We start from the raw sequence: 452,987 nt of genomic DNA on the forward strand, positions 1-452,987 counted from the left end.
CAGTCCGCAGACCTCTACGTCTCGGCAGGGTACGTGTGCGGTCTGCTTGCCTGGATGTCCTCGGACCTCGGCCAGCTGCAAGACGCGGACACGCAGGGCCGCACGGCATGGCTCTGCGCAGAACTGTCCCAGCACAACGATGTGCGTGCATGGGTGTTGTCGACGCGTTCGAAGGTGGCATTTTGGGACGGCAAGCTGCGTGACGCCATCGGCTTCGCCCTCCGTGGTGCCGCTTACCGGACCACCGGTTCGGTCGCTGTGTTCCTCGCCTGCCAAGAGGCGGACGCCTGGTCCGAACTCGGTTCGAAAAGCGAAGCACTTGCTGCCCTGGCCCGAGCCGAGGAGGCTCGGAATGCCGCAGTCGGAGCGGACGAAGTAGGCGGCATCTTCGCCTGCGAACCTGCTCGCCAGGAAAACTACGCCGCCGGTGTGCACCTGCGTGTGGGCCACGCATCCGTCGCCGCCCGTGCGGCGGACAACGCTCTCACCCTGCTGTCGGCGCAACGCGTACGCGCGTACGGCACCGAGGCGCAGATTCGCATCAGCAAGGCGGCTGCGCACCTGATCTCAGGCGAGGCTGAGGGCGCCATCGAGGCCCTGAGCCCTGTCCTTGCCCTCCCTCCTGACCAGCGTGTCTCGCCGGTCACCCACCGCCTGCGCGAACTCGCGTCCAGCGTCAGCCGTCTCCATGCCACCGGCACCGCGGCGAGCGGTCTATGCGCCGCAATTGAAGACTTCTGCATGGATTCGGCCGCACGTCACGTCGCCCTCTCGCCAGGCGCGGCCTCCGCCTGATTTGATCCATGACCATGAGTACTCAGCTTGGGACCATGCGCAACCACTGGTGGTGGCGGCCGGGTTGGGCCGTCGGACGCCGCTTCTATACGTGGCACCTCACGTTCGAGGGGCAGCAGGATGTGTACCGGCTCGCGGCCGAGTACCGGGCAGCGCTCGCACCACTCGGGGCCGTCCTCACGCCGGTCCCCGATCAGTGGCTGCACCTCACCATGCAGGGCATCGGCTTCGTAGGCGAAACCGAGGAAGACGACGTCAACGCCATCGTGGAGGCGGCCCGGCCGCGGTTTGCATCAGTGTCGCCCTTCGAGATGGAGCTCGGCCGGGCTGTCGTAGATCCGGAAGCAATCTTGCTGGCCGCCGAGCCGGACGCCCCCGTACGGCAGGTGCGCGACGGGATCCGAGCCGCGATCCGAGACGTCCTCGGCAACGTGCCGGAGAAGGCTGAGGGATTCACTCCGCACGTCTCGGTCGCCTACAGCGCCGGCGACGGGCCGGTCACGCCGGTCGTCGAAGCCCTCAAGGCAGTCGAGTTCCCGCCCACGAAGGCCAGGTGCACCAGTGCCGAGCTGATCGTGTTGCACCGCGACAACCAGATGTACGAGTGGGAGACGTTCGCCACCGTGCCGCTGGGCTGACACAGAGTGAGAGGCTCAATCCCGCAGGGCCCCGGTCCGCTCGCGCGGTGTCGCGGCCTCGTCCCCGGCCAGGCGGGCCAGTTGCGCCGAGGTCACCGCCCGTACCGCCAGGGCGCCCGTCACCGCCGCGCCGATGATGAGGGCGTCCGAGGTGAGGAGGGGCCAGATCGAGGTGTAGGCGCGGGCGATCGTGTCGTCGGTGGAGGCGGGGTGGAGGAGGCCGATGCCGGTGAGGAGGCTGAGCAGCCACAGGGTCCACCAGATGGTGACGGAGGCGGGGAGGCGGCGGCCGGGGGCGGTGGTGCGGTACGCGTCGGCGATGATGCCGCGCGGGAACCAGAGGTTGACGACCGGGACGATCCAGCCGAGGTAGACCCAGACGCCGGCGTACTTCGGGGGGCGGCCCGAGAGGTCGGCGGCGTTCTCGCGGACGCGGCGGAGCCAGGCCAGGAAGCAGATCGCGCAGATCGCGGTCAGGACCCCGGCCACGGTGGTGACGAAGTGGTAGGAGTTCTCCAGCGCGGTGAGGGGGCGGTGCACGCCGTCGCCCTGGTCCGGGGGGCCGGAGGGCGGTTCGCCGGCGGCGGCGAGCCTGATCTCCCACACCGCCCGCAGCAGGTAGCCGAGTGCGGCGAGCAGCAGGGTGCCGACGGCCATCCGCCCGGCCGAACGGGTGGGCCGCAGCAGGGACCGCGCTATCTGATCATTCACGCGGATCATCCTGGCGTATGGCGGTGTGCCGGGGCCAGGTGACCCGGCCGTGAGGCATGGCTGAGGCATGACTACGGCATGGCTACGACAGCCCCGCCGGCCGCAGGCCCCGCAGTTTGTCCGGGTTGACCTGGAGGCGGATGGTGGTGATGCCCGCCTCCGTGAGGTCGTAGGTGAGGGCTCCCGCCGGGGTGCCGGAGGCGGTGAGGAGGAGGGACGGCTCGCCGTTGATTTGGGCGGGCTCGAAGGCGACGCCCGTCATCTGCGGCTTGGTCAGGATGCCGAGGATCCACCGCGCCACGCGGTCGGGGCCGTGGACGGGCCGGCGGGCGGCGCTGACCTTGCCGCCGCCGTCGGCCCAGACGGTGACGTCGGGGGCGAGGAGTTCCAGTACCGCGTTGAGGTCGCCGCCCGCGCACGCCTCGATGAAGCGGTCGGTGACGCGGGCGCGCCGCCCGGGGTCGGTGTCGTAGCGGGGGCGGCGGGAGCGGACGTGGGAGCGGGCCCGGTGGGCGATCTGGCGGACGGCGGGCTCGGGGCGGTCCAGGAAGCCGGCGATCTCCGCGTGGGAGAAGCCGAAGACCTCGCGGAGCACGAACACCGCCCGTTCGACCGGGGCGAGCGTCTCCAGGACGACGAGCATCGCCGTCGACACGCTGTCCGCCAGCTCCGTGTCCTCGGCCGCGTCGGGGGAGGTCAGGAGGGGTTCGGGGAGCCAGGGGCCGACGTAGTGCTCGCGGGTGGCGCGCGCGGAGGTGAGGCGGTTGAGGCAGAGGTTGGTGACCGTGCGGACCAGGTAGGCGCGGGGGCTGCGGATGGTGGTGCGGTCGGCGGCGTGCCAGGTGAGCCAGGTGTCCTGGAGGACGTCCTCGGTGTCCGTCACGCTCCCGAGCATCCGGTAGGCGGTCGCGAACAGCAGCCGCCGGTGGGAGAAGTACGGGTCCGCCTGGTCGTGGTCCATGGGAGCAACCTGCCAGAGCGCCGCGGCTCCGGCCAGGTCACCGCACCGTCAGGCCATCCAGAAGAAGACCGCCGTCATCCGCTTCTCCTCCAGCGTCGTACCGGAGTAGCCCGTCGCGCTGTGCACGAGGTTGGCGTTGTAGAGGAGGAGGCGGTTGTACTTGTGGGGGACACGGACGTCCTCCTCGAAGGCGTCCGGCGCCACGAAGCGGGTGCCGAGGGCCTCGACGAGGTTGTTGTGCGGGGCCTGGACGACGTTGCCGCCGAGCCGGCCACCCGGCAGGGACTGGCGGAAGAAGCTGGTGCCGCAGTCCTTCGGGACGGCCGGGTTGAGGTACAGCACGGCCGCGTACCGGCACAGCGCGCGCGAGTCGGTGTGCGGGCGCGGCTGGCTCTCGCCCTCGCCCTCGCCGACGACCTGGACGCAGTTGTGGTTGAGGGTGCCGCCGCCGGGCGCCTGCTGCACCCACAGCTCCTTCGCCCCGGTCGCCTTCCTCACCAGCCGCTCGATACGGGCCAGTTCCGCGGGTTCCAGGCCGGGCATGGCGCGCAGGCCCGGCCAGGTCTCCGAGGTGTACGGGTACCCCTTCACCCAGTCGTCCTTGGCCAGGCACCGCTCCCGTACGGCGTCCACGTCGGGCAGGACGTCGTCCAGCACCCAGTAGTCGCGGCCCTTGGTGGGCTTGCGGTAGGGCAGGACGGGCAGCGCGGCGGGCATCCTGGGCTGGGGCTGGGGGGGCATACGGCCGAATCTAGGCCTGGGTTCTTCCTGGGTTCGGCCGGGAAATGGTCAACTCTCCCTGGGGAAGGTCAACGTTTGCCCAACGGGGGCCGGGCAAGGCGGGCGTTACCGGCGATCCGCCCAGGTCGCCGGAGGGGCACGGGAAGCTCCCGGAATTTTCGGTGCGCGACAGATACGAACGGCTCCCGCGTCCGTACTGCTGGGTGTCCTCACCGCCCGCTGGGCGGATCCATGGCCGGGCAGGAGGCACGGTGCGCTTTTCGCGGAACGCGACGGGAACCTTTTTCGTGGGGGGTGCGATGGCCCTCACCCTCGCCGCGCTCGTCTATCCCGGCATGCTCGGCCTGAACCAGGTGACCAGCCAGTCCACCCGGATCATCGCCAACACCCAGTGGGGGCCGCTGACCGAGGGCGACCGGGACTTCGTGGTGAAGGTGCGGGCGGCTGGGCTGTGGGAGTACCCGGTGGGGCAGCTGGGACTCCAGAAGGGCACCACCAAGGGAGTCGTCACCGCGAGCAAGCACCTCATCGACGGCCATGCCGCGCTGGACGCCTCCTGCCGCAAGATCGCGCCGATGCTGAACATCACGCTGCCCAACGTGGCGAGCCCCCAGCAGGAAGGGTTTTTGCAGACGCTCAAGTCCGACCAGGGCAGACAGTTCGACGTGGACTTCGCCAACATCCTGCGCATGACGCACGGCTCGATCTTCAACACCATCGCGAAGATCCGCTCCACCACCAAGAACTCGCTGGTGCGGGCGCTCGCCGACCAGACCAACGACACCGTGCTGGACCACATCACGGTGATGGAGCGGACGGGTCTGATCGACTTCGACCAGACCCTCTTCCAGCAGACCACCCCGCCGAAGCTGCCCCAGGCCGACCTGACCCCGCCGCCCCCGCCCGCCGGCCAGCCCGAGGTGATCCTCACCCCGCCGCCGAACGCGACGTCCACGCCGCTGGACCTGAACGGCATCACCGACAGCGGGGACAGCAAGGACCGGGGCAACGCGCCGGGGCCGGCCCCGGACCCGACGGCGGGTTAGCCGGCCCCTGATCCGACCGCCGATCAGTCCAGCCAGACGGTGGTGTCCGGCGGGAGCAGTCCGGTCTCCGGGAGCGGGGTGCTGGCCAGCAGGACCTCGCCCGGCGGCAGGGGTACGGGCGCGGCGGTGAGGTTGGTGACGCAGCGCCAGGCGTCGGTGCGGGCGAAGTCCAGGACCCCGGCCGGCGCCCCGGGCGTCCAGGTCAGCGTCTCGCCCTGGAGCAGCTTGCGGCGCAGGCGCAGGGCGGTGCGGTACAGCTCCAGCGTGGAGCCCTCGGTACCGGCCTGTGCCTCGACGGCGTACGACGCGAACGACGCCGGCTGCGGCAGCCAGGCGGCCCGGGCGCCGAAGCCGTACGACGGTCCGGTCGTCGTCCACGGCAGCGGCACCCGGCAGCCGTCGCGGCCCTTGCGGACGTGCCCGGTCTGCTCCCAGATGGGGTCCTGGAGGACCTCGGTGGGCAGGTCGGCGACCTCGGGCAGGCCGAGTTCCTCGCCCTGGTAGACGTACGACGATCCCGGCAGCGCCAGCATCAGCAGCGTGGCCGCGCGGGCCCGGCGCAGGCCGGCCTCCTGGTCGACGGCCGGTGCGTGGCCGCCGGACAGCAGCCAGGCGTCGGTGTCGGTGCCGGGCGGGAGCAGCAGGCGAGTGGCGTGCCGGACGACGTCGTGGTTGGACAGCACCCAGGTCGCCGAGGCGCCGGCGGCGCGGGCGGTGGCGAGGGAGCGGCCGATGACCTCGCGCAGTTCGTCCGCGTCCCAGCCGGCTTGCAGGTACTCGAAGTTGAAGGCCTGGCCGAGTTCGTCGGGGCGGGCGTACAGGGCGCGGCGGGCGTCCGGCACCCAGGCCTCGGCGACGGCGGTGCGTGGCGGGGTGTAGGCGTCGAAGACGCGGCGCCAGTCGCGGTAGATCTCGTGGACCTCGTCCCGGTCCCAGTGGGGGTGGGTGCCGGGCGGGACCCGGGGCAGGGCGTCCTCGCCGGTGACGCCGATGTCGCCGGTGTCGCGGAGTGGCTCCGTGAGGTCCTTGGCGAGGCCGTGGGCGACGTCGACGCGGAAGCCGTCCACGCCTCGGTCGGACCAGAAGCGGAGAGTGGTGCGGAAGTCGGCGCGGACCTCCTCGTTGTCCCAGTTGAGGTCGGGCTGCTCGGGGGCGAAGAGGTGGAGGTACCACTCGCCGTCGGGGACGCGGTGCCAGGCGGTGCCACCGAACACGGACTGCCAGTCAGTGGGCGGGAGTTCGCCGTGCGGGCCGCGGCCGGGGCGGAAGACGTAGCGGTCGCGGGCGGGGGAGCCGGGGGCGGAGCGCAGGGCCTCCTGGAACCAGGCGTGCTGGTGCGAGGTGTGGTTGGGGACGAGGTCGACGACGACCTTCAGGCCCAGGCGGTGGGCCTCGGCGGCGAGGGCGTCGAAGTCGTCCAGGGTTCCGAGGCGGGGGTCGACGTCGCGGTGGTCGGCGACGTCGTAGCCGCCGTCGGCGAGTTCGGAGGGGTAGAAGGGGCTGAGCCAGAGGGCGTCGACGCCGAGGGTGGCGAGGTGGTCGAGGTGGGCGGTGATGCCTTGGAGGTCGCCGAGTCCGTCGCCGTCGGCGTCGGCGAAGCTGCGGGGGTACACCTGGTAGATGACTGCCTGGCGCCACCAGTCGGGGTCGCGGGAGGAGAGGTCTGCCATACCTGGACTCTGTCCACATTGCCCGGAAAGGGAACACGGGGGTGGGGGGCGCGGGGACCAGTGGGCCGGGGTTGTGGTTGTGCGGCGGCGCTGCGGTGGTCCACTCAGGGGGCTCCGCCCCCCGAACCCCCCGACCTCGCCCACCCACCACCCGACTCGCTGGGTCGAGAAGTAGCCATCGAGGCCCGGCTCGGTGGGCGGATGGGGGCCCGGCGGTCGGCTCGGTGGGGCGGAAGGGGAGCTTGGCGGTCGACTCGGTGGGGCGGATGGGGGCCCGGCGGTCGACTCGGAGGGGCGGAAGGGGAACCCGGCGGTCGGCTCGGTGGGGCGGAAGGGGAGCTTGGCGGTCGGCTCGGTGGGGCGGAAGGGGAGCTTGGCGGTCGGCGGCCGGGCGGGGTCAGCAGTGTTGGAGTACCGCTGCCAGTTCCTCGTCGACCAGGCGGTAGCGGACCACGCGGCCCTCCTTTTCGCCTGTTACCGCGCCGGCGGCGCGGAGGAGGCGGAGGGCCTGGGAGACGGCGGGGTCGTTCATGCCCGTGGCGATGGCGAGGTCGGAGACGGCGAGCGGGCCCGTGCGGTGCAGGGCGAGCAGGAGGGCCAGCCGGTTGGGGTCGGCGAGCAGGGAGAAGCGGTCGGCCCAGGTGCGAACGTGACCCGCGTCGCCGATGGCGGCGATCGCCTCGCACACCCGGTGACCGTCGATGGTGCGACGGTCCGCTCGGTCGGCAGGCACGAGATGCATGCCGACATCTTCGCAGGCCGCGATGTGATCTTGAATACCTGCCCAGGTATGCAGCTATGCAGGCACCGGTCCGCACCTCTACCGTAGGCACGCCGTGGTGTTCGGGAAGTCGGTGACGGCCCCTCAGGGGTCCATGCCGACGCGGCCCTCGCCACTGTGATCGGGGAGTTCTCGTCCCGTCCGGCACCCGCCGGGCCACTGGTCGTACGACCGGGAAGGCAGGGACGGCGAACGCGCGACCCGTCAGCCAGGAGACCGGCCACGGCAGCTCACGAAGTGATCCACGAGGTGCTGGAGCGTGAACCGGATGACCCTGCCCGACCCTGCCCGCGGTACGGCCGTGAAGCCCAGTTCGACCGGACCGGACGCCCCCGGGCCGAACACCTTCAAGTGGCGGCGGGAGGACACCTACCGCACGGCGGGGCTGCTGGCCGTCATCGCCGCCCTGCACGTCGTCGCGTTCGGCGTGCTGTTCCTGCTGGTCGCCCCGCAGCACTACCAGGTCGGCCACGAGGTCTTCGGCATCGGCCTCGGCGTCACCGCCTACACCCTCGGCATGCGGCACGCCTTCGACGCCGATCACATCGCCGCGATCGACAACACCACCCGCAAGCTGATGGCCGACGGCAAGCGGCCGGTGTCGGTCGGCTTCTGGTTCGCGCTCGGCCACTCCAGCGTGGTCGTGCTGCTCGCCCTGCTGATCGCGGGCGGCACCTCGCTGGCCGGCAAGGTGACCGACGAGCACTCCACCACCCACCAGGTGCTCGGGTTCCTCGGTACGACGATCTCCGGCGGGTTCCTCTATCTCATCGCCGCGCTCAACCTGATCGCCCTGGTCGGCATCCTGCGCGTGTTCCGGGCGATGCGGGCGGGGACGTACGACGAGAAGGAACTCGAACAGCACCTGGACTCACGGGGGTTCATGAACCGGCTGCTGGGCCGGCTCACCAAGTCCGTGTCCCGGCCCGGCCAGATGTACCCGCTGGGCTTCCTGTTCGGCCTCGGCTTCGACACGGCCACCGAGGTCACGCTCATGGTGATGGCGGGCTCGGGCGCGGCGGCGGGACTGCCGTGGTACGCGGTGCTGTGCCTGCCGCTCCTCTTCGCGGCCGGCATGAGCCTGTTCGACACGCTGGACGGCACGTTCATGAACTTCGCCTACCAGTGGGCGTTCTCCAACCCCGTCCGCAAGGTGTTCTACAACCTCACCATCACCGGCCTGTCCATCGCGGTCGCCTTCTTCATCGGCACGATCGAACTGGTCGGCGTCCTGCACGACAAGTTCGCCCTCAGCGACACCGTCACCACCTGGATCGCGGGCCTGAACCTGGACAGCGTCGGCTACATCATCGTCGGCCTGTTCGTGGTCGTCTGGGCCCTCGCCCTCTCCTACTGGCGCCTCGCCCGCGTGGAGGACCGCTGGACCCTGGAGGCACCTGCGGCGTCCGAGTAGTGCAACCCCGGACGACCTGCGGAAACGTGACAGCACACTCGTTCGAGTGAAGTGTTCCGGATTACGCGGCGGGCTCTCCCGCTTACGCTGGGAGAGTCGCGCTGAGCGAAGGAGGTCTGTCATGGCGACGGCGGAGCCGATCATCATGCCCGGATACCAGGGCGAGGCCATCTACGGCCCGTACGACGACCCTGACGGCGACAGCGACGCGGACGGCGACGAGCCCGAGACCCCGGGCGCGAGCGTGGAGCAGGCCTTCGAGCTCTTCAGTGCGGTGGCCCCGAGGGGCTGGCGCGTGGAGCAGATCGAAGGGGAGATCTACGTGACGCCACCGGCCAACGGGGAGCACGAGGAAATCGTGTCCGAACTAAGTGGACAGGTCCGGGATCACGACAAGGGCGTCGGCCGCTACACCGGCGTCGGGCTCAACATCCCCGGCGCCTCGAAGACCGGCCATGTGATCCCCGATCTGGTCATCGCTCCCAAGGGCAGCTTCCACGACCAGGAGGAGTGGCACGAGCCGGCCGGGGTCGTTCTCGTCGCGGAGGTGACGTCCGACGGTACCGCCGAGCGGGACCGCGAGAAGAAGATCGTCGGGTACGCGCGGGCCGGCATCCCCCTCTACCTGCTGATCGACCGCGAGAAGGCGGAGGTGACCGTCCACTCCGAGCCGTCCGGGGACGCGTACACCAAGAGCCCCTCGTACAAGCTGGGCCTTGCCGTTCCGCTCCCCGCGCCCCTCGGGTTCGAGCTGGACACGGCCGAGTTCTGAACCGGGGCGGACGAGCGGTCCCCGGGGCCCTGAACCGTGGCCGGCGGCGATTCCGCCGCGTGGGCCGGGATCGCGTTGCCCGCGGTGATCAGGGCGGCGATGGTGAGGACGGCGGCGGCGACGCTTCGGGCGGTGGGGGTCGTGCTCAGGGCGCGGAGCCGCGAGTGGGGGGGCGCGCTTGTGTGTTCGGGCACGGGGACCTCGCAACAACAGCGGTGGGGGGTCGGTCGGGCAGGGTCGGAGTGCCGTTCAAACTAGGGACGGACGACTCGATCGGCAAGAGGCGCAAGGGAGTTCAGACCTGGACCCGGCCCTGCTTGCGTACGTCGGCCAGGCGCAGCGCGCCCAGTTGCACGGCCGCCTGAGTGGCGTCGTTCGGTACGTCGCCCAGACCGCCGTTGGTGAGGGCGAAGGCGTCCGTGCCGACCCGGACGGCGGCCACGTCCATCGTCAGGAGCAGCTGGTCCCCGTCGCGGGTGAGGGCGGCGAGAGTGATGTGCAGGCCCTGGCGTACGTCCCCGACGTCGGGCAGCGGGGCGTCGGTGACCTGGATGTCCTCCAGGGTGCCGGTCTCCGTGGTGGCCGTGAACCGGGCGCACTGCGACGGCATGCCGCCGAGCCAGGCCAGCGCCCCGTCGACGTCCGCCGGCCGGCGTGCACCGATCTGGAAGCGGATCTGGGCGCCGGTGTCGGTGTCGTCGAGGCCGACGGCGACGCGCGGCGGACCGCCGAGGAGTTCGTCGTCGTAGAGGGCGTCGAGCAGGCGCTGGCAGTCCCCGGCCGAGGTGCTCGCCTTCAGCAGACCGTCCCGCCAGGTGGCCGCCCCGCGCGTGGCGGTCCAGGGCGGGCCCAGGTCGGTCTCCGTGATGAGCGCCTCGCGGGCCTGCGTGTCGCTGAGCGTGGAGCCGTCGGCCCGGTTCGGCGCCTTCGCGGTGGGCGTCGGCCGGTCGATCGTGGGGGTCGGCGTCGGCGCGGTCGCCGGGTGTTCGAGGCCGAGGGTGGCGCAGCCGGAGAGAGTGACCAGACCGACGGCCAGGAAAAGGGCACGGCGGGATATCGCGGCAGGGGTCATCGGGGTGCCTCCTGGTCGGGGTTCGGGCCGGTGGGGGGGGGAGAGGCCGCCTTCCCCCACGGCACCATCGCGGGGCCGACTCCACCAGCGCTCCGGTCCGTACGAGTGAGCAATCGCGTAGGGGGGGCGCGGCGGCTTGTCACGGTCGTCGTACGCAGCGCGCGACCGGGGTCCTGAGACGACTGGGGCCGTGAGACCGCGCGGCCCTTCGGTGTGGGCTCTAGGGTCGGTCCCGACGGAAGGAGTCCGCTGTGACCGACCGGCCCGGCATCCCCGTGATCATCGACTGCGACACCGGGGTCGACGATGCCCTGGCCCTGCTGTTCGCCGTACGCCACCCGGGGCTGGACCTGCGCGCGGTGACCTGTGTCGCCGGGAACACGGACGTCGACGGGGTGGTCCGCAACACGCTGACCGTGCTGGAGCGGGCCGGCGCGCCGGACATCCCGGTGGCCCGGGGTGCCGAGCGGCCGCTGATCGAGCCCGCCCGCTCGGCCCGGCACGTGCACGGCCACGACGGCATGGGCGACCTGGGCCTGCCCGCGCCGACCCGCGCCCCGGCCGCCGTGGACGCGGTCACGCTGCTGCACCGCGAGATCCTGGCCAGCCCTCGCCCGGTCACCCTGATCCCGACCGCGCCGCTCACCAACATCGCCCTGCTGCTGCGCACCCACCCGGAGGTGACCCGCAACATCGAGCGGATCGTCTTCATGGGCGGCGCCGTCGCGACGGGCAACGCGACGCCGGTCGCCGAGTTCAACGTGTGGCACGACCCGGAGGCGGCGGCGATCCTCCTCACCGCCGGGGTGCCGATCACCATGTACGGCCTGGACGTGTTCATGCGGGTCGTCGTCCCCGGCACGGACGTGCACCGCTTGCGCGCGAGCACCGACCCCGGCACCCGGCTGGCCGGCGACCTCCTCGCCCACCGGCCGACCTCCCAGGGCGGCCCCACGGAGGCCGAGGAGGCGGGCGGCCTCGGCGACGCGGGCGCGGTCTGCGCCGTGGCCGACCCGGCGGGCCTGACCACCCGCCGCCTCCCGGTCGAGGTGTCCCTCGCCCCCGGACCCACCCGGGGCCAGACCGTCGTGGACCGCCGCCCGCGCCCCGGCGAGGCCGAGATCCACGAGGGTGCCCGCATGCAGACCCTGGTGGACGTGGGCCTGGAGGTGGACGTGGACCGCTACGTCGGCCTGTACCTGGAGACGGTCGAGCGGCCCTGAGCCCGTCCGGCGGCCCGCGACGCCGTCGGCGTCACTGGGTCTGGAGCTGCCGCAGGTGCTGCTGGACGTTCTCCAGGGCGCCCTCGCGCCGGCCCGGGACCCGCAGGCGCAACTGGGCCAGCACGGGCCCGAGTTCACGGGCGCGGGCGGGGTCCTCGATGCGGCCCCACTGGTGGTGGGCGCGGTCCACGGCCGCCTCCACGGCGGGCGCGTCCACCGGCTGCCCGGCGCCCAGCCGCGTCCCGGCGACGGTCAGCCAGGCCCGGCAGCTGCCCGCCGCGTCCCCCGCGAACATCGCGAGGTCGGCGCGCACTTCGGCCCAGTGCAGGGCGTCCTCGGAGGCGGGACCGTGCGCGCGTGCGGCGGTCTGCTCCCAGCGCCCGGCCAGCGCGTCGGCCTCGGCGTACCGGCCGGCCCGGACCGCCGCGCTGATGGCCGCGTGCGGGTCACCACTGTGCGCGGCCCGCGCGCCGAGCAGGATGTTCGTCGCCGCCTCGTCCCCGAGCCGGGCCACGGCCTGCTGGTGCAACTGCTCCGAGGGCGGCCGGTGCCCGCTGCGCAGCAGCGTCGCCACGGCCTTCATGTACGACGGCTCCGCCAGCCCGCGCCGGCCGGAGGGCGGGGCGATCCGGCCGTAGACGGCGTTGTCGCGGCCCGAGTCGAGCGGGTGGCCCGCCAGGTACTGCCAGGTCTCGGCGTCCGTGTGCAGGTCGACGAAGAGGGCCGTGGCCCCGGCCGGCCGCAGCCGCAGCTCCTCACGGACCCAGTGCCAGGGCAGCGCGGTGTAGCGGACGGTCGCCGGGGTGGTGCGGGCCAGCGCCAGATGCGGCAGGCGCTGGCGGCGGTCCAGTTGCAGCTGCCCGGTGACGTACAGCGTGAGCGGTCCGGGAGCGGCGGCCGCCGCGCGCAGCCGGGTGAGAACGGCCTGCGGGTCGAGCGGATCGGCGAGTTCGACGACGTTGGCCGTGTCGGTACCGGCCAGCACCGAAGGGGCCACGGCCGCCAGCACGGGGAGCACACCGGCCGCGTCCACCACACACGACCGCCCCAACGGCGAAGCCGCCAGCAGCAGCACGGTTCCGGGCATGTTCCCCTCCCCCTGACGGTCTCTGCAACCAGCACCGTATCCGCTGCACCTGGAACTCAGGGCCACTGGCCGCGCCCCGAAGGGGCGCGGGACTCTGTCCATGTGCGACTCCGCCGCGTGGGCGCGCTCAGCCACGACGCACCGTCGGACGAGAGACAACCTATGACGGCGCCCGAGGCGCCCGCGCCCGCGCCCGCGCCCGCCGCACCGCGAACGCCGTCGTGTCGTCGGCCAGGTGCCCGCCGGTATGGCGGAGCACCCCCTCCCGCACCCGCCGTACCAGGCGCCGGGGTTCGGCCCGTCCGGGGTCCGCGGCGATCGCCCGCGCCAGCTCGGCCCGCAGGGGGTAGAACTCGCCGGAGGCGTCGCGCGCCTCCGTGATCCCGTCGCTGACCAGCAGCAGCGTCTCGTCTGCCGCGAGCGGCACCCGCCACAGGGGCGGCAGCCCGCCCACCAGGTCGCAGAGGCCGAGCGGGACGCCGTTTCCGGCGGGCAGGGGGCGTATGCCGTGCGGGCCGACGGCGAGGGGCGGCAGGTGACCGAAGTTGACGACCTCGACGACCCCGGATTCGGCCGCCGGGAAGCCGATGAGCACGGCGGTCGCGAAGCGGTCGCCGTCGGGGCGGCCGAGCGCGGCGGTGTACGCGCGGTGCCGGACCATCCGTGACTCCAGCCGCTCGGCGACGGCCGCGAGGTCCGTCTCGTGGTAGCCGGCCTCCCGGAACGTGCCGAGCAGCGTGGCCGCCGTCTCGACCGCGCCCAGCCCTTTGCCCTGCACGTCGCCGAGGAGCACCCGGACGCCGTGCGGGCCGGGCTGCATGTCGTAGAAGTCGCCGCCGACCCGCGCCTCGGCGTCGGCGGAGAGGTAGAGGGCCGCGTGCTCCAGGCCCGCCCAGAGCGGCGGCAGCGGGCGCAGCACGGTCCGGCGCGTGGTGTCGGCGATGTCCCGCATGTGCAGCATGCCGCGCTCGCGGCGCAGCCGGATCACGCAGGCCAGCGTGGCCAGCACCCCGCCGAGGCCGACGAGGAGGAAGTCGGGCAGTCCGGCCTCGTACTGGCCGGGCCAGGCGGTGTCCAGTGCCAGGTAGGTCGCGAGGGACAGCACCGCGATGGCGGCGGTGGTCCAGATACCGCACACGGCCGCGGCCGTACCGGGCACCAGGACGATCCAGGACACGAACCGGTACCGCTCACCGGTCGCAACGTCGAGCACGGTGACCGCGGCGAGCACCAGAAGCGGTGCGACCCAGGCCACGCTGCGCCCGCCGATCCTGAGCGGCCGGCGCCGCAGGGCCTCGTCCTCGGTCGCGCCGGCCAGGCCCTCCATGTCCCTCAGCGAAACACGGGCGCCGACGGCCCGCATCCGGGCAACCGCCGCACACGGGGTACCCGGGGTCCGACGTGGCCGATTTGCCAGGGTACGTCCCCCGGTGTGCCCTGGAAGACGGGGGTGAGGAGAGAGGAGTGCTCTCATGGCTCATGCGGCACCCGCACCCGGTGACATGCCCCGGCGCGGCGGTACCCCCGAGGTGACGGCCGGGCACGGTCCGGGCGGCCATGCGCCCGTCGACGTCTTCGAGCCCCGCACCCATGCGATCGGCCGGATCGCCTGGCCGGTGGGGCTGGGCCTGATCTACGGCTACTGGGTCGCGTCCAACGACCGCGACGGCGGCCCCATCACGGGCTCGAACCTGCTGCTGGGATTCCTCAGCGCGCTGGTGTTCGCGCTGGTGTACATGGCCGTCCTGGCCATCGCCCCGCATGTGAGGCGGGAGGTGCACGCCCTGCTGTGGACGGCGTTCGTCGGCACCGCGTTCGGGTTCATGTACACGCAGGCCGGCGGCACGTATCTGCGGGGCATCGGCTATGCGCTGCTGATCTCGGTGGTGACGTACGGCGCGTTCTTCTACCGCTTCTACACGCGCGAGGACCAGGCCGGCCACCGCGTCCGCTGAGCCGCGCGTGGGCCACGGCCTCCTACCGAGGCCGTGGCCCACACACTCGAACTCTTCGTCAGCTCCCCGAACTCTTCGTCAGCTCCACGAACCGGACACCGAGACGGAGATGTCGAGGTGGAAGGAGCCGGAGTCCGAGCCGGAACCCGTGCTGCTCCAGGTCCAGCCGGAGCCGTCGCCGTCCGGGGTCCAGCCGCCGTTGGTCCAGCCCGAGCCGTCCTTCCAGACCGGGCACGGGTCGGCGCAGTCGGGCACCTGGTGACGGCCGGTACCGACGAAGGCGGCGCTCGCCCAGCCCTGCGAGCCGGGCAACCAGTACCAGGTGGCGGTGCCGTTGACGCTCTGTCCGGTCACCGCGCACTGCACCCGCGCCCGGCTGCCCGGCGCGAGCCGGTCGACCACGGTGGAGTGGGTGGTGGGCGCCGCCCGCACGTTGAGGGCGGTCGCGGAGGTCACGGTGCCCCAGACCGGGCGCTGGACACCGCTGTTGCCGGACGCGTACGACGAGGCCGGCGTGTACGACGATGTCATGGCGGGTGTCGTCGCCGGCGCGGCCGAGGCCGGGGACGCCGCCGCCACCGCGCCGACGGTGCCGCCGGTGAGCAGGGCCGCGGCCAGGGTTCGCAGGGTCACACTGGTGCGCATACGTTCGCCTCCTTCTCCCCAGCACCAGGAAACACCCGTTCGGGTGAACGCTCCACCGGAGAGCGGATTCTGCAGTTCCGCCGGCTTTCCGCCAGCGGGGACGGCCGTACGGCGTGACGTGTCGCCCGAATGGCGTCGCACCGCTCGCGCCCCCGGCCCACCGGCCGTTGCCTGGATACGTGCCCCCACGACTCAGGACCGCCCTGTCGGCCGTACTGATCGCCCTGGCCTGTCTGCTCGTGCCCTTCGGCGCGTTGGCGGCCTGGGCGTCGTACGGGCTCGCCGACACGGGCCGTTACGTCACCACGATGGCACCGCTCGCCGCCGACCCGGCCGTGCGGGAAGCCGTCGCGGAGACGGTCGGCGACGGCATCCTGCGCCAGGTGGACACCGGCGACGCGATGCCGGGCACCGTACGCCCGTTCGTCCAGGACGCCGTGCGCTCCTTCACCCAGACCCGCGCGTTCCGCGTGGCCTGGAACACCGGCAACCGGGTCACGCACGACGCCGTCCTGCGCGCCCTGCGCGGGCGGAGCGGACCCGCCGGGCCGGTCACCGTCGACCTGGCGCCCGTCACGGCCCGGGTCAAACAGCAACTCACCGAGGACCATGTGCCGCTCGCCGCCCGCATCCCCGTGGAGCACACCGCTGTCGCGGTGCTCCCGGCGGGCGAACTGGCCCGGTTCCGGAAGGGATTCCACGTGCTGGAAGTCGCCGGCTTCTGGCTTCCCGTGGCGGCCGTCGCCTTCGCCGCCACCGGGATCGCCGTCGCCGTCCACCGCCGCCGCGCCATCGCGGCGACCGCGCTCGGCACCGCCCTCGGCGGTGCCCTGCTCGGCCTGGCCCTGACCCTGGGCCGCAGCCTGACCCTCGCCGACCTGCCCGCCGACGTCCCCCACCCGGCCGTCGGCGCCGTCTACGACGCCCTCACCGCCACCCTGCGCACGGCGTCCTGGCTCCTCCTCGCGCTCGGCCTCACCGTGGCCGCGGTCGCCTGGGTCAGCCGGTACCTGCGCCGGGGCGGGACCGGGCGAGCCCTGCCAGAGTCCGCAGCGCCCGCGCCAGCTCCGGCTCAGGCGCCGACGCGAGTCCGAGCCTGACCGCGTTCGGGGTCCGGCTCGGGTCGACGCAGAACGCGCTGCCCGGGGTGACGGCGACGCCGTGCGCCCGCGCGGCGGCCGTGAACGTGTCCGCCCGCCACGGCGCGGGCAGTTCCCACCAGGCGAAGTAGGCGGCCGGGTCGGACCGCACGGCGAAGCCGGCCAGCTCCCTGGCCACCAGCCGCTGGCGCCGCCCCGCGTCCCGCCGCTTCGCGGCCACCAGCCGCGCCACGGTCCCGTCCCCGATCCACCGCACGGCCGCCTCCAGCGCGAAGGATCCCGGACTCGACCCGCCCGACCGCACGGCGGCCGCCACCGCCCCGGCCCGCTCCGGCGGTACGACGGCGAACCCGACCGTCAGACCGGGCGCGACCCGCTTGGACAGCCCGTCGACGACGTGAGTGAGCCCGGGCGCGAGCGCGGCGAGCGGGGGCTCGGGGCCGGTGTGCAGGAACGACCAGATGCGGTCCTCGACGACGGGCAGCCCCAAGTCCGTGACCGCGTCGGCGAGTTCCCGGCGCCGCCGCGCGCCCATCGTCAGCGAGGTCGGGTTGTGCAGGGTCGGCTGGAGGTAGAGGGCACCGAGGCGGGCGCCCGCGAGCGACTCCGGCAGCACGCCGTGCTCGTCCGTCGCGAGCGGCACCAGGGTGAGGGCCAGCCGCCCGGCGATCTCCTTGACCAGCGGATACGTCAGCGGCTCCACTCCGACCCGGCCGCCCGGCCGGACCAGGGAGGCGAGGGTCGCGGCGATGGCCTGGCGGGCGTTGCCGGTGAACAGGATCCCGGCCGGGTCGGGCCGCCGGCCCCCGGTGGCGAGCAGGTCGGCGACAGCCGACCGGGCGGCCCCGGTGCCGGTGACGGCGGCCGGGCGCAGGGCCTCGGCCAGCACGTCGGGCCGCAGGAGGGGGGCGAGGGCGGGGGCCAGCAGCTCGGACTGGCCGGGCGCGGAGGGGTAGTTCAGCTCCAGGTTGACGACGGGAGCGGTGGCCGGGATGTTCCGGGCATCGGGAGCGTCCGGGGCGTCCGGGATCGTGGTGCCGGCCTCGGTGAGGGCGCGCCCGGCCGCCGCTCCCGCCGGTGTGGCGCGGACGAAGGTCCCCCGCCCCACCTCGCCCACCACCAGCCCGCGGCGCACGAGTTCGCCGTACACCCGGCCTGCCGTGGACGGTGCGAGGCCGTGCCGGCGGGCGAACGCGCGCTGCGGCGGCAGCCGTTGCCCCGGACTGAGCCGCCCGCCCACGATGTCGGCGGCGATCCGGTCGGCGATCCGCCGGTAGTCGCGATGGTCCCGCACTGTGCCCGCCCCCTTGCCCCGATCCGCACATTGCACCGAGGGCAAAGATTTTATTGCACCGAGGAGTTGGCGCGACCTAGGCTCCCCACATGCCCCCCTTCCTCGCATACGACGACAAAGGCGGCGAAAGTTCCCGCCTCCTCCCCCTCGTCCTGGTCCACGGCCACCCCTTCGACCGCTCGATGTGGGAGCCGCAGGTGGCCGCCTTCTCGTCCGAGCGCCGGGTGATCGCTCCCGACCTGCGCGGCTACGGCGCCTCCCCCGTCACCCCGGGCACCACCCCGCTCCCGCTCCACGCCGAGGACATCGGGGCGCTGCTGGACGACCTGGGCGTGGACGCCTTCGTGCTCGGTGGGCTGTCGATGGGCGGCCAGATCGTCATGGAGTGCTACCGGCGGTTCCCGGACCGGATCCGGGGCCTGGTCCTCGCGGACACCTTCCCCGACCCGGAGACACCCGAGGGCAGGCGGTCCCGGGCCGCCATGGCGGAGCGGCTGCTGCGCGAGGGCATGCGCGGCTACGCCGACGAGGTGCTGGAGAAGATGGTCGCCCCGTACGCCGACGCCGAGGTCAAGTCCCATGTGCACCGCATGATGACGGCCACGGACCCCGAGGGCGCGGCGGCGGCCCTGCGCGGGCGCGCCGAGCGCCCCGACTACCGGGAGCTGCTCACCACGGTGTCCGTCCCCGCCCTGGTGGTGGTCGGCTCCGACGACACCTACACCCCGGTCTCGGACGCCGAGACGATGCACGCCGCCCTGCCCGACTCCACCCTTCAGGTCGTCGAGGGCGCGGCACACATGCCGAACCTGGAGCGGCCGGCGGAGTTCAACGCGGCGTTGGCCGGTTTCCTGGCGCGAGTCGACGGGCGCTCGTAGGCTCGGCGGGTGACAGCTCATCCCGGACGCCGGTTCGGTGCCTGGTGCGCCGGGCTGCTGCTGGCCGGGGTGAGCGTGGTGGCCGGCTGCCGCGTCGCCGACACCGACGGCATCACGCCGGTGCCGCAACTGCTCGCCTTCCTGCCGTGGCTGCTCGTGCCGGCCGGCGTCGCTCTCCTGCTCTCGCTGCTGGCCCGCTGGTGGCCGGGCCTGGTGTGGTCCGTCGCCGTCCTCGGTCTGCTCGCGTGGTTCAGCGACCCCTACGGCAAGCTGCACGAGCCGGACGGCCCCCCGCTGGCCTCCTTCCGCGTCCTGACCTCGAACGTCGAGTTCGGGCGCGGCACCCCGGCACTGGTCCCGCTGATCCGCGCCGACAAGCCGGACATCGTGTTCGTCGAGGAGTGCGAGTACGGCTGCCAGGCCACCCTGCGGCGGGAGTTCGGGTCCGGGTACCCCTACCGGCAGGCGGTGGCGGCGGCCGGCTCACACGGCTCCCTCATCCTCAGCCGCTTCCCGCTGCGCGGCACGGCCGGGGTCCGCGGCACCATGGGCATGCCGGGCGCGGTGGCCGACGTCCGCGGGCACTCCGTCCGCCTCCAGCTCGCCCACCCCATGCCCCCGCTGCCGGGCCAGGTAGCCCTCTGGCACCGCGAACTGAACCGCCTGCGATCGTTCGCCGCGTCGGACCCCGGTACCCCGACCGTCCTCGCGGGCGACTTCAACGCCTCCCAGGACCACGCGGGCTTCCGTCACATTCTCGACACCGGTCTGTCCGACGCGGCCCGCCTGGCCGGCCACGACCGCACCCCCACCTGGCCGTCCCGCACGGCCTCCGTCATCGGCGCCCAGATCGACCACGTCCTGGTCACACCCGACTTCTCGGCGACCGGCGCCCGCTTCCCCACCCTCGCGGACACGGACCACCGGGCACTGCTGGTCGACCTGACGCTGCACGAGCGGACGAACGCGTCACCGCACTGAGATATTGGGCCGCTAACCTTACGTGTCCGTCCTGGCCAGGGATCGACGGGCCACAACTCACCCGAAGGGTTGCGCACATGGGCATTCTCACTCTCCTGCGGAACGCGTTCGGCCGCTCCCGCAAGGGCAGCCCGGCCGAAGCAGAGGGTGCGGACCGACTCCCGTCGCAGCCCCCGGCCGAGTCCGCCGCCCCCGAAGTCCCCGAGCCCCGCCACTCGGACGACGACGAACACGAGCTGGTGGCAGCGGCCTTCGACAACGTCACGGTCCCCCGCCCCACAGAACCCACCATCCCCACACAGGCAGAGGCCGAGCCCGAGCCGAAGACCGCCGCCCCGGAGCCCGAGCCCGAGCCCGCCGCCCCGGAGCCCGAGCCGGCCCCCGAAGCCAAGGCCGAGCCCACCCCCGTCCCGGAGCCTGAGGCCGAGCCCGAGCCCGTGCCCGAGCCGGAGGCCGCGTCGCAGCCCGAGGCCGAGCCCGTGCCCGAGCCGGAGGCCGCGTCGCAGCCCGAGGCCGAGCCCGTGCCCGAGCCGGAGGCCGCGTCGCAGCCCGAGGCCGAGCCCGAGCCCGGGCCGGAGGCCGCGTCGGAGCCCGAGGCCAAGGCCGAGCCCACCCCCGTCCCGGAGCCTGAGGCCGAGCCCGTGCCCGGGCCGGAGGCCGCGGCGGAGCCCGGGCCGGAGGCCGCGGCGGAGCCCGTGGCCAAGGCCGAGCCCGAGCCTGAGGCCCTTCCGGAGCCCGAGGCCGGGCGGGAGGCCGGGCCGAGTGGCGAGGCGGACGGACCGCGAGCCGCCGACGGCGGGGACGTCCCACAGGGGCCACTTGCACCCGACGACGAGACCGTCACGGGTGGTGCGGGTGGGAACGCATCCGCCGAAGGCGAAGCCGAGGCGGCCGAGCCGCAGCCCGCGCCACAGGCAGAGGAGCCGCAGGCCGACCCCGGGCCGGGGGCCGAGGCAAGCCCGGCAGCGCCGACGGAGCCACCCGCCAAACCCGCCACCCCCCTCCCCCGCCTGAAGACCCGCGCCCCCGCCCTCACCGCCGCCTACAAGGCCGCCGGCACCGCCCTCAAGAAGACGAACCTCACCGGCACCCGAGCGAAGCTCTACCTCGTACTGGACCGCTCCGCGAGCATGCGCCCGTACTACAAGGACGGCTCCGCCCAGGCCCTCGGCGAGCAGACCCTCGCCCTCGCCGCCCACCTCGACCCCGAGGCCACGGTCCACGTCACCTTCTTCTCCACAGAGCTGGACGGCACCGGCGACCTGACTCTCGACGAGCACGAGAACAAGATCGACGAGCTGCACGCGGGCCTCGGCCGCATGGGCCGTACCAGCTACCACGCCGCCGTGGAGTCCGTCCTCACCCGGCACGCCAAGGAGGCACCCGGCACCCCCGCCCTGGTGGTCTTCCAGACGGACGGCGCCCCGGACGCCAAGACCCCGGCCACCCAGTCCCTCGCGGACGCCGCGGCGCAGCACCCTGACGTCTTCTTCTCCTTCGTCGCCTTCGGCGAGCACGACAACAAGGCGTTCGACTACCTCCGCAAGCTGAAGACGGAGAACACCGCCTTCTTCCACGCGGGCCCCGCCCCCCGCGAGCTCACCGACAGGGAGCTGTACGAGGGCATCCTGGCGGCCTGGCGGCCGTAGCCCCCGCGCACCAGCACGCACACCAGCACACCGCCGCACCCGGGGGTGGACCGGCACCGCACGAGGTCCACCCCCCGAAACGCGTGTGAGTCGATCTCCGGCGGCCCAGTAGGATTGCGGCTTATGGCGGCCACTGGATCCGAGAAGCAGGGGTCGAAGGCGTACTACGTCTCGACGCCCATCTACTACGTCAACGACGCTCCTCACCTGGGCCACGCCTATACGACCGTCGCAGGCGACGTGCTCACCCGCTGGCACCGTCAGCGCGGCGAGAAGGTGTGGTACCTCACCGGCACGGACGAGCACGGTCAGAAGATCATGCGCACGGCCGAGGCGAACGGGGTCACCCCGCAGGCCTGGGCCGACAAGCTCGTCACGGAGGCCTGGCGGCCGCTGTGGGAGCACCTGGAGATCGCCAACGACGATTTCATCCGCACCACGCAGAAGCGGCACACCGACCGCGTCCAGGAGTTCGTGCAGGACCTGTACGACAAGGGCGAGATCTACAAGGGCGGCTACGAGGGCCCGTACTGCGTGGGCTGCGAGGAGTACAAGCTCCCCGGTGAACTGCTCGACGGCGAGGGCGAGTACGCGGGCCAGAAGCTGTGCCCGATCCACAAGAAGCCGGTGGAGATCCTCAGCGAGGAGAACTACTTCTTCCGCCTGAGCGAGTACACCGACAAGCTCCTCGCCCTCTACGAGGCGAACCCCGGCTTCATCCAGCCGGAGTCCGCGCGCAACGAGGTCGTGAACTTCGTCCGCCAGGGCCTTCAGGACCTCTCCATCTCCCGGTCGACCTTCGACTGGGGCGTGCCGGTCCCCTGGGACGAGAAGCACGTGATCTACGTGTGGGTCGACGCCCTGCTGAACTACGCGACGGCCGTCGGCTACAACGAGAACCAGCAGAAGTTCGAGGAGACCTTCCCCGCCGACGTGCACCTCGTCGGCAAGGACATCCTCCGCTTCCACGCGGTGATCTGGCCGGCCATGCTGATGGCGCAGGGCCTGCCCCTGCCCGGGAAGATCGCCGCGAACGGCTGGCTGATGGTCGGCGGCGAGAAGATGTCGAAGTCGAACCTGACCGGCATCAAGCCGCAGGACCTGACCTCGCACTTCGGCGTGGACGCGTACCGCTGGTACTTCCTGCGGGCCATCGCCTTCGGCCAGGACGGCTCGTTCTCCTGGGAGGACTTCTCCGCCCGCTACACGTCCGAGCTGGCCAACGACTACGGCAACCTCGCCTCCCGCGTGGCCGCCATGGTCGGCAAGTACTTCGGCGGCGAGCTGCCCGCGGCCACGGCCGACGGCGAAGCCGAGACGGCGGTCCACGACGGACTGGCGAAGGCCGTCGCGACGGCCGACCGGAAGATCGGCGAGGAGCTGGACTTCCAGGGCGGCATCCTGGCGGTCTTCGACTTCGTGAAGCAGGTCAACGGCTACATCACGGAGCAGGAGCCGTGGAAGGTGGCCAAGGACGAGTCCGCGGAGGGCCAGGCCCGCCTGGCCACCATCCTGTACACCGCCGCCGAGTCGCTCCGCGCGGTCGCGGTCCTGCTCAACCCGGTCATGCCGGACACCTCGCGGAAGCTGTGGGACTCCCTCGGCGCGGAGGCGTCCCTGGGCGCCCTCGCCGAGCAGCGGGTCCAGGACGCGGGCGAGTGGGGCCGCCTTGCGGCCGGTTCCACGGTCACCAAGGGCGCGGTGCTCTTCCCGCGCCTGGAGGAGAAGCCGGCCGCGTAGGCGGGCCCGCTGCAGGACACCGGAGCCCGGTGACGTCGTACGGCGTCACCGGGCTCCGTGGCGTCCGTCTCGGTATCGTGAATTCATGAGCGGACCGCGCCCTCCCGCCTCGTACGCCTCCTACGCCTCAGGCGCCATGGGGGAGGACTACGCCCGGCACTCCCGGGTGCAGGGCTCGGCAGGTGATCACGGGATGCCGCTGCTGTACCGGGCGCTGGACGCGGTGGTGCTGCCCGAGGGCGACGCGCCGTTCCGGGTGGCCGACCTGGGGGCGGCGGCGGGCTCCAACTCGCTGACGCCGATGAGGGCCGTGGTCGAGCGGGTGCGGGGCCGTACGGGCCGGGACACCCCCGTGACCGTGGTCCACACCGACATCCCGGCCAACGACTTCAACGCCCTGTTCGCCACGGTCCTGGACGCGCCGGGGTCGTACGCGCGGGAGCCGGACGTCTACGTCCACGCCGAGCCGCGCTCCTTCTACGGCCGGCTCTTCCCGGCGGCCGAGCTGCACCTGGCGTGGAGCGCGATCGCCGTGCAGTGGCTGTCCCGGGTGCCCGAGCCGGTCCGCGACCACATCTACTGTGCGCGCGCCACCGGCGACGCCCGCCGCGCGCTGAAGGAGCGGTCCCGGGCGGACTGGACGGCGTTTCTCACCCACCGGGCCCGTGAGCTGCGGCCCGGCGGGCAGCTCGTGGTCGTCGGCGGGGCGGCGGCCGACGACGGGGCCAGCGGCGCCGAGAACCTGCTGGACGCCGCCGACGCCGTACTCGTGGAGCTGGTCGAGCAGGGGCTGCTGCGGCCGGCCGAGTACGCGCGGATGACGATCCCGACCTGGAACCGGACCCTCACCGAGTTCCTCGAACCGCTGGAGTCGGGGCCGCTCGCCCAGGCCCTGCGGCTCGACGAGCACGACCTCGTGGCCCTCCCGGACGTCATCCTCGACGCGTACGACCGCTCCGGCGACGCCGGGGCCTTCGCCGACCGGCTGACGACGTTCTTCCAGGCCGCCTTCGGCCCGTCCCTCTTCAGCGCCCTGGACCCGGACCGCGCCCCGGACAGCACCGCCGCCCTGACTGCGGCCTTCCGCACCCGGCTAACGGCCCTGCTCGCCGCCGACCCGAGAGCGGCCGAGACCCACTGGCACGTGGTCACACTCCGGATGAGCCGCCGCTGAGCGGCGCCGCCGGGCCGGGCAGGCGGTGGTGGGCGCGCGCGTCGCGGAGCCGACAGGGGCAGGGCAACACCGGCGGGTCAGCGCCGCTGAGCCGGCCGGGACGGGCCGGGAGCGGCGGCCGGCACCGGTGAACGGCCGGGACACGCGGGCGGGACACGCGGGCGGGGCATCCGGGGGAGGCTGAGGGGGTGGGGATCGTGCGGCGTCGAGACTACGACCATGCAGCACAGCCCCGGCCCGGCCGAAGCGACCGCCTTCCGGCACGACCTGCGGATCACCGTCGACATGGCGCTGCTCACCGTGGTCGCGGGTGCGATCGACGCCGTCACCTTCCTGACCCTGGGGCATGTCTTCACCGCCCTCGCCACCGGCAACCTGCTGTTCCTCGCCTTCGCGCTCGCGGGCGGCCCCGGGGTGCCCGCGCTCGGCCCGGCGATCGCCCTGGCCGCGTTCGTGGCGGGGGCGGTGGCGGGATCCGTGCTGATCGGCAGGATCGCCGCGGCCACGTCCTGGTTCTCCGCGTCCCTGCTCGTCGAGGCGCTGCTGCTGGGCGCCGGGGGCGGGCTGGCGGTGTGGCACCACGGGTTCGCCCTGGCGGGCAGGCCCGACGCCGGGGTCATCACGCTCGTCGGCGTCGCCATGGGCCTGCGCGGGGCGATGGCGCTGCGCGCGGCGGTCCCCGGGATGCCGACCCTGCTGATCCAGATGTCCCTGCTGCGGATGATCGGCCAGGTCGTCACCAACCCCCCGGGCCACCACCCCGCCCCCCTCGCCGCATCCGACCGCCTGACCCGCCTCAGACTGACGGCCTCGATCACGGCGATCTTCCTCGGCGGCGTCCTCGGCACCCTGCTCTCCCGCTGGGGCACCGGCCCGGCCCTCCTCGTCGTCGCCGCCGGCGTCCTCGTCCTGGCAGCGATCCACCCGCGGATCGGCACGACCACCACGACGTGAACGTTTCTTCGCAACTCGAAGGAGTGAACGCACTCGCATCGCCCGGTCGGCCGACCCGCGGCGCCCGCTAGCTTCCGCTCATGGTCACAGCCACCCACGAGGCTTCTCACCGGATCTTCCAGGACCGGCCGGAGCTCCTCACCCCCGTCTTCGAACTCCTCGGAGTCCCCCTCTCGGCCAAGGCGTCCATCGCGGTCCTCAGCGCCGACGTGACGGAGATCCATCCCCTGGAGAGACGTGTCGACACCGTGCTGCGGGTGGAACCGTCCGACGGCGACGACTTCCTGCTCGCCATCGAGACGCAGGGACGCCGCGACGAACGCAAGGCGACGAGCTGGCCGTACTACGTGACCTATCTGCAGGCGAAGTTCGGGCTTCCGGTCCTTCTCTTCGTCACCTGCACGGACAGGGCCACCGCGCGCTGGGCGGCCGGGCCGTTCACCTGCGAGATCCAGGGCTGGACCACCAACTGCACCCATCCGCTGGTCCTGAGCCCGGACAACGTGCCGGTGATCACCGATCAGCGGACGGCGGCCCGAAACCTGGCGATGGCCACCTTCTCCGCCATCACTCATAGCCGGAATCCGAAGGCCCCGGCCATACTGGAGGCCCTGGCCGGCGCCCTGCAGACGACAGACGCGCAGACCGCCGTGTACTTCAGCGGCCTGCTGGAGATCGGCCTGGGAGACACCCCGGCCCGTCAGACCTGGAGGAAACTGATGAGCTTCACCAACTTCTTCCCCGGCCGGGGCACCCTGCTGGAGGAGACGTACCTCGACGGGGAGGCGAACGGGGCGGCAATCGGGGAGGCCCGGGGTGAGGCGAAGGCCATCCTGCGGTTCCTGGAAGCTCGGGGCATCCACATCCCCGACGAGGCCCGCACACGCATCGCCGACTGCACCGACCTGGATGTGCTCAACCGGTGGCTGGACCGGACGCCCCACGCGGAATGCGTCCACGACCTCTTCGCCGAGGAGCAGCCGAACGGCACCGCGGACCAGGCCGGTGCCGGTGCCCGTGCCTGAGGCGTACGGCCGCTGAAACGCCGCGTCCCCCGACGCCGAACCGGAGCGCCGTGCGGGCTCCGGTACCGGTGCGGGGGACTGACCGGCGGGTGGACTACTTCGGCTGCGGCTTGCGGATGGTGAGGTGCAGCTCGCGCAGGCGGGACTCGTCCAGCTCGGTGGGGGCGCCCATCATCAGGTCCTGGGCGTTGCCGTTGAGCGGGAAGGCGATCGTCTCGCGGATGTTGGGCTCGTCGGCGAGGAGCATGACGATCCGGTCGACGCCGGGGGCGATGCCACCGTGCGGCGGGGCGCCGAAGCGGAGCGCGCGGAGCATGCCGGCGAACTCGCGCTCGGTGGTCTCGCGGTCGTAGCCCGCGATCTCGAACGCCTTGAGCATGATGTCCGGCTCGTGGTTCCGGATCGCGCCGGAGGACAGCTCGACGCCGTTGCAGACGATGTCGTACTGCCAGGCCAGGATGTCCAGCGGGTCCTGGTTCTCCAGGGCGTCCATGCCGCCCTGGGGCATGGAGAACGGGTTGTGCGAGAAGTCGATCCTGCCGGTCTCCTCGTCCTTCTCGAACATCGGGAAGTCGACGATCCAGCAGAACCGGAAGACGTCCTCCTCGAAGTGGCCGGCCCGGCGGGCGGCCTCGACGCGGACCGCGCCCATGATCTTGGAGACCTCGTCGAACTCGCCGGCGCCGAAGAACACCGCGTGCCCGGCGGCCAGCGACAGCCGCTTGGTCAGCTCGGCCACGTTCTCCTCGGTGAGGAACTTGGCGATCGGGCCGGTCAGCGAGCCGTCCTCGGTGACGCGGACCCAGGCCAGGCCCTGCGCGCCGAGCGAGACCGCGAACTCGCCGAGCTGGTCGAAGAACTTGCGGGGCTGGCCGGCGACGTCCGGCACCGGCAGGGCGCGCACGTGCTTGCCCGCGAACGCCTTGAACGCCGAGCCCTCGAAGACGTCGGTGATGTCCACCAGTTCCAGCTTGGCGCGCAGGTCCGGCTTGTCGGAGCCGTACTTGAGCATCGCCTCGCGGAACGGGATGCGCGGGAAGGGGGAGGTGACGTGGCGGCCACCGCCGAACTCCTCGAAGAGTTCCGTCATCAGCCGCTCGATCGGCTGGAAGACGTCCTCCTGCTCGACGAAGCTCATCTCGACGTCGAGCTGGTAGAACTCGCCGGGCGAGCGGTCCGCGCGGGCGTCCTCGTCGCGGAAGCAGGGCGCGATCTGGAAGTAGCGGTCGAAGCCGGAGATCATCAGCAGCTGCTTGAACTGCTGCGGCGCCTGCGGCAGGGCGTAGAACTTGCCCGCGTGCAGCCGGGAGGGCACGACGAAGTCGCGCGCGCCCTCGGGGGAGGTCGCCGTCAGGATCGGCGTGGCCAGCTCGTTGAAGCCGAGGCCGCTCATCTTCTGCCGGATCGCCGAGATGACCTGCGTGCGCAGCATGATGTTGCGGTGCATGCGCTCGCGGCGCAGGTCCAGGAAGCGGTACTCCAGGCGCCGCTCCTCGTTGACCCCGTCCTCGGCGTTGATGGTGAAGGGCAGCGGGGCGGCGGCGCCCAGCAGCTCGACCTCGGCCACCTCGACCTCGACCTCGCCGGTGGGCAGGTCGGGGTTGATGTTCTCGGTTCCACGTGAAACCACGCGGCCGTCGACACGGACCGTGGACTCCTTGGAGAGCTTGTCCAGGGCCTCGTAGGCGGGCGTACCGGGACGGGCGACCAGCTGCGTGATGCCGTAGTGGTCGCGCAGATCGATGAAGAGGATGCCGCCCAGGTCGCGCCGATTGTGCAGCCAGCCACTCAGCCGGACGTCGGTGCCGACGTCAGAGGCGCGGAGCTGGCCGCAGGTGTGGGACCTGTACCGATGCATCTGGGTTCATCGTCCTTCGTGGTGGGGTTCTCGCCTGCCGGCGCTGCGGACCGGCGGGAACGGGCACGGGGCCCGGACCCGTCAAGGGTACCGGCCGCCCCAAGATCGCCTCCCCCTCATTTCCCACCGGGGGAAACCGCTGCACGAAGGCGGGTGCAACAGGTGGCACATATCAAACAGACCTCCCTAAGGTGGGGCAATGCGCACTGGCGAGCCCCTGCCGTCCGTCGGGGACGTCCTCGCCGCCCTCGCCACCGGCCTCTGGCACTGGGACACCGCTGCCGGTCTGGTCACCGTGGACGCGGAGGCGGCGCGGCTGCTCGGGCTGCCCGCCGAGCCCGTCACCCTCACGGAGGACCAGACCCGCACCCGGCTGCACCCCGCCGACTGGAACGAGATCACCGGCGTGGTCCCGATGGCCGTGTCCGAGGGCACCCTCGCCGAGGTCCGGATCCGGATCATGGACGAGCACGGGGACGTCGTACGGATCGTCCGCAGCCGCTCGAAGCCGTCCTTCGACCCGGAACGGCAGGCGTACGAGCTGATCGGCACCCTCCAGGAGGTCACCGAGCCGGTCCCGGGCAGCGTGGCGGCCCGCAGCGCGGTCACCGGGGACTGGCGGCGCTCCCGGGAGGCGTTCCTGCTGGACGCCGGCCGGGCGCTGGCCGAGGCGCGCTCGACCGAGGAGGTGCTGCGGGTCGCGGCCGGGCTGTCGATGCCGGGCTTCTCGCCGGACGGGCTCGCGGTCTTCGGGGTGGAGGGCGACCGGCTCACCGTGATCGGCCACCACGGCTACCCGACCGGCGACGGCGGCCCCTTCTCCTACATGCCGCTGTCCACGGACTACCCGGCCGCCGAGGTGGTGCGCACCGGCCGGGCCGTGTACCTGTCCTCGCCGGAGCACTACCGGGCCCGCTACCCGGTGACCTGGCCGCTCGCCCGGCAGCTCGGCCGCCACTCGTGGGCGTTCCTGCCGCTGATCGTGGGCGGGCACACGATGGGTGCCTGGCTGGCCGCGTTCAGCTATCCGGTGGCGTTCACGCCGGACGAGCGCGCCGTGCTGACGACGGTCGCCCGGATGCTCGCCCAGGCGCTGTCCCGGGCCGGCGCGGCCGAGTCCGAGCGGGAGCTGACCGAGGGCCTGCAGCGCTCCATGCTGCCCACCCTCATCCGGGAGATCCCCGGCCTGGACGTGGCCGCCCGCTACATCCCGACCGGCGGCGGACTGCAGGTCGGCGGCGACTGGTACGACATGATCCCGCTGCCCTCCGGCCGGTTCGCGCTGGTCATCGGGGACGTGCAGGGGCACGACGTGCGGGCGGCCGGGCTGATGGGCCAGCTGCGGATCGCGCTGCGCGCCTACGCCGCCGAGGGCCACCGCCCGGACGCGGTCCTCACCCGCGCCTCCCGGTTCCTGCACGGCATCACCCACGACGAGGAGCTGACCGACCTCCGGTTCGCGACCTGCCTGTACGTGGAGGCCGACCCGGCGACCGGGATGCTGGAGATCGCCCGCGCCGGGCACCCGGACCCGGCGATCCGGATGGCCGACGGCACGGTGATGATGCGGCCGACGGCGGGCGGGCTGCCGCTCGGCATCGACCCGGACGCGGACTATCCGACGACCCGGTTCGCGCTGGAGCCCGGCGAGACGATGACGATGTGCACCGACGGCCTGATCGAGACCGGCGGGCACGACATGGAGAGCGGCTGGCGGCGCGTCCGGGCGATCCTGGAGGACTACGACGCGAATCACGAGGACGGCCTGGAGTCCCTCGCGGACGCCCTCGTGCAGGGCGTGCACGGGCCGTCCTCGCACCACACCACCGGCCCGCTCGCCGACCGCCGCGAGGACGACATAGCGCTCCTGCTGCTGTGCCGGCCCGGCGACGGCTGTGGCTGCGGCGACACGGTGGCGGTACGGCCCCGGGTGCGGCGCACGCTGCTGTCGGTGGCGCAGGACGAGCCCGAGCGGATCGCCGAGGCCCGCCGGCACCTGCGCGAGCTGCTGCACGACTGGGCGTCGGCCGAACAGGTGGACTCGGCGGCGCTGCTGGTCTCCGAGATGGTCACCAACGTGCTGGTGCACACCGACACCGACGCGCTGCTGCTCGCCGAGGTCATCGGGGAGCGCAGGGGCGGGCGCAGGCTGCGGGTGGAGGTCGCCGACGCGGGCGACGACCTGCCGCACAAGCGGCGGCCGGGCGAGCTGGCGTCCTCCGGGCGCGGTCTGATGCTGATCGAACTGCTGGCCGACGCGTGGGGCGTGGACCCGCGCGGCGAGGGCAAGAGCATCTGGTTCGAGCTCTACGAGCCGGGCGGCTCACCGGACGGGGGCGTCTCCGGGGCGCCGTCCAGGACGTGACGCTCGCGCAGTTCGTGCACGACTCCGAAGGCGGCGGCGGTCAGCGGGACCGCGAGGAGCATGCCGAGGATGCCGGCGACGGACGCCCCGGCGGTGATCGCCAGCATCACCACCGCGGGGTGCATCTGCACGGTCCGGCTCTGGATCACCGGCTGCAGGACATGCCCTTCCAGCACCTGCACGGCGAGGACGACGCCGAGCGCCCACAGCGCGATGACGAAGCCCCGGTCGGCGAGCGCGACCAGGACGGCCACCGCCCCCGAGATGAACGCGCCCAGGTAGGGGATGTACGCGCCGACGAACACCAGCGCGCCCAGCCCGATCGCGCCGGGCACCTGGAGGATCAGCAGGCCGAGGGTGATGCACAGGGCGTCGATGAGCGCGATGAGGGTGGTGCCGCGCATGAATCCCTCGACGGCCTCGAAGGCGCGGCGGGCCATGGCCTCCACGGTGTCGGCGGTGCCGCCGGGGGCGAGGGAGCGCAGGGCGGCGACGGCCCGCCCGGAGTCGCGCAGGAAGAAGAAGACGAGCAGCAGCGCGAGGACGCCCATGGCGATGCCCTCGCCGACCACGCTGACCCCGCTGATCACGTTGGCGGCGGCGGTCCCGCCGAACTTGCCGAGCAGCGCGCGGGAGTTCTCGGCCAGGTCGTCCAGCCCGGTCCCGGCGGCCCCGAAGTGCTGGGAGACGGCCTTGGCGGCGTTCTTCAGCGAGGCGATGATCTGGTCGCCGGTGTCGATGAGGGCGGCGACGACGATGTAGAGGGCGCCGCCGACCACGGCGACCACGGCGACGCAGGTGAGCCCGGCCGCCAACGACGGGTTCACCCCGACCCGGACGAGCCTGCGGTACAGCGGCCCGAGCAGCGCGGTGCCCAGCAGGGCGAGCAGCACCGGGGTCACGGCCGTACGGAACTGTGAGCACAGCCGCACCCCGACCCAGCCGACCCCGGCCACCAGCAGCAGCACCGCGCACCAGGCGGCCAGCCGGCGGACGGGGTCGGGGAGCAGACGCACACCCCCAGCGGATCACGCCCGGCTACGGCTGTCCTGCCCCGGCCTCCGCACGGGTGAGGGACAGCCGGTCTGGCCGGCTCCTACTTGTGCGTGCCGGACGACGCGGTCACGTTGACCGCGGTCCAGGCGGCGGCGACCGTGCGGTACTCGGGGCTGGTGGAGCCGTAGAGGTCGGCGGCCGCGTTCAGGGTGGCGGCGCGGGCGCCGTGGTAGTCGGTGGTGGAGGTCATGTAGACGGTGAGCGCGCGGTACCAGATGGCCGAGGCCTTCTTGTTGCCGATGCCGGTCACGGTCGAGCCGTCGTAGGTGGGGCTGTCGTAGTCGACGCCGTTGACGGTCTTGGCGCCGCTGCCCTCGCTGGCCAGGTAGAACCAGTGGTTGCCGACGCCGGAGGACTGGTGGACGTCGAGCCGGCCGACGCGCTTGGACCAGTAGTCGGCGGACGAGCCGTCCAGCGAGGGCTGGTCGAAGCGGCGCAGCCACGGCGGGGTCGACTGATCGCTGAACAGGTAGTCGGGGGTGTCGACCGGGTTGTTCGCGTACCACTCGACCATGGTGCCGAGGATGTCGCTGGTCGCCTCGTTGAGGCCGCCGGACTCGCCGCTGTAGCGCAGGTTCGCGGTGGCGCTGGTGACGCCGTGGGTCATCTCGTGGCCCATGGTGTCCAGGTCGACCTGCTCGGGGTCGGTGGAGCCGTCGCCGTCGCCGGTCATCATGCAGAAGCAGGCGTCCGACCACTGGGCGTTGTCCCAGTCGGTGCCGACGTGCACGAACACGGTGGCGCCCTTGCCGTCGTTCTTGATGCCCTTGCGGCCGAACGTGTTCAGGTAGTAGTCCCAGGTCTCGGCCGTGTTGGCGTGCGCGTCGGCGGCCGCGGTGGCCCGGTCGGAGGAGAACGTCCGGCCGTCGCCCCACACGTTGTCCGCGTCGGTGAACAGGGTGCCCGAGCTTGCCTTCAGGCTGGACGCGGAGACGTTGTGCGCGTCCTTGGTGACGGTGCCGCGGACCGGGTCGATCAGCTCGTACGTGCCGTCCGCCTGGGCGGTGGTGTCGAGGGTGACGTCCCCGGTGTACATGGTGTGCCCGGTGCCCGCCTCGTGCTGCTCGGCGTCGTGGGTCTCGATGTGCGCCCCGGTCGAGGCGTCGGTGACGACGACCTTGCCGACGGGTTCGCCGTGCGCGCCGGTGCCCTGGACGGTGGTGCTCCAGGCCAGCCGGGGTGTGCCGGAGGCGGCCCAGACGACCAGCCGGGCGTCGGGAGCGGCGGCGCGTATCCCGCTCACGCTCTTCAGACCGGTCACCTCGGCCGACTTGACCGACACCTTCGGGGTGACCGAGGCGACGGCCACCTCCCGGCCATGGGCGTGGGAGGCGCCGCGCAGGGCGCCCGACCGGCTCTGGTGCACGACGAAGTCGCCGCCCACGACCGGGAGTCCGCGATAGGTGCGCTCGAAGCGGACGTGCTCGGTGCCGTTGCTGTCGACGATGACGTCCTTCACCGTCAGCTTCTGGTGGGCGCCGAAGCCGAACGTCTTGGCGTGCTCGCGGACGTTGGCTCTGGCCCTGGCCACGGCCGCCGCGCGCTCGGCGGTGCCCGGTGCGGCGGTCCGCACCGAGACCGTGGCGGCGGCCGAGGACGAGGACAGGGACGGGCGCGCGGGGGCCGCGAACGTGGGGCCGGCGAGGAGGCCGCCGGCGGTGAGGGTGGCCGCGACGACGGTGGGGAGCACGAGACGGGTTCGACGCATGTGCGCTGCTTCCTTCTGGGTAAGGGGCGGGCGTTCAGGTATGCGTGCGGTGGGGGGAGCCCCGGCCCGCCGGCGATTCGTGGGGTCTGCCGGCGGGCCGGGGCGTACGAGGGGTTACGGCCGGGTCGGGGCTGTCCCGCCCTGGTTCAGGGCTGGTTCGGCCTGGATCACGGCTGGTTCGGCGTGGATCACGGCTGGTTGGCGGCGGTCACGTTGACCGCGGCCCACGCCTTGACGACCGTGGCGTACTCGGTGCTCGTCGCGCCGTAGAGGTCCTTCGCCGCCTGGAGGGTGGCGGTGCGGGCGTCGTGGAAGTCGGTCGTGGAGACCATGTAGCGGGTCAGGGCCTGGTAGAAGATCTTCAGGGCCTTGGCGCGGCCGATGCCGGTGACGGAGGAGCCGTCGTAGGTCGCCGAGTTGTAGGCGACGCCGTTGATCGTCTTGGCGCCGCTGCCCTCGGCGAGCAGGTAGAAGGCGTGGGAGGAGACGCCGGAGCCGGCGTGCACCTCGGTGTCGTAGAGGGCCGGGGCCCAGTAGTCGACGGTGCCTTCGAGCTTGTCCCGGGAGGGCTTGTCCATGCGGCGCAGGAAGCCCTGGTCCAGGCCGAGTTGCTCGCCCATCAGGTAGTTGCCGGTGGTGGGGTTGGTGGCGAACTCGGTCGCGCTGCCGAAGATGTCCGCGAGGGACTCGTTGAGGGCGCCGGGCTCGCCGAACTGGTTGCCGTCGGCGTCGATCCGGGTCGGCTCCAGGCCGGCCGTCGCCGCGACGACGCCGTGGGTCAGCTCGTGCCCGGTGACGTCGAGCTGGACGAGCGGCTTGGTGAAGGTCTGGCCGTCGCCGTCGCCGTAGATCATGCAGTGGCAGGTGTCGTACCAGGCGGCGTTGCCGTAGGCGGTGCCCCAGTGGACCACGCCGTGCGGGCCGACCCCGTCGTCGTCGATGCCGTTGCGGCCGAACGTCGACTCGTAGAAGTCGAAGGTGGAGGTGAGCCCGTGGGAGGCGTCCACCGCGGCGGTGGCGTTGTCCCGGGTGGTGCCGTCGCCCCAGGTGTCGTCCGCGTCGGTCATCGCGGAGGCGGCGGTGAAGATCCGCGCGTCCTCGCGGGCCGTGTGCTTGGCGTCACGGATCTCGGCGTTGCCGCGGGTGGTGTCCTTCAGCTGGTACGAACGGGAACCCGTCTGCGTGGTGTTGAGGGTGACCGTCCCGGAGAAGAGGGAGCGTCCCTTGCCGGTGGCGGGGGCCGGGTACGTGGTGCGCAGCCGGGACTTCGCGGTCAGGCTCTTCTGGCCGCTGGTGCTCGGGCGCAGGGTCTCGCCCCGCTGCTGGAGCTTCTCGACGACGCGCGGTGACAGGAATCCCTCGGCGGTGGGCGTGCTGCGCAGTACAGCGCCGGAGGCCGCGTCGACCAGGACGGAGCGGCCGGCGTCGGGCGCGTCGTCGGGGCCGGCGACGTCGACCTCGTAGGCGAGGGTGCTCTTTCCGTCGGTGTGGTCCACCACGAGCCGGGCGGCGCCGGCCGTTCCGCCGTGCACCTGGGCGGCGGCGTGCCGCTGCGCCTGCCGGCCGGTGAGTCCGGCGGTGACGGAGTGGAGGGAGACGGCCTGCCCGGCGGCTCTGGTGACGCCGAGGTACGTGCCCGCGGCGCTCAGGTGGACGACGAGGTCGCCGCCGACGACCGGCACGCCCCGGTAGGACTGGGTGAACCGCACGTGCCGCTTGCCGTCCTTGTCGACGAGGACGTCGGTGGCGGTGAGGGAGGTGTGCGCGCCGACTCCGGTGGCGGCGGCGTGGTGCAGGGCGGCTGACCGGGCGGCCTTGGCGGTCGCCGCGGCCGATGCGGCGGAGGCGGTCACCGTGGTGCGGTGGGCGCTTCCGGCCGGTGCGGCCACCGCGGTGCCGGCGGTTCCGGCCAGGGCGGTGACGGCGGCGAGGGCGAGAGCCGTTCGGGATATTCGCGCAGAACGCATGCGTGGTCCTCGTGCGTGGGGAGGTGTGGGGAGTCGGAGCGCACCGAGGGCCTGTGGGGGGATGGGGAGGCCGCGGTGCGCTCGTCCGAGAGGACCCTGACATGATTGACATGCGCACGTGAAGAACCGGGAAGGGCCATTGCCAAACCCTTTATTTGCGCGGCTCATTGTGAAACGGGGGCGGGACGGGGCTCGAACGGCCCGAGAAGTTTCTGTTGCGGGCGGGCGGCGCCGGGGTCTCAAGAGGTATGACCGCAATCGACGACGTCACCGGCCGGGGGCCCGGCATACGGCCCGGCGTGCCGCGTACGACCCCGGCACCGGAGCCGGCCGCGCGGGACATGATGCCGGGCGGACCGGTTCTGGCAAGGGTGTGGGCACAGATCGCGCCCCTGCTGCCGCCCCCGCCGCAACGCAGGCTGCGACATCCGGGCCGGCGGCCCGTGCCCGACCGGACGGTGCTGTCCGTGGTGCTGTACGTGTTCCTGGAGGACATCGCCTGGCACACCGCGCCCGCCGCCGAGCTGGGCTGCTCGGGGGTCACCGCCTGGCGCCGGATGCGCCGTTGGGCCCAGGCGGAGAGCTGGCCGCGGATCCGCGAGGCCGTCCTCGCCGAACTCGACGGCACCGCCCGCCGCCGCGCCCTGCGCGCGTTCGGCTCCGCCCAGGTGGCCGCGGACTGCACCGCCCCGGGCGCCCCCCGCATGCGGACGGACCGGCGCCCGGCACCGGGGCCAGGGCCAGGGCCAGGGCCAGGGCCAGGGCCAGGGGTGGCGGCCACGCCCTGGCCGCACCCGGCGGGGCATACTCCCGTGCCCGTCGGCGTGCCCGTCCCCGTCGCCGTGCCCGCCGGCGCCCCGGTGCCTGTCGGCGTCCCGGTGCCCGTCGGCACCCCCGTCCCCATCGCCGTCCCCGCACCCGTCAGCGTCGCTGTCCCCGTCCCCCCGCCCGTCGGCATCCCCGTCGCCACGCCTGCCGGCTTCCCCGGGTCCGTTGGCATCCCCGTCGCCATGCCCGCCGGCATCCTCAGGTCCGTTGGCATCCCCGTCGCCACGCCCGCCGGCATCACCGTCCCCGCGCCCGCCGGCATCGCCGTCCCGGTCCCCGTCCCCGCACCCGTCGGCGTCTCCGTGCCCGCTCCCGTCGCCGTCCAGGACCCCACGCCCGACGCCGCCCCCGTCCCCGTCCCCGTCCCCCTTCCACCGGCCGCCGGGTCGCAGGCGTCCTCGGAGCGGGCCGCCCGGCCCGCCGCCGGGGACGACGACGCGGCGCTGGTCGCGGCCATCACCACCGCGGTGGCCGAGGCGGATGACGCCGTACTGCGGCCGCTGCTGGAGCGGTTGGCCGGCCGGGCGGACAGCGGGATCGTGCGGCGGCTCGGCGAGTCGCTCGCCGTGGCGGCCGCGGTCGGACCGACCCGCAGCGCCTCGGCGTTCTGGGCCCGTCAGCGCGGGGCGGCCAGCACCTCGGTCCACGCGCGCTGTGAACCCGAGACGACCAGCCCGACCCCCACATCGGTGAACCGGCAGTCCAGCAGGAACTGACGCATCTGGTTGTTCGCCCACTCCTGCGCCACGGCCGCCGCGTTCTTGTCGCCGTAGGCGGCGGCCTCCCCGACGGACGACCAGGTGTACCCGGCCGCCGTCACCCGGTCGCCCGTGCTGCCGTTCTGGCCGCCCGTCAGGTCGATGCTGCGGTCGGCCGCGATGACACGCGCGTCGCTCTGGGCCACGCGGGTCAGCCGTGCGTCGGTCTTCAGCGGCGCGCACCCGTTCCGCGCGCGCAGGGCGTTGGTCCGGCCGAGCAGGTCGAGCCGGCTCGCCGCCTCCGCGGCAGCCGGGGAGACGGAGGCGGGCGTACGGGTACGGGCCGGGGAAGGCTTCGGCGTGGCCTTCGTAGCGCTCGGGCTAGGGGAGGCGTGCGGGGACGCCGGACGGTTCGAGGGAGCCTGTGCGGAGACCGTCGGACGGACCGGCGGGGCCGCGTCGTCGCCCTTGTCCGGGCCCTGGGGGATCACGACCACCAGGACGGCCACGGCGACTGCGGCGCATGCCCCCGTGACCTTCGCCGCCGTGCCGTGGCCCAGGGCGCGGCGCCCGGTGCCGAGGACCCGGTGGGCGGTCGCCGCGTGGGAGACGATGCCGTGGCCGGCTCCCAGGGCCGCCGCCGCCCCGTGTCCCGCGACCGCGCCGGAGTGCAGGGAGAAGGGGACGGCCACCAGACCGACCCCGGCGAGCAGTCCGTCCACCGGCAGCAGGTCGTCGGCGCTGCGCGCACAGGTCTCGCAGCCCCGGGCGTGCCGGGCGATGCGCTTGCGCCACAGCGGGCTCGGCACGCCGTCCCAGGTCCCGGTCAGCGCGTCGAGTTCCGCGCACCGCTCGCGCGCCCCGAGCGCCCGGACGACCTGACGGCACACATCCAGCTGCCCCTTGACCCGCTGCACGCGCACCGCGGCGTGCGCGCGGTTGAGTCCGAGGGCCGCTGCGACCTCGCCGCGGGTGAGTTCCCCTGCGGCCTCCAGCCACCACAGGGACAGCGCGGAGCGCTCGCCGTCGTCCAGCCACCGCGTCGCCTCGGCGACCTCACGGCGCTGCCCGGACAGGCCGAGGCGCAGGATCGTCAGCTCGGCGAAGTCGCCCTCCACCGCGCCGTCGGCCGCCGTCTCGAGCGGCAGGGGCGGCTGCCGCGAGCCCGACCAGCGGCGGCGGACCTGGTTCATGGCGATCGCCACCAGCCAGGGCCGGAACCGCTCCGGGTCCCGGAGCCCGTCCAGCCCGCTCAGGGCCCGCAGCATGGTGTCCTGCACGACGTCGTCGACGTCCGCGTGCCCGTTCAGCGCCCGCCCCACGACGTTGTAGACCAAGGGCAGGTACGCGACCACGAGCCGCTCCCGGGCCACGGGGTCCCCCCGCCGGGCAGCGGTGATCAGCGATATCTCGTCAGCGCCGGCCCCGCTCACCCGCACCAGCTCCCCTCCGGTCCCGGAACACACGGTCGCCCCGATACGGAGACCCGCACGGCCCCGCAGCACAACACAAAATCCGGCCGCCCGCCTGTGACGCCCGTCACGTCGGCCCGCGCTCGCATGGTCGCTGCCTCCCGCACCCCTCGGGCGCACGCCGACGATCGCGCCCGCTTACGATCACCCACACCATCGGCGCGCCCCAGGAGCGCGCCGGACGACGGAGGGGACCACGTGACCGTGAACAAGCCGCACCTGCGAGGCAGCCGGAGAGCGGGAGCGCTGGTGGCAGCGGTCGCCCTGGGTATTCCGCTGCTGTCGGCCACACCGGCGGCGGCCGTGCACGGCGCGGTGCCGGGTGACTTCAACGGTGACGGCTACCGCGACGCGGTCCTGCCCGCACCGGGTGCGAAGGTCGCGGGCAAGCAGTTCGCCGGTGCCGTCGTCGTGCTTTACGGGTCCAAGTCGGGCCTGTCGACGGCCCGGCGCCAGACCATCACGCAGAACACCGCCGGTGTGCCGGGCTCCGCGGAGGCGTTCGACCAGTTCGGTGCCGCCACCGCGACGGCGGACCTGAACCGGGACGGATACGCCGACCTCGTGGTGACCGCGCCGTACGAGGACACGGCCTCGCGCAAGGACGCGGGGCTCCTGACGGTCCTGTGGGGCGGCAAGAACGGGCTGACGGCCGGCGCCCTCCTGCCGAACCCGTCCCCGTACGGCGACTACTACGGCACGGACGTGGCGGCTGTCAGCTCCGGCGCCGGAGCGAACACCGAGATTCTCGTCTCCGGACAGGACGGAGCGGTGACACTCACCGGACCGTTCGGCCGCACCGGCACCGTCGGTCAGGCGTCGGTGGTCAACACGTCCACGCCCTCGATCGGCACGGTCGCACTCGGCGACTTCAACGGTGACACCCGTCCCGACGGGGTCTCCCTCAGCGTCCGCGTGAGCGGCCTGACCGGCGGCCAGGTCTACCTCGGCGGCGCCGGCCCCGGGGGCGAGCTGCGGAAGGGCAACGGGCTGATCGCGGCCACCGGGGACGTCAACGGCGACGGATTCCAGGACCTCGTCGTCGGGGACCCCGACGATCCCGAGAAGGCCGGGGTCGACGGCGCGGCCGGCGGGCGGGTGCTCGTCTGGTACGGCTCCGAGCGCGGCATCGCGCACGACGACGTACCGGTACAACTGACGCAGAACACGGCCGGCGTGCCCGGTTCGAGCGAGAAGGACGACAACTTCGGCGGTGCCCTGGCGGTGGCCGACCTGAACCGGGACGGACTCGCCGACATCGTGGTCGGCTCGCCGTACGAGGACACGGGCAAGGACGCGACGGACGCGGGCATGGTGACGGTGATCCCGGGCCGGCGCACCGGTGCCCTGGGCAGCGGCTCGTACGCCTTCACCCAGGACACGCCCGGCGTGCCCGGCGGCGGTGAGGCGGGCGACAACTTCGGTACGACCGTCGCCGTCGGTGACGTCAACGGGGACGGCAAGCCGGAACTGTTCATCAGCGCGGCGGCCGAGAACGGCTACACCGGCGCCGTCTGGGTCCTCCCGGGTGGCACGAGCGGCCCGGTCACCAAGGGCAGTCACATGATCGACGCGCCCTCGGTCGGCTTCACGCAAGAGGGCTGGACGGCCCTGGGCGGCAACGGGCTCCTGCACGTCATCTGACCGGGCCGGTCCCGGCCGCCCCGTACTCCGTCCTACAGCCCGCCCTCCGTCATCCCGTGGACCGCGGGGATCGTGCCCAGGCGGCCCTTCTGGAAGTCCTCGAAGGCCTGCATCAGCTCGGCCTTGGTGTTCATGACGAACGGGCCGTAGTGCGCCATGGGCTCGCGGATGGGGCGGCCGCCGAGGAGGACGACCTCCAGGTCGGGGGTGTGGGAGTCCTGCTTCTCGTCCGCGCGAACCGTCAGGGCGGAGCCGGCGCCGAAGACGGCGGTCTGGCCCAGGCGGACCGGGCGGCGCTCGGCGCCCACCGTGCCGCGGCCGGCGAGGACGTAGGCGAGGCCGTTGAAGTCCTCGCGCCAGGGCAGGGTGATCTCGGCGCCCGGGGCGAGGGTCGCGTGGACCATGGTGATCGGGGTGTGGGTGATGCCGGGGCCGGCGTGGCCGTCCAGCTCGCCGGCGATGACGCGGAGCAGCGCGCCGCCGTCGGGGCTGGTCAGCAGCTGGACGGTGCCGCCGCGGATGTCCTGGTAGCGCGGGGCCATCATCTTGTCCCTGGCCGGCAGGTTCACCCACAGCTGGAGCCCGTGGAAGAGGCCGCCCGAGGTCACCAGGTGCTCCGGCGGCGCCTCGATGTGCAGGAGGCCGGCGCCGGCGGTCATCCACTGGGTGTCACCGTTGGTGATGGTGCCGCCCCCGCCGTTGGAGTCCTGGTGGTCGAAGATGCCGTCGATGATGTAGGTGACGGTCTCGAAGCCGCGGTGGGGGTGCCAAGGGGTGCCTTTCGGCTCTCCCGGCTGGTACTCCACCTCGCCCATCTGATCCATCATGATGAACGGGTCGAGATGGCGGTAGTCGATGCCGGCGAACGCCCGGCGGACCGGGAATCCCTCGCCCTCGAAGCCGCTCGGCGCGGTCGTCACGGCCAGTACGGGGCGTGCCACCGCCTCGGCCGACGCGGTCACGCGGGGCAGCGTCAACGGGTTCTCGACGGTCACTGCAGGCATGGTCGTACCTCCTTGTGCGCCCACTTTAGTTGAGCATTGAACTTCTTGCCACCCGGAACGCAAAGAGCCCGGAGGGCATTCCCTCCGGGCCCGGCATGGGCGCCGCACGCGCCAGCCGTACACGCGCCGAGCGGCGCAGTCCTCAGCCGCCGTACACGCGCCGAGCGGCGCGCTCCCCAGCCGCCGCACACGCGCCGCGCGGCGCACCCCTCAGCCGTACATCCGGCGCATCGCGAACTCGACCATCTGCTCCACCGCCTTCGCGTCGAACACCATCCGGTGCTCGCCCTCCATGTCCAGGACGAAGCCGTAGCCCGTCGGCAGCAGGTCGATCACCTCGGCGCCGGTGATCACGAAGTACTTGGACTCCTTGCCCGCGTACCGGCGCAGTTCCTTGAGCGAGGTGAACATCGGGATCACCGGCTGCTGGGTGTTGTGCAGGGCGAGGAAGCCGGGGGTGTCGCCGCGCGGGCAGTACACCTTCGAGGTGGCGAAGATCTGCTGGAAGTCCTCGGCCGCCATCTGCCCGGTCGTGAAGGCCCGGACCGCGTCGGCGAGGGACGGCGGGGACGGCTCCGGGTACAGCGGGGCCTGCTGCTGCCCGTATCCGCCGGCCATCGGCTGCTGGGGGGCGGCGTACTGCTGCTGGGCACCCGCGTCCGTGGTCTGGCCGTATCCGTACATGCACGAAAGAGTACTCAGTCACAGATGACGGGTTCGGGGTTGCGTCTTATTACCGACGGGTAGCATCATCGTAGCTACTTGTTGGTACGCGAACCAGACGCGTCATCGAACAGAAACTCTCTCAACGGAGCCGTCACCATGGGGCACTACAAGTCCAACCTCCGCGACATCGAGTTCAACCTCTTCGAGGTGCTCGGCCGCGACCAGCTGTACGGCACGGGCCCGTTCGCGGAGATGGACACGGACACCGCGAGGAGCGTCCTGGACGAGCTGACCCGCCTGGCCGAGAACGAGCTGGCGGAGTCCTTCACCGACGCCGACCGCAACCCCCCGGTGTTCGCCCCCGAGACGAACACGGCCCCGGTCCCCGCGTCCTTCAAGAAGAGCTACCAGGCCTTCATGGACTCCGAGTACTGGCGTCTGGGCCTGCCCGAGGCCATCGGCGGCACGACGGCTCCCCCGTCCCTGATCTGGGCGTACGCGGAGCTGGTCCTCGGCGCCAACCCGGCCGTGTGGATGTACTCCTCCGGCCCGGCGTTCGCCGGCATCCTCTTCGACGAGGGCAACGAGGTCCAGAAGAAGATCGCGCAGATAGCCGTCGACAAGCAGTGGGGCTCCACCATGGTCCTCACCGAGCCGGACGCCGGCTCCGACGTCGGCGCCGGCCGCACCAAGGCGGTCCAGCAGGAGGACGGCTCCTGGCACATCGAGGGCGTGAAGCGCTTCATCACCTCCGGTGAGCACGACATGTCGGAGAACATCCTCCACTACGTCCTCGCCCGCCCCGAGGGCGCCGGCCCCGGTACCAAGGGCCTGTCCCTCTTCCTCGTCCCGAAGTACGAGTTCGACTTCGAGACCGGCGAGCTGGGCGAGCGCAACGGCGTGTACGCCACCAACGTCGAGCACAAGATGGGCCTCAAGGCCTCCAACACCTGCGAGATGACCTTCGGCGACCGCCACCCGGCCAAGGGCTGGCTGATCGGTGACAAGCACGAGGGCATCCGCCAGATGTTCCGCATCATCGAGTTCGCCCGCATGATGGTCGGCACGAAGGCGATCTCCACCCTCTCCACCGGCTACCTCAACGCCCTGGAGTACGCCAAGGAGCGCGTCCAGGGCACCGACCTGGCCGACTTCATGGACAAGGCCGCGCCCAAGGTCACCATCACCCACCACCCCGACGTGCGCCGCTCCCTGATGACGCAGAAGGCGTACGCCGAGGGCATGCGCGCCCTCGTCCTCTACACCGCCTCGGTCCAGGACGCGATCGCCGTCAAGGAGGCCGCGGGCGAGGACGCCAAGACCGAGCACGCGCTGAACGACCTGCTCCTGCCCATCGTCAAGGGCTACGGCTCCGAGAAGGGCTACGAGCAGCTCGCCCAGTCCCTGCAGACCTTCGGCGGCTCCGGCTTCCTCCAGGAGTACCCGATCGAGCAGTACATCCGGGACTCCAAGATCGACACCCTCTACGAGGGCACCACCGCGATCCAGGGCCAGGACTACTTCTTCCGGAAGATCGTCCGCAACCAGGGCGCGGCCCTGAACTCCCTCGCCGAGGACATCAAGAAGTTCCTCGCGCTCGGCAACGGCGGCGAGGAGCTGGCCGGCGCCCGCGAGCAGCTCGCCAAGGCGGCCGTCGAGCTGGAGGCCATCGTCGGCCTGATGCTGACCGACCTCGCGGCCACCGAGGACGACGTCAAGAACATCTACAAGGTCGGCCTGAACACCAGCCGCCTGCTGCTCGCCTCCGGTGACGTCATCGTCGGCTACCTGCTGCTCAAGGGTGCGGCGGTCGCCGCCGAGAAGCTGCCGACCGCGTCCGCGAAGGACAAGGCCTTCTACACCGGCAAGATCGCCGCGGCGAAGTTCTTCGCGGCCAACGTCCTGCCCGGCGTCACCCTGGCCCGCAAGGTCTCGGAGAACGTCGACCTGGACCTGATGGAGCTGGACGAGGCGGCCTTCTAGTCACCGCGCCCGTCCGGCCCTGTCGGCGCTATCGGACCTATCGGCGCTATCGGTCCTATCGGCGCTATCGGCGCTATCGGCGCTATCGGCGCTGCCGGCCGTTTCCGTCCGGCACGCCGGCCGCCCGATCCGCCGGGTCCGTCCGAGGGTCCGCTCCCGCACCGGGAGCGGGCCCTCGTCCGTCGTTAAGGTGAACCCATGAGTACAAGCCAGCGCTTCGACCGCGGCCACACCGACGACCTGATGTCCTTCCTCGCGGCCGCCCCGTCGCCGTACCACGCCGTGGCGGCCACCGCCGCGCGGCTGGAGAAGGCCGGCTTCCGCCAGGTCGAGGAGACGGACGCCTGGGACACGGCGGCATCGGCGGCCACCGCCGCGGTGAGCGGCGGCAAGTACGTGCTGCGCGGCGGCGCGATCATCGCCTGGTACGTCCCCGAGGGCGCCCAGCCGCACACGCCGTTCCACATCATCGGCGCCCACACCGACTCGCCCAGCCTGCGCGTCAAGCCGCAGCCGGACAGCCAGGCGCACGGCTTCCGGCAGGTCGCCGTCGAGATCTACGGCGGCCCGCTGATGAACTCCTGGCTCGACCGCGACCTGGGCCTGGCCGGCCGGCTCACCCTGCGCGACGGCTCCACCCGCCTGGTCAACGTGGACCGCCCGCTGCTGCGCGTGCCGCAGCTCGCCATCCACCTGGACCGCACGGTGTCCACGGACGGCCTCAAGCTGGACAAGCAGCGCCACCTGCAGCCCGTGTGGGGCCTCACGGACGACTTCGGCCACAGCGACCTGATCGCCTTCCTGGAGGAGGAGACCGGGCTGCCGTCCGGCTCGGTGGCCGGCTGGGACCTCATGCTGCACCCCGTGGAGGCACCGGCCTACCTCGGCCGGGACCGCGAACTCGTCGCCGGCCCGCGCATGGACAACCTGCTCTCCGTGCACGCGGGCGCCGCCGCCCTGGCCGCCGCGGCCACCTCCGGCGCGCCGCTCACCCGCATTCCCGTGCTCGCCGCCTTCGACCACGAGGAGAACGGCTCCCAGTCCGACACCGGCGCCGACGGCCCGCTGCTCGGCACCGTCCTGGAGCGCTCGGTGTTCGCGCGCGGCGGCAGCTACGAGGACCGCGCCCGCGCCTTCGCCGGCACCGTCTGCCTGTCCTCCGACACCGGCCACGCCGTCCACCCCAACTACGCGGAACGGCACGACCCGACCCACCACCCCCGCGTCAACGGCGGCCCCATCCTCAAGGTCAACGTCAACAACCGCTACGCCACGGACGGTTCCGGCCGCGCGGTCTTCGCCGCCGCCTGCGAGCGGGCCGGCGTGCCCTTCCAGTCCTTCGTCTCCAACAACTCCATGCCCTGCGGCACCACCATCGGCCCCATCACCGCGGCCCGGCACGGCATCAAGACCGTCGACATCGGAGTGGCGATCCTCTCGATGCACAGCGCCCGCGAACTCTGCGGCGCCGACGACCCGTTCCTGCTGGCGAACGCGCTGGTGGCGTTCCTGGAGGGCTAGTTCCCGCCCCCTGACGGGACCTCTCCGGCCTTCGGCAGGGCTACTCGGGGCGGCTGCGGGTACCCGCTCGGCACCGGAGATTCAAGGAACCGAAAGGGGAGGCGACGTCTCATGGGCCTCGGCGGATGCATCATCCTCATCGCCGTGGGAGCAATCCTCACGTTCGCGACCGACTGGCACATGAACGGGGTCAACCTCGATCTGGTCGGCGTCATCCTGATGGCCGTCGGGCTGATCGGCCTGGCGACGTTCAGCGGCATCGCGCGCCGCCGGCGGGTGGTGATGCCGCCGGCCCCGGTCGTCGAGGAGGAACCGCACCACCACCATCACCGGGCCGACGGCTACGGCGACAGCTACACCGACGGCTACGGGGTGTGAGGCGGGCCGAGGGCTGCCGTCTCCGAGCCGGGCCGACGGGTACGGCGCGAGCCCGGCCGACGGGTACGGCGCATGAGCCACGTCGGCGGGTACGGCGCGAGCCCGGCCGACGGGTACGGCGCATGAGCCACGTCGGCGGGTACGGCGCGAGCCCGGCCGACGGGTACGGCGCATGAGCCACGTCGGCGGGTACGGCGCGAGCCCGGCCGACGGGTACGGCGCATGAGCCACGTCGGCGGGTACGGCGCGAGCCCGGCCGACGGGTACGGCGCATGAGCCACGTCGGCGGCCGGCTCGTCCGAGTCCGGCCAGCGGTTTCGGCCGGGGGCAGAGCCGGGGGCTTCGGAGAGTGAGCCGGCCGACCGGCTACGGCGAGTGAGCCACGCCGGCCTACGGCGTGTGAGCCACGCCGTAGCCCCGGTCACCGGTCACCGGTCACCGGTCATCCTTCGTCGAGACCCGCCAGGACGAGCGGCAGCCGGTCCGCGCCGCCGTCGGTGAGGCGGACCGGAACTCCCCAGTCCTGCTGGTGGACATGGCAGGCGGGGTACTCTCCCCCAGTCTTCGACCGGGAGGTGCCCCCAGCGGGGTCGTCGTCGCAGGAGGCGGCCATCGCGGAGACGTGCAGGACGCCCTCCGTGACGGCCGGGTTCAGCTCCAGCTCGCGTGAGAGGTCCGCCGCGGCGCCCTCGCCCTTGAGGATCAGCTCGGGCGGGGTGGAGGAGACCAGCAGACGCGTCGAGGGGCCGTAGCGCGTGTCGAGCTTCTGGCCGGCCGGCGCCTGGAAGACGACGTCGAGGCGGAGGCGCCCCGGCGCGACCTCGGTCGGCGCGCGCTGGGTGCGGTGGGCCACCGCCTCCACCCGTACGGCCTCCTCGGGCAGCCGCAGCCGGGTCAGCCGGTGCCGGGCCGACTCCACGACCACGATGTCCTCGCCGGCCAGCACCGCGTCGCTCGGCTCGCGCAGATCGGTGGCGAGCGTGGTGACCTCGCCGGTCGCGGGCTCGTAGCGGCGCAGGGCGTGGTTGTAGGTGTCGCTGACCGCGACCGATCCGTCGGGCAGCGCGGTGACGCCCAACGGGTGCTGGAGCAGGGCCTGTCCGGCGGCGCCGTCCCGGTGACCGAAGTCGAACAGTCCGGTGCCGACGGCCGTGTGGACGTGCCCGTCGGCGTCGACCCAGCGCAGGGCGGAGGTCTCGGAGTCGGCGAGCCACAGCCGCTCGGGGGTCGCGGCGAGCCCCGAGGGCTGCGCGAACCAGGCCTCGGCGCCGGGCCCGTCGACCAGCCCCTCGTTCGTCGTCCCCGCCGCCACCGCCACGGTGCCGTCCGCCGGGTCGTACGCCCACAGCTGGTGCACGCCCGCCATGGCGATCCACACCCGCCCCCGCCACCAGGCAACATCCCACGGCGACGACAGCTTCACCTCCCGGGCGGGGCCCGAGGCCGCCTCGCCCTGCATCCACTGCTGCCCCGTCCCCGCGAGGGTCGTCACCTCGCCGGTGGCGGGGTCGAGGAGGCGCAGGGCGTGGTTGACGGTGTCGGCGACGACCACCGTGCCGTCGTCGAGCAGCGCGAGCCCCTGCGGCTCGTTGAACTCCGCGTGTTCCGGACCGCCGTCGGCGAACCCGCGCGCCCCGCTGCCGATCCGCCGTACGACCGTCTCGCCGTCCTCGGCCAGCTCCACCAGCTGGTGCCGGGTCGTGTCGCTGACCAGGAAGGTACCGCCTCGCAGGAGCAGCGCCTTGCCGGGGAAGCGCAGGCTCGTCGGCCGGGGCTCCGGCGGCACGTACGGCCCGTCGCCGCGGCGCAGGGTGCCCTTGGCGGCGTGCTCCGCCGCCAGCTCGGTGACCAGCCGCTCGATGGCGTGCACATGTCCCTCACCGGCGTGCTGCGCGACCACGTACCCCTCGGGGTCGATCACGACCAGCGTCGGCCAGGCCCGCACCGCGTACTGCTTCCAGGTCGCCAGCTCGGGGTCGTCCAGCACCGGGTGCTCCACCCCGTACCGCTCCACCGCGTCCAGCACGGCCTGATGCTCGGCCTCGTGCACGAACTTCGGCGAGTGCACCCCGACGACGACCACGGTGTCCCGGTGCCGCTCCTCCAGCTCCCGCAGCTCGTCCAGGACGTGCAGGCAGTTGATGCAGCAGAAGGTCCAGAAGTCGAGGATCAGAACGCGGCCCCGCAGGTCGGCGAGGGAGAGCTCCTTGCCGCCGGTGTTGATCCAGCCACCCTTGCCGATCAGCTCGGGGGCACGGACACGGGCACGCTTGCGGGGTGCGGGCGCGGGGGTGGGGGTGGGAGAAGCGGCGTTCATGCGTCCAGGGTGCCATCCCGGGCCCGCCGGGCCCCCGGCGCACTCCTCCGGGTGCGGGCGTGAGGATCGGGGCCCGCCGGGGAAGCGGTAACCGCATGAGATTCCTCGTACGCGACCGGATCCTCGGCATCGGTGACGACTGGTGGATCGAGGACGAGCACGGGCGGAAGGTGTACCTCGTCGACGGCAAGGCCATGCGCCTGCGCGACACCTTCGAGCTCAAGGACGCCCAGGGGCAGGTCCTGATCGACATCCACCAGAAGATGCTCGCCCTGCGGGACACGATGGTGATCGAACGGGGCGGTGAGGCCCTGGCCAAGATCAAGCGCAAGCGCCTGTCCCTGCTGCGCAACCACTACCGGGTGTCCCTGGTCGACGGCACCGAGCTGGACGTCAGCGGCAAGATCCTCGACCGTGAGTTCGCCGTCGAGTACGACGGCGAACTCCTCGCGGTGATCTCCCGCCGCTGGCTGACGATCCGGGACACCTACGGCGTCGACATCGTCCGGGACGACGCGGACCCGGCGCTGCTGATCGCGGTGGCGGTGTGCGTGATCCACCTGGCGGAGAAGGAAGGGGAGGAGGACCAGGACGACTGAGCCGTCGTCGCCCGGGTGTCACGCCCGGTGGGGTGGCGGGGCCAAGCCCAGTACGCGGTCCTTCAGGGCCGGGAACTGTTCGCGGGTGGCGGCCACCCTCGCGGTGTCGAGGTCGACCGTGAGGACCTCCTCGTCCGGGCCCGCCTCGGCGAGGACCTCACCCCAGGGGTCCACCACGATCGAGTGACCCGCCTGGGGAACTCCGGCGTGCGTCCCGGCCGTTCCACAGGCGAGCACGAACGCCTGGTTCTCCACGGCCCGCGCCCGGGCCAGCAGCGTCCAGTGCGCGCGCCGCCGTTCCGGCCAGCCCGCGGGGACGACGAGGGTCTCGGCGCCGGCGTCGACGAGGGAGCGGAAGAGTTCGGGGAAACGGAGGTCGTAACAGGTCGCCAGTCCGAGGGCGGTGTCTGGCAGACGCACCGTCACCAGGTCCTGCCCGGCGCCCATGAGCACGGCCTCGCCCTTGTCGAAGCCGAAGCGGTGGATCTTGCGGTAGGCCGCGGCCCGCTCGCCGGAAGGGGTGAAGACGAGCGAGGTGTTGTAGACCGTGCCGTCCGGGGCCCGCTCGGGCACGGACCCGGCGTGCAGCCAGACACCCGCGTCGGCCGCCGCCTTGGCCATCGCCTCGTGCGTCGGCCCCTCCAGCGGCTCGGCCTCCCGGCCGAACTCCTCGTAGGCGAAGGCGCCGGTCGTCCACAGTTCGGGCAGCACCACGAGGTCGGAGCCGGCCTGCTCCCGCACCAGCGCGGCCGCCCGCTGCCGTCGGGAGGCCACCGATTCGCCCTCGTCCACGGCGATCTGGATCAGCGAGGCGCGCACACTACCACCGTCCTGGCATTCGAGTAGTCCATACCGGCCTACGATCGTCACACGAAAGCACTGCCGGGGTGCCTCGGAGCAGCGTAACTTGGGGGTTCTCCCGCGCGGGCGGAGCCGAGCGTGGGAGAGCCGGGCGTGGGGGAGTTCCAGGACACCCTCCGCGTGCGGTCACCGCCCGCCGGCACTGCCGCCGCAACCTGCCCGTGTACCGACCGCCGAGGGGTCCCGTTCCGTGAGTCTGCATCCCACCCTCCAGCCCTACGCCGATGCCTGGACACACTCCATCGAAGCGATATCCGAGATGGTGCAGTCACTCGTCGAGGGCGAGTGGAACCGGCGGACCCCCTGCCCCGGCTGGTCCGTTCGGGACGTGGTCTCGCACGTCATCGGCCTGGACTGCGAGATGCTCGGCGACCCGCGGCCCATCCACACCCTGCCCCGTGACCTGTTCCACGTCACCAACGAGCACCAGCGGTACATGGAGATGCAGGTCGACGTCCGCCGCCACCACACGGCGCCGGAGATGACGTCCGAGCTGGAGTACACCATCATCCGGCGCAACCGCCAGCTGCGGAACGAGTCCCGCGAGCCCGGCACCAAGGTGCGCGGCGCGCTGGGCGCGGAGGTCACCCTGGAACACGCCATGCGGATGCGCGCGTTCGACGTGTGGGTGCACGAGCAGGACCTGCGCACCGCTCTCGGCCGCCCCGGCAACCTGGACTCACCGGGCGCGCACGTCGCCCGGGACCTGCTGCTGGAGGGGCTGCCGAAGGTCGTCGCCAAGGGCGCGGACGCCCCGCGCAGTTCGGCCGTCGTGTTCGACGTGCACGGGCCGATCGAGTTCCTGCGCACCATCCGCGTCGACATCCAGGGGCGCGGCACCCTGGAAACCGCCCCCGCCCTCGGCCCGGCGGCCACCCTCACCCTCGACTGGGAGACCTACGTCCGCCTCGCCTGCGGCCGCGTCACCCCGGACGCGGTCACCGACCGCGTCAAATCAGAGGGCGACCCCACGCTCACCACAGCCATCCTGAACAACTTCACGGTCACTCCGTAACCCCCCGCGACCACCAGGCCACGGTGGGGGCCCCGGCGGGAAGCCGCCGCATGCGTGCGTGCTCTGCCTCACCGGCGCCGGGAGCGATGCCGCGGGGTCGCGCTTCCTCGTCGGCGCGGGGTGCCCGATCCGGCGGAGGCCGGGAGCACTGCCCGGTCGGCGGGGTGGAGCGGACGCCCGGCTGCCACGCGGCGGTGGCGGATGCCCGGCTGCCACGCGACGGTGGCGGAGGACCGGCTGCCACGCGGCGGTGGCGGAGGACCGGCTGCCACGCGGCGGTGGCGGAGGACCGGCTGCCACGCGGCGATGGGGCGAAGGACCGACCGGCGCGACGGTGAGACGGAGGTCCGGCTGCCACGCGGCGGCGGAGGAGGACCGGCTGCCCCGCTGTGGCGGGGCGGATGCCCGGCTGCCACGCGGCGATGGGGCGGAGGCCCGGCTGCCACGCGGCGGGACGCCGAGGGCTTCGCCCCCCGGGGGAAAGCCGCCGGCGGCGAGGACCCCCGCGTGTTGCTCAGCCTGTCTGCCGACTGGAAACGGGTGGTGCGCGGGTGGGAGACCCCCTCGGTTCAAGCAGGCACGTGCACCGTCTCCACCCGGCTCGCCACCCACCGCTCCCGCTCCCGCCGAGCCGCCCGCCGCCGCAACCGCAGAATCTGGCTCACCCCCAGCGCCTGCAGCACGAACACCGCCGAGAACGCCACCCGGTAATCGTCCCCGGTCGCGTCCAACAGCACACCAATCGCGAACAACGTCGTCATCGAGGCGACGAACCCACCCATATTGGTGATCCCCGACGCCGTCCCCTGACGCTCCGCCGGATTCGCGGGCCGTGCGAAGTCGAACCCGATCATCGACGCCGGCCCACACGCCCCGAGAACCGTGCACAGCACCACCAGCAGCCACATCGGAGCATGCGCCCCGGGATACGCCAGCGTCCCGGCCCACACCCCCGCCGTCGCCGCCACCGTCCCCAGCGCCAGCGGCAGCCGCGCCGCCTGATGCCGGGCGACGACCTGCCCGTACACCAGCCCGACGACCATGTTGGACAGCACCACCAGCGTGAGCAGCTCACCGGCCGTGGCCCGGCTCAGCCCCTGCGCCTCGACCAGGAACGGCATGCCCCACAGCAGCAGGAACACCATCGCCGGGAACTGCGTCGTGAAGTGCACCCACAGACCCAGCCGGGTCCCCGGCTCCCGCCAGGACGCGGCGATCTGCCGGCGGACGTAGGCCGCGCCCTGGTGCGGGAACGGCTCGGGCTCATGGCCCTCGGGGTGGTCCTTCAGGAACAGCACGACGAGAACGAAGACGACGACCCCGGCCAGCGCGCTGCCCGCGAACGCCGCCGTCCAGCCGAGCCCGTGCAGCAGCCGGGCCAGGACGAGGGTGGAGACCAGATTGCCCGCCATGCCGATCAGCCCCGCGAGCTGCGCGACCAGCGGCCCGCGCCGGGCCGGGAACCAGCGCGTGCCGAGCCGCAGCACGCTGATGAAGGTCATCGCGTCGCCGCAGCCGAGCAGCGCCCGCGAGGCGAGAGCCGTGCCGTAGGAAGGGGAGAAGGCGAAGCCCAGCTGCCCGGCCGTGAACAGCACGGCGCCGATGCTGAGCACCCGCTTCGTGCCGAGCCGGTCGACCAGCAGGCCCACGGGTATCTGCATGCCCGCGTACACCAGCAGCTGGAGGATGGAGAACGTCGACAGCGCGGAGGCGTTGACATGGAAGCGGTCCGCCGCGTCCAGACCGGCCACCCCGAGGGACGTACGGAAGATGACGGCGACGAAGTAGACGGCGACCCCGAAGGTCCACATCACGACGGCGCGGCGGCCGCCCGGGGGATCACCCGGCAGAGTGGTGCCGTTCACCGGACCTCACCCCGCGCGAGGTGCGAGAACCAGCTCACGTGCCGGTGCACGACCCCCACGGCCGCCTCGGCGTCGCCGGAACGCAGCGCGTCCAGGATCTCCCCGTGCTCGGCGAGCGTCTTGGCGATCCGGTCGGGGTGGGAGTGCATGACGGCGACGCCCATCCTGAGCTGGCGGTCGCGCAGCTGGTCGTAGAGGCGGGAGAGGATCTCGTTGCCGCCGCTGCGGACGATCTCGGCGTGGAAACAGCGGTCGGTGACCGCCGCGGCGGCGAAGTCACCGGCGGCGGCCTGCGCCTTCTGCTTCTCCAGCAGCTCGGTGAGCCGCTCGACGAGCCCCGGCGGGGCGGGTACGGCCTTCCGCGCGGCATGCGCTTCGACCAGCAGCCGGGTCTCCACCACGTCGGCGATCTCCTGCGCGGAGACGGGCAGGACCAGCGCCCCCTTCTTCGGGTAGAGCTTGATCAGCCCCTCGACCTCGAGGCGGAGCAGCGCCTCGCGCACCGGCGTGCGGGACACGCCGACGGCCTCCGCCAGCTCGCCCTCGGTCAGGAGCGTCCCGCCCTCGTAGCGGCGGTCGAGAACGCCCTGCTTGACGTGGGTGTAGACGCGGTCTGCCGCGGGGGGCTGCTTGACGGCCGTATTCATGCCGACAGGATAGATACAACACGTACACATGCGGTGCCCCAGTCCACCATGCGGACATACGGCGACCCTCCCGGTCCGCGACCGGCTCGGCGAGGGGACCCGCACGGCACCGGTACGGCACCCGCACGGAACCCGTACGGAACCCCCCTCAGCGAGCGCACAACCTTTTGTGCTACTTACGTGTCACACAGGTGCGGCCCCACTCTCTTCAGACCTCAACTCGGCCGCACGCCAGGGGCATTCAAGATAATCGGGGTACATCACGTTGATTACCGGCATTAAGGGCACCCGCCTCCGCAGAGCCGCCGCCGTCGCCGTCACGTCCGGCGCGCTGGTCGCCACGGGAGCCCTCACCGCGGCGCCCGCACAGGCCGTCGCGGCGCCCTCGATCGTGGCCAAGGGCGGCTACATCATGAACAACGCGAACGCCAAGTCGCTGTTCAGCAAGGCGGCGGACACCAAGCGTTCGACGGGCTCCACCACCAAGATCATGACGGCCAAGGTGGTGCTCGCGCAGCCCCACCTGAACCTCGACTCCAAGGTCACGATCCAGAAGGCCTACAGCGACTACGTCGTCAAGAACAACGCCTCCCAGGCCCACCTGATCGTCGGCGACAAGGTCACCGTCCGCCAGCTCCTGTACGGTCTGATGCTGCCGTCCGGCTGCGACGCCGCCTACGCGCTCGCCGACAAGTACGGCACCGGCACCACCCGCGCCAAGCGCGTCGCCAACTTCATCGGCAAGATGAACGCCGCTGCCAAGAGCCTCGGCCTGAAGAACACCCACTTCGACTCCTTCGACGGCATCGGCAACGGCTCCAACTACTCGACGCCGAAGGACCTGACGAAGATCGCCAGCAGCGCGATGAAGAGCGCCACGTTCCGCTCGATCGTCAAGACCAAGAAGTACACGGCCAGGACGATCACCAAGACCGGCGGCACCCGCGTCATGTCGCCGTGGACCAACACCAACGGTCTGCTCAGCAGCTACAGCGGCACCATCGGCGTCAAGACCGGCTCCGGCCCCGAGGCCAAGTACTGCCTGGTCTTCGCCGCCACCCGGCACGGCAAGACCGTCATCGGCACCGTCCTCGCCTCCTCCTCCATCGCCCAGCGCGAGTCGGACGCGAAGAAGCTGATGAACTACGGCTTCGCCAAGCTCGGCTGACACCACCACGGATCCCTTCCGGGGCCCGCCGCACTCCAGCGGCGGGCCCCCGGCACGCCACCCGGCCGCCCCGGACCAAGAGCCGTGCACGGCAGGCGCCGCGTGCGCCCTAGGCTGTCCCCGACATGGACGACACTCAGGGCAGCAGCGGTACCGAGCCGCCGTGGGAGACCGCCGCCCCACTCGTCCGGGCCGCACAGGCCGGCGACGCCCTCGCCATGGACGAACTGCTCGCCCTGGTGACGCCGTACGTGACCCGGCTCTGCCGGCCCATCGCCCCGCACGAGGCCGCCGACGCCGTCCAGGAATCCCTCGTGGCGGTCTTCAAAGGCCTGCGCGGCCTGCGCGACCCCCTGGCCCTCTACGGCTGGGTCCGCACCGTCACCGTCCGGGAGGCCGTACGCGTCGCCCGGCGCACGGCCACCGAGGAGCCGGCCGACCCCGCCGACCTGGCCCGCCTCACCGGCCTGCACACGGACGCCGGCACCGAACTCCCCGCCGACGTACGCGACGTCCTCGCCCGGCTGCCCGTCCAGCACCGCGCGGTCCTGGTCCTGCGCGAGCTGGAAGACCTCGATGAGGCCGCCGTCGCCGACCTGCTCGGCGTGCCCACCGGAACCGTCAAGTCCCGGCTGCACCGGGCCCGTTCCTCCTTCCGTAAGGCGTGGTCACGATGAATGCCGATCCCCTGCTGCGCCTGCGGGTGCTGGCCGCCGGCCTGCACGCCGGGCTGTACGCCGAGGAGCACATCGCCCTGCCGTACGAGCGCGTCTGGGCCGTGGCCTCCGACCTGTCCGGCGAACTACCCCATCTCATCCCCTTCCTCCGTGAGTTCCGCGTCCCGCCCGGCGACGCCGACCGCGTGCCGGCCCTCGCCGTGGGCCGTTCCGGCGTGCGTGCCCCCTTCGAGGTACGGCTCGCCCCCGGCTGGTGCCTCATGCAGTCCCGGCTGATCGTCGGCGGCATGGCGGCGGTCCCCGAGGGCGACGGCACCCGCTTCGCCGTCCTCGGCGCGACCCGCCCCGCCCCACTGCGCCCGGCCCAGTGGCTCTACGGCCGTGTGCTCGGCGAACGGCGCGGCCGGGCGTTCGTCCACCGGGTCACCGAGCGGGCGGCGTCACGCTGATCTCGGAGGCCGCGACTCCGAGGAACCGAAGAGTTCCCTCAGCGCGTCGGCGACCTCCCCCGGCCGCTCCTGCGGCAGGAAGTGCCCGGCGCCGGGCACCACCCGCACGGTCAGGTCGTCGGTATACGCCTCACCACCATCCAGCAGGGCCGGCGGTATGACGTTGTCCCGTTCCCCGCCGAGCAGCAGGGTCGGCACGGTCAGCCGCTGCCGCCGGTGGGTGCCCCGCAGGAGCGCCGGGATGTCGCGGAGCACGTACTGCCAGAACATGGCCTGTCCGGCAGCGGCACTCTCCCGGGTCGCGGCGGCGTACTCCGCGAGTTCCGTCTCCTCCCACACCGCCGGGTCGGCGACCTGGTGCCGCAGCAGGAACCGGGTGAACGCCGGCCAGTGCCTCAGCACGGCCCGCCCCAGCACCGGATACTCGACGAACGCCGTGTACCACATGCGCCACAGGTTCGGCAGCACCACCCGGTGCCGCGGCCACGGGTGGGACATGTTCAGCGCGAGGTATCCGGTGAACCGCTCCGGCGCCCGCAGACACAGCCGGAAGCCCAGGTGTCCGCCCCAGTCGTGCCCGACGAGCCCGACCCGCTCCAGCCCGAGCGCGTCCAGCAGCGCGAGGGCGTCGTCGGCCAGCGCGTCCATGTCGTAGCCCCGCGCCGTCCCCTCCGACCAGCCGAACCCCCGGAGGTCCGGGCAGACGAGCCGGTACTCCCCCGCCACCAGTTCAGCGGCCCGGTGCCAGGCGTACCAGTGCTGGGGGAAGCCGTGCAGCATCAGCAGCGGGGTGCCGGTGCCGTACTCCGCGATGTGCAGTCGAGCGCCCCGTATCTCCTTCCAGTCGTGCCTGACGCCCGTGTCCCCGGGCATGAGCCGCTCGGACGGCGGCACAGTGCGCGATGCCATGGGTGGGCCCCTCTCGGTCCGCCGCGGTCCCCCGTCGGGTCCGCGTCGCCGGGCCAGGAGCGGGGCTCCGTGCGAAAGGTTCCCTCGTTTCCCTCCTTTTCTCTTCTCGTCCGGAGCGGCGCGCGCTCGTCCACCGATCCCTACGGGAGCCGGTCGTAGGTCCTGAAGGTGTACGAGGCGTCGTAGGACAGCAGGTTCCCGGTCGCCGCCGGCAGGCCGAGCCGTCTGGCCAGCGCACGGGTCAGGGGACCGCAGTGTTCGGGGGCGGGGGCGGTGAAGGTGTCGTCGTACGCCGAGAACTCGATGACCGGGGGATCCTGGGACACCCACTTCGAGGGTCCTGACCGCTTCGCCTGGAAGTCGACCGGCTCGCCCCCTCCTATCAGGCAACTCTGCGGCAGCAGGGGGCTGAGGAGCCGGAAGCGCAGGCTGAGCTGCCCGGTGTAGAAGTCGGACCGTCCGCCGTACTCCGGCTGTATCGCCAGCCGCAGAGCCGGGACACGGTCTCCCGCGCGTGTTCCGGTCAGCCCTCCCGGCACGGCCGCCGGCGCGCTGTGCATCCCGCCCCACACCTGGCCGTTGCTGCCGTCCGGCATGGGCCCCTCGGCATGCGTCATGGTGAGCGGGGCGAGCGTCACCCTCACCTTGCCCAGGGTCAGCTCGGGCGCGGCCGTGTGCACTTCACATCTCCAGCGGGCCGGGTCCACCCCCTCGGGCAGTGGCGGGCAGTCACCGAACTGGGACGCGGATCCGGCGGCGGGCCGGGCGGTGACGGCCGGCGCGGCGGACGCGGTACCCGACGCCCACACCCCGGTCGCGCACGCCATGAGCGCGGCACCGGCGACGGCGACGGCACGGCGGCCAAGAGAGGAACGGTCAAGAACGGCAGTGGATTTCGACATGTCACCAGCGTGCCGTCCGAGCACCAGCGGCCACATCGGTGACTCCCCCGGCTCACCCCCGAGACCACCCTGACGTGCCGTCAGGGTCCTACCCCTGACGGCGGTTGGCAGGGCTCTCACGCAGGGAAGTTGGGGCCAATGGCGGTGGAGTCGGGTGAATCAGGAAATCTTCACTCGCATGCGTGAATATCATCTTTGCAGCTGGCATATTCGATTTTCTCCGCTCTACGTTCCGCAGCGGAGGTGGTTCACATGAACGAACCCAGCAAGCAACCCAATTCAGCCGAGCGGTACGAGGCGATCGACGTCAGCGACTTCGTGTACGCGGCCACCGGGGCCCGGGTCCGGAGGCTGACCATGCCGGACGGGGCTCACTGGTTTCCGGCGGTGGATGTGTGCAAGGAACTTGGGCACACAAACTCTCGACAGGCTCTCGCGGATCATGTTCCCGGGCCGCACCGAGAGATTCTCGAGACCGTAACTGGAGCTTACGGTCTCAGCATTCCCGCAGGTAGAGAGTGGCGCCGAGACCTGAATGTCATCTCTCTGCAAGGTCTCATCCTGCTCGTCAACGCGTGCACCAAACCCGCGTGCGCGCCCTTCAAGCAGTGGGTCGCCGAAGTCATCGAGACCGTTCAGCGCGAGGGTTCCTACTCGCTGGACGAGGCCGAGGTGCAGTCCCCCGACCCGACCGCGCCCATCGCGTACGCCATGCCGGAGCAGGTCGCCGAGGCCATCGTCCGGCTGGAGGCGCACAACCTTCAGGTCGACGAGGACCTTGCGGTCGCACAGCGTGAATCGCTCGCCGTACAGAAGGAACTGCTGTCCACGCAGCAGGAATCACTCACCATTCAGCGGGAGACACTGACCGTTCAGAAGGACTCCCTCGCGCTTCAGCAGGCCTCGCTAGCGGTTCAGCAGGCCGCGTTGGTCGCTCAGGAGGCCATGGCTCGGGCCATGGCACGGATCGCCGACCGGCTCGACTCGTTCGTGGTGGCGCCGCCGGCTCCGGCGGCTCGGCCGGAGGGGCGGCCCGCCAAGCCCACCACCGAGTCCGTGCTGGCCGACTGGCGGCGGCGGTTGTCGGTGACCGAGGACGTGTGGACGGTGGCCGTGGTGATCGCCCCGGTGCTGGTCGAGCGGGGTGAGCTGCGCGAGCCGCTGGAGTCGATCGCGGCCCGGACCGGTCTCACGGTGCACCGGGTCAACGAATGTCTCCGGCTGCTGCACAAGCACGCCTGCATCCGCTCACGGGGCGGGGCGGAGGACGGGGCTCCGGTGTATGTGCTCAACCTGAGCTGAGACAAGGAAAAAGGGCGGCCGCAAGACGAATTTGCGGCCGCCCTTTCACGTGTCAGAGATTACCGGTCCACGGCCCTCACGCCCAGGTGATCAGCCTCTTCGGCTGCTCAAGGATCGCCGCCACGTCCGCCAGCACCTTGGAACCCAGTTCGCCGTCGACCAGGCGGTGGTCGAAGCTCAGGGCCAGCGTGGTGACCTGACGGGGCTTGATCTTGCCCTTGTGGACCCACGGCTGGAGCTTGATCGCACCGACCGCGAGGATCGCCGACTCGCCGGGGTTGAGGATCGGCGTACCGGTGTCGACGCCGAAGACGCCGACGTTGGTGATCGTCACCGTGCCGCCCTGCATGGCGGCGGGGGACGTCTTGCCGTCGCGGGCCGTCGCCACCAGTTCACCCAGGGCCTCCGCGAGCTGCGGGAGCGTCTTGGCGTGCGCGTCCTTGATGTTCGGCACGATCAGCCCCCGCGGGGTGGCCGCGGCGATGCCCAGGTTGACGTAGTGCTTCTGGACGATCTGCTGGTTGGCCTCGTCCCAGGACGCGTTGATCTCCGGGTTGCGCTTGATGGCGACCAGCAGAGCCTTGGCGATCAGCAGGAGCGGGTTGACCCGCAGGCCCTGCATGTCCTTGCCCTGCTTCAGCTCCTCGACGAGCTTCATGGTGCGCGTGACGTCGACCGTCACGAACTCCGTGACGTGCGGCGCGGTGAAGGCGGAGCCGACCATCGCCGCGGCCGTCGCCTTGCGGACGCCCTTGACCGGGACACGGGTCTCGCGCGCGCCGTCGTACGTCGCCACCGGCGCCGGTGCCACGGGCGCGGCGGGGGCCGCGGCCGGGGTCACGGCCGCCGGCTCGGCGGCCTTCGGGGTAGCGGCCGCGTGGACGTCCTCGCGGGTGATGACGCCGTCCGGCCCGGACGGGGTGACCGCGGCGAGGTCGACGCCGAGGTCCTTGGCCAGCTTGCGCACCGGCGGCTTGGCCAGCGGACGGTCCTGCGCGGGAGCAGCGGGAGCCGCGGGCGCGGCGGCAGCGGCTCCGTGGCCGTTCAGCTCGGCCTGGACCGCCTGGGCCGCAGGGGAGGCCGCGGGCACGGTGACGCCGGGGCCCTTGCGGGGGCGGCGCTTGGTGGAGGTGGTCGCCACGCCGTAGCCGACGAGGACCGGCTGGCGGCCTTCCGGCTTGGGCTCGTCCTCCGAGCCCTCCGGCGCCGCCGGCGCGGCGGGCTGCTGCGTCTCGGCCTGCGGCTGTGCGGCCACGGGCTGATCGGCCGCGGGGGCGGCCGCGCCGCCGCCCGCCACGTCCACCGCGATGATGGACGTGCCCACGTCGACCGTAGTGCCCTCGGGGAAGTGCAGCTCGCGGACCACGCCGTCGTAGGGGATGGGCAGTTCGACGGCCGCCTTGGCGGTCTCGACCTCGCACACCACCTGGCCGTCGGTGACCGTGTCACCCGGCTGGACGTACCACTTGAGGATCTCGGCCTCGGTGAGTCCCTCGCCCACGTCGGGCATCTTGAACTCGCGTACGGAAGCTTCCGTCATCGTCGTCACGAACCCTCTCCTCAGTACGCCAGGGCACGGTCGACGGCGTCGAGCACCCGGTCCAGCCCTGGCAGGTACTCCTCCTCCAGGCGCGCCGGCGGGTACGGCGCGTGATAGCCGCCGACCCGGAGCACCGGCGCCTCCAGGTGGTAGAAGCAGCGCTCGGTGATCCTCGCGGCGATCTCCGCGCCGGAGCCGAAGAACACCGGTGCCTCGTGGACCACGACCAGGCGGCGGGTCTTCTCGACCGAGGCCTGGACGGAGTCGAAGTCGAGCGGCGAGACCGAGCGCAGGTCGAGGACCTCCAGGGACTTGCCCTCCTCGGCCGCCGCGTTCGCGACCTCCTGGCACAGCTTCACCATCGGGCCGTACGCCGCCAGGGTGAGGTCGGTGCCCTCGCGGACCACCTGCGCCTTGTGCAGCGGGGCCGGGATCGCCTCCCGGTCCACCTCGGCCTTGTCCCAGTAGCGCCGCTTGGGCTCGAAGTAGATCACCGGGTCGTCGCTCTGGATGGCCTGCTGCATCATCCAGTACGCGTCCGACGCGTTGGAAGGGCTGACGATCTTGAGCCCGGACACGTGCGCGAACAGCGCCTCGGGGGACTCGGAGTGGTGCTCGACCGCGCCGATGCCGCCGCCGTAGGGGATGCGGACGACGACCGGCAGCTTGATCTTGCCCAGCGAGCGGGCGTGCATCTTGGCCAGCTGGGTGACGATCTGGTCGTACGCCGGGAAGACGAAGCCGTCGAACTGGATCTCCACCACCGGGCGGTAGCCGCGCAGGGCCAGGCCGATGGCGGTGCCGACGATGCCGGACTCCGCCAGCGGGGTGTCGATGACACGGCTGTCGCCGAAGTCCTTCTGGAGGCCGTCCGTCACACGGAACACGCCGCCGAGCTTGCCGACGTCCTCGCCCATGACGACGACCTTGGGGTCCGTCTCCAGGGCGCGGCGGAGCGATTCGTTGATGGCCTTGGCCATCGCCATCTTCTCGGCCATCAGTGACCCCCTTCATCCGCGAACGACGCCTGGTAGGCGGCGAACTGCGCTCGCTCCTCGTCGACGAGCGCGTGCCCGTCCGCGTACACGTTCTCGAAGATGGCGAAGTGGTCCGGGTCGGGCATGGCGCGGACCGCTTCGCGCACTCGTTTGCCCAACGCCTCGGACTCGGCCTCAAGTTCCGCGAAGAATCCCTCGTCCGCGTGGTTTGACGCCTCCAGGAACCGGCGAAGGCGCAGGATCGGGTCCTTCGCCTCCCAGGCGGCACGCTCGTCGTCGTGGCGGTAGCGGGTGGGGTCGTCGGAGGTGGTGTGCGCGCCCATGCGGTAGGTGTACGCCTCGACCAGGGTGGGGCCCTCGCCGGCGCGCGCCCGCTCCAGCGCCCACTGGGTGACCGCGAGGCAGGCCAGGACGTCGTTGCCGTCCACCCGGACGCCCGGGAAGCCGAAGCCCTGCGCGCGCTGGTACAGCGGGACGCGGCTCTGCTTCTCGGTGGGCTCGGAGATCGCCCACTGGTTGTTCTGGCAGAAGAACACGACCGGCGCGTTGTAGACCGCGGAGAAGGTGAACGCCTCGGCCACGTCGCCCTGGCTGGAGGCGCCGTCGCCGAAGTAGGCGATGACCGCCGAGTCCGCGCCGTCCTTGGTCACGCCCATGGCGTAGCCGGTGGCGTGCAGGGTCTGGGAGCCGATGACGATCGTGTACAGGTGGAAGTTGTTGCTGTTGGGGTCCCAGCCGCCGTTGTTCACACCGCGGAACATGCCGAGCAGGTTGGTCGGGTCCACCCCGCGGCACCAGGCGACGCCGTGCTCGCGGTAGGTCGGGAAGACGTAGTCGTCGTCGCGCAGCGCCCGCCCGGAGCCGATCTGGGCGGCCTCCTGGCCGAGCAGGGACGCCCACAGGCCCAGTTCGCCCTGGCGCTGCAGGGCGGTGGCCTCGGCGTCGAAGCGGCGGGTGAGCACCATGTCGCGGTACAGGCCGCGCAGGTCTTCGGGGGTGATGCCGTCGACGTAGCCGTCGTACTCGGCGTTGGCGATCCGCTTGCCCTCGGGCGTCAGAAGCTGCACGAGCTCGGGGTCGGTGCTCTTCTTCGCGGTGCTGCGGGTGGTGCGCTTGGTGCCGGTGGTGCCGGCCTTGCCTGCGGCGCTGCGTCGCGGCTTACGCGCGGCACTGCTCTCCACGGTCACGTGTGCTCCTCCGTCGGTCCGGCCCCCGGGGTTGCCGGTGGGCCAGTGCGGCTCACCTGTTTCCGACCACCGGGCACGGGGTGGGTGCCACTCGGCCGGGAACAGGCGTGACAGGTGCCCCGGCGAGCGCCCTGCGACTTTTACGTTACCCAGTGCGCCACATTTCTGTGAAACCCCTCCTGACCTGCCATTTTGCTTGGATTTCCAAGTAAATCGGCCGGCGCCGGAAGGGCCCTGGTCACAGCCTTGCAGGAGGCCGGAGCTACGGCACGTTATCCCGGCCACCCCGGGCACGGGAAGAGCCGACTTGTGACATCGACCTCGGGGGCGAAGGGTGAAATGTCCGGGTATTACCGCTCTACGGCCCCGAACCCACAGGTGCGCATTCCGGCCACCGGTCCGCACCGGAACGAAATCTCCCGGCACTCACCCACGAAGAGTCACCTCGTGACCAAAAGCGATCAGTGGTGGCTGTCTGTGACACCCCGCAGCTCAGGGGCGCCCGTCTTGCCCTAGCATCTGCCGCGTGCCGCGCCCCTGTGTACCACCCCTCGCAGCGCACGCGCCCCCTGTGAGCGCCCTCCTGCGCCTCTACTCCGCCGGTACGGCCGTCTCGTGCGAGCCCGTCGACCTGGGCCTGCTGAACCGCGCATACCGGCTGTGCACGACCCGCGGCCACTATTTCCTCAAGCACCACTCCGATCCGGACACCGCCGACCCCGAGTCCATCGAGCGCCGGCACCGGGCGACCGAGCGGCTGGCCGGCCTCGGCGTCCCGGTCGCGCTCCCGCTGGCCCAGCGGGACGGCCGTACGGTGGCCGTCGTCGGGGGCCACGCCTACGCGCTGCACCCCTGGATCGACGGCGGACACCGGCACGGCGGACAGCTCACCCGCAGCGAGAGCGCACGCCTGGGGGCGTTGCTGGGCGCCGTGCACGCCTGCCTGGAGCGCGTGATGCCGCCCAAGGGGCGCACACGGCCCGCCACGAGCCCCCATCCCGTGGAGAGCCCGGACCCCGCGGACACCTTCGCCCTGATCGACGACCTGCTCGACCGGGTCGGCCGCCACCGGCCCGGCGACGCCTTCGACACACTCGCCCGGCAGCGGCTCCTGGAACGGCGCGCCCTCCTGGAGCAGCACCTGGGCCGGCGACCCCCGCGCGGCGGCGCGGTGGGCTGGGTGCACGGCGACTTCCACCCGTTCAACCTGCTCTACAAGGAGAACGCCCCCGCCGCCATCGTCGACTGGGACCGGCTAGGCGTGCAGCCGCGCGCGGAAGAGGCCGTACGCGCGGCCGCGATCTTCTTCCTGCGGGCGGCGGGGGCACTGGACCTGCCCAAGGTGCGGGCGTACGCGCGCGCGTACCGGCGTGCCAGCCGCGCCACCCCGTCCGAGCTGGCGGCCGCCGTGCACCGGGTGTGGTGGGAACGCCTGAACGACTTCTGGATGCTGCGCTGGCACTACGAGCGCGGCGACACGCGTGCGGACTGCCAGTTCCCGGCCGCCTCCGCACTCGTCGCGTGGTGGACGCGCGCGTACGAGGCGGTGTGCGAGGCGTTCACGGAGTGAGGGGGTCGGCGGGCATTCAGTCGAGCGAGCGCGGACTCGAAGGGGTCACAGACCCGCGGTGTCGCCCGTGGTGTCCCCGTCGCCCCCGTCATCGGGCGCGCTGCCCGTAGCCGGTGACGACGGCTCCGAGGGACTGGTCTCCGGGCTCGACTCGCCGCCTCCCGTACTCGGCGTGTCCGACGGCTCGTCGCTCGGCTCCGTGCTCTCCGACTGGGACGGGGTGTACGACGGCTGGTAGGACGGCGGCTGCTGCTGTCCGGTGCTTGGGTCCGTCTGGTCGTCCGTGTTCGTGTCGGTGGGCTGGTCGGTGTTCTGGTCGGACGGCGTCGAGTCGTCCGTCTCGTGCTTGGTGGCCTTGGAGTGGGTCTGCGTCGGCTTCGTGTCCGTGCCGGTGCCGTGGCCGCCGGTGTTCTGGAAGGCGAACGCGACTCCGGCCGCGATGGCGATCACCGCGAGCACCGCGAGGATCCACAGCTTGCCCCGGCCGCTGCCCTTGTTGCCGTGCCCCTCGAAGCCGCCGTCGTCGCCGCCCCCGTAGCCGTGCGGCAGCATCGGCTGCGGGATCTGCGTGGTGCCCGAGGCGTCCATGGGGTGCGGCATGACGGTGGTCCCGGCGAAACCGGCCGCCGGGGTGTGCCGGCCGTCGTGCACGGCCACCGGTCCGGTGTTCCAGGTTCCGGTGTGGCCGCCGGCCTCGTACAGCATCTGCAGGCCGTACTGGACCAGGCCGCGCATCTCCTCGGCGGTCTGGAAGCGGTCGTCGGGCTCCTTGGCGAGGGAACGCATGACGAGGCCGTCGAGTTCCGGCGGGCAGGCGCCGTCCGAGGTCTGGGACGGCGGCACCGGCGGGTCCTGGACGTGCTGGTAGACCACCGAGAGCGGGGTCTCGCCGGTGAAGGGGGGCCGCAGCGCGAGGAGTTCGTAGAGGAGGCAGCCGGTCGCGTACAGGTCGGAACGGTGGTCGACGGCCTTGCCGAGCGCCTGTTCCGGGGACAGGTACTGGGGCGTGCCCATGACCATGCCGGTCTGCGTCATCGTCGTCGAAGCGCCGTGCAGGGCGCGGGCGATGCCGAAGTCCATCACCTTCACCGCGCCGTTGTGCGTGATGATGACGTTGGCGGGCTTGATGTCGCGGTGCACGATGCCGTGCTGGTGCGAGTAGGCGAGCGCCTCCAGCACACCGGAGACGATGATCAGAGCCTGCTCGGGGCCCGGTGCCTCGGCGTTCATCAGCAGGTCGCGGATGGTGCGGCCCTCGACCAGCTCCATCACGATGTACGGCACGGACTGGCCGCCCACCACGTCCTCACCGGAGTCGTACACGGCGACGATCGCGTGGTGGTTGAGCCCGGCGACGGACTGGGCCTCGCGCGTGAAGCGGGCCTTGGAGACCGGGTCCTCGGCCAGGTCGGCGCGGAGCAGCTTGACGGCGACCGTACGGCCCAGGCGCACGTCCTCGGCGGCGAACACCTCGGCCATGCCGCCGCGGCCCAGCCGGTGGGTCAGCCGGTACCGGCCGTCGCCGACGAGCCCGCCGTTGCCCCACATCTCGGGTGTCTCAGACATGCCGCCGCCAGTCGCCTCGGGGTCGGACGGGCCCTGGGCGCTGTGCGTCTGTGCCATCGGTCCTCGCCGTCGTTTCTGCCCGCGGTACGCGCGGTGTTGTACGGGTCTCCGTCGGCCACGCTACAGCCTCCGCGCAAGCCGCCGGTCCGGAACCGGCTGCGGGAATCGGCCCGGAACCGGACCGGCCATGAAACCTCCAGCACGCGCTGTCGTGCAAATTCTGTGTACCGGGCGTACGTCCGCTGTAACGCTTCCGCGACGCTTCTTTCGCGTACGGTCACGGAACGGGCACCGAGCTTGACGTGTCAGTGCCCTGGGGCAGACTTGGCCGGGAATGACACTTTCGATCACGCCGTTCAGCCGGTGCCGCAGGGGCGGCGCGGCCTGAACAGCCGAGCGCCGGACGGCCAATGGGGGATGCGGAGACATGAGCCAGGACGGCGCACAGGGCCGGTACGCGGGGCGGGCGCTGGCCGGCGGCCGCTACCAGCTGCGCGACTTGCTCGGCGAGGGCGGCATGGCATCGGTGCACCTGGCGTACGACGCCGTGCTCGACCGTCAGGTCGCGGTCAAGACGCTCCACACGGAACTCGGCCGGGAACAGGCCTTCCGTGAGCGCTTCCGCCGCGAGGCGCAGGCCGTGGCCAAGCTCACGCACACCAACATCGTCTCCGTCTTCGACACCGGCGAGGACGATCTGGACGGCATGACGACGCCGTACATCGTCATGGAGTACATCGAGGGCCGCCCGCTGGGCTCCGTCCTCGAGGAGGACATCCGGCAGCACGGCGCCATGCCCGCCGACCAGGCGCTCAAGGTCACCGCCGACGTGCTGGCTGCGCTGGAGATCAGCCACGAGATGGGGCTGGTCCACCGCGACATCAAGCCCGGCAACGTGATGATGACCAAGCGCGGCGTGGTCAAGGTGATGGACTTCGGCATCGCGCGTGCCATGCAGTCCGGCGTCACCTCGATGACCCAGACCGGCATGGTCGTCGGCACCCCGCAGTACCTGTCGCCCGAGCAGGCCCTCGGCCGGGGCGTGGACGCCCGCTCCGACCTGTACTCGGTCGGCATCATGCTGTTCCAGCTGGTCACCGGGCGGCTGCCGTTCGAGGCGGACTCCCCGCTGGCGATCGCGTACGCGCACGTGCAGGAGGAGCCGGTCGCGCCCTCCTCGATCAACCGCGCGCTGCCGCCGGCGGTGGACGCGCTGGTCGCCCGCGCGCTGAAGAAGAACCCGAACGAGCGTTTCCCGACCGCCGAGTCCATGCGCGACGAGTGCCTGCGCGTCGCGGCGTCCTTCCAGGCGGCCCCGCCGAGCATCGTGCCGGGCGCCCCGCAGACGCAGAGCGGTTCCGGCGTGGGTTCCGCGGTGTTCCCGCCGGTCGACCAGGCGACCCCGGCCCCGACCGGCCCGGTCCAGACGCCGTACCAGCCGACGCCCACGCCGAACCCGTACGGCACGCCCGCACCGAACCCGTACGGCACGCCGGCGCCCACCCCGGCCTACGGCTACCCGCAGCAGGGCGGCTACCAGACGCCGGCCGGGGGGTACGGGCAACAGGGGACCTCGACCCCGCCGCCGTACAACATCACGCCCCAGGCGCCCCCGCCGGCGTCCGGCTCGGGCGGTGGCGGCAAGAGCAACAAGCCGGTGATCATCGGCTCGATCGTGGTGTCCGTCGTCGCCGTCGTCGGCCTGATCGCCGCGCTGACGCTGAACGGCGGCGGCAGCGACGACAAGGCGGACAAGGGCGGCCCGAGCACCTCGGCGTCCCCGGCGCACAAGCCGGGCTACCGCGGGCCGGATGAGTCCAAGACGATCGAGAAGTCCGAGTGCACGGAGCCGGAGGAGTCGTACGACGACCCGAAGAAGATCCAGCTGCCGGACTTCCAGTTCAAGAACATCAAGTCGGTCAAGGCGTGCTTCCAGGCGGCGGGCTGGGAGATGAAGGAGATCCACGTCGACGAGAACACGTACGGCGAGGGGACGGTCATGGAGCAGTTCCCCGCCGCGGAGACGGATCTCGACCCGCAGAAGATGCCGACCATCCAGCTCAAGGTGTCGACGGGCAACCCGGCGACCGGCTGAACACGTCGACCGGGCGGGCCCGTTGGCCGGCGCGAGGCCGTCGACCGGGCGAACCCTTCGGCCGCGTGAACCCGTTGGCCGGCGTGAACGGCCGGCGCGTGAGGGACGTATGAAAGAGGGCCCGGCGGGAGAACCGCCGGGCCCTTCACGCTGGTGGTGAACGGAAACTACAGGTAGGGGCCGCCCGAACGGCCGCCCGCGCGCGGGTCGCCGTCGTCCTCGTGGACCGCGCCCGGCGGCAGCGCCCGGCGCATCTGCTCCAGCTGCGCCCGCGCCGCCATCTGCTGCGCGAACAGCGTGGTCTGGATGCCGTGGAACAGCCCTTCCAGCCAGCCCACCAACTGGGCCTGGGCGATCCGCAGTTCCGCGTCGCTCGGGGTGCCCTCGTCGGTGAACGGCAGGGAGAGCCGCTCCAGTTCCTCGACCAGCTCCGGCGCCAGGCCGTCCTCCAGCTCCTTCACCGAGCTGGCGTGGATCTCCTTCAGCCGGACCCGGCTGGCCTCGTCCAGAGGCGCCGCCCGCACCTCCTCCAGAAGCTGCTTGATCATGCTGCCGATCCGCATGACCTTCGCCGGCTGTTCCACCTGTTCCGTCACCGGGATCTCGCGGGAGTCCTCGTCCCCGCCGCCGCCGAGCGCCATGCCGTCCTGGCCCACGACGAGGATCTGCGGGTTCTCCGGCGATCTATCGTTCCTCGGCATCTCCATGCCGCCATTCTCTCGCACCCGTACACCTCACCACCGTGGTGCCCCCTGGTGGGAGTGATCCACCGTGCGAACCCGACGGCGTAATTCAAAATGCCCTGTTCGTCCGTACATGTGACGCTGGATTTCTTCGATTTCTCCGTCGGTCCTCGCCGACTGGGTTCCGGGAGGTCACCGACGTGACTCCATGGCGACGACTCGCGCTCCGCCGCGTACGGCCGCTGCTCGCACTGGGGGCGGTCCTCGCGGCACTCCTGCCGGTGTACGGCACGGCCACGGCGTACGGCGCCGAACCCGGCACCCCCGGCTCGACCGCGTCCGCCTCACGCCCCGCCGCGGACCGGGACTCCTCGGACGGTCACGCCCCGGACGAGCGCTCCTCGGACGAGCACTCCTCGGACGAGCATGCGGCGGGCCGGAGCCAGTCGGCGGGCCGGGACCAGTCGGCCCGGCACTCCGCCGAGCGGCCGGCCCGTACCGCACACCCGGAGGCCACCGACTCCGCCTCCGACCGGTCGGCCCGCGTCGCGCCCCTGTCGGCCTCCGACCCGGCCTCTCCGTCGGCCCCGGCCGAACCGTCGCGGGCCGGGAGCCTGGCAGGGGTGGGGCGCGAGCGGCCGGGACGGCCCGACGGGCCCGCCGACGAAGTCGAGGGTGACGACCCGGACGACACCGGTGACGCGGAGGCCGCCGTCCCCGAGGAGCCGGACACCGCCGACACCCCGGACGGGACAGCGGCGGCCTCCCGGCCGCCCGAGGAGGCCGGGCTGGCCCCCGCGACCCCGCTGCTGCCCGCGGCACCGCACGCCGTCCAGCAGGGTCAGGGCGGCGGGGCGGCACCGACCCTGCGGATCCTGCCCCTGGGCAGCGGCCTCGTCCTCATCGGCCTCGGCCTGGCACTGGCGTTCCTGGGCCTGAGGGCCCGCCGGGGCTGAGCCGCCGCGGCGGGACCGCGGGGCTGAGCGTCGCCGGCAGACCCCTGGTCACGGCAGGCCCGCCCGTCGGACGCTACGGCGTTACCAGCAGCACCTTGCCGATGTGCCCGCTCGCCTCCACCACCCGGTGCGCCTCGGCGGCCTCGGGCATCGGCAGCTCGCGGTCGACGACGGGACGGACGTGCCCGGCGGCCAGCAGCGGCCACACGTGTTCGCGTACGGCCGCCACGATCGACGCCTTCTCGCCCAGCGGGCGTGCCCGCAGCGAGGTGGCGCTGATGGCGGCCCGCTTGGTGAGCAGCGCGCCGATGTTCAGCTCGCCCTTGGCACCGCCCTGCATGCCGATGATCGCGAGCCGACCGCTGACGGCGAGGGCCTGGACGTTGCGGTCGAGGTACTTGGCGCCCATGTTGTCGAGGATGACGTCGGCGCCGGCTCCGTCCGTGGCCTGCTTGATCTCGGCGACGAAGTCCTGCTCGCGGTAGTTGACGAGCACGTCCGCGCCGAGCCGGGCGCAGTACTCCAGCTTCTCCTTCGTCCCGGCGGTCACCGCGACCTTGCCACCGACGGCCTTGGCGAGCTGGATCGCCATGGTGCCGATCCCGCTGGATCCGCCGTGCACGAGCAGCGTCTCCCCCGGGCGCAGGTGGGCGATCATGAAGACGTTGGACCAGACGGTGCTCACCACTTCGGGCAGCGCCGCGGCGTGCCGGAGGTCGACTCCGGCGGGCACGGGCAGCAGCTGACCGGCCGGAACGGCGACCTTCTGGGCGTATCCGCCGCCAGAGAGCAGGGCGCACACCTCGTCGCCGACGGCCCAGCCGGAGACGCCGGGTCCGAGCGCGGCGATCCGGCCGGAGCACTCCAGGCCGGGGTAGGGGGACGCGCCGGGCGGCGGGTTGTAGAAGCCCTGGCGCTGCAGGATGTCGGCGCGGTTGACTGCGCTGGCCACCACCTCGACCAGCACCTCGCCCTCGCCGGGCACCGCATCGGGGACCTCGTCCCACACCAGCGCCTCGGGACCACCAGGTTCGGGAATCGTGATCGCATACATGCCGGCGACGCTACTCCGCGCCGGTGCCGACCGGCCGGCAGGCCCGCTCAGTCCTGCGGCAGGGGGCGGGTGTCCGGGGTGACGGGGGTGCCGGGGGTCACGCGGACGATGGTGATCAGCCGGTCCGTCAGCTGGAGGGTGCCGACGGCCGGATCGTCGTAGCCGAGCACGCGGTGTCCGCGGACGACGCTCACCACCAGGTCGTCGGTCTCGCGCGGCGCCCTGCCCGCCTCGGCGCGGACGACGGGACGTTCGACGATGTCCAGGCCGCTGCCCTGCTGGATGAGGTCCTCCATGACCATGCCGGCGGCGGGGCTGAGGACGGACAGGCCGAGGAGCCGGCCGGCGGCGCTGGCGCTGGTGATGACGGCGTCGGCGCCGGACTGCCGGAGCAGCGGCGCGTTCTCCTCCTCGCGCACGGTGGCGACGATCTTGGCGCTGCGGTTGAGCTGCCGGGCCGTCAGGCTGACGAGGACGGCGGTGTCGTCGCGCTGCGTGGCGACGATGATCTGCCGGGCCCGGTGCACCTCGGCTCGTTTGAGGACCTCGCTCCGGGTGCCGTCGCCTATGACGCCCGCGTAGCCCTCGTTCGTCGCCGCGTCGATGGCCTTGGAACTGGGGTCGACCACGACGACCTGCTCCTTGCGCAGGCCGGTCGCGCAGACGGTCTGGACGGCCGACCGGCCCTTGGTGCCGAAGCCGATGACGACGGTGTGGTCACGCAAGGTGGACCTCCAGCGGGTCACGCGCCATTCCTCCCGGGTGCGTTCGGTGAGGACCTCCAGCGTGGTGCCGACCAGGATGATCAGGAACAGCACGCGCAGGGGTGTGATGACGAGGATGTTGGTCAGCCGGGCGCCGTCGCTGACCGGGGTGATGTCGCCGTATCCGGTGGTGGAGAGGGTGACGGTGGCGTAGTAGAACGCGTCGAGGAGGTCGACGGGACCGTCGGAGCTGTCGCGGTAGCCGTCGTGGTCGGCGTAGACGACGAACGCGGTGGCCAGCAGCACCAGCAGGGCCATGAGGAGCCGTCTGACGACCTGGCGGATGGGACGCTCCACCACTTTCCTCGGGAGTTTCACCCGATGGGTCACCAGATGTTCGTCCGCCTGGCGGGCGATGGCGTCATGGCCCGGAAGTTTCACGTGAAACACACCCCGATTCCGGCGGCCGCCCACGGCAGGTCCAGCAGCTCCGTCTCCTCACCCTGCCGGGCGCCGCCCGGGGGTACGACGGCCAGCGCGTCGGCGGCGGCGATTCCGCGCAGCATGGCCGGACCGTTGTAGTGCAGCGGAACGGCGTCGTCGCCGCGCAGCACCACGGGGACGAGCCGGGTGTCGTACGGGTGTCCGTGCACGGCCTCCTTGAGCGGCAGCGTGTACGGCTCCGGGGCGGGGTGGGCGGCAAGGGTCCGTAGCAGGGGCTCGGCGAGCGTGAGCAGGCCGGAGACGGCCGCGAGCGGGTTGCCGGGTAGGCCGACCAGGTGCTGGTCCTCCTTGGTGCGGGCCAGCAGCATGGGGTGGCCGGGGCGCACCTTCACGCCGTCGACGAGCAGCTCGGCGCCGATGCGTTCCAGGGTGGGGTGGACGTGGTCGACGGGTCCGGCGGCGGTTCCGCCGGTGGTGATGACGAGATCGGCCGTGGAACCGGTGACGGCTGTCAGCAGGGCTTTCGCGTCATCGCCCAGCCGGCGTACGGCGGTCACCTCGGCGCCCATCGCGCGCAGCCAGGGCGGCAGCATCGGGCCGAGCGCGTCCCGGATCAGCCCGTCGTGCGGCTGTCCCTCGGTCATCAGTTCGTCGCCCAGGACCAGGACCTCGACGCGGGGTCGGGGTACGGCGGTGAGCGTGTCGTATCCGGCGGCCGCGGCCAGGCCGAGGACGGCGGGGGTGACGAGGGTGCCGACGGGCAGCAGTTGGTCGCCGGTGCGGCACTCCTGGCCGCGCGGGCGGATGTCCTGGCCGTGGCCTGCGTCCCTGGTGGGGTGCAGACGGCCCTTGGCGTCGAGGCGGCCGTGCTCGCTGCGCAGGACGGCGGTGGTCTCGGCCGGGACGCGGGCGCCGGTGGCGATGCGCACGGCCTCGCCGTCGGTGAGCGGGTCGGGCTGCGCGTGCCCGGCGAGGACGCCCTCGTCCCGTACTCGCCAGGGGGCCGGTCCGGAGACCGCCCAGCCGTCCATCGCGGAGGTGTCGAAGGAGGGCAGGTCGGTGAGCGCGTCGAGGGGTGCGGCCAGGACCAGGCCGAGTGCGTCGCCGAGCGTGACGGAGACGGGGGGCCGGCGGGGTCCTGAGCGGGCCGCGCGGGCGGCGACGTCCCGGGCCCGGGGCCAGGGGGTGGCCTGGTGGCGGTCGCCCCGGTGGCCGCCCCTGTGATCGCCCTGGTGCTCGTCCCCTTGGTCGCCGCGCGGGGCGGGGGTGTGCCCGGCGGCGCTGTCGTCCTTGCGTTCCCGCACGAGGGCGAGGGCCTCCTCGACATCGAGGTCGTCGGTGTCCGCGGGCGCTTGGGCCCGGGTTCCGGGGGCGGTCATCCGGCGTCCGGGCCGCTGGGGCCCCCTTCGTTCTCTTCCTCCCAGCGCAGGGCCAGCGCGGCGGCCTTGCGGGCGGCCTCGGCGACCGCCTCGGGGCCCCCCTCGCCCCGGGCGGCGGCATAGCCGACGAGGAAGGTGGTCAGCGGGGCGGCGGGGCGGGCGACGCCGTGCGCCGCGTCGCGGGCCAGGTCGAGGAGGACGCCTGTGTCGACGTCCAGGTCGATGCCCAGTTCGTCCTTGACTGCGGAGATCCATTCATCCAACACGTGCCCATGCTCCCTGATGCGTGCCCTGGCGTCGGCGATGTCGTCCCAGGTGTCGCAGTCGAAGGACGCGAGCGGGTCCGGGACGCGGGTGAGGTGGAGGGCGCCGGTCAGCCGGCGCAGGGGCAGACCGGTCAGGCCGCCGGGCGCCGCGGCGAGCGCCGTCAGCTCGCGGCGCAGCGCGGCGGTGCGGTAGGCGGCGACGAGCGGCTGGTCGCGTCCGTCGGCGTCGGTGAGCAGCGCGCCGTCGGCACCGGTGTCCCGCAGGGCCGTCAACAGCCGCCGCAGGGTGGCGGCTTCGAGGAACGGCAGGTCGGCGGAGAGTACGACGGCGTGGTCGGCGGTGGTGTGCCGCAGTCCGGCGTCCAGCGCGGCGACGGGTCCGGCGCCGGGCGGCTCCTCGCGCGCCCAGCGCACCGGGCGGCCGGTGGGCCGGGGGCCGGCCACGACGACGGTCGTGGCCGCGTCGGCGCAGGCCGCGAGCACGCGGTCGAGCAGCGGGCGCCCGCCGACCCGCACGGCCGGTTTGTCGGCACCGCCGAGCCGCCGGGCGGCACCGCCGGCCAGCACGACGGCGTCGTACGGCGCGGCGGGCCCGGAGTCCCCGGGGGCGGCCGGGGCTGCCGTGGCGGCGGGGCGCTCCGTGGCAGCCGGGCCGTCCGTGGCGGCGGGGGCGGTGTCGGTCACCCCCCGAGTATGTCCTCTCGGCCGGTGTTATTTGAATGGGTCACAGAGTGCGCAGCAGCACCGCCGGCTGTTCCACACAGTCGGCCACGTACCTCAGGAAGCCGCCGGCCGTGCCGCCGTCGCACACCCGGTGGTCGAAGGTGAGGGAGAGCTGCACGACCTGCCGGACGGCCAGCTCGCCCTCGTGCACCCACGGCTTGGGGATGATGCGGCCGACGCCGAGCATCGCGGCCTCGGGGTGGTTGATGATCGGCGTGGAGCCGTCGACGCCGAACACGCCGTAGTTGTTCAACGTGAAGGTGCCGCCGGTGAGTTCCCCAGGGGTCAGGGTTCCGGTCCGGGCGGACTCGGTGAGCCGGGCGAACTCCGCGGTCAGCGACTCGGCGTCGCGCGCGTGGGCGTCCCGGACGACCGGGACCACCAGCCCGCGCTCGGTCTGCGCGGCGAACCCGAGGTGCACGTGGTCGAGTTGGACGACCTCGCGAGCCTCGGTGTCGACGTAGGAGTTCAGCTCGGGGAAGCGGGCCAGGGCGGCGGTGCAGACGCGGGCGAGCAGCGCGAGGAGGGAGATCTTCGGCGCTCCGGCGGCGTTCATGGCGGTCCGCGCGCGCATGAGTTCCGTGGCGTCGGCGTCGACCCAGCAGGTGGCGTCCGGGATCTCCCGGCGGCTGCGGGAGAGTTTGTCGGCCACGGCGCCGCGCACGCCCTTGAGGGGGACGCGCAGTCCGTCGCGGTCGGCGCCGCCGCCGCGGACGGCGGGGGCCGGGGCTAGGGCCGCGGGGGCGGGCGTGGCGTCCTTGGCGCGCAGGGCGCCCTCGACGTCGGCCCGCAGGATCAGCCCGTCGGGGCCGGATCCGGACAGCCGGCGCAGGTCCAGGCCGCCCTCGCGGGCGAGCCGGCGCACTAGCGGGGAGATCACCGGCACCGGCCCGTCGGCGAACGCCGGCGCGGGGGCCGGGGCGGGCGCGCTCACACGCGCGTGGGGCGCGGGAGCGGCGGGTTCGGGCCGCTGCGAGGGGCCCTTCCTCGGGCCCGCCGTGCCGTTCCGGGGAACCGTGGCGTCCCGGTCGGGCGCGTCGTCGCGGCGGCCCGGGCCCGCCGTCGTGGTGCGGACCCGGCGGCGCCGGGCCGCAGGGGCCTGGGTGCCGTAGCCGACGAGGACGTTGCCGGACCCCTCCGAGTCGCCGTCCGCCACGGTGGCGGACTCGCCGACCGCGACCGTCAGCAGCGGGGCGCCGACGGGCAGTTCGGTGCCCTCCTCGCCGAAGCGGGCGGTGACCACGCCGCCGTACGGGCAGGGGACCTCGACCATCGCCTTGGCCGTCTCGACCTCGACGACCGGCTGGTCGACGGCGACCACGTCACCGACCTGCACCAGCCAGCGGACGATCTCCGCCTCGGTCAGGCCCTCCCCGAGGTCGGGGAGCTTGAACTCCAGCACCTGTGCCATCAGCTCTCGGCCTCCCACTGCAGACGCGCGACGGCGTCCAGGATGCGGTCGACGCCGGGCAGGTGGTGCCGCTCCAGCATCGGCGGCGGATAGGGGATGTCGAATCCGGCCACGCGCAGCACGGGTGCCTCCAGGTGGTGGAAGCAGCGCTCGGTGACGCGGGCCGCGATCTCGCCGCCCGGCCCGCCGAACCCGGTCGACTCGTGGACGACGACCGCCCGGCCGGTGCGCCGTACGGAGGCGCAGACCGTCTCGTCGTCGAACGGCACCAGGGAGCGCAGGTCGACGACCTCCAGGTCCCAGCCCTCCGCCTGCGCGGCCTCGGCGGCCTCCAGGCAGACGGGGACCGACGGGCCGTAGGTGATCAGCGTGGCGCTGCGGCCGGTCCGCCGGACCACCGCCCGCCCGATGGGCTCGACCTCGGTGGGGTGCTCGGGGTTCCAGGAGTCCTTCGACCAGTACAGCCGCTTGGGCTCCAGGAAGACCACCGGGTCGTCGGAGGCGATGGCCTCGCGCAGCATCCCGTAGGCGTCGGCGATGGTCGCGGGCGTGACCACGTGCAGGCCCGGGGTGGCCATGTAGTAGGCCTCGGAGGAATCGCTGTGGTGCTCGACGCCGCCGATGCCGCCGCCGTAGGGGATGCGCACCGTGATTGGCAGGGGCATCTTGCCGCGGGTGCGGTTGCGCATCCGGGACACATGGCTGACCAGCTGCTCGAACGCCGGGTAGGCGAAGGCGTCGAACTGCATCTCGACGACCGGGCGCAGGCCGTACATGGCCATGCCGACGGCGGCCCCGAGGATGCCGGCCTCGGCCAGCGGGGTGTCGGTGCAGCGGTCCTCGCCGAACTCCTTGGCGAGTCCGTCGGTGACCCGGAAGACACCGCCGAGCGTGCCGACGTCCTCGCCCATGACGTGCACGGTGGGGTCGGCGGCCATCGCGTCGCGCAGCGCGCGCGTGAGGGCCTGCGCCATGGTGGCGGGCTTGACGGCGACGGTGGTCATCGCAGGTCGCCTTCCTGGTCGTCCAGGTCGCCCTGGTCGTCGTGCTCGGCCTCCAGCTCGGCACGCAACAGGGCGCGCTGCTCGCGCAGTTGCGCGGTGGTCTCGGCGTACACGTGGTCGAAGAGGTCCATCGGGTTCAGTTCGGCGTCCCGGTTCATGCGCGCGCGCAGGTCGGCCGCCATGGCCTCGGCGTCCTCGCGGGCGGCCTCGATGCCGCTCTCGTCGAGCAGCCCGCGCTCGGTCAGTTCGCGTTCCAGCAGCTGGACCGGGTCGTGGTCGCGCCAGGCGTCGACCTCGCCGTCGCCCCGGTAGCGGGTGGCGTCGTCGGCGTTGGTGTGGGCGTCGATGCGGTACGTCACGGCCTCGATGAGGGTCGGGCCGCCGCCCGCGCGCGCGTGGCGCACGGCGTCGCCGATGACCTCGTACATGGCGGCGGCGTCGTTGCCGTCGACCAGCCGGCCCGGCATGCCGTATCCGACGGCCTTGTGGGCGAGGGAGGGGGCGGCGGTCTGCTTGGCCAGCGGGACGGAGATGGCGAAGCCGTTGTTCTGCACGAGGAAGACGACCGGCGCCTGCCACACGGCGGCGAAGTTCAGCGCCTCGTGGAAATCGCCCTCGCTGGTGCCGCCGTCGCCGATCATGGCGAGCGCGACGACGTCGTCGCCCTTGAGGCGGGCGGCGTGCGCGAGGCCGACGGCGTGCGGGAGCTGCGTGGCCAGCGGGGTGCTGAGCGGCGCCACCCGGTGCTCGTGCGGGTCGTAGCCGGTGTGCCAGTCGCCGCGCAGCAGCGTGAGGGCCTCGACCGGGTCCACGCCGCGGGCGACGACCGCGAGGGTGTCGCGGTAGCTGGGGAACAGCCAGTCGCGCTCCTCCAGGGCCATCGCGGCGGCGACCTCGCAGGCCTCCTGGCCGGTGGTGGAGGGGTAGACGGCCAGCCGGCCCTGCTTGGTCAGCGCGGTGGCCTGCGCATTGTAGCGGCGACCGCGCACCAGCTGGGCGTAGAGCCTGCGCAGCAGGTCCGGGTCGGCCTTGCCGGCCGCCTCGGTGCCGAGGACGCGGTAGGGCTCGGCGTCGGGCAGCAGCGGCGCGGGGTCCATGCGGGGCTGCCAGGCGGGCGGCGGCGCGGGCCGGTATCCGCCTCGCTGCTCCAAGACCGTCATGACGGCACCTCCTCGGGGGAGTGGCTACGGGAGGCGCGTCGACTGTGAGGCGCCTCACCTACCGATTGTTCGGTCGTCGGCACATTTTGGCTACAGGCACCGGCAGGCTGTGGACAAACGGTTCTTCACAGCCTGGAATGAACGCAGGACGTCCACGGCGGTGAAGCGGGGGGACATGGCACCTGAACAAATGGCCGGAGGACCGGACGGCGACGCCCTGCTGCCGGCGCCGCGCCCGCTGGATTCCATCGACCAGGACATCCTGAAGATCCTGCAATCGGACGGCCGCGCCTCGATACGGTCCGTGGCCGAACGGGTGCACGTCTCGCGCGCGAACGCGTACGCGCGCATCAACCGGCTCGTCGAGGACGGGGTGATCCGGGGTTTCGGCGCCCGCGTCGACCACGAGCGGGCCGGGCACGGCACGTCTGCGTACATCACCCTGAAGATCGTCCAGAACACCTGGCGCACGGTCCGCGAGCAGCTGCGCCAGCTGCCCGGCGCCTCCCACATCGCCCTGGTGGGCGGCGACTTCGACGTGCTGCTCCTGGTGCACACGCCCGACAACCGGGCGCTGCGCGAGGTGGTGCTGACCCGGCTCCAGGCGCTCCCCGAGGTGCTGAGCACGCGCACGCTGCTGGTGTTCGAGGAGGAGGACCTGGAGCCGGAGGACTGAGCCGGGAGCTCCGCCCGGGGTGTGGTGCGCCTCCCCGGGGTGTGGTGCGTGGTGCGCCTCAGTCCCGCCGCAGGCCCGAGAACACCAGCCGTACGACCGCGTCGGCCACCTCGCGCTCGTCGGCGCCCCGCGTGTCCGGGCGGTACCACTCCACGATGGAGTTGACCATTCCGAAGACCAGCCGGGTGGCCAGCCGCACCTCCACGTCGGCGCGCACGTCACCCTCGGCGGCCGCCGCGCTCAGCAGCTCGGCGACCCGGTGGTCGAAGTCGCGGCGCCGCTCCAGCGCCCACCGCTCGGTGTCGGTGTTGCCCCGCACGCGCAGCAGCAGCGTCACATAGGGCAGCTCGGTTATGAGCACCTCGACCATGCGGCGGACGACGTATTCCAGCCGGTCCGCGGGGCGCCCCACGCGCGCGTGCTCCTCGCCGAGGATCCCGAAGAGGCCGTCGAGCGCCCGGCTGACGGCGCGGCGCAGCAGCTCCTCCTTGCCGCTGACGTGGTGGTAGATCGACGACTTGGAGATGCCGGCCGCCTTGGACAGGTGCTCCATGGAGGTGCCGTCGTAGCCGCGCTCGTTGAAGACCCGGACGGCGACCGTGAGCAGCGTCTCCGGGGTGTAGGTGTCCCGCCGGGCCGTGGTCATGAGGTGCCCTCCCGCTTCTCGGAGGCGTAGGCGTGCCGGTACAGCGCCAGGGAGGGCGCGTAGCGGCCGGAGGGGTCGCGCTCGTGCAGCTCGTCCAGCACCCCGCAGGCCCAGCCGCGGCCGAGCGAGCGGCTCCACTCGAAGGGGCCGAGCGGGTAGTTGACGCCGAGCCGCATCGCGGTGTCGATGTCCTCCTCGGTGGCGACGCCCTTGGCGACGGCGTCGTGCGCGAGGTCGATGATCCGGGCGACCGTGCGGGCGACGATCATGCCGGGGACGTCCCCGATCACGCTGACGTCCTTGCCGAGCGCCTGGAAGAGCCCGACGGCCTCGGCGAGGGTCTGCGGAGAGGTGTCCTGGGAGGCGGACAGGGCGACACGGGTGGCCTTGCGGTAGTCGAAGGCGAGGTCGAAGTAGACGACGTCCCGGAACTCCACGGAGGTCTGGCCGTCGGCGAGGACCAGCTGGCCGCCGCTGGGCAGCACCAGACGGGTGCCGTGGTCCTCGTCGTCCGCACGGACCTGGATGCCGGCCTCGCGGATCAGCGTGAGCAGCTCGCCGGCGGGCTCCAGGGTGCCCTCGGCGACCACGTAGGCGGGGGGCTGCTCCTTGTCGGCGGTGTGCGGTTCGGGCCGCTCGGCTCCGTCCGCGTAGTCGTACCAGCCGTGCCCGGACTTGCGGCCGAGCCGGCCGGACTCGACGAGCCGGCGCTGGGCGAGGGAGGGCGTGAAGCGGACGTCCTGGAAGAAGGACTGCCACACCGAGTGGGTGACGGACTCGTTGACGTCCTGACCGATGAGGTCGGTCAGCTCGAACGCGCCCATCCTGAAGCCGCCGCACTCGCGCAGGACGGCGTCGATGGTGGCCGGGTCGGCGCCCTGGGCCTCGTACACGGCGAACGCCTCGGCGTAGAAGGGCCGGGCGATGCGGTTGACGATGAAGCCGGGGGTGTCCGCGCAGGCCACCGGGGTCTTGCCCCAGGTGCGGGCCATCTCGTACGCGCGCGTGGCCGACGTGACGTCGGTGGCGAACCCGGAGACGACCTCGACCAGCGGCAGGAGCGGGGCCGGGTTGAAGAAGTGCAGGCCGACGAAGCGGCCGGGGTTGCGCAAGGCGCCGCCGATCGCCGTGACCGACAGCGAGGAGGTGTTGGTGGCGAGCAGGCAGTCGTCGGAGACGATCTCCTCCAGCTCGCGGAAGAGCTGCTGTTTGACGTCCAGGCGCTCCAGGACGGCCTCGACGACCAGCGTGCAGTCCGCCAGTTCGGCGAGGCTGTCCGCGGGCGTGAGACGGGCGCGGGCCGCGTCCCGGTCGGCGCCGGTGAGCCGGTCCTTGGCCACGAGCCGGTCCAGGCGGGCGCCGATGGCGTCGGCCGCCTGGCGGGCCCGCCCGGGGACGGCGTCGTAGAGCCGCACCGGATGGCCGGCGACCAGCGCGACCTGGGCGATGCCCTGGCCCATGGTGCCGGTGCCGACGACGGCCACGGGGCTGCTGAGGTCAGGAGCTGTCATGTGCGCGATCCTCCCGCACGGGGTTTTCCACAGATGCGGCGGACCCCCTTGTACCGACCGATCGTTCGGTTACTCTAGCCCTGTCCGCCTGTTCCTGCCTCTGTTTCCGCGCAGGTCGTGAACTCGACGAAGAGTTCTTCAGACGAGGAGTTGGTCCCGCATGGCCGCCGAACTGACCGCGCACGAGCTGATCGCCAAGCACCGGCCCACACTCGACCAGGCCCTGGAAGCGATCCGCACGCGCGCGTACTGGTCCCCGCACCCCGAGCACCCCAAGGCGTACGGCGAGAACGGCAGCCTGGACGCGGCGGCCGGCAAGGCAGCCTTCGACGCCCTGCTGGGCACCCGCCTCGACCTCGGCCAGCCCGGCACGGACGACTGGGTGGGCGGCGAGCGCTCCCCGTACGGCATCGACCTGGACGTCAGCTACCCGCACGCCGACCTGGACGTGCTGCTGCCCGCCATGAAGGCCGGGCAGCGCGCCTGGCGGGACGCGGGCGCCGAGACCCGCGCCGTGGTCTGCCTGGAGATCCTCAAGCGGATCAGCGACCGGACGCACGAGTTCGCGCACGCGGTCATGCACACCAGCGGCCAGGCCTTCATGATGGCGTTCCAGGCGGGCGGCCCGCACGCCCAGGACCGCGGCCTGGAAGCGGTCGCGTACGCGTACGTGGAGCAGGTGCGCACGCCCGACGCGGCGGAGTGGACCAAGCCGCAGGGCAAGCGCGACCCGCTGGCCCTGACCAAGCAGTTCACGCCCGTCCCGCGCGGCATCGGCCTGGTCATCGGCTGCAACACCTTCCCCACCTGGAACGGCTACCCGGGCCTGTTCGCCTCGCTGGCCACCGGCAACGCGGTCCTGGTCAAGCCCCACCCGCGCGCGGTGCTGCCGCTCGCGCTCACCGTGCAGGTCGCCCGGCAGGTGCTGACCGAGGCCGGCTTCGACCCGAACCTGGTCGCGCTGGTCGCCGAGCGCCCCGGCGAGGGCATCGCCAAGACGCTCGCCACCCGCCCCGAGATCAGGATCATCGACTACACGGGTTCGACGTCCTTCGGCGACTGGCTGGAGGCCAACGCCCGCCAGGCGCAGGTCTACACCGAGAAGGCCGGCGTCAACACGGTGATCGTGGAGTCCACGAACGCCTACAAGGGGATGCTCTCCAACCTGGCGTTCTCGCTGTCCCTCTACAGCGGCCAGATGTGCACCACCCCGCAGAACCTGCTCATCCCGCGCGACGGCATCCGCACCGACGAGGGCCCCAAGACCTTCGACGAGGTGACCGCGGACATCGCCCGCGCGGTCGACGGCCTGCTCGGCGACGACGCCCGCGCCAACGCCCTGCTGGGCGCCATCGTCAACCCGGACGTGACGTCCCGACTGGAGGCGGCGGCCGGGCTCGGCGAGGTCGCCCTCGCCTCCCGCGAGATCGCCAACCCGGAGTTCCCGGACGCCGTCGTGCGCACGCCCGTCCTGGTCAAGCTGGACGGGGCCAAGCCCGACGACGAGGCCGCCTACATGAGCGAGTGCTTCGGCCCGGTCTCCTTCGCCGTCGCCGTCGACTCGGTCGATGACGCGGTCGAGCTGCTGCGCCGCACGGTCCGTGAGAAGGGCGCCATGACGGTCGGGGCGTACACCAGCGACGCCGAGGTCGAGCAGACCGTCCAGGAGGTGTGCCTGGAGGAGGCCGCCCAGCTCTCGCTCAACCTGACCGGCGGGGTGTACGTGAACCAGACCGCCGCCTTCTCCGACTTCCACGGCTCGGGCGGCAACCCGGCGGCGAACGCGGCCCTGTGCGACGGCGCCTTCGTGGCGAACCGCTTCCGGGTCGTCGAGGTCCGCCGGGAGGCGTGAGGCCACCGAGGGCGTGAGTCCTCCGAGGGGCGCGCGTGTGCGCGCCCCTTACGGAGCGGTGTGCGCCCCCGTGCTCCAGTGGTACAGCGTCATCGCCACGCTGGTGGCGAGGTTGTAGCTGGAGACCTGGGGGCGCATGGGCAGCGCCAGCAGCTGGTCGGCACGCGCGCGCAGCCCGGCCGACAGGCCGCTGCGCTCGGAGCCGAACGCCAGGAGGGCGTCGTCGGGCAGCTTCACACCCCGGATGTCCTCGCCCTCCGGGTCCAGGGCGAACAGCGGGCCCGGCGGCAGCTCGTCGACGGCGAGCCGCTCCACGGCGGTGGCGAAGTGCAGCCCGGCCCCGCCGCGCACCACGGTGGAGTGCCAGGGGTCCAGCGTGCCGGTGGTGACCACACCGGTCGCCCCGAAGCCGGCGGCCAGCCGGATCACCGCCCCGGCGTTGCCCAGGTTGCGCGGCTCGTCCAGGACGACGACGGGCGCGGTGCGCGGCAGGCGCGCCAGCGTCCGCAGATGGCCCTCCCGGGACGGCCGTTCGGCGAGCGCGGCCACGCCGGTCGGGTGCGGGCGCGGGACGAGGGAGGCGTACGTCGTCAGCGACACCTCGGTGAGCAGCGCGTCCAGCGCCCGAGTGAGGTCCGGCGCCAGTTCGCCGGCGAGGGCGAGCGTGGCCCGCCGGTCGGTGGTGACCGCCACCGGGACCTCGGCGCCGAAACGCAGCGCGTGCTTGAGGGCGTGGAAGCCGTCGAGCAGCACGGCTCCGCCGGCGCGCTCGCGCCAGCGGCTCACGGGGTCGGTCATGCGGTGAAGCCTACGCGGCTGGGCTCGTCCTCCTCCGAGACGCGGGGTGCCGGCACCGCGGACGAGGGCGGCCCGGACCTGCCGAACCGCCCGCACGCGCGTACCGCCCGTTCGCCCGCCTTCTTCAGGAAGGACGTCGGCAGGAAGACGGAGTCGGCCGCGATCATCGCCAGCGAGAAGAAGGGCAGCCCGAGGACGACCGCGATCACGGCGTGCTCGGTCATCATCAGCACCAGAAGGACGTTCTTGACCCGCCGGTTGAACAGCGTGAACGGGAAGGCGACCTGCACCAGGACCGTCCCGTAGGTCACCAGCATGACCATGGTGCCGCTGCTGGACATCAGGTCCGCGAGACCCGGCCAGGGGGAGAAGTAGTCCAGGTGGAGCGGGTAGTAGACGGCGGTGCCGTCCTGCCAGCGCGAGCCCTGGATCTTGTACCAGCCGGCGGTGGCGTAGATCAGGCAGGCCTCCGTCATGATCACCAGCAGGGCGCCGTTGTGCACGACGTCGGCGATCACGTCGAGCAGCACCTTGGGCTCCCGCGCGCCCGGCCGGCGCCGCACGGCCCACCACAGGGCGAGGACCACCCAGACCGTCCACATCAGCACCGGCACCAGCCGGCCCTGGCCCAGCCGGCCGGTCAGGGTCACCACGCCGAGCGCCAGGCCGAGAACCGCCCACAGCACCGGACCCACCCGGTCGGCGGGAACCCGTTCCCCACGCGCGCGTGCCGCCCGCGCACGGGCCTCCCGGCGCGCGTCGAGGGACCACACCTGACCGCAGCGCGTGAAAACCAGATAGAGGGACATGATGTGCAGGACGTTGTCACCGCCGTCGCCGACGAAGACGCTGCGGTTCTGCAGCGAGAGCACACCGACCATGAACAGCACGGAGGCGGTGCGGGTGCGCCAGCCGAGCAGCAGCAGGACGCTCGCGAGGATCGCCAGCAGGTAGAAACACTGGAACCAGGCCTGCCCGTCGTACCAGAGCAGGGCCGTGAAGGCGTGGTTGTCCTCGGTCAGCCGCCCGGCGAGCGCGGGGCTCCACGGGCTGTCGGGTCCGTACAGCTCCTGCCGGTGGGGGAACTCGCGCAGCAGGAAGAGCAGCCAGGTCCCGGCGAACCCGATGCGGACCACGGCGGTCTGGTACGGCCCGAGGGCCGACCCGGTGACCCGGGCGATGCCGCGCGACAAGGACAGGGAGACGCTGTTCACCGCACACCTCCGGCGGCCTCGTCGGCGGGCACCGTCCACCAGGAGAGCACCCGGTAGACGGGGCTGGTGGAGATCCGCTCGCCGCTCCAGTCCGGCGGAGCCACGTTGGTGGTGCTGGAGCGGACCTGGACGCGCTCGATGACGCCCTCCTTCTTGATCGCGTCCACCCCGCACAGCCGCATGACGACGATCCGGCGCACGTACTGCTCCGAGAGCGAGCCACGCAGGCCCACCGGTTTGTTGTCGGTGCTGTGCGTGCTGACCAGGAAGTCCCAGGCCCGCCGCAGCTCGTTCTGCTGGGTGTGGCTGGGAAGCGGATTGCCGTCGATCTTCGCGCCGTCCTGCGCGGACAGGTCGTACCAGCCGGTGGTGCTCACCCCGCCGTCCTTGGTCCGCACCTGTGCGCGCACCTGGACGTCGATGTTCTGCTGCAGCGGGTTGGGCGCGAACAGCTTCCAGTTCTGCTCGAACTCGGGGAAGACCCATTCGTCGATGGCCTTCCCGTGCGCCTTCGACACGGTGTTCGCGGGCGCGACGCTCAGAAACACCATCGCCAGATGCGCGCAGGCGGCGACGGCCACGACCGCTAGGGCGAGCGCGGCGACGACCTGGTAACGGCGGGAGAGGGCGGCCACACCGGTACGGGGGGTGACGGCCTCCGGAGCACCGGGCTCCGGCGCAACGGGCTCAGGCGCAACGGGCTCAGGCACCCTGGCCTCCGGTACTCCGAGGTCCGGTACGCCGCGGTCCGGGAGCGGCGCTGCCGAGGACGCCTCGGGTCCGGGGTCCGGGGGGAGGGGACCGGAGGACATCTCGGAACCGGACCCCGGAGGCAGGGAGCACGAGGACCCCTCGGAACCGGCCCCCGGGGGAGGGGAACCGGAACCGGAGGGCGCCTCGGCCGGCTCGTCCGGCCCGTGCGGGGCCCGCGAGTCCTCGTCGTACGCGTCCATTCCGCCCTGTCCCCCGTCTCGGCTGCTGCCGCGGCCGCCCGGACCGGGCGCCGCGTGGTCGCGAGCGCCCGTCGGCGGCGCTCGCACGGAACGGTACTCAGCCGGGCCCGCCGAGCGCAGCCCCGGGACCCCGCCCGATCCCCGACCGTGTCCGACGCCACGTCGTCCACCCACACCCTTCACCGCGACCTCACAAGGCCATACGGCGCCAGCCGGCCCCGGCGCGGCGGCGAGACGCTTGTCCACAGCCCCTGCCGCGGGTTTTCCACAGCGGTTGACACCTCGTGGCGGCCCGGCCCACCATGGAATCGCACGAACCGAACGATCGGTCGGGACAGTGATCGACGAGAGCCCAGGTCAGGGGGATCGCATGGCCACAGCAGCCGCGCAGCGCACGGCCCGCACGGAACCGGACGGCGCACCGGACACCGCCGGCGGGACGGCGGAGTACCAGCGCGCCTTCGACGCGGCCGTGGCCGCCGACGAACGCATCGAACCGCGGGACTGGATGCCCGACGCCTACCGCGCCACCCTGGTCCGGCAGATCGCCCAGCACGCCCACTCCGAGATCATCGGCATGCAGCCGGAGGCCAACTGGATCACCCGCGCGCCCTCCCTCAGGCGCAAGGCGATCCTGATGGCCAAGGTGCAGGACGAGGCCGGCCACGGCCTGTACCTGTACAGCGCCGCCGAAACCCTCGGCACCGGCCGCGAGGAGCTGCTCGACAAGCTGCACAGCGGCCGCCAGAAGTACTCCTCCATCTTCAACTACCCCACCCTGACCTGGGCCGACGTCGGCGCGATCGGGTGGCTGGTGGACGGCGCGGCGATCACCAACCAGGTGCCGCTGTGCCGCTGCTCCTACGGCCCCTACGCGCGGGCCATGGTGCGGATCTGCAAGGAGGAGTCCTTCCACCAGCGCCAGGGGTACGAGCTGCTGCTGGCCCTGAGCAACGGCACCCCCGAACAGCACGCGATGGCCCAGGACGCGGTCGACCGCTGGTGGTGGCCCTCGCTGATGATGTTCGGCCCGCCGGACGACGAGTCGCAGCACTCCGCGCAGTCCATGGAGTGGAAGATCAAGCGCCACTCCAACGACGAGCTGCGCCAGCGCTTCGTCGACATCTGCGTCCCGCAGGCCGAGTCCCTGGGCCTCACCCTCCCCGACCCGGACCTGAAGTGGAACGAGGAGCGCGGGCAGCACGACTTCGGGACGATCGACTGGACGGAGTTCTGGGAGGTCCTCAAGGGCAACGGCCCGTGCAACGAGCAGCGGATCACTCAGCGCAGGCGCGCGCACGACGAGGGCGCGTGGGTACGGGAAGCGGCCGCGGCACACGCGGCCAAGCACGCCGGGACCGCCGGTGGGACGGGAGCGACACGAGCATGACCAACACCGACTGGCCCCTGTGGGAGGTCTTCGTGCGCTCCCGGCGCGGCCTCTCCCACACCCACGCCGGCAGCCTGCACGCGCCGGACGCGGAGCTGGCCCTGCGCAACGCCCGTGACCTGTACACCCGGCGTGGCGAGGGCGTCTCGATCTGGGTCGTCCCCGCCGCCGCGATCACCGCGTCCTCGCCCGACGAGAAGGACCCCTTCTTCGAGCCGGCCGCCGACAAGCCGTACCGGCACCCGACGTTCTACGAGATCCCGGAAGGGGTGAAGCACCTGTGACCGCCACCGTCCCCGCCACCACCACCGCCGCCGCGCTGGCCCTCGGTGACGACGCCCTGGTGCTCTCCCACCGTCTGGGGGAGTGGGCCGGACACGCCCCCGCGCTGGAGGAGGAGGTCGCCCTCGCCAACATCGCGCTCGACCTGCTCGGCCAGGCCCGGGTGCTGCTCTCCATGGCAGGCGACGAGGACCAGCTGGCGTACCTGCGCGAGGAGCGGGACTTCCGCAACCTCCAGCTGGCCGAACAGCCCAACGGCGACTTCGCCCACACCATCGCCCGCCAGCTGTACTTCTCCACCTACCAGCACCTGCTGTACGCCGAACTCGCCGCCGGTGACGGCCCGTTCGCACCGCTGGCCGCGAAGGCCGTCAAGGAGGTCGCCTACCACCGCGACCACGCCGAGCAGTGGACCCTGCGCCTCGGCGACGGCACCGACGAGAGCCACGAGCGGATGCAGCGGGCGTGCGACGCGCTGTGGCGGTTCACCGGAGAGATGTTCCAGCCGGTGGACGGCCTGGACGCCGACTGGCCGGGCATGGCGGACCGCTGGCTGGAGTCCGTCACCGGCGTGCTCGGCCGGTCCACCCTGACCGTGCCCGAGGGCCCGCGCACCGGGGCCTGGTCCGCGGGCGCCGGACGGCAGGGCCTGCACACCGAGTCCTTCGGGCGGATGCTCGCCGAGATGCAGCACCTGCACCGCAGCCACCCGGGTGCGACATGGTGACGGCCACCGCCCTGGAGGCGGAGCTGCTGGAGCTGGCCGGTTCGGTGCCCGACCCCGAACTGCCCGTGCTCACGCTCCGCGAACTGGGCGTCCTGCGCGCGGTGCACGTCAGCGGTGCCGACACCGTCGAGGTCGATCTCACCCCGACCTACACCGGCTGCCCCGCCATCGAGGCGATGAGCCTGGACATCGAGCGGGTGCTGCACGCACACGGGATGCGGGAGGTCACCGTCCGCACGGTGCTCGCGCCCGCCTGGTCCACGGACGACATCTCCCCCGAAGGCCGCCGGAAGCTCAAGGAGTTCGGCATAGCGCCGCCCCGCGTTCACCGGGACGCCGGGCCCGTCGCCCTCGCCCTCGGTCCCACCCGGACGTGGGAAGCGGACACCGACCCGGTCGTCCCCGAGCCGGTCCGCTGCCCGCACTGCGGGTCTGACGACACCGAACTGCTCAGCCGGTTCTCCTCCACCGCGTGCAAGGCGCTGCGCCGCTGTCTGGCCTGCCGCGAACCGTTCGACCACTTCAAGGAGTTGTGATGGCGCGCTTCCACCCGCTCCCGGTGGCCGCGGTCGACCGGCTCACCGACGACTCCGTCGCCCTCACCTTCACCGTCCCGGCGGAGCTGCGCGAGGAGTTCCGGCACGCGCCCGGCCAGCACCTCGCCCTGCGCCGCCGGACGGACGGCACGGAGATCCGCCGCACCTACTCGATCTGCTCCCCCGCCCCGGCCCCCGGCGGCGACGGGCCGAGCACCCTGCGGGTCGGAGTGCGGCTGGTCGAGGGCGGCGCCTTCTCGACGTACGCGCTCAAGGAAGTGAACCTCGGGGACGAGATCGAGGTGATGACCCCGGCCGGCCGATTCACCCTCGACCCGGCACCGGGGCTGTACGCGGCGGTCGTCGGCGGCAGCGGCATCACGCCGGTGCTGTCGATCGTCTCCACCCTCCTGGCACGCGAGCCGCGGGCTCGGTTCTGCCTGATACGCGGCGACCGTACGGCGGCCTCGACGATGTTCCTGGAGGAGGTCGCCGACCTCAAGGACCGCTACCCCGAGCGGCTGCAGCTGGTGACCGTGCTCTCCCGCGAGGAGCAGCAGGCCGGCCTGCCGTCCGGGCGGCTCGACCGGGAGCGGCTCGCGGAGCTGCTGCCCGCGCTGCTGCCGGTGGATCAGGTGGCGGGCTGGTTCCTGTGCGGGCCGTTCGGGCTCGTGGAGGGCGCGGAGAAGGCGCTGCGCGGGCTGGGCGTGGAGAAGTCCCGCATCCACCAGGAGATCTTCCACGTGGACAGCGCGGTCCCGGCCGAGGCCGCTCCGGCGCCGGCCGACAGCACCGTCACCGCCCGCCTCGACGGACGCGGCGGCACCTGGCCGGTGCGGGACGGCGAATCGCTGCTGGAGACGGTGCTGCGCAACCGCCCCGACGCGCCCTACGCCTGCAAGGGCGGCGTGTGCGGCACCTGCCGGGCCTTCCTGGTGTCGGGCGAGGTGCGCATGGACCGCAACTTCGCTCTGGAGGCGGAGGAGACCGAGGCGGGGTACGTCCTGGCCTGCCAGTCGCACGCGGTGACGGAGAAGGTGGAGCTGGACTTCGACCGCTAGAGCCGCCCCGGCTTCCTTCCCTTCCGTGCCCTGCCGTTCCCTTCTCCTAGAACCTGTTCTATCTTGACGCCCCGTCAGGTAACCCGAAGCGCCGGGAGGACAGGCCGTGGACTTCACCTTCAGCGAGGAGCAGCGGGCGGCGGCCGAGGCGGCACAGGGGGTGTTCGCCGGGGTGGCGCCGGACGCGGTGCCGAGCCCGGCGCTCACCACCGGCGCCGTGGCCGAAGGCTTCGACCAGGAGCTGTGGCGCCGGATCGGCGGCGCGGACCTGCTGGGCCTGCTGCTCGACGAGGGGTACGGCGGGGCCGGGCTGGACGCCGTAGCGCTGTGTCTGGTGCTGCGCGAGTCCGCGCGGGTACTGGCCCGGGTCCCGCTGCTGGAGCACAACGCGGCAGCAGCGCTCGTCCAGACCCACGGGACGAAGGAGCTGAGGGAGCGGCTGCTGTCCCGGGCCGGGCGCGGCGAGGTCGTGCTGACCGTGGCCGGCAGTGGCCGCAGCGGGCACGACCCGGCCGGGCTCGCCGTGACCGCGCGCCGCGACGGGACGGGCTGGCTGCTGGAGGGCGTGCAGACGGCGGTGCCGTGGGCCTACGACGCGGACCTCGTCGTCGTACCGGCGCACACCGGCGGCGACCGGACCGTGCTGGCGCTGGTGCCGCGCGAGCAGGACGGCGTGGTGCTCGCCGAGCAGATCTCCACCACCGGGGAGCGGCTGGCGGAACTGCGGCTGCGGGTGGTGCGGCTGGACGCGGCCGACGTCATCGAGACGGACGGCGCCTGGGAGTGGCTGCACGCGCTGCTGGCCACCGGCACCTGCGCGCTGGCGCTCGGGCTGGGTGAACAGGTGCTGCGCATGACCAGCGAATACACCAGCAAGCGGGAGCAGTTCGGGTATCCGCTCGCGACGTTCCAGGCGGTCGCCGTGCAGGCCGCCGACCGGTACATCGACCTGCGCGCCATGGAGGCCACCCTCTGGCAGGCGGCCTGGCGGATCGCCTCCGGGGCGCCGGGGGCGCTGCCCGTGTCCGGAGACGTGGCGGTGGCGAAGATCTGGGCGGCGGACGGTGTGCGCCGGGTCGTCCAGACGGCGCAGCACCTGCACGGCGGGTTCGGCGCGGACACCGACTACCCGCTGCACCGGTACCACGCCTGGGCCAAGCACCTGGAACTGTCTCTCGGCCCGGCGGCGGCGTACGAGGAGGCCCTCGGAGACCTGCTGGCGGCGCACCCGCTCAGCTGACGGGCCGGCGGGGCCGGGTTCCGGCGGTGCGGGGACCTACAGGACGTGGCCGGGCTTGCCGTCGGGGGTGACGACCGGTCGGCCCGCGGCCTGCCAGTTCTGCATGCCGCCGTCGACGTTCACCGCGTCGATGCCCTGCTGGGCCAGGTACATGGTGACCTGGGCCGAGCGGCCGCCGGAACGGCAGATCACATGGACGCGGCCGTCCTGCGGGGCGGCCTCGGTCAGCTCGCCGTAGCGGGCCACGAACTCGCTGATCGGGATGTGCAGTGCCCCCTGGGCGTGGCCCGCCTGCCACTCGTCGTCCTCGCGGACGTCCAGCAGGAAGTCGCCGTCCTTGAGGTCGCCGACCTCGACCGTGGGCACACCAGCTCCGAAACTCATGCCCCCGACGCTACCCGAAGAGCGCCGCGCCTCATTCCCCGTCCAGCAGCGCGGCAAGCTCGGTCTCGCGCGCGGCGATGTCGTCGCGGAGCTTGCCGGCGATCTCCTCCAGGAGGCCGTCGGGGTCGTCCGGGGCGAGGCGCAGCATGCCGGCGATGGCGCCCTCCTCCAGTTCGCGGGCGACCAGGGAGAGCAGTTCCTTGCGCTGGGCGAGCCATTCGAGGCGGGCGTACAGCTCCTCGCTGGGACTCGGGCGCCGCTCGGGCGGCACCGGGCCCGCCGCCCACTCCTCGGCCAGCTCCTTCAACAGGGCCTCGTCACCGCGGGCGTAGGCGGCGTTCACCCGCGTGATGAACTCCTCCCGGCGCTCCCGCTCCGGTTCCTCCTGGGCGAGGTCGGGGTGCGCCTTGCGGGCCAGCTCGCGGTAGAGCTTGCGGGCCTCCTCGCTGGGGCGCACCCGCTCGGGGGGCCGTACCTCCTGGTCGGTGAGCATGGCGGTGGCCTCCGGGAACAGGCCGTGGCCGTCCATCCAGCCGTGCAGCAGCTCTTCCACGCCGGGGATGGGCGTGACCTGCGCGCGGGCCTCCTCGGCGCGGCGGATGTCCTCCGGGTCCCCGGTGCGGGCGGCCTTCGCCTCGGCGATCCGGGCGTCGAGCTCCTCCAGGCGGGCGTAGAGGGGGCCGAGGCGCTGTTCGTGCAGCCGGGAGAAGTTCTCGACCTCGACGCGGAAGGTCTCCACGGCGATCTCGTACTCGATCAAGGCCTGCTCGGCGGCCCGTACGGCCCGCTCGAGCCGTTCCTCGGGGCGCGGCGGCGGGGACTGAGCGGGTTCGGGGGAGGTCACGCGGCCCAGAGTATCGCTGTGCTGGTCTCGGGCCGGGTGGGGTGCGTGATGGGGGTGTGGAATCGATGCCGGGTGCGGGTGCGTTGTGGTTTCTCGCGCAGTTCCCCGCGCCCCTGGGTGGGTTTCGGTGCCGCATGCTGTGTCGCGGCACCCGCATGTCGCGCCCGCGCGGCGGAGCCGCACATCGACACAGTCCCGCGCCCCTGGGTGGGCCGCCGTGCCGCATGCTGCGTTGCGGCACCCGCATGTCGCGCCCGCGCGGCGGAGCCGCACATCGACACAGTCCCGCGCTCCTGGGTGGGTTTCGGTGCCGCCACTCGGGTCGTGCACGTTGGATTGTTCAGACACCCTGTTCCGCTGCGATGCGGCCCGTTCTGATGGCCGTCGTCAGGGCGGTGTGGTCGCGTTCTGTGGTGTCGGCGTAGGTGAGGGCGAAGGCGGAGACGGCCTCGTCGAGTTCCTCGTTCTTGCCGCAGTAGCCGGCGATGGCGCGGGGGTCGGCGCTGTGGCTGTGGGCGCGGGCCAGGAGGGCGCCGGTCATGCGGCCGTAGTCGTCGATCTGGTCGGCGGCGAGCGCGGCCGGGTCGACGCTGCCCTTGCGGTTGCGGAACTGGCGAACCTGGAAGGGCCTGCCCTCGACCGTGGTCCAGCCCAGCAAAATATCGCTGACCACCTGCATCCGCTTCTGGCCGAGGACCACCCGGCGTCCCTCGTGCTCCACCGGCGGCGCCGCGAACCCGGCCGGGGCCAGATGCGGCACCAGCGCCGAGGGGCGGGCCTCCTTGACCTGGAGGACCAGGGGTTCGCCGCGGTGGTCCAGCAGCAGCACGACGTACGAGCGGGCGCCCACGCTGCCCGTGCCGACGACCCGGAAGGCCACGTCGTGCACCGCGTGCCGGGCGAGCAGCGGGTGCCGGTCCTCGGACAGCGTCGTCACGTACGACTCCAGGGACGCGGCCACCGCGGCGGCCTCCGCGTCCGGGACCCGGCGCAGCACCGGCGGCGCGTCGACGAAGCGGCGCCCGCCGTCCTCCGCGGCCTCGGTCGACTTGGCCGCGAACCGGCCGCTGGTGTTGGCCCGCGCCTTCTCGGAGACCCGCTCCAGGGTGCCGAGCAGATCGTGGGCGTCGGCGTGGGAGACGAGTGCCTCGTCCGCGATGGCGTTCCAGGCGTCCAGGACCGGCAGCCTGGCCAGCAGCCGCATGGTGCGCCGGTAGGCGCCGACCGCGTCGTGGGCGGCCGCGCGGCACACGTCCTCGTCGGCGCCCGCCTCACGGCCGGCCAGCACCAGGGAGGCGGCGAGCCGCTTCAGGTCCCACTCCCAAGGACCGTGCACCGTCTCGTCGAAGTCGTTGAGGTCGATGACCAGACCGCCGCGCGCGTCGCCGTACAGGCCGAAGTTGGCCGCGTGCGCGTCGCCGCAGATCTGGGCGCCGATGCCGGTGACGGGGGTACGCGCCAGGTCGTACGCCATGAGGCCGGCCGAGCCGCGCAGGAACGCGAACGGGGTGGCCGCCATCCGGCCCACCCGTATCGGTGTCAGCTCCGGGATGCGGTCGGCGTTGGACTCCTCCACGGCACGCACCGGGTCCGGGCGGGAGCCGTCCGCCTCGAACGTGCCATGCGCGCTCCGCGGCACGCTCGACCGCAGCGCCTTGCCCTCCCGCTTCGGCGAACCCGGCGCCGGCCACTGGGCGAAGCCGCGCGCCCGGGGCAGCCTGGCGGCCACCACGCCGTCCTCTGGACTCTCCGCCGGACCCGCCTGCTCCGCTGTTTCCGTCATCCGCACACCGGTCCCGGTCACCCCGACCGCCTCCCCCAGCACGAACACCGGCCCGCGCACCGGCGTGAACATCAACTCGTGCCGACCGTACAGCCGGTGACCCGGACCCGTCAGCCGCCTGTGGACAACTCAGCGATTGTGGAAAACCTCACCGGTCCCGGTCCCGGTTCCGTACGCGCGCGAAGCCCCGTTGCCGGGCCGCCTCGTAGAGGGCGACGGTGCCGGCGTTGGCCGCGTTGAGGGAGCTGGCTGCGCCGCCGATGGGGATGCGCACCGTCTCGTCGCACAGCTCGCGCCAGGCCGCGCTCATCCCGGACGTCTCGTTGCCGATCACCAGGAGCACCGGGCCCGTCAGGTCGACCTCGGTGATGTCCCGGCTGCCGTGCTCGTCCGTGCCGAGGATGCGCGGCGCGGCCCCGCCCGCGCGCAGGCCCGTCACCCAGTCCTGGACCGTGCGTGGGGCCGGCACCCGGACCGCGGGCACGGCGAACAGCGAACCGGTGCTGGCGCGCACCGACTTAGGGTCGTAGACGTCGGCGGCGTGACCGCAGACGATCAGCCCGGAGGCGCCGAAGGCGTCGGCCGAGCGCAGCAGTGAGCCGATGTTGCCGGGCGTGGTCGGGCGGTCGAACACCAGGCCCAGGAAGTCCTCCTGCGGCGCGAGGCGGTCGAGGTCGTCCGGCGGGATCTCGGCGATGACCAGGAGTTCCGGGGTGGACTCGTCCTTGCCGCCCAGCTCGTGCAGCAGGGCGGAGTCCATCTTGACCCGCTGCACCGCGCGGTCGACCCGCTTCAGGGTGTCCTCGGCCCACTGCGACAGGGCACGGTCACCGGCGTACACGACGGCGTGCAGCGGCCAGCCGTTGTCCAGCGCGAGGGTGACGGGGCGGACTCCCTGGACGACGAACTCGCCCGCCCGCTGCCGCTTCGCCCGGTTGCCGAGGAGCGCCTCCCACTGCTGGAAGCGGGCGTTGCGCGTGCTCACCCGAAGAGTCGGGGGCGGGGTAGCCACGGGCGTCCTCTCTGCCGTACACACACCGGCACCACTGCGATACGGGCCTGCCGTACACACACCGGTGTCCCACCGGCCGGGGCAACATACCACCGGGGTGATCACCACCCCGGGCCCTCACGCACCCCTCGCGGCCCGGCTCGGCCCAGCGCTTCCCGCACCCCCGCGGCCCGGCTCACCCCAGCGCTTCCCGCACGTCCGCCGCCCGGACCAGCACCGCCGATCGCGTCCCGATCTTCAGCCGTTCCAGCGTGCGTACCGGAGCCACCGGGATCTTGCGGCTGCGGTCGGTGACGGCGATCACCGCGTGCTCGGGCAGCACCGACGCCAGCGAGCCCAGCAGGCCGGTCACCGGCTGCTCGGGCACGCTGCCCGTCCAGTGCGTCCGCTCCCCGTAGGGCAGGTCCGTCAGCACCACGTCCGGCGCCGCCCCGGCGAGGGCGGCGCCCAGCGCGCGCGGGTCGAAGACGTCGGCCGTGCCGGTGGTGACCGGCAGCGCCCCGCCCTCCGCGAGCAGCCGCTCCCGCAGCCGGCCCGCCGCGCCGGCCGCCTCCAAGTACGCGGGCTTGGCGAATCGCTCGCTCTGTTCCCGGCGCTCCCGCTCGCGCGCGCTCAGCCCCTCCGGGGTGAGCAGGGCGAGGTTCTTGGCCGCGAGTTCCAGGGGCGCCGGATCGGCGTCGGAGGCGATCACCCGCCGTAGCGAACGGCGCTGCACCAGCCCCAGCACGGTCAGCAGGTAGCCGCTGCCGCAGCAGGGGTCCCACAGTGTCACCGGTCCCTCGCCGGCGATCCGGGCCCTGGCCCGCAGGAACAGCTCGGTCGCCAGCCGTACCGGGAAGGCGGGGTAACCCGGCGCGGAGTGCAGCACGACACCGCAGGCCAGATCGGAACTGTCGGCCCGCTCCACGGCGTGACGGTACGAGGTCACGTCTCACTCCCCATGTACGGCGGTACGCCCACCCTCGCACCGGTCCCGATGGATGGCGGTACGCCCACCCTCGCCCCACCCTCGCGGCACCGCAGCCCGGTACGGCCGCCTGAGAACCTCGTCACACCGGAACCCGCGCAGACCACACAAGTCTGGACATAGCGGAACGGGCGGATCGTAGTAACGATCCGCCCGTTGCCGTCGATGTGCGCGAGGGGGGAGTTGAACCCCCACGCCCTTGCGGGCACTGGAACCTGAATCCAGCGCGTCTGCCTATTCCGCCACCCGCGCATTGGGTGTGTCTTCCGGGCCTCTCCCTTGCGGGGCGCCCCTTCCGACATCCAGAACATTAGCACGCCGTACGGGGTGGATTCACATCCGTTTCCCGGGCCGCCCCGCGGGCCGGCCGGCGCCCCCGCCGCACCTCAGGGCCCCCTCCGCCGCCGCTTCGTACCAAGGAGACGAGGTTCACGTATCAACCTCGTACCGGTCCCGGGCATCTGTCCAGGAGGCGGGCCGGGTGCACAGCCGGGTGCGGGACACTGGAGTTCGCCCGCCTCTACGATCCTTCACACAAGGAGAAGGAGTTCGAGGGGGAGCCGCTGGGGGAACCGGCTGATTGCCGGGCACGTAGATACGATCAGTGAGCGAGACCCCCGCACAGCGGAAGCACGGCGGGAGCAGGACAGAAGCAAGGCAGAAGCTAGGCAGAAGCAAGGCAGCGGCACACAGCACGACACGGCAGCAACGGCAGCGACGGAGGAGGTGCCCCGTGGGAGTCATGAAGAAGTTCGAGCAGCGGCTCGAAGGCCTGGTCAACGGCACCTTCGCGAAGGTCTTCAAGTCCGAGGTCCAGCCCGTGGAGATCGCCGGTGCGCTCCAGCGCGAGTGCGACAACAACGCCACGATCTGGAACCGCGACCGGACGGTCGTACCCAACGACTTCATCGTGGAGCTGAGCGCGCCGGACTTCGAGCGCCTCAGCCCCTACTCCGGGCAGCTCGGCGACGAGCTGGCCGGCATGGTCCGTGACTACGCCAAGCAGCAGCGCTACACCTTCATGGGCCCCATCAAGGTCAACCTGGAGAAGGCCGAGGACCTCGACACCGGTCTGTACCGGGTGCGCAGCCGCACCCTCGCCTCCTCCAGCAGCCAGCAGGCTCCCGAGGCCCCCTCGGCGTCCCCGGCCGGCCGGCCCGCGCCCGGCGCCCGCGGCGGCTACGGCTACCCGCCCGCCGCGCCCGCCGGAGCGCCCCCCATGCCGTCCGCGCCGCCGCCCGGCGCCCGGCCCGGCGGCTACGGCTACCCGCAGCCCGCCACCCAGCGCCCCGCCGCCGCCCCGATGAGCGGCGGACGCACCCGCTACTGGATCGAGATCAACGGCACCCGCCACCAGATCTCCCGCCCGACCCTGGTGCTGGGCCGCAGCACCGAGGCCGACGTGCGGATCGACGACCCCGGCGTCTCCCGCCGGCACTGCGAGATCCGGACCGGAACGCCCTCGACGATCCAGGATCTCGGCTCCACCAACGGCATCGTGGTGGACGGGCAGCACACCACCCGCGCTACGCTCCGCGACGGCTCGCGGATCGTCGTGGGCAGCACCACCATCATTTACCGGCAAGCCGAAGGGTGAAGCGGGGGCAATGTCAGAGCTGACCCTGACGGTCATGCGGCTGGGTTTCCTGGCCGTACTGTGGCTGTTCGTGATCGTGGCCGTGCAGGTCATCCGCAGCGACCTGTTCGGTACGCGCGTCACCCAGCGCGGCGCCCGCAGGGAAGCGCAGCGGCCCCAGGCGGCCGCCCGGCAGGCCGCCGCGCCGCCGCAACAGCGCGGCCAGCAGGGCGGCGCCGGCCGCCAGCGCCGCAATGCCCCCAGCAAGCTGGTCGTCACCGAGGGGACCCTGACCGGCACCACCGTCGCGCTGCAGGGCCAGACCATCACCCTGGGCCGGGCGCACGACTCGACGATCGTGCTGGACGACGACTACGCCTCCAGCCGCCATGCCAGGATCTACCCGGACCAGGGCGGCCAGTGGATCGTCGAGGACCTCGGCTCCACCAACGGCACCTATCTGGACCGGTCCCGGCTGACGACCCCCACACCTATCCCGCTGGGCGCGCCGATCCGCATCGGCAAGACCGTCATCGAGCTGCGGAAGTAGTGCTACATCATGAGTGAGCGCGAGCGGAGCGAGCACGCGGCGGAGGACCGCACCACGGTCCCCGGCGCGCTCCCGACCGGAGGGTGGGCAGTGTGGCTCGACACGACCGGCTGCAGGAGCCGACGGGCGAGGTGCGCATGAGTCTGTCACTGCGCTTCGCCGCCGGATCGCACAAAGGCATGATCCGGGAGGGCAACGAGGACTCCGGTTACGCCGGCCCGCGCCTGCTCGCCATCGCCGACGGCATGGGCGGCCAGGCCGCGGGCGAGGTCGCCTCCTCCGAGGTGATCTCCACCCTGGTCACGCTCGACGACGACGTGCCCGGCTCCGACATCCTCACCTCGCTCGGCGCCGCCGTGCAGCGCGCCAACGACCAGCTGCGCTCCATGGTCGAGGAGGACCCCCAGCTGGAGGGCATGGGCACCACCCTGACCGCCCTGCTGTGGACCGGCCAGCGGCTCGGCCTCGTGCACGTCGGCGACTCCCGCGCCTACCTGCTGCGCGACGGCGTCCTCACCCAGATCACCCAGGACCACACCTGGGTGCAGCGGCTCGTCGACGAGGGCCGCATCACCGAGGAAGAGGCCACCACCCACCCGCAGCGCTCGCTGCTGATGCGCGCTCTCGGCAGCGGCGAGCACGTCGAGCCCGACCTGTCGATCCGCGAGGTCCGGGCCGGCGACCGCTACCTGATCTGCTCCGACGGCCTGTCCGGCGTCGTCTCCCACCAGACGATGGAGGAGACCCTCGCCAGCTACCAGGGCCCGCAGGAGACCGTGCAGGAGCTGATCCAGCTCGCGCTGCGCGGCGGCGGCCCCGACAACATCACCGTCATCATCGCCGACGTCCTCGACCTGGACACCGGCGACACCCTCGCCGGACAGCTGTCCGACACCCCGGTCGTGGTCGGCGCCGTCGCCGAGAACCAGCACCATCTGCACGACAACGGCATCATGCAGACCCCGGCCGGCCGCGCCTCCCACCTGGGCCGGCAGGCCCACGGCGGCGGGGAGTTCGGCCCGCCCGGCTCCGGCGACACCACCGGCTTCGTGCCCACCGGCGGCTTCGGCGACTACGGCGACGCGGACTTCACCAAGTCCCACCGCAAGAACCGCAAGTGGCTCAAGAGATCCCTCTACACCGCGCTCGCGCTGGCCGTCATCGCCGGCGGCCTGTACGGCGGCTACCGCTGGACGCAGACGCAGTACTACGTCGGCGCCAACGACCAGCACGTCGCCCTGTACCGCGGCATCAGCCAGGACCTGGCCTGGGTGTCGCTGTCCAGCGTGGAGAAGGACCACCCCGAGATCGAACTCAAGTACCTGCCGCCGTACCAGCAGAAGCAGGTCAGGAACACGATCGCGGCCGGTGACCTCGGACAGGCCCGCGCCAAGGTCGAGGCGCTCGCCGTGCAGGCTTCCGCGTGCCGGAAGCAGGCCGAACGGGACGCGGCGGACAAGAGCCAGGGGAACGCCAAGAACGGCAAGGGCAAGGACGCCACGGGAACCACCCCGTCGACACTCACGTCCAAGGCGTCGACGAAGCCCTCGTCGGGCTCCAAGACGTCCCCGTCCACGTCCCCGACCCCCAGCGCGTCCGCCACCGCCAACCCCGGCCCGAGCCTCTCCGAGGATGAGCAGAAGGTCGTCGATCAGTGCGGCAAGCAATAAGCGAGCCGTGAGAGGCCCCCTCCAACCATGAGCAGTACACACAACACGCACGCGTCGACGCACCACACGTCCACGATCGGCGCCATCGGCGCGCCGAGCCGCCGCAACACCGAGCTGGCCCTGCTCGTCTTCGCCGTGGCCATCCCCGTGTTCGCCTACGCCAACGTGGGCCTCGCCATCGACGACAAGGTCCCCGCCGGACTGCTGAGCTACGGCCTCGGCCTCGGCCTGCTGGCCGGCGTCGCCCACCTCGTCGTACGGAAGTTCGCCCCGTACGCCGACCCGCTGCTGCTGCCCCTGGCCACCCTCCTCAACGGACTCGGCCTGGTCTGCATCTGGCGCCTGGACCAGTCCAAGCTGCTGCAGTCCATCAACGTGGCCGGCGGCAAGGCGACCAACCAGCTGATCTACACGGCGATGGGCATCGCCCTGTTCGTGGCCGTCCTGGTGTTCCTCAAGGACCACCGCGTGCTGCAGCGCTACACCTACATCTCCATGGTCTGCGCGCTCGTCCTGCTGCTGCTCCCGCTGGTCCCTGGCCTCGGCTTGCCCGTGTTCGGCGCCAAGATCTGGATCCACATCGGCAGCTTCAGCATCCAGCCCGGTGAATTCGCCAAGATCGTGCTCGCGATCTTCTTTTCCGGCTACCTGATGGTCAAGCGGGACGCGCTTGCCCTGGCCAGCCGCCGCGTCATGGGGCTGTACCTGCCCCGCGGGCGCGACCTCGGCCCGATCCTCGTCGTCTGGGCGATCTCGATCCTCATCCTGGTTTTCGAGACCGACCTCGGTACGTCTCTGCTGTTTTTCGGCATGTTCGTGATCATGCTGTACGTCGCTACCGAGCGGACCAGCTGGATCGTCTTCGGTCTGCTGATGTCCGCGGTCGGCGCCGTGGGTGTGGCCAGCTTCGAGTCGCACATCCAGACCCGTGTGCAGGCCTGGCTGGACCCGATGCGCGAGTACAAGCTCAGCCAGCAGGGAGTGGCAGGCCACACCGAGCAGCTCCAGCAGTCCCTGTGGGCGTTCGGCTCCGGCGGCACCCTCGGCACCGGCTGGGGCCAGGGCCACTCCGAGCTCATCAAGTTCGCCGCCAACTCCGACTTCATCCTCGCCACCTTCGGCGAGGAACTGGGCCTGGCCGGCATCATGGCGATCCTGCTCATCTACGGCCTGATCGTCGAACGCGGCGTGCGCACCGCCCTCGCCGCCCGCGACCCCTTCGGCAAGCTGCTCGCGGTCGGCCTGTCCGGCGCCTTCGCCCTCCAGGTGTTCGTCGTCGCAGGCGGTGTCATGGGCCTCATCCCGCTGACCGGTATGACCATGCCCTTCCTGGCCTACGGCGGTTCCTCCGTCATCGCCAACTGGGCGCTCATCGGCATCCTGATCCGCATCAGCGACACCGCCCGCCGCCCGGCGCCCGCGCCCGCCGCCAACCCCGACGCCGAGATGACCCAGGTGGTCCGACCGACATGAACAAGCCCCTGCGCCGGATCGCGATCTTCTGCGGCCTCCTCGTCCTGACCCTGCTGCTGCGCGACAACTGGCTCCAGTACGTCAAGGCCGACCAGCTCAAGGACGACCCCAGCAACCGCCGCGTCACCATCGCCCGCTACTCGACCCCGCGCGGCGACATCATCGTCGACGGCAATCCCATCACCGGGTCCACGGAGACCAGCAAGACCGGCCTGAACGACCTCAAGTACAAGCGCACCTACAAGAACGGGCCCATGTGGTCGCCCGTCACCGGGTACGCCTCCCAGGCCTTCGGCGCCACCCAGCTGGAGTCCATCGACGACGGCATCCTCACCGGCGACGACGACCGGCTGTTCTTCCGCAAGACCCTCGACATGATCACCGGCAAGCCGCAGCAGGGCGGCAACGTCGTCACCACGCTCAACGCGTCCGCGCAGAAGGCGGCGTACGACGGTCTGAAGAAGCAGGGCGGCAAGGGCGCCGTCGTCGCCCTCGACCCCGCCACCGGCAAGATCCTCGCCCTGGCCTCCTACCCGTCGTACGACCCCTCGTCCTTCGCGGGCAACAGCAACAAGGACGCGAAGGCCTGGAACAGCCTGCAGAAGAAGAACAACCCGGCCGACCCGATGCTCAACCGGGCGCTGCGCGAGACCTACCCGCCGGGCTCCACCTTCAAGATCGTCACGGCGGCCGCGGCGCTGGAAAACGGCAAGTACACCTCCGCCGACGAGAAGACCGACTCGCCGCTGCCCTGGACCATGCCGGGCACCCGCACCGAGCTGAAGAACGAGGGGAACATCCCCTGCAAGAACGCGACGATGCGGGTCGCGCTCCAGTACTCCTGCAACACCGTCTTCGGAAAGATCGGTTCCGACCTCGGCAACGAGAAGATGCTCGACGAGGCCAAGAAGTTCGGCTTCGACTCCGAGCAGTTCGTCCCGGTCCGCTCCAACGCCTCGGTGTTCTCCGACGACATGAACCCGTCGCAGACCGCGCTGTCCTCCATCGGCCAGTTCAACACCGCCGCGACCCCGCTGCAGATGGCCATGGTCGCCTCGGCCGTCGCCAACGACGGCAAGCTGATGAAGCCGTACATGGTCGACGAACTGCAGTCCTCCAACCTCGACCCGGTCGCCAAGACGCAGCCCGAGGAGATGAGCCGGCCGCTGTCGGCCCAGAACGCGCAGATCCTGCAGTCGATGATGGAGACCGTCGTCGAGAAGGGCACCGGCACGAACGCCAAGATCCCCGGCGTCACCGTCGGCGGCAAGACCGGTACCGCCCAGCACGGCGTGGCGAACAGCGCGAACCCCTACGCGTGGTTCCTCTCCTACGCCAAGCTGGCCGACGGCAGCTCGCCGGTCGCCGTCGCCGTCGTCATCGAGGACGAGCACGCCAACCGCGACGACATCTCCGGCGGCGGCCTCGCCGCCCCGATTGCGAAGAACGTCATGAAGGCGGTCCTCGACACGAAGAAGTGACCCCCGTCACGTCCCCTTCACATCGGCGCACGTTGCGATACCGGTCTCGTATCGGGTTACGGGCTTGGCCAGGTCACACAGAACGAGCCGGGTACGGTAGGCCCGGACGGGAGCCTCAGGCCGCGCGCAGACGCCGTGGCCGGGACCGACGGAGAGGGCTGGTAGGTAACCATGGAAGAGCCGCGTCGCCTCGGCGGCCGGTACGAGCTGGGCCAGGTGCTCGGCCGTGGTGGCATGGCGGAGGTCTACCTCGCGCACGACACCCGGCTCGGCCGCACCGTGGCGGTGAAGACGCTGCGCGCGGACCTCGCGCGTGACCCGTCCTTCCAGGCCCGGTTCCGCCGGGAGGCCCAGTCGGCCGCCTCGCTCAACCATCCCGCGATCGTCGCGGTCTACGACACGGGCGAGGACTACATCGACGGGGTCTCGATCCCGTACATCGTGATGGAGTACGTCGACGGCTCCACGCTCCGTGAGCTTCTTCACAGCGGCCGCAAGCTGCTGCCGGAGCGGACGCTGGAGATGACCATCGGCATCCTCCAGGCCCTGGAGTACTCGCACCGGGCCGGCATCGTCCACCGCGACATCAAGCCGGCCAACGTCATGCTGACCCGCAACGGCCAGGTCAAGGTCATGGACTTCGGCATCGCCCGCGCGATGGGCGACTCCGGCATGACCATGACCCAGACCGCGGCCGTCATCGGCACGGCCCAGTACCTCTCGCCCGAGCAGGCCAAGGGCGAGCAGGTCGACGCCCGCTCGGACCTGTATTCGACGGGTTGCCTCCTCTACGAGCTGCTGACGGTACGGCCGCCCTTCGTCGGCGACTCCCCGGTGGCCGTGGCCTACCAGCACGTCCGCGAGGAGCCCCAGGCCCCCTCGGTCTTCGACCCCGAGATCACCCCCGAGATGGACGCCATCGTCCTGAAGGCGCTGGTCAAGGACCCGAACTACCGGTACCAGTCGGCCGACGAGATGCGCGCCGACATCGAGGCCTGCCTCGACGGCCAGCCCGTCGCGGCCACCGCCGCCCTCGGCGCGGTCGGCTACGGCGACGACCAGCCGACCACCGCGCTGCGCCAGGAGCCCGGGGCCGCGGGAGCGACGACGATGCTCCCGCCGATGAACCCGGACGACGGCGGCTACGGCTACGACGACCGCCCCGACCGGCGCCGTCAGCAGCCCAAGAAGTCCAACACCTCCACGATCCTGCTGGTGATCGCCGGCATCCTGGTGCTGATCGGCGCGATCCTGATCGGCAAGTGGGCGTTCGGCGCGCACAACGCGGACCAGTCCTTCAAGGCCCCCAACTTCGTCGGCAACAGCTACGCCGATGCCAAGAAGATGGCGACCAACTCCAGCCTCAAACTCGGGGACCCCACGCGTAAGCCCTGTGCGAACCAGCCGAAGGGCAACGTCTGCTCCCAGGACCCGAAGGCGGGCACTGACGTCAAGAAGGGCGACACGATCAGCATCGTGGTGTCCACGGGAGCGCCCAAGGTCGCCGTACCCAGCGTCCTCGGTCAGAACTTCGACGACGCCAAGTCAACTCTCGAAAGCGACAAGTATCAGTTCAACGTCGAGAAGAAGACCAAGATCTCGACCGAGCAGCCCGGAACCGTCCTGGAGCAGAACCCGTCGCTCGGTGCCCAGGTCGAAAAGGGCTCCACGATCACCCTCACGGTCGCCAAGGCCGAGGAGAAGGTGACCGTCCCCGACGACCTCGTCGGCAAGTCCTGCGACGACGCCAAGACCGAACTGCAGGGCCTGGGCCTGACCCCGACCTGCAACGACACACCGACGACCAACCCCGACGACGACGGCAAGGTCCTCTCGACCAACCCGCAGGCGGGCCAGCAGCTCTCCAAGAACACGCCCATCACGCTCAACGTGGGCAAGCTGCAGAACAACCAGGTCCAGGTCCCGAACATCCAGGGCCAGAAGCTCAAGGACGCCCAGCAGCAGCTGGCCCAGGCCGGCCTGCAGGTCGGCAACATCCAGGGCTCGCAGGACCCGAACTCGATCGTCGTCTCGTCCAACCCGCCCCAGGGCAGCACCGTCCAGTCGGGCTCCCGCGTCGACCTCGTCACCTTCGGCCAGGGCGGCAACGGAGGCAACCAGGGCGGCGGCAACAACGGCGGCACGAACATCTTCGGCGGCGCCGGCGGCTGACCGAGCCCCACCACACGGACGTGGGCCCCTGCCGGTTCTCCCGGCAGGGGCCCACGTGCTCCTCGGCTCTGCGGCTAACCCAGTTCCCTCGGGGGCGTTCGCGCGCTGTCCACCTTCTGCACCCGTACCAGCTCGCCCCAGACCACGTAGCGGTAGCGGGAGGTGTAGACCGGGGTGCAGGTCGTCAGGGTGATGTAATGGCCGGCCTTGGTCTTCCCGGACTCCCTGGGGATCTGGGAGAGGACCTTGACGTTGTACTTCGAGGTCTCCGGGAGGATCGCGTAGACCTTGTAGACGTACCAGTCGTCCTTGGTCTCGAAGACGATCGGGTCGCCCTTTTTCACCTTGTCGATGTTGTGGAACTTGGCGCCGTGGCCGTCGCGGTGGGCGGCGAGGCTGAAGTTGCCCTTCTTGCCGGTCATCGGGAGCCGGGCCTTGACGGGGTCCGTGTAGTAGCCGGCCACGCCGTCGTTGAGGACGTCCGTCCCCGTGCCCTTCTCGACCAGCACCTCGCCGTTGTGCATGGACGGCACGTGCAGGAAGCCGATGCCGTCCTTCGTGTCCAGCGCGCCCGGCCCGGTGTCCTTGGCGTGGGCCCAGTGGTCGCGCACCTTGTGGGCCTGGCTGTCCGCCTTGCGGTCCGCTATGACGTTCGTCCACCACAGCGAGTAGACGACGAACAGGGCGAGCAACAGGCCCACCGTGATGAGGATCTCGCCGAAGACGCTCACCGCCATCGCGATCCGGCCGGGGCGCCGGCGGCGCGCGCCCGGCGGCGCGCCGGTCGGGTCCGTGTGCTCTTCTGTGTCGTCGGCGGTCGCTGCCACTTCGTTCCCTGGTCCCTACTCGACGAGCGCGTCCGGCTTGCCCTTGCTGCGCGGGCGTTCCTCGACCATCTTGCCCCAGACGATCAGCCGGTATTTGCTGGTGAACTCCGGTGTGCACGTGGTGAGCGTGATGTAGCGGCCGGGCTTGGTGAAGCCCGACCCGCGCGGGATCGGGTCCAGCACACCGGTGTTGGCCGGCGACGTCACCGGGAGCGTCGACGTCACCTTGTACACGAAGTACTTGTCCTGCGTCTCCACGACGACCGCGTCGCCCGGCTTCAGCCTGTTGATGTACCGGAACGGCTCACCGTGCGTGTTCCGGTGCGCCGCCAGCGCGAAGTTCCCCGTCTTCGCGTCCGGCATCGCCGTCTTCAGCGGGGCCTCGCCGTAGTGCCCGACCATCCCCTTGTCGAGCACGTTCGTCTTGCTGACGCCCTCGGCGATCGGCGCCACCACGTCCAGCTTCGGGATGTGCAGGATCGCGAAACCCTGCCCCGGCTCGAACACGCCGGGGCTGCGCTTGCCGCTCTCCCAGTCGTGCTGCAGGCTGCTCGTCTCCCGCCCGGCCTGCGCGTGCGCCCGCACGTTCGTCCACCACAACTGGTAGGTGACGAACAGCAGCATCAGCAGACCGGTGGTGATGAACATCTCGCCGATCGCCCGGCTCGCCAGCACCGCCGGACTCGGCTTGCGCAGCCGCGCCTGCCGCCGGGCCTCGACCCGGGACAGTGGCCGCTCCGGCTCGGCCGACGCCCCCGGCTCACCGGCGCGCCCCGGGCCGGCCGTACCCGCCGTACCGCCATGACGCCCGCCACGCCGCCTGGCGGCCTTTCTGCGGGCCGCGCGGCCGCCCCCCGGAGGTCCAGGGGCCGATGTGACCGAGGAGGCCGCAGAGGCGAACGTGGGCCCGCCCGAAGTGGCCAGTGGATCCCCGGCCCCCGGCACCCGCAGCGCCATCGTCTCGTCGTCCAGCGGCGCCCGGTACGCCTGCTCGGCGCCGGAAGAGGGACCCGCGCCCCCGTCGAATGCCGCCCCGTGCTCCGTCGCGCCCCAGTCCCCCAGCGCACCGGAAGCCCCGTACGACGCACCGCCGTACGAGGCTTCGGTCTCGCGCTCCGGGCGCAACGCGGTCACGCCGTGGCCCTGCCCACCACCGGGGCAAGCCCCGCAGACCTCGCCACCGCACCCTCGTCGCCGCACTCCACCAGCCAGTTGGCCAGCATCCGGTGCCCGTGCTCCGTCAGCACCGACTCCGGGTGGAACTGCACGCCCTCCACCCGCAGTTCGCGGTGGCGCAGCCCCATGATGATCCCGTCCCGCGTACGGGCCGTGACCTCCAGCTCGGCCGGCACGGTGGCCGGTTCGGCGGCCAGGGAGTGGTAGCGCGTCGCCGTGAAGGGCGACGGCAGCCCCGCGAAGACACCCGCGCCCTCGTGCTCCACCAACGACGTCTTGCCGTGCAGCAGTTCCGGCGCCCGGTCCACCACACCGCCGTACGCCACCTGCATCGACTGCATGCCCAGGCACACACCGAACACCGGCACACCGGTCGCGGCACAGTGCCGGACCATGTCCACGCACACGCCCGCCTGCTCGGGCGTGCCCGGCCCCGGGGACAGCAGCACGCCGTCGAAACCGTCCTGGGCGTGCGCCGTCGACACCTCGTCGTTGCGCAGCACCTCGCACTCGGCACCCAGCTGGTACAGGTACTGCACGAGGTTGAAGACGAAGCTGTCGTAGTTGTCGACGACGAGAATCCGCGCACTCACTGGTTGTCCACCGTCACATCGTTGAAGGGCAGCAGCGGCTCGGCCCACGGGAAGACGTACTGGAAGAGGGCGTAGACCACGGCCAGGACCAGGACGATGGAGATGAGGGCCCTGACCCACGCGTTCCCCGGCAGATGCCGCCAGATCCAGCCGTACATGCCGTCCCTTCCGTCTCGCCACGGCACCGGTAACCCACGCCGTACCGCACCAGACTAACGGCGCAGGGCCTTCGGTTCGCCTGCCTCCACAGGCTGTGTGGAGTCCAGGTGCGCCCATGCGATCAGCCGGTGGCTGTGCCCCCACTCCGGATCGCAGGTGGTCAGCGTCAGATAGCGGCCCGGGCGCGTATACCCGGACTTACGTGGCACAGGGTCGATCACCTCAACGTCGGACGGCACGGTTTTGTAGGGCCCTTTGTCGATCCGATACGTGAACCAGGTCGTCCCGTCCGTCAGTACGACCGCGTCGCCCCGCCGCAGCCGGGGGAAGTCCTTGAACGGATCGCCGTACGTCCGCCGGTGCCCCGCGACCGCGAAATTGCCGACCTGGCCCAGCCGGGCCGTCCCCGCGTAGTGCGCGAGCCCCTTGCGCAGCACGTCCGCGCCCGTGCCCTGAAGCACCGGCTTGTTCCACGTGAAACCGAGCCGCGGGATGTACATGATCGCGAAAGCCCGGCCGTAGTGGTACGACGGCTGCCGCGGCGGACTCGCAGAAGCCCCGCGGCCGGCGGAAGCCTGGGCTCCCGCCGCGGGGCGCAGGGGCCCCTTCGCCCACTGCTGCTGGAGCTGGTCGATCTGGTCGCTCATCGCGCCGTCGGCCCGCACGCCCGTCCAGAACAACACATAGACGACAAAGAGCACCATCACGGCGCCTACCGTGATGCACAGTTCGCTGACGGTCCTGACGATCACGCGCACCGGCGGCCTCCTGCGAGGGCGGCTACTGCGGCTACTTCACGGGCTTCGCGTAGTGCAGATCCACTGTGCCCGAGTAGCCCGGCAGAGTCACCGTGCCGTCGTCGGTCACTTTCCAGCCGAGACCGTAGACGTTCACGTACACCATGTACGTCTGGATCGCCTTGCTCGCCGCGAGAGCCTGCTGGAGCCTGTCCGGATCACCGACCGCGGTGATCTTGTACGGCGGTGAGTACACCCGGCCCTGGAGGATCAGCGTGTTGCCGACGCAGCGCACCGCGCTGGTGGAGATCAGCCGCTGGTCCATGACCTTGATGCCCTGGGCCCCGCCCTGCCACAGGGCGTTCACCACGGCCTGCAGGTCCTGCTGGTGGATCACCAGGTAGTCGGGCTGCGGCTCCGGATAGCCGGGCAGCTTGGCGGTCGCGTTCGGCGGCGCGTCGTTCAGCGTGACGGTGACCGCTCTGCCCGTGAGGTTCTTCGTCCCCGCGCTCTTCTCCAGGCCGGTGAGCCGCTCGTCCTGCGCCTTGGTGCTGCCGTCGTCGCTCTCCGCCAGCGACTCGACCTTCCCGCGCAGCTTCGCGTTGGACTCGTCCAGCCCCTTGTTCTTGAGGCTGCGCTCCTGGATCAGGTCGGACAGCTTCAACAGGGAGGCGTCGGTGCGGATGTCGGTGCCCTTGGCCGTGTCGAAGCTGGTGAAGAAGATGAGACCGGCGAGGGCGAAGACGCCCAGGGTCAGGATCCGCACCGGCCGGACACGCGGCCCACGCGCGGGGCCGGCACCCGTTGATCCCGTCCCGGGGGAGTCGGCAGAATTGCTCAACGTACCCTTATCTCCTTCGGCGCCGCGGAAGCACTACGCTAACGGACGCCCGGGGGAGCAATCAGTGTCCCCTTGTACGCTGCCCCGAGCCCGACCAGTTGTCTGCGCGGCCACGCAGCGCATCGACAGGAGAGACCCTCGTGCCGAAGTCACGTATCCGCAAGAAGGCCGATTACACGCCGCCCCCCGCGAAGCAGGGGCAGGCCATCAAGCTGACCAACCGCGCGTGGGTCGCGCCGGTCATGCTGGCCATGTTCATCATCGGTCTGGCCTGGATCGTGGTCTTCTACGTGACCGACGGCTCGCTCCCGATCGACGCCCTCGACAACTGGAACATCGTGGTCGGCTTCGGCTTCATCGCCGCCGGCTTCGGTGTCTCCACGCAGTGGAAGTAGCCGCGGCCGACCTCTCGGCCGGCCGGGTCGGGGCAGTTCTGCCCACGACTGTCCGCTGAGTTATCCACAGGCCACCGGCGTTGTCCACAAGAGCTGGGGAAAAGAAGAAGATCTGTGGATAACTCATCAGCGGTTGACGCCGGTGTGACTGGCCTACCGCTCCCCGAACACACGATCGCCCCCTACCTCACCTGCGAAAACTCATCCGGGTGAAAGGGGGCACCGTTGTTCCCGCACGGTGTGCACAGGATCGGCCACCGTCTGTGGACAACGGTTCGACATCAGGTGAGCTGAGCGGTCCTCACCAGCGTCAGGACGACCACGACGGCCAGCACGACGGCACAGGCGCCGTACTGGACGAGGGCCCGGTTCCGGCGCGGGGCGTGCACCATCGCGTATCCCGTGACCGCACCGGCGACGAGCCCTCCGACGTGGGCCTGCCAGGCGATGTGCGGCACGCCGAAGGTGATGATCAGGTTGATCACCAGCAGGGCGATGACGGGCCGCAGGTCGTAGTTGAGCCGGCGCATCAGGACGGCGGTGGCGGCGAAGAGCCCGTAGATCGCCCCGGAGGCGCCGAGCGAGGGCTGGTTCGGGGCGGCGAGCAGATAGGTGAGCGCGCTGCCGGCCAGGCCCGAGACGAAGTACAGGGCGAGGTAGCGGGCGCGGCCGAGGGCCGCTTCCAGCGGGCCGCCGATCCACCACAGGCTGACCATGTTGAACAGGATGTGGATATAGCCGCTGTGCAGGAACATCGCGGTGAGCAGCCGGTAGTACTGGCCGTCGGCGATGCCCTGGGGGCCGGTGAGGTAGGGGGCGTAGGTGTGGCCGCCGAGCAGCAGGAACCGATTCGTGAAGCGGTCGCCGACGGAGAGCTGGACCAGGAAGACGGCGAGGTTGACGCCGATCAGGATCTTGGTGGCCAGCCGCGGGTCCGCCGTCAGTGTGCCGCCCGCGACCGTGCGCGGCCGGGTCGCGGCCGGAGTGTGCCCGGTGCCGGATCCGGCGCGCACGCACTCGGGGCACTGGAAACCGACGGAGGCGCTGACCATGCACTCCGGGCAGATGGGGCGTTCGCAGCGGGTGCAGCGGATGCCGGTCTCACGGTCCGGGTGCCGGTAGCACACGGGCAGGCTCCGGGCGTCCGGCGTGCTGCCTGCGGCCTGGTCCATGCGGTCCCCTTGCTCGTCGGTGGCGGTACCCCCGGCATTACCCTGCCCCGCTCATCCTTACGGACGAGCGGGGCGATTGGTTCCCGTCGGTTCCCGGCGGACGTCCGGCCTCAGCGCTCACGCTTCTCGATGACGACCGTCTCGATGACGACATCGGTCAGCGGCCGGTTGTTGGGGCGGCTGGTCGGCACGTTGGCGATGGCGTCCACGACCTTCTGGCTCGCCGCGTCGGTGACCTCGCCGAAGATGGTGTGCTTGCGGTTCAGCCAGGTGGTCGGGGAGACCGTGATGAAGAACTGGGAGCCGTTGGTGTGGGGGCCTGCGTTGGCCATGGCCAGGAGGTAGGGCTTGTTGAAGGACAGGTCGGGGTGGAACTCGTCCTCGAACTCGTAGCCGGGTCCGCCGATGCCGGTGCCGAGCGGGTCGCCGCCCTGGATCATGAAGCCGCTCATGACACGGTGGAAGAGCGTGCCGTCGTAGAGCCTGGCGCCGCTCACCTCGCCCGTGGCCGGGTGGGTCCACTCGCGGTCGCCCTGCGCCAGCTCGATGAAGTTCTTGACCGTCCTCGGCGCGTGGTTCGGGAAGAGCCGGACCTCGATGTCGCCGTGGTTGGTCTTCAGGGTGGCGTAGAGCTGCTCGGCCACGGTCTGCCTTCCGTTGTCTTTCCGTGATCCTCCGATCCTCGCACGGTGTGGGCCGTGTGGACCCCGGCCTCCGCGAGTTCACCCGGGAAGGGAGCGGGCGGCGGCGAATCGTGGCAGTGTCGAACGCAAGCGCCTGTTGACCGGAATTTCTCCGTTCAGCACCCGTATGCCCGTCCTCGCATGCCGCAGGGCGTGCCGACAGGCATGATCCGTAAAAGGGTGGAAAGTCGAAATACCGTACGCCACCGAGGAGGAGGAACCCGTGACCCGCATCGACAGCGTGCGCGCCGCGACCGGCTCGGCGAAGGACAGCGTGCTGCACGCCGCGGAAGTGGTGGCGCCCTACGCCGACACGGCCAAGGACCGTGCCGCGTATTACGCGCAGGAGGCACGCGTACGGCTCGCGCCCGTGGTGTCCCAAGCCGCTGAACAGGCCCGTGTGCAGTACGACGCCCATCTGGCCCCGCGCCTGGAGCTGGCCCGCACGCATGTGCCGCCGAAGATGGACCAGGCCGCACAGGAGGCGGCGGCCCGCACCCGCAAGGCCGCCAAGCAGGCCGCCGAGTACTCACGTCCCAGGATCGAGCAGGCCGTGGCCGCGGCCGGACCGGTCGCCGACGAGGCGACCGCGCGCGGCGCCGCCGCCCTGGCCGCGCTGCGCGGCCAGGTCTCGGCCCAGCAGATCCAGAAGATGGCACGCCGCAACGCGCGGCGGTCCCGGGCCGGGCGCGCCGTGAAGGTGCTCGCGCTGGTCGGCGTGATCGCCGGCGGTGCCGTGGCGGCCTGGAAGTGGTGGGACAAGCAGGCCAACCCCGACTGGCTGGTGGAGCCGCCGGCCCCGACGGAGGTGCCCGAGTCGAGCCGGCTGAGTTCGGTGGACGGCAGCGACACGTCCGTGCTGGACCCGGAGGTTCAGGCGAAGGAGGACGAGGAGGACGCAGCGCACCGCGACGACCAGGCGTGACACGGTCGTACCGGTCGCACCGCGACGGTCGAGGCGGTCAAGGCCGTCGAGGCGTGGGACGGGCGACGTGGAGTCGTCCGTCCCACGCCGTCCGTCCCACGCGGGGTTTCACGTGAAACCCCGCCATTGGGATCACGTTTCACGTGAAACACCGTGCTTTACGTGAAACACCGCTCGCTCACGTCGCCCCGGTCGTCACTGAGCGCGATCCGCGCGGTGACGCGCTTGCCGACGGGCTCCCGCTGGGCCTCGAAGTCCTGGGTGACGGCCAGGACGATCTCCAGTCCGTGCTGTCCGACCCGGTCGGGGTCGGCCGGCCGGGCGACGGGCAGCGCGGGGTCGCTGTCCCAGACCACGACCTCCACCTGGTCGCCGATGAGGTGCAGGTCGAGCATGACGGGGCCGGGAGCGTACTTGCGGGCGTTGGTCACGAGCTCGCTGACCACGAGCTGCGTGGCGTCCAGCACCTGGGGCGGCAGGGGGAGACCCTGCTCGTCATGGAGACGGCCAAGGAATCCGGCCGCCAGATGCCGGGCCTCGGCGATGCACGTACCGTCGCCCTCCAGCGCGACCGTCAGCTCCGGGAGATCGATATCGGGTGCCTCGTGGCTCTGATCCGAAAACACAGGCTCCACCGGGACCGCCGCCTCCACTGCGCCCGTCCAGCGCTCACGCGGCTTCGCGAGTGCCTGGCGCGTCGACTGCCTTGCGTCCGTTCAATCCCCTTATGCCCTATCTTGCACCGGGCCATGCGGGTCTGATGGCGTAGTCGTGGGCGCCGGGGATACCCGGTGGACATGGCGAAGCTGCATCTCCCGGGCAGAAGAGATCATCACGGCGCCGACACGGACGAGGACGACACCCGTCCGGTCCCGTCCCCCGACGAGGCCGGTCCCGGCCCCGAGGTGGAGCGGCGGGCGCCGGACTCACCCACGAAACTCCCTCGGGGAGCCTGGCGGGCCGTGCTGCGCGGTTCGCTGCGCGAGTTCAAGGACGACGAGCTGAGCGACCGCGCCGCGGCACTGACCTACTACGGAGTGCTGTCGCTGTTCCCGGCCCTGCTGGTGCTGGTCTCCGCGCTGGGCCTCACGGGCAGGTCGACCACCGACAAACTGCTGGACAACCTCAAGCAGCTCGCTCCGGGCTCGGCCCGCGACATCCTCACCCAGGCGGTCCACCAACTGCAGAACAACGCCGGCACCGGCTCGATCATGGCCGTCGTGGGCATCATCCTGGCGGTGTGGTCGGCGTCCGGGTACGTGGCGGCGTTCATGCGAGCGGCGAACCGGGTGTACGACATGCCGGAGGGCCGGCCGGCCTGGAAGATCCTTCCGGTGCGGCTCGGACTGACCGTCGCCCTGATGGTGCTGGCCGTCATCAGCGCGCTGATCGTGGTCTTCAGCGGCAGTCTGGCCCACAAGGCCGGCACCGCCCTCGGACTGGGGGACACCGCGCTGACCGCCTGGTCGATCGCCAAGTGGCCCGTCCTGGTGCTGCTGGTCACCTGCATGATCGCGCTGCTGTACTGGGTCGGCCCGAACGCGCGGGTGAAGGGCTTCCGGTGGATCACCCCGGGCAGTTTCCTCGCCCTGCTGATCTGGATGGTGGCTTCCGTCGGTTTCGCGTTCTATGTCGCGAACTTCGCCTCGTACAACAAGACCTACGGCACCATGGCCGGCGTGATCGTCTTCCTGGTCTGGCTCTGGATCAGCAACCTGGCCATCCTGCTGGGCCTCGAATTCGACGCCGAGACGGTACGGCAGCGGGCGATCAGCGGCGGTCTGCCGCCGGACAAGGAGCCGTACACCGAGCCGCGCGACACCCGGGCGTGGGACGACGAGGACGTACGGCGCCTGGAGGAACCCTGAGCCGTCACCCTCCCCGCCTGGGCCTCCGCCACCTGACAGAAAACCCCCTCTGACCGCTGACAGACAAAACCCCTCTGACCGCGTTTCCACAGGTCAGAGGGGTTTTTGCGGGGTGGAGCCTAGGGGAGTCGAACCCCTGACATCTGCCATGCAAAATCACATGCACCGAAACCCGGGTTTCGCCGAGTCTCGCCGAGGGGCTCCGAGTGCAGGTCAGCCACGGTGAGCCTCACACCGTCCCGCTTCCACGAGACTCGCCGAGACTTGCCGAGCGGGGTTTGTGGAATCCATGTGGACTCCCAACCCGTCAGGCCTCATGAGACGGCCCGCAGGTGGCGTGCCTCGCCGCCGTCCTCGAGGGCCGCGCGCACCCGGTCAGCGGCACCCTCGCTGCCGTGCGTGTACAGCCACGTCACCCGGCCGCCGCGCTCCTGGCCCAGCATGAGCTGCACGTCCTTCTCACTCACACCCCGGGCGTGCAGACGGGACGCCAGCGCATGCCGGTAGTCGTGCAGCCTCGGCCAGTACTCCTCGCGGCCCGTCTCTGGGTCCTTGATGAGCCGCGCCAATCCCACTTCCTTGATCGCGGGGATCCACACCCGGCGCCGGAAGTTGTTGCCCCGCAGCACCCCGTCGAGGACAACCTTCTTTCCCTTCAGGAGCCGTGTCTCGCCGGCCATCGGCCCGCGGAACACCAGCTCCTCCGGGCAGAGTCCGTCCTCCACGGCGGTCATCTCGCTGGAGGCCGGCAGGCGCTCCAGCATCAGCCCGGCCGCCTGCGCAGCGATCGTGGTGAGCGGCACGGTGCGGTAGCCCGCGACGGTCTTCGGCATTTTCTGCCGGACGATGGTGCCGCGGTCGTCGACGAGGATGTGCCGTACGTCGGCGGTGCCCTCCTCCAGATCGAGGTAGCAGGCGCGGAGGCCGATGATCTCGCCCCACCGCATCCCGGTCTCGTGCGCGAAGTCGACGAGCGGCTGGTACCAGATCGGGATGGCTTCCCGAAGCTGGGCGTACTGCTCCTCGGTGGGCGGCCGCAGTTCGTCCGGGTGCTTGGCCGGCGCGGACGCGGTGATGGCTACGGCGTCGATCGGGTTCTTCGCGATCCGGTCGTCGACCATCGCGTCCCGCATCAGGGCCCGGAACAGCTCCCTGGCCTTCACCTGGGTGGCGTGGCCCTTGACGTCCTTGCGCAGCCACGCCTGGACCTCGGCGGTCCGGATCGACGCCAGCTTCCTGCGGCCCCACTTGGGCTCGATGTGGCACGTCCACAGGGACAGCTTCCGGTTCCGGGTGGTGGGACGCACCGGCTCGTGGCCGGGCCACCACTCTTCCCACCAGGCCGCGAGGCTGATCTCGCCGCGCTTGGGGTCCAGGTAGGTACCGGACCGGACGGAGTCACGAACCTTGTCGAGGAACGCGTTGGCGTCCTTGGCCTTGGGGAAGTTCTTGGCCTTCTGCCTGCCGTCAGCATCGCGGTAGCGGGCCTGCCAGGAGCCGACGCAGTCCCGCCGGCGGGCGCGGTCGCCGTACTCCTCGGGCGGGTAGGCCTCGACGCACAGCTTGCAGCCGCACGACTTGGAGCGCAGCTGGCGGGGGTTGTTCGTCGCCCTACGAGGCACGGCGGCCTCCCTGCGGCTGCACGGTGGCCAGGAACAGTTTCGCGTCCGCGTAGGTGGCCAGCCGCTTCGCCCGGTGCCGGCCGTCGGCATCGCGGTAGCGGACGTGCCACCGGCCCTGGCAGGTGGTGCGCGGCGGCCGGTGGCCGTACCGCTGGGGCGGGTAGTCGATCAGGCAATCGCGGCAGCCGCACGTACGGCTGGGGATCTGCTCGGGTTCAGGCGCCAAGGTGGATCACCTCGTTGCTCCTTCGCTGAGTCGGGATCGCGGGGAGCATGCTGATGGTCTCCCCACACCAGCAGACTGCACCGAACGTCCCCTGCTCCACGCCAAGTTGCTGAAGGACAGCCCGTACGGCGCGAAGGGTGAACAGCGTCGTGGCGCCCAGCTCGTCCGGGATGAGGATGGTGTTGCGGTCCCGGACCCACGGGTCGGTGATCTCGTGGCGCGGTGCGTACTGGACGCGAATGCACATGGGCACACTCCCCCGGGTTGATCACACGTGTGGCTAGCGGTTACCAACGGGGGAGAACGTCAGCAGCGTGTTTGACCGTACCCGCTGTTGAGTGAATATGCGACCACTCTGTGCAGGATTTGTGTGCATGAGCTGACGGGGAGTGACTAAGTCCGTTTAGCTGAGACTCGCAGGTCCAAGGAAGGGTTGTACGCCCAGTTTTGACAGGCGTTCACCTACTGGTCGTTGCTCTCGGCGACCGCGCTGGCCTGGATGTACAGCAGCTGCCGCTGCTCCTCGGTGAGGCGGTCGAAGACCTCCAGGAGCGCCTCGCGCTCGCCGGCCTGGAGCGGGGGTGGCGCCTTCTTCCCGGTGGCCGCGAAGAGCCGCGCCTCGGGGAAGCGGGGGAATTTCTCGGCGAGCCGGCGGATGGCGTCGCGCCTGGGGATGGCTTTGCCGTTGGCCCAGTTGTTGACGGTGGAGACGTGCAGGCCGATGCGTCGCGAGATCTCGCTGTCGCTGATGCCCCCGTACTCGTCCCTGAGGGCGGCGAGGGCCTGCGCGAAGGTCTCGGTGGGCTCGGTGCGGTCGGGTGTCTCCACGCAGGCAAGCGTGCCCGGACCTTCTACTTTTCGCAAGCGAAAGTAGAAGGCATGGCTAGAAGTTGGCGGCGCGCGACCTCCCCATTACGCGCCGTTGTGCAAAGCATATGCCGCCAGAGTAGAACACCCATTCGATCCGCGCGACACCCTCGGCAGAACACGGCGAATCTCGGCGAGACCAGTTGACGAACTTCGATTTCGAAAGTAGAAATATCGAAGACGCCTCAGCCGAGGCGATCCAGCCACAACGGCACGAGGTCCATTCATGCCCAAACTGCACCGCAAGGACGACGGACGACCGCTCAGAGACGCCATGGCCCGCGCCGGCCTCTCCATCCCTGCACTCGCCAAGGCGACGCAGCGGGTGGACCCGGCCGGGAAGGGCGTGAGCGCCGCGACCGTCGGCCGGCTCGCGGGGCAGGGCAAGACGGCCCGCGAAAGCTGCGAGCTGAAGACGGCCTGGCTCGTCGCCGACGCGCTCCACAAGGAGACGAGCGCCCCCCTCCAGGACCTCTTTGCCATGCCCACACATTCGACTTCGATTATCGAAAGGTCAACCCCTGATGCCGAGGAAGAGTGACCGGCGCGTCGCCCTCCCGGGCGGCCTGCTCCCCCTCGTCGACCAGCAGCAGCTGGAGACCTACTACGACGTCTCCGACTGGCAGGTCCTCAAGTGGCTCCGCGAGGGGATGCCCGAGGAGCCCTACGCGGGCCGCGGCCGCCGCTTCGACCTGAACAAGGTCCGCGACTGGATGGCCAAGCAGAGCGACCGGCTCGCCGCCACCGCCTGACCCACCCCCACACACGCCGAAGGGCCGCCACAGCTGCCAGGCCCGGCGACCCCCGACTCGGCGCCTCCACACAGAAGAGAAAGCAGAGGTCACCGTGACCACATCATCGCAGACCAGCAGCAGGGTTACCCCGCTGCACCGGTCGCCCCAGGCGGCACCGACCACCGTGCCCGGCGTGTACCGGGCGGCGGCCCGCATCCTCGCCGCGAACGGCCTGTACCAGGGCGACCACGTCCCGGACGCCATGGACCGGGAGATGTGCATCCCGCACTTCCTGCGCCCCATGAGCATCGTCGCCGCCCTGAAGTGCGCGACGACCGGCGACCCGCACCGCACCTCCCTGCTGTCCGACGAGGCGATCGCCGTGCTGGCGCTGCGCCTGGAGGTCGACGGCGAGGGCCCCCTGTACGGCGGGATCTTCGACCTGGAAGCGCACGTCGACGCGTGGGGCGACATGGAGTCGCGGACCACGGAGTCGGCGGTCGCGATGCTGGAGCGCGCGGCGGAGATGGCGGTGGCGGCGTGAGTATCTCGCCCCTCGCCATGACGGCGAAGAAGGTCATCGACGCGGCTTGGCTACACGGCCCCTCGTACGACCTGGCCTCGCAGGCCGCGTTCGCGCTGGAGTCGGCGCAGCTGCTGCAGTCCCCGGAGATCGCCGCCGAGCACGCGGAGCTACGCACGTCGCTGGAGAAGCGCACGGAGCTGCTGCGCGAGGTGCAGGCGATGTGCCGGCGGCGCGGCAAGGAGATCGATGGCCGCAAGGTGTACGAGGCCCGGCTGAAGGCCGACATCGCCACGCTGACGGCCACCGTCCGGGCGCAGGACCGGCAGATCGCCGCGCTGACCACCCGGCTCGCTGAGTACGAGCGGCCGGCAGACGAGGACCCGATCACGTTCGCGCTGACCCCGGAGGCGGAGCAGGCGGTTGACCGGCTGACGCGGATGCTGGCGCCGACGCAGGTCCTCCGCGAGGACGAGTCCCTTGCCGTCTGCCGATGTGCCGAGCCCGGAGCTGACCCGTACGAGTGCCAGGCCGACGACTGCACCCACGAGTTCTCCGAGCTGAACCCCTTCGCGGGTGCGCGTCCGGTCGACAAGCCCAGCGCCGAGGTTTCCCGCAGGTGCGACCGCTGCGACTGGCGTACGTCGGTCTGGCACGTCGATGACGGTTCGGCTGACGAAGAGCTTCAGAGCCACGTGGCCAGGGTCCACAGCGTGCCGGAGACGGGCGGTGTCTCGTGATGTGGCTTCTCATGACGCTGGTGTTCGTCTCGTCTGCGGCGCTGATCGCGTGGGCGGTGCTGTTCGTCGAGGACGAGGCGCACAGTGCGCCGGAGTCGGTGTGGCTGCCCCGGCCCCGGTCCCGGTCCGGTGGTGACCAGTGAGCGGCCGCGACGACGCGGCCGCGCGTGAGCAGGCCGGGGAGAAGAGCAGCCCCCTCGGGGTCGACGCCACTCCCGCCGAGCGCCGCTGGACCCTGCGCGGCCTGGTCCTGCTGCCGCTCCTGCTCGTGACGTCCGGCGCCCTCGCCGCTCTCGCCGCCTTCACGGCCTCCGCGTTCTTCGACGGAACCACCCGGTGGGTCGTCTGGGCTGCCGTCGCCAGCGCGGGCGTCCTCGGCGGCGGCTACGTCGCTCACATCCTCACCGACACCCTGAACTCCCGGAAGGACGGCCGCCCGTGAGCGCCCGCACCGACATCCTGGACGCTCTCCAGCGCGACGGATACAAGCACCGCGAGGCCGCCAGCCTGCTGGAGGTCGCCACCAAGGAACCGCAGACCCCGACCGGTCTCGGAGACCCCGAGTTCCCGGCCACCCTCTCTGGCGGCCACGCCCTGATCATCGAGTACGGCGACGAAGAACTGATGGCCTGGTGCCAGTGCGGCAGGCCTCTCGGAACAGGTCGGCCCTCCCAACCTCTCGACCCGTTTGCCGAGGCATGGGAGCGCCACGTGATGGCGGGGGTGTCCCGCTGATGACGACCGCAGCCCCGGCCGGGCCCACCAGCCCGGCCGCCGGCCGCCGGGTCACCCCGACCGGCCGCCTCATCCTCCCCGCCGACGCCGACCGCGCCGACTGGCTCACCGCCCGCCGTAACGGACTCGGCTCCTCCGACATCGCCGCCATCCTCGGCATCAGCCGCTACGGCAACGCCCTGTCCGTCTACCACGACAAGACCGGCGGCCTTCCCCTGGAGTCCGACGACTCCGAACCCGCCCTGTGGGGCAGGGCTTTCGAGGAGACCGTCGCCCGCGAGTGGGCGCGCCGCAACCGCTCCTTCGTCCGCCGCGTCGGCCTCGTCGCCAACATCGACCGGCCATGGCAGATGTGCACCCTGGACCGCCGCGTCCTGGACTGCCCCCTCGCCGACGGCGCCGAGAAGTGCGCGGTGGAGATCAAGTGCCGCGACAAGATGAAGGCCAGCCTGTTCCGCACCGGAGTCGCCGACGACGTGCTGGTGCAGACGCTGTGGCAAGCCGACGTGTGCGGCTACGACCACATCCACGCCGCAGTCCTGATCGGCGGGAACGACTACCGGCAGTACGTGATCCGCGTCGCCGACCACGCCGATCTGATCGCCGATCTCCGCACCGCAGGCGAACGGGCCTGGCAGCAGATCACCTCCCGCCGCCCGCCCGTCCTGGCGCAGGACGCCGACCCCGACGTGCTCCTGGACCTCTACGACCGGCTGTACCCCGAGCGCGCCGGCACGGTCGACATCACCCGCGACGTCGGCGCCCAGGAAGCCCTCGGCGACTACCTCGACGCGCACCAGGAAGCCACCGCCGCAGCGAAGCGGAAGAAGGCCGCACAGGCCCGCATGGTCGAAGCCCTTGCGGGCGCTGAGGCCGCGATCGTCCTGGACCGGCCCTTCTACAGCCTCGACGAGACGCACCGCGAGTACTGCGACGTCAAGCGGCTCGCCGAGCACTGGCCCGACGCGTACGCCGACTGCGTCGAGGACCGCGTCTCCCGCCGCCTGAACATCCCCCGCTCTGTCCGTGAGGAGCACACCGCATGACCACGATCGCTGAGCGGGCCGCCGCAGCCGCCGGCCGCACCACCGGGACCGACGACCTGGCACTGCCGGACGAGTACGTCGACCAGTTCCCCGAGCAGGCCCCGGCACCAGACCCGATGGCCGACTACGAGCCCGGCAACGACGACCCCGAGATGGTCCCCGTCCACATCGCGTGGCTCCGCGTCCGCCGCGAAATCCGCTCCATCGCCAAGGGCCAGAAGTACGAGGAAGGCCGCACCAAGTACAACTTCCGCGGCGCCGACGTCGTCGTCCAGCACTTCGGGCCCGTCACCCTCAAGCACGGAGTGCACGTCCTGCCGGTCAACGTGTCGACGTCGTACGGCGGCAAGCAGACCAAGAACGGCAGCATGATGCGCGAGTGCACCGTCACGGTCACCTGGCAGATCATGGGCCCCCTCGGCGACACCCTCACTCTCCAGACGGCGGGCGAGGCGCTGGACACCTCGGACAAGTCCACTACCAAGGCGCAGACGGTGGCGCTGCGGACGCTGCTCCTCACCGCCGGACTCGTCCCCACCGGGGACCGTGACCCGGACGCCGACCGCATCGAGCGCGGCATGGACGCCCCGGCCCGTTCCGCCGACTCCTACCGCGACGAGCTGCTGGACCCGAAGACCTCTCCGGGCCGCATCCAGCAGATCGGGTACGAGGTGTCCAACGCGCGGATGCTGGGCTCGCGGGTCCAGAACGAGACGGGTGAGTGGGAGACGCTCGGCGACCTCGGCCGGCGGATTCACGGCGAGCGCACGGGCGGTGGCCAGTGAGCGCCTTCACCGACGTCCGCAAGCTGGCGTGGGACACCGAGACCACGGGCCCGAACCCGCTCGAAGACCGCATCGTCACCGCCGCGATCGTCGTCCGCGGCGGCGGCCGCGACGACCGTATTTTCTCCTGGCTGATCAACCCGGGCGTGCCGATCCCGACCGAGGCGACCGCCGTCCACGGCATCGACGACGCCAAGGTCCAGGCCGAAGGACAGGACCCGAAGACCGCCCTCGAGGAGATCGCCACCAACTTGGTGCGGGCCATCGAGTGGGGCATGCCGATCGTGGCGTTCAACCAGTCCTTCGACTGGTCGATCCTCCACCACGACCTGGTGCGCAACGGGCTCCCGACCATGGCCGACCGCGTCGGATCCGGCCCGCTTCCCCTGCTGGACCCTCACGTCATCGACAAGCAGGTCGACGAGCGTGTCAGGGGCTCTGGCCAGCGGAAGCTGAAGCCGACCGCCGACCGGTACGGCGTTGCATTGACCGACTGGCACACCGCCGAGGCCGACGCCCTGGCCGCGCTGCTCATCGCCGAGGCCCAGTTCGAGCGGTACCCGTACCTCAACAAGTGGGAGCCGCTCGACCTGTTCGCCGCGCAGCAGAAGTGGCGCGCCAAGCAGCAGGCCAGCCTCCAGAAGTGGTTCCGGACGAAGGCCACGCCGGAGCAGGGCGGCGACCCGAACAAGGTGCTCGACGGCTCGTGGCCGCTGATCCCCGCCCCGCGCGCGGGCGGTGACGCGTGAACCCGATGACCGGCGAGCAGCTCGCCGACCTCCGCCGCACGCTCGGCCCTGCCAACCCGGCCAGCCACGACGCCGTCCGCGACCTCCTCACCCACCACCGCCGGACCGACCCCGCCGCCGAGGTCCGCTACTTCCGGCTCGTCGTCCCGACCGTCGTCAAGCGGCTCCTCCTCGCCGAGACCGAGCGCACCAACCTGCGCACCACCATCGCCCGCCTCGTCATCGCCAACCAGCGCGGCGACGACTACTCCCTCGCCGACCTCGCCTTCGAACTCCAGCAGGCCGGCATCGACCTCAAAGACGACTACGCCGCGGCCGACGCACTCGCCGAAGCGGCAGAGCGGGAGGGACTCCTGTGAACCCCATCGTCAGCCGGGCCCGCTACGAGCGTGACATCGCCGTACTCCGGGCCGAGACCGCCAGGCTCCGCCGCGAACGCGACAACGCACGCGATGAATGCGGCGCCTACAAGGTTGCCGCCACGACGGCGGCCCGGCAGGTCATCGACGCCGAGGACGCTCCCCGGCTCATCGAGGGCGGCCGCGTCCACATCAGCACGCCGTCCGAGGAACTGGCCCGGGCCCGCGCGCAGGCGCGCGCCCTCGAGAAGCGGCTCGCCGAGCTCACGGCCGCCAACCAGGCCTGCACCTGCCAGCGATGGGAGAACCTGGCGTGATCCCCGAGGTCACCATCGGCGCCGCCGTCCTCATTGCCGCGCTGGTCGTCGCCACCTTCACCGCCCGCTGGTACTTCCGGCCGGCGCCCACCACCGGGCAGCACCGCGCGGGCATGGTCCGGCCCGTCGAAGCCCTCGACCAGTTCGAGTCCTGGTGCCTGGCCGAGCACCGGCGCACGCTCCACGTGCGCCTGGCCACCGGCACCGTGTGCCTGGACTGCCGTACGCAGCTCACGCACGCGGGGCAGGCGGGGGACGTGCTGTGAACCAGACCCTGTTCGACACCGAGCGTCCGGCCGCCCGCGCGGCGGCCGGGCCCCGGCCCGCCGGCCTCCCGAAAGTCATCGGCCTGGACGTCGCCATGGGCATCACCGGCGTCGCGGGCGAGGGCTGGACCGACTACGTCAAGGCCAAGGGACAGTCCCAGCACTCCCGGTTCGAGCAGCAGCTCGCCGGAATCGCTGATTACACCCGGCACGCGGCGTTCGTCGTCATGGAGGGCCCGGCGTTCTCGAAGAACAACAAGGGCGCGGACGCGCTCTCGGCGATGCGGTGGATGGTCCGCCACGACCTGTGGAAGCGGCGCATCCCGTACGCCGTCGTCAACCCCGACCACCGGATCATCTACGCCGTCGGCACCGCCGCCCCCAAGGACCCCGACACCGGCCAGCGGCTGAAGGGCGACCCGCTGAAGGCCGTCGTCCGGCAGGCCGTCGCCGACACGTACGGCATCACCACCGAGGGCGAAGCAAAGTACGACCAGGCCGACGCCTACATCATGCTGGCGATTGGCCTGCACTGGCTCGGCTGGCCACTCGCGGTCGTCCCCGACACCCACCGGCGGGCCATCGACTCCGTGCGCTGGCCGGAACGCGGGCTGGTGATCACCCGATGATCGAGCTCACCATCCGCGTCACCAGCCAGGCATCCGCCCGCCGCCTCGCCGCCGCCCTCCGCCAGGTCGCCGCCAACGAAGACCAGGCCAACCAGGCCCGCACCTACCGCGGCGCCGCCCGCCGCCTCGAGCGACTCGTCCGGCCGCACTACATGCCGCGCACCCGCCGGCCCCGCCACGCGGGCGTCGACGACGAGGCCGTACGCCGCGTCGTCCTCGGCCAGCAGCCGCTCCCGGACCTCACCCGCGACGAGGCCCGCCTCGCCTGCTGGGTCCTCACCAAGCAGCACGCCAGCGCCACCGAGATCGCCGACCGGGTCCGCGTCACACCGCGCACCGTGCACCGCTGGCGCGCCGACCACCAGAAGGCGGTGAACTGATGAGCAACATCAACGCCACCCGCGAGCAGATCGTCGAAGCCCTCCAGCAGGGCTGGAGCGTGAACCGCATCAACCGCGAACTCCGCGCCGACCGGGCCCGGATCCGCGCGATCCGCGACGAACTCAACCTGCCCGTCTACATCCGCCCGGCCACAACCCGCACCATCGACGAGAAGTGGCGCGAGTACGCCGGCCCCGCCGACACCGACGGCCACATGGAGTGGACCGGCGAGCACGGCACGAACAGCGGCACCCCGCTGCTCTCCTACAAGGAGCGGCACCACAGTGCGGCCGGCATCGCGTTTCGGATCCGCACCGGCCGCGACCCCGAGGGCCAGGTCATCGCCGACTGCGGCCGCAAACACTGCATCGCCCCCGACCACGTCGAAGACGAGCCCGGCCGCCGACGCAACCGGGAACAACTGCGCTACCTCCTCGGAGGCGGCCCAGTCCCGGAGCAGTGCAAGGCCGGCCACAAGCTGGCTGAACACGGCCGGATCGGCGCCGACGGGCACGCCTACTGCCAGACCTGCAAGTACGGCCGCACGCTGGCGGCCCGGCAGGCGGTGGCGGCATGAACGGTCACGCCCCCGACACCCTCGACAGCGCCCTTGCCTGGGCGAACAACGCCGCCTGCCGCGGGCAGAACCTCGACCTGTTCTTCACCGAGTCCAAGACCGGCGTGGAACAGGCCAAGCAGATCTGCGCCCGCTGCCCGGTCCGCGAGGACTGCCTCGACGAGGTCCTCCGCGCGGAGAACGACGCCCGGTACGGCGTCTACGGCGGACTCACCGGCAAGGAACGCACCCAGCTGATCAGGCGCCGATGACCACGGTCGCGGCAGCGCTGTTCGTCGACCTCGGCGAGGGCCGGGAGACCGGCCACGGCACGTTCCGGTGGAGCCGCCTCCCGCGCGCCCGCTACGAGTGCCTGCGCTGCCACACCGTCGAAACCCCCGACGGCAACGGCCCCGGCGACATCGCCCGGTTCATCAGCAGCATCCGCGACCAACACACCTGCCGCACCACACGCCAGGCGCAAGCCGCCTGACACACCCATCACAGGAAGGCACCACCCACACATGACCATTCAGGACACCGAGCCGCAGGCCCAGCCGGCCGAGTTCGCCGCGTTCCTCGTCGGCCACCTCAACGGCCGCGTCCACCACGCGCTCAGCGAGGAACTCCACGACCTCCTCCAGGCCGTCTCCGCCCACGGCAAGAAGGGCTCCCTGGTCATCAAGGTCCTCGTCGAGCCGTCCAAGGGCCACGTCGAGGGCGGCCCCCTCGCGATCAGCGTCGAGTCCGACCTGAAGGCCCCCAAGTCCACCCCGCCGGCCGCCATCTACTTCGTCGACGACGACGGCAACCCCACCCGGAACGACCCGCAGCAGATCGCCCTGGACTTCCGCACCGCCCCCGCCACGAACACCTTCAAGGACGCCTGACCACCATGACCTACACCGAACTCAGCAGCACCAACGGCGAAGCCCAGACCATCGTCGACACCGCCCTCGCGAGCGCCGACCCGGCCGAACTCGAGCCCGGCAAGTACTACGCGTTCGTCACCCCCGGCGGCCTCCACGAGGTCGACCTGACCGGGCCCGAGTACACCGGCGTCCCCCCGCGGAAGGCCGGCACCACCACCGTCCGCGACGCCGTCTCCTTCCACGCCTACTACAGCAAGCACGCCGACGACGACACCGAGGTGTACGCCGACGCCGAACGCCTCACCGTCACCGCCGTCCTCGACGCCCACACCGCCGACGGCGCCCGCTGGGCCGGGCACCGCCTCCACCTCGCCCTCCGCGAGACCACCGCCTGGCAGCAGTGGTTCCGCAACGACGGCCAGTTCCTCGACCAGGAGACGTTCGCCGAGTTCCTCGAGGACCACCTGCCCGAGCTCCTGGAGCCGTCCGCCGCGGACATGCTGGAGATCGCCCAGTTCTTTCAGGCCGCGCAGAAGGTCGACTTCCAGTCCGCGACCCGACTGAGCAGCGGGCAGCGACAGTTCCAGTACGTGGAGACCGCCACCACCAAGGCCGGGCAGAAGGGACAGCTGACCGTCCCCGAGACCTTCGTCATCGGCCTCGTGCCGTTCGAAGGCAGCGAGGGCTACCGGCTCACCGCCCGGCTCCGCTACCGCATCGGGCAGAACGGTCTCCGCCTCGGCTACAAGCTGGAGCGCCCCGACGAGATCTGTAAGACCGCGTTCGCCGACGTCGTCAAGGCGATCGGCGAGCAGATCGACACCCCGGTCATGAACGGGACGTCGGCCTGATGAGCCGGGCCCGCAGGCGGGGCAACACCGACTCCCGCTGCCCCGCCTGCGGCGCCCACCTCCTCACCCAGTGGGTCGGCCACACCGCAGCACTCCACGCCCGCGTCGACCTCCCACCCCCCGGCGAACCACGGCCCTACCCGGCGGCCGTCACCGACGCCACCCCGCAACGGCTCGTCTGGTGCCTCCCACGCCCCCGGCACGGCCCGCTGCGACTGCGCTGGACCAGCCCCGGCCACCCGCCGGACTGCCCGCACCAGCACCTGCTCGACCACCAGTGCCCGCCCGCCGAACCCACCACGATCTTCTGAGGAGACCGCCCCGTGGACAACGTCCGCCCCCTGAACCCGCGCGACCTGGCGGACGAAGACGGCCTCAACCGGACCCCTCCCGGCGACCCAGAAGCCGAACGGGCCCTACTCGCCCGCTGCATCCACCACCCCGAGGAATACACCGCAGCAGCCGACATCATCACCGCCGAGGACTTCACCCAGCCCGGGCACCGCCTCATCTGGGAGGTCATCGGCCACCAGCTCGCCGAGAACAAGCCCGTCGACCCCATCACGCTCCGGGCCGCCATCGACAACCTCGGTCAGCTCCGCGCCGTGGCCGGCGGCAACCTCCTCTTCGAGGTGTCCAACGCCGTCGGCCCCACCGACGCCGAGACGTACGCCGACATCGTCCACGCCAAGACCCGGCTACGCCGCATCGACAACCTCGCCGTACGCCTGCGCTCCGGCGTCCTCAATGGCGGCACCCTCGACGAACTCGAAGAGCACATCACCTCGTTCGTCAAAGACCGCTCCGACACCCACAGCACAGGCGCCAGCCGGTTCGTCCCCGGCGGATCGTTCATCCTCGACAGGCCCGACACCGTCCCCGCCATCTGGGGCGAAGGCGACAACGTGCTGTGGGCCGAAGGGGAAGCCCTCATCATCGCCGGGCCCCCCGGCGTCGGAAAAACCACCGTCGGCCAGCAGGTCCTCCTCGCCGCCATCGGGATCCGCCCCCACGCCCTCGGCCTCGCCGTACGCCCCGCCAAGCGCGTCCTCTACCTGGCCAGCGACCGGCCCCAGCAAGCCGCCCGCTCCATGGCCCGCATGGTCACCGACGAACACCGCAACATCCTCAACCAGCACCTCACCTTCTGGCCCGGCCCGCCCCCCGCCGACTTCATCAAGGACCCCGGCGTCCTCCTCCGTCTCGCCCGCCAGGCCGACGCCGACGTCGTCTGCCTCGACTCCCTCAAGGACATGGCCGGCGAACTCGCCTCCGAGGAAGGCGGACAGGCCATCAACTCCGCGATCCAGCGGACCCTCGTCGAAGGGATCGAAGTCCTCGCACTCCACCACCACCGCAAGCAGGGCGGCGGCAAGGACGGCGGCAAGGAACCCACCAGCCTCGACGAGCTGTACGGCTCCACGTGGATCACCGCGGGCGCCGGGTCCGTCGTCAGCCTCTGGGGTTCCGCAGGCGACCCGATCGTCTCTCTGAAGCACCTCAAGCAGCCGGCCGCCGAGTGCGGCCCGTGGCGGCTCAAGCACGACCACCCGCAGGGCGTCACCGAGATCTGGCACGAGGTCGACGTCCTCGACATCCTCGCGCATGCCAAGGGGACGCTCACCGCCCACCAGTTGGCCTGCCAGATCTACTCCCCGGACAAGGGCAAGCCGTCCGCGTCCGAGGTGGAGAAGGCCCGCCGCAAGCTTGACCAGCTTGTGGAGAAGGGTCTCGCCCACAAGATCGTCAACGGTGGCGGGCGGGGGAGCCAGACGGGGTACGTGGCCGCGTTCTCCCCGTCCGGTGAAGTCGCCGAGGGGGCCTGACGAAGTGTCACCGATTAACTCACGCGAATGCTCACGATGCTCACGCGAACGCTGCAAAGAAACTCACGCGGAAACTCACGCAGCTCACGGTAACCGGCATCACCGCAGGTCAGAAAGTCACGCAGAAACTCACGCAGCTCACGATCACTCAGCGTACAAACTCACGGCAAATACTCACGCAGAAACTCACGCTGCTCACGGTTTCAGCGTTTTCGCAGGTCAAAAACTCACGCGAAAGTCACGCGCGTTGCTCACGCACCCCCTCTCTCTAAAGAGAGAGGAGGGGGTGCGACCCCGCGCAAACGCCACACACACCACAAGGGCACCCCCCGATACCGCGCTTACCCGGTTCCACCCGGACCCACGCGACATAGCCCAGGAAGCCCGCCGATGACCATCGCCGCCCTCCGCAACCTCCTCGCCGAGATCGACGCCCAGGGCGGCCCCGAAGCCGCCCGACGGTGGCGCCTCGACATCCCCGACACCGAAGGGACACCCGACCCGATGACCACCACGACCGATCCCGGCGTTCTGCCGCCGCTCGTCACTGTCCGCCCGCCGGCCCCGGATGAGGATCCGGAACGCCTGCCCGTCGGCCGGCTCCTCGCGTGGGGTGACCAGCGCGACGACCCCGAGGTGCAGGCGCAGGCAGCGCGGGCCCGTGCTGCTCTCGTCGGTCTGCGCGCTCGGTACGCCGCGGACCGGGAGCTGAGCGCGCTCGCCGCTGAGCGGGAGCAGCTGGAGCAGCGCCTGGCCGAAGTGCAGGCCCGGGAGCAGCAGCTGGCCCCCGTGAAGCCGAAGCGGAAGTCACCCGAGTACGACGCCCAGACGGTGCGCGCCTGGGCCGACGACAACGGCATCGAGTGCCCATCGCGCGGCCGCGTGCCGAAGCAAGTCCTCGAGGCATGGCGCGCGGCGCAGGCCGCGGAGTCCGCGTGATGCCGGAGGCCGCCCCTGCACCAATCAGGGGCGGCCGCCGAGCCCATCCCACCACACCACCCACCACCAGGAGTCACATCGTGAGCAAGCAGCCGGCCGGGCCCGCGTGCGGGAACAACCCGAACTACCGGATGAGCGACGGCGACCGCCAGGTCGTCGAGGACTTCAAGGCGTACCTCGTCACCAGGGCCGCTCTCCGTGACCGCATCGCCGAGACGCTGTACGCGTTCGATCACCCCAGCCGGATCGTGCCGCTGCGCGAGACCGGCATGGAGCCCGCCTATCAGGAGACTGCTGCCGCGGTCCTGGCCGTGCTGCCCGCACCCGACCAGCAGGCCGCCGAGGTGACGCGCCTCCGCAGCGAGTTGGCCAAGGCGCTGGAACGCAACGCCGCCGACCGATGCGCCGACTACGCCGCCGGCCTCCGCAAGGCCGCGGACTTCGTCGGCAACGACGACGACTGCGGCTGCGGAGGCTGCGACTCCTGCGTGCCGAACAAGCTCGCCGCCGAGCTGCGCCGCATGGCCGACGAGGCGCAGCCGGCCGAGACCGCCACCACCGGCCTCGCGACCCTCGCCGCCGCCCTCGACGGCCTCCACACCCTCATCGCCACCAGCAGCCGCGACTGGGGCGCCTATCGCGTCGACGCCTGGATCTGGGCCGTCATCTGCGGCTGGGACTGCGAGAAGACCGAGCACGACGACAGCTGCACGCACGGCGCGCTGGAAGAGATGGCCGGCATGCACGGCTGGGACGAGGCGACCGTGGCTAAGGCCCGCCGCTACCGGGCCGCGGTCCGCGCCCTGGTTGAGGCGCAGCAGGACGGAGCCCGCCCGTGATCTTCTTCGAAGCCGTCGGCACCCTCATCAGCCTCGGCCGCTGGATGGTCGCCTGGCTCGTCGTCCTCGCCGTCGTCGCCACTATGTGCCTCCTCACCGCGCTCGCCACCGGCGCCTACGCCGTACGCGTCGTCTGGCGTTCCACCAACGGCCCGTCGTGGGCGCGCAGTAGGCGTGAAGCCAAGCGTCTGGCCCGCGCGAGCCGCGACTACGACGAAGCCGCATGACCGGCCCGTCATCCACGCCCCGGGGCGAGCACACACCCGCCCCAGGCGTCACCTGGCAGACCGAACTGGAGCGCGTCGAGCAGCTCGTCGACGACGACACGCCAGACCCCCGACCGAACCGAGCCACCCGCCGCGCCCTCGCGCGCGCCACACGGAGGAACAAGTGACCATCGCCCGCTACCGCAAGAAGCCCGTCGAGATCGAAGCCGTCCGCGTAGTCGACACGCTCAAGGCCGCCAAGCACGAATGGAACAGCCTGCCGTCATGGCTCGCCACCGCCTACGAAACCGGCCACGTGCTGTTTCTCGACAACGCCGTCTCCATCGTCACCCTCGAAGGCGCCATGCGCGCCGAGCGAGACGACTGGATCATCCGGGGTGTCCAGGGCGAGCTGTACCCGTGCAAGCCCGATATCTTCCGCGCAACCTACGAGGCCGTGGACGAGGACGAGCACACCGGGCCGCTCGTCCCACCAGCCCTCAGGGCCGCGTTCCGGCAGGGCGACGCCGAGGCCGAGCGGACCCTCGCCATACTGGCCGGGCCTGAAGCAGAGCAGTACCGCGCCGCCCTGTCCGAGGCCATGAGGCTGGGCAACGGCGCACCATGGTCCGCCATCCGCGACCGCGCCTCCGAGCTGGCCGCCACGGAGCAGCGCGCCGCCCACGACGACGCCGAGCTGCGCCGCATCCGCCGCGACAGCCTTACCCGGGCCGAGCAGGCCGAGGCCGGGCGGCTCGCCGCCGACAACATGCTGCGCGCGGTCTGCGAGGTGTTCGGCGGCCCCCATCAGGACCCGATCGTGAAAGCGCGCGAGACACTGGCTCGCGCCGAACGGGCCGAGGCCGCCATCGAGCGGGTGCGCTCCCTCGTGGCCGGCATCGCCCACCCAACCTCGGCCGGCATCAGCGACTACGACCTCGGCCGCCACGAGATGGCGACCGCCGTAGTCGTCGCCCTCACCGACCAGCCAGCGCCCGACCAGAGCGAGGCAGCGACTGAAGCGACCGACACCGAGATCGCGCGCGCCGCGCTCACCGAGGTGTACTGGCCCATGGCCGACCTCGACCACCCACAGCACCCGGCCAACGCCGCACCACGCCGCTTCACCGCCGCACCGCGCGACCCCGAAGCCGAGCAGGCCGCCGAGGAGCGCGCCCGGGAGATGGCCGACCAACATGAGAAGACCGCCCGCGTGTTCGCCGCGCTCCACCGGTCCGCCGAGGGCACCGTGACCCGCGTCATCGACCTCTACGAGCAGTGGGTGAAGGCCGGCCCGCCGCCCCTCGGCACGAGCGTGTACCGCTGGTGGGACGCCCGGCTCGCCGAACTCCACAACGCCATCCAGCCGCCCGCCGACCAGGCCACGGAGAAGTGACCATGCGGATCTTCTACGACACCGAGTTCCTCGAGGACGGCCACACCATCGAATTGATCAGCATCGGCATGGTCGCCGAGGACGGCCGCGAGCTGTACGCCGTGAACGAGGACATCAGCAAGGACCCGCTCCACGAGCGAATCTGCAAGCACCAGTGGCTGATGGAAAACGTCATCCCGCACCTTCCGCTCTTCACAGGTGGCTCGGCCAAGGGACACGGACGCCTGTCGATGTCCTTGACCTACCGAGGCTTCTTCAACCTCGACATGAAGAGCAACACCGTCATGCCACCGAGAATGATCCGCAACGCCGTCCGCGACTTCGTCCTCGCCGCGCCCGACCCGCAACTGTGGGCCTGGTACGGCGCGTACGACCACGTCGCCCTGGCGCAGCTCTTCGGCCGGATGATCGACCTGCCCGAGGGCGTGCCGATGTGGACCAACGACCTCAAGCAGGAGGCCGCGCGGCTCGGCAATCCGACGTTGCCCGAGCAGCCAGACGGTGTGCACAACGCGCTGGCCGACGCCCGGCACAACCTGGTCCGCGCGCAGTACCTCGACGAGATCGCGAGGGCGAAGTGACCATGCAACCCTTCGCCTCACTCGGCCGGATCGTCGACTCCCGCCCCCGGAAGTGCGGTCACTCACCCGGCGACAACCCCGGCACCGACTGCCCCGCTGACGCCACCTGGCACATCATGTGGAACACCGGCGGGGAAGTCAGCCTCGCCTGCGATCCACACATGGACATTGCCCGCCGCTTTGTGTTCCTCGACTCCCACCGCATCGGCCCCGACTGCGACATGCCCGGCGCGCTCTGGGACTTCGATGGGAAGCGGTGCGTCTACCCCGACGAGCCCGCGGTCGAGACCGCAGCAGTCGAGCAGCCCGCGACCGTCTGAACATGACGAAGGGGCGCGCCCAGACCTCCCCAGATCCACAGCACGCCCCAACCGGTGCGATCACCGTACCGCCCGCCACCGACAGGACCCCATGACCGAGCTACCGCAGCCCTACGAGGTCACCGCCACACCCGGCTGGCCGCCCGTCGCGATCCCCGGCAGGCCCGGATGGTGGCGGCACTGCGGACCGAACGGCGAACAGATCGATCTGCCCACCAACGACCCGAGGAGAAAGAATGTCCAGCAACCGCCCGCCCCTCAAGGCCGCTGAGCCAGCGAACGACTGGCCACAGGCCGCCTCGCCGTCCAACGTGCTCGACATCCCTATCAGGAATGGCGTCTACGTCGTCACCCCTGCCATGGCGAAGAGCTGGCTCGAACACCGCAACCTCGAACGCAACCGCCGCTACAGCAGCACCATCGAAGCCAAGTACGCCGCCGAGATGCGCGCCGGCCTCTGGAAGACCACACACCAGGGCATCGCCTTCGACCACGACGGCTTCCTCCTCGACGGCCAGCACCGTCTCGGCGCCATCGTCCGCCTCAATCAGCCGATCCAACTGGACATCCGCGTCGACTGCGACCCCGACACTTTCGACGTCCTCGACACCGGGCACAAGCGCACTGCCCACCAGATGCTCGGATCACAAGCTCACGCCAAGGTCGTATCCGCTGCGGCTCGATTCCTCGGCGCCCTCGACGGAACGATCCGCACCGGACACATCCGCTCTGGAGTCTTCGCCGTCTCGCCCAGCAGCGCCGAGGTCCTCGCCGTTGTCGAGGCGTGGCCCGAGTTGGGAACGCACGCAGCGTCCGCCGTGTTCTGCCGGAGCAAGGGCCAGATCCTCGCAGCCCCGCACCTGGCGGTCCTCTCTCAGGCCGCCCGCACGAGGTACGCGGACAAGATCCCGATGTGGCTGGATGGTCTGGCCTACGGAGAGAACCTCACCGGCGCCGATCCGCGCCTCCACCTCCGGAACCGCATGGCATCGGAGCGAGCTGCTCTGAATCGGCAGCAGCCGACCGCTTACACCCTGATCGTGAAGGCCTGGAACGCCCACGCCCAGGGAGCGAGCATGGGCGTACTGCGCGTCCGAGCTGAAGAAGCGATTCCGAGCGTGATTGCCTGACCGAAACGGCAGGGGCGCCCTCACAGTCTGGCCGGACTGGGCGCCCCTTCGGTGGAACACATTGTACCGCCCTATGTGCCAAGGGGACGAACGATGACCACCACCGCCACCCACCTCCGCACCATCGCCCTCCACTGGACCGACCTCCACGAAGCCGCCGGCCAGCCCGTCACCGTCGGCGCCTTCGGCCTCGGCCTCCGCGGCTACCTCGCCCGCCTCGACGCCGCAGACCGCGACGAGTTCAACTACGACCGGAACCACGCCGCCCACCTCCGCACCCAGGAACGTGACCCGCTCCAACTCGGCGAACGCCCCATCCCCGTCCGCCTCCACATCCTCGACACCATGCGGCTGGTGGAGGCCGCGCTCAACGACACCGCCGACCAGATCGCATCATCCACGCAGCGCCCGCCCATGCCCTACGCCCCCGCCTCCTGGCCGGCTGCCGACCGCGCCCGCCGCAACGCCCTCGCCCACGCAGACCTGGCCGACCCGCGCCGCTGGAGGTGGACCGGACGCCGGCGCACCGCCCCGTACGTGGCGTTGTGGCTGCTGGCTCGGGTCGAGGACAAGGGTGGTCCGTTCCGGAAGCTGACCGGGGCCGAGCTCGGGCAGATCGGTGTCGTCGCGGACGGCGCCGCCGCCCGAATCGAGCAGGCCCTGGACATCGCGGCGCAGCAGCGGACCCTGTCGACACCGTGCCCGGACTGCGACGGCGCGGTCGACGTCCACGGCGGCGAGGGTCGGGTGCCCGTCGCACACTGCACCGGATGCGGCAGGATCTGGGCCGAGAGCGGGGTGATCGCGGCCTGACCCCGGACGCGTCGAAGCCCCCGCCTCGCTGGAGGTCGGGGGCTTCGGTGCGCGCGGGCTACGGCCGCCACTCGTCGCGGTAGCCGGGCCGGTCCGCGTACACGGCGGCTTTACGCTTGGTCCACCGCCCCAGCACGTGCAGCATCGCGGGCAGGTAGTCCGCCTCCCGACGCAGGGCGGCCACCTGGAACGGGTCGGCGCCCTCACCTGCTTCGGCGAGCCTGGCTGTCTCCCGCTGGTGAGCATCGTGGGCGGCCAGCACGCGCTCGTACTCGGCGAGCAGTTCGCGGTCCGCGTCGATCTCGCGCAGCACCCGCGCCGGATCATGGCGGGCGATCCGCGCGGTCCGCTCGTCCTCGTCGAACTGCGCGCGCAGCCACACCACCAGCTCATCCATCCTGCGCCTCCGCCTTCCGCTTCAACCGCCGAGCCATCTCGGCTGCCTCATGCCACACCTGCGCCTTGTCCTCCAGGGCATCGCTCATCTTCTCCTCGGCCAGCTTGGACAGCTCTCCCGCCCGCTCCTGCAGTGCCTCCACCACCTCGATGACAACCGCCGCCCGGAAGGCGTCGATCCTCTCGCTGGCTCGCTCAGAGTTCCCCGGGGAGTGCTCCTTGCCGTCCATGGCGAAGGCATAAAGATCACTGCGGGGATCCGTCGTCGTGGGCACTGGCTCTCCTTGTGGTGGCGGGGTGAGGTCCGTGCGCTTGCCGGGGCTCGGCGGATTCGCGGCGAACCACGCGGCCACCTCATCGGCGCGGAACCGGGGTCGTGTGCTGCCCTCGCCCTCGACGGGTTTCGGGAAGGTGCCGCGCGTCCGGTACGAGTGCACCGACTGCCGGCTAACCCCGTGCTCCTGCGCAATCTCCGTGACGGTCATCAAGCGCGGCACCCCCTCGTTCTCAGGGCTCTTGGGCACGGCAACATCCTTCCCGAACCTCTTGACGTTGTAAAGAGGTTCTGCCACTCTGGCACTGCACAACAAGTCGGCCCCGTCCCGCTGAGTTGGCGCTCCGGGACGGGGCCAGGCCCACCTCAACCATCACGAAAAGGCAGGCCCTCATGGCCAACCGTACCGACCAGCCCAACCACGAGCACAGCCCCCACACGGCCCGCGACTGCAACCTGTGCGCGAGCCTCCGCCACCCCGCCCGAGCCGCCGAAGGCCGCGCCCTCGACAAGCACCTCGCCGCCAACCCGCTCCCGCGCCAGACCGGCGGTGCGCGATGAGCGAGCAGGACGAGCGGGACCTCACCCCGCAGCCGAACCCGATCGTCACCGAGCCCGCCACGGCGGCCGCGTGCCAGCGCGACTACGACCAGGCCGGCGACGTCCGTGAGCGCCTCGGTTGGAAGGACGGGCAGAGCTGATGCGCGACCCCGGTATCTACAGCCCGCAGTTCGCGGACTTCGATCAGGCCGTCTACAGCCACCCCATCCTCACCGGCATCGACGAGACCGCCCGCTACGGCATGGAGTACAGCACCGACGGCGGCCGCACCTGGCAGCCCGATCCGCAGGCGTCCACGGTCTGCGGCGGGCACGTGCAGTCCGAGATCGCGTACGCGCTCCGGGCGGCCGGGGACTCCTCCGGCGACGGCGTCATCTCGCTGGACGGTTCCACGGTCACGGTCCGGCGCGGCAACGAGTGGACCCGCTGGATCCCGCCGCGAGGGGAGCGCGCCTGATGGGCTGGTTCAGCTCCGGCCGCGACCGACAGCTCGCCGCCACCCGGTACGTCGGCCGTGAGTCCGCCAGCGACCGCGCGGCCCGGCAGCGCCGCGACAACCACAAGCGGACCGGCGCCCGAGACGCCGCCCGCGCCGGCCAGGCCTGGGAGGACCGGGACCGCGCGGCTGAACGGGGCCGCCGCTGGTACCGGCCCGCCCGATAACCCACCGACCGCCGGCCCCTTCGCGTACTCCAATCCCCCCGTCCGCGAGGGGCCGGCCCCCGCTCCCGGAGAAGCACCGTGAACACGCCCCGCGCCACCGGCCGCCGACTCTCCCAGCCCATCCGACTCGCCTGGGGCCTCGTCCTCGGCATGCTCCTCGCCGCCGCCGCCTGGTCCCTCTCCGGTCAGCTCATGCACTGGGGCATGGGCCGCCTCCTCGCCTGGCCCCTGTCGATCATGTTCGACGCCGCCGGACTCATCTGCGCCACCTACGCCCGCCGCGCCGTCGAACGCGGCACCCCCGCCGGCCTCGCCCGCCTCGCGCTCCTCGCCTTCGTCGGCGTCGCCGGCCTCCTCAACTGGAACCACGGCCACGCCATCGGAGGCATCCCCGCGGCCGCCGGATTCGCTTCCCTCTCCGCCGGCGTCGAGCTGCTCTTCGAACTCCACCGCCGCGACGTCCGCGACGAGCAGCGAGCCGCCCGCGGACTCATCGCCGAACGGCTCCCGCACATCCCGGCACTCGGCTGGATCATGTACCCGACCCGGTCCTGGGCGACGCTGCGCCGCGCGGTCGGTGTCCGCCTCGACCTCCTCGACCCCGTCCAGAACGGGGACACCCTGTCCGCCCCGGACACGGACACCCGGCCGGACAACCGGCGCGCCGCCACTGTCCGCTCCGCTGTCCGGGCAGCCGCGGACACCCTCCCGGACGCCGACGCCGAGGACATCGTCGAGCACCTGTCCGCCGCCGGAATCGACACGGACACGGACACCGTCCGCACGATCCTCCAGGACAGCGCGGACAGCCGCCCGGACAGCAAGGACAGCAGGTCACAGCGTCCGTCCGTCCGCCCTGTCCGGCCGATCGCCCCGCCCGGACAGACCGTCGCGGACACCGTCCGGACAGCCCTCGCGTCCGGGATCACGGACAAGGACGCCGTCACCTCCTACGTCCGCACCGTCCACGGACAGCACGTCCCCGCGGACACCATCGCCCGCACCCGGCGCCGCATCGAGCGGTCGGCGTCATGACCGGGCCGGACGCGGACGAGCTGCGTATCCGCCACCTCCTCCGCGTCCGGCGTGTCCGCCCTTTCGGCCACCAGGAGCCCACCGTGTCCCTTCCTGAACCCCGCCGTCCCGTCACGCCGACCCGGGTCATCCCCGCGGGCGCGCCCCTGCCCGCGCGCGCACCCGAGCCCGGTGAGCTACCGCCGTGGCGCACCCCGCCCCCGCCGCCTCCGCCGCCCGTCGTGCCGGACCCCGTGCCGCGCCTGCCGGACCCGGCGCCGCAGCCGATGGTCGTCCAGCACGTCCACGAGGTCCGCGTCACCCTCGCGGACCCCGAGCCGCAGCCGGATCCGCCGATGTGGGCGCGCGCCTGGGACTGGGCATGGGGGCAGTTGTTCACCTGGCGGATGCTCGCCGCGGTCCTCGCCGCACTCCTGCCCTGGGCGTACGGCCGCAGCCCCGTCAGCATCTGGGCCCACACCGTCCACCAGGCCCGCACCGACACCGGGATCGGCACCGCCTACTTCATCGCTGGCGTCGCCATCGCCGCAGCGTGGGCGCTGGACCGGCATACCGGCCGCGTCGTCCCCCGGTTCCTCCTCGTCACCGCCCTCCTCGGCGGCCTCGGCGTCCTCTCCTGGCTCGACCCGATCCTCGCCCTCACCGGAGTCCACCCATCATGACCGGCACCACCACGGCCACCCTCGGCGGCCTCCTCGCCGCCCTCGTCATCCTCGTCGCCAACCTCCACCCCTGGTACCGCGGCGGCCGCGAGATGAAGCAACTCGCGGCGTTCGGGAAGGGCTTCACCGGCGCGGCACTCGCCGCCGCCTGCCCCGGCGGCATCCTCGGCTGGGCCCACACCCACACCGGCGGCATCGCCAACGGAGCAGGCACAAGCCTCGGCAAGGGCGCCACCGGCACCACACCCGGCAGCACCCTGACCAGCGGACGTCTCACCGGCCTCGGAGTGTCCGGCGCGATCGTCGTCGTCCTGGGCGTGCTCCTGGTCGCCCTCGCCTACAAGGCAGCGGGCAAAGCGGACAAGCGGCGGATCGTCGGCGGCGCGTTCGTCGGCAGCGTGTTCCTGCTGACCGCCGGCGTGGCCGGTGCCCTCACCTGGCTGCCGGGCGCCCTGAACGGCGCCGGCGACGCGGTAGTCGGGATGTTCCAGGGGGCGGGAGTCCTGTGAGCCGCCTCGCCCGCCCCGCCGCGCGGCTCGCCACCGGCTCCCGGCTGGCCGGCCGCCGTCTCGCCGCGCGCACCGCAGCGTGGGTCGCGCGGGGACGCCGCCCTGATCTCACCGGGTGGCGCGCCGCCCTCGGCTGCTGGCTGCGCCTCGCCGCGCTTGCCTTCGGCCTGTACCTGCTGTGGCGTCTCGTCCGCGCGATCCCCAACCTGATGTGGCTGCTGTCCGCGGCCTGGCTCGCCATCGCCTGGCGGGCCGGGAAACCCGCCCCCAAGGCCGCCTCTGACGCCCTCGACGACGCCCCCGCCACGCCCCCGCGAGAGGCTGCCCGCAGGCTCCTGCTCGACGTGATGGGAGAGGCCGACGCAGTGCACCTCCGCACCGTCCTCGTCCACCTCCAGAAACACGGTCAGTGGCAGGCCCGGAAGGTGGCCGATCTGAGGGTCCATCTGACCGCGCTCGGGGTGCCTGTCGACCGCGGCGTGAAGGTGGCCGGCGTGCCGACGTGGGGGGTCCGCCGACGCGACCTGCAAGCCCCTTCCCCGGCGTCCACCCCGGAGGCGTCTACCGCCCCGTCTACCGCCGCCTGACCTGCACGTCTACCGGCGTATCTACCGCGATCTACCGCCCGTCTACCGGCGTATCTACCGCCGGAGCAGCCTGCCCAGCCCCGCCGAGAGGAACTACCGATGGACGAGATCACGAGCCGGATGGCCGAGGCCGAGCTGGCCGAGGCGAAGGGCGACTACCGCGAGGCGTACCGCCTCTACGGCCAGCTCGGCAAGGACATCCAGGCCCGACACGGACGGTTCGATCCCCGGGCGCTCGACGCTTTCGAGGGAGTGGCCCGCTCGATCGGCAAGCTCACCACCTAGCCCCGGGACGGCCGTCCGCCTGCCAGCAAGCCGGCCGCCCCGGTCCCATCCCAACCACGAGACAGGAACCCCATCATGGCCTTCCGCCGATCCATCCCGCAGCAGGAACTGCGGGCCAAGATGACGCCCCAGCAGCAGCTTCAGCACGAGACGACCTACCAGGCGTCACGCGGGGGCCACTTCCCCGCCAAGGACAAGCCCGTCCCCGGCAACCCCCAGAGCAACCAGCACAACCCCAAGTAAGCGTGCGTGTCACAGATCAGGCACACCGCCTACACGGCACACCCACGGGCGCGCATGATGCCGCCCTGCACACCACACCTGGGGGGACTATGAAACACCGCACCATCCTCGTCGCCAGCGCGGCGGCGCTCGCCGTCGCAGGGATCATCACCGGCCTGGTCATCTGGCTCAACCAGCCGTCATACAACGACACTCTCGACGCGTGTGCCAAGGCACTGGACACGCAGTACAAGGCCGGCGGGCACGGTAAGCCCGGCGCGTGCCACGGGGTGAAGGACGACGACTACACCACGCTGGTCGCCAACGCCGCGATGGGGCATCTGGGGTGGCTGGACGACGACGGGAACCTCGACGAGAACAAGATGCTGGACTCGGTGACCGAGACCCCGTAACCCAGCCGCACAACGGCCCCGCCCTGGACTGCCCGGGCGGGGCCGTTGTGCACTCAGTTGCAAAATCGCCGATCATGCCGCACCATGGGCCGCAGATCTGGCATGCCCGGAAACGGAAACATCCGAGACGGCATCATGACCCCCACACCACGTCCTAGGGGGGACATGAACACCAGACACACCGCAGCCGCCCTCAGCACCGCGGCGCTCCTCGCCCTCACCGCCTGCTCCACCAGCAGCAGCTCCACCCACCCGGACAAGACGCCCGCCAGCCACACCGCGACTAAGCCCACCGGGCTCACCGCGAAGCAGGCCGCCGCCAAGCTCGCCGACGCAACCGGCGTCACCACCCTCGGCCACCCGACCGACAACACGGCCTCGTGCTCGAACAAGGCGGCGGGCAAGGACCCGAGCCCGAACGACTGCACCCAGCTGATCACCACGGACACCGTGTCGATCTCCGAGTACAAGACGCCCGCCGTCGCCGCGCACTGGGTCAAGGCGATGAAGGTCAACGGGGACTGGCGGCAAGTCGGCAGGTTCGCCCTCTCCTGGACCGCCCGCGATCAGAAGCTGACCTCGGACGAACGGCGCGCGCAGCTGGTGACGGCGCTGAAGAAGGCCACCGCGAACGACGCCTGACCCGCACCCCACCGACTGGCCCGGCCGCTTCGCTCACGGCCGGGCCTTCGCACGCCCGGGAGGAGGCAGCATGCCCAACCCGCCCAACAAAGGAGGCCTCCACGGCAACCAGCGGGCCGTCGACGAAGACGACTACCGGCAGGTCGCCGCCCTCCACGCCCAAGGCCTCGGCCGCAACGAGATCGCCCGCCGCATCAACCGGGCGCAGCGCACCGTCTCCGTCATCGCCGCCGAACTCGGCCTGGCCTTCGACGTCACCATGACCGAAGAAGCCACCCGGCACCGCGTCGCCCAGCTCGCCGCCCTCCGCGCCGACACCGCGATGGACCTCCACCTCGACGCGTTGAAGCTCACCCAGTCCATGTGGGAGCCCGCCACGATCTTCAATTTCGGCGGCAAGGAGAACACGTTCAACTCCGAGCCGGTCGACGAACCACCGCCCATCGACAAGAAGAACCTGATGGCCGCCGCCGGCATCGCCCTGGAGAAGTCCCTCAAGCTCGTCCCGCCCGCCGACGACACCGGCGCCGAAGACGCCCGCTCGATGCTCGGCCAGCTGATGGTGGGGCTGAAGACGGCGTACGAGCAGGCCGTGAGCGAGGAGGGCAGCGCCGGCGAGGAGGCGGAAGGTGAGTCTCCTTGATGCACTGCCCCTGTCCCGCAAGCAGATCATCTCGGTCGTCGAGGCCACCGCGCGGATCAACGCGTGGGAGGGCAGCGTCCGTTCCGGGAAGACGATCGCGTCGCTGATCTGCTGGCTGGCGTTCGTCGCTGACGCCCCGTCCGGCGGCGAGCTGGTGATGGTGGGCCGCACCCGGGACTCGCTGTACCGGAACGTGATCCAGCCGCTGACCAACCCGGAGATCTTCGGGCCGCTCTCGAAGCAGATCAAGTACAACCCGGGCGCGCCGATCGCGTACATCATGGGCCGCACCGTCCACGTCCTGGGCGCCAACGACGCGAAGGCCGAGCCGAAGGTCCGCGGCATGACCTGCTCGGGCGCGTACGTGGACGAGGCGACGACGCTGCCGAAGACCTTCTTCGACCAGCTGCTCGCCCGTTGCTCCGTCACCGGGGCGCGGGTGTTCACCACGACCAACCCGGACAACCCGGCGCACTGGTTCCGCAAGGAGTACCTGAAGCGGCCCGTCGAGACCGGCCTGAGGTCGTGGCACTTCACCCTCGACGACAACCCGTACCTCGACCCGGCGTACGTCGCCTTCCTGAAGACGACCTACACGGGCCTGTTCTACCGGCGGAACATCCTCGGGCACTGGGTGCAGGCCGAGGGCGCGATCTACGAGGCGTTCGACCCGGAGCGGCACGTCACCGTCGACCTGCCGCGCATCGACCGCTGGCTGTGCGACGCGATCGACTACGGCACCACCAACCCGTACGCCGACCTCCTGATCGGCCTGGGCGCCGACCGGCGGCTGTACGTCGTCTCGGAGTACCGGTGGGACTCGCGGGCCGAGCGGCGGAAGATGACCGACACCGAGTACAGCCTGGCCCGCCGGCGCTGGCTCGCTGGCGTGCCGCAGCCGACGACGAACGTGATCGGCGTGGCTCCGGAGTGGACGATCGTCGACCCGTCGGCGGCTTCGTACATCGAGCAGCTGCACCGCGACGGCGTGTCCGGGGTGACCGCCGCGGACAACGCGGTGGTCGACGGGATCCGCACGGTGTCCTCACTGTTCGCGGGTGACCGGCTGCGGATCCACCCGTCGGCGGCCGGGCTGCTCGAGGAAATCCCGGGCTACTCCTGGGACGACGACGCTGCGGAGAAGGGCGACGACAAGCCGATCAAGCAGGACGACCACTCCTGTGACGCGCTCCGGTACGGGGTGCGGACGACGGAGGCTCTGTGGCGGCCGCACATTCCGATGCTGCTGGAGGTGGCTGCCTGATGGCCGATAACCCCACGCCGATCACCCCTGGCGCGGCGATCGAGAACGCGGCCCGGCTGCTCCACGCGGCCGAGCTGGAGACGAACATCATGCTGATGGAGCGGCTGGACGAGCTGGCCACGTCGTGGCTGAGCCTGGCGCATCTGCTGATGGAACGGGAGGGCGTCTGATGTCGTTCATCGACGGCTTCCCGCAGACCGTCACCCTCAAGCAGATGCAGGAGGCCTGCGCCGCACTGGGCCTGCCGGCCCGGCATCTGGTCGCCCTCTCGATGGACGTCCAAGACGGAGTCGTGGCGGTGCTCCACGTGGCCAACGACGACGGACGGATCCTTGCCCATCGGGGTGCCCCGTTGATAACCGAGCTTCATATCCCTCGGGGCGAAGAGGAGGTGCCCGGTGCCGCTGCCGACGGATGACATGGCCTGGCCCCCGCACCACCTCAAGCCCGCCCTCGACGCCATGCACACCTGGGACACCTGGTGGTCCGGCGACCCCGACCGCCTCGAAGTCCTCTACGGCGGCAGCACCGGCGGCGGCCCGGACCCGAAGCGGCTGCAGTACTCCGGCGGAGTCGTCGGCCGCCTGGCCCGCTGGTGGTGGGGCACCCCCACCGCCCCGGGTGAGCGGCGCACCAAGCTGCACGTGCCGATCGCCGGTGACCTGTGCGGCGGGTCGGCCGATCTGCTGTTCTCCGAGCCGCCGAAGCTCACCGTCGAAGACGACACCACGCAGGCCCGGCTGGACGAACTCGCCGATGACGGGATGCTCGCCACCCTGCAGACCGCCGCCGAGGTCGGCGCCGCACTGGGCGGGGTGTACCTCCGCCCGGTCTACGACGTCGACCTGGCGGACCGGCCATGGCTCGACGCCGTCCACGCCGACCGCGGCATCCCGGAGTTCCAGTGGGGGCGGCTGTCCGCAGTCACGTTCTGGCGGGTGGTCGGCGAGCAGGACGGGCAGGTGTGGCGACACCTCGAGCGGCACGAGCCGGGCGTCATCCTGCACGGCCTGTACCAGGGCACGAAGGACAAGCTCGGCCGGCCGGTTCCGCTCGAGGACCAGCCGGCCACCGCCGCCTTCGCGGCTCTGGTCAACACGGATGGGGCGATCCCGACCGGCTATGAGGGCCTGGACGTGGTGTACATCCCCAACCAGTCCTCCCGCAGGTGGCGCTGCAAGCCCAAGCTGCAGGAGCTGGGTCGGTCTGACCTTGACGGTGTCGAGCCGCTCATGGATGCCCTCGACGAGACCTACTCCAGCTGGATGCGGGACCTCCGTCTTGGCAAGGGCCGCATCGTGGTCCCGGACTCCTACCTCCAGTCGAACGGGCCCGGGCGGGGATCCTCCTGGAACCCCGACCAGGAGGCGTTCGCCGGGCTGAACCACCTGAACCGCGGCGGTGACATGACGCTGACGGTGGCCCAGTTCCAGGTCCGGGTGAGCGAGCACCAGCAGACCGCCGAAGACCTGGTCAACCAGATCCTCCGCAGCGCCGGCTACTCGGGGCAGACGTTCGGGCTCGGTGGGGACGCTGCGGCGACCGCGACCGAGGTGGTCGCTCGGGAGCGGCGGAGCATGACGACCCGCGGCCGGAAGATTCTGCGGTGGCGTCCGGCGCTCGGCCAGGTCATCGAGGCGCTCCTCACAGTCGACCAGCAGGTGTTCGGCGGTGGGCTGAAACCGCAGCGGCCGACGATCGAGTTTGAGGACTCGGTGCAGGAGGATCCGCTGTCTCTGGCGAACACGGTCAACGTGCTCGCGCAGGCGACGGCCGCGTCGGTGGACACGAAGGTCCGCTGGGTGCACCCCGAGTGGAACGACGACCAGGTGCAGGCTGAGGTGGGCCGGATCATGCGTGAGAACGGGATGTCCGTCCCCGACCCGATGCAGACTGGCGAGCTGCCGTGACCGGGCTCGGCATCCTGCTCGCGCACCTGGCCGGGGACTACCTCATCCAGTCGGACTGGATGGCGAACGAGAAGACGAAGCGCTGGTGGCCAGCTTGGGCACATGCGATCACGTACGGCCTGCCGTACGTGCTGGTCACCCATGCGCCCCTCGCGCTGGCCGTCATCGTCGTCACGCATGCCGTGATCGACCGATACCGGCTGGCCCGGCACATCGTCTGGGTGAAGAACCTGCTCGCCCCGAAGGTGTATCGGCACCCCTGGGCGGAGTGCTCGGCGACGGGCTACCACCGGAGCCGTCCGCCGTGGATGACCGTCTGGCTGATGATCATTGCGGACAATACGGTCCACCTGGCGATCAATGCCGCTGTGGTGGTGTGGCTCGGGAGGTGACGCGATGCCCGTGTCCCCGGCCCTGTCCGAAGACCTCGCGGCGGCCGTCGCCGACCTGTACGAGGCCGCCGAGGGAACCCTGATCGAGACGATCCGCAAGGCCCTCGATCAGGGCTGGGACAGCCCCCTGTGGGCGCAGCTGCGTCTCGCCCAGCTCGGGCAACTCCAGACGGCGATCAACGAGATCATCGCCGCCCTGCAGGCCGACGCCACCGGCGCGATCCACCAGGCCGTGGCCGAGGCGTACGACCGCGGCAGCCAGGCGGCCGTCGCCGAACTCGGGGCGCTGGCCCCCGGCGTGCACTCGATCCCGGCCGGAGCGCAGGCCATCGACCGGCTCGCCCGCGCCGTCGTCGACGACACCGGGCCCGTCTACCTGCGGATGCTCCGCACGAGCACGGACGTGTACCGCAACGTGATCGCCCGCGCTTCCGCTCCCTCTGTCCTGGGTGCGCAGACCCGTAGGCAGGCCGCCCAGTCGGCCCTGAACCAGTTCGCGGACCGTGGTGTGACCGGGTTCGTCGACAACGCGGGCCGCTCCTGGGAGCTGCGCTCCTACGTGGAGATGGCGATGCGGTCGGCGACCGCCCGCGCGGCCGTCGAGGCGCACTCCGACCGGCTCGGCGAGGCCGGAGTCGAGCTGGTGATCGTGTCGCAGGCCCCGGAGGAGTGCCCGCTGTGCCGGCCGTGGGAGCGGAAGATCCTCGCGCGCACGGGCGCGCCCGGGAAGCGTGAAGTGCAGGTGGAGCACGCCACCGAGGACGGCGAGATGGTCACCGTGACGGTGGCCGGGTCGCTGCCGGAGGCCCGCGCGGCCGGACTGCTCCACCCGAACTGCCGGCACACCGTGTCCGCGTACATGCCGGGGGTGTCCCGGGTACCGAAGGCGCAGCCGTCCCGGGGAACGTACGAGGACACGCAGAAGCAGCGGTACCTGGAGCGGCAGACCCGCAAGTGGAAGCGGCGCGCGGCGGCCGCCGTCGACGACCAGGAGCGGAAGAAGGCGAACGCGAACGTGCGCGCCTACCAGAAGAGGATCCGCGAGCTGGTCGCCGACACCGGTCTGCCCCGCAAGTCCCACCGCGAGCAGCTCGCCACCGCCCGCTAGGCGATGGCGTCCAGGTCGTCGAGCACCCCCGCCAGTGAAGACGGGCCTGCCATAAACCATGGGCTGTCGGGGCCGCCCGGTGCTGCGGCTTGCGCGCGTCGCGTCCGCTCATGGACGGCAACGTACGACGCCGTGAACGACCCCACCTCGTCGGATCGGTCGGCATCAGCTGCTCTGGCGATTGCATTGAGGAGCGCAACCTGCGCCCTCTCCGCCGCTGCCATTTCGTCGCTCTGCTCAGTCATGGGCCGAACGTAGCGGAATCCACGGGCCCTGACGTCGCAGATCCGCCCGCCTCATCCCTGCGGGCACCTCAGGTTTCCGGCCGCCGGGCGCGGCCGGGGTTGCAGTACGGCCCTGCCAGGCGCGGGGCCTTCCATCACGCGCACCGGGAGTGCACGACATGCAGAAGCGGACTCTTCCTCGGCTGGCTGGTGCCGGCTGGGCACACCCTTACCGCACGGGCCCTTTCGACCCGTACCTGTACGCCGACGGCGGGGACGGAGGCGACTCCGGATCCGGCAGCGACGACACAGGTGACGACGACGGGGCGGACGACTCCGGGGACGACGACGGTGCCGGCGGGACCGGCGACGACGACACTTCCGGCGACGATGACGCGGGCAAGGACACCAAGGCGAAGCCGAAGCCACCCGTCAAGAAGGACGACGAGGACCCGGCCGCGACGATCGCCCGGCTCCAGAAGGAGCTGAAGGCCGCGAACGGCGATGCCGCGAAGGCTCGCACGAACGCGAAGAAGGCCGCGGCCGACGAGGCCCGCACGGAGATCGTGCAGGAACTCGGCAAGGCCCTCGGCCTGATCAAGGACGACAAGGACACGCCGCCCGACCCGGCTGCGCTCACGGCGCAGATCGAGAAGGCCACGGCGGCGCACAGGGAGACCGCAGTCGAACTGGCGGTGTACCGGGGGGCGTCGAAGTACGGCGCCGACCCGGATGCCCTCACCGACTCCCGGGCGTTCCTGAAGTCCATCGCTGGCCTCGACCCCTCGGACGAGGAGTTCGCGAAGAAGGTCGGTACCGCGATCAAGCAGGCGGTGGCCGACAACCCCAAGCTCAAGGCGCAGGGCCAGGCGCCCGCGCGCAGCTCCAGCGATTTCTCCGGCAGCTCGGAGAAGCCCAAGAACGGCAACAGCATTGAGGCGCAGCGTGAGGCCCGCCGCAAGGCGCGCAGCTGAGTCTCCACTCACAGTTAGGAGGCCCCCGTGGCCAACTCCTTCCTCACCCCTGACCTGATCGCCACGAGGGCGCTCGCCACGCTGTACGACACAACGGTCATGGCGCAGCTCGTGCACCGCGACTACGACGCCGACTTCCGTGGCCGGCAGGGCGACACCGTCACCGTCCGCAAGCCGGCCGTGTTCACGGCGGCGGAGTTCAACCGCGGCACCGGCATCGTGTCGCAGAACGCCGTCGAGGGCAGCGTGGACGTCACGCTGAACCACTTCTCCGACGTCTCCTTCACGGTGACGACCGAGCAGCTCAACCTGGAGATCGAGGACTTCGGTACCCAGCTCCTCGACCCGGCGATGGAGGCGATTGCCCAGAAGATCGACACCGACCTCCTTGCGCTGCGGGACGACATCGTGCAGAGCACGCAGGACGTGGACAGCCCGCACGCGACGACGGCACCCGAAGTGCTGATCGACGCGGGCATCGTCCTGAACCAGGCCAAGGTTCCTGCGGCGGAGCGGCGAGCCGTTATCGGCCCGGCGACGAACGGCCGTTGGCTGGACTCCAACGTCCTCAAGCAGGTCAACGAATCTGGCAGCACCGACGGCCTGCGCGAGGCGTATGTCGGGCGGCGCCTGTTCGGGTTCGACCCGTACTGGACGCAGCATGTCGAGTCCCCGGAAGAGGGCGTCGCCTTCCACCGCACGGCTTTCGCGCTGGTGATGCGGCCGCTGGAGGTGCCGCCGGGTGCCCAGGATGCCGTGATCATGGATTACAAGGGGTTCAGCCTCCGCGTGGTCTACGACTACGACATCAAGTACAAGCAGACCGTCGTCTCGGTCGACTGCCTGTACGGCACGAAGACCCTCGACGCGAACCGGGCCGTCATCCTGGCCGACGCCGGTTCCTGAGCCTCCCTTCCGGGGAGTGGGTGGCGGTGAAAGGGGGGCGTCGATGCGCTGTGTCGTGCTCGGCGCTCCCCGGCCGCTGCACCTGAACCGGTGGAAGGACTGCCTCACCGAAGGCGGGACCGAACTCGGCTGGGACATGCTGCACCTGCCCGCCCGGGGCATCCCCACCGACCAGGTCATCAGCGCCTGCCGGGGCGCCGACATGCTGATCTGGGCCCGCACCCACGGCCACAACCCGGCCGGCGACATCCCCGGCATGCTGTGTGCCATCGAGGACGCGGGCACCGCCACGGTCGCCCTGCACCTGGACCTGTACTGGGGGATCCGCCGGCGCGAGCAGCAGATCGGGATGGACCCGTGGTGGTCGTGCCAGTGGGTGTTCACCGCCGACGGCGGCCACCAGGCCGAGTTCGCCGCCCGTGGCGTCAACCATTGGTGGCTGCCGCCGCCGCTGGGCCGCCGCTGGCTCGGCCGCTCGGCCCCGGACCGGCGTCGCTTCCCCGGCCGGACGGTGTTCGTGGGCGGCTACTCGCCGGGCATCCACGGCCAGCACCGCGCGCAGCTGCTCACCTGGGCGCGCCGCCGGTACGCGTACAGCTTCCAGCAGTACGGCCGGGGCCGCCCGGTGTGGGGGAAGGATCTCGGCACCCTGTACGCCTCCGCCGAGGTCGTCCTCGGCGACTCGGCGCCGGCCGCCCGCTATTGGTCGGACCGGATGGTGTGCACGATGGGCCGCGGCGGACTCCTCGCGCACCCGCGCACGGAGGGCATGACGGACCTCGGCTTCACCGATGAGGTGATGCTGACCTACGAGCGGGGCGACTTCGCGGGGCTCGGCGAGCGCATCGACTCACTGACCGCGGCTGACCGGCGGGCGATGACGGATGCGGCGATCACCCTGATCGGGGAGCGGCATCTGTGGGAGCACCGGCTGAAGGACATCGCGGAGGTGGTGTTCGGGTGCGGGTGATCATCGCGTGCGCCGGGTCGCAGACGAAGTGGGGCAACCACCTCGGTGTGCCCTCCCACCTGGTGCCGCTGCGCGCGCATCACGGGGTGCCGCTGCTGTACCGGACGGTCGGCCAGGCCCGCGAACTCACCGGCGACGTGCACCTGACCTGCCCGGCCGGCGACGTCCGCTACAAGCTGCCCGGCGTGACCGTGCACGAGCAGGACGGTGGCGCGCCCTCGGAGTACGCGGCCACCCGCGACCTGTGGAACCCGCGCGGCCGAACGGTGCTGCTGCTCGGCGACGTCTACTTCACCGACCGGGCGATGGACACGATCGGCGGTTTCCGCCCGCAGACCTACCGTGTGTTCGGACGCCCCTACGGCAGCCGGATCACCGGCACCCCGTATGGGGAGATTTTCGCCGCCTCGTGGTGGCCCGCCCAGCATGCCCGCATGGACAAGCGGCTCGCCCACGTCCACGAGCTACGCGCCGCGGGGATCGTGACCCGGCCGCCGGGCTGGATGCTGCTCCGGTCCTGGCAGCAGACCCGCATTGATCAGCACATCGTGACCGGTGATTGGTTCACCCCGATCAACGACCTCACGGACGACTTCGACACGCCGCGCGACTTCGCCCGGCACCCAGTAACCCGGGAGGCGCCCACGTGGCCAACGTCATGAGGGCCTTGCCCGCCCTGCTCCAGCAGCTCGGCTGGACGCCGCAGCACCTCGTCCACGTCGGCGCCCACGAGGGCCAAGAGATGCCGTTCTACCGGGAGGCCGGCATCCCTCGGATCACGCTCGTCGAGCCGATCCCGGCACTGGCCGCACGCCTGCACCGCGAGCATCCGCAGGCGATCGTCCACGAGTGCGCGTGCGCGCGCACGCCCGGGCGTGCGCGCCTGCACGTGATGGCCCGCACGAACCTGTCGACGCTCGCCGCGCCGCAGCGCGGTGACCGCCTGGCCGACACGATCGACGTGGAGGTGCGCCGCCTCGACGACCTCGCCCCCGACGCTGACGCCGCGGTCATCGACGCGCAGGGCCGGGAACTGGACGTGCTCTCAGCAGCCCCGTGGGACAGCCTGCGCATGGTGATCGTGGAGACGTGCACGGTCGACGACGCGACGATGGCCGCACCCTACGGCGAGACCTCCGCCGTGATGGCCGAGCGTGGCTTCTTCGAGGTAGACCGCTGGGTCCGGGACTACGACTGGCTGAACCGCTGGGCCCGCGGTCCCGGTCAGGCGCCGCGCGGCGGAGAGGTCCGCGACGTCGTGTTCTACCGGCAGCCGTCGTGAACGTCGCCGTCCTGGTGCCGTGGCGGCCGGACGGCGGCCCCCGGCAGACGGTGTGGGCGTGGATGCGCGGCCAGTGGGCTGCCGCGCACCCGGGCTGGGAGATCGTCACCGGGGCATGCCCTGACGGCCCGTGGTCGAAGGGCGCAGCGATCGCGGACGCGTTCCGCCAGACGGACGCCGACGTCCTGGTCGTCGCCGACGCGGACGTGTGGTGCATCGGTACTCCGTTCGCCGTCGACGCTGTGGCCTCCCGACGGGCCCGGTGGGCGATGCCCCACCAGCTCGTCCGCCGCCTCACCGCCGACGCCACCGAGGCTGTCCTCCGGGGCGCGCCCATGACCGGCCAGCCCACCGTCGAAACCCACCCGGGCGTCCCCGGCGGCGGCATCGTCGTCCTTGCCCGCCAGGTTCTCGAGGGCGTGCCCCTCGATCCGGCGTTCACCGGCTGGGGGCAGGAAGACCAGGCGTGGGCGCTGGCCCTGACGACGCTCGCCGGGCCGATGTGGCGCGGCACCTCAGACCTGTTCCACCTGTGGCATCCGCCGGCCCCGCGCCGTACCCGTGCGGTCGGCTCACGCGAGTCGCTGGCCCGTTACCGCCGATACCAGCAGGCCTCCGGCCAGGCCGCCCAGATGCGGCAACTGGTGGCCGAGTTCTGCCCGACACCCTTGAAGGGGACCCCGATGGCCTACCGCTACCGCAACGACAACACCGGCGACGAGGTGGAGTACGAGCACCCCAACGCCCGGCTGGAGATGCTGCCGAACTGGCAGCGGATCCCCGTCCCGGCGGCCGACCCGGAGCCCATGACGCCGCCGGCCCCGAAGGAGCCGGGCGAGCGGCCGGCGCAGCAGGACCCGAAGGCCGCCTGGGTGGAGTACGCCACCAGCCGCGCGCAGGACTCCGGAGAGGTCGCTGAGATCGCCACCCTGACCAAGGCCGAGCTGATCGACCGCTACGGCAAGGAGTAGCCAGCTGTGAGCAGGGTCTACGCCACCGTCGACGACTATCAGACCTTCACCGGCGAGACCCCGCCCGACGGCACGGACCGGCGGCTGTCCACAGCGTCTCGCATGCTCGACCGGACGATCCTCCGCTTCTGCCGCTACGACGTCGACGACACCGGCCTGCCCACCAACACCGTGGTGGCGGCCGCGTTCCGCGACGCGGTATGCGCGCAGGTCGCATGGTGGGGGAACGTCGGTGACCCGTCCGGCGCGGACGCGGTCGGCTGGGGCACCCTGGCGATCGGCTCCGTCAACCTCGGCCGCAACGCGACCGCCGTGTCCGGGGACGACGCACCGGCCCGCCAGCTCGCCCCCGAGGCCGCTGACGCCCTACAGTCCCCGGACCTGACGCCGGACATCTTCCGCCTCGGCGCGGTGACGTCATGCTGATCCCACGCGTCCTCATGCGGCACGAGATCACCGTCGAGGCGTACTCGGGTGAGTCCAGCACGGGACCCCTGTACGAGGCCCCGACCGTGGTGCGCTGCTTCGTCGACGAGCAGACCCGCGCCGTCCGCTCCCCAGGCGGCGAGCAGGTCACCTCCTCCTCAACCGCATACGCCGACCCCGGCACCAGCGCCCCGGCCCTGTCCCGCGTCACCCTGCCGTCCGGCCGTACCACCACGGTGATCGCCGCCCTGGACCGCAACGGCGGCGGCCTGCCGACACCGGACCACGTGGAGATCCAACTCCAGTAGGAAAGGGGGGCCATCATGGCGGCGCGTTTCGTCCTCCGCTTCAACGCGGGCCCCGTCCGCCGGGAGCTACGGACCGGCGCCGTCCGGGGACTGCAGCTCGGTGCCGAGCATGTGCTGACCAAGTCGCAGGAGGTCGTGCCGCTCGACGAGGGCCCGCTGCAGAACTCGGGTACCACCTCCGTCGACGCATCGTCGCTGACCGCGGCGATCGCCTACGACACGCCGTACGCCGTACGCCAGCACGAGAACTTGGAGTACCGGCACGCCCCGGGCCGCACCGCGAAGTACCTGGAGACCCCCCTCAACGCCTCCCGCGCCGAGGTCCTCGCGCTGGTCGCCGCGCAGATGCGGAGGTCCCTGCGGTGAGCCACGACTCCGATCTCCTCCAGGGCATCGCCGAACGCCTGGATACCGCCGGCGTCGGCGTGTACGACCCGGACAGTGCCCTGTCGGCCGACGGCACAGGCATCGTCCTCGGCAAAGTGCCGGACGGCCCGGACCGGGTTCTCGGCCTGACCCTGTACCCGGTCACCGACGACGACTCCACCGACTCCGTCACGGGCGTGCAGGCGCGCATGCGCGCGGGCGTGAACCCGCTCGACGTCATCGCCCTGGCCGACGCGGTGTTCGACGTCCTCCACAACGCCCGCTCCTACACCGTGCACGGCGTGTGGGTGGAGGTCTCCTGGCGGAACTCCCAGTCGTGGATCGGCCAGGACACCAGCGGCCGCCAAGAGATCGCCGCGAACTACTACTTCCGGACGGTTCGGTCCGGGACCCACCTGAACCCCTGAGGAGGACGGGATGTCCACACCCACCGAGACCGAGCTCGCACGCGACTGGCGCCTGGAGATCAACATGGGCACCGACGACGTGCCCGACTGGCAGCTGTGCCCTGGCGTGCGCGAGTTCCAGCCCAGCAGCGACCCGAACATCGAGGACAGCTCCGACTACGACTCCGACGGCTGGGCCGGGAACACGAAGACCGCCCAGGCCTGGGAGCTGTCGGTCACCATCCGCCGCAAGGCCGACAAGACCAGCAAGGTGTACTCGTCGGTGCATGAGGCGATCCGGCTCGCCCACTACGCGTACGGCGACGCCAACCTGGTGCACCTGCGCTACATGAACCGCGACGGGCTCCCCGAGGCCTACGAGGGCAAAGCCATCCCGCAGTGGGCGCCGTCCGGCGGCGAGTACTCCGCGCTCGGCGAGGTCGAGATCACCTTCACCGGTGACGGGCCGCTCACCGCGATCGACAACCCGCTGGCAGGGAGCTGATGGCCGCCCAGTTCGAGGCCCTCGGCGACTTCCTCGACGACTATCTGGAGCTGCCCGTCCGCTGCGAGGACGGGCAGATGCGCACCTTCCGTATCCCGTCCCCGCCGGCCAAGGTCGGCCTGCGCGTCGATCAGATCACCAAGACCGCCGCCCAGGTGTTCCTCGGCGGCACCGACGTGGACACCGCCGTCCTCGACGACGACGAGGAGAAGGACCTCTTCCGTCTCGTCCTCGGCCCCGTCCACGACGAGATCGCCGCCCATCTGGGCTGGACACGGTTCCGGCACGTCGCCCTCACCGCCATGGTGTGGATCCTCAACGACCGGGACGCGGCCGCGAAGTTCTGGGCCGGTCGCGACCCTTCTCTCCTGGCCCCGAACCGGGCGGCCCGTCGGCAGCGGAACTCTCAGCGCTCGGAGTCGGCTGCGGCGAATACGACCCGGTCACGGGGCTCTACGAGTGGTACGAAGGCGGGCGGCCAACGGCGTCGCAAGCCCGGCGGCAAGGGCCGCGGCTGACCCGCACTGACCTGCTGGAGCAGTGGCCCCTGGTTGAGGCCGACTTCCAGGACACCTACGGCCTCGACCTCAGCACCCCCGACCTGCTCGACGCCCGGTCGTGGCGCTGGTTCCTCACCCGCCTGTACGGGCTCCTCGCCGCAGAGACCCGGCTCTCCAGGCACTTCGCACCTCCCCCGCCCAAGCAGCCCCGTTCACGGAGGAGGTAGCCATGGCCCTCGTCGTCGGCGAACTCACCGCCCTCATCACCCTCGACGACTCGGCCGTGGACCCGGCACTGCGCCGCACCCAGCAGGCCATGCGGCAGGCCGGACAGCAGCTCGGCCGGGCCGCCGACGACGCCGGACAGCAGGCCGGGCAGGAACTCGGCGGGGGCTTCGTCCGCGGCGCTGACGGCCGGTGGCGGGACATGCAGGCCAACCTGGTGGACGCCGTCACTGCGGCCACCCTTGAGGCCGAGTCGAGGGCCCGCCGTGGCGGCCAGCAGGTCGGGCAGCGCTTCGACGACGGCGTGGAGCGGGGCGCCCGGCAGGCCGGCGACGACCTCGCCGACGGCGTCCGCCGCGGCGCCGGTGACGCCGCCGATGCGGCTGCGGACGCGGGTGATGACGCCAGCGGATCGTTCCTGGACCGGATGCGGGGCAGCACCTCCGACGGCATCGGGGAGATCGCGGGCAACATCCGTGAGGGCCTGGCCTCCAAGCTGGGCCTCGCCGCTGTGGGCGCGGCGGCCGGCGGCGCTCTGATGTCGGCCCTGAACGAGGCCGTCGAGCAGGAGAAGATCGCCGACCGGCTCGGGGCGAAGCTCGGTGCGACGGGCCCGCAGGCCCGGAAGTACGGGCACATCGCTGGGAAGCTGTACGCGGACGCGGTGACCGAGGACTTCGAGGGCGCAGCCGACGCGATCGGTGCCGTGATGGGGGCGGGCCTGGTCGACCCGACCGCGACGAACAAGCAGATCCAGTCGATCTCCACGAACGTCGCGGACCTGGCAACGACGTTCGACCAGGACCTGGGTGGCGTCGTCAACGCGGTCTCGCAGATGGTCCGCACGGGCCTGGCGAAGAACAGCAAGGACGCCCTGGACATCCTGACCAAGGGCTTCCAGTCGTCGGCGAACAAAGCCGATGACTTGTTGGACACGTTCAACGAGTACGGCACCCAGTTCAGGAAGGCCGGCGTGTCCGGGGCGCAGGCGGTCGGGCTGATGAACCAGGCCATCCAGCACGGTGCCCGGGACGCGGACATCGCCGCCGACGCGATCAAAGAGTTCTCGATCCGCGCGGTCGACGGGTCGACGACCACCGCGCAGGGCTTCAAGGCACTCGGCCTCAACGCCGACGACATGGCCAAGAAGTTCTCCAAGGGCGGCAAGACCGCGAACGGTGTCCTGGACTTGACCCTCGACAAGCTCCGCAACGTCAAGGATCCGGTGAAGCAAAGCCAGATCGCTGTCGAGTTGTTCGGAACCCAGGCCGAGGATCTCGGGCAGGCCTTGTACGCGATGGACCCGTCGAAGGCCGTCGACACCCTCGGCAAGGTCGGAGGCGCCGCCGACAAGATGGGTGACAGCCTCCGCGACAACTCCAGCACGAAGGTGGAGCAGTTCAAACGGGGCATGAAGCAGGGCGTCGTCGACTTCCTCGGCCTGCACGTGGTGCCGGCCCTGGACAACGTCCGCAAGGGGGTCGGGAACCTGTGGGCGGATGCCGGGAAGGGCAACCAGCAGGGCGCCGACCGCGTGGTCGCGTTCTTCGATCTGCTCTGGCAGGGCATCCAGACGAAGATGGACCAGCTCGTGCCGAAAACGATCGACGGCCTGTCACAAGCCGGTACGAAGATCGCCGAGTACATCCAGTCCAACCCGGAAGGGGCGCTGAAGATCGGCTTGATCGCGGGCGCTATCGCTGCTGCGATCATCACGCTGCCGGTGCTGGTCGCCGCTTCGGTGCTCGCCGCGGCCACGGTCCTAGTGGGGAACTTCACGACCAGCATGATCAGCGGGATCAACCAGAAGATCCCACAGCTGGGGTCGACCATCGGGGGCTGGTTCTCCGGCCTGTGGTCCAACTACGTGGCCGGCCCGGTCTCCCGCCAGTGGAACTCCTTCATGGGCACGGTGCGCGCCCTGCCGGGCCGGGCACGCTCAGCCCTGGGGTCGCTCGGCTCGACGCTCTCGGGCGTCGCGTCGTCGGCGTGGGGGAGTTTCCGGGACGGCACCGTCAACAAGGCCACCTCGGCGATCAACTGGGTCCGCGGCCTGCCCCATAGGGCGAAGTCCGCCCTCAGTGGCTTGGGCGGCACTCTGTACAACGCGGGCTGGTCGCTGATCTCTGGGTTCATCAGCGGTATCCGTGACCGGATCCCATCTGTGCGGAGCGTCCTGGGTGGCCTCACCAGCAGCCTGACCGACTGGAAAGGGCCGGCCACGGTCGACGCCCGGATCCTCACTCCAGCCGGCCGTCTGGTCATCTCTGGGTTCCAGCACGGTATCGAGCAGCAGACACCGGCGCTGCGCCGCCAGCTGCAGGGGCTGACGGCGGAGGTGCCGAGCATGGCTATGGGCGCGGGCGCCATGTCCGGTGGCAGCGGTGTGACGGCGGGATCGTCGTCGGCTGCGCCGCGGGTGGTGAAGGTGGGTTCGGACGGCTCCGCTTTCGGCAACCTGCTGGTCGCTGAGCTGCGGAAGAAGATCGGCACCCTCGGGGGCGACGTGCAATTCGTACTGGGAGGTTGAGCGGCGGTGGCGTTTCCTGAAGACCCGCTGGGGTTGAAAGGTGAGCTGGTTCTGGGGGACACCACGGTGGACATCACCGCGGACCTGTACACCCGGGACCCGATCACGCACACGCGGGGCCGGCAGTACCGGGCGAATGCCGCGGACCCGGCGTCGTGCACGGCGACGATCCGGAACCGGGACGGCAAGTACACGCCCCGCAACCCTGAGGGCGTGTACTACGGGCTGCTCGGGAGGAACACCCCTTTCCAGATCAGTCTCCCCAGCACCACCACCTACCTGGCGCTGACCGGCGCCGTCGACACGGCCAGCACCCCGGACGCTGCCGCGCTCGACATCACCGGTGACCTCGATCTGCGGTGGGAGGGCGAAGCCGATTGGAACGCGAACGGCGCGCAGATCCTCATCGGCAAGTGGGGGGAAGTCGGGCAGCGTTCCTACCATCTGCGGCTGCAAGACGGGTATCTCTACCTGCACACCACGCAGGACGGCAGTACCGGCCGCTTTTCCGGGCGCGTCCTTCCATCACTGCCGCGTCGGGCCGCCCTGCGCGGCACCATGGAGGCCGACAACGGGGCTGGAGGTACAACCGCCCGCCTCTACTGGGCGCCCACGCTGGACGGGCCCTGGGAGCAGCTTGGTGACGACGGCATCGTCTCTGGCACAGTTGCCATCTTCAGCAGCACCGCCCCGCTGACCATCGCCCCCGAACAACTCGACACCGACCCCACCCGGCTGCCGGTCACCGGCCGCGTCTACAAGGCCCAGGTGTACGACGGCATCGACGGCACCCTCGTCGCGTCCCCCGACTTCACGGCGCAGACTGCGGGCACCACCAGCTTCACCGACTCCGCCGGCCGGACGTGGACGCTCACCTCGGGGATCACCGACCGGCTGATCCGGTTCAACGGCGAGGTACCTGAGTGGCCACCGAAGTGGGCGGCGTCCGAGGCGGACGCGTGGACCCCGATCCAGGCCGCCGGCATCCTCCGCCGGATGGGTCAGGGGCAGAAGCCGCTGCAGTCCGCGCTGACCCGCCGTGTGCCGTCGTTCGACCCGGTGGCGTACTGGCCGATGGAGGAGGGCGCCAACGCGACTCGCGCCTACAGCCCGATCAAGGGCGTATCACCGTTGAACCTGTCGGGCTTCGACATGTCCGCCAACGACACATTGGCGGGTTCGAAGGCGCTGCCCGTCATCCGGGAAGGCGCCACCCTGTCAGGGATCGTGCCGATGCCGTCCGGTTCCCCGACCGAGTGGCATACCGAGTTCCTGTTCCGCATGGACACGGCCCCGTCCACCACCCAGACGCTGCTGCAATGGATCGGCACGGGCACCGTCAAGACGTGGAAGATCGAGCTCACGTCCAGCGGCGCGAACCTGCACGGGTACGACGCTGACGGCACCGCCGTCGTCACCTCGCTGGGCCTGTTCCCCGCCCTGTACGGCAAGTGGTACCGGTGGAAGATCTTCGCCACCCAGGACGGCACCAGCGTGGACTGGGTGGAGGAATGGACGGCCGTCGGCGAGTCCGCCAAAGCGTTCAGCGGCAACTACACCGGCACGCTCGGCCGCATCTCGAAAGTCATGGGCCCGCCCGGCTACTCCAGCGAACTCGCCGGCGCGTCCATCGGACACATCGGGGTGTTCACCGTGGCCGACACCTTCGCCTACAACGACGGTGACATCGGATTCGCCGGTGAGACAGCAGCAGCACGCTTGCTGCGTCTGACCGATGAGGAAGGCCTTTCCCTGGCGGTCAGCGGAGACGTCTCTGAGACGGAGCTGGTCGGGCCTCAGCGGCCGACCGCCCTGCTCGATCTGCTCCGAGAGTGCGCGGACGCTGACGGCGGCATCTTCGGCGAGGCCATCGACCGCCGCAGCTTGGTCTACCGCACCCGCGCCAGCCTCTACAACCAGGCCCCGAAGCTGACGCTCGACTACGGGGCCGGGCAGCTGGCGCCACCGTTCGAACCCATCGAGGACGACCAGGTCCGCAACGACTGGGAGGTCACCCGTAACGGGGGATCGTCCGGCCGGGCCACCCTCACCGAGGGCACCCTGTCCACACAGGACCCCCCGGACGGCATCGGCCTGTACGACGACAGCGTCACCCTCAACCTGGACACGGACGAGCAGACCGACCCGATCGCGGCGTGGCTGCTCCACCTCACCTCCTGGGACGAGGCCCGCTACCCGGCAGTCACGGTCCGCCTGCACAAGAACCCGGCGCTGATCCCCGACGTGCTGGGCCTCGAGGTCGGCGACAAGATCCGCATCGAGGGCCTGCCTGTGAGGTTCGCGGCCGGCGGCACCGTCGAGTTGCTGGTGGACGGCTGGTCGGAAACCTTCCTCCCGAGGAAGTGGGAGATCACGTTCAACTGCTCCCCGGCCGGACCGTGGAACGTCGGCGAAGTCGCCATCACCGAGGACTTCGAGGACGCCTCCCTGAGCGTGACCGCCACGGACGGCGGAGACCTGCCCTGGGCGCGCACACAGACCCACTACAACACCGGCAGTTGGTCCCTCCAGTCCGGAGCCATCACCAACAACCAGACCAGCGACTGGGTGGTGATGGTGCCCACCGGCGCCTCCGAGCTGACATTCGCGTACCGGACCTCGTCTGAGGAAGCCGGCACGGGCTTCGAGGGCGACCGGCTCACCGTCCTCGTCGACGGCACGCAGGTGCTGCGCGCGCAGGGCGAGACCGCCTGGACGTCGACCACCATCGACGTCACTGGAGCCAGCCAGGTGACGTTCCGGTACGCCAAAGACAACTCGGGTGCCGTCGGCGAGGACGCGGCGTGGGTCGATGACCTCACCTTCGCCCGGGCGCCGATGCACGTGGACACCGACGGCAGCGAGCTGGCCGCGGACGCCACCAGCACGGCGACGAGCCTGTCCGTGGCCACGACGGGCGGCCCGGTGTGGGTCGACTCGACAACGTTTCCGGCTGAGTTTCCCTTCGACATCACCGTCGGCGGTGAACGCATGCGGGTGACCGGCATCTCCGGGACCGCCTCGCCGCAGACCTTCACCGTCGTGCGCAGCGTGAACGGCGTGGTCAAGGAACAGGCCGACGGGACCGACGTCCGCCTTGCCGAACCAGCGATCGCCGCACTGTGAGGAGCACCCCCTGTGACCTATGAACCGTGGCAGCCCGGGATGCGGATCACCGCCGGGCGGCTCGCGTCGATCTCGGCGACGTGGCAGGAGTGGACGCCGACGTGGACCACGACGACCGGCGACAACACCCCGGACTACGGAAACGCGACGATCGCCTGCGACTACTGCCAGACCGGCAACCTGGTCGTCTGCTCCTTCGACATCGCGTTCGGGTCCACCACCGACTTCGGTGATGGGGGCGGCACGGACAACTTCGCGTTCGGCCTGCCGGTGTCGTGCGCGGCCTCGTCCGGCGACACGCTCGGTTTCATAACCATGCGCCAGTCGGACAGTGCCCAGCTGATCGGCCGGGTGCAGTACAACGGCTCCGACTCCATCCGGATCAGCGTGGACTCGGGCCGAGTCGACTCGACGGCCGTCTCCAACGCGGGGCTCATTGACGCCGTCTCGCCGTGGACGTGGGCGTCCGGGAACGCTCTGCACGGCCTGTTCCAGTACCGCGCGGCCTCCTGACCCGAACCCCATCCCCGTACGCCCCGCACCGTCCTGGTTCGGGGCCCTTCTCATTTCTGGAGGCACCGTGCCTGCACAGACGCCGTCCGTCGGACGGATCGTCCACTACCAGCTGACCGAGCACGACGCGACCGACATCAACCGCCGCCGTCAGGACTTCCATCAGAGCCGCAGCGCCGACGAGCGCACCGGCTTCGTCGGCCACGTCGGGAACCACGCGGCCGCCGGTGACGTGTACCCCGCGGTCATCGTCCGCGTGTGGAGCGAGAGCACCACCACCTGCAACTTGCAGGTGCTGCTGGACGGCACGGACACGTACTGGGCGACCTCCCGCGCCGAGGGCTCCGAGGCCGGCACCTGGGCCTGGCCGGAGCGTGCCTGATGAGCACAGGACCACAGAAGTACCCGGGAGCCTCCACCTCGTCCTGGTGGCAATCGAAGTGGGGCGGCGACCTCATGGAGGTCAACGTCCTGGTGCTGCACACCACCGAGGGCATCGGGCTGACGGACTACGACGGCGGCAGTATGGCCCCGAACCTCACCGCCGTCGCCGACATCCCCAACAAGCGGCTGCGCTGGTACCAGCACTTCGACATCGACCGCTCCTCCCGCGCCCTGCAGAACCTGGCCGGCGGGGTGGAGACGAACACCCTGAACGTGGTGCAGGTTGAGCTGGAGGGCACCTGCGACTACGGGCACCGCGCGAAGTGGGGCAGCAAGGTCGCAGGCCAGGACTACATCTACTGGGGCGACCCGCCGGACTGGGCCCTCCAGGACCTGGCGGACTTCGTGCGCTGGCTCCACGCCAACCACAACGTGCCGCTGTCCGGCCCGTCGGAGTGGCTGACGTACGGCCCGGACTCACGGAGGCCCGGCGTCACCCCGGCCTCGTACGGGGCGAGCCCGGCCCGCATGACCTTCAGCGAGTGGAACGGCTTCCACGGCATCTGCGGTCACGAGCACGTCCCCGAGAACGACCACGGCGACCCCGGCTCCTTGCCGTTCGCCAAGCTCATCGCCCTCGCCAAGGGGACCCAACCGTCCGAGGAGGACGACATGCCGTCAGCAGCCGACGTGTGGAAGGCCGACGTCATCCCGGCCACCGCCCCGCCCTACAACAACAGCGACTTCGACAAGAACAAGACGTGGCAGGCCAGCTACGCCCTCTACTCCGCCGTCCTCACCGGCCGGAAGAACGCGGTCAAGTTGGACGCGCTCGCGGCGCAGATCGGTGCGCAGGCCGCGACGATCGACAAGCTGGTCGACGCCATCGGCTCGGGCGGCGGACTGTCGGCGGCGGAGATCAAGTCGGCGGCGGAGGCCGGTGCTCAGGCCGCACTGGACCGGCTCGGCGACGCGCTGTCGAAGGAGGCCTGACCCGTGAAGATCAGCGCTGTGTGGAAGGCCGTCGCCAGCGGGGTCGCGGCGGGCGCTGCGGCGGTCGTCACGGCGGTCCAGGACGGCCGGATCACCCCGGCCGAGGCGGTCACCATCGTGCTCGCCGTCCTCGGCGCCTACGGCATCACCTGGCGGGTGCCGAACCGGACACCTCCGGAGGGCAGCTGATGATTGCGGCGGACGTCACCGATAGCACCGGCGTCCCGCCCGTCGACGCACTCGTCGTCTGGAGCCTGGGCGCCGTAGCCATCGCCGGCGCACTGGCCCTCGTCTGGCGCGTAGTCCAGACCGTCCACCGGATCGCGAGGCGAGTCGACGACTTCGTGGACGACTGGCAAGGCGTACCTGCCCGTCCCGGCGTGGCGGAGCGGCCGGGAGTGATGGACCGCCTGGACCGGATCGAGGGACGCATCACGGGAATGGAACACGAGCTGCGGCCCAACAGCGGTCGCTCGCTCCGTGATGCCGTGGACCGAGTCGACCGCCGCACGCAAACACTCACCGCCGACCCAGGCCCCGAATGACTCAGCCCCCTCTCGCCCCACGGGCGGGAGGGGGCCCTTCGTCGTGTCCGGGCTCACTGCGGGTGCAGGGCGCGCCGGGCCCGGTTGATCACCGCCTGTGCGTCCGCGCCGTACACCGCAGACTCCCGCAGCGTGTTCCACACCCGCAGATAGACCGCGACGGAGTCCGCGTCGTCCAGCCACAGCTCAGCGTGCCAGTCCTCCACCACGACCCGGCGATCGTCGTACACCCAGAACCCGTTCCCCGGGTAGATCTTCAGCGACGCGGAGAACGGCACGATGCCCAGCTCCACCGTGTCCAGGCCGACCACGGCCGACAGCCGGTCAAGCTGCGCGGCCAGCACCGCCGGCGGGCACACCAGCGAGCGCAGGACGCCTTCCCACATCATGATCCGGTACGTTCGGCCCCGCTCGTACAGGCCTTCCTGCCGGCGGATCCGGGCCCGTACTGCGTCCTCCGTGTCCCGGGGGGACTGCATCAGGTTGGCGTGCCGGGTGAGGACGTGCCGCGCGTAGTCGGCGGTCTGCAGCATCCCGGGGACGAGGACGTTCTCCCAGATGGTGAGCACCGTAGTCCGGTCGTGCTCGGCCGTGATGGCCTCCTGGACCGGCCGGTGCCCGGAGGCCAGCTGCCGCCGCCAGGAGCGGATGTGCGACTCGAAGCCGCGCAGCTGGGCGAGCAGCCCGGGCACGGCGCCGGGCTGCCCGGTGGCTTCGGCCCACGCCTGGAGTTCCTCGGCGGTGGCGGTCTGCCGGCCGTTCTCCAGCTTGCTGACCTTCGACTTGGTCCAGCCGCCGCCGAGGCGCTCCACGAGCTGGGCGCCGGTGAGCCGACCGCCGGGGGCCGTGAGCCGCAGCTCTCGCAGGGAGAGCCCGAGCGCTTCACGGGCCTGCTGGTAGTCAGTGCTCACCGGACCTCACGTCACGTGCCGTTGATGTCGAACTGGGCGTACGGAACTGCATGATGCCAGGCCGCGTCACGTGCCTGGCAGTACCGGTTCACGGCGGCCGGCTCGGTGATGAGTTCCGCCCCGGTGAGATGGTCGTCCTGGTCGAAGAGCAGGCGGGCCACCAGCCGGGAGTCGAACAGCCAGAAGTCCTCGCCGGGCAGGTGCAGCTGCTCGGCCTGCGCGCGGGAGAGGTTGCGGATGTCCTCGCCGACGGCGCAGTTCCGGGCGGCGTTGCTCCGCAGGTACAGCTGGCCGGGGGTGGCCGGGCTGTCAACCAGGCGTACGCGCTCGAACCGCTTCCCGGCCGCGGTCTGCGCGCGGACGTTGCGGCACCACGCGTCGTCGTAGTCCCAGTCGATGCGCTGCCCCTTGGCGTGCTGGGCCCACTCGTCGGTCTGCTCGTCGCTGGCGTAGCGGCGCCGAGTCTCCAGCCGCCACGCGGTGTGCTCGAACGTGGTGAACAGCCTGTCGAAGTCTTCGGCGGCGTCGATGAGCCGCGGGCTGTCGTCGCGGGGCCCGAAGTCGACCAGCGTATTCCGGGGGACGACGACGGCTACCTCCCCATCGTTGAGGTGCTGCAGCTGGGCGAGGTCGGCCGGGTCGGTGAGCGGCGGCCCGTGCACGATGACCTCCCCGGTGCTGAGGTCTTCGTGGATGGCGGGGCAGCCGCCGCCGCCTGAGCCGGTGCCGTTGAACCGAAGTCGTCGCATCGCGTTCCCCTCCTGATGTCCTGGGCGTGGGGACCAGCCTTGCCCGAGGAGCCGGGCGCGGGGCAGTCCCTCAGGCGGTCCGCATTAGAAAAATGACGCAACTCTCTGCGACGGTCAAGAAACTCTGCGAAACCTGTACTGCGGTGAGCAACCCAGCGCCCCTACCGTCCACGTATGGCCTCCTCACCCATCAACAATGTCGACCCCTTCGTCGCCGTCGAGCGCCTGCGTACGGCACTGGACCAGGCAGGCATCGTCCTCCCGTCCCTCGCGGTCGATGCGGCATCCCCGAGCCTCCGCCTGGTTGAGCTGGGGCGGGTCCGATCGGACATCGCGCTCCGCCTGGCCGACGCCCTCCAGCAGCGAGCCGAGACCCCGGCATGACCGCCGTAGCGCTGGACCTTCCGGCCGAGGTCGTAGACGTGCTGGCCGTCAGACTCCCGCAGCTGGACGGGCTCGCCGTCGACCGGACGCGGGGCCGGGACTGCGTCTGGTGCGGCACCCCCCTGAACGCAGAGACGGCCGTCGACCTCGGCGAGCGCACCAGCCCCCTCTCCGGCAGCAGCTCCATCTGCGGCATGCGCTGGTTCCCCCGGGCCTGCCACGCCTGCACCGCCCGCTACGCCCGCCGCGCGCTCATGGACCACAGCACCACCTGCACCCTGTGCACGACGGAGGACACGGCCGCGGCCTGCGTCGTCGGCCGCGGCCTGTACCGGCTGCAGAGGAGGTGCCGGCAGCCCCGCTCGGAGCCGGCCGGATAGCCCTCGCTCCTGGCCCGCGCCGATGGGGTCAGGAACGGGCAGGGTCTCCAGCAGTCCCCGACGGCGAACTTGGGGTGCTGCTGGGGTCGGCCGCCGCTCGGTCTCTACGGCGCCGGGCGGCGGCCTCACCGCACGAGATCGAGGCGTACGCCGATCACCCGGCAGATGCGCAGCAGCACGTCCAGGGTGGGGTTGGCCTCGCCCGCCTCGATGGCCTGGTAGTGGCTGCGGTTCAGCGGCACCGCCAGGTAGACGTGCTCCTGGGTGAGGTTGCGGTGGAGGCGCTCCTCGCGGATGCGCTGACCGACGCGGCGGCGTTCGTGGAGTTTCCAGAGGTCGGCGTCGGGCGAGTCGTGCGGCATTCGACAAACGCTGTGACCAGCGTCATCCGTTGTCAGCCTGCCACCAGCAGGCTTTTTGTGATCAAGACAGTCCGGATGAAAGGGTGCGACTGGGAAACAGTTGCACTGGGCAAAAGACGGGGGCTGGCCTTGGCCGCCCCCCATACAGGCGCCCGCGCCCGCGCGCGGGCGGGATGCGGCCCGGCGTACCTCTGTCCGCCGGATCCCGTCATCCTGGCTCTGGCCCCGGCCAGAGCAAGCCGCCCCACCCCCTGTCCGGGGTGGGGCGGTCTACGTTTGTACGCACGGCCCCCGCCGATCTCCTCGGCGGGGGCCGCCGCCCGCGGGCCGGATCTCCCCATCCGGGGTCCCGCAGGTGACGACGAGCCTCTGTCTGGCGCGCGTGGGGAGCCGCGCCGTCCCCGTCTTTCGCTAGGCACTCTAAAGCGCTCAACGTTTTGTTCAAGTGCCCAGGACCGCCGCCACCAAACCGTGATCATCTGGCGTTGTGGACTCTATGCGGACTCAGGGCGTGAGCACGCCCCCCGAGGGAGTACCTCGGAGGGCGTCTGACCTGCAGTGGAGCCTAGGGGAGTCGAACCCCTGACATCTGCCATGCAAAGACAGCGCTCTACCAACTGAGCTAAGGCCCCGTGAGGGAAGCACCAGCCGAACGAACCGCTTACCGGCGGGTGCCGCAGACCAGAATACCGGGTCACCCCCCGTGGCTGGCAAAAAGATTGGGGCTCCCCGCGAATGACCACGCTCCGTAAGATGCTCGACGTGGTTCGCTACAGCGAACCGCGGTTTTCAGGGGAAGCGATGGGGAGACGCAATGGACGCCGCACAGCAGGAAGCCACCGCGAGAGCGCGGGAGCTGCAGCGGAACTGGTACGGGGAGCCGTTGGGGGCGCTCTTCCGTAAGCTGATCGACGATCTCGGGCTCAACCAGGCCCGGCTCGCGGCAGTCCTGGGACTGTCCGCGCCGATGCTCTCGCAGTTGATGAGCGGTCAGCGCGCCAAGATCGGCAATCCCGCCGTGGTCCAGCGGGTGCAGCTGCTGCAGGAGCTGGCGGCACAGGCCGCGGACGGCAGCGTCAGCGCGGCCGAGGCGACGGAGCGCATGGACGAGATCAAGAAGTCGCAGGGGGGCTCGGTGCTCAGCAACACCACGCAGACGACGAGCAGTTCGGGGGCGCCGACGGTCAAGCGGGTGGTGCGCGAGATCCAGTCGCTCCTGCGCTCGGTGGCCGCCGCCGGTGACATCATCGAGGCCGCCGACACCCTCGCCGCGAGCCAGCCTGAACTGGCGGAGTTCCTCCGGGTCTACGGCGCCGGCCGCACGTCCGACGCGGTCGCGCACTACCAGTCCCACCAGAACTGAGCCCACGGCCCGGCGCACCGGAAGGGGGCCCGGGAGCCGGGCCGGAGCCGGGGTTCGAGAAGGGGCCGGCGGGGAGGCGGGGCCGGCATCGAGGGAGCCGGGACAACGGGGCCGGGACACGAGGGCCGGGACACGAGGGAGCGGCCGGTGTCGCAGAGCCGTCAGGTCCCGCCGGTCGTGCGGCCCAGGACGGTTGGGCGGCCTGCACCGACACGCGCCGCCCGCGCCGCATGCCGGCGGGGGCGAGGGGGTAGCGGGGGACCGAGGGGGAGGAGCGACGGACTGCCATGGGTGAGGTGTTCGCCGGCCGGTACGAGCTGGCCGACCCGATCGGGCGCGGCGGGGTGGGCGCCGTGTGGCGTGCCTGGGACCACCGCAGGCGCCGCTATGTGGCCGCCAAGGTGCTCCAGCAGCGGGACGCCCACACACTGCTCCGCTTCGTCCGGGAGCAGGCGCTGCGCATCGACCACCCGCATGTGCTCGCCCCGGCCAGCTGGGCCGCGGACGACGACCAGGTGCTGTTCACCATGGACCTGGTCGCAGGCGGCTGCCTCGTCCACCTCGTCGGCGACTACGGCCCCCTTCCGCCGGCGTTCGTGTGCACCCTGCTCGACCAACTCCTGTCCGGGCTCGCCGCGGTGCACGCGGAAGGTGTCGTCCACCGTGACATCAAGCCCGCGAACCTGCTGCTGGAGGCCACCGGCACCGGCCGGCCGCGGCTGCGGCTGTCCGACTTCGGCATCGCCATGCGGCTCGGCGAGCCCCGCCTGACCGAGACCAACCTCGTGGTGGGCACCCCGGGTTATCTCGCCCCCGAGCAACTGCTGGGCGCCGAACCGGACTTCCCCGCCGACCTGTTCGCCGTAGGGCTGGTCGCCCTGTATCTCCTGGAGGGCGCCAAGCCGGACGCCAAGGCCCTCGTGGAGTACTTCGTCGACAACGGGACGCCGGGGCCGCCCACGGGCATCCCGGAGCCCCTCTGGCAGGTCGTCGCGACCCTCCTCCAGCCCGACCCGGAGGCCCGTTTCCGCACGGCCACGGGGGCGCGCAAGGCGCTCGCCACGGCCCGGGAACTCCTGCCCGAGCCGGGCCCGGACGACGAGTTGATCGAGATCTTCGACCAACTCGGCCCGCTGCCACCCGGGTTCGGACCGGACGGCCCGCTCAAGGCGGCGTCCGGGGTGGCCCCGGAGCTGCGGCGCCCGAACCGGGCCGAGACCACGGGGAGCGACGGACCGGAGCCGACCGGCAGCCCGGGCACCGGCGCCGCCGCCCGGAACCGGGCGACCGGCACCGCCGCGACACCGCACACCGACGCCACGCCACCCACCGACCCCCGCCTCACCACCGGGCACGGTACGGCGCCCCCGCTGCCCGCCATGTCGGACACCGGCAGCTTCCCGCTCCCGCCGCCCCAGCCGGCGACGCCTCCGGAGCCGTACACCCCACGGCCGTACACCTCACAGCCGTACGCCCCGCAGCCGGGGCAGGAGGGCACGGGCCACCCGGCCGATGCGGTCGCCCATCCCTCCCCCGCCGTACCGCCCCACGAGCGGACGGACCCCGCCCACCGGAATCCCGCCGGCCGGCCCGGCGCCCTCTGGTCCGGGGCCTCCTGGCCGCCCCACCCGCCCACGCCGACGCCACCGCCGCACCCGCGCCCCCACGCCGACACCTCCACGGCGTCGTACACCGCTCACGATCCACAGAACGGGAGCCCGGCACAGCGGGTGGCGGGCGCCGATCGGCCGGGAACCGCCGAGGCCCGTCGGGCGCCCCGCACGCACCGTGCCCACAGCCGTGCACGGGCCCGGCGCACCACGGGCCGCCGCCCCGGTCCCCCGGCCAAGGCGGCGATACCGATCCTGCTCCTGGCACTCGCCTGCTACGCCGTCGGTTTCTGGGCGCTCGCCCGCGGCTGAGCCCTCCGGGCCACGACCGTCCACACGCCCAGCACCAGCAGCAGGGCGGTCCCCGCACCGATCCCGCAGGCGGCGACCACCTTCATCGCGGGGTCACCGCCGCCCCCGGTATGGCCGATACCGCCGGTGCCGCCGGTTTCAGCCGCGAGACGGTCTCCGGGGGTGACCGTGAAGACGCCGGCCGGCACCGGCTTTCCGGCGTAGCCGGGCCCGTCATGCGCCCGGCCGTCGACCCGGACCCGGAGCGTCACCGTGAAGGGTCCCGCCCCGAAGGTGTCGCTCATCCGCGTGCTCAGGTGCAGGACCAGGTAGTAGTCGCCGGCGAAGCGGACGGAGCTGACGCCGCTGACGGGGGCGTACCGGTTGGCGTACTCCACGGGCGGCGCCGGGTCGAGGGCGGTGGTCTTCGCGGTGCCGGTGTAGCCGAGGGCCGCGTTGTCGACGGACCCGCGCACGGGGTTGTAGAGCGCGAGGTTCAGCGCGCCGCCGACATAGCCGTGGCCGCCGGAGGAGCCGCCCAGTTCGGCGGTGGCGGCCAGTTGCTGTCCCCAGTCGGCCGGCACCTTGTAGAAGAGGGTCTCGCCGGGGGCGATGCGGGTCTGCCAGACTCCGGGCCCGAGCGGGCGGGCGAAGGCGAACCCGGTACCGCCCGACCGCTGCCGGGCCTGACCGGTGGCGGGCTCGGGCGAGGCCGAGTTCCAGCCCCCTGGCGCACTGGTCGCCCCGGCCTTCTTCAGGGCCGGTTCCGTGACGGGCGCGATCTCCAGACCCCAGCGCCGCGCGGAGCCCGCCGTACCACCGGACGCCGCAGGCCCCTCTGACCCCTCTGACCCCCCGGACGCCCCTGGCCCCCCGGACGCCTCCGCGCCCGTGCCGCCGGAGTCGAGCCGCTCGACGAGCACGTAGTACGTCCCGGCCCCCTGGCACACCGCCTTGCCGGCCTGGCGCCGGCCGAGGGCCGTGACGGGCCGGGGGCTGAGTCCGGCGCCGAACTGCTCGGAGGCGTAGGAGCAGGAGCCGCCGTGCGCGTCCTTGACCGAGACGTGGATGCCGTCGGTGGCGGCCACGGTGGCGCCGGCCGGGGGTACGGCGGTGACGGGGACGTACGCCGTGGTGGCGGCGTGCAGTTCGAGGCGGTAGTAGAGCTTGCCGCCGGGCGGGATGGAGCCGCGGTAGGTCCGGCCGGGCTCCAGCAGCGGGGCGCCGGCGGTGCCATTGGCGCCCTCCACGGCCATGTCGCCGGGGGTGAAGCCGTACGACGGCCCGCCGGCGGCCGTCGCCGTGGCCCCGCCGGGCAACGCGGCCAGGGCACCCAGCACAAGCGCGACGACCGCCGTACGACGCGCCGTACGACGCCCCGCCCGGGAGCCGGCCGCACACCACCGCGCAGCCGCGGGCAACCGATCACGCCACCCCCGCACGCGCCACACCCCCTGCCGCTCCAGATGCCTTCGTGTCCTCGGCGGCCGCCCGCCGGACCGTGGCCATCCTGCCCCTAACGCACCCCGGTCATCCCCGCAATCCGTGCGGCCGCCGGGCGGCACACAAAACCCCGGCCGCGCGGGCGGCCGGGGTCTGTTCAGATTCTGGTGTCGGTACCGGTACTCACGAACCCGTGGGCACGGAGTCAGTCGCCTCCGTCCACAGGTCCTGCTCGGCGCGATCCGCCTGGATCTGGCGGTACACGAGGAGCCCGCCGATGGCGGCCAGTGCGACCAGGAGCAGCTTCTTCACCGCGCGACCTCGTCTTTCCTTGACGTAGGGGACCTCTGGCGCCCGACTATACACACCGACCGATACCGATCGGTGACCTGCGTCCGCCCCTCAACTCCCGCTCAGCACCGAGCGATACGGCGGGACTGAGCCGCTCTGATCTGAGGGTGATCACATCCTCACGGACGGTCACTTTGCCCCTTCTTCGCCGGACCTCGCCGGTTTGATGAGGTTTCCGGCCTTCTTGCGCCCATCCGAGTGGTGTTCATCTGAACATCGCCGCGCCACGAGCCGAGGTCCACCACTTCCCGGCCCACATACACATCATGAGGAAAGTACGCAAATCGCCTGACCCGAAAGTGAGGGGCCATGACCCAGAACAAGGTCATGAAGCTGTGGACCGCCATCGTCACCGCCTTCCTCGCGCTGTGCACGGCGCTGGGACTCGTCACCGCCACCACCGCGGCGGCCACGCCCCAGAACTCCAGCCCCGTCGAGAACACCGCGCAGCGGACGGTCCCGCCGATCCCGGCGGCCCACCAGTGGACCTGGTCACCTCACGCCAGCGCCCTGCCCCCCACGATGAAGCAGCGCATCCGGGCCGAGGCCCACGGCAAGTCCCCCAGCTGCCGCCACGGCTCCCTCCCCGACACGGCCGACCTCGCGGACGAAGTCCTCGCCCCGCTCGACTGCTGAGCCAGTCACCTCCCCCGTACCGCGGACGTATCGACCAGACGGCGACTTGCGTACGCACCAGTCGACACGGAAGACCCCCGGCGCCAGCTCAGGCCGGGGGTCTCGCGCTGTCCGGGGGCCGTGGCGCGTGAAGGTCGAAGGCCCCCGGCCGATCGTGGCCGGGGGCCTTCTCTCCTGATGGGGCAGACAGGATTTGAACCTGAGGTCTCATCGTCATCAAATCGATCACGGTGACACCGCGAGCTTAGCCAACCGATACCGCTCGCAGGCGGCTCGTTCCCTGAAGTTCAGTGCCTACCACCCCTGTCGTGCTTGTCGGTCAGCCGGTGGCGCCGGTCGCTCCGGTGGCGCCAGTCGCACCGGTGGCCCCAGTCGCACCGGTGGCCCCAGTCGCACCGGTCGCTCCCGTGGCCCCAGTGCCGCCGGAGCCGCAACCGCCACCACCTGTCGGAGCGGTCGCCGCCGTAGCTCCAGTAGCTCCGGTAGCAGCAGTAGCCGCCGTCGCGCCTGTGGCCGCCGTGGCACCAGTTGCGCCCGTTCCCGCGGTAGCGCCGGTGGCTCCAGTGGCAGCGGTAGCAGCCGTAGCTCCGGTCGCCGCCGTAGCAGCGGTAGCTCCAGTGGCCGCTGTGGCAGCGGAACCACAGGCTCCACTGCCTGTCGGAGCGGTGGCAGCCGTGGCTCCGGTAGCGGCGGTGGCGGCGGTGGCCCCCGTGGCAGCAGTGGCAGCGGTGGCTCCGGTGTCGGCGTAGGCGACCGTCGCCGGGACGGACATGGCGACTGCTAACGCGGCAGCCGCGGTTAAGGTACGTAACGTCACGACAGGTTCTCCCTGTTCGACAGTAAGGACCCTCTCAGCACAACAGCGATCCTTCGCGGGCGCATGCGGAGCTACGCCATTCGGGTGATGAGAGGATTCCGTTCAGTCGTGGCGCTGCCGGCCGTTGCCTGAGTAGTCACGCGGCGGGTGGTGGCTCGGCCAGTGTTCCGGCCCTTCTCAGCCCATCCTGTGCCCCAGTTCTCACCCCTCACACCGTCGCCTTCACACACCGTGGAGCGAGCGTGGTTCATGCGGTTCATGCCCCCCAGGCGGAGCGCGCCACTGGACGAACGACCTGGACGCCACGACGCGGCTGACGTCCTGCGCGGCCTGGCCCGCCTCGCCGCCGGAGCCGCCGCTGCTTACGTCCAGATCGCCGCCCCGACTCCTGGATCAGGCCACCCTCGCCGGCGTACTGAGCTGAGAGATCTGCTCATCCGCTGATGTCATCCATGGATGTCAAAGAACCCCCAGCCGGTATCGGCTGGGGGTTCTTCTCGCTGGTGGGGCTAACAGGATTTGAACCTGTGGCCTCATCCTTATCAGGGATGCGCTCTAACCAACTGAGCTATAGCCCCGCCGCGCTCTGCGGGGGTGTGTCCCGCGCGCTGACTCCTGAAGATTAGCGCACGACCGGGGAAGTCCCAAAATCGGTTGTCGGGGGACCGTCAGGGCACGTGGCGGGGGTGCGGGGGCCGGATTTCGCCGGCCCCGCCACTCGCCGTCGGCGAGGGCCCGCCACTCGTCCTCGGCAAAGCCCCCGCTACTCGTCCTCGGCAAAGCCCCCGCTACTCGTCCTCCGCGAGGGTCAGCTCGACGCCGCCCACGAAGCCCGCGGAGAGGTTGTAGATGAACGCGCCGAGGGTCGCCAGCGCGGTGGCGAGGACGACGTCGATGACCGCGATGATCGCCGTGAACATCAGGACGTGCGGCAGCGACAGGAACGACTGGAGGTCGAAGCCGTTCGACTCGTTGGAGCCGGTCGCCTCCGAGATCGTGCCGCCGACCGTGGCGAACACGCCCATCGCGTCCATGACCATCCACAGCACCGCCGACGCGACGATCGTGCAGATGCCCAGCGCGATGGAGAGCAGGAAGCTGACCTTCATCACGGACCACGGGTCGGCCTTGGCGACGCGCAGCCGCGCCTTGCGGGTGCGGGGGGTGGTGCGCGCGCCGGTGCGGGGGCGCCGTACCCCGGCGGTACCGCCCGTGCTCCCGGCGACGCCCGCGGTGCCCGCGACGCCCTGGGCCGGGTAGGCCTGCGGGGGGTGGTAGGGGCCGGCCGGCTGCTGCGGGCCGCGCTCGCCGGGCAGCGGGGAGGACGACTGCGTTCCGCCCGGGGCGGCCGAGCCGGCCGCCGTCTGCGGTCCTCGGGTGTCCGTCACAGTTCCCCCCTGGGATCCATGCTTGTCGGAAGAGGCCTGCGAAGAGTCCTGCGAAGAGTCCTGCGGATGGTCCTGCGAGGAATTGCGCGGGCCGGCCGCGGAGGCCTTCACCGGCTTGAGGTTCGTCGTGTGCGGATCGGGCGCGTTTCCGGCGGCCGCCGCGGAGGCCCGCGCAGATGCCGCCGAAGCAGCCGCTCCGGAAGTCGCCGCGGAGGCCACCTGCGCGGCCCCCGCCTTGCCCTTCGCCCGCTTCGCACGCGCGCCGGAGCCACGGCCGCCGCCGTCCGCGTCCGTACCCGTGGAGGTACCGGCCGATCCGGCGCCCGTGGCTCCGCTCACGTGACTCACTCCTCGTGCTACTCGGCCGAGGGCGCCTCACCCTCGTCCGTGCCGGTGCTCGCGGCACCCTCGGCGGTCTCGTCGACGACGTCCTCGCCGTCGACCTCCTCCGCCTCGCGTCCCGCCTCGGCGTTACGTGCGATACCGACCACGGCATCGCGCTTGCCCAGGTTGATCAGCTGGACGCCCATGGTGTCACGGCCGGTCTCCCTGACCCCGCTGACTCGCGTACGAATCACACCGCCGGAGAGGGTGATGGCGAGGATCTCGTCGTGCTCCTCGACCACCAGCGCGCCGACCAGCTCACCGCGGTCCTCCACGATCTTGGCGGCCTTGATGCCGAGGCCGCCGCGACCCTGGACGCGGTACTCGTCGACGCGGGTCCGCTTCGCGTACCCGCCGTCCGTGGCAGTGAACACGAACGTACCCGGTCGCACCACATTCATCGAGAGAAGCTCGTCGCCCTCACGGAAACTCATCCCCTTGACGCCGGAGGTGGCGCGGCCCATCGGGCGCAGGGTGTCGTCCGAGGCGGTGAACCGGATCGACTGCGCCTTCTTGCTGATCAGCAGCAGGTCGTCGTCGGCCGAGACGAGTTCGGCGCCGATCAGCTCGTCGTCGGTGCCGTCCTCCCGCTCCCGCAGGTTGATCGCGATGACACCGCCGGAGCGCGGCGAGTCGTAGTCCTTCAGCGGCGTCTTCTTGACCAGGCCCGCCTTGGTGCCGAGCACCAGGTACGGGGTCGCCTCGTAGTCGCGGATCGCGAGGATCTGGGCGATCGACTCGTCCGGCTGGAAGGCCAGCAGGTTCGCCACGTGCTGCCCGCGCGCGTCCCGGCCGGCGTCGGGGAGCTCGTACGCCTTCGCCCGGTACACCCGGCCCTTGTTGGTGAAGAACAGCAGCCAGTGGTGCGTGGTGGTGACGAAGAAGTGGTCGACGATGTCGTCTTCCTTCAGCTTCGTGCCGCGCACGCCCTTGCCGCCGCGCTTCTGGGCGCGGTAGTCGTCCGTCTTGGTCCGCTTGACGTAGCCGCCGCGGGTGACGGTGACGACGATGTCCTCTTCGGCGATCAGGTCCTCGATGGACATGTCGCCCTCGTACGGGATCAGCTTGGTCTTGCGGTCGTCGCCGTACTTCTCGACGATCGCGGCCAGCTCCGCGCTGACGATGCCGCGCTGGCGGACCGGCGAGGCGAGGATCTCGTTGTACTCGGTGATCTTCGCCTGCAGCTCGTCGTGCTCCTGGACGATCTTCTGCCGCTCCAGGGCCGCCAGGCGCCGCAGCTGCATCTCCAGGATCGCGTTGGCCTGGATCTCGTCGATCTCCAGCAGGCCCATCAGGCCCTGGCGCGCCACGTCGACGGTCTCGCTGCGCCGGATCAGCGCGATGACCTCGTCGATCGCGTCCAGCGCCTTCAGCAGGCCGCGCAGGATGTGCGCCCGCTCCTCGGCCTTGCGCAGGCGGAAGCGCGTACGGCGGACGATGACCTCGATCTGGTGCGTCACCCAGTGCCGGATGAACGCGTCCAATGACAGGGTGCGCGGCACGCCGTCGACCAGGGCCAGCATGTTGGCGCCGAAGTTCGACTGCAGGTCGGTGTGCTTGTACAGGTTGTTCAGCACGACCTTGGCGACCGCGTCCCGCTTCAGGACGATCACCAGGCGCTGGCCGGTGCGGGACGACGTCTCGTCACGGACGTCGGCGATGCCGCCGATCTTGCCGTCCTTCACCAGGTCGGCGATCTTCTGCGCGAGGTTGTCCGGGTTCGTCTGGTACGGCAGCTCCGTGACCACCAGGCACTGGCGGTTCTGGATCTCCTCGACCTCGACCACCGCGCGCATCGTGATCGAGCCGCGCCCGGTGCGGTACGCCTCCTCGATGCCCTTGCGGCCCACCACCAGGGCGCCCGTCGGGAAGTCCGGGCCCTTGATCCGCTCGATCAGCGCGTCCAGCAGCTCCTCGTGCGAGGCGTCCGGGTTCTCCAGGCACCACTGGGCGCCGGCCGCGACCTCGCGCAGGTTGTGCGGCGGGATGTTGGTCGCCATGCCGACCGCGATGCCCGCCGAGCCGTTGATCAGCAGGTTCGGGAAGCGGGACGGCAGGACGGTCGGCTCCTGTGAGCGGCCGTCGTAGTTGTCCGTGAAGTCGACGGTCTCCTCGTCGATGTCGCGGACCATCTCCATCGACAGCGGCGCCATCTTGCACTCGGTGTACCGCATCGCCGCGGCCGGGTCGTTGCCCGGGGAGCCGAAGTTGCCGTTGGAGTCCACCAGCGGCATCCGCATCGACCACGGCTGGGCGAGGCGGACCAGGGCGTCGTAGATGGAGGAGTCGCCGTGCGGGTGGTAGTTGCCCATGACGTCGCCGACGACACGGGCGCACTTGTAGAAGCCGCGCTCGGGGCGGTAGCCGCCGTCGTACATGGCGTACAGCACACGGCGGTGGACGGGCTTGAGACCGTCACGGACGTCGGGCAGCGCACGGGACACGATGACGGACATCGCGTAGTCCAGGTACGAGCGCTGCATCTCCGTCTCGAGCCCGACGGGCTCGATGCGCATCGCGAGTTCGCCGCCCTCTTCGGGCGTCGCGGGAGTGTTCTCGTCGGCCATTGCTGGTGGGGATCCTTCCTGGTGCGGTCAGCTGAGACCGACTCAGATGTCGAGGAAGCGGACGTCCTTGGCGTTGCGCTGGATGAACTGGCGCCGGGCCTCGACGTCCTCGCCCATCAGGACCGAGAACAGGTCGTCGGCCTGGGCGGCGTCGTCCAGGGTGACCTGGCCGAGGACCCGGTGCTCCTGGTCCATCGTGGTCACGCGCAGCTCCTCGGCGTTCATCTCGCCGAGACCCTTGAAGCGCTGGATCGAGTCCTCGCGCACGCGCTTGCCGCGCTGGCGGCCCATCTCGATCAGCGCGTCGCGCTCCCGGTCCGAGTACGCGTACTCGACGTCGTCCCGGCCCCACTTGATCTTGAACAGCGGGGGGCGGGACAGGAACACGTGCCCGGCCTCGACCAGCGGCCGCATGAAGCGGAACAGGAACGTCAGCAGCAGGGTGTTGATGTGCTGGCCGTCGACGTCGGCGTCCGCCATCAGGATGATCTTGTGATAGCGGAGCTTCTCGATGTCGAAGTCCTCGTGCACACCCGTGCCGAACGCGGAGATCAGCGCCTGGATCTCCTGGTTCTGCAGGATCTTGTCGATCCGCGCCTTCTCGACGTTGAGGATCTTGCCGCGGATCGGGAGGATCGCCTGGTACTGCGGGTTGCGGCCGGACTTGGCCGAGCCGCCGGCGGAGTCACCCTCGACGATGAAGATCTCGCACTTGGTGGGGTCGTTCGACTGGCAGTCGGACAGCTTGCCCGGCAGGGACGCCGACTCCAGCAGACCCTTGCGGCGGGTCAGGTCGCGGGCCTTGCGGGCCGCCACGCGCGCGGTGGCCGCCTGGATGCCCTTGCGGATGATGTCCGCGGCCTCGACCGGGTTGCGGTCCAGCCAGTCGTTGAGGTGCTCGTAGACCGCCTTCTGCACGAAGGTCTTGGCCTCCGTGTTGCCCAGCTTGGTCTTCGTCTGGCCCTCGAACTGCGGCTCGCTCAGCTTCACCGAGATGATCGCGGTCAGACCCTCACGGATGTCGTCACCGGTGAGGTTGTCGTCCTTCTCGCGCAGCAGCTTCTTGTCGCGCGCGTACTTGTTGATCAGGCTGGTCAGGGCCGCGCGGAAGCCCTCCTCGTGCGTACCGCCCTCATGCGTGTGGATGATGTTCGCGAAGGAGTACACGCCCTCGCTGTAGCCGCCGTTCCACTGCATGGCGACCTCAAGGGACAGGCTCTTGTCCTTGTCCTCCGCCTCCAGGTCGATGACCGTGGGGTGCACGACGTCGCCCTTGCGGGAGTTCAGGTACTTCACGAAGTCGACGATGCCGCCCTCGTAGTAGTACGTGACCGCCTTGACCTCGGCCTTCTCGTCCGCGCCCGCCTCGTCCGCACCGCTGGTGGCCTTCGCCGACTCGCGCTCGTCGGTGAGTTTGATCGTCAAACCCTTGTTGAGGAACGCCATCTCCTGGAAGCGCCGCGACAGCGTCTCGAAGGAGTACTCGGTGGTCTCGAAGATCTCCGCGTCGGCCCAGAAGGTGACCGTCGTGCCGGTCTTCTCGATGGCCTCGTGCTTGGCCAGCGGGGCCGTGGGCACGCCCATCTTGTAGTCCTGCGTCCAGCGGTGACCGTCGGTCCTGACCTCGACGGAGACCTTGGACGACAGCGCGTTCACCACGGAGACGCCGACTCCGTGCAGACCGCCGGAGACGGCGTAACCGCCGCCGCCGAACTTGCCGCCCGCGTGCAGCACGGTGAGCACGACCTCGACGGCCGGCTTGCCCTCGGAGGGCACGATGCCCACCGGGATGCCACGGCCGTTGTCGACGACCCGGACACCGCCGTCGGCGAGGATCGTCACGTCGATCGTGTCCGCGTACCCGGCCAGCGCCTCGTCGACCGAGTTGTCGACGACCTCGTACACCAGGTGGTGCAGACCGCGCTCACCGGTGGAACCGATGTACATACCCGGTCGCTTGCGGACCGCGTCCAGGCCTTCCAGCACGGTGATGGCGCTGGCGTCGTAGGAGGCGGTGGCCTCGCCGCTCACGCCGGCGTCGGTGGACGGGATGTTCTCGTTGGGGTTGCCGGAATCGGCCACGAAGCGCCCTTTCTGGCACAGCACGAGCCGGGCTCGTCGGCAGGTTGCCGGAGCGGCTGCGGCATGTTGCGTTGGTAAGCCTTGATCAGCGTTGCTCAGCGTTTCCCGGGCGGTCCCCACAGCGGGGCGGGATTGTCTTCCAGTCTACCGGTAGCACCGACAGTGATGGGGGTTTGCCGGTACCTGAGTCCTCATGTGCCGCCCCAAAATGGTCTCGGCCGGGTACCGATATACGGAAGGGGGCTCCAAGCGGCTCACAGCGGCACTCAGCGCTTCGGGCCGTCAACCCTTGGCTACTGGGGGGTCAGCTCGTGATCCACAGCTGTGGACAGGGGTGTGCCCGGCGGTACGGGCGACACCGCCCGGGCCCCTCAGGACGTGAGGTACGTCACCCGTGCGTCAACCCGCAGATCTCATGCGTCAGCGGGGGATCCCGTGGGTCAGCCGGGGCCCGTGCGTCAGCCGCAGATCCCGTGCGCCAGCCGGGGATCCCATGGGTCACCCGTAGGTATCGCCGGGTCCCGTGCTCCCGGGAGCGCGCAGCGGGCCGTAGCGGCGGGCCGGGCCGCCGGGGCCGTTGACCTTGATCACCCGGACCGTGCCGTGCCCCAGGTCCTCGTTCAGCCGGGCCACCAGCGCCGGGGCCAGCAGCCGCAGCTGGGTCGCCCAGGCCGTGGAGTCGCAGGCCACGGACAGCACCCGCTCGTCCTCGTCGTACCGCTGCGGCACGCAGTGCTTCGCCAGGTCCTCCCCGACGATCTGCGGCCAGCGGCCCATGACGCCACCCACCGCGGCCGGCGCCTCCCAGCCGCGCTCGGTGATCAGCCGGTTGATCGCGGCACCCAGCGCCATCGGGTCGCGCCCGTCCGCGCGCGCGCCGGAGCGCAGACCGCCTCCGCGCCGCGCCTGCTTCTTCTGCCGCGCCGCGTCCCCACGCGCGCGTGCCTGTTCCTTCGCGGCGCGCAACGCCACGCGCGCGAGGTCGACGCCGGAGGGCTCGCCCGCGCCCGGCGGCTTCCGCGCGCCCGCGTTCCCGTCGTCGCCGGGGGCCGGCTCCTCGGTGCTCACGCCCGCTCCACCGTCCCGCCGGCCACCGCGTACCGGACGCCCGCCAGCACATGCGGTACGTCGTCGTCCACGGCGGCCGTGACCAGCACCTGCTCGCCGGGCGCGACCAGCTCGGCCAGCCGCTCCCGGCGGCGGGCGTCCAGCTCGGCGAAGACGTCGTCCAGCACGAGCACCGGCTCGTTGCCCTCCGCGCGCAGCAGGTCGTACGACGCGAGGCGCAGCGCCAGCGCGTACGACCAGGACTCGCCGTGCGAGGCGTACCCCTTGGCCGGCAACTGACCGAGCCTGAGCACCAGATCGTCGCGATGCGGGCCCACCAGGGTGACCCCGCGCTCGATCTCCTGCTTGCGCACCTCGGTGAGGGCGTCCATCAGCTGCGCGTAGAGGTCCTCGCGCGCGTGGGCGTCACCGGACCCGGACGGCCTGTCCTCGACCGACGGCTTGTACGCGGCGGACGGCTTGTACTCCAGCACGATCGGACCGCCGCCCGGCGCCAGTTGCTCGTACGCCTTGTCGGCCAGCGGCTGCAGCGCCGCGACGAGGTCCAGGCGCCGGGCCAGCAACTCGGCGCCCGCGCGCGCGAGATGCTGGTCCCACACGTCCAGGGTGGACAGGTCCATGGCGCGTCCGCCGTGCCGCCGGGCCAGCGCGGCGGTCTTCAGGAGCGTGTTGCGCTGCTTGAGCACCCGCTCGTAGTCGGAGCGCACGCCCGCCATGCGCGGGGAGCGCGCCGTGATCAGCTCGTCCAGGAACCGCCGCCGCTCCCCGGGATCCCCCTTCACCAGCGCGAGATCCTCGGGCGCGAACAGCACCGTCCGTACGATGCCCAGCACATCCCGCGGTCTGACCTGCGAGGACCGGTTGATCCGGGCCCGGTTGGCGCGGCCCGGGTTCAGCTCCAGCTCGACCAGCTGCTGCCGCTCGCCCTGGCGGACCTGCGCCCGGATCACCGCCCGCTCGGCGCCCATGCGCACCAGCGGCGCGTCGGAGGACACGCGGTGGCTGCCGAGGGTCGCGAGGTAGCCGACCGCCTCGACGAGGTTGGTCTTGCCCTGTCCGTTGGGGCCGACGAAGGCGGTGACGCCCGGGTCGAGCGGAACCTCGGCCCGGGCGTACGAGCGGAAGTCGGCCAGCGAAAGATGCGTGACGTGCATGGTCGTCCCGCCGACCTCCTTCCTGTCGTGTTCCGGCTACTTCTTCTCTACGGCTTCTTCTCTACGGCGTGGCCGCCGAACTGGTTGCGCAGCGCGGCGATCATCTTCATCTGCGGCGAGTCCTCCTGCCGGGAGGCGAACCGCGCGAACAGCGAGGCCGTGATCGCGGGCAGCGGCACGGCGTGGTCGATGGCCGCCTCCACGGTCCACCGGCCCTCACCCGAGTCCTGGGCGAAGCCGCGCAGCCCGGCCAGGTGCTCGTCCTCGTCGAGGGCGTTCACCGCGAGGTCCAGCAGCCAGGAACGGATGACCGTGCCTTCCTGCCAGGAGCGGAAGACCTCGCGGACGTTCTCCACGGAGTCGACCTTCTCCAGCAGCTCCCAGCCCTCGGCGTAAGCCTGCATCATCGCGTACTCGATGCCGTTGTGGACCATCTTCGCGAAGTGGCCCGCGCCGACCTTCCCCGCGTGCACCGCGCCGAAGTCGCCCTCCGGCTTGAGCGCGTCGAAGACCGGCCGCACCTTGGCGACGTTCTCGGCGTCGCCGCCGTACATCAGCGCGTACCCGTTCTCCAGGCCCCAGACGCCGCCGGAGACCCCGCAGTCGACGAAGCCTATGCCCTTGGCGGCCAGCTCCTCGGCGTGCTTCTCGTCGTCCGTCCAGCGGGAGTTGCCGCCGTCCACGACCACGTCACCGGGCTCCAGCAGCTCGGCCAGCCGGTCGACGGTCGTCTGCGTGGGCTCGCCGGCCGGGACCATCACCCAGACCACGCGCGGAGCGCTGAGCTTGCCCACAAGGTCTTCCAGGCTGTGGACATCCGCGAGGTCCGCGTTCCGGTCGTATCCGATGACGGTGTGGCCCGCGCGGCGAATCCGCTCGCGCATGTTGCCGCCCATCTTCCCGAGGCCGACGAGACCGAGCTCCATCAGTTGTGTTCCTTAGGTCGCTGTGTGTGACGTGAAGGCACTTTCGCACCCACGTACGACCCTAAACCCGGACGTAGCGCCTCTCGGCAGCGGCCTGCGCGCCCCCTAGCTGCGGGCATGCGTGCCTCCCCCAGTGCCTTAAGGGCCTGGGGGGACCCCCAGGGCGGCACAGGTGGGCGGTGGGGGTCTCCCCGCTTGAGCGAAGCCGAGAGTGGGGGAGGCACCCTGCACGCGCCGGTAAGCGACCCCACCCCCGCCCAGCCACGGCACCGGGCACCCACAAGAGCACCCCGACCCTGTGGACGAAAACCTCAGCCGCTCAACCGCACCGGCATGATCAGGTACTTGTACGCATCGTCGGCCTCCGCGTCCACCGCCGGCTTCCCACTCAACAGCGCCGGCTTCGTGGACGTAGTGAACGACAACTGCGCCACCGGCGAGTCGATCGCGCTCAACCCGTCCAGCAGGAACGTCGGGTTGAAGGCGATCGAGATGTCGTCGCCCTCCAGCTGCGCGTCCACCCTCTCCACAGCCTGTGCGTCGTCGCTCGACCCGGCCTCCAGGATCAGCACGCCCTGCTCGAAGCTGAGCCGCACCGGGGTGTTCCGCTCGGCGACCAGCGCCACACGCTTGACGGCCTCCACGAACGGCGCGGTCTCGATCACGGCGACCGAGTTGAACTCGGTCGGGAACAGCGTCCGGTACTTCGGCAGGTCGCCTTCCAGCAGCCGCGTCGTCGTACGGCGCCCCGCGCCCTCGAAGCCGATCAGCCCCTCGCCCGCGCCCGAGCCGGACAGCGCCAGCGTGACGGTGTCGCCCGCGCCGAGCGCCTTCGCGGTGTCCAGCAGCGTCTTCGCCGGGACGAGGGCGACGGCGGACGCCTCCGGGTTCTCCGGCTTCCACAGGAACTCGCGGACCGCGAAGCGGTAGCGGTCGGTGGAGGCCAGGGTGACCGTGTCGCCCTCGATCTCGATCCGCACACCGGTGAGGACCGGCAGCGTGTCGTCACGGCCGGCGGCGATGGCCACCTGGGAGACGGCGGCCGCGAAGACCTCACCGGGGACCGTGCCGGTGGCGGTCGGCATCTGCGGCAGCGCCGGGTACTCCTCCACAGGCAGTGTGTGGAGCGTGAAGCGCGAGGAGCCGCAGACCACCGTCGCCCGTACACCGTCTGTGGAAATCTCCACCGGCCTGTTGGGGAGGGCGCGGCAGATGTCGGCGAGCAGCCGGCCGGAGACGAGGACGGTGCCCTCCTCCTCGACCTCCGCCTCGACGCTCACCCGAGCGGAGACCTCGTAGTCGAAGCTCGACAGGCTCAGCTGGCCTTCCTCGGCCTTCAGCAGCAGGCCGGCGAGGACAGGCGCCGGCGGACGGGCCGGGAGGCTGCGTGCCGCCCACGCCACTGCCTCCGCGAGTACGTCGCGTTCCACCCGGATCTTCACCGTAAGCCGCCTCCTGCTGTTGCTACTGAGTCCTCCGACTCGGTGTCACCGCCCCCTGCGATGGGAAGGACACCGGGGACCAGTCTGACGCACCGCACTGACAGTAGGTGCCCGTCGGGGTCAAGTCGCTCCGAGGGACGGTCGGGCGACCGAGGGCGAGTTGTGCACAGGCCCCGCTTCAAAACTGATTCCGAGCTCTCTCTAGTTGGTCGTAGTAGTAGGGGCTGTGGATACCGTGGATAACTTCGTTTTCCCAGCTCAGGGCCCAGATTTTGTCCACTGCCCCTGTGGGCGGAGCCGGTGGACAACTCGCCTCTTCTGTGGAGAACAGAAAGTTCTGCACACTCCGCCCACAGGGAAGGGCGAGTTCTCCCCAGCTGCGTCCCCAGGTTCGGCGACGTTTCCCACAGCCCCCTTCGGCACCTTGGTGTGACGCCTTTCACTCGACGCGGTGACAGGGTGCGTCGCGTTGCCGAACAGTGGACAGACTTGTGGAGAAGGGCAAGATTCTTGGGGACAACGGGGCTCAGCCTGTGGGTTCCCCGTGGACAACTTCGTGCACAGGCTGTGGATCTCCGCGTTGTCCACAGTCTGTGGAGATCCTTTGTCCACGATTCCACAGGCATCTGACCTGGGGCTTCGGTGCTGTGGCGGCTGCCCTGTGGACGCCGCTCGGGACAACTTCGCGGTCCCCAGGATGTGGACGGAAAAAAGTCCCCGAATCTGTGGAGAGAGGCCGTAACCCGGCGGCTATTCGAACACCGGCGGCGCGGGACTGGCGAGGACTGGGGCGGGACTGTCGCGGGCCGGGGCCGGTGAAGGCGGCCGAGGGATGCGCCGAGCGGCGGGGCCGCGTGCCGGTGGACGGCGAAGGGCGCCTCCGGGAATCGCTCCCGAAGGCGCCCTCAGCGCCGGCGTACGGCCGCCGGTCAGCCGTTCTTGATGCGGTTCGTCAGCTCCGTCACCTGGTTGTAGATCGAGCGCCGCTCGGCCATCAGCGCGCGGATCTTGCGGTCGGCGTGCATGACGGTGGTGTGGTCACGGCCGCCGAACTGCGCGCCGATCTTCGGCAGCGACAGGTCCGTCAGCTCCCGGCACAGGTACATCGCGATCTGCCGGGCGGTGACCAGCGCGCGCCCGCGCGAGGTGCCGCACAGGTCCTCCACGGTCAGCCCGAAGTAGTCGGCGGTGGCCCCCATGATGGCCGTCGCCGTGATCTCGGGCGCGCTGTCCTCGCCCCCGGGGATCAGGTCCTTCAGGACGATCTCCGTCAGGCCCAGGTCCACCGGCTGCCGGTTGAGAGACGCGAACGCCGTCACCCGGATCAGCGCGCCCTCCAGCTCGCGGATGTTGCGCGAGATCCGGGAGGCGATGAACTCCAGCACCTCCGGCGGCGCGTTCAGCTGCTCCTGCACCGCCTTCTTGCGCAGGATCGCGATGCGCGTCTCCAGCTCGGGCGGCTGGACGTCGGTGATCAGGCCCCACTCGAAACGGTTCCGCAGCCGGTCCTCCAGGGTGACCAGCTGCTTGGGCGGCCGGTCGCTGGAGAGCACGATCTGCTTGTTGGCGTTGTGGAGCGTGTTGAACGTGTGGAAGAACTCCTCCTGCGTCGACTCCTTGTCCGCGAGGAACTGGATGTCGTCGACGAGCAGGATGTCCATCTCGCGGTAGCGCTTGCGGAAGCTGTCGCCCTTGCCGTCGCGGATGGAGTTGATGAACTCGTTGGTGAACTCCTCCGAGCTGACGTACCGCACGCGCGTGCCCGGGTAGAGGCTGCGCGCGTAGTGCCCGATGGCGTGCAGCAGGTGCGTCTTGCCGAGGCCCGACTCGCCGTAGATGAAGAGCGGGTTGTACGCCTTGGCCGGCGCCTCGGCGACGGCCACCGCGGCCGCGTGCGCGAAGCGGTTGGAGGCGCCGATGACGAAGGTGTCGAAGAGGTACTTGGGGTTCAGCCGCGCGGTCGGCTCGCCAGGCCCGCTCGGCGACGCCGACTGGCCGCCGCGAGAAGCGGGCCCGGATCCGGCGCCGGCGCCGTGAACACCACGACCGCCGGGACCACTGGGACCTCCGGGGCCTCCGTGACTGTTGGGACCACCGTGGCCGGAGGGGCCGCTGTGACCGGCGTGGCCGCCGTTCGTTCCGGGCGACGGCAGTTCCGGCCGGCCCGGGCCGCCCCGGTGGACCGGCCCGTTCCCGCCCTGCTGTTCGGGCAGCTCGCGTCGGCCCTGGTCGCGGCCCTCGTAGTCCGACCGCGAGGGGTCGTACTCGGAGCGGGCGGCGTCGTAGTCCGAGCGCGGTCCGTCGTACTCGGAACGCGGCGAGTCGGTGTATTCGGAGCGCGAGTCGCTGTAGTCCGAGCGCGGGCCGTCGTATTCGGAGCGCTGGCCGTCGTAGTCCGAGCCGGGGGCGTCGTAGGCCGCCCGCGGGCCACCGTCGTAGTCCGTGCGCGGCTTGTCGTAGTCCGGGCGCGGGCCGGGGTACTCGCCGCGCTTCTGGTCGTACGGCTGCTCGTAGGGGGGCCGCTCCGTCCCCTGCTGGCGGTAGTCCTGGGGCGGGGGCGTGCCGTAGCCGTCCTGCGCGGGCGAGGCGTAGGGGTCGCGCTCCGGGAAGCCGAGCCGCGGCTGCTGCCAGCCGTACTCGTCCTGTCCCGGCCGCGGCCAGGCGCCGGGCTCGGGGCGCTGGTACTCGGACGGGTAGGCGGGCCGGGCGGTGGGCAGCTGGTCGGCGCGGGGTCCGGTCTCGGCGCCCGGGAGCGCGTCGGCGCCCCGGTGCCGGCCGTAGCCCTCGTACGGCCCGGACGGCAGCTCGGGCTCCTCGTAGCGCGGCTGCTGCGCGGGGGGCGCGGGCGGCGTGGGCGCCGCGGAGGGGGCCGGCGGTTCGCCCGCGGAGTCGTCCACGGTGATCGCGATGCGGATCGGGCGGCCGCACTCACGGCTCAGGGTCTCGCTGACGACCGGTGCGAGACGGCCCTCCAGTACGCCCTTCGCGAACTCGTTCGGCACCGCGAGCAGGGCGGTGTCCGCGACCAGCGCGAGGGGCTGGCAGCGCCGGATCCAGTGCTCGTCCTTCCCTTCGACCCCCTGCCCGCGACCCTCGCCGAGGAGCTGCTCGAGTACTCGTGGCCACACTGCGGCAAGATCGGCAGGTACGTCAGCCACAGGGCACGCTCTCTCACGGGTCCCACGAACGTGTGGTTCTGGGACTGGTCGGGATGTAAATCGGGGCGGTCGGGGATAAGGGAACGAATCAGAGTCCAGTCACGGTAGTCAGCCCGACGGGTACGGTTCAAGTTGTTGTCCCCAGGCTGTGGACAAGTGTCTCCCGGCCGCCGTCGGTTTGACCGGATGGCGTAGCCGCGCGTACCGTAACCAGGTCGAGTTGTCGATGGCTGCTGCCGCCTGCCTCCGATGGGCACAGATCGCTTCAGGTGATCGGGAAGCGGTGCACTCGGGCGTGATACGAGCTACTCGTGGGCGCACGGTGACAGCCAGGACGGCACCCCGCCACTACCGATTTCTTCTGGAGCCCCCGAGTGAGCAAGCGCACCTTCCAGCCGAACAACCGTCGTCGCGCGAAGACCCACGGCTTCCGGCTGCGTATGCGCACCCGTGCCGGCCGCGCGATTCTCGCGTCTCGCCGTAGCAAGGGTCGCGCCCGTCTGTCCGCCTGATCCCGATCAGGTCATGACGTCGTGCTGCCCACCGAGAACCGGCTGAGGCGGCGCGAGGACTTCGCGACCGCGGTACGACGAGGCCGCCGGGCAGGCCGCCCGCTCCTCGTCGTCCACCTTCGTAGCGGTGCCACGGACCCGCACGCGCCTGGGGAGAGCGCTCCTCCGACGCGTGCGGGTTTCGTCGTGAGCAAGGCAGTGGGTGGAGCGGTCGTGCGCAATCAAGTCAAGCGCAGACTTCGCCATCTGATGCGTGACCGAGTCGCCCTGTTCGCCCCCGGTAGCCTGGTAGTCGTACGAGCGCTGCCCGGAGCGGGTGACGCAGACCACGCACAGCTGGCCCGAGACCTGGACGCCGCCCTGGAGCGGCTGCTGGGAGGGGGCGCGCGATGAAGTACCCACTACTGGCCCTGATCAAGCTGTACCAGTGGACGATCAGTCCGTTGCTGGGGCCGGTGTGCAAGTACTACCCGTCGTGCTCCCACTACGGCTACACGGCCATCGACCGGCATGGTGCGATCAAGGGAACGGCTCTGACCGCCTGGCGCATCCTCCGGTGCAATCCGTGGTCGCTGGGCGGGGTGGACCATGTTCCGCCGCGCAAGCGCCCGCGGTGGCACGAAATGCTGCGCAACGCTTGGCGCGCACGCAAGGGCGGGCCCTCCGCCGCCGAACCGGCCCTTGGAGGCAAGCCGCACTCCGCGGTTCCTCCGAGCCCGGCCGCAGAGACCTCGTCCCATGCCCAAGGAGCATGATTAGTGGACACGATTGCCAGCCTCTTCAGCTTCATCACGACACCCGTTTCCTGGGTCATCGTCCAGTTCCACTCGGTGTACGGCGCGATCTTCGGCCCTGACACCGGGTGGGCCTGGGGCCTGTCCATCGTGTCCCTGGTGATTCTGATCCGTATCTGCCTGGTCCCGCTCTTCGTGAAGCAGATCAAGGCGACCCGGGCCATGCAGACGCTGCAGCCCGAGATGAAGAAGATCCAGGAGCGCTACAAGAACGACAAGCAGCGCCAGTCCGAAGAGATGATGAAGCTGTACAAGGAGTCGGGTACCAACCCGCTCTCCTCGTGCCTTCCCATCCTGGCGCAGTCGCCGTTCTTCTTCGCCCTGTACCACGTGCTCAACGGCATCGCGACGGGCAAGACGATCGGCGTCATCAACGACCCGCTGCTCGCCAGTGCCCGTAAGGCACACATCTTCGGCGCCCCGCTCGCGGCGAAGTTCATGGACAGCTCGGACAAGGTCGCGGCGCTCGGTGCCACGCTGACGGACGTCCGGGTCGTGACCGCGGTCATGATCGTCCTGATGTCGTTCTCGCAGTTCTACACGCAGCGTCAGCTGATGACGAAGAACGTCGACACGACGGTGAAGACGCCGTTCATGCAGCAGCAGAAGATGCTGATGTACGTCTTCCCGGTCATGTTCGCCGTCTTCGGCATCAACTTCCCGGTCGGTGTCCTCGTCTACTGGCTGACCACCAACGTGTGGACCATGGGCCAGCAGATGTACGTCATCCACAACAACCCGACCCCGGGTTCCAAGGCCCAGGCCGCCTACCTGGAGCGTCTCGGCAAGCACGTCTCGCAGCACGGCCGGACGCGCCGGCGCAGCGAGAAGGCGATCGTCAAGGCGATCGTCGCCAAGGGCCGCGAGCGCAACGAGTTCGAGCGCAAGTTCATCAACGGTCTCAGCAAGGCGGGCCTCGCGGCCCAGGCCGACGGCACCGTGGTGAAGAGCGAGGGCCAGACACTGGTGCAGTCCGAGGACGGCGGGACCACCGCCGCCGCGGCCACCGCGCGTCGCCAGCAGCCCAAGCGGCAGAGCAAGGCCCAGCGACAGTCCGGCAGTGCGAAGCAGGCGGGCGACAGCGCGCCGGCCACCACCTCGCTGGAGAAGTCCGACGAGCCGCAGGACGCCAAGCCCGCGGGTGCCAAGCCCGCCGCTGCCAAGCAGCCCCAGAAGCCCGCTTCCGGCGGCCGCAGCAAGGCCCAGTCCGGGCAGCGCAAGGGTGGCCCGCAGCGACCCAAGTCCCCGTCCAAGAAGTAAGAAGGAGTCCATCCCGTGACGGAAGGCACCACCTCCGCCGCCGCCGAGGGCGCAGACACCCTGACCCGCCTGGAGCAGGAGGGCGAGATCGCGGCGGACTACCTGGAGGGTCTGCTGGACATCGCCGACCTCGACGGCGACATCGACATGGACGTCGAGGCGGACCGCGCCTCGGTGTCGATCATCAGCGATGCCGGCGGCCGTGATCTGAACAAGCTGGTCGGCCGGGACGGCGAGGTGCTGGAGGCGCTGCAGGAGCTGACGCGTCTCGCGGTGCACCGGGAGACCGGGGACCGCAGTCGGCTGATGCTGGACATCGCCGGCTTCCGGGCGAAGAAGCGTGCCGAGCTGTCGGAGCTGGGCGCCAAGGCCGCCGCCGAGGTCAAGAGCAACGGGGAGCCGGTGCGGCTGAAGCCCATGACCCCGTTCGAGCGCAAGGTCGTGCACGACGCGGTCAAGGCCGCGGGACTGCGCAGCGAGTCCGAGGGCGAGGAGCCGCAGCGGTTCGTCGTCGTACTGCCCGCCTGAGCCGTCTCCTCGTTCCACCGGCCCCGTCTGCCCGCAGACGGGGCCGAACTTTGTCAGCCTGGTAGTTCTGGTGGTCGGTGCGCGGAGCGCCGGCGCGGTACGGAAGGACGGTCCCCGTGACGGAGGCAGCGGAGCTTCCCCCCGCCCCCGAGCAGGCGCGGGAGGTGTTTGGTGATCGCTACGCCGATGCGGTCCGCTACGCGGAGCTGCTGGCCGAGGCGGGTGTGCAGCGTGGGCTGATCGGCCCACGCGAGGTGCCCCGCCTGTGGGAGCGGCACCTGCTGAACTGCGCGGTGCTCTCGGAGGCGGTCCCCGAGGGGGTGACGGTCTGCGATGTGGGCTCGGGTGCCGGACTGCCGGGCATTCCGCTGGCGCTGGTCCGCCGGGACCTGAACATCACGCTGCTGGAGCCGTTGCTGCGGCGCACCACGTTCCTCACCGAGGTGGTGGAGCTGCTGGGCCTGGACCACGTCACCGTGGTCCGGGGCCGCGCGGAAGAGGTGATGGGCAAGCTGCCGCCGGTGCACGTGGTGACGGCCCGTGCGGTTGCTCCGCTGGACCGCCTCGCCACCTGGGGCATTCCGCTGCTGCGGCCGTACGGCGAGATGCTCGCCCTCAAGGGCGACACCGCCGAGGAGGAGCTGAAGGCTTCCGCCACGGCGCTGAGCAAGCTGGGTGCCGTCTCGACGTCCATCCTGCATGTGGGCGAGGGGGTGGTGGATCCGCTCTCCACCGTCGTGCGGGTCGAGGTCGGGGAGAGTCCGGGCGGGGTGCGGTTCGCGGCCAAGCGAGCCAAGGCGGCCCGGACGGGCCGGGCACGCCGACGGCGTTGAGAGGTTGAGGGCGTTGACGGCGCCGGTCCGGGTGGATCGGCTGGACGGATCCGTCCGGCTGTACTGATCCGTCCTGACGACGAGACGTACTCCACACAAGCTGCCAAACCTACGCGAGTCGGAGTGTCGCGGACATCCGGTCCCCGCCGCTGTGCATCGTGTTTCACGTGAAACGTCGCTCACTGCTGCACGGCATCATCAGTCGCGGCCGCGCCGCGGCCGAACCTCGCGACCGGAAACCTCTCGGCTCACTCGGAGAGGAGCCCGTTTCCCTGCATCCCCCGTCCCCCTCAGGGGGCACGGAGTTGTCCACAGAGGTGGATTTCTCCACAGAAGACCAGGCCTCACTGGTTCATGACCCCGAAGACATGGCAGGCTCTGTTCATTGCGAGCCTGAAGTCGAGGAGAGTGAATCCGTGCGGTCCGACGCCAACATCGCGGGACCGATGACCGATCCGGTCCCCGGTCCCCGTACCGAGTCGACGGGAGCGGATGTTTCACGTGAAACACCGCCCCCGATGGACGACACTCCCATCGGCCGTGCCGCCCAGCTGGCGGTGGAGGCGCTGGGTAGAGCCGGAGAAGGCCTGCCGCGACCCGAGCAGACCCGTGTCGTCGTGGTGGCCAACCAGAAGGGCGGCGTGGGCAAGACGACAACCACCGTCAACCTTGCCGCCTCACTCGCGCTGCACGGTGGCCGGGTCCTGGTGATCGACCTCGATCCACAGGGCAACGCCTCCACAGCACTGGGGATCGACCACCACGCCGAAGTTCCGTCCATCTACGACGTCCTGGTCGAGAGCAAGCCGCTGGCCGAGGTCGTCCAGCCCGTCTCGGACGTCGAAGGCCTCTTCTGTGCCCCCGCCACGATCGATCTCGCCGGTGCGGAGATCGAGTTGGTGTCTCTGGTGGCGCGGGAGAGCAGACTTCAGCGGGCGATCCAGGCCTACGAACAGCCGCTCGACTACATCCTCATCGACTGCCCGCCCTCGCTGGGCCTGCTGACGGTCAACGCCTTGGTCGCCGGTCGGGAGGTGCTCATTCCGATCCAGTGTGAGTACTACGCACTGGAGGGCCTGGGTCAACTGCTGCGCAACGTCGACCTGGTGCGGGGGCACCTCAACCCCGACCTGCATGTGTCGACCATCCTGCTCACCATGTACGACGGCCGGACGCGACTCGCGTCACAGGTCGCGGACGAGGTGCGCAACCACTTCGGTGACGAGGTGCTACGGACGAGCATTCCCCGCTCGGTCCGTATCTCCGAAGCACCGAGCTATGGGCAGACGGTGCTGACGTACGACCCCGGGTCGAGCGGCGCCCTCTCCTATCTTGAGGCGGCCCGAGAAATCGCGCTGAAGGGCATCGGCATCAGCTATGACGCCGGACAGGCCCATATCGGCGCCCAGAACGACCCGAACATGGTGGAGGGGATCCAGTGAGCGAGCGACGGAGGGGACTGGGCCGTGGTCTCGGCGCACTGATCCCCGCTGCCCCGACCGAGAGGACGCCGACTCCGGCCACGACGGCGGGCACAGGGTCCACGTCCCCCGCGGCCGTCCCGGTGCTGACGGCCGACCGCGGGGTGGCCGCGGCCAAGGTGGCCACGCTGCCGCCTGTTCCACATGAAACCGAGGAGCCGTTGGCAGCTCCTCCAGCGGAGACGCCCGCACCTCCCGTGGGGGCGCACTTCGCCGAGCTGCCCCTCGACTCCATCACACCGAACCCGCGCCAGCCGCGTGAGGTCTTCGACGAGGACGCGCTGCACGAGCTGATCACTTCCATCAAGGAAGTCGGCCTCCTCCAGCCCGTCGTGGTACGGCAGCTGGGCCCCGCCCGCTATGAGCTGATCATGGGCGAGCGGCGGTGGCGTGCCTGCCGTGAGGCCGGCCTGGAGGCGATCCCGGCGATCGTCAGGGCGACCGAGGACGAGAAGCTCCTCCTGGACGCGCTGCTGGAGAACCTGCACCGCGCGCAGCTGAACCCCCTGGAGGAGGCGGCCGCCTACGACCAGCTGCTGAAGGACTTCAACTGCACGCACGACCAGTTGGCCGACCGGATCGGGCGGTCCCGCCCACAGGTCTCCAACACCCTGCGTCTGCTGAAGCTTTCGCCGACGGTTCAGCGCCGGGTGGCAGCCGGGGTGCTCTCCGCCGGCCATGCCCGGGCCCTGCTGTCCGTCGAGGACTCCGAGGAGCAGGACCGGCTCGCTCACCGCATCGTGGCCGAGGGACTGTCCGTCCGGGCCGTCGAGGAGATCGTGACCCTGATGGGTTCCCGGCCTCAGTCGGCTCAGCGGGCGAAGGGGCCGCGCGCCGGCACGCGGGTCTCCCCGGCACTGAGCGAGCTCGCGACGCGCCTGTCGGACCGCTTCGAGACCCGGGTGAAGGTTGACCTGGGCCAGAAGAAGGGCAAGATCACTGTCGAGTTCGCGTCCATGGAAGACCTTGAGCGCATCCTCGGCACCCTCGCCCCGGGCGAGGGGCCGGTCCTGCAGAACGGTCCCCAGGACACTGCCGCGGACGAGACCTGACCCTCACGATCTGCTGCACGGGAGCGGGCGGTGTCCGGTGTCTACCGGAACACGGCCCGCTCTTTGCTTTGCGGCGGTATCGAGGGAATCCCTCGGTGGATACGATGCGATCGGGTATGGCGCATCCACCGGACAGCATCTCTGAATGGGGAGACGGGGCCATGCGATCGATGAGCCGCACCGGACTGGTGAGCGCGGGTCTGGGACTCGGAGCGGTCGGCGGGTTCGTCGGCAGCCTGCTCAGGGAACGGAGCGCTCTGACGGCCGCCCGCGACGCGGCGGGCGAAGGAAGCGAGGAACAGCCTTCATGGGGCGCCGGCTCGTACCGCTCACGCTGGACAACCTCCAGGACCTCCCCACACGATGCCGCTCGTGTGTCTTCTGGGAGCTGGACCCTGTCAGCGGTGAAGCCGCGGTAAGAGCGGGCCGGTCCGCGACGGAGAAGGAGGCCTGGATCTCCGCCGTCCTCCTTGACTGGGGATCATGCGGCCGGGTGATCTACGTCGACGACGTGCCGGCCGGCTTCGTGCTCTACGCACCACCAGCCTATGTGCCGCGCTCCTCGGCGTTCCCCACCAGTCCCGTCTCTCCGGATGCCGTGCAGCTCATGACGGCGTTCGTCATGCCGGATTTCCAGGGGCAGGGGCTCGGACGTGTGATGGTCCAGGCCGTCGCCAAGGACCTGCTGCGCCGTGGGTTCCGGGCGATCGAGGCCTTCGGCGACGCCCGCTGGAAGGAGGCCGCCTGTCTGCTTCCAGCCGACCATCTCCTCGCGGTGGGCTTCAAGACGGTTCGGCAGCACCCCACGCATCCCCGGCTACGGCTGGAGCTGCGGTCCACGCTGTCCTGGAAGGACGACGTGAACCTGGCGCTCGACCGACTGCTGGGGGCGGTTCAGAAGGAGCCGGCGCTGCGACCGTTGTGATGCCGCGTGAGGGCTCCGGGCACATGCGAAGGGGCCAACCCGCGGGGTTGGCCCCTTCGCGTTTCACGTGAAACGTCAGTCGGCGATGAACTCGTCGAGGTCGCGCACGATCGCGGCCTTCGGCTTGGCGCCGACGATGGTCTTCGCGACCTCGCCCCGCTGGTAGACGTTCAGCGTCGGGATGGACATGACGCCGTACTTGGCGGCCGTCTCCGGGTTCTCGTCGATGTTGAGCTTGACGATCTCGATCTTGTCGCCGTACTCGGCGGCGATGGCCTCCAGCGACGGGGCGATCTGGCGGCACGGACCGCACCACGCGGCCCAGAAGTCGACCAGGACGGGCTTTTCGTTCTTGAGGACGTCCTGGTCGAAGGAGTCGTCAGTCACATTCTTGAGGGTGCCGGCCACGGCGGGCTCCTTAACTTGATCGTGCGGTGAGGCGGGAAGGGAGGGTCAGACGGTGGCGGACTTCTCGGGCTCGGCCGCGTCCTCGTCCGCCAGGGCGGCGAGGAACCGCTCGGCGTCGAGGGCGGCGGAGCAGCCGGTGCCGGCCGCGGTGATCGCCTGGCGGTAGGTGTGGTCGACCACGTCACCGGCGCCGAAGACACCCGTCAGGTTGGTACGGGTGGAGGGCGCGTCCACCTTCAGGTAGCCCTCCTCGTCCAGGTCCAGCTGGCCCTTGAACAGCTCGGTGCGCGGGTCGTGGCCGATCGCGATGAACAGGCCGGTGACGGGCAGGTCGGACAGCTCGCCGGTCTTGACGTTGCGCAGCTTCAGTCCGGAGAGCTTCTGCTCGCCCTGGATCTCGGCGATCTCGCTGTCCCAGACGAACTTGATCTTCGGGTCGCCGAAGGCGCGCTCCTGCATGGCCTTGGAGGCACGCAGGGTGTCGCGGCGGTGGACGATCGTCACGGACTTGGCGAACCGGGAAAGGAAGGTGGCCTCCTCCATCGCGGTGTCGCCGCCGCCGATCACGGCGATGTCATGGTCCTTGAAGAAGAAGCCGTCACAGGTGGCGCACCAGGAGACACCACGACCGGAGAGCGCGTCCTCGTTCGGCAGGCCGAGCTTGCGGTGCTGCGAGCCGGTGGTGACGATGACGGCCTTCGCCCGGTGGACGGTGCCCGCCGTGTCGGTGACGGTCTTGATCTCGCCGGTGAGGTCGACGGAGACGATGTCGTCGGGGATCAGCTCGGCGCCGAAGCGTTCGGCCTGCGCCCGCATGTTGTCCATCAGGTCGGGACCCATGATGCCGTCGCGGAAGCCCGGGAAGTTCTCGACCTCGGTGGTGTTCATCAGCGCACCACCGGCGGTGACGGCACCCTCGAACACCAGGGGCTTCAGCGACGCGCGCGCGGTGTAGAGCGCCGCCGTGTAGCCGGCGGGCCCGGAGCCGATGATGATCACGTTACGGACGTCGCTCACGGCTTGATTCCTCGTCTCTGGACTGCGTCAGTCGACCGGTGGAGCCCTTTTCAGGGCTCTCACCCCACCCAACGGATCCTACGGGCCCCGCATTCCCGCTGTGTCCGGGCACACGCGGTCCTCGGGAGCACGCGGTGCGGGCGGGGCGCCGGTTCAGGAACGGGTGAACGACTGCTTCAGCAGAACCTTGCCGGTGCCGTCCGGCTGCTGACCGACGCAGGCCGCGTCGACCACGTAGGCCGTGACGCGTGTGTTGTCGTGTGCGTCGGGGAGCACGACTAGATAGGCGGCCTTCCCGCCGTAGGTTCCCGTCTTGGATCCGAGGACGTCTCCACTCCGGTTGATCGCCTTCTGGACGCAGTCGGGCACGGGGGCCTCGGGCTGGAGGAGGGTCTTCGCGCTCTCGGTCGACCCCGGGCTGTTCTGCTGTGAGTCCACACCAGAGCGCGGCTGCCGACTGGGAGAGGACTGTGTCTGGGCGGAGAGGAGGGACTTCACCTGGCTCTGGACGCTCCCGCCGGAGAAGGTGCCGACGGTGGCGGTCGGCTTTCCGTGGGCTGTCGTATCGGCGCTGTCGCTGCCGAGCGACTGCAGGACGAAAGTGCCGGCGCCGAGGACAGCGGCGGTGAGAACGGCGCCCAGGGTGACGTTCCTGCGGCGGCCGCGCTCGGACTTCTTGCGACCGGGACCAGCCGCGGCGCGCGGACGTCCGGCGGGGCGGTCCGGCGCGGTCGATGTTTCACGTGAAACATGACGCTCGGCGTCCTCGTCGGAAGCCACCGCGGCCCCGGCGGTCACTGCGGGCTCTTGGGCTTCTGGGGCTTCGGCCGCCTCAGCGGCTTCGGCGGCGAGGGCGGCGTCGATCCGGGCGGCCACGTCCTCGGGCATCCGGGGCGGCCCCTGAAGGGATCCCAGTAGCCCTCGGATCTCTTCCAGGGAGGCATGGACGTCCGCGCACATTTCGCAGCGGTCCACGTGGCGCCGTACGTCCGCGCCACGAGCGGGCGGAAGCAGACCTTCGGTGAGGTCGGAGATCTCCGAGACGTCCGGGTGCCCGGCCATGTCCGTCGTGGAAGTCACGCTCGCCCACCTCCGCCCTTCACTACGGCTGAATCGCTCGGTCCGCTGTCTCCCGGGCCCCCGTCGCGGGACCCCGTTGCCGGTGGGACGGATGTCCCGTGCATCCGGTTCCGTCCGGGACCGGGGTTCTTCTCCTCGTCGCCGGCGTCCGGCCTCAGATGACCGAGGAGGGGAAGGAGTCTCGCCCGGCCACGCGCGCAACGGCTCTTCACCGTTCCGGTCGGCACATCGAGGATCCGAGCGGCCTCGGCCACGGGATACCCCTGCATGTCCACCAGGACGAGCGCGGCGCGCTGCTCGTGCGGCAGTGTGCCGAGCGCTTCGAGGAGCTGGCGGTGCAGATCGTTCCGCTCGGCTGGGGCAGAGGCTGACTCGTGCGGCTCCAGCAGCTGCTCCAGCCGCTCGGTGTCGTCGACCGGGGAGGTCTTGCGCGTCGCCGCCTTGCGGGCCCGGTCCAGGCAGGCGTTCACGGTGATCCGGTGCAGCCAGGTGGTGACGGCCGACTGCCCGCGGAAGGTGTGGGCGGCCCGGTAGGCCGACACCAGCGCGTCCTGAACCGCGTCAGCGGCCTCCTCCCGGTCCCCCAGCGTCCGCAACGCCACGGCCCAGAGCCGGTCCCGGTGCCGCCGCACGATCTCACCGAAGGCATCGGGATCGCCTTTCACATGCCGGGCGAGCAACTCCTGATCACCCAGCTCGTCGAATCCGATGCCCTCTGACATCTGCCCCTCCTGAGCGGAGACCTCAGCTGGTCACCTTGATGTCGGCCACTCTGCCCCGCCAGTGGCCCTCGTTGTCCGGGGGCAGCTGGGTCAGCCAGACGAGGAGGTACCGAGACTTGAGGGACGTGCCCGGCTTGAGGACGACGGTCGTGCCCGAGCCTCCCGCCACCTTTGAGTAGCTGTCGAACGTCGTCGGCTCCGAGCTCTCGTTCTCTCCGGCGGCACGGAGTTCGACCGAGGTCTCCCCGACGAAGCTGACCGTCACCTTTCCGACCTTCTGGACCTTGCCGAGGTCGAGGATGAGACCGACGCCCGACTTCAGGTTGCCGAACTTGGAACCCAGGTAGAAGTCCGTCTGCCAGTACGTGGCAGGGCTGTCGTCGTAGGCCTTCTTTATGTCGGACGGCTTCTCGGACTGGTCCCCGAACGGGTCGAAGTCATGGGCCTCTTGGATGGGGATGGGCTTGCCGGTCGACGGCAGGGGGACGCCCTTGTCGCCGCCGTCCTGCGTCTGCGTGCTGTCCGTGTCGCCGGACTTGCCGCTCTGGTCCATCAGGGCGTCCGCGAGCTGCCAGCTGCCCAGGCCCAGCGCGGCGATGAGGAGGGCCGACACGGCCCACTTCAGCGCCTTGCCGGTGCGGCTCTGCAGCGGGGGCGGCGGAGCGGCGACCGGCTGGGTGGTGGCGGAGTGCGGTGCCGGGCGGCCGTACGTGCCCTGCTGGTACGTCGTGCGCTGGTACTCCGGCGGGGCGGCGAACGCCGGCTCCGGCGGGCGGATGCGCGGCATCTCGCCGATGGCCTTGACCAGCTCCTCCGGCGTGGTGCACGCGGCCTCGTGGCGCGAGGCGGTCGCACCGTCGTTGACGAGGGCCCGCATGGCCAGTTCGGACAGACCGCGGTGGACACCGGCCCGTACCTGGTCGGGTGAGATGAGCCCTATGTCCTTGGGCAGCCCGGACATGCCGTAGGCGTCGTTCTCGTACGGCCAGCGCTGGGTCAGCGCCGCGTACAGCAGGGCGCCGATCGCCTCGGTGTCGGTGCGCTGCGGGGTGTCGGAGCTGACGCCGCGCAGCGCGGCGTTCACGGCCAGGCCGCGGATACGCCACTGGCCGGTGGAGGCGCGCAGGACGGCGTTCGGGTTGAGCCGCAGATGGGCGAGGCCCTCGCGGTGCGCGGCGGCCATGGCGGAGGCGACCTGACTGACCAACTGGTACGCGTCGTGCGGCTCCAGCGGGCCGGCCGCGAGCAGCGCGGTCAGCTCGGTGGCGTCGGGCAGCCACTCGTGCACCACGTACACGAGGTCGTTCTCCTCGACGGCGTCGAGGACCTGCACGAAGCGCGGATCGCCGAGCAGCGCGGAGGAACGCGCGGCCGCCAGTACCGACCGGGCCCGGACATGGTCGGCGGGCAGGATGTGGACGCCGACGGCACGCCGGAGTTTCTCGTCGACCGCACGCCAGCTGCTGAATCCGTCCAGACGGGTGACGCACTCCTCCAGACGGTAGCGTCTGGCCAGTTTGTGACCGCTGTGCAGTTCGGGAGGCGAGGCCTTCTTCTCGGGGCGCTCGGTCTCGCCGCTCCCCTGCGCCTCGTCCTTCTCCGTGCCCCGCTCTGGGTTCTGGGCCACCCCGTCGGCCGTGGACTGGTCCGCCTTGGCGGTCAGCGGCTGTTCACCGCTGTTGTCTGCCACGTCGACGGCAGCCGTGCTCCGTTCCGCCACCGTCGTCCCTGCCTCCCCATCCGTTGCACGCTGTCCGACGCCGAAACCAATTGTGCCCACAGTCCGCCGCTATGCACGACACACAGCCGCGAACGATGGTTGTGCGCCTACCCCCGCCTCAGCGCCCCAGTCGCCCGCGCACCATGCCCACGAGCGAGTTGAGTTCCTCGATGCGCATGCGGCGCGCCCCGACGTAGAAGACGCCGAGCAGCACCGCCCCGCCGGCCAGCAGCGCGGCGAACGAGCCGACGACCCCCTGACCGAGGGTGTGCCCGATGCCGTAGCAGGCCGCGCCGCTGAGCAGGGCCGCCGGCACCGAGGCGATGCACAGCCGCGCATACGTCCGCAGCACCCGGGAACCGTCCAGGTCGCCGCCCAGCCGCTTGCGCAGCCGCCGCCAGGCGACGCCGACACCGATGGCGTACGCGACGCCGTACGCGGCGGCCATGCCGGCCACCGCCCAGCGGGACGGCAGCAGCAGGTAGCACAGGCCCGAGGCGCCCGCGTTGACCGCGGCGACGATGACCGTGTTGTAGAAGGGGGTGCGGGTGTCCTCGTAGGCGTAGAAGGCGCGCAGCACGACGTACTGGACGGAGTAGGGGATCAGGCCGAGGCCGAACGCCATCAGCATGTAGCCCATGTTGGTGGCGTCGCCGATGCCCGAGGAGCCGAAGATCAGCGTGCACATCGGGATGCCGAGCGAGACGAAACCGAAGGCGATGGGGACGATGGCGACCGCGGTGGTCCGCAGCCCCTGGGAGATGTCCTCGCGGACGGCGCCTCCGTCGCCCTCGGCCGCCGAGCGCGAGATGCGCGGCAGCAGCGCGGCCATCAGCGACACCGTGATGATGGCCTGCGGCAGGCCCCAGATCAGCTGGGCGCTGGCGTACGAGGCGAGACCGGTGCCCTTGACGGGGGAGTGCCTTCCGGCGGCGGTGGACAGCTGGGTCACGATCATCGCGCCGGCCTGGTTGGCGAGGACGAACAGGACCGTCCACTTGGCGAGCATCGCGGCCTTGCCCAGCCCGTGGCCACGCCAGTCGAAGCGCAGCCGCATCCGGAAACCGGTCTCGCGCAGGTACGGGATCATCGCGAGGGCCTGGACGACCAGGCCGAGCAGCACGCCGATGCCGAGCAGCCGCTGGCCCTGCACCGGGATGTTCGTGACCTGCATGCCGGAGTGGGAAGCGGTGCCGTAAACCCAGATGAACGTCGAGAGCGTCACGATGATGACGATGTTGTTCAGGACCGGCGTCCACATCATCGCGCCGAACTTGCCGCGTGCGTTGAGGACCTGACCCATCACCACGTGGATGCCCATGAAGAAGATCGAGGGCAGGAAGTAACGGGTGAAGGTGACCGCGACGTGGTTGGCATGCGCGTCGCTGGCGACCGGGTTGGACAGCATCCGCACCAGCAGCGGCGCCGCGAACATCGCGAGCGCGGTGAGCGCGGCCAGGGCCACCATCACCAGAGTCAGCAGACGGTTGGCGAACGCCTCACCGCCGTCGTCGTCCTCCTTCATGGCGCGCACCAGCTGTGGGACGAACACGGAGTTCAGCCCGCCGCCGACGGTCAGGATGTAGATCATCGTCGGCAGCTGATAGGCGACCTGGAAGGAGTCACCGAGGAAACCGAGGCCGAGGGCCGAGACGATCAGCGCGGAGCGGACGAAACCGGTGAGCCGGGAGACCAGCGTGCCTGCCGCCATGACGGCGCTGGACTTCAGCAGTCCGCCGGCCCGCCCGCCCTTGGGTGCGGCGGGCGCTGGGGGGGTGGTCTCGGCGGGACCGGCGGGGTTCGCCGGACCGGGCACGGTGGCCGAGCCCGGGACCGGAGCCTGTGCCGGGTTCCCGACGGCGGGCGAGGGGGCCTGGTACGGCGTCTGGGCGTACGGGTGGTGCTGCGGTCCCGGGGCCGCCGGGTACTGCTGCGGGTGCCCCTCCCCGACGCCCGGCGCCGCGGCGGGGCCGGGGACGGCTTGCGGATCCATCGGCCCGGGCTCGCCGCCCTGCTGCTGGTCCCGGAAGAGGTGCGCGAACGCGTCCGGCTCGTGGTACTCCTCGCCGGAGTGCGTGACCAGGTCGTCGACCCCCACGAACCGCGTCGTACGGGGGTCGTCGCCGTAGGGCAGGTGAGGGGCCCGGCCGTCCGGCTCCGGCGCCGGTGGCTGCGCCCAGACGCGCGGGTCGGGGGCGTACGGCGACGGGGCCGGCGGCCCGTACAGCGACTGGTCGCCGTTGCCCGGGGGCGGCGGATGCGCGGCGCGGTCGTAGAGCGCCTCGGCGACCGGGTCCTGGGCGGCGAGGTCGTGCGCCCGGTAGGGGTCCTGGTCGTAGGCGTCCTGGAGGTACATGTCCGCCGCGGGCTGCGGCGGCACCTGGCCGGGCTCGGGCGGGGTCTCGGGGTAGCCCGAGCCGGCCGCGCCCTGGCCTCGGTCACCGTCGTACGGCGAGTTCATGCCTACCCCACCTCATCGTCCCGGGCCGCACCGGCCACGACATCGCTCAACGGTCCACTCTCTCACCCGTCCCGGACGGGTCGGCGCTTTCCGGTGCGGTGTCCGGCGCAGGGTCACTCGGCTGCTCCGGGTCGTCTGCCCCGGCGCCTGCATCGGACTCCTCTGGGAGACGGTCCGCCGGCCCGTCGGGGTTCCCGGGCCCGTCGGTGTCGTCCCCGCCCGCCGTATCCGGGCCGTCGCCGCCGGCCCGGCGGGCCGCCGCGCGCTTGCGCTGGGTGTACATCCGGAAGCCGGCGAGCACCAGAAGCAGCACGCCGCCGCCGATGACCAGCATCACCGTCGGCGTGACCTCGGTGACCTTGACGTCGAAGCTGACGGGGTCGCCGTACTTCTGGCCGTCCTCGGTGTAGAGCTGGGCGACGACCGCGACCCTGCCGTTGGCGTTGGCCGACGTGCTGAACTTCACGGACTGGCTGTGGCCGCCGGAGACCTCGACGGGCTGCTCGTAGTAGGCCTGGCCGCCGATCTTCAGGCGGGTCGGCATCGTCGAGGTGAGCCGCAGCACGAGGTGGCCGACGGGCTGCACGAGGTTGTTCTGGACGGTGACCGGGATGGTGGCGCTGCGGCCGGAGAGCTTCGTCTCGGACTTGTCGATCAGCTTGACCTGGTCGGCGAGATCGTCGAGCCAGTTCTCCACGCCGGTCCGGAAGCCCTGTGCCTCGGTGCTCCGGCCCCGCCACGACGTGGACATCTCACGGTTTATGGCCCGTCCGAACGGGGTGACCACGCGGGACTGGTTCTCCAGGATGGCCTGGAAGTTCGCCAGCTTGTCCTGGGTGCGCGCGATCTGCTGGAAGGCCTCCTTCGGCAGCTCCTTCCTGCGCAGCGCGGAGGGATAGGAGGACGACGAGGGGATGCGCGTGGTCGCGTTGGGGTCGGGCTTGGCTTTGGCCGCGGCGGTGAGGTCCTGCGACTGGGACCAGGTGCCGCCCTGGAGGGCCCGCAGGGCCGTCGCCATCGTCTGGGCCTGGCTCGGCGAGGGCATGCGCTGCGGAGCGATGACGATGTTGCGCTGGTCGTCCGTCTGCGCGGTGACTTCCAGGCTCTGTGCCAGGAACTGCTGGACGGCCAGCGTCGCCGACTGCGCCTTGGTGAGATCGCCCTCGAAGGCCGTGGACAGCCGCGAGTCGGCGACCACCGCCGTCGTGCCGCCGCCGATCGGGCGGGCGGCGGACGGCGTGTAGGACAGCCCGGCGGTCTCCTGGAGGCTGTCGCTGCGCGCGATCACGTTGTCCGCGCCCGCGGAGGTGGCCACCTTGATGATCGACGGGTCGACGGCGCCTGCCACGGGCCAGGCGAAGTCCGTGCTCGGCGTGACGTGCAGCACCGTCTTCACGGTGAGCGCGGCCACGTCGGTGGCGTCCTTGAGGTGGCTCAGCGAGCCGGTGACGCTGGTGCCGTTGTGGGCGAGGGAGGCGAGGTCCGGGTCGGCGAAGGGCAGCGCGACGACCTCCTTGCCCGTCACGGCCTTCTGCAGGCCGGCGAGCCACTGCTTGGCCACCGCCTGGTGCGTGCCCGTGGTGGTGGTGTCGCCCGGGCCGCGGATCTTGTAGCCCTTCGCCATGGCGTCCACGGACGCCAGCAGATCCGGATCGACCACCCAGGTGACGTCCAGGTCCTTGCCGAGCTGGAGCATCTGGGCGAGCCTGCCCCCCGGGGCGATCTCCTTGGCCAGGTCGTCGTTGAGGAAGACCGGCGTCTGCAGCTCACCGGCGCCCGTCTTGGCGGTCATGTGGACGTCGGAGATCAGGGGCCACAGGAACGTCGTCTTCGTCTTCGTGTCGGCGTCGGACGGCTGCCACGGCAGGAACGTCCGCTGAATCCCCAGCATCTGCTCCCAGGGCTGTGCGGCCGTCTGGCCCGAGAGGGAGACCCCCAGCTGGTAGACGCCGTCCGCGCTGAGGTCGAGCTTGTCCACCGGCACCGAGATGCTGAAGGGCTGCGCGACATGGGGGGCCAGCTTGGTGAACTTCTCGACGTACTTTCCGCCCACCTCGGCGCCGGCGCCCAGCTGGAGGTCGTCGGAGTGCCGGGCGGTGTTGTCGATCGAGGAGCGGGTGTTCAACTGAGGGCCCACCCTCAGATCGACATGGGCCTGGGTGACGGGCTGCTTGCCGTTGTTGGTCACCGTTCCCGACACGGTCAGCGTGTCGCCGTCGCCGGGGGCGCCGGGGCTGAGTGTGTCCAGGGACACGGTCACCGGGTCGGACGAGGCGGCCTGGGCGGGCGTCGCCGCGGGCAGCTGAAGGAGTCCGGCCAGCAGGGGCGCCCCCGCGAGCAGTGCTCCGGTGCGCCGCAGCCAGCGGCGGGCAGGTGAGGCACTGGTCCCCTGGAAGTCTGCCGCCTCGGCCACGCGCTCGCCCGTCCCTCGTCGTCGTCAGTGGTCGTCGGAATGTGCGTCCACGCATGGTAACGATGCGCGCTGAGGGGAAGTGCCGCGGTCTGCTCCACAAGATCGGCGGACAGCGGCATCCCGTCCGCTATGTCCCGTATAAGGCTGAGAGTGGATCTGCGCCCCGAGGGTGGCCCCTGTACCGGTATCGGCAGACCTGTCCGTCCCCTCTTTATGAGGGAGCCTACGGCCGCCCGGGGCACGTACCCTCTTCTGTTGTGCCGAACGCCAACGATGACACTCCTTCCGCCCTCAGCCAGGCGCAGCAGCGCGCAGTGAGCGAGCTGCTACGGGTGGCCCCCGTCGCCGACGACCTCGCCCGCCGCTTCCAGGAGGCCGGGTTCTCCCTCGCCCTGGTGGGCGGGTCGGTCCGGGACGCACTGCTCGGCCGGCTCGGCAATGATCTGGACTTCACCACCGACGCCCGCCCCGAGGACGTACTGAAGATCATGCGCCCCTGGGCGGACGCCGTCTGGGAGGTCGGGATCGCCTTCGGCACGGTCGGCGCGCAGAAGGACGCCCGCGTCGAAGACGCCGACCGGCGCTTCCAGATCGAGGTCACCACCTACCGGTCGGAGGCCTACGACCGGACCTCGCGCAAGCCCGAGGTGTCGTACGGCGACTCCATCGAGGAGGATCTGGTTCGCCGGGACTTCACGGTCAACGCGATGGCCGTGGCCCTTCCCGAGAAGGAGTTCATCGACCCGCACGGTGGCCTGGAGGATCTCGCGGCACGGGTGCTGCGCACTCCGGGTACGCCCGAGGAGTCGTTCTCGGACGACCCGCTGCGGATGATGAGGGCCGCCCGGTTCGCCGCCCAGCTGGACTTCACGGTCGCCCCGGAGGTCGTCACCGCCATGCGGGAGATGGCGGGACGGATCGAGATCGTCTCCGCCGAGCGAGTCCGGGACGAGCTGAACAAGCTGATCCTCTCCGCTCACCCGCGCGAGGGACTGACGCTGCTGGTCGACACCGGCCTCGCCGGTCATGTGCTGCCCGAGCTGCCGGCCCTGCGCCTGGAGAGCGACGAGCATCACCGGCACAAGGACGTGTACGAGCACACACTGATCGTTCTGGAGCAGGCGATCGCCCTGGAGCAGGACGGTCCCGACCTCGCCCTGCGGCTGGCCGCGCTGCTGCACGACATCGGCAAGCCCCGCACGCGCCGCTTCGAGAAGGACGGCAGGGTCTCGTTCCACCACCACGAGGTGGTCGGCGCGAAGATGACCAAGAAGCGCATGACGGCTCTGAAGTACTCCAACGAGCTGGTCAAGGACGTCTCCCGGCTGGTCGAACTCCATCTGCGCTTCCACGGCTACGGCACCGGCGAGTGGACGGATTCGGCGGTGCGCCGCTACGTCCGTGACGCCGGTCCGCTTCTCGGGCGCCTGCACAAGCTCACGCGCTCGGACTGCACAACGCGCAACAAGCGCAAGGCGGCCACGCTCTCCCGGGCCTACGACGGGCTGGAGGAGCGCATCGGCCAGCTCCAGGAGCAGGAGGAGCTGGACGCGATCCGCCCGGATCTCGACGGCAACCAGATCATGGAGATCCTCGGCGTCGGCCCCGGGCCGGCTGTCGGCAAGGCGTACAAGCACATGCTGGAGCTGCGCCTGGAGAACGGGCCCATGGAGTACGACGCCGCGGTGGCCGCGCTCAAGGAGTGGTGGGCCGAACAGAGCTGAGTCGGAGCTGAGTCATGTTTCACGTGAAACATGACCGGGGGTGAGCCGGAGTACCGCATGAGGGGCGATGTTTCACGTGAAACATCGCCCTTCTTCTCGGCCTCGCCGCTGCTCGAAGCAGGTCATTCCCGCTGCGACTGCGCCGTAGATCACGGCGACCAGGATCACCAGGACCGCCGAGCGCCCGTCCGGCGGGAGCATCAGGGCAGCCACCCCCGCCGCGCCGACGAAGGCGACGTTGAAGAGCACGTCGTACACGGAGAAGATCCGGCCGCGGAACCCGTCCTCCACGGCGGCCTGGACGACCGTGTCCGTGGCGATCTTGGCGCCCTGGGTGATCAGACCCAGAACGAAGGCGGCCACCAGCAGCGGGCCGGTGGCGAAGAAGAGCCCCAGAGCCGGCACCAGCACCGTGGCCACACCGGCGCACACCGCGATCCAGCGCCAGGGGCCCAGGCGCCCCGCCGCCCACGGGGTCACGACGGCCGCCGCGAAGAAGCCCGCACCGGACACCGCGAGCGCCAGTCCCAGCAGCCTGAGGCCCTCGTCGGGGGTGGTGGAGAGGGCGTACCGGCACAGCATCAGCAGCAGGACGAGGAGTGCGCCGTAGCAGAAGCGCATGAGGGTCATCGCGGCCAGCGCCCAGGCCGCCTCCCTGCGTCTCGGTGCGGCGAGGTGCCGGACGGCGGCGAGAAGGTCGCGTGCCGTGTCGGCGACCGCGGTCCGCAGGTGCGGCCGGGCTGGCGTGCGGTCAGGACCGAGAAGAGTTGGGGCCAGAGTCAGTGAGGTGAGGCTCGCGCACAGGTAGAGGAAGGCGCCGAGCAGGACCACCGCGGCATCGGAGTGCGACGTCACGAGTCGTACGCCGAAGGCGAGGCCCCCGCCCGCGGTCGCGGCAAGCGTTCCGGCCGTGGGGGAAAGGGAGTTGGCCAGCACCAGACGGCCGGTGTCGACCACACGCGGCAGCGCGGCGGACAGTCCGGCGAGGACGAACCGGTTGACGGCCGTGACACACAGCGCGGAGACGTAGAAGAGCCAGTCGGGTACCTGGCCGGCCATCAGAACCGCGGTGACCGCGGCCAGCAGGGCGCGCAGCAGGTTCCCGAAGACGAAGACCTGACGGCGCCGCCAGCGGTCCAGCAGCACACCGGCGAAAGGCCCGATCAGCGAGTAGGGCAGCAGCAGGACTGCCATCGCCGAGGCGATCGCGGCGGCCGAGGTCTGCTTCTCCGGGGAGAAGACGACGTAGGCGGCGAGCGCGACCTGGTAGACGCCGTCGGCACCCTGCGAGAGGAGACGGACGTACAGCAGACGCCGGAAGTCCCGCAGGCGCAGCAGGACGCGCAGGTCACGGACGACGGACATGGGGCACAGCCTCACACATGCCGTGGGTCCCCGGGTCATGGACCCGGGGACCCTCACCGCCCTGGCAGGAGCGTTCTGGACGGACGCGCGCCGCGCGCCCTGTCTTTCTAGCGCTCGACGTCGCCGCGGATGAACTTCTCGACGTTCTCGCGGGCCTCGTCGTCGAAGTACTGGACCGGCGGGGACTTCATGAAGTACGAGGACGCCGACAGGATCGGGCCGCCGATGCCGCGGTCCTTGGCGATCTTCGCGGCGCGCAGCGCGTCGATGATGACACCGGCGGAGTTCGGGGAGTCCCAGACCTCCAGCTTGTACTCCAGGTTCAGCGGGACGTCACCGAAGGCACGGCCCTCGAGGCGGACGTAGGCCCACTTGCGGTCGTCCAGCCAGGCCACGTAGTCGGACGGGCCGATGTGGACGTTCTTCTCGCCGAGGTCCCGGTCCGGGATCTGGGAGGTGACGGCCTGGGTCTTGGAGATCTTCTTGGACTCCAGGCGCTCGCGTTCGAGCATGTTCTTGAAGTCCATGTTGCCGCCGACGTTCAGCTGCATCGTGCGGTCCAGGATGACACCCCGGTCCTCGAACAGCTTCGCCATGACGCGGTGCGTGATGGTGGCGCCGACCTGGGACTTGATGTCGTCACCGACGATCGGGACGCCCGCCTCGGTGAACTTGTCCGCCCACTCCTTGGTGCCGGCGATGAAGACCGGGAGGGCGTTGACGAAGGCGACCTTGGCGTCGATGGCGCACTGGGCGTAGAACTTCGCCGCGTCCTCGGAGCCGACCGGCAGGTAGCAGACCAGGACGTCGACCTGCTTGTCCTTCAGGATCTGGACAACGTCGACCGGCTGGGCCTCGGACTCCTCGATGGTCTGGCGGTAGTACTTGCCGAGGCCGTCGAGGGTGTGGCCGCGCTGGACGGTGACGCCGGTGTTGGGCACGTCGCAGATCTTGATGGTGTTGTTCTCGGAGGCGCCGATCGCGTCCGCGAGGTCGAGGCCGACCTTCTTGGCGTCGACGTCGAACGCGGCAACGAACTCGACGTCACGCACGTGGTAGTCGCCGAACTGCACGTGCATCAGGCCGGGGACCTTCGACGCCGGGTCGGCGTCCTTGTAGTACTCGACGCCCTGCACCAGCGACGCGGCGCAGTTGCCCACGCCGACGATGGCTACGCGAACCGAACCCATTCCGGTTGCTCCCTGTGTGTACGAGTGAGGCCCTGCGGGTCTCACATGGCGGTGTCGTCGGACGTATCCGGCCGGGAGGTCGTCCCGGGCCGGGGCAGGCCGTCCGTCGATCCATTGGTGGTGTCCTGCTGAGCGGACCCCCCGGACGCGGAACCTCTCAGGTCCCGCCCGGCCCGCTCGCTCTCGATGAGCTCGTTCAGCCAGCGCACTTCGCGCTCCACGGACTCCATTCCGTGGCGCTGGAGCTCAAGCGTGTAGTCGTCGAGGCGCTCCCGCGTGCGCACCAGGGAGGCGCGCATCTTCTCCAGGCGCTCCTCCAGGCGGCTGCGCCGGCCCTCCAGCACGCGCATGCGCACATCACGCGACGTCTGCCCGAAAAAGGCGAAACGTGCGGCGAAATGTTCGTCCTCATACGCGTCCGGACCGGTCTGCGAAAGCAACTCCTCGAAGTGCTCCTTACCTTCTGCCGTCAATCGGTACACGATCTTCGCGCGGCGTCCGGCGAGGGGAGCGGCGAGGGCTTCCTCATGGGTGCTGCCCGGTTCCTCGATCAACCAGCCGTTGAGGACGAGCGTCTTGAGGCAGGGGTACAGCGTTCCGTAGCTGAACGCCCGGAACACACCCAGTGAGGTGTTGAGTCGTTTGCGCAGCTCATAGCCGTGCATCGGGGACTCGCGCAGCAGGCCGAGTACGGCGAACTCCAGGATGCCGGAACGCCGGCTCATGAACGCCTCCTCTCGGTCCGCAGCGTCTTTATCTCGCACTGATGTATCGACTCGATACATCACGACGATAGAACGACCTTCCCCGTGCGACAAGTGGGAAGACGGTGAACGGGATCACATCACCGATTCGCAGGAGGCAAGTTGCCTGTTTTGGGGTGAACTTCGGAGCTCGGAGGGTTTTGACGGTGCGTAGTCTGTGCGGCATGCACACCACCGGGAACCACGCGACGCATGGGGACGTCGTTGTCCCCGGTGCAGTACGGGTGAATGCCGAACCGACCGCATCCGTACTTCGGGGGGACCGGAAACCAGCCGCCGTTTCCAGGCGCGCACGGGTGCGCCTGCCCGAGGAGTAATCGTTCGATGAGCGAGCACCGTCGCAAACCGCCGCAGTCGCAGGAAGGCGGACGGGCCGCGGCCAGACGCGGCCAGTCCGGCCCGTCCTCCGGCCGCCGGGCGGCACCGCGAGGCGCCACCGGGTCTCCCGCCGACTCCTACGGATCCACTGGGTCCGGTTCTCCCGGGGCGGGGGGTGCGGAGCGTCCCTACGGCGGCCGTGCCGAGGCCCGCCGGGCGGCGCAGAGAGGCGGGCGGCGCAGAGGCGCGGACATCCCCGGTCCGGGCCGGCGCGGCGGCGCGGGCGGACCGGCCGGCCCCAGCCGCGGCAGGGGCCGTGCGACGACGGCACCCGGCAAGAAGCGGCTCATCGACTATCCCCGTGCGGGGAAGTACGGCTGGCGCCGCTGGGTGCCGTCCTGGAAGCTCGTCTCCGGGCTGTCCATCGGCTTCCTCGGATGCCTGGTCGCGCTGGTCGGCATCGGCTTCGCGATGGTGCGGATCCCCAGTGAGAACGTCGCCGCGGAGTCGCAGAACAACGTCTACTACTGGGCCGACGGCAGTCAGATGGTGGCCACCGGCACCGGCGTGAACCGCCAGAACATCACCATCGACAAGATCCCGCAGGCCATGCAGAACGCGGTGATCTCGGCCGAGAACAAGAGCTTCTACCAGGACTCGGGCGTCGACCCCATGGGTATCGCGCGAGCCCTGGCCAACATGGCGCGCGGTGGCCAGACGCAGGGTGGTTCGACGATCACCCAGCAGTTCGTCAAGAACACCTACCTCAGCCAGGACCAGACGGTCACCCGTAAGTTCAAGGAACTGTTCATCTCGGTCAAGGTGGGCACGAAGCTCAAGAAGCCGCAGATCCTGCAGGGCTACCTCAACACCTCGTACTACGGACGGGGCGCCTACGGCATCCAGGCCGCCGCGCGGACCTACTTCGGCAAGGACGCGGTCGACCTCAAGCCGACCGAGTGCGCGCTCCTCGCGTCCCTGCTGAAGGGACCGACGTACTACGACCCGGCCGGCAACCCGGACTTCGACAAGAACGCGACGCGGGAGGCCAACCTCAAGCGCTCGCACGACCGCTGGTCCTGGATCCTCGGCGAGATGCACAAGGACGGGCACCTCACGGACGCCCAGTACCAGACGGCCATCAGCCACTACCCCACGACCAAGGGCCGCAAGGCGACCAAGGGCATGACGGGGCAGATCAGCTACCTGGTCGACACGGCCAAGAAGTACGTGCTGGACCACTCCGACATCACGCGGACGCAGTTCGACCGGGGCGGCTACCAGATCTACACGACCTTCGACAAGAAGAAGGTCAACGCCCTGAGCGCGTCCGTGAAGAAGATCCAGAAGACGCGCCTGCACCCCCAGACGGACCCGCACGACACGTACGTGCAGTTCGGCGCCGCGTCGGTGAAGCCCAACGACGGCGCGATCGTCGCGCTCTACGGTGGCCCCGGTTACGAGAACGGCCACTTCACCAACAACGCCGATAGCCAGGGCGTGCCCGTCGGTTCGACATGGAAGCCGTTCGTCCTGGCCGCGGCCATGGAGTACGGCACCTACCGGGACCCCGGTGTCCCCGTCTCGCCGCTGAGCAAATACAACGGCAACGACCTGATCAAGATCAAGAAACAGGACGGCAGTTACTTCCTGAACAAGGACAACACGGTCTTCCGGCAGAAGAACGAGGGGACCAAGGACTGGGGCTACATCACCCTGCGCAAGGCGATGGAGCAGTCCATCAACTCGCCGTTCGTGCAGTTGGGCGTCGACGTGGGGATGACACACGTCCGCGACGTCGCGGAATCGGCCGGCATCCCCGCGAAGAGCATGGCGAAGGACCTCAACCCGTCGTTCGCCATCGGTACCTCCACGCCCAGCGCGATCAGCATGGCGGACGCGTACGGCACGTTCGCCGCCTCCGGCAAGCAGGTGGACCCCTATTCGGTGACCGCCGTCAAGCACAACGGTGAGGAACTGCAGGGCTTCAGCAAGCCGAAGGTCAAGCAGGCGATGGACGCGAACATCGCCAACAACGTGACGGACGTCCTGGAGAACGTCATCCAGAACGGTACGGCGACCAAAGCACAGGCTTTGGGGCGTACGGCGGCGGGCAAGACCGGCACCACCGACGACAACAAGTCGGCCTGGTTCGTCGGCTACACCCCGCAGCTGTCCACAGCGGTGACGATGTTCCGGGAGAACCCCAAGAAGCCCGGGCTGATGTCCATGAACGGAACGGCCGGCGTACCTTCCATCCACGGTGGTGACATTCCGACGCTGGTCTGGACCGAGTACATGAAGGACGCGCTGAAGGGCGCCTCCGACACCGGCTTCCCGGAGGCCACCAAGATCGGCGAGCCGCAGAACGAGCCGGGCGCTCTGTCTCCGAGTCCCACGCCCTCGCCGACACCCACGCCGAGCGAAACGCAGAGCAACACGCCGAGCCCGACGCCCAGCGACACGGGGCCGTCCCCGACCCCGACGCCGTCCGACACCTGCCAGTTCGGCTGGGGCAACAACTGCAACGGCAACGGCGGCACCGGGCCGGGTGGCACGGACGGTGGGACCAGTCCGTCACCCACTGCCACGGAGACCACAGGGAACGGCAACACCAGAGGCAATGGCAACGGAGGCATCTTCGCGGGCCCGACCGGCTGACGGAACGGTCCGGACCCGCTGACGCCGCCATGGACCGCCAGGGCTGTTTCACGTGAAACATGGGCCGCCGCACCCTCGAGGTGCGGCGGCCCTCGGCGTATTCCCCGAGACGTACGGCAGGATGTGCCCCATGGCCAGTGCAGAGATGACGCCGGCGAGCAGCAGCGAGCCCGGCCCCGGGCGGCCCGTCGACGCGGAGCCGGTGCGGCCGACCCGGGAGGACGAGGTCGCCGCGGCCGGGAGCGAACTGATCGGCGGTCCCATCGGGCGGTGGGCCCTGCTCGGGACGTCCTGGCGGACTCCGGTCCGGGTGATCGCGCTGGTGGCGATCGGCATGTTCGCCCTCGGTCTCGTCCAGAAGGCGCCTTGCTACCACAGCGCCTGGTTCTTCGGCGCCAGCTCGCAGTACACGCATGCCTGCTACTCGGACATCCCCCACCTCTACGACGGCCGTGGTTTCGCCGCCCACCTCGTGCCCTACTTCGACAAGCTCCCCGGCGACATGGACTACCTCGAATACCCGGTGCTGACCGGTGTGTTCATGGAGGTGGCCTCCTGGCTGACACCGCACAGCGGCACCCTCCAGCACCAGGAGCAGTGGTACTGGTTCGTCAACGCCGGAATGCTGATGGCGTGCACGGCCGTGATCGCGGTCTGTGTGACCCGCACCCAGCGGCGACGCCCCTGGGACGGCCTGATGGTCGCCCTGGCGCCGGCCTTCGCGCTGACCGCCACGATCAACTGGGACCTTTTCGCTGTGGCCCTGACCGCCGCGGCGATGCTGATGTGGTCGCGGGGACGCGCCCTGGCCTTCGGCGTCCTCCTGGGACTCGCCACGGCCGCCAAGCTCTACCCGGTGCTGCTGCTGGGCCCGCTGCTCGTGCTGTGCTGGCGCGCCGGCAAATGGCGGGAGTTCTTCCAGGCCGCGGGCGGCGCGGTGGTCGCCTGGGTCGTCGTCAACCTGCCGGTGATGTACTTCGCCTTCGACGGGTGGTCGAAGTTCTACACGTTCAGCCAGGAACGCGGAGTGGACTTCGGGTCCTTCTGGCTGATCTGGTCGCAGAACACCACCAGCCCGCCCACCACCACGTTCGTGAACACGGTGGCGACGATCCTGGTGGTCCTGTGCTTCCTCGGCATCACGGCCCTGACGCTCACCGCTCCGCGCCGGCCGCGCTTCGCCCAGCTGGCCTTCCTGATCGTGGCGGCGTTCATCCTCACCAACAAGGTGTACTCACCGCAGTACGTCCTGTGGCTCGTGCCGCTCGTGGTGCTCGCCCGGCCCAGGTGGCGGGACTTCCTGATCTGGCAGGCCTGCGAGGTCGCGTACTTCCTGGGCATCTGGATGTACCTCGCGTACACGACCAGCGGGGATGCCCACAAGGGCCTGCCGACGCACGGCTACCACTGGGCGATCCTGCTGCACCTGCTCGGGACGCTGTACCTGTGCGTCGTGGTCGTACGGGACATCCTGATGCCGGAGCGGGACACGGTGCGCCGGTCCGGTGACGACGACCCCTCGGGCGGGGTGCTCGACGGCGCGAAGGACCGCTTCGTGTTCGGGGCGGCCGCCCGTCCGCCGCGGCACGCCGCCCCCTTCGAGGGGCCCCAGGTGGACTGGGGCAGGGCGGAAGTGCTGTCCGACCGGGAGGGTTCGCTCTGAGCGAACAGGGCGTCGGCCCGCCATGCGGAAGGCCGTACACGGAGCTCCGTGTACGGCCTTCGCTGCGCCTCCGGCCGGGTCAGCGGTCCATGAGCCGGTCGAACTGCGTGGTGGTGTGCCGCAGATGGGCCACCAGCTCGTCCCCGACCTTCGGCTCGGGGGCGTCCGAGGGAACGAAGAGGATCGACACCTGCATGTGCGGCGGCTCCGCGAACCAGCGCTGCTTGCCGCCCCAGACGAACGGAGAAAGGTTCCGGTTGACCGTGGCGAGCCCAGCCCGTGCGACGCCCTTGGCGCGCGGCATGACGCCGTGCAGCGCCTTCGGCGCCTCCAGGCCCACACCGTGCGACGTACCGCCCGCCACGACCACGAGGAAGCCGTCCGAGGCCGCCTTCTGCTGGCGGTAGCCGAACCGGTCGCCCTTGGCCACGCGGGTGACGTCCAGGACGGCTCCGTGGTACTCGGTGGCCTCGTGGTCACCGAGCCACAGCCGGGTGCCGATCCGGGCCCGGAACCGGGTCTGCGGGAACTGCTGCTGGAGCCGGGCCAGTTCGTCGGCCTTGAGGTGGCTGACGAACATGGTGTGCAGCGGCAGCCGGGCGGCGCGGAGCCGGTCCATCCAGCCGATGACCTCCTCGACGGCGTCCGAGCCGTCGGTGCGGTCCAGTGGCAGGTGGATGGCGAAGCCCTCCAGCCGGACGTTCTCTATGGCGGCGTGCAGCTGCGGCAGGTCCTGCTCGCTGATGCCGTGCCGCTTCATCGAGGACATCACCTCGATGACCACACGGGCACCCACGAGGCCGTAGACGCCGTCGATGGACGACACGGAACGGATGACCCGGTCGGGCAGTGGCACGGGCTCCTCGCCGCGACGGTACGGCGTCAGCACCAGGAGGTCGCCGCCGAACCAGTCCTTGATGCGCGCGGCCTCGTAGGTCGTCCCGACGGCGAGGACGTCCGCGCCCAGGCGCGTGGCCTCCTCGGCGAGCCGTTCGTGTCCGAAGCCGTAGCCGTTGCCCTTGCAGACCGGCACGAGACCGGGGAACTGCTCCTGCACGTGCTTGTGATGCGCCCGCCAGCGCGCGGTGTCGACGTAGAGCGTGAGCGCCATGGCCGGACCGGAACCTTTCTCGTCGCTGCGGTGTGTCAGAGGTGTGGAGGCTGTGGAGCCTATGGAATCAAACGCCGGGCGCTCAGCGGCGCGACATGTAGATGTCGAGCGCCTTGTGGAGCAGCTTGTTCAGCGGGAAGTCCCACTCGCCGAGGTACTCGGCGGCCTGCCCGCCGGTGCCGACCTTGAACTGGATCAGGCCGAAGAGGTGGTCGGTCTCGTCCAGCGAGTCGGAGATGCCGCGCAGGTCGTAGGCGGTGGCGCCGAGCGCGTAGGCGTCGCGCAGCATGCGCCACTGCATGGCGTTCGACGGCCGGACCTCACGGCCGATGTTGTCGGAGGCGCCGTAGGAGTACCAGACGTGCCCGCCGACGATCAGCATGGTGGCCGCCGACAGGTTCACCCCGTTGTGCCGGGCGAAGTACAGCCGCATGCGGTTGGGGTCCTCGGTGTTGAGGGCCGTCCACATGCGCTGGAAGTAGGACAGCGGGCGCGGCCGGAAGTGGTCGCGGACGGCGGTGATCTCGTACAGCCGCTGCCACTCCGGCAGGTCCTGGTAGCCGCCCTGGACGACCTCGACGCCGGCCTTCTCCGCCTTCTTGATGTTGCGGCGCCACAGCTGGTTGAAGTTCTTGTGGACCTCTTCCAGGGAGCGGTTCGCGAGCGGCACCTGGAAGACGTAGCGGGGCTGCACGTCACCGAAGCCGGCACCGCCGTCCTCGCCCTGCTGCCAGCCCATGCGACGCAGCTTGTCGGCGACCTCGAACGCGCGCGGCTCGATGAAGTCGGCCTCCATGTCGCGCAGCCGCTTCACGTCCGGGCTCTGGATGCCCCTCTTGATCGTCTCCGCGTTCCAGCGGCGGATGATCACCGGCGGGCCCATCTTGACGGAGAACGCGCCCTGCTGCTTCAGGTGCGCCAGCATCGGCTGGATCCAGTCGTCCAGGTTCGGCGCGAACCAGTTGATGACCGGTCCCTCGGGGAGGTAGGCGAGGTAGCGCTTGATCTTGGGCAGCTGGCGGTAGAGCACCAGACCCGCGCCGACCATCTCGCCCGTGCGCTCGTCGAACCAGCCGAGGTTCTCCGAACGCCACTCAGCCTTCACGTCGGCCCAGGCCGGGACCTGCATGTGACTCGCCGACGGCAGGCTCTGGATGTAGGCCAGGTGTTGCTCGCGGCTGATGGTCCTCAGGGTCAGGCTCATGTCGGGGCGCTCCTCGGGCTGGTGTGTCCCCATGGGGTCAGGGGCTCCGGCTCTCGCGCCGAAGCCTACTGCCCCGTGTGCGCGCCCCGACTGGGCGTACGGCACCTTCGTCCCGGCCTCGGGGCGGCCGGGACGAAGCGCGCTGTTCGAAAAGGGTTCGGGCGGGGGTGCCGCGTGCGTCAGCCGATGAGGCCGCCGAACAGTCCGCCGTGTGCCATGCCGATCAGGAATCCGATTCCCGAGGCACCGAGACCCAGGATCAGTCCGAAGCGTTCCCGTGTGGTCACCGAGACCCACTGTCCGAACGCGCCGATGAGCAGGCCCAGCAGGCCGGTCCATGAGGTGAGCAGATGCAGGCCGTCGATGAAGCAGGTGATGAAGGACGTCAGCCCCAGGGCCAGCGTGGTGGCCATCAACGAGTCCTGGAGCGGATGGCGCTTGCCGTCCGTGGCGAACAGAGATCCGGCGGTGTTGGGTCGCAATGCCTGTGCCATGGGCACCTCCTGCGGAAGGCGGCGCATCGTAGCGCCGTACACACCCGATGTGTACAGACTGACGGGCCTCACCGCCGGATTTCAACCGGAAGCCGGTGTGCAGGTAGTCTGTACCGTCTGCACCGGTGTCTGCCCAGGCATGCCCAGGTCATTCCGCGGGATACCCGGCGGAGCCCTCGATTGTCAGTGGGGGCCGATACCGTTGCGCACGCATCACAACCCTCCTGCCACGGAACGACCGTGGCCGCTGAGTCCGAAGGAGGTGGGTTCCACATGCGTCACTACGAGGTGATGGTCATCCTCGACCCCGATCTCGAGGAGCGCTCTGTCTCCCCGCTGATCGAGAACTTCCTGTCCGTCGTCCGTGATGGCGGCGGCAAGGTGGAGAAGGTCGACACCTGGGGCCGTCGTCGTCTCGCGTACGAGATCAAGAAGAAGCCCGAGGGCATCTACTCGGTCATCGACCTGCAGGCCGAGCCTGCGGTCGTGAAGGAGCTCGACCGCCAGATGAACCTGAACGAGTCGGTCCTCCGGACCAAGGTCCTCCGTCCCGAGACCCACTGAGCCTCCCGCTCAGCTGATCTCGGGTTTCGAGTAGCAGCAAGCAGCCAGCAGCAAACCCGCCGAGAGGTTCCCCCATGGCAGGCGAGACCGTCATCACGGTCATCGGCAATCTTGTCGACGACCCCGAGCTGCGCTTCACCCCGTCCGGTGCGGCGGTCGCGAAGTTCCGCGTCGCGTCCACTCCCCGCACCTTCGACCGCCAGACGAACGAGTGGAAGGACGGCGAAAGCCTGTTCCTGACCTGCTCGGTCTGGCGTCAGGCGGCGGAGAACGTCGCCGAGTCGCTCCAGCGAGGCATGCGCGTCATCGTGCAGGGCCGGCTGAAGCAGCGGTCCTACGAGGACCGTGAGGGCGTCAAGCGCACGGTCTACGAACTGGACGTCGACGAGGTCGGCGCGAGCCTGCGCAGTGCCACCGCCAAGGTCACCAAGACCGCCGGCGGCGCGCGCGGGGGCCAGGGTGGTTACGGCGGCGGCGGCGGTGGCGGCGGCCAGGGTGGCGGCGGCTGGGGCGGTGGCCCCGGTGGCGGCCAGCAGGGCGGCGGCGCTCCGGCCGACGACCCGTGGGCGACCGGCGCTCCCGCCGGTGGCAACCAGGGTGGCGGCGGCTGGGGCGGCGGTTCCGGCTCCGGCGGCGGTGGCGGCTACTCGGACGAGCCCCCCTTCTAGGCCCTCGGGCCGAGGGTGGGGCGTACCCCAACTTCTTGATCACACAGGAGAAACACCATGGCGAAGCCGCCTGTGCGCAAGCCGAAGAAGAAGGTCTGCGCATTCTGCAAGGACAAGGTCACGTACGTGGACTACAAGGACACGAACATGCTGCGGAAGTTCATTTCCGACCGCGGCAAGATCCGTGCCCGCCGCGTGACCGGCAACTGCACGCAGCACCAGCGTGACGTCGCCACGGCCGTCAAGAACAGCCGTGAGATGGCGCTGCTGCCCTACACGTCCACCGCGCGCTAAGGGAAGGGTGACCGACACATGAAGATCATCCTCACCCACGAGGTGTCCGGCCTCGGTGCCGCGGGCGACGTCGTCGACGTCAAGGACGGTTACGCTCGCAACTACCTCATCCCGCGGAAGTTCGCTATCCGCTGGACCAAGGGTGGCGAGAAGGACGTCGAGCAGATCCGCCGCGCTCGCAAGATCCACGAGATCCAGACCATCGAGCAGGCCAACCAGGTCAAGGCCCAGCTGGAAGGCGTGAAGGTCCGTCTGGCCGTCCGCTCCGGCGACGCCGGCCGTCTCTTCGGTTCCGTCACCCCGGCCGACATCGCTTCCGCGATCAAGGCTTCCGGTGGTCCCGAGGTCGACAAGCGCCGCATCGAGCTGGGTTCCCCGATCAAGACCCTGGGCGCCCACGAGACGTCCGTGCGTCTGCACCCCGAGGTTGCCGCGAAGGTCAACATCGAGGTCGTCTCGGCCTGATCGCCGAGTGATCGCTGAGCTCGTCCGAGCCGGTGAAGGGGCCGCACCTTTGAGGTGCGGCCCCTTTCCCATGGCCGGGCGGAGGCAGGGGACTCGGTGGGCCGGAGGCCGGCGAGTGATCACGTTTCACGTGAAACAGGGCGGCACCTGCGGTTTCACGTGAAACATGGCGGCACGCGCGGTTTCACGTGAAACGGATCAGCGGGTCGCACCCGTGACGATCCAGCGCCCCGACCTCGTGCGCAGCCACAACGTCAGCATGCGTACCGCCATCATCAGCGTCATGGCCGCCCACAGCGCCGTGAGACCCCCGCCCAGCGTCGGGACGAGCAGCGCCACCGGCGCGAAGACCACCAGGGTGACGACCATCGCGCCCGCCAGGTACGGGCCGTCACCGGCACCCATCAGCACGCCGTCCAGGACGAAGACGATCCCGCAGACGGGCTGCGACAACGCCACCATGAGCAGGGCCGGCAGCGCCGCGTCCTTGACCACCGAGTCACTGGTGAACAGCGGAAGGAAGAGCGGCCGGGCGGCCACGACGAGGAGGCCGAGTACGACGCCGGTCGCGATGCCCCACTGGACCATGCGGCGGCACGCCTCGCGGGCACCCTGGGGGTCGTCCGCTCCCAGGTAGCGGCCGATGATGGCCTGTCCTGCGATGGCGATGGCGTCCAGCGCGAAGGCCAGCAGGCTCCAAAGCGACAGGATGATCTGGTGGGCGGCGACGTCGGCGTCGCCGAGCCGGGCCGCCACCGCCGTGGCGATCATCAGGATCGCGCGCAGCGACAGGGTGCGGACCAGCAAGGGCACGCCGGCCTGCGCCGAGGCGCGTATCCCGGCGGCGTCCGGCCGCAGGGACGCGCCGTGCCGACGGGCTCCCCGGACGACCACGGTCAGATAGACCGCCGCCATGCCGCACTGGGCGATGACGGTGCCCCAGGCGGAACCAGCGATGCCCAGCCCCGCACCGTAGACGAGCCCCGCGTTGAGCACGGCGTTGGCGATGAAGCCCGCGACGGCGACGTAGAGCGGAGTCCGCGTGTTCTGCAGCCCGCGCAGTACGCCGGTCGAGGCGAGGACGATCAGCATCGCCGGGATGCCGAGAGCGGAGATACGGAGGTAGGTCGTGGCGTAGGGGGCCGCCGTGGCCGAGGCGCCGAAGAGGTCGACGATGGCGGGCGCCAGCGGAAGTACGGCGGCGATCACGGCGACACCGAGGAGCAGCGCCAGCCAGATGCCGTCCATGCCCTGGCGGATGGCCGCCTGGAGATCACCCGCGCCGACGCGTCGGGCGACGGCGGCCGTGGTGGCGTAGGCGAGGAAGACGAACACGCTCACGGCGGTGGTGAGCAGCGCGGAGGCGATGCCGAGACCGGCGAGTTGCGCGGTTCCCAGATGGCCGACGATCGCGCTGTCCGCCATCACGAAGAGAGGCTCCGCGACGAGTGCGCCGAAGGCCGGAACGGCCAGCGCGACGATCTCGCGGTCGTGCCGCCGTCGGGTGGCCTCGGGTATCGCGGGAGCCGGTGTCATGAGCACCAATCTAATCGTCCACAGGTAACAGATGCAATTGTATAGTGACCCTTACCTCGACGCTCCGCCCGTGTCCATTCGCGCACCGTTCGACGTGATCTTGGTCCGACTGGGGAAGTTTTTCTTCTGCACAGGCCGTGGACGGCAACAGTGCAGGTCAGGCGGCATCTCCTGATCAAAGGGAGGGCTTGTTCACAGCGCTGTCCACCGGGTCGTGCACAGGTTTCGGCAAGTTCTCCACAGCATCTGGGCCGTCGTCCACATGGCCTGTGGATAACCAGATTGGCTGACGGTGCCGAGGGGCCTACCGTTGTGCGGCGCCCACTCCCCGCCCGCGGTCCGGGAACCGCCACAATTCCGACGCGCCACTACGGGAGTTGGGCCTCTCATTTGTCAGTGTCGTGCCGTACAACAGAGGGCACGGCGAGGTCCGCCCTGCGGACGGGAGGAGGTGTCTCGGTGAGCATTTCCGAGCCCTTGGACGATCCGTGGGCCGACAGCGGGCCCAGCGATCGTCTGCCGGCCTCCCGTCGGCGCGGTGACGGTGGCCGGGGTCGTGACGAACAGCACGACCGGGGCCGGGACAACGGCTCCTGGGACGGCGGCGGCAGTACAGCCTTCGAGCGGGTGCCCCCGCAGGACCTCGACGCCGAGCAGTCCGTTCTGGGCGGCATGCTGCTCTCCAAGGACGCCATCGCCGACGTCGTGGAAGTGCTCAAGGGCCACGACTTCTACAAGCCCGCCCACGAGACGATCTACCAGGCCATCCTCGACATCTACGCCAAGGGCGAGCCGGCCGACCCCATCACCATCGCCGCCGAACTCACCAAACGCGGTGAGATCAACAAGGTGGGCGGTGCCGCGTACCTGCACAGCCTGGTGCAGACCGTGCCGACGGCGGCGAACGCCGAGTACTACGCGGAGATCGTGCACGAGCGGGCCGTACTGCGCCGGCTGGTCGAGGCGGGCACCCGCATCACCCAGATGGGATACGCCGCCGACGGGGACGTCGACGAGATCGTCAACAGCGCCCAGGCGGAGATCTACGCGGTCACCGAACAGCGCACCAGCGAGGACTACCTGCCCCTCGGCGACATCATGGAGGGCGCCCTCGACGAGATCGAGGCGATCGGCTCGCGCAGTGGCGAGATGACCGGTGTGCCCACCGGGTTCACCGACTTCGACTCCCTGACGAACGGGCTGCACCCGGGCCAGATGATCGTCATCGCGGCCCGTCCCGCCATGGGCAAGTCCACGCTCGCGCTGGACTTCGCACGGGCCGCCTCCATCAAGAACAACCTGCCGAGCGTCATCTTCTCCCTGGAAATGGGCCGCAACGAGATCGCGATGCGTCTGCTGTCCGCCGAGGCCCGGGTGGCCCTGCACCACATGCGGTCCGGCACGATGACCGACGAGGACTGGACCCGGCTCGCGCGCCGCATGCCGGACGTCTCGGCCGCCCCGCTCTACATCGACGACTCCCCAAACCTGTCGATGATGGAGATCCGCGCCAAGTGCCGGCGCCTGAAGCAGCGCAACGACCTCAAGCTGGTGGTCATCGACTACCTGCAGCTGATGCAGTCCGGTGGCTCCAAGCGTGCCGAGAGCCGTCAGCAGGAGGTCTCGGACATGTCCCGTAACCTCAAACTGCTCGCCAAGGAGCTGGAGATCCCGGTCATCGCGCTGTCCCAGCTCAACCGTGGCCCCGAGCAGCGCACCGACAAGAAGCCGATGGTCTCCGACCTGCGTGAGTCCGGCTCCATCGAGCAGGACGCCGACATGGTCATCCTGCTGCACCGTGAGGACGCGTACGAGAAGGAGTCCCCGCGCGCGGGCGAGGCCGACCTGATCGTCGCCAAGCACCGAAACGGCCCCACGGCCACGATCACCGTGGCGTTCCAGGGCCACTACTCGCGTTTCGTCGACATGGCCCAGACCTGATCACACCGCCGAAATGAACTCGACGCGGGCCCAGGCACGGGATGCACTGGGAGCATGACGACATCTGAGGAAGAGCTGCTCCCTTCGACCCGGCGGGCCCTGGTGCACCGGATCGCCGTGGCGCAGGCGGAGGGCAGGGCGCCGTCGCTGGTCGCGGCGGTGGTCCGGGGCGGCCGGACGGTGTGGCACGGGGCGCGTAGCTCAGTGGACGGGCACGGCCCGGACGAGAACGTGCAGTACCGGATCGGGTCGATCACCAAGACGTTCACCGCGGTGCTGGTGCTCCGCCTGCGCGACGAGGGGCTGCTCGATCTCGGTGACGCCCTGGAGAAGCACCTGCCGGGCACGGGCGCGGGCGAGGCGACGATCGCCGAACTGCTGGCGCACACCGCGGGACTGGCGGCCGAGTCGCCCGGGCCCTGGTGGGAGCGGACGCCCGGCTCGCTGCGGCCCGAGCTGAGCGATGTGCTGGGCGAGCAGCCCTTCCTGCACCCCGTCGGACGGACGCACCACTACTCCAACCCCGGCTACACCCTGCTCGGCGCGCTGGTGGAGGAACTGCGCGGTGCTCCCTGGGAGGACGTGCTGCGCCGGGAGGTGCTTGACCCGCTGGGCCTGCGCCGTACGAGCGCCCAGCCGCTGGCGCCGCACGCGGGCGGCTGGGCGGTGCACCCGTGGGCGGACGCGCTGCTGCCGGAGCCGCTGGAGGACCTGGGCCGGATGACGCCTGCCGGCCAGCTGTGGTCCACCAGCGGCGACCTCGCCCGCTTCGCCGCGTTCCTGGCCGAAGGAGACGAGCGGGTGCTGAGCGCGGAATCGGTGCGTGAGATGCGGACGCCTTCCGCGCCCGCGGCCGCCGCGGAGGTGGCGGATGGGGTCACCTATGGGCTCGGTATGCAGATCCAGCACCGCGACGGCAGGCTTCTCGTCGGGCACTCCGGTTCGTTGCCTGGTTTTCTGGCGAACCTCGTCATTAGCGTGGAGGACGACGTGGCCGCGGTGGTGCTGACCAACTGCACCAGCGGCCCGCTGGTCGGTGCGGTGGGTGCCGACCTCGTCCGCATCGTCGCCGAGGCGGAACCACGCATCCCGGATCCCTGGCGCCCGCTGCGTGACGTGGAACCGGAGGTCCTGGAACTGGCCGGGCCCTGGTACTGGGGGACGAACGCTTTCGCGCTGCGCGTGACGGCCGACAGGCTCCTCAGCCTGGGGCCGTTGTCCGGTCCCGGCAGGCGCGCCCGCTTCCGGGCGAACCCGGACGGCACCTTGACGGGTCTGGAGGGGTACTACGCCGGGGAGCCGTTGCGGCCGGTGCGGCGCTCTGACGGGTCCCTGAGCCATCTCGACCTGGGGTCGTTCATCTTCACCCGGGAGCCGTACGACACGGAGGCTCCCGTGCCGGGTGGAGTGGATCCCGAGGGGTGGCGGGGCATCGGTTGACCCGGTTCGGCTTCTTCGTCGCCGGGGGGCCTGTTTCACGTGAAACAGGCCCCCCGGTCGCGTACGGTCGTCCGGCGTCTCAGAGTCGTAGCTTGAAGCCCTCGTGGGAGGCGGTGAAGCCGAGCCGCTCGTAGAAGCGGTGGGCGTCGGTGCGGGTCTTGTCGGACGTCAGCTGCACCATGCTGCAGCGGAGGTCGCGGGAGGTGTCGATGGCCCACTCGACGAGCCGGGTGCCCAGTCCGGTGCCGCGTTCGTCGGCGTGCACCCGGACGGCCTCGACGAGCGCGCGGGTCGCCCCCTTGCGGGAGAGCCCCGGGATGATCGTGAGCTGCAGGGTCCCGACGACGCGTCCCTCCCGGACGGCTACGACGAGATGCTGGTTCGCGTCCGCGTTCAGGCGTTCCAGCGCCGCCCTGTAGGGGCTCAGGTCCTCGGGTGACTCACGCTGGGCGCCCAGCGGATCGTCGGCGAGCAGGGCGACGATCGCCGGGAGGTCGTCCGCGGTCGCCCGCCGTATTTCAAGATCTCCCATGCCCGCACCCTACGCGGGCGTCTTCAGCGACTCCACGGCACGGACCAGGGGCGCCAGTTCGGGGTTCACGGCGGCCTCGTCCAGCGCCTCGCGCAGGGCGGCGTCATGGGTGGGCCGCGCCGTCTCCAGCAGCCGCCGTCCCGCGTCGGTGACGTCGGTGTAGATGCCGCGCCGGTCGGTGGGGCAGAGATAGCGCTCCAGCAGGTCACGGTCCTCCAGCCGGGTGACCAGCCGCGTGGTGGCGCTCTGGCTGAGGACGACCGCGTCGGCGACCTGCTTCATCTGGAGATGCCCGCCCTCGCCGGCGTGCTGCCGGCTGAGCACGTCGAGCAGCGAGTACTCACGCACGCTCAGGTCGTGCCGCGTCTGCAGGGCGCGCTCGATGTGCGTCTCGATCCTCCCGTGCAGGGCGGAGAGGGCACACCAGCCCTGAGCGAGAGCGGTGAGCGCGGGATCCGTCGCCGTCATTGGTCTTCCCCTCCGTCCTTGAGCTGCTGAGAACAGGGTAGGGCACTCCCGCAATAGCCTGCGGTTGCAAGTAGTCCGCGTGTGCAATTATTGTGTACGCGTTCAATGTGTTCCTGCAACCGTTTGGAAGGTGCCTTTCCCTATGCCGCTCGCGCTTCTGGCTCTCGCGATCGGGGCCTTCGGCATCGGTACGACCGAGTTCGTGATCATGGGTCTGCTGCCCGAGGTCGCCGGTGACTTCGGGGTCTCGATCCCCACGGCGGGCCTGCTCGTGACCGGATACGCCCTGGGGGTGCTCATCGGGGCCCCGCTGATGACCGTGCTCGGCACCAAGGTCTCGCGCAAACGCATGCTCATGCTGCTGATGGGCCTGTTCATCGCCGGCAACCTGCTCTCCGCCGTCGCTCCGACCTTCGTGGTCATGCTGGCCGGGCGGGTGATCGCCTCCCTGGCCCACGGAGCCTTCTTCGGTATCGGCTCCGTCGTCGCGGCGGACGTGGTCGCACCCCACAAGAAGGCCGGCGCCATCGCGATGATGTTCACCGGTCTGACCGTCGCCAACGTGATCGGCGTGCCGCTGGGCACACTGGTCGGCCAGCACCTCGGCTGGCGGGTCACGTTCGCCGTCGTCGCGGCGCTCGGTGTCATCGGCCTGGCCGGCATCGCCCGGTTGGTGCCCGAGATGCCCCGGCCGGCGGGAGTGTCCCTGCGTCACGAAGTGGCCGCCCTCAAGAACGTCCAGGTGCTGCTCGCCATGGCGATGACTGTGCTGGGCTTCGGCGGCGTCTTCGCGGCCGTCACCTACATCGCGCCGATGATGACCCGTATCACCGGCTTCGCCGACGGTTCCGTCACCTGGCTGCTCGTCCTGTTCGGCCTCGGCATGGTCGGCGGCAACCTCGTCGGCGGCCGGTTCGCCGACCGTGCCCTGATGCCGATGCTCTACGTCTCCCTGGGCGCCCTGGCCGTCGTCCTCGCCCTTTTCACGTTCACCGCGCACGACAAGGTCGCGGCCGCTGTGACCATCACCCTGATCGGCGCCCTGGGCTTCGCGACCGTGCCGCCGCTGCAGAAGCGTGTCCTCGACCAGGCGCACGGCGCTCCGACCCTCGCGTCGGCGGTCAACATCGGCGCCTTCAACCTGGGCAACGCCCTCTCAGCCTGGCTCGGCGGCATGGTGATCGCGGCCGGCTTCGGCTACACCGCCCCCAACTGGGTCGGCGCCGCACTCGCCGGTTCCGCCCTGCTCCTCGCCGCGCTGTCGGCCGGTCTGGAACGCCGCACCGCGCCGGTGACCGCTCAGCCCGCGGCCACCGTCAGGGGAGCGAACCGGCGCGTCCAGTCACCCGGCAACTCCGTGATGCCGTAGGTCATGACGTCGTTGAAGGCGACCGACGCCAGCCCGTGCTCCTTCGCCCACGCCAGCAGTTCCTCGTGCCGTACGTCGATGTCGGTGCGCAGCGGCCGGTCGGTGTGGGCGGCGAGCGCGGCGATCAGGGCCCGGGCGGTCTCGGTGTCGCGGGCGATCAGCGGCCCGACGACATGGGTGTCCATGTTGGGCCAGGCGGCCGTGTAGCCGATGAGCCGGCCGTCTTCCTCGGCGACGCGCAACTGGTCCGCGAAGGCGGGCAGGCGCGTGATCAGAGGCGTGCGATCGGTGCCGAACACCTCCTCGTCGAGGCGGAGGATCGCCGGAAGGTCCTCGGCGTTCGCGGCCCGCGTCGCCACCCGGGACTCCGCTCGACCCGGGACGAAGCGGCCTCTCACCATCTCCGCCCGGCCCGTGACCTTGAAGCCCAGTTCCTCGTAGAGGGGGCGGCCGTTCGCCGTGGCGTGCAGGGTCAGCGGAGTCGCCCCCATGCCCGAGACGACATGACGCAGCAATCGGCGTCCGACGCCCTGCCGGGCGTGCCGTTCGGCGACCAGGACCATGCCGACGGCGCCGAGTTCCGGATGCCCTGGTGAGCCGTACTCGGTGATGACGCACGCGGCGACGAGACCACCCTGAGGATCGTCGATGCCGTAGCCCTGGCCGGCGGTGAGCAGGAACCCCCACTTCCGTTCCTCGCGTGGCCACCCCCGGTCTTCGGACAAGTCGGCACAGGCGGACAGATCGCGTGGCGTCAGGGGACGGATGGGCAGAGCGGCGAGGGAAGGAGTCGGCACGCAGGTCAGGCTGTCCGACCAGCACCCCCGCCGTCCACCGGTTTCGATGCGGACACACGTGCTTTTGGCCACGCCGTGGACTTGCGCGCGACCTGGGCGGTGGGCGGTTTCACGTGAAACATCGGGGGCGGACGAGATCCCGGTTCAGGTGCGTGCCCGTGGACCGGTGGCCGACCGTCGGCTCGGTCCGGGCCCGGATGCCTACTTCCCTAGGTCGGGTGCGTGCATGGCGCGCACACCCTCGATGTTGCCGTCCAGGTAGTGCCGCAAGGACAGCGGGACGAGATGGACCGAGGCGATGCCGACCCGGGTGAACGGGATGCGGACGATCTCGTACTCCCCGGCCGGCTCGTCCACCTCGGGGCCGTGTCGGAGGGCAGGGTCCATGGACTCCAGCCGGCAGACGAAGAAGTGCTGGACCTTCACACCCGTCGCGCCACCGTCCTCGCCAATGTGCTCCACGGTGTCCACGAAGCAGGGCACCACGTCGGAGATCTTGGCCCCCAGCTCTTCGTAGACCTCGCGGTGCAGGGCATCGACGACGGTCGGGTCCTCGCGTTCGACCCCGCCACCGGGGGTGACCCAGTAGGGATCGACGCCGGGCTTGGTGCGTTTGATCAGGACCAGATCGTCACCGTCCAGGAGGACGGCACGGGCGGTGCGCTTGACCACGGGTCGGACGGTCATGGGAGAAATGTGGCCCAGCTTGTTCCACGTGAAACATCGCGAGTCGCTGCGCCGCGGGCCGTGAGCGACAGCCCTTGAGCGGCGGGCCGAGGGGCTCAGCCCCAGTGGGAGGCTGCCCGGAGAAGCCACTCGTGCGCCCGCGCGACGTGGGGCAGGGCGAGGGTCCCGGTGCGCACGGTCAGGAAGTACGTGCGCAGCGGCGGCACAGCCGGGCTGTGCAGCCTGGTGATCTCGCCCCGGCGGAGGGCGTGGGCGCAGAGGTAGCGGGGCAGCACGGCGAGGCCGGCGCCGGCGACGACGCAGGTGAGCACGGCGCGCAGATCCGGCACGATGACCGTGCCCGAGGCGGTCGGGTGCGCGTCGAAGACGGAGGCCCAGTACCGCGTGACGAAGGGCAATGACTCGTGGACCTCGACCACCGGCAGTCTCTCCAGCGCGGCCGCCTCCGTGCGCTGCGCCTGCGGTGTTCCGATGCGGTCGGTCCAGCGAGGGGAGGCGACCAGGACATGCTCCTCGTCGCAGAGCGGGGTCGCGGTGAGCAGGGCGCCGCGCGGCCGGGTGGTGCTGATGGCCAGGTCGTGTCGGCCGGCGGCGAGGCCGTCCAGGGCTTCCTCCGCCGTGCCGAAGGAGGCGCGCAGGGCAAGGACCCCGCCGTCGTCGCCCGGCAGTTCCGTCAGCGCGGGCAGGGCCCGTTCCGCGGTGAACTCGGGGGGACCGGCGAGGTGCAGCGTCCGTGGAGAGGAGTCTTCGTCCAGCCCGGTACCGGCTATCTCCACCAGGGCGTCGAGATGGGGCGCGGCCTTGTGGGCGAGTTCGTCACCGATGGTCGTCGGCGTCACACCGCGGGCCTGCCGGAGGAACAGGGGCCGTCCCAGCTGGCGTTCCAGGGTGCGGATCTGGGAGGTGACGGCCGGCTGGGACAGCCCGAGCAGCGCGGCCGCGCGGGTGAAGGAGCCGGCCCGGTGCACGGTGACGAAGGTGCGCAGCAATGCCAGATCCATGGCAGGACGACCCCTCTCCCTGCCCTCCTCCGGCCCCCAGGCAGGCATCAACTATAAATAAGTCGATAGGTCTCTGTCGTTACCGTGATTGGACACTGACGGAGAGTCAATTAGCCTTGTTCGCGCGGTCCTTCGCGCGCGGGACCGCACGGCGGTCCGAGCCACGAGGGGGGAGGCTCGGACCGCTCTCACTGCCCGATCAGCCCGCGGACTCGTCCAGGGCCCGCAGGACGTCCGCCACCAGGTCCTCGGGGTCCTCGGCCCCGACGGACATGCGGATGAAGCCCTCCGCGACCGCGTCGCCGCCCCAGCGCCCGCGCCGTTCGGCCGTGGAGCGGACCCCGCCGAAGCTCGTCGCGTCCTCCACCAGGCGCAGCGCCTGGAGGAACCGCTCGGCACGCGCGCGCGTGGGAAGCGTGAAGGAGACGACGCAGCCGAAGCGGCGCATCTGCTGTGAGGCGATCTTGTGGGAGGGGTCGTCGGGCAGTCCGGGATAGCGCAGTCCGGACACCTCCGGCCGGGTGCGCAACGCCTCGGCGACCGCGAGAGCGGTGGCGTTCTGCCGGTCGACGCGCAACTGCAGGGTGGCGATGGAGCGGTGCGCCAGCCAGGCCTCCATGGGCCCGGAGATCGCGCCGACGATCTTGCGCCAGCGCCGTACGGCGGTCATGGCCCCGGCGTCGCGGCCGGCGACGTAGCCGAGGAGGACGTCCCCGTGTCCGGTGAGCTGCTTGGTGCCGCTGGCCACGGAGAAGTCGGCGCCCAGCTCCAGGGGGCGCTGTCCGAGCGGACTGGCCAGGGTGTTGTCGACGGCCACGAGGGCGCCCCGCGCGTGGGCCGCCTCCACCAGCCGGCGGATGTCACACACGTCGAGCCCGGGGTTCGACGGGGACTCGATCCACAGCAGCCGCGCTCCGTCGAGGACCTCCAGCTGGGCGTCCCCGCCGGTCGGCGCGGTGCGCACCTCGATGCTGTACGCCTCCAGCTGCTCGCGGACGAGCGGCAGCACCTGGTAGCCGTCGGAGGGCAGGACGACCGTGTCGCCGGAGTGCAGCTGGGAGAACAGCACCGACGAGATCGCGGCCATGCCGGACGCGAACACCAGCGTCTCGACGTCGTCCCGCCCGGGTGCCTCCAGCTCGCCGATGGCGCGCTCCAGCAGGGTCCAGGTCGGATTGTCGTCGCGGCCGTAGGCGTAGGGGCCCGTCACCTCCCCGGGCAGGTGGAAGTGCGCGGCGAACACCGGTCCGGGCAGCGTGGGTTCGTGCTTGACGGCCTCCGGCAGCCCGGCCCGTACCGCGCGTGTGCCGTCGCCGGTGCCGCTCTCATCCTTGGTGGCGTCGCTCATGCGGCCCGTCCCTCCAGTCGTTCTCGTACGGCGGCCAGCAGACCCTCGCTCGCCCCCTCCACCATCTCAAGGCACTCCGCGAAGCCGTCCCGGGCCCCGTAGTAGGGGTCCGGGACGTCCAGGTCGGCGCCGGCGGCGGGGTCGTAGGAGCGCAGCAGACGTACCTTTCGGGCGTCCTCCTCGGTGGTGGCGAGGCGACGCAGGGCCTTGAGGTGGCCGGTGTCGAGGGCGATCACCAGGTCGAGACGGCCGAACCAGGACGGCTCGAACCGGCGTGCGACGTGATCGCTGCCGTAGCCGTGCTCGTCCAGCACCGCCACGGTCCGTGGGTCGGCGCCCTCCCCCTCGTGCCAGTCGCCGGTGCCCGCGCTGTCGACCTCGACCAAGCCTTCCAGCCCGGCCTCCGCCACGCGCGCGCGGAAGACGGACTCGGCCATCGGGGAGCGGCAGATGTTGCCGGTGCAGACGAAACAGACGCGGAAGGTCATGGCGGGTTCAGTCCTCGTCGGGCAGGACGACGTGCAGTGCCCAGGACACGATCGCGACGATCAGGCCGCCGACGACCGCCGTCCAGAACCCCTCCACGTGGAAACTCAGGTCGAGCTTGCCGCTCACCCAGGAGGTGAGCAGCAGCATGCACGCGTTCACGACCAGCGTGATCAGGCCCAGGGTCAGGATGAACAGCGGGAAAGTGAGCACCTTCACTACCGGCTTGACCAGGAAGTTCACCAGGCCGAAGATCAGCGCGACGACGATCAGCGTGCCGGCCTTCCGGGCCGTGCTGCCCCCCGTCAGGGTGATCTTGTCGAGCAGCCACACGGCGACCGCCAGGGCGCCCGCGTTCGCGATCGTCTTGACTACGAAATTCTTCATGTGTCTGATCGTGGCAGACCAGGACGACCGTGAGCAGAGGCGAGGGCGACAAGGGCGATGAAGGCATTCCGGCTGGACGACCTGGAGGCGGAGCGCGCCGCCAACGAGGGGGCCTATCTTCAGTTCCTGCGGGAGCGGAACATGTCGGTCGGCCTCTACGCCCTCGACGCGGGCGAGTCCGATCCGCAGCGGCCGCACCGGCAGGACGAGGTCTACTTCGTCGTCAGCGGCCGGGCGTCGATCACGGTCGGCCAGGAGACCACCCAGGTGGCCCGGGGCAGCGTCGTGTACGTGCCGGCCGGCGCCGTCCACAAGTTCCACCACATCAGCGAGGACCTGAGGGTTCTGGTCGTGTTCTCTCCCCCAGAGGCCTGAGCCCGCGTCTCGGGGTTCCCTAGGGGGCGGTTCAGGGGAGGACAAGGGATGCGCGGCCTCCGTGAGCCCTGCGGCCGCCCTAGCATCGAGAGCGGAACATCGACAACGCACGAGACGCAAAGGACGAGGGCGATGCGAGAGATCTTCGCGGGACTGCCGTGGTGGGTGAAGTGGGTCGCGGTGCCGGTCATCGCCCTGGTCGTGTTCAGCAGCCTGATAGCGACGGTAGTGGTCTTTGTGATCGGCCTGCTCTTCAAGGCGCTGCTCTTCGTCGCGCTGGTCGGCGGACTGATCTACGTGGTGCGGAAGTTCATGGGCAACTCCTCGTCACGCAGCGACTGGTGAGTGCACCGGGAGCCGGCGGCCGGTAACAGGAAACGCCGGTTCCCTCGGGGGAGGGAAGTTTCCGCCGGAGGCCGCCGACGAGCGGCGGCAGGCGATTAGAGTCCGGAACTCCACGCGGGACCGACCCCCGTGGGCGGCGTACACCCACCCGTGTCTCCTCCGCACGGGCTGCCCCCCTCGCGCTCCGGAGTGACCCTTGGCCATGGTTGACACCGCACCGGCGGGCCCCCTCACGCACCCTGCCGAGCCGCGTGACCGCAGGCCCCCCGTGCAGCGGCCGCCGTCCGGCGCGTCCATTCCCGGGCAGCCGCACTCCGCGACCCTCATCGGATCCGTCCAGCGCGCGATGCGGCTGCTGGAGACCGTCGCCGCACATGAGCACGGCGCCCCCGCCAAGCAACTCGCCCGCGAGACCGGTCTCGCCCTGCCCACGACCTACCACCTGCTGCGCACCCTGGTCCACGAGGGCTATCTGCGGCGCGAGAAGGGCCTGTTCTTCCTCGGCGAGGCCGCCGAGCGGCTGAGCAGCAGTGGAGCCCAGCAGAAACGTCGCAGCGCGGTGGCCGACACCCTGGCACATTGGCGCGATTCGATCGGTGTGCCCGTGTACTACGCGCGCTACCGGGCCGGCGAGATCGAGGTGCTCTGCGTCTCCGACTCACCGGGGGCACCGGCGGTGCAGGAGTGGGCGGACTTCCGGGAGACGGGCCACGCGCACGCCATCGGGCAGTGTCTGCTCTCCCAGCTGGACGAGGAGTCCCGCCGCGACCATCTGGCCCGCTACCCCGTGCAGTCGATCACGCCGTACACCGTGCGCGACAACCACACCGTCCTCCGAAAACTGGAGCGGATGCGGCGGATGGAGCCGGTCGTGGAGCGGCAGGAGTACGCGCTGGGCACGGTGTGCGCCGCCATCCCGATCTCGGTCGGCACCGAGGCGACCACGATGGCTCTCTCACTCCCCGCTCACCAGTCCGACCGGCTGCTGCCCGCGGCGCGCCGGCTGCAGGCGGAGATCGGGCGGCATCTCGGATCGCTCACGCTCTCTATCAGTATCTGAAAACTCACTCCTTGTAATCTGTTGTGTACGTTCAGCAAGATTTGACCATTGTCAAAGGGATCAATCCCGGCCAGTCGGCGTCATTAGACGGGGTGCGCATGCGTGAGTCCGTACAGGCAGAGGTCATGATGAGCTTTCTCGTGTCCGAGGAGCTCTCCTTCCGTATTCCGGTGGAGTTGCGCTACGAGTCCAGTGATCCCTATGCCGTACGGCTCACTTTTCACTTGCCCGGGGACGCCCCGGTGACCTGGGCCTTCGGGCGGGAACTGCTGATCGACGGGGTCGGCCGGCCGTGCGGGGAGGGGGATGTGCACATCGCTCCCGCCGATTCCGAACTGCTCGGCGAGGTGCTGATCCGGCTTCAGGTCGGCAGCGACCAGGCCCTGTTCCGGTCCTCGGCACCGCCGCTCGTGGCCTTCCTCGACCGTACGGACAAGCTGGTGCCTCTCGGACAGGAAGGCGCACTCGCCGACTTCGACGCCCATCTCGACGAGGCCCTGGACCGCATCCTGGCCGAGGAACAGAGCGCCGGCTGAAGCGTTACGGCACCGGGGGCGCTGTGCGACGGCCTGGGACGACGGCATGCAGGAACGCTTCTGCAGAGGCCGTGGCGGGGCCGGCGCCCGGCTCCGCCTCACGTCTTCCGGCCCCGCCTCACCGCTTCCGGCGCCGTCCCCTTCCGCCGCGCGCCGGGGTGCGTTGCCGGCCCACCGGCGCCCCGGCCTCGCCGGGCCGGTCGGCCGCCACAACCAAGGCGGCGAGCGCGGTGGTCACCGGCACCGAGGCGACCAGACCGATCGAGCCCACCAGGGTGCGCACGATCTCCTCGGCCACCAACTCGCTGTTCGCCACGGTGCCCACGCTGCTCTGCGCGATCGAGAACAGCAGCAGCAAGGGCAGCGCGGCACCGGCGTAGGCGAGGACGAGGGTGTTGACCACCGACGCGATGTGGTCGCGCCCGATGCGGATGGCCGCCCGGTACAGACCGCGCCGGCCCAGCGAGGGATTGGCCTCGTGCAACTCCCAGACGGCCGAGGTCTGGGTCACCGTCACGTCGTCCAGGACGCCGAGCGAGCCGATGATGACGCCGGCCAGCAGCAGGCCGCTCATGTCGATCGACGGGTACAGGCCGTGGATGAGGCCCGTGTTGTCGTCCGTGTTGCCGGTGAGCGCGGCCCAGCCGATGAAGAGGGAGCCGAGCACACCGATCAGCGTGAGGGAGACCAGGGTGCCGAGCACCGCGACCGACGTACGCGCCGACAAGCCGTGGCACATGTAGAGGGCGATCAGCATGATGGCGCTCGACCCGATGACCGCCACGAGCAGGGGGTTCGAGCCCTGCAGGATCGCGGGCAGGATGAACAGGGTCAGCACGAGGAAGCTCACGGCCAGCGCGACCAGCGCCATGACGCCCCGCATCCGGCCCACCACCACGACGGCCAGGGCGAAGACCCCGGCCAGCAGCGTCATGGGGAACTTGCGGTCGACGTCCGTGACCGAGTACTGCAGGTCCTTCGGTGCCGAGGGCTCGTAGGCGACGACGACCTTCTGGCCCTGGTGCAGTTGGCGTGGCTGGTCCGGCTGCACGATCTCGGTGAACGTGCGGCCTTTGTCCTTGCCGCTGTCGACGCGGACCGTCGCCTTCTTGCAGGTTCCCTTCGCGTGCTGAGACGCCGAGTCGCCACCGGTGGCGGGGTTGTCACCGGTCGGCGTGCCGCCGCCGGAGGCGTTCACCGACGCACAGCTGACCTCGGCCACTTTGGCGACCGTGGCCTGCTGCGTCTGGCGGTCGAAGCCGACGCCGGTGCGCTCGTGCGGCGGGGCGCCGCCCGGCCAGAGCACCACCAGGCCGACCACGACCGCCGCGGTGAACGGGATCAGGATCGCCGCGATGACCCTGCGCAGATGTGCCGAGACGGGAGCAGCGGGGCCGTGGCTGTGGCTGTGGCTGTGACCGTGCGCGTGGCCGTGTCCGTCGTGCTGCGCCGCGTGGCCGCCGCGAGGCGGTTCCGGGGGCGGTGGCGGGGACTGCTCCATCGTCGTCACCGACCGATCATCGCAAGAACGCTGGGGGCCCCCTGTTCACCGCGCCCGAAATGACGCTAGCGTGGGGGCACCTTTGCACACGCGGGAGCTCGGAGCACCGGGCTGAGAGGGCGCTGACCTCCGTACAGGCGATGTTTCACGTGGAACGACCGACGTTTCACGGGAAACACCGACCGACGGAAGCCGCTGCGTCGACCGCCGAACCTGTTACCGGGTAATGCCGGCGTAGGGAGTAGGTCTCATGACCAACAAGGACGCACGCACGCCTGCCTCCGCTCAGGACGAGAAGTCCCAGGAGGCCGGGAAGTCCATCGGCTGGCACAAGGCGTACGTCGAGGGTTCACGCCCCGACCTGCGCGTGCCGGTCCGCCAGGTGCACCTCACGAACGGGCAGTCGGTCACGCTGTACGACACGTCCGGCCCGTACACCGATCCTCTCCTCGACACCGATGTCCGCAGGGGCCTGCCGCCGCTGCGGGAGAACTGGATCATCGGGCGCGGCGACACCGAGGAGTACGCCGGCCGTCCCGTCCGCCCCGAGGACGACGGGATCAAGCACACCGCGCCGCGCGGCGGTCTGCGCAACCTCGACGCCGTCTTCCCCGGACGCCCGCGGCAGCCCCGGCGGGGCCGGAACGGCACGGCGGTCACCCAGCTCGCGTATGCGCGCCGCGGTGAGATCACGCCCGAGATGGAGTACGTGGCCATCCGGGAGAACGTCGCTCCCGAGGTGGTCCGGGAGGAGATCGCGGCGGGCCGGGCCGTGCTGCCGGCCAACGTCAACCACCCGGAGATCGAGCCGATGATCATCGGCAAGCGGTTCCTGGTGAAGGTCAACGCCAACATCGGCAACTCCGCCGTCACCTCGTCCATCGAGGAGGAGGTGGAGAAGATGACCTGGGCGACCCGCTGGGGCGCCGACACCGTCATGGACCTCTCCACCGGGCGTAACATCCACACCACCCGTGAATGGGTGCTGCGCAACTCCCCCGTGCCGATCGGTACCGTGCCGCTCTACCAGGCGCTGGAGAAGGTCGACGGTCGCGCCGAGGAGCTGACCTGGGAGATCTACAAGGACACGGTCATCGAGCAGGCCGAGCAGGGCGTGGACTACATGACGGTCCACGCGGGCGTGCGCCTGCCGTACGTGCCGCTGACGGCGAACCGCAAGACCGGCATCGTCTCCCGCGGCGGCTCGATCATGGCCGCGTGGTGCCTGGCCCACCACAAGGAATCGTTCCTCTACGAGAACTTCGAGGAGCTCTGCGAGATCCTCGCCGCCTACGACGTCACCTACTCGCTGGGTGACGGACTGCGCCCGGGATCGATCGCGGACGCCAACGACGAAGCGCAGTTCGCGGAGTTGCGCACGCTCGGGGAACTCAACACGATCGCCAAGCGTTTCAACGTACAGACCATGATCGAGGGCCCCGGGCACGTCCCGATGCACAAGATCAAGGAGAACATCGACCTTCAGCAGGAGATCTGCGATGAAGCTCCGTTCTATACGCTCGGCCCGCTGACGACGGACATCGCCCCGGCGTACGACCACATCACCTCGGGCATCGGCGCGGCGATGATCGCCTGGTGGGGTACGGCGATGCTGTGCTACGTCACGCCGAAGGAGCACCTGGGCCTGCCCAACCGGGACGACGTCAAGACCGGCGTCATCACCTACAAGATCGCCGCCCACGCGGCCGACCTCGCCAAGGGCCACCCGGGCGCCCAGGAGTGGGACGACGCCCTGTCCGACGCCCGCTTCGAGTTCCGCTGGGAGGACCAGTTCAACCTGGCCCTCGACCCGGACACGGCCCGGGAGTTCCACGACGAGACCCTCCCGGCGGAACCCGCCAAGACGGCCCACTTCTGCTCGATGTGCGGGCCGAAGTTCTGCTCGATGAAGATCTCGCAGGACATCCGGCGGGAGCACGGAGGCAGCCGGGGCGAGATCGAGGCGGGCATGGCTCAGAAGTCGAAGGAGTTCGCCGCCTCGGGGAACCGGGTGTATCTGCCGATCGCCGAGTAGGCGTGCGGTGGGGCCTGCGGTGTGCGCCCCCGGTGGGGGCGCACACCGGGGGCTAGTCGGGCTGGTGTTCGGGGCCGCCGAAGTCCGGGCTGGTGTAGTCGGGGCTGCTGAAGCTCGGGCGGGGGCCGGGGGCGGTGCCGTCGTCGGGGCTGCTGAAGCCCGGGCGGTCGTAGCCGAGGCGGGGCATGCGGCCGGTCGGGGACGAGGGCGTGGTGCGGTGCAGGGCGGCGGTGCCGGGTTCGGCGAGCGCGTCCCGGAGGAACGGGAGGATGCCGCGTTCCAGGACCGCCTCCCGCCAGGCCGCTCTGGCCGAGGTGACTTCCTGGCCGGCGTCGCCGTCGGGGCCGGGTTCCGCGGAGGTGTTGTTGCGCAGCGCGGTGAGCAGCAGACCGACGGCGGCGACGAGCACCGCGGCCGCGGTCACGGCGCCGAACACCCAGCCGGCGGTGAGCATGGTCTGCGCGAAGGCCTGGCCCGGGTCGAGCATCTTCACGATGTAGCCGACGAGCAGGAAGATCGCGGCGGCGGTGCCGGAGAGGACGGGTGCCAGCACGGCTATCACCGCGACGGCGCCCGCGCCGGCGGTCTCGGCGTCCCCGCCGAGAGCGGTGGCGAGTCCCATGCCGCCCTCGGCCGGTTCCGCGGAAGCGGAATCGGAACCGGAATCCCGGGTTGCGGCGGGGATGGGTGGCGCCGGATGGCGCAGTTCCTCACGGACCTTCACGTAGTGCTGGTACTCGGACGCCGCGGCCGCGGTGATCAGGGCGGTGGCGTTGAGCGCCATGGTGCGCAGTTGTTCGGGGTTGAGCCGCTGTCCGACAGCGGCCAGTTCCGGGCGGTTCGGTGCGGAGCGCAGCGCCTCATCGAGGATCCGCTCGAACTCCTGGCGGTCCTCGTTCAGCAGGTGCTGCGGAACGCTGTTCATGTGCATCCCCCGATGCTCCGTAGGGCTTGGGGCTCGCACGCCGGCGAGCCGTCGGGCAGAAACGGAGGGGAGCCTGCTACGGATAAGGCGATGGTAGAGCCGTGACGGCACACGGTGACAGGGGGTTGCCGGAATTGGGTGCCGACCTGCGACGACCCGGCCGCGGGTACGCCTTCCCCGGGAACGCTCAGATATCCAGGGGAAGTTGCTGGACCAGTAGCTTTCCGGCCATGGTCACTCCGCCGTCCATGGCGATGGCGAGTCCCTCGGCGTAGACGTGCGGACCCTCGACGACGGGCCCGGTGCTGTCCTCGCCGTCTTCGGAGCCGACCTCGCCGAGCAGGTAGGGAATGGGGCTGTGACCGTGCACGACGCGCGTGCCGCCGTAGGTGTCGAGGAGTGAGCGCACGGCGTCGGTGCCCTCGTCGCGGAAGGCGAACCGCTTGGTGAACTTGCGGAACAGGTCCCAGCACTCGTCCGCGTCGTTGCGGGTGAGGGTCTCCCGGACGGTGTCGTTGACGGCCTCGATCGAGTCGCCGTAGTCGAGGTAGGCGGTGGTGTCGGAGTGGAGCAGCAGATGGCCGTCGACCTCCTCGACCGCGTCCAGGCGGGCCATCCACTGCAGATGGTGGTCCTGCAGGCGGTCCATGTCGGTCTTCTGGCCGCCGTTGAGCAGCCAGGCCGCCTGGAAGGTGGCGGTGCCCGCGCCGGAGTTGACGGGGGTGTCGCCGAACCGCTTGGCGCCGAGGAGGAGCAGCTCGTGGTTGCCCATGAGGGCCTTGCAGTAGCCGCCGGCGGCGGCCGCTTCGGCGGACAGCCGCATCACCAGGTCGATGACGCCGATGCCGTCGGGGCCGCGGTCGGTGAAGTCGCCGAGGAACCACAGCCGGGCGGTGCCCGCGGACCACTGGCCCGCCGCGTCGATCAGCCCCTTCTCCCGCAGGGCGGCCATCAGTTCGTCGAGGTAGCCGTGGACGTCGCCGACGACGAACAGCGGGCCGGGGCCGTTCTCGGGCTCGGGGGCGGACACGGCGGCGGGGGCGGGGTCGACGGGGACCTGCATGGTGTCACCTCGGTTGATGACGGGCAGGTCGCGCCGGGTCGGCGTGTAGCCCTCGGGATAGCTATCGTCGACGGGCGGGGCGGTGTCGCCGGGGGGCGTGGAGGCGTAGGGACCGGTCTCGTGGACGTACGCGGGCACCCGGAAGTCGCGCAACGTCGCCGTCCGTTCCGCCTCGGGTCCCAGACCGGCCCCCTGAGTCATCAGACCCCTCCACCATCGCGCCGCAGCTGCACCGCTTCGGACTGCCTGGTCGCAGCGGCCCGCGGTGTCGTGGGCCCATCATAGGAATGAGCGTCGCTCCGTGTGATGACCCAGGGGTGGTGAATCGGAGCAAGACTCCAGTTCACCGCGGCTTTCGCCCCGTTTGGGCCGGGGTTCGACCGGATACCGGCGGCCGGGCTCCCGCTGACCGGATCCGGCCGGATCCGGCCGGAAGCCGCTAGCGGCCCTCCGGTGCCCTCGGCGGGCTGACCGTCGTACGGGGCGGGCGTCGCTGGGACGAGGTACGCACGATCATCTCGGTCGGTATCACCTGCTCGACCGGGTGGTCCGACTCCACGCCCTCGATGGCGTCGATGAGGAGCTGGACCACCGCCGTGCCGATGCGGCGCGGTTTCAGGGAGAGCGTGGTGATGGGCGGCTCGGTGTTGGCGTACACCGTCGACTCGCTGCAGCACACCAGCAGCAGGTCCTCGGGTACCCGCAGCCCGTAGCGGCGGGCGGCGGCGAGCAGGTCGGTGCCGTTGGGGTCGAACAGGCCGTAGACCGCGTCGGGCCGGTCGGGGCGGGCCAGCAGGCGGTCGGCGGCGACGGCGCCCGCGCAGGGGTCGTGCGCCGGGTAGGACTCGTACACCGGGTCCTGGCCGACGCGTTCGCACCAGCGCAGGTAGGCGGTGGTGGACAGGTGGGTGTAGGTGTCGGTCGTGGTGCCCGTGAGGAGGCCGATGCGGCGGGCGCCGGCGTCGGCGAGGTGGTCGAGGATGCCGAGTACGGCGGCCTCGTGGTCGTTGTCGACCCAGGCGGTGACGGGCAGGGCACCCGCCGGACGGCCGTCGGAGACGACGGGCAGGCCCTGCCGGACCAGCTCGCTGACCACCGGGTCCTGGTCGGAGGGGTCGATGACGACCGTGCCGTCGAGGGCGACGTTGGACCAGACGTCGTGACGGGAGGTCGCGGGCAGGATGACCAGCGCGTATCCGCGGGCGAGCGCGGCGGAGGTGGCGGCGCGCGCCATCTCGGCGAAGTACGCGAACTCCGTGAAGGTGAAAGGTTCATCCCCGTACGTCGTCACGGTCAGGCCGATCAGTCCCGACTTGCCGGTACGGAGGGTGCGTGCGGCGGCCGAGGGCCGGTAGCCCAGCCGGTCGGCGACCTCGCGGACATGGCGCCGGGTGGCGTCCGGGAGCCGGCCCTTGCCGTTGAGGGCGTCGGAGACGGTCGTGATGGACACTCCGGCGGCGGCGGCGACGTCTCTGATGCCCGCCCGGCCCGGCCGACTGCCTCGACGTGAGGTTTCCGCGCGGCTCACCTGGTGCTTCCCTGCTGCTGTCATGGCGAGCCGATAGTAGGGCTCATGCGGTGGGGTAGTGCGGACGCATATGCACACGTTGACAGGCACGTTTCTGCATGGTCGAGGTGGGTCAACTACATTAGAAACCAAGGCAGTTGCTGGACGTGGCGCTAGGACCTGACTTGTCGAGGCGTGGGTGCCTGTCGACCGTCTGATGTCTCGAAGAGGTCTCAACTCACCTTCACGAGGGATGCGCGCCACGGCGCAAGCTACCGGCGCATAGATATATGTAGGGCGCGCCCCCTGATACGTACGCCTTCGGGTGCCGATGCCCCTGATGTACTTGATGACAGTGGGGCTGGTGAGGTTTGCCGCGCACCTGTTCGCAGCGGGGCCGAATCCTCATAAGGTGAGCAGTATTGGAAGCCGGCGGCGTCGACGGGCCGCCGGTGGTCACGAGGAGGACTGCGGTGAGCGAGACGAGCCCCAAGCTGCGCGCCGAGCTGGAGGGGATCCCCACCTACAAGCCGGGCAAGCCGGCCGCGGCCGGTGGCCCGGTCGCGTACAAGCTGTCCTCCAACGAGAACCCGTACCCGCCGCTGCCGGGCGTGATGGAGAGCGTGACCGCGGCGGCCCACGACTTCAACCGGTACCCCGACATGGCCTGCACCGGGCTGATGAACGAGCTGTCGGAGCGCTTCGGTGTGCCGGCTTCCCACGTGGCGACCGGTACCGGTTCGGTGGGCGTCGCCCAGCAGCTGCTCCAGGCAACCAGCGGCCCCGGCGACGAGGTCATCTACGCCTGGCGGTCCTTCGAGGCGTACCCGATCATCACGCAGATCAGCGGCGCCCGGTCCGTGCGGGTCCCGCTCACGCCGGGCGATGTGCACGACCTGGACGCCATGGCGGCGGCCATCACCGACCGGACGCGGCTGATCTTCGTCTGCAACCCCAACAACCCGACCGGCACGGTGGTGCAGAGGGCGGAGCTGGAGCGGTTCCTGGACCGGGTCCCCGGCGATGTGCTGGTGGTCCTGGACGAGGCCTACCGGGAGTTCATCCGTGACCCCGAGGTGCCCGACGGTGTCGAGCTGTACCGGGAGCGGCCCAACGTCTGTGTGCTGCGCACCTTCTCCAAGGCGTACGGCCTCGCCGGGCTCCGCGTCGGTTTCGCGATCGCCCACGAACCGGTCGCCGCGGCGCTGCGCAAGACGGCTGTGCCGTTCGGCGTGAGCCAGCTCGCGCAGGACGCGGCCGTCGCCTCGCTGCGTGCCGAGGACGAACTGCTGGGCCGGGTGGGCTCACTGGTGTGCGAGCGCACGCGCGTGGTCGACGCGCTGCGCGCCCAGGGCTGGACCGTGCCGGAGACCCAGGCGAACTTCGTGTGGCTGCGACTGGGGGAGCGCACGGCGGCGTTCGCGACTGCCTGCGAGGAGCACGGTGTGGTGGTCCGGCCGTTCCCGGGCGAGGGTGTGCGGGTGACGGTCGGCGAGACCGAGGCGAACGACATCTTCCTGAAGGTGGCGGAGGCGTTCCGCAAGGAGTTCTGAGCGCGCCGTCAGGCCTTCAGCGAGGGCTTGCAAGGCTTTCTGGCAGGCGGTTTTCCGCCGACTGAGCCCCGCCCTGTGCGGGGCTCAGTCGTTGACGGCCTCTACGCGTACGGGGTCTCCGTCCCGCACGGTCGCCAGGACCCTGGGGTCGCCGTCCAGGTGTCCGAGGACGTTGCAGGGGCTCGCGAGGCGGCATTCCTCGCCCCGGGAGATGGGCGTGGGGCCGTAGGGGAGGGCGAGGGCGTCGCCGTCCGTCCAGAACGCCACCGTGCCCGGCTCGACGACCTGCCGGGCGTCTGTTTCACGTGAAACAGACACACCTGTGTCGAAGTAGACCTCCTCTCCCCAGGTGTGTGCCGAGGAGATGAGCGGCAGTGCCTTCTGCAGGGCCTGCGTGGTGGGTGTGTCGTCGAGCGTCGCGGTGAGCTGGCCGGCGGGCCAGGAGATTCGTATCTGCATGAGACGCAATTCAACAAGCTGTTGAATTTCTTGCCAAGGGGTTGACGCTGAGGTCAAGGGGGACCCCCCTGCCTCGCGTCGAAAATCGGTACGTCATAATAGCTTGTGAATGTGAACGCGTTCACAAGCGCGTTCCGCTTGCTCCCTTATGTACCTGACAAAAGGGGGCATCACGCCGCTGTACCACGGCGAAGTAAGGAGAGTGACGACGTGGACCTGGCTCTGGCGCCGGAAACACTGGCGCGCTGGCAGTTCGGCATCACCACCGTCTACCACTTCCTGTTCGTCCCCCTGACGATCTCTCTGGCCGCCCTCACGGCCGGACTGCAGACCGCCTGGGTGCGCACGGAGAAGGAGAAGTACCTCAGGGCCACCAAGTTCTGGGGCAAGCTCTTCCTGATCAACATCGCGATGGGCGTCGTCACCGGCATCGTGCAGGAGTTCCAGTTCGGCATGAACTGGTCGGACTACTCGCGCTTCGTCGGAGACATCTTCGGCGCCCCGCTCGCCTTCGAGGCCCTGATCGCCTTCTTCTTCGAGTCCACCTTCATCGGACTGTGGATCTTCGGCTGGGACAAGCTGCCCAAGAAGATCCATCTGGCCTGCATCTGGATGGTCTCCGTCGGCACGATCCTGTCGGCCTACTTCATCCTCGCGGCCAACTCCTGGATGCAGCACCCCGTCGGCTACAAGATCGACAAGGTGCGGGGACGCGCCCAGCTGACCGACTTCTGGGCCGTGCTGACCCAGAACACCGCGCTCAGCCAGGCCTTCCACACCCTCTCGGCGGCCTTCCTGACCGGCGGCGCCTTCATGGTGGGCATCTCGGCCTACCACCTGGCCCGCAAGAAGCACATCCGCACGATGAAGACCTCGCTGCGACTCGGCCTGGTCACCGTGGTCGTCGCCGGACTGCTCACCGCGGTCAGCGGTGACGTGCTCGGCAAGGTCATGTTCAAGCAGCAGCCCATGAAGATGGCGGCGGCGGAGGCGCTGTGGGACGGGCAGAAGCCCGCACCGTTCTCGATCTTCGCCTACGGCGACGTGGAGAAGGGCCACAACACCGTGGCCATCGAGATCCCGGGCCTGCTGTCCTTCCTCGCCAACGACGACTTCACCTCCGAAGTCCCCGGCATCAACGACGTCAACAAGGCCGAACAGCAGAAGTTCGGGCCCGGCGACTACCGGCCCAACATCCCGGTCGCGTTCTGGGGATTTCGCTGGATGATCGGCTTCGGCATGGCCTCCTTCGCCATCGGCCTGGCCGGGCTCTGGCTGACCCGCAAGAAGTTCCTGCTGCCACAGCACCTGCGGGTCGGGGACGACGAGGTGCCGAACCTCGTGCTGTTCCGGAACAAGGCGCTCAGCCCGAGGCTCACCCCCTGGTACTGGCGCATCGCCACCTGGACCCTGGCCTTCCCGCTGATCGCCAACTCCTGGGGCTGGATCTTCACCGAGATGGGCCGGCAGCCGTGGGTCGTCTACGGCGTCCTGCAGACCCGGGACGCGGTCTCCCCCGGTGTCTCCCAGGGCGAGGTCCTCACCTCGATGATCGTCCTCACGTCGCTCTACGCCATCCTGGCCGTCGTCGAGGTCAGGCTGCTCACCAAGTACGTCAAGGCCGGTCCGCCCGAGCTGACCGACGCCGACCTCAACCCGCCCACGAAGATCGGCGGCACCGGCCAGGACGCCGACAAGCCGATGGCCTTCTCGTACTAGGCGGAGGGAACAGTCATGCAACTTCACGACGTCTGGTTCGTCCTGATCGCCGTCCTGTGGACCGGCTACTTCTTCCTGGAGGGATTCGACTTCGGTGTCGGCATCCTCACCAAGCTGCTCGCCCGGAACCGGCCCGAGCGCCGGGTACTGATCAACACCATCGGACCCGTCTGGGACGGCAACGAGGTCTGGCTGCTGACGGCGGGCGGCGCGACCTTCGCGGCCTTCCCCGACTGGTACGCCACCCTCTTCTCCGGCTTCTACCTGCCGCTGCTGGTCATCCTGGTCTGCCTGATCGTCCGGGGCGTGGCCTTCGAGTACCGGGCGAAGCGGCCCGAGGAGAACTGGCAGCGCAACTGGGAGACGGCGATCTTCTGGACCTCGCTGATCCCGGCCTTCCTCTGGGGCGTGGCCTTCGGGAACATCGTGCGGGGCGTGAAGATCGACCAGCACTTCGAGTACGTCGGCAGCCTCGCCGACCTGCTCAACCCGTACGCCCTCCTCGGCGGCCTGGTGACGCTCACCCTGTTCACCTTCCACGGGACGGTGTTCACCGCGCTCAAGACCGTCGGCGACATCAGGCTGCGGGCCCGCGCAATGGCGCTGCGGGTCGGACTCGTCACCGCTGTCCTGGCCCTGGGCTTCCTGCTCTGGACCCAGGCGCACAGCGGGAACGGCAGGAGCCTGGTGGCCCTGATCGTGGCGGTCGCCGCGCTGGTCGCCGCGCTGGTGGCCAACCAGGCGGGACGTGAGGGCTGGTCGTTCGCGCTGTCCGGCCTCACCATCGTGGCGGCCGTGGCGATGCTCTTCCTGTCGCTGTTCCCGAACGTGATGCCGTCCACGCTCGACGCGAACTGGAGCCTCACGGTCACCAATGCCTCGTCGAGCCCGTACACCCTGAAGATCATGACCTGGTTGGCGGCGGTCGCCACACCGCTCGTGCTGCTGTACCAGGGCTGGACCTACTGGGTGTTCCGCAAGCGCATCGGGACGCAGCACATCGCGCCGGACGCCTCCGCGCACTGAGTTTGACGGGGAGGGTGTTTCACGATGACCCGTGTTTCACGTGAAACACCATCCCTGGACCGAAGGGCGTGTTTCACGTGAAACCGATCGATCCGCGACTCCTCCGCTACGCCCGGGCCACCCGGCTCTTCCTGGTGGCCCTCGTGGTCCTGGGCGCGATCGGGGCCGTGCTGATCATCGGCCAGGCAATGCTCATCGCCGAGGTCGTGGTCGGTGCCTTCCAGCACGGCCGAACGGCCGCTGAACTGGCGAGGCCCCTGCTGCTGTTGACGGCTGTGGCGGGCGGCCGGGCGCTGGTCTCCTGGCTCACCGAGCTCGCGGCCCACCGGGCGAGCGCCGCGGTGAAGTCAGAACTGCGCGGGCGGCTGCTCGACCGGACGGCTGCGCTGGGCCCCGGATGGCTGAGCGGTCAGCGGACCGGCTCGCTGGTCACCCTGGCCACGCGCGGGGTCGACGCCCTCGACGACTACTTCTCGCGCTATCTGCCGCAGTTGGGGCTCGCCGTCGTCGTACCGGTGGCGGTGCTGGCGCGGATCGTCACCGAGGACTGGGTGTCGGCGGCGATCATCGTCGGCACGCTGCCCCTCATCCCCGTGTTCATGATGCTGATCGGCTGGGCCACGCAGTCACGGATGGACCGGCAGTGGCGGTTGCTCTCCCGGCTGTCCGGTCACTTCCTGGACGTGGTCGCGGGGCTGCCCACGCTGAAGGTCTTCGGGCGGGCCAAGGCGCAGGCCGACTCCATCCGCCGGATCACCGGCGAATACCGCCAGGCCACGATGCGGACCCTGCGGATCGCCTTCCTGTCCTCGTTCGCGCTGGAGTTGCTCGCCACCCTGTCCGTCGCGCTCGTCGCCGTGACGATCGGCATGCGGCTCGTCCATGGGGACATGGACCTGTACGTCGGTCTCGTCATCCTGGTGCTGGCACCCGAGGCCTATCTGCCGCTGCGGCAGGTGGGCGCGCAGTTCCACGCGGCGGCGGAGGGGCTGGCCGCCGCCGAGGAGATCTTCGCGGTGCTGGAGACGCCGGTGCCGACGTCGGGGTGTGGGCCTGTGCTCTCGGGGGCGGTGGCGTTCGACGGCGTGACGGTGCGCTACCCCGGGCGGTCGGCCGACGCCGTCACCGATGTGTCCTTCAGCGTGGAACCCGGTGAGACGGTGGCGCTGGTCGGGCCGAGTGGTGCGGGCAAGTCGACGCTGCTCAACGTTCTTCTGGGGTTCGTACGGCCCACCGGGGGCCGGATGCGGATCGGCGGCACCGATCTCTCGGGTGTCGACCTGGAGGAGTGGCGGTCGCGGATCGCCTGGGTTCCGCAGCGGCCGCATCTGTATGCCGGGACCATCGCGGAGAACGTACGGCTCGCTCGGGCCGACGCGGACGATGCCGCCGTACGGCAGGCGCTGCGGGACGCGGGCGCGCTGGAGTTCGTGGACGCGCTGCCCGAGGGTGTCGAGACGGTGCTCGGGGAGGACGGGGGCGGGCTGTCCGCGGGACAGCGGCAGCGCTTGGCGCTGGCGCGGGCGTTTCTCGCCGACCGGCCTCTGTTGTTGCTGGACGAGCCGACGGCGGCGCTGGACGGGGGGACGGAGGGGGAGGTCGTCGCGGCGGTGCGGAGGCTGGCCGTCGGGCGGACGGTGTTGCTCGTGGTGCACCGGCCTGCGCTGTTGGGGGTGGCGGACCGGGTTGTACGGCTGGAGGGCGGGGAGTTGTCGGCCGGCCGGGGCGCCGGTGAGCCTCCCAGGGGGCTCCGCCCCCTGGACCCCCGTCCCCGCCCACCCGCCACCCGACTCGGCACGCTGGAAAGTGAAGCGAGGGGTCGGCTGGGTGAGTTGGAGGGTGACCCGGAGGGTTGGCTCGGTGAGCTGGATGGTGACCCGGAGGCCCGACTCGGACCGCTGGAAAGTGAAGCGAGGGGTCGGCTGGGTGAGCTGGATGGTGGCCCGGAGGCCCGACTCGGACCGCTGGAAAGTGAAGCGAGGGGTCGGCTGGGTGAGCTGGATGGTGACCCGGAGGCCCGACTCGGCACGCTGGAAAGTGAAGCGAGGGGTCGGCTCGGCGCGTTGGAAGGTGACGCGAGGGGTCGGCTCGGCGCGTTGGAGGGTGACCCGGGGGCGCGGCTCGGCGCGTTGGAGGGTGACTCGGAGAACCGGCTCGGCGCGCTGGAAGGTGAGCCGGGGGCCCGGCTCGGTGAGGCGGGGGGTGGCTCGGGGGCGCGGCAGCGTGGTGTGTTCCGGCGGGTTCGGGGGATGAGTGGGTCTTGGCGGGGGCGGTTGGGGCTGGCCTTGGTGCTCGGGGGGCTGGCGCTGGGGAGTGCTGTGGGATTGATGGCGACCTCGGGGTGGCTCATCTCGCGGGCCTCCCAGCAGCCGCCGGTGCTGTACCTGATGGTGGCCGTGACGGCGACGCGAGCCTTCGGTATCGGACGGGCCGTGTTCCGGTACGCCGAGCGGCTGGTGTCGCACGACGCCGTGCTGCGGATGCTGGCCGACACCAGGGTCTCCGTGTACCGGCGGCTGGAGCGGCTGGCACCCGCCGGACTGCGGTCGGCCCGCCGGGGCGACCTGCTCACCCGGCTGGTCGCGGACGTGGACGCGCTGCAGGACTACTGGCTGCGCTGGCTGCTGCCGGCCGGCGTCGCGGTCGGCGTCTCCGCCGCCTCCGTCGCCTTCACGGCCTGGCTGCTGCCCGCGGCCGGGGCCGGGCTCGCGGTGGGCCTCCTGGCGGCCGGGGCCGGTGTTCCAGTGATCACCGCCGCCGTGGCCAGGCGCGCGGAACGGCGACTGGCGCCTGCCCGCGGGGAACTCGCCGTCCGGGTCGCGGAACTGCTCACCGGTACCGCCGAACTGACCGTCGCCGGTGCGCTGGCCGACCGTACGCGGCGGGCCCGGCGGGCTGATGGCGTCCTCACGCGCATTGCCTCGCGCGCCGCCACCGCCACCGCGCTCGGTGACGGGCTCACCGCGCTGATCTCCGGCCTGACCGTGGCCGCCACGGCGCTGCTGGGTGCCCAGGCGGTGGTGGAGGGACGGCTCCACGGGGTCGCCATGGCCGTGGTGGTGCTCACCCCGCTGGCCGCTTTCGAAGCCGTGCTGGGGATGCCGCTCGCCGTGCGCTACCGGCAGCGGGTGCGCCGCAGCGCCGAGCGGGTTCACGAGGTGCTGGACGCCCCCGAGCCGGTGCACGAACCCGAGCGGCCCCGGCAGGCGCCCGCCTCTCCCTTCCCGGTCGTGGTCAGGGACCTGGCCGCCCGGCACCCGGGCGGGCACAGGGACGCCCTCGCCGGCCTGGATCTCACGCTGGGACGGGGCCGCCGGATCGCGGTGGTCGGACCGTCCGGCTCGGGCAAGACGACACTCGCCCAGGTCCTGCTCAGGTTCCTGGACCCGCAGGCGGGCTCGTACACCCTCGCCGGTGTGGACGCCCGCGCGCTGAGCGGCGACGACGTACGGCGGCTGGTCGGGCTGTGCGCCCAGGACGCCCACCTCTTCGACAGCTCCGTGCGCGAGAACCTGCTGCTCGCCCGGAAGGACGCCACGGAGGACGACCTGCGCGACGCGCTGGCCCGGGCCCGGCTGCTGGACTGGGTGGACGCGCTGACCGACGGAATCGACACCCTCGTCGGCGAGCACGGGGCCCGGCTGTCCGGCGGGCAGCGGCAGCGGCTCGCGCTGGCCCGCGCGCTCCTCGCCGACTTCCCCGTCCTCGTCCTCGACGAGCCCGCCGAACACCTCGACCTGCCGACCGCCGACGCGCTCACCGCCGACCTGCTGGCCGCCACCGAGGGCCGTACGACCCTGCTGATCACCCACCGGCTGGCCGGACTCGACGCGGTGGACGAGGTGATCGTGCTCGACGAGGGCCGGGTGGTGCAGCGGGGACGGTACTCCGAGTTGGCGGCGGTGCCGGGTCCGTTGCGCCGGATGGTGCGGCGGGAGGAGGCGGCGGAGTCGCTGGTGGGGGCGGGCTGAGCGGCATCCCGGTCGGCTGGTTCGGTGGCCGGCTCGGACGTCGAGTTCGTCTGCGGGCACGTCGTGGGGCTGGTCGCGCAGTTCCCCGCGCCCCTGGCGGGGCGCTCCTGCCGAGCGCGCTCTGTGCGGGGGCTAGACCCGTTGGGCCAGCATTCGTTCGATGATCAGGGCCACGCCGTCCTCGTTGTTGGCGACCGTGCGGCCGGAGGCGGCGGCGAGGACGTCCGGGTGGGCGTTTCCCATCGCGTACGACTGTCCGGCCCAGGTCAGCATCTCCACGTCGTTGGGCATGTCCCCGAAGGCGACGACCTCCTCGTGGGAGATGCCGCGCTCGGCGCAGCACAGGGCGAGCGTGCTGGCCTTGGAGACGCCGGGACCGCTGAGTTCCAGCAGGGCGCTGGGGCTGGAGCGGGTGACGTTGGCGCGCTCGCCGATGGCCAGGCGGGCGAGGGTGAGGAAGGCGTCCGGGTCCAGGTCGGGGTGGTACGCGAGGATCTTCAGCACGGGCTCGTCGGCGCCCGGACCGCCGGCCGCGAGGAGGTCCTCGGCGGGCAGCAGGGTGTCGGGTATCTCCATGTGCAGCTTGGGATAGTCCGGCTCCTGGTGGAAGCCGTACGTCTGCTCGACCGCGAACACCGTGCCGGGCGCCGCGTCGCGCAGCAGTCGTACGGCGTCCCGCGCGTTGTCCCGGGCCAGCTCGCGGACCTTCACGAACCGGTGGGTGCCGGCGCCGCCGCGCAGGTCGACCACGGCCGCGCCGTTGCCGCAGATGGCCAGGCCGTGCCCGTGGACGTGGTCGCTGACGACGTTCATCCAGCGGGCCGGGCGGCCGGTGACGAAGAAGACCTCGATGCCGGCCGCCTCGGCGGCGGCCAGCGCGGCGATCGTCCTCGGGGAGACCGACTTGTCGTCGCGCAGCAGGGTGCCGTCGAGATCGGTGGCGATCAGCCGCGCGGGTGTGGCCGCGGCCGGGGTCTCGGGCTGTCGCGTCGCTGAGGTCACCCGGTCATTCTCGCGCATATGCACGCACGGCCGTGCGGTACTCCGCACAGATGAGACACAGATGACGTCCGTCCCGCCTCGGCAACGCAGGTCCGCGGGTCCGTAGTGCCGCGGCCGCCCGGTTCTCGGCTGCTCAGTTCAGCTGGGCGGGTGCCTCCAGGGCGATCTGCTCGAACACCTTGTGGTCGGCGGCGAAGTCCGAGTCGGGGATCGGCCAGTGGATCACGATCTCGGTGAAGCCCAGGTCGCGGTGGCGGCCGGCGAAGTCCACGAAGGCGTCCAGGGAGGTGAGCGGGTCGCCGCGGTCCGGGGTGAAGCCGGTCAGCAGGACCTTGTCCAGCTCGGACACGTCCCGGCCGGCCGTCGCGCACGCGTCGGTCAGCTTGCGCAGCTGGCCGCGCAGCGCCTCGACCGACTGCTCCGGGGTGCCGTACTCGTACAGCTTGGGGTCGCCGGTGGTCACCCAGGCCTGGCCGTGCCGCGCGGCGAGCGCCAGCCCGCGCGGGCCGGTGGCCGCGACCGCGAACGGCAGCCGGGGGCGCTGCACGCAGCCGGGGATGTTCCGCGCCTCGTCCGCCGAGTAGAACCGGCCCTCGTACGTCACCGCGTCCTGGGTGAGCAGGCGGTCCAGCAGCGGCACGAACTCGGCGAACCGGTCCGCGCGCTCGCGGGGGGTCCAGGGCTCCTGACCGAGCGCGGTGGCGTCGAACCCGGTGCCGCCGGCGCCGATGCCGAGGGTGACACGGCCGCCGGAGACGTCGTCGAGGGAGATCAGCTCCTTGGCCAGGGTCACCGGGTGCCGGAAGTTCGGCGAGGTGACCAGTGTGCCGAGCCGCAGCCGGTCGGTGACGCCGGCGGCGGCGGTCAGGGTCGGAACGGCACCGAACCAGGGTCCGTCGCGGAAGGTGCGCCAGGACAGGTGGTCGTAGGTGTACGCGGTGTGGAAGCCGAGCTGCTCGGCCCGCACCCAGGTCGAGCGGCCGCCCTCGCTCCAGCGGCGGTGGGGCAGGATCACGGTGCTCAGACGCAGACTCATGCGTCCGAGACTAAGCGGCTCCACCGCGGGGAGACGAGGCGGTCACCGCACGCGGCCGCTCAGCCACGGGGTGAGCAGGACCCCCGGGACGTGCTCCTTGTGGGCGCGGTCGCCGGGCAGCGGGACGACGAGGCGGTAGCCGGGCGGGAAGAGGCGCGCGGTGACGTGCGCGAGACCGCCGAAGACGGAGCGGAGGAAGGCCGGCACGTCCTCGCGCGGGATGTCGGGGCACTCGACGCCCTCGACGGTGATCAGCGCGTCGTCCTCCGGATAGAGCCGGACGCTCACCCGCGGCAGACCGCCGAACTCGGCGTACGCCTCGTGCGGCAGCGAACCGTCCGGGTCCGTGGTGACGCCGATGCCGGCGGAGCTGCGGCGGGAGGTCCGGTCGGCGCCGATGTCGTGCGTCACCTCGATCTCGCGCGCGTACTCGGTCGCGAGGGCCCGGAGTGCGGCGACGGCGGCTTCGGTCGTCGGCAGGGGGCTCGCGAAGGGCGGCGGTGCCGGCGTCTGGCCGGACGCGGGGTCCGATGAGTGGTCCATACCAGTGATCATGCCGGGCGAGGTGGCCGGATGTCAGTGGGGCCCGGGAAACCGCAGGTAGGCGGGCGGGACGGAGGCGGTCAGCCAGACTCCGTTGGCGCTGACGTGGAAGACGTGGCCGTCTCGGTGCATGGCGCCCGCGTCCACCGCGAGGACGACGGGGCGGCCACGGCGGGCACCGACCCGGGTGGCGGTCTCGCGGTCCGCCGACAGGTGGACGTCGTGCCGGTTCATGGGCCGCAGCCCTTCGGCACGGATCGCGTCCAGGTTGCGGGCGACCGTCCCGTGGTAGAGGTACGGCGGCGGGGTCGCCGGGGGCAGGCCGAGGTCGACCTCGACGCTGTGGCCCTGGCTGGCGCGGATGCGGGTGCCCTCGACGGCGAAGCGCTGCTTGTCATTGGCGGCCACCACGTGGTCGAGTTCCTCGCGCGTGAAGCGGAAGCCGTGGGCGGCGGCCGCGGCGATCAGGGTGTCGATCTCGACCCAGCCGGCCGGGTCGAGGGTGAGGCCGATACGGTCGGGCTGGTGGCGCAGGTGCTTCGACAGGTACTTCGAGACCTTGACGGTGCGTCGGTCGTCCATCGCGCCGGTCCGGTCTGCTCTTCTTTCTTCTCTCTCTTCCTTCACTCCCCCAGCTTGGCGGCGGCGGGCGGCTCACGCAGGTCGTTTTCCCGGGAGGCGGCCGCTGACGCGGTCAGGTCGTCCAACGCCCGAGCCCTCGTCTCGCGTTCGGCCGCCAGGGCGATGAACGTGGGCGCGTGGTCCTTGCCGACGAGGTTCTCGACGGCGCGGACCGTCTCGCCGGGGAGGGTAACCAGGCGGGTGTCCGTGCTCGGCGCCGCGGGTGCTTCGGCGCCGAGGTGCGTTCTGAGGTGCCGGGTGGCCATGTGCCGCATCGCACGGGCCAGTTCGGCGTCCACCGTCTGCTGGGCGAGGGGGCGCAGACGCCGGATGAGGGTGGCCGCTTCGGCCGCGTGGGCGTCCGTGCGGTGGCCGGGGTCGTCGAGGTAGCGGGCGAAGACGTACTCGGTGGTGAACTCCAGGAAACGGGCGGCCATGTGCTCGACCTGGACGCGCAACTCCCGCAGGTGCCCGGAGATGGCGGAGAGGGGGACGCCGGAGGCGTGCAGTTCGGCCGCGACGGCGAGTTCTTGGGGGCTGGGTACGAGGAAGGCGTCGGGGGTGTCTTCGAGGGGCTCCAGGACGCCGAGGTCGATGGCGTCGGCGACAGCGTCTGCGACGGCTTCTGCGGTGGTGCCCGCGTCTGCGTCCGCGGTAGTGCCCGCGGTGGCCTGCGTGGCCGGGCCGTCCGCGGGGGTGCCGGCGAAGTGGGCGAGGAGTTCGGCGCGGGTGATGCGGATCGGTTCCTCGTCCGTCCAGGGGCCCTCGACCTCGGTGACCAGGCCGAGGACGCCGCCCAGGCCGCGGCCGGTGTCCCAGGCGTCGAGGAGTTCCTTGATCGAGGCGAGGGTGTAGCCGCGGTCCAGCAGGTCGGCGATCTGGTGGAGGCGGGTGATGTGGGCGGTGGAGTAGAGGTTGGCGCGGCCCTGGCGTTCGGGGCGGGGGAGGAGGCCGCGGTCCTGGTAGGCGCGGATGGTTCTGACCGTGGTGTTCGTGTGGTGCGCCAGGTCCTCGATGCGGTACGTCTGTTTCGGCGGGGGGTCGGTCATGTGGGGGTTCCTTGGGTCGTGCCGGAGCTGCCGCTGGGCGGGGCGGGTGTCGCTCACCGGCGCTTGCCGGGTGCCGCTGCGCCCACCCGTGCCGCCCCTTGCGGCACGCATGCCCGCAGTTCAGTGGGGGCCGCGGTCACAGCTTTGGTTCGATGCGGGCCAGGCGTCTCAACAGGCGGGGGGCGAAGCGGGAGAGGAGGTGGGAGCCCTTGGCCTCCGGGGTGACGGGGACGACGGCCTTGTTGGTCGTCACCGCCGTGAGGACGGCCTCGGCGACCTTCTCCGGAGGGTAGTTGCGCAGGCCGTACAGGCGGGCGGAGCGCTTTTGGCGGCGGCGTTGTTCGGCCTCGTCGACGCCGGTGAAGCGGGCCGTGGAGGTGATGTTGGTGTTGACGATGCCGGGGCAGATCGCGGTCACCCCGATGTCCCGCGCGGCGAGTTCGGCGCGCAGGCACTCGGAGAGCATCAGGACGGCCGCCTTGGAGGTGCTGTAGGCGGCCAGGGTCCGGGAGGGCTGGAACGCGGCCGCCGACGCGATGTTGACGATGTGGCCGCCCTGCCCCCGCTCGGCCATCCGGGCCCCGAACAGCCGGCAGCCGTGGATGACACCCCACAGGTTGACGTCCAGCACCTTGCGCCAGTCGTCCGGTGTCGTGGTGAAGAAGGAGCCCGCCAGGCCGATGCCGGCGTTGTTGACCAGGACGTCCACCACGCCGTACGCGCGGTGGACCCGCTCCGCCAGCTTCTCCATGGCCTGTTCGTCGGAGACGTCCGCCGTCTCCGCCCACGCCTCGGGCGCGCCGATCAGCCGGGCCAGTTCGGCGGTGCGGGCGGCGGCCTCCGTGTCGCGGTCGACGGCCACCACGCGCGCGCCCGCCTCCGCGAACGCGAACGCCGTCGCCCGGCCGATCCCGCTGCCCGCGCCGGTGACCAGCACCAGCTGTCCGCCGAAGCGGTCGGAATGGCGGGCGGCCGTCTTCGGCGCGGGACGGTTTCCCTCCACAGCGGTCACGAACTCCTCGATCCAGGCGGCCAGTTGGTCGGGGCGGGTGCGCGGGACCCAGTGCTTGGCCGGGAGCGTGCGCCGGGTCAGCTGCGGCACCCAGCGCTCCAGGTCGTCGTAGAGCCGCTCGGACAGGAACGCGTCCCCCTGGGGGGTGATGAGCTGCACGGGCGCGTGCGCGTACGCGTCGGGGCGCGGCCTGCGCAGCCGGGCGCGGACGTTGTCCCGGTACAGCCAGGCCCCGTTCGCCGCGTCGGAGGGCAGTGAGGAGGTCGGGTAGTCGCCGCCGGGCACCTTCTCGACCCGCTGCAGGATGCCCGGCCAGCGCTTGCCGAGCGGACCGCGCCAGGCCAGTTCCGGCAGCTTGGGCGTGTGCAGCAGGTACACGTACCAGGACTTGGCGCCCTGGCCGAGGAGCTGGCCCACACGGCGGGGCGTCGGCCGCTTCACGCGCGCGTCGATCCAGTGCCCGAAGTGGTCCAGGGACGGCCCGGACATCGACGTGAAGGAGGCGATACGGCCCTCCGCGCGGGCCACCGTCGCGAACTCCCACGACTGCACCGAGCCCCAGTCGTGCCCGACGAGGTGCACCGGCCGGCCGGGGCTGACCGCGTCCGCGACGGCCAGGAAGTCGTCGGTGAGCTTGGCCAGGGTGAAGCCCCCGCGCAGCGGCCTGGGTGCCGTGGAGCGGCCGTGGCCCCGGACGTCGTAGAGGACGACGTGGAAGCGCTCGGCGAGGCGGCCGGCGACCTCGGACCACACCTCCTTGCTGTCCGGGTAGCCGTGCACCAGGACCACCGTCGGCTGACCGGGGTCGCCGAGTTCCGCCACGCACAGGTCGACGCCACCGGTCGACACCGTGCGCTCGCGCGCGCCCTTGAGACTCACTTCTCCTCCGCCCAGCGCCGCACGTGCGGCAGATCGTCGTCCAGCCAGAAGGCGCTCTCCTCGGGGTCCCGGGAGTCGGTGACCACCAGGATCTCCTCGAACTTCGCGCCCGTGCCCCGGAAGCCGAGGTGGGGTTCGACCGCCCACAGGCCCGGCTGCGGCGGGTGGTCGGAGAAGCGGTACGGCGACCACAGGGGCGACCAGCCGTCCCGGTGGCCGTGCAGCGCGTCCGCGGCCAGGCCCTTGAGGGACTGCGTGCCGAAGCCGAAGAGATGCGGCGAGAAGCGGCGTTGCCTCACCCGGTCCACCTTGTGGGCGATCACCCCGAAGGGATACGCGCGGTGCCGGTTGGCGTAGCCCTGGCGGACCATGAGGCGGTCCACGTCCTCGTAGATCTCGCGCAGCGGGCGCCGCTCGCGCACCTCCCGCAGGATCAGCTCGCGGTGCGCCTCCAGGTCGGCCATCAGCCGGTCCTGCACGGGGTTGACGCCGAGCGAGCCCGAGTAGCCGATGTCCGCCGTGCACCCCTCGAACACCGGGGCCATGTCCAGGATGAACGGCATCCCGGGCTCCAGGCGGCGGTCGGTGGGGAAGAACTGCAGCGGGACGCGGAAGTTGACGAACGCCGTGCGGTCGCCGAACCACGCGAACGGCAGGTGGAACCAGTCCCGCACCCCGCGCTCGCGCAGCCACTCCCGCTGCATGCGGGCCGCCTCGCGCTCGGTCACGCCCGGCTCCAGCCGCGCCGCGACCGCCTCCGCGCACTCGTAGGCGAGGCGCTGCACCCGCCTGAATCCCCGCAGCTCCATGGAGCGTTCGCCGCGCACTGCCGTAGTCGTCATGCCGCCCCGTCCGTCGACCCGGTACGCATCCGGTACCCAACCGGCACGCACACGGCATGCTCCCGGCATGCACCTGCTGCGTGCCTGTACGTGTCCGTAACTTGACACTGGTGAATGTGACAGTTGTTAGAGGCTGCGTCAATAGGGGGGGCTCGGCCTGTGGACAACCCGGGCCCGCCCGCCTCTGGAAACCCACGTCCGCCCGCCTGTGGACAACCCAGGTCCGCCCGGCGACAGGCCCGCCCCCCGGCACTGTGGATAACTCTCAGGCACGGCCTCCCTCAGGGTCGCGTACTACTGGAGTCTGACCCCAAGACGGCTCTGAGGTCTGACGCGGGGCGTGGCCGGGGTCACTACGGTCAAAGACGTGACTGTGATCGCGACCGAAAGCCTGAGCAAGCGGTTCCCCCGGGTGACCGCGCTCGACCGGCTGTCCGTGGACATCGGGGCCGGTGTGACCGGACTCGTCGGAGCCAACGGCGCCGGCAAGTCCACCCTGATCAAGATCCTGCTGGGTCTGTCCCCCGCCACCGAGGGCAGCGCCGAGGTCCTGGGCCTCGACGTCGCCACGAAGGGCGCCGCCATCCGCGAGCGCGTCGGCTACATGCCGGAGCACGACTGCCTGCCGCCCGACGTCTCGGCCACCGAGTTCGTCGTCCACATGGCACGCATGTCGGGCCTGCCGCCGACCGCCGCGCGCGAGCGCACCGCGGACACGCTGCGCCACGTCGGCCTGTATGAGGAGCGCTACCGCCCCATCGGCGGCTACTCCACGGGCATGAAGCAGCGGGTGAAGCTGGCCCAGGCCCTCGTCCACGACCCGAAACTGGTCTTCCTGGACGAGCCGACCAACGGCCTCGACCCGGTCGGCCGCGACGAGATGCTGGGCCTGATCCGCCGCATCCACACCGACTTCGGCATCTCCGTCCTGGTCACCTCCCACCTCCTGGGCGAACTGGAACGCACCTGCGACCACGTCGTCGTGATCGACGGCGGCAAACTGCTGCGCTCCAGCTCCACCACGGACTTCACGCAGACCACGACGACCCTCGCGATCGAGGTCACCGACACCGACACCCACCCCGACGGCACCCGCGCGGTCCGCGACGCGCTCCACGCGCGCGGGATCGACACACACGCCGAGGGCGCGGGCCTGCCGGGCGCCGGACACATCCTGCTGCTCACCGCCCCCGGCGAGGAGACGTACGACCTCGTGCGCGACGTCGTCGCCGACCTCGGCCTCGGCCTGGTGCGCATGGAACAACGCCGGCACCACATCGCCGAGGTCTTCACCACCGGCACCGACAGCCGCGGGAACAGCGAGCAGGACGAGCAGCGGAAGGAGGCCGTCGGCCATGGCGGTTGAGCACTCCCCGGCGGCGCCGCCCGGCGACCAGACCCGGATCCACGACATCGGCTACCGCGGCTACGACGGCCCACGCCTCGGCCGCTCCTACGCCCGCCGCTCGCTGTACTCGCAGTCCCTGCGCGGCTCCTACGGCCTCGGCCGCTCGGTGAAGTCCAAGGTGCTGCCGATGCTGCTGTTCGCGGTGATGTGCGTACCCGCCGCGATCATGGTCGCCGTCGCGGTGATGACGAAGGCCCACGACCTCCCGCTCGCCCACGCCTACACCCGCTGGGCGATCGTCATGCAGGCCGTGATCAGCCTGTACGTCGCCTCGCAGGCGCCCCAGTCCGTCTCCCGCGACCTGCGCTTCAAGACCGTACCGCTGTACTTCTCCCGGCCCATCGAGACGGCCGACTACGTGCTCGCCAAGTTCGCGGCGCTGGCCTCGGCCCTGTTCATCCTGACCGGCGGCCCCCTGCTGGTCATGTACCTGGGCACGCTGCTCGCCAAGATGGGCTTCGCCCACGAGACCAAGCAATTCGCCCAGGGACTGGTGTCCGTGGCCCTGCTCTCCCTGCTGTTCGCCGGCATCGGCCTCGTCATCGCCGCGGTCACCCCGCGCCGCGGCTTCGGCATCGCCGCCGTGATCGCCGTGCTGATCATCTCCTACGGCGCGGTCTCCACCCTCCAGGCCATCGCCTTCCACCAGGACAACACCGGCGCCGTCCCGTGGATCGGCCTGTTCTCGCCCGTCACCCTGATCGACGGCGTGCAGTCCGCCCTCCTCGGCGGCTCCTCCTCCTTCCCCGGAGGCGTCGGCCCGTCCAGCGGCCAGGGCGTCGCGTACGTGCTGGTCGCCCTCGGCGTGATCGCCGCGTGCTACGGCCTCCTGGTGCGCCGCTACAAGAAGGTGGGACTGTGACAACCCTCAGCATCGACCACGTCTCCCGCTGGTTCGGCAACGTGGTCGCCGTCAACGACATCACGATGACCATCGGCCCCGGTGTCACCGGACTCCTCGGCCCCAACGGCGCCGGGAAGTCCACCCTCATCAACATGATGGGCGGCTTCCTCGCCCCCTCCACCGGCTCGATCACCCTCGACGGACAGCCGGTGTGGCGCAACGAGGCCATCTACCGGCACATCGGCATCGTCCCCGAGCGGGAGGCGATGTACGACTTCCTCACCGGCCGCGAGTTCGTCGTCGCCAACGCCGAACTGCACGGCCTGGGCGCCAAGGCGGCCCAGAAGGCGCTCGCCACGGTCGAGATGGAGTACGCGCAGGACCGGAAGATCTCCACCTACTCCAAGGGCATGCGGCAGCGCGTGAAGATGGCGAGCGCCCTCGTCCACGACCCGTCGCTGCTGCTGCTCGACGAACCGTTCAACGGCATGGACCCGCGCCAGCGCATGCAGCTCATGGACCTGCTGCGGCGGATGGGCGACGAGGGCCGCACGGTGCTGTTCTCCTCCCACATCCTCGAAGAGGTCGAACAGCTCGCCCGGCACATCGAGGTCGTCGTCGCCGGACGCCACGCGGCCAGCGGTGACTTCCGCAGGATCCGCCGCCTGATGACCGACCGGCCGCACCGCTACCTGGTCCGCTCCAGCGACGACCGCGCCCTCGCGGCCGCGCTGATCGCCGACCCGTCGACGTCCGGCATCGAGGTCGACCACGCCGAGGGCGCGCTGCTCGTGCAGGCCGTCGACTTCGGCCGCTTCACCGCCCTGCTGCCGAAGGTCGCCCGGGACCACGGCATCCGGCTCCTCACGGTCTCGCCGTCCGACGAGTCCCTGGAGTCCGTGTTCTCGTATCTGGTCGCGGCGTAGGAGGCCGAAGATGTACGACCCCACCGTCGCCCGGCTCACCTACCGGGCCCTGCTCGGCCGTCGCCGGGCCCTCATCCTCGGCGCGCTGCCGCTGCTGCTGATCGTGATCTCCGTGGCCGTACGCGGCCTGACCGGAGCGGACGACCAGACGGCCTCCGACGTCCTCGGCGGATTCGCGCTCGCCACGATGGTGCCGATCATCGGCGTCATCGCGGGCACGGGCGCGATCGGCCCCGAGATCGACGACGGCTCTGTCGTCTACCTGCTGTCCAAACCTCTGAAGCGGCCCACGATCATCTTCACCAAGCTGATCGTCGCCATCGCCGTGACCATGGTGTTCTCCGCCGTGCCGACGATGGTCGCCGGGCTGATCCTGAACGGCAACGGCCAGCAGATCGCCGTCGCCTACACGGTCGCCGCGCTCGTCTCCTCCATCGCCTACTCGGCGCTGTTCCTGCTGCTGGGCACGGTGTCGCGGCACGCGGTGGTCTTCGGACTCGTCTACGCGCTGGTCTGGGAGGCGCTGTTCGGGTCCCTGGTGCCGGGTGCGCGCACGCTCAGCGTCCAGCAGTGGTCGCTGGCCGTCGCCCACAAGCTGGCCGGCGGCGACCTGGTCACCTCGGACGTCGGCCTGCCGACCGCCACTGTGCTGCTGGTGGCGGTCACCGTGCTGGCCACCTGGTACGCCGGGCAGAAGCTGCGGACGCTGAAGCTGGCGGGCGAGGAGTAGGACGCCGGGCCCCGTCCTCCTTGACGGGGCCTTCACCCTCGTCCGGTCACACTGGGCGCAGCGGAGGTACGGCTGAGGAGGCCGCGGATGGCAGAGGAGACGCCGGGGAGCGGCGCGGGCGGTGCGGGCGGCGGGCGTGGGTCCGAGAGCGAACTCTGGGACGACGTCGTGCTGGACGAGGCGTTCATACGGGCAGCCGAGGCTGCGGAGCCGTCCGGCCGCGCGCGGATGCTGGCCGCGCGGTGGCGTTCCGGATCGCCCGAGCCGCAGCCGTGGCGCTCCGACGAGCCGCCGGCGGGCTGGTTCTTCAGCAAGGGCCGGCGGCGCAGGTGGCGGCGCCGGTAGGGGCCGCTAATTAGGTGGCTTTCGACTCGCCGTCCGGGCACAGTAGTGCTGTCCGATCCGCCGGGAACCTCCGGTGGGATCCGTTCTGGGATAAGTCGGCCGCTTCGAGCACGCCAGCGTTGCACTGCGCTTGCGTGGGCCGACGAGGGCCCGGCGCTGGGGCGGACGGGGAGGCCACGCGAACCCGGCGCCGCGAGGCGGGCGGGCAAGCCGCGCGACTCGGCGCTACGAGGTGCCGCCGCGCCCACCCGTGCCGCCCTGGGGGTCCCCCCCAGGCCCTTAAGGCACTGGGGGAGGCACGATTGCCCGCGGCTGGGTAGGGAAGCGCCCCAAAGGGGCGTGGCGCTGTGCCGATGTGCGGCTCCGCCGCGTGGGCGCGACGGCCGCAGCCGATGCCGCGGCTGGGTACGCGCGCGCTGGGAACCGACGGCGACTGCAACCCCCTAAGGGGCGCGGGGCTGTGTCGATATGCGGCTCCGCCGCGTGGGCGCGATCAGCCACGACGGACTCGCACTCGGCGTCGCAGCGCACCACGTGACCCGGAAGCCGCGCGCAGCGCGCCCGGTGTCAGGGTGTCAGCAACCGCTCCAGTACGGCCGCGATGCCGTCCTGCTCGTTGGAGAGGGTGACCTCGTCGGCCACCGAGCGGAGCTCCTCGTGGGCGTTGGCCATGGCCACACCCCGCGCCGCCCAGGCGAACATCGGGATGTCGTTCGGCATGTCGCCGAAGGCGATCGTGTCGGCGGCCTTCAGGCCGAGCCGGCGGGCCGCCAGCGACAGCCCCGTCGCCTTGGACAGGCCGAGCGGCAGCAGCTCCACGATGCCGGCGCCCGCCATGGCGACCGTGACGAACCCGCCGGCCGCCCGCCGCGCCGCCTCGCACAGCTCGTCGTCGGACAGCGAGGGATGCTGTATGTAGATCTTGTTCAGCGGCGCGGCCCACAGATCGGCCGCGTCGGTGAACGGCGTCGCCGGCAGCTTGCCGGTGACCGCGTACCCCGGCCCGACCAGCACCTCCCCGTCCAGCCCGTCCCGGCTCGCCGCCAGGTACAGCGGCCCCACCTCGGCCTCGATCTTGGCCAGCGCGACCCCCGCCAGCTGCCGGTCCAGGGTCACCGAGGTCAGCAGGCGGTGCGACCCAGCGTCGTACACCTGCGCGCCCTGGCCGCAGACGGCGAGACCGTCGTAGCCGAGGTCGTCGAGGATGTGCCGGGTCCAGGGCACCGCGCGGCCGGTGACGACGATGCGCGCGGCGCCCGCCGCGGTGGCCGCGGCGAGCGCTTCACGGGTGCGTGGTGAGATCGACTCGTCGGAGCGCAGCAGCGTGCCGTCGAGATCGGTGGCGACGAGCCCGTACGGGAAAGTCACCGGGACACCGGCTCCAGGACCTCACGCCCGCCCAGGTACGGCCGCAGCACCTCGGGGACCCGGACGGAGCCGTCGGCCTGCTGGTGGTTCTCCAGAATCGCCACGATGGTGCGCGGTACGGCGCACAGCGTGCCGTTGAGGGTGGCCAGCGGGCGCACCTTCTTGTCCTCGCGGACCCGGATCGACAGCCGGCGGGACTGGAACTCGGTGCAGTCCGACGTCGAGGTCAGCTCGCGGTACTTGCCCTGGGTCGGGATCCACGCCTCGCAGTCGAACTTGCGGGAGGCCGAGGAGCCGAGGTCGCCGGAGGCGACGTCGATGACGCGGAACGGCAGCTCCAGCGAGGTCAGCCACTGCTTCTCCCAGTCCAGCAGGCGCTGGTGCTCGGCCTGCGAATCCTCGGGGAGGACGTAGGAGAACATCTCGACCTTGTCGAACTGGTGCACGCGGAAGATGCCGCGGGTGTCCTTGCCGTGCGAGCCGGCCTCGCGGCGGAAGCACGGGGAGAAGCCCGCGTAGCGCAGCGGCAGCTGTCCCGCGTCGAGGATCTCGTCCATGTGGTACGCCGCGAGCGGCACCTCGGACGTGCCGACCAGGTACAGGTCGTCCTTGTCCAGGTGGTAGACGTCCTGGGCGGCCTGGCCGAGGAAGCCGGTGCCGGCCATGGACTGCGGGCGGACCAGCGCCGGCGTCAGCATGGGCGTGAAGCCGGCCGCGGTGGCCTGGGCGAGCGCCGCGTTGACCAGGGCCAGCTCCAGCAGCGCGCCGACGCCGGTGAGGAAGTAGAAGCGGGAGCCGGAGACCTTGGCGCCGCGCTCCACGTCGATCGCGCCGAGCAGCTGGCCCAGCTCCAGGTGGTCCTTCGGCTCGAAGCCCTCGGCGCCGAAGTCGCGGATGGTGCCGTGCTTCTCCAGCGTGACGAAGTCCTCCTCGCCGCCGACGGGCACGTCGGGGTGGACGAGATTGCCGAGCCGGAGCAGCAGTTCCTGGGTCTCGGCGTCGGCCGCGTCGCGCTCGGCGTCGGCGGTCTTGACGTCGGCGGCGAGCTGGCCGGCCTGCTTCAGCAGTTCGGCCTTCTCGTCGCCGGAGGCCTTGGGGATCAGCTTGCCGAGCTGCTTCTGCTCGGCGCGCAGCTCATCGAAGCGGACGCCGGAGGACCTGCGCCGCTCGTCGGCAGACAGGAGGGAGTCGACGAGCGCGACGTCCTCTCCACGGGCGCGCTGGGACGCGCGCACACGGTCGGGGTCCTCACGAAGCAGGCGAAGGTCAATCACGCAGCCAAGGCTACCGGTGCCCGGTCGCCGTCAACGACTCACTATTGCGACTCGCTCCTTGCGTACCGTTATGGGGCAATTGCGCAGAGTGTCGGGATGACTCGGAGGGGAGTCAATAAAAGCCCTCCCATTCCCCGGAAGGTGGCAGCGCGCGCTCCTGCGGTTGACTGGATTTCCTTGCCCGGAGCGGCACTTGAGTCGCCCGTTGTCCACAGGGATCCGCCTGGCGAAAGAGTTATCCACAGGCTGTGTGGAAAGTCTGTGGATTTCGGAATTGATCACTCCGGTACTTCGCGCCGGACTGAAGAATTCCCCGCTCAAACCGGTGCGACACCCACTTTCGGGTGGAAAGGGGTCGCTCCAAAAGATGAACCAAAGGAAACGAGTGGACGAAGGGTGAGGTGCCGGACGGTAGCCGCAACCGGGACGTCCAGGGTGATTTGTCGACCGACCGGCCTTCCCGTGTCGACTTGTCCCCAGGTCGAGAAGCTGACCTGTGGATAACTTCTGTGGATAACGAAGATATGCAGGTAGGACCGGCTGGCAGCAGTCTACGGCAGTGTCAGAACCGGCCGTCCTGGCAGCGGGCCACCCAGTCGGACGCCGCCGCGAACTCCTCGTCCGAGGTGCCCTGCCGCGCGGTCGGCGCGTCGTCCACGGTGATGTCCGCCCGGGGGTAGGAGCCGAGGAAGCGCACCTGAAGGCAGATCCGCTTCAGGCCCATCAGCGTCTCGGCCACCCGCCGGTCGGAGATGTGGCCCTCGGCGTCGATGCAGAAGCAGTAGTTGCCGATGCCCGCGCCGGTCGGCCGGGACTGGAGCAGCATCAGGTTGATGCCGCGGGAGGCGAACTCGCCCAGCAGGTCGCGCAGGCCACCCGGGTGGTCGTCGCGCTGCCACAGCACGACGGAGGTCTTGTCCGCGCCGGTCGGAGCGGCGGGCCGGGCGGGCCGGCCGACCAGCACGAACCGGGTCTGCGCGTTCTCCGCGTCGTGGATCCCGGTCTCCAGGGCCTCCAGGCCGTACCGGGCGGCTGCGAACTCGCCCGCGAAGGCTGCGTCGTACCGCCCGTCCTGGACCAGCCGGGCGGCGTCGGCGTTCGAGGCGGCGGACTCCCACAGGGCGTCCGGGAGGTTCTTCTTCAGCCAGTTGCGCACCTGCGGTTGGGCCGCCGGATGGGCGGAGACGGTCTTGATGTCGGAGAGCTTCGTGCCGGGCCGGACCAGCAGCGCGAAGGTGATCGACAGCAGCACCTCGCGGTAGATCATCAGCGGCTCGCCGGCGACCAGCCCGTCCAGGGTGGTGGTGATACCGCCCTCGACGGAGTTCTCGATCGGCAGGAACGCGGCCTCGGCCTCCCCGGCGCGCACCGCGTCCAGCGCGGACTGCACGGACACGTAGGGGATCAGTTCCCGGGTGGCGGCCTCCGGGAGGGTGCGCAGGGCGACTTCGGTGAAGGTGCCTTCAGGACCGAGATACGCATAGCTCGCTGGCATGTCCTCACCCTAATGGCCGCGAGGACGCGAGGCGCCCGCGTCTCACGAGAGCCACTCGACCGGGTGGTTTGAACCCGGATCAGCCGCTCAGCCGTGTCCGGGACCGTCCGGGACCGTCCCCCTGGTCATCCCTCCAGCAGTCGCTGTCCGACGTACTCACCCTTCGCGGCCCCGCCGGGCGCGGCGAACAGACCGCTCGCCTCGTGGCGGATGAACTGCGACAGCGCGTCCCCGCGATCGAGCTTGCGCTGGATGGGCACGAAGCCGCGCAGCGGGTCCGCCTGCCAGCAGATGAACAGCAGACCGGCGTCGGGTGTGCCGTCGGCGTCGTAGCCGTCGTGGTAGGAGAACGCGCGCCGCAGCAGCGCCGCGCCGCCGTTCTGGTCGGGCCGGGCGATCCGGGCGTGTGCGTTCAAGGGGACGACGTACTCGCCCTTCGCGTCGGCCTTCTCCAGGTTCATCGGGGTCGTCTCGGTGCCCCCGGTGAGCGGCGCCCCGTCGGACTTGCGGCGCCCGATGACCTGCTCCTGGGCGCCGAGGGAGAGCTTCTCCCAGTCGTCGAGGAGCATGCGGATCCGGCGTACGACGGCGTAGGAGCCGCCCGCCATCCAGGCCGGTTCGCCGGAGGAGGGCACGAAGATCCGCTGGTCGAAGGTGGCGTCGGAGGGCTTGGGGTTGCGGGTGCCGTCGACCTGGCCCATGAGGTTGCGGGCGGTCATGGGGTGGGCGGTGGCGCCCGGGCTGCGGTTGAAGCCGTTCATCTGCCAGCGCACGCGGGCCGCGCTGCCCGCCTCCGTCTGGATGGTGCGCAGGGCGTGGAAGGCGACCAGGGCGTCGTTGGCACCGATCTGCACCCACAGGTCGCCGTCGCTGCGGGACTTGTCGAGGTGGTCGGAGGAGAAGTCGGGCAGCGGGTCGAGCGCGGTGGGGCGCTGCTTCTCCAGACCCGTCCTGCCGAAGAAGCTGTGCCCGAAGCCGAAGGTGATCGTCAGAAAGGACGGGCCGGCGTCCCGGGCGACGTCGGTGTCGTGGTGCGGGGCCGGTTCGCCGGCCATCAGCCGCTCGGCGGTCATCGACCAGCGGCGCAGCAACGCCGCCGCCTCCTTGCGGCCCGCACCGGCCGTCAGGTCGAAGGCGATGATGTGGCCGCAGGACTGGAGGTCCTCGGTGATGCCGGGCTGATGTTTCACGTGAAACAGCGCACGGTCGGAGCCGATCGAGGTGAGCGGAGCCGCCTGGGCCGGGGCGGCCGTGTATCCGACGGCCCCGCCTGCCGCGCCGAGCACGAGGCCGGTGGCGCCGGCGGTGCCGAGCAGCGCGCGGCGGGAGATGCCGCTCTGCCCGGCCGTGGGCTCTTGCGGAGTGCCCTCGGCCTGACGGGACCGGGGGCCCCCGCTCTCGGCAGGGGAGGTGCCCTTGGACGCCCGGGCCTGGGGAGTGGACTGGTCAGCCATGGTGCGGTTCAGCCGATCTGCGCGTTCTTGGAGACGGTCACCTGGTCGATGTCGGAGGTCCGCACGGTCACGGCGATCTTCCAGTCGCCCGCCATGGGGATCTGCACTCCGGTGGCCGCCCAGTGGCCGGTGGTGATGTGGTCGGGGGTGATGGGCAGCGGGCCGATCTTCTTCGCCTCCAGGGTGAGTTCGACCTTCACCTCGGGGATGTCGAAGGCACGTCCGTTCGGCCGCTGGACGTAGAGGTGCATCTCGTTGCCGCCCACACGGGCGGGGTCGAGGTCGAGCCGGACCAGGCCCTTGCCGTCCGTACCGCCGGTGTCGAACGGCATGTCCAGGGTCACCGCGCCGGACGAGGACGAGGAGGCCGCGGCGGAACTGGAGGACGAGGCAGCCGCCTTGGCCTCCTGCTCGGTGCGGCCGGGCTCGGTCTGGGTCAGCGCGGTGGTGACGGCGAGCAGGACGACCGCGACCCCGGCCTCGGCGAGCACCGAGCGGCGCAGGCCGAAGCGGTGCGGGTCGCCGTCCCTCAGCCGCTTCTGCCGGGCGGTGTCCACGGCGGCCCGCTGCCGCGCGAGCTGAGCGGCCCGCTTGCTGTCGGCGGCCCCACCGGACGACTCCTGGGACTCCTCGGGCTCCTCGGACTCCTCCGCGACGCCCGTGCCGACTGCGGACTTCCCGGCGGCTCCTCCACTCGATGCCGGCCCCTCGGAGGCCCCCGCGCCCGATGCGGACACCCCGGCGGCTCCCGCACCCGATGCCGTCTTCTTGCCGGCGGTCGAGCCGACCTGCTCCTTCTCGGGTGCCTTCGTCGCCTGCTCGGCCACGTCTGCGGCGGCGCTCGTGTCCGCCAGCCGGCCCGTCCAGCGACGGGACACCGACGCGATGCCCACCATCAGCGCGACGAGTCCGATCTTGACCAGCAGCAGCTGTCCGTACCGCGTCTCGGTGAACGCCGACCAGGAGCCCAGCTGACGCCAGGACTGGTAGACGCCCGTGGCGACCAGCGCGAGGACGCAGCCGAAGGCGAGGCGGGAGAAGCGGCGGACGGCCGCGGACTCGACCGGGGTCTCGGCGGGCGCCCGGTACAGGGCGACCAGCAGGGCGGTGAGCCCGCCCAGCCAGCCGGCGACCGCCAGCAGGTGGACGACGTCGACGGGCATGGCGATGCCCGGCTGGAGTCCGGTCGAGGCGTGTTCCGCCATGGCCCAGCTCGCCGCGAGCCCGGCCGCGACGACGACTCCGCCGACCGCCAGCCCGAAGGTCAGGTCCCGCTTCTCCGCTTCCTCCTCCCGCCGGTTGTAGGCGCCGAAGAGGACGGCCACGAACAGCGCGGCGGCGGCGAGCAGCAGCAGCCGGGAGACCAGAGCGGCGCCGGACTTGGTCTGCAGGACCTGGCCGAGCAGGTCGAGGTCGAAGACGTCGGCGAGCTTCCCGGAGCTGGTGTAGGAGCCGCGCAGGAGCAGCAGCCACAGGGTGGCCGCGGTGAGCGCGAGCCAGCCGCCGACGACGAGCCGTTGCACGGCCCGCACCCCGGAGCCGCGCTGCCAGCAGGCCAGGACGAAGGCGGCGCCGCCCACCAGCACGATGAACCCGGCGTACGACACGTACCGGCCGAGCGCGTAGAGCCAGCCGACGGTGCCGCCGCCCGCGGCGGGAGCGGTCCCGGAGACGACGGTCTGGGAGGGCGCCCCGATGGAGAAGGTGTAGGCGCCGGAGACGGGGTGGCTGTCGGCGGAGACGACCTGGTAGGTCACCGTGTAGGTGCCCTTGCCGAGGCCGCTCTTGAGCTTGACGGCGTACGTCGTCCCGCTCACGTTGGCGGGTTTGCCGGTCTGGGCCGGCTTGCCCCTGGGGTCCAGGACGCGCAGGGAGTCGTCGTTCATCGCCACCTTCTCGGAGAAGGTGAGCGAGACCTGGGTGGGTGCCTTGTCGACCACCACCCCCTGTGCGGGGTCGCTGCCGGTCAGCGCCGCGTGTGCGGAGGCCGGCGCGGCGCCCGCGAGCAGTGCGCCGGTGACGGCGAGGAACAGCAGCAGCAGGGTGCGCAGGCGGGGGGTGATGGTCCGCGTCAAGGTGGTCCCTCCCTCAGTGGCCGGTCGACGGGTTGTACGTGGCGGACTTGACCGGCATCTCGACGGTGAGGGGTCCGGATTCGGCGAACTTCAGCGTGAGCGTGACCGTGTCGCCCTGCTTCGGCTTGCGCTTCAGCTTCTCGAACATCAGATGGTTGCCGCCGCTTTTGAACACGAGTTGACCGTGCGCGGGTATGGCGAAGGAGGACTTCTCCTCCATGGCGCCGCCGACGGTGCTGTGCATGGTGATCTCGCCGGCGGTGGCGCTGGTGACCGAGGTCAGTTCGTCCCCGGCGCCGCCCTTGTTGCTGATCGTCAGGAAGCCGGCCGCCATGTCGGCCGAGACCGGCTGCGGCATGTAGGCGGAGCTGACGGACAGGTCGGCCTTCGAGGAGCCGGAGCCCGCGCCGGAGTCCGAACCGCACCCCGCGAGAGCGAGCGCGAGGGCACCGGCGAGGGCGGCAGCGGGCAGGACGGCGCGCCTCACGGGGTCTCCCCCTTGACGATCTTCGGCAGGTCCTTGGTGTAGTCGTCGACGGTGGTGTCCTCGCCGTAGAGGACGTATCCGGCGTTCGTCTTCGGGGAGAACGCGACGACCTGGGTGCCGTGGACCGAGACCAGCTTGCCGTTCTTGTCCTTCTTGGTCGGCTCGATGGCGATGCCGACCGAGCGGGCGCCGGCCTTGACGGCGGCGAAGTCCCCGGTCAGCCCGATGAACTGGGGATCGATGCCCTTGAGCCACTTGCCCAGTTCGGCGGGGGTGTCGCGGGCCGGGTCGGTGGTGACGAACACGACTCTGAGGTCGTTCTGCTCGGCTTGGGGCAGGGACTTCTTGGCGACGGCGATGTTGCTCATCGTCGTCGGGCAGATGTCGGGGCAGTGGGTGTATCCGAAGTAGATCAGCGTCGGGTGGCCCTTGGTCTCGGCGCGCAGGTCGTACTTCTTGCCGTGCGTGTCGGTGAGCACCAGGTCGGGCTTCTTGAACGGCTGGTCGAGAACGGTTCCGGCCTTGGCGGGGCCGGTCTCGCCGACCACGGAGACGGGCGACTTGCCGGCGTCGTCGCTGCCGCAGGCGGAGAGGGTGAAGGAGGCGGCGGCGAGCAGGGCGGCCGCGGCGAACGTCTTCTTGCGCATAGAGAAATGTCCCAGATGTGTGAACTCCGGCGCGCACCGGGGTCGTACGACAGCGTCGCACGACCCCGGTGCGCGGACGGAACGGTGTGGGCTCAGGCGGACCGGCGGCGGCCCGCGAAGACGCCGTAGGCCACGCCCGCGGCCCCGATGAGGATGCCGACAACGCCGAGCACGCGTGCGGTGGTGTCGGTGTCGTCGTGCGTGTCGTCCGCCGCGGCGGTCTGCTGTCCGGTCTTCGCCGACGTGTCCTGGGCGCCGGATGCGCCCTGGTCGTCGGCCGCGGCGGTCAGCCGCAGCACCGGCGCCGGCGTCTCGGGCTCGTCCTGCCCCTTCTGCGGCACCTCGATCCAGCGGACGACCTCGTTGTCGGAGTACGTCTGGAGTGCCTTGAAGACGAGCTGGCCGGTGTCCTCGGGCAGGGCGCCGAGCGAGACGGGGAACTTCTGGAAGTAGCCCGGCTGGATGCCCTTGCCGTCGGCGGTCCAGGTGACCTTGGTGACGGCCTCGTCGATCTTCTTGCCGTGCACCGTCAGCGGCTTGGCCAGCTTGGACGTCGTGATGTGGGCGGTCCAGCCGGGGACCGGCTCGGGCATGACCGAGGCGACCGGGTGGTCGGCGGGCAGGTTGACCTCGAGCTTGACGGTCGAGGCGTTGTCACGCTCGTTGGGGACCTTGAAGTCGACGACCGCGTAGCCGCCCTTGGCCGCGGCGCCTTCGGGCTGCACGGTGACGTGCGCGGAGGCGGGGACGGCGAGGGCGAGAACGGCCGTGCCCGCGGCGGCGGTGACGGCGGCGATACGAGTTGCCTTCATGGCGGGGAGCACTCCACTGGGTGGGTTCCGGTGATGACGGGAGGTACGCGTACGCCTGGGCGGCCGCTCGGGCCTGCCCCTGCCGGCTGTCCGCCGGGTACGAGGGCTTTCCAGGTCGCGCACGCGCGCGGGCCGCACGACGGCGGCCCGCCTCCCGGCCCGGTCCGGAACCGGTCGGGGGAGGTCGTGTCGCGTCAGGCGGCGAGGAGGAACGCGGCGGCGGGCGGGCCGCGCCGGATCACCGTGTGCTGCAGAGCGGTGGTGTGCGGGGCGGGTACCTCGTCCCGGTCCGTGCGGTGGCCGCAGGGGGCCGGCCCGGCGGCGGGCAGCGGCCCGGCACGCAGGGCGCGCACCAGGGCGAGGGCCGCGCGCAGGGATCGTACGAGCGCGGCCTCCGCGACCCCGTGGGCCGACAGGTCGATCAGGCGCAGCAGGGCGAGGTCGCCGCGACGCAGCAGCCAGCCGGCGGCCAGGGCCGCGAGGACGTGGCCGAGGAGCATCGGCAGGGACGGCAGCAGGGCCGCCGAGGCGCCGGCGGCGTCGTACGCGTGGTGCGGGGCGGGGAGGCTGCCGACGGCCCGGCCCGAGGGGTCGATGAGGTGTGCGTCGAGCAGCAGCCGGTAGGCGTGCCCGGGCGTGAGCGACGTGGCGCCGGAGCCGCACAGGAGCCGCGCGGCCCGTTCGACGAGCGTGCCGTCGCTCAGGATCGTGTGCACCGGGCCGGCCGGCGGCGCGCCGGCCCGGCCCGTCGGCATGGATCCCATGGCCATGGAGCCCATCGCCATCCCGTGCTGGCCGAGCCCGAACAGCGTGTGCAGGACGGTCTGGCCGAGCGCGAGCAGCGCGGCGATGCCGGGCAGTGAGCGTTCCCGCCCGGCGAGCGGCGCCACGAGCACCAGGGAGCCGAGGAAGCCCGCGCCGAGCGTCCACAGGGGGACGGTCGCGCAGGACGCCAGGGTGTGCCCGGCCGCGGCAAGCACGACGCAGACCGCGGCGAACACCGCGGCCCTGAGAATCCGGAGCGGATGTCCGGAGCGCGTCCCGCGCGGGTGGGGGGCAGACATGGCGGGGCCCATCATCCCACTGGCTTCACGACACTCTTACGGCAGCCCGCGGTTTGCGGTGCCGCGCGGGGTTCGCGCAGTTGGGGCGTGCCCTCTGCGGTTCTCATACACCGAAACCTTCCGGGGCGCATCGCCCGTATGGGGGGAGTCACGTCATCGGGGTGCTTACGGGCCGGTACGGGCGGCAATAGGTATTCGTATGTCGAGCCGCGGCCGGGAGGCTGGAGCATGAGCATCTGGTGGTCACTCCATTTGCGCCGCGAGGCCGCGAGCGTGCCGCTCGCCCGTCGGCTGCTGATCGGCACGATGGAGACCGCGGGCGTCGACCCGGACGTCTCCTACGACCTGTCCGTCGCCCTCAGCGAGGCCTGTGCGAACGCCGTCGAGCACGGCGGGCGCACACCGGACGGCGCGTCGGAGGCCTACCGGGTGACCGCCTACCTCGACGGTGAGAAGTGCCGTATCGAGGTGGCCGACTCCGGCACCGGGTTCCACCGCACCCAGACGCTGCGGCCGCCCCGGCCGGACGCCGAGCACGGGCGGGGCCTGTGCCTGATCCAGGAACTCGCCGACCACGTCCACATCGGCGCCAAGCCGGGCCGGCGGGGCACGGTGGTGAGCTTCGACAAGATCCTCAAGTGGAAGACGGACCCCTCGCTGCTCACGGCGTGACGAACCGACAGGCGATGCGGGCCCTGGGCGCTCGGTAGGCCCTAGAGTGCCCCGCATGATGGTCGGGAGTGGGGACATAGCGGACGGAGTGGTGCTGCGGCTGCTCGCGGAAGGCGACGCGGGGGCCCTGGCCTCGGCGTACACGGAGAACCGGAAGCACCTCGAACCGTGGGAGCCGGTCCGGACGGAGTCGTTCTTCACCGAGCAGGGGCAGGCGGAGCGCGTCGCGGGGCTGCTGGGGCAGCTCGCCGAAGGGGCCCTGGTGCCCTGGGTCATGGAGGCCGCGGGCGGGCGGATCGTCGGCACGATCACCCTGTCCGGCATCACCCGGGGCCCGTTCTGCAGCGCCTACCTCGGGTACTGGGTCGGCGCCGACCAGCAGAACCGGGGGCTGGCGAGTTCGGCCGTGCGGCAGGTCTGCGAGGCCGCCCGGGACACGGTGGGGCTGCACCGCATCGAGGCGTCCACGCTGGTCGACAACGCCGCCTCGCAGCGGGTGCTGGGCAAGTGCGGGTTCGAGCCGATCGGTCTGGCCCCCGACTACCTGCACATCAACGGGGCGTGGCGCGACTGCCGCCTCTTCCAGCGGGTCCTGCACGACGGCGATCCGGCCGTCTTCTAGAGCCTTCGCGCCCAGAGGCACACACGCCGGTGGCCGGGCACCTGTATCGGTACCCGGCCACCGGGAACGTGGCTCAGCCCTTCAGGAAGGCCGTGGCTCAAGCCCTCCAGGGACGCCGTGGCTCAGCCCTTCAGGGACGCCGTGGCTAGCCCTTCAGGGAGGCCATCCACGCCTCGACCTCGTCGGAGCGGCGCGGCAGGCCCGCCGACAGGTTCCGGTTGCCGTCCTCCGTGACGAGGATGTCGTCCTCGATACGGACGCCGATGCCCCGGTACTCCTCGGGCACCGTCAGGTCGTCGGCCTGGAAGTACAGGCCGGGCTCGACCGTGAGCACCATGCCGGGCTCCAGCGTGCCGTCCACGTACGTCTCCACGCGCGCGGCGGCGCAGTCGTGGACGTCGAGGCCGAGCATGTGGCCCGTGCCGTGCAGCGTCCAGCGGCGGTGCAGGCCCAGCTCCAGGACCCGCTCGACCGGGCCCTCGACCAGGCCCCACTCGACGAGCCGCTCGGCGAGGACGCGCTGGGCGGCGTCGTGGAAGTCGCGGTACTTGGCGCCCGGCCGGACGGCCGCGATGCCGGCCTCCTGGGCGTCGTACACGGCGTCGTAGATCTTCTTCTGCAGTGCGTCGTACGTGCCGTTGATCGGCAGTGTGCGCGTGACGTCGGCGGTGTAGAGGGTGTGCGTCTCCACACCCGCGTCGAGCAGAAGCAGTTCGCCGGAGCGGACCGGGCCGTCGTTGCGGACCCAGTGCAGGGTGCAGGCGTGCGGGCCGGCCGCGCAGATGGAGCCGTAGCCGATGTCGTTGCCCTCCACGCGCGCGCGGAGGAAGAACGTGCCCTCGATGTAGCGCTCGCTGGTCGCCTCGGCCTTGTCGAGGACCTTGACGACGTCCTCGAAGCCACGGACCGTCGAGTCGACGGCCTTCTGCAGCTCGCCGATCTCGAACTCGTCCTTGACCAGGCGGGCCTCGGAGAGGAAGACGCGCAGTTCCTCGTCGCGCTCGGCGGTGACCTTGTCGGTCAGGGCGGCCTCGATGCCGGCGTCGTGGCCGCGCACCACGCGGACCGGGCCGGTGGCCTCGCGCAGCGTGCCGGCCAGCTCGCGGACGTCGGAGGCGGGGATGCCGTACAGCGCCTCGGACTCGGCGAGGGAGTGGCGGCGACCGACCCACAGCTCGCCCTGGCCGGAGAGCCAGAACTCGCCGTTCTCCCGGTCGGAGCGGGGCAGGAGGTAGATCGTCTCCCGGTGGCCGTCGGCGGTGGGCTCCAGGACGAGGACGCCGTCCTCCGTCTGGCTGCCGGTGAGGTAGGCGTACTCGACCGAGGCACGGAAGGCGTACTCCGTGTCGTTCGAGCGGGTCTTCAGGTTGCCGGCCGGGATCACCAGGCGCTCGCCCGGGAAGCGGGCGGAGAGTGCGGCGCGTCGGCGGGCGGTCTCGGCGGCGTGCGGGATCGGCTTCAGGTCACGCAGCTCGGTGTCGGCCCAGCCGGACTTCATGTTCTCCGCCAGCTCGTCGGAGATGCCCGGGTACAGGCCGTTCTTGCGCTGCTTGATGGGCTCCTCGGACTCAGTCTCCGGGCCCTCCGCGGTAGCGGTGTCGGGCACGACCGGGTTGAGTTCGTCGGACACGTGATCCTCCTCGATACGCCATGTGATCTCCCCCGGGGCCCGCGGCGCTCCTGCTTGTGGCCGAGCGGGGGCCTCCATCATCGTACGGTCGTACCGGAGTGGGACGGGGTCGGATGACCTGCTATGCCCGGTCATATCACCGACGCCCTGCCCGGCCGGGACGCGGCGGGACCACCTGCCGACCGCGCGCCGGCCATCGTCGGGCCGCGGCCCGGCTGCCCAGCCGTCGGGTGCCTCGCCCCCGGGTGCCCCGCCCCCTGCTGCCCCGCCGCCCGGCGGCTCACGGGCGTTGCCGGGTGGGCCGGGGTCAGTCGAAACGGGTTGCCAGGAGGACCACGTCCTCCTCGCTGTCGGTGGTGTCCAGGCCGTCCGGCAGGACGGTGCGCAGGACGTGGTCGGCGATGGCCTCGGGGTCGGTGCGCAGGGAGCGGGGCACGCTCGCGGCGGCCGCGTGCAGCCGGGCGAAAGCCCGGTCCATCGGGTCGCCGGTACGGTGCAGCAGCCCGTCGGTGTAGAGCAGGACCGTCTCGCCGGCCTCGGCCTGGATCTCCACGCTCGGCGCCTCCCAGCAGGCGAGCATGCCGAGCGGCGCGGAGACGGAGGTCTCGGCGAACTCGGTGCGCCGCTCCCCGATCAGCAGGGGCGGGCTGTGCCCGGCGCCGGCCAGGGTGACCTTGCGCAGCGCCGGTTCGCAGTAGGCGAAGAGCGCGGTGGCGCAGCGGGCGGGCTCGGTGAGGCGCAGCAGCAGCTCCAGGTCGGACAGGACGGCGACGGGGTCCTCGCCCTCCATCACGGCGTACGCCCGCAGGGAGGCGCGCAGCCGGCCCATGGCGGCCACCGCGCTGGGCCCGGAGCCGGTGACGGAGCCGACGGAGAGGCCGAGGGCGGCGTCCGGCAGCGGCAGCGCGTCGTACCAGTCGCCGCCGCCGCGCGGCCCGGTGCGGTGCCGGGCGGCGAGCTGGACGCCGGCCACGCGGGGCAGCCGGGCGGGCAGCAGTTCATCGGTGATGGTCGCCATGCACGCGCGCGTGCGTTCCAGTTCCACCAGCCGGGCCAGGTGCTCGGCGGTGTGGCGGACGTACAGGCCGGCGAGGTGGCGGCGGCGCTCGTCCGGCTCGGCGGGCTCGTCGTACAGCCAGACGGCGGCGCCGAGGCGGCCGGCGGCGGACGTGGACAGGGGGAGGGCGTAGCTGGCGGCGTAGCCGAGGCGGGCGGCGACCTCGCGGTGCCGGGGGTCGAGGCCGTCCTCGGCGAGCAGGTCGGGGTGGACGATCTCGGTGACGCCCCCGGTTCCGGTGCCGGTGCCGGCACCGGTATCGAGCAGGGGGCCGTAGGGCTGGGAGCCGCGCGGCACGGTCTCCATGTGGCCGAGATCGGCGCGGCCGAGACCGAGGCCGATCGTGCTGTGCGGGCCGAGCCCGTCGGCGGGCTCCAGGACCACGAGGCCCCGGCGGGCGCCGACCAGCGCGGAGCCGGCCCGCAGCAGTTCCTGGAGAGCGGCTTCCAGCGTGCTCGTCCGGGACAGCCGCTCGGTCAGCTCGTGCAGCGTCGTGAGGTCGGAGACCCAGCCGGCCAGCCGGTCCTGGAGCAGCGCTCCGGGGGCGGGGGCGCCCGGCGCGGGGACGGCGGGGACAGGATGAGAGGGGCCGGCACCTGTGGTGTGTGAGGTGGGCGCGACAGTGTGTGCGGGCGTGGGAACCGCTGAATCGATTCCAGCCACTTTCGAAGGGTGCGGGGCGTTCATGTCGTCCGGCTTCCAGACCGGTGCGTATTGCTCAAAAGCATCGCGAACCCCCATGTCATTCTGCGCCGCTAGCAGTGTCTCCACATGTACACGCACTCGTGAGGGGATGTCCAGCATTGTCCTGCCGGGATTCCTGGTGTCCATGGGTCTGGAGTGCGTTCCCTCCAGACCCCTTGCCTTACTGCCAAGTTGGCTGAAAACTGCCTCGGGTAACGGTTCATTGCGGTCGACTGGGCGTGCTCCACGGAGCGTCACAGCGGTCGTGATGGGTACGTACTCGGAGAAGGCCAGGGGTGGTTGGGGACCACCCGGAACCTGGCGACGGACCCGGGCGTCATAACCACCGACGGCCGAGCCCCATCCTCCCGTGGCGGAGGCGAAGAGGAACACGCGCGACGCAAAACGCCAGACTTCGCCACCCCCACGCCGCAACCGTGCTTTTGATAGACGCACTATGGACGCGGACGCGGCCCCTGCTCGACCCCTTGGGGTTCCCCCTGTCATGCGCAGGGGTGTGATGCGCCAACAGGTACGCACAGTGAAGTGATCGACACATGGTGTGATGTGGTCCTCGGTGTTGCCAGCGGTGCAACGGAAAGGAACGAGCGCTCATGCGCGAGATCCTCGGAAGGCGACGCAGGCTCCTGTCCAGGCGGAACGGCGGGAGGCCTGAGCCGATCAGCGCGGCCCTGACCTTCGCGACGGAATGGCAGTGGCCCGTACTCCCGGGTGTGGCCCCGGACCCCGAGGGCCGGGCCCGCTGCGCCTGCCCCGACCCGGAGTGCACGGTGCCCGGTGCGCACCCCTTCGAACCCGGCCTGCTCGCGGCCACCACCGACGCGCGCATGGTGCGCTGGTGGTGGACCAACCGGCCGGCCGCGCCGATCGTCCTGGCCACCGGCGGCAAGGCGCCCTGCGCGGTCAGCCTGCCGGCGCTCGCCGCCTCCCACGCCCTCACCCTGCTCGACAAGCGGGGCATGCGCCTCGGCCCGGTGATCGCCTCGCCCACCCGGTGGGCGCTGCTCGTGAAGCCGTACACCATGGAGCAGTTGGGTGAGCTGCTGTACGCGAAGGACTTCGTGCCCGGCTCGCTGCGGTTCCACGGCGAGGGCGGCTACCTCGCCCTTCCGCCGTCGGAGACCGGCCAGGGCGCCATCCGCTGGGAGCGCGCGCCGCTGCCCGGCTCGGCCGCGCCCTGGGTGCCCGACGTGGAGGCCGTGGTGGACGCCGTGGTCGACGCGCTGACGCGCCGGGGTGTGAGCGCGCCCGAGCTGTAGCGGCTCCGGCTCCGGCTCCGGTTCAGGTTCCGGCTCCGGCTCGGCTCCGGGATGGGGAGCGCCTGATGCTCGGGCGCCTGACGCACGGCACGGGCTGACCCCTGCAGCGCCTGGTGCTCCGGAGCGGACGCCTCGGGGGCGTGTTCCGTGGGCGCGTGTCCGGGCGCTCACTCGTACGGGTGTGAGCGGGTCCGAGTTGCCGGGGTGTCCGGCGCGGGCGGGGCCGGTCGCCCTCCGGCGGTCGTTATCGTCCGCACATGCTGCGAATTTCAGGGGGACACGGCGCCCGCGCCGCGCACCGGAGCGGGCCGGACCCCCGCAGGCTTCGGCTGCTCGCCCTCGCGGGAGTCGTGGTGGCCGTGGTCGCGCTGCCGCTGGCCGTGGCGTCGGCGGGGCCGGCGGGCGACACCGGGCGGGCGTCGGACGGTACGGCGGCGGCCCGGAACGCCGTACGACACTCCGAGCGGGCCGAGTCGCCCGACGACGCCAAGCTGCCCGCCGGCGGCCGGACCTCCCCGCTGGTGCTCGGCCTGGGCCTGGCCACCGCGGCCCGCTGCGGTCCCCAACTCACCTCACCCGACGGGGTCGAGGCGCAGACCTGCGTGCTGACCCAGGGCGAGGACACCTGGGGGCGCACCTACTACCGCAACACCAGCGGCAAGGCCCTGGACACGGTGCTGAGCCTGATGGAGCCGGGCGGCCACACCCTGCAGATGCGCTGTGCCGCGGCGACCGATGACGAGCCGGCCGCCTGCGAGACGCCCCGTGAGCACACCCGGGGCGCGCTGGACGGCTACACGGCCGTCTCGGAGTTCGCCGCGCACGGCGTGGACAGTCCGCTGCTGCTGCGGTCGGGCAGCAACTCCGGGGAGGCGGAAGGAAGTTGAGGCGGGTCGGTCTGAGGCCGCACGGTCTGAGGGTCGGGGGCTGCCGACGACTGTCCGGAGGCTGTCCGGCGATTTGACCGGTGACCGTCCGAGGACTGGCCGACGGCTGACCCGGGACTGTCAGTCGGCTATCCGGAGGCGGATCCGGGGACTGTGCTCCGGCTTTCCGGAGATGGAGCGGGGACTGTCCGCCCACTTTCCGGAGCCGGACCGGGGGCATGCGAAGACCCGGTTGCTGGCGACGGGGGATGCACCAGCAACCGGGCTACCTGAACGGTAACAAGAGATCGCCGGTTCGCAAATTCGATCTCGGCCATTCAGACACCGATTTCCCTGTCACGGCGGGGAGTTGTGACAGGAGTCACCCGTTCCGGTGCCGTCGGCACGACTGACCGGCCGGTCAGCTGTGCCGACGGGGGCGCGGTGCGTCAGCTGAGCGTGACCTGCCGGTTGGTCAGTCCGCCGCGGGCCCGGCGCTGCTCCGGCGTCAGCGGCTCCGGGGAGGCGAGGGCGGCGGCGAGGCGCTCGGCGAACTCGGCGGCCGGCTTCTCGATGTTCTCCGCGGTGGCCCCGCTCGGCAGGTCCCAGACCGGGACGGTGAGGCCGTGAGCACGGAAGGAGCCCACGAGCCTGGTGCCCTCGCCGAGGCTGGAGCGGCCCGCCGCGTGCAGCCGGGCGAGAGCGTCCAGAAGCTGCTCCTCCGGGTGCGGCATGACCCAGCGCAGGTGGTTCTTCTCCGGCGTCTCGCACCAGTAGGCGGCGTCCACGCCGGTGAGCTTCACCGTCGGGATCGCGGCGGCGTTGGCCCGCTCCAGGGATGCGGCCACCTCCGGGGCGGCGTTGTCCGCGTCCGGCACCCAGAACTCGAAGCCGCTGTGCACGACTGGCTCGAACGCGCCCTGCGGGTCGAGCAGGTCCTGGAGCCGCGGACCGTCGGCCGGGGCACGCCGGCCCTGCACGGGACTTCCGGGCTCCGCCTCCAGGGCGCGCCGAAGGGTGTCGGCGAGGTCGCGGCTGATGTCACCCGACGCCGTGTCGTTCTGCAGGCCGAGGAGCACCGAGCCGTCGTCGCGGCGCAGCGCGGGCCAGGCCATCGGCAGCACCGTGGCGAGCGTGACCGACGGGACGCCCCCGGGCAGGCCGTCCTTGAGCGGCAGCTCCACCGTGGCGGCCGGGACCAGCTCGCGCAGCGCCACCCAGTCGCATTCGCCGGGCAGCCCCTCGAACGGACGCTGCACCAGCTCGGTCACCGCGTGCGCCGCGGCCCGGCCGTGACACGCCTTGTACCGTCGGCCGCTGCCGCACGGGCAGGGCTCACGGGCACCGACGACCGGGATCTCTTCGTCGCTGAGCTGCGGGCGGTTGGCCTTCGTCTGGGGGCGCTTCTTGGCCATCGTGGGTGTCTCCCGGTTGCGGCTCGTCTCGTACGGCGCGAGCCTAGCCGTTCACGCCACGGCCGACGGGAACCTGTGGACAACGGCCCGCGTGGCCGGCCACTGAAGCCGCAGTCGATGGACCGACCCTGTGGACAACGCCTGCGGCCGAGAAACCTGTGGCCTGTGGACGACGCCCGCGGCCGGAGAGCTGTGGCCTGTGGACGCTGCCCGCAACCGGGCCGGTTCAGTCCAGGTTCTCGAACGCCTCTGCGAAGTCGAGCTCGGTCAGCGCCGGGATCGCGGAGGACATCGGGGCGACGGCCGGCCGGGCGCAGCCCAGTGCGGCGAAGTCGTCCCGGTGCCGTCCGGCGTCCGGACCGTGCACGTCCTCGTGGACCAGCACCCAGACCGTCACCTCGCCGTGGACGTCGTCCCGGACGCCCCAGTCGTCGGCGAGCGCGGTGATGATGTTGAGCCCGCGGCCGCCGTGCGCGGTGACCGACGGGGTCGCCGGGGTCGGCCTGGTCGGGCCGCCGCCGTCCGTCACCTCCACCACGAGCCGCCCGCGCGCGTCCACCTGCCAGGCGGCACGGACATCGCCGTCACCGGCCGGTGCGTCGCCCAGCGGGCGCCCGTGTTTGCACGCGTTGCTCAAAAGTTCGGAAAGGATCAGTACGGCATCGTCTATGACTGATTCCGAAACGCCGCCGCCGCGCAGCTGCGCGCGCATCCGGTGCCGCGCCTTCCCCACGCCCGCAGGGCCATGGGGTACGGCCATGCTCGACGACGTGGGCACCTCCTGTGCCACCACCAACGCCACCCCCGAGACCTCCTTTGCCCCACGCCACGGTGTGGATGCCCCATTGGCCTGTACCGGAAACCGGCCAATCCCTGTCCGACGACGCATTCACAACGATCACTTACGGACCGAATGCGCCGGAGCACTCCCCGTGACGGGCTCGTCTTCGTGTGGCTTGATTTCAGTGGTGTGGCCGAGAATGGAGCATCCAGCAGTGGCGCAGCGGGGTCAAGCCCCGTGCACAGCTCTTTACCGGCCTCTTTACCGCTCTCTTGCTGTGCGACCCTCTTGCTGTACGACCCTCTTGTGATCAGCGCGGCGACCTCACGCGCGGCCGAGCCGGCCCAGTACCGCGCGCGGGCGGTTGGTGATGATGGCGTCGACACCGAGCCGTACGCACAGGTCCACGTCCTCGGGCTCGTTCACGGTCCACACGTGCACCTGGTGGCCGGCCCGTTTCAGCCGCTCCACATAGGCCGGGTGACCGCGCACGATGCGCATCGAGGGGCCCGCGATCCGCACGCCCACGGGCAGCCGGCCGTCCCGCAGCCGGGGTGAGACGAACTGCATCAGGTAGACCGTCGGAAGCGTCGGCGCGGCGGCCCGCACCCGGTGCAGCGAGCGCGCCGAGAAGCTCATGATCCGCACCGGCGAAGCGTCGGCGGAGGCCGGGGCGTCGAGGCCGAACCGCTTCAGCAGCACCAGGAGCCGCTCCTCGACCTGGCCGGCCCACCGCGTGGGGTGCTTGGTCTCGATGGCCAGTTCGACCGGCCGTCCGGCGTCCGCGACCAGCTCCAGCAGCCTCTCCAGGGTGAGGACCGACGTCTCCTCGCGGTCCTCGGGCCGGTGCTCCCAGTCGGGCTCCTCGTCCCGCCCGCGCCAGGCGTCGCGGTTCTTCCAGGAGCCGAAGTCCAGGGTCGCGAGGTCGGACAGCTCCAGGGCGGAGACGGCACCGCGGCCGTTGGAGGTACGGTTCACCCGCCGGTCGTGCACACAGACCAGGTGGCCGTCGGCGGTGAGCCGTACGTCGCACTCCAGGGCGTCCGCGCCGTCCTCGATCGCCTTCCGGTACGCGGCCAGGGTGTGCTCGGGAGCGTCCTCGGAGGCTCCCCGGTGGGCGACGACCTGGATGCGGTGCTGTGGTGCGTGGGTCACCGCGTCATGGTGCCACCGTCGCCGGGTACGTGGGGCGGCACGGGTACGTCCGTGCGGCGAACGGAGGCGCGTGCGATGCGGCTTATGTAAGTTTTGTCAGAAGAGCCCTATATAAAGGGTGCCCCTGGACCCACAGCCACCGCTTATGGTGCTCTGACGGCCCGTGGGAAAAGCTGACTGCATACGACCGGGACCAGGCCCTGTACGACTGCGTCGCAGCGGGCCCGTGTCCCACGCGCGTGGGTGCCCCGAGGGGCGTCCGCGCGCGTGAGCGAGTATGAACGAACGAGCGTGACCGTGCGACCGACGAGCGGGAGCGCGCGACCGACGAACGTGTGCGTACGACCGACGAGCGTGACCGTAGGACCGAGGACAACAGCCGTGGATCGAGGAGAAGAGCTGTGAGCACCGAGAACGAGGGCAACCCGGTACCCCCGGCCCCGTCCGCGCCTCCCGCGCCGGTGGCATCTCCCGCTGCTTCCCCGCAGGGCTCCGCGCCCGACGGGAACGCGCCGACGGCTCCGCTCCCGCCGGTGCCGCAGTCCGCGCCCGGCGCGCCCGAGGCCACGGCCCACCAGGCGACGGCCCACGAGGGACCGGCCCACGAGGGACCGGCCCACCAGGGGCCGTACGACACCCAGGCGCAGCCCTCCGCGAACCAGCCGTCCGGCCCCGCGCACCCGGCTTCGGACGCATCGTGGCCGCCTCCGCCGCCCGCCACGCCCTCCTACGCCGACGGCGGCGCGGGCGCACCGGCCGGCCCGGGCGGACCTGGCGGCCCCGCTGGCTGGGGCGCCTCCTACCAGCAGCCCGCGCCGAAGCCCCGCAGCAAGCGTGGTGGACTGTTCGCCGCGGTCCTGGTGGCCGCGCTGGTCGCGGGCGGCCTGGGCGGCGGCATCGGCTACACGCTGGCCAAGGACAACGACAACCACGGCTCCACCACCGTCTCCGCCTCCGACGGCACCGCCTCCCAGGTCAAGCGCGCCCCCGGCACCATCGCCAACGTGGCGGCCAAGGCGCTGCCCAGCACGGTCACCATCGAGGCCGAGAGCAGCAGCGGCGAGGGCGGCACGGGCACCGGGTTCGTGTTCGACACTCAGGGCCACATCGTCACCAACAACCACGTGGTGGCCGACGCCGTGGACGGCGGCAAGCTGACGGCGACATTCCCCGACGGCAAGAAGTACGACGCCGAGATCGTCGGGCACGCGCAGGGGTACGACGTCGCGGTCATCAAGCTGAAGAACGCGCCCTCGGACCTCAAGCCCCTCGCCCTCGGCGACTCGGACAAGGTGGCCGTCGGCGACGAGACCATCGCCATCGGCGCCCCGTTCGGGCTGTCCAACACGGTCACCACGGGCATCATCAGCGCCAAGAACCGCCCGGTGGCCTCCAGTGACGGCAGCGCCAGCAGCAAGGCGTCGTACATGAGCGCCCTGCAGACCGACGCGTCGATCAACCCGGGCAACTCCGGTGGCCCCCTGCTGAACTCCTCGGGCGCGGTCATCGGCATCAACTCCGCGATCCAGTCCACCGGGAGCGGCGGTTTCGGCTCCGGGCAGTCCGGCTCCATCGGACTCGGCTTCGCCATCCCGATCAACCAGGCCAAGTACGTCGCCCAGCAGCTGATCAAGACCGGCAAGCCGGTGTACGCCAAGATCGGTGCCTCGGTGTCCCTGGAGGACACCACCAACGGCGCGAAGATCACCGACCAGGGCGCGGCCGGCTCCGCGGCGGTCGAGCAGGGCGGCCCGGCGGACAAGGCCGGCCTCAAGCCCGGTGACGTCATCACCAAGCTCGACGGCACGGTGATCGACAGCGGCCCGACCCTGATCGGCGAGATCTGGACCCACAAGCCGGGTGACAAGGTCCAGGTCACCTACAAGCGCTCCGGCCAGGAACACACGGTGACCCTCACCCTGGGCGCCCGCCAGGGCGACAACTGACGCCCCCTTCAGGACCACCGCCCAGGACACCTCGTCAGGCCGGTAACCTGTACCCGCGCCACACCCACCGTGCGGCGCGGGGAGGCGTGCCCGAGCGGCCGAAGGGAACGGTCTTGAAAACCGTCGTGGCAGCGATGTCACCGTGGGTTCAAATCCCACCGCCTCCGCCCAGGTCATAGACAGTGCAGGTCAGAAGGGGTGTCTCGGTCGCCGGGACACCCCTTCTGCGTGCAGCCTGTCTCACCCTGGCTCGCCCGTATCCCGCCTTTGACCAGTGCGTATGGGCCATCCGTGGGCCAGGATCAGGGCTGATCCTCCCCGTCCAGCGCCCGAGCGATCAGGTTGTTGGAGTGCTGCTGACCGCCCTTAAGGATCTTGGCGTAGAAGCGGTACAGCACGGCGATGCTGTGGCCGGCCCGGGCGGCGACTTCAGCGGGGTCCACCCCCGATTTGATCCATAGGGAGACGCCCGCGTGCCGCAGGGAGTAGGGGACTGCGGCGAGGGCGGATTCCGTCTCGCGCGGCGAGAGAGCGGCTTTGCGCGCTTTCTCCCACACGTCGCAGTACTCAGTGGACGGCACCCGCCCTCCCCGCGCTGCCCGGAACAGCCGGCCGTCGTCGGCAGTGCCATACCGGGCGATGTGCTCACGGAGTAGATGCACCAGGACGGGAGGGATGGGGACGGCGCGCGTTGCCCCCCGCTTCCGACGCTTCAGACCGCGCGTCTCGTACGACGTACCGTCGTCCGTCCAGCCTCCACCCACCTCCGGGCGACTCTCTCCGAGCAGCAGCTCTCCCCACTCCTTGACGTTGTCCGGCGAGTTCGGCGGCAAGGTGCAGTCTGATGCCTTGAGAGCGACGATCTCGCCGGGTCGCATGGCCGCGTAGTACAGGCATCCGAAGAACGCGTGAAGGTGCTCGCCGCGCGGCCCGGAGTCGCGCACTGCCCCGAGCAGGGCGCGGGCCACGTCCGGGCCCGGCACGTACCGGAAGTCGATTTCGTCGTCGCTCTCGGGCGGTGTCCAGTCCACACGCGGCAGCGGGTTCGCCGTGAGAAGGCCTTTCTCCTCCACCGTGTAGCGCAGCACGTTGCTCAGCACCATGCGCTTACGACGGACCGTGTTCTCTGCGGCCTTGCTCCCGTCCAACCTGAGGGAGAGCGCTTCGAGGGCAGGACGTAGGAGTGCGGGGTCTTCCAGTTCCTTGACCTTGCGTGAGTGGGCGGCAATCCACTCCAGCGCGGCGCAGATCTCGCTCGGCGGCTCCTCTGCCATGTGGCGAGGCACCCACACGCCTTCCGGGTTACGAGCGGCACGGAATGCCCACTGGTACAGCGCGGCACGCAGCACTTTGGCACGGGGCACCCCGCGCTTGGTGGTGACGAGTACGGGGGTGACGACGGCGAGCGATTCCGCGATGCTCGCCCGGTGCTTGGCGGCGGCACGCGGCCATTTCATGAGCACGTACTCCGTCGCGTGGTCGAACCACGAGGGAGATGAGCGAGCCATCAACTCAGCCGCGGGAAGACCGGTCTCCTCGTCGAACTGCTGATGGTCGCGGAGAGCGGCCATCAACTCCGCCCGGCGGCCATCCGCTTGAGGCTTGAGCTTGAAACTGCGGGAGTGGGGGCGTTCACCCACCCGCCATCGGAGTTCCCACGGCTTTGGGCGGCCGGCGCGCTTGCGGATGGACCAGATATCTACGTCGTACGTGAGCATGTCTCTCCAGGCAGAGCGAGGGGCCCGCGCTGAGCGCGGGCCCCTCTGGGGTGATCGGATTTACGCGGCGGTTTGCTCACACCGCTTCCACCAGGCGTCCAGGTCGCTGCGGCGGCAGCGGAGCTGTCCGTTGGGGAGTTTGATCAGGCGCGGGGCCTGGCCGCGTGCGCGCATCCGGTAGAAGGCGGCGCGGCTCATCTCGATCTCTTCGAGGACTTCGGGGAGCTTGAGCATCTTGGTGCCGGCCAAGGCGGTGACTCCTTCGGTCTTCTTCCCTCTGAGGGATCCGCCACGTCCGCCACGCCGCCACACCGCAGGTCAGAGCCTTGATCGTGTGGCGGATAGCGGTTCTGTGGCGGATAGGTGCCGCCACACTCGGACCGTTGTGGCGGCGGGGCGAGTGCCGGATTGGTCAGCCGGCGAGGGTGGGTTGCGTGGCGGATTCCTCGGACGCGTGGCGGACGACGGTGGCGGTATCCGCCACGGATTCACCCCCGCTGACCTGCGGTGTGGCGGACGTGGCGGACGTGGCGGATTCTCCGGGGGAGGGAGGGCAGTACCGCGTCCAGGCGTCGGTGAGGTCTTCCGCGTAGTAGCCCTTGGGGAACCCGGAGGGCGTGCGGATGCCGCGCGGTTTGATCGGCTTGTTGTTCGGGGTGACGTACTGACCGAGCATCCGGGCGAGGGTGCGGGAGTTGATCGGCTTGTCGTCCAGGTCGCCCCATGGCGCGTCGTCCATGGCGAGCAGGCATTCGAGGATCGCGGCGGTGGGCATGCGGTCCTCGCCGCAGAACACCTTGTCGCGCAGGTCGGTCAGCAGCCGGACCCCGAGGGATGCTTCGTCGTTGTCGTGGGCGGCACTGATCAGTTCAAGGCAGGCGGCACGGGCCCGTGCGGGCCAGTGACCGCCGGCCGCGTCGGCGACGGCGAGCAGGGGTTCCCATACGTCCGCCGGCCGGTCGGTGACACCCTCGGGCATCTCGGGCCACGCGCCCGCCACCTGGTCGCGGACGACGTCAGCCCACTTGGCGAGGCGGTCGCGCACGGCGTGCCCCTGCACCTCGTGCTTGCGCTGACGGTACGGTTCCGCCTTCTCGTTGGGGGCGCGCTTGCGCATGCGGATGATGACCGAGCGGGTCAGAACGGTGTCCGGCAGGGAGCCGAGTCCCGCCATGGCCACGGCGCAGTAGGAGTTGAAGATCTGCGCGTTCTGGTTGGAGCCCTCACCCACACACCGCAGGGCGCCGGCCGTGCGCCGGTATCCGGCGTTCAGGAAGCCGCGCAGGGCCTCATCTGCCCCTGCCTTGGGTCCGAAGATGGTGTCCACCTCATCGAACAGCACCGTCGGGAGTCCGGCGGCGGAGTCGACCAGCCGGTACAGGGCGTTCGCCGACGCGGACACCGTGGTGACCGGGCGGGGGGTGAGGAGTTCCACGATCTCCAGCGCCCGGGACTTGCCCGACCCCGGCTCCGGGGACAGGAACGCGATCCGGGGTGTGGTCTCGAAGCACTCGATCAGGTGCGCGTGCGCGTCCCACAGCGTCACGGCGACGTAGGCCGCTTCGGTGGGGAAGACGTTGAAGCGCCGGTGGAAGGCTTCCACCTCGTTGAGCAGTGCGGCTCCGTCGATGGTGGGGGTCATGCGGCGGCCCTTCCTTCCTGGGGGTTGCGCAGCGGGCAGGCGGTTCGGTGGGCAGCATGGGCCCCGATCAGAGCGGCCACGCGGTCGTGGCCGACGGCGCTGCGGTCCCAGCCGCACGCGCACTTGGAGGTGGCCGTGGGCACCGCGCCGCGCGGCGCGCTGATGTGCAGCCAGGCGACGGCGAAGCGTCCGTCGCTCTCGTGCGGGTCAGAGCGAAGTGCAGTTCGGACGCCCTGACGGGCGGCGACCTTCGGCCCGCCCACGACCGGCCCGAGTGCGGTCGGTCCGGCGTCGTGGCGGCGGGTGGGCGCTGGGGGTTGGCCTTCCAAGCGGGGGGTTGCGGGGGCGCTCATGCCACCTCCCGGGGCCGGGCTTTACGGATGGAGCTGTCCAGAGCGCTGCGCACGGTGGTGCGGCACTCGGCAGCGGTGAGTCCTGCCGCCTCGCCGATCCCTTGGAAGGCGTCCTCTGCCACGTGCCGGGGGAGGTCGCCCCACGCGACGAACCGCCCCACCTTGAACGCGCTCCGGTTCAGCGTGGTGTTCCGCTCGCCTTCCGGCGCTGCGGCCACGACCGTGCACTCGGCTTCCAGTGCGGCCAGTGCGGCGCGGCTGCCGTCGACCGCAGGGAGCCTCAGCGGGGCCGCAGGGCGGACGGGGGCGGGTTGCAGGATGGTTTGCAGCCACGACGGCAGAGGGGCGGCCACAGAGCCGCACAGAGCCTCGTACCGTCCGGCGGGGGTGGTGCTGCCGGCGGCGACCACGTATCCGCCCCATGCCCGGGTGTCGACCGACTCGGCCACGGTCCCGGCCGTGTTGCCGAGCTTCAGGCCGGTGGGGGCGGTGAAGTACAGGTGTGTTCCACCGCTCGCGGTCCGCACCCGGTAGGTGTCGGGGACGGCGTGGCCGGCGCGCTCGCAGAGCGCCTCAAAGGTTGCCGCGCCGTCAGGCGCGTCCGAACTGCCCTTGTGCTCTGGCGTGTCCAGGTCGACCACGACCAGCCCGGACGGGCCGGTGGCGATACCGACGTTGAACGGCGCACGCGACCACGCGGCGCGGATGCGGGCGGAGTCGATGGTGGCGCGCTGTTCCCACTTCACGTGTCCGTTCGCGCACTCGCCGCTGCGGGTGCAGTTCTTCTCGCCGTGCAGGGCGGGCGGCTTGCTGCCGGGGCGGAGGGGGAAGACGTGCCAGCCACGCTCGGCGGCCTCCAGGGCGGCCCGCATCAGGTCCTCGTTCATGCGGCCGCCCCCAGACCCACGGTGAGCCGGTCGGTGAGGAAGGCCCGGCCGATCCACTCGGTGTAGGCGGGCGGCAGCGCCTCGCGCAGGCGGAGGTGGTCGGTGGACCAGTCGATGCCCTTCGCGTGGCGGATCTCTTCGGTGGTGGCCTTGCCGCCGCCCTTGCCGTAGGCGGCGACGTAGGGGCCGTGGTGGTAGGCGCCGTGGCGCCAGCCGCGCACCCTGCCCCGGTGTCGGGGGTGGGCCGGTTGCACGGTCGACCAGCGGCCGAGTTCGAAGTAGCGGTGCATGAGCACCGCGAGCGAGAACATCTCCCCGCACAGGCGGATGTCCTTGCGGACCTCGGAGCCGGCCACGTTCTCGATCACGTACGGCCGCCCCGTCGCCTCCAGCGCGGCCCGGGTGGGGGTGATCAGGCGGGGGTAGGTCCGGCCGATCGCGGCGTTGCGGGCGGCGTTGGTGCCCTTGGTCGGGGCGCCCTCGCCCTGACACGGCGGCGAGGCGTGGATGAAGTCGAACTCCTGGCCATGGGCCAGGATGAATGCGACCGCGTCGCCCTGGCGGAAGTCGTCGCCCCGGTAGTCCGGTTGCGCGGTGATGTCGATGCCGGTGACGTGCCAGCCGAGTCGCTTGTAGCCCTCGGTGGCTCCGCCGATGCAGCAGAACGCGTCCAGGACCCGCACGGGCCGGAACGCGTCCGGCACTCGCCGGATCGGGGTGGGTTGGGTCATGCTGGGTGTCTCCAGTTCCTTCGATGGATGCTGGGTGTCAGGGCGGCCCCGGACTTTGCCGAGACGGGGGCCGCCCTTGTTCGTGCGCTCTAGCGGTCCGACACCACCGGCGGCAGTGCCGGTGCGGGCGCCGGGGCCGTGGCGGTGAGGTAGAGCCGGACGCGGGTTCGCTCACGCGTCGGGTAGGCCCGTGCCGGGCCGGTGGTGAACGTGCCGGCGAGCGCGGCAGTGACCCGTTCGGCCTGCTCGGGTGCGCAGATGACGCGGATCTCGAAGGTGCCGGGCCGGGTCATAGGCCGTGGATGGAGCTGACGACGGCGGCGGCCATGTTGTTGATGGGGCCGGCGGCGCCGGTGGAGGCGAGGAAGAAGCCGAACATGGCCGCGACGAACGCGGATCCGGCGCTGAGGCTGTTGGAGCGGAGCAGGAAGAACAGGACGAGTCCGAAGATGAACACGAGGGAGACGGTCACGACCATGGCGTGTAGCTCCTGTCGGTGTCGTAGCGGTCGGGGCGTCGGGTGCCGGCGCGGTGGATGTCGCGTCCGGTGTTGAGCAGTCGGCGTCCGGCCCGGAGCCGGTAGCGCTGTCCTCGGCAGCGGCGGCAGGCTTTGACGGTGCGGCGGCCGATGCGGACGCCGATCCCGGAGCACTTCCGGCAGCGGGCGAACGGCCGGATGGCACACAACGCTGCGTAACCGGTGAGGATGAGCAGGACGGCGAGGCTAGCGAGAGCCACGGGGGCTCACTTCCCTTCACAGGGCTGGTTTCGGGGGTTTTCGCAGGTGGGCCGCTAGACGCTAGTGAGCTGATCAGCGGCCCTGTGGGGCGCTAGTGGGGTTGCTAGACCTAGCGGGCGGAGCTGCTAGGTCTAGCAACGGTGCTGGGGTCAGGCGGCGGCCCGGTCGGCGTTACGGCGTGTAATCGCGGCGGTGATGTCGGCGCGTTTGATGCCGCGCCGGTTGGCGCCCTCGCCGTCGTCGGTCTGCCCCCACACCTGGCCCGGCTTGATGCCCCACGGCTTGAGCGCGGCGGTGACGTTCTCGCCCTGCCAGCCGGTGTAGGTCTCCGGGTGGGCGGCGGCGAGCCGGGTCGCGATGCGCTCGCACCACACGGCCTTCTCGTCGTCGGCGATGACGTCCAGGACGTCGGCGAGGATGTCGGAGCCACTGCCCGTGTTCTCGGGGCCTTTGCCGATGGCGTGGCCGGTGACGTTGCCGTAGGCCTCGCGGGCCTGGCGGGCGCGGGCGACGATGCGTTCGGCGGCGACCGCGTCCACGAACGCGGAGGCGACGATGCGCGGGTCGTCCCCCTCACCTGCCATCCAGCAAATCCCCCGGTCCGAGCGGGAGAACATCGTGGCGCGGTAGCCCGACTTGTACATCGACGTACCGAGGACCATGTCGTTGGCGGGCTGGCCCATGACCTTGAGGCAGAAGCGGAGGACGGCGTTGGCGCTGATGCCGGTGGGCAGGGATTTGGCGTCGGGGCGCTGGGTGCCGAACATGGCCACGATCCCGAGGGCGGGGCCGCGTTTGACCAGGTCGGTGCAGATGGCCTCGATCTCCTTGCCGTGTTCCTCGTGCTCGAAGGGCACCTGGCACTCGTCGAACCCGACCACGATCGGGTGCAGCCCGAGTTTCTTGTCGGCGGCGAGTTCCGGGGTGACCTTCGACTCCGGACACCGCGAGCGCGGCAGGGACTTGATGACCTTCGCCCGCCGGCGCAGTTCCTCTTTCAGCTCCCGCAGCGTCTCCACGACGTAGGCGATGTCGTCGTCTTCCTCGCCGGCGCGGTAGCGGTGGCAGACCGGTTCCAGGGCGCCGAAGTCGCCGGTGCCCTTGAAGTCGAACGCGTGCACCTCTGCGCGCGGGTCGAGAGCGGCGATGAGCAGGAACAACCGCATCAGGAACGTCTTGCCCATACGCGGAATCGACCCGACGACGACGGACGCGAACATGAGGGTGACGGCGACGTCCCGCATGCGCTGGTCGTTGCCGAACACGACGGGCCGGAACAGGTCGACGGTGCCGGTCTTGGCGAGCGGCCAAGCGGGTTTGGTGGTCTCGTTCATCGGCTTGTCGCCCACCCACAGCACCAACCGCCCTTCGTGTTGCTCAGGGTCGGGGGAGGGCCACACACAGCCGGTCTTGCGTCGGAGACCGGAGGCCAGGGATTCGCGCTCCTTCATGATGTCGTCGGGCGTCACGCCGTAGGGGAGGTCGAGGTCGGCGCGGTAGCCGGGCCCGTCCCGCACGATCTCCGAGACGAACCGCAGGCCGTTCATGTCGCCGCCCTTCTTGATCGCGGCGGTGACCTTGGCGTTCCCAATGCTGTCGAGTCCGCGCAGGACGATGGACCCGGTGAGCTTCTGCACCTCGGTCTTGAGGACGGCGGGGCCGACGACGGGGGCGTCGGGCTGCTGACCACCGAGACCGAGCAACATCACTCCGCCGGTGGCGAACGCGTAGAGGAAGGCGGGGGCGAGGACGTACAGGTAGAGGGCGAACCCGCCCCCGAACACGGCCGCCACGAGGGTGACCAGGCCGCGCAGGCGGATGCGGCCGGCGCGGAGGCGGGCGAGGCGCATGTACTCCTCGACGTCCTCAGTGCGTACGGCGAACTCACGGAGCGGGGCGGCTTCGCGGTCCCACACCCACCGGTTGGTTGCGGCGACGAACCGGCACGCGCCCCGGGGGGCCATGAGGGTGAGTCGCCCGGCGTAAACCGGCAGGCGGACGCCGTGGAAGAGGGCGGAGTACCCGGCGTTCGCGGCGGCGTGCTTGGCCGTGGCGGTGAAGTCGCGCTTGTTGGTCAGCCATCCGGCCAGGACGGGCTTGCGCTTCTCGATGCGCACCTTCGGGTCGGGGAGGGCGGGGTTGTCGACCGCGACGGGGGCGGCCGGCGCGTCGTCGGGGTCTGGTACGGGCCGCAGGTGCGGGCCCATGGTGCTGTCAGCCATGCTGGAGGCTCCCTGCTGCTCAAGAGGGTGGTGGGTGGCCCGGGGGCGGCCGGTTTCCTTGGCCGGGACGGCCGCCCCCGGGGCGTTGCTACTTGCGCTTGCCGGCGCGCTCTTCGCGCTTGCGCGCCTGCTCCAGAACGCGGTCGACCTTGCGCTGCAGGTCGCGCTGGTCGACCCGGCCGCCGTACTGGCGGTCGTCAGCCAGGCCGCGCTTGTACATGCGGGCGACGTACCAAGCGATCTGCGTCTTCTCACCAGCGGTCAGGCGAGGCTGCTTGCTCATCTCGGTCACTCCCGTTCCGGGCCGGACTGTCCGGCTCCCCACAACCCTCGGCGTGCCGGGGGTCACGGGCAGCCGTCAGCGACGGCCGCGGGAACGACGCAGGGTGCTCGCGGCCCGCTTGCCGTCCTCGCCGCCCACCGAGCGGACGACAGTGACGACACCCCACGCACACACCACCGCAATCAGCGCCAGCAGGGCGAGATTGGCGGCCATGGCGGTGAGGACACCGACCAGGAGCGGGCCGAAGTACACGCCGGCCGCGACGGTGCCGGCACCCATCCCGGCTCCCAGGGCGACGCGCTGAACGGTGCGGTCCGGCGGCGCCTGATGCACGTGCTGGTGGATGACCTGCGGCCCGCTGAACTGCGCGGGCGGGGTGGGGAGGTGGTTGGTGTAGGTGTAGGTGCCGTCGGGGAGCTGCACGACCCGGGGCACGTCAGGCAGCGATTCCATCTGCGATTCCTTCGGGGTAGGCGCACGGCACACACATGCCGAGCGCGGCGGGGATGACGTATCCGGCGTCCCGCCGGCACTCGGGGCAGAGACGGCGGGCACGGTTCGCCTTGGCGAGCGCCGCCCACCGGCCCGGCGTCATCGGCCGGACCGGCGCGGCAAGGTCGACGCGGTAGAGGTAGGCGACCAGCGGCGGCCGGCCGCGCCGGCGGGGGCGTTCCAACTGAGCGGCCACGTCCTGACCACCCGGCCGCAACCCCTGTGCTCGGAGCTGACGGCGGGTGGCCAGACCGTCCGGGGCGAGCCGCCACCGGAAGACCGGCAGAGTTGCGGGCGTCACCGGCCCGCACCGGCAAGGTCAACGTGGGTGCCGTTGACCGGTCCGCGCAGTTCGGCGTAGCGGGCGGAGACCCACCCGACCGACCAGCCGCACAACTCCGCTGCGGCACGCACCGCCAGGCCCTCGGCGAACGCGGCGGCGACGATGGCGTGCGCCCGGTCCTCCGCAACCTTCTCCACAGCCGGGCCGCCGGACAGCAGCGCGGCCCGTTCACGCGCCGCCCGCTCCTCATGCTCGGCGCGTTCACGGCGTTCACGCTCGGCCTGCTCCTGCTGCTGCCGGCGTGCTTCAGCCTCGCGCTCCAGCCGCTCCCGCTCGCGACGTTGAGCGGCCTCACGCTCGATGCGTTCACGCTCGCGCTGCTGCTGTTCACGCTCGCGTTCACGGCGTTCACGGGCCTCGCGCTCGGCCTGCTCCTGGCGGCGGGCGGCTTCCTCACGTTCGGTCTGCTCACGGGCGAGACGCGCCTCGTGTTCACGCTGTTCACGGGCCAGCATGGCGGCGTGCTCGCGTTCCTCACGGGCCCGCCGCTCCGCCGCCTCACGGCGCTCAGCGGCGGCCCGCTCGCGCGCTTCGCGCTCGGCACGCTGCTCGGCCTCCAACCGCGCTACGGCGGCCGTAATGGCGCGCCGGTAGGCGAGCCCCGTCTCGGCGGTCACGATCAGCAGGAGCGGGGCAACGGCGTGCACGGCCACGCCGACCAGGTCGTCCTTCAGCGCGGAGTCGGCGACGTTCAGGGCCAGCGTCATGCAGCCGGTCATCCACCGCAGCACGACCGGCCACCGCCCACCGTGCCCGCCTAGCCGGGCCAGCACCGCGTCCAGGCGGACGACGATGACCACCGCAGCGTCCACGACCAACGGCAGGATCGGCGCCGTCCACGCCCACTTCGCCGGCGTATGAGCGGCAGCGAGCGGGGTGACGGTGAGGATCGAGTACAGCATCGCACCCGACACGATCAGCCACGTACCGGCCGACAGGGCGCGCTCCGCTGAACGGATATGAACAGCGTTCACGCGACCACCCCCGAGCGTGAACGCACCCGGGCAATGCCCAGCAGCCGCAACGGCGAGGCGGCATCGCCCGGGTCGGCGCGGAACTCGGCCCACTCCCACACCGCCCCCGGCACCAGCTCGTAGCCCAGCGCGGCAAGCGCCCGTGAACGGTCAATGAACGAGGGCACCCGCTCTGCCTCCACTGGACCGATCACGCGCTCAGGCCACGGCGCAGGCAGGTCCCGGCGGACGACGTACGTGCTCCACCGGCCGAAGCTTGCCGTCATGTGGGCCGTGAACGTCTTCGGCATCACGCCGCACCCCCCGGCAGGCTCGCGCTGGCGGTGCGGTTGGCGAGCGCGCGGCGGGCAGCGAGCAGGCGCCGGCGGGCACGGCGGATGCGCTGGGTGTCCAGCTCCGTCGGCGTGCGGTCCAGGACGACGATCTGCGCGTCGACCAGGTCGACGTCCGCCAGGATCAGCGGCATCTCACGCTCGATCGCATCCAGTTCCGCGTCCGTGGGCTCCGCCCAGTCGGCGAACGCAGTAACAGCGTCCTGAACAGTGACGATGTGCTCCATTGGGTCGTCTTCCTCTCAGTCAGGAACGGCCCGAACAGCGCCCCCGGTGTTCCCGCACCGGGGGCGCACGCCGTTGAAGTCGGAATGTCCGGCTCCCCTCAGCGCTGCTCGTACGAGACGAGCAGCGGAGGCAACCGGCCGCAGCGCATGAGCTGCGGAGCGCGTTGACGTACTTGTTTGCGGCTATAGGCCGCGAAGGTGCTGCGGATGAGAGATCACGCAAAGCCGGTCCCCGCCCCTCGGGCGGAGATCCAGGCAGGTCACCCGGCCCGACATGGGCGGTCGGGATGGTGACCCGCACCCATCGACCGCACGTGTTCATGCGGCTGGGTCGGCACTCTGTTGAGTTCGTCGCAGCGCTCAATCCGGGCCGTGCAGCCGGACGCTGTTCGAGCAGGTCAAAGCCACTTCGAAGCAATTGACCTAGGTCGCTTGCCGTTGATGAGAAAGCTACCTAGGTCACTTCGCCGCGTCAAGCGGTCCCGCGCTCGGGTTGCGAGCGACCTAGGTCAAGTACGCTTTCCGAGTGGACTCACAGCCGAAGAGGAAGCCCAACGCGCGCGAAATCGCCGCCAGGATCAGAGACGAGATCGCTGCGGGGACGTTCGGCCCTGGGGATCGGCTCCCCGGTGGGCGCGCCTACGCCAAGAAACTTGGCGTCTCCCTGATGACCGTCCAGAACGCCTACGCACAGCTCCGGGACGAGGGGTTGGTTGAAGGCGTCGCAGGGAGCGGTACCTACGTCCGGGATACCGCCCCCGGCGAGCAAGGGCCCCGCGAGGCGGCACAGCGCCTGACCGACCTCCAAGCCGAAGTCGCGCGCGTCTCGACCGAGCTGGCCGGCCTCGTCGAGCGCGTCAAGCAGCTTGAGGCGGCCGTGGGCCCCACTGAGGGTGAGCCCGGCGCCTAGCGTCTCTCGCGGTGTCCTCGTCGTCATGCATTAAGCGTGTCCCGGCGAGGGCGTCGTGAGTACGTACTCCCCCTGCCCCCGCACCGAACTAATCCGAACTTTGGCTGGCAGCGAGGGTGTTGGCGGTCCGTCAGAGGCTGCAAGACTGGCTGCATGGCCGAACTCAACGGGAAGCCCGTCACCCTAGACCAGCTTGAGAATCTCGCTCTCACGAACTACGGACACTTCACGTCCATGCGGATGGAGGACGGCACGATCCGGGGGCTCTCGCTCCACTTGGACCGGTTGGTGCGTGACTGCCGCATCGTCTTCGGCGTCGAGTTGGACCGGCAGAAGACGCTGGAGTACATCCGCAAGGTAGCCGACGGTGTCACCGGCGTTGCCGGCCTCCGGGTCACCGTCTTTGACCCTGCGCTCGACATGGGACGCCCCAGTGACGCCAAGGATCCGCACATCCTGGTGAACCTGCGGCCTGCCGGCGCCATGCCGCCTCCGCCTCTGACAGCCAAGACTTTCACCTTCACCCGCGACAACGCAGAGGTGAAGCACATTGGCCTTCACCCACAGCTCAAGCTCCGCCGTGACGCTCAGCTCGCTGGATTCGACGACGCCGTGTTCGTCGAACCTGACGGCCTGGTGTCCGAGGGTGGTACGTGGAACCTCGGCTTCGTCGACCACGAGGGCACGGTCATCTGGCCTGAGGCTCCGGTGCTCCCCGGCACCACGATGCTGCTGCTCCAGGGCCTTGATTCGCCCAAGCAGATCACTGCTCCCGTACGGCTCGCTGATGTCTCCAGCATGGCGGCGGCATTCGCCACCAACGTGACGATCGGCGTCCGTACCGTGAGCGCGCTCGATGACGTGCGGTTCCCGCAAGACCATCCGGTGCTCACTGCACTGCGTGATGCCTACGCAGGCATTCCCGGAGAGCGTCTGTAGACACGCGTGCCGCCGTCCCCACGGGGCGGCGGCTCACAACAGGGGTAGCACATGCCACTCGTTACGAAATGGACCGGACGTGAAGTGAAGGCACTCCGTGAGGCCGTACGGATGAGCCTCATGGAGTTTGCCGAGAAGCTGGGGGTGTCCGATCGCATCGTCTCCCGGTGGGAAGCAGACGGCGAACAAGCCTCGCTCCGCATGGTGAATCAGGCCGCGTTAGACACCCTGCTCGCTAAGGCCGAGCAGGATGCTCAGGGTCGCTTCGTCGGCATCCTCGCTGCGGACGACGTCCCCACCCGAGCGATCATCGAACCTGACGAAAGCCAGACAAGAAGCGGCGATTACGTCAAGCATCCCGGGGACGGCAAGCTCATGGCCTACGTTCCGGAAGGCATCTTCCTGTCGGGGGAGGACGACGAACCTGTGTGGGTAGACGAGTTCCACATCGACACCTTCCCGACGACCAACGCCGACTATGCGCGGTTCTGCGCGGCAACCCGGCACCCAATGCCCGAGCACTGGGAGAACGGTCGATGTCCCCGAGACTTGTATGACCACCCCGTCGTGCACGTGACGTGGCGAGACGCGCAGGCGTACGCCACATGGGCAGGGAAGTCGCTCCCCACGGCCGAACAGTGGGAGAAGGCCGCGCGCGGCACGTCGGGGCGCACGTTCCCTTGGGGAGACCAGAAGACAGCCGCCAAGTGCAATGTCCGGGAGACCGGCGTTGAGCGCACGACGTCCGTCTCTCGGTACCACAGCGGCGTTTCGCCCTACGGGGTCTACGACATGGTGGGCAACGTGTGGGAATGGCTTGCGACGCCGACCACGCCGGGGCGGTACCAACTCCGTGGCAGCGCCTTTACGAGCCCCTTGTTTCGGGGAACGCCAGCTATCGCCAACGACGCGGACGAAACTATGCACGATGACGACACCGGGTTCCGCTGTGTGGTAATCACGACGCAGATGACGACACGTAGCTAAGGATAGGCGTCGTTATATGCACAACCTCAGGCGGTGTGGCAGTTCAGGCGATCGGGTCCCTGGAATTCACGATCGCTATGCTTGGCTGGGGGAAGGCAGTTGAGGGCGATTATAGATTCAGTGACCTCCTGACCTCTTGTTCGGCTGCATGAATTTTTTCCTCTACCTCTAGGAACAGTTCCTCTGTCCGCGTGCGCATTTCATCTAGGGACTTTAGTACCACCAGATTGGTTAGATCCGTACCGTTTGGGAGCCCCTTCACTAGAAGCATGACTGTGAGTTGATAGAGAGAATTCAGGGCCATTGAGGCTGGTTCGGTGAGCCCTGTATTTTTCTTTCCGGCTTGCCACACCGCCTCGCCTCTATAATCTGATATGTTGAGTGATATTCCTCGCGAGCCAGCGTGCACTTCGTTGCTGGCCAGTTTGAAGTAGCTCCGCATGTGTCCCATGCGAACTTTACGCTCTATGCCGCCAAGATTGTCGTCGGGGCAATAGTTTTTGGCCCAACCGTACTCTCTCTTAAAATCGGTGCCGTACTTGGCGATCGCTGCATTGTAGCGGTCCTCCAATTCGTCCATAAACTCCTGTTCGAGCGGTTCCATGCCTAGGGTGGCGTGATCCCTTTGATATTGAAGTGCGCTTCGACGTGCGTCAATTACGGCGTGGACGAGATATCTGACTGCGAGATCCCTGTGCGCGGGATCACTTGCGGAGTCGGCAAGCGCTCCAGCTACTACCGCCATCTCGTGCAGCGTTCGACATCGGGCTAGCGCTCCTTCCGGGAAGCCGTTGATCAGGAGCGCATAGACTTCCCCTGCCACTCTGCATCCCTTGGCGTGAAGTCCGATCAGTGCATAGCGGATCGCCTTTTCTTCATCACTGAGCGAGGCGTAGGGCTTAGCCGCTTGTGTCTCGCCTGCCTCTAGTGCGCACGCGGCAGTTATTGTGTAGCTTTTAAACGCTTTTCGGTACCGGCCGCGTAGACGTCTGTTGAAACCTTCGTCCATTTTGCTGTTTATTCGGAAGGATTTTCTATTTCTTGCCACTTTGGTTGCTATGCGACGCCCCATCTGTTCGGTAAAAAGCTCAACGGATTGGGTTGCGATTTGCTCGATCCTCCCCTCGTCCCCTTCATCGACTTTCGCCTCATTGAGAGCATCTATTACGTAGCTCTCGAACTTGTCATCAATGCTTGACTTCCTTCGCCATGTGGGCAGTCGCACGGGTGTCCCCCCTCAGAGTCCGGTGCGGTAAGGATAGATCAATACGTTGGGGTGTTTCCAGGCTCTGTAAGGCTCCCGGCCCCAATGAGCAGCTCAGGAGAGTTTGATGGGTCCTGGAGTCGAGAGGGTCGCTTACTAGCCGGGGCATTGAACGGCTGCTGCTGTGGCTTCTGGTAACGGTGGTTTGACCAGCGGAAGGCAACATCGCTACGCGAACGTCTCCACGAACGGGCGCTGGTCATTTACTGTGCACCGTAACCGCGGTGCCGGCAGGGGAGTCTGAGTGCCTCGGTGAGTAAGGGGGGCCAATGAAGAAGATCATGAGTGTTGTGGCAGCAAGCCTGTTGGTTGCAGGCTGCTCCAGCTCGTCGGGTAAGACGCAGCACGCTCAACCGAAGAAGGCGACAAGCACGGTGGAAGCTGTTGAGAGCCCGACTGAGCAGACCGACGGTGTCGACGCACCCGATCCTGTCGTCGTTGACGAGATCGACTGCTCCGGTGAGTACTACTCCACAGTGGAAGAGGCATGGGCGGCCGCGCAGGATGTGTGCGATGCCACCCTCAGCGGCACGCAGATGAGTGACACGGAGGTGAAGGCCGTGCAGGTCGCCTACGGAGGTGAGGAGAGCCTCGACGGCCTCGCCACTCTGTACGGCCTCTGCGCGCAGTCTGGTTCGGAGAGCTGGTCGTACTTGCAGCAGGCGGGCTCCAAGGAGCAACTTGCGGAGGTTCGAGGGGCTCTGCTCCTGTGCCCGGACCATCCGGACAAGAGCAAGATCGAGAAGCTCGTTGGAAGCGCCGCACATCGCAACAAGCTTGAGGGCGAGGGGCGGGTGTTCGGCAATGGCGTTTATCGCGTGGGCTCTGACATCAAGCCCGGTACCTACTACGTCACCAACGTTAATGGGTGCTACTGGGAAAGAACTGATGCCAACGGGGAGACAATCGATAACAACTTCATCAGCGCGGCGAAGCGGGTCCAAGTGACCATCCTCGCCAGCGACTACTCCTTCAACAGTGAGCGCTGCGGGCAATGGCAGCCCGTTGGTAGCTGATCTGCACGACCGCAGAGCGTTCCAAGCACTCTGTGCTAGCCAAGGTCGGGCGGCTCGCGAAGAGCCAGGCCACGGCGGGTGAACCTCCGAAGTCGTCTGTGCTCTGCCTCACATCAGGTCTGCGGTAACGCTCCCTCACACGGGCGCGGGATTCCAGATTCTGTGGGCCATGTGTGGGCCAGAGGACCCGAAATGAGCCGAGGGACGGGCATCGGTGCTGGTCAGCGTAGGGTCGGGTGGCGGTAGTGGCTCGGTCTTGAAAACCGTCGTGGCAGCGATGTCACCGTGGGTTCAAATCCCACCGCCTCCGCACTGAGAGCAGTGAGAACGGCCCCTGACCAGGCGAACGGTCGGGGGCCGTCGTGTTGTACCGCGTCCGCGCGTGGCATCTCCCCCACCGGCTCGCGCAGCAGGTCCTCGACGACGGATCGGGCAAGCCGAAGCGCGGCAGGCGCTGTAATGGGCGTGATGGGGGGCGCGGTCGGCGACCCTCATGAGGATGGCCGCGGTACCACGCACTAGGCTGCGGTCCCCTTCGGCGACGAGACCCCCGCCGGAACCGTCCCGCTCGTGCGTGCCGTCTCATCGGCAAGTCACGCGATGAGAGAAGAGCACCCATGTCTCCGTTCGTCATACGTTCCAGACGTACCACCGTCTCGGTGTCCGCCCTCGCCTTGGGTGCGGTCATGCTGCTCGCGGGATGTCAGGGAGGCGGGAGCGGCAGCGGAAACGCGGGCCGGGCGTCAAGCGGTGCCTCGGCGACGCCCGCCCCGGCGTCGTCCGCGCCTGCCGACGCTTCCTCGACGCCCGCTCCAGCCTCGTCCGCCCCGAGTGCCGTGCCGAGTGCCGTGCCGAGTGCTGTGCCGAGCGCCTCGACGGCGTCGCCCGCGACCCCTCATTCGTCCACACCGGCGCGCGCGGCCGCCCGCTCGTCGGCGCCGGCGGCGGAGCCGCGGTCCGTGCCCGGATGCCGGAACCTCGTGGCGGGCGCCGCGGTGAAGGCGGAGGTCGTCTCGGCGTACCGGAGGGTGATGCCGTCTCTCCAGCACGTCGCCGTGGGGCACCCGTTCTACTACGGACAGTGCGGCGGCATGCTCTACGCGGCCGCCCGCTTCGTTCCCGGTGAGGGTGTCACCGACGGGGAACTCGTCAGCTTCCAGGACGAGGGTGCCACGATGAAGTTCTTCGCCCGGCCGGCCTCGGGAAGCTGGCGCCGGGTCGGCGGAGAGGGCTTCCCCGCGAGCCCGAAGGGGTGCGCCGAGCCGGGCAGCAACATTCCGGCCGCGCTCGCGTCCCTGTGGGGCGATTGTCCCGACCACTAGGCGTTCTCGTCGCGGCCGAGAATCTGTGCAGGACGTGGCCACTCGAAGTCGCCGCTGCCCCGCAGCGCCCAGAAGCTGCGGGACGCCGGTGGATCATGAAGTGGCCGCGGGCGGATGAGAGTGCCCGAACGGCTTCGTTCGTCCAGGGGGCCGGGAGCCGAATCCGACCGCCGTTCTCAGTGTGGCGCAGATCAGTACAGGGCTCGACGCGTGCGCGTGGCGGGCGGAGGAGTGCGGAGCGAGGCTCGATGACTCGACCCCACACAGCTCCGCCCCGGTCACACGCTCCTGGTGTCAGGGGTCGCTGGGGGGTGCGGGTGGGCGAATTCGGGTTCCAGGGTGTCGGCCAGGGTGAGGAGCAGGTCTTCTCGGTGGTGAGGGGCCGCGAGTTGGACCGCGCAGGGGAGTCCGTCGGGTGAGAGGCCGGTCGGGATGGTGATCGCGGGGTGGCCGGTGTCGTTGAAGACGGCGGTGAAGGCGACGGGCAGGGTTCCGGTGTGGGCGGCGGCCCGTGCGTCGAGTCCTTCCGCGGGCCAGGCGGTGGTGGGGGTGGTGGGGGTGAGCAGCAGGTCGTAGCGGTCGAACAGGGTGGCGGCCCAGGTGTCGAGCTCGGCCCGGTACCGCCAGTAGCGGTCGAGGTCCTCCAGGGTGAGGGCGGCGCCACGGTCGAGGAGCGCGGCGAACCACGGTTCGAAGTCCGCGCGGTGCTCGCGGAACCGGTCGCCGATCCTGGCGAGGCGGTGATGGGCCAGTACCTGCTGGCGCAGCGCGAGCGTGTGCGGGAAGTCCGCGGCCTGTGGGTGCCGGGAGGTGTCCTCGACGAGGTGGTGGCCCAGGCCGGTGAGGACGTCCACGGCCCGGTCCAGTGCGGCGAGGACGGCCGGCCCGGGGTCGGTGATGCCGAAGGTCGGGTTGACGCCGATGCGCAGCCGTGGCAGCGGCCGGTCGAGTTCCCGCTGGTAGGAGTGCAGGGGCCGGGGCAAGGAGAACGGGTCGGCGGGGTGGTGCCCGGCGGTGACGTCGAGGTACAGGGCGGCGTCGCGGGCGGTCCGTGTCATGGGTGAAAGGCAGATGTTCTGGGGCCAGTTGGTGATGGTCCCGGCGGGGGCTGCGGGGATGCGGCCGCGGGTGGGCTTGAGGCCGACGATCCCGCACAGCGCGGCCGGGATGCGGGTGGACCCGCCGCCGTCGCCGGCGGTGGCGAAGGGGACGAGCCCGGCGGCCACAGCGGCGGCCGACCCTCCGCTGGAGCCACCGGGGGACCGGTCCGGGCGCCAGGGGTTGCGGCTGACCCCGAAGAGGTCGTTGGCGGTGTGGACGGCGGCGCCCATCGGCGGGGCGTTGGTCTTGCCGACGACGATCGCCCCGGCCGCCCGCAGCCGCGCCACCTGCGGACTGTCCGTCTCGGCCTCCGCGGCGCCGCGGAAGGCCGAGGTGCCGTGCCCGGTGGGGAAGCCACGGGCGTCCTCCAGGTCCTTGACGGCCAGTGGGATCCCGGCGAGCGGGCCGGGTTCCTCTCCGCGGGCGATCCGCCCGGCGGCCACAGCGGCGTCGTGCAGGGCGCGTTCGGAGTCGAGGGACACAACGGCGTTCAGCGTGCCGTTCATCTGCCCGATCCGGTCCAGGGTGTGCCGCATCAGCTCGACCGGGGAGAGCGTGCGGTCGCGGATGAGCGCGGCCAGTTCGGTGACGGTCAGGAAGTCCAGATCGGTCATGACGGCTCCGGCGGGGTGATGGTGTGGGCGCGCACGCGTTCCAGAGTGCGCTGGGGTCGGATCATGAGGGCGGCGATGACGCCGGCGGGGATCATGACGGCCGCCCCGATGGTGAAGGCGGCGGTGTAGCCGAGGTGGTCGATGACCACTCCGCTGACGCCCGGGGCGATGATCCCGGGCAGGGTGCCGAAGGTGACGCTCACGGCGAGGGCGGCCCCGCGTTGCCCGGGCGGCAGCACCTCACCGGCGTTGAGATAGCTCAAGGGGTAGGCGAGGCTGCCGACGGTGAAGGCGACGGCGATCACCGTGACCCGCAGGGGCCCGGCTGGCAGGTGCGGGAAGAGCGCCATGCAGGCGCCCGCCAGGGCCACGACGCCACCCTGCACCGCGCCCCGGGCCCACCGGCTGGACACCCCGCGGCGGATGAGTCGGCCGGTGAAGGGCACGACCGTGAGCTGCAGGACCACGCCCAGCGCCGCGATGCCGCTCAGCACGGTGGCCGCGGACTGGGGCCGGTAGTGGAGTTGCGACTGCAGATAGGCGGGCAGCCAGGCGGACGAGAGCGCGGTGGCCCAGTAGGCGCCGAAAGCGGCCGCGACGCCGCCCACCACTGTGCCGTTGCCGAACAGCACACGGTAGGGGACCCGCGTCCCGCCGGCTGCCCGGGAGGGGCCGGCCGCATAGGGGCCTTCTCCGCCCACGGGCAGCCAGACCGCCGCCCAGAGTGCCGCTACGACGGCCAGGGCGAGGAACGCGGCACGCCAGCCCTGCTCGTCGATGATCCAGGTGAGCACCGGCGCCGCGACCAGTGCGGCGGCCGCACCCCCGGCGACCTGCAGAGCGGTGGGCAGGCTGCGCCGGTGCTCGGGGAACCACGTGTAGAGGGCGTGCATCGTCATCGAGGCCGCCGGCCCTTCGGCCGCGCCGAGCAGGATGCGACTGGCGAACAGCGTGGGCGCGGCGGCGACCACCAGGACCGGCACCTGGGCCGCCGCCCAGCACACGGCGAGGGCGAACAGGATCCACCGGCTGGAGACCCGGGTCGACACGAAGCCGACCACCAGGCTCGCCACGCTGAACAGCAGGTAGAAGCTGCTGGCGAGGAGACCGAAGGCGGCGTGGTCCAGGTGCAGTTCCCGCATGATCGGCACCGCGGCGAGCCCGAGCACGGACTTGTCCGCGAAGTTGATCAGCATGAAGAACATGATCAGGACGGTGACCGACCAGACCCGCAGCCTGCCGGGCTCGGCCGGCGCGGCGGTGGGGGCCGGGGCGGGCCGTGCGAGGTACGACATGGCGACTCCTTCCCGGGCCCGGTGATCAGATGACGTCGTCGCGGCGCAGCACGCCGAGGTCGGCGTCGGTGAGTCCGGCAAGGTCCCGCAGGACTTCGTCGGTGTGGGCGCCGAGCCGCGGACCGAGTGAGCGGATCCGCCCGGGGGTGGCGCTCAGCCTCGGCATCGGAGCGGCCATGGTGACCCGGCCGTGCTCGGGGTCGTCGACCTCCACGACGGTGCCGCGCTCCCGGTAGTGCGGGTCGGCCGCGATGTCGGCGATGGTCATGACCGGTGCCGCCGGGATGTCGGCGGAGCGGCACAGCCGCACCACCTCGTCGGCCCTCTCGCCGGCGACCCAGTCGCGGATGATCGCGTACAGCGGTTCGGCGTTGCGGAACCGGGCGTGCCTGGTGGCGAAGCGCGGATCGGCGGCGAGTTCGGGCCGGCCGATCACCTGTGCGAGCCGGGCGAACAGCGGGTCGGTGCCGGCGTGCAGCGAGACGCGCCGGCCGTCCGCGGTGTCGAAGTCGCTGGCCGGGACAACGTACGGGTTGAGGTTGCCGCTGCGCTGGCGGACGCGGCCGGTCGCGCAGTGGTCGAGCAACGCGTCCTCGACCGCCCGGAACCCCGCTTCGTACAGGGCGAGGTCCACGACCTGGCCCGGGCCGCCGTGGACGTCCCGGTGGTAGAGCGCCGTCATCGCGGCGAACGCGGACAGATAGGCGCCCATGTAGTCGATCACCGCGTAACCGGAGCGGACCGGGGGCCGGTCCGGCTCGCCCGTGACGTCGGTGAGCCCGGCGAAGGCGCTGGCGATCCGGTCGAAGGCGCCCTGGTCCCGGTAGGGGCCGGTGAGGCCGTAGCCGGTGAGGTAGACCAGCACCGCGCGCGGGTTGATCCGCTGCAGGGTCTCGGGGTCCAGCCCCCACTTCTCCAGTGTCGGCGGCCGGTAGTTGGCGATCACCACGTCGAAGTGCGGAACGAGCGTGTGCAGCAGTTCCTGTCCGCGCGTGCTGCGCAGGTCCAGCGTCACCGACTTCTTGTTCCGGCCCTCCTGCAGCCACTGCAGCGAGCGGCCCCCGGGGCGTTCGGCCCGGCCCCGGGTGAAGTCGCCGCGTCCCGGCTCCTCGATCTTGACCACCTCGGCGCCGAAGTCACCGAGGAACGTCGCCGTGACCGGTGCGGCCAGCACCGTGGCCACATCCAGTACCCGCACTCCCCGCAGGGGCAGCTCGGCCATGGGATCACCTACCAACATTCCGTTAACAACGTTTCGTTAATAACGGAACGTATAGAATGGTGCTCGGGGACAGCAAGCCCCTACTTGTCGGTAATTTAGGAGGGTCACGGTGACCGAGCAGCCCACCGACCAGGCCGCCCCGCGGACCCGGCGGCGCCGGCGCACCCGGGAGGAGACCCAGGCCGACCTGCTCGACGCGGCCGTGCGTCTGTTGCGCCGGGACGGTGTCCTGGCCGGCATCAACCTCCGTGAAGTCGCTCAGGAGGCAGGCGTCAACCACGGGCAGATCTACCAGTACTTCGGCACCCGGCAGGCTCTGCTGCGGGCCGCCATCGCCCGGCTCATCGAGGCCGACCGGCCCGACCAGGCGCCCCACTGGGAGCAGCCCTTCACCGACCGCCGCCGCACCATGTGGAACTGGGCGCTCACCCAGCCCGACCTCGTCCGGCTCCGCGCCCTGCTCGCCCTCGACGACGACCCCGAACTCAGTCTGTTCCCTTCCCTGGAGAACACCAGGGCGGCCCTGGAACGCGACCGTCGGTCCGGCGCCCTGCCGCCCGACGCCGACGGCGAGGTGGCCCACGCCATGACAGCCGTCACGTATCTCGGCTACTGCATCTTCCGCCACGCGATCGCACGGGACCTCGGCATCCCGGCGGATGAACTTGACCGGCGCGCGGCCGACGTCTTCGATCGCATGCTGGGCGGCCTGGCCGCAGGGCCCGGTGCGGACACCGGCAGGGAGTCACGGTGAAGGCGTTGCGGAGGATCGAGCCGGAGTTGCCGGTCGATCTCAGTCCCGCGCGGGTCTGGTACACGGCGTACGGCTCGAACGCGCATCTGGAGCGGCTCGGGTGCTACATCCGGGGCGGGCGCCCGTCGGGGACGGCCAGGACGTATCCGGGGTGCCGGGATCCGCGGATGCCGAGCCGGTCGGTCGCGGTCGAGCTGGGCGGTGCCCTGTACTTCGCGACCGAGTCGCCCGTGTGGGGCGGGGGCAGGGCGTTCTACGACCCCCTGGCCGACGGACGCGTACTGGCGCGGGCCCATCTGGTGACCACCGGGCAGTTCTCGGACATCGCGGCCCAGGAGATGTACCGGGAGCCGGGCGCGGGCATCGACCTCGCCGAGGTGCTGACCCGGCGGACGGCGAGCCTCGGGGAGGGGCGCTACGAGACGCTGGTGTGCGCCGGGCAGGTGGAGGGGCTGCCGGTGCTGACCTTCACCGCGCCCTGGGGGATGCGGGACGTCCGGTGGAACCCTCCGTCCGCCGCGTATGTCCGGTACCTGGCGGACGGCCTGCTGTCGGCGGGGGTGTGGGACGTGGAAGCCGTCGCCTCGTACGTCGCCGCCTGCCCCGGCGCGGCCGGGCACTGGTCGGAGGAGGCGATCAGGGGTCTGCTGTCGGGCTGAGTCCCCCGTGTCCCGCCGTACGGGTCCCGTCATCCCGCACGCGGTCCTGTCATCCCGTACGCGGTCCTGTCATCCTCGCCGCCGAGGCGATGGTCGCCCGGGCCTCGCGTTCCGTGAGGCCCGTGGTGCGGGCCGCTTCGGTGAGGGGGCCGGCCAGGGCGGGGCCGAGCCCGTTCTCGTAGGCGCGGCAGGCTGCCCAGAAGAGGCGGGTGTTGCGCTGGCCCTCGTGCGCGGAGAGGACGAACTGGACCAGTCCGCGGCCGTGGTCGCCGGATGGCTGGTGCGCGGCCGGTGGTGTGGTGGGTGTGGCGCGGGGCGGGGGGACCAGCAGGCCTAGCAGGGCCGGTGGGCAGGCGGCGGGCGGCAGGTGGGCCGTGCCGGGGCGGTGGTGTAGACGCCGTGGTCGGTGCGTGAGCCGGGGCCGACGAGGTAGCCGCCGGCGCCCCTGATGTCGATGCCCGGCGCGAGGCGGCCGGCGGAGTTGGGGACGACGACCTCCGGCGGTCCCGTCAGCCACAGGTGGCGGCCGCCGCTCGGGGTGAGGACGACGACCGTCTCCGGGACGGTGAACAGGTGGCGGAGGGCCAGTTCGCGCAGGGCCGCCGTGGAGTCGGTGTCCGGTTTGGTGTCCAGGTCGACGCCGATGAGGTGGTGCGGGGGCAGGCCGCAGGCGATGCCGTAGCCGGTCGCCCAGGGTGCCGCGGCGAACAGGGCGCGGACGCGGGCCGGGTCGGTGGAGGCGTCGTACACCCCGTGGCCGAAGCGGCCGCACTCGCCGTGACAGGGGGCGGCGGGCGCGGCCGGCCTGGCTGGCGCCTCCGCCTCCGCCGATGCCTCCGCCGGTGCCCCCGCCGGTGCTCGGTGCGGGGAACGCAGGGCCGGCAGCTTCGTGCGGGACAGGGGGATGACGGCCAGGCCGCGTTCGGCGGCTGACAGGGCGTGTGCGAGGGCCAGCGTCGTGGCCTGCCGGTCGGTGGTGGCCATGGCTCCATGGTCGTACGTATGTTCGAAAAAAGGAAGGGCGGGCCGGTCGCGACGCGCCGGGGCGGCACGGGAGGGGTGGACAGGCGACAAAACGGTTCACCCCTTGCCGTGCCTGGAGGGACGGGTGTTCGTCCTGGGGCTTGAGGAGGGTGAAGGTGACGATGGGGGTTTATCGACTTGTCATCACGCTTGCGTGGGAATCATCCCTAACAGGGTGGTTCGCCGGGGATTCGGTGGGCAACTCTGGATGCGCGACGTCGTTCACGACAGCCCGGGCGGTCGGCCAACTGCCTTGGCGAAAGCCGTACTTCAGGTACTTCACGTACGTCACGTACTGCGGCCCCGGGTCGCAGAGTGCTCGGTTCTGGAGGAACACCATGGCAAGCATCCGTACCGCCCGCGTCATCGCCGCCGTCTCCGCTCTCCCGCTCGCGGCCGCCCTCTTCACCGGCGTCGCGGCGGCGGACAACGGCGCCCTCGCGGACGACGGATCGAACGCCGGCGCGAGTGTCGTCGGCAGCGGGGTCGGCCTCGACAACAACGGCAACTCGTCCACCACCCAACAGAACGCCGTCGGCTCCGGCGCCACGAACCAGTCCAACACCGCCCAGGTGAACGGGTCGGCGTTCACCGCCCTCCAGCAGGGCAACGACAACGTGGCCATCCACTTCACCCACCTGTGGTGGTGAGCCCCGCCTGAGGTTCCTCGTGGGGAGGGCCTCAGGGGCGGGTGTGCTTCAGGGTCATCACGCGTCTGCGCGGCGGTGCTTCGGCTCCGCCGCGCAGACGCGTTCGCGCCCATTCGCCACCTTGACACCTCCCTCTATCTGACGGACAGTCAGAAATCGTCGAGCGAGGGGCGGTGAGTGCGGTGGCGGCGACGGTGCCGGGGGAGCCGGACGCGCTGGGGGCGCGGCTCAAGTCGTACGAGGGGCGCGCGGCCGCCGTGACCGGAGTGGGCCTGGATCCCGTCAACGCCCCGATGATCCGGCACTGGTGCGAGGCGATGGGCGACACCAACCCGGCGTACACGGGACCGGACGCGATCGCCCCGCCCACCATGCTCCAGGCCTGGACGATGGGCGGCCTCGCGGGCCATCCGGGGCGCACCGGTGCCTACACCGAACTCCTCGCCCTCCTCGACGAGTCGGGCTGCACGTCCGTGGTGGCCACCGACTGCGAACAGGAGTACCTGCGGCCCCTGCGCCCCGGCGACCGGGTCACCTACGACGCGGTGATCGAGTCGGTGTCGGCCCGCAAGACGACGAAGCTGGGGACCGGGTATTTCGTCACCACGCGCACGGACGTCCGGGTGGCCGGCGAGGTCGTGGGCACGCACCGCTTCCGGATCCTCAAGTACGCCCCGCCGGGAGGCGGAATGCCGACGGCCACCCCTCAGGAGCCGGCAACCACCCGCAAGGAGCCGGCAGCCACCTTCCGGGAGCCGGCAGCCACCTTCCGGGAGCCGCCGGCCACCGGTTCGCAGGCTCCGCCCGCCCTCCGCCCCCGCCCCGTCGTCAACCGGGACAACGCCGGGTTCTGGGACGGCGTGGCCGCCGGCCGTCTGCTGATCCAGCGCTGCACGGCCTGCGGCACCCTCCGCCACCCGTGGCTGCCGGGCTGCAACGCGTGCGGCGGCCCGGACTGGGACACGGTCGAGGCGAGCGGTGAGGGCACGGTCTACTCGTACGTCGTCATGCACCACCCGCCCTTCCCGGCCTTCGACCCGCCGTACGCCGTCGGCCTGATCGAACTCGCGGAGGGCGTGCGGATGGTGAGCAACGTGGTCGGGGTGCCGTACGACAAGGTGCGCGTCGGGATGCCGGTGCGGCTCCAATTCCGGTCGTACGACGACGAACTGGTGCTGCCGGTGTTCCGCGCCGCCGAGGGGGCCGGGGTATGACGGCGGACCGAGGTGTGAGGGCAGGCCAAGGCATGACGAAGGGCCGAAGTGTGAGGGCAGGCCGCGGCATGAGGGCCGGCGAGGAATTGCCTCCGCTGGAGATCCCCGTCACCCGCACCCTGATCGTGGCCGGTGCCATCGCCTCCCGTGACTACCAGGACGTGCACCACGACGTCGAGCTGGCGCGGCAGAAGGGCTCCCCGGACATCTTCATGAACATCCTGACGACGAACGGCCTGGTCGGCCGCTACATCACCGATCACTTCGGCTCCACGGCGGTGCTGCGCAAGGTGGCCATCCGGCTGGGGGCGCCCAACCACCCCGGCGACACGATGGTGCTGACCGGCACGGTCGAGGAGGTCGACGGCGACACCGCGACGGTCCGGGTTACCGGTGCGAACCGCCTCGGCCACCACGTCACGGGCACGGTGACGGTCACCGTCCCGCCGGACGGCCTCCCCGCCGCGGGAGCCCCCGTCCCCTCCGGAGGCGAAGGATGAGCGTCCGGACCCGGGACCGCCTAGGCGGCCGTGCCGCCGTCGTCGGTATCGGCGCCACCGAGTTCTCCAAGGACTCCGGCCGCAGCGAGCTGCGGCTGGCGGTGGAGGCGGTGCGGGCGGCGCTCGACGACGCGGGCCTGACGCCCGCGGACGTGGACGGCCTGGTGACGTTCACGATGGACACCAGCCCGGAGATCACCGTGGCGCAGGCCTGCGGGATGGGCGAGCTGTCCTTCTTCTCGCGCGTGCACTACGGCGGGGGAGCGGCCTGCGCGACCGTCCAGCAGGCGGCGCTCGCCGTGGCGACGGGCGTGGCGGAGGTGGTCGTCTGCTACCGCGCGTTCAACGAGCGCTCCGGCCGGCGGTTCGGCGCGGGCGTGCGCCACCGGGAGCCGTCGGCGGAGGGCGCGGCGCTCGGCTGGGCGCTGCCGTTCGGGCTGCTCACCCCGGCCTCCTGGGTGGCGATGGCGGCCCAGCGCTACCTGCACGCATACGGCCTGACCCCGGAGGCGTTCGGGCACGTGGCCGTCGTGGACCGCCGGTACGCGGCGACCAACCCGGCCGCCTACTTCCACGGCCGTCCCATCACCCTCGACGAGCACGCCGCGTCCCGCTGGATCGTGGAGCCGCTGCGGCTGCTGGACTGCTGCCAGGAGACGGACGGCGGGCAGGCGGTCGTCGTCACCTCCCTGGAACGGGCCCGGGACCTGCCGCGCCCGCCCGCCGTGATCGCGGCGGCGGCGCAGGGCGCGGGCCGGGCGCAGGAGCAGATGACCAGCTTCTACCGGGACGACCTGACCGGCCTGCCCGAGATGGGCGTCGTGGCCCGCCAGCTGTGGCGCACCTCGGGGCTGGGCCCGGCCGACATCGACGTCGGCATCCTCTACGACCACTTCACGCCGTTCGTGCTCATGCAGCTGGAGGAGTTCGGGTTCTGCGGCAGGGGCGAGGCGGCGGACTTCGTGGCCGGGGGGCGGCTGCCGCTGAACACGCACGGGGGACAGCTCGGGGAGGCGTACCTGCACGGCATGAACGGCATCGCGGAGGCGGTACGGCAGCTGCGCGGCACGGCGGCGAACCAGGTGCCCGGGGCCGCCCGGACCCTGGTCACGGCCGGCACCGGAGTCCCCACCTCGGGCCTCGTCCTGACGGCGGACTCAAGCTGAGCCCCCGTGCGGTCTCAGGGTCCTCAGGGGCGAACCCTCAGACGGAGTGCACCCGTACTCCACCTACAGGAGGTGGAGCAGGCCCTACCCCTACAACCTGAGGCGGACTCGTCTTCGGGACCTGCGACCGATCCGCGCGAGGCCGCCCCGCTCCTAGCGTGGAGCCATGACCACACCCGTCTGCACCAGCGCCTCGGCCGCCGCCGCCGTACCGGCGAGGCAGACTCACACGTACCCCTCGTTCTCGTCCTACGTCAGGGCCCGGCAGCCGGTGCTGCTGCGCACCGCCCGGTCGCTGACCGCGAACCCGAGCGACGCCGAGGACCTGCTGCAGACCGCGCTCACGAAGACGTACGTGGCGTGGGAGCGCATCGAGGACCACCGGGCGCTCGACGGCTATGTGCGCCGCGCGCTGCTGAACACCCGGACCTCGCAGTGGCGCAAGCGCCGCGTCGACGAGTTCGCGTGCGACGAGCTGCCCGAGCCGGAGCCCGTGCCCGGCACCGGGGACCCGGCGGAGCGGCAGGCGCTGCACGACGCGATGTGGAGGGCGATCACCAAGCTGCCCGCACGCCAGCGGGCCATGGTCGTCCTGCGGTACTACGAGGATCTCAGCGAGGCCCAGACGGCCGAGGTGCTCGGCGTGTCGGTGGGCACGGTGAAGTCGGCGGTCTCCCGCGCCCTCGGCAAGCTGCGCGAGGACCCGGAACTGGGGCTCGTCCGCTGACGGCCCGGCCCCGGTACGCCTCGTTCGCCTCCGTACACGGGCCGAGTTTCCCTGCGGCTAGTGACATACCGCGTGGTATGTGCGCAGAATCAGCGCATCCCCCTACTACCGCGTAGGCCATGCCGCTCCGGGAGGACGCCGTGCTGAGCACCATGCAGGACGTACCGCTGACCGTCACCCGCCTCCTCGTGCACGGGGTGCAGGTGCACGGACGGTCTCAGATCATCACCTGGACCGGGGAGGACGAGCCGCAGCGGCGCAGTTTCGCCGAGGCCGGCACCCGCGCGGTACAGCTCGCCAACGCCCTCCGCGACGAACTCGGCGTCCGCGGCGACGACCGGGTCGCCACCCTCATGTGGAACAACGCCGAGCACGTCGAGGCGTACTTCGCGATCCCCGCCATGGGCGCCGTCCTGCACACGCTCAACCTGCGGCTGCCCGCCGAGCAGCTCGCGTGGATCGTCAACCACGCGGCCGACAAGGTGATCATCGTCAACGGCTCGCTCGTCCCGCTGCTCGCCCCGCTGCTGTCCAAGCTGCCGACGGTGGAGCACATCGTCGTCTCCGGCCCCGGCGACCGCACCCCGCTGGCCGGCGGCACCGCGCGCGTGCACGAGTACGAGGACCTGATCGCGGGCCGTCCCACCACCTACGACTGGCCCGAGATCGACGAACTCCGGGCCGCCGCCATGTGCTACACCTCCGGCACGACCGGCGACCCCAAGGGCGTGGTCTACAGCCACCGCTCGATCTACCTGCACTCCATGCAGCTCAACATGACCGAGTCGATGGGCCTGACCGACCAGGACGTCTCCCTCGTCGTGGTCCCGCAGTTCCACGTGAACGCCTGGGGCCTGCCGCACGCCGCCTTCATGACCGGCATCAACATGCTGATGCCGGACCGGTTCCTGCAGCCCGCCCCGCTCGCCGAGATGATCGAGCGGGTGCGCCCGACCCACGCCGCCGCCGTGCCCACCATCTGGCAGGGCCTGCTCGCCGAGCTGACCGCCCGCCCCCGCGAGGTCTCCTCCCTCGCCCAGGTGACCATCGGCGGCGCCGCCTGTCCGCCCTCCCTCATGGAGGCCTTCGACGGGCTCGGCATGCGGGTCTGCCACGCCTGGGGCATGACGGAGACCTCCCCGCTCGGCACGGTGGCGCGTCCGCCGGCCCACGCGGTCGGCACCGACGAGGAGTTCGGGTACCGCCTCACCCAGGGCCGCTTCCCGGCCGGCGTCGAGGCCCGCCTCACCGGCCCCGGCGGCGAACGGCTGCCCTGGGACGGCGAGTCGGCGGGCGAACTGGAGGTGCGCGGCCCCTGGATCGCGGGCGCCTACTACAACGGCCCCGACGCCGAACCCCTGCGCCCCGCCGACAAGTTCAGCGAGGACGGCTGGCTGAAGACCGGCGACGTCGGCATCATCTCCCCGGAGGGCTTCCTCACCCTCACCGACCGCGCCAAGGACGTCATCAAGTCCGGCGGCGAGTGGATCTCGTCGGTGGAGCTGGAGAACGCGCTGATGGCCCACCCGGACGTGGCCGAGGCCGCCGTGGTCGCCGTACCGGACGAGAAGTGGGGCGAGCGCCCGCTGGCCACGGTGGTCCTGCGCGAGGGCGCGAACTCCGACTTCCAGGCCCTGCGCGCCTTCCTCACCGAGGAGGGGCACATCGCCAGGTGGCAGCTCCCCGAGCGCTGGACGGTCATCGAGTCGGTGCCGAAGACGAGCGTCGGCAAGTTCGACAAGAAGGTGCTGCGCAGGCGGTACGCCGAGGGCACGCTGGACGTGACCCAGCTGTGAGGCGCCGGCTCCGGTGGTGAGGCCCCGGTCGCGGCGGTGAGGCCCCGGCTCCGGCCGTGAGGCCCCGCCTCCGGCGGTGAGGCACCCGCTCCGGCGGTGAGGTCCCGGTCCCGGGTGGTGAGGTCCCAGCCTCGGCTGTGAGTCCCGGGCCTCGGGGGTGAGCCCCGGCCCTCGGCGGTGAGGCCCTCGGCCCCAACAGGGAGGCCCCGGCCTCGGCGGTGAGGGTGGCCGGCCGACCGGCTCCCTTCATCGCCGTGCGGGCGCAGACGGCCATCACCGCCGTGCCTGGGCGGTGAGGCCCTCGGCCCCAACAGGGAGGCCCCGGCCTCGGCGGTGAGGGTGGCCGGCCGACCGGCTCCCTTCATCGCCGTGCGGGCGCAGACGGCCATCACCGCCGTGCCTGGGCGGTGAGGCCCTCGGCCCCAACAGGGAGGCCCCGGCCTCGGCGGTGAGGGTGGCCGGCCGACCGGCTCCCTTCATCGCCGTGCGGGCGCAGACGGCCATCACCGCCGTGCCTGGGCGGTGAGGCCCTCGGCCCCAACAGGGAGGCCCCGGCCTCGGCGGTGAGGGTGGCCGGCCGACCGGCTCCCCTCATCGCCGTACGGGCGCCGACGGCCATCACCGCCGTGCCTGGGCGGTGAGGCCCTCGGCCCCAACAGGGAGGCCCCGGCCTCGGCGGTGAGGGTGACCGGCCGACCCGCTCCCCCCCACCGCCGTACGGGCGCCGACGGCCGTGAGGCCCCGGCCCCGGCTGCGAGGCGCCGCCCCGGGCGGTGAGGTTCCGGCCCCGGCTGCGGAGCCCCGGCCCCGGCGGTGAGGGTGGCCGGCCGACCGGCTCCGCTCACCGCCGTACGGGCGCGACGGCCCTCACCGCCAGGGCTTCTTACCGCCCGGGTCGGGAAGAAGTCCCAGGCCGGGTGGCCGTGGTCAGACAGCCCGCCAGGAGCCAGGCTCCTGCCACCGTGCAGACGCCGGACCAGCCCCAGTGGGCGTAGGCCGGGCCGGTGAGGGCGGAGGCGAGGGCGCCGCCCGCGAAACTCGCCACTACGTAGGCGGTGTTGGCGGTGGCGGGCGCGGCGGTGGTGGTCAGGGCGAGCGTCTGATTGGCGACGTGGGAGGCGACCAGGGCCGCGTGGATCGCGACGGCGCCCGCGAACAGCGCGGCGAGCACGTGCCCGCCGAGCCAGAACAGCGGGACGCACACGGCGGCGAGGAGATAACCGGACCGGACGACCTTGGCGGCGCCGAACCGGTCCACCAGCCCGCCGGCCAGCGGGGCCACCGCGCTCGCCGCCAGCCCGAACAGGCCGAACAGTCCGGCCGTGGCGGTCGACAGTCCGTACTCCGGACCGGTCAGCAGCAGTGCGAGGGAGGTCCACAGGGCGCTCCAGGCGCCGTACATCCCGGCCTGCCGTACGCACGCCCGCCACAGGTCGGGCGAGCTGCGGACGACTCCGGGCAGCGAGGTGAGCCCGGCGAAGAGGCCGCCGGTGCGGCGCGGCCGGTCCTCCCGGGGCAGGGCCCGGGCGGTCGCGAGCCCCAGTACGGCCGTCAGCGCGGCCGCCCCGACGAACACCACACGCCAGCCGTACGCCTGCCCGGCGAGCCCGCCGAGCACCCGGGCGGCCACGATTCCGGTGAACAGTCCGGCGATGAGGGCGGCGACGTGGCGGGCCCGGCGGTCGGCGGGGGCGCGGGCCGCGACGAGCGGGACGAGCAACTGCGGTACGACGGTGGCGGCGGACGCCACCAGCACGGCGGCGGCGAGGACGGCGGTCCCGGTCGCGGCGGCCGCGGCGGCCAGCGCGGCCGCGGCGAGCAGCGAGAGACCGCCCACCAGGCGGCGCCGGTCGACGGTGTCGCCGAGCGGGGCGAAGAACAGCAGGCCGGCCGCGTAGCCGAACTGGGCGACGGAGGCGATCCAGGCCACGCCCGACGGCGTCCCGCCGAAGCTGTGCGCGATCAGAGGGAGCAGCGGGGCGGCGAGGTAGATGTTCGCGGCGGTGACGGCGGTGCAGACCGCGATGAGAGGGAGGAGGTAGGCGGGGGCCGCGGGCCGAGCGGTGGCGGTGGCGGCGGTGGGGGCCGTGGTGGTCGTGACGGCGGTGGTGGCCGTGGCGGCGGTGTTGGTGGCTGGGGCGCTGGTGGCTGACGGCATGAGTGGACGGACCCTTCGAGCCGGCTCGACTGACAACCAACTGGTTGGTTGGCGTGGGAACAGTCTGCGGCTGCCCGCATTCCGTGTCAACCAAACAGTTGGTTACCTGTGCCGCTACCCTGTCCCCATGGCAGCAGTGAGGGACCCCGAGGCCACCAGGGCCCGGATTTTCGAGGCAGCGGTCGCCGAGTTCGCCCAGCACGGCGTCGCCGGAGCCCGCATCGACCGCATCGCGGCCGCCGCCAAGGCCAACAAGCAGCTCATCTACGCCTACTTCGGCAACAAGGCCGAGCTGTTCAGCCAGGTCGTCGGCCGCTGCATGGTGGACCTCGCCGCCGCCGTCCCGGTCGACCCCGACGACATCGACGGCTGGGTCGACAGGCTGCTCGACTACCACGCCGCCCACCCCGAACTGCTCCGCCTGCTGTTCTGGGAGGGCATCGAGTACGGCACCGCCGAGCTGCCCGACGAACCCGTCCGGCAGGACCACTACGCCCGCAAGGTCGCCGCGATCGCCGACGGCCAGGCCACGGGCGTGGTCACCGACGCGTTCCCGCCCGGCGACCTGGTCTTCCTGCTGATCGCGCTCGTCAACTGGTCGATCGTCGTCCCGCAGATGCGGCGCATCCTGACGGGCGACGAGGACACCGACCGCGCCCGGCTGCGGGCCTCGATCAAGGAAGCGGCCCGCAGGCTGACGGCACGGTAGGGACGGCCGCGGATACTGCTTGGCGCGTCAGTTGGTGCCGACGCGGGCCAGCAGGTCGACGATGCGGTCCTGCACCTCCGGGCTGGTGGAGCGTTCGGCGAGGAACAGCACCGTCTCGCCCGAGGCCAGCCGGGGCAGATCGGCCTGGTCGACGGCGGCCGTGTAGACGACCAGCGGGGTGCGGTTGAGCTGCCCGTTCGCCCGCAGCCAGTCCAGGATCCCAGCCTGCCGGCGGTGTACGCGCATCAGGTCCATCACGACCAGGTTCGGGCGGAACTGCCCCGCCAGCGTCACCGCGTCGTTGTCGTTCGCGGCCCGCGCCACCTGCATGCCGCGCCGCTCCAGCGTGGACGTCAGCGCCAGCGCGATCTCCGCGTGCTCCTCGATGAGCAGGACGCGCGGCGGGTGCTGCTCGCTGTCGCGCGGCGCCAGCGCCTTCAGCAGGACGGCGGGATCGGCGCCGTACGCCGCCTCGCGCGTCGCCTGCCCCAGCCCGGCCGTGACCAGCACCGGCACCTCGGCCGCGACCGCGGCCTGCCGCAGGGACTGCAGCGCGGTGCGGGTGATCGGCCCGGTCAGCGGGTCGACGAACAGCGCGGCGGGGAAGGCCGCGATCTGCGCGTCCACCTCCTCGCGCGAGTGCACGATGACGGGCCGGTAGCCGCGGTCGCTCAGCGCCTGCTGCGTCGTGACGTCGGGCGCCGGCCAGACGAGCAGCCGGCGCGGGTTGTCCAGCGGCTCCGGGGGCAGCTCGTCGTCCATCGGCTGCGGACGCGGGGTGTCCGCGACCTCCACCGCGCCCCCGGGACCGTCCAGCGGTTCGGGTCCCTCGGCGGCGTCGGCGTCCGGTGCGCCTATGGCGTACGACCGTCCGGCCCCCTCGGTGACGGGCGCCAGGCGCGACTGCCCGGCGAGGGACGCCTGCGCGGCGGCCTGCGCGGGCGGTGCCGGGCGGGCCGCGGCCTGCTCGCCCTGTGCCTGTTCCTGGGGTTCGGGTCGGGCGGCCGGGTCGGGCGGCGTGCCCAGTTTGCGGCGGCGCCCGGAGCCACCGGGGGCGTGCGGGGGCGGTGTCGCGGTCGGCAACTGGACCTGGGCCGCCTGCCGGGAGAACGGCACGCCCTGCCCGAGCGTACGGACGCTGATCGCGCGGCCCTGCGTCGAGTTGGGGTCGGCGGCGGTGGTCGTGCCGGTGCCGGTGGTCGTGCCGTCGGCGGGCGAGGGCTGTCCGGCGGGCGGTCGCGCGGTGGCGTGCTCCGGCGGGAGCGGGGTGCCTCCGGGGGTGCCGGTACCGGTGCCGGCGGCTGGGGTGGAGCCGGCCGGCGGCGCCGCCTGCCCGGCCTCGGCGGGGAGGGACTGGGCGGCGGGGGTTCCGGCGGCGGGGGTGGGGTGGCCGGGGGGCGCCTGAGCGGGGATCGGCTGGGCCGGCGGGAGGGCCTGGCCGTTGGTGCCTTGTGCTTGTGCCTGTGCCTGTGCCGGCGTCAGGGGCGCCGACTGGACGGGGATGCCCTGCGCGGCCGTACCGCGCGCCGGGGTGCCCTGGCCCGGGGCGGCCGGACCGGGGGTGGGCGCACCCGTCGCGGCCGGAGCCGGCTGGGCCACGGCCCGACGGCGCCTGCCCGTCGGCGCGCTGGTGGGATGCGGTTGCGGCGGGGTGTGATCGGCGGACTGGTCCAGCGGTACGGCGTCGTGCCGGGCGGCGTCACCAGAAACTGGAGCGGAAGCAGGACCGGAAGCAGGAGCGGAAGCAGGACCGGAAGCGGACACCCCGGCCCCGAAGGGTCCCGCTGGTGCCTGCGCCTGACCGGGCAGCTGCACCTGGCCGGGCACCGGCGCGTGGCCGTGGGCCTGCACCTGGCCGGGCACCGGCGCGTGACCGTGCGCCTGCGCCTGCCCCGGCACCAGCGGCTGGGCCGCCGTAGCCTGCGTCTGCTGCCCGGGGACGGCGGCCGTACCCGCCCCGGAGACCGGAGCCGCGCCCGGAGCGAGAGCGACCGCGCCGGGCCCCTGGGCGACGGCCGGCGCCGCTGCCGAGGACACGGACTGGGGTGAACGGTCGGCCTCGGCGGGGGGCAGGGCGAAGACCGTACGGGCCCCGGATTCGGCGCCTTGGCCCGCGCCCGCGCCCGCCTCCTGTGCGGCGGCACGTTCCGCCGCGGCGGCCAGCGCGCGCCGGCGCCGGCCGGTCGGCTGGGCGCCCTCCGCCGGACCGGGCTCGGCACCCGAGCCCGGAGTCTGCTCGGCACCCGTACCCCCGGGGGCCGCGGGCAGGGCGGGCGGCAGGGCGGCCTGGGGCGCGCCCGAGCCGTGCCGGGCGCGGCGCCCGTTCGGGACGGGGACGCCCTGCGGCGGTACGGCGGCCCCGAGCCCCGTGCCCACCGCGGCGGCACCGGCCGCGTACTCGGCCGCCGTCACCACGGCACCCTCGGCCACGGCGTCGCCACCTGGGGAGCCGCCGTCGCCACTCTCGATCTCGGCAGTGTGCCCCCGCCGCCGTCCGGTGCCACTGGAAGGACCGCCCTCGGCACTCTCGTCGGCCACAGGGGCGCCCTGCTCACCGGCCGCGGCCGCGGCCTCGGCCACACGCCGCCGCCGTCGCCCGGTCGGTGCGGGCGCGTCCGCGCCGGCCCCCGGCTCACCGGAACCGCCGGCGGCACCCTCGATCTCCAGGAAGGCGTCCGTGGAGGCCCGCCGGGCCCGCCGCCGCCCCCCGGAAACGGAACCAGCACCGGAGCCGGACGTGTGGTCGTCGGGAGCCGCGCCGGTGTCCCCGGACGACGGCTGCCCGGCGACCGCGCCTGCTCCGCCGCCGATCGGCACCTCCAGGACGTACGCGCTGCCGCTCATGCCGGGCACCTCGTGCGTCTGCAGGACACCGCCGTGGGCGCGCACGATCCCGCGCACGATCGGTTCGTGCACCGGGTCTCCGCCGGCGTACGGCCCGCGCACCTCGATGCGTACGACCTCGCCGCGCTGCGCCGCCGCGACGACCACGGTGTTGTCCATGTAACCGCCCGTCGACACGGGCGCGTTGCCGGTCGCGTCGACGCCCGCGACGTCGGCGACGAGGTGCGCGAGCGCGGTCGCGAGCCGCCCGGGGTCGACCTCGGCCTCGATGGGCGGCGCGTGCACGGCGAACTGGATCCGGCCGGGCCCGATCAGCTCGACGGCCCCGTCGACACCGGCGGTGACGACGGCGTCCAGCATCACCTTCGTACGGGTGATGTCCTCGGCGCCGGTGTCGAGCCGCTGGTAGCCGAGGACGTTGTCGATGAGGGTGGTGATGCGGGAGTAGCCTGCCGAGAGGTGGTGCAGCACCTGGTTGGCCTCGGGCCACAGCTGCCCGGCGTCGTCGGCGGCGAGGGCCGCCAGTTCGCGGCGCAGCTCGTCCAGCGGGCCCCGCAGCGACTGCCCGAGCAGGGTCAGCAGCTGCTCGTGCCGCCCGGCGAGGGCCTCGTACCGGTCCTTCTCCCGCTCGCCGAGCGCGGCGTACCGCTCCTCGCCGGCGGCCAGCTCCTCCTCGTGCTTCTCGCGCAGCTCCTCGGTCTCGGTGACGTGCTCCTGGCGCAGCGCGGTGAGGTCGGCGGCGTGCTCCTCGGAGAGCCGCTCCAGTTCCTCGGCGTGCGCCCGCTCCAGGGCGGCCTTCTCCTCGGCGAGGCTGTCGTACGGCCGCCGGTCGGTGAAGGTCATCACGGCGCCGACGAGCTGGTCGCCGTCCCGCACGGGCGCGGTGGTCAGGTCGACGGAGACCTTCTCGCCGCCCTTGGACCACAGCACCTGCCCGCGCACCCGGTGCTTGCGCCCCGAGCGCAGGGTGTCGGCGAGGGGCGACTCCTCGTACGGGAACGGGGTGCCGTCGGCGCGGGAGTGCAGCACGAGGGCGTGCAGCTCCTTGCCGCCCAGCTCGCCGGCCCGGTAGCCCAGTATCTGGGCGGCGGCCGGGTTGACGAGCACGACCTGACCGTCGGTGTCCGTTCCTACGACACCCTCGGCGGCGGCCCGCAGGATCATCTCGGTCTGCCGCTGCGAACGGGCCAGCTCGGCCTCGGTGTCGACGGTGCCGGAGAGGTCGCGGACGACGAGCATCAGCAGCTCGTCGCCGGTGTAGCCGTAACCGTCGTACGCCTGCTGGCCGTTCTCCAGATTCGCGCTTGTGACCTCGACCGGGAACTCGGCACCGTCGGTGCGCCGGGCGATCATCCGGGTCGGCTTGGTCCGGCCGCGCGGGTCCATGTGGTCGGGCAGCCGCATGGAGCCGGGGATCAGCTTGGAGTCGAACTGGGGCAGCAGATCGAGCAGCCCGCGCCCGACGAGGGCCGTGCCGGGTGCCTCGAAGGCCTCCAGGGCGATGGTGTTGGCGTTGACGACGGTGCCGTTGGCGTTGACCAGGACCAACGCGTCGGGCAGCGCGTCGAGTATGGCTGCGAGGCGAGCAGCGCCTCGGGATGGCCTGCTGCTCACGAGACGCTTCCTCCCTGTTACCGCACCTTGCCGACCGCTCGGGCCATCTTGCCAACCTGCCCGCGGCGTGTCACGCGAGGGAGTCTAAGGGCTCGGGTTGCGCTCGCGACGCCGGATGAGAGGGAGGTCGCACGAGGAAGTGAAGGCGAACATGTGACCGTATGGTCGACATCGCCCCACCACCCACCCGGCCCGGCCCGGTTCCGGCCTGCCCGGCGCCCTACTTCTGGTACTCCCCGCCGTTCGCCTTCCCCGTCGTCGTCATCGCGGGCAGCAGCGGCACCATCCGGTCCCAGCGCCCGATCTCGCAGCCGTTGCTGCGGTCGTAGACGGTGTCGACGGGCCGTCCGGCCCAGGTGCCGGTGACGTGGGCGGTGGCCGGGCCGCCGTAGATCATGGTGCAGGTGCTGCCCGGGGCCACCGGGGCGAAGGTGTCCCGCCCCCACCGGGTCTTCCCGTCCAGCATCCGGCAGGCCCCGGCCGGGTCCGGGTGGCGCCCGCCGCCGGGATGACAGGACAGCTCGTACGACCCGTCCCGCCCGGGCCCGGCATGCCGGACGACGACGGTGAGCCGGTCACCGCTGCCGTGCCGCGGCGGCCGGTGAAGCCCGGCGGCCCCGGACGGGGAGGAAGCGGCGGCAGCGCTGGAGCCGACCCCGGCGAGGGGCACGGCGGCGACGGCGGCGGCGAGAACCGGACCCAGGACCCGGCCCCGCGCGATCGAGATGACGAACACCATGCCCTGCCCAACGCCCGAGGCGCCGGGACGTTGCGCCCACGCCGCTCGCGTTCGGCCGCCCGAGGCCGATCACCGCCGCCCGCGGCCGATCCAGTCACTCGCAGCGCTCGCAGCGCTCGCAGCGCTCGCAGCCGATCACGGCCGATGAACAGGCACCCTCCGCTCCCCCCGCCCCGCCGCACCGGGGAACGCCTTTGCCCTGCGGCCCGACTGCCTAGTACCGTGGGGGGCGATTGGTGGCACCCCGCTCGACTGTGTCATCATCTGCACGCACCACTCGCGCGCTCGCGTGAGCGGTTGTGCTGGAGGCGTCGCCTAGTCCGGTCTATGGCGCCGCACTGCTAATGCGGTTTGGGGCTTACCCCCCATCGAGGGTTCAAATCCCTCCGCCTCCGCCACCACTCGAAACCCCGGCCCTCACCGCCGGGGTTTCGTCGTTTCCGCAGGTCACAAGGGGTGCGCGGAACGGATTTCACATGGCGGCGGCAGTCATGTAATGTTCTTCCTGTCGCCGCGAGCGGGCCGCAAGGACCGGGGCCGGAGACAAAAACAAAAGAACAAGCACTCGTAGCTTAACGGATAGAGCATCTGACTACGGATCAGAAGGTTGCAGGTTCGAATCCTGCCGAGTGCACAGCAGACCAGAGGCCCTGTGGAGTGATCCACAGGGCCTCTGGCTTTTGCCTTGACGGCAGTGTTTGACGGCTGGAGTCGGGGCCGATCAGACGGCTACGAGATGCCGGCCGCGCCGTCATCATCGTCCGGATCGTTGCCGCTCCCCCTCAGCGCGTCGCCGACGCGATCGAGGCAGAGCGCTGGCCTCAGCTCAGGGCCTTACCCACCTCCAAGATTGTGGGTCTGTCTTCGGGCGCCGGGCTGAGCATGGCGTCGATCAGTTCGCCCAGCTCGCCATGCACCTTCACAGGCCGGCGCTTGCCACTCGCGACGGCTTGTCTCTGCTCGGGGCGCGGTGCGTCGTCCGGGTACTCGACGGCCCGCCAGCCCGTGGCGGAAATGAGCAGGGACGCGCCGAGCGCATAGATGTCCGCTTCTTGCGTAGGCTGCGCCTCTCCGGTCGCAAGCACGCTGCGCGCGATCTCCGGCGCCTCGTAGTGGACGAGGCAGCCGCGGAACGGAAAGTCGTATCCCTCGGGGACGTGTCCGCCGCGCGCCAATGCCAGGTCGATGAGGTACGTGCGATCCGGGCCGATGATGAAGTGCGCGGGCTGCACGTCGCCGTGGGCCCAGCCGTTGCCATGTAGCTCGGCCAGCGCCTCTACACAGCCGAGGACCGCGCTGGTATGAGGTTCCGTACGAGAGTCCGGCTCACGGCAGGGCTTCCACAGCTCGTACAGGTCGGACCCTTCGTGCCACGGCTGGAAGTTCCAGGTGCCCAGCTCCCATTCGCCGTACGCGAAGTCATCGAGGCCGAGTCGGTACAGCACGGCCCCTTCGCGCGCGGGGGCGAGTGCCGTCCAGGGCTGTGCGGGCCAGTCGGCCGTGGCCTCGATCGGGTAACCGACCTTCACGGCGTACCGCCCCCGAGGGCTCTCGACCTCCCAGACCATCGAGCCCCGACGATTGACGACCAGGCGCTGATTCTTGGGCATCAGTGCGTCGAGCACGACGATCGGCAGTTCAGGGAGTATCCCGGACAACGTCTGTTCTCCTTCCGGGCGGCGCGGCCGACCCCGCATCGAGGCCGGCCGCGTCGCTGGTGTCGTGTCGCTACGCCTGACCGTACGGACGGCCGCAGTCCGCGTCGCACTGCGCGAGGTTGGTGCCGTCCACGGTCCAGAGGTCGTCGAAGACCATGAACCTGGCCGCCTTCATCGCGTGTGCGGACGCGGCGACCTTCTTCGGGTCACGGGGCCCTCCGCCCGGCATGGGATTGTGGTGGAGGAAGCGGCCCGCGTACCGGTCGCAGAGCGCGGCGTACTCCTTCGTGTGCAGGATGAGTGCGTGCAGACCGAGGTCCACGTCGTCGGACGGGACCATGGGGACGGTCGCGGTCGCGGCGGTGACCACGAAGGCCACCGCCTGGTCCGCGATCCGCTCGGCCCGTTCGCGGGACTGCCCGTCGTGAACGATCACGAAGTGGGTGAGGCTGTCGAACAGCTCCTCACCAGCCACCGCGCGACCGGTCTTCTGATCGTTGGCCGTTGCCGTCATGCGAATACTCCTTGAGGGTCGTTGTGTTCTGGCACTTGCGCCCGCATCGGTCGCCGAGGCACGGCCTATGACGACCGGGGGATGGAAGGCCGACCCCGAACGGGGAAGGGGGAGCCAGGGAAGGTGGAACCCCGTTCGGGGCGGCCGGTCTACTGGCTGGTGCCGAGGGCCATGCCGATCACCAGGCCACACGATCCGCTGATCATGATGATGAACAGGAGCCCGGCATACCGACCGATGGCGCGCATCACAGGGCCGTCCCGGCTGTTGCCGTTCTTGATGGCCAGGCGGGCGCTCAGTTCTTCTCGCGTGGTGGGGGCCACCACGTTGTCCGGCAGGGCATCCCACTCGACGCCGCCGCCGACGGGCCCTATCTGCACCCGGGCGCCGACCTCGCCCATGACGACGCCGATACGTCCACTGGCAGTGTCCTTCGCCAGTTCACCGATGCCTGGTCTGGTCTGCTGGTTGCTCGCCATGCGGACGAGCATCCTGCCGCTCATCAGGACGTCGGAACCTCCAACAAACCCCACTTCGGGACGTCCCGCGTCGGGTAGAACGTCCCTAGTGCCGTCCCCAGGTGTTAGGAGAGATTGGGATGCCGAACGAGAGGTTACGTGCTGCCATGGCGGCCGGCGGCTGGACGTACGCCGCCCTTGCGGACAAGGTCGAAGTCGACCCCAAGTCCGTTGAACGATGGGTCAATCTGGGGCGTACGCCGCGCCGGGCCACGGCCATGCTGTCAGCGGAAACGCTAGGAGAAGACGTGCACGCTCTATGGCCCGCGCTCCGGCAGGCACGCCCTGCCCGCGCTGTCAGTCCGGAACTTGTGGCTCTCTACGATCAGCGGGCGGACATCCCCGTCTCCACCTTCGTGGACATGTTGACCCAGGCCCGCAGGCACATCGACGTGTTGGTGTATGCCGCCGTCTTCCTGCACGAGGCGTACCCGCGGCTCAACGACCTGCTGCGAGAGCGAGCTGCCGACGGGTGCGCCGTTCGTATCGCGATCGGCGACCCGGACAGTACGAACGTCCAACAGCGTGGCGCGGAGGAGAGGTTCGGCCACGGAATCGAGTCCCGTTGCCGACTCGCCCTCATGCACTACCGCCCGCTTGCCGGGGTACCTGGCATCGAGGTTCGAACCCATGCCACCACGCTCTACAACTCGATCTATCGTGCGGATGATCAGGCACTGGTCAATGCCCACGTCTGGGGCGTGAACGCCTACGGTGCTCCCGTGTGGCATCTCCGGCGCAGCGGCAAGGGCGGCATGTTCGACACCTACGCCAGCAGCTTCGACGCGGTGTGGGAGACCGCGACGCCGGTACGAGAAGGGTGACCATGGCGCGAACCGAATACTACGACGACCCAGCGGCACCGGAGCCGAACAGCCTGGTGGTTGCCGCGTCCGCCGTGGTCACCGACGACGAAGGGCGCGTACTCCTTCAGCGCCGCAGGGATAACGATCTGTGGGCGCTACCTGGTGGCGGCATGGAGATGACCGACTCACTCCCAGGAACGGCCGTCCGCGAGGTGAAGGAAGAAACCGGTCTGGACGTAGAGATCACCGGGCTCGTAGGCACGTACACCGACCCTCGCCACGTCATCGCCTACTCGGATGGCGAGGTGCGCAGGCAGTTCAACGTCTGCTTCACCGCCCGCATGGTCGGCGGCCGACTCGCGATCTCGGACGAGTCCACGGAGCTGAGGTTCGTCCAGCCTGAGGCGATCGATCAACTGCCGATGCACCATACGCAGCGGCTCCGGATCCGTCACTTCCTGGAGCACCGTGATCGGCCCTATCTCGGCTGACCTCGTAGACCGCGTCAAATGGCAACTCTGATGGAGACTCACAACTCACCTTCCAAGTCGTTGGGAGGGCACCTTGACGGCTGTTCACCTGGCAGGCACTCTGCTCAACCCGAACTGGTAGGTGCCTAGCTTGGGCACTCGTGCTACTTTGAGGCGTCGTCAGTTGAGGTCAGGGGTATGTGGGGCGGGTTCGACTCCCGTAGCGCTGATCTTGGTGCTCGTTTTGGTCGCATTTGGTCTGAATTACGGAATCCAGTTCCTGAATAGAAACAAACCGGAGTCCGATAGTCCATCTTCGAACGAAAGGAGTGCATCATGACACAAATCAGGATGACATTGATCGCGGGCATGCAAGTGGCCGAAGCGATCGCCACGAACAGCGTTGCCGGCGCACTCCTTACCTGAGCTGACGAACAAGAGCCCCGCATGTGAAAGTTGCGGGGCTCTTGCTGTTTTTAGTGTTGCTAATCGCCAGCTTAGGCAACCTTCGAGAATGAGTACCGGTCCTTGATTGTGTGAGCGAAGTAGCGGCCGTGACTAGAAGCCGACATCAGGCCACTATGGACACTTTCCGGGACGGAAAAATACCTGTAGATCCCAGAGTGGAATTCGATCTCTAGCACCATGTCTGCCGGTTCGTAGCCGACCGAGATAATGTTGGAAGAGGTAACTGGAAGTCTCTCCATTACTGCCCCTGTCTCGCCATGGCTTTTGCATTCTGGATGATCTGCTTAATAACGATCGGCGGTTCTCCACCCGCCTCGAATGCTGCTCGTGCGTAGGTGTAGGTGTTCTTCTCGCTGTACCCGATGCCGGATTGAATTAGTTCCTCGACCTTTTCTCCCCACTCAGGCCAGTCGGATTTAAGCGTCTCCTCCAGGCAGTCTGCGAATACTGCGTAGTCAGTATCTGCGTGCGTGGGGGGCAAATCTGGAATGTTCGATTGACCGAGATACATGAGAAGTCGGTGGTTCTCTGTACGCTCATTCAGTTCTGCATTGTGGATATCCCGCGGTTTCCTTCCATTCTTTTCCATTCTGACGCCAACCCCAGCATCGGCGTCAAATACTGCGAAACACGGAATTCCGAGCAGTGTAAGGATGGCATGGCTTAGGTAGATAGCTGTCTTGTGGCCGGCCTCGGCCACATGAATGCCTTCCACGGCCAACGGGGCTCCATCACGTGTTGCGGATCCTTCCAAGACGGCCTTGTCGGTTTCCCCCTCTACTAGTACAACGGCAGAGGCGAAGAGGGCTTCAGGTAGCCTGTTTAGAATTGCCGCCCCAATTTGTTTGCGAACTCGCTCCTCAGGCACGAACCCTGACAATTTCTCGATCACGTCATCAACTCGCACATGGGCAATGGAAATTGCCCTATGGCTGGCACTGTTCCGTACGCGACTGATTCGGCGGATTTCATGGAAGTGATGCGGGTCAACGAAGATCGGATTATGGGTTGCGTATGCCACTTGGGCCATTTGGTTCGGATCTTCAGCGATCTTGCGTAGCACCTGAGAGAAGGCGCGTGCCTGTACAGGATGCTGGTACAGCTCTGGCTCCTCGATGGCCAAACAAACAGCCTTAGATCGCGATCCTTCGCCGCCGCGATCCGAAAGGAGTTTCAGTGCGGCAATAATCATGGCACGCTGGAATCCGTGCCCTTGACGCTCGACGGTTGTTTCGACAGGGCCATCGATAATGCTCACCTTGAAGGATGCTTTGACGGGCTTGTAGGGGTTATCGACTGGCGAGACCGTCACGTTTCTGCCTGCTGAGAAAACCTCCACTGCCTTGGTTAGTTCTTTGGAGATTAGGTCCAACTGAGGAGCAAAGTTTTTGGTCGAGATACGCGCCCGTTCCAGATTCAATCGCGCATCGAGATCCGCCAGTTCGGCATCAGCGATCTTTCTATCCACGGCGCGTTCGATGATTCGTCCAAAAATTGCGGATCGGGTGTCAGTCGATTCCTCAAGTGCGCGCAGATCTGCGCTTACGAGGATGAATTCAAATAGGCTTGCGAGCTTCCCCTTTCCGGCAAAGCCGAAGAAGTTGTTTGCCTGGATATCTGACTCTGCGAGCCTATCGGGGTGATTTCTCTCCCAAACGATCATCGCCTCTTCCACCAGTGCTTCACTGCCAGCTGACGGAAGTCCAAGGTCAGGCTGTTCCTCGCTTAGCGAATTGTAAGCTTTCCGCTTGGCGGTAGCGTTTGGCTGACTGCGGACCGCTTCGAATGGCGGGAAGGTCATCCCTTTTCCGGTGATCTTGTCGTCACCGTTATCCCATGTGCGCCAAATGACGAGACTGTCCACGCCGTCGGGGGCGTAGTGACCTAGCTCTTCCCGATCTTGTGCCGTGAGTGAGTCAAACTCGACCTCTACACGGATGCGACTGCTCCCAGCCTCAACGCACAGGTCGTCGAGATCTAGAGACGTTCCTTTTTCGCCGTTGAAGAACCAATCGAGCGCGCGCAAGATGGTTGATTTGCCAACTCCGTTGGGGCCGATGATGGAAGTGACGCCATCAAACCGCACTTCGGCCAACTGAAGGCAGCGGAAATTCTCAATCCGCGCTCGGATCATCCTCATGCCAACTAATCATGGGCTGGTCTCTGGTCACAGACAACCCGTTTCTCTATATTAGTAACTTTGACCGCTTTAGTCTGACTAGTCACAAGAACTTGTGTTCTAATGTGCTGCCCGTCTGGGCGGTAGGAGCAGACCGGGTTGTGACGTGCTCCTAACTCGGAGTCAAGCGGAGTCAAGCGGTTGACTGCTCTGCATGCGATTCGGGACGGCAAGGCTGGGGCGGAGGCAGGAGCGCGGGTTGGTCTGGTGTGACGGAAGGCCGCATCCGACTCGTCCTACTCGCTGCGAGTCCGCGCCCGATGCGCGCGGCCAGGTCGAATCGCTGCTACGCCATCGCTCGGAGGTGACGGCAGCCCTGACGGCAACGACGGCACATAGGCGCACATGATCGCCAACCTGTGCGAACGGAATGAGAGGCCGCAGGCAGTCTTCATCGTGCGCTGCCCGATCCTACGGATCAGAAGGTTGCAGGTTCGAATCCTGCCGAGTGCACATGGAACGAAGGCCCCGGAGAGATCCGGGGCCTTCGGCGTTTCAGGGTCGTACCGCAGCTGAGCACGGCAACAGCCGGTGGGCGTGAAGTGCCGCTGTAGCGTGACCGCATGCGTCGACCGAGGTTCACACCCGCGCGCCGAAGGCGGGACCGGCGCCCGGCTCGCCGGGTACCGGCGAAGCCGGGGCGGTGCCGGGCGCCGCGCGTCACGGTCGCGGGGGCTGACGTGGTCCTGGTCGGCTACTTCTCTGCGAAGCGGAAGGACTTCGACACGGTGATGGCGTCGGCGGCCGGCGAGGTGGCCGCGCTCGGCGGTCGGGTCGTGGCGCGGATGGTGCAGCGACGAGGCGTCTCGGACGGCGGGGTCCAGAAGATGGGGCTGCCCTACTCCTCGCGGACACTGCTGAGCCACGGAAAGATCCGTGAGGTGATCGAGGCCTGCGATCGGACCGACGCCGACGTCGTGGTCTTCGTCGCCTCTCTGACCGGCCACCAGCGGTGCGTGCTGACCGCCACGCTGGGCCGCCCGGCCGTGAGTCTTTCCGACATCCTCTCGGAGCCGTCCTAGCAGGGCTCCCGGGAACCTGACGTTCCGCGATCCTCGAACGCGATGGGCTTTGCCGACCGTTGTCACACCCGGCCGAGGGTTTGGATCATGCCCTGCATGTCGTTCGTCTTCGTGGTTGTGCCCTTGGCCTTGGTCGCCCTCGCGGTGTGGACGGGGCCGGGCCTGCGCCGGGCGGCGGCCGTGCTGTGGGTTCGTGCCCGCTTCGACGCGGAGGCCTACGGGCTGCCTCCCCGGGAGCACCTCAACACGGACCGGGCCGGTCCACCCATGCCCGCCCCCCGCGCCCGGGCGATAGCTGACGTGACCCAGGATGTCCGGGACGGTCACTGGCGGGCAGCCGCCGCTTACGCCGAGGGGGCAGGCCAGGACTGGGACGAGCGGTGGTTTCGGCTGGAGGTCCTGCTGGGGCCGGCGGATCAGGACGATGCCTGGCTGCGTGACTGGCGCGCCGCCCGGCCGGCGGTGCGGTGCGTCGCCGTGGACGAACCACCGCCGACCGGCGGTGGCATTCGACCTGGCCCGGGCCGCTGCGGCGAAGGGGTCCCGACCGGCTCGGACGCGGCGAACCTAGTGCGCGACGGATCTGATCTCACCGTGTGGTCGAGGGGGAGTCCCTGACCCAGTTCGACAGCGGCCGCGACCGAGGTCGGCGACGCCGGTGGTGAATCGATCCCTCTGTCTTCTTTCGAGTGAATGTGCCCTTTATGGGCGTGAGTTGGTGATCAGGCCCCTAGCTTCCGGGGCGGAGGTGATGCTCGATGTACGAGCAGAACAACACGCCGTCGGGAGAAGCGACGGCACGGACGCAGGACGCGATCGACATCAACGACTTCGTGTTCGCGGCCACGGGCGCGCGAGTGCGGAGGCTGACGCTGCCGGGCGGGGAGCACTGGTTCCCGGCGGCGGACGTGGCGCGCAACCTGGGGTACGCCAACACGCGGCAGGCGTTGCAGATGCATGTGCCGACCGCCCTGCATGGGCGCCTGAGCGAGATTGCACAGGGTGTCTGTACAACAGACACCCTGCGCAAACTTGCAGCTGGGGGAGGTTTGCAGAAGTCGATGAGGATGGTGAACCTCGAAGGACTCATCCAACTCGTCAATGGTTGCTGCAAACCGGAATGCGAACCATTCAAGGTATGGGTCTCGGAGGTCATCTCCACCATCCAGCGCGATGGCTCCTACGCCCTCGAACCCGCCCCCGTACAGCCCGCCCCCACCGGCGGCACCGCCTACCTCATGCCCCAGCAGGTGGCCGACGCCATCGTCCGGCTGGAGGAGCGGAACATCCGGGCGGACGAGGCGCTGGCGGTGGCGCAGGGCGCGCGGGCCGAGGAGATGCGCCGCACCAACGACGTCCTCGGCCGCATCGCCGACACGCTCGACATCATCGCGGACCGTCTTCAGCCGCCGGTCCCCCGACCCCGGTCAGGCCCCGCAGAGCCCCCGACGATCACTCCGCAGCAGCTCCTGGCCACCTGGAAGTCACGGAACCTCGTCGTCACCGATGACGTGCACGCCGTGGCCGCCTACCTCGCGCCCGCGCTCGTGCGGGGCCCGGCCCGGTGCCGGCTGGAGGACGTCGCGAGTCGGACCGGACTCACCCTGGACCGGGTGCACGACTGCGTACGCATGCTGATCAAGCGGGGTTGTATGCGACAGGTGGGCAGCGAGGGGGACGGCGTGCCGGTGTACGTGCTGCCGTGAGCCGTCGTAGGAGCTGAACGACACTGTGAGGAAGGCCCGAAGTCGCAAATCTAAGTTGCGGCTTCGGGCCTTCTCGTACCGTACCGGGTCCGGCGGGCGAAAGGGCGTTGTCAGTGGGGAGCTTTACCCTCGCGAGTGATGGCACAGGTATGGAGCTGTACTGGGATCCGGTGGGCGGTGGAGGGGCCCGCGCTGCGGTGGAGCGGGGGGCGGTGCAGTGTGCTGGAGTGGGGGAAGCGGGTCGGGTTCGGGGTCGGTGAGGGGGGTGTGCGGCGGTGTGCGGGGGCTCGGGGGAACGCGTGTGCGGGGCGGGCCGTGGTGGGTGGGCGGAGTACGGGGGGACGGTGCGAGGAGTGTGCTCGGCTGGACCGGGCGCATTCCGTGGCCGCGGATACCTTCGCCGACGATCCGCGGCCGTACCGGGTGTACCTCGCGTGGTTCGGTCCCGGTCTCCTCAAGGTCGGCATCACCGCCGTGGAGCGCGGCTCGGCCCGGCTGCTGGAGCAGGGCGCCGTCTGTTTCACCTGGCTCGGCACCGGTCCCCTGATGGCCGCCCGGCGCACCGAGGAGCTGCTGCGCGCCGCCCTGAGGGTGCCGGACCGGATTCCGTACGCCGAGAAGCGGGCCGTACGGTTCCGGCTGCCGGGGACAGAAGAGGAGCGGGCCGCCGAGGTGCGGGACTTGCACGCACGGGCCGTCGTACTGGAGGGGTGGCCGGAGTCGTTGGAGCGGGCCGAGTGCCAACCCGTCGATCACGTGGAGGCCTTCGGTCTCGGGCGAAGAGGTGATCACCGGGATCACGTGGCTGTCGGCGACGTCGTCGAGCTGCGGCCCGGCGGGTTCGTCAGCGGTGAGCTGGCCGGGGCCGCCGGGCCCGACCTGCATCTCGCCGTGGCGGGACACCGCGGGCTCGTCGTCCTCGACACCCGGCTGATGAGTGGGTGGGAGCTGGTGCCCCTTGCCCCGGGGACGGGATCCGGGCTCACCTTCCCCGTGCGGGCGTTCGAGAACACGGGCGGGACCCAGGACGGCCTCTTCTGACGGGCCCGTTCCCAGGTGTTCCCTGAGAGGCGCCTGTGCGTTTCTCAGGGAAATCACAGACAGGTGCAAGTCTGTTCTCAGAGGGCGGCGACAGGGTGGCCGGTATGACCACGACCTCGCCCCAGGGGCGCACCGAACTGCTGAGGCCGGACGGGAGCCCCGTCCGCGTGCTTGTGGTGGACGACGAGTTGTCGATCACCGAACTGCTGAGCATGGCCCTCCGATACGAGGGCTGGCAGATCAGGAGTGCGGGAGACGGGCACGGCGCCCTCCAGACGGCCCGCGACTTCCGGCCCGACGCTGTCGTCCTCGACATGATGCTGCCCGACATGGACGGCCTCTCCGTCCTCGGCCGGCTGCGCCGCGACCTGCCCGACGTGCCGGTCCTCTTCCTCACCGCCAAGGACGCCGTCGAGGACCGGATCGCCGGGCTCACCGCCGGCGGCGACGACTACGTGACGAAGCCGTTCAGTCTGGAGGAGGTCGTCGCCCGGCTGCGCGGCCTCATCCGCCGCTCCGGGGCCGCGGACCGCAGGTCGGAGTCCGTGCTGGTCGTCGGCGACCTCACCCTGGACGAGGACAGCCACGAGGTGTCGCGGGGCGGCGCCAACATCCACCTCACCGCCACCGAGTTCGAGCTGCTGCGCTTCCTCATGCGCAATCCGCGGCGCGTGCTCTCCAAGGCGCAGATCCTGGACCGGGTCTGGTCGTACGACTTCGGCGGCCAGGCCAACGTCGTCGAGCTGTACATCTCGTACCTGCGGCGCAAGATCGACGCCGGGCGCGAGCCGATGATCCACACCCGGCGCGGCGCCGGGTACCTGATCAAGCCCGCCGCCTCGACCGCGGTGTCATGAGCGGAGGGCGCCGGCCCGGTCCGCTGAAGCGAGCGGGGAGCCCCAGCCAACAGCGAGCGGGGAGCCCCAGCCAACAGCGTCCGGGGAGCCCCAGCCAACAGCGGGCTGGGAGACCCCGCCGGCAGTGGGCTGGGAGCCCCCGTCGGCAGCAGGCGGGAAGACCCCGTCGGCAGCGGACGGGGAGACCCCGCACCCTGCGGACACGGCTCGTCGTCGCGTCCGTCGTGCTCATCGCCGTGGTGTGCGCGGTCATCGGCACGGTGACCACTCTGGCCCTGCGGAGCCATCTGTACGACCAGCTGAACGGCCAGCTGGACGAGGTCGCCGCGCGCGCCTCCGGCTCCTTCGGGCCGCCGGGGCAGCAGCCCGGCGGCGGCGCCGCGCCCGGCGGGCAGCGGATCAAACCGCACCCGACGACCCTCGACGACCTGGTCACCAAGGGTCCGCAGCAGGGCATCATCGCCGCCCGGGTGGAGGACGGGGCCATCGTCGGCGCCGAGCGCGGCGACAAGTCCGACAGCGACTTCGAGGTGAGCGCGAAGCCGCTGACCAAGGCCCAGCTCGCCGCCCTCGAAGCCGTACCGCGGGTGGACCGGGCACAGCACACGGTCGACGTGCCCGGCGCGGGCCGCTACCGGGTCGAGTACCGGACCGGTGACAACGGGTCCTACTACGTCGCCGTCCCGACCGCCTCCGTCGACAACACCATCGACACCCTGATCCTCGTCGAGGTCTGCGTCACCGCGGCCGGCCTCGTCGCCGCCTCCCTCGCCGGCGCCGCCATCGTCGGCGTCGCCACCCGGCCGCTGCGCCGGGTCGCCGCGACCGCCACCCGGGCCTCCGAACTCCCCCTGCACACCGGCGAGGTGAACCTCAGCGAGCGCGTCCCCGACGCGGAGTGCGATCCGCACAGCGAGGTCGGGCAGGTCGGCGCCGCCCTGAACCGGATGCTCGACCATGTGCACGCGGCGCTGCACGCCCGCCAGCAGAGCGAGACGCGGGTACGGCAGTTCGTCGCCGACGCCAGCCATGAACTGCGCACCCCCCTCGCCTCCATCCGCGGCTACGCCGAGCTGACCCGGCGCGGACGGGAACAGGTCGGACCGGACACCCGGCACGCGCTGGGCCGTATCGAGTCCGAGGCCGGACGAATGACCGTCCTCGTCGAGGACCTCCTGCTGCTCGCCCGGCTCGATGCCGGGCGGCCCCTGCAGTTCGAGCCGACGGACCTGGTCCCGCTGGTCGTCGACACCGTCAGCGACGCCCGCGCGGCCGGCCCCGGCCACAGCTGGCGGCTCGAACTGCCCGACGAACCGGCGCCGGTGACCGCGGACGCGGCCCGCGTGCAGCAGGTGTTCGTCAACCTGCTGGGCAACGCCCGCCACCACACCCCGCCCGGTACGACCGTCATCGCGCGCGTGCGGCACGCCGGGCCCTGGACGTGCGTCGATGTCGAGGACGACGGGCCCGGGATCCCCGCCGAGCTGCTCCCGCACGTCTTCGAGCGGTTCGCCCGCGGCGACCCCGCGCGCGCCCGCGCCGACGGAGCCACCGGGCCGACCGCATCCACAGGGTCCTCCGGCTCCTCCGGCTCCACCGCCTCTACCGGGTCCACCGGGCTCGGCCTCGCCATCGTGCAGGCCGTCGCCGCCGCGCACGGCGGGGCCGTGACCGTGGACAGCGTGCCGGGCCGCACGGTCTTCACCGTGCACCTGCCCCAGCTCCCCGCGCCCGGTGGCGCCGCCGTGCCCCGCGCCGAGCGGTCGGCCGACTCACAGGCCCAGCACAGCGCCACCACACAGGTACGACAGGGGACTTGAGAAAAGTCGGTCCCATGCGAACCGACTCTTTCCCCGGCACCGGCACCCTGCCGGCGCGGGAGCACCTCCCGGCCACGGACGCCGGTACGCCTGTCCTGGACGTCGTGATCCCCGTCTACAACGAGGAGAAGGACCTCGGCCCCTGCGTGCGCGGACTGCACGAGCACCTGACCCGTACGTTCCCGTACGCGTTCCGCATCACGATCGCGGACAACGCCTCCACGGACACCACCCCGCTGGTGGCGGCCCGGCTGGCGGCGGAGCTCGCCGAGGTCGCCACCTTCCGGCTGGAGCAGAAGGGGCGGGGCCGGGCCCTGCGGGCCGTGTGGTCCGCGTCCGAGGCGCCGGTCCTCGCCTACATGGACGTCGATCTGTCCACCGGCCTCAACGCCCTGCTGCCCCTGGTGGCGCCGCTGATCTCCGGTCACTCCGACCTCGCCATCGGCTCCCGGCTGTCCCGCAGCTCACGCGTGGTCCGGGGCCCCAAGCGGGAGTTGATCAGCCGCGCCTACAACCTGATCCTGCGCGGCTCGCTCCAGGCCCGCTTCTCGGACGCGCAGTGCGGGTTCAAGGCGATCAGGCGGGACGTGGCCCAGGTGCTGCTGCCGCTGGTCGAGGACAGCGGCTGGTTCTTCGACACCGAGATGCTGGTGCTGGCCGAGCGGGCGGGCCTGAGGATCCACGAGGTGCCGGTGGACTGGGTCGACGACCCCGACTCCACCGTGCACATCGTGCGGACGGCGACCGAGGACCTCAAGGGCGTCTGGCGCATCGGCAAGGCCCTGGCCTCCGGTTCACTGCCGCTGGACCGGCTCACCCGGCCCTTCGGCGACGACCCGCGCGACCGCGAGGTCCGCGAACTGCGGGACCTGCCCAGGGGGCTGGCCCGCCAGCTCGCCGGGTTCTGCGTGGTGGGCGGTCTGTCGACGCTGTTCTACCTGCTGCTCTACGGCGCCTTCCGGCAGGTCTGCGGCGCCCAGACCGCCAACGCGCTCGCCCTGCTGGTCTCGGCCGTCGCGAACACGGCCGCCAACCGCCGGCTCACCTTCGGGGTACGCGGCGGGGGCGGCGCCGTACGCCACCAGGCGCAGGGGCTCGTCGTCTTCGGCATCGGACTCGCCCTCACCAGCGGCTCCCTGGCCGCCCTGGACACGGCCACAGACCACCCCGCGCACTCCACCGAACTCGCGGTGCTCATCGCCGCCAACCTCGCGGCGACCGTCCTGCGGTTCCTGCTCTTCCGGGCCTGGGTCTTCCCGGACGGCGGCCGAGGGGAGCAGCAGCCGCCGTACGGGACGGGCGTGCCGCTTCCGCAACGGCCCCTCGCGCACCCGCAGCCGCAGCCGCACCCGCACTCGTACCCACATCCGCAGCACCCGCACCCGCACCCGCACTCCCACCCACACCCGCACAACGACCCGGGGGACCCCCGATGACCACCGACTACGGCCGGCACCCCGCGCGGAAGACCGGCCCCACCGGCTGGGGACCGCCGACCACGGCCGCCCCGCACGCCGCTCCCCACTCCGCCCCGCACGCCACTCCCCCGCCCGCCCCCGGACTCGCGCCGGGCCGGTGGCCCCGCGGACTGTGGCACGGCCGGCCCGACGACCCCCGCTGGGTCCGCCCGGCGTTCCTCGGTCTGCTCGCAGCCACCCTCGTCCTCTACCTCTGGAACCTGAGCGCCTCCGGTTACGCCAACTCCTTCTACTCGGCGGCCGTCCAGGCGGGCAGCACCTCCTGGAAGGCGTTCTTCTTCGGCTCGCTGGACGCGGGCAACGCCATCACCGTGGACAAGCCGTCGGCGTTTCTGTGGCCGATGGAGCTGTCGGTGCGGGTCTTCGGCCTGAACTCGTGGGCGATCCTGACGCCGCAGGTCCTGATGGGTGTGGGCACGGTGGCCGTGGTGTACGCGGCGGTACGGCGCCGGTTCAGCCCGGCGGCGGGGCTGATCGCGGGGGCGGTGCTCGCGCTCACCCCGGTCGCGGCGCTGATGTTCCGGTTCGACAACCCGGACGCCATGCTGGCCATGCTGATGGCGCTGGCCTGCTACCTCGTCGTACGGGCGGTGGAGGACGGGCGGACCAGGTGGCTGGTGTGGGCGGGGGCCGCGATCGGTTTCGCGTTCCTCGCCAAGACCCTCCAGGCGTTCCTGATCCTGCCGCCGCTGGCGCTCGTGTACGCCGTCTGCGCTCCGGTGCGGCTGCGCAGGCGGCTGGCCCAGCTGGGCCTCGCGACCCTCGCGCTGCTCGTGTCCGGCGGCTGGTGGGTGGCCGTCGTGGAACTGTGGCCGGCGTCCTCCCGCCCCTATGTCGGCGGCTCCCAGAACAACAGCTTCCTGGAGCTGACCTTCGGCTACAACGGCCTCGGCCGGATCAACGGCGACGAGACCGGCAGCGTCGGCGGCGGAGGCGGACCCGGGGGCGGCGGTACCGGCCAGTGGGGCGCCACCGGCTGGAACCGGATGTTCGACTCCGAGATCGGCGGCCAGGTCTCCTGGCTGATCCCGGCCGCGCTGATCCTGCTGCTCGCGGGCCTGTGGGCGACGAGGAAGGCCCGGCGTACCTCGGTCACGCGCGCGTCGTTCCTGGTCTGGGGCGGCTCGCTGCTGATGACGATGGCGGTCTTCAGCTACATGGCCGGCATCTTCCACCAGTACTACACGGTCGCTCTCACCCCCTACCTCGCCGCGGTGACCGGTATGGGTGCCGGTCTCCTGTGGGAGCGCCGGGGGGAGACCTGGGCGTCGCTGGTGTCGGCCGGGTCCGTGGTGGCCGCGGCGGTCTGGGGGTACGTCCTGCTCGACCGGGTGCCGGACTACCTGCCCTGGCTGAGGTGGCTGGTGCTGGTCGGCGGGCTGACGGCGGCCCTCGGCCTGGTCTTCGCCGGCCGGATCAGCAGGCGGCTCGCGCTCGGCGCGGCGACGGCGGGCCTGGTGGCCGCGCTGGCGGGCCCAACGGCGTACACCCTGAGCACGGTGAACTCGGCCCACACGGGTTCGATCCCCACGGCGGGCCCGGCGGGCGCGAGCATGATGGGCGGCCCCGGCGGCCGGCCGGGCGGCGGTCCCGGGGGCGCTCCCGGCGGGGGTGCTGACGGCGGCACGCGGGGCGGCTTCGGCGGCGGCATGCCGGGGCAGGGCGGCCAGAATCAGCAGGGCGGACAGGGCCAGCAGGGCCAGCAGGGCCAGCAGGGCGGCCAAGGCCAACCCTCCGGAAACGGATTCCCGGGTGGCGGTCCCGGCCAGAACGGCAACGGATTCCCCGGCCAGAGCGGCAACGGCCTCCCCGGCGGCGCCCGCACCGGCGAAGGCGGTGGCGGTGGCGGTGGACGTGCCGGCGGTGGCATGGGCGGGCTGCTGGACGGCGCCAACGTCTCCGCCGCCGCCAAGAGGCTGCTGAAGGCCGACGCCGGCGACTACACCTGGGTCGCCGCGTCCATCGGCTCGCAGAACTCCGCGAGCTACCAGCTGGCCACCGGCGACCCGGTCATGGCGATCGGCGGCTTCAATGGGACCGACCCGTCGCCGACCCTGGCCCAGTTCAAGAAGTACGTGGCCGAAGGCAAGATCCACTACTTCATCGCCGGCGGAGGCATGGGCGGGGGCATGGAAGCGGGCATGGGCGGCGGAAGCCGCGGTACGGCCTCGCAGATCACCTCGTGGGTCGAGAGCAACTTCACGAAGGTCACGGTCGGTTCGGCCACCTTCTACGACCTCACGAAGCGGAGCTGACCGGCCGGGAGCAGCCTCCTCGTGGCGTCGCCGCGTTTCGGCACCGCCCCGCGCCCCTTAGTTTGGGAGGGTGGCCGGAATCGAGGAGGGTGCTCCCGTGGCGAAGGCAGCAGGTCGGTCGGCGCGGGCCAGCGTGTGGCTCGGGGGGAAGGTCCGGCGGGGCGGGCGGGGGAGTGCGCAGCCCTCGGGCCTGGACCGGGAGCGGATCACCGGGGTCTCGGTACGGCTGCTGGACGCCGAGGGTCTGGACAGGTTCTCCATGCGGCGGCTCGCGGCCGAGCTGAACGTGACGGCGATGTCCCTGTACTGGTACGTCGACACCAAGGACGACCTGCTGGAACTCGCCCTCGACGCGGCCTTCGGCGAGCTGGCGCTGCCCGACCCGGCGGACGGCGCTGCCGACTGGCGGGACGAGCTGCGTGGGCTGGCCACGGAGTACCGGGCGCTGCTGGTGCGCCACCCGTGGCTGTCCGCGCTCGCCGGGCGCTACCTCAACATCGGCCCGAACTCCCTCGGCTTCTCGCGCCAGGTTCGGCGGGTGGTCCGCCGGGCGGGGCTGCCCGCGCACGGGGTCACGGGCGCGATCGCGGCCGTCTTCCAGTTCGTGTACGGCCACGGCACGATCGAGAGCCACTTCCTCGCCCGCGTCGAGGGCGCCGGGCTCACTCCGGACGAGTACTACGCGCAGGCCATGCGCTCGGTCCGGCAGGACCCGGACGCCGCCGAGGCCCTCCAGGAGTCCGAGGGGATCATGGAGGCCCGCGGCGGCGACACGGTCGCCGAGATGCTGGACCGGGACTTCACCTTCGCCCTGGACCTGCTGGTGGCCGGCATCGAGGCGATGGTCGAGCGCGGCTGAGCCCCCGAGCCCGCGCCGTCGAGTCCGCTACTCCTGCTCCTGCTCCTGCTCCACGAGCCGTGCTGGAAATCCCCCGGTGGCCACGGGACCCCACCGCTCGGGAGTCACCCGGATGATCGACTTCCCCTGCTTGACCATCGCTTCCCTGTACTCGTCCCAGTCGGGGTGCTCGCCGGCGATGTTCCGGTAGTACTCCACCAGGGGCTCGACCGAGTCGGGGCTGTCGAGGACCTCCGCGGTGCCGTCGACCTGGACCCAGGGGCCGTTCCACTCGTCGCTGAGGACGAGCAGGCTGACCCGGGTGTCCCGCTTGGCGTTGCGGGTCTTCGCGCGCTCCGGGTACGTGGAGACCACGATCCGGCCGGCGTCGTCGACGCCGCAGGTCAGCGGGGAGGCCTGGGGGCTGCCGTCGGCGCGGCGGGTGAGCAGGATCGCGCGGTGGCGGGGCCGTACGAAGTCCAGCAGTTCGTCCAGCGAGATGCGGGTGTTCGTCGCGATGTTCGGTGCCATGCGCGCAGCCTAGAACGCCATCGCCTCGGTCAGGTCGTCGTACACCGGTACGTCACGGCGGACTCCGGTCAGCTCCAGGACGCGGCTCGGCAGCTCGTGCGGGCGGGCGACGACGCGGACCTCGGTGTGCGGCTGCAGCAGCCGCCGTATGTCGTCGACCAGGCGGGCGCCCTGGGAGTCCATGAACCGGGTGCGGGTGAGGTCCAGCACGAGCAGGCGCAGGGGGGAGGGGCGGGCGCGGACGACGGAGACGATGTGGGAGTAGAGGGCGGGCGCTGTGCTCAGGTCGATGTCCGGCGGCAGGGTGAGCAGCGTGCGGCCCGGCAGGTCGAGCTGCGGGCACGGAGTGGGAAGGAAGGTCACGGCACTCACCTGGAGGGGCGGACGGGAGGAAGGTTCCGCTTCCGGTTCCGGGCGGCCCGGAATCCGGGAGGCCGCTTCCTGACCGACGGTTCCATTGGACCACGGGCCACCCGGCGGCGGAAGGCGGCCGGACACGGCCGCCGGGCGAACATCACGTCACCGCAATGGAGCAGCTAAAGTGCAGCTGTCGTGTGCTCGCAGTCGGGAATGTGCTGCGGAGCTCTCCTGAGCATGGCCGTAGGCCGTGTTGTCCGAGAGGTTCGTGGTGGCTTCGTCTGACTTTTCCGATGTGACGCGTCTTCAGCTCGGCCTGGACCTGGCCGAGGCGATCACCGTCGCGGCCCGGCAGCTGCATGAGACGACCACTCCGCACGCCACGCTGGACACCGCCGTACGGCTTGCCGTGCATCTGCTGCCCGGTGCCGAACACGCGGGGATCTCCGAGATCGAGCGTGGTGAGAGCCGCCGTACGGTCGCCTGGACCGACGACATCGTGCGCGCCGCGCAGACGCCGGACCTGGAGCACTGGGAGCGGCTGTGGACCACGCCGGTGGTCCGCACCGGGGACGGCGACCCGGACGGCCTGGAGGACGCGGAGGCGACCGGACCCTCGCAGGAGTCGCTGTCCGGGCCGGGGCTGCGCTCTGTGCTGTCGCTGCGGCTGCGCGCGGACCGGCGCCGGATCACGGTGCTGTCGGCGTACTCCCGCAAGCCGGACGCCTTCGGCGAGACCGCGACCCGTCTCGGCCGGCTGCTCACCACCCATGTCAGCCTGGCGCTGAACTCGGTGACCGTCCGCGAGCAGCTCACCGAGGCCATGCACACCCGTGACCTGATCGGCCAGGCCACGGGCATCCTGATGGAACGCCTCGACATCGACGCGGCGGCGGCGTTCGAGAGCTTGGTGCGGGCGTCGCAGCGGGAGAATGTGAAGCTGCGGGATCTTGCTCGCAGGATCGTGGGGGCGACAGAAAACTAAGGGTGCCTGCCGCGCCCCAAAGGGGCGCGGGGCTGTATCGATATGCGGCTCCGCCGCGTGGGCGCGACAAGCCACATCCGAGCCGCAGCCGCCAAACAGCCCGAGGGGGCAGAAGGTTATGCGGCCGGCAAAGACTCTCCCTGTACCGCCTGGATGTCCAGTTCGACTCTGAGGGTCGTGCCGATCGCGGCGATGCCCGCCTGGAGAACCTGGTTGTAGTTCATCGCGAAGTCCTCGCGACGGAGTTCGGCCGTCGCGCGGAACGCGGCCCGCGTGCCGCCCCAGGGGTCGGCGCCGGTGCCGAGGTAGGCGAGGTCCAGGTCGACGGGTCGTACGACGCCGTGCATGGCCAGGTCGCCGTGGACGGTCCAGCGGTCCGGGCCGGCCTGGGTGAGCCCCGTGGAGGTGTACGTGATCTCCGGGTGGCGTTCGACGTCGAGGAAGTCGGGGGACCGCAGGTGGGTGTCCCGCATGCCGTTGCCGGTGTCGACCGAGGCGGCCCGGATCACGGCCGTCACCCGGGACTTGGCGATGTCGTCCGGCGCGATCTCGACCGTCCCGCCGAACTCGGTGAATCGGCCGTGCACGCTGGAGATGCCCAGGTGCTGGGCGACGGCGGCGACCGAGGAGTGCGCCGGGTCGATGGTCCACGGCCCGGGCGGCGGCAGCTGGGAGCCGCCCTGCCGGGCCAGTGTCACCGTGCCGACCTCGGCCCGCCCGCTCGCGGTGACGATCGCGCTGGAGGCGGCGGGCGCGTAGCCGACGGCGGTCACGATCACCGTGTACGGCCCCGGCGCCAGCTCGGTGGTGTCCCGTACGGCACCCTCCGCGTCCGCCTCGGCGCGCAGCACCTGCGCTCCGGTGACGTCGGTCACCGTGACGACCGCGTGCGACACGGCCCATCCGTCCCGCGTACGGATCCTCGCGGTCAGTCCCATCCCGTTTCTCCCTGAAAAGCTGTGTATATCGGTCGGTCGTCATGAAAACCGGCCCGCGGCGGGCGCGTGTCCGAGCTCAAGGCGCGCTCCGCCACGGGCCGGTGGTGGACTACTCGCCGGGGTGGGCGAGTTCGATGCCGTGGTCGTCGACACCGGTGCCGGAGACGGTCAGCGCGGTGGCGACCGGCGGGTAGCCCGTCGCGATGACGGTGTACTCGCCGCCGTCCAGGTCGGCGAAGGCGTACGCCCCGTCGGCCCCGGTGGTGGCCGTGCCGACCACGTTGCCCGCCGCGTCGACCAGCGTCACGCGGGCGTCGGCCAGCGGACCGTGCGGCGCCCGTACGACACCGCGCAGCTGGGCGCCGGCATCCAGGTCGACCTCGATCCGCGTGACCCCGGCGGTGCTGACCTCGACGGGCAGCGCGCGCGGCCGGAACCCGTTCGCGTTGACCGCGAGGGTGACGGTGCCCGGCACCAGGTCGGTGAGCGCGAACTCGCCCTGCTCCCCGGTGGCGGCGGTGGCCAGCAGGTCCCCGCGCACATCGGTGACGATCACCATCGCGTCCTTGACGGGCAGCGCGCTCCCGGCGGCCCGGACCACACCGGTCAGCCCGCTGGTGCCGCTGAGCAGCACGTCGTACGACAGCGGCTCCTCGCCCACCACGACGGTGGAGGCCTGCGGCTGGTAGCCGTCGGCGGAGGCGATCAGGACGTACGACCCCGCGCCGGGCGCGTCCAGCCCGTAGGAGCCGTCGGCCTGGGCGACGGCGCGGCCGAGCTGGCGGCCGGAGAGGGAGATCAGCGTGACGGCGGCGCCGGCGACCGGGGCGCTCTCGGCGCCGCGGACGTGTCCGTGCACCGGGGTGCCGCCGGAGGAGCCCTGCGCGGGCCCGGCGACCGTGGCGACGGCGGTCACCGGCCGGGTGGCGGCGGCCGTGAGCTCGGCGCCCTCGGGAGTCGCGGGGCTCACGGCGACCGCGGCCGGGACCAGCTCGTCCGCCGGCTGCTCCACAGCCACCTGCTCCATTGCCACCTGCTCTATTGCCGTCGACTCCACTGCCGTCGACTCCAGTGCCTCGGCCTCCGGCGCGGCGGACCCGGCCGGAACCCCGGTCTCCGTGCCGGCCTTCTGCTGGGCGTCCTGGGCGAGTGCGCCGGTGGTGCGCAACGGGACCTCCTTGATGAACAGGCAGACGATCAGGGCGATCAGGGCGCAGGGGGCCGCGTACAGGAAGATGTCCGCGATGCCGTGGCCGTATGCGCCCTCCAGCCAGGTGCGTACCGGGGCGGGCAGCAGGTCCATGTCGGGCAGCTGTCCGGAGCCCATCGACTTGGCCGCGGCGGCCTGCGCCTGCGGGTCGAGGCTGGTGATCGTGTCCTTGGCGTAGTGCGTGATCCGGGTCGACATCACCGAGCCGAGCACGCCGACGCCGACGGCGCCGCCGAGGGAGCGGAAGAAGCTGACGACGGAGGACGCGGAGCCGAGGTCCGCGAGGGCGACCTGGTTCTGCGTGGAGAGCACCAGGTTCTGCATCATCATGCCGACGCCGATGCCCAGCGCGGCCATGTAGATGGAGAGCTGCCAGTACGGGGTGTCGTAGCGCATCGCGCCGAGCAGGCCGAGTCCGGCCGTGAGGAACACACCGCCGGCGACCAGCCAGCCCTTCCAGCGGCCGGTGCTGGTGATGAACCGCCCGGAGACCATGGACGCGACGAACAGGCCGCCGATCATCGGGATGGTCATGACGCCGGACATGGTGGGGGACTTGTCGCGGGCCAGCTGGAAGTACTGGGAGAAGAAGACCGTGCCCGAGTACATGCCGACGCCGACGAACAGCGAGGCCAGCGAGGCGAGGGTGATGGTGCGGTTGCGGAACAGGCGCAGCGGGATGATCGGCTCCGACGCGCGCGTCTCGGTGAACACGAACAGCAGCGCCAGCACGATCGTGCCGCCCACCATCGTGTACGTCTGCCACGACAGCCAGTCGTACTTGTCGTCGGCGAAGGTCACCCAGAGGAGCAGCAGCGAGGCGGCGGCGGTGATGAAGAAGGCGCCGGTCCAGTCGACCTTGACCTTCCGCTTGGCCACGGGCAGGTGCAGCGTCTTCTGAAGCACGATCATGGCGATGATCGCGAACGGGATGCCGACGAACAGGCAGTAGCGCCAGCCCAGCCAGTCGGTGTCGGTGATGACACCGCCGAGCAGCGGGCCGCCGACGGTGGCCACGGCGAACGTGGCACCGGTGTAGCCGGAGTACCGGCCGCGCTCACGCGGGGAGATCATCGCCGCCATGATCACCTGGACCAGGGCGGACAGACCCCCGGCGCCCAGGCCCTGGATCACGCGCGCGCCGATGATCATCGACGGGCTCTGCGCGAGACCGGCGACGACCGAGCCGATCACGTAGATCAGCAGCGATATCTGGACGAGCGCCTTCTTGCTGAGCAGGTCGGCCAGCTTGCCCCACAGGGGCACGGAGGCGGTCATCGACAGCAGGGCCGCGGTGACGACCCAGGTGTAGGCGGACTGGCCGCCGCCGAGGTCGTTGATGATCGTCGGCAGCGCGTTGGTGACGATCGTCGAGGAGAGGATCGCGGCGAACAGGCCGAGCAGCAGGCCCGAGAGGGCCTCCATGATCTGCCGGTGCGTCATCGGGGCCTGCCCCGCCGAGGAGCCTCCCCCGTGCTTGGCGTGAGCCCGCACACCGGCTGGTGTGGTCGTTGCCATGGGCTTCCTTTACTACGTGTTCGCGGGTGTACGGGTGGTCTCGGTGAGTACGGGTGCGGAGAGCCGCGTGGGGGCCGACCGGCAGTCGCCGAAGGATGCGCGCAGGCGCGTCATCAGCCGGATGAGCTGGCCGACCTCGTCGTCGGTCCAGTCGCTCAGCCGGTCGGCGAGCAGGTGGGTGGTCCGCCGGGACAGCTCGTCGAGCTGGTCAAGGCCCGCCGGCGTCAGGCGCAGGATGCGTGAGCGCCTGTCCGCCGGGTCCGGGGACCGCTCGATCCAGCCGCGCGCGGCGACGTGCGCGACGTGCCGGCTGGTCACCGACATGTCCACGGCGAGCAGCTCGGCGAGCCTGCTCATGCGCATGGCGCCGTGGCGGCCCAGCAGGGTCAGTACGGCGGCCGAGCCGGCCGGGCAGTCGGGCGGCAGTATCCGCCCCATGTCCCGCTTCACGGCACCGACGGCACTGAGCTGACGCGCAAGCTCTTCGTACTGCGCCCGCTCGGCCATCACACCTCCCGTATTCGTTGCTTGGGGCAACCATAATGGTGATTGGTTGCTACAGGCAAACAAATCGGCTGGGGCGGGTGTAAAAAGTTGGCAAAGGCAAGCGTTGCGCTTGTAAAGGCACAGGTGGAGGGCGGGCCGCGAGGTCTCCTCAGGTGCCCGCTGGGTCCCCGCTAGGTCACTTCTAGGTCCCTCTGTCCCCCCGGCCCCGCACTTGGGCCGCTCCCCCGGATTCGCTAGTGTCTCGGCCCATGGCTAACACCCAGGGCCCCGAGGGCAATTACGACCCCGCAGGCAGCACCCAGATGTTCCGTGCCTTCGTCGACGAGTCCCCCCAGGGCCGGCAGCAGCAGGCGGCGGCCACGTCGGCGCGCAACGTCGGCCTGATCGTCGGCATCGTCGTCGGAGTGGTGATCGTGGCGGCGGTCGCCTGGCTGGCGCTCAAGTAACCCGACGGGAGGCCGGTACCGCCGGCCCGCACCCGACAGGGCCTAGGACCACCTGACCGAGACGTCCCGTGTCTCGATGTGCATGCCCAGCGGTACGCGCCAGGCGTCCACGCACACCGTCCAGGTGGCGCTCCGGTGCGCGCCGGGGCCGATCGGCGCCGGCAGGTCCACGGTCGACTCGACCGTCGACCAGTCGATGCCGAGGGCGCCGATGACATGCGTTCCGAAGGTCACCGTGCCCGAACGTACGGCCGTGCCGCCCGAGTTGCGGAAGGGCACGGTCACCTTCTCGCACCAGCGCTTGTCCGTCGGCTGCCGTGTCTGGGTGCCCCAGGTGAGGGCGGCGGGCGCGGGGGGCCTGGTGGGGGTGGGGGTCGGTGTGGGGGAGGGCGGCTTCGGGGAGGCGGGGCTGGTGGGGGAGCCGGTGCCGGTGCTTGTGCCGGTGCCGGTGCCGTGGGTGCTCGAAGGGCTGCCGCCCTTGCCGCTGTCGTCGCTGTCGTCGGTGGTCGGATCCGGGGTGCCGGGTGGACGACCAGTGCCGGACGTGCCGGGCGCCGTGCCCGGGGCCTCCTCCGCGCCCGGGACTGAAGTGCCGGACGGCCGGGACGACTTGGCGTCGCCGTCCAGCGGAACCATCCGTACCGCTCCCGTGGGCCTCCCCGCCGTACCGCTGGGCTGGCGCGGAACCCCGCCCACCGCGACGTATCCCTCACGGCCCCCGCCACCGCCGGCGGACGCGCCGAGGACCGCGCCCGCACACACGACGGCCGCCGACGCTGCCAGGACGGCGCCTCGGCGGCCATGCGGCCATGTCGTCGAACGGAACGCGCGGGCGGGACGCATCCGGCCATGGTTGCTGATGCTCTGTCAGATGGGAACCCATCGGGCGGAACCCCTCCCGCAGAAGACCCTGGGGCCCCTCCTCGGGAGGGGACCCGGGGACCCTCAGTCGGAGATGAGTCCTTCCCGGAGCTGGGCCAGGGTGCGGGTCAGCAGGCGGGAGACGTGCATCTGGGAGATGCCGACCTCCTCGCCGATCTGCGACTGGGTCATGTTGGCGAAGAAGCGCAGCATGATGATCCGCCGCTCACGGGGCGGGAGTTTGGCCAGCAGCGGCTTGAGGGACTCGCGGTACTCCACGCCCTCCAGCGCGCTGTCCTCGTAGCCGAGGCGGTCGGCGAGGGAGCCCTCTCCGCCGTCGTCCTCGGGGGCGGGGGAGTCCAGCGAGGAGGCGGTGTACGCGTTGCCGACCGCGAGGCCGTCGACCACGTCCTCCTCGGAGACGCCGAGGGCGCTCGCCAGCTCCGGGACGGTCGGGGAGCGGTCCAGCCTCTGGGACAGCTCGTCGCTGGCCTTCGTCAGGGCCAGGCGCAGCTCCTGGAGGCGCCGGGGCACCCGCACCGACCAGGAGGTGTCGCGGAAGAAGCGCTTGATCTCGCCGACGACGGTCGGCATCGCGAACGTCGGGAACTCCACGCCCCGTTCGCAGTCGAAGCGGTCGATCGCCTTGATCAGGCCGATGGTGCCGACCTGGACGATGTCCTCCATCGGCTCGTTGCGGGAGCGGAAGCGGGCCGCCGCGTACCGCACGAGGGGGAGGTTCAGCTCGATCAGGGTGTCCCGGACGTACGCACGCTCGGGGCTGTCGTCGGCCAGTGCGGCGAGTCGCAGGAACAGGGAGCGGGACAGAGTGCGGGTGTCGATGTCTCCCGAGGCCGGCGGCGCCGGCTCGGGGGCGGCGGCCGGGGCGGCCGGGGTCGGCACGGCTTCGAGGGCCGGTCCGCTCTGGAAGCTGTCGAGCACGTCGAGAGCGTCGAGCTCCTTGGGTGCTGCCTCGCTCTTCGTGGGCGTGAGCACCTTCGAGCTGCCCTGTTCTGCGGACATGCCACCCCCTTTGGGTCGCGGGACGGTCGTGGCGGCGTCGCTACCGAGCAACGCAGCCTTCACCTGAATACCGGAGCCGGAGCCTCGGCAAACGCGCTTCCGGCAGAATGTCACATGTCGGCAACACGCTGTAGTGACATGTCGACATGCGAGATGCGAATAGCCCCTGGAGAGAAGGGGTCTGACGGCCTGTCCGCCCGTAACTGTCGGCAACGGCCCTGGTGAGCGATTCGCTCTCACCGGTGAGTGATCGCTCTTGTGACCGGTTACCCGTTCGGCGGTGTCAGCGGGGGCTGTTCCGGGTTCAGGCGTCGATGCGGTTGGCCGACCGCAGCCGCTGGAAGCTGCGCGCGAGCAGCCGGGAGACGTGCATCTGGGAGACGCCCAGTTCGGCGCTGATCTGGGACTGCGTCAGATTGCTGTAGTAGCGCAGCAGCAGGATGCGCTGTTCGCGTTCGGGGAGCTGGACCAGGAGGTGGCGGACCAGGTCGCGGTGCTCCACGCCGTCCAGGGCGGGGTCCTCGTAGCCGATGCGGTCCAGCAGGCCGGGCAGTCCGTCGCCCTCCTGCGCGGCCTCCAGGGAGGTGGCGTGGTACGACCGTCCCGCCTCGATGCAGGACAGCACCTCCTCCTCGCTGATGCGCAGCCGCTCGGCGATCTCGGCGGTGGACGGCGAGCGTCCGAAGGCCGTGGTCAGGTCCTCGGTCGCGCTGTTGACCTGCACCCACAGCTCGTGCAGCCGGCGCGGTACGTGGACCGTGCGGACGTTGTCCCGGAAGTACCGCTTGATCTCGCCGACGACGGTCGGCATCGCGAAGGTCGGGAACTGCACGCCCCGATCCGGGTCGAACCGGTCGATGGCGTTGATCAGCCCGATGGTGCCGACCTGGACGACGTCCTCCATCGGCTCGTTGCGGGAGCGGAAGCGGGCCGCCGCGTAGCGCACGAGCGGGAGGTTGGCCTCGATGAGCGCCGCCCGCACCCGGGTGTGCTCCGGCGTGCCCGCCACGAGGTCCTTGAGCTGCCCGAAGAGCACCTGGGTGAGGGCGCGGGTGTCGGCGCCGCGCCGCTTCTCGGGGGCGGGAGCGGGACCGGGAGCGGAGGCGGAGGCTGCACCGGGAGCGGACACAGGGGCGGCACCGGGAGCAGGGGCGGTCGCGGGGCCGGGTGAGGCGGCGGGATCGGGGGCGGTCGCGGGGCCGGGAGCGGACACAGGGGCGGCACCGGGAGCAGGGGCGGTCGCGGGGCCGGGTGAGGCGGCGGGATCGGGGGCGGTCGCGGGGCCGGGTGAGGCGGCGGGATCGGGGGCGGTCGCGGGGCCGGGTGAGGCGGCGGGATCGGGGGCGGTCGCGGGGCCGGGTGAGGCAGCGGGATCGGGGGAAGCGGTGGGACCGGGGGGCGTCGGGGCGAGGGCGGGAGGAGCGGGCGCGGGTGCCTCGTCCTGGGGCGGCGCAGTACTGGCCGACACGGTCAACGCCACCTCTTCTTCGGTCAATCATCCGTCAAAAGCGGTCATAGCATCACAAGACATGTGCACTGTGTGCAAGCACCCCATAACATCGTGTTGAGGTCAACCGCCGCGAAGTTGGGGCCCGGAACGCACGAAAGCCCCCCGCCGTAACGGCGGAGGGCTCCCGGCGAAAAGAGCGGGCCGGCTCAGAACTCGTAGTCGGCGATCACCCACGTGGCGAACTCCCGCCACAGCGCGACGCCCGCCTGGTGCGCCGGGTGGTCCAGGTAGCGCTTGAGGGCGTCCGCGTCCTCGACGGCCGAGTTGATCGCGAAGTCGTACGCGATCGGCCGGTCGCTGACGTTCCAGCCGCACTCCCAGAAGCGCAGCTCCTCGATCCGGCCGCCGAGCGCGCGGAACGCCTCGGCGCCCGCGACGACGCGCGGGTCGTCGCGCTCGACGCCCTCGTTGAGCCGGAACAGGACCAGGTGGCGGATCATGGGCGGTTCCTCAGTTCTTCGCGCCGTCGGCGATCCAGGTCATGAAGTCACCTATCGCCTTGGCCGCGTCCGATATGCCTTGGAAGCCTATCTGCACGTAGTCGGCGGCCTTGGCCGGGTCCGTGATGATCACGTACAGCGCGAAGACCACGAGCACGTACACGGCGATCTTCTTGGCGTTCACCGCCACCGCGGCCTCCCTGTGCCTGTGCCCCGTGGGCGCCCTGTTGCCGGCGGCGAGTGTAACCGTCATGCCTGCATCAAGACCCAACCGCCAGCGGCGGGAGAGCTTTTGCCCCGAAGGTCCCTCCACGCACGAAGGGCCCCACCTGACGGCGGGGCCCTTCCAGAGCGGTAGCGGAGGGATTTGAACCCTCGGTGACTTGCGCCACACTCGCTTTCGAGGCGAGCTCCTTCGGCCGCTCGGACACGCTACCGAGGGAGACCTTACAGCACGGCGGGGCATGGTCTGAAATCGGTATTCGGGGGCCGTAGGGGCCCTGTCAGCGGTTCCGGAAGAACTCGGTGAGGAGGGCGGCGCAGTCCGCCGCCAGGACGCCCCCGACGACCTCCGGTCGGTGGTTGAGGCGCCGGTCGCGCACCACGTCCCACAGGGAGCCGGCCGCTCCCGCCTTGTCGTCCCGGGCGCCGTAGACGACCCGGTCCACCCGGGACTGCACCAGCGCCCCCGCGCACATCGTGCAGGGCTCCAGGGTGACGACCAGTGTGCAGCCGGTCAGCCGCCACTCCCCGAGCCGCGCGGCGGCCCGGCGCAGCGCGAGGACCTCCGCGTGGGCCGTGGGGTCACCGGTGGCCTCGCGCTCGTTGTGCCCGGCCGCGAGCACCGTCGTACCGTCCGGGGACAGGACGACGGCGCCGACGGGGACGTCTCCGCCCCCGGCGGCCAGGCCGGCCTCCTCCAGGGCGAGCCGCATGGCGGGCCGCCAGAGGTCGCGTACCGGATCGGGTGTCACTTCGGGTGCCGGATCAGGTGTCGTGTCGGGTACCGGTTCGGGTGTCGTGCCGAGGGGGCGGGGCGCGGTCAGCGGACGGTCTCCAGCACCTCCGAGGCGCCCACGGCCTCGGCGATGGCACCGAGCGCGTCGTCGGCGTCCAGGGCGCGCAGCTCCTTCTCGGAGACGCCCAGGTCGTCGAGGATCCGGCTGTCGCCGACCGGGCTGTGCGGCACGGCGTCGGCCGGGTCGCCGCCCTCCTCGTCGTCGTCCTCGGACTCGCCGTCCTCGGTGCCGTCGAGGTCCAGGGCGTCCAGGTCGGGGCCGTCGGAGCCGGGCTCGCGGCCGAGGAGTTCGTCCGTGAGCAGCAGCTCCCCGTAGGCGCTGCGGGCGGCGGCGGCCGCGTCCGAGACGTAGATGCGAGGGTCGTCCTCGCCGTCCACGCGGACGACGCCGAACCAGGAGTCCTCCTGCTCGATCAGGACCAGCACCGTGTCCTCGTCGGGATTGGCTTCCCGCGCCAGGTCGGCCAGGTCCGACAGGGTCTCCACATCGTCCAGCTCTGTGTCGCTCGCTTCCCACCCGTCTTCGGTGCGCGCGAGCAGTGCGGCGAAGTACACCGTGACTCTCCCACTGGTCATAGGCGTGCCGGTTGGGGGTCCCCCCGGCGGAGGTCGTCGGGTGGGGAGAGCTTGGGGCTCCGAGCCCCACCCACTCGGAATCGTGGCAGAAACAAGGCGTTCAGGGGATGTCTTCGACTCCCTGTGTCTGGCTGTTTTGATCGTGGATCGCAAACGGGTCCCCAACGAATCCCAAAGGGACCCACCAGCGCGCTCATCGCCGCCACCTGCGGATCGTACGCGGCTTCACCGCGTGTTCACGCACGTCACCTGCCGGAACACCGCTCCGGCGTGGATCTTCCTCACCGTCTTCTTGCCTTGGCGACCTCTCTCACGTGGGCTTCGTCACCAGCGGAAGGTGCGCATGCGCATCGCGTGCCGCAGCCGGGCCGCCTTGGCGCGTCGCGGCTGGACGCGGTCGCGCAGCGCGCGGGCCTCGGCCAGGTCCCGCAGGAAGCGGGCACGCCGGCGTCGGCGCTCGGCGTCCGTCTCGGGCGGCGCCGGCTCGTGCGCCGTCCGGTCGTACGACGGCTCGTGCGCCGTCCGGTCGTACGACGGCTCGTGCGCCGTCCGGTCGTACGGCGCCGGGCCGGAGCGCCCCTTCTCGGCGCCTCCGGTGCGGCCCGTTTCGTGGTCAGGCAGGTCGGGCACGGTCTCACCACCCCAGTCCGTCCCTCCCACTTTCCCCCGGACGGGCGGTTTGACGCCAGGGCGAGGTGCCCACGGACGCGGTTACTGTTATGGGCATGCGTCTCCACGTCGTCGACCACCCCCTGGTCGCCCACAAGCTCACCACGCTGCGCGACCGGCGCACGGACTCCCCGACCTTCCGCCGGCTCGCCGACGAACTGGTCACCCTGCTCGCCTACGAGGCCACGCGGGACGTGCGCACCGAATCGGTGGACCTCGACACCCCGGTCGCCCGGACCACCGGCGTCAAGCTGGCCCGCCCCCGCCCGCTGGTCGTGCCGATCCTGCGGGCCGGACTCGGCATGCTCGACGGCATGGTGCGGCTGCTGCCGACCGCCGAGGTGGGCTTCCTGGGCATGATCCGCAACGAGGAGACGCTGCAGGCCTCCACGTACGCCACGCGCATGCCGGAGGACCTCTCGGGCCGCCAGGTGTACGTCCTCGACCCGATGCTGGCCACGGGCGGCACGCTGGTCGCGGCCATCCAGGAGCTGATCCGGCGCGGCGCCGACGACGTCACCGCCGTCGTCCTGCTCGCTGCCCCCGAGGGCGTCGCCCTCATGGAACGCGAACTCGCCGGCACCCCGGTCACGGTCGTCACAGCGGCGGTCGACGACCACCTCAACGACCACGGCTACATCGTCCCGGGCCTCGGCGACGCGGGCGACCGCCTGTACGGCGCGGCGGAGTAAGCGAACGGTCCGGAGGTCTTCCCCAGGGGCGCTCGGCGGGTTCCTTCTACAGCGACGGTGCCTCAGGTGCGCCCCAAAGGGGCGCGGGGCTGTGTCTGAACATGCGGCTCCGCCGCGTGGGCGCGACCAGCCACAGCCGGCCCGCGCCTGACGGCACTCAGCAACCCCTCTTCGGAGAAGCGCTGGACGCCGGGGCAGAAAGCTTCGCCAGCGCCTGATCGGCCACCCCCCGCGGAGCGAGCCCCTTGAAGCCGTCCCCGATGATCAGGTCGAGGCCGGCCCCCTTGCGCCCGGCCTCGGTACGCCGCTCGGCCCCCGACACCTGCGTCCCCAGCACCGGCAGCGAGGTGTTGAGCGCGGACGAGGGCCCGAGCAGCAGCCCGGCACCCTTGACCTTCTTGTCGTACTGCTTCGGCGCGTTGGCCACGTCTCCGATCACGAAGCCGCGCTTCTTCAGCTCGTCCGCGGTGCTCTTGGCGAGGCCGCCGCGTGTCGTGGCGTTGTAGACGTTCACCGTGATCTGCCCCGGCTTGGGCGGCGCGGCCTGCCGCCCGCCGGCGGCCTTCACGTTCGCGGCCGACTGCGCCTTCTTGCGGCACGCCGCCGAGGACGCGGCCGCCGACGCCTTGTCGCCGCCGGTGAAGACGTCGATGAGCTGCAGTGTGCCCCAGCCGACCAGGCCGAGCGCGGCCACGGACGCCACGAGGGCGAGCGCGAGCCTGCCGCGCCGCCGGGGAGGGCGCATCCGGGGGTATTTGTCCCCTGTGATCCGGTACTTGCCGCCCATGCCGGGGGGAGTCAGCATGCTCATGAACGCAGCGTAGTGCGCCCGAGCGGCGATGCCTATTAGATGATCAGTGCAGGCCGCTCAGCGGAACCCGAAAGGGTCAACAACCCTGGTCCGCCGGTGACGGAATTCCACCGGTGTCAGTGGTCCGCCGCTGTCAGTCCAGCTCGAGTACGCGGGCGTGCAGGACCTGGCGCTGCTGGAGGGCGGCGCGGACGGCGCGGTGCAGGCCGTCCTCCAGGTACAGGTCGCCCTGCCACTTCACGACGTGCGCGAAGAGGTCGCCGTAGAACGTGGAGTCCTCTGCCAGCAGGGTCTCCAGGTCGAGCTGACCCTTGGTCGTCACGAGCTGATCGAGGCGGACCGGGCGCGGCGCGACGTCCGCCCACTGCCGGGTGCTTTCCCGGCCGTGGTCGGGGTACGGCCGGCCGTTTCCGATGCGCTTGAAGATCACACGGAAAGCCTACCGGTCAAGACGTTCCGGGCGCAGCCATGGCGCCGCAGTGCGACGCTGAAAAAGCCGTGGCACAACAGGTCATACCGGCGACTATCGGATGAGCATGCGGATGGCCGGGCGGCAGCCGGCGCGGCAGCCGTCGGGCAGCCGGGCGGCAGCCGCGGGGTGGCTGTGGGATGGCTGTGGGTTGGCCACGGTCCGAACGCCGGCCAGCCGTTCGGTGGCCTGGTGACTCCAGAGGACAAGGGAACAGGGGCCGTAGATGAGTGACAGCGAGACGCTCCCCGCCGAGGCCCGGGAGATCGCCTCCGGGTACGCCTTCACCGGGGCCGCCCTGGACCTGGGCGCCCTCCTGTGGGACGGGAGCTGCCACGCCGGCGCCCCGGTCCGCATCCCCCTGCCCGTGCTCAACCGCCACGGCCTGGTCGCGGGCGCCACCGGCACCGGCAAGACCAAGACGCTGCAGCTGATCTCCGAGCAGCTGTCGGCGCAGGGCGTCCCGGTGTTCCTCGCGGACGTCAAGGGAGACCTGTCCGGCATCGCGCGGCCCGGGCAGGCGAACGCCAAGGTGTCGGGGCGGGCGGCCGAGGTCGCCCAGCAGTGGACCCCGGCCGGCTTCCCCGCCGAGTTCTACGCCCTCGGCGGCATCGGCCACGGCATCCCCGTACGGGCCACGATCACCAGCTTCGGCCCGGTGCTGCTGTCCAAGGTGCTCCAGCTGAACCAGACCCAGGAGCAGTCCCTCGGCCTGATCTTCCACTACGCCGACACCAAGGGCCTGGAGCTGATCGACCTCAAGGACCTCAGGGCGGTCGTCGCCTTCCTCACCTCCGACGAGGGCAAGGAGGAGCTGAAGAACATCGGCGGGCTGTCCACCGCCACGGCCGGGGTGATCCTGCGCTCCCTGACCGCCTTCGAGGCGCAGGGCATGTCCGACTTCTTCGGGGAGCCGGAGTTCGACACGGCGGAGCTGCTGCGCACCTCGGAGGACGGGCGGGGCATCGTCTCCGTGCTCGAACTCCCCGCCGTGCAGGACAAACCGCAGCTGTTCTCGACGTTCCTGATGTGGCTGCTGGCCGACCTCTTCCACGACCTGCCCGAGGTGGGCGACGCCGACAAGCCCAAGCTGGTGTTCTTCTTCGACGAGGCGCACCTGCTGTTCAACGACGCCTCCAAGGCGTTCCTGGACTCCATCACGCAGACCGTGCGGCTGATTCGCTCGAAGGGGGTCGGCGTCTTCTTCGTCACCCAGACCCCGAAGGACGTACCGTCCGACGTGCTCGGCCAGCTCGGCAACCGCGTCCAGCACGCGCTGCGCGCCTTCACGCCGGACGACCAGAAGGCGCTGAAGGCCACCGTGAAGACCTTCCCGAACTCCCCCTACGACCTCGAAGAGCTGCTCACCGGGCTGGGGACCGGTGAGGCCGTGGTGACCGTGCTCAGCGAGAAGGGGGCGCCGACGCCGGTCGCCGCGACCCGGCTGCGGGCGCCGGAGTCCCGGATGGGGCCGGTGGAGGGGGCGGAGCTGGACCGGTCGGTGCAGGGGTCGCCGCTCTACGGACGTTATGCACAGGCTGTGGATCGTGAGTCGGCGTATGAGAAGTTGACGGCGGCGGCCGAGGCCGAGGCCGCCGCCGAGGCTCCTGCGGGCGGCGGTGGTGGTGGCAAGGCCGAGGGGCGCGCGAAGGCCAAGGCGAAGGCGAAGGATGAGGAGTCCCTCGTCGAGCAGGTCGTGAGCAGTGGGATGTTCAAGTCGCTGGCGCGGTCGGTGGGGACGCAGATCGGGCGGGAGATCACTCGGTCGTTGTTCGGGACGGCTCGGCGGCGGCGGTAGTCCGGCGGTGGTGGGTTCTCGCCGGTGGGTTTTCGCCCCCCCCCGCCGCCCCTTCCCTTCCCGTCCCTGGGGCTTCGCCCCTAGACCCCCTTTTGCGCAGTTGCCCGCGCCCCTTTCGCAGCTCCCCGGCCTCGGACTCGGAATGCCGTGATGATCTCTACGATGCCTACGGCGATCAGCCACCAGCCGCCGAGGAGGGTCAGTACGGCGACGGAGCGGAACGGGGAGTCGATGAGGACGATCCCGGCGATGAAGGTGACGACGCCGAGGAAGGCGTGCCAGCCCCGTGCGGGCATGCGGGAGTCGGAGGCGGCGGCCAGGGTCTGGGTGATCCCGCGGATCAGCCAGCCGATGCCGATCCACAGGCCCAACAGCAGGATCGACTGCATGGGCCCCCGGAAGCAGAACAGGCCCAGCAGGATCGACAGGGCACCGCTGACGAAGGCCAGGACGCGCAGCGAGGTCCTCCTGTGGGTGCCGAAGGCGGCGACCAGCTGGAAGATGCCGCTGACCACCAGGTAGATGCCGAACAGCACGCCGACGGCGAGCAGGGTGGCCTCGGGCCAGATCAGCACCAGGATGCCGAGGATCAGCGAGGCGCCGCCGGTGAGGAGGATGACCTGCCAGGCGGCCTCGGACAGGGCGCTCAGGGGCCCTTCGAAGGGTGGCTCGGGTTCGGTCCGGGATTCCTGCCGGGGGCCGGTGGCGCCGCCCGGGGGTTCCTCGGTGCGGACCCTTCGGTGGTCTGTGAAGGTGTCGTCGCGGCTGCCCGTGGCATGGACCTTGCGGTCGTCGAACTCCCGTCCCCACGGGGAGCCGCTGCTCGGTGATGGCTCGCTCATACTCCATGGTGAGTACGGCCGCGTCGCTCCCGCCACTGGAGGGAACGGCCCCCGCTCTCAGCCCTGCTGCTTGCCCGCCTTCCCGGCCTTCGCCGCCGCCTTCATCTCCTGCTTGTGTGCGCGCACCCTGGCCAGTGACTCGGGGCCGGTGATGTCGGCGACGGAGCGGAAGGACTTGGCCTCCCCGTACGCCCCGGCCGCCTCCCGCCACCCCTGCGGCCGTACCCCCAGCTGCTTGCCGAGCAGGGCGAGGAAGATCTGCGCCTTCTGCTTCCCGAACCCGGGCAGTTCCTCCAGCCGGCGCAGCAGCTCCGTGCCGCTGCCGGCCCCGCGCCAGACGCCCTCCGCGTCACCGTCGTAGTGCTCGACGAGGTACTGGCACAGCTGCTGGATCCGCTTGGCCATCGATCCCGGGTACCGGTGCACGGCGGGCTTCTCGGCGAGCAGCGCGGCGAAGGCCTCCGGCTCATGGCCGGCGATCTCGTGCGCGTCCAGGTCGTCGGCGCCCAGCCGCCGGGCGATGGTCGCGGGTCCCTTGAACGCCCACTCCATCGGCACCTGCTGGTCCAGCAGCATCCCGACCAGCGCGGCCAGCGGACTGCGCCCGAGCAGGGCGTCGGCGTCGGGGTCCTGGGCGAGGTGCAGAGTCACATCCATGGCTCGATGATCGCGCGTACGGCCGGCCCCCGCCCGCCGGGAGCGGCCGACGCCCCGAACTCCATTGAGCACGACGGCCGATCGCTCCGTACGTAGTACGAGGAGCCGTGCGCCGGGAGAGGGAGGGCCGACGTGGGTGGGGCCGGTGAGGTCGGTGGGGCCGGTGAGGTGTACGGGGCCCGGCCGCTAGGTTTCGCGCGGCGGGCCTGGCGGCCGAGCAGCCGGCTCCGGCGGGACGCCTGGAAGCCGGGTCTGCGAACCCGGCGATTCCGGCTGCCCCAGTGGTCCTGGCGGCCCGGGCTGCGGCTCCGGTGGGACGCCTGGAGGGCGGGGCCGCGGACCCGCCGATCCCGGATGCCCCGGCAATCCTGGCAGCCCCAGCAGTTTCGACAGCCCCAGCAGTTCTGGCAGCTCCAGCTGTTCCGGTGGCGCCAGCCGTTCTGGCAGCTCCAGCTGTTCCGGTGGCGCCAGCAGTTCTGGCAGCTCCAGCTGTTCCGGTGGCGCCAGCAGTTCTGGCAGCTCCAGCTGTTCCGGTGGCGCCAGCAGTTCTGGCAGCTCCAGCCGTTCTGGCAGCTCCAGCGGTCCGGGCTGCCGCTCCGGCGGGCGTTCCGTGCGCTGGTGCCGGTCGCCGGGGTGCTGCTGGTCCTCCTCGGTACGGCGGGCCCCGCGTCGGCACATGCGGCCCTGCGCGGTACCGATCCCGCCGACGGCACCCTCCTCAAGGCGGCCCCCCGTCAACTGACGCTGACCTACACGGAGTCGGTCGGCCTCCTGGACGACTCGTTCCGGCTGTACGACCCCCACAACCGCCGCGTCCGCACGGGCCGGCCCGACCACGTCCCCGACCGCCCCGACACCGTCCGCGTCCCCCTCACCGCCGCGAAGCTGGGCAAGGGCACCTACACGCTGGCCTGGCGGGTGGTGTCCGCCGACAGCCACCCGGTGTCCGGCGCGCTCACCTTCTCGGTCGGCACGCGCACGGCCACGACGCCGATCGCGGACCCTGACCGGGCCGGGAACGGCGTCACCACCGGCCTCTACAACATCGCCCGCTACCTGGCCTACCTGTCCGTGGCACTGCTGCTGGGCACGGCGGCGTTCGTCGCGTACTGCCGGCCGCCGCGCACGGACCGCCTCCGCCGGCCGGTGCGCGTGGCCTGGTGGACCCTCGTGGCCACCGCCGCGGCCCTGTTCCTCCTCCGGGCGCCCTACGAGGAGGGCGCCTCCCCGCTGACGGGCCTGACCGGCTCCGCCCTCGCCCGTACGGCGACGACCCGGCCCGGCGAACTCCTCCTCGCCCGGGTCGCCCTGCTGGCGCTGGCCGCCGGCCTCTACGCCTGGGCCGGCAGCGGACGCCGGCGCCCGGCGCTCCCTAGGCCCGTCCTGCCGGCCGCCGGTCTCGCGCTCGCCGTGGCGCTCTCCCTCACCTGGTCGGCGGCCGAACACGCCTCCGCCGGACTCCAGGTGCCGGTGGCGATCACCGCCGCCACCCTCCATGTCCTGGCCATGTCGGCCTGGCTGGGCGGTCTGACGGCCCTGCTCGTCACGCTCGCCCACACCCCGCCGCCACCGGTCGTCACCCGCTTCTCCCGGCTGGCCTTCGCCTCGGTGACGGTCCTGGTGGTGACCGGCGTCTACCAGTCCTGGCGGGGCCTGGGCTCCTGGCAGGCGCTCACGGACACGACGTACGGCCGCACCCTGCTCGCGAAACTCGTGGCGGTGACCCTGCTGCTGACGGCGGCGGCCTGGTCCCGCCGCTGGACGGCCGCCCTGGCGACGGCGCGGCGGTCCCCGGCGCAGGAGATCCCGGCGTACGACCTCATCCCCCAGCCGGCCGGCGGCTCCCCGGTCCCCCTACCGAAGGCTGCCGAGGGCCCAAGCCCGGCATACCTATCGGCACCCGCCCCTGGCGAAGCCGCCCCCGGCGTCCCGGCGCCCGCCTCCGCCGTACCGGCATCCGCCCCCGGCGTCCCGGCGCCCGCCTCCGCCGTACCGGCATCCGCCCCCGGCGTCCCGGCGCCCGCCGTCCACGACCGCCTCCGCCGCTCCGTCCTCGTCGAAGTGGCCGTCGGAGTCGTCGTCCTGGTGCTCACCACGCTGCTGACGACCACCGTGCCCGGCCGGGCGGCGGCCGAGGCGGTCTCCTCGCCGGATACGGCGGCGGCCACCGGTGCCGGCATCCCGACCGCCCTGGTGACGACCGTCCCCTTCGACGCCGGCACCACCGGCGGCCGCGGCAAACTGCAGATCACCCTCGACCCCGGCCGCGTCGGCACCGGCTCCGTCCAGGTCATCGTCTACGGCGCCGACGGCGGCCTGGCCGCGGTCCCCGAACTCCGCCTCACCCTCACGCTCGCCGCGCGGAAGATCGGCCCCCTGGACACCAGGATCACCGACCGGGGCGGCTACTGGGCGGCCGACTCCTTCACGCTGCCCCTCGCGGGCGACTGGACCGTGAACGCGACGGTGCGGGTGTCGGAGCTGGACCAGGTGACGGTGCACCGGGTGGTGCGAGTGACCGGCTAGCGGATGAGGGCGGCATCGGTCAGGAATCGAGAAGCGTTCACGGCCGGGCCCCGGTTAGCGTGGCCTCAGTCGGCCTTCCCGGCGCCCACGACGGATGGAGTCACGATGAGCATGGCCACGAGGACGGACACGCAGTCGCCCGAGCCGCACACCGCCGACAGCCACGACCTGATCCGGGTGCACGGCGCGCGCGAGAACAACCTCAAGGACGTCAGCGTCGAGATCCCCAAGCGCCGGCTGACCGTGTTCACCGGCGTCTCCGGCTCGGGCAAGAGCTCGCTGGTGTTCGACACCATCGCCGCCGAGTCGCAGCGCCTGATCAACGAGACGTACAGCGCGTTCGTGCAGGGCTTCATGCCGACCCTGGCCCGCCCCGAGGTCGACGTACTCGACGGGCTGACCACGGTGATCACCGTCGACCAGCAGCGGATGGGCGCCGACCCCCGCTCCACCGTCGGCACCGCCACCGACGCCAACGCCATGCTGCGCATCCTCTTCAGCCGGCTCGGCACGCCGCACATCGGCTCGCCCAAGGCGTTCTCCTTCAACGTGGCCTCGATCAGCGGAGCCGGCGCGGTCACCGTGGAGCGCGGCGGCCAGAAGGTCAAGGAGCGCCGCAGCTTCAGCATCACCGGCGGCATGTGCCCGCGCTGCGAGGGCCGCGGCTCCGTCACCGACATCGACCTCACCCAGCTCTACGACGAGGACAAGTCGCTGAACGAGGGCGCCCTCACCATTCCCGGGTACAAGCCGGGCGGCTGGAACTACCGGCTCTACACCGAGTCCGGCCTCTACGACGCCGACAAGCCGATCCGCTCGTACACGAAGAGGCAGTTGCAGGACTTCCTGCACCGCGAGCCGACCCGCATGAAGATCGCGGGCATCAACATGACGTACGAGGGGCTCATCCCGCGCATCCAGAAGTCGATGCTGTCCAAGGACCGGGAGGCGATGCAGCCGCACATCCGGGAGTTCGTTGACCGCGCGGTCACCTTCACCACGTGCCCCGACTGCGACGGCACCCGCCTCAGCGAGGGCGCCCGGTCGTCCAAGATCGGCGGCGTCAGCATCGCCGACGCCTGCGCGATGCAGATCAGCGACCTCGCCGAATGGGTCCGCTCTCTCGCCGAGCCGTCCGTGGCGCCGCTGCTCACCGCGCTGCGGCAGACCCTCGACTCCTTCGTGGAGATCGGCCTCGGCTACCTCTCGCTGGACCGGCCCGCGGGCACGCTGTCCGGCGGTGAGGCGCAGCGGGTCAAGATGATCCGCCACCTCGGCTCCTCGCTCACCGACGTGACGTACGTCTTCGACGAGCCCACCACCGGCCTGCACCCCCACGACATCCAGCGGATGAACGCCCTGCTGCTGCGCCTGCGGGACAAGGGCAACACGGTGCTGGTCGTGGAGCACAAGCCGGAGGTCATCGCCATCGCCGACCACGTCGTCGACCTCGGCCCCGGCGCCGGTACGGCGGGCGGCACCGTCTGCTTCGAGGGCACCGTCGAGGGGCTCAGGGGCGGTGGCACCATCACCGGCCGCCACTACGACGACCGGGCCTCGCTGAAGGAGTCGGTGCGGGGGGCCACCGGCACCCTGGAGATCCGCGGCGCGAACCGGCACAACCTCCAGGACGTCGACGTCGACGTCCCGCTCGGGGTGCTGTGCGTGGTCACCGGAGTCGCCGGCTCCGGCAAGAGCTCGCTGATCCACGGGTCCGTTCCCGCCGCCGCGGGCGTGGTCTCGGTCGACCAGACGCCGATCCGCGGCTCGCGGCGCAGCAATCCGGCGACGTACACCGGACTGCTCGAACCGATCCGCAAGGCGTTCGCCAAGGCCAACGGCGTCAAGCCCGCCCTGTTCAGCGCCAACTCCGAGGGCGCCTGCCCGACCTGCAACGGCGCCGGGGTCGTCTACACCGACCTGGCGATCATGGCCGGCGTCGCCACGACCTGCGAGGACTGCGACGGCAAGCGGTTCCAGGCGTCCGTCCTGGAGTACCACCTCGGCGGCCGGGACATCAGCGAGGTGCTCGCGATGTCGGTGACCGAGGCCGAGGAGTTCTTCGGCACCGGGGACGCGCGTACCCCGGCCGCGCACAAGATCCTCGAACGGCTCACCGACGTCGGCCTCGGCTACCTCACCCTCGGCCAGCCGCTCACCACCCTGTCCGGTGGCGAACGGCAGCGGCTGAAGCTGGCCACGCACATGGGAGACAAGGGCGGCGACCGGTCCGTCTACGTACTCGACGAGCCGACCACCGGTCTCCACCTCGCCGACGTCGAGCAACTCCTCGGACTGCTCGACCGGTTGGTGGACTCCGGCAAGTCCGTCGTCGTCATCGAGCACCACCAGGCGGTCATGGCCCACGCCGACTGGATCATCGACCTCGGTCCCGGCGCCGGCCACGACGGCGGCCGCGTCGTCTTCGAGGGCACCCCGTCCGAGCTGGTCGACGCCCGGTCGACGCTGACGGGGGAGCACCTGGCGAAGTACGTGGGCCGCTGACCAATCCGCCCGTCCTGCGGCGGGCGCGCGTGAGGGGACCTGTCCGTACGAGACTGGACCTGTCCCCTCAGCCAGGGAGGCGGGCCCGTGCCCGAGCTGCCCGACGTGGAAGGATTCCGGCAGGTGCTGGAGTCCTGTGCGCGGCGCAGGGTGATCCGGCGGGTCGAGGTGCGCGACACGGGCGTACTGCACGGGGTGAGCGCGCGGCGGCTGCGCGACGCACTGGAGGGCAGGCGTTTCGCCGCCCCCGAACGGCACGGCAAGTGGCTGCTCGCCCGGACCACGGCGGGCGGCCCCACCGTCCTGCTGCACTTCGGCATGACTGGCCTCCTGTTGTGCCGCCACCCCGACGACCCGCCCGAGCCGCACGACCGCGTCCTGTTCACCGTGGGCGCCGACCGCCGGCTCCACTACCGAGACCAGCGCAAACTCCGCGGCCTGTGGCTGGCCGACGACGAGAGCGCCGTAGACCGGCTGCTCGCGGACCAGGGGCCCGACGCGCTGGCGGTGGACCGGGCGGCGTTCGAGGCCGCCCTCACCACGCACCGGGGCGGGATCAAGAGCGTGCTCACCGACCAGCACGTCCTGGCGGGCTCGGCAATCTGCTCGCCGACGAGATCCTGTGGCGTGCCGGGCTGCGCCCGACCCGTTCCGCGCGGGACCTCACCGAGGCCGAACTCCGGAGCCTGTTCACCCACATGCGCCGCACCCTGCGCTCCGCGGTCGCCGCGGGCCGGGTCCCGCCCCGCGACGCCTGGCTCACCGGCCACCGCGACGAGCCCAGCCCGGTCTGCCCGCGCTGCGGCTCCCTCCTGAACAGGTCGAGGGTGGGCGGCCGCGGCACGGTGTGGTGCCCGCGCTGCCAGCGGGACGGGGGCTGAGGCTATGGCCGACCGGACCGGGCCCGCTTTTCGCTCCCGCTCCCGCTCGCGCTTTGGCTCTCGCTCTCGCTCAGCCCACGCACAGGACGAGCAGGCAGAGCTGCTGGTGCTGGGGCTGAGTGGCCGGGTCCGACGTGGTCGAGGTGCTCGACGTGGTGGTCGTCGGCGAGGTGCCCGAGTCCGTGCCGCTGGTGGGTGCGGGGGCGGGGGCGGGCGCCTGGACGGGAGTCGTGACAGACGTCGTACCCGCGCTGTTCGTGGTGTTCGTCGTACCCGTGGGCGTGGTGGGGGGCGTGCCCGCGTGTCCGGAGGCGGTGCCGTCCGAGGACGACGCGGCGGTGTACGACTGCGGTGCCGACAGCGTCGCCGTGTGGACCTGGGTGGCGGTGGCGGTGCCGGTGCCGGGTTGGCCACCGGGTGCCGTACGCACGGATGCGGTCGCGTAGTGCGCGGAGGTGTGGCCGGAGTCGGACGCCGACTGGGTGTGCGCCGTCGGTACGGAGCGCTGGGTGTCGGGACGCGGTGAGGTCGGCAGGACGTCGTCCTGCGCCGACTGTCCCGCGCCGGGGTTCTTCGGACCGGCCGCCGCCTGCGCGCGGTCGCCGGAGTGCCGGTCCATCGAGGCCAGGGTCAGCCCGCCGCCGACGAGCGCGACGGCCGTCGCGACCACGGCCCGGCGCTGGGTCTTCTTCCATCGGGCCCGCTGCCGGCGCCGTGCGGCCCGCCCTCGCGTCGCCACCGGAACGGCCTCGAGATCGACGTCGCCATCGCCATCGCCGTGGTCATTGCCATGGTCATGGCCGCCGGCGTCCCACGTGTCGGGGGCGACGGGCGACGGCCTCTCCGCCGGCGCCATCATCTCCGTGAGGGGGAAGGCGGCGGGGCCGGGTGTGAAGTCGTAGGAGCCGTAGGAGCCGTTGGAGTCGTAGGGGGCCGCGGGGACGAAGCCGGAAGCGGCGGCCGGGGTGGTGCTGGGGGCGATGTCGGGTGCGTACGCACCGCACCCGGGGCACACCAGGGCGCCGTTGAGATGCCGACGACACGAGGAGCAGTAGTCCATCTGCGGTCTTCCTGACTTGGCACGCCGTCGACCCCCCGGGCCGCGGCCCGGTCACGTTCGCACGCGGGATCGAGCAGCCAGTAACGGTAACGATGCTTTCGAAAGACTGTGTGCAGCCGATGTGAGGCTCCTGCGGGGGTTCCCGGGCGAGGGTGCGTCGCCGGCCCGGCCGTCCTGTTTCATCGGCTTGTGGGCGTGACCTGGCTGCCGCCCGCCGAGACCCACGGGGGTATGCGTCCCCCGGGAACAGTCCCCGTAGCCGCTCCACAGAAGGACCCGCTGTGACCCCCAGCCCGACCGGAATCGACCGCCTCCCGGTGTACGAGAGCCTGATACGCGAACTCGGCGACGCCGTGGCGGAAGCCCGCGTGGTGGCCGAACAGACCCAGCACCACATGACCCTGGCCCTCACCTGGCCCGGCCCGCCCCACCCGGAGCCCCGGTTCGACCACGCGTGACGTACGAGGCGCGCCCCCCTCGTACCCTGTCCCCGTGTCGTCCTCCCGTCTGCACCGCGTCGCCGTTCTGGTGCTGGAGGGTGCGAAACCGCTCGACGTCGGTATCCCGGCGCAGGTGTTCACGACCCGCGCGAGCATGCCGTACGAGGTGCGGGTGTGCGGGGCGGCACCCGGTCTCGTGACCGGCGGCGACGGTCTGTCGTACTCCGTCGCCCATGGGCTCGACGCCCTCGACTGGGCCGACGTCGTCTTCATCCCCGGCTACCGGTTCCCGGACCGCGACGACCCGCCGCGGGCCGTCGTCGACGCGCTGCTCGCGGCCCACGCCCGGGGCACGCGGCTCGCCGCCATCTCGACGGGCGCCTTCGCGCTCGCCGCGACGGGCCTGCTCGACGGCAGACGGGCCACGACGCACTGGCACTACTCACGGGCGCTCGCGGCGAAGCACCCGCGTGTCCAGGTCGACGAGAACGTGCTGTTCGTCGACGAGGGCAGCGTGCTGACCTCGGCCGGGGCCGCCTCGGGCATCGACCTGTGCCTGCACATCCTGCGCGGCGACCTCGGAGTGGCCGCGTCCAACCACGCGGCCCGGCGCCTGGTCGCGGCCCCCTACCGCAGCGGCGGTCAGGCGCAGTACGTGCCGCGCAGCGTGCCCGAGCCGCTCGGCGAACGGTTCGCCGCCACCCGCGAGTGGGCGCTGCACCGGCTCCACGCACCTCTCACCCTGGAGATCCTCGCCGGGCACGCGGCGGTCTCGCCGCGCACCTTCTCGCGCCGCTTCGCCGAGGACACCGGGTACACGCCGATGCAGTGGGTCATGCGCGCCCGCATCGACCTGGCCCGTGAACTGCTCGAACGTTCGGAACGGAGCGTGGAGCAGATCGCCGCCGACGTCGGCCTGGGCACCGGCGCGAACCTGCGGCTGCACTTCCAGCGCATCCTCGGCACCACACCGAGCGAGTACCGCCGCACGTTCACCCGGGGCGAGTAGCCCCCGACGGACCCGGCCGCCGTTTACGCGAGGGCGAGACGACACGACGGCGAGACGACACGACGGCGAGACGACGCGAGGGCGAGACGACGGGATGGCGCGATCCTTGCGAACCATGGCGATCGCGCCGCTGTCCGGGGCGGAGGCCGCGCGCGAGGCTGGTGGGGAACCGAAGGGGATGACACCACTCATGACTCGTAAGACTCGCATCGCGATCAACGGATTCGGCCGCATCGGACGCAACGTGCTGCGCGCCCTGCTCGAACGCGACACCGACCTCGACATCGTCGCCGTCAACGACCTCACGGAGCCCGCCACCCTCGCCCGGCTGCTCGCCTACGACACGACGGCCGGCCGGCTCGGTCGCCCGGTGACCGTCGACGGGGACGTCCTCGTCGTCGACGGCCGCCGCATCAAGGTGCTCGCCGAGCGCGAGCCGGCCCGCCTGCCGTGGGCCGAACTCGGCGTCGACATCGCCCTGGAGGCCACCGGCCGCTTCACCTCGGCCAAGGCCGCCCGCGCCCACCTCGACGCGGGTGCGCGCAAGGTCCTCGTCAGCGCGCCCTCGGACGGCGCCGACGTCACGCTCGCGTACGGCGTCAACACCGACGCGTACGACCCGGACGTGCACACGATCGTCTCGAACGCCTCCTGCACGACCAACGCGCTCGCCCCGCTGGCCGCGGTCCTCGACGAACTCGCCGGCATCGAGCACGGCTTCATGACGACGGTGCACGCCTATACGCAGGAGCAGAACCTCCAGGACGGCCCGCACCGCGACGCCCGCCGCGCCCGCGCCGCCGCCGTCAACATCGTGCCGACCACGACGGGCGCCGCCAAGGCGATCGGCCTGGTCCTGCCGAACCTCGACGGCAAGCTGTCGGGCGACTCGATCCGGGTGCCGGTCCCGGTGGGCTCGATCGTCGAACTCAACACGACCGTCGCCCGCGACGTCACCCGCGACGAGGTGCTCGCGGCGTACCGCGCCGCGGCGGAGGGCCCGCTCGCCGGCGTCCTCGAATACTCCGACGACCCGCTCGTCTCCGCCGACATCACGGGCAACCCGGCCTCCTCGATCTTCGACTCGGCCCTCACCCGCGTCGACGGCCGCCACATCAAGGTGGTCGCCTGGTACGACAACGAATGGGGCTTCTCGAACCGGGTGATCGACACCTTGGAACTCCTCACCACCCGCTGAGGCCCGTATCCCCGGTTGGTCAGAACCTCAGAACCTCAGAACCTCAGGACCTCGCGGTCGAGTGGGTACTGCGCGCGGTGACGGCCGTCGTACGGGGAGGGTGTGATCGGCAGGACGCCTGTGGGCTGCAGGCCCAGGTTGTCGTCCCAGATCCGCGGTTGGACGTGTCCGAGGACGCGGAACTGCCGGAAGGTGAACGGCGGGCTGTCGGTCGGGAAGAACTCGGCCGTGGTCATCACCTGGAAGTGCAGGTGCGGCGTGGTGGAGTTGCCGCTGTTGCCGATCAGGCCGAGGACCTGGCCGGCTCGGACGCGCTCGCCCTCCCGGACGGTGAGCGAGCCGGGTGTCAGGTGGGCGTAGAGCAGGTAGCGGCCCGGTGCGACTTCCAGGGTGACGTGGTTGCCGACCGTGTCCTCGATGGGCGGGACGGGCGGCGTGGCGGGCGGCGGGTTGTCCGCGATCCCGTCCTGGACCTCCACCACTCTGCCGCCGGCCGCGGCCACGACCGGCTGACGGTAGCTCAGGTAACTGGTGAGCTGTCCGGGATCGCCTGCCCAGGTCTGCCCGTGCTCGCCGACCCGGTACCAGTCGATCGCGAAGCGCTGCGGCACGTCGAAACGACCGTTGATCGGGGCGAGTCCGCGCCGGTGGTGGGTGTTGCCGCAGCACGACTCGCTCGCGTACCAGGTTCCGGAGCGGACCGGCGGGCTCAGGTTCAGCGGCGCGACGCCGGAGGTCGGCGTGGCCTGCACCGTCTCGTCGAAGGCGGAGGACCCGGATGCGGCCAGGACGGCACCCGAGAGATGGTGTTCGAGGACCCTGGGCACCCGCTGACCGCGGTCAAGGGTCAGGTCGAGCCAGATGATCCACTCCTGGGAGCCCTGGATGACGGTCGGTGTCGGCGGCGGGGGCGCCGGGGTGTACCCGTCCGCACCCGGCAGGGGGTCGCCCACCGGATTGGCGGCCCCTGCCAGCGCCTCCCCGCTCAGCGAGCCGACGACCCGGTGCGTGCGGGCGTCTCGGACATCGACACGATCGAGCCGCAACGGCACGCTGGTGGGCAGTGCGCTCGTGGTGAGCAACTCGTACGACAGGTGCGTCTTGCCGTCCGTGGCGACGAACGGCGTCGGCTCGGTCATCACGGCCGCCGTCAACGGCGTGAACTGTGCGGCGGGCGCAGCAGCGGCCGCGCCGGTCATGCCCGTCGCGTGTCCGGGCCCTGCCGAGACCACCAGCATGCCGGCCGCCGCGAGCACGGCAGCGGCGAGCCCGCGGAGGAGCGGGCCGCGGCCGGTGCGTTTGCGAGAATCGCGCTCTGCCATTGCGCTCTTTCGATCGTCGGACCCGGTCCGTGAAGGACACCGGCACGCCCCACGCAGAGGCGCAGCCCCATGTAATCCGGCGCCACACCGCTCCGGGCGCCGGACGCCGTGGGCAGCCGCCGAACTCCACCCGTGCAGCCGCAGAGAAACGTCGAAGGGCCCCACCGCGAACGGTGGGGCCCTTCGACAACGTGCCCGGTGAGGCACTGGCTCTCGGTTCCCGCTCATGCCCTGCGCCAAGCGTTGAGCAGGTCCTCGGGGCCGTACACCGCCTGAAGGCCGGAACAGCCGGCCCCGTTGCGGGAGACCGCCACGAGCGGTACTGGCTCGTCGGTGATCGCCGCCCGGTGCTTCTGCAGTGCGGCCAGGTCGTGGCTGTCGAACGCGGAGTTCTCCAGCCACTTGACCGAGCCGAGGAAGAGCAACTGTTTGGCCACCGGGTGCCGGTCGGCGCCCACCAAGTCGATTTCGACGTCGTTGCTGCGGGTCCAGTACCCACCGATCGCCGGGGCGGCAGCCAGGAACCCGTCCGGCAGGAGACGGGCGAGGGATTCGCGCACCAGGGGCTCGACGGCGCGGCCCCGCCAGCTCGTCCACTGCTCCTGGATGCGGCTCAGCGTGAGATCCCCCCGCATCCGTTCGATCTCCGCCATGTGCGGATCCAGGAACGCGAGCCAGAACCGCAGGTAGGGGTCTGCCACCCGGTAGCGGCGTTCCTTCGACGGCCTGAGAGAGAGGGGAAGTTCGGCAGCCACGACCCGTTTCCCGGTCAGCACGTCTGTGGCTCGGGTAAGCGTGGTGTGGGCGATGCCGCCGGCCGCACGCGCGATGTTGGTGAAGGTCCGCTCTCCGGATCCGATGGCCCGCAGTACCTCCCTGCTCATCGCCTGCGGTGGAAACTCCGCGGCCAGTGAGCGTTCGGCGGAGACCAGCAGGGCTGAGATGGGGTTGTCCAGCGAGTCCCGTAGGAACTCCCAGACGTCGGCCCCGGACCGCCACTCCGCGCAGATCAGGGGAAGACCTCCCGTGACCAGGGCGGCGTCGAACGCGGCCGCCGGCGACAGGTCGAGCATCTCGCCGATGTCGGCGGGGTTCAGGGGCCCGACGATCATTTCCCGGCCCCGCTGGTGAAAGGGACGGTCGTAGCTGTTCAGCGCCTCCATCATCGACAGATCGGATCCGACCAGGAGGAGAAGTACCGGCTTTCGGCTGAGTAGCCGGTCCCATGCCCGCTGGAGCATGCCCTCGAAGGCGTCGATGCGGTCCATGAGATACGGAACCTCGTCGATGACCACCACGCTCGGGCTGTCGTCGGGAAGCAGCTCCGCGAGCAGCCTCAAGGCCGCGTTCCACTGCGCCGGGGTCTCCTCGGAGAACAGTTCCCGCTCCGGGAGGTTGGATCTGGCGACGGCGTCGAGCAACTCCGTCAGTTCGTCCTCCGCCGTGCCGCCTGCGGCGGTGAAGAAGAGGTACGGCGTCTCGGTGCGCCGGAGGAACTCCTCGACGAGGCGGGACTTGCCGACCCGCCGTCTTCCTCGCATGAGGACGCATCGCCCCGGTTTCGCCGACCCGACGGCATCGTGGACCGCCCGCAGGGCGGAGCCGAGCACGTTCAGCTCGCGATCCCGTCCGATGAAACGACGCATGGCGAGCCTCCTGAGAGGGATGGTATCGACAGAGATACTATCTCTCTCGATACCATCTTCCCCTTATTCGGGCGCGGGGCTCATGACGCCGTGGATGCGGGAGAGGGTGAAAACGCGCTCGTCCTGACGCAGGTGGCACCAGGCTTCGAGGTAGGGCGGGTCGAGTTCGAGGCGGCTGAGGGTGCGTACCGTCCGGTTCCCCGAGGTGGCGACGTAGTCGACGGTGATGGGTGCGTCGGCATCGATCGCGTACGCGAGCTGGCGGACGTCGCTGTACGGCAGGTGCTTCGCCCACCCTGCGACGATCTCCTCGGTGTCCGTGGCGAAGGGCGGTCCTCCGTCGAACGGCGCGGGTTCCGGAGTCGTCGGCGGGGCGGCCAGCAACCGGGCCGCCAAGGTGTTCGGGTCGGCTGGGGCGGGTTTCTTCGCCGTGCCTGTGGCAGCGATCCGGCCACGGTCCCCCGCGCCGGGGCGGGGAGCCGGCACCGGCGCGGCGGCCCGCTGAGGCCGGGTTCCCCCGACCCGTACCGTGCCCTCGGCCGTCTCGGCGACGGGGGCGTATCCCTCGGCCCGGAGCGTGGCGAGGGTCGTGTCGAGCGGGCTGCGGCTGATCAGAACCGTCGGTGCCAGCTGTCGTAGCCCGAGCTCGGCAAGCTTGCGGTGGGCGGCGAGTTCGGCGATGAGAGCGGGCTCGTCGCTGTGGAGGACGCAGGCGGCGGGGGCGACGCGCACGCGGCCGTGGGCGCGTGCGGTGTCGGCGATCAGGTAGGTCAGCGCCTGCGGCAGGGGCCCGGCGGCGACAGCGGCCAGGTCGGCCGTGATGGCGTCGCGGAGACGGCCGGCGTCCAGTGCCCGGCGGATGCTGCCGGCGCTGAACCGCCACACCGATGCCGTGCCGCTGGTCTCGCGGTCGGCGACGGCGTTCAGGAGCGAGGCCAGTCGAGCGGACGGGGTGCCGGTGACGACGGCGGTGAGATCGGCGCCGATCCGTGCCGTCGCGGTGGCCGAGGGCAGCAGTCGCCGGCACTCCATGCCCAGCGCCTCCGTGTCGCCGGTCCGCAGATGGATACCGAAGGCGGACAGAGCGCCGCGAGCGAGTACGCCGAGAATCTCGGCCTCACGGATCACGGTGGCGAACGGGGTTCCGTCCGGGGGTGACGAGTGGGTGAGCGGGCGGTGCCAGGTGATCAGGGACCCCAGATCCGAGGCGACTGTCGCGCCCTGCCTCGCCGGAAGCCGGCCGGCTGCGGCCAACAGCCCGTGGCGGGCCTGCACGCAGTCGTTGCAGGGCGGTGCTCCCGCGAGAGCGGGAAGCGCCTTGTTGTCCTCGTCGCGCGACTCGGTCGGGGTGAGCGGCAGGTTCCGCCATGCCTGGAGCAGTACCGCGAACTGCTCCGCGGGTTCCTGCTCCGCCCAGGCGTCGTACGCCTCGGTGGGCGCCACGCGGTCACCGTCCACGCCCAGGAGCCCGGCGTCGTACGCCGTCTCAAGAGCAAGGCGTACGACGGCGTCGTCGGCCTGCGCGGCCTTGCCGATGCGGGCCAGTTCACGCGCCCCGACCCCGCCGGACTTCAGCCGGGCCGGCGCGGTGACCGAGCAGGCCGACAGGACCGAGACGGCACGGGACGCGAACGCCGTGGCCGCGGCCGCGGCCTCGTGGTCCACCTCGGCGGGTGTGACGGACGCCGATCGCACGCAAGGCGGGACCGGTGTGAACGGGGCGGGCCGGCCGGGTCCGCGCAGCGAGAGCGCCACCTCGGCCGGCATACGGGCCGGACCGTAGGCCTGACGATCCTGGATCAGGAGTCCCCGCTCCAGTGCCCACCGGGCGCCCGGTTCAAGGCCGGGGCCGGAAGCGCCGAACACGTTGAACGGCTGCTGCCCCGGCACGCCCTCCGCGCGGTGTTCGAGCAGCCTCCGGGCCGCCGCAGGAGCTTGCGCGACCAGGGGGACGACCTGTTCCGGGTCCCTGTGATGTGCCCTCAGAGCGGCCAGACGCTGCGACTTGGTGGCCGGCGGCTTGATGCCCAGGGCTGCCAGCATGCCGCGCAGGTCCTCGGAGGCCGCGTCCGCGAGCAGCTGCTCCAGCGGCGCATCCAGTCCCAGGGGCGCGTCCCATGCCTGGCGCAGTGGTCCGGCCATGCGGAGTCTCCCCGCGCCGTCCGGCCAGACCAGAGCCTGATCGGCCAGCGCTTCCAGCACGACGTCCAGTTGGCGGGTGGTTTCGTGGTCCGTCGCCCCCAGCAGCGCCGCCAGGGCATCGCGCGACGCGGGCGTACCCAGCGCCGCCAGCGCCTCGGCCACCTGGAGGTGTGGCAGCGCGAGCCGCGGCAGGGCCAGGGCCACCGATCCGGGGCGCTGAAGACGGTCGGCCAGTTCCCCCACCGAGCGCGGCTCCGGAGGGGAGGCGGCGTCCTTCCGTGCTTCGAGCACGCGTGCCAGACGAGAGCGGCCGAGGCTGCTCAGCCATGTCGCCAGCGCTGATCGGGACTTCATGGAGGTGCACCTCGTCAGACCGGGGAGTCGCCGTGGGGCGGGAGGCTCGGCGCCGGATTCCGGAATGGCGTACCCCATGGCCGGCGGGTGCCGCATCAGGGCAGGTGCACCTTTTGGTGGGCGTTGCCGGCTCGCGTCCTGCCTCGACTGCGGCGCGCCGCGGGATGTGGAAGCGTCACACCGAAGAGCCGAGCCACAACGCGTGGCTCGGCTCTTCGATTCGCCTGTACAGGCGGCTGCGGAGGATACGAGATTCGAACTCGTGAGGGGTTGCCCCCAACACGCTTTCCAACTGTGTTGGTGGGGTGATGGGGTGTGTGCAGGGGCGTTCACCTGCGTTCATAGGCGGTTGGCCATTGAGCGAGCGAGGAGAGCTGGACTCATCTGAACGCCGGTGAACCTGGGTGAATGAGACGGGAACTGAGACGGCCGACGGGGGGACTTGGGTCGTCAGCGCAGGAACGGGAGCCGTCGGCGACGGGCGCCTCTTGCTGGCCGGCCGGGCAGCCGTGCATAGCGGATCAAGGATGCTGGGCTTGCGGTACGGATCCACACTGGGGCTCCGACGATGATCCGTTGTGCTGCCAGCATATTGCCCGAAAGGTGCCAGCGGCTCTCGGTGAGCACGACGTCGGTGTAGACCTGAGCGAACCACTCACTGTCATCTGCATGGGCGAGCGTGTATCCACGCGTCCAGGGGCGGCCTTCGTGCTCTTCTTCTGTGCCGATGGAGCCTTGGTTCAGTGCGATGTTCAGAGCTTCCACTGACAGTTGTTCGGGATCATCCCATTGAGACGTGTTCCTGGTGCCTCGGCTCTCCAACAGTTCAGCGATGGCGCGCCATGCTGATGAGAACCACCCGGCTTCGGGGGCGTCTCCGGGGCGCAGAATCCGGCCGGGGAAGTTGTCCATGCTGCCGAAGAGCACAAGATCGATCTGCTGGCCTGCATTGTTGGTCGTCCTGATGTGGAACATCGCCCCCTTGTCCCGCTCCGGCCCGCCAATGAACCTGGCGATGTGGATCTGGCCGGCGCCCTTGGCGAAGCGAGCAGGAGGGGGCTTGTCGAGGGCGGAGGCCGCCTGGGCACCGATGTGCTTTTCGATCTTGTAGGCCCTTTCGTGGCGGGTGAGCTCGCCCCGGTTTCCATTGCCGACCTCGACCCCGATGCCCTGCAAGGCGGCTTTGAGAGTCCAGTTCGGTCGGCCATCCAGCTTGATGCCGTTGTCGGATGTGATCTCGGCAACGCGGCGCTCTGACCAGTACAAGTAGCTGCCCGCGTGACCTCTTCGCACCATCAGTTCTCCGTCTCACACTGCCCTGCTCCGCAGCGTATGCCTCCGTCGACCTCGGCACGGTGAACTTGCGCTCTTGCCTGCTGCAAGCGGTGAGGCTGCACGATGAGAGCGTGCAGAAGCCCTGAGCTATGGAAGCTAACGTGATCTCGGGCTCGCTGCGGGCCGGACCTGCGGCGGAAGGGTAGCGGCGCCTGGTGGGCGGGTCCGTTGATTCCCCGGTGTTCCCCGCAGTTCCCCGTACGATCTGGCACGCATCTGGTACGACCCCCTTCGTCCCGAACCCTCGGCTGGGTGGTCATTACGGGCTGGTGGGCTGGTCAATCGGCCGTAGTCGGCTGCTGTAGGTCAGCTGCGGTCGTTGAGGTTGCTCTACTTCTCTGCTGTACAGCTTGGGCGGCTTGGCGCGAGTGGGCGAGGTTGTTACGGCTGGTCAGGGGGCGCGGTGGGTATCGCCGAGGACCTGTGCACCGAGGGTGCAGCGACGGTCTTAGCGATGACGTTCCTTCCGTGAACTGGCCGGACCAGCCAACACGGCAATCTGCAGGCGACCAGGGAAGAAACTGCAGATGAGGTGCGCATGGCCGTAGACCAGGTGGGAGCAGTAGTCCGGTGGTTTGCCACTGGTGCTGTCCGACGTCGATGACGGTCATCGACGGCATTCGAATGTATGGCCGACGCGTAGAGCCTGGCTCGTTTCCCTACTCATCAAGACTCCGTGTCGGGAGCTCAAGCGCTGCGGCCTACCCAAAGGCCCCAGCCGACACCTGGTCAGACATACCGACCCGATGGGATGATGCCGCATGAGGCCTCAGCGTCTCGTACGAGGGGAGATTGCACCCGCATGACGGAAGTCCCGATCGTCGGCACCGGCGTTATCAATTTCGAGTTCTTCAAGATAAGAACCGGAAACGTTGATGGGGGTCGGGCGCTATTTGAGCAGATGATTCAGGACCTCGTTGACGTGAAGTACCCCAACTGTTCGACTATTGAAGCGAATCCGGGCGACTGGGGAATCGATGCCTATGTCGGATCACTGATCGATGGAGAAGTGAGCATCTGGCAGTCAAAATACTTCATCGACGGATTCGCGGAATCTCAAAAGAAGCAAGTACGCGAGGCTTATGAACAAGCAGTAGAATGCGCCAAGCGTGAAGGGTATGTCTTGGCGAGCTGGACTCTGTGCATCCCTGTCAATCTAGATGGTCCAACTGAAAAATGGTGGCTGGGATGGAAGGGGCGCATGGAGAAACGAGACGGTGTCACGATTGAGCTCTGGAACGAGTTGAGGCTGCGTAGGATCCTTCAGTCGGAGGATGCTCGTCGAATTAGAGAATACTACTTTAATCCGACCATTACCGTACCTAGAGTGCAACGAAACACCGAAGCGCTTGAGGACTACGAGCAGTACGAGGGTGCACTTTTTGTTCGGCAGATGCATGAAGCCGATATGTTTGCATGCGAGGAAGCCAAAGAAGAGTTTTTCAATGCAGAAATTCTGAGTCGCGAGATTTCCGACAAGGGAATTTCAGAAGAAATGAAAGCGTTGGCGGACGCTAAAGCCGTGTTGGCATCTCTGTGGGCGCAAAGATTTAATAGTGCAGCACAGGCATCTGTCGATAGGAGATTGGTGGGTCTCTACGAGCGTGTCATGGACGCCGTTCGAGATCATCACCCGAACCTGCCTCCCGAGATCCGGGCGAATGTAATTCATGCATTCGGTATGATTCATCAGCGGGTAGACGATGGGCGAGCCGGCTGGGTGCGCGATTACCGCGACGTAGCTGCGGCCTACTTCAAAGAAGCGGAAGAGCACAAGGAAGCCTCAAGTGACGTAGAAGAGCAGGAAGATCGGGAAAACGCTGCCGCGGTCGTCTCCTCAGAAGCGGAGGCCATTAATGGCGCAGACTGATCACAATGCCAGCCGAGAGAAGAACGTTTTTGAGTCCTATTTTCGGCCGGAGGATGAGGAGGAATTTCGTCTCGCCCAGCTGGTTCTTCTACTGGAAACAATGAGGAAGCAAGAAATCCACCCCAGCATAGAGCGCCTAGGTGTGCTAGATTTTTTTGCGGCCAATCCTTTTCTGGTGGTTCAGCCTGACGAGCCAGACTATAAGCACCTGGTTCTTGCGGGATTCTCTGTAAAGCCTATGAGCTATGCGTCACCGGGGCATCGATTCGTCACTCGAAAGAATCGCATCGAGCACGACCTTGCATTGCTAGTAGCATACGGGTTGGTTCGCATTTCGGTGGAGAAAGGATACAGGGTGTGTGTCCTGACTTCTCGCGGATCGGAAATCTCTGAACAACTGACGAGCATGTACGCGGACGCATACCGGACGAGCGCCGAAGTCGTAGGAAGGAGGCTACGCAAGGTCCCTGATAGCAAACTGCAAGAAGCCAGCAGTGCTTGGCTTAACGCCGACCCCGCTATGCTCGATCTATACGACATGTAATGGAGGTGCTCGTGGTCACGGCTGTTCAAGGGCCTAAAATTCGAATCTACGGTCTTCGCCTTCTCGGGTATCGGAAAGATTATCGTGTCGATTTCACGAGTTCGGATGGCGGATTTCGGCCGCTGAGTATCATTGCCGGTGAAATCAGCACAGGCAAGACAACGATCTTGGAGTTCATCGAATACTGCCTTGGTGCGAGACACCATCCGCAACACCCAGAGGTAATTGACGCTGTCAAGGCAGTGCAACTTGGCATCGAAGCCGAAATTCCAGTTGAACGCCTCCCCGAGGAGGATAGCTCCTCAACGGTTACTTCCCCGGACGCGTCTCGACTTGGATACGCGCGGCGACAGTTTGTCATTCAGCGAGGCGTTGAAGGATCTACGCGAGACGTCCTCGTTTTCTCGGGCAATCTGGATGAAATTGAACCGGTAGCACCTACATTGGTCTCAGCGGACTCGTCGGCAGAGGAGAGTCTGTCCAAGTTCCTATTGCAGCTCTGTGGGCTTGATGGTATGCGCCTACGCGTAGCACCCACTAAGCACGACTCACCTACACATGCGCTAAGTATTCGAGACGTAGCGCCTCTGTGGTATCTGAGTAACACAAGACTTGATAACAAGAATCTTGCGCTCGAGAACACGCCACATAAGGCAATCAAGCTTCGGCAGGTAGTCGATCTAGTATTCGATGTTTTCGACGAGCATGGAGCAGCTCTCGCCACGCAAATCTCAGAGTTGCAAAAGGAGCTTGCCGCTGAGCGGCAGGGTTTGAATGCCATTTGGAGGTTCATTCGCGAGCAGGGGATTCCGGATAATCCGATTACCCTGCAACTGGCCATGGATGAGGCAGATGGCCGCCACCGACAGGCTCTCGCTAATTTGGAGTCCGTTAATACTGTGGCGCGAGAAAGGACGACTTTCGCCGACGGCGTCCGGCAAGAGTATCTGGAGAAGCTGCAAGCGGCTAGGGAGAGCGCGAGTCGTGTACGTGAGCGTGAAACGCTGCTACGACGACTGGGGCCATTGCGTGCACAGTATTCTGATGATTTGAAAAAGCTGACCATGCTCATGGAGGCTAAGAGGTTGTTTGATCCTCTTAGTGTTATTAGTTGCCCTGCCTGTTCCTCGGACGTTTCCAACGTTTCCGTTGTAGACGGACACTGTACGCTATGCCGTTCTGAAGTCCCCCACCTTGTGCACTACGCTATTTCGAATTCATCAGAAGAAGCGGAAAGTGCAGACGAAAATCTAGACGTAAGTAAAGAGCTCAACAGTATGAAGAGGAGATTGACTGAGCTTAACGGTTACGTGGAGTCTGTTGAGCGTGAAGTTATAGAAGCGCGCAAAGAGACTGAGAATCTTGATGCTGAGGCGGCCCGTCTCCGGGTCCGCTTGGACGAGCTCACACGTGAAGCAATTACGCCGCTCATCGCAGAGCGGGACGCTGCCACGGGTGCCGTCGCTGATGCAGAGCGCACGCGTGAACAGATCAAGCAGCAACGACGAATGCTTGAGTCTGTTGAGGAGAAGGACCGGTCCGTTCAGTCATTGGCCGCTAGACTTTCGGAAGCTCGTCAGAGAATGGCGGCGGCGGAGTCAAGTCAGCGTGGAAAAGATACCCTGATCGCAAACCTCTCCGGGCGCTTCTCTGCCATTCTGGCCAGCTTTGGGTATCCAAAACTGAACGATGCCGTGATAGATAGGAATCTGATCCCTTCTGTACGCGGTATTCGCTATGACAGGGTGGGTTCTTCGGGTGCTATGACGTTGATTGCTTTGGCTTGGGAACTGGCAATCTTTGAGCTGGCTTTTGAAGAGGGTAGGCGCCATCCGGGTTTCTTGCTGATCGATAGTCCACAAAAGAATCTTGCTCCTGACTCAGGCTCGGTGTCAGATGCCGAAGCTGCAGGGAAGCCCCAGAGTGAAGATGGTGGAGCCGCCGAGAGCTCAGACGAGGATGAAGATGGCGTCTCGGCAGTTACTGGGGAGGCGATTGTGCGTCGGGTCTATGCACATATTCAAGCATGGCTAAATTCAACTGGCCGCGGCGCTCAAATCATTTTGGTGGACAACGTTCCGCCTGTACCAGTCCAAGAGGATATCGTTGTGCGATTTGGCGGGCCTGAGGGGAGACCCCCGCACGGCCTGATTGACGATGCGTCATCACAGTGACGCTGTCGGCATGAGGCGAGCAAAAGTACCGCGGTCGGCGGAGCGGCTTTGGGGTGGCGCTGCTTTGGCGCGAGTGATCATGGCCCCGTAAGCTTCCGGCGCGTCGGGCAGTCTGTGGACCTGCCCGGTAAAGCACGACGTTGGGGCCATGATCTTCGAGGCTCGCGCCAAAGTGGCTCCGTAAAGCCGCGTAGCCGACCGCCCCCGCCACGACGTACCCCTTCTCTGGCATCCGGTGGCTGCATGCTTTGAGCGCGGCACGGGCGCCGGCCGGGCTGGAGCGGGGCGGAGACAGGAGCGCAGGCCCGGCCGGGGGCCGGGCCGCGCGCGGGGAGCGGAGCGAGCCGCCTTGAACCAGTAGAGAAAATTTGAATCATGCCCGGGGCAGTTGTTGATCAACGTGGCTGCGCACCCGGCGGCGTCTGCTGCCTCGTGGTGTAGAACCCTGGGCATGGGGAGTGAGCGGCGGGAGCGGATGAGGGCGCTTGGTGCGCGTCTTCGTGGTCTGCGTGCTGAGGCTGGCCTGACGGGTGCAGTGCTGGCGCAGCGTGCCGGGGTGGGGCAGCCGACCGTGTCCAAGGTGGAGACCGGGCGCATGGTTCCGAGCCTTGACGTGCTTGACCGGCTCTCGCGTGCCCTCGGTCTCGACGAGTCGACCGCTGAAGAGGTGCGTGACCTCCTGGCCGCCGTGGCGGCTGCGGCAGACTCCGATCAACCGGCAGGCAGCACAACTCCAGTCGCCGGTACAGCCGTCGACGAAGAGGTTCGCTCCGCTCGGCTGGTGCGGTCGTTCCAGTGCGTTGTTCTGCCGGCCATGCTCCAGAGTGCGGAGTACGCCCGGCACGTGTTCGGGAGTGCGCCGAACTCGACGCCTGAGGCGGTCGGTCGGGCTGTCGCTGCCCGGGTGGAGCGGCAGAGCGTGTTGTACGAGTCGGGGCGGGAGTCGGTGTTCGTGCTGACGGAAGCGGTGTTGCGGACGTGGCCGGGGACCCCGGCGCTGATGCTCGCTCAGTTCGACCGGCTGCTTGCTGTCGAGAGCCTGAGCACAGTACAGCTCGGTGTCATTCCCTGGCGCCGGCCGGTTCCGGGACTGCCTCGCCATGGGTTCACGTTGTGCGACCGGCGGGCGGTCGTGGTCGAGACGTTCGACCGTGAGCGGGTGTCGGTCGACTCCGCCGAGGTGGCCGCGTATGAGGAGACGTTCGGTCGCTTCGAACAGGCAGCGGTCTTCGGCGGTGAGGCACGGGAGCTGCTGTTGCGGGTGATGAAGGAGTTCCGCGACCTGGGAGACACCGTCACCCCTTAGAGGAATAATTCCTCAAGATGCCTAGCTGATGGGTTGTCCATGGGAATACCCTGCCGCTGTGCTGTCTAGCCCCCTAGACGAACCGAGGTGTTCTCCCATGCTCTCCAAGTGGTGCCGCGCCTTCCCCGGCCTCGCCGAGGAGGTGGCTCATGCCCGTCACTTCGTTGCCTCCCTCCTTGCCGAACGGGGCCCCGTCGACGACGCCGTCCTGGTCGTGAGCGAGCTCGCGACAAACGCCGTACGGCACTCGCTGAGCGGCGCGGCCGACGGCTGGTTCCTCGTCGTCGTCGGCCTCGGCGATGACCTCGTACGGATCGAGGTGGTCGACCAGGGTGGCGAACGCGTGCCGCACCTGTGCGACGTGACCAGTCAGGCAGAGGGCGGGCGCGGACTGGTGCTGATTGCGGGCTGCGCGAAGGACTGGGGGGTGAAGAACTGGCCCGACGGCCGTTCGGTGTGGGCCGACCTGGAGCGGGAGGGTGTGTAACCGTGCTGCGCTGGACGATGGCCCGCGGCTGCTCTGCCGGTGGTGACGGGTGAGCCCTCGGGGTGTGCCCCGGCGGCGGTCCCGGTTCTATGTGATCGGCGTTCGTACGGGTCGGCGTCTGCCGCCCATTTCGTCTAGGGCCCTAGACTCCTGGTTACTGCTAGGAGGTGAGGTCATGTCGGACGAGCTCCAACGGATCATGGCAATCGATGATCCGTACCTGCTCCTGCGTAAGGTCACGACCCGGTTGGCCGAAGCGCAGCAGGAGGTGACCGAACTGGCTCGCCTCCGCCGTCGCGTGGTGCAGGACCTGCACGCGCAAGGGCTGTCGTACGCGCAGATCGCCGCAAAGGCCGGCCTCAGCCGCGGACGTATTCACCAGATCCGGCACACCGGCCCGGCGCCGGAAGGGGCCTTCCTCGGCCGGGGCGCGGTCACCGTCGCCACGCCGCTGCGGCGCGACGACGAACGCGGGCGGACAGTCGTCGCCGTGGACGACGTCAGTTCCGGCAAGCGGCTGGAGGACCTGGCGCGGTCGTACGGACTCGACGTCACCTCGGAACACGTGCCGGTCACCGGTGAGATAGACCTCAACCGGGACGGCCTGGTCGTCGTCTGCGGTCCGCGCATGTCTCAGGAGATGTGGGACACCTACGCGCAGGATCCGGTGCTGCACTGGGAGCGCGCGGGGGACGGGCCCTGGACGGTTGCGGACCGGAGGACCGGCATCGTCTACCGGTCGGGGCAGGACAGCGATCCGGTCCGGCCGTACGACGTCGGATACCTCGGCAGGCTGTCGCGCCCAGACGGCAAGGGTTCGCTGCTGGCCATCGCCGGTATCCACACGCAAGGTTCCCTCGGCGTGGTGCAGCTCCTCGCCAACGACCTCAACGCGCTGTGGGGACAGGTGGGCGACCATCGGTTCTCCACGCTGGTGGGCGTCGAGTACGACCCGGAGACCAGCGAACCGCAGGCCGTCGAACTGCTCTGCCCCCTGTACCGGCACGATGAAGAGACGTCGGCGTGAGGTTCGCCCTCGCCACGCTGCCCGCTGACCCCGGCCGGGAGAACGAAGACTTCACCGCTGTCTCTCCCGGCGCGGCCGTTCTCCTCGACGGCGCCGGCGTCGGCGGGGCCGAGACCGGGTGCACACATGGTGTCGCCTGGTTCTCCTCGACCCTGGGTGGCCTGCTGCTGCGCAGCATCACCGCGCACCCCGAGCGGCCGCTCGCCGATTGCCTGGCCGACTCGATCGGCCTCGTCCGGTCCCTGCACGAGGACAGTTGCGACCTGGTGTACCGGGCCAGTCCGAGCAGTACGGTCGTCGCCGCGCGGGTTGGCGCGGGAGCTCTGGAATACCTCGTCCTCGGTGACTCCTCGCTCGTCCTGGCCCATAGGGACGGCGGTGCGTCCGTCGTCACCGACCGGCGCCTGGACGAGGTCGGCAAGCGGCTTCGCGGGCCGGTCGACGCGCTGCCCACCGGCTCGCCCGAACACGCTGCAGCGCTCGCCGACTACCGGGATGCCCTGACCGGGCTCCGCAACCGGCCGGGCGGATTCTGGATCGCCGGCCCCGACCCACGAGCGGCCGAACACTCCCTGACAGGAACGGTGCCACTGGAATCGCTGGCGTCCGTGACGCTGCTGAGCGACGGCGCGACGCGACTCGTCGACCGCTTCGAACTCACCGACTGGCAAGAGGCGTTGGCGGTCCTCGGCTCCTCCGGGCCGGATGAGCTGATCCGCCGTGTGCGCGAAGCGGAGGACGGCGACCCCGACAGCCGGCGCTGGCCGCGCGGTAAAGCGCGCGACGACGCGACCGTCCTTCACTGGCTGCTGCCGTAGCGCGCTCGATGGGTCGCCTATAGGCGTTCTCGTATACCCCCCTAGACAGTTGACGGGCCGTCGGTTACTTTTGTCGTCGACCCCCCTAGACAGTTGGGGCGGGTCCCTCCCTGCACTGTCTAGGGGGGTATCCAGTTCGGATGGTGCCGAGCAACGACGGTGCCGACAATCCAGTGAGGTTCAGAAAATGCGTGTGATCCCCGTGGACACCTCGGCCGCGACGCTCCTCGTCACCAAGCTGCCCGAGGTCAAGGTGAGGGACCGGCAGACCGGTGAGGTCGCCGTGGACCCGGTGACCAACCAGCGGCTCATGGTGCTGGAGCTGGTGTTCATCGCGGACGGCGGCTCGGACATGATCAGGGTGACCGTGCCCGAACAGGGCATTGGTGAGGGCCTGGTCATGGGCGCGCCGGTCATCCTGTCCGGCCTGGTGGCCCGGCCCTGGGAGAGCGAGTTCGGTGGGCGTACCCGGCACGGCATCGCCTACCGGGCCGACGCTGTCATGGTCAACGCCCCGGCTGCGGCGCAGGGTTGATCACCATGGCCGACACCGTACGGGTACTGCTGCCCGCCCTGCTGGTCCTGGTCGCGCTGCTGGTGGTACGCCGCCGCATGCCGGTGGTCTTCTGGTGGCTGGTCGGGTATCCGGTCGTCGCGCTGCGGGTGCTCGTCTCGTACCGGGCGACGATGGACGCCTGTGGCCTGACGGTCCCGGCCTCGGCCGTCCGCCGGGCCACTGCCCGGATGTTCGGGCGGCAGGCGGCTCCCGTACCGCCTCGCCGCTCGTTTCCGCGGCCGACAGGGTCCGGTCTCGTGATGCGGCTGCGCATGGCGGCCGGACAGGCTCCCGAGGACTTCGCCGCATCGGCCGACCGGCTGCGGCATGCCTGGGGCGCTCACGCCGTGTACGTCCGTTCCACGAAGCCGGGGCGGCTCGAACTGCGGCTGGTCGGCTGGGACGTGCTCGCCGAGGTACGACCGGCCCGGCGACGGCTCGCGGCCGGTCCGCTCTGCCTGCCGCTGGCGCTGCGGGAGGACGGCGAGTGGCACGTGAGGGACTTCCGCACCGTGCCGCACGAACTGATCCTCGGCGCCACGCAGTCCGGCAAGTCCGTCTACCTGCGCAACCTGCTCTGCGGTCTGGCCCGTCAGCCGGTCGTCCTCGTCGGCATCGATTGCAAATGGGGTGTCGAACTGGCACCGTTCGCGCCCCGTCTGTCCGCACTCGCCGACAATCCGGACCGGGCGAACGAACTCCTCGACGCGCTGCTGGAGGAGATGGAGGCCAGGTTCCGCCTCATCGGTCTCCGCAGTGGGGCCGGTTCGGACGCCGTTCTTACCTCGGACGTGTGGGGGCTGCCGGAAGCGGTGCGGCCGGTGCCGGTCGTGGTCGTCGTCGACGAGGTCGCGGAACTCTTCCTCGCCGCGAGCAAGGACGACGAGAAACGGCGGGACGCCATGGTCACCAAGCTCATCCGGCTCGCCCAGCTCGGCCGCGCCGCCGGCATCTACCTGGAGGTGTGCGGACAGCGCTTCGGCTCCGAACTCGGCAAGGGCGCCACCATGCTGCGTGCTCAGCTGACCGGCCGCATCTGCCACCGCGTCAACGACGAGTCGTCGGCGAACATGGCGCTCGCCGACATCTCCCCCGAAGCCGCGCTGGCGGCCACCTCGATCCCCGCCGAACGGCCCGGCGTCGCCATCGTCGGCGACTCCTCCGGCGGCTGGTCCCGCGTCCGCTCGCCTCACCTCACGCTCGACGACGCGGCGGCCGTCTGCCGCGACACCGCCGCGCTGGTGCCGGAACTGCCCCGACTCGACGTCTTCCGGTCCGCCGTCGCCGTCGAATCGGCCGGGCCGTCCTCTTCCGTCGCTGCCGTGCCCACCGCTCGCCCGGTGACCGAGTAACGGCGCGCCTTCTCTCCACGGCCGGCGTGACCGCCTCGCGCCACGTCCCTACCCCTCCCATGCCTGAAACCGGAAGGAAAGCCCATGTCACGCCCCACCATTTCCGAGGTCAACGCGTTCCTCGCCGATCTGCAGACGTTCCGCGAGACCGGCGCCGGCCCCGCTGAGTACGCCGCGCTCATGGAGCGGAAGGCGGAGCTGCTGCAGCGCATTGCCGCCCACACATCCGGCGACGCCGACGCCGCCGAGGTGGCCCGCCTCGCCCGCGAGCGTGCCGACGCGCTCAAGTCCGCCCACTGATCGCACGAAAGGGAGCCCTGGCTGATGCGTGCCCACCTGGTCCGCGTGGACGCCGTGATCGTCCAGGCCGTCATCGCGGGTGCCCTGTCCTTCTCCCACCTGCACGACCTCGCCTCGGCGGCCGGACAGGGCGGCTGGAAGGCGTGGGCCTACCCCGTCAGCGTCGACCTGCTGCTGGTCGCCGCATGGCGCCGGATGCGCCAGTTGCAGCGAGCGGAGCAGGCGTCCGGGGGTCCGCGACTGTGGTTCCTGGTGGCCCTGGCCGCGTCGCTTGGCGCCAACGTCGCCACCGCCGGGCTTCTCGACCTCGACAACGTTCCCGCCTCACTCCGCGTCGTGGTCGCGGGCTGGCCCGCCGTCGCCTTCTTCGGCGGCACGCTCCTGGCCCACACCCCGCACAGTCAGGAAGCACCGGCGCCCCCGGCCTCGGACACGGAAGCGGGCACGAAGCCGGACCCGGTCGCCGTCGACGCACCCGACGGGGACGCGCTCCCGGCACCGTCCCCCGACCCCGAAACCGCCCCCGAGATCGCCGCCGACCCGGTCACCGCCCCGGCGCCCGTCCCCGCCGTCGCCCTGCCGCCCGCCCTCGTCGACCGCGTCCGGGCCCTGGCCGACGAACACCGCTCGACCACCGGCAGCCCCGCCGACCCCGACGCCGTACGCGCCCGGCTCGGCCTGCCTCCGTCCATGACCGCATCCGTCGCCGCTCACCTCTGAGAGGTGCACCGCCATGCACCGCCGCTTCCGCAACCTCCGCCGCATCGGCCCCGTGAACGTCGCCTCCTACCTCGACCGCGGCAAGCACCGCCACCTGGCCGCCTGCACCGCACCCCGTTGCGACTTCTCCGCCGAGTACGACTCCCGTGCCGCTGCCGAACTGGCCGCCCGTACCCACCGCTGCTCCGCCTGACAGGAGACCACCGCAATGAACGTCCCGCTCTGGCTCGCCCTGCTCTGCATCGGGGTCCTGGGAGTCAAGCTCATCCGCCCGCCCTGGTGGCTCATCGCCGTACTGCTCCTCGGCGGCTACCTCCTCGCCGACAGCCTGCTCGCTCCCGTCATCAACCCCCTCATCAAGTAACCCAGGAAGGAGACCCGCCCATGTTCCGGCCGAAGATCCCGACCATGCCCCAGCCGACTGGTCTGGTCACACCGCCCGCCGTCGTCCAGCCGACCACTGTCACCCCCTTCGCTCCGACTCCGCCGGCTCCTGCGGCTCCGGCTCCGTCTCGTCCGGCCGTCCAGCTCACCCCCGGCACCGCGCTCGCCCTCGTCGGCGGCGGCACCGCCGTGGTCCTGGCCGTCGGCGCCGTCCTGGTCTCCATGCTCCTGGCCGTCGCTGTCACCGCTACCTCCGTGAGTGTGTGCGCCGTCGTCGTCCGCTCCCTTCTCACCCGCCGCTGACTCCTCGCCTCCCCGCCGCCCGGCCTGCCCGCACTGTCTAGCCCCCTTGACGGGTGGGCCGGACGGCCCGAACTTCCGCACCTGTAAGGAGGAATCCGCACATGCACGCCCCGGCTCCCCTTGGAGCCATCCGCCACCTGACGGCCCTCGCCCGGTACAGCGACCTCAGCGACTACGCCCGGCAGATCCAGCGCCTGGGCGGCTGCGCGCAACCGGTACGGATGGAAGGCCACCGCCTCGACGTCCACGCAGCAACGGGTGAGATCGTCCGGGAGGTCGTCGACTCCGATCTTCCGGCCGGACAGCTCCTCATCCGCTGCAACAACCGCCGGGCCACCCGGTGCGCCGCCTGCGCCGAGGTCTACCGCAAAGACACCTTCCACCTGGTCACGGCCGGACTGAGCGGCGGCAAGGGCATCGGCCCCGCCGTCGCCGGGCACCCGCGCGTCTTCGCCACCTTCACCGCCCCCTCCTTCGGCCCCGTCCACAACCGGCCCTCCGGCGGGCGGTGCCGCTGCGGGAACTCCCACCCGGACGACGACCCCGCCTTCGGCACGCCGCTCCACCCGGACCGCTACGACTACCGCGCGGCTGTCCTGTGGAACGCGCACGCCGGCGCCCTCTGGGCCCGGTTCACCACTTACCTGCGCCAGCAGCTCGCCTCCCGGGCGGGCATCAGCCGATCCGCGCTGCGTGGCTGCCTCAAGGTCTCGTACGCCAAGGTCGCCGAGTACCAGCGGCGCGGCGCTGTCCACTTCCACGCCGTGATCCGCCTCGACGGCCCGGACGGCGCCGAGGACGCACCACCGGCCTGGGGCACGACAGAACTCCTCATCGACGCGATCCGCTCGGCGGCACGCCTCGCCGAGACCCCCGGCCCCGTCCTCGACGGCCGCCCGTACGCCTTCCGCTTCGGCGAACAGCTCGACATCCGCCCCATCCGCTCCGCCGACTTCGCGGGCACCTCAGAACTCTCCAGCCGGGCTGTAGCCGCCTACATCGCCAAGTACGCCACCAAGGGCGCCGAAACCGCTGGCACCCTCGACCGCCCCGTCCGCAACCCAATCACCGACCTGATCGGCTCCGGCGTCACTGACCACGCCCGGCAACTGATCCTCACCTGCTGGCACCTCGGCGCGCTCCCCGAACTCGAGGAACTGCGCCTGCGGAAGTGGGCCCACATGCTCGGCTTCCGCGGCCACTTCTCCACCAAGTCCCGCGCCTACTCCGTCACCCTCGGCGCCCTCAGCCAGGAACGCGCCGACCACAACGAAGCCCTCGCCCGCGAACGCGCGGCCGAAGCAGGCCACCCCCTGCCCGACCCGGACACCGTCCTCGTCCTCTCGCACTGGCGCTTCGCCGGAACGGGCTGGACGGACGCGGAACGCTTCATCGCCCACGGTGCCCCGTCACCCGACACCGTCCGGCCTTCCGCCCCTTCCGCCGTTCCTGTCCTCGACTCGATGGGAGACCTGACCTGATGACCACGCTGACAGCGGTTCGCCCGGCGGTCCTCGACGAGAACTTCACCGATCCCGCCTTGGTGCTGCTGACCGTCGAAGAGGCCGCGCGACGGCTCCGGATCGGTCGTACGACGTGCTTCCGGCTCGTCATGTCCGGCGAGATCGAGTCCGTGACCGTGGGACGGCTGCGGCGGGTTCCGGTCGACGCCCTCTGTGCGTACGTGGCGAAGCTGCGGCGCTCGGCCGCCGTCGCGTAAGGGGAGACGACGTGGCAGAGCAGAAGCGCACGCGCCAGCCCAACGGGGCCTCCTCGATCTACCTCGGCAACGACGGCAAGTGGCACGGCCGGGTGACGGTCGGCGTTCGCGACGACGGCAAGCCCGACCGCCGTCACATCGAGCGCAAGACCAAGGCTGAGGTGACCAGAGCCGTCCGCGAGATGGAGCGGGCGCGGGATGAGAAGAAGCTCAGGAAGGTCGGGCAGAGCTGGACTGTCAAGGCTTGGCTGGAGCACTGGGTCGAGAACATCGCCAAGCCGTACGTCTCCGAGAACACGTACGACGGGTACGAGGTCGACGTGCGCGTACACCTGGTGCCCGGCCTCGGTGCCCACAAGCTCGACCGCCTGGAGCCCGAGCACCTGGAGCGCTTCTACCGGAAGATGCAGGAGTCCGGGAGCTCCGCCGGCACCGCCCACCACGTCCACCGGACGATCCGGGTCGCCCTCGGTGAGGCGGTTCGGCGCGGACACGTCCCCACCAATGCGGCGGAGATCGCCAAGGCACCCCGGCTCGAAGAGGAGGACATCGAGCCGTACACGATCGAAGAGGTTCAGAGCCTGCTGGTCGAGGCTGCCAAGCTCCGGAACAGTGCGCGGTGGGTCGTCGCCCTTGCTCTCGGTCTGCGCCAAGGGGAAGCGCTCGGGCTGCATTGGGAGGACGTCGACCTCGACGCGGGATACGTCCGCATCCGCAAGAACCGGCTGCGTCCCAAGTACGCGCACGGCTGCGGTGCCGACCCGTGCGGGCGGAAGGCGGGCTACTGTCCCAAGCGGGAGCAGACCCGGCGTGAGCACAAGTCCACCAAGTCCCGGGCCGGACGGCGCACCATCGGCCTGCCCGATCCTCTGATCAAGATCCTGCGTCAGCACTGGGAAGCCCAGGAGCGGGAGCGGATCGCGGCCGGCGCCGACTGGGAGGGCAAGGGGTACGTCTTCGCCTCGCCGACAGGCGGGCCACTGAGTCCGAACACCGACTTCCACGTCTGGAAGCGCCTGCTTCGGGACGCCGGTGTCCGGGACGGCCGTCTGCACGACGCCCGCCACACCGCTGCGACGGTCCTCCTGATCCTGGGTGTCCCGGACGTCGTGATCGACTCGATCATGGGTTGGGAGCCCGGGGGAGCGGCCCGGATGCGGGCGCGGTACATGCATGTGACGGGAGTCATGCTCCGCAAGGTCGCCCAGCAGGTCGGTGACGCGCTCTGGACGCCTCCCGGCTCCGAGGAAAATTGCAACTGAGACGGAAACTGAGACGGACAACGTCGAAGGGCCCCACTGCGAACAGTGGGGCCCTTCGACATCGTGCCCGGTGAGGCACTGGCGGAGGATACGAGATTCGAACTCGTGAGGGGTTGCCCCCAACACGCTTTCCAAGCGTGCGCCCTAGGCCTCTAGGCGAATCCTCCGCCGGAAACATTACATGACCGAGGGGAGTGCTCGCGAACTCGTTCCCGCAGGCCCGGATCGGGTACTGTGGGCGCAGCCCCTCACGCGGCGCTATCTGACTGAACTCCCCCAGGGCCGGAAGGCAGCAAGGGTAGGTTGGCTCTGGCGGGTGCGTGGGGGGCGCTTGCGTTCGAGGGCATCGCCGACGGAGGCGGCCGGGGGCGTGCCGGGGTGGTCGGTCACGGGTGGGCTTCCGCGGGCCGGGTTGTCAGTGGGCGCCTATAACCTCGTAAGCGTGTCGTCTCTCGCGCTGTACCGCCGCTATCGCCCGGAGACCTTCGCGGAGGTCATCGGGCAGGAGCATGTCACCGACCCGCTGCAGCAGGCGCTGCGGAACAACCGGGTCAATCACGCGTACCTGTTCAGTGGTCCGCGCGGCTGCGGCAAGACGACCAGTGCCCGCATCCTGGCCCGCTGCCTGAACTGCGAGCAGGGGCCGACGCCGACGCCCTGCGGCGAGTGCCAGTCGTGCCGCGACCTCGCGCGCAACGGGCCGGGTTCCATCGACGTCATCGAGATCGACGCCGCGTCGCACGGAGGCGTGGACGACGCCCGTGACCTGCGCGAGAAGGCGTTCTTCGGGCCCGCCGGCAGCCGGTACAAGATCTACATCATCGACGAGGCCCACATGGTCACGTCGGCCGGCTTCAACGCCCTGCTCAAGGTCGTCGAGGAGCCGCCCGAGCACCTCAAGTTCATCTTCGCGACCACCGAACCCGAGAAGGTCATCGGGACCATCCGGTCGCGCACCCACCACTACCCCTTCCGCCTCGTCCCGCCCGGCACGCTCCGCGACTACCTCGCCGAGGTCTGCGGCCGGGAGGAGATCCCGGTCGAGGACGGCGTGCTGCCGCTCGTCGTGCGGGCCGGCGCCGGATCCGTGCGTGACTCCATGTCCGTCATGGACCAGTTGCTCGCGGGCGCCGGAGCGGAGGGTGTGACGTATGCCATGGCCACCTCCCTCCTCGGGTACACCGACGGCTCGCTCCTCGACTCCGTCGTCGAGTCCTTCGCCACCGGTGACGGAGCGGCCGCCTTCGAAGTCGTCGACCGGATCATCGAGGGCGGCAACGACCCCCGCCGCTTCGTCGCCGACCTGCTGGAGCGGCTGCGGGACCTGGTGATCCTCGCCGCGGTGCCGGACGCGGCCGACAAGGGACTCATCGACGCCCCCGCCGACGTCGTCGAGCGCATGCAGGCCCAGGCCGGCACCTTCGGCCCCGCCGAGCTGAGCCGCGCCGCCGACGTCGTCAACGACGGCCTCACCGAGATGCGCGGCGCCACCTCGCCCCGCCTCCAGCTCGAACTCATCTGCGCCCGCGTGCTGCTCCCCGCCGCCTACGGCGACGAGCGCTCCGTCATGGCCCGCCTCGACCGGCTCGAACGCGGCGTCAGCTTCTCGGCCGGCGGCGGCGCGCCCGCCATGGGGTACGTCCCCGGTCCCGACGCCCACCCTTACGCGAGCGGCTCCGACGCGTCGGCGGTCCAGGTCCCGCCGGGCGGCGGACCTGCGGCGGCGCGCGCGGCCGTACGCGCGTCGGGCGGGCCTGCGGGAGCTGCCGGGGCAGGTGCAGGTGCAGGTGCAGGTGTCGGGGCCGGTGCGGGCCCAGCGCCCGCCCCCGCGCCGGTCGCCGCCACGCCGGAAGCCCCTGCGGGCTTCGTCGCGACTACGGCCCCTGCCGCGCCCGTTCCTTCCGCGGCGCCCCCGGCCCAGGCGCCCGCCCCTGCCCCGGCCGCTGCCCCCGAGGCCCCGGCCCCCGCGGGTCCCGGCGCCTGGCCCGCGGCCGCCCCGGCCGGTGGCGGCCGACGGCCCGGCGGCTGGCCCACGCCGGCCGCGGCCGGTTCGCAGCCGGGTCAGGACACCGCCCAGCGGCCTCAGCAACAGCGGCAACCGCAACCACAAACGCAACAGCCGCAGCCGCAGCCCCAGCAGCAGGCACCGGCGCCCTCGGCGCCCGCCCCGGCCGGCGGGCTCGACCCCCGCATGCTCTGGCCGAACATCCTGGAGGCCGTCAAGAACCGCCGTCGGTTCACCTGGATCCTGCTCAGCCAGAACGCCCAGGTGACCGGCTTCGACGGCACCACACTCCAGCTCGGCTTCGTCAACGCCGGAGCCCGGGACAACTTCGCCAGCACCGGCAGCGAGGACGTGCTGCGGCAGGCGCTGGCCGAGCAGTTCAGCGTGCAGTGGAAGATCGAGGCGGTCATCGACCCCTCGGGCGGCTCCGCACCCCCGCCGCCCGGCGGCTCACCGGGCTACGGCGGCGGGGGCGCGGGCGGAGGCTATGGGAACGCCGGTCCCAGTGGTGGCTACGGCGGCTCCCCGGCCCCTCGCCCGGCAGCGCCGGCACCCCAGCCGGCCGCCCCCTCGCCCGCCCCCGCCCCCCAGGCCGGCGGCACCGGCTCCGCGGCCCCGGCCCCCTCGCCCGCCCCACGCCCCGCCCCCGCCCCGGTCGCCCCGGAGGACGACGTCCCCGAGGACGACGACCCGGACCTGGACGAGTCGGCCCTCTCCGGCCACGAACTGATCGTCCGCGAACTGGGCGCGACGGTGGTCGAGGAATTCACCAACGAGTAACCCGCCCGTCCCGACCCCGCCCGTCCCGATCCCGCCCGTCCCGATCCCGCCCGTCCCGACCCCGGCCGTCCCGACCCCGGCCGTCCCGGTCCCGGGCCGTTCCGACCCCGGGCCGTTCCGACCCCGGGCCGTTCCGACCCCGGGCCGTTCCGACCCCGGGCCGTTCCGACCCCGGGCCGTTCCGACCCCGGGCCGTTCCGACCCCGGCCGTTCCGGTCCCGGCCGTCCCGGTCCCGGGCCGTCCCCACCCCGGGCCGTTCCGACCCCGGCCGCCCGTCCATGCGCACCGCGACGCGGGGCTCCGGTCTGCGGCCCGTCCCGGGGCTCGGCGCGCGCTCTCGCCGACCGCGGGTGTCTTCGCCGGCTGCCCGGCATCGCGTAGCCCGGCGTGCCGGCGTCGGCAAGCGGCATCCGCCCCGGCCCCCAAGTCCCGCTCCGGCCCGTAACTCCCGCTCCGGTCCGTAACTCCCGCCCCGGCCCGTAACTCCCCTCCCGGGCCGGGGCTCCTGCCGCAGGTCGCTGCACCTGCGGCAGGAGCACAACCGCACGGGGGCCGCCCCACCCGCCATGCGCCGCGCACCCGTCTCCGGTGCGGGACTCCGGTGTGCGACCCGTCCCGTCCCGTAGTCCGGTACGGGCTCTCGTCGGAGGTGGCCGGAGGGGGCCCGCACGTCTCGCGGACGCCCCGGCGGACCCACCCGCATGCGGTGGCTCTCGTAGGAACGCACAGCCTGACCGGGGCCCAGGGTTCGGTGGGGTTGCCAGTAGGGTGAGGCGTGTGAAGGTCCTCGTCATCGGTACCGGCGCCCGCGAACACGCCCTCTGCCGCTCCCTGTCCCTCGACCCCGACGTCACCGCGCTGCACTGCGCCCCCGGCAACGCCGGCATCGCCGAGGTCGCCGAGCTGCACCGGGTCGACCCGCTCGACGGCGCCGCCGTGGCCGCGCTGGCCACCGGTCTCGGTGCCGAACTCGTCGTCGTAGGCCCGGAGGCGCCGTTGGTCGCCGGGGTGGCCGACGCCGTCCGCGAGGCGGGCATCCCCGTGTTCGGCCCCTCCAAGGAGGCCGCGCAGCTGGAGGGGTCCAAGGCCTTCGCCAAGGACGTCATGGCGGCGGCCGGCGTGCCGACCGCGCGGTCCTACGTGTGCACCACGGAAGCCGAGGCCGCCGAAGCCCTCGCCGCCTTCGGCGCGCCCTACGTCGTCAAGGACGACGGGCTGGCCGCCGGCAAGGGCGTCGTCGTCACCGACGACATCGACGCCGCCCAGGCGCACGCGGTCGGCTGCGACCGCGTCGTCATCGAGGAGTTCCTCGACGGCCCCGAGGTCTCCCTGTTCGCGATCACCGACGGCGAGACGGTCGTACCGCTCCAGCCCGCACAGGACTTCAAGCGCGCCCTGGACGGCGACGAGGGCCCCAACACCGGCGGCATGGGCGCGTACTCGCCGCTGCCCTGGGCCGACCCGAAGCTGGTCGACGAGGTGCTGCAGACCGTCCTGCAGCCGACCGTGGACGAGCTGCGGCGGCGCGGCACCCCCTTCTCCGGCCTCCTCTACGCCGGCCTCGCGATCACCTCGCGCGGTGTCCGGGTCATCGAGTTCAACGCCCGCTTCGGCGACCCGGAGACCCAGGTCGTGCTGGCCCGCCTGCGGACCCCGCTGGCCGGTGTCCTGCTCGCCGCGGCGAACGGCACCCTCGCCGACCTGGAGCCGCTGCGCTGGAGCGAGGACGCGGCCGTCACCGTGGTCGTCGCCTCGCACAACTACCCCGGCACCCCCCGCACCGGCGACCCGATCACCGGTCTCGCCGAGGTGGCCGCCGAGGACGCCCCGCACGCCTACGTCCTGCACGCCGGGACCCGGCAGGACGGCGACGCGGTCGTCAGCGCGGGCGGCCGGGTGCTGTCCGTCACGGCCGTCGGGGAGGACCTCGGCGCGGCCCGCGAGCGTGCCTACCGGGCGGTGGCCCGCATCGGCCTCGACGGCTCCCAGCACCGTACGGACATCGCCGCGAAGGCGGCCGGAGCGGCCGGAGCCCGCTGAGCCCCGCACCGTCTCCTCCTCAGGCCCCGGACGAAAATCCGGGGCCTGATCTTTGCTGTCCGTCATCCACCTCTAACCAAAGCCATTCCATCGAGTGAGCAATCGGCCATCCGGCTGACGGGGGACCGGGCCCCAACTATGGTGCGGCGCAAGCGGTCCGGCACTTGGCCCACCGGCATTGCGATGTCAGTGGCGGGTGCCACAGTGGGGGAGTGAGCAACGCCAGGACAGCACGGCATCGGCAGGGAGGGGGTGAGGTCGGCGCATGACCGGAATCGGTGTGGAGGTGGCCGCGCAGGCCGCGCGTTCCCGGGCCCTCGCGGTGCTGCGCGTGCGGGGCCGGGCGCTGGGCGTGGCCCTGCTGCCCGCGGCCGCCGCGGTGATCCTGCTGACCGGTGGTTCCACCGGTCACTTCGTGGGCCGGGGCTGGGACGTGGCCCGCTGGGTTGTGTGCGTGCTCGCCGTGCTGGTGCTGCTGGCCGCGGCCGGCATCGCCCTCGTCGTGGCCCGCGCCCGCCCGGCCGTGACGCCGACGGTCCCGGTCACCGAGAAGTCCGCCCCGGATCTCTACCGGATGGTGCGCGACCTCGCCGACCGCCTCGACGTGCCCGCGCCCTCGGCGATAGCGCTCACCCCGGACTGCGACAGCTGGCTGGAGGACCGTACGCATCCGTCGCACGGCCCGCCCGCGCAGACGGGGTACGACGAGTCGGCGGGCCCCGGTTCCCTGTCCGGCCCGCGGGGACGCGCCGCCCGGCGCACCCGGCAGCACGTAGCCGCTCCCGTCCTCGTCATCGGCTCCCCCTTCCTGTGGTGGATGCGCGTCGGAGAACTGCGCGCGGTCCTCGCCCCGGTCATCGCCGGTACGGCACCCTCCGCGCACCCCGACATAGCCGCCGCCCGGCGCTTCGTCCGGGGACTGGACGCCGCGGTGGCCGTCGCCGCCACCCCCGGCCGCTGCCCGCTGACCCGCGCGGTGTGCGCCACCCTCGGCGGGGTGGCCCGGCTGCTGCTGCGCGGATGCCGGGAGCACGCGGTGCTGATGGAGCGGGGCGTCGCGACCTCGGCGGCGGAGCGCGCCCAGGCCGTGGACTACGGCCTGCGGATCGTCGCCCAGGAGCAGGTCGGGCTGGCGTACGCGGGCTGGGACCGGCTGCTGACCAAGGTGGCGCTGCCCGCCTGGCGCATGGGCCGCTGGCCGTCCCGGCTGGACGCGGGCGTGGTCTCCGCGCTGACCGAGCTGGCCCGCCGGGACCGGCTGGCCGAGGGGTTCACCTCACGGCTCGGCGAGCGCCCGGCCTGCGATCTGCTGGAGGAGCCCGGCACGGTGGACGAGGCCGCGTCCCTGCTCGCCGCCCGGCTGTTCCACGGCGGCCCGGCGGAGCGCGGCCCGGACTGGGCGCCGGTGGACTGGGCGTCGTACCCGGAGGAGGTCGTGGACCGCACCTGGCGCGCGAACGCGGCCCGGCTGCACCGCGTCCTGGACTCCCTCGGCGTCCGCCCCACCCCCGATCCGGCCGCCCCCGACCCCGGCGGCCCCACCCTCTCCCGCGTCCTGGACCATCTCACAGAGCCGGCCCCGGCAGACGGCCCCGCTGACGGCAACACAGGCCGCAGCGGCCACGGCGACCACACCGGTCACATCGGTCACATTAACCCCATGGGCCCGGATCCCACCGAGTCCGGCCCGGCCGAGCCCCGCCCCACCGACCCCGGTCCCACCGATCCCGGCCCGACGGAGCCCGGTCGCACCGATCCCGGCCCGACGGAGCCTGGTCGCACCGATCCCGGCCCGACGGAGCCCGGTCGCACCGATCCCGGCCCGACGGAGCCCGATCCCGGCCCGACCGACCCCACTCCCGCCGCGCCGGCCCACCCCGACGGCCCCGTCGCCGCCGAAGACTTCGGCACCCTCGATGACCCCCACCACCCCCACCACCTCGACGACCCCGATCACCTCGGCGCCCTGGACGACCTCGAAGACCCCGCCGACCCCGGTACCGAGCGCAGTGCCGCCCTCGCCGCCGGGCTGACCGCCGCGCTGGCCCGGGAGGAGGCGGCGGCCGGGGCCGGGGCCGGCGTGCCGAGCGGGGCGGCGGCCATGACCGGGCAGGGCCCTGACAGCGCGCTCTGGGAGGACGGCGCGCTGCCGCTCTTCCCGCTGCAACCACCCCGCACCGCCCGCGAACTCCTCGCCGAGCACGTCACGGCGATGGTGTGCTGCGCCGCCGTGGACACCGCCGGCGCGGCCCCCGGCCTGGACTGGCTCGACGGCCCCTCCCTGCTGCTGGGCGGCGAGCGGGCCACCGACCTCGCGCCCAGAGTGCTCAGTCTGATCGAGGAGGGAGATCCGGGCCCCCTGCGCGACTGGCTGGCGGCGTCCGGCATACGCCCGGAGAAGCCCGTACGGTTGGTCTGACCTCGCAACACGGAACCGACACGGAACCGACGCCGCACCATGTACCGGAGCACCAACCTCCACTTCCGGTCAATTCGCAACGAATCGTGACCGAGCCCGTGCGTTATGTGATGTGCTGGGACCGACCACGCACATGGCAAGGGCATGCGACATACGACAGCACGCCCGAGCCGCCCGGCACGCCGGCCCGACCGACCCGGCGCGACCCGGGGCACAACAGCAGAGCGCACCGCGCAGCGCACGCACCACCGGAACAGGACACGGGGGCATGAGGGAGGGGAGCGACCATGGCCGCGGACCAGATCCGGCGCTGGGAGTCCGGAGCACTCGCGCACGCCGTCACCGACCCCTTCGGCCAGGGACCCCTCCCCTGGCTGCGTGGCAGTGAGACCTACTTCGACGACACCGGCCAGGTGGTCCCCTGGTACATGGACCCGGTCCCGCCGCAGGCCGTCCTGCCGCAGCCCCCCGGCCAGGGCGCGCGCGTCCCGGCGCCCCGCGCCGCCGGCGCCACCGGCGGTCCCCGCTCGGCCGACGACGTGCGCCGGCAGATCAAGGGCTTCACCGCCACCGGCGCGGTCGCCCCCGGCGAGGCCATCGACTTCCACATCACCGTCGACCCGCCGCAGCAGTTCGGCGTCGACATCTACCGCATCGGCCACTACGGCGGTGACGGCGCCGCCAAGATCACCACCAGCCCCCGCCTGTCCGGCATCGTCCAGCCCCCGCCGCTGACCGCCGACCGCACCGTCTCCTGCCACCACTGGTGGCTGTCCTGGCGCCTCCAGGTCCCCTCCCACTGGAACAGCGGCGCCTACGTGGCCGTCCTCACCACCGCCGACGGCTACCGCTCCCACGTGCCGTTCACCGTCCGCGACGACCGTCCCGCCGACCTGCTCCTGCTGCTGCCGGACATCACGTGGCAGGCGTACAACCTGTACCCGGAGGACGGCCACACCGGCGCCAGCCTCTACCACGCGTGGGACGAACAGGGCCGCCTGCTCGGCGAGTCCGACGCGGCGACCACGGTCTCCTTCGACCGCCCCTACGCCGGCGCGGGCCTGCCCCTGCACGTCGGCCACGCCTACGACGTCATCCGCTGGGCCGAGCGCTACGGCTACGACCTCGCCTACGCCGACGCCCGCGACCTGCACGCCGGCCGCGTCGACCCCACCCGCTACCGGGGCCTGCTCTTCCCCGGCCACGACGAGTACTGGTCGACGCCGATGCGCCGCACCGTCGAACTCGCCCGCGACCACGGCACCTCACTGGTCTTCCTGTCCGCCAACACCATGTACTGGCATGTGGAGTTGGCGCCCTCGCCGTCCGGGACACCGGACCGGCTGCTGACCTGCCGCAAACGCAAGGGTCCCGGCCGGCCGGTGCTCTGGCGGGAGATCGACCGGCCCGAACAACAGCTGGTCGGCATCCAGTACGCGGGCCGTGTGCCCGAACCGCACCCGCTGATCGTCCGCAACGCCGGCCACTGGCTGTGGGACGCCACCGGAGCGCGCGAGGGCGACGAGATCGACGGCCTCGTCGCCGGCGAGGCCGACCGGTACTTCCCGCGCACCCCGCTGCCCGAGCACGAGGAGCGCATCCTCCTCGCGCACTCGCCCTACACCGACACCGCCGGCGCCCGGCGGCACCAGGAGACCTCCCTCTACCGGGCCCCCTCCGGCGCCTGGGTCTTCGCCTCCGGCACCTTCGCCTGGTCCCCCGCGCTGGACCGCCCCGGCCACGTCGACCCCCGTATCCAGCGGGCCACGGCCAACCTCCTGGACCGCATCTGCAAACGCGACTGACCCCCTGCTCATCCCGATCATCCGCATACGGGAGAATCGAGGTACTCAGACAAAACCACGGGGAGGAACCGTGTCCGGATTCGTCGAAAAGCCCGAGCCGATCGAGGTTCCGGGACTGGTGCACCTGCACACCGGCAAGGTGCGCGAGCTGTACCAGAACGAGGCGGGCGACCTCGTGATGGTCGCCAGCGACCGCATGTCGGCCTACGACTGGGTGCTGCCCACCGAGATCCCCGACAAGGGCCGCGTCCTCACCCAGCTCTCCCTGTGGTGGTTCGACCAGCTGCGCGACCTCGCCCCCAACCACGTGATCAGCACGGCGGTCCCCGAGGGTGCCCCCGCCGACTGGGCCGGCCGCACCCTGGTCTGCAAGTCGCTGAACATGGTTCCCGTGGAGTGCGTCGCCCGCGGCTACCTCACTGGCTCCGGTCTCCTCGAATACGAGGAGACCCGGACCGTCTGCGGCCTCGCCCTCCCCGAGGGCCTCGTCAACGGCTCGGAACTGCCCGGCCCGATCTTCACCCCGGCCACCAAGGCCGAGGTCGGCGAGCACGACGAGAACGTGTCGTACGAGGAGGTCGCCCGCCAGGTCGGCGCCGAGACCGCCGCCCAGCTCCGCCAGGCCACCCTCGCCGTCTACTCCCGCGCCCGCGACATCGCCCGCGACCGGGGCATCATCCTGGCCGACACCAAGTTCGAGTTCGGCTTCGACGGCGACACCCTGATCCTCGCCGACGAGGTCCTCACCCCGGACTCCTCCCGCTTCTGGCCGGCCGATACCTGGGAGCCCGGCCGCGCGCAGCCGTCGTACGACAAGCAGTTCGTCCGGGACTGGCTGACCTCCGCCGAGTCCGGCTGGGACCGCAAGAGCGAGCAGCCCCCGCCGCCGCTCCCGCAGCAGGTCGTCGAGGCGACCCGCGCCAAGTACGTGGAGGCCTACGAGCGGCTGACCGGCGTCCGCTGGTCGTAGCCCCCGGCAGACCCCCATCAGACATGGAGGAAGCCCCCGGTGAGAACCGGGGGCTTCCTCTGCTGGAGCGGACGACGAGGCTCGAACTCGCGACCTCAACCTTGGCAAGGTTGCGCTCTACCAACTGAGCTACGTCCGCAGTGCGCCGTGGCGCGAGAGCAACTATACCCAACCCCGCTCCCGCGCGAGCCGCACCGCCGTGTGCCGGTTCTCCGCCCCCAGCTTCGTCACCGCCGAGGAGAGGTAGTTGCGCACGGTCCCCGGGGACAGCGCGGCCCGCTCGGCGATCTCCGTGACCGGCGCCCCGTCGGCGGCCAGTTCCAGCACCTCGGCCTCCCGCGCGGTCAGTGGCGAGTCACCGGCGGAGATCGCGTCGGCGGCCAACTCGGGGTCGACGTACCGGTTTCCCGCGTGCACGGTCCGGATGATCTCGGCGAGCCGCTGCGCGCTGACCGTCTTCGGGACGAACCCGCGCACACCCGCCGCGAGCGCCCGCTTCAGATGCCCGGGCCGGCCGTGACCGGTGACGATCAGCACCTGGCAGCCGGGCAGTTCGGACCGCAGGGATGTGGCGACCTTCACACCGTCGGCGCCCGGCATCTGCAGGTCGAGGACGGCCACGTCGGGCGCGTGAGCGCGGGCCATGGCGAGCGCCTCGGGCCCGCTGGCCGCCTCGGCGACCACCACGAGGTCGTCCTCCAGCCCGAGCAGCGCGGCCAGCGCGCCCCGGATCAGGTGCTCGTCGTCGGCGAGCAGCAGCCGCACCGGACCGCTCATGACGTGACCCCGCTCACTTCCTGATCCTTCTCCCACTCGGTCCCCGCCGCCTGCACCGGCACCTCGGCCACCACCCGGAACCGGTCCCCGCCGGCCGGCCCCGCCTCCAGGGTCCCGTCCACCACGGCCAGCCGCTCCCGCAGCCCAGCGAGTCCGGACCCACCGGGACCGGAGCCGCCAGTGCCGGTGCCGGAGCCGCCGGGACCGGAGCCGGACACGGGACCCCCACCGTCCCCGCCCTCGCTCGTCACCCCGTCGTTCTCCACCGTCAGCACCACACACCCCTCCCGTGCCCGGAGCCCCACCGTGCAGCGGGCGGCGTCCCCGTGCCGCAGCACGTTGGTGGTCGCCTCCCGCACCACCCAGCCGAGCGCGGACTGCACCTCGGCGGGCAGCCCGCCGGCCTCGTCCCGGACCTCGCAGTGGATCCCCGCAGCCGTCAACACCCCTTGCGCTCCGGCCAGTTCGGCGGCGAGATCGGCCGCCCGGTAGCCGCGTACGACATCGCGCACCTCCCGCTGCGACTCCTGCGCGATGCGCTGCACCTCGATCATCTGCTCCACGGCCTCCGGCCGTTCGCGCCGGGCCAGCTGGACCGCCAGCTCGCTCTTGAGCGCGATCACGGCCAGGTTGCGGCCCAGCACGTCGTGCAGGTCCCGCCCGAACCGCAGCCGTTCCTCGGCCACCGCGAGCCGCGCCTCCACCTCACGGGCCCGTTCCGCCTCCCACAGCACGGACAGCGTCCAGGCGCCGCAGCGGCTGGCCAGCAGCGAGAAGGCCACGGCGAAGGCGGTCATGGCAGCGGTCGTGAGAACGCCGGAGACGTCCGCGTCGATGAGCCCCACGGCGGCCATGAGCAGCACCGCGAGGACGCCGGCCCGGCGCAGGCACACGCGGACGGGCACGACCAGCGCGTAGATCAGCCCGAACGGCACCAGCGTGCCGCCGATCGTGAACCGCGTCGTCAGCGCGTCGATGCCGTCCAGCGCGGTCAGCGTCAGGACCAGCGCGAGGGCCAGGGCGAGCAGCAGGACCGAGCCGGTCAGCGCCTTCGGCGGCACCGCGCGGCGGCCGAGGTAGTGGTCGAGCGCGGGCCGGGTGAGCCGGCTCGCGGCGACGCACTGCAGAGCGCAGACGAGGAGCAGCAGCCCGCCCAGCGCCAGCGGGAGGGGGCGCCGCTCCAGGTTCCCGGCCAGCGGCAGCGGCAGCCAGCACATCGCGAAGAACCAGATCGTCCCGTGCCAGGTGATGACGGTGTGCAGCTCGACCCGCTCGGCCTTGCTCCGCTCCCGCCAGTGGCGCTGCTGCAACCCTCGGATCCGCCTGAGCATGTGCACCTTCCCTGGATACGCCTACCGGCTACGCCTTCCCGGACCGGACCCGTCGCCATACGTCACGTCCGAGTACGTCACGCCGGCGTACCTCACCGGCGTGCCTCCCACCGGAACCACCGCCGTACAGCCAACACCGACAGGACCGTCCAGGCCAGCGCGGTCACCAGGGCGACCAGGATCTCGTGCCCGCTCAGCTGTCCGCTCCAGCCGCCGCGGACCAGCCGGATCGCCGGGGACAGCGGCAGCAGCTCGCAGATCCGGGCGAGCTTGTCCGGCATGAGCTCGGTCGGGACCGCCATGCCGGAGCCCAGCATCGACACGAACACCAGCGGCAGCGCCGTGACCTGGGCGCTCTCGGCGGTCCGGGTGAAGGACGCGGTGAGCGCGGCCAGCGCGGCGCTCACCACCAGTCCGGCGAGCACCCCGGGCACGATCAGGTACGCGGCTCGCGGCGCGCCGGTGTGCAGCAGTACCGCGCAGCCGGCCGACAGCAGCAGGGCCTGGGCGAGGCCGACGCCGACCGCGGGCAGGGCCGTACCGGTGAGGATCTCGGCGTCGGAGAGTTCGCCGGTGCGCAGCCGCTTCAGAACGAGTTCCTCGCGCCGGGCGACGTAGGCGCCGACGAGGGTGGTGTAGACGGCGAAGAGGAAGGAGAAGCCGATGGACGCGGTCAGCAGGACCGTGCCGGTGGAGAGCCCCTGCTTCGCGACGTCCATCCGGTCGATGGCCGGCCGCACGCTGAACGGCAGTACGAGCGGCACGAGCAGCGCGGTGGTGACCGCGCCGCGATTGCGCCCCAGCAGGGCCAGTTCGGCCCGCCCGAGCGCCCGCAACCGCCGTGCGACGGGCCGCCAGGCGACCCCGCTCCCGAGGCGTCCACCCGCCCCCGCTCCCGCTCCCGTCCTGTTCACGCGCCGTGCCCCCACGTCTGTCCCGGTCCCGCTCATGCGGCCCTACCTTCTTGAGTGCGTCCCGTGAGTTCGCCGGTGCCCCCGCCGGTGATCCCGCCCGCGATCCCGAGGAACGCCTCCTCCAGGGACGCCGACCGGACGTCCAGCCCGCGCAGCTCGACCCCGGCCCGTTCGGCCCAGGTCAGCACGGCGGTGGCGGACCGCTGGAGTTCCCGGGTACGCAGCCGTACGACGTTCCCCTCGACCTCGTGCCCGCAGACGCCGAGGCCGGCAAGCGGGGGCAGGTCTCCGAGGAGGTATCCGTCCGGCAGCTCGAAGGAGATCCGGGACGGCCGGCCCGCGGTGACCTCGGCCGGGGTGCCGGCGGCGGCGATACGGCCGGCGTGCAGGATCGCGAGCCGGTCGGCGAGACCCTCCGCCTCCTCCAGGTAGTGCGTGGTGAGCAGCACGGTCGTGCCGGTGTCGCGCAGCGCCCGCACCAACTCCCAGGTGTCCCGGCGTCCTTCGGCGTCGAGCCCGGTCGTCGGCTCGTCCAGGAACAGCACCTCGGGGTCGTTCAGCAGGGCCAGCGCCAGGTCGAGGCGGCGCCGTTCGCCGCCGGACAGCTGCTTGACGCGCACCCCCCACTTGTCCGCGAGCCCGACCAGTTCCAGGACCTCCCGTTCGGGCCGGGGTGCGGTGGTGCAGCCGGCCCACAGCCGGGCGGTCTCGGCGACGGTCAGCTCGGTGGGGAAGCCGCCCTCCTGGAGCATGACTCCGGTGCGGGGGCGTACGGCGTGGCGTTCGCGGTAGGGGTCGTGGCCGAGGATCCTGATCCGGCCCGCGGCCGGTGCGGCGAGTCCTTCCAGCAGTTCGACGGTCGACGTCTTGCCGGCGCCGTTGGTGCCCAGCAGCGCGAAGACCTCTCCCCGGGCGACGGAGAAGCTGATTCCGCGCACGGCCTCGAACCCGCCCCCGTACACACGCCGGAGGTCGGTGACCTCGATCACGTGCTCGTGTTCGTCGGTGTCCATGTCTCCAGCGTTCCGCCGGGAGGGGCGGAACGGCAGTGCGGGGTGTCATCGACGGGCATGACAAATGTCAGACGCGCGACACACCGGGACACGAAAAAACCCCGATCCAGTGGACCGGGGTTTCATCTGGAGCGGACGACGAGGCTCGAACTCGCGACCTCAACCTTGGCAAGGTTGCGCTCTACCAACTGAGCTACGTCCGCACTGCTCCCGACCGGCTCCCACCGATCGGTGCGAGCACCAGCCTACCTGATCCACACGAGTGGTTCGGACCGGCGGTGCCAGAGCGGGTGACAGGAATTGCACACTGCGCCTTCCCCCTGGAAGGGGGATGTTCTACTACTGAACTACACCCGCACGCCGTCCTCGGGATTCGGCCTTTCGGCCTCGCCCCTCGGCGTGTCCCAGACATTAGCTGATCAGCGGGGGGGTTGCGCAAGTCGGTTCCGCCGACGGCGCGCGCCGGCCCGCCGCGCGGGGCCCCTCGCCGGTGCGTCCCTGCCGAACGCCTCGGCGCACCCGGCCCAACACCTCGGCGCCCCCGGCCAAGTCAGCGGCTCCCAGGGCCCGCTGACGGGCCCTGGGAACTGCCCCTCGCGGGCTTCACTGGGCGGCGCTGAACGCCTCGTACACCTTCTTCGGGATGCGGCCGCGCGCCGGCACGTCCATCTTGTTCGCCTGGGCCCAGGCGCGGACGGCCGCCGGGTCGGGGGCGACCTCGGTCTGCTTGTACGCCTTGCCGGAGCGCGAGCGCTTGCGGCCGGCGTCCACGTAGGGCGCGAGCGCCTTGCGCAGTTTCTTTGCGTTGCCCTCGTTCAGGTCGATCTCGTACGACTTGCCGTCGAGTCCGAAGGCGATCGTTTCCGCCGCTTCCGAGCCGTCGATGTCGTCAAAGAGAGTGACCACGACCTTTTGCGCCACGAATATCGGTCCCTTCGTGCGGCACGTCGATACAGCTCATCGGCGATGACGTGCCGAGTATCGGCTATTGCCAATTCATTTGTACAGTGCCCGGCAATGCAAAGTGAAGCCCGACTAAATCCGTCGGTGTGTCCCAGTGCAATAGCTGCCGTGGGTGGATCGTGGGAACTTTCCCAGAATTTTTCGTGCGACCACCCGGCTGTCACCCGATCGTGACAGCCGTCACGTAGTTTCCTCCAACTCTACTCGCGTAGAAATTTTGTGCGGGTAGTCTGAAGGAACCTGCTCAGCACCACACACCGGGAGTGCCAGTGGCACGCGTCGTAGTCGACGTCATGCTCAAGCCGGAGATCCTCGACCCCCAGGGCCAGGCGGTCCAGCGTGCGCTGCCGCGCCTGGGTTTCGACGGGATCTCGGACGTCCGTCAGGGAAAGCGATTCGAACTGGAAGTTGACGGGCCGGTCGACGAGGCCGCGCTCGCCCGCATCCATGATCTCGCGGAATCCTTCCTCGCCAACACCGTGATCGAGGACTTCACCGTCAAGGTGGAGGAGTCCGCCGAAGTCGCGGAGGCCGCGAAGTGACCGCTCGTATTGGCGTCGTCACTTTTCCGGGGAGCCTGGACGACCGGGACACCCAGCGCGCGATCCGCCTCGCGGGGGCCGAACCGGTCGCCCTGTGGCACAAGGACAAGGACCTCAAGCAGGTCGACGCCGTGGTGCTGCCCGGCGGTTTCTCCTACGGCGACTATCTGCGGGCCGGCGCCATCTCCCGCTTCTCACCGGTGATGGGCACGGTTATCGAGCAGGCGAAGGCCGGCTTGCCGGTCCTCGGTATCTGCAACGGCTTCCAGGTCCTCACCGAGGCCCACCTCCTCCCGGGCGCGATGCTCGGCAACGACCACCTCCACTTCATCTGCCGCGACCAGAAGCTGCGGGTGGAGAACGCGGAGACCGCCTGGACCAGCGACTACCGCGCCGGCCAGGAGATCCACATCCCGCTGAAGAACATGGACGGCCGGTACGTCGCCGACGACTACACGCTCGACAAGCTGGAGGCGGAGGGCCGCGTCGCCTTCCGCTACCTGGACGTGAACCCCAACGGCTCGCTCCGTGACATCGCCGGCATCACCAACGAGGCCGGGAACGTCGTCGGCCTCATGCCGCACCCGGAGCACGCCACCGAGCCGCTGATCGGTACGGGCCGTACCGACGGGCTGCCGTTCTTCACCTCGATCCTCAAGAAGCTGGTCAACGCATGAGCCGGACGCCTCTGGACACGGTCGAGCACGCGGCCGCGACCCCCGACGTCGAGCTGCCCTGGGCCGAACTCGGCCTGAAGAAGGACGAGTACGAGCGGGTCGTGGAGATCCTCGGCCGCCGCCCCACGGGCGCGGAGCTGGCCATGTACTCGGTCATGTGGTCCGAGCACTGCTCGTACAAGTCCTCCAAGGTCCACCTCCGCCAGTTCGGCGAGAAGGCCCCGGAGAACGACGCGATGCTCGTCGGCATCGGCGAGAACGCCGGTGTGGTCGACGTCGGCCACGGCTACGCCGTGACCTTCAAGGTCGAGTCGCACAACCACCCGTCGTACGTCGAGCCCTACCAGGGCGCGGCCACGGGTGTCGGCGGCATCGTCCGCGACATCATCGCGATGGGCGCCCGCCCGGTCGCCGTCGTCGACCCTCTGCGCTTCGGCGCGGCGGACCACCCCGACACCAAGCGGGTACTCCCCGGCGTCGTCGCCGGCATCGGCGGCTACGGCAACTGCCTGGGCCTGCCCAACATCGGCGGCGAGGTCGTTTTCGACGCCTGCTACCAGGGCAACCCGCTGGTCAACGCCGGTGCCATCGGTGTGATGCGGCACGAGGACATCCACCTCGCGAAGGCGTCCGGCGCCGGCAACAAGGTCATCCTCTACGGCGCCCGGACCGGCGGCGACGGCATCGGCGGCGCGTCGATCCTGGCGAGTGAGACGTTTGACGACGCGAAGCCGTCCAAGCGTCCCGCCGTCCAGGTCGGCGACCCCTTCCAGGAGAAGCTGCTCATCGAGTGCACCCTGGAGGCGTTCGCCGAGAAGCTGGTCGTCGGCATCCAGGACCTCGGTGCGGCGGGCCTGTCCTGCGCGACGAGCGAGCTGGCGTCGAACGGTTCGGGCGGCATGCGCGTGACGCTCGACGACGTACCGCTGCGCGACTCGACGCTCTCGCCCGAGGAAATCCTCATGAGCGAGTCGCAGGAGCGCATGTGCGCGGTGGTCGAGCCGGCGAAGGTCGACCGCTTCCTGGAGATCTGCGCCAAGTGGGACGTCATCGCCACCGTCATCGGTGAGGTGACCGACGGCGACCGCCTGGAGATCTACTGGCACGGCGGCAAGATCGTCGACGTCGACCCGCGCACGGTGGCGCACGAGGGCCCGGTCTACGAGCGCCCGTACGCCCGCCCCGACTGGCAGGACGCCCTCCAGGCGGACGACGCGAACAAGCTGCCCCGGCCGTCGACGCCGGAGGAGCTGAAGGCGCAGGTCCTGAAGCTGGTCGCCTCCCCGAACCAGGCGTCCAAGAAGTGGATTACGTCCCAGTACGACCACTTCGTGCAGGGCAACACCGTCCTCGCGATGCCCGAGGACTCGGGCATGATCCGCGTCGACGAGGAGACCGGCCTCGGCGTCGCCCTCGCGACGGACGGCAACGGCCGCTACACCAAGCTGGACCCGTACACCGGCGCGCAGCTGGCCCTGGCCGAGGCGTACCGGAACGTGGCGACCACCGGCGCCAAGCCGCTCGCCGTCTCCGACTGCCTGAACTTCGGTTCGCCCGAGGACCCGGCGGTGATGTGGCAGTTCGCGGAGGCCATCCGCGGTCTCGCCGACGGCTGCCAGCAGCTCGGCACGCCGGTCACCGGCGGTAACGTCTCGCTCTACAACCAGACGGGGGAGGCGGCGATCCACCCCACTCCGGTGGTGGCCGTCCTCGGCGTGATCGACGACGTGGCCCGCCGCACCCCGGTCGCCTTCCAGGAGGAGGGCCAGCTGATCTACCTCCTCGGCGACACCCGCGAGGAGTTCGGCGGCTCGGCCTGGTCCCAGGTCGTCCACGACCACCTCGGCGGCCTGCCCCCGAAGGTGGACCTGGAGCGTGAGCGCCTGCTGGCCGAGATCCTGATCTCCGCCTCCCGCGACGGCATGATCGACTCCGCGCACGACCTCTCCGACGGCGGCCTGGTCCAGGCGGTCGTGGAGTCCGCCCTGCTGGGCGGCAAGGGCGCGCGTCTGGTCGTACCCGACGGCCTGGACGCGTTCACCTTCCTCCTCTCCGAGTCCGCCGGCCGCGCGATCGTCGCGGTCCCGCGCTCGGAGGAGGTCCGCTTCAACGACATGTGCGGCGCCCGCGGCCTCCCGGCCACCCGTATCGGTGTCGTGGACGGAGACGCGATCGAGATCCAGGGCGAGTTCACCCTCTCCCTGACGGACCTCCGTGAGGCCCACGAGTCGACGATCCCGGCCCTGCTGAAGTAAACACCCGGCACACCCGGCCCCGCCGGCCGAAGGCCCGCCCCCGGAACGGACGAACACCGTCCGGGGGCGGGCCTTCGCGGCATGCCGGGGCCGACCGGGCGGTGTTCCGGGACCGATCAGCCCGCCTTCCGTTCCGCGCGCGCGAGTTCGCGGGTCACCGCGGCCTCGTTCTGGCCCAGCAGGGCCCTCTCCAGGCTGTGGTCGTCCTTCCGGGAGAAGCGCTCGCCGCGGGAGACGTCCTCCTTGCTGAGCACTCGGCCGCACCATTCGCCCTGGTCGCCCGTGTGATCGTCGAAGGGGACGGAGGCGCCCTCGCCGAGGACGGTCCAGCGGCCGTCGGTCCAGCGGAGGGCGAGGAGATAGGTGTGGCCGAGTTCCAGGCGGGGGGCGTCGGTCGCGGTCCGCTTGACGCGGGTGCCGCTGCGGTAGACCCGCCAGCCGGGGGCCACCATGGCGAAGCTGTCGCCCATCCGGTGGGCGGGGTGCCGGCTGGACCACAGGAGGTGGTCGGTGCGGAACGTGACCGTGCGGTCGTCGTCGTACCGGACGGAGCCCTTGGTGTAGTCGCTGCGGCCGGTCTCCGCCTCCCGTACCGGGGAGGCCACGACGACGTGGTCGGCGTACGTCACCCAGTCCTCGGCCGTCTGGGACGGGTAGTAGTCGCTCGCGGTCCCGCAGCCGGACACCGTCTCCAGGCCGGAGGTGCCGACGAGGACCCCCGCGACGATTCCGGTGACGGCCAGGACGGCGACCACCGGCCGGCTGGAGACCCGTCGTACGACGGCATGACGCAGTACTTCCCCCATGGCGAAACCTTCCCCCGTGTGTCCGCTGACGCGAGACCGAGCGGACTGGTCAGGGTCCGCTGTCCCCGGTGATCACTTCAGGCGTCCTGGCCGCTCAGCCGGAACCCGGCGGGGACCGGGGCGGGGGCGGGCTTCGGGAGGCGCAGGGCCAGGGTCAGGCAGAGGAGCATCAGGCCCGCGCCGCACAGGAACACCGTGTCCATGGCGGACACGTAGGCGTGGACGCCGGCCGTCCGGGCCGCGCCGTGCAGGGAGGCGAGGGCGCCGATGGTGCCGGGGCCGTCGTACAGCCGGTTGAGGAGGGTGCCGAAGAGGGCGACGCCGAGGGCTGTGCCGAGGGTCTGGAAGAAGCGGATGGCGGTGGTGGCGACGCCGAGCTGGGCCGGGGGCGCCGACTGCTGCACCAACTGGATCAGCTGGCCGAGGAGTTGGCCGAAGCCGATGCCGAAGAGGAGCAGCGTGCCGCGCAGCTGCCACAGGGACGTGTCCGCGCCGGTGGTGGAGAGGAGCAGGAACGCCGCCAGGGTGACGACCGCGCCGCTGATCACGAACGTCCGCTCGGACCAGCCGCGTTCGCCGAGCCGGCCGGTGACGATGCCGACGGCGGTGATGCCGAGGGCCATGGGCAGCAGGAACATGCCGGCGGAGGAGCTGCTGACGCCCCGGGCGACCTGGAGGTATACCAGGACGTAGTACATGGCGCCGGTCATGGCCGCGCCGATCAGGGCCTGGATCGCGAAGCCCAGCCGCAGCTCGGGGACGCGGAACAGGGCGGGCGGGAGGATCGGTTCGGCAACGGTCCGCTGCCGGCGCAGGAACAGCGCGAGGGTTCCCGCGGTGAGCACGGCCAGGAGGGCGACCTGCGGTGACGTCCACGCGTACTGCTTGCCGCCCCACTCGGTGATCAGCAGCAGCGCGGCGGAGAAGGCGGCGGCCAGGCCCGCGCCGGTGAAGTCGATGGTGCGGCCGCGGGTGTGGTGGGGCAGGCGCAGGACGACCACGGCCGTCGCGAGCGCCGCGATGCCGAGCGGCAGGTTGACGTAGAAGGCCCAGCGCCAGCTCGCGTGGTCGGCGAGGAAGCCGCCGAGCCACGGGCCGACCGCCATGCCGCCGCCCGCGACGATCCCGCCGGCGCCGGCCCCCTTGTTCTTCTTCTCGCCCGGCCCCTTCAGCTGGGCGATGACGACCATCGTCACGCTCATCAGCCCGCCCGCGCCGATCCCCTGCACGGCCCGGGACGCGATCAGCCAGCCGATCGACTGGGCCGCGCCGCAGAGCGCCGAGCCCGTGAGGAAGGTGCCGAGGGCGCCGAGGAACACCTTCTTGGCGCCGACTACGTCGCAGAGCCTGCCGTACAGCGGGAGCATCGCCGCCGACGCGAGGGCGAACGCGCTGACCAGCCAGGGGATCCGGGCGATGCCGTGGCCGGGATCGAGGTCGCGGACGATCGGCACGGTCGCCGCGGACACGATCTGCATGTCCAGGACGGCCAGCACGATCGTGATCAGGCATACGAGGAAGCCGAGTTTGCGCTGGGTTTCGGTCATGGGAGCCACCATGCCCCGAGAACATGTACTGAGTCAATCTTTCATCCACGATTAAGATTCATCCTGGCCTAAATTTCGTCTTGGTAAGGTGAGGTCATGGCTGAGGCGACGACGATGGGTCTGCGGGAGCGGAAGAAGCAGCAGACGGCCCGGCGGATCTACCGGGCCGCGGTCGAACTGTTCGCCGAGCGGGGCTTCGACGACGTCTCCGTGCAGGAGATCGCCGACGCCGCCGAGGTCTCGAAGATGACCGTCTTCAACTACTTTGGGACGAAAGAGGACCTGATCTTCCGGCCCATGGAGGAGCACTTCTCCGACACGGCCCGGGCCGTCCGCGACCGCCGGCCCGGCGAGTCCGCCGTGGACGCCGTCCGCCGCCAGTTCCTGGAGATGGTCGAGGAGCGGGACCCCTCCGTCGGCCTCAACCCCGAGGCGTCCACCCGCCAGGTGCGCGAACTGGTCCTGCGCACCCCCGTGCTGATGGAACGTGCCTTCCTCGCCGCTCAGAAGGGCACCCGGGAACTCGCCGACCTGCTGGCCGCCGAGACCGGCGACATGATGACGGCCACGATCGCCGCCGCCACCCTCAGTGCCGCCCGCAACGCGCTGATCGAGGAGCACCACCGCCGCACCGCCGAGGGCGAGACCCCCGATCAGGTCGCCGCCGACGCCTCCGAACGCGCCCGGCACGCCTTCGCGTTGGTCGAGAACGGACTCAAGGACTACGCCGTCAAGGGCTAGCCCAGGCTCACCGGCCGCCGGCTCGGTCCAGGCTTTAGGCTCGCCCCATGCCCCCGGCCAGGAAACGCGCCCGTTCCTACGACCCCGTCCGCACCCGTACCGCCGTGTTCGCCCAGTTCGGGCACGTGCGCGAGGTCGTGCGCGGGCTGAGCCCCGAGCAGCTCGCGCTGCCCACACGGCTCGGCGAGTGGACCGTACGGGACCTCGTCGCGCACATCGGGATGGCGCTCACCGCCGTCCACCGCTCGCTCGCCCTGCCCGAGCCGCCCCAGCAGGACGGCGTCCTCCTGGACTGGCCCTTCGCCACCGCGGCCAGCTCCTCCGCCATCGACGAGTTCACCCGCGGGCTCGCAGCGGACCACCCCGACCTCGACGCCTACCTCGCGGACATCGACGCCAGCCTGCGCGACCTGCTCGCCGACCACCCCGGCACCCGCATCCTGCGGACCAACGCCGGCGGGCTCCTCCTCGACGACTACCTGGTCACCCGGACCGTCGAACTCGTCGTCCACACCGACGACCTGGCCGCCGCCGTCCCGGGCCTGGACGTCCCGTACGACCGGCACGCCCTCGCCGCGGCCACCCGGCTGCTCGCCGACGCGCTCGCGGTGAAGGCGCCCGGCGGCTCCACCGAGGTGCGGGTGCCGCCGTACGCCGTCGTGCAGTGCGTCGAGGGACCCCGGCACACCCGGGGCACCCCGCCCAACGTCGTGGAGACCGACCCGCTGACCTGGGTGCGGCTCGCGACCGGCCGGCTGGCCTGGCGGGACGCGGTCGCGGACGCGGCCGTCAGCGCGAGCGGGGAGCGGGCCGACCTCGGGGGGCTGCTGCCGGTCATGTCCTGACCCCGCGCCCAGGTGGAACCGGTCGCGCCGGTTCGGCGTCGAATCGCCATGAAACGGCACAAGCAGCACATCGCTCCGGCGGTGGTGGCCCTCCTCGTCCCGCTCGTGACGGCCTGCGCCGGCCAGGCCGTGGGCGGCGGCAGCGGCTCGGCCGTCCCCGGGCAGCCGGTGACCGGCGTGGACTGGACCGTCGACAGCGTCACCACCGGCGGTACGACCCACCGGGCGCCCCCCGCCGCCCACCCCCGCCTCCGCATCGACGCCGACGGCCGCGCGAGCGGCGACCTCGGCTGCAACCGGTTCAGCGCTACCGCCGCCGTGGACGGCGACCGCGTCCGCTTCGGTGAGCTGCGGACGACCAAGATGGCGTGCGACGAGGCCCGCATGGCCTTCGAACGGATCCTCGGCGGAGTGCTCGGGGGAGGGACGTTCACCGCCCGCACCGACCACTCCGGCCTCACCCTGAGCACCGGCCACGACGGTCACGCAGAGCGCGTAGACCTCAGCCGCGCCGGGCCCGGATGATGTGCGACAGCTCACGGAAATCGGTCGCCGGACCCCGCGCGGCAGGCGCCCCGTGAGCCGACCCTTGCGGCGGGCGCCGCGCTGAACTGCGGAAACCCGAAAAGCGCCAAGCTGATCCACACCGGCCGGTACGGCCGCCCCGGCGCTCCCGAATTCGGACCAGTGGTCGACCTCGCCTACACTCGGTGGCGTGCCACGTGGTGACGGTCGACTCAATCACGATCTGCTTCCCGGCGAAAAGGGCCCCCAGGACGCTTGCGGCGTCTTCGGTGTCTGGGCTCCCGGAGAAGAGGTCGCAAAGCTCACGTACTTCGGGCTCTACGCCCTCCAGCACCGGGGTCAGGAATCCGCGGGAATCGCGGTCAGCAACGGCTCCCAGATCCTCGTCTTCAAGGACATGGGCCTCGTCTCCCAGGTCTTCGACGAGACCTCGCTCGGTTCGCTCCAGGGTCATATCGCGGTCGGACACGCCCGCTACTCGACCACCGGCGCCTCCGTGTGGGAGAACGCCCAGCCGACGTTCCGCGCCACCGCGCACGGCTCGATCGCGCTCGGCCACAACGGCAACCTGGTCAACACCGCGCAGCTCGCGGAGATGGTCGCCGACCTGCCCAAGCAGGAGGGCCGCTCGCCGCGCGTCGCGGCGACCAACGACACCGACCTGCTGACGGCGCTGCTCGCCGCCCAGGTCGACGAGGACGGCAAGCCGCTGACCATCGAGGAGGCCGCCCACGCGGTCCTCCCGCAGGTCAAGGGCGCCTTCAGCCTCGTCTTCATGGACGAGCACACCCTGTACGCCGGCCGCGACCCGCAGGGCATCCGCCCGCTGGTCCTCGGCCGCCTGGAGCGCGGCTGGGTCGTCGCCTCCGAGTCCGCCGCGCTGGACATCTGCGGCGCGAGCTTCGTGCGGGAGATCGAGCCGGGCGAGTTCGTCGCCATCGACGAGAACGGTCTGCGCAGCTCCCGGTTCGCGGAAGCGAAGCCCAAGGGCTGTGTCTTCGAGTACGTGTACCTGGCCCGCCCGGACACGGACATCGCCGGCCGGAACGTGTACCTCTCCCGGGTGGAGATGGGCCGCCGCCTCGCCAAGGAGGCCCCGGTCGAGGCCGACCTGGTGATAGCGACCCCGGAGTCCGGAACCCCGGCCGCCATCGGCTACGCGGAGGCCTCCGGCATCCCCTTCGGCAACGGCCTGGTGAAGAACGCCTACGTCGGCCGTACGTTCATCCAGCCCTCGCAGACGATCCGCCAGCTGGGCATCCGCCTGAAGCTGAACCCGCTGAAGGAAGTCATCAAGGGCAAGCGCCTGGTCGTCGTCGACGACTCGATCGTGCGCGGCAACACCCAGCGCGCCCTGGTCCGCATGCTCCGCGAGGCCGGCGCCGCCGAGGTCCACATCCGGATCTCCTCGCCGCCCGTGAAGTGGCCCTGCTTCTTCGGCATCGACTTCGCCACCCGCGCGGAGCTGATCGCCAACGGCATGAGCATCGACGAGATCGGCACCAGCCTCGGCGCCGACTCCCTGTCCTACATCTCCATCGACGGCATGATCGAGGCGACCACCATCGCCAAGCCGAACCTGTGCCGCGCCTGCTTCGACGGCGAGTACCCGATGGAGCTGCCGGACCCCGAGCTGCTCGGCAAGCAGCTCCTGGAGACGGAGCTGGCCGCCGGCCCGGCCGCGACGGCCGCCGCCGACGCGATCCGCCGCCCGTAACACCCCCTGCAGTACGACACGAAAGCTCTCACAGTCATGTCTGAGACAACTGGTGCCAGCTACGCAGCGGCGGGCGTCGACATCGAAGCGGGCGACCGCGCCGTGGAACTGATGAAGGAGTGGGTGAAGAAGACCCGGCGCCCCGAGGTCCTCGGCGGCCTCGGCGGCTTCGCCGGACTCTTCGACGCCTCCGCCCTCAAGCGCTTCGAGCGCCCGCTGCTCGCCTCCGCCACCGACGGCGTCGGCACGAAGGTCGACGTCGCCCGCCGCATGGGCGTCTACGACACCATCGGCCACGACCTGGTCGCCATGGTCATGGACGACATCGTGGTGTGCGGCGCCGAACCGCTGTTCATGACCGACTACATCTGCGTCGGCAAGGTCCACCCCGAGCGGGTCGCCGCGATCGTCAAGGGCATCGCGGAGGGCTGTGTGCTGGCCGGCTGCGCCCTCGTGGGCGGCGAGACGGCCGAGCACCCCGGACTGCTCGGCCCGGACGACTTCGACGTCGCCGGCGCCGGCACGGGCGTCGTGGAGGCCGACCGGCTGCTCGGCGCGGATCGTATCCGTACGGGTGACGCCGTGATCGCCATGGCGTCGTCCGGCCTTCACTCGAACGGGTACTCCCTGGTCCGCCACGTCCTGCTGGACCGCGCGGGGCTCGCCCTGGACGCGGAGATCGCGGAGCTGGGCCGCAGCCTCGGTGAGGAGCTGCTGGAACCCACCAAGATCTACTCGCTGGACTGCCTGGCGCTGACCCGCACCGCCGAGGTGCACGCGTTCAGCCACATCACCGGTGGCGGGCTCGCGGCCAACCTGGCCCGGGTCGTCCCGGACGGGCTGCACGCCACCGTCGACCGGGCCACCTGGACCCCGGGCGCGATCTTCGACCTCGTCGGCAGGACCGGTGACGTCGAGCGCCTGGAGCTGGAGAAGACCCTGAACATGGGCGTCGGCATGATGGCGATCGTCCCGCAGGAGTCCGCCGACGTGGCGCTGGCGACCCTGGCGGACCGGGGTGTCGAGGCATGGGTGGCCGGCGAGATCACCGAGCGCGGCGAGAAGACGACCGGTGCGGAACTGGTCGGGGACTACGCCCGCTGATCCGGGGCCGCCGGCCCGGGCGCACCGCGCGGGCCGGCTGGTCCAGTCGGCCCGGCCGACGGTTCCCGACCGCTTGTCCGCGGACAGCACAGAAGCCGGCCGGTGGCTGTGCCACCGACCGGATGAAAGCTCAGTACAAGGTCAAGCGCCGCGACGGTGTTGTGAGGGACCCTCGTCCTCGTCGTCGTCGTCCTCATAGAGGTCGGCGTAACGGGAGTACAGGTCGTCCTCGTCATCGTCCTCATCGTCCTCGAACGGCTCGCCGTTCGGCGGCTGGCTCGAAGTCGATGCGCCCAGTTCATTGGCCAGACGTGACAGGTCAGTCCCACCGCTGTTGTACTTCAGCTGGCGGGCGACCTTCGTCTGCTTGGCCTTGGCCCGGCCGCGCCCCATGGCTCGACCCCCTCGGTGACGGGGCTCGACGGCCCCAGAGTCTGACACGCGTTCATGATCCGGAACGGACCCTCAGGGGAGAGGCCGGTCCGTAGGGCTTCCACGGTACCTGAGCCCGCGCCCATACGGTACGTCGCCCGCACCACGCGCGTGTGCACAGGACCTTCGAGGTGCCCTGTCCTCGCTGGTCAATGGCGATTTTAACCACTTGTCGGAGCACGACCCGCCGGGGGAAGTGAGAGTTCTCTCGAAGTTCCCGCCGACGGGTACCGCTCATGTGTACGACACGTGAGTGATCGGACACCCCGGGAGGGTGCCCGATCACGGCCGCAGGCCGGCCGCGGCGCTGCTACAGCGCCGCCGTGGGGTGGCCGGCGACGGTGTCCGGGGTCAGTGCGCCCCGCGCGCCTCCGCCATGCGCTGCTCGGCGATCCGGTCGGCCGCCGCGGCCGGCGGGATCCCGTCGTCCTTCGCACGTGCGAAGATCGCGAGCGTGGTGTCGAAGATCTTCGCCGCCTTCGCCTTGCACCGCTCGAAGTCGAACCCGTGCAGCTCGTCGGCCACCTGGATGACACCGCCGGCGTTCACCACGTAGTCCGGCGCGTAGAGGATCCCGCGGTCGGCGAGGTCCTTCTCCACACCCGGGTGGGCCAGCTGGTTGTTCGCGGCGCCGCACACCACCTTGGCGGTGAGCACGGGCACGGAGTCGTCGTTCAGGGCGCCGCCCAGCGCGCAGGGGGCGTAGATGTCGAGCCCCTCCACGCGGATCAGCGCCTCGGTGTCGGCGACCGCCGAGACCCGCCCCGGGTACTGGTCCAGGAGCCGCTGTACGGCGTCCTCGCGCACGTCCGTGACGACGACCTCGGCGCCCTCGTCCAGCAGGTGCTTCACCAGGTGGTGACCGACCTTGCCGACGCCGGCCACGCCCACCTTGCGGTCGCGCAGCGACGGGTCGCCCCACAGGTGCTGCGCGGAGGCGCGCATGCCCTGGTAGACGCCGAAGGAGGTGAGCACCGAGGAGTCGCCGGCCCCGCCGTTCTCGGGGGAGCGGCCGGTGGTCCAGCGGCACTCACGGGCCACGACGTCCATGTCGGCGACATAGGTGCCGACGTCGCACGCGGTGACGTAGCGCCCGCCGAGCGAGGCGACCATGCGGCCGTAGGCGAGGAGCAGCGCCTCGCTCTTGTCGCGCTCGGGGTCGCCGATGATGACGGCCTTGCCGCCGCCGTGGTCCAGACCGGCCATGGCGTTCTTGTACGACATGCCGCGCGCGAGGTTGAGGGCGTCGGCGACGGCCTCCGCCTCGGTCGCGTACGGGTAGAAGCGGGTACCGCCGAGGGCGGGACCCAGAGCGGTGGAGTGGAGGGCGATCACGGCCTTGAGGCCGCTGGCGCGGTCCTGGCAGAGCACGACCTGCTCATGGCCGCCCTGGTCCGAGTGGAACAGGGTGTGCAGGACATCAGCAGGCGCGCCGGTTACGTCGGTCACTGTGGTGACTCCTGAGTAAATAGCGGCGAGTGGGGTGCAGTCCCCGTACGGGTGGCGGAGAGCTGTGGCATGAGCGTAGAGCCTCGGCCCGGCCGCCATCCGCGCAGTGTTCAGGATCACTCTCCCGAGCCGTGTACGCACGTATGACCGTGGGACGATTTGCAGTGGTTTTGCTGTGGGTTCCAGTGCCGAACAGGTTCGAGCGATGTCCAGGTCCGACCCGGGTCCGGTGCGGGTTTCGAGGCGGGTCCGAAGGGGAGGGAGCAGGCGTGCCCAAGGTGTCCTCCGCGGTGGTCCCCTACGCCGCGTATCTGCGCGTGTACGAGCCGCTCGGCGCGTTCCCCGAGCCGGAGCGCGCCCACTGGACCCGCTACGCGCGCCGCTCCGACCGGCCCTCCTACCAGGACGAACTGCGCCGCTCCCTGGCCGACCTGCTGCCCACCCCGCCCGTCCCCGTGCCGGTGCACGAGAGCGCGGACGCCTTCGTGCTGGAGGTCGACGGCGTCGTCTGCGTCTGCCCCTGGCGGACCCGGCTGCGCGGCTGGCAGGCGCTGGACGGCCTCTCCGGGGAGCTGCCGCCGCCGGTCCTGGACGCGGTGCTGCCGCCGCTGGTGCGCCTGCAGGCCGCCCAGGACTACGAACGCTGGCTCGCCCGCAACCCCGACGCCCGGCCCTGGATCCGCACCGCCACCTGGCAGGTGCCGCTGAACTGGTTCGTCCTGGTCTCCGACGAGGAGCGGCGGTACGAGAAGGGCACCGCCGAGGTGCCGCCGCTGCTGCGCTACCGCACGCCGATGGTGCAGGCCCGGCGGCGGGTGGCGCGGGCCCTGCGCACCCTGCGGGACAGCATCGAGGAAGGGCCGCTGATCGACGGCCTGGTGGACGTCGGCCGCTGGCTGGAGGAGTTCCACCCGCGCTCCCTGGTGGAGCTGGACTACGGCGGGCTCGTCCACGCCGTCCCCGCAGGGGAGTTGGAGGGCGACCACTCGGCGGCGGACGTCGCCGAGGGCATCGAGGCGCTGCGCCGGGGCGACGGAGCGGCGGCCGGCGAGGCCTACGCCCGGCTGGTGGAGCGGTGGCGGGCGGTACGGGATCTGCGCTCGGCGAACTGAGCGGTCCAAGTGACGTGGATCACGGTCGAAATGCCCTCGAACAGCGTACGGTCAACGGCACTTAGGACACCTGACGGGACGTTGGCCCCGATCCGGGCTTTTGTCTCAAGGGTGATGGACGGCACTTACAAGAGGGTTGCCCTACTTGCCACCCCTCATGCCAAAATAGGACAAGGAGCCCGGGGAAGGCTCCGTCCGCCCAACTATGCTGCTTCATGGGTGGAATCTACGTATTGCTCCACTCTGGGGGGTCTGGTGCCTCCTGATCGCCCTGTGACTGATCGTCACAGTGGCGTGACTGTCCGCTATGGCATGGTCCATCGGCATCCGTCGCTGATGAACACCTGGGAGGGCAATTCCATCGGTTTGGCCGACGCGGCTGGACAGATGGTGTAGTTGTAGTGCCGAGGACAAGCCGTTCGTCCTATAACCGACTCGACTCGCGTCCGCCATTTCGGGCAACGCGGGTCAAGGTGCAGAATTTAGAGGAAAGAACCGAGAACGTCGGTTCTCCGAGGAGGCCGCTCATGACCGCTCGCACCCCTGATGCCGAGCCGCTGCTGACCCCGGCTGAGGTCGCCACCATGTTCCGCGTGGACCCGAAGACGGTCACGCGGTGGGCGAAGGCCGGCAAGCTCACATCCATTCGTACGCTCGGCGGGCACCGCCGCTATCGCGAGGCCGAGGTGCGCGCACTGCTGGCGGGCATCCCGCAGCAGCGCAGCGAGGCCTGAACAACTCAATAACCGGGCAATACGGCCAGTTCCCCCAACCGGCCCACCTGTCCGGCCCCTAGCTCAGAGCGACGCGGGACCTGCCCCAACAGGGCCCACGCCCAAGCCGAACAGAACTTTCAGGCGAGCGACACAGGGTGCGTCGTAGATCGCGCTGGACCTCCGGGTCCGGCGCGATCTTTTTTGTGCGCTGGTCGGGGGTGGGGTGACGGCTGTGTGAGCGGGCTTGTCGGAGTCTGGGGGGAGCAGTGCAATTGCACATATTAAATTGACCAGTTGTAGGAAGGGGGTAAGTACCGCTGTTTCAAAAACTCATACGGTGACTCCCGTCACACCCTTCCCGGGGATAAACGGAACCATCCACTCCACTCTGCCACGCACACCACGCAGTTGAACAGTGAACCAAAGGTTGGGCGGGGGTCACACGGCAGGGGCCTTCTCGCCCTCGCCCCGGGCCGGCGCGGTCGGGGGGACGGAATCCATCGCGAGGCGCAGAAGGCGGTGACAGATCGGGCAGTGGCGGGTGAGGTGCCGGTAGGCCGAGGCGGCCGACAGATGGGCCCTGAGCAGCGCCCGCGTCTCGTGCCTGACCGATGCCGCCATACGCCACCTCCAGCAGCCCCGCACCCCAACAGGCCCTGCTCCCTGAGTACCGACGGAATGTGACCCCGTCAACCCCACCCGCGCCGCCGCCGGTTGCGCGGAACGCCCCAGCCACGCTCCGGCTCTGGTGCGGTGCGTGGCCCGAAGCGCTGCTCCACGGATCCGGGCTGTGGAGCGGGGTCTCCGAAGGAGCGGGGCCCCCGACGGGACGGGGTCTCCGAAGGGGCGGGCTCCTCGAAGGCGGGGCCCCCACGGGCGGCGTTCGAGGCGGGGTCCCCGGCGGGACGGGCCCCCGGCGGGGCGGGGTTCGGGGCGGAGCTCCGAGGGGGTCGAAGGGGCGCAGCCCCTGGAGGACGGGAAAGGGTAGGGGCGGCGGGGGCGACCATTCGGGCACACGAACGAGGCCCGCGCTCTAGCTGAGCGCGGGCCTCACACATCTATGCGGTCCTGACGGGATTTGAACCCGCGGCCTCCACCTTGACAGGGTGGCGAGCACTCCAAACTGCTCCACAGGACCAGGTTTGCGGCGCTTATTGCTGCGTTGCGCTGCGAGAAGAGACTGTACAGGAGGGTGAGCCCACTGGTCGAACTCACCCTCCGTACGCCTCCCACTACGGAACGGCCGCGTCGATCGCCTTCACGATCCGCTTGTCGGACACCGGGTACGCCGTCCCCAGCGCGTGCGCGAAATAGCTGACGCGCAGCTCCTCCAGCATCCAGCGGATGTCCAGCACGGCGGACGGCACGGGCAGCCCCCGCGGCAACTGCTCCAGCAGCCACGCGTACTCGTCCCGCATCTCGTGGACCTTCTCCATGCGCGTGGTGTCCCGCTGCACACTCGTCGGCATCTGCTGCAGACGCCGGTCGGCGGCCACCAGGTAGCGCATCAGGTCCGGCAGCCGCCGTATCCCCGCCCACGTCACGAATCCGGGCTTCACCAGGGCGTCCAGCTGCCTGCGCACGTCCGTCAGGTTCGCCAGCAGCACAGGACTGCTCACGGCCTTCAGGCGCCGCTCACAGGCCTGCCAGGCGGCCAGCACCTGCTGCACCTGCCCGACCGCCCGGACCGTCGTGTCGACGATCTCCGCGCGCACCTTGTCGTACAGCTTCCGGTACGACTCCTCGTCCCACACCGGCCCGCCGAAATCACCGATCAGCTTGTCCGCCGCCGCCATCGCACAGTCGTCGAAGAGGGCCTGCACCGAGCCGTGCGGGTTCGCGGACAGCGCCAGCTTCTGCGCGTTCGTCAGGCGATCGCTCGCGAACTTCCCCGGATTCACCGGAATGTTCCGCAGGATCAGCCGCCGCGTACCCTTCCACATCGCCTCGGCCTGCTCCGCCTCCGTGTCGAACAGCCGCACGGACACCGTGTCACCGTCGTCCACCAGCGCCGGGTACGCCTTCACCGGCTGCCCCGCGCGACGCGTCTCGAAGACCCGGGTCAGCGTGCCGATCGTCCAGTCCGTGAGCCCCTTCCGCTCCAGCGACGGCCCGCCCTCACGGGACGCCGTCGCCGCCGCGGCCTGCGACAGCGCCTGGCGCGCCTTCGGCTTCAGCCGCAGCTTCAGCGCTTCGAGGCCCTTGTCCTCCGCGAGCTTGCGACGCCGCTCGTCGACGATCCGGAACGTGATCCGCAGATGGTCCGGCACCTTCGACCGGTCGAAGTCCTCGGCCTCGAACGGCACCCCCACCATCCGCTTCAGCTCCCGCGCCATCGCCACGGTCAGCGGCTCCCGCAGCGGCTCCGCCACCTCCAGGAACCGCCGCGCGAAGTTCGGCGCCGGCACGTAGTTGCGGCGGATCGGCTTGGGCAGCGAACGGATCAGCTCCGTCACCAACTCCTCCCGCAGCCCCGGGATCTGCCAGTCGAAGCCCTCGTCGGTGACCTGGTTCAGCACCTGGAGCGGCACGTGCACGGTCACGCCGTCCGCGTCCGCACCCGGCTCGAACTGGTACGTCACCCGGAACTTCAGCGGCCCCTGCCGCCAGGAGTCCGGATAGTCGGCCTTGGTGACCGCCTCCGCCGACTCCCGGATCAGCATCTCCCGCTCGAAGTCCAGGAACTCCGGCTGCTCGTGCCGCTTCCGCTTCCACCACGAGTCGAAGTGCGCCCCGGAGACGACGTGCTCGGGCACCCGCTGCTCGTAGAAGTCGAACAGCGTCTCGTCGTCCACGACGATGTCCCGGCGCCGCGCCCGGTGCTCCAGCTCCTCGACCTCGCTGAGCAGCTTCCGGTTGTCCGCGAAGAACTTGTGGTGCGTACGCCAGTCGCCCTCCACCAGCGCGTTGCGGATGAACAGCTCCCGGCTGACCTCCGGGTCGATCCGCCCGTAGTTCACCTTCCGCTGCGCGACGATCGGGACGCCGTACAGCGTCACCTTCTCGTACGCCATCACGGCCGCCTGGTCCTTCTCCCAGTGCGGCTCGCTGTATGTCCGCTTCAGCAGGTGCCCGGCCAGCGGCTCGACCCATTCCGGCTCGATCTTCGCGTTGACCCGCGCCCACAGCCGCGAGGTCTCCACCAGCTCCGCCGACATCACGAACCGCGGCTGCTTGCGGAACAGCGCCGAACCCGGGAACACCGCGAACTTCGCGTTCCGCGCCCCCAGGTACTCGTTCTTGTTGCCGTCCTTCACGTCCTTCATCCCGATGTGGGAGAGGAGACCGGCGAGGAGCGAGACATGGATACGGTCGCCGGGGGCGTCGTTCTCGTCGAGGTGGATGCCCATCTGCTTGGCGACCGTACGCAACTGCGAGTAGATGTCCTGCCACTCACGGATGCGCAGGAAGTTCAGGTACTCCTGCTTGCACATCCGCCGGAACGAACTGGAGCCCCGCTCCTTCTGCTGCTCACGGACGTACCGCCACAGGTTCAGATACGCCAGGAAGTCGCTGGTCTCGTCCTTGAACCGGGCGTGCTGCTGGTCGGCCTGCGCCTGCTTCTCCGCCGGACGCTCGCGCGGGTCCTGGATGGACAGCGCCGCCGCGATCACCATGACCTCGCGGACGCAGCCGTTCTTGTCCGCCTCCAGCACCATCCGGGCCAGACGCGGGTCGACCGGCAGCTGCGCCAGCTTCCGGCCGGTCTCCGTGAGCCGCTTGCGCGCGTCCTTCTGCGCCGGGTCCAGCGCGCCCAGCTCCTGCAACAGCTGCACGCCGTCACGGATGTTGCGGTGGTCCGGCGGGTCGATGAACGGGAACTTCTCGATGTCGCCGAGGCCGGCCGCGGTCATCTGGAGGATGACCGACGCCAGGTTCGTGCGCAGGATCTCGGCGTCGGTGAACTCCGGCCGCGCCTCGAAGTCGTCCTCGCTGTAGAGCCGGATGCAGATGCCGTCACTGGTGCGCCCGCAGCGGCCCTTGCGCTGGTTGGCGCTGGCCTGCGAGACCGGCTCGATCGGCAGCCGCTGCACCTTCGTGCGGTGGCTGTAGCGGGAGATACGGGCGAAGCCCGGGTCGATGACGTACTTGATGCCGGGCACGGTCAGCGACGTCTCGGCCACGTTCGTCGCCAGCACGATCCTGCGCCCGGTGTGCGGCTGGAACACCCGGTGCTGTTCGGCGTGCGACAGCCGCGCGTACAGCGGCAGCACTTCCACGAACTTGTACTGCTTCTTGATCAGCGCGTCCGCCGTGTCCCGGATCTCCCGCTCCCCGGAGAGGAAGACGAGGACGTCGCCCTTCCCCTCGCCCATCAGCTCCTCGACGGCGTCCGTGATCGCCGTGATCTGGTCCCGGTCGGCGTCCGCGCCGTCCCCGGAACCCTCCTCCAGCAGCGGCCGGTACCGCACCTCCACCGGATACGTCCGCCCGCTGACCTCGATGATCGGCGCGTCCCCGAAGTGCCGGGAGAACCGCTCCGGGTCGATGGTCGCCGACGTGATGACGACCTTCAGATCCGGCCGGCGCGGCAGCAACTGCGCCAGGTACCCGAGCAGGAAGTCGATGTTGAGGGACCGCTCGTGGGCCTCGTCGATGATGATCGTGTCGTAGGCGCGCAGCTCGCGGTCGGTCTGGATCTCGGCGAGCAGGATGCCGTCGGTCATCAGCTTGATGAACGTGCCGTCCGGGTTCACCTGGTCGGTGAACCGCACCTTCCAGCCGACGGCCGCGCCGAGCGGAGTGTCCAGCTCCTCGGCCACCCGCTCGGCGACGGTACGGGCGGCGATCCGCCGGGGCTGGGTGTGCCCGATCATCCCGCGCACACCCCGGCCCAGCTCCATACAGATCTTCGGGATCTGCGTGGTCTTACCGGACCCGGTCTCACCTGCGACGATGACCACCTGGTGATCCCGGATGGCCGCCGCGATGTCGTCCTTCTTCTGGCTGACCGGCAGCTGCCCGGGATACGAGACGGCGGGCACGCGGCCCCGCCGCTCGGCCATCCGGGCCTCGGCCTTGCCGACCTCCGCCTCGATCTCGGCGAGAACGGCGGCACGGGCCTCCGGCTTACGAATCTTGCGCGCACCCTCCAGCCGCCGCCCGAGCCGGTGCGCATCGCGCAACGACAACTCGGCCAGACGGGAAGCGAGGGCGCCCAGGTCAGAGGCGGGATGCGTAGACATACGCGACCCAGGATCTCACCTCACCGAAATCCCTGGCGAACGATTTGCTCCGCCGGCCCGGCCGCCCGCCCGCGCGAGGGGGCATACGTGGCGCATACGACGAAGGCCCCGCTCTGCTGAACGGGGCCTTCTGACGGTGGCTGGGGCCGGGGTCGAACCGGCGACCTATCGCTTTTCAGGCGATCGCTCGTACCAACTGAGCTACCCAGCCGCGAGGTTTCACGTGAAACCTCAGCGGTCCTGACGGGATTTGAACCCGCGGCCTCCACCTTGACAGGGTGGCGAGCACTCCAAACTGCTCCACAGGACCAAGCTTTCGTACGACAGTGTCGCACATGGTGGTGCGTGCCCCCAACGGGATTCGAACCCGTGCTACCGCCTTGAAAGGGCGGCGTCCTAGGCCGCTAGACGATGAGGGCTATCGGCCCGCCTGCGCGCTTCGCAGCGCGTCGGGGACGTGAGAAGCATATGGGATGGCGGGGACTATCGCCAAAACGGTTTAAGGGGAGCGCCGGGAGGACGGTGAGGGCGGCCCGGAAGGGGGTGCGGGCGTGGCCGGGGTCCCGCGGGTGCTCGGGGTCCGGGTGCTCGGGACCGGGGTGGCGCCGGGCTGGTTCTCCTCCGGCAGGTGGCGGCTGACCTCGGCTGTCGTGAGACCGAGGCCGCCGAGCTTGATCGCGTCCCAGGCCTGGAGCCGGCGGGTGTCCCGGTCGAAGTAGAGGATCGACGCCTCGATGGGGTCGGGATACTTGTCGTCGACGGCCCGCAGCCCGCTTCCGCCCGTGGAGCCCTCGACGCGCAGCCGGGTGCCGTACCTCATGACCTCGGTGCTTTCGCGGTGCAGGTGGCCGGCGAGGACGAGGGGGACCGTGCCGTCGGTCTCCCGTGCGGCCGAGGGTTCGTGTGCGATCGCCACGTCCACCGGGGTGCCCGCCGCGCGCTGGGACCGCAGGGCCGTGGCGAGCCGGTCGCCCGCGAGCCGCTCGGCCGCGTCGCCGCCGGGCTGGACGGAGCGGTCGGGGGTGAACTGCGGATCGCCGATGCCGGCGAAGCGCAGGCCGGCGATGGTCTCGGCCCGGCCGTCGTCCAGGACGTGCACGTTCTTCATGTGCTGGAGACGGCGCTGGGTGGTCAGGGAGTCGTGGTTGCCCCGTACCCAGACGTAGGGCACGCCCAGGTCGCCGATCGGGTCGAGGAAGCCGTTCTCGGCCGCCGTGCCGTGGTCCATGGTGTCGCCGGAGTCGACGACCACGTTCACCTTGTACTGCTCCACCAGCGAGGCAATGATCTTCCAGCTGGCCGGGTTGAGGTGGATGTCGGAGACGTGCAGGACGCGGACGGTGGAGGGGTCCGGCTGGTAGGCGGGGAGCGTGGATGTGACGTCGTACAGCTTGGTCACGTTGGTCACCAGGCGTGCCAGTTCCTTCTGGTAGACGTCGAATTCCGTGACGATGTTGCGTGCGTTGCCGACCAGGGAGGGTGCCGAGGTGAGCAGTCCGGAGAACTTCGGTTCCAGGACCGATTCGGGGTTCCAGGTGGCGTAGGCCGTGGCGCCGGAGGTCGCGAGCAGGGTGAAGGCGAGTCCGCCGGCGGCGAGGGCGCGGCGGGGGCGGCGGTAGACGGCGAGGCCGAGGGCCATGGCGCCGCTGACGACGGCGACGCCGGAGCGTACGGCGAGGTCGAGGGTGCCGTGTTCGACGTCGTGGGTGACCTCGTCCTGGAGGCCGGAGATGCGTTCGGGGTGGTCGACGAGGGCCTGGGCGCGTTCGGGGTCGAGCTGGTCGACGTTGACGTCGAGCCGGACGGGGGCGACGTGCGTGTCCAGGGTGAGTGCGCCGAGCGGGGAGACGTTGATCTTCGTGCCGCCGGTGAGGGAGGGCCGTAGCGCCATCGTGGTGTTCATCGGGCCGACCTGAGCCCGTACGTTCCCGACGATCAGCAGGCCCAGCCAGGCGCCGGCGACGACGACGGCGGTGAGGCCGAGGGCGCGGAGCCAGGGGCTGGGGCGGCCGCCGGCGAGTTCGAGGTCCGGGAGGGCGGGGTGGGCGGGGTGACCGGGTCGAGCCGGTGACGGTTCGCGAGTGCGGCGCGCGCGGTTCAGGGTGCGGCGTGCGCGGTCGAGGGTGTGGCGTACGCGGTCGAGGGTCCGGGCGGGCAGGCTGCGCTGGGCGGGGGCGGATACGCGGACCATTGGTCCCGTATGCCCAAGTCCCATGGTGGCTATGCGGCGCGCGTAACGGACAATGAGCCTGTGCTGGAGATGACGCGCGAGGAGTTCGAGGAACTGGTCGCCGAGGCGCTGGACCGGATCCCGCCGGAACTGACACGGCTGATGGACAACGTCGCGGTGTTCGTCGAGGACGAACCGCCCGCCGGCGATCCCGATCTGCTCGGGTTGTACGAGGGGACGCCGCTGACCGAGCGCGGGGAGTGGTACGCGGGCGTGCTGCCGGACCGGATCACCATCTACCGGGGGCCGACGCTCAGGTTCTGCGCGAGCCGCGAGGACGTGGTCGCGGAGACGGAGGTCACCGTCGTCCACGAGGTGGCCCATCACTTCGGCATCGACGACGCACGGCTGCACGCGCTCGGCTACGGGTGAGTGCCGGGCGGCTGTTGAGCGCCGCCCGGTGACGGACGAGTGCCCGGTACCGGGTGAGTGGCGGCCCCGCGGGGGTGGCGCGATTCGAACGTGGGGCGTGTCCTCTTGCGGGCGGCGGGAGTTGGGGAGGCTGACTCCCCTTCCCGTCTCCGGAGGTGGCCACCGTGCGCCCCTTGACCGTACCCGTCCGCCTGGCCGTCACGGTGCTCACCGTCGCCGCTGCCGCCGGCTGTGTGAGCGTGGGTGACGACGCCGCTCCGGCGCGGCCCTCGCATTCGGCGGGGCAGCGCGGCGGTGAGGTGTCCGGCGGCGGTCCGGCGGGTGCCGTGGGCGGTGGGAACGGCGGGGCGGAGGCCGACGGCAAGCACGGCCACGGGAAGAAGGCCAAGCCCGGCGAGTCGCCCTCGGCGTCCCCCACGCCGTCCGGGCCGGGCAGCGCCTCGGCGACCCCGGCGGGGCCGGTGAAGTCCGAGGGTCCCGGGCAGCCGGCGCCGACGAAGGCCCCGCCGACGCCGCCGGTGACGTCCGCGCCGCCCCCGCCCCCGGCGTCCAGCCCGCCGCCCCCGCCTCCCACGGAGCAGCCGTCGGCCGAGCCCTCTTCCTCGGCGCACGAGGACCCGGCCCCGCAGCTCGCCCAGCGGGAGCCGGCACCGGCGGCGGGGGTCCCCGTGTGAGCGGGTCACCTGGAGCGGCCGGCGGCGATCAGGGGCCTGACCTGGGGGCATGGGAGTCGGCCCGGGCTCGGTTTGCCTTCGGGGGTGGTGGGTGCGTATGGTGGTAGATCGTTTGATCCCATTTGCCCGGCGCCACCACAGAGCGCGCCGTGTGGCGCGTACTCTCCCTTGCCGTGGCGGACCGCATTGAGGCGGTCGTGTGCGAATCACGGAGTTGACGGGCGCGTGCCGACGAGACTCCGGAAGGTTTCGCATTCGCATGTCCGTGTCCAGTTCAGACCAGATCGTCATGCCCGAGAACGACAACGACAACGCCGACGAGATCGTGAACGACCTCGCCGCCGTGTCGGAGGCGTCGGACGTGGCGACCGAGGTCACCGAGGCCGACGAGGCCGCTGACACCCAGACCGCTCAGTCCCCCCAGACCCCCCAGATCACCTTCGCCGACCTCGGCCTCCCCGAGGGCATCGTGCGCAAGCTCGCGCAGAACGGCGTGACCACCCCCTTCCCGATCCAGGCCGCGACCATCCCGGACGCCCTGGCCGGCAAGGACATCCTCGGCCGTGGCCGCACCGGCTCCGGCAAGACCCTCTCCTTCGGTCTGCCGACGCTGGCGACCCTGGCCGGCGGCCGCACCGCCAAGCACAAGCCGCGCGCCGTGATCCTCACGCCGACCCGCGAGCTGGCCATGCAGGTGGCCGACGCCCTCCAGCCGTACGGCGACGTCCTCGGCCTGAAGATGAAGGTCGTCTGCGGCGGCACGTCGATGGGCAACCAGATCTACGCCCTGGAGCGCGGCGTCGACATCCTCGTCGCCACTCCGGGCCGGCTGCGCGACATCATCAACCGCGGCGCCTGCTCCCTGGAGGACGTGCGGATCGCCGTCCTGGACGAGGCCGACCAGATGTCCGACCTGGGCTTCCTGCCCGAGGTCACCGAGCTCCTCGACCAGGTCCCGGCCGGCGGCCAGCGGATGCTGTTCTCCGCCACCATGGAGAACGAGATCAAGACCCTGGTCGACCGCTACCTGGCCGAGCCCGTCCTGCACGAGGTGGACGCGGCCCAGGGCGCGGTGACGACCATGTCCCACCACATCCTGATCGTGAAGCCCAAGGACAAGGCGCCGGTCACGGCCGCGATCGCCTCCCGCAAGGGCCGCACGATCATCTTCGTCCGCACCCAGCTGGGCGCCGACCGCGTCGCCGAGCAGCTGCGCGAGTCGGGCGTGAAGGCGGACGCGCTGCACGGCGGCATGACCCAGGGCGCCCGCACCCGCACGCTGGCCGACTTCAAGGACGGCTACGTCAACGTCCTCGTCGCCACCGACGTCGCCGCGCGCGGCATCCACGTCGACGGCATCGACCTGGTCCTCAACGTGGACCCGGCCGGCGACCACAAGGACTACCTGCACCGCGCCGGCCGCACGGCCCGCGCCGGCCGCACCGGCACGGTCGTCTCCCTCTCCCTGCCGCACCAGCGGCGCCAGATCTTCCGCCTGATGGAGGACGCCGGCGTCGACGCGGGCCGCCACATCATCCAGGGCGGGGCCGCCTTCGACCCGGAGGTCGCCGAGATCACCGGCGCCCGCTCCATGACGGAGGTCCAGGCCGAGTCCGCGGGCAACGCCGCCCAGCAGGCCGAGCGCGAGGTCGCCCAGCTCACCAAGCAGCTGGAGCGCGCCCAGCGCCGCGCGGCCGAGCTGCGCGAGGACGCCGACCGGCTGGTCGCCCGAGTCGCCCGCGAGCGCGGCGAGGACCCGGAGACCGCGGTGGCCGAGGCCCAGGCAGCGGCCGAGGAGGCCGTGGCCGAGGCATCGGTCCCGGAGCAGCCGGCGGCGCGCGAGGAGCGTCCGGCGGACGGACCGTCGTACGAGCGCCGGGAGCGGCGCGGCTTCGACCGCCGCGACGACCGGGGTGACCGGGGCGACCGTGGTGGCCGTAACTTCGAGCGCCGGGACCGTGGCTTCGACCGCGACCGCGACAACCGTGGCGGCGACCGTGGTGGCCGTGGCTTCGAGCGCCGCGACGACAACCGCCGCGACGACCGCCGCCCGTTCGACCGCGACCGCGACAACCGTGGTGGCCGTGGCTTCGAGCGCCGTGACGACCGTCCGGGCTTCCGCCGCGACGACCGGGACAACCGGGGCGACCGCGGTGGCCGTGGCTTCGAGCGCCGCGACGACAACCGCCGCGACGACCGCCGCCCCTTCGACCGGGACCGTGACCGCGACAACCGTGGTGGCCGTGGCTTCGAGGGTGACCGCGGTGGCCGTGGCTTCGAGCGCCGTGACGACCGTCCCGGCTTCCGCCGCGACGACCGCGGCGGCCACCGGGGCAGCGACCGCCCGTTCAACCGCGACCGCCGCGACGACCGCCCGGGCTTCCGCTCCGGCGGCCACGACCGCCCCTACGGCCGCCGCGACGACCACCGAGGCAGCGGCACCGGCTCCTTCGGCCGCCGCGACGACAAGCCCCGCTGGAAGCGCAACGGCTGACCCCGGCTGAGGTCCGCCTGCCCGGACCCACCGACCCGAACAGGGCCCGTACGACACCGTCGTACGGGCCCTTTCGTCATGCCCTTCGACCTACCGGCCGCTGTGTGACGGTTGTTAACATCCTTTGACTTGCGAGCGCGGTGCCGCTGCGGGGGGAATCCGAGGTCGGCAGCCGCGCCTTTTCGGATCTCCCTGGGGAGGGACCCTTTGACCCGGCATGCCCGGATCGCTTCCGTGCTCATCAGCCTCGCCGCCCTCGGCGCGGGCTCTCTGACCACCGCGGCCCCCGTCGCCGCGGAGCCCACCGCCACGCCGATCGCGACGGACGGCGTGTGGGGCCTCGACTACGCGGGCGGTTTTCTGACCAGCGTGGAGAACACCCCCAGCGGATTTCAGTGGGTGATCGGCCGGCAGATCTCCGCCGACGGTTCCACGGTGGTGACGAAGACCTCCCGGGGCTACGCCGACGAGTACGCGGGCGGCTACCACCTGCAGCGGGTGCCTTGCGAGGCCGGACCTCGGGGTTGCGTCCCGATGCGCTCCTTCGGCAACACGTACGTCGGCTACTTCATGGACGACTCCGCCGGCAGGCAGACAGCCGAGATCCGTCTGAGCGAGAACACGCTCAGCGGCACCGACGAGCCGACCGTCACCGGCGGTCGCTTCGTCGACGCCACCGGGCGCTACTACGTCTACCAGGCGCCCTCGACCGGCAAGATGTACGTCGACGCGGTGAACTACCTCCGCACCGCCAATGAGCGGCTCACCCGGTCCATCACGGCCGCGTCCGTGTGGGGGGCGGGCCTGTGGACGCCGGGCACGGGGAACGGTGTCGTCACCTCCTACGACTTGGAGGCACGGAAGACAGTCGCGACCGTCTCCACCGGAGCGCCCTGCAAGGTCAAGGAACTCCAGGTCGTCGGCCGCTGGATCTACTGGAACTGCGGGCCGACGGGTGCCGCGGGGGTGTACGACCGTACGGCGAAGAAGAAAATCACTGTGCCCTCCGGTCCCGCGCTGGTCGGTGACGGGTACCTGGTCCAGCACGACCGGGCGGCCGGAAAGCTGCTGCTCACCGACTTCCACACCGGGACGGCCGCCTCGCCGCGTGCGATCGCCGACCTGCCGGCCGGTCAGACGGCCGACCAGCGCCGGCTGAGCTGGACTGTGGACAAGTTCGGCGGCGACATCGCGTACGTCGGTTCGGACAAGTCGATCCGGATCGTCCAGAGCGGCGTGCCGGCGCAGTCCCTGACGAAGATCGAGTCAGACGTGTCCAACGCCACGGACGCCGATGTGAAGGGCAATAACGGCGTCAACGACTGGGCCAGCATGTGGCAGCTGAACAAGCCGGCGAAGTGGAACTTCACCGTGAAGGACGCCCAGGGGCAGGCCCAGCGCACCATCAGGGGCGAGGGCGCGTCCGTCGACGTGGACTGGGACCTGAAGTCCGATTCGGGCGCCTACCTCCGCAACGGCCCGGTGACGTGGACACTGACGGCCACGGCCGAGGACGGCGGCGGCAGTTACACCACGGGCGGACGACTGGAGTACTCAGGCGGTTTCCCGGGTTTCCACGACCAGGGCTATTACGGCTACGGCGAACTGGTCACGTTGAACAAGTCGGGTTACCTGACCCTGCACTACAGCCCGGGTATGGGCACCTACGACGCCAAGCAGAGCGGGTCCGGCTGGCCGGCCGGGACGGTGGCCGTGCCGTTCGGCGACATGGGCACGGACCGGTGCGCCGAGATGCTGGTCCGGATGCCGAACGGTGAACTGCGCCGGTACGCGGGCCGGTGCGGCGAGCCGTACAAGCCGTCGAACAGTCATACGTCCCTCGGCACCGGCTGGAACGCCTACGACGTGCTCGTCGCGCCCGGTGACCTGACCGGGGACGGGCGTACCGATCTGCTGGCGCGGAAGGCGTCGACCGGGGACATGTACGTGTTCGCGGCCACGAGCGACGGGAAGCTGGCGGCGGGGAAGCGGATCCGTACGAACTGGAAGGCGTTCACGCAGATCGTCGGTGCCGGGGACCTGAACGGGGACGGCATCGGTGACGTCGTCGCGCGGTACAAGGACGGCACGCTGTACCGGTACGACGGGCTGGGCAACGGGCTGCTGAAGGACCGGGTCACGGTGTTCAGGAAGTGGGGCTCGTCGTACAACGCCATCGTGGGCGTCGGTGACATCACCGGGGACGGCCGCAACGACCTGGTGGAGCGGGACACCAAGGGCTACGTGTACCGCAACGCCGGCGACGGCAAGGGGTCGTTCGGCAGCCGGACGAGGATCGAGTCGGGCTGGGGGCCGTACAAGGGGCTGTTCTGAGGGGTCGATTCCGAGGGCCTGTTCTGAAGGTCGGTTCCTACGGCCTGTTCCCGTGACGCATGTCATGCCCCCGGCGAGGGAATCGCTGGGGGCATGACAGATGACACCGGAGTGAGTGGACTGTCGGACGAGGAACGGCTGGCCCAGCTCGGCTACACCCAGGTGCTCGCGCGCCGCATGTCGGCGTTCTCCAACTACGCCGTCTCCTTCACGATCATCTCGGTGCTGTCCGGCTGCCTGACCCTGTACCTGTTCGGGATGGTCACGGGCGGTCCCGCGGTGATCACCTGGGGCTGGGTGGCGGTCGGCCTGATGACCCTGTTCGTGGGCCTGTCGATGGCGGAGATCTGCTCCGCGTACCCGACGTCGGCGGGCCTGTACTTCTGGGCGCACCGGCTCGCGCCACCCCGTTCGGCGGCGGCCTGGGCGTGGTTCACGGGCTGGTTCAACGTGCTGGGCCAAGTGGCGGTGACGGCGGGCATCGACTTCGGCGCCGCGTCGTTCCTGGGCGCCTACCTGAACCTGCAGTTCGACTTCCGGGTGACCCCGGGCCGTACGGTCCTGCTGTTCGCCGCGATCCTCGTCCTGCACGGCCTCCTCAACACCTTCGGCGTGCGGATCGTCGCGCTGCTCAACAGCGTGAGCGTGTGGTGGCACGTCCTCGGGGTCGCCGTCATCGTCGGCGCGCTCGCCTTCGTCCCCGACCATCATCAGTCGGCGTCCTTCGTGTTCACGAAGTTCGTGAACCAGACGGGCTGGGGCAGCGGCTTCTACGTCGTCCTGCTCGGGCTCCTCATGGCGCAGTACACGTTCACCGGCTACGACGCCTCCGCCCACATGACCGAGGAGACCCACGACGCGTCGACGGCCGGCCCGAAGGGCATCGTCCGCTCCATCTGGACCTCGTGGATCGCCGGCTTCGTCCTCCTGCTCGGCTTCACCTTCGCGATCCAGTCGTACGACAAGGAGCTGGCGTCCCCGACCGGCGCACCGCCCGCCCAGATCCTCCTGGACGCGCTCGGCGCCACCACGGGCAAACTCCTCCTCCTCGTGGTGATCGGCGCCCAACTCTTCTGCGGCATGGCCTCGGTGACGGCCAACAGCCGCATGATCTACGCCTTCTCCCGCGACGGCGCGCTGCCCTTCTCGCACGTCTGGCACACGGTCAGCCCCCGCACCCGGACGCCGGTCGCCGCCGTCTGGCTGGCCGCGCTCGGCGCCCTGGCGCTCGGCCTGCCCTACCTGATCAACACGACGGCGTACGCGGCGGTGACGTCCATCGCGGTCATCGGCCTCTACATCGCGTACGTCATCCCGACCCTCCTCCGGGTCCGCAAGGGCGCGGCCTTCGAACGGGGCCCGTGGCACCTGGGCCGGTGGTCGGGCGTGATCGGGGTCGTCTCGGTGACCTGGGTCGCCGTCATCACCGTTCTCTTCATGCTCCCCCAGGTCTCCCCGGTCACCTGGGAGACCTTCAACTACGCCCCGGTCGCCGTCCTCGTCGTCCTGGGCTTCGCGGCGACCTGGTGGCTGGCCTCGGCCCGCCACTGGTTCCTCAACCCGTCCCACACCCGCCCCCGCGAACGGGCCGGCACCTGACCCCGCCCCACCATCGGCCCCCGCCCCGACCCCGCGACGCGGCCGGGACCCCGATACCCGATCGGAGTCTCGGCCGCGTCCCGCTATGCTCGGGGAGGCAACATCGCCTGGGCCCTTAGCTCAATTGGCAGAGCAGTGGACTTTTAATCCATTGGTTGTGGGTTCGAGTCCCACAGGGCCTACGGAGGTCACAGCCGTCTTGTGGCTTTGACCAGCGGTTTCGTGGTCCCGACCAGCCCTTCTGGTCGGGACCCACGCCATGTGAGGAGGCCGTCTGCGTGAGCGGGTGTGCCGACGGACAGCGTGGCTAGTTCAGCCATCGCGACTTTTCTCAGGGTTCGCCGCCGCAGGCGTGCCCCTCTGCCTGGCATCGAAGGCGTTGGCGAGACCGTCGAGGCGGTCGGCAAGTTCTCGGAGTCCATCCGCGTGTGCTGTGAGGGTGTCCGAGAGGCGGCGCAAGTCGTCGGAACTATGCGGATGCCAGTCGCCGTCCATTTCGACGTTCACGAATGGGACATGACCGGGTGGGCGCTCGGTGAAGGGGCGCTGTTCGAAGCATGCCCGCAGGATCACCGCTGTGCCACGGCTCGTTGAGGTCGTGAATTCGTAGTCGGGGCTTGCGTGCGTGATGTCGTCACGGTAGCCGCCGGGCTGGTGCTCGCTCTCGCTGCCCGTACACCAGTCGGGCTCCCAGACGGCGACAGGTCCGTGGTCGCACGTGGGGACAGTCACTGTCCGGGACGAGTTGTCGTGATCCGGCATAAGCGGATTCCTTGTTCTGGTCGTCATCGGCCCTGGGCCGGCGTGCGATGGGGGTCCCGGCTCATCCCTCGTTCAAAAGCTCGGCCGCGGCCTTCGGATCCATGAGGGTCGACCAGGCTTGCTCGGCGGGAAGAAGGGAGCGGCTCGGGAGGGCGTACTCGGGGTACCAGTCGGTGGGATCGCAGCCGGGGACATGGCGCAGGACGACCGCGATGAGATCGTCGGGGACGGAGCCGGTGATGCGCACGGCGACGTAAGTCTCATGGCCGTCGTCGGCGCGTACGAGGATGCCGAGGCGGAAGGTGGGTAAGTCGGCGGCGTGTTCGTGCCCGTCGTGCAGTGATCCGCGAGCCAGCTCCCGCACGGCCGCAGCGAGATGGCGGACGAGCCGGGTACCGGCTTCGAGCTGGTAGCGATCGCGGTCGTTCTGGTCCGGGAGGAGATGCCCGACGTACGTCTTCGTACTCAGGGGCTGACGTTCTTCGGCGTTGTAGCGGGCCCGTGCAGCCCTCGCGGTCGTCTCCAAGGCTGAGTAGAAGTCGTCCGGTGACCCGTCCTCGCGTTGCCCGGCGGCGATGAGCCAGGGCAGATCCTCGTCTGTCCAGACCGTTCCGCGCCAGCGTTGGACCTTGACTTTGAAGAGCACCTCATCATCGATCGAGCGGATCCGCTCCTGTCCGGCCTCGCCGTCAGTGAAGCGTTCCCTGGCCTTGGCCAGGATCGGATGATCCAGTTCATTGAGCGGCTCCCGGGCTGACGGAAGCGGTAGTTTCAGGTCCTCGCGAAGCGCGCGGAGGGTGGGTCGAGCGGGCCGCACCGAATCAGTCGTCCTTGCCTACTCCGCCGAGTTCCTTGATCCGCTCCGGCGACAGTCCGGTGAGCAGCGAGACGCTCGATTCGACGGATCCGTCAAGTTTGCGCATCTTCTCCAGCATGCTGGCCCGAACCTCCTCACGGCGGATCTCCAAGTAGGTTCGAACGGCCTCCGCGACCAGGTCCTTCTTCGTCATCCCCAGAAAATGGGCGCCGTCCGCGATCAGCTCGTCTATGGCCGCATCGACCTTCAACGGTGCTGTCGTCCGGGTTGTCCGACTCCGGGCTTCCTCTGTGATCCTCAAGACCATCACCTCCGGTACCAAAAGATACTCCCATCCTCCTCTACTCACGAGCGATGAGTGGGACAGCGAAGTACCTGCCTTGAGCTGCTCGCCGGTCTCGCTGCGGGCGGCACCCGTTCCGCTGACGCGCCGGTTCGCGTTGGCGTCGGCGCGGGTCCCGGCGTCGATGAACTGGCGAAGCCGCTCTCGTGGCCGAGCGCGAAGTGCGACTGCAGGTTGGTGGGGTCGCGTCAGTGCTCGAATGCGCGCTTCGCCGCGCATGGCGCGGCCGGCGAATGCGCGTCGGGATACCAGGCCATGAGGCCTCCAGGCAGAGGGGGCGATTCGCTGGAGAACCCACCGCCTCCCGGTCACGGTCGAAAGCTCCGCTCTTACGATCTACTTCTGAGCGCTGACCGCCAAGGCGCCCCGGCCTTGGTTGTGGGTTCGAGTCCCACAGGGCCTACGGCTCTAGGGGAGGGTTCACCCCTTCCGACCTGCTACGCAGCGTCCGGGTCGGGCGCTGCTTCGTTTTCGAGCGCCGAGCCACGGTCCACGAGGCGGGCAAGGCGCTGAGCTGGAGGCCGGAGCGGTCAGTGGGCTGTGGGGGTGAGGCCGGTGGGGACCTGCCATTGGTAGCGGCGGCCCTTGTTGGTCAGGAGCAGGCCCTGCTTGTAGAGGGCCAGGCCCAGCTCGTTGGATGCCTTGGCGAGGAGCGGTACCGCGTCGCCGGCCTTGCCGTAGCCGAGGCTGAGGGGTGACTGGGCGGTGAAGGCGAGTTGGGTGAGGTCGGCGGCCGGGACGGAGACGATGTCGGCGGCGCGGTCGCCGATGAGGTGGCGGATCAGGGAAGGGCCGACTCCGGTGAGAAGGGGGCCGGGGAGGACTTCGCGGATGAAGTCGAGTACGCCCTTGGTCAGGGAGGTGCCGGCCTCGGAGGGCTTTTGCTGGCGCGCCAGGATGGCGTTCATGAGGGCGTGGCCGTCCTCGAAGGTGGTGGGGTTGGTCTGTTCGTCCACGCCGAGGATGTGGCCGATGATCCGCCACAGGTGGAAGAACGCGTCCCGGTCGCGGGCGGGAAGCTCGACGCCGAGGCGGGCCAGGCCCTGGGGGATGGTGACGGAGAAGCTCATCAGGGTGCCGGCGAGGTCTTCCTGGTTGACGGGGAGTCCCCAGGAGGTGTCCCAGTCGTCCTTGCGGGACAGGTGGTAGCGCATGGTGGCGTGCAGGAGCCGGATCTTCTGCGCCGAGCGCACACCGTGCGCCCCTTCTTCCAGGCTTCCGGTGTCCAGGACGTCGACGACGAACTGGGACGTCTCCATGAGCCTGCGGTAGACGCCCTGGGTCAGCCGGGTGGACCGGGCCAGGACCTGCGCGCCGTCGGCACAGCCGTAGCAGAGCGGGAGGGAGGCGCACAGCAGGGTGCTGCCGATGTGTCCCTGGTAGCGGCCGAGCAGTCCCTGCCCGCGCGTGATCAGCTGCGGGTCCGCCCACGACGGGAGCACGGCGCCGTGCTCGAAGAACTCCCGCAGCTTCGGCGGGAGCCCGGCCGGCACGGACAGGTTGTTGCGGTCCAGGGCCAGGAGTGCTTCGCGGACCTGCTCCTGACGGCCGAGCGCGTAGATCTCCTCGATCGCGGCGTCCGCCGGCGGATCGCCGGCCTTCCGCAGGGGGTCGAGCAGGTCATTGGTCCATTTCATCGGGGTCATGCTCGCTCCGTTGCCGGTCACCGAACCACAGGGGGGCCGCGCCGGCCGGAGAGCCGTGCGACGACAGCGCCCTGGCGCACTCCGGCCGTGCTCACGGCTCACTTCAGGTTCTAGCGGTGCGCACCGGACGGCCGCACCCTGCCTCACCCGGATGGGCCAGACAGAAACGATCCTTTTCCCTCGAAGCGGCTTCGGCGCTGGTTCGCGTCCGGTGTCGTCCACCGGATGGGGGAGCGGCGGTGATGCCGTCAACCGTGGTGGGGTTCCGGGCGGATGAGCAGGAGGGCGATGTCGTCGTGGCGGGGGCGCCGCGGGTGGCGTGGTGGATGAGGGTGCCGGCGAGGTGGTTCAGGTCCTGGGCCCGGGCGTGGGCGAGGTGCTGGGCCAGGTCGCGGGTGGTGTCGTCGATGTCGGTGCCGGGGGTCTCCACGAGTCCGTCGGTGTACAGAGCGAGGGCGCAGCCGGGTTCGAGGGGGATCTCGGTGGTGGTGTAGTCGGCGTCGGGTCGATGCCGAGGAGCAGTCCGGGCGGGGGGCGGAGGATTTCGGTGTGTCCGTCGGGATGGGCCAGGAGGGGTGGGGGGTGTCCGGCGTTGGTCAGCCGGGCGTGGTGGCTGGCCACGTCGAGGTGGGCGATCAGGCAGCTGGTGAAGAGTCCTGGGTCGAGGCCGGTGAGGAGGCGGTTGGTGCGGGCGAGGATGTCGCCGGGGGACGCCCCGGCGGTGGCGTGGGCGTGGACGCCGGTGCGGACCTGTCCCATGAGGGCCGCGGCGGTGGGGTCGTGGCCCTGGACGTCGCCGATCGTCTCGTGGCCGCGTCCGAGCCGCTCGCCTCGGTGGCCGCGTCCGAGCCGCTCGCCTTGGAGACCGGCTCCGAGGCGGCCGGCTTCATGGCGCGGACGATGGCGGAGTGCATGCCGTCCGCGACCGAGTGCGTCGGGGTGATCTCGACGTCCCCGAACCCGGCGGCCTCCAGGCCCGCGCGGTACTCGGAGAAGGACAGCGCGCCGGCGATGCAGCCGACGTGGTCGCCGCGTTCGGCGCGCCGGGCGGGGGAGAGCGCGTCGTCGGCAACGACGTCCGAGATGCCGATACGGCCGCCGGGCCGGAGCACCCGGAAAGTCTCCGCGAAGACGGCGGGCTTGTCGACGGACAGGTTGATCACGCAGTTGGAGATGACGACGTCGATGGTGTTCGCGGGCAGCGGGACGTCCTCGATGGTGCCCTTGAGGAACTCGACGTTTTGCGCGCCGGCCCGGGCCGCATTGGCCAGGGCGAGGGCGAGCATCTCCTCGGTCATGTCCAGTCCGTAGGCCTTGCCGGTGGGGCCCACGCGGCGGGCGGAGAGCAGTACGTCGATGCCGCCGCCGGAGCCGAGGTCGAGGACGCGTTCGCCTTCGCGGAGTTCGGCGACGGCGGTGGGGTTGCCGCAGCCGAGGGAGGCGGCGACCGCTTCGGCGGGCAGGGCGTCGCGTTCGTCGGCGGCGTAGAGGGTGGAACCGAAGTTCTCGTCGACCTCGACGGGCCGCGGACCGCAGCGGGCGGCGCCGCCTTCGGTGACCTTGACGGCCGCGGCGGCGTACCGCTCGCGAACCTTCTCCCGCAGGTCGGTGGGCTGATCGCGCATGGCTTCACTCCTGGTGGGGGCACGGCGGTGCCCTCGAACGAGCTGCATTGATGTTCGCCGATGCAAGCTTGCGCGCTGGATCGAAAAACGTCAACATAGAGGCATGTCGAAGCAAGAACGGGAAGCGGGCGGCCGGGAGGGCGGCACGGGCTGCTGTCAGGGCCTGGCCGAGGCGCCGCTGGGAGAGGAGCGTGCCGTGGACCTGGGCAAGGCCTTCAAGGCGCTGGGCGATCCGGTGCGGCTGCGGTTGCTGTCGATGATCGCCTCGCGGGAGGGCGGCGAGGTCTGCGTGTGCGAGATGACCCCGGCTTTCGACCTCTCCCAGCCGACGATCTCCCACCACCTCAAGCTGCTGAGGCAGGCCAGCCTGATCGACTGCGAGCGCCGTGGCACCTGGGTGTACTACCGGGCGCTGCCCGGCGCCCTGGACCGCCTCGCCGCCTTCCTGGCCTCGCCTCTCGCCACGCCGCGGACTGCGGGGGTGCGCGCGTGAGCGCCTCCCTCGGGCGCCGTGCCGTCGCCGAGGCGGTCGGTACGGCGCTGCTGCTGGCCGTGGTGGTCGGCTCCGGCATCCAGGCGGCCGAGCTGTCGCGCGACGCGGGCGTGCAGATGCTGGCCAACTCGCTGGCCAGCGCCTTCGGCCTGGGCGTGCTGATCGTGCTGTTCGGGCCGGTCTCCGGAGCGCACCTCAACCCCGTCGTCACGCTGGCCGCCTGGCTCAGCGGCCGCCGCGCCGGGACCGGTCCGGCCCTGCGCGAGGTGGCGGCGTACATTCCGGCCCAGGTGGCCGGGGCGATCGGCGGTGTGGTGGTGGCCGACGCCATGTTCGGCAAGCCACTGGTCAGGTTCTCCACCCACGACCGGTCGGCCGGTCACCTGTGGCTCGGTGAGGCCGTCGCCACGGGCGGGCTGATCCTGCTGGTCTTCGGCCTTGACCGGATCGGCCGGGCGTCCCTGGCCCCCGTCGCCGTGGCCGCCTACATCGGGGCCGGCTACTGGTTCACCTCCTCCAGTTCCTTCGCCAACCCGGCGCTGACCGTCGGCCGGGTCTTCACCGACACCGTCGCCGGGATCTCCCCCGCCTCGCTCGTCCCGTTCGTCGCGGCCCAGTTGGCCGGGGCGGCGCTCGGGCTGGGCGCCGTGGTGGTGGTGTACGGCGGGCTCGGTCGCGGTGCCGCCTCCCCTTCGAATCCGGTTCCCGCTGCCGCTGCCGCGGCCTCTTCCGCTGCCGTGCCTTCTCCCGTTTCCGCTTCCCCCTCCGTTCCGGCTCCCTCTCCGGCTGCCGCTTCCCCTCTCATTCCGGTTCCCGCTGGCGCGCCCTCTCCCGTCCCCGGCTCCCCTCCCGTCCCCGGTTCCCCTCCCGTTCCCGTTCCCGCGGCGGACGACGTCGTCATCCCGCACGGCGAGGCCGAACTCGCCTCCTCCTGAACCCCCGCCCGCCCGAACTCGCCCCCGCCTGAGCCCCGTCCGCCCGCGAGCACACCCCCCGTGAGTGCCACCACGCCGCTCACGGCACGACCCGCCGCGCGTCCCCTGCCGACCCCGGGGACTAAAATCCGTCAGCATGGCCCTGAGCGTGCGCGACGTGGACAGGTTCGAGGCGGCCCGGCCCCGGCTGGAGGCCATCGCCTACCGGCTCCTCGGTTCCGCGAGTGAGGCCGAGGACGCCGTGCAGGAGACGTTTCTGCGCTGGCAGGGCGCCGACGTCGAGCGGGTCGACGTGCCCGAGGCCTGGCTGACGAAGGTGCTCACCAACCTGTGCCTCAACCAGCTGACCTCCGCCCGCGCGCGGCGCGAGACCTACGTGGGGGAGTGGCTCCCCGAGCCGCTGCTCGACGGGGACCCGATGCTCGGCCCCGCCGACACGGCGGAGCAGCGCGAATCGGTGTCGTACGCCGTCCTGGTGCTGCTGGAGCGGCTCACCCCGAGCGAGCGCGCCGTCTACGTGCTGCGGGAGGCCTTCGACTACCCGCACCGGGAGATCGCCGAGATCCTCGACCTCACCGAGTCCGCCAGCCAGCAGATCTTCCACCGGGCCAAGAAGCACGTCGCCGACGGCAGGCCCCGGACCGAGATCGACGAGGTGGCCGCCCGCCGGATCATCGACGAGTTCCTCGCGGCGGCGACCAGCGGCCGGACCGAGCCGCTCGTCCGGCTGCTCACCCAGGACGCGATCGCGGTCGGCGACGGCGGCGGGAAGGTGCCGGCCCGCACCAAGGCGTTCGAGGGCGCGGTCGCGGTGGCGACGTTCATGCGCGGCCTGTTCAAGCCGAGCCGGGCCAAGCGCGACCTGGCCGGCGGCTCGCCCGGGATCTACGTCAGTACCGCCAACGGCGCCCCCGTCGTCGTCGCGGTCCTCGACGGCCGGGTCATCGGCGTCGTCACCCTGGAGATCACGGCCGACGGCATCGCCGCGTTCCGCAGCCAGGTCAACCCCGACAAGCTCGACCGCGCCACCCGGCGCTGGGCGGCCACCGACCACGGCGAACCCCTCTTCCACGCCTTCTGACCACCCATGTGACGTGCTTCACAAGCCAACCCTGTCAGGAAGCGGCGGGCTGCCCGGTTCAAGGGGCGAACCCGCTGAGACAGGAGCCGGAACATGAAGCACCGCATCGTCGTTCTCGGAGCCGGATACACCGGAGCCACCGCCGCCGGGCGCCTCGCCAAGCGGCTGCGCCCCGAGGACGTCCACATCACCCTCGTCAACGCCGAACCGGACTTCGTCGAGCGCGTCAGGATGCACCAGCTCGCGACCGGCCAGGAGCTCACGCCCCGCCCGTTCACCGAGATGTTCGCGGGCACCGGCGTGGAACTGGTGATCGCCCGCGTCACCGGCGTCGACGTGGACCGCAAGGCCGTCGAGGTCCAGCCCGGCCAGGGTGACGGCGGCGGTGAGGGTGGCGGCACGCGCGAGTTGTCGTACGACACCCTCGTGTACGCCCTCGGCAGCGGCTGGAACGACCAGGGGGTCCCCGGCACCGCCGAGTACGCGTACGAGGTCGCGAGCCGGCCCGGCGCGCTGCGGCTGCGTGAGCGCCTGGCCCGGCTGGACGCCGGTCACGCCGTGCTGGTGGCCGGCGCCGGTCTCACCGGTCTGGAGGCCGCCACGGAGATCGCCGAGGCGCGCCCGGACCTGGACGTCGCCCTCGTCGCCCGCGGCCCCCTCGGCGACTGGCTCTCCGACAAGGGCCGCCGGCACCTGCGCGAGGTCGTCGGCCGACTCGGCATCACCGTGCACGAGGACACCGCCGTCACCGAGGTGGCCGCCGACCACGTCACCACCGCCGACGGCACGTCCCTCCCGGCCGCCGTCACCGTCTGGACCACCGGCTTCGCCGTCCACCCGATCGCCCGGGCCACCGGCGTGGACGTCACCGAAACGGGACTGATCGTGGTCGACGGCACCATGCGCTCGGTCTCGCACCCGGACGTGTACGCCGTGGGCGACTCGGTCCTGGCGATGGGTCCCGGTGACAAGCCGCTGCGCATGTCCTGCGCCTCGGGGGTCCCCACCGCCTGGCAGGCCGCTGACGCCATCGCGGCCCGGCTGACCGGCGCGAAGGTCCCCACCGTGCCGCTGCGCTACTACGGCCAGTGCGTCTCGCTGGGCCGCCGGGACGCCCTGCTCCAGTGGGTCACGGCCGACGACACGGCCCGCCGGTCGGCCCTGACCGGCCGGCTCGCCGCCCGCGTCAAGGAGATGGTCTGCAAGGGCGCGGCCTGGGGTGTCGGACACCCGACGCTCGGCATGCCGGTCCGCCGCCGCGCCATCCTGCGCGAGCCCGCCGCCCAGGCCGCCCCGGCCGACGTGACGGTCTGACCCTCGATCCCCGGCCTGGGGCCGGCGCCGTCAACTCGTCGCGTACGCCCGCAGGAACGCCGACACTCCACCCCTGATCAGGGCGTCCACCTCCTCCGCGGGGAGGGGGAGGACGCCGTAGTGGGAGCGCAGGGCGATGAACTGGCCCGTGAGGGCCGTGAAGTGGGCCGCCGCCAGGGGGGCGTCGCCCCGGAGGTCGAGCAGGCCCGCGTCCTCCAGGTTCGCCATGGAGCCGGCGAGGGCCCTCGCCACCGGTTCGGGGCCCGCCTCGCGCCAGGCCTGGAGGACCTCCGGCGGCACGTGGTCCGCCTCGGAGTGGATGTGGCGGACCAGGGCGAAGTGGTTCGGGTAGTCGGTCATGAGCCCGACGAACGCGCGGGCCAGCGAGACCAGGTCGCGCTCCAGGTCCTCCGGGCGGGGCGGGTGCTCGGGGTTCAGCACGGCCCGCAGCAGGGCCAGTTGGGCGTCCCGCACCTCGCTCGACGACCACGTCACCACGGCGCCGAAGAGCTGGGCCTTCCCGCCGGGGAAGTGGTTGTAGAGAGTGCGCGTGGAGACGCCGGCCTCGGCGGCGAGGGCGTCGACCGAGGCACGGGTGTAGCCCTCACGGCCGAAGAGGGTGCAGGAACCGCTCGCGATGGCGATCTGCTTGGCCAGCTTGCGTGGTGGCACCTCGCGCCGCGCCCGCTCCAGCCGGGCGTCGTTCGTCTCGTTCGTCTCGCTCGTCTCGCCACCCGTGTTGCCCACGTCGCCCACATCGGCCTCCTCTGCTGCGCACTCTACCGGGACCCGGCCATGAATGTGCAATTACCGTTGTACTTATTACAACGATCGTTGTACGTTTCTGGAGAGGCGGCCGCACCGAGCGGCCGAACGCCCGATCCATGGGGGATTCCTGTGCCTGCCACCACGCCCACCAACACATCCACCAACACCTCCGCCAACGCGACCACCAACACGTCCGCGTCCGGCGATGCCCCTCTCCGCGTCGCCGTGATCGTCGGCAGCGTCCGCGAGGGCCGCGTGGGCCCCGCCGTCACCGACTGGTTCCTCCGCACCGCCGCCGGCGGCGAGGACGTGGAGTTCGACGTCATCGACGTGGCCGACGTGCCGCTGCCCCTGGCGATGCCCGGCCGGGGCGGCGCCCCGGACCCCGGGGCCGCCGCCGCGCTCAAGGAGGTCTCACCGCGCCTCGCCGCGGCGGACGCGTTCGTCGTGATCACGCCCGAGTACAACCACAGCTTCCCGGCCGCCCTGAAGAACCTCATCGACTGGCACCACGCCGAGTGGCAGGCCAAGCCCGTCGGTTTCGTGTCGTACGGCGGACTCGGCGGCGGAATCCGCGCGGTCGAGCAACTCCGTCTCGTCTTCGCAGAGTTGCACGCGGTCGGCATGCGGGACGCGGTCAGTCTGCACTGGCCGTGGTCGCACCTCACCGAGGACGGCACCCCCAACGACACCGCCGTGACCGAGGGCGCCGCCAAAGGCATGCTCGGCCAGCTGATGTGGTGGGGGCGGGCGTTGCGGTCCGCGCGGGCGGAACGGCCGTACGCCGCCTGAGGTGGCGCGGCGAACGGGTGCCTCAGCCCGCGTTCAGTTCCGTCAACTCGGCCAGCGGCAGCGTGTGCTGGGTCTGGAGTACCTTCGCCCGCAGGTACCGGACGTTGTGCGCCGTGGTGAACACCCCGGTCGGCACCCGGTCCCGGACCACCATGCCCAGCGACCGCAACTGCTCCGCCTTGTCCGGGTTGTTGGAGAGCAGATCCAGCTCGCCGATGCCCAGCGCGGCCAGCATCTGCGCGGCCGCCGTGTAGTCGCGGGCGTCCTCCGGGAGGCCGAGGGCCGCGTTCGCCTCGTAGGTGTCGAGGCCCTGGTCCTGAAGGGCGTAGGCGTCGAGCTTGTTGTAGAGGCCGATGCCGCGCCCCTCCTGGCGGAGGTACAGCAGGACGCCACCGCGGCCGGCGATGCGTTCGACCGCCTCCCGCAGCTGGGGTCCGCAGTCGCAGCGGGCCGAGCCGAAGACGTCCCCGGTGAGGCACTCGGAGTGCAGACGGACCAGCGGGACGGTGCCGGGCGCGGGGTCGCCCAGGATCACGGCGACGTGCTCCGCGCCGTCGGTCAGGCCGTGGAAGGTGACGAGTTCGGCGTCGACGCCGTAGCCGTCATGGAAGCGCAGCGGTACCCGGACGCGGGCGCGCGGCGTGGCGACAGGGGTGGTGGGCATGCGGGCCTCCGGGTCCGTGGCGATCTCCGGACCGCTTGCTTCAGATTTGAAGCAAGCGGTTGTGATCGTGGACCCTACCCCATGCTTAAAACTTAAAGCAACGGACTTTCGGTGGCGGCCCTGGACGCGGGGTCGGGCGCGCGTCGTCAGGAAAGCTCGTCCGCCGAGGAGCCGGAGCCGGAGCCCGTGCCTGCGCCCGAGCCCGAGCCTGCACCGGAGCCCGCCCCCGCCCCCGTCCCAGTCCCCGAGCCCGTGCCCGTGCCCGTGCCCGTGCCCGAGCCCGCACCGGAGCCCGTGTCCGCACCGGAGCCCGCCCCCGCCCCCGCCCCCGCCCCCGTCCCAGTCCCCGAGCCCGTGCCCGAGCCCGCACCGGAGCCCGTGTCCGCACCGGAGCCCGCCCCCGCCCCCGTCCCAGTCCCCGAGCCCGTGCCCGTGCCCGTGCCCGAGCATGGTGCCGACCGTCGCCGCCACGGCACGTCCTCCGCCGCGCTCCCCGTCTCCTCGCCCTGCAGCCCCCGTACGATCCCGGTGCAGATCTCCTCCAGCTGCCCCACCTGCTCCGGCGTGAGCCGGTCGAAGAGGGTCGCGCGGACCGTGGCGACGTGCCCGGGCGCCGTACGCTCCAGGACGGCCGTGCCCGCCTCCGTCAGCACCGCGATGCTGCTGCGCTTGTCCCACCGGCAGTCCTCGCGGCGCACCAGCCCGTCCCGCTCCAGCCGGGTCACCGCGTACGTCAGCCTGCTGCGGGTGATCTTCAGGGTCTCCGCGAGGTCCGTCATCCGCAGCCGCCGGTCGGGCGCGTCGGACAGGTTGGCCAGCACGGAGTAGAACAGGTGGGGCATGCCGGCCTCCTGCTGGAGCTGCCGGTCGATCGCGTCCTCCAGCAACTGGGAGGCGGCGATGTAGGCGCGCCACGCGCGCTGCTCCTCGGGGGTGAGCCAGCGGGTCGTCATGCCGCCAGTGTAAGTTGTTTCAACCTTGAACCAAACCCGTAGTCCAAAGGCCAGGGAGAGCGCGCCGATGCCGTACCCGTACGTCCTGCTGTCCGCCGCCGTCTCGCTCGACGGCTGCCTGGACGACACCGGCCCCGACCGGCTGCTGCTCTCCAGCCCCGCCGACTTCGACCGGGTCGACGAGGTGCGCGCCTCCGTGGACGCCATCCTGCTCGGCGCCGGCACCATCCGCGCCGACAACCCGCGCCTCCTCGTCAACTCCGCCGAGCGCCGCGCGGCCCGCCTCGCCGCGGGGAAGCCGGAGTACCCGCTCAAGGTCACCGTCACCGCCACGGGCGGCCTCGACCCCGCTGCGAACTTCTGGCACACCGGCGGCGACAAGATCGTCTATACGACCGGCCGGGGCGCCGAGCGGGCCGCCCGCGCCCTCGGCCCCACGGCGGACGTCGTCGCCCTCGGCCCGGACCTCGACTGGCGCGCCCTGCTGGAGCACCTGCACGACGTCAGGGGCGTACGGCGGCTGATGGTCGAGGGCGGCGGCACCGTCCACACCCAGCTCCTCCAGCAGGACCTCGCCGACGAACTCCAGCTGGTCCTCGCCCCGGTCCTGGTCGGCGACCCGTCGGCCCCGCGCCTGTTCGGTTCGGGGGCGTACCAGGCGGGCCGGCTCCGCCTCACCGAGACCCGCCGGATCGAGGATGTCGTCCTCATGCGGTACGAGCCCACCGCCCCCGGCACCGGCCCGCTGCCCGGCCCGGCCGACCGCCACTGGCTGCGCACCGCCTGCGAGCTGGCCGCGCTGTGCCCGCCCTCGGAGACGGCCTTCAGCGTCGGCGCGGTCGTGGTCGCCGCCGACGGCACGGAACTGGCGCGCGGCCACTCGCGGGAGGGCGGCGACCCGGTGGTGCACGCCGAGGAGGCCGCTCTGGCCAAGCTCGACCCCGCCGACCCGCGGCTGCCCGGCGCCACCGTCTACAGCAGCCTGGAGCCCTGCGCCCGCCGCTCCTCGCGCCCGGCGCCGTGCGCCGAGCTGATCCTCGGGGCGGGCGTGCGCCGGGTGGTCACCGCCTGGCGCGAGCCGGACACCTTCGTGGCCGGGGCCGACGGCACGGGGGTGCTGACCGGCGGGGGAGCGGACGTGGTCGTGCTGCCCGAGTACGAGGCCGCGGCCAAGGCACCGAACGCGCACCTGCTGGGCTGAGGACGCCACCTGCTTCCGCCGGTGCCGGAGCGCCTCGACCTGCCCGGCGGGAACGGATGTGCATCGGACCCCGCGGATGGCGTACAGTGGTCTCAACGACGCGGGGTGGAGCAGCTCGGTAGCTCGCTGGGCTCATAACCCAGAGGTCGCAGGTTCAAATCCTGTCCCCGCTACTGAAACTCAGGGTCGGAATCCATCGGATTCCGGCCCTGAGTGTTTTCTGCCGTCCCTCGGTGCGCCGACCCCACCCCTCACTCATGGTGACCGGACGGAAGCCCTCCGCATAACATCTGAGTCACCATCAAAACCTCTGTGACTCCTGAAGTTCGGTCAACCTGCCCGATTTGCATGCCTCTTGGCCCGTACGTCCGCTCTAGAAAGGGTAATGATCAAGCAGAACAGCTTGGAATCAGCTACCCCGGTCTATTAACGTTCGATAACGCAGCGCGGTCGTCCCAGCCGTCACAAGAGGCGGCTCCGTGCGCACGCGCCGAATCCCGCGAGGGAACCGGGGAACCACCACCTTGGGGTGAATCACGCGGATACCGCCGTGGACTTCTCAGTGAGTCCACGACACGTATACGCGCGTAGGAGACCTTCCTGCTCCGAACCCGTCAGCTAACCCGGTAGGCGGAGGAAGGAAAGGAGTACGCCCGCGTGGCGTCCAACCGGCCTGCCCCGACAGCCCCCTTCGTGCCCAGCCAGCGTGACGGCGAGCCCTACGGCTACGGCAACCAGCGCACCGACGAGGGCCCCTGGGAGGAGTGGAACCCCACCGAGGAGTCCATCCGCCCGGTACGCGGCCGGCACCGCGTCGCCAAGCAGCGCGGCGGCGGACTCGCCCGCAGCTCCACCGTCCTCGGCGTCGGTGTCATCGCCGCCGTCGGCGCGGGCGGCATGGCCAGCGCCAACACCGGCAAGCCGCCGGTGTCGATCTCGATGCCCGACCTGCCGGACCTGCCGTCCGTCGGCCACCTCTTCGACGACTCCTCCGACGCCCCCGCAGCCACCACGGCCTCGCTGGCCCACATCGGCACCGCCTCCGCCACCGACCAGGGCGGCTCCGACGCCGGCGAGGCGCTGCGCAACCGGATCATGGCCCAGGCCGACCGGCAGCAGAGCCAGGTCGACACCAAGGCCACCGTGGCCGCCGTCGCCGCCGCCGAGAAGCAGGCCGACGACGCGGCCGCCAAGGCGGAGAAGGCGGCCGCCACCGAGGCCGCCGACGCGAAGAAGGACGCGGAGGCCGCCGCCGCCAAGAAGGCCGAGGCGGAGCGCCTGGCCAAGCTGGCGAAGCAGTACACGCTGCCGACGACGTCGTACACGATCACCGGGACGTTCGGCCAGCCCGGCTCGATGTGGTCCTCCGGCTACCACACCGGCCTCGACTTCGCCGCCCCCACCGGCACCCTCATCCACGCCATCCACAGCGGCAAGATCACCGGGGCCGGCTGGGCCGGCGCCTACGGCTACCGCACGATCCTCACCCTGGACGACGGCACCGAGCTGTGGTTCTGCCACCAGTCCTCGATCAACGTCACGGTCGGCCAGAAGGTCAGCACCGGCCAGGTCATCGGACGCGTCGGCGCCACGGGCAACGTCACCGGCCCGCACGTCCACGTGGAGGTCCACCCGAACGGCCAGGCCACCGCCATCGACCCGATGACCTGGCTGCGGAGCAAGGGCCTCAACCCCTGAGGGTCCCCTCCGGGGTTCCGTGCGGCGGGGACGCGTGCGGCCGGACCTACGTCCGGTACGGGTTGTGCGCGGAGTACGGCACGGCCGGATAGCCGTAGTAGTCCTGGCCGTAGCCCTGGCCGTAGCCCTGTCCGTAGTCCTGGCCGGGGAGGTGGCCGTAGCCGTAGGCGGGCCAGTAGGGCGCCGGCGCCCGGGCGGACGCGCGGGTCGCGTACTCCAGCGCCGGCCAGGCCACGCCCCTCCGCGCCCACAGCTCGGACAGCAGCTCCCGCTCGCGTACGGCGAAGTCGGCCGGGGCCCTGCCCAGCCGCGCCCGGTGCCGCAGGAACGCGAGCGAGGTGGCGCAGGCCTCGTACCGCGCGACCGTCCGCCCGGCGGGCCGGCCGCCGAAGTGGTGCCGGGCGTACTCGCGGGCCATCCGCCGCGCCCGCATCGACCCGAGGACGTACGGTTCGGCCGGGCCCAGCCACCCCGCGAACACATACGCCGGCAGCTCCTCCCGCACGGTCCGCAGTTCCCGCTGCCGGGTCCAGATCGCGAGCCAGGTCAGCAGGCCGAACGCGGGCACCATGAACAGGCCGTAGACGGCGAAGAAGCCGTACGCCCCGAAGGTCGAGGAGCCGTTCCAGAAGGCGTGCATGCCCATCGCGAGCAGCAGGCCGCCGAGCGGCAGCAGCACGCGCCGGGCGCGCTGCCCGTCCCCCGCGAGTGCGCCGGTGCCGAAGCCGATGCCGGTCAGGACGGTGAACAGGGGGTGGGCGAACGGGGACATCACGATGCGCACGAAGAAGGTGGCGGCGGTGACGGAGGCGATGCCGCGGCCGCCGGTGAGCTGGTCGGTGCCGAAGGCCGTGCCCAGGTAGAGGATGTTCTCGGTGAACGCGAAGCCGGTCGCGGTGATGCCGGCTATCACCACCCCGTCGACGATCCCCGTGAAGTCCCGTCTGCGGAACAGGAAGAGCAGCAGGACGGCCGCCGCCTTCGCGGACTCCTCGACGATCGGCGCTATCACCGTCGCGCCGAGGGTGTCGGCGCCGGCCGGGTCCGCCGTGGAGGTGGCTATCCAGTGCGTGGCGAAGCTGTTGGCGACGATCGCGATCAGCGCCGCCGCGCACGCGCCCCACGCGAAGGCGAAGACCAGGTTGCGCCAGGGGCCCGGTTCGACCCGGTCCAGCCAGCGGAACGCGGCCGTCAGCCAGGGCACGGGCAGCACGGCCAGCCCCAGCCCGACCAGGAAGCCCTCCGTGCCGGTCTGCCTTCGCACCAGCGCCAGGATGACCAGCCCGGACAGCGCGAGCAACGTGATCAGTGCGCCGTACCGCACCCAGCCGCGCTGCCACCAGTGCGGGTGCCGGAGGGCGGCGTCGCCGGGTCCGGCGCCGGCGCCGGCTCCGGTGGGCGGTATCGGGTACGGGGCACTGGTGGGCGGCACGGCATCGACCCTAACGGTGACGACAACGAGGGGCTGTTGTCACTGCGCTTCCGGCTGCCCGTCCCGCGGTGACCGGTGGGGTACGCGGCGGAACAGCAGATCACGCACCACATGTCCCTTGTCCAGTCCCTGGCCCTCGAAACGGGTCAGCGGCCGGAACTCGGGGCGCGTCGCGAAACCGCCGTCCGCCTGGGTGTTCTCGAAGTCCGGGTGCGCGTCCAGGACCTCCAGCATCTGCTCGGCGTACGGCTCCCAGTCCGTCGCGCAGTGCACGATCGCTCTGGGCTTCAGCCGGGTGGCGGCCAGCGACAGGAACTCGGGCTGGATCAGCCGCCGCTTGTGGTGCCGCTTCTTCGGCCAGGGGTCCGGGAAGTAGACGCGGAGGCCGTCGAGGGCGTCGGGGGTGAGCATCTCCCGGAGCAGGATGATCGCGTCGCCGTTGCCGACGCGGACGTTGCCCAGTCCGTTGCGGTCGGCGAGGTTGAGGAGGTTGCCCTGGCCCGGGGTGTGCACGTCCACCGCGAGGATCCCGGTGTCCGGGTCGGCGGCGGCCATCTGGGCGGTCGCCTCGCCCATCCCGAACCCGATCTCCAGCACGACGCTCTTCACGCCGCCGAACAGTTCCCCCAGGTCGATGACCCGCTGCCCATCGATGTCCAGCCCCCACTGGGGCCACAGCCGCTGCAGCGCGTCGGCCTGCCCGGCCGTGACCCTGCTCCGCCGCGGCTGGAAACTCCGGATCCGCCGCTCGAAGTGCGACCCCGCGGGATCCGCCTTCGGCCCGTCCGGAAACCGCGGCTCCCCCTTGGCCCGGGTATGCCGGACCGACACCCCGGGCACATGCGGTGCCCCCGACGCGACGGGTACGGACCGAGGGACATCGGAAGAGTTCAAGGAATCAGCCACAGTCCCCCAATTTTACGACCCCCACCCCACCCCCACCCGCAACAGACCCCATCCCACTTCCCGAGCCACCGAGCGCCCGACAACGGCGCCGCCCCGGCCGCCGGCGCAGGACCCCGCACACCTCCTCGCCCCACCGAGCGCCCGGCAATGGCGCCCCCGCCCGCCCTGCCGACGGGCCCGGCCGCCGCGCGTACTCGCTCGCCCCACCGAGTGCCCGGCAACGAAGCCCCTGTCAGGTCCGGCCGCCATCGCCGCTCGCCGACCCGCCCGTGATGGCGGCCGCTCGCCCACTGCCCGGGGGCCGGGGGTCTTCTCGCCCGCCGAGCCGCCGGCAATGGCGCCGGCTTTGCCGAGGGGCCCGGCTGCGAGTGCTTCCAGTCCACCCTGCTACCGCCCCTGCTGCCTTCGCCATCCCGCCGGCCCGGCCGTTCTCGCTGCCGCGCTGAGTCGCCCGTGACGGCGGCCGCCCGCCCGCCGAGCCGCCGCGCCTGCCGCTCGGCCCGGCCGTTCTCGCTGCCGCGCCGGCCCGCCGGCCCGCCCGTGACGGCGGCCGCCGGCCCATCGAGCCGCCGTGCCTGCCGCTCGGCCTGGCCGTCTTCCCCGTCCCGCCGGCCGGCCCGTGACGGCGGCCGCCGGCCCATCGAGCCGCCGTGCCTGCCGCTCGGCCTGGCCGTCTTCCCCGTCCCGCCGGCCGGCCCGTGACGGCGGCCGCCGGCCCATCGAGCCGCCGTGCCTGCCGCTCGGCCTGGCCGTCTTCCCCGTCCCGCCGGCCGGCCCGTGACGGCGGCCGCCCGCCCGCCGAGCCGCCGTGCCTGCCGCTTGGCCTGGCCGTTCTCGCTGCCGCGCCGGCCCGCCGGCCCGCCCGTGACGGCGGCCGCCCGCCGGACTTGGGGTTTCGGTGGCCTTTTCAACTGCCGAGTCGGGGGGTGGGTGGGCGGAGGTCGGGGGTCCAGGGGGCGGAGCCTCCTGGGGTGGGGGCTACGGGGAACCGAGCAGGTTCAGGACCCGGCGCCCGACCTCCCTGCCGATCGGCAAGGATGCCGTGGCCGCCGGGGACGGTGCGTTCAGTACGTGGACGGCCCGCGCGGACTCCCGGATCAGGAAGTCGTCCACCAGCGTCCCGTCCCGCAACACCGCCTGCGCCCGCACCCCCGCAGGGGCCCGCACCAGGTCCTCCGACTCCACCGCCGGCAACAGCCTCCGCACCGCCCCCAGGAACGCCCTCTTGGACACGGACCGGGCCAGCTCCCCGGCCCCGTATCTCCAGTGCTGCCGGGCGATCGCCCAGGATCCCGGCCAGGCCACCGTCCCGGCCAGCTCCCGGGGCCGTACGACCCCCCACCCGTACCCCTCGCGGGCCAGCGCCGGCACCGCGTTGGGCCCGATGTGGACGCCCCCGTCGATCCCCCGGGTCAGATGCACCCCGAGGAACGGGAACGCCGGATCCGGCACCGGATACACCAGTCCCCGCACCAGCTCCGGCCGGGCCAGCTCGTAGTACTCCCCCCGGAACGGCACGATCCGCACCCCGGGCTCGTCCCCGGCCAGCCGAGCCACCTCGTCGCAGTGCAGGCCCGCGCAATTCACCAGCACCCGCGCTCGCACGACCTCCCCGCCCGAGGTCAGCACGGCCACGCCCCGCTCCGGCCGCCGGTCCACCCGGACGACCCGCGCGCCGTACCGGATCTCGGCGCCCGACGCTCGCGCCAGCTGCCGCGCGACGGCCACGTAGTCGCACACCCCGGTCGTCCCGACGTGTATCGCGGCGAGTCCGCGCACCTCCGGCTCGTACTCGCCGATCTGCGCGACGCCCAGCTCCCGCACCGGGATCCCGTTCTCCCGGCCGCGCTGCACGAGCGCGTGCAGCCGGGGCAGCTCCTCCTTCTCCGTGGCCACGATCAGCTTGCCGGTGACCGCGTGCGGAATGCCGTACTCGGCGCAGAACTTCACCATCTCGGCGGCGCCCCGCACCGCGTACCGCGCCTTGAGGGAGCCCGGCCGGTAGTAGATCCCGCTGTGGATCACCCCGCTGTTGCGCCCCGTCTGGTGCCGGGCGGGCCCCGCCTCCTTCTCCAGCACGGTCACCCGCGTGCCCGGTGCGGCCCGCGTGACGGCGTACGCCGTGGCCAGCCCGACGATCCCCCCGCCCACGACGAGCACATCACAGTCGTACGCCCCGACCGGCACCGAGCACCACCTCCACTCCCGATAGTGCACTGCGCCACTGACAACACCTTCAAACTCCGGCCGCCGGCAGCGCCCCGAAGGGGCGCGGGGCAGTGTCGACATGCGGCTCCGCCGCGCGGGCGCGACAAGCCACAACGCGCCCGCACCCGCAAGATCACCGCACCCGGCAGACGCCAAGCGGCCCCAAGCCGAGCCGCGGCACTACGCCGGAGCCATCAGCAACGGCCGGGCCCGCTCCCGCAGCTCCACCACCCGGGGCTCGTCCCCGTACGGCTCCAGCCGGTGCAAAAGATCCCTCACATACTCGGTGGTCCGCGCCGACGAGATCCGCCCCGCCACCTCCACCGCCCGCACCCCCTGCTCGCAGGCCGCGTCCAGGTTCCCCGACTCCAGCTCGGCGACGGCCGACACCACCAGCCGCAGCCCGTGCGACCGCACGAACTCCTCCGTCGGTTTCGACAGCGCCTGCTCGGTGAAGCGCCGCACCTGGCGCGGCGCCTTCAGGTCCCGGTAGCACTCGGCGGCGTCGGCGGCGAACCGGTCGTAGCCGTAGAAGCCGAGCCAGGAGGGATCGTGGTCGCCGTCCCTGGACCGCTCCAGCCACCCCTCCGCCGCCTTCAGCGCCGCGCCGGCCGCCTGCGCGTCCGCCGCGCGCGCGTGCGCCCGCGCCTCGACCAGCCGGAAGAAGCTCATGGTCCGCGCGGTCGCCAGCCCCCGGTTGCGTTCGACGGCGGCCTGCGCGAGGTCGACGCCCTCGTCACCGAAGCCGCGGTACGTCGCCTGCAGGGACATCGACGCCAGCACGTACCCCCCGAGCGGCACGTCCGCCGCCGCGCGCGCGAGCCGCAGCGCCTGGATGTAGTACCGCTGGGCGGCCTCCTGCTGGCCGGTGTCGAAGGCCATCCACCCGGCGAGCCGGGTCAGTTCGGCGGTGGCCCCGAACAGGGCGCGGCCCACCTCGTCGGAGTAGGAGCCGAGCAGCAGCGGCGCCGCCTCCACCCGTAAACACTCCGGGACCATGGACGAACGCCAGTCGCCGCCGCCGTACTTGGAGTCCCAGCGTCTGGCGTCCTCGGCGGCCTCCCGCAGCTTCCCCACGTCGCTGTGGCCGACTTTGATCGGCGCGCCGGAGCCCTCGGCGGTGTTCGCCTCGCGCGCGACCGAGCTGTCGGCGGGGGTTATCAGCCACCGGGAGGCGGGCGTCGCGTACGCGCTCACCGCGAACGACCCGGCCAGCGACTGCCAGATGCCGCCGGAGCCGGCCCGGCGGCCGGCCAGGTCGAGCCGGTACAGCTCCGTCGCCGAGCGCACCGCCTGTCCCACGTCGCGGGGGAAGGCGAGGCCCACTTCGGGGGCGGGATCCGCGTCCGCCAGGCCGATCTCGTGGAGCGGCACCGGGCGGCCGAGCTTCTGCCCGATGGCGGCCGCGATGAGGTGCGGCGCCGCTCCCTGCGGCACCATCCCCTTCGACACCCAGCGCGCCACCGAGGTCTTGTCGTAGCGAAGTGTCAGCCCGCGTTGGGCGCCAAGGTCGTTGACGCGGCGCGCGAGTCCTGCGTTGCTGATTCCCGCGAGGGCGAGAACGGCGCCGAGCTTTTCGTTCGGCCCGCGTTGCTCCCTGGACATGCGCCACCCCTCGACACAGACGGCTGCCGCGCTGGCATAACCACGCGGCATTCGTAAACCCAGCGTAGTTCGCCGCATCCCAAGCGTTAAGGGGCATTGTTCCGGTTGGCGGGATTGTGGTCCGTACGGCAGTACGGTCCTGTACGCACCGTGCACGGCCGTCGGGACGTGCCCCCGGCCGTGTGGCCGTGCGCCCGTCCGTGCGCTCTTCTCCGGCCACCGGGGGAGCGGTTCCATGGCTCGTGCGTGGGTCGGCCCGCTGTACTGGATCCAGCGGGCTGGGGGACACCGCCACCTACATCCCCGCGGGTGGCGGACCGGTCCGGGAGGCGACACCCGCCTCCCGGACTGTGCGCGTCAACTGCCGCCCGTGTGCTGCGCAGAGCCTGTACGGAGCGTGCGCGCGCCTTCTGGCATGCCGATGATTTGGCCGAAAATCGCCCCTGCCGTAGGTGGGTGATTACCGCCCCCACCATGGGACTTGAGGGCGCAGAGGGCGTCCAAAGGGAGTGAACCGGGGGCGCATTCGCATCGTAGCGGGTGGGTACCGTACGGGAGTTCGTGCGTTGCCGGGCACGCGCGCGTCGACGCGTTCCCCCGATCGAAGGCGGCGCCGGCAGCCCTCCGGAGCGGCCCCTTCATGGCAGCATGGGGTCCGGTTCGTACGGTGCACTGGTTGTCCACGGTCTGTGGAGGCGTCCATGCGGTGGTTGGTGGGATGGAGCAGCACCGCCGCGAGTGCCGCCGGGTTCGGTTCCCCGACCGGGTACAACGGTCCCGCGACCGAGTACGGCGGTTCCGCGAGCGGCTACGGCGGTTCCGGCGGTGTGTCCGGATACGCCGGTTCGGCCGGGGCCACCGGATACGACGGCGAGACCCTGCACCCGGTCGGCTCCCAGCTCCTGTGGGGCGACCCCGACCCGCTGTGGGCCGTCGGCGACTGGCGGCCCGACGAGGTGCGCGTGGTGCGGGCCGACGCGCAGAACCGGATCGCCGTCCTCGGTACCTGCGGCGCCACCGACGAGCAGCTGCGGCTCGGTCTGATCGCCGCGCGCGGGGGCGCGCTCAGACACCTGACCAACTGGCCCGGCAGCTACACGGCCGTCGTGCAGGTGGGCCGCCGCATCACCGTGTGCGGCGACCTCGCGGGCGCCCGCCCGGTGTTCCACACCCCCTGGGCCGGCGGCACGGCCTACGCCACCGCCGCCCTGCCGCTCGCCGACCTCATCGAGGCGAACCTCGACTTCGGGCACCTCGCGGCCCTGCTCGCCGCCCCCGACGTACCGGCCGCGTTGCACGACACCACCCCCTACGACGGCGTACGGCGCATCCCGCCGGGGCACGCGCTGGTGCTGCGCGCCGGTGCGCGGGAGATCGCCGGGTACGAGCCGGTCGCCTCCCTCGCTGTGGCAGCGCCCCCGGCCGACGCCGACAGCGCGGTGGACGCCGTACGGGACGCGCTCGTGGAAGCCGTGCGCGCCCGGCTGTCGGCGCCCCGGCACGTGCCCGACCTCGACCCCGGGCCGGTACCCGGCATGGGTCCCGCCGCACGGCGCGCCGCGCGCGGGATGCCGGTTCCGGGGATCGGCGCCGACCTGTCCGGCGGACCGGCCTCGGGCACGCTCGCGCTGCTGGCCGCCGGACTTCCCGGCATGCCGGGCACCCTGCTGGGCCACGGCACGGGCGCGGGCGAGCGGCTGCTCGCGGTCACCTTCAACGACCTGGCCGTCGGCGGACGCGAGGCCGAACTCGAACGCGCGGGTGCCCTCGCCGCCAACCCCCGGCTGCACCACGTGGTGGTGACGGGCGCCGAGGAGACCCTGCCGTACGCCGACCTCGACGGTCCCCTCACCGACGAACCCGGACCATCGCTGGTCTCGGCGGCCCGGCACCGCGCGCGGCTCGCCGCCGGCAGCGCCGACCACTTCACCGGGCACGGCGCCCGGCAGGTCCTGGACGCCCACCCGGCCCGCCTCGCCGACCTCCTGATGGACCGCCAACGGCGCCACCTGGTCCGGCCGGTCGCCGCGCTGACCAAGGCCGACGGCTCGGTGATGGTCCCCGCGCGCGTGTACAGCGCGGCCCGGCGGCTGGCGCGCACCCCGTACCGGGCGGGCGTGG

Annotated in this window: 430 protein-coding genes, 17 tRNA genes, 1 other RNA gene, 7 pseudogenes and 3 riboswitches (2 of these 458 running past the window's edge); of the genes and pseudogenes, 245 read left to right on the plus strand and 210 right to left on the minus strand. The window is 71.0% G+C overall.

The genetic code is table 11. The annotated features are described in order from the left end of the window. Positions 1–795 carry the 3' portion of a helix-turn-helix transcriptional regulator gene (locus DBP14_RS15905; protein ID WP_241740935.1) on the plus strand. It extends 684 nt beyond the left edge of the window, so 795 of the gene's 1,479 nt are visible here — the last part of the coding sequence; its start codon lies beyond the left edge, outside the window; its stop codon occupies positions 793–795. A 14-nt stretch (positions 796–809) separates the two neighbouring features. Beyond that, complete coding sequence (locus DBP14_RS15910) at positions 810–1,433, plus strand: 2'-5' RNA ligase family protein (RefSeq protein ID WP_241740936.1); 624 nt, start codon at positions 810–812, stop codon at positions 1,431–1,433. 15 nt (positions 1,434–1,448) lie between these two features. Here the strand turns inward: DBP14_RS15910 and DBP14_RS15915 are convergent, their stop codons facing one another. From DBP14_RS15915 to DBP14_RS15925, 3 genes are all read right to left on the minus strand, one after another. Beyond that, positions 1,449–2,144, minus strand: coding sequence for a DUF4328 domain-containing protein (locus DBP14_RS15915; protein WP_241740937.1), 696 nt, complete (start codon positions 2,142–2,144; stop codon positions 1,449–1,451). Positions 2,145–2,226: 82 nt separating this feature from the next. After that, positions 2,227–3,105 (minus strand): RNA polymerase sigma-70 factor, encoded by an 879-nt coding sequence (locus DBP14_RS15920; RefSeq protein WP_129307856.1) that lies wholly within the window; start codon positions 3,103–3,105, stop codon positions 2,227–2,229. Positions 3,106–3,153: 48 nt separating this feature from the next. Beyond that, positions 3,154–3,846: a DUF6445 family protein gene (locus DBP14_RS15925; RefSeq protein ID WP_129307857.1), complete on the minus strand. Its 693-nt coding sequence runs from the start codon at positions 3,844–3,846 to the stop codon at positions 3,154–3,156. A gap of 287 nt (positions 3,847–4,133) precedes the next feature. Between DBP14_RS15925 and DBP14_RS15930 the strand changes: the two genes are divergently transcribed. Beyond that, positions 4,134–4,892 (plus strand): DUF4142 domain-containing protein, encoded by a 759-nt coding sequence (locus DBP14_RS15930; RefSeq protein ID WP_129307858.1) that lies wholly within the window; start codon positions 4,134–4,136, stop codon positions 4,890–4,892. A 23-nt stretch (positions 4,893–4,915) separates the two neighbouring features. Here DBP14_RS15930 and DBP14_RS15935 read toward each other — a convergent pair whose 3' ends face one another. After that, a complete protein-coding gene (locus DBP14_RS15935) occupies positions 4,916–6,562 on the minus strand; it encodes a glycoside hydrolase family 13 protein (RefSeq protein WP_129307859.1) in 1,647 nt (548 codons plus the stop codon). A 397-nt stretch (positions 6,563–6,959) separates the two neighbouring features. Next, positions 6,960–7,304, minus strand: a complete 345-nt coding sequence (locus tag DBP14_RS15940; RefSeq protein WP_129307860.1) for a metalloregulator ArsR/SmtB family transcription factor — start codon at positions 7,302–7,304, stop codon at positions 6,960–6,962. 78 nt (positions 7,305–7,382) lie between these two features. Continuing rightward, positions 7,383–7,583: riboswitch (cobalamin riboswitch) on the plus strand. 28 nt (positions 7,584–7,611) lie between these two features. Here DBP14_RS15940 and DBP14_RS15945 point away from each other — a divergent pair. Then, positions 7,612–8,757: a HoxN/HupN/NixA family nickel/cobalt transporter gene (locus DBP14_RS15945; RefSeq protein ID WP_129311899.1), complete on the plus strand. Its 1,146-nt coding sequence runs from the start codon at positions 7,612–7,614 to the stop codon at positions 8,755–8,757. 121 nt (positions 8,758–8,878) lie between these two features. Continuing rightward, positions 8,879–9,529: a Uma2 family endonuclease gene (locus DBP14_RS15950; RefSeq protein WP_129307861.1), complete on the plus strand. Its 651-nt coding sequence runs from the start codon at positions 8,879–8,881 to the stop codon at positions 9,527–9,529. Positions 9,530–9,824: 295 nt separating this feature from the next. Here the strand turns inward: DBP14_RS15950 and DBP14_RS15955 are convergent, their stop codons facing one another. After that, a complete protein-coding gene (locus DBP14_RS15955) occupies positions 9,825–10,601 on the minus strand; it encodes a hypothetical protein (protein WP_129307862.1) in 777 nt (258 codons plus the stop codon). 251 nt (positions 10,602–10,852) lie between these two features. On the opposite strand from DBP14_RS15955, the gene DBP14_RS15960 reads away from it, so the two are divergent. Next, positions 10,853–11,824 carry a nucleoside hydrolase gene (locus tag DBP14_RS15960; protein ID WP_129307863.1) on the plus strand — a complete coding sequence of 324 codons (972 nt, stop codon included), beginning with the start codon at positions 10,853–10,855 and terminating at the stop codon, positions 11,822–11,824. Between the two features lie 31 nt (positions 11,825–11,855). On the opposite strand, the gene DBP14_RS15965 is transcribed toward DBP14_RS15960, so the two are convergent. Both DBP14_RS15965 and DBP14_RS15970 read right to left on the minus strand, forming a co-directional pair. Then, positions 11,856–12,911 (minus strand): hypothetical protein, encoded by a 1,056-nt coding sequence (locus DBP14_RS15965; RefSeq protein WP_129307864.1) that lies wholly within the window; start codon positions 12,909–12,911, stop codon positions 11,856–11,858. Between the two features lie 160 nt (positions 12,912–13,071). Next, positions 13,072–14,238 (minus strand): PP2C family protein-serine/threonine phosphatase, encoded by a 1,167-nt coding sequence (locus DBP14_RS15970; protein ID WP_129307865.1) that lies wholly within the window; start codon positions 14,236–14,238, stop codon positions 13,072–13,074. A gap of 145 nt (positions 14,239–14,383) precedes the next feature. Here DBP14_RS15970 and DBP14_RS15975 point away from each other — a divergent pair, with 145 nt between their 5' ends. Then, positions 14,384–14,866 (plus strand): hypothetical protein, encoded by a 483-nt coding sequence (locus tag DBP14_RS15975; RefSeq protein ID WP_241740938.1) that lies wholly within the window; start codon positions 14,384–14,386, stop codon positions 14,864–14,866. 78 nt (positions 14,867–14,944) lie between these two features. On the opposite strand, the gene DBP14_RS15980 is transcribed toward DBP14_RS15975, so the two are convergent. Further along, entirely contained in the window at positions 14,945–15,511 is a 567-nt protein-coding gene (locus DBP14_RS15980; RefSeq protein ID WP_129307866.1) for an SH3 domain-containing protein, read from the minus strand. 179 nt (positions 15,512–15,690) lie between these two features. Here DBP14_RS15980 and DBP14_RS15985 point away from each other — a divergent pair, with 179 nt between their 5' ends. Beyond that, the gene (locus DBP14_RS15985; RefSeq protein WP_129307867.1) at positions 15,691–16,611 is read left to right on the plus strand and encodes a hypothetical protein; all 921 of its coding nucleotides are present in this window, start codon (positions 15,691–15,693) and stop codon (positions 16,609–16,611) included. On the opposite strand, the gene DBP14_RS15990 is transcribed toward DBP14_RS15985, so the two are convergent. Beyond that, on the minus strand, positions 16,511–17,905 hold the full coding sequence (locus DBP14_RS15990) for a PLP-dependent aminotransferase family protein (protein WP_241740939.1): 1,395 nt from the start codon (positions 17,903–17,905) through the stop codon (positions 16,511–16,513). The two genes, DBP14_RS15985 and DBP14_RS15990, sit on opposite strands and share 101 nt — an antisense overlap. An 89-nt stretch (positions 17,906–17,994) precedes the next feature. On the opposite strand from DBP14_RS15990, the gene DBP14_RS15995 reads away from it, so the two are divergent. The 7 genes from DBP14_RS15995 (at position 17,995) to DBP14_RS16025 (ending at position 26,306) form a co-directional block, all read left to right on the plus strand. After that, positions 17,995–18,783, plus strand: a complete 789-nt coding sequence (locus tag DBP14_RS15995; RefSeq protein ID WP_129307869.1) for an alpha/beta hydrolase — start codon at positions 17,995–17,997, stop codon at positions 18,781–18,783. A gap of 9 nt (positions 18,784–18,792) precedes the next feature. Continuing rightward, positions 18,793–19,764 (plus strand): endonuclease/exonuclease/phosphatase family protein, encoded by a 972-nt coding sequence (locus DBP14_RS16000; RefSeq protein WP_129307870.1) that lies wholly within the window; start codon positions 18,793–18,795, stop codon positions 19,762–19,764. 77 nt (positions 19,765–19,841) lie between these two features. After that, positions 19,842–21,413, plus strand: a complete 1,572-nt coding sequence (locus DBP14_RS16005; protein ID WP_129307871.1) for a VWA domain-containing protein — start codon at positions 19,842–19,844, stop codon at positions 21,411–21,413. Positions 21,414–21,536: 123 nt separating this feature from the next. After that, complete coding sequence (gene metG, locus DBP14_RS16010) at positions 21,537–23,153, plus strand: methionine--tRNA ligase (protein WP_129307872.1); 1,617 nt, start codon at positions 21,537–21,539, stop codon at positions 23,151–23,153. Positions 23,154–23,238: 85 nt separating this feature from the next. Then, a complete protein-coding gene (locus tag DBP14_RS16015; protein WP_129307873.1) occupies positions 23,239–24,327 on the plus strand; it encodes an SAM-dependent methyltransferase in 1,089 nt (362 codons plus the stop codon). Positions 24,328–24,546: 219 nt separating this feature from the next. Further along, positions 24,547–25,281 carry a YoaK family protein gene (locus DBP14_RS16020; protein WP_129307874.1) on the plus strand — a complete coding sequence of 245 codons (735 nt, stop codon included), beginning with the start codon at positions 24,547–24,549 and terminating at the stop codon, positions 25,279–25,281. Between the two features lie 80 nt (positions 25,282–25,361). Beyond that, a complete protein-coding gene (locus tag DBP14_RS16025) occupies positions 25,362–26,306 on the plus strand; it encodes a hypothetical protein (protein WP_129307875.1) in 945 nt (314 codons plus the stop codon). A 94-nt stretch (positions 26,307–26,400) separates the two neighbouring features. Here DBP14_RS16025 and aspS read toward each other — a convergent pair whose 3' ends face one another. After that, on the minus strand, positions 26,401–28,164 hold the full coding sequence (gene aspS / locus DBP14_RS16030; protein WP_129307876.1) for an aspartate--tRNA ligase: 1,764 nt from the start codon (positions 28,162–28,164) through the stop codon (positions 26,401–26,403). A gap of 199 nt (positions 28,165–28,363) precedes the next feature. On the opposite strand from aspS, the gene DBP14_RS16035 reads away from it, so the two are divergent. Beyond that, positions 28,364–30,529 (plus strand): SpoIIE family protein phosphatase, encoded by a 2,166-nt coding sequence (locus tag DBP14_RS16035; protein WP_129307877.1) that lies wholly within the window; start codon positions 28,364–28,366, stop codon positions 30,527–30,529. Here the strand turns inward: DBP14_RS16035 and DBP14_RS16040 are convergent. The 3 genes from DBP14_RS16040 to DBP14_RS16050 all read right to left on the minus strand — a co-directional run bounded on the left by DBP14_RS16040 (position 30,472) and on the right by DBP14_RS16050 (position 35,260). Beyond that, the gene (locus tag DBP14_RS16040) at positions 30,472–31,545 is read right to left on the minus strand and encodes an AI-2E family transporter (protein WP_129307878.1); all 1,074 of its coding nucleotides are present in this window, start codon (positions 31,543–31,545) and stop codon (positions 30,472–30,474) included. The two genes, DBP14_RS16035 and DBP14_RS16040, sit on opposite strands and share 58 nt — an antisense overlap. 80 nt (positions 31,546–31,625) lie before the next feature. After that, on the minus strand, positions 31,626–33,293 hold the full coding sequence (locus tag DBP14_RS16045; RefSeq protein WP_129307879.1) for a M4 family metallopeptidase: 1,668 nt from the start codon (positions 33,291–33,293) through the stop codon (positions 31,626–31,628). 188 nt (positions 33,294–33,481) lie between these two features. Continuing rightward, a complete protein-coding gene (locus DBP14_RS16050; RefSeq protein ID WP_129307880.1) occupies positions 33,482–35,260 on the minus strand; it encodes a M4 family metallopeptidase in 1,779 nt (592 codons plus the stop codon). Positions 35,261–35,508: 248 nt separating this feature from the next. Here DBP14_RS16050 and DBP14_RS16055 point away from each other — a divergent pair, with 248 nt between their 5' ends. Then, positions 35,509–36,804: a transposase gene (locus tag DBP14_RS16055; RefSeq protein ID WP_129307881.1), complete on the plus strand. Its 1,296-nt coding sequence runs from the start codon at positions 35,509–35,511 to the stop codon at positions 36,802–36,804. Here DBP14_RS16055 and DBP14_RS16060 read toward each other — a convergent pair. Beyond that, on the minus strand, positions 36,705–38,219 hold the full coding sequence (locus DBP14_RS16060) for a sigma-70 family RNA polymerase sigma factor (protein ID WP_129307882.1): 1,515 nt from the start codon (positions 38,217–38,219) through the stop codon (positions 36,705–36,707). The two genes, DBP14_RS16055 and DBP14_RS16060, sit on opposite strands and share 100 nt — an antisense overlap. 237 nt (positions 38,220–38,456) lie before the next feature. Here DBP14_RS16060 and DBP14_RS16065 point away from each other — a divergent pair, with 237 nt between their 5' ends. Then, on the plus strand, positions 38,457–39,902 hold the full coding sequence (locus DBP14_RS16065) for an FG-GAP-like repeat-containing protein (protein ID WP_241740940.1): 1,446 nt from the start codon (positions 38,457–38,459) through the stop codon (positions 39,900–39,902). A 32-nt stretch (positions 39,903–39,934) separates the two neighbouring features. On the opposite strand, the gene DBP14_RS16070 is transcribed toward DBP14_RS16065, so the two are convergent. Together DBP14_RS16070 and DBP14_RS16075 are read right to left on the minus strand one after the other, a co-directional pair. Further along, complete coding sequence (locus tag DBP14_RS16070) at positions 39,935–40,906, minus strand: pirin family protein (protein ID WP_129307884.1); 972 nt, start codon at positions 40,904–40,906, stop codon at positions 39,935–39,937. A 210-nt stretch (positions 40,907–41,116) separates the two neighbouring features. Continuing rightward, positions 41,117–41,590, minus strand: coding sequence for an SseB family protein (locus tag DBP14_RS16075; RefSeq protein ID WP_129307885.1), 474 nt, complete (start codon positions 41,588–41,590; stop codon positions 41,117–41,119). A gap of 138 nt (positions 41,591–41,728) precedes the next feature. Between DBP14_RS16075 and DBP14_RS16080 the strand changes: the two genes are divergently transcribed. The 3 genes from DBP14_RS16080 to DBP14_RS16090 all read left to right on the plus strand — a co-directional run bounded on the left by DBP14_RS16080 (position 41,729) and on the right by DBP14_RS16090 (position 45,454). Beyond that, the gene (locus DBP14_RS16080; RefSeq protein ID WP_129307886.1) at positions 41,729–43,555 is read left to right on the plus strand and encodes an acyl-CoA dehydrogenase; all 1,827 of its coding nucleotides are present in this window, start codon (positions 41,729–41,731) and stop codon (positions 43,553–43,555) included. Between the two features lie 198 nt (positions 43,556–43,753). Beyond that, positions 43,754–45,076, plus strand: coding sequence for a M18 family aminopeptidase (locus DBP14_RS16085; RefSeq protein WP_129307887.1), 1,323 nt, complete (start codon positions 43,754–43,756; stop codon positions 45,074–45,076). A gap of 111 nt (positions 45,077–45,187) precedes the next feature. Further along, positions 45,188–45,454 (plus strand): hypothetical protein, encoded by a 267-nt coding sequence (locus DBP14_RS16090; protein WP_129307888.1) that lies wholly within the window; start codon positions 45,188–45,190, stop codon positions 45,452–45,454. A 442-nt stretch (positions 45,455–45,896) separates the two neighbouring features. Here DBP14_RS16090 and DBP14_RS16095 read toward each other — a convergent pair whose 3' ends face one another. After that, complete coding sequence (locus DBP14_RS16095) at positions 45,897–47,771, minus strand: NHL domain-containing thioredoxin family protein (RefSeq protein WP_129307889.1); 1,875 nt, start codon at positions 47,769–47,771, stop codon at positions 45,897–45,899. 95 nt (positions 47,772–47,866) lie between these two features. Between DBP14_RS16095 and DBP14_RS16100 the strand changes: the two genes are divergently transcribed. After that, a complete protein-coding gene (locus tag DBP14_RS16100; RefSeq protein WP_129307890.1) occupies positions 47,867–48,370 on the plus strand; it encodes an LURP-one-related family protein in 504 nt (167 codons plus the stop codon). 18 nt (positions 48,371–48,388) lie between these two features. Here DBP14_RS16100 and DBP14_RS16105 read toward each other — a convergent pair whose 3' ends face one another. Next, positions 48,389–49,189, minus strand: coding sequence for a carbon-nitrogen family hydrolase (locus DBP14_RS16105; protein WP_129307891.1), 801 nt, complete (start codon positions 49,187–49,189; stop codon positions 48,389–48,391). Positions 49,190–49,421: 232 nt separating this feature from the next. Here DBP14_RS16105 and DBP14_RS16110 point away from each other — a divergent pair, with 232 nt between their 5' ends. Further along, positions 49,422–50,246, plus strand: coding sequence for a maleylpyruvate isomerase family mycothiol-dependent enzyme (locus tag DBP14_RS16110; protein WP_129307892.1), 825 nt, complete (start codon positions 49,422–49,424; stop codon positions 50,244–50,246). Positions 50,247–50,815: 569 nt separating this feature from the next. Here DBP14_RS16110 and DBP14_RS16115 read toward each other — a convergent pair. Both DBP14_RS16115 and DBP14_RS16120 read right to left on the minus strand, forming a co-directional pair. Then, positions 50,816–52,057: an MFS transporter gene (locus DBP14_RS16115; RefSeq protein ID WP_241741244.1), complete on the minus strand. Its 1,242-nt coding sequence runs from the start codon at positions 52,055–52,057 to the stop codon at positions 50,816–50,818. Between the two features lie 50 nt (positions 52,058–52,107). Next, positions 52,108–52,758 (minus strand): GntR family transcriptional regulator, encoded by a 651-nt coding sequence (locus DBP14_RS16120; RefSeq protein ID WP_129307894.1) that lies wholly within the window; start codon positions 52,756–52,758, stop codon positions 52,108–52,110. A 265-nt stretch (positions 52,759–53,023) separates the two neighbouring features. Here DBP14_RS16120 and DBP14_RS16125 point away from each other — a divergent pair, with 265 nt between their 5' ends. The 3 genes from DBP14_RS16125 to DBP14_RS16135 all read left to right on the plus strand — a co-directional run bounded on the left by DBP14_RS16125 (position 53,024) and on the right by DBP14_RS16135 (position 55,052). Further along, entirely contained in the window at positions 53,024–53,926 is a 903-nt protein-coding gene (locus DBP14_RS16125) for a D-alanyl-D-alanine carboxypeptidase (protein WP_129307895.1), read from the plus strand. 125 nt (positions 53,927–54,051) lie between these two features. After that, on the plus strand, positions 54,052–54,603 hold the full coding sequence (locus tag DBP14_RS16130; RefSeq protein WP_129307896.1) for an RNA polymerase sigma factor: 552 nt from the start codon (positions 54,052–54,054) through the stop codon (positions 54,601–54,603). Further along, the gene (locus DBP14_RS16135; RefSeq protein WP_129307897.1) at positions 54,600–55,052 is read left to right on the plus strand and encodes a hypothetical protein; all 453 of its coding nucleotides are present in this window, start codon (positions 54,600–54,602) and stop codon (positions 55,050–55,052) included. Before DBP14_RS16130 ends, DBP14_RS16135 begins: the two co-directional genes overlap by 4 nt. Here DBP14_RS16135 and DBP14_RS16140 read toward each other — a convergent pair. Next, the gene (locus DBP14_RS16140; protein ID WP_129307898.1) at positions 55,044–55,961 is read right to left on the minus strand and encodes an alpha/beta hydrolase; all 918 of its coding nucleotides are present in this window, start codon (positions 55,959–55,961) and stop codon (positions 55,044–55,046) included. The two genes, DBP14_RS16135 and DBP14_RS16140, sit on opposite strands and share 9 nt — an antisense overlap. 140 nt (positions 55,962–56,101) lie before the next feature. Further along, the gene (locus tag DBP14_RS16145; RefSeq protein ID WP_129307899.1) at positions 56,102–56,863 is read right to left on the minus strand and encodes a hypothetical protein; all 762 of its coding nucleotides are present in this window, start codon (positions 56,861–56,863) and stop codon (positions 56,102–56,104) included. Positions 56,864–57,115: 252 nt separating this feature from the next. On the opposite strand from DBP14_RS16145, the gene DBP14_RS16150 reads away from it, so the two are divergent. Continuing rightward, positions 57,116–58,165 carry a Bro-N domain-containing protein gene (locus DBP14_RS16150; RefSeq protein WP_129307900.1) on the plus strand — a complete coding sequence of 350 codons (1,050 nt, stop codon included), beginning with the start codon at positions 57,116–57,118 and terminating at the stop codon, positions 58,163–58,165. A 76-nt stretch (positions 58,166–58,241) separates the two neighbouring features. Here DBP14_RS16150 and DBP14_RS16155 read toward each other — a convergent pair whose 3' ends face one another. From DBP14_RS16155 to pdhA (DBP14_RS16165), 3 genes are read right to left on the minus strand one after another with little or no spacing between them, the layout of a single operon-like run. Beyond that, positions 58,242–59,714, minus strand: coding sequence for a dihydrolipoamide acetyltransferase family protein (locus DBP14_RS16155; protein WP_129307901.1), 1,473 nt, complete (start codon positions 59,712–59,714; stop codon positions 58,242–58,244). Between the two features lie 11 nt (positions 59,715–59,725). Next, positions 59,726–60,703 carry an alpha-ketoacid dehydrogenase subunit beta gene (locus tag DBP14_RS16160; RefSeq protein WP_129307902.1) on the minus strand — a complete coding sequence of 326 codons (978 nt, stop codon included), beginning with the start codon at positions 60,701–60,703 and terminating at the stop codon, positions 59,726–59,728. Continuing rightward, positions 60,703–61,890: a pyruvate dehydrogenase (acetyl-transferring) E1 component subunit alpha gene (gene pdhA / locus DBP14_RS16165; RefSeq protein ID WP_129307903.1), complete on the minus strand. Its 1,188-nt coding sequence runs from the start codon at positions 61,888–61,890 to the stop codon at positions 60,703–60,705. The genes DBP14_RS16160 and pdhA (DBP14_RS16165) overlap by 1 nt, the downstream gene beginning before the upstream one ends. 571 nt (positions 61,891–62,461) lie before the next feature. On the opposite strand from pdhA (DBP14_RS16165), the gene DBP14_RS16170 reads away from it, so the two are divergent. Continuing rightward, positions 62,462–63,460, plus strand: coding sequence for a phosphotransferase (locus tag DBP14_RS16170; protein WP_129307904.1), 999 nt, complete (start codon positions 62,462–62,464; stop codon positions 63,458–63,460). A 45-nt stretch (positions 63,461–63,505) separates the two neighbouring features. On the opposite strand, the gene DBP14_RS16175 is transcribed toward DBP14_RS16170, so the two are convergent. Continuing rightward, positions 63,506–65,083: a protein kinase gene (locus DBP14_RS16175; protein WP_206739277.1), complete on the minus strand. Its 1,578-nt coding sequence runs from the start codon at positions 65,081–65,083 to the stop codon at positions 63,506–63,508. A gap of 370 nt (positions 65,084–65,453) precedes the next feature. Here DBP14_RS16175 and DBP14_RS16180 point away from each other — a divergent pair, with 370 nt between their 5' ends. Further along, the gene (locus tag DBP14_RS16180; RefSeq protein ID WP_129307905.1) at positions 65,454–67,121 is read left to right on the plus strand and encodes a protein kinase; all 1,668 of its coding nucleotides are present in this window, start codon (positions 65,454–65,456) and stop codon (positions 67,119–67,121) included. A gap of 167 nt (positions 67,122–67,288) precedes the next feature. On the opposite strand, the gene DBP14_RS16185 is transcribed toward DBP14_RS16180, so the two are convergent. After that, complete coding sequence (locus tag DBP14_RS16185) at positions 67,289–67,828, minus strand: bacterial proteasome activator family protein (RefSeq protein WP_129307906.1); 540 nt, start codon at positions 67,826–67,828, stop codon at positions 67,289–67,291. Positions 67,829–68,004: 176 nt separating this feature from the next. Here DBP14_RS16185 and DBP14_RS16190 point away from each other — a divergent pair, with 176 nt between their 5' ends. Beyond that, complete coding sequence (locus tag DBP14_RS16190; protein ID WP_129307907.1) at positions 68,005–68,760, plus strand: hypothetical protein; 756 nt, start codon at positions 68,005–68,007, stop codon at positions 68,758–68,760. A gap of 73 nt (positions 68,761–68,833) precedes the next feature. On the opposite strand, the gene DBP14_RS16195 is transcribed toward DBP14_RS16190, so the two are convergent. The 7 genes from DBP14_RS16195 to pdhA (DBP14_RS16225) all read right to left on the minus strand — a co-directional run bounded on the left by DBP14_RS16195 (position 68,834) and on the right by pdhA (DBP14_RS16225) (position 76,905). Then, complete coding sequence (locus DBP14_RS16195) at positions 68,834–69,814, minus strand: NAD(P)H-quinone oxidoreductase (protein ID WP_129307908.1); 981 nt, start codon at positions 69,812–69,814, stop codon at positions 68,834–68,836. Positions 69,815–69,861: 47 nt separating this feature from the next. Further along, a complete protein-coding gene (locus DBP14_RS16200; RefSeq protein ID WP_129307909.1) occupies positions 69,862–70,959 on the minus strand; it encodes a potassium channel family protein in 1,098 nt (365 codons plus the stop codon). Next, positions 70,956–72,341, minus strand: a complete 1,386-nt coding sequence (locus DBP14_RS16205) for a molybdopterin molybdotransferase MoeA (RefSeq protein WP_129307910.1) — start codon at positions 72,339–72,341, stop codon at positions 70,956–70,958. The genes DBP14_RS16200 and DBP14_RS16205 overlap by 4 nt, the downstream gene beginning before the upstream one ends. Then, positions 72,338–73,174, minus strand: coding sequence for an NTP transferase domain-containing protein (locus DBP14_RS16210; protein WP_129311902.1), 837 nt, complete (start codon positions 73,172–73,174; stop codon positions 72,338–72,340). Before DBP14_RS16210 ends, DBP14_RS16205 begins: the two co-directional genes overlap by 4 nt. 157 nt (positions 73,175–73,331) lie before the next feature. Then, entirely contained in the window at positions 73,332–74,741 is a 1,410-nt protein-coding gene (locus DBP14_RS16215; protein WP_129307911.1) for a dihydrolipoamide acetyltransferase family protein, read from the minus strand. After that, the gene (locus tag DBP14_RS16220) at positions 74,741–75,745 is read right to left on the minus strand and encodes an alpha-ketoacid dehydrogenase subunit beta (RefSeq protein WP_129307912.1); all 1,005 of its coding nucleotides are present in this window, start codon (positions 75,743–75,745) and stop codon (positions 74,741–74,743) included. The genes DBP14_RS16215 and DBP14_RS16220 overlap by 1 nt, the downstream gene beginning before the upstream one ends. Next, positions 75,742–76,905: a pyruvate dehydrogenase (acetyl-transferring) E1 component subunit alpha gene (gene pdhA, locus DBP14_RS16225; RefSeq protein ID WP_129307913.1), complete on the minus strand. Its 1,164-nt coding sequence runs from the start codon at positions 76,903–76,905 to the stop codon at positions 75,742–75,744. Before pdhA (DBP14_RS16225) ends, DBP14_RS16220 begins: the two co-directional genes overlap by 4 nt. A 190-nt stretch (positions 76,906–77,095) precedes the next feature. Between pdhA (DBP14_RS16225) and DBP14_RS16230 the strand changes: the two genes are divergently transcribed. Next, positions 77,096–77,581, plus strand: coding sequence for an Lrp/AsnC family transcriptional regulator (locus tag DBP14_RS16230; RefSeq protein ID WP_129311903.1), 486 nt, complete (start codon positions 77,096–77,098; stop codon positions 77,579–77,581). 58 nt (positions 77,582–77,639) lie between these two features. Here DBP14_RS16230 and DBP14_RS16235 read toward each other — a convergent pair whose 3' ends face one another. Both DBP14_RS16235 and DBP14_RS16240 read right to left on the minus strand, forming a co-directional pair. After that, positions 77,640–78,227: a TetR/AcrR family transcriptional regulator gene (locus DBP14_RS16235; RefSeq protein WP_129307914.1), complete on the minus strand. Its 588-nt coding sequence runs from the start codon at positions 78,225–78,227 to the stop codon at positions 77,640–77,642. Then, the gene (locus DBP14_RS16240) at positions 78,224–79,738 is read right to left on the minus strand and encodes a 3-hydroxyacyl-CoA dehydrogenase (protein ID WP_129307915.1); all 1,515 of its coding nucleotides are present in this window, start codon (positions 79,736–79,738) and stop codon (positions 78,224–78,226) included. The genes DBP14_RS16235 and DBP14_RS16240 overlap by 4 nt, the downstream gene beginning before the upstream one ends. A 160-nt stretch (positions 79,739–79,898) precedes the next feature. On the opposite strand from DBP14_RS16240, the gene paaN reads away from it, so the two are divergent. Beyond that, positions 79,899–81,590 carry a phenylacetic acid degradation protein PaaN gene (gene paaN, locus DBP14_RS16245; RefSeq protein WP_129307916.1) on the plus strand — a complete coding sequence of 564 codons (1,692 nt, stop codon included), beginning with the start codon at positions 79,899–79,901 and terminating at the stop codon, positions 81,588–81,590. 48 nt (positions 81,591–81,638) lie between these two features. On the opposite strand, the gene DBP14_RS16250 is transcribed toward paaN, so the two are convergent. Genes DBP14_RS16250 through DBP14_RS16260 form a run of 3 tightly spaced genes read right to left on the minus strand, consistent with a single transcriptional unit; the run spans position 81,639 to position 84,555 of the window. Further along, a complete protein-coding gene (locus tag DBP14_RS16250) occupies positions 81,639–82,388 on the minus strand; it encodes a TrmH family RNA methyltransferase (RefSeq protein WP_129307917.1) in 750 nt (249 codons plus the stop codon). Further along, positions 82,385–83,602 carry an HTTM domain-containing protein gene (locus DBP14_RS16255; RefSeq protein WP_129307918.1) on the minus strand — a complete coding sequence of 406 codons (1,218 nt, stop codon included), beginning with the start codon at positions 83,600–83,602 and terminating at the stop codon, positions 82,385–82,387. The genes DBP14_RS16250 and DBP14_RS16255 overlap by 4 nt, the downstream gene beginning before the upstream one ends. Then, the gene (locus DBP14_RS16260) at positions 83,599–84,555 is read right to left on the minus strand and encodes a DUF5819 family protein (RefSeq protein ID WP_129307919.1); all 957 of its coding nucleotides are present in this window, start codon (positions 84,553–84,555) and stop codon (positions 83,599–83,601) included. Before DBP14_RS16260 ends, DBP14_RS16255 begins: the two co-directional genes overlap by 4 nt. Before the next feature lie 370 nt (positions 84,556–84,925). On the opposite strand from DBP14_RS16260, the gene paaA reads away from it, so the two are divergent. The 6 genes from paaA to DBP14_RS16290 all read left to right on the plus strand — a co-directional run bounded on the left by paaA (position 84,926) and on the right by DBP14_RS16290 (position 89,791). Beyond that, positions 84,926–85,945 carry a 1,2-phenylacetyl-CoA epoxidase subunit PaaA gene (paaA, locus tag DBP14_RS16265; RefSeq protein WP_129307920.1) on the plus strand — a complete coding sequence of 340 codons (1,020 nt, stop codon included), beginning with the start codon at positions 84,926–84,928 and terminating at the stop codon, positions 85,943–85,945. Further along, a complete protein-coding gene (gene paaB / locus DBP14_RS16270; RefSeq protein ID WP_094218582.1) occupies positions 85,942–86,229 on the plus strand; it encodes a 1,2-phenylacetyl-CoA epoxidase subunit PaaB in 288 nt (95 codons plus the stop codon). Before paaA ends, paaB begins: the two co-directional genes overlap by 4 nt. Next, positions 86,226–86,954, plus strand: a complete 729-nt coding sequence (paaC, locus tag DBP14_RS16275) for a 1,2-phenylacetyl-CoA epoxidase subunit PaaC (RefSeq protein ID WP_129307921.1) — start codon at positions 86,226–86,228, stop codon at positions 86,952–86,954. The genes paaB and paaC overlap by 4 nt, the downstream gene beginning before the upstream one ends. Further along, positions 86,948–87,490 (plus strand): 1,2-phenylacetyl-CoA epoxidase subunit PaaD, encoded by a 543-nt coding sequence (gene paaD / locus DBP14_RS16280; protein WP_129307922.1) that lies wholly within the window; start codon positions 86,948–86,950, stop codon positions 87,488–87,490. The genes paaC and paaD overlap by 7 nt, the downstream gene beginning before the upstream one ends. Next, positions 87,490–88,551 carry a 2Fe-2S iron-sulfur cluster-binding protein gene (locus DBP14_RS16285; RefSeq protein WP_129307923.1) on the plus strand — a complete coding sequence of 354 codons (1,062 nt, stop codon included), beginning with the start codon at positions 87,490–87,492 and terminating at the stop codon, positions 88,549–88,551. The genes paaD and DBP14_RS16285 overlap by 1 nt, the downstream gene beginning before the upstream one ends. A gap of 106 nt (positions 88,552–88,657) precedes the next feature. After that, positions 88,658–89,791, plus strand: a complete 1,134-nt coding sequence (locus tag DBP14_RS16290; protein ID WP_129307924.1) for an acyl-CoA dehydrogenase family protein — start codon at positions 88,658–88,660, stop codon at positions 89,789–89,791. Between the two features lie 36 nt (positions 89,792–89,827). Here the strand turns inward: DBP14_RS16290 and DBP14_RS16295 are convergent, their stop codons facing one another. The 6 genes from DBP14_RS16295 to DBP14_RS16320 all read right to left on the minus strand — a co-directional run bounded on the left by DBP14_RS16295 (position 89,828) and on the right by DBP14_RS16320 (position 95,033). After that, positions 89,828–90,157 (minus strand): rhodanese-like domain-containing protein, encoded by a 330-nt coding sequence (locus DBP14_RS16295; protein ID WP_129311904.1) that lies wholly within the window; start codon positions 90,155–90,157, stop codon positions 89,828–89,830. Between the two features lie 49 nt (positions 90,158–90,206). Then, complete coding sequence (locus DBP14_RS16300) at positions 90,207–91,019, minus strand: hypothetical protein (RefSeq protein ID WP_129307925.1); 813 nt, start codon at positions 91,017–91,019, stop codon at positions 90,207–90,209. Between the two features lie 340 nt (positions 91,020–91,359). After that, on the minus strand, positions 91,360–92,802 hold the full coding sequence (locus DBP14_RS16305) for a DUF2252 domain-containing protein (RefSeq protein WP_241741246.1): 1,443 nt from the start codon (positions 92,800–92,802) through the stop codon (positions 91,360–91,362). Positions 92,803–92,950: 148 nt separating this feature from the next. Further along, on the minus strand, positions 92,951–93,787 hold the full coding sequence (locus DBP14_RS16310; RefSeq protein WP_241740941.1) for a TrmH family RNA methyltransferase: 837 nt from the start codon (positions 93,785–93,787) through the stop codon (positions 92,951–92,953). A 202-nt stretch (positions 93,788–93,989) separates the two neighbouring features. Further along, complete coding sequence (locus tag DBP14_RS16315) at positions 93,990–94,742, minus strand: rRNA methyltransferase (protein ID WP_129307927.1); 753 nt, start codon at positions 94,740–94,742, stop codon at positions 93,990–93,992. A 207-nt stretch (positions 94,743–94,949) separates the two neighbouring features. Beyond that, positions 94,950–95,033: transfer RNA gene (locus DBP14_RS16320), tRNA-Leu, on the minus strand. Between the two features lie 481 nt (positions 95,034–95,514). Between DBP14_RS16320 and DBP14_RS16325 the strand changes: the two genes are divergently transcribed. From DBP14_RS16325 to pknB, 6 genes are all read left to right on the plus strand, one after another. After that, positions 95,515–96,378 (plus strand): DUF3662 and FHA domain-containing protein, encoded by an 864-nt coding sequence (locus DBP14_RS16325; RefSeq protein ID WP_129307928.1) that lies wholly within the window; start codon positions 95,515–95,517, stop codon positions 96,376–96,378. Between the two features lie 10 nt (positions 96,379–96,388). Then, positions 96,389–96,907 (plus strand): FHA domain-containing protein, encoded by a 519-nt coding sequence (locus DBP14_RS16330; RefSeq protein WP_129307929.1) that lies wholly within the window; start codon positions 96,389–96,391, stop codon positions 96,905–96,907. Positions 96,908–97,044: 137 nt separating this feature from the next. Next, positions 97,045–98,577 carry a Stp1/IreP family PP2C-type Ser/Thr phosphatase gene (locus DBP14_RS16335; RefSeq protein ID WP_206739449.1) on the plus strand — a complete coding sequence of 511 codons (1,533 nt, stop codon included), beginning with the start codon at positions 97,045–97,047 and terminating at the stop codon, positions 98,575–98,577. A gap of 27 nt (positions 98,578–98,604) precedes the next feature. Further along, a complete protein-coding gene (locus tag DBP14_RS16340) occupies positions 98,605–100,050 on the plus strand; it encodes an FtsW/RodA/SpoVE family cell cycle protein (RefSeq protein WP_129307930.1) in 1,446 nt (481 codons plus the stop codon). Next, positions 100,047–101,531 carry a penicillin-binding protein 2 gene (locus DBP14_RS16345; protein WP_129307931.1) on the plus strand — a complete coding sequence of 495 codons (1,485 nt, stop codon included), beginning with the start codon at positions 100,047–100,049 and terminating at the stop codon, positions 101,529–101,531. The genes DBP14_RS16340 and DBP14_RS16345 overlap by 4 nt, the downstream gene beginning before the upstream one ends. A gap of 171 nt (positions 101,532–101,702) precedes the next feature. Then, complete coding sequence (gene pknB / locus DBP14_RS16355; RefSeq protein ID WP_129307933.1) at positions 101,703–103,703, plus strand: Stk1 family PASTA domain-containing Ser/Thr kinase; 2,001 nt, start codon at positions 101,703–101,705, stop codon at positions 103,701–103,703. Between the two features lie 74 nt (positions 103,704–103,777). On the opposite strand, the gene DBP14_RS16360 is transcribed toward pknB, so the two are convergent. From DBP14_RS16360 to DBP14_RS16385, 6 genes are read right to left on the minus strand one after another with little or no spacing between them, the layout of a single operon-like run. Next, positions 103,778–104,530, minus strand: coding sequence for a class E sortase (locus tag DBP14_RS16360; protein WP_129307934.1), 753 nt, complete (start codon positions 104,528–104,530; stop codon positions 103,778–103,780). A gap of 15 nt (positions 104,531–104,545) precedes the next feature. Beyond that, the gene (locus DBP14_RS16365) at positions 104,546–105,664 is read right to left on the minus strand and encodes a class E sortase (RefSeq protein ID WP_206739279.1); all 1,119 of its coding nucleotides are present in this window, start codon (positions 105,662–105,664) and stop codon (positions 104,546–104,548) included. Then, positions 105,661–106,299 carry an aminodeoxychorismate/anthranilate synthase component II gene (locus DBP14_RS16370; RefSeq protein ID WP_129307935.1) on the minus strand — a complete coding sequence of 213 codons (639 nt, stop codon included), beginning with the start codon at positions 106,297–106,299 and terminating at the stop codon, positions 105,661–105,663. Before DBP14_RS16370 ends, DBP14_RS16365 begins: the two co-directional genes overlap by 4 nt. Next, positions 106,296–106,457: a hypothetical protein gene (locus DBP14_RS16375; RefSeq protein ID WP_129307936.1), complete on the minus strand. Its 162-nt coding sequence runs from the start codon at positions 106,455–106,457 to the stop codon at positions 106,296–106,298. The genes DBP14_RS16370 and DBP14_RS16375 overlap by 4 nt, the downstream gene beginning before the upstream one ends. A gap of 54 nt (positions 106,458–106,511) precedes the next feature. Next, the gene (locus tag DBP14_RS16380) at positions 106,512–107,216 is read right to left on the minus strand and encodes a class E sortase (RefSeq protein ID WP_129307937.1); all 705 of its coding nucleotides are present in this window, start codon (positions 107,214–107,216) and stop codon (positions 106,512–106,514) included. A gap of 31 nt (positions 107,217–107,247) precedes the next feature. Continuing rightward, positions 107,248–108,036 (minus strand): DUF881 domain-containing protein, encoded by a 789-nt coding sequence (locus tag DBP14_RS16385; RefSeq protein ID WP_129307938.1) that lies wholly within the window; start codon positions 108,034–108,036, stop codon positions 107,248–107,250. Between the two features lie 140 nt (positions 108,037–108,176). Here DBP14_RS16385 and crgA point away from each other — a divergent pair, with 140 nt between their 5' ends. Next, a complete protein-coding gene (gene crgA / locus DBP14_RS16390; RefSeq protein WP_129307939.1) occupies positions 108,177–108,431 on the plus strand; it encodes a cell division protein CrgA in 255 nt (84 codons plus the stop codon). Between the two features lie 281 nt (positions 108,432–108,712). On the opposite strand, the gene DBP14_RS16395 is transcribed toward crgA, so the two are convergent. Both DBP14_RS16395 and DBP14_RS16400 read right to left on the minus strand, forming a co-directional pair. Next, positions 108,713–109,603, minus strand: coding sequence for a rhomboid family intramembrane serine protease (locus DBP14_RS16395; protein WP_129307940.1), 891 nt, complete (start codon positions 109,601–109,603; stop codon positions 108,713–108,715). 110 nt (positions 109,604–109,713) lie between these two features. Continuing rightward, complete coding sequence (locus DBP14_RS16400) at positions 109,714–110,247, minus strand: peptidylprolyl isomerase (RefSeq protein WP_129307941.1); 534 nt, start codon at positions 110,245–110,247, stop codon at positions 109,714–109,716. 262 nt (positions 110,248–110,509) lie between these two features. Here DBP14_RS16400 and DBP14_RS16405 point away from each other — a divergent pair, with 262 nt between their 5' ends. Next, a complete protein-coding gene (locus tag DBP14_RS16405) occupies positions 110,510–111,211 on the plus strand; it encodes a DUF5324 family protein (protein WP_129307942.1) in 702 nt (233 codons plus the stop codon). 158 nt (positions 111,212–111,369) lie between these two features. On the opposite strand, the gene DBP14_RS16410 is transcribed toward DBP14_RS16405, so the two are convergent. Beyond that, the gene (locus DBP14_RS16410) at positions 111,370–111,837 is read right to left on the minus strand and encodes an ATP-binding protein (RefSeq protein ID WP_241740942.1); all 468 of its coding nucleotides are present in this window, start codon (positions 111,835–111,837) and stop codon (positions 111,370–111,372) included. Between the two features lie 171 nt (positions 111,838–112,008). Here DBP14_RS16410 and DBP14_RS16415 point away from each other — a divergent pair, with 171 nt between their 5' ends. Then, complete coding sequence (locus DBP14_RS16415) at positions 112,009–113,079, plus strand: YihY/virulence factor BrkB family protein (RefSeq protein ID WP_129307944.1); 1,071 nt, start codon at positions 112,009–112,011, stop codon at positions 113,077–113,079. A 314-nt stretch (positions 113,080–113,393) separates the two neighbouring features. Here the strand turns inward: DBP14_RS16415 and DBP14_RS16420 are convergent, their stop codons facing one another. The 4 genes from DBP14_RS16420 to DBP14_RS16430 all read right to left on the minus strand — a co-directional run bounded on the left by DBP14_RS16420 (position 113,394) and on the right by DBP14_RS16430 (position 115,755). Continuing rightward, positions 113,394–114,701: a tyrosine-type recombinase/integrase gene (locus DBP14_RS16420; RefSeq protein WP_241740943.1), complete on the minus strand. Its 1,308-nt coding sequence runs from the start codon at positions 114,699–114,701 to the stop codon at positions 113,394–113,396. Continuing rightward, positions 114,691–114,927: a hypothetical protein gene (locus tag DBP14_RS36065; protein ID WP_164992338.1), complete on the minus strand. Its 237-nt coding sequence runs from the start codon at positions 114,925–114,927 to the stop codon at positions 114,691–114,693. Before DBP14_RS36065 ends, DBP14_RS16420 begins: the two co-directional genes overlap by 11 nt. Beyond that, positions 114,917–115,174 carry a hypothetical protein gene (locus tag DBP14_RS16425; protein ID WP_129307946.1) on the minus strand — a complete coding sequence of 86 codons (258 nt, stop codon included), beginning with the start codon at positions 115,172–115,174 and terminating at the stop codon, positions 114,917–114,919. Before DBP14_RS16425 ends, DBP14_RS36065 begins: the two co-directional genes overlap by 11 nt. A gap of 215 nt (positions 115,175–115,389) precedes the next feature. Next, entirely contained in the window at positions 115,390–115,755 is a 366-nt protein-coding gene (locus DBP14_RS16430; RefSeq protein ID WP_164992339.1) for a helix-turn-helix transcriptional regulator, read from the minus strand. Between the two features lie 265 nt (positions 115,756–116,020). On the opposite strand from DBP14_RS16430, the gene DBP14_RS16435 reads away from it, so the two are divergent. From DBP14_RS16435 to DBP14_RS16575, 31 genes are all read left to right on the plus strand, one after another. Continuing rightward, positions 116,021–116,335, plus strand: coding sequence for an XRE family transcriptional regulator (locus tag DBP14_RS16435; protein WP_129307948.1), 315 nt, complete (start codon positions 116,021–116,023; stop codon positions 116,333–116,335). Then, a complete protein-coding gene (locus tag DBP14_RS16440; protein WP_129307949.1) occupies positions 116,319–116,546 on the plus strand; it encodes a hypothetical protein in 228 nt (75 codons plus the stop codon). Before DBP14_RS16435 ends, DBP14_RS16440 begins: the two co-directional genes overlap by 17 nt. 94 nt (positions 116,547–116,640) lie before the next feature. Next, complete coding sequence (locus DBP14_RS16445; RefSeq protein ID WP_129307950.1) at positions 116,641–117,072, plus strand: hypothetical protein; 432 nt, start codon at positions 116,641–116,643, stop codon at positions 117,070–117,072. Beyond that, entirely contained in the window at positions 117,069–117,791 is a 723-nt protein-coding gene (locus DBP14_RS16450; RefSeq protein ID WP_129307951.1) for a hypothetical protein, read from the plus strand. Before DBP14_RS16445 ends, DBP14_RS16450 begins: the two co-directional genes overlap by 4 nt. 11 nt (positions 117,792–117,802) lie before the next feature. Continuing rightward, positions 117,803–117,934 (plus strand): hypothetical protein, encoded by a 132-nt coding sequence (locus DBP14_RS37300; RefSeq protein ID WP_277752704.1) that lies wholly within the window; start codon positions 117,803–117,805, stop codon positions 117,932–117,934. Continuing rightward, positions 117,931–118,233 (plus strand): hypothetical protein, encoded by a 303-nt coding sequence (locus DBP14_RS16455; protein ID WP_129307952.1) that lies wholly within the window; start codon positions 117,931–117,933, stop codon positions 118,231–118,233. Before DBP14_RS37300 ends, DBP14_RS16455 begins: the two co-directional genes overlap by 4 nt. After that, positions 118,230–118,526, plus strand: coding sequence for a hypothetical protein (locus DBP14_RS16460; RefSeq protein WP_129307953.1), 297 nt, complete (start codon positions 118,230–118,232; stop codon positions 118,524–118,526). The genes DBP14_RS16455 and DBP14_RS16460 overlap by 4 nt, the downstream gene beginning before the upstream one ends. After that, positions 118,526–119,572 carry a lambda-exonuclease family protein gene (locus DBP14_RS16465; protein WP_129307954.1) on the plus strand — a complete coding sequence of 349 codons (1,047 nt, stop codon included), beginning with the start codon at positions 118,526–118,528 and terminating at the stop codon, positions 119,570–119,572. Before DBP14_RS16460 ends, DBP14_RS16465 begins: the two co-directional genes overlap by 1 nt. Continuing rightward, positions 119,569–120,357, plus strand: a complete 789-nt coding sequence (locus tag DBP14_RS16470; RefSeq protein WP_241740944.1) for an ERF family protein — start codon at positions 119,569–119,571, stop codon at positions 120,355–120,357. The genes DBP14_RS16465 and DBP14_RS16470 overlap by 4 nt, the downstream gene beginning before the upstream one ends. Beyond that, entirely contained in the window at positions 120,354–121,106 is a 753-nt protein-coding gene (locus tag DBP14_RS16475; protein ID WP_129307955.1) for an exonuclease domain-containing protein, read from the plus strand. The genes DBP14_RS16470 and DBP14_RS16475 overlap by 4 nt, the downstream gene beginning before the upstream one ends. Further along, positions 121,103–121,465, plus strand: a complete 363-nt coding sequence (locus DBP14_RS16480; protein ID WP_129307956.1) for a hypothetical protein — start codon at positions 121,103–121,105, stop codon at positions 121,463–121,465. Before DBP14_RS16475 ends, DBP14_RS16480 begins: the two co-directional genes overlap by 4 nt. Then, on the plus strand, positions 121,462–121,782 hold the full coding sequence (locus DBP14_RS16485; protein ID WP_129307957.1) for a hypothetical protein: 321 nt from the start codon (positions 121,462–121,464) through the stop codon (positions 121,780–121,782). Before DBP14_RS16480 ends, DBP14_RS16485 begins: the two co-directional genes overlap by 4 nt. After that, the gene (locus tag DBP14_RS16490) at positions 121,779–122,048 is read left to right on the plus strand and encodes a hypothetical protein (protein WP_129307958.1); all 270 of its coding nucleotides are present in this window, start codon (positions 121,779–121,781) and stop codon (positions 122,046–122,048) included. Before DBP14_RS16485 ends, DBP14_RS16490 begins: the two co-directional genes overlap by 4 nt. Further along, positions 122,045–122,677, plus strand: coding sequence for a hypothetical protein (locus DBP14_RS16495; RefSeq protein ID WP_241740945.1), 633 nt, complete (start codon positions 122,045–122,047; stop codon positions 122,675–122,677). Before DBP14_RS16490 ends, DBP14_RS16495 begins: the two co-directional genes overlap by 4 nt. Next, on the plus strand, positions 122,674–123,057 hold the full coding sequence (locus DBP14_RS16500; RefSeq protein ID WP_129307959.1) for a hypothetical protein: 384 nt from the start codon (positions 122,674–122,676) through the stop codon (positions 123,055–123,057). Before DBP14_RS16495 ends, DBP14_RS16500 begins: the two co-directional genes overlap by 4 nt. Next, positions 123,057–123,635 carry a hypothetical protein gene (locus tag DBP14_RS16505; protein ID WP_129307960.1) on the plus strand — a complete coding sequence of 193 codons (579 nt, stop codon included), beginning with the start codon at positions 123,057–123,059 and terminating at the stop codon, positions 123,633–123,635. The genes DBP14_RS16500 and DBP14_RS16505 overlap by 1 nt, the downstream gene beginning before the upstream one ends. Next, entirely contained in the window at positions 123,632–123,886 is a 255-nt protein-coding gene (locus tag DBP14_RS16510; RefSeq protein WP_129307961.1) for a WhiB family transcriptional regulator, read from the plus strand. The genes DBP14_RS16505 and DBP14_RS16510 overlap by 4 nt, the downstream gene beginning before the upstream one ends. Then, positions 123,883–124,107 (plus strand): hypothetical protein, encoded by a 225-nt coding sequence (locus DBP14_RS16515; RefSeq protein ID WP_129307962.1) that lies wholly within the window; start codon positions 123,883–123,885, stop codon positions 124,105–124,107. The genes DBP14_RS16510 and DBP14_RS16515 overlap by 4 nt, the downstream gene beginning before the upstream one ends. Positions 124,108–124,138: 31 nt before the next feature. Beyond that, complete coding sequence (locus DBP14_RS16520; protein ID WP_129307963.1) at positions 124,139–124,504, plus strand: hypothetical protein; 366 nt, start codon at positions 124,139–124,141, stop codon at positions 124,502–124,504. 5 nt (positions 124,505–124,509) lie between these two features. Continuing rightward, positions 124,510–125,337, plus strand: coding sequence for a DUF2303 family protein (locus tag DBP14_RS16525; protein WP_129307964.1), 828 nt, complete (start codon positions 124,510–124,512; stop codon positions 125,335–125,337). Beyond that, entirely contained in the window at positions 125,337–125,648 is a 312-nt protein-coding gene (locus tag DBP14_RS16530) for a hypothetical protein (RefSeq protein ID WP_129307965.1), read from the plus strand. Before DBP14_RS16525 ends, DBP14_RS16530 begins: the two co-directional genes overlap by 1 nt. Positions 125,649–125,660: 12 nt before the next feature. After that, positions 125,661–127,163 carry a DnaB-like helicase N-terminal domain-containing protein gene (locus DBP14_RS16535; RefSeq protein ID WP_129307966.1) on the plus strand — a complete coding sequence of 501 codons (1,503 nt, stop codon included), beginning with the start codon at positions 125,661–125,663 and terminating at the stop codon, positions 127,161–127,163. 390 nt (positions 127,164–127,553) lie between these two features. Next, positions 127,554–128,102, plus strand: coding sequence for a histone-like nucleoid-structuring protein Lsr2 (locus DBP14_RS16540; protein WP_129307967.1), 549 nt, complete (start codon positions 127,554–127,556; stop codon positions 128,100–128,102). An 80-nt stretch (positions 128,103–128,182) separates the two neighbouring features. Beyond that, positions 128,183–128,941, plus strand: coding sequence for a hypothetical protein (locus tag DBP14_RS16545; RefSeq protein WP_129307968.1), 759 nt, complete (start codon positions 128,183–128,185; stop codon positions 128,939–128,941). Beyond that, complete coding sequence (locus DBP14_RS16550) at positions 128,938–129,168, plus strand: hypothetical protein (RefSeq protein WP_129307969.1); 231 nt, start codon at positions 128,938–128,940, stop codon at positions 129,166–129,168. Before DBP14_RS16545 ends, DBP14_RS16550 begins: the two co-directional genes overlap by 4 nt. Continuing rightward, the gene (locus DBP14_RS36070) at positions 129,165–129,335 is read left to right on the plus strand and encodes a hypothetical protein (protein ID WP_164992340.1); all 171 of its coding nucleotides are present in this window, start codon (positions 129,165–129,167) and stop codon (positions 129,333–129,335) included. Before DBP14_RS16550 ends, DBP14_RS36070 begins: the two co-directional genes overlap by 4 nt. Next, complete coding sequence (locus DBP14_RS36400) at positions 129,332–130,543, plus strand: hypothetical protein (RefSeq protein ID WP_206739492.1); 1,212 nt, start codon at positions 129,332–129,334, stop codon at positions 130,541–130,543. The genes DBP14_RS36070 and DBP14_RS36400 overlap by 4 nt, the downstream gene beginning before the upstream one ends. A 2-nt stretch (positions 130,544–130,545) precedes the next feature. Beyond that, entirely contained in the window at positions 130,546–131,124 is a 579-nt protein-coding gene (locus tag DBP14_RS16560) for a 3'-5' exoribonuclease (protein WP_129307970.1), read from the plus strand. 2 nt (positions 131,125–131,126) lie between these two features. Then, on the plus strand, positions 131,127–131,444 hold the full coding sequence (locus DBP14_RS16565) for a hypothetical protein (protein WP_129307971.1): 318 nt from the start codon (positions 131,127–131,129) through the stop codon (positions 131,442–131,444). Positions 131,445–131,680: 236 nt separating this feature from the next. Continuing rightward, positions 131,681–132,574, plus strand: coding sequence for a hypothetical protein (locus DBP14_RS16570; RefSeq protein WP_129307972.1), 894 nt, complete (start codon positions 131,681–131,683; stop codon positions 132,572–132,574). 93 nt (positions 132,575–132,667) lie between these two features. Continuing rightward, positions 132,668–133,387: a hypothetical protein gene (locus tag DBP14_RS16575; protein WP_129307973.1), complete on the plus strand. Its 720-nt coding sequence runs from the start codon at positions 132,668–132,670 to the stop codon at positions 133,385–133,387. 58 nt (positions 133,388–133,445) lie between these two features. On the opposite strand, the gene DBP14_RS16580 is transcribed toward DBP14_RS16575, so the two are convergent. Both DBP14_RS16580 and DBP14_RS16585 read right to left on the minus strand, forming a co-directional pair. Further along, positions 133,446–133,784 carry a DUF6221 family protein gene (locus DBP14_RS16580; protein WP_206739280.1) on the minus strand — a complete coding sequence of 113 codons (339 nt, stop codon included), beginning with the start codon at positions 133,782–133,784 and terminating at the stop codon, positions 133,446–133,448. After that, on the minus strand, positions 133,777–134,307 hold the full coding sequence (locus DBP14_RS16585) for a helix-turn-helix domain-containing protein (RefSeq protein WP_206739281.1): 531 nt from the start codon (positions 134,305–134,307) through the stop codon (positions 133,777–133,779). Before DBP14_RS16585 ends, DBP14_RS16580 begins: the two co-directional genes overlap by 8 nt. 143 nt (positions 134,308–134,450) lie before the next feature. On the opposite strand from DBP14_RS16585, the gene DBP14_RS36075 reads away from it, so the two are divergent. The 19 genes from DBP14_RS36075 to DBP14_RS16660 all read left to right on the plus strand — a co-directional run bounded on the left by DBP14_RS36075 (position 134,451) and on the right by DBP14_RS16660 (position 144,953). After that, positions 134,451–134,618, plus strand: a complete 168-nt coding sequence (locus tag DBP14_RS36075; protein ID WP_164992341.1) for a hypothetical protein — start codon at positions 134,451–134,453, stop codon at positions 134,616–134,618. Beyond that, positions 134,615–134,758 carry a hypothetical protein gene (locus tag DBP14_RS36080; protein ID WP_164992342.1) on the plus strand — a complete coding sequence of 48 codons (144 nt, stop codon included), beginning with the start codon at positions 134,615–134,617 and terminating at the stop codon, positions 134,756–134,758. Before DBP14_RS36075 ends, DBP14_RS36080 begins: the two co-directional genes overlap by 4 nt. Continuing rightward, the gene (locus DBP14_RS16590; protein WP_129307974.1) at positions 134,758–135,075 is read left to right on the plus strand and encodes a hypothetical protein; all 318 of its coding nucleotides are present in this window, start codon (positions 134,758–134,760) and stop codon (positions 135,073–135,075) included. The genes DBP14_RS36080 and DBP14_RS16590 overlap by 1 nt, the downstream gene beginning before the upstream one ends. Beyond that, the gene (locus DBP14_RS16595) at positions 135,075–135,281 is read left to right on the plus strand and encodes a hypothetical protein (RefSeq protein ID WP_129307975.1); all 207 of its coding nucleotides are present in this window, start codon (positions 135,075–135,077) and stop codon (positions 135,279–135,281) included. Before DBP14_RS16590 ends, DBP14_RS16595 begins: the two co-directional genes overlap by 1 nt. 78 nt (positions 135,282–135,359) lie before the next feature. Then, positions 135,360–136,316, plus strand: coding sequence for a DUF2637 domain-containing protein (locus DBP14_RS16600; protein ID WP_129307976.1), 957 nt, complete (start codon positions 135,360–135,362; stop codon positions 136,314–136,316). Between the two features lie 83 nt (positions 136,317–136,399). Then, the gene (locus DBP14_RS16605; RefSeq protein ID WP_129307977.1) at positions 136,400–136,978 is read left to right on the plus strand and encodes a hypothetical protein; all 579 of its coding nucleotides are present in this window, start codon (positions 136,400–136,402) and stop codon (positions 136,976–136,978) included. Next, entirely contained in the window at positions 136,975–137,487 is a 513-nt protein-coding gene (locus DBP14_RS37305; RefSeq protein ID WP_129307978.1) for a hypothetical protein, read from the plus strand. Before DBP14_RS16605 ends, DBP14_RS37305 begins: the two co-directional genes overlap by 4 nt. Continuing rightward, the gene (locus tag DBP14_RS16615; protein ID WP_129307979.1) at positions 137,484–138,074 is read left to right on the plus strand and encodes a hypothetical protein; all 591 of its coding nucleotides are present in this window, start codon (positions 137,484–137,486) and stop codon (positions 138,072–138,074) included. Before DBP14_RS37305 ends, DBP14_RS16615 begins: the two co-directional genes overlap by 4 nt. 99 nt (positions 138,075–138,173) lie before the next feature. Next, positions 138,174–138,359: a hypothetical protein gene (locus DBP14_RS16620; protein WP_129307980.1), complete on the plus strand. Its 186-nt coding sequence runs from the start codon at positions 138,174–138,176 to the stop codon at positions 138,357–138,359. Between the two features lie 75 nt (positions 138,360–138,434). Further along, entirely contained in the window at positions 138,435–138,602 is a 168-nt protein-coding gene (locus DBP14_RS36085; protein WP_164992343.1) for a hypothetical protein, read from the plus strand. 89 nt (positions 138,603–138,691) lie between these two features. Further along, positions 138,692–138,994 carry a hypothetical protein gene (locus tag DBP14_RS16625; RefSeq protein WP_129307981.1) on the plus strand — a complete coding sequence of 101 codons (303 nt, stop codon included), beginning with the start codon at positions 138,692–138,694 and terminating at the stop codon, positions 138,992–138,994. A gap of 165 nt (positions 138,995–139,159) precedes the next feature. Then, positions 139,160–139,636, plus strand: coding sequence for a hypothetical protein (locus DBP14_RS16630; RefSeq protein ID WP_129307982.1), 477 nt, complete (start codon positions 139,160–139,162; stop codon positions 139,634–139,636). Between the two features lie 70 nt (positions 139,637–139,706). Beyond that, a complete protein-coding gene (locus DBP14_RS16635) occupies positions 139,707–140,279 on the plus strand; it encodes a helix-turn-helix domain-containing protein (RefSeq protein ID WP_129307983.1) in 573 nt (190 codons plus the stop codon). Further along, positions 140,266–141,543, plus strand: a complete 1,278-nt coding sequence (locus DBP14_RS16640; protein WP_129307984.1) for a PBSX family phage terminase large subunit — start codon at positions 140,266–140,268, stop codon at positions 141,541–141,543. Before DBP14_RS16635 ends, DBP14_RS16640 begins: the two co-directional genes overlap by 14 nt. Next, complete coding sequence (locus tag DBP14_RS36090) at positions 141,543–141,713, plus strand: hypothetical protein (protein WP_164992344.1); 171 nt, start codon at positions 141,543–141,545, stop codon at positions 141,711–141,713. The genes DBP14_RS16640 and DBP14_RS36090 overlap by 1 nt, the downstream gene beginning before the upstream one ends. Beyond that, positions 141,713–141,961, plus strand: coding sequence for a hypothetical protein (locus tag DBP14_RS16645; protein ID WP_129307985.1), 249 nt, complete (start codon positions 141,713–141,715; stop codon positions 141,959–141,961). The genes DBP14_RS36090 and DBP14_RS16645 overlap by 1 nt, the downstream gene beginning before the upstream one ends. Further along, a complete protein-coding gene (locus DBP14_RS16650) occupies positions 141,942–143,453 on the plus strand; it encodes a phage portal protein (RefSeq protein WP_129307986.1) in 1,512 nt (503 codons plus the stop codon). Before DBP14_RS16645 ends, DBP14_RS16650 begins: the two co-directional genes overlap by 20 nt. After that, the gene (locus DBP14_RS16655) at positions 143,450–143,845 is read left to right on the plus strand and encodes a DUF3307 domain-containing protein (RefSeq protein ID WP_129307987.1); all 396 of its coding nucleotides are present in this window, start codon (positions 143,450–143,452) and stop codon (positions 143,843–143,845) included. The genes DBP14_RS16650 and DBP14_RS16655 overlap by 4 nt, the downstream gene beginning before the upstream one ends. A 4-nt stretch (positions 143,846–143,849) precedes the next feature. After that, positions 143,850–144,953 carry a phage minor capsid protein gene (locus tag DBP14_RS16660; protein ID WP_129307988.1) on the plus strand — a complete coding sequence of 368 codons (1,104 nt, stop codon included), beginning with the start codon at positions 143,850–143,852 and terminating at the stop codon, positions 144,951–144,953. Here the strand turns inward: DBP14_RS16660 and DBP14_RS16665 are convergent. Beyond that, a complete protein-coding gene (locus DBP14_RS16665) occupies positions 144,950–145,198 on the minus strand; it encodes a hypothetical protein (RefSeq protein WP_129307989.1) in 249 nt (82 codons plus the stop codon). The genes DBP14_RS16660 and DBP14_RS16665 overlap by 4 nt on opposite strands. Positions 145,199–145,356: 158 nt before the next feature. Here DBP14_RS16665 and DBP14_RS16670 point away from each other — a divergent pair, with 158 nt between their 5' ends. The 19 genes from DBP14_RS16670 (at position 145,357) to DBP14_RS16765 (ending at position 161,108) form a co-directional block, all read left to right on the plus strand. Next, entirely contained in the window at positions 145,357–146,151 is a 795-nt protein-coding gene (locus DBP14_RS16670; protein ID WP_129307990.1) for a hypothetical protein, read from the plus strand. A 27-nt stretch (positions 146,152–146,178) separates the two neighbouring features. Beyond that, positions 146,179–147,057 (plus strand): P22 phage major capsid protein family protein, encoded by an 879-nt coding sequence (locus tag DBP14_RS16675; protein ID WP_129307991.1) that lies wholly within the window; start codon positions 146,179–146,181, stop codon positions 147,055–147,057. A gap of 43 nt (positions 147,058–147,100) precedes the next feature. Beyond that, entirely contained in the window at positions 147,101–148,027 is a 927-nt protein-coding gene (locus tag DBP14_RS16680) for a glycosyltransferase (protein ID WP_129307992.1), read from the plus strand. Next, positions 148,018–148,689: a hypothetical protein gene (locus DBP14_RS16685; RefSeq protein WP_129307993.1), complete on the plus strand. Its 672-nt coding sequence runs from the start codon at positions 148,018–148,020 to the stop codon at positions 148,687–148,689. Before DBP14_RS16680 ends, DBP14_RS16685 begins: the two co-directional genes overlap by 10 nt. Beyond that, positions 148,674–149,309 (plus strand): FkbM family methyltransferase, encoded by a 636-nt coding sequence (locus DBP14_RS16690; protein WP_129307994.1) that lies wholly within the window; start codon positions 148,674–148,676, stop codon positions 149,307–149,309. The genes DBP14_RS16685 and DBP14_RS16690 overlap by 16 nt, the downstream gene beginning before the upstream one ends. Next, the gene (locus DBP14_RS36895; protein WP_241740946.1) at positions 149,306–150,280 is read left to right on the plus strand and encodes a hypothetical protein; all 975 of its coding nucleotides are present in this window, start codon (positions 149,306–149,308) and stop codon (positions 150,278–150,280) included. The genes DBP14_RS16690 and DBP14_RS36895 overlap by 4 nt, the downstream gene beginning before the upstream one ends. A 6-nt stretch (positions 150,281–150,286) precedes the next feature. After that, a complete protein-coding gene (locus tag DBP14_RS16700; RefSeq protein ID WP_129307995.1) occupies positions 150,287–150,706 on the plus strand; it encodes a hypothetical protein in 420 nt (139 codons plus the stop codon). Then, complete coding sequence (locus DBP14_RS16705; RefSeq protein ID WP_129307996.1) at positions 150,700–151,014, plus strand: hypothetical protein; 315 nt, start codon at positions 150,700–150,702, stop codon at positions 151,012–151,014. The genes DBP14_RS16700 and DBP14_RS16705 overlap by 7 nt, the downstream gene beginning before the upstream one ends. Before the next feature lie 15 nt (positions 151,015–151,029). Beyond that, complete coding sequence (locus tag DBP14_RS16710) at positions 151,030–151,380, plus strand: hypothetical protein (RefSeq protein ID WP_129307997.1); 351 nt, start codon at positions 151,030–151,032, stop codon at positions 151,378–151,380. Next, positions 151,377–151,808, plus strand: a complete 432-nt coding sequence (locus DBP14_RS16715) for a minor capsid protein (protein WP_129307998.1) — start codon at positions 151,377–151,379, stop codon at positions 151,806–151,808. The genes DBP14_RS16710 and DBP14_RS16715 overlap by 4 nt, the downstream gene beginning before the upstream one ends. A 10-nt stretch (positions 151,809–151,818) precedes the next feature. Beyond that, on the plus strand, positions 151,819–152,292 hold the full coding sequence (locus tag DBP14_RS16720; protein WP_129307999.1) for a hypothetical protein: 474 nt from the start codon (positions 151,819–151,821) through the stop codon (positions 152,290–152,292). Then, complete coding sequence (locus tag DBP14_RS16725; RefSeq protein WP_129308000.1) at positions 152,292–152,810, plus strand: hypothetical protein; 519 nt, start codon at positions 152,292–152,294, stop codon at positions 152,808–152,810. Before DBP14_RS16720 ends, DBP14_RS16725 begins: the two co-directional genes overlap by 1 nt. 211 nt (positions 152,811–153,021) lie before the next feature. Continuing rightward, on the plus strand, positions 153,022–155,547 hold the full coding sequence (locus DBP14_RS16735; RefSeq protein WP_129308001.1) for a phage tail tape measure protein: 2,526 nt from the start codon (positions 153,022–153,024) through the stop codon (positions 155,545–155,547). 66 nt (positions 155,548–155,613) lie between these two features. Continuing rightward, positions 155,614–158,673 carry a hypothetical protein gene (locus DBP14_RS16740; RefSeq protein ID WP_129308002.1) on the plus strand — a complete coding sequence of 1,020 codons (3,060 nt, stop codon included), beginning with the start codon at positions 155,614–155,616 and terminating at the stop codon, positions 158,671–158,673. A gap of 12 nt (positions 158,674–158,685) precedes the next feature. Beyond that, positions 158,686–159,186: a hypothetical protein gene (locus DBP14_RS16745; RefSeq protein WP_129308003.1), complete on the plus strand. Its 501-nt coding sequence runs from the start codon at positions 158,686–158,688 to the stop codon at positions 159,184–159,186. Between the two features lie 67 nt (positions 159,187–159,253). Then, entirely contained in the window at positions 159,254–159,568 is a 315-nt protein-coding gene (locus tag DBP14_RS16750; RefSeq protein WP_129308004.1) for a hypothetical protein, read from the plus strand. Beyond that, positions 159,568–160,563, plus strand: coding sequence for an N-acetylmuramoyl-L-alanine amidase (locus DBP14_RS16755; RefSeq protein ID WP_241740947.1), 996 nt, complete (start codon positions 159,568–159,570; stop codon positions 160,561–160,563). Before DBP14_RS16750 ends, DBP14_RS16755 begins: the two co-directional genes overlap by 1 nt. A gap of 3 nt (positions 160,564–160,566) precedes the next feature. Then, entirely contained in the window at positions 160,567–160,752 is a 186-nt protein-coding gene (locus tag DBP14_RS16760) for a hypothetical protein (RefSeq protein WP_129308005.1), read from the plus strand. After that, a complete protein-coding gene (locus DBP14_RS16765; RefSeq protein ID WP_129308006.1) occupies positions 160,752–161,108 on the plus strand; it encodes a hypothetical protein in 357 nt (118 codons plus the stop codon). Before DBP14_RS16760 ends, DBP14_RS16765 begins: the two co-directional genes overlap by 1 nt. A gap of 53 nt (positions 161,109–161,161) precedes the next feature. Here the strand turns inward: DBP14_RS16765 and DBP14_RS16770 are convergent, their stop codons facing one another. Then, positions 161,162–162,019, minus strand: coding sequence for a helix-turn-helix transcriptional regulator (locus DBP14_RS16770; RefSeq protein ID WP_129308007.1), 858 nt, complete (start codon positions 162,017–162,019; stop codon positions 161,162–161,164). Between the two features lie 11 nt (positions 162,020–162,030). Continuing rightward, a complete protein-coding gene (locus DBP14_RS16775) occupies positions 162,031–162,768 on the minus strand; it encodes a DUF6879 family protein (protein WP_129308008.1) in 738 nt (245 codons plus the stop codon). A 174-nt stretch (positions 162,769–162,942) separates the two neighbouring features. Between DBP14_RS16775 and DBP14_RS16780 the strand changes: the two genes are divergently transcribed. Both DBP14_RS16780 and DBP14_RS16785 read left to right on the plus strand, forming a co-directional pair. Beyond that, entirely contained in the window at positions 162,943–163,152 is a 210-nt protein-coding gene (locus tag DBP14_RS16780) for a hypothetical protein (RefSeq protein WP_129308009.1), read from the plus strand. Beyond that, complete coding sequence (locus DBP14_RS16785; protein ID WP_129308010.1) at positions 163,149–163,532, plus strand: hypothetical protein; 384 nt, start codon at positions 163,149–163,151, stop codon at positions 163,530–163,532. The genes DBP14_RS16780 and DBP14_RS16785 overlap by 4 nt, the downstream gene beginning before the upstream one ends. A gap of 125 nt (positions 163,533–163,657) precedes the next feature. On the opposite strand, the gene DBP14_RS16790 is transcribed toward DBP14_RS16785, so the two are convergent. Both DBP14_RS16790 and DBP14_RS16795 read right to left on the minus strand, forming a co-directional pair. Continuing rightward, complete coding sequence (locus DBP14_RS16790; protein ID WP_129308011.1) at positions 163,658–163,894, minus strand: helix-turn-helix transcriptional regulator; 237 nt, start codon at positions 163,892–163,894, stop codon at positions 163,658–163,660. Between the two features lie 559 nt (positions 163,895–164,453). Next, positions 164,454–164,526, minus strand: a tRNA-Ala gene (locus DBP14_RS16795). Positions 164,527–164,708: 182 nt separating this feature from the next. Between DBP14_RS16795 and DBP14_RS16800 the strand changes: the two genes are divergently transcribed. Further along, the gene (locus DBP14_RS16800; RefSeq protein ID WP_129308012.1) at positions 164,709–165,257 is read left to right on the plus strand and encodes a DNA-binding protein; all 549 of its coding nucleotides are present in this window, start codon (positions 164,709–164,711) and stop codon (positions 165,255–165,257) included. 287 nt (positions 165,258–165,544) lie between these two features. Next, complete coding sequence (locus DBP14_RS16805; RefSeq protein WP_129308013.1) at positions 165,545–167,179, plus strand: serine/threonine-protein kinase; 1,635 nt, start codon at positions 165,545–165,547, stop codon at positions 167,177–167,179. On the opposite strand, the gene DBP14_RS16810 is transcribed toward DBP14_RS16805, so the two are convergent. Next, positions 167,143–168,579, minus strand: a complete 1,437-nt coding sequence (locus DBP14_RS16810) for a hypothetical protein (protein WP_129308014.1) — start codon at positions 168,577–168,579, stop codon at positions 167,143–167,145. The two genes, DBP14_RS16805 and DBP14_RS16810, sit on opposite strands and share 37 nt — an antisense overlap. Before the next feature lie 205 nt (positions 168,580–168,784). After that, on the minus strand, positions 168,785–168,913 hold the full coding sequence (locus DBP14_RS16815; protein ID WP_003999697.1) for a DLW-39 family protein: 129 nt from the start codon (positions 168,911–168,913) through the stop codon (positions 168,785–168,787). 348 nt (positions 168,914–169,261) lie between these two features. On the opposite strand from DBP14_RS16815, the gene DBP14_RS16820 reads away from it, so the two are divergent. Beyond that, positions 169,262–169,588, plus strand: coding sequence for a DUF6344 domain-containing protein (locus tag DBP14_RS16820; protein WP_129308015.1), 327 nt, complete (start codon positions 169,262–169,264; stop codon positions 169,586–169,588). Positions 169,589–170,906: 1,318 nt separating this feature from the next. Here DBP14_RS16820 and DBP14_RS16830 read toward each other — a convergent pair. From DBP14_RS16830 to dnaA, 9 genes are all read right to left on the minus strand, one after another. Then, positions 170,907–170,983: transfer RNA gene (locus DBP14_RS16830), tRNA-Ile, on the minus strand. 210 nt (positions 170,984–171,193) lie between these two features. Beyond that, entirely contained in the window at positions 171,194–172,132 is a 939-nt protein-coding gene (locus DBP14_RS16835; protein ID WP_129308016.1) for a DUF3566 domain-containing protein, read from the minus strand. Positions 172,133–172,149: 17 nt separating this feature from the next. Next, positions 172,150–174,744 carry a DNA gyrase subunit A gene (gyrA, locus tag DBP14_RS16840; protein WP_129308017.1) on the minus strand — a complete coding sequence of 865 codons (2,595 nt, stop codon included), beginning with the start codon at positions 174,742–174,744 and terminating at the stop codon, positions 172,150–172,152. A gap of 42 nt (positions 174,745–174,786) precedes the next feature. Next, the gene (gyrB, locus tag DBP14_RS16845; RefSeq protein ID WP_129308018.1) at positions 174,787–176,850 is read right to left on the minus strand and encodes a DNA topoisomerase (ATP-hydrolyzing) subunit B; all 2,064 of its coding nucleotides are present in this window, start codon (positions 176,848–176,850) and stop codon (positions 174,787–174,789) included. Between the two features lie 474 nt (positions 176,851–177,324). Then, positions 177,325–177,894 carry a DciA family protein gene (locus tag DBP14_RS16850; RefSeq protein WP_129308019.1) on the minus strand — a complete coding sequence of 190 codons (570 nt, stop codon included), beginning with the start codon at positions 177,892–177,894 and terminating at the stop codon, positions 177,325–177,327. After that, positions 177,891–179,048: a DNA replication/repair protein RecF gene (gene recF, locus DBP14_RS16855; protein ID WP_129308020.1), complete on the minus strand. Its 1,158-nt coding sequence runs from the start codon at positions 179,046–179,048 to the stop codon at positions 177,891–177,893. The genes DBP14_RS16850 and recF overlap by 4 nt, the downstream gene beginning before the upstream one ends. A 47-nt stretch (positions 179,049–179,095) precedes the next feature. Next, entirely contained in the window at positions 179,096–179,974 is an 879-nt protein-coding gene (gnd, locus tag DBP14_RS16860) for a phosphogluconate dehydrogenase (NAD(+)-dependent, decarboxylating) (RefSeq protein ID WP_129308021.1), read from the minus strand. Between the two features lie 311 nt (positions 179,975–180,285). Continuing rightward, complete coding sequence (gene dnaN, locus DBP14_RS16865) at positions 180,286–181,416, minus strand: DNA polymerase III subunit beta (RefSeq protein ID WP_129308022.1); 1,131 nt, start codon at positions 181,414–181,416, stop codon at positions 180,286–180,288. 929 nt (positions 181,417–182,345) lie between these two features. Continuing rightward, on the minus strand, positions 182,346–184,574 hold the full coding sequence (gene dnaA / locus DBP14_RS16875) for a chromosomal replication initiator protein DnaA (RefSeq protein WP_129308024.1): 2,229 nt from the start codon (positions 184,572–184,574) through the stop codon (positions 182,346–182,348). A 374-nt stretch (positions 184,575–184,948) separates the two neighbouring features. Between dnaA and rpmH the strand changes: the two genes are divergently transcribed. From rpmH to DBP14_RS16920, 9 genes are all read left to right on the plus strand, one after another. Further along, on the plus strand, positions 184,949–185,086 hold the full coding sequence (gene rpmH / locus DBP14_RS16880; RefSeq protein WP_003956500.1) for a 50S ribosomal protein L34: 138 nt from the start codon (positions 184,949–184,951) through the stop codon (positions 185,084–185,086). A gap of 21 nt (positions 185,087–185,107) precedes the next feature. Beyond that, on the plus strand, positions 185,108–185,479 hold the full coding sequence (rnpA, locus tag DBP14_RS16885; RefSeq protein ID WP_129308025.1) for a ribonuclease P protein component: 372 nt from the start codon (positions 185,108–185,110) through the stop codon (positions 185,477–185,479). Beyond that, positions 185,476–185,841: a membrane protein insertion efficiency factor YidD gene (gene yidD / locus DBP14_RS16890; protein ID WP_129308026.1), complete on the plus strand. Its 366-nt coding sequence runs from the start codon at positions 185,476–185,478 to the stop codon at positions 185,839–185,841. Before rnpA ends, yidD begins: the two co-directional genes overlap by 4 nt. Positions 185,842–185,844: 3 nt before the next feature. Beyond that, a complete protein-coding gene (gene yidC / locus DBP14_RS16895) occupies positions 185,845–187,140 on the plus strand; it encodes a membrane protein insertase YidC (protein ID WP_129308027.1) in 1,296 nt (431 codons plus the stop codon). Between the two features lie 15 nt (positions 187,141–187,155). After that, positions 187,156–187,668 carry a R3H domain-containing nucleic acid-binding protein gene (locus tag DBP14_RS16900; protein WP_129308028.1) on the plus strand — a complete coding sequence of 171 codons (513 nt, stop codon included), beginning with the start codon at positions 187,156–187,158 and terminating at the stop codon, positions 187,666–187,668. Between the two features lie 116 nt (positions 187,669–187,784). Then, positions 187,785–188,501 (plus strand): 16S rRNA (guanine(527)-N(7))-methyltransferase RsmG, encoded by a 717-nt coding sequence (gene rsmG / locus DBP14_RS16905; RefSeq protein ID WP_129308029.1) that lies wholly within the window; start codon positions 187,785–187,787, stop codon positions 188,499–188,501. 368 nt (positions 188,502–188,869) lie between these two features. Next, positions 188,870–189,943 (plus strand): ParA family protein, encoded by a 1,074-nt coding sequence (locus DBP14_RS16910; protein ID WP_129311912.1) that lies wholly within the window; start codon positions 188,870–188,872, stop codon positions 189,941–189,943. Next, on the plus strand, positions 189,940–191,034 hold the full coding sequence (locus DBP14_RS16915) for a ParB/RepB/Spo0J family partition protein (protein WP_129308030.1): 1,095 nt from the start codon (positions 189,940–189,942) through the stop codon (positions 191,032–191,034). Before DBP14_RS16910 ends, DBP14_RS16915 begins: the two co-directional genes overlap by 4 nt. Positions 191,035–191,341: 307 nt before the next feature. Then, positions 191,342–191,959 (plus strand): GNAT family N-acetyltransferase, encoded by a 618-nt coding sequence (locus DBP14_RS16920; RefSeq protein ID WP_129308031.1) that lies wholly within the window; start codon positions 191,342–191,344, stop codon positions 191,957–191,959. 75 nt (positions 191,960–192,034) lie between these two features. Here the strand turns inward: DBP14_RS16920 and trxA are convergent, their stop codons facing one another. The 7 genes from trxA to DBP14_RS16955 form a co-directional block, all read right to left on the minus strand. Beyond that, a complete protein-coding gene (trxA, locus tag DBP14_RS16925) occupies positions 192,035–192,367 on the minus strand; it encodes a thioredoxin (protein ID WP_129308032.1) in 333 nt (110 codons plus the stop codon). A gap of 45 nt (positions 192,368–192,412) precedes the next feature. Next, entirely contained in the window at positions 192,413–193,384 is a 972-nt protein-coding gene (gene trxB, locus DBP14_RS16930; RefSeq protein ID WP_129308033.1) for a thioredoxin-disulfide reductase, read from the minus strand. 153 nt (positions 193,385–193,537) lie between these two features. Continuing rightward, on the minus strand, positions 193,538–194,464 hold the full coding sequence (locus DBP14_RS16935) for a hypothetical protein (RefSeq protein ID WP_129308034.1): 927 nt from the start codon (positions 194,462–194,464) through the stop codon (positions 193,538–193,540). Continuing rightward, positions 194,461–195,186: an RNA polymerase sigma factor SigM gene (gene sigM, locus DBP14_RS16940; protein ID WP_129308035.1), complete on the minus strand. Its 726-nt coding sequence runs from the start codon at positions 195,184–195,186 to the stop codon at positions 194,461–194,463. The genes DBP14_RS16935 and sigM overlap by 4 nt, the downstream gene beginning before the upstream one ends. A 22-nt stretch (positions 195,187–195,208) precedes the next feature. Then, positions 195,209–196,906, minus strand: a complete 1,698-nt coding sequence (locus DBP14_RS16945; protein ID WP_129308036.1) for a protein kinase family protein — start codon at positions 196,904–196,906, stop codon at positions 195,209–195,211. Positions 196,907–197,024: 118 nt separating this feature from the next. Continuing rightward, positions 197,025–199,367, minus strand: coding sequence for a murein biosynthesis integral membrane protein MurJ (gene murJ, locus DBP14_RS16950; protein ID WP_129308037.1), 2,343 nt, complete (start codon positions 199,365–199,367; stop codon positions 197,025–197,027). Positions 199,368–199,413: 46 nt separating this feature from the next. Next, positions 199,414–201,780, minus strand: coding sequence for a DUF6049 family protein (locus DBP14_RS16955; protein ID WP_129308038.1), 2,367 nt, complete (start codon positions 201,778–201,780; stop codon positions 199,414–199,416). 257 nt (positions 201,781–202,037) lie between these two features. Between DBP14_RS16955 and DBP14_RS16960 the strand changes: the two genes are divergently transcribed. Continuing rightward, positions 202,038–203,504: a CCA tRNA nucleotidyltransferase gene (locus DBP14_RS16960; protein WP_129308039.1), complete on the plus strand. Its 1,467-nt coding sequence runs from the start codon at positions 202,038–202,040 to the stop codon at positions 203,502–203,504. Positions 203,505–203,576: 72 nt separating this feature from the next. Here DBP14_RS16960 and DBP14_RS16965 read toward each other — a convergent pair whose 3' ends face one another. The 3 genes from DBP14_RS16965 to DBP14_RS16975 all read right to left on the minus strand — a co-directional run bounded on the left by DBP14_RS16965 (position 203,577) and on the right by DBP14_RS16975 (position 206,784). Next, the gene (locus DBP14_RS16965; RefSeq protein ID WP_129308040.1) at positions 203,577–204,869 is read right to left on the minus strand and encodes an MFS transporter; all 1,293 of its coding nucleotides are present in this window, start codon (positions 204,867–204,869) and stop codon (positions 203,577–203,579) included. 107 nt (positions 204,870–204,976) lie between these two features. Beyond that, positions 204,977–206,059, minus strand: coding sequence for an inositol-3-phosphate synthase (locus tag DBP14_RS16970; protein WP_129308041.1), 1,083 nt, complete (start codon positions 206,057–206,059; stop codon positions 204,977–204,979). 41 nt (positions 206,060–206,100) lie between these two features. Continuing rightward, positions 206,101–206,784, minus strand: a complete 684-nt coding sequence (locus DBP14_RS16975; protein WP_129308042.1) for a PadR family transcriptional regulator — start codon at positions 206,782–206,784, stop codon at positions 206,101–206,103. Between the two features lie 363 nt (positions 206,785–207,147). Here DBP14_RS16975 and DBP14_RS16980 point away from each other — a divergent pair, with 363 nt between their 5' ends. Together DBP14_RS16980 and DBP14_RS16985 are read left to right on the plus strand one after the other, a co-directional pair. Continuing rightward, positions 207,148–209,802: a transglycosylase domain-containing protein gene (locus tag DBP14_RS16980; protein WP_206739282.1), complete on the plus strand. Its 2,655-nt coding sequence runs from the start codon at positions 207,148–207,150 to the stop codon at positions 209,800–209,802. A 130-nt stretch (positions 209,803–209,932) separates the two neighbouring features. Continuing rightward, the gene (locus tag DBP14_RS16985) at positions 209,933–211,465 is read left to right on the plus strand and encodes a glycosyltransferase 87 family protein (protein ID WP_206739283.1); all 1,533 of its coding nucleotides are present in this window, start codon (positions 209,933–209,935) and stop codon (positions 211,463–211,465) included. 79 nt (positions 211,466–211,544) lie between these two features. Here DBP14_RS16985 and DBP14_RS16990 read toward each other — a convergent pair whose 3' ends face one another. From DBP14_RS16990 to DBP14_RS17000, 3 genes are all read right to left on the minus strand, one after another. Then, positions 211,545–212,576 carry an alanine racemase gene (locus tag DBP14_RS16990; RefSeq protein ID WP_129308045.1) on the minus strand — a complete coding sequence of 344 codons (1,032 nt, stop codon included), beginning with the start codon at positions 212,574–212,576 and terminating at the stop codon, positions 211,545–211,547. An 82-nt stretch (positions 212,577–212,658) separates the two neighbouring features. Further along, a complete protein-coding gene (gene femX / locus DBP14_RS16995) occupies positions 212,659–213,780 on the minus strand; it encodes a peptidoglycan bridge formation glycyltransferase FemX (RefSeq protein WP_129308046.1) in 1,122 nt (373 codons plus the stop codon). 179 nt (positions 213,781–213,959) lie between these two features. Then, positions 213,960–214,274 (minus strand): hypothetical protein, encoded by a 315-nt coding sequence (locus DBP14_RS17000; RefSeq protein ID WP_129308047.1) that lies wholly within the window; start codon positions 214,272–214,274, stop codon positions 213,960–213,962. A 273-nt stretch (positions 214,275–214,547) separates the two neighbouring features. Between DBP14_RS17000 and rpsF the strand changes: the two genes are divergently transcribed. The 4 genes from rpsF (at position 214,548) to rplI (ending at position 216,265) form a co-directional block, all read left to right on the plus strand. Beyond that, positions 214,548–214,838, plus strand: coding sequence for a 30S ribosomal protein S6 (rpsF, locus tag DBP14_RS17005; RefSeq protein WP_009189556.1), 291 nt, complete (start codon positions 214,548–214,550; stop codon positions 214,836–214,838). A gap of 74 nt (positions 214,839–214,912) precedes the next feature. Next, the gene (locus DBP14_RS17010; RefSeq protein WP_129308048.1) at positions 214,913–215,506 is read left to right on the plus strand and encodes a single-stranded DNA-binding protein; all 594 of its coding nucleotides are present in this window, start codon (positions 214,913–214,915) and stop codon (positions 215,504–215,506) included. A gap of 57 nt (positions 215,507–215,563) precedes the next feature. Then, positions 215,564–215,800, plus strand: a complete 237-nt coding sequence (gene rpsR / locus DBP14_RS17015; RefSeq protein ID WP_003949403.1) for a 30S ribosomal protein S18 — start codon at positions 215,564–215,566, stop codon at positions 215,798–215,800. Between the two features lie 18 nt (positions 215,801–215,818). Further along, positions 215,819–216,265, plus strand: a complete 447-nt coding sequence (gene rplI / locus DBP14_RS17020; RefSeq protein WP_129308049.1) for a 50S ribosomal protein L9 — start codon at positions 215,819–215,821, stop codon at positions 216,263–216,265. Positions 216,266–216,463: 198 nt separating this feature from the next. Here the strand turns inward: rplI and DBP14_RS17025 are convergent, their stop codons facing one another. Beyond that, positions 216,464–217,801, minus strand: a complete 1,338-nt coding sequence (locus DBP14_RS17025; protein WP_129308050.1) for an MATE family efflux transporter — start codon at positions 217,799–217,801, stop codon at positions 216,464–216,466. A gap of 459 nt (positions 217,802–218,260) precedes the next feature. Here DBP14_RS17025 and dnaB point away from each other — a divergent pair, with 459 nt between their 5' ends. Both dnaB and DBP14_RS17035 read left to right on the plus strand, forming a co-directional pair. Next, positions 218,261–219,742 carry a replicative DNA helicase gene (dnaB, locus tag DBP14_RS17030; RefSeq protein WP_129308051.1) on the plus strand — a complete coding sequence of 494 codons (1,482 nt, stop codon included), beginning with the start codon at positions 218,261–218,263 and terminating at the stop codon, positions 219,740–219,742. Between the two features lie 54 nt (positions 219,743–219,796). Further along, a complete protein-coding gene (locus DBP14_RS17035) occupies positions 219,797–221,182 on the plus strand; it encodes a serine hydrolase domain-containing protein (RefSeq protein WP_129308052.1) in 1,386 nt (461 codons plus the stop codon). A gap of 79 nt (positions 221,183–221,261) precedes the next feature. Here DBP14_RS17035 and DBP14_RS17040 read toward each other — a convergent pair whose 3' ends face one another. Together DBP14_RS17040 and DBP14_RS17045 are read right to left on the minus strand one after the other, a co-directional pair. Further along, positions 221,262–221,714 (minus strand): GNAT family N-acetyltransferase, encoded by a 453-nt coding sequence (locus tag DBP14_RS17040; protein WP_129308053.1) that lies wholly within the window; start codon positions 221,712–221,714, stop codon positions 221,262–221,264. A gap of 9 nt (positions 221,715–221,723) precedes the next feature. Beyond that, complete coding sequence (locus DBP14_RS17045; protein WP_129308054.1) at positions 221,724–222,182, minus strand: MarR family transcriptional regulator; 459 nt, start codon at positions 222,180–222,182, stop codon at positions 221,724–221,726. Positions 222,183–222,324: 142 nt separating this feature from the next. On the opposite strand from DBP14_RS17045, the gene DBP14_RS17050 reads away from it, so the two are divergent. Further along, complete coding sequence (locus DBP14_RS17050; RefSeq protein ID WP_129308055.1) at positions 222,325–223,551, plus strand: MFS transporter; 1,227 nt, start codon at positions 222,325–222,327, stop codon at positions 223,549–223,551. Here the strand turns inward: DBP14_RS17050 and DBP14_RS17055 are convergent. The 6 genes from DBP14_RS17055 to DBP14_RS17080 form a co-directional block, all read right to left on the minus strand. Beyond that, positions 223,482–224,348 carry a GNAT family N-acetyltransferase gene (locus tag DBP14_RS17055; RefSeq protein WP_129308056.1) on the minus strand — a complete coding sequence of 289 codons (867 nt, stop codon included), beginning with the start codon at positions 224,346–224,348 and terminating at the stop codon, positions 223,482–223,484. The genes DBP14_RS17050 and DBP14_RS17055 overlap by 70 nt on opposite strands. A 201-nt stretch (positions 224,349–224,549) precedes the next feature. Further along, positions 224,550–225,035, minus strand: a complete 486-nt coding sequence (locus tag DBP14_RS17060; RefSeq protein ID WP_129308057.1) for an NUDIX hydrolase — start codon at positions 225,033–225,035, stop codon at positions 224,550–224,552. 95 nt (positions 225,036–225,130) lie between these two features. Next, entirely contained in the window at positions 225,131–226,036 is a 906-nt protein-coding gene (locus tag DBP14_RS17065) for a LysR family transcriptional regulator (RefSeq protein WP_129308058.1), read from the minus strand. Positions 226,037–226,235: 199 nt separating this feature from the next. Further along, positions 226,236–227,384: a cystathionine gamma-lyase gene (locus DBP14_RS17070; protein WP_129308059.1), complete on the minus strand. Its 1,149-nt coding sequence runs from the start codon at positions 227,382–227,384 to the stop codon at positions 226,236–226,238. Continuing rightward, complete coding sequence (locus tag DBP14_RS17075) at positions 227,381–227,872, minus strand: low molecular weight protein-tyrosine-phosphatase (protein ID WP_129308060.1); 492 nt, start codon at positions 227,870–227,872, stop codon at positions 227,381–227,383. The genes DBP14_RS17070 and DBP14_RS17075 overlap by 4 nt, the downstream gene beginning before the upstream one ends. A gap of 7 nt (positions 227,873–227,879) precedes the next feature. Next, positions 227,880–228,257, minus strand: a complete 378-nt coding sequence (locus DBP14_RS17080; protein ID WP_129308061.1) for a phage holin family protein — start codon at positions 228,255–228,257, stop codon at positions 227,880–227,882. 57 nt (positions 228,258–228,314) lie between these two features. Between DBP14_RS17080 and DBP14_RS17085 the strand changes: the two genes are divergently transcribed. The 4 genes from DBP14_RS17085 to DBP14_RS17100 all read left to right on the plus strand — a co-directional run bounded on the left by DBP14_RS17085 (position 228,315) and on the right by DBP14_RS17100 (position 230,573). After that, entirely contained in the window at positions 228,315–228,632 is a 318-nt protein-coding gene (locus DBP14_RS17085; protein WP_129308062.1) for a cupin domain-containing protein, read from the plus strand. 132 nt (positions 228,633–228,764) lie between these two features. Next, complete coding sequence (locus DBP14_RS17090) at positions 228,765–228,977, plus strand: DUF5326 family protein (protein WP_129308063.1); 213 nt, start codon at positions 228,765–228,767, stop codon at positions 228,975–228,977. Between the two features lie 202 nt (positions 228,978–229,179). Then, positions 229,180–230,037 carry an IclR family transcriptional regulator C-terminal domain-containing protein gene (locus tag DBP14_RS17095; RefSeq protein ID WP_129308064.1) on the plus strand — a complete coding sequence of 286 codons (858 nt, stop codon included), beginning with the start codon at positions 229,180–229,182 and terminating at the stop codon, positions 230,035–230,037. Positions 230,038–230,135: 98 nt separating this feature from the next. Continuing rightward, complete coding sequence (locus tag DBP14_RS17100) at positions 230,136–230,573, plus strand: SsgA family sporulation/cell division regulator (protein WP_129308065.1); 438 nt, start codon at positions 230,136–230,138, stop codon at positions 230,571–230,573. 118 nt (positions 230,574–230,691) lie between these two features. Here DBP14_RS17100 and DBP14_RS17105 read toward each other — a convergent pair whose 3' ends face one another. Next, complete coding sequence (locus DBP14_RS17105) at positions 230,692–232,074, minus strand: YibE/F family protein (RefSeq protein ID WP_129311913.1); 1,383 nt, start codon at positions 232,072–232,074, stop codon at positions 230,692–230,694. 80 nt (positions 232,075–232,154) lie between these two features. Then, positions 232,155–232,332, plus strand: a riboswitch (TPP riboswitch). On the opposite strand from DBP14_RS17105, the gene thiC reads away from it, so the two are divergent. After that, entirely contained in the window at positions 232,325–234,109 is a 1,785-nt protein-coding gene (thiC, locus tag DBP14_RS17110; protein ID WP_129308066.1) for a phosphomethylpyrimidine synthase ThiC, read from the plus strand. It overlaps the preceding riboswitch by 8 nt. A 52-nt stretch (positions 234,110–234,161) precedes the next feature. On the opposite strand, the gene DBP14_RS17115 is transcribed toward thiC, so the two are convergent. From DBP14_RS17115 to DBP14_RS17125, 3 genes are all read right to left on the minus strand, one after another. Continuing rightward, positions 234,162–235,040 carry a hypothetical protein gene (locus tag DBP14_RS17115; protein WP_129308067.1) on the minus strand — a complete coding sequence of 293 codons (879 nt, stop codon included), beginning with the start codon at positions 235,038–235,040 and terminating at the stop codon, positions 234,162–234,164. A gap of 181 nt (positions 235,041–235,221) precedes the next feature. Beyond that, a complete protein-coding gene (locus tag DBP14_RS17120; protein ID WP_129308068.1) occupies positions 235,222–236,298 on the minus strand; it encodes a metallophosphoesterase in 1,077 nt (358 codons plus the stop codon). 238 nt (positions 236,299–236,536) lie between these two features. Continuing rightward, positions 236,537–237,649, minus strand: coding sequence for a LacI family DNA-binding transcriptional regulator (locus tag DBP14_RS17125; RefSeq protein WP_129308069.1), 1,113 nt, complete (start codon positions 237,647–237,649; stop codon positions 236,537–236,539). A gap of 428 nt (positions 237,650–238,077) precedes the next feature. Here DBP14_RS17125 and hisC point away from each other — a divergent pair, with 428 nt between their 5' ends. Further along, positions 238,078–239,157 carry a histidinol-phosphate transaminase gene (hisC, locus tag DBP14_RS17130; protein WP_129308070.1) on the plus strand — a complete coding sequence of 360 codons (1,080 nt, stop codon included), beginning with the start codon at positions 238,078–238,080 and terminating at the stop codon, positions 239,155–239,157. 84 nt (positions 239,158–239,241) lie between these two features. Here the strand turns inward: hisC and DBP14_RS17135 are convergent, their stop codons facing one another. Further along, complete coding sequence (locus DBP14_RS17135; protein WP_129308071.1) at positions 239,242–239,616, minus strand: cyclophilin-like fold protein; 375 nt, start codon at positions 239,614–239,616, stop codon at positions 239,242–239,244. A gap of 210 nt (positions 239,617–239,826) precedes the next feature. On the opposite strand from DBP14_RS17135, the gene DBP14_RS17140 reads away from it, so the two are divergent. The 3 genes from DBP14_RS17140 (at position 239,827) to cydD (ending at position 246,332) form a co-directional block, all read left to right on the plus strand. Further along, complete coding sequence (locus tag DBP14_RS17140; RefSeq protein WP_129308072.1) at positions 239,827–241,335, plus strand: cytochrome ubiquinol oxidase subunit I; 1,509 nt, start codon at positions 239,827–239,829, stop codon at positions 241,333–241,335. A 15-nt stretch (positions 241,336–241,350) separates the two neighbouring features. Next, the gene (cydB, locus tag DBP14_RS17145) at positions 241,351–242,361 is read left to right on the plus strand and encodes a cytochrome d ubiquinol oxidase subunit II (protein WP_129308073.1); all 1,011 of its coding nucleotides are present in this window, start codon (positions 241,351–241,353) and stop codon (positions 242,359–242,361) included. 77 nt (positions 242,362–242,438) lie between these two features. Then, positions 242,439–246,332, plus strand: coding sequence for a thiol reductant ABC exporter subunit CydD (gene cydD / locus DBP14_RS17150; protein ID WP_129308074.1), 3,894 nt, complete (start codon positions 242,439–242,441; stop codon positions 246,330–246,332). Positions 246,333–246,464: 132 nt separating this feature from the next. Here the strand turns inward: cydD and DBP14_RS17155 are convergent, their stop codons facing one another. The 7 genes from DBP14_RS17155 to DBP14_RS17185 form a co-directional block, all read right to left on the minus strand. Further along, a complete protein-coding gene (locus DBP14_RS17155; protein WP_206739284.1) occupies positions 246,465–247,352 on the minus strand; it encodes an HAD-IIB family hydrolase in 888 nt (295 codons plus the stop codon). Between the two features lie 115 nt (positions 247,353–247,467). After that, positions 247,468–248,370, minus strand: a complete 903-nt coding sequence (locus DBP14_RS17160) for an LLM class flavin-dependent oxidoreductase (protein WP_129308076.1) — start codon at positions 248,368–248,370, stop codon at positions 247,468–247,470. Between the two features lie 42 nt (positions 248,371–248,412). Further along, positions 248,413–248,913 carry a hypothetical protein gene (locus DBP14_RS17165; protein WP_241740948.1) on the minus strand — a complete coding sequence of 167 codons (501 nt, stop codon included), beginning with the start codon at positions 248,911–248,913 and terminating at the stop codon, positions 248,413–248,415. Positions 248,914–248,946: 33 nt separating this feature from the next. Further along, complete coding sequence (locus DBP14_RS17170) at positions 248,947–249,495, minus strand: RNA 2'-phosphotransferase (RefSeq protein ID WP_129308077.1); 549 nt, start codon at positions 249,493–249,495, stop codon at positions 248,947–248,949. A 41-nt stretch (positions 249,496–249,536) separates the two neighbouring features. Next, a complete protein-coding gene (locus DBP14_RS17175) occupies positions 249,537–250,583 on the minus strand; it encodes a MerR family transcriptional regulator (RefSeq protein ID WP_129308078.1) in 1,047 nt (348 codons plus the stop codon). 136 nt (positions 250,584–250,719) lie between these two features. Then, positions 250,720–252,474, minus strand: a complete 1,755-nt coding sequence (locus DBP14_RS17180; protein ID WP_129308079.1) for an SDR family oxidoreductase — start codon at positions 252,472–252,474, stop codon at positions 250,720–250,722. Beyond that, positions 252,471–253,316 (minus strand): M24 family metallopeptidase, encoded by an 846-nt coding sequence (locus DBP14_RS17185; protein WP_129308080.1) that lies wholly within the window; start codon positions 253,314–253,316, stop codon positions 252,471–252,473. The genes DBP14_RS17180 and DBP14_RS17185 overlap by 4 nt, the downstream gene beginning before the upstream one ends. Before the next feature lie 373 nt (positions 253,317–253,689). Here DBP14_RS17185 and DBP14_RS17190 point away from each other — a divergent pair, with 373 nt between their 5' ends. The 5 genes from DBP14_RS17190 (at position 253,690) to DBP14_RS17210 (ending at position 257,569) form a co-directional block, all read left to right on the plus strand. Beyond that, entirely contained in the window at positions 253,690–254,682 is a 993-nt protein-coding gene (locus DBP14_RS17190) for an ABC transporter ATP-binding protein (RefSeq protein WP_129311915.1), read from the plus strand. Beyond that, entirely contained in the window at positions 254,672–255,586 is a 915-nt protein-coding gene (locus DBP14_RS17195; RefSeq protein ID WP_129308081.1) for an ABC transporter permease subunit, read from the plus strand. Before DBP14_RS17190 ends, DBP14_RS17195 begins: the two co-directional genes overlap by 11 nt. Further along, positions 255,583–256,494: an ABC transporter ATP-binding protein gene (locus tag DBP14_RS17200; RefSeq protein ID WP_129308082.1), complete on the plus strand. Its 912-nt coding sequence runs from the start codon at positions 255,583–255,585 to the stop codon at positions 256,492–256,494. Before DBP14_RS17195 ends, DBP14_RS17200 begins: the two co-directional genes overlap by 4 nt. 10 nt (positions 256,495–256,504) lie before the next feature. Beyond that, complete coding sequence (locus tag DBP14_RS17205; RefSeq protein ID WP_129308083.1) at positions 256,505–257,224, plus strand: ABC transporter permease; 720 nt, start codon at positions 256,505–256,507, stop codon at positions 257,222–257,224. A gap of 87 nt (positions 257,225–257,311) precedes the next feature. Then, the gene (locus tag DBP14_RS17210; RefSeq protein ID WP_129308084.1) at positions 257,312–257,569 is read left to right on the plus strand and encodes a hypothetical protein; all 258 of its coding nucleotides are present in this window, start codon (positions 257,312–257,314) and stop codon (positions 257,567–257,569) included. A 567-nt stretch (positions 257,570–258,136) separates the two neighbouring features. Here the strand turns inward: DBP14_RS17210 and DBP14_RS17215 are convergent. From DBP14_RS17215 to DBP14_RS17255, 9 genes are all read right to left on the minus strand, one after another. Continuing rightward, the gene (locus DBP14_RS17215) at positions 258,137–258,937 is read right to left on the minus strand and encodes a Cof-type HAD-IIB family hydrolase (RefSeq protein ID WP_129308085.1); all 801 of its coding nucleotides are present in this window, start codon (positions 258,935–258,937) and stop codon (positions 258,137–258,139) included. Next, the gene (gene serS / locus DBP14_RS17220) at positions 258,934–260,211 is read right to left on the minus strand and encodes a serine--tRNA ligase (RefSeq protein WP_129308086.1); all 1,278 of its coding nucleotides are present in this window, start codon (positions 260,209–260,211) and stop codon (positions 258,934–258,936) included. Before serS ends, DBP14_RS17215 begins: the two co-directional genes overlap by 4 nt. Before the next feature lie 562 nt (positions 260,212–260,773). Continuing rightward, positions 260,774–261,706 (minus strand): prephenate dehydratase, encoded by a 933-nt coding sequence (gene pheA, locus DBP14_RS17225; protein WP_129308087.1) that lies wholly within the window; start codon positions 261,704–261,706, stop codon positions 260,774–260,776. 125 nt (positions 261,707–261,831) lie between these two features. After that, complete coding sequence (efeB, locus tag DBP14_RS17230; RefSeq protein WP_129308088.1) at positions 261,832–263,160, minus strand: iron uptake transporter deferrochelatase/peroxidase subunit; 1,329 nt, start codon at positions 263,158–263,160, stop codon at positions 261,832–261,834. An 8-nt stretch (positions 263,161–263,168) separates the two neighbouring features. Next, positions 263,169–265,235 carry a copper resistance protein CopC gene (locus DBP14_RS17235; RefSeq protein ID WP_129308089.1) on the minus strand — a complete coding sequence of 689 codons (2,067 nt, stop codon included), beginning with the start codon at positions 265,233–265,235 and terminating at the stop codon, positions 263,169–263,171. A gap of 13 nt (positions 265,236–265,248) precedes the next feature. Further along, a complete protein-coding gene (locus tag DBP14_RS17240; protein ID WP_129308090.1) occupies positions 265,249–265,722 on the minus strand; it encodes a copper chaperone PCu(A)C in 474 nt (157 codons plus the stop codon). Next, on the minus strand, positions 265,719–266,369 hold the full coding sequence (locus DBP14_RS17245; RefSeq protein WP_129308091.1) for an SCO family protein: 651 nt from the start codon (positions 266,367–266,369) through the stop codon (positions 265,719–265,721). The genes DBP14_RS17240 and DBP14_RS17245 overlap by 4 nt, the downstream gene beginning before the upstream one ends. A gap of 92 nt (positions 266,370–266,461) precedes the next feature. After that, positions 266,462–267,181: a YcnI family protein gene (locus DBP14_RS17250; RefSeq protein ID WP_129308092.1), complete on the minus strand. Its 720-nt coding sequence runs from the start codon at positions 267,179–267,181 to the stop codon at positions 266,462–266,464. Between the two features lie 194 nt (positions 267,182–267,375). Continuing rightward, positions 267,376–268,245, minus strand: a complete 870-nt coding sequence (locus DBP14_RS17255; protein WP_164992346.1) for a hypothetical protein — start codon at positions 268,243–268,245, stop codon at positions 267,376–267,378. Positions 268,246–268,473: 228 nt separating this feature from the next. Between DBP14_RS17255 and DBP14_RS17260 the strand changes: the two genes are divergently transcribed. After that, positions 268,474–268,917: an ATP-binding protein gene (locus DBP14_RS17260; RefSeq protein ID WP_129308093.1), complete on the plus strand. Its 444-nt coding sequence runs from the start codon at positions 268,474–268,476 to the stop codon at positions 268,915–268,917. A 55-nt stretch (positions 268,918–268,972) separates the two neighbouring features. Then, positions 268,973–269,539 (plus strand): GNAT family protein, encoded by a 567-nt coding sequence (locus DBP14_RS17265; RefSeq protein ID WP_129308094.1) that lies wholly within the window; start codon positions 268,973–268,975, stop codon positions 269,537–269,539. A gap of 145 nt (positions 269,540–269,684) precedes the next feature. Here the strand turns inward: DBP14_RS17265 and DBP14_RS17270 are convergent, their stop codons facing one another. Together DBP14_RS17270 and DBP14_RS17275 are read right to left on the minus strand one after the other, a co-directional pair. Next, positions 269,685–271,169, minus strand: a complete 1,485-nt coding sequence (locus DBP14_RS17270; RefSeq protein ID WP_129308095.1) for an aminopeptidase P family protein — start codon at positions 271,167–271,169, stop codon at positions 269,685–269,687. Between the two features lie 307 nt (positions 271,170–271,476). Then, a complete protein-coding gene (locus DBP14_RS17275) occupies positions 271,477–273,030 on the minus strand; it encodes a PP2C family protein-serine/threonine phosphatase (RefSeq protein ID WP_206739453.1) in 1,554 nt (517 codons plus the stop codon). Between the two features lie 494 nt (positions 273,031–273,524). Between DBP14_RS17275 and DBP14_RS17280 the strand changes: the two genes are divergently transcribed. Both DBP14_RS17280 and DBP14_RS17285 read left to right on the plus strand, forming a co-directional pair. Then, entirely contained in the window at positions 273,525–274,190 is a 666-nt protein-coding gene (locus DBP14_RS17280; RefSeq protein WP_129308097.1) for a bifunctional DNA primase/polymerase, read from the plus strand. Between the two features lie 257 nt (positions 274,191–274,447). Beyond that, on the plus strand, positions 274,448–275,077 hold the full coding sequence (locus tag DBP14_RS17285; protein WP_241740949.1) for a hypothetical protein: 630 nt from the start codon (positions 274,448–274,450) through the stop codon (positions 275,075–275,077). A 428-nt stretch (positions 275,078–275,505) separates the two neighbouring features. Here the strand turns inward: DBP14_RS17285 and DBP14_RS17290 are convergent, their stop codons facing one another. The 3 genes from DBP14_RS17290 to DBP14_RS17300 all read right to left on the minus strand — a co-directional run bounded on the left by DBP14_RS17290 (position 275,506) and on the right by DBP14_RS17300 (position 278,407). Next, positions 275,506–276,471 (minus strand): DUF5926 family protein, encoded by a 966-nt coding sequence (locus tag DBP14_RS17290; protein WP_129308098.1) that lies wholly within the window; start codon positions 276,469–276,471, stop codon positions 275,506–275,508. Between the two features lie 226 nt (positions 276,472–276,697). Continuing rightward, positions 276,698–277,360, minus strand: coding sequence for an ATP-binding protein (locus tag DBP14_RS17295; RefSeq protein WP_129308099.1), 663 nt, complete (start codon positions 277,358–277,360; stop codon positions 276,698–276,700). Positions 277,361–277,576: 216 nt separating this feature from the next. Then, on the minus strand, positions 277,577–278,407 hold the full coding sequence (locus DBP14_RS17300) for a glycerophosphodiester phosphodiesterase (RefSeq protein WP_129308100.1): 831 nt from the start codon (positions 278,405–278,407) through the stop codon (positions 277,577–277,579). Positions 278,408–278,808: 401 nt separating this feature from the next. On the opposite strand from DBP14_RS17300, the gene DBP14_RS17310 reads away from it, so the two are divergent. Then, the gene (locus tag DBP14_RS17310) at positions 278,809–280,353 is read left to right on the plus strand and encodes a trypsin-like peptidase domain-containing protein (RefSeq protein ID WP_129308101.1); all 1,545 of its coding nucleotides are present in this window, start codon (positions 278,809–278,811) and stop codon (positions 280,351–280,353) included. Positions 280,354–280,433: 80 nt separating this feature from the next. Then, a tRNA-Ser gene (locus tag DBP14_RS17315) sits at positions 280,434–280,520 on the plus strand. A 135-nt stretch (positions 280,521–280,655) separates the two neighbouring features. Here the strand turns inward: DBP14_RS17315 and DBP14_RS17320 are convergent. The 16 genes from DBP14_RS17320 to DBP14_RS17395 form a co-directional block, all read right to left on the minus strand. Next, positions 280,656–282,071: a tyrosine-type recombinase/integrase gene (locus tag DBP14_RS17320; RefSeq protein WP_129308102.1), complete on the minus strand. Its 1,416-nt coding sequence runs from the start codon at positions 282,069–282,071 to the stop codon at positions 280,656–280,658. 60 nt (positions 282,072–282,131) lie between these two features. Next, on the minus strand, positions 282,132–282,320 hold the full coding sequence (locus DBP14_RS17325; protein ID WP_129308103.1) for a helix-turn-helix domain-containing protein: 189 nt from the start codon (positions 282,318–282,320) through the stop codon (positions 282,132–282,134). A 163-nt stretch (positions 282,321–282,483) separates the two neighbouring features. Then, entirely contained in the window at positions 282,484–283,713 is a 1,230-nt protein-coding gene (locus DBP14_RS17330) for a DUF3631 domain-containing protein (protein ID WP_129308104.1), read from the minus strand. Next, a complete protein-coding gene (locus tag DBP14_RS17335) occupies positions 283,710–284,066 on the minus strand; it encodes a hypothetical protein (protein WP_129308105.1) in 357 nt (118 codons plus the stop codon). The genes DBP14_RS17330 and DBP14_RS17335 overlap by 4 nt, the downstream gene beginning before the upstream one ends. Then, positions 284,063–284,953: a bifunctional DNA primase/polymerase gene (locus DBP14_RS17340; protein WP_129308106.1), complete on the minus strand. Its 891-nt coding sequence runs from the start codon at positions 284,951–284,953 to the stop codon at positions 284,063–284,065. The genes DBP14_RS17335 and DBP14_RS17340 overlap by 4 nt, the downstream gene beginning before the upstream one ends. After that, positions 284,950–285,684, minus strand: coding sequence for a class I SAM-dependent methyltransferase (locus DBP14_RS17345; protein ID WP_129308107.1), 735 nt, complete (start codon positions 285,682–285,684; stop codon positions 284,950–284,952). Before DBP14_RS17345 ends, DBP14_RS17340 begins: the two co-directional genes overlap by 4 nt. Before the next feature lie 89 nt (positions 285,685–285,773). Continuing rightward, a complete protein-coding gene (locus tag DBP14_RS17350; protein ID WP_129308108.1) occupies positions 285,774–285,977 on the minus strand; it encodes a hypothetical protein in 204 nt (67 codons plus the stop codon). Next, a complete protein-coding gene (locus DBP14_RS17355) occupies positions 285,974–286,162 on the minus strand; it encodes a hypothetical protein (RefSeq protein ID WP_129308109.1) in 189 nt (62 codons plus the stop codon). Before DBP14_RS17355 ends, DBP14_RS17350 begins: the two co-directional genes overlap by 4 nt. Continuing rightward, positions 286,153–286,422 carry a hypothetical protein gene (locus DBP14_RS17360; RefSeq protein WP_129308110.1) on the minus strand — a complete coding sequence of 90 codons (270 nt, stop codon included), beginning with the start codon at positions 286,420–286,422 and terminating at the stop codon, positions 286,153–286,155. The genes DBP14_RS17355 and DBP14_RS17360 overlap by 10 nt, the downstream gene beginning before the upstream one ends. Positions 286,423–286,572: 150 nt before the next feature. Next, a complete protein-coding gene (locus tag DBP14_RS17365) occupies positions 286,573–288,645 on the minus strand; it encodes a cell division protein FtsK (protein ID WP_129308111.1) in 2,073 nt (690 codons plus the stop codon). 88 nt (positions 288,646–288,733) lie between these two features. Beyond that, positions 288,734–288,928, minus strand: a complete 195-nt coding sequence (locus DBP14_RS17370) for a DUF6257 family protein (protein WP_129308112.1) — start codon at positions 288,926–288,928, stop codon at positions 288,734–288,736. Between the two features lie 75 nt (positions 288,929–289,003). Then, on the minus strand, positions 289,004–289,381 hold the full coding sequence (locus DBP14_RS17375; protein ID WP_129308113.1) for a DUF6251 family protein: 378 nt from the start codon (positions 289,379–289,381) through the stop codon (positions 289,004–289,006). Then, positions 289,365–289,721, minus strand: a complete 357-nt coding sequence (locus DBP14_RS17380; RefSeq protein WP_129308114.1) for an RRQRL motif-containing zinc-binding protein — start codon at positions 289,719–289,721, stop codon at positions 289,365–289,367. The genes DBP14_RS17375 and DBP14_RS17380 overlap by 17 nt, the downstream gene beginning before the upstream one ends. Next, positions 289,718–290,737 carry a DUF2637 domain-containing protein gene (locus DBP14_RS17385; protein ID WP_129308115.1) on the minus strand — a complete coding sequence of 340 codons (1,020 nt, stop codon included), beginning with the start codon at positions 290,735–290,737 and terminating at the stop codon, positions 289,718–289,720. The genes DBP14_RS17380 and DBP14_RS17385 overlap by 4 nt, the downstream gene beginning before the upstream one ends. Next, positions 290,734–291,027, minus strand: a complete 294-nt coding sequence (locus DBP14_RS17390; protein ID WP_129308116.1) for a DUF6303 family protein — start codon at positions 291,025–291,027, stop codon at positions 290,734–290,736. Before DBP14_RS17390 ends, DBP14_RS17385 begins: the two co-directional genes overlap by 4 nt. Next, positions 291,027–291,296: a DUF6284 family protein gene (locus DBP14_RS17395; RefSeq protein WP_129308117.1), complete on the minus strand. Its 270-nt coding sequence runs from the start codon at positions 291,294–291,296 to the stop codon at positions 291,027–291,029. The genes DBP14_RS17390 and DBP14_RS17395 overlap by 1 nt, the downstream gene beginning before the upstream one ends. Positions 291,297–291,822: 526 nt before the next feature. Between DBP14_RS17395 and DBP14_RS17400 the strand changes: the two genes are divergently transcribed. The 3 genes from DBP14_RS17400 (at position 291,823) to DBP14_RS17410 (ending at position 294,132) form a co-directional block, all read left to right on the plus strand. Further along, positions 291,823–292,206, plus strand: coding sequence for a winged helix-turn-helix domain-containing protein (locus tag DBP14_RS17400; protein ID WP_129308118.1), 384 nt, complete (start codon positions 291,823–291,825; stop codon positions 292,204–292,206). Between the two features lie 153 nt (positions 292,207–292,359). Beyond that, positions 292,360–293,145 (plus strand): aminotransferase class IV family protein, encoded by a 786-nt coding sequence (locus DBP14_RS17405; RefSeq protein WP_129308119.1) that lies wholly within the window; start codon positions 292,360–292,362, stop codon positions 293,143–293,145. A gap of 51 nt (positions 293,146–293,196) precedes the next feature. After that, positions 293,197–294,132: an SUMF1/EgtB/PvdO family nonheme iron enzyme gene (locus tag DBP14_RS17410; RefSeq protein WP_347239651.1), complete on the plus strand. Its 936-nt coding sequence runs from the start codon at positions 293,197–293,199 to the stop codon at positions 294,130–294,132. A 109-nt stretch (positions 294,133–294,241) separates the two neighbouring features. Here the strand turns inward: DBP14_RS17410 and DBP14_RS17415 are convergent, their stop codons facing one another. Next, positions 294,242–295,357, minus strand: coding sequence for a DUF5677 domain-containing protein (locus DBP14_RS17415; RefSeq protein WP_129308121.1), 1,116 nt, complete (start codon positions 295,355–295,357; stop codon positions 294,242–294,244). 308 nt (positions 295,358–295,665) lie between these two features. On the opposite strand from DBP14_RS17415, the gene DBP14_RS17420 reads away from it, so the two are divergent. Together DBP14_RS17420 and DBP14_RS17425 are read left to right on the plus strand one after the other, a co-directional pair. Continuing rightward, positions 295,666–296,412, plus strand: a complete 747-nt coding sequence (locus DBP14_RS17420; protein WP_129308122.1) for a hypothetical protein — start codon at positions 295,666–295,668, stop codon at positions 296,410–296,412. A gap of 959 nt (positions 296,413–297,371) precedes the next feature. Further along, positions 297,372–297,734, plus strand: coding sequence for a hypothetical protein (locus DBP14_RS17425; protein ID WP_129308123.1), 363 nt, complete (start codon positions 297,372–297,374; stop codon positions 297,732–297,734). A 278-nt stretch (positions 297,735–298,012) separates the two neighbouring features. Here DBP14_RS17425 and DBP14_RS17430 read toward each other — a convergent pair whose 3' ends face one another. The 3 genes from DBP14_RS17430 to DBP14_RS17440 are packed head-to-tail and all read right to left on the minus strand — an operon-like array spanning position 298,013 to position 301,966. Continuing rightward, the gene (locus tag DBP14_RS17430; protein WP_129308124.1) at positions 298,013–299,449 is read right to left on the minus strand and encodes an amidase; all 1,437 of its coding nucleotides are present in this window, start codon (positions 299,447–299,449) and stop codon (positions 298,013–298,015) included. Next, positions 299,446–300,744 (minus strand): MFS transporter, encoded by a 1,299-nt coding sequence (locus DBP14_RS17435; protein WP_129308125.1) that lies wholly within the window; start codon positions 300,742–300,744, stop codon positions 299,446–299,448. Before DBP14_RS17435 ends, DBP14_RS17430 begins: the two co-directional genes overlap by 4 nt. A 25-nt stretch (positions 300,745–300,769) precedes the next feature. Beyond that, positions 300,770–301,966 carry a CoA transferase gene (locus DBP14_RS17440; RefSeq protein ID WP_164992347.1) on the minus strand — a complete coding sequence of 399 codons (1,197 nt, stop codon included), beginning with the start codon at positions 301,964–301,966 and terminating at the stop codon, positions 300,770–300,772. Between the two features lie 109 nt (positions 301,967–302,075). On the opposite strand from DBP14_RS17440, the gene DBP14_RS17445 reads away from it, so the two are divergent. Continuing rightward, complete coding sequence (locus tag DBP14_RS17445) at positions 302,076–302,720, plus strand: TetR/AcrR family transcriptional regulator (protein ID WP_129308127.1); 645 nt, start codon at positions 302,076–302,078, stop codon at positions 302,718–302,720. Continuing rightward, positions 302,717–303,379, plus strand: coding sequence for a histone deacetylase (locus tag DBP14_RS17450; protein WP_129308128.1), 663 nt, complete (start codon positions 302,717–302,719; stop codon positions 303,377–303,379). Before DBP14_RS17445 ends, DBP14_RS17450 begins: the two co-directional genes overlap by 4 nt. 49 nt (positions 303,380–303,428) lie before the next feature. Here DBP14_RS17450 and DBP14_RS17455 read toward each other — a convergent pair. After that, positions 303,429–304,363, minus strand: a pseudogene (locus DBP14_RS17455) (bifunctional DNA primase/polymerase). A gap of 377 nt (positions 304,364–304,740) precedes the next feature. Between DBP14_RS17455 and DBP14_RS17460 the strand changes: the two are divergent. The 6 genes from DBP14_RS17460 (at position 304,741) to DBP14_RS17485 (ending at position 310,455) form a co-directional block, all read left to right on the plus strand. After that, entirely contained in the window at positions 304,741–305,052 is a 312-nt protein-coding gene (locus DBP14_RS17460; protein ID WP_129308129.1) for a hypothetical protein, read from the plus strand. Between the two features lie 173 nt (positions 305,053–305,225). After that, the gene (locus DBP14_RS17465) at positions 305,226–306,266 is read left to right on the plus strand and encodes a bifunctional MaoC family dehydratase N-terminal/OB-fold nucleic acid binding domain-containing protein (protein WP_241740951.1); all 1,041 of its coding nucleotides are present in this window, start codon (positions 305,226–305,228) and stop codon (positions 306,264–306,266) included. Between the two features lie 68 nt (positions 306,267–306,334). Beyond that, complete coding sequence (locus DBP14_RS17470; protein ID WP_129308130.1) at positions 306,335–306,766, plus strand: MaoC/PaaZ C-terminal domain-containing protein; 432 nt, start codon at positions 306,335–306,337, stop codon at positions 306,764–306,766. After that, entirely contained in the window at positions 306,763–307,932 is a 1,170-nt protein-coding gene (locus DBP14_RS17475; protein ID WP_129308131.1) for a lipid-transfer protein, read from the plus strand. Before DBP14_RS17470 ends, DBP14_RS17475 begins: the two co-directional genes overlap by 4 nt. Before the next feature lie 166 nt (positions 307,933–308,098). Continuing rightward, entirely contained in the window at positions 308,099–308,659 is a 561-nt protein-coding gene (locus DBP14_RS17480; RefSeq protein WP_129308132.1) for a SigE family RNA polymerase sigma factor, read from the plus strand. A gap of 119 nt (positions 308,660–308,778) precedes the next feature. Next, a complete protein-coding gene (locus tag DBP14_RS17485; protein WP_241740952.1) occupies positions 308,779–310,455 on the plus strand; it encodes a long-chain fatty acid--CoA ligase in 1,677 nt (558 codons plus the stop codon). An 883-nt stretch (positions 310,456–311,338) separates the two neighbouring features. On the opposite strand, the gene DBP14_RS17490 is transcribed toward DBP14_RS17485, so the two are convergent. After that, on the minus strand, positions 311,339–312,613 hold the full coding sequence (locus DBP14_RS17490; RefSeq protein ID WP_129308133.1) for an MFS transporter: 1,275 nt from the start codon (positions 312,611–312,613) through the stop codon (positions 311,339–311,341). Between the two features lie 127 nt (positions 312,614–312,740). On the opposite strand from DBP14_RS17490, the gene DBP14_RS17495 reads away from it, so the two are divergent. Beyond that, complete coding sequence (locus DBP14_RS17495; RefSeq protein ID WP_129308134.1) at positions 312,741–313,322, plus strand: TetR family transcriptional regulator; 582 nt, start codon at positions 312,741–312,743, stop codon at positions 313,320–313,322. 27 nt (positions 313,323–313,349) lie between these two features. Here DBP14_RS17495 and DBP14_RS17500 read toward each other — a convergent pair whose 3' ends face one another. Both DBP14_RS17500 and DBP14_RS17505 read right to left on the minus strand, forming a co-directional pair. Beyond that, complete coding sequence (locus tag DBP14_RS17500; RefSeq protein WP_129308135.1) at positions 313,350–317,780, minus strand: PAS domain-containing protein; 4,431 nt, start codon at positions 317,778–317,780, stop codon at positions 313,350–313,352. 220 nt (positions 317,781–318,000) lie between these two features. Then, on the minus strand, positions 318,001–318,519 hold the full coding sequence (locus DBP14_RS17505; protein WP_129308136.1) for an SSI family serine proteinase inhibitor: 519 nt from the start codon (positions 318,517–318,519) through the stop codon (positions 318,001–318,003). A gap of 304 nt (positions 318,520–318,823) precedes the next feature. Between DBP14_RS17505 and DBP14_RS17510 the strand changes: the two genes are divergently transcribed. Then, positions 318,824–318,917, plus strand: a tRNA-Ser gene (locus DBP14_RS17510). Between the two features lie 163 nt (positions 318,918–319,080). Further along, positions 319,081–319,153: transfer RNA gene (locus DBP14_RS17515), tRNA-Arg, on the plus strand. Positions 319,154–319,340: 187 nt separating this feature from the next. Here DBP14_RS17515 and DBP14_RS17520 read toward each other — a convergent pair. The 3 genes and pseudogenes from DBP14_RS17520 to DBP14_RS17530 form a co-directional block, all read right to left on the minus strand. After that, positions 319,341–320,177, minus strand: coding sequence for a protein kinase (locus DBP14_RS17520; RefSeq protein WP_129308137.1), 837 nt, complete (start codon positions 320,175–320,177; stop codon positions 319,341–319,343). A gap of 70 nt (positions 320,178–320,247) precedes the next feature. Further along, positions 320,248–320,691 (minus strand): hypothetical protein, encoded by a 444-nt coding sequence (locus DBP14_RS17525; RefSeq protein ID WP_129308138.1) that lies wholly within the window; start codon positions 320,689–320,691, stop codon positions 320,248–320,250. A 254-nt stretch (positions 320,692–320,945) separates the two neighbouring features. Then, positions 320,946–321,182 (minus strand): annotated as a pseudogene (locus tag DBP14_RS17530) (hypothetical protein); the annotation flags it as partial. Positions 321,183–321,289: 107 nt separating this feature from the next. On the opposite strand from DBP14_RS17530, the gene DBP14_RS17535 reads away from it, so the two are divergent. Together DBP14_RS17535 and DBP14_RS17540 are read left to right on the plus strand one after the other, a co-directional pair. Next, a complete protein-coding gene (locus DBP14_RS17535; protein ID WP_129308139.1) occupies positions 321,290–322,033 on the plus strand; it encodes a helix-turn-helix domain-containing protein in 744 nt (247 codons plus the stop codon). 2 nt (positions 322,034–322,035) lie between these two features. Next, positions 322,036–322,506 carry an NUDIX domain-containing protein gene (locus tag DBP14_RS17540; RefSeq protein WP_129308140.1) on the plus strand — a complete coding sequence of 157 codons (471 nt, stop codon included), beginning with the start codon at positions 322,036–322,038 and terminating at the stop codon, positions 322,504–322,506. 476 nt (positions 322,507–322,982) lie between these two features. Here the strand turns inward: DBP14_RS17540 and DBP14_RS17545 are convergent, their stop codons facing one another. Then, entirely contained in the window at positions 322,983–323,192 is a 210-nt protein-coding gene (locus DBP14_RS17545; protein WP_129308141.1) for a KTSC domain-containing protein, read from the minus strand. Next, positions 323,192–325,093, minus strand: coding sequence for an ATP-dependent endonuclease (locus tag DBP14_RS17550; protein WP_129308142.1), 1,902 nt, complete (start codon positions 325,091–325,093; stop codon positions 323,192–323,194). Before DBP14_RS17550 ends, DBP14_RS17545 begins: the two co-directional genes overlap by 1 nt. A 602-nt stretch (positions 325,094–325,695) precedes the next feature. Between DBP14_RS17550 and DBP14_RS36900 the strand changes: the two genes are divergently transcribed. The 9 genes from DBP14_RS36900 (at position 325,696) to DBP14_RS17595 (ending at position 336,170) form a co-directional block, all read left to right on the plus strand. Next, positions 325,696–326,154, plus strand: a complete 459-nt coding sequence (locus DBP14_RS36900) for a hypothetical protein (protein WP_241740953.1) — start codon at positions 325,696–325,698, stop codon at positions 326,152–326,154. Between the two features lie 96 nt (positions 326,155–326,250). Further along, positions 326,251–326,772 (plus strand): hypothetical protein, encoded by a 522-nt coding sequence (locus DBP14_RS17560; protein WP_129308143.1) that lies wholly within the window; start codon positions 326,251–326,253, stop codon positions 326,770–326,772. A gap of 140 nt (positions 326,773–326,912) precedes the next feature. Further along, positions 326,913–327,860 (plus strand): Bro-N domain-containing protein, encoded by a 948-nt coding sequence (locus DBP14_RS17565; protein ID WP_129308144.1) that lies wholly within the window; start codon positions 326,913–326,915, stop codon positions 327,858–327,860. Between the two features lie 138 nt (positions 327,861–327,998). After that, the gene (locus DBP14_RS17570; protein ID WP_129308145.1) at positions 327,999–328,901 is read left to right on the plus strand and encodes a DUF2797 domain-containing protein; all 903 of its coding nucleotides are present in this window, start codon (positions 327,999–328,001) and stop codon (positions 328,899–328,901) included. A 104-nt stretch (positions 328,902–329,005) separates the two neighbouring features. Next, a complete protein-coding gene (locus tag DBP14_RS17575; RefSeq protein ID WP_164992348.1) occupies positions 329,006–329,758 on the plus strand; it encodes a response regulator transcription factor in 753 nt (250 codons plus the stop codon). 194 nt (positions 329,759–329,952) lie between these two features. Continuing rightward, positions 329,953–331,578 carry a HAMP domain-containing sensor histidine kinase gene (locus DBP14_RS17580; protein ID WP_241741251.1) on the plus strand — a complete coding sequence of 542 codons (1,626 nt, stop codon included), beginning with the start codon at positions 329,953–329,955 and terminating at the stop codon, positions 331,576–331,578. Between the two features lie 14 nt (positions 331,579–331,592). Continuing rightward, complete coding sequence (locus DBP14_RS17585; RefSeq protein ID WP_241740954.1) at positions 331,593–333,014, plus strand: bifunctional glycosyltransferase family 2/GtrA family protein; 1,422 nt, start codon at positions 331,593–331,595, stop codon at positions 333,012–333,014. Further along, a complete protein-coding gene (locus DBP14_RS17590) occupies positions 333,011–335,311 on the plus strand; it encodes a glycosyltransferase family 39 protein (RefSeq protein WP_129308147.1) in 2,301 nt (766 codons plus the stop codon). Before DBP14_RS17585 ends, DBP14_RS17590 begins: the two co-directional genes overlap by 4 nt. 97 nt (positions 335,312–335,408) lie before the next feature. Then, on the plus strand, positions 335,409–336,170 hold the full coding sequence (locus DBP14_RS17595) for a TetR/AcrR family transcriptional regulator (protein WP_206739285.1): 762 nt from the start codon (positions 335,409–335,411) through the stop codon (positions 336,168–336,170). A gap of 27 nt (positions 336,171–336,197) precedes the next feature. Here DBP14_RS17595 and DBP14_RS17600 read toward each other — a convergent pair whose 3' ends face one another. Both DBP14_RS17600 and DBP14_RS17605 read right to left on the minus strand, forming a co-directional pair. Beyond that, positions 336,198–336,680 carry a PPOX class F420-dependent oxidoreductase gene (locus DBP14_RS17600; RefSeq protein ID WP_129308148.1) on the minus strand — a complete coding sequence of 161 codons (483 nt, stop codon included), beginning with the start codon at positions 336,678–336,680 and terminating at the stop codon, positions 336,198–336,200. Between the two features lie 9 nt (positions 336,681–336,689). Then, positions 336,690–337,052 carry an STAS domain-containing protein gene (locus tag DBP14_RS17605; protein ID WP_129308149.1) on the minus strand — a complete coding sequence of 121 codons (363 nt, stop codon included), beginning with the start codon at positions 337,050–337,052 and terminating at the stop codon, positions 336,690–336,692. A 280-nt stretch (positions 337,053–337,332) separates the two neighbouring features. Between DBP14_RS17605 and DBP14_RS17610 the strand changes: the two genes are divergently transcribed. Next, entirely contained in the window at positions 337,333–338,022 is a 690-nt protein-coding gene (locus tag DBP14_RS17610; RefSeq protein ID WP_241740955.1) for a GAF and ANTAR domain-containing protein, read from the plus strand. 116 nt (positions 338,023–338,138) lie between these two features. Here DBP14_RS17610 and DBP14_RS17615 read toward each other — a convergent pair whose 3' ends face one another. From DBP14_RS17615 to DBP14_RS17625, 3 genes are all read right to left on the minus strand, one after another. Then, a complete protein-coding gene (locus DBP14_RS17615; RefSeq protein WP_129308150.1) occupies positions 338,139–338,960 on the minus strand; it encodes a YceI family protein in 822 nt (273 codons plus the stop codon). Between the two features lie 109 nt (positions 338,961–339,069). Beyond that, positions 339,070–341,688, minus strand: a complete 2,619-nt coding sequence (locus tag DBP14_RS17620; RefSeq protein WP_129308151.1) for an MFS transporter — start codon at positions 341,686–341,688, stop codon at positions 339,070–339,072. Positions 341,689–341,700: 12 nt separating this feature from the next. Further along, positions 341,701–342,195: a MarR family transcriptional regulator gene (locus DBP14_RS17625; RefSeq protein ID WP_129308152.1), complete on the minus strand. Its 495-nt coding sequence runs from the start codon at positions 342,193–342,195 to the stop codon at positions 341,701–341,703. A gap of 248 nt (positions 342,196–342,443) precedes the next feature. Here DBP14_RS17625 and DBP14_RS17630 point away from each other — a divergent pair, with 248 nt between their 5' ends. Next, positions 342,444–342,641, plus strand: a complete 198-nt coding sequence (locus tag DBP14_RS17630) for a hypothetical protein (protein WP_164992349.1) — start codon at positions 342,444–342,446, stop codon at positions 342,639–342,641. 42 nt (positions 342,642–342,683) lie between these two features. On the opposite strand, the gene DBP14_RS36405 is transcribed toward DBP14_RS17630, so the two are convergent. From DBP14_RS36405 to DBP14_RS17680, 9 genes are all read right to left on the minus strand, one after another. Further along, the gene (locus DBP14_RS36405; protein WP_347239652.1) at positions 342,684–343,277 is read right to left on the minus strand and encodes a hypothetical protein; all 594 of its coding nucleotides are present in this window, start codon (positions 343,275–343,277) and stop codon (positions 342,684–342,686) included. 309 nt (positions 343,278–343,586) lie between these two features. Then, complete coding sequence (locus tag DBP14_RS17645; RefSeq protein ID WP_129308155.1) at positions 343,587–344,525, minus strand: RNA polymerase sigma factor SigF; 939 nt, start codon at positions 344,523–344,525, stop codon at positions 343,587–343,589. A gap of 304 nt (positions 344,526–344,829) precedes the next feature. Next, positions 344,830–345,654 carry an RNA polymerase sigma factor SigF gene (locus DBP14_RS17650; RefSeq protein WP_241740956.1) on the minus strand — a complete coding sequence of 275 codons (825 nt, stop codon included), beginning with the start codon at positions 345,652–345,654 and terminating at the stop codon, positions 344,830–344,832. Positions 345,655–346,181: 527 nt separating this feature from the next. Further along, positions 346,182–346,475: a Dabb family protein gene (locus DBP14_RS17655; RefSeq protein WP_129308156.1), complete on the minus strand. Its 294-nt coding sequence runs from the start codon at positions 346,473–346,475 to the stop codon at positions 346,182–346,184. 10 nt (positions 346,476–346,485) lie between these two features. Next, positions 346,486–346,665 (minus strand): hypothetical protein, encoded by a 180-nt coding sequence (locus DBP14_RS17660; protein ID WP_129308157.1) that lies wholly within the window; start codon positions 346,663–346,665, stop codon positions 346,486–346,488. A gap of 162 nt (positions 346,666–346,827) precedes the next feature. Next, positions 346,828–346,912: transfer RNA gene (locus DBP14_RS17665), tRNA-Ser, on the minus strand. A gap of 66 nt (positions 346,913–346,978) precedes the next feature. Then, positions 346,979–347,410, minus strand: a complete 432-nt coding sequence (gene tadA, locus DBP14_RS17670; protein WP_241741252.1) for a tRNA adenosine(34) deaminase TadA — start codon at positions 347,408–347,410, stop codon at positions 346,979–346,981. A gap of 107 nt (positions 347,411–347,517) precedes the next feature. Beyond that, positions 347,518–348,048, minus strand: a complete 531-nt coding sequence (locus DBP14_RS17675) for a hypothetical protein (RefSeq protein WP_129311925.1) — start codon at positions 348,046–348,048, stop codon at positions 347,518–347,520. Positions 348,049–348,393: 345 nt separating this feature from the next. After that, a complete protein-coding gene (locus DBP14_RS17680; RefSeq protein WP_129308159.1) occupies positions 348,394–348,699 on the minus strand; it encodes a hypothetical protein in 306 nt (101 codons plus the stop codon). 95 nt (positions 348,700–348,794) lie between these two features. Here DBP14_RS17680 and upp point away from each other — a divergent pair, with 95 nt between their 5' ends. Next, the gene (upp, locus tag DBP14_RS17685) at positions 348,795–349,430 is read left to right on the plus strand and encodes a uracil phosphoribosyltransferase (RefSeq protein WP_129308160.1); all 636 of its coding nucleotides are present in this window, start codon (positions 348,795–348,797) and stop codon (positions 349,428–349,430) included. Between the two features lie 157 nt (positions 349,431–349,587). On the opposite strand, the gene DBP14_RS17690 is transcribed toward upp, so the two are convergent. Together DBP14_RS17690 and DBP14_RS17695 are read right to left on the minus strand one after the other, a co-directional pair. After that, the gene (locus DBP14_RS17690) at positions 349,588–350,217 is read right to left on the minus strand and encodes a LytR C-terminal domain-containing protein (protein ID WP_129311926.1); all 630 of its coding nucleotides are present in this window, start codon (positions 350,215–350,217) and stop codon (positions 349,588–349,590) included. A gap of 157 nt (positions 350,218–350,374) precedes the next feature. Beyond that, on the minus strand, positions 350,375–350,671 hold the full coding sequence (locus DBP14_RS17695) for a type II toxin-antitoxin system VapB family antitoxin (protein ID WP_003999914.1): 297 nt from the start codon (positions 350,669–350,671) through the stop codon (positions 350,375–350,377). A gap of 265 nt (positions 350,672–350,936) precedes the next feature. Here DBP14_RS17695 and DBP14_RS17700 point away from each other — a divergent pair, with 265 nt between their 5' ends. Beyond that, entirely contained in the window at positions 350,937–352,508 is a 1,572-nt protein-coding gene (locus DBP14_RS17700; protein ID WP_129308161.1) for a helicase HerA-like domain-containing protein, read from the plus strand. A gap of 80 nt (positions 352,509–352,588) precedes the next feature. Here DBP14_RS17700 and DBP14_RS17705 read toward each other — a convergent pair whose 3' ends face one another. Then, the gene (locus tag DBP14_RS17705; protein ID WP_129308162.1) at positions 352,589–353,350 is read right to left on the minus strand and encodes an HdeD family acid-resistance protein; all 762 of its coding nucleotides are present in this window, start codon (positions 353,348–353,350) and stop codon (positions 352,589–352,591) included. Positions 353,351–353,407: 57 nt separating this feature from the next. Next, on the minus strand, positions 353,408–354,007 hold the full coding sequence (locus DBP14_RS17710) for an HhH-GPD-type base excision DNA repair protein (RefSeq protein WP_129308163.1): 600 nt from the start codon (positions 354,005–354,007) through the stop codon (positions 353,408–353,410). 354 nt (positions 354,008–354,361) lie between these two features. On the opposite strand from DBP14_RS17710, the gene DBP14_RS17720 reads away from it, so the two are divergent. From DBP14_RS17720 to DBP14_RS17730, 3 genes and pseudogenes are all read left to right on the plus strand, one after another. Beyond that, entirely contained in the window at positions 354,362–356,533 is a 2,172-nt protein-coding gene (locus DBP14_RS17720) for a copper resistance protein CopC (RefSeq protein ID WP_241740957.1), read from the plus strand. Positions 356,534–356,638: 105 nt separating this feature from the next. Continuing rightward, positions 356,639–359,038 carry an excinuclease ABC subunit UvrA gene (locus DBP14_RS17725; protein ID WP_129308164.1) on the plus strand — a complete coding sequence of 800 codons (2,400 nt, stop codon included), beginning with the start codon at positions 356,639–356,641 and terminating at the stop codon, positions 359,036–359,038. 87 nt (positions 359,039–359,125) lie between these two features. After that, positions 359,126–359,919, plus strand: a pseudogene (locus tag DBP14_RS17730) (DNA-formamidopyrimidine glycosylase family protein). 70 nt (positions 359,920–359,989) lie between these two features. On the opposite strand, the gene DBP14_RS17735 reads toward DBP14_RS17730, so the two are convergent. Further along, positions 359,990–360,979, minus strand: a complete 990-nt coding sequence (locus tag DBP14_RS17735; RefSeq protein ID WP_129308165.1) for a hypothetical protein — start codon at positions 360,977–360,979, stop codon at positions 359,990–359,992. Between the two features lie 281 nt (positions 360,980–361,260). On the opposite strand from DBP14_RS17735, the gene DBP14_RS36095 reads away from it, so the two are divergent. The 3 genes from DBP14_RS36095 to gap all read left to right on the plus strand — a co-directional run bounded on the left by DBP14_RS36095 (position 361,261) and on the right by gap (position 363,626). Continuing rightward, positions 361,261–361,437 carry a hypothetical protein gene (locus DBP14_RS36095; RefSeq protein ID WP_164992350.1) on the plus strand — a complete coding sequence of 59 codons (177 nt, stop codon included), beginning with the start codon at positions 361,261–361,263 and terminating at the stop codon, positions 361,435–361,437. A gap of 34 nt (positions 361,438–361,471) precedes the next feature. Further along, on the plus strand, positions 361,472–362,428 hold the full coding sequence (locus DBP14_RS17740; protein ID WP_129308166.1) for a helix-turn-helix domain-containing protein: 957 nt from the start codon (positions 361,472–361,474) through the stop codon (positions 362,426–362,428). A gap of 190 nt (positions 362,429–362,618) precedes the next feature. Beyond that, positions 362,619–363,626, plus strand: a complete 1,008-nt coding sequence (gene gap / locus DBP14_RS17745) for a type I glyceraldehyde-3-phosphate dehydrogenase (protein ID WP_129308167.1) — start codon at positions 362,619–362,621, stop codon at positions 363,624–363,626. A 35-nt stretch (positions 363,627–363,661) separates the two neighbouring features. Here the strand turns inward: gap and DBP14_RS17750 are convergent, their stop codons facing one another. The 4 genes from DBP14_RS17750 to DBP14_RS17765 form a co-directional block, all read right to left on the minus strand. Next, positions 363,662–364,948, minus strand: a complete 1,287-nt coding sequence (locus DBP14_RS17750) for a M23 family metallopeptidase (RefSeq protein WP_129308168.1) — start codon at positions 364,946–364,948, stop codon at positions 363,662–363,664. A gap of 224 nt (positions 364,949–365,172) precedes the next feature. Further along, entirely contained in the window at positions 365,173–366,594 is a 1,422-nt protein-coding gene (locus DBP14_RS17755; RefSeq protein WP_129308169.1) for a DUF234 domain-containing protein, read from the minus strand. Between the two features lie 63 nt (positions 366,595–366,657). Then, entirely contained in the window at positions 366,658–369,090 is a 2,433-nt protein-coding gene (locus tag DBP14_RS17760; protein ID WP_129308170.1) for a helicase-associated domain-containing protein, read from the minus strand. Positions 369,091–369,540: 450 nt separating this feature from the next. Next, the gene (locus DBP14_RS17765; RefSeq protein ID WP_129308171.1) at positions 369,541–370,386 is read right to left on the minus strand and encodes a hypothetical protein; all 846 of its coding nucleotides are present in this window, start codon (positions 370,384–370,386) and stop codon (positions 369,541–369,543) included. A gap of 841 nt (positions 370,387–371,227) precedes the next feature. Between DBP14_RS17765 and DBP14_RS17770 the strand changes: the two genes are divergently transcribed. The 17 genes from DBP14_RS17770 to DBP14_RS17850 all read left to right on the plus strand — a co-directional run bounded on the left by DBP14_RS17770 (position 371,228) and on the right by DBP14_RS17850 (position 385,248). Continuing rightward, positions 371,228–372,295 (plus strand): serine/threonine protein kinase, encoded by a 1,068-nt coding sequence (locus tag DBP14_RS17770; RefSeq protein WP_129308172.1) that lies wholly within the window; start codon positions 371,228–371,230, stop codon positions 372,293–372,295. Continuing rightward, positions 372,282–372,839 (plus strand): ABC-three component system middle component 2, encoded by a 558-nt coding sequence (locus DBP14_RS17775; RefSeq protein ID WP_129308173.1) that lies wholly within the window; start codon positions 372,282–372,284, stop codon positions 372,837–372,839. The genes DBP14_RS17770 and DBP14_RS17775 overlap by 14 nt, the downstream gene beginning before the upstream one ends. Further along, entirely contained in the window at positions 372,839–375,013 is a 2,175-nt protein-coding gene (locus DBP14_RS17780; protein WP_129308174.1) for a hypothetical protein, read from the plus strand. Before DBP14_RS17775 ends, DBP14_RS17780 begins: the two co-directional genes overlap by 1 nt. Before the next feature lie 451 nt (positions 375,014–375,464). Beyond that, positions 375,465–376,319, plus strand: a complete 855-nt coding sequence (locus DBP14_RS17785) for a helix-turn-helix transcriptional regulator (protein ID WP_129308175.1) — start codon at positions 375,465–375,467, stop codon at positions 376,317–376,319. Positions 376,320–376,416: 97 nt separating this feature from the next. Next, on the plus strand, positions 376,417–376,806 hold the full coding sequence (locus DBP14_RS17790) for an ATP-binding protein (RefSeq protein WP_129308176.1): 390 nt from the start codon (positions 376,417–376,419) through the stop codon (positions 376,804–376,806). A 175-nt stretch (positions 376,807–376,981) separates the two neighbouring features. Beyond that, the gene (locus DBP14_RS17795; RefSeq protein WP_129308177.1) at positions 376,982–377,833 is read left to right on the plus strand and encodes a sigma-70 family RNA polymerase sigma factor; all 852 of its coding nucleotides are present in this window, start codon (positions 376,982–376,984) and stop codon (positions 377,831–377,833) included. Beyond that, positions 377,830–378,651: a protein phosphatase 2C domain-containing protein gene (locus tag DBP14_RS17800; protein WP_129308178.1), complete on the plus strand. Its 822-nt coding sequence runs from the start codon at positions 377,830–377,832 to the stop codon at positions 378,649–378,651. The genes DBP14_RS17795 and DBP14_RS17800 overlap by 4 nt, the downstream gene beginning before the upstream one ends. A 187-nt stretch (positions 378,652–378,838) precedes the next feature. Further along, positions 378,839–379,186 (plus strand): hypothetical protein, encoded by a 348-nt coding sequence (locus DBP14_RS17805; RefSeq protein ID WP_129308179.1) that lies wholly within the window; start codon positions 378,839–378,841, stop codon positions 379,184–379,186. Between the two features lie 5 nt (positions 379,187–379,191). Next, positions 379,192–380,559 carry an FtsK/SpoIIIE domain-containing protein gene (locus DBP14_RS17810; protein WP_129308180.1) on the plus strand — a complete coding sequence of 456 codons (1,368 nt, stop codon included), beginning with the start codon at positions 379,192–379,194 and terminating at the stop codon, positions 380,557–380,559. An 84-nt stretch (positions 380,560–380,643) separates the two neighbouring features. Next, entirely contained in the window at positions 380,644–380,859 is a 216-nt protein-coding gene (locus DBP14_RS17815) for a hypothetical protein (RefSeq protein WP_129308181.1), read from the plus strand. A gap of 24 nt (positions 380,860–380,883) precedes the next feature. Then, positions 380,884–381,579, plus strand: a complete 696-nt coding sequence (locus tag DBP14_RS17820) for a DUF2637 domain-containing protein (protein WP_129308182.1) — start codon at positions 380,884–380,886, stop codon at positions 381,577–381,579. Between the two features lie 13 nt (positions 381,580–381,592). Beyond that, positions 381,593–381,772, plus strand: a complete 180-nt coding sequence (locus DBP14_RS17825; protein ID WP_129308183.1) for a mobile element transfer protein — start codon at positions 381,593–381,595, stop codon at positions 381,770–381,772. A 15-nt stretch (positions 381,773–381,787) separates the two neighbouring features. Continuing rightward, positions 381,788–381,943, plus strand: coding sequence for a hypothetical protein (locus DBP14_RS17830; RefSeq protein WP_129308184.1), 156 nt, complete (start codon positions 381,788–381,790; stop codon positions 381,941–381,943). 20 nt (positions 381,944–381,963) lie between these two features. Next, complete coding sequence (locus DBP14_RS17835) at positions 381,964–382,266, plus strand: SpdD-like protein (protein ID WP_129308185.1); 303 nt, start codon at positions 381,964–381,966, stop codon at positions 382,264–382,266. A gap of 101 nt (positions 382,267–382,367) precedes the next feature. Then, positions 382,368–383,747, plus strand: coding sequence for a replication initiator (locus DBP14_RS17840; protein WP_129308186.1), 1,380 nt, complete (start codon positions 382,368–382,370; stop codon positions 383,745–383,747). Continuing rightward, positions 383,747–383,986 carry an excisionase family DNA-binding protein gene (locus DBP14_RS17845; RefSeq protein WP_129308187.1) on the plus strand — a complete coding sequence of 80 codons (240 nt, stop codon included), beginning with the start codon at positions 383,747–383,749 and terminating at the stop codon, positions 383,984–383,986. The genes DBP14_RS17840 and DBP14_RS17845 overlap by 1 nt, the downstream gene beginning before the upstream one ends. A gap of 11 nt (positions 383,987–383,997) precedes the next feature. Beyond that, complete coding sequence (locus DBP14_RS17850; protein ID WP_129308188.1) at positions 383,998–385,248, plus strand: site-specific integrase; 1,251 nt, start codon at positions 383,998–384,000, stop codon at positions 385,246–385,248. A gap of 79 nt (positions 385,249–385,327) precedes the next feature. On the opposite strand, the gene DBP14_RS17855 is transcribed toward DBP14_RS17850, so the two are convergent. Continuing rightward, positions 385,328–385,415 (minus strand) — tRNA-Ser (locus tag DBP14_RS17855). Positions 385,416–385,487: 72 nt separating this feature from the next. Between DBP14_RS17855 and ffs the strand changes: the two genes are divergently transcribed. From ffs to DBP14_RS17890, 6 genes are all read left to right on the plus strand, one after another. Beyond that, positions 385,488–385,586, plus strand: an RNA gene (ffs, locus tag DBP14_RS17860) — signal recognition particle sRNA small type. A 104-nt stretch (positions 385,587–385,690) separates the two neighbouring features. Next, a complete protein-coding gene (locus DBP14_RS17865; protein WP_129308189.1) occupies positions 385,691–388,033 on the plus strand; it encodes a DNA polymerase III subunit gamma and tau in 2,343 nt (780 codons plus the stop codon). A 778-nt stretch (positions 388,034–388,811) separates the two neighbouring features. Next, entirely contained in the window at positions 388,812–390,074 is a 1,263-nt protein-coding gene (gene purD, locus DBP14_RS17870; protein ID WP_129308190.1) for a phosphoribosylamine--glycine ligase, read from the plus strand. A 265-nt stretch (positions 390,075–390,339) separates the two neighbouring features. Beyond that, on the plus strand, positions 390,340–392,493 hold the full coding sequence (locus DBP14_RS36905; protein ID WP_241740958.1) for a hypothetical protein: 2,154 nt from the start codon (positions 390,340–390,342) through the stop codon (positions 392,491–392,493). A gap of 287 nt (positions 392,494–392,780) precedes the next feature. Continuing rightward, complete coding sequence (locus DBP14_RS17885) at positions 392,781–394,298, plus strand: N,N-dimethylformamidase beta subunit family domain-containing protein (RefSeq protein WP_129308191.1); 1,518 nt, start codon at positions 392,781–392,783, stop codon at positions 394,296–394,298. 70 nt (positions 394,299–394,368) lie between these two features. Beyond that, positions 394,369–395,268, plus strand: a complete 900-nt coding sequence (locus DBP14_RS17890) for a phosphoribosylaminoimidazolesuccinocarboxamide synthase (RefSeq protein WP_129308192.1) — start codon at positions 394,369–394,371, stop codon at positions 395,266–395,268. A gap of 63 nt (positions 395,269–395,331) precedes the next feature. On the opposite strand, the gene DBP14_RS17895 is transcribed toward DBP14_RS17890, so the two are convergent. From DBP14_RS17895 to DBP14_RS17930, 8 genes are all read right to left on the minus strand, one after another. Continuing rightward, positions 395,332–395,407, minus strand: a tRNA-Gly gene (locus DBP14_RS17895). A gap of 23 nt (positions 395,408–395,430) precedes the next feature. After that, complete coding sequence (locus DBP14_RS17900) at positions 395,431–396,045, minus strand: response regulator transcription factor (RefSeq protein ID WP_129308193.1); 615 nt, start codon at positions 396,043–396,045, stop codon at positions 395,431–395,433. Next, on the minus strand, positions 396,042–397,376 hold the full coding sequence (locus DBP14_RS17905; protein WP_129308194.1) for a histidine kinase: 1,335 nt from the start codon (positions 397,374–397,376) through the stop codon (positions 396,042–396,044). Before DBP14_RS17905 ends, DBP14_RS17900 begins: the two co-directional genes overlap by 4 nt. Before the next feature lie 92 nt (positions 397,377–397,468). Beyond that, on the minus strand, positions 397,469–398,326 hold the full coding sequence (locus DBP14_RS17910) for an ABC transporter permease (protein ID WP_129308195.1): 858 nt from the start codon (positions 398,324–398,326) through the stop codon (positions 397,469–397,471). Beyond that, on the minus strand, positions 398,323–399,303 hold the full coding sequence (locus DBP14_RS17915) for an ABC transporter ATP-binding protein (RefSeq protein ID WP_129308196.1): 981 nt from the start codon (positions 399,301–399,303) through the stop codon (positions 398,323–398,325). Before DBP14_RS17915 ends, DBP14_RS17910 begins: the two co-directional genes overlap by 4 nt. Positions 399,304–399,430: 127 nt before the next feature. Further along, positions 399,431–399,506 (minus strand) — tRNA-Gly (locus tag DBP14_RS17920). 82 nt (positions 399,507–399,588) lie between these two features. Continuing rightward, positions 399,589–399,660, minus strand: a tRNA-Gly gene (locus DBP14_RS17925). Positions 399,661–399,906: 246 nt separating this feature from the next. Then, entirely contained in the window at positions 399,907–400,224 is a 318-nt protein-coding gene (locus DBP14_RS17930; protein WP_129308197.1) for an Lsr2 family protein, read from the minus strand. A 311-nt stretch (positions 400,225–400,535) separates the two neighbouring features. Here DBP14_RS17930 and purS point away from each other — a divergent pair, with 311 nt between their 5' ends. Genes purS through purL form a run of 3 tightly spaced genes read left to right on the plus strand, consistent with a single transcriptional unit; the run spans position 400,536 to position 403,740 of the window. Next, entirely contained in the window at positions 400,536–400,808 is a 273-nt protein-coding gene (gene purS / locus DBP14_RS17935) for a phosphoribosylformylglycinamidine synthase subunit PurS (RefSeq protein WP_129308198.1), read from the plus strand. Beyond that, complete coding sequence (gene purQ, locus DBP14_RS17940; protein WP_129308199.1) at positions 400,805–401,485, plus strand: phosphoribosylformylglycinamidine synthase subunit PurQ; 681 nt, start codon at positions 400,805–400,807, stop codon at positions 401,483–401,485. The genes purS and purQ overlap by 4 nt, the downstream gene beginning before the upstream one ends. Continuing rightward, entirely contained in the window at positions 401,482–403,740 is a 2,259-nt protein-coding gene (gene purL, locus DBP14_RS17945; RefSeq protein WP_129308200.1) for a phosphoribosylformylglycinamidine synthase subunit PurL, read from the plus strand. Before purQ ends, purL begins: the two co-directional genes overlap by 4 nt. A 116-nt stretch (positions 403,741–403,856) precedes the next feature. On the opposite strand, the gene DBP14_RS17950 is transcribed toward purL, so the two are convergent. Together DBP14_RS17950 and DBP14_RS17955 are read right to left on the minus strand one after the other, a co-directional pair. Continuing rightward, a complete protein-coding gene (locus DBP14_RS17950; RefSeq protein ID WP_129308201.1) occupies positions 403,857–404,546 on the minus strand; it encodes a hypothetical protein in 690 nt (229 codons plus the stop codon). A gap of 77 nt (positions 404,547–404,623) precedes the next feature. Continuing rightward, positions 404,624–406,093, minus strand: a complete 1,470-nt coding sequence (locus DBP14_RS17955) for an MFS transporter (RefSeq protein WP_129308202.1) — start codon at positions 406,091–406,093, stop codon at positions 404,624–404,626. Positions 406,094–406,189: 96 nt separating this feature from the next. On the opposite strand from DBP14_RS17955, the gene DBP14_RS17960 reads away from it, so the two are divergent. From DBP14_RS17960 to purM, 5 genes are all read left to right on the plus strand, one after another. Then, positions 406,190–406,834 (plus strand): TetR/AcrR family transcriptional regulator, encoded by a 645-nt coding sequence (locus tag DBP14_RS17960; RefSeq protein WP_129308203.1) that lies wholly within the window; start codon positions 406,190–406,192, stop codon positions 406,832–406,834. 47 nt (positions 406,835–406,881) lie between these two features. After that, on the plus strand, positions 406,882–407,679 hold the full coding sequence (locus tag DBP14_RS17965; RefSeq protein WP_129308204.1) for a sterol carrier family protein: 798 nt from the start codon (positions 406,882–406,884) through the stop codon (positions 407,677–407,679). 48 nt (positions 407,680–407,727) lie between these two features. Then, a complete protein-coding gene (locus DBP14_RS17970; RefSeq protein WP_129308205.1) occupies positions 407,728–408,204 on the plus strand; it encodes an META domain-containing protein in 477 nt (158 codons plus the stop codon). A gap of 190 nt (positions 408,205–408,394) precedes the next feature. Continuing rightward, positions 408,395–409,921, plus strand: coding sequence for an amidophosphoribosyltransferase (purF, locus tag DBP14_RS17975; RefSeq protein WP_129308206.1), 1,527 nt, complete (start codon positions 408,395–408,397; stop codon positions 409,919–409,921). Between the two features lie 36 nt (positions 409,922–409,957). Then, positions 409,958–411,025, plus strand: a complete 1,068-nt coding sequence (gene purM, locus DBP14_RS17980) for a phosphoribosylformylglycinamidine cyclo-ligase (RefSeq protein WP_129308207.1) — start codon at positions 409,958–409,960, stop codon at positions 411,023–411,025. Positions 411,026–411,166: 141 nt separating this feature from the next. On the opposite strand, the gene DBP14_RS17985 is transcribed toward purM, so the two are convergent. Together DBP14_RS17985 and DBP14_RS17990 are read right to left on the minus strand one after the other, a co-directional pair. Continuing rightward, complete coding sequence (locus tag DBP14_RS17985) at positions 411,167–411,418, minus strand: DUF3073 domain-containing protein (RefSeq protein WP_129308208.1); 252 nt, start codon at positions 411,416–411,418, stop codon at positions 411,167–411,169. Positions 411,419–411,808: 390 nt separating this feature from the next. Further along, a complete protein-coding gene (locus tag DBP14_RS17990; protein WP_129308209.1) occupies positions 411,809–412,906 on the minus strand; it encodes a Glu/Leu/Phe/Val dehydrogenase dimerization domain-containing protein in 1,098 nt (365 codons plus the stop codon). Positions 412,907–413,175: 269 nt separating this feature from the next. Here DBP14_RS17990 and DBP14_RS17995 point away from each other — a divergent pair, with 269 nt between their 5' ends. Together DBP14_RS17995 and bldC are read left to right on the plus strand one after the other, a co-directional pair. Next, positions 413,176–414,018 (plus strand): hypothetical protein, encoded by an 843-nt coding sequence (locus DBP14_RS17995; protein ID WP_129308210.1) that lies wholly within the window; start codon positions 413,176–413,178, stop codon positions 414,016–414,018. Between the two features lie 527 nt (positions 414,019–414,545). Then, positions 414,546–414,752 (plus strand): developmental transcriptional regulator BldC, encoded by a 207-nt coding sequence (bldC, locus tag DBP14_RS18000; protein WP_003949541.1) that lies wholly within the window; start codon positions 414,546–414,548, stop codon positions 414,750–414,752. Positions 414,753–415,172: 420 nt separating this feature from the next. Here the strand turns inward: bldC and DBP14_RS36910 are convergent, their stop codons facing one another. From DBP14_RS36910 to DBP14_RS18035, 7 genes are all read right to left on the minus strand, one after another. Further along, complete coding sequence (locus DBP14_RS36910) at positions 415,173–415,355, minus strand: DUF6274 family protein (RefSeq protein WP_129308211.1); 183 nt, start codon at positions 415,353–415,355, stop codon at positions 415,173–415,175. 442 nt (positions 415,356–415,797) lie between these two features. Continuing rightward, positions 415,798–415,872: transfer RNA gene (locus tag DBP14_RS18010), tRNA-Asp, on the minus strand. Between the two features lie 94 nt (positions 415,873–415,966). Beyond that, a complete protein-coding gene (gene hrpA, locus DBP14_RS18015) occupies positions 415,967–419,920 on the minus strand; it encodes an ATP-dependent RNA helicase HrpA (protein WP_129308212.1) in 3,954 nt (1,317 codons plus the stop codon). 137 nt (positions 419,921–420,057) lie between these two features. After that, positions 420,058–420,131 (minus strand) — tRNA-Phe (locus DBP14_RS18020). A 24-nt stretch (positions 420,132–420,155) separates the two neighbouring features. Next, positions 420,156–420,230 (minus strand) — tRNA-Asp (locus DBP14_RS18025). A gap of 36 nt (positions 420,231–420,266) precedes the next feature. Next, positions 420,267–420,339 (minus strand) — tRNA-Glu (locus tag DBP14_RS18030). Positions 420,340–420,419: 80 nt separating this feature from the next. Beyond that, positions 420,420–422,111 (minus strand): metallophosphoesterase, encoded by a 1,692-nt coding sequence (locus tag DBP14_RS18035; RefSeq protein ID WP_129308213.1) that lies wholly within the window; start codon positions 422,109–422,111, stop codon positions 420,420–420,422. A 60-nt stretch (positions 422,112–422,171) separates the two neighbouring features. Between DBP14_RS18035 and DBP14_RS18040 the strand changes: the two genes are divergently transcribed. The 6 genes from DBP14_RS18040 to DBP14_RS18065 all read left to right on the plus strand — a co-directional run bounded on the left by DBP14_RS18040 (position 422,172) and on the right by DBP14_RS18065 (position 429,805). Further along, positions 422,172–422,522: a metallopeptidase family protein gene (locus tag DBP14_RS18040; protein WP_129308214.1), complete on the plus strand. Its 351-nt coding sequence runs from the start codon at positions 422,172–422,174 to the stop codon at positions 422,520–422,522. Between the two features lie 164 nt (positions 422,523–422,686). Then, positions 422,687–423,196: a hypothetical protein gene (locus tag DBP14_RS18045; RefSeq protein ID WP_129308215.1), complete on the plus strand. Its 510-nt coding sequence runs from the start codon at positions 422,687–422,689 to the stop codon at positions 423,194–423,196. 259 nt (positions 423,197–423,455) lie between these two features. Then, entirely contained in the window at positions 423,456–425,690 is a 2,235-nt protein-coding gene (locus tag DBP14_RS18050) for a DEAD/DEAH box helicase (RefSeq protein WP_129308216.1), read from the plus strand. A gap of 207 nt (positions 425,691–425,897) precedes the next feature. Continuing rightward, on the plus strand, positions 425,898–428,024 hold the full coding sequence (locus DBP14_RS18055) for a VCBS repeat-containing protein (RefSeq protein ID WP_129308217.1): 2,127 nt from the start codon (positions 425,898–425,900) through the stop codon (positions 428,022–428,024). A gap of 93 nt (positions 428,025–428,117) precedes the next feature. After that, entirely contained in the window at positions 428,118–429,623 is a 1,506-nt protein-coding gene (locus DBP14_RS18060; protein WP_129308218.1) for an amino acid permease, read from the plus strand. A 109-nt stretch (positions 429,624–429,732) separates the two neighbouring features. Continuing rightward, positions 429,733–429,805, plus strand: a tRNA-Lys gene (locus tag DBP14_RS18065). 130 nt (positions 429,806–429,935) lie between these two features. Here the strand turns inward: DBP14_RS18065 and DBP14_RS18070 are convergent. The 6 genes and pseudogenes from DBP14_RS18070 to arsM form a co-directional block, all read right to left on the minus strand. Next, positions 429,936–430,385 carry a hypothetical protein gene (locus tag DBP14_RS18070; protein WP_129308219.1) on the minus strand — a complete coding sequence of 150 codons (450 nt, stop codon included), beginning with the start codon at positions 430,383–430,385 and terminating at the stop codon, positions 429,936–429,938. A 61-nt stretch (positions 430,386–430,446) separates the two neighbouring features. Further along, entirely contained in the window at positions 430,447–431,202 is a 756-nt protein-coding gene (locus DBP14_RS18075) for a hypothetical protein (protein WP_129308220.1), read from the minus strand. A 4-nt stretch (positions 431,203–431,206) separates the two neighbouring features. Further along, on the minus strand, positions 431,207–431,503 hold the full coding sequence (locus DBP14_RS18080; RefSeq protein ID WP_241740959.1) for a hypothetical protein: 297 nt from the start codon (positions 431,501–431,503) through the stop codon (positions 431,207–431,209). A gap of 572 nt (positions 431,504–432,075) precedes the next feature. Next, on the minus strand, positions 432,076–433,191 hold the full coding sequence (locus DBP14_RS18085) for an oxygenase MpaB family protein (RefSeq protein WP_129308221.1): 1,116 nt from the start codon (positions 433,189–433,191) through the stop codon (positions 432,076–432,078). A 248-nt stretch (positions 433,192–433,439) separates the two neighbouring features. Then, a pseudogene (locus DBP14_RS18090) lies at positions 433,440–433,992 on the minus strand (PP2C family protein-serine/threonine phosphatase); the annotation flags it as partial. A 71-nt stretch (positions 433,993–434,063) separates the two neighbouring features. Further along, positions 434,064–434,816: pseudogene (gene arsM, locus DBP14_RS18095) on the minus strand (arsenite methyltransferase); the annotation flags it as partial. 103 nt (positions 434,817–434,919) lie between these two features. Here arsM and DBP14_RS18100 point away from each other — a divergent pair. The 4 genes and pseudogenes from DBP14_RS18100 to DBP14_RS18115 all read left to right on the plus strand — a co-directional run bounded on the left by DBP14_RS18100 (position 434,920) and on the right by DBP14_RS18115 (position 438,639). After that, positions 434,920–435,309, plus strand: a complete 390-nt coding sequence (locus DBP14_RS18100) for a metalloregulator ArsR/SmtB family transcription factor (RefSeq protein WP_129308223.1) — start codon at positions 434,920–434,922, stop codon at positions 435,307–435,309. Continuing rightward, positions 435,306–435,971: pseudogene (locus tag DBP14_RS18105) on the plus strand (aquaporin); the annotation flags it as partial. The gene DBP14_RS18100 and the pseudogene DBP14_RS18105, both read left to right, overlap by 4 nt. A gap of 409 nt (positions 435,972–436,380) precedes the next feature. Next, the gene (gene sigJ / locus DBP14_RS18110; RefSeq protein WP_129308224.1) at positions 436,381–437,325 is read left to right on the plus strand and encodes an RNA polymerase sigma factor SigJ; all 945 of its coding nucleotides are present in this window, start codon (positions 436,381–436,383) and stop codon (positions 437,323–437,325) included. Between the two features lie 93 nt (positions 437,326–437,418). Next, a complete protein-coding gene (locus DBP14_RS18115; protein WP_129308225.1) occupies positions 437,419–438,639 on the plus strand; it encodes an FAD-dependent oxidoreductase in 1,221 nt (406 codons plus the stop codon). A 30-nt stretch (positions 438,640–438,669) separates the two neighbouring features. Here the strand turns inward: DBP14_RS18115 and DBP14_RS18120 are convergent, their stop codons facing one another. Next, on the minus strand, positions 438,670–439,395 hold the full coding sequence (locus DBP14_RS18120; RefSeq protein WP_241740960.1) for a TetR/AcrR family transcriptional regulator: 726 nt from the start codon (positions 439,393–439,395) through the stop codon (positions 438,670–438,672). Positions 439,396–439,632: 237 nt separating this feature from the next. Here DBP14_RS18120 and DBP14_RS18125 point away from each other — a divergent pair, with 237 nt between their 5' ends. After that, positions 439,633–440,199: an NAD(P)H-dependent oxidoreductase gene (locus DBP14_RS18125; RefSeq protein WP_241741253.1), complete on the plus strand. Its 567-nt coding sequence runs from the start codon at positions 439,633–439,635 to the stop codon at positions 440,197–440,199. A gap of 22 nt (positions 440,200–440,221) precedes the next feature. Here the strand turns inward: DBP14_RS18125 and ribA are convergent, their stop codons facing one another. After that, a complete protein-coding gene (ribA, locus tag DBP14_RS18130; protein WP_129308227.1) occupies positions 440,222–440,863 on the minus strand; it encodes a GTP cyclohydrolase II in 642 nt (213 codons plus the stop codon). Between the two features lie 443 nt (positions 440,864–441,306). Then, positions 441,307–441,816: pseudogene (locus tag DBP14_RS18140) on the minus strand (MarR family transcriptional regulator); the annotation flags it as partial. A 67-nt stretch (positions 441,817–441,883) separates the two neighbouring features. Here DBP14_RS18140 and DBP14_RS18145 point away from each other — a divergent pair. From DBP14_RS18145 to DBP14_RS18155, 3 genes are all read left to right on the plus strand, one after another. After that, a complete protein-coding gene (locus DBP14_RS18145) occupies positions 441,884–443,017 on the plus strand; it encodes a dihydrofolate reductase family protein (protein ID WP_129308228.1) in 1,134 nt (377 codons plus the stop codon). A 99-nt stretch (positions 443,018–443,116) separates the two neighbouring features. After that, positions 443,117–443,190: transfer RNA gene (locus DBP14_RS18150), tRNA-Met, on the plus strand. A 305-nt stretch (positions 443,191–443,495) separates the two neighbouring features. Further along, positions 443,496–443,667: riboswitch (cyclic di-AMP (ydaO/yuaA leader) on the plus strand. A gap of 7 nt (positions 443,668–443,674) precedes the next feature. After that, a complete protein-coding gene (locus tag DBP14_RS18155; protein WP_129308229.1) occupies positions 443,675–444,715 on the plus strand; it encodes a M23 family metallopeptidase in 1,041 nt (346 codons plus the stop codon). Between the two features lie 46 nt (positions 444,716–444,761). On the opposite strand, the gene DBP14_RS18160 is transcribed toward DBP14_RS18155, so the two are convergent. The 4 genes from DBP14_RS18160 to DBP14_RS18175 all read right to left on the minus strand — a co-directional run bounded on the left by DBP14_RS18160 (position 444,762) and on the right by DBP14_RS18175 (position 450,866). Then, positions 444,762–446,120, minus strand: coding sequence for a PrsW family intramembrane metalloprotease (locus tag DBP14_RS18160; RefSeq protein WP_129311932.1), 1,359 nt, complete (start codon positions 446,118–446,120; stop codon positions 444,762–444,764). A gap of 66 nt (positions 446,121–446,186) precedes the next feature. After that, positions 446,187–447,053 (minus strand): tRNA (guanosine(46)-N7)-methyltransferase TrmB, encoded by an 867-nt coding sequence (trmB, locus tag DBP14_RS18165; RefSeq protein ID WP_129308230.1) that lies wholly within the window; start codon positions 447,051–447,053, stop codon positions 446,187–446,189. Between the two features lie 978 nt (positions 447,054–448,031). Further along, positions 448,032–449,240, minus strand: a complete 1,209-nt coding sequence (lhgO, locus tag DBP14_RS18170) for an L-2-hydroxyglutarate oxidase (protein ID WP_129308231.1) — start codon at positions 449,238–449,240, stop codon at positions 448,032–448,034. Between the two features lie 201 nt (positions 449,241–449,441). Then, complete coding sequence (locus tag DBP14_RS18175) at positions 449,442–450,866, minus strand: MFS transporter (RefSeq protein WP_129308232.1); 1,425 nt, start codon at positions 450,864–450,866, stop codon at positions 449,442–449,444. 701 nt (positions 450,867–451,567) lie between these two features. Here DBP14_RS18175 and DBP14_RS18180 point away from each other — a divergent pair. Next, a protein-coding gene (locus DBP14_RS18180; protein WP_129308233.1) for an asparagine synthase-related protein crosses the window boundary here: on the plus strand, positions 451,568–452,987 show its 5' portion. It continues 749 nt past the right edge of the window; only the first 1,420 of its 2,169 coding nucleotides appear in the window; it begins with the start codon at positions 451,568–451,570; the stop codon falls past the right edge of the window.

Origin of the sequence: Streptomyces sp. L2 (assembly GCF_004124325.1) — a bacterium.
In the GTDB taxonomy this organism is placed as follows: domain Bacteria; phylum Actinomycetota; class Actinomycetes; order Streptomycetales; family Streptomycetaceae; genus Streptomyces.

Bases quoted from the DNA above. Each gene is read 5' to 3' on its own strand.
- DBP14_RS15910 (WP_241740936.1), top strand. From the start codon at position 810: ATGAGTACTCAGCTTGGGACCATGCGCAACCACTGGTGGTGGCGGCCG.
- DBP14_RS15920 (WP_129307856.1), bottom strand. From the start codon at position 3,105: ATGGACCACGACCAGGCGGACCCGTACTTCTCCCACCGGCGGCTGCTG.
- DBP14_RS15925 (WP_129307857.1), bottom strand. From the start codon at position 3,846: ATGCCCCCCCAGCCCCAGCCCAGGATGCCCGCCGCGCTGCCCGTCCTG.
- DBP14_RS15935 (WP_129307859.1), bottom strand. From the start codon at position 6,562: ATGGCAGACCTCTCCTCCCGCGACCCCGACTGGTGGCGCCAGGCAGTC.
- DBP14_RS15940 (WP_129307860.1), bottom strand. From the start codon at position 7,304: ATGCATCTCGTGCCTGCCGACCGAGCGGACCGTCGCACCATCGACGGT.
- DBP14_RS15945 (WP_129311899.1), top strand. From the start codon at position 7,612: ATGACCCTGCCCGACCCTGCCCGCGGTACGGCCGTGAAGCCCAGTTCG.
- DBP14_RS15950 (WP_129307861.1), top strand. From the start codon at position 8,879: ATGGCGACGGCGGAGCCGATCATCATGCCCGGATACCAGGGCGAGGCC.
- DBP14_RS15955 (WP_129307862.1), bottom strand. From the start codon at position 10,601: ATGACCCCTGCCGCGATATCCCGCCGTGCCCTTTTCCTGGCCGTCGGT.
- DBP14_RS15965 (WP_129307864.1), bottom strand. From the start codon at position 12,911: ATGCCCGGAACCGTGCTGCTGCTGGCGGCTTCGCCGTTGGGGCGGTCG.
- DBP14_RS15970 (WP_129307865.1), bottom strand. From the start codon at position 14,238: ATGGAGGGCCTGGCCGGCGCGACCGAGGACGAGGCCCTGCGGCGCCGG.
- DBP14_RS15975 (WP_241740938.1), top strand. From the start codon at position 14,384: ATGGCTCATGCGGCACCCGCACCCGGTGACATGCCCCGGCGCGGCGGT.
- DBP14_RS15980 (WP_129307866.1), bottom strand. From the start codon at position 15,511: ATGCGCACCAGTGTGACCCTGCGAACCCTGGCCGCGGCCCTGCTCACC.
- DBP14_RS15995 (WP_129307869.1), top strand. From the start codon at position 17,995: ATGCCCCCCTTCCTCGCATACGACGACAAAGGCGGCGAAAGTTCCCGC.
- DBP14_RS16005 (WP_129307871.1), top strand. From the start codon at position 19,842: ATGGGCATTCTCACTCTCCTGCGGAACGCGTTCGGCCGCTCCCGCAAG.
- metG (WP_129307872.1), top strand. From the start codon at position 21,537: ATGGCGGCCACTGGATCCGAGAAGCAGGGGTCGAAGGCGTACTACGTC.
- DBP14_RS16015 (WP_129307873.1), top strand. From the start codon at position 23,239: ATGAGCGGACCGCGCCCTCCCGCCTCGTACGCCTCCTACGCCTCAGGC.
- DBP14_RS16020 (WP_129307874.1), top strand. From the start codon at position 24,547: ATGCAGCACAGCCCCGGCCCGGCCGAAGCGACCGCCTTCCGGCACGAC.
- DBP14_RS16025 (WP_129307875.1), top strand. From the start codon at position 25,362: ATGGTCACAGCCACCCACGAGGCTTCTCACCGGATCTTCCAGGACCGG.
- aspS (WP_129307876.1), bottom strand. From the start codon at position 28,164: ATGCATCGGTACAGGTCCCACACCTGCGGCCAGCTCCGCGCCTCTGAC.
- DBP14_RS16035 (WP_129307877.1), top strand. From the start codon at position 28,364: ATGCGCACTGGCGAGCCCCTGCCGTCCGTCGGGGACGTCCTCGCCGCC.
- DBP14_RS16045 (WP_129307879.1), bottom strand. From the start codon at position 33,293: ATGCGTCGAACCCGTCTCGTGCTCCCCACCGTCGTCGCGGCCACCCTC.
- DBP14_RS16050 (WP_129307880.1), bottom strand. From the start codon at position 35,260: ATGCGTTCTGCGCGAATATCCCGAACGGCTCTCGCCCTCGCCGCCGTC.
- DBP14_RS16055 (WP_129307881.1), top strand. From the start codon at position 35,509: ATGACCGCAATCGACGACGTCACCGGCCGGGGGCCCGGCATACGGCCC.
- DBP14_RS16070 (WP_129307884.1), bottom strand. From the start codon at position 40,906: ATGCCTGCAGTGACCGTCGAGAACCCGTTGACGCTGCCCCGCGTGACC.
- DBP14_RS16075 (WP_129307885.1), bottom strand. From the start codon at position 41,590: ATGTACGGATACGGCCAGACCACGGACGCGGGTGCCCAGCAGCAGTAC.
- DBP14_RS16080 (WP_129307886.1), top strand. From the start codon at position 41,729: ATGGGGCACTACAAGTCCAACCTCCGCGACATCGAGTTCAACCTCTTC.
- DBP14_RS16085 (WP_129307887.1), top strand. From the start codon at position 43,754: ATGAGTACAAGCCAGCGCTTCGACCGCGGCCACACCGACGACCTGATG.
- DBP14_RS16090 (WP_129307888.1), top strand. From the start codon at position 45,188: ATGGGCCTCGGCGGATGCATCATCCTCATCGCCGTGGGAGCAATCCTC.
- DBP14_RS16095 (WP_129307889.1), bottom strand. From the start codon at position 47,771: ATGAACGCCGCTTCTCCCACCCCCACCCCCGCGCCCGCACCCCGCAAG.
- DBP14_RS16100 (WP_129307890.1), top strand. From the start codon at position 47,867: ATGAGATTCCTCGTACGCGACCGGATCCTCGGCATCGGTGACGACTGG.
- DBP14_RS16115 (WP_241741244.1), bottom strand. From the start codon at position 52,057: ATGTGGACCTTCGGGGTCGCCGTCTACTTCGTCGCCGTCATCTTCCGT.
- DBP14_RS16120 (WP_129307894.1), bottom strand. From the start codon at position 52,758: ATGAATACGGCCGTCAAGCAGCCCCCCGCGGCAGACCGCGTCTACACC.
- DBP14_RS16130 (WP_129307896.1), top strand. From the start codon at position 54,052: ATGGACGACACTCAGGGCAGCAGCGGTACCGAGCCGCCGTGGGAGACC.
- DBP14_RS16135 (WP_129307897.1), top strand. From the start codon at position 54,600: ATGAATGCCGATCCCCTGCTGCGCCTGCGGGTGCTGGCCGCCGGCCTG.
- DBP14_RS16140 (WP_129307898.1), bottom strand. From the start codon at position 55,961: ATGGCATCGCGCACTGTGCCGCCGTCCGAGCGGCTCATGCCCGGGGAC.
- DBP14_RS16145 (WP_129307899.1), bottom strand. From the start codon at position 56,863: ATGTCGAAATCCACTGCCGTTCTTGACCGTTCCTCTCTTGGCCGCCGT.
- DBP14_RS16150 (WP_129307900.1), top strand. From the start codon at position 57,116: ATGAACGAACCCAGCAAGCAACCCAATTCAGCCGAGCGGTACGAGGCG.
- DBP14_RS16160 (WP_129307902.1), bottom strand. From the start codon at position 60,703: ATGGCCGAGAAGATGGCGATGGCCAAGGCCATCAACGAATCGCTCCGC.
- DBP14_RS16175 (WP_206739277.1), bottom strand. From the start codon at position 65,083: ATGGCACAGACGCACAGCGCCCAGGGCCCGTCCGACCCCGAGGCGACT.
- DBP14_RS16180 (WP_129307905.1), top strand. From the start codon at position 65,454: ATGAGCCAGGACGGCGCACAGGGCCGGTACGCGGGGCGGGCGCTGGCC.
- DBP14_RS16185 (WP_129307906.1), bottom strand. From the start codon at position 67,828: ATGGAGATGCCGAGGAACGATAGATCGCCGGAGAACCCGCAGATCCTC.
- DBP14_RS16195 (WP_129307908.1), bottom strand. From the start codon at position 69,814: ATGTATGCGATCACGATTCCCGAACCTGGTGGTCCCGAGGCGCTGGTG.
- DBP14_RS16205 (WP_129307910.1), bottom strand. From the start codon at position 72,341: ATGACCGCCCCCGGAACCCGGGCCCAAGCGCCCGCGGACACCGACGAC.
- DBP14_RS16215 (WP_129307911.1), bottom strand. From the start codon at position 74,741: ATGGCACAGGTGCTGGAGTTCAAGCTCCCCGACCTCGGGGAGGGCCTG.
- DBP14_RS16220 (WP_129307912.1), bottom strand. From the start codon at position 75,745: ATGACCACCGTCGCCGTCAAGCCCGCCACCATGGCGCAGGCCCTCACG.
- pdhA (WP_129307913.1), bottom strand. From the start codon at position 76,905: ATGACGGTCTTGGAGCAGCGAGGCGGATACCGGCCCGCGCCGCCGCCC.
- DBP14_RS16230 (WP_129311903.1), top strand. From the start codon at position 77,096: ATGGCCGGAGGACCGGACGGCGACGCCCTGCTGCCGGCGCCGCGCCCG.
- DBP14_RS16235 (WP_129307914.1), bottom strand. From the start codon at position 78,227: ATGACCACGGCCCGGCGGGACACCTACACCCCGGAGACGCTGCTCACG.
- DBP14_RS16240 (WP_129307915.1), bottom strand. From the start codon at position 79,738: ATGACAGCTCCTGACCTCAGCAGCCCCGTGGCCGTCGTCGGCACCGGC.
- paaN (WP_129307916.1), top strand. From the start codon at position 79,899: ATGGCCGCCGAACTGACCGCGCACGAGCTGATCGCCAAGCACCGGCCC.
- DBP14_RS16250 (WP_129307917.1), bottom strand. From the start codon at position 82,388: ATGACCGACCCCGTGAGCCGCTGGCGCGAGCGCGCCGGCGGAGCCGTG.
- DBP14_RS16260 (WP_129307919.1), bottom strand. From the start codon at position 84,555: ATGGACGCGTACGACGAGGACTCGCGGGCCCCGCACGGGCCGGACGAG.
- paaA (WP_129307920.1), top strand. From the start codon at position 84,926: ATGGCCACAGCAGCCGCGCAGCGCACGGCCCGCACGGAACCGGACGGC.
- paaB (WP_094218582.1), top strand. From the start codon at position 85,942: ATGACCAACACCGACTGGCCCCTGTGGGAGGTCTTCGTGCGCTCCCGG.
- paaD (WP_129307922.1), top strand. From the start codon at position 86,948: ATGGTGACGGCCACCGCCCTGGAGGCGGAGCTGCTGGAGCTGGCCGGT.
- DBP14_RS16285 (WP_129307923.1), top strand. From the start codon at position 87,490: ATGGCGCGCTTCCACCCGCTCCCGGTGGCCGCGGTCGACCGGCTCACC.
- DBP14_RS16305 (WP_241741246.1), bottom strand. From the start codon at position 92,802: ATGACGGAAACAGCGGAGCAGGCGGGTCCGGCGGAGAGTCCAGAGGAC.
- DBP14_RS16330 (WP_129307929.1), top strand. From the start codon at position 96,389: ATGTCAGAGCTGACCCTGACGGTCATGCGGCTGGGTTTCCTGGCCGTA.
- DBP14_RS16335 (WP_206739449.1), top strand. From the start codon at position 97,045: ATGAGTCTGTCACTGCGCTTCGCCGCCGGATCGCACAAAGGCATGATC.
- DBP14_RS16340 (WP_129307930.1), top strand. From the start codon at position 98,605: ATGAGCAGTACACACAACACGCACGCGTCGACGCACCACACGTCCACG.
- DBP14_RS16345 (WP_129307931.1), top strand. From the start codon at position 100,047: ATGAACAAGCCCCTGCGCCGGATCGCGATCTTCTGCGGCCTCCTCGTC.
- pknB (WP_129307933.1), top strand. From the start codon at position 101,703: ATGGAAGAGCCGCGTCGCCTCGGCGGCCGGTACGAGCTGGGCCAGGTG.
- DBP14_RS16375 (WP_129307936.1), bottom strand. From the start codon at position 106,457: ATGTACGGCTGGATCTGGCGGCATCTGCCGGGGAACGCGTGGGTCAGG.
- DBP14_RS16395 (WP_129307940.1), bottom strand. From the start codon at position 109,603: ATGGACCAGGCCGCAGGCAGCACGCCGGACGCCCGGAGCCTGCCCGTG.
- DBP14_RS16415 (WP_129307944.1), top strand. From the start codon at position 112,009: ATGGCGAAGCTGCATCTCCCGGGCAGAAGAGATCATCACGGCGCCGAC.
- DBP14_RS16425 (WP_129307946.1), bottom strand. From the start codon at position 115,174: ATGTGCATTCGCGTCCAGTACGCACCGCGCCACGAGATCACCGACCCG.
- DBP14_RS16435 (WP_129307948.1), top strand. From the start codon at position 116,021: ATGCCCAAACTGCACCGCAAGGACGACGGACGACCGCTCAGAGACGCC.
- DBP14_RS16440 (WP_129307949.1), top strand. From the start codon at position 116,319: ATGCCGAGGAAGAGTGACCGGCGCGTCGCCCTCCCGGGCGGCCTGCTC.
- DBP14_RS37300 (WP_277752704.1), top strand. From the start codon at position 117,803: ATGACGCTGGTGTTCGTCTCGTCTGCGGCGCTGATCGCGTGGGCGGTG.
- DBP14_RS16465 (WP_129307954.1), top strand. From the start codon at position 118,526: ATGACGACCGCAGCCCCGGCCGGGCCCACCAGCCCGGCCGCCGGCCGC.
- DBP14_RS16470 (WP_241740944.1), top strand. From the start codon at position 119,569: ATGACCACGATCGCTGAGCGGGCCGCCGCAGCCGCCGGCCGCACCACC.
- DBP14_RS16500 (WP_129307959.1), top strand. From the start codon at position 122,674: ATGATCGAGCTCACCATCCGCGTCACCAGCCAGGCATCCGCCCGCCGC.
- DBP14_RS16505 (WP_129307960.1), top strand. From the start codon at position 123,057: ATGAGCAACATCAACGCCACCCGCGAGCAGATCGTCGAAGCCCTCCAG.
- DBP14_RS16510 (WP_129307961.1), top strand. From the start codon at position 123,632: ATGAACGGTCACGCCCCCGACACCCTCGACAGCGCCCTTGCCTGGGCG.
- DBP14_RS16515 (WP_129307962.1), top strand. From the start codon at position 123,883: ATGACCACGGTCGCGGCAGCGCTGTTCGTCGACCTCGGCGAGGGCCGG.
- DBP14_RS16520 (WP_129307963.1), top strand. From the start codon at position 124,139: ATGACCATTCAGGACACCGAGCCGCAGGCCCAGCCGGCCGAGTTCGCC.
- DBP14_RS16525 (WP_129307964.1), top strand. From the start codon at position 124,510: ATGACCTACACCGAACTCAGCAGCACCAACGGCGAAGCCCAGACCATC.
- DBP14_RS16530 (WP_129307965.1), top strand. From the start codon at position 125,337: ATGAGCCGGGCCCGCAGGCGGGGCAACACCGACTCCCGCTGCCCCGCC.
- DBP14_RS16540 (WP_129307967.1), top strand. From the start codon at position 127,554: ATGACCATCGCCGCCCTCCGCAACCTCCTCGCCGAGATCGACGCCCAG.
- DBP14_RS36070 (WP_164992340.1), top strand. From the start codon at position 129,165: ATGACCGGCCCGTCATCCACGCCCCGGGGCGAGCACACACCCGCCCCA.
- DBP14_RS16560 (WP_129307970.1), top strand. From the start codon at position 130,546: ATGCGGATCTTCTACGACACCGAGTTCCTCGAGGACGGCCACACCATC.
- DBP14_RS16565 (WP_129307971.1), top strand. From the start codon at position 131,127: ATGCAACCCTTCGCCTCACTCGGCCGGATCGTCGACTCCCGCCCCCGG.
- DBP14_RS16570 (WP_129307972.1), top strand. From the start codon at position 131,681: ATGTCCAGCAACCGCCCGCCCCTCAAGGCCGCTGAGCCAGCGAACGAC.
- DBP14_RS16575 (WP_129307973.1), top strand. From the start codon at position 132,668: ATGACCACCACCGCCACCCACCTCCGCACCATCGCCCTCCACTGGACC.
- DBP14_RS16580 (WP_206739280.1), bottom strand. From the start codon at position 133,784: ATGGATGAGCTGGTGGTGTGGCTGCGCGCGCAGTTCGACGAGGACGAG.
- DBP14_RS36075 (WP_164992341.1), top strand. From the start codon at position 134,451: ATGGCCAACCGTACCGACCAGCCCAACCACGAGCACAGCCCCCACACG.
- DBP14_RS36080 (WP_164992342.1), top strand. From the start codon at position 134,615: ATGAGCGAGCAGGACGAGCGGGACCTCACCCCGCAGCCGAACCCGATC.
- DBP14_RS16590 (WP_129307974.1), top strand. From the start codon at position 134,758: ATGCGCGACCCCGGTATCTACAGCCCGCAGTTCGCGGACTTCGATCAG.
- DBP14_RS16595 (WP_129307975.1), top strand. From the start codon at position 135,075: ATGGGCTGGTTCAGCTCCGGCCGCGACCGACAGCTCGCCGCCACCCGG.
- DBP14_RS37305 (WP_129307978.1), top strand. From the start codon at position 136,975: ATGACCGGCACCACCACGGCCACCCTCGGCGGCCTCCTCGCCGCCCTC.
- DBP14_RS16620 (WP_129307980.1), top strand. From the start codon at position 138,174: ATGGACGAGATCACGAGCCGGATGGCCGAGGCCGAGCTGGCCGAGGCG.
- DBP14_RS36085 (WP_164992343.1), top strand. From the start codon at position 138,435: ATGGCCTTCCGCCGATCCATCCCGCAGCAGGAACTGCGGGCCAAGATG.
- DBP14_RS16625 (WP_129307981.1), top strand. From the start codon at position 138,692: ATGAAACACCGCACCATCCTCGTCGCCAGCGCGGCGGCGCTCGCCGTC.
- DBP14_RS16630 (WP_129307982.1), top strand. From the start codon at position 139,160: ATGAACACCAGACACACCGCAGCCGCCCTCAGCACCGCGGCGCTCCTC.
- DBP14_RS16635 (WP_129307983.1), top strand. From the start codon at position 139,707: ATGCCCAACCCGCCCAACAAAGGAGGCCTCCACGGCAACCAGCGGGCC.
- DBP14_RS36090 (WP_164992344.1), top strand. From the start codon at position 141,543: ATGGCCGATAACCCCACGCCGATCACCCCTGGCGCGGCGATCGAGAAC.
- DBP14_RS16645 (WP_129307985.1), top strand. From the start codon at position 141,713: ATGTCGTTCATCGACGGCTTCCCGCAGACCGTCACCCTCAAGCAGATG.
- DBP14_RS16660 (WP_129307988.1), top strand. From the start codon at position 143,850: ATGCCCGTGTCCCCGGCCCTGTCCGAAGACCTCGCGGCGGCCGTCGCC.
- DBP14_RS16665 (WP_129307989.1), bottom strand. From the start codon at position 145,198: ATGACTGAGCAGAGCGACGAAATGGCAGCGGCGGAGAGGGCGCAGGTT.
- DBP14_RS16670 (WP_129307990.1), top strand. From the start codon at position 145,357: ATGCAGAAGCGGACTCTTCCTCGGCTGGCTGGTGCCGGCTGGGCACAC.
- DBP14_RS16680 (WP_129307992.1), top strand. From the start codon at position 147,101: ATGCGCTGTGTCGTGCTCGGCGCTCCCCGGCCGCTGCACCTGAACCGG.
- DBP14_RS16705 (WP_129307996.1), top strand. From the start codon at position 150,700: ATGCTGATCCCACGCGTCCTCATGCGGCACGAGATCACCGTCGAGGCG.
- DBP14_RS16710 (WP_129307997.1), top strand. From the start codon at position 151,030: ATGGCGGCGCGTTTCGTCCTCCGCTTCAACGCGGGCCCCGTCCGCCGG.
- DBP14_RS16720 (WP_129307999.1), top strand. From the start codon at position 151,819: ATGTCCACACCCACCGAGACCGAGCTCGCACGCGACTGGCGCCTGGAG.
- DBP14_RS16725 (WP_129308000.1), top strand. From the start codon at position 152,292: ATGGCCGCCCAGTTCGAGGCCCTCGGCGACTTCCTCGACGACTATCTG.
- DBP14_RS16735 (WP_129308001.1), top strand. From the start codon at position 153,022: ATGGCCCTCGTCGTCGGCGAACTCACCGCCCTCATCACCCTCGACGAC.
- DBP14_RS16755 (WP_241740947.1), top strand. From the start codon at position 159,568: ATGAGCACAGGACCACAGAAGTACCCGGGAGCCTCCACCTCGTCCTGG.
- DBP14_RS16765 (WP_129308006.1), top strand. From the start codon at position 160,752: ATGATTGCGGCGGACGTCACCGATAGCACCGGCGTCCCGCCCGTCGAC.
- DBP14_RS16775 (WP_129308008.1), bottom strand. From the start codon at position 162,768: ATGCGACGACTTCGGTTCAACGGCACCGGCTCAGGCGGCGGCGGCTGC.
- DBP14_RS16780 (WP_129308009.1), top strand. From the start codon at position 162,943: ATGGCCTCCTCACCCATCAACAATGTCGACCCCTTCGTCGCCGTCGAG.
- DBP14_RS16785 (WP_129308010.1), top strand. From the start codon at position 163,149: ATGACCGCCGTAGCGCTGGACCTTCCGGCCGAGGTCGTAGACGTGCTG.
- DBP14_RS16790 (WP_129308011.1), bottom strand. From the start codon at position 163,894: ATGCCGCACGACTCGCCCGACGCCGACCTCTGGAAACTCCACGAACGC.
- DBP14_RS16800 (WP_129308012.1), top strand. From the start codon at position 164,709: ATGGACGCCGCACAGCAGGAAGCCACCGCGAGAGCGCGGGAGCTGCAG.
- DBP14_RS16805 (WP_129308013.1), top strand. From the start codon at position 165,545: ATGGGTGAGGTGTTCGCCGGCCGGTACGAGCTGGCCGACCCGATCGGG.
- DBP14_RS16820 (WP_129308015.1), top strand. From the start codon at position 169,262: ATGACCCAGAACAAGGTCATGAAGCTGTGGACCGCCATCGTCACCGCC.
- gyrA (WP_129308017.1), bottom strand. From the start codon at position 174,744: ATGGCCGACGAGAACACTCCCGCGACGCCCGAAGAGGGCGGCGAACTC.
- recF (WP_129308020.1), bottom strand. From the start codon at position 179,048: ATGCACGTCACGCATCTTTCGCTGGCCGACTTCCGCTCGTACGCCCGG.
- gnd (WP_129308021.1), bottom strand. From the start codon at position 179,974: ATGGAGCTCGGTCTCGTCGGCCTCGGGAAGATGGGCGGCAACATGCGC.
- yidD (WP_129308026.1), top strand. From the start codon at position 185,476: ATGAAGTACCCACTACTGGCCCTGATCAAGCTGTACCAGTGGACGATC.
- DBP14_RS16910 (WP_129311912.1), top strand. From the start codon at position 188,870: ATGGCAGGCTCTGTTCATTGCGAGCCTGAAGTCGAGGAGAGTGAATCC.
- DBP14_RS16920 (WP_129308031.1), top strand. From the start codon at position 191,342: ATGGGGCGCCGGCTCGTACCGCTCACGCTGGACAACCTCCAGGACCTC.
- sigM (WP_129308035.1), bottom strand. From the start codon at position 195,186: ATGTCAGAGGGCATCGGATTCGACGAGCTGGGTGATCAGGAGTTGCTC.
- murJ (WP_129308037.1), bottom strand. From the start codon at position 199,367: ATGAACTCGCCGTACGACGGTGACCGAGGCCAGGGCGCGGCCGGCTCG.
- DBP14_RS16965 (WP_129308040.1), bottom strand. From the start codon at position 204,869: ATGTCCGTCGTCCGTGACCTGCGCGTCCTGCTGCGCCTGCGGGACTTC.
- DBP14_RS16970 (WP_129308041.1), bottom strand. From the start codon at position 206,059: ATGGGTTCGGTTCGCGTAGCCATCGTCGGCGTGGGCAACTGCGCCGCG.
- DBP14_RS16975 (WP_129308042.1), bottom strand. From the start codon at position 206,784: ATGAGCCGGCGTTCCGGCATCCTGGAGTTCGCCGTACTCGGCCTGCTG.
- DBP14_RS16980 (WP_206739282.1), top strand. From the start codon at position 207,148: ATGAGCGAGCACCGTCGCAAACCGCCGCAGTCGCAGGAAGGCGGACGG.
- DBP14_RS16985 (WP_206739283.1), top strand. From the start codon at position 209,933: ATGGCCAGTGCAGAGATGACGCCGGCGAGCAGCAGCGAGCCCGGCCCC.
- DBP14_RS16990 (WP_129308045.1), bottom strand. From the start codon at position 212,576: ATGGCGCTCACGCTCTACGTCGACACCGCGCGCTGGCGGGCGCATCAC.
- femX (WP_129308046.1), bottom strand. From the start codon at position 213,780: ATGAGCCTGACCCTGAGGACCATCAGCCGCGAGCAACACCTGGCCTAC.
- DBP14_RS17000 (WP_129308047.1), bottom strand. From the start codon at position 214,274: ATGGCACAGGCATTGCGACCCAACACCGCCGGATCTCTGTTCGCCACG.
- rpsF (WP_009189556.1), top strand. From the start codon at position 214,548: ATGCGTCACTACGAGGTGATGGTCATCCTCGACCCCGATCTCGAGGAG.
- DBP14_RS17010 (WP_129308048.1), top strand. From the start codon at position 214,913: ATGGCAGGCGAGACCGTCATCACGGTCATCGGCAATCTTGTCGACGAC.
- rpsR (WP_003949403.1), top strand. From the start codon at position 215,564: ATGGCGAAGCCGCCTGTGCGCAAGCCGAAGAAGAAGGTCTGCGCATTC.
- rplI (WP_129308049.1), top strand. From the start codon at position 215,819: ATGAAGATCATCCTCACCCACGAGGTGTCCGGCCTCGGTGCCGCGGGC.
- DBP14_RS17025 (WP_129308050.1), bottom strand. From the start codon at position 217,801: ATGACACCGGCTCCCGCGATACCCGAGGCCACCCGACGGCGGCACGAC.
- DBP14_RS17035 (WP_129308052.1), top strand. From the start codon at position 219,797: ATGACGACATCTGAGGAAGAGCTGCTCCCTTCGACCCGGCGGGCCCTG.
- DBP14_RS17040 (WP_129308053.1), bottom strand. From the start codon at position 221,714: ATGGGAGATCTTGAAATACGGCGGGCGACCGCGGACGACCTCCCGGCG.
- DBP14_RS17045 (WP_129308054.1), bottom strand. From the start codon at position 222,182: ATGACGGCGACGGATCCCGCGCTCACCGCTCTCGCTCAGGGCTGGTGT.
- DBP14_RS17050 (WP_129308055.1), top strand. From the start codon at position 222,325: ATGCCGCTCGCGCTTCTGGCTCTCGCGATCGGGGCCTTCGGCATCGGT.
- DBP14_RS17060 (WP_129308057.1), bottom strand. From the start codon at position 225,035: ATGACCGTCCGACCCGTGGTCAAGCGCACCGCCCGTGCCGTCCTCCTG.
- DBP14_RS17065 (WP_129308058.1), bottom strand. From the start codon at position 226,036: ATGGATCTGGCATTGCTGCGCACCTTCGTCACCGTGCACCGGGCCGGC.
- DBP14_RS17070 (WP_129308059.1), bottom strand. From the start codon at position 227,384: ATGAGCGACGCCACCAAGGATGAGAGCGGCACCGGCGACGGCACACGC.
- DBP14_RS17075 (WP_129308060.1), bottom strand. From the start codon at position 227,872: ATGACCTTCCGCGTCTGTTTCGTCTGCACCGGCAACATCTGCCGCTCC.
- DBP14_RS17080 (WP_129308061.1), bottom strand. From the start codon at position 228,257: ATGAAGAATTTCGTAGTCAAGACGATCGCGAACGCGGGCGCCCTGGCG.
- DBP14_RS17085 (WP_129308062.1), top strand. From the start codon at position 228,315: ATGAAGGCATTCCGGCTGGACGACCTGGAGGCGGAGCGCGCCGCCAAC.
- DBP14_RS17090 (WP_129308063.1), top strand. From the start codon at position 228,765: ATGCGAGAGATCTTCGCGGGACTGCCGTGGTGGGTGAAGTGGGTCGCG.
- DBP14_RS17095 (WP_129308064.1), top strand. From the start codon at position 229,180: ATGGTTGACACCGCACCGGCGGGCCCCCTCACGCACCCTGCCGAGCCG.
- DBP14_RS17100 (WP_129308065.1), top strand. From the start codon at position 230,136: ATGCGTGAGTCCGTACAGGCAGAGGTCATGATGAGCTTTCTCGTGTCC.
- DBP14_RS17105 (WP_129311913.1), bottom strand. From the start codon at position 232,074: ATGGAGCAGTCCCCGCCACCGCCCCCGGAACCGCCTCGCGGCGGCCAC.
- thiC (WP_129308066.1), top strand. From the start codon at position 232,325: ATGACCAACAAGGACGCACGCACGCCTGCCTCCGCTCAGGACGAGAAG.
- DBP14_RS17115 (WP_129308067.1), bottom strand. From the start codon at position 235,040: ATGCACATGAACAGCGTTCCGCAGCACCTGCTGAACGAGGACCGCCAG.
- DBP14_RS17120 (WP_129308068.1), bottom strand. From the start codon at position 236,298: ATGACTCAGGGGGCCGGTCTGGGACCCGAGGCGGAACGGACGGCGACG.
- DBP14_RS17125 (WP_129308069.1), bottom strand. From the start codon at position 237,649: ATGACAGCAGCAGGGAAGCACCAGGTGAGCCGCGCGGAAACCTCACGT.
- DBP14_RS17135 (WP_129308071.1), bottom strand. From the start codon at position 239,616: ATGCAGATACGAATCTCCTGGCCCGCCGGCCAGCTCACCGCGACGCTC.
- cydB (WP_129308073.1), top strand. From the start codon at position 241,351: ATGCAACTTCACGACGTCTGGTTCGTCCTGATCGCCGTCCTGTGGACC.
- DBP14_RS17155 (WP_206739284.1), bottom strand. From the start codon at position 247,352: ATGCGCGAGAATGACCGGGTGACCTCAGCGACGCGACAGCCCGAGACC.
- DBP14_RS17160 (WP_129308076.1), bottom strand. From the start codon at position 248,370: ATGAGTCTGCGTCTGAGCACCGTGATCCTGCCCCACCGCCGCTGGAGC.
- DBP14_RS17165 (WP_241740948.1), bottom strand. From the start codon at position 248,913: ATGGACCACTCATCGGACCCCGCGTCCGGCCAGACGCCGGCACCGCCG.
- DBP14_RS17170 (WP_129308077.1), bottom strand. From the start codon at position 249,495: ATGGACGACCGACGCACCGTCAAGGTCTCGAAGTACCTGTCGAAGCAC.
- DBP14_RS17175 (WP_129308078.1), bottom strand. From the start codon at position 250,583: ATGACCGACCCCCCGCCGAAACAGACGTACCGCATCGAGGACCTGGCG.
- DBP14_RS17185 (WP_129308080.1), bottom strand. From the start codon at position 253,316: ATGACGACTACGGCAGTGCGCGGCGAACGCTCCATGGAGCTGCGGGGA.
- DBP14_RS17195 (WP_129308081.1), top strand. From the start codon at position 254,672: ATGGCGGTTGAGCACTCCCCGGCGGCGCCGCCCGGCGACCAGACCCGG.
- DBP14_RS17205 (WP_129308083.1), top strand. From the start codon at position 256,505: ATGTACGACCCCACCGTCGCCCGGCTCACCTACCGGGCCCTGCTCGGC.
- DBP14_RS17210 (WP_129308084.1), top strand. From the start codon at position 257,312: ATGGCAGAGGAGACGCCGGGGAGCGGCGCGGGCGGTGCGGGCGGCGGG.
- pheA (WP_129308087.1), bottom strand. From the start codon at position 261,706: ATGCCAGCGAGCTATGCGTATCTCGGTCCTGAAGGCACCTTCACCGAA.
- efeB (WP_129308088.1), bottom strand. From the start codon at position 263,160: ATGGCTGACCAGTCCACTCCCCAGGCCCGGGCGTCCAAGGGCACCTCC.
- DBP14_RS17245 (WP_129308091.1), bottom strand. From the start codon at position 266,369: ATGCGCAAGAAGACGTTCGCCGCGGCCGCCCTGCTCGCCGCCGCCTCC.
- DBP14_RS17250 (WP_129308092.1), bottom strand. From the start codon at position 267,181: ATGAAGGCAACTCGTATCGCCGCCGTCACCGCCGCCGCGGGCACGGCC.
- DBP14_RS17255 (WP_164992346.1), bottom strand. From the start codon at position 268,245: ATGTCTGCCCCCCACCCGCGCGGGACGCGCTCCGGACATCCGCTCCGG.
- DBP14_RS17260 (WP_129308093.1), top strand. From the start codon at position 268,474: ATGAGCATCTGGTGGTCACTCCATTTGCGCCGCGAGGCCGCGAGCGTG.
- DBP14_RS17265 (WP_129308094.1), top strand. From the start codon at position 268,973: ATGATGGTCGGGAGTGGGGACATAGCGGACGGAGTGGTGCTGCGGCTG.
- DBP14_RS17275 (WP_206739453.1), bottom strand. From the start codon at position 273,030: ATGCTGGACATCCCCTCACGAGTGCGTGTACATGTGGAGACACTGCTA.
- DBP14_RS17280 (WP_129308097.1), top strand. From the start codon at position 273,525: ATGCGCGAGATCCTCGGAAGGCGACGCAGGCTCCTGTCCAGGCGGAAC.
- DBP14_RS17285 (WP_241740949.1), top strand. From the start codon at position 274,448: ATGCTGCGAATTTCAGGGGGACACGGCGCCCGCGCCGCGCACCGGAGC.
- DBP14_RS17290 (WP_129308098.1), bottom strand. From the start codon at position 276,471: ATGGCCAAGAAGCGCCCCCAGACGAAGGCCAACCGCCCGCAGCTCAGC.
- DBP14_RS17295 (WP_129308099.1), bottom strand. From the start codon at position 277,360: ATGCGTCGTCGGACAGGGATTGGCCGGTTTCCGGTACAGGCCAATGGG.
- DBP14_RS17320 (WP_129308102.1), bottom strand. From the start codon at position 282,071: ATGCTCACGTACGACGTAGATATCTGGTCCATCCGCAAGCGCGCCGGC.
- DBP14_RS17330 (WP_129308104.1), bottom strand. From the start codon at position 283,713: ATGACCCCCACCATCGACGGAGCCGCACTGCTCAACGAGGTGGAAGCC.
- DBP14_RS17335 (WP_129308105.1), bottom strand. From the start codon at position 284,066: ATGAGCGCCCCCGCAACCCCCCGCTTGGAAGGCCAACCCCCAGCGCCC.
- DBP14_RS17340 (WP_129308106.1), bottom strand. From the start codon at position 284,953: ATGAACGAGGACCTGATGCGGGCCGCCCTGGAGGCCGCCGAGCGTGGC.
- DBP14_RS17345 (WP_129308107.1), bottom strand. From the start codon at position 285,684: ATGACCCAACCCACCCCGATCCGGCGAGTGCCGGACGCGTTCCGGCCC.
- DBP14_RS17350 (WP_129308108.1), bottom strand. From the start codon at position 285,977: ATGACCCGGCCCGGCACCTTCGAGATCCGCGTCATCTGCGCACCCGAG.
- DBP14_RS17355 (WP_129308109.1), bottom strand. From the start codon at position 286,162: ATGGTCGTGACCGTCTCCCTCGTGTTCATCTTCGGACTCGTCCTGTTC.
- DBP14_RS17365 (WP_129308111.1), bottom strand. From the start codon at position 288,645: ATGGCTGACAGCACCATGGGCCCGCACCTGCGGCCCGTACCAGACCCC.
- DBP14_RS17370 (WP_129308112.1), bottom strand. From the start codon at position 288,928: ATGAGCAAGCAGCCTCGCCTGACCGCTGGTGAGAAGACGCAGATCGCT.
- DBP14_RS17375 (WP_129308113.1), bottom strand. From the start codon at position 289,381: ATGGAATCGCTGCCTGACGTGCCCCGGGTCGTGCAGCTCCCCGACGGC.
- DBP14_RS17390 (WP_129308116.1), bottom strand. From the start codon at position 291,027: ATGCCGAAGACGTTCACGGCCCACATGACGGCAAGCTTCGGCCGGTGG.
- DBP14_RS17395 (WP_129308117.1), bottom strand. From the start codon at position 291,296: ATGGAGCACATCGTCACTGTTCAGGACGCTGTTACTGCGTTCGCCGAC.
- DBP14_RS17405 (WP_129308119.1), top strand. From the start codon at position 292,360: ATGGCCGAACTCAACGGGAAGCCCGTCACCCTAGACCAGCTTGAGAAT.
- DBP14_RS17410 (WP_347239651.1), top strand. From the start codon at position 293,197: ATGCCACTCGTTACGAAATGGACCGGACGTGAAGTGAAGGCACTCCGT.
- DBP14_RS17420 (WP_129308122.1), top strand. From the start codon at position 295,666: ATGAAGAAGATCATGAGTGTTGTGGCAGCAAGCCTGTTGGTTGCAGGC.
- DBP14_RS17430 (WP_129308124.1), bottom strand. From the start codon at position 299,449: ATGACCGATCTGGACTTCCTGACCGTCACCGAACTGGCCGCGCTCATC.
- DBP14_RS17435 (WP_129308125.1), bottom strand. From the start codon at position 300,744: ATGTCGTACCTCGCACGGCCCGCCCCGGCCCCCACCGCCGCGCCGGCC.
- DBP14_RS17440 (WP_164992347.1), bottom strand. From the start codon at position 301,966: ATGGCCGAGCTGCCCCTGCGGGGAGTGCGGGTACTGGATGTGGCCACG.
- DBP14_RS17460 (WP_129308129.1), top strand. From the start codon at position 304,741: ATGGCAAGCATCCGTACCGCCCGCGTCATCGCCGCCGTCTCCGCTCTC.
- DBP14_RS17470 (WP_129308130.1), top strand. From the start codon at position 306,335: ATGAGGGCCGGCGAGGAATTGCCTCCGCTGGAGATCCCCGTCACCCGC.
- DBP14_RS17475 (WP_129308131.1), top strand. From the start codon at position 306,763: ATGAGCGTCCGGACCCGGGACCGCCTAGGCGGCCGTGCCGCCGTCGTC.
- DBP14_RS17480 (WP_129308132.1), top strand. From the start codon at position 308,099: ATGACCACACCCGTCTGCACCAGCGCCTCGGCCGCCGCCGCCGTACCG.
- DBP14_RS17485 (WP_241740952.1), top strand. From the start codon at position 308,779: ATGCCGCTCCGGGAGGACGCCGTGCTGAGCACCATGCAGGACGTACCG.
- DBP14_RS17490 (WP_129308133.1), bottom strand. From the start codon at position 312,613: ATGCCGTCAGCCACCAGCGCCCCAGCCACCAACACCGCCGCCACGGCC.
- DBP14_RS17495 (WP_129308134.1), top strand. From the start codon at position 312,741: ATGGCAGCAGTGAGGGACCCCGAGGCCACCAGGGCCCGGATTTTCGAG.
- DBP14_RS17505 (WP_129308136.1), bottom strand. From the start codon at position 318,519: ATGGTGTTCGTCATCTCGATCGCGCGGGGCCGGGTCCTGGGTCCGGTT.
- DBP14_RS17525 (WP_129308138.1), bottom strand. From the start codon at position 320,691: ATGACGGCAACGGCCAACGATCAGAAGACCGGTCGCGCGGTGGCTGGT.
- DBP14_RS17535 (WP_129308139.1), top strand. From the start codon at position 321,290: ATGCCGAACGAGAGGTTACGTGCTGCCATGGCGGCCGGCGGCTGGACG.
- DBP14_RS17540 (WP_129308140.1), top strand. From the start codon at position 322,036: ATGGCGCGAACCGAATACTACGACGACCCAGCGGCACCGGAGCCGAAC.
- DBP14_RS17545 (WP_129308141.1), bottom strand. From the start codon at position 323,192: ATGGAGAGACTTCCAGTTACCTCTTCCAACATTATCTCGGTCGGCTAC.
- DBP14_RS17550 (WP_129308142.1), bottom strand. From the start codon at position 325,093: ATGAGGATGATCCGAGCGCGGATTGAGAATTTCCGCTGCCTTCAGTTG.
- DBP14_RS36900 (WP_241740953.1), top strand. From the start codon at position 325,696: ATGCGTCGACCGAGGTTCACACCCGCGCGCCGAAGGCGGGACCGGCGC.
- DBP14_RS17560 (WP_129308143.1), top strand. From the start codon at position 326,251: ATGTCGTTCGTCTTCGTGGTTGTGCCCTTGGCCTTGGTCGCCCTCGCG.
- DBP14_RS17565 (WP_129308144.1), top strand. From the start codon at position 326,913: ATGTACGAGCAGAACAACACGCCGTCGGGAGAAGCGACGGCACGGACG.
- DBP14_RS17570 (WP_129308145.1), top strand. From the start codon at position 327,999: ATGGCACAGGTATGGAGCTGTACTGGGATCCGGTGGGCGGTGGAGGGG.
- DBP14_RS17575 (WP_164992348.1), top strand. From the start codon at position 329,006: ATGACCACGACCTCGCCCCAGGGGCGCACCGAACTGCTGAGGCCGGAC.
- DBP14_RS17585 (WP_241740954.1), top strand. From the start codon at position 331,593: ATGCGAACCGACTCTTTCCCCGGCACCGGCACCCTGCCGGCGCGGGAG.
- DBP14_RS17590 (WP_129308147.1), top strand. From the start codon at position 333,011: ATGACCACCGACTACGGCCGGCACCCCGCGCGGAAGACCGGCCCCACC.
- DBP14_RS17600 (WP_129308148.1), bottom strand. From the start codon at position 336,680: ATGGCACCGAACATCGCGACGAACACCCGCATCTCGCTGGACGAACTG.
- DBP14_RS17615 (WP_129308150.1), bottom strand. From the start codon at position 338,960: ATGGGACTGACCGCGAGGATCCGTACGCGGGACGGATGGGCCGTGTCG.
- DBP14_RS17620 (WP_129308151.1), bottom strand. From the start codon at position 341,688: ATGGCAACGACCACACCAGCCGGTGTGCGGGCTCACGCCAAGCACGGG.
- DBP14_RS17625 (WP_129308152.1), bottom strand. From the start codon at position 342,195: ATGGCCGAGCGGGCGCAGTACGAAGAGCTTGCGCGTCAGCTCAGTGCC.
- DBP14_RS17630 (WP_164992349.1), top strand. From the start codon at position 342,444: ATGGCTAACACCCAGGGCCCCGAGGGCAATTACGACCCCGCAGGCAGC.
- DBP14_RS36405 (WP_347239652.1), bottom strand. From the start codon at position 343,277: ATGGTTCCGCTGGACGGCGACGCCAAGTCGTCCCGGCCGTCCGGCACT.
- DBP14_RS17645 (WP_129308155.1), bottom strand. From the start codon at position 344,525: ATGTCCGCAGAACAGGGCAGCTCGAAGGTGCTCACGCCCACGAAGAGC.
- DBP14_RS17655 (WP_129308156.1), bottom strand. From the start codon at position 346,475: ATGATCCGCCACCTGGTCCTGTTCCGGCTCAACGAGGGCGTCGAGCGC.
- tadA (WP_241741252.1), bottom strand. From the start codon at position 347,410: ATGCGGCTCGCCCTGGAGGAGGCCGGCCTGGCCGCCGGGGGCGGAGAC.
- upp (WP_129308160.1), top strand. From the start codon at position 348,795: ATGCGTCTCCACGTCGTCGACCACCCCCTGGTCGCCCACAAGCTCACC.
- DBP14_RS17690 (WP_129311926.1), bottom strand. From the start codon at position 350,217: ATGGGCGGCAAGTACCGGATCACAGGGGACAAATACCCCCGGATGCGC.
- DBP14_RS17700 (WP_129308161.1), top strand. From the start codon at position 350,937: ATGAGTGACAGCGAGACGCTCCCCGCCGAGGCCCGGGAGATCGCCTCC.
- DBP14_RS17705 (WP_129308162.1), bottom strand. From the start codon at position 353,350: ATGAGCGAGCCATCACCGAGCAGCGGCTCCCCGTGGGGACGGGAGTTC.
- DBP14_RS17710 (WP_129308163.1), bottom strand. From the start codon at position 354,007: ATGGATGTGACTCTGCACCTCGCCCAGGACCCCGACGCCGACGCCCTG.
- DBP14_RS17720 (WP_241740957.1), top strand. From the start codon at position 354,362: ATGCCCCGGCAATCCTGGCAGCCCCAGCAGTTTCGACAGCCCCAGCAG.
- DBP14_RS17725 (WP_129308164.1), top strand. From the start codon at position 356,639: ATGAGCATGGCCACGAGGACGGACACGCAGTCGCCCGAGCCGCACACC.
- DBP14_RS17735 (WP_129308165.1), bottom strand. From the start codon at position 360,979: ATGGACTACTGCTCCTCGTGTCGTCGGCATCTCAACGGCGCCCTGGTG.
- gap (WP_129308167.1), top strand. From the start codon at position 362,619: ATGACTCGTAAGACTCGCATCGCGATCAACGGATTCGGCCGCATCGGA.
- DBP14_RS17750 (WP_129308168.1), bottom strand. From the start codon at position 364,948: ATGGCAGAGCGCGATTCTCGCAAACGCACCGGCCGCGGCCCGCTCCTC.
- DBP14_RS17755 (WP_129308169.1), bottom strand. From the start codon at position 366,594: ATGCGTCGTTTCATCGGACGGGATCGCGAGCTGAACGTGCTCGGCTCC.
- DBP14_RS17760 (WP_129308170.1), bottom strand. From the start codon at position 369,090: ATGAAGTCCCGATCAGCGCTGGCGACATGGCTGAGCAGCCTCGGCCGC.
- DBP14_RS17765 (WP_129308171.1), bottom strand. From the start codon at position 370,386: ATGGTGCGAAGAGGTCACGCGGGCAGCTACTTGTACTGGTCAGAGCGC.
- DBP14_RS17770 (WP_129308172.1), top strand. From the start codon at position 371,228: ATGACGGAAGTCCCGATCGTCGGCACCGGCGTTATCAATTTCGAGTTC.
- DBP14_RS17775 (WP_129308173.1), top strand. From the start codon at position 372,282: ATGGCGCAGACTGATCACAATGCCAGCCGAGAGAAGAACGTTTTTGAG.
- DBP14_RS17780 (WP_129308174.1), top strand. From the start codon at position 372,839: ATGGAGGTGCTCGTGGTCACGGCTGTTCAAGGGCCTAAAATTCGAATC.
- DBP14_RS17785 (WP_129308175.1), top strand. From the start codon at position 375,465: ATGGGGAGTGAGCGGCGGGAGCGGATGAGGGCGCTTGGTGCGCGTCTT.
- DBP14_RS17790 (WP_129308176.1), top strand. From the start codon at position 376,417: ATGCTCTCCAAGTGGTGCCGCGCCTTCCCCGGCCTCGCCGAGGAGGTG.
- DBP14_RS17795 (WP_129308177.1), top strand. From the start codon at position 376,982: ATGTCGGACGAGCTCCAACGGATCATGGCAATCGATGATCCGTACCTG.
- DBP14_RS17805 (WP_129308179.1), top strand. From the start codon at position 378,839: ATGCGTGTGATCCCCGTGGACACCTCGGCCGCGACGCTCCTCGTCACC.
- DBP14_RS17810 (WP_129308180.1), top strand. From the start codon at position 379,192: ATGGCCGACACCGTACGGGTACTGCTGCCCGCCCTGCTGGTCCTGGTC.
- DBP14_RS17815 (WP_129308181.1), top strand. From the start codon at position 380,644: ATGTCACGCCCCACCATTTCCGAGGTCAACGCGTTCCTCGCCGATCTG.
- DBP14_RS17820 (WP_129308182.1), top strand. From the start codon at position 380,884: ATGCGTGCCCACCTGGTCCGCGTGGACGCCGTGATCGTCCAGGCCGTC.
- DBP14_RS17825 (WP_129308183.1), top strand. From the start codon at position 381,593: ATGCACCGCCGCTTCCGCAACCTCCGCCGCATCGGCCCCGTGAACGTC.
- DBP14_RS17830 (WP_129308184.1), top strand. From the start codon at position 381,788: ATGAACGTCCCGCTCTGGCTCGCCCTGCTCTGCATCGGGGTCCTGGGA.
- DBP14_RS17835 (WP_129308185.1), top strand. From the start codon at position 381,964: ATGTTCCGGCCGAAGATCCCGACCATGCCCCAGCCGACTGGTCTGGTC.
- DBP14_RS17840 (WP_129308186.1), top strand. From the start codon at position 382,368: ATGCACGCCCCGGCTCCCCTTGGAGCCATCCGCCACCTGACGGCCCTC.
- DBP14_RS17845 (WP_129308187.1), top strand. From the start codon at position 383,747: ATGACCACGCTGACAGCGGTTCGCCCGGCGGTCCTCGACGAGAACTTC.
- DBP14_RS36905 (WP_241740958.1), top strand. From the start codon at position 390,340: ATGACCGGAATCGGTGTGGAGGTGGCCGCGCAGGCCGCGCGTTCCCGG.
- DBP14_RS17885 (WP_129308191.1), top strand. From the start codon at position 392,781: ATGGCCGCGGACCAGATCCGGCGCTGGGAGTCCGGAGCACTCGCGCAC.
- DBP14_RS17900 (WP_129308193.1), bottom strand. From the start codon at position 396,045: ATGAGCGGTCCGGTGCGGCTGCTGCTCGCCGACGACGAGCACCTGATC.
- DBP14_RS17905 (WP_129308194.1), bottom strand. From the start codon at position 397,376: ATGCTCAGGCGGATCCGAGGGTTGCAGCAGCGCCACTGGCGGGAGCGG.
- DBP14_RS17910 (WP_129308195.1), bottom strand. From the start codon at position 398,326: ATGAGCGGGACCGGGACAGACGTGGGGGCACGGCGCGTGAACAGGACG.
- DBP14_RS17915 (WP_129308196.1), bottom strand. From the start codon at position 399,303: ATGGACACCGACGAACACGAGCACGTGATCGAGGTCACCGACCTCCGG.
- purL (WP_129308200.1), top strand. From the start codon at position 401,482: ATGAGCCGGACGCCTCTGGACACGGTCGAGCACGCGGCCGCGACCCCC.
- DBP14_RS17950 (WP_129308201.1), bottom strand. From the start codon at position 404,546: ATGGGGGAAGTACTGCGTCATGCCGTCGTACGACGGGTCTCCAGCCGG.
- DBP14_RS17955 (WP_129308202.1), bottom strand. From the start codon at position 406,093: ATGACCGAAACCCAGCGCAAACTCGGCTTCCTCGTATGCCTGATCACG.
- DBP14_RS17960 (WP_129308203.1), top strand. From the start codon at position 406,190: ATGGCTGAGGCGACGACGATGGGTCTGCGGGAGCGGAAGAAGCAGCAG.
- DBP14_RS17965 (WP_129308204.1), top strand. From the start codon at position 406,882: ATGCCCCCGGCCAGGAAACGCGCCCGTTCCTACGACCCCGTCCGCACC.
- DBP14_RS17970 (WP_129308205.1), top strand. From the start codon at position 407,728: ATGAAACGGCACAAGCAGCACATCGCTCCGGCGGTGGTGGCCCTCCTC.
- purM (WP_129308207.1), top strand. From the start codon at position 409,958: ATGTCTGAGACAACTGGTGCCAGCTACGCAGCGGCGGGCGTCGACATC.
- DBP14_RS17985 (WP_129308208.1), bottom strand. From the start codon at position 411,418: ATGGGGCGCGGCCGGGCCAAGGCCAAGCAGACGAAGGTCGCCCGCCAG.
- bldC (WP_003949541.1), top strand. From the start codon at position 414,546: ATGACCGCTCGCACCCCTGATGCCGAGCCGCTGCTGACCCCGGCTGAG.
- DBP14_RS36910 (WP_129308211.1), bottom strand. From the start codon at position 415,355: ATGGCGGCATCGGTCAGGCACGAGACGCGGGCGCTGCTCAGGGCCCAT.
- hrpA (WP_129308212.1), bottom strand. From the start codon at position 419,920: ATGTCTACGCATCCCGCCTCTGACCTGGGCGCCCTCGCTTCCCGTCTG.
- DBP14_RS18035 (WP_129308213.1), bottom strand. From the start codon at position 422,111: ATGGTCCGCGTATCCGCCCCCGCCCAGCGCAGCCTGCCCGCCCGGACC.
- DBP14_RS18050 (WP_129308216.1), top strand. From the start codon at position 423,456: ATGTCCGTGTCCAGTTCAGACCAGATCGTCATGCCCGAGAACGACAAC.
- DBP14_RS18060 (WP_129308218.1), top strand. From the start codon at position 428,118: ATGACAGATGACACCGGAGTGAGTGGACTGTCGGACGAGGAACGGCTG.
- DBP14_RS18070 (WP_129308219.1), bottom strand. From the start codon at position 430,385: ATGCCGGATCACGACAACTCGTCCCGGACAGTGACTGTCCCCACGTGC.
- DBP14_RS18085 (WP_129308221.1), bottom strand. From the start codon at position 433,191: ATGACCCCGATGAAATGGACCAATGACCTGCTCGACCCCCTGCGGAAG.
- DBP14_RS18100 (WP_129308223.1), top strand. From the start codon at position 434,920: ATGTCGAAGCAAGAACGGGAAGCGGGCGGCCGGGAGGGCGGCACGGGC.
- sigJ (WP_129308224.1), top strand. From the start codon at position 436,381: ATGGCCCTGAGCGTGCGCGACGTGGACAGGTTCGAGGCGGCCCGGCCC.
- DBP14_RS18115 (WP_129308225.1), top strand. From the start codon at position 437,419: ATGAAGCACCGCATCGTCGTTCTCGGAGCCGGATACACCGGAGCCACC.
- ribA (WP_129308227.1), bottom strand. From the start codon at position 440,863: ATGCCCACCACCCCTGTCGCCACGCCGCGCGCCCGCGTCCGGGTACCG.
- DBP14_RS18145 (WP_129308228.1), top strand. From the start codon at position 441,884: ATGCCGTACCCGTACGTCCTGCTGTCCGCCGCCGTCTCGCTCGACGGC.
- DBP14_RS18175 (WP_129308232.1), bottom strand. From the start codon at position 450,866: ATGTCCAGGGAGCAACGCGGGCCGAACGAAAAGCTCGGCGCCGTTCTC.